We start from the raw sequence: 461,373 nt of genomic DNA, 5'->3' as shown, positions 1-461,373 counted from the left end.
CAGCCTTTTTATTCATTTTTGACTACACTATCCAGCCATCATCCTTATTCTCTCCCTGCAGATAAACAAGGGCTTGATACTGGAGAGTTCAAGGGCACGATCTTCGGAGATTATTTGCAGGCTGTTCACTATACGGATGAAGCTTTAGGGGAAATGGTCAAAGAGATGAAGCAGCGTGGGCTGTGGGATAATACCATTGTTGCTTTCTATGGAGATCATGATAATTCGATCCAGGAGATCGCTTATTACGAACAATTTCTCGGCAAAAGCCTTAGCGCACTCGATATGCAGCAAATAATGCATCAGGTTCCCTTGCTCATTCATCTGCCAGGCTTTAACGCCTCTGTCCTAGATTCAGCTCCAGCTGGTCAGTTGGATCTTACACCTTCCTTGCTCCATTTGCTCGGGATCTCACGTGATCCTTATTATCTCATGGGCAATAATCTGTTTAGCGGGCATGAGCGTCTTGTAACGCTGCGATCCGGCGCCTATGCCGATGCAAAGCTGTCTTATCTCCCCAGCGAGAATGGGCAATTTGCCAGCGGAACCTGTTATAGCCTCGAAAGCCGCGAAGCCGTGGACGTAGGGGAGTGCAGCATCGGGTATGAGACCAGCAAGCTCCGCCTACAGATCTCCGACGATATCATGAAATATGATGGAATCAAAAAGCTTAAGAATACACAATCTGCACCTTAAGCTTATATCCCGGTAAATGAAGAGACTGTCCACAAAACTATCGAAAAGGGCTGCTGCGACATCCTCTCTATGTTGGACATTCACTCCTGATCGTTGTTGGAAGCACGTTGGGTTTTCCGACTTAGATACGCGAAGTATCTCACTAACGGACACAGCTGACCTTAAACCCAGCAATATCCGAGGTTTGGAATGCTAACGGACTCCAGAGCAGCTATTAGCCTGAAAAACGCCGATATGAGCCTCTTTTCTGAGGAATAGCGTCCATGGTGGACCTCTGTCAAGAAAGTGGACAGTCACGCAACAGACATTCTAGTCAATTGCTCAGCAAAACGAACTGGAGAAAGATACCCCAGCGCGCCATGCATTCGCTTGCGGTTATAATAAAACTCAATATATTGAAAAAGTGTCTGGTAGGCTTGCTCCTTAGTTTTGAATCGTGGATTACAATAAATGAGCTCCTTTTTCAAAATGCTGTGCCACGACTCGATACAGGCGTTATCATAACAGTTACCTCTGCGGCTCATGCTGGACTCCATGCCATACGCTTTCAACTGCTTCGTGTATTCATGAGAAGTATATTGAGAACCTCTATCGGAGTGATGTAATAGACCCTTTTCCGGTTGCTTAGCTTCGTAAGCATCTTGTAAGGCGCCCGAAATCAAGCTAGTTTCCATATGGTTCTCCAAGCGCCACCCCACGATTTCACGCGTGCAAAGGTCCATCACACTAGCCAGGTACAAGCGCCCTCCCCGGCAAGGAATGTATGTAATGTCGGTAACCCATACTGAATTGGGTTTGAGTATTTTAAATTGCTGGTTCAGCGTATTTGGGGCAATCGGATGGTCATGATTGGAGTCGGTGGTCTGTACGCGATACGTTTTGGAGACAATGGAGCGAAGCTTCATATGTCGCATGTACACACTCACCGTGCGTTCGGTAACGGTATAACCTTCTTGATGCAACAGGCGAGTGATCTTCGGACTCCCATACCGCTTTTGATGGTCTGCAAAATGATACTGAATTCGCTTCATTATCGCAGCCTTACGAAGCATATGCGTACTGTTTTTTTCTGTCCGCCACTTGTAGTACCCGCTCCGTGACACATGTAGGGTCATGCACATCTTCTCCAAGAGAAACTCGGAGCGATGTTTTTCAATAAACTGGAATCTCAGTTCCTTGGTTTGCTGAAGATGTGCACTGCTTTTTTTACGATCGCTAATTCCTCTTCCACATCAGCAATCTTGTTATCTTTTTCTTGAAGTTGACGGCTCATTTCTTTCAACTGTGCCTCGAGTTCCCGTACTCGATCCACGCTAGCTGCCGGTTCATTCTTTAGTTCTCGATACTGACTCATCCATTGATGCAGGGTACTTTTTGGGATGTTGAGCTCTTCCGCCAAGTCGCCCACTGTCTTTGTTTGCTCTTGAATGAACTGCACTGTCTGTTTTTTAAATTCTTCGTTATACCGTTGTCGATGTTCTCCCATGTGAACACACCTCCGTGGACTCATTATCGCCAGTCTGTTAACTACTGTCCACTTTTTATTCTAGCTTCATGGGGTCCGAAATCTTGCATTAACAGCTAAAAACACGCAAATAACGTCATCTGAGTCCGTAACCCTTGTAGGATGAGGAGATCGTGGGATGGTGGAATGATAGGATGATGGGATGAGGAGATGATGGTGGGTCGATGAGATGGTGAGATGATGGGACGATGGGTCGATGAGATGAGGAGACGGAGAAATGATGGGATGATGTACACGATTGAAGTAAGCCACCAATGACCAGAAAACACAGAGCAGCGATCCTCCAAATAACAGGAGAATCGCTGCTCTGTTTACTTTTACTTATTCTGAGAATGAAGAGGGATCGACCCTATTATCTTAGTTGATAAGAACTCAGTATTATTTCTGAACGGAGGGCTGTTTGATAAAAGCTTCTGCTTTCTTCAACACTTCATCCTCCGTTGGAGCACTCACATAACGACCATTCACATAAACAAAAGCCCGTTTGCCACATGGACCGCAGTACGACTTGCAGCCGACCTTGATCTCGGCATCAGGTGCCATTTTTTGCAGCTTAGGGATAATACTTTTCAACTTCATGAAATTACATTCATCGCACACTTGTATTTCGTTAGCCATGGAGCAACCCTTCTTTGTGTTCGAAATTTACAGGCGAGTGTTTAGTGATCGCCGTGATTACCTTTAGAGGGATTCGTAATGACAAAACCTTCTTGTGGAAGATACAAATAATCAACGACCACGCCATCAAGGAGTGGTTGACTCGGATCAAGAATAACATCGATTTCCTTATCTGTCGACACTACAACATCGTTCTCTTTAGGCGTGTCCAAGTCCAGTCCGTAGTGAGCATGATCACCGTGTGCATGTGTAATTGCTACGCGCAGCTTCAACTCGCTGTTTCCTTCAAGCTCCATTTGTTTCTTTATCACTTTAGCCGCATTGCGGGTAATTTTGACCTTCATCTATATTCCATCTCCTAGTCCGAAAATTAAATACTCAATTACTTATTTTAAAGGTAAATGACATCTAAAAGCAACTATATTAGCTAATTAGCTCTGAAGTTCTTGTCGAAAATGTGTGGTGCGATCCTATTCACCCTGCTGAAGTGTAGGATATTTCCGCCCCATTCGTGACACGAACCAGCCCATTAGCAGCATGGTCACTCCAATATCATCGATCGGAATAAATGGCATGAAGTCCGGCAAGACCCAATAGAGCAGTACTGGAATTGTAAATAACAGCTTGTCCCCCATTGCTACTTTAGGGGAGCGGATGTATTGCCAGGAGCTACTGAAGATATGGGACCATTGTTTTAGTGACAGTATTTTTTTCAGTTTCATGGTGACCCTCCTCCCAAGTAAAAAGGATACAGCCGCGGATAACGTGTAGTGACGACAGCGGCCATACCCCATGTTTTATTTTACGCAAGTTTACTGCAAATGTTTCATAATTATTTCACATTAGAAAGGAGCGTTGCCAATATAAGTCCTGTTTCCAAGGCCATATCTTCAAAATCTGCTAGTGGCAGCGGATTTTTGCCGATCCCCAGCTCCACCGTAAATCCAGGTTTGCGGAAGGTCTGAATAAACCAATCCTTATATCCGGCATCACTTCCAGTCAGCTCCACTGCCCGGTAACTGCTCGCAACTGCCAGCTGCGCGGCTAATTCACGGCTCTCGGGAGGTTCATACCCCCGGTAGTTCCAATAAATCTCTCCTCCTTGGCTATGCAGAGACACTGCAGCTTCGCCAGGCGCTGCCTCAGCCAGGGCAGCCAGAGCGGCTGCTTCTGGCTCACTCAGCGGCTCAGGGCCGCTGTAATCCCGCGGTGAGGGCAGCCTTACTCCCCGACGTTCCCGCTCCTCTTCCCAATGAGCGGGAAATTGATCCCCAAGATCCACACCGCGGATGTTAGCTTTCCAATGCCGGAAGCTGCTTCGTCCACCATTCCATTTCATGAGGTCATCATAAAACGGATGGTCTGGCAAAACCCCTTCCTGAACCAGCTCCACGCCATCTGGATTAGCCATAGGCACGACCCATAATGTCCAGTTTTGGAACCAAACCTCAGGACTGTGTCCATTCCATTCCAAGCCTTCAGCATAAGCTGTTGCATACTCCTCTATGAAGGACATCAAGCATGGCGAAGTCAGCCATTCATTGGCATGCAAAGCGGCGTTAACATGCAGATGACGAGTGCCATTCCCGATCTTGAGTACATGGAGCGGCTTGCCGAGCACGCTCGTGCCTATTGTGGCTGCTTGTATAAACGGGTATTGGACAAGCAAGCTGTCAATGTCGCTCTCAACCTCAGCCGGACCGTACTCCCCGCGCAGAAACACCACGCGGTCTGGAATTGGGGGTGGAATGACAAGTATTTTTCCAGGTGTACAGCAGCGCCCTGAGGTCACACCAGGATTAAGCTTCTCCAAATCCTCTAAATTCACCTTAAATAATGAGGTTATCCGTTCTGGAGTGTCCCCTTCCTGCACAGCATACCTTTTACGCGGCGAAGATGGCAGAAATAAAACCTGACCTGGGTATAAATAAGATTGTCTCCCAACCCATGGATTACCTTGAATAACATGCTCAGGAGTTAATCCATGTAGAGCGGCAATTCGGCTTACGGTATCTCCCCTGTTTGCAATATATTGTCGCATTAGGTCTCATCCTCTCGGCCTTAAATTGCTGATACAGCAATACAAAAACAGCGGCATACAGCACTTAACTCTATTGTATGCAAGCGCCACTACCCGGCATGAAGGAGAAATGAATCACAAGAAAAAACAACGTCATCGCCCTTTATAGATGGCAACCGTTTCTCATGAAAAATAAGGATATTACAGTTCCGCAGCATATAAGTGCTTATATTTCAAAAAAACAGACTGGGAAATGTGCTTTCCCAGTCTGTTTTTCTTTTACACTCCCATGGAGTTTGTCCCTATTCAATTCAACATTGCTCCTGCTTATAACGTGGATACTTGCCACACTACTGGGGTGCGTCTAATTTGTTCTCCAAGCCAGTCTCGCGCGATGCTTTGAAACATCTCAGCATCACCGCTGCAGAAAAACTGGTGAATTGGACTTTCATCCCCGATGGACAGCTTGCCTTTATCATATAAAATTGTGCTGATCTCACGAGCGGTCTCATCTGCAGAACTGATCAGCTTGACTCCCGATCCCATAGTCTCACCAATGGGTTCTACAAGAAATGGATAATGAGTGCATCCTAAAATTAAAGTATCGATGTTAGTGTCTTTAATGCCTTCTAGTGCCTCTTCTACGATATCGTAACTTTTCTCTGAGCGGAACTTGCCTTGCTCGACGAGTGGGACAAGCGCTGGACAGGCTTGACTTACAACCTCAACAAAAGGGGACAACTGCTTTAATGCGTTAGTATAAGCACCGCTGTTGATGGTTCCTACCGTACCGATCACGCCGACATGTCCGCTTTTGGTTGCGCTAATTGCTGCGCGGGCTCCGGGATGAATCACCCCAATTACAGGGATGGAGACCTTAGCTGAGATATAATCGAGTGCCGCAGCTGTTGCGGTATTACAAGCGATAACGATCATTTTAGGATTAAACTGGATCAAATAATCTACAATTTGTTCAGTAAACAGTTGTACTTCCTCGGTCGAACGGGGTCCGTACGGAGCTCGGGCAGTATCTCCGAAATAAATGATCTTCTCCCGCGGGAGTTGCCTCATCACTTCTTTGACAACTGTTAACCCTCCCACACCTGAGTCTAATATTGCTATAGCTTGCTGCACGAACACACCGCTTCCTTCTACTTGTTTTGTGTAGCTTATGTAAGGTGAAAACAAAATGTACCTGGCTTTCAGCCCCAATTGCAGATATTACTCCTTTTGCCCTCTGAGTTCAAGACTAGTCTTCTTCCATCATTTAACAAGCGGGTGCAAACTAATTAAAAAAGCCACCCTCCGCCCAATGCGAAAAAGCGGCTCTATTATAAGAGAATGAGTACTCTTTTACCACTGAAACAGAGGATTTAAACCACGGTTCCATTATAGAATTTCTTTATTAACCTTGTCATCTTGAACGACTTCTTCAAAGCTGGCTTCTTCACTTACATCTTCACTTATAGTGGCCTCAACCAACTCAGTTTCCACTTCCAAAGTGGCAGCAGCCTCTTCAACAGCTTCTACAGCGTCAACTGCTTCTACAGCTTCTTCTGTAGCGATGCCGCTGACAGTTACTGTAATTTTTTCTTCTTCATCAACAGCATTCGCACATGATTTGCTCCATTCCCGAACTTCATGTACTACATGCCCAATCGAATCTTTTGCCTTGTCATAAATCTCAATGCTCTTATCTCCCGCTTGAACGGCAAGTTCTTGAACCTTTTCAATACCAGCGGTAGTTCCTTCTGCAATATCCTTGCGCAGCTCTTTACCTGGTTTAGGCGCGAACAGCAATGCTGTCACCGATCCAACCACACTGCCGACTAAAGCGCCCCATAATAAACCTTTGGTGTCCTTTTTCATCGTTTCATCTCTCCTTTAAATTCATTGCTCCCCGCTCTACCGGGCTAATGCCTATATCTGCTATATCATAAGCAGCAGGGGATTGTCTTGTGACTAATTATTATAACTTTTCAGAAGTTTTGTCTGTAACATTTTTGGGTACGATAGCGTAGCGGCAGCAATGGCCGCCCTCTGCCATACATTCATTACGTGTTACCTTAGCATCCAGCAGTTCTTCGAAAAGACTATGCTCACATTGGCAAGCCTTACGATACTGGGTAGCCACTTGGCGAATCGGGCAATTGTACTCCCTTATGACATATGAGCCATCCTCTTCGCGGTTCCATTCTGCCATATATCCACCGGCATTTTGGATGGAAGATAATTCGGCGACGCGTTCTTCCAAATTGCGCCGTTCCATCATCGGAGCATACTGAGCGAGCATCCGGCGGCGGCGGCCTTCAAATAATGTATTAACAGCATCCAGTCCACTGCCGTAATCCAATTCACGCAGAAGCTCCAAAGCCAAGTTGTGATAACTTTTCGGAAAATATTCTTCGGCTCTCTCCGTTAATGAGTACATATGTAAAGGCCGCCCCATCGCTTGCCGGACCACTTTTGTCTTTGCAAGCCCTTCTTGCTCCAGCTGAAGCACATGACGACGGACACCCATCTCTGTAATTCCCAATTCTTCTGCCAGCGCGCCGATGGTCAGTGTTCCTTTCGTCTTCAGGAGCGTCATAATCATTTGTCTTGTCGATCCGTTTTCCTGCCCCATCTTCATCATAAAGGAACCCCTCTCTTTCACGGCTATCGCCTATTCTATGTGATTCTATCCTATGTTATTATAGCGGTACGCTGGCTCCAAGCTCCTGGTCCAAATATTTCCATACCTCAACGGCAAACTGCTCAAGCACTTCGGAAAGAATGGGGGTAAGTGGATGCAGATCACCTCTCTCCCAGGCATAATAATCCTGAACGAGTGGCTTACGCAGAGCAACTAATTCTATCAATCTTTCATAAATCTCACTTTGACCTAGCACTTTCTCTTCATGAATAATAGAAATTATATCCTCATAACTTCCAGCATCACGCATAATAAACCCGTCAATGAGACAGCTACCAACGTCTGTTACAACCTCTATTGCCAGATGGAGGCAGCGTTCTTGTATTAGTCCGGTTAATGTTGTACCCTCCCAGGAAGCTGCTACAGTCCGAAGACCAGCGGTAATATCAGGGATTTGAGCAAGAATGGTTTCGATTTGATTGCGGTTGACATAATACACAGCAATACCCCCATGTCGATAATAGTTAGAGAATCGTCCTAATCTCTACTTACCGCGTTTGCCACGGCGTTTCAGCCAGAAGAACATTACGAAACATGCTCCGAGAAAAACGACTAAATAAGTTAACGCTTCCATTGGATACTCAAGCTCACGCATTCCTGTCACCGCTTCCGGTATAAAATGATGATACTATATTCAAGCAGCAGCTTAAATTTCGTAATCTACAGCAATTGAGAGCTCTTTGACTTCATTAATGTGAGCAATAACTTCTTTATGAGCCGGATGAACCTGATACGCCTGTAAATCCTCTAGAGAAGCCACTTCTGTGACTAGAGCAATATCAAAGGAACGATCGGAATGAATGATGTCAGCACCCACCTCGATGGAGAGAAGCTGCGGAATCTTGCCTTCCATATTACGCAATACCGCTACCGTTGCCGCTACGCTTTCTTCGGACCGATCTTTTAATTTGAAAAACACAATATGTTTGATCATTCTATATCGCTCCCTAATGTAATATTGTAATTAGATATTAAAAATATATCATAAGCGTAGCTGTTCTGAAAGAAACTTAAACAGTGTTGTCAGAAATAGCAGCATTAACCATTGCCGATATACCAGAAAGTGTTGTAGTATATTTTTAAAAAATCGGAGGAATTACTTCCTACCCCTTTCAAGACTTACGAGAACTTTTTTTCGCCTTTAACATCGGTATATATAATGACATCTGAGAATTATTCCTTTTAGTATCTTTTCTATCCTTTTCCGATTCCGTTATTTTTTACGTTACTTTTTTTATGAAAACAAATATTATCCCGTCGATTAAAAATGGTCGATGGGATTTTTATTAGTTATGGAAGTCGGCTTAAATAGACTTGTCCCCTTTATTTTTATACAAACCACTAATAAATGATAACTTATATATCATCATTCAATAATATATTATACACTAGGAATAAATTTCCTTGTTGGAGTGATTAATATGGGATCGTTCAGATTTAGAAAGTCTATAAATCTTGGTGGCGGAGTGAAGTTGAATGTAGGTAAAAAAGGCGTTGGGATCAGCGCCGGTGTAAAAGGTGCGCGAGTTAGTGCCGGTCCTAGTGGGAAAAGGGCTACAGTATCCCTTCCTGGAACCGGGCTTTCATACTCTAAAAAAATTGGTGGAGGGAAATCGTCACATTCTAGTCGTAGTAACCCGACACTAAATGTGGATGAAATGACACCAAAACAAATTGAAAATCGAAAAAAGAATCTTACTATATTTAAGTTTATAGGTATTGCCTTTGCCGTATTGATTTTGATTCTTATCATCTTTACATAGAACATAGCTAAACCCCACCTTTTGAATGGCGGGGTTTTTAAATTCGTAAGCGCTTGGGAATTTACTATGTATTCGCACCTACAACATCCTCTATTTTAATCCAATCCCAATCATCATCATGACGAAACTTTATCTGACCCAGCTGACGGTCAACCCTCATAACTATACCGTGAATTGATTTGTCCTCAATCGGATCAAACAACGCTAGTGTGATTGGGCTATGATCCTCCATTGATTGAGTTATTGTTTGTTGGATCTCTTCTATCGCTTGAGGATCTAGCTCAGGCTTGCTACGAACCTCTTCTTGCCGCGAATCAGAAAGAATACGCTGCTTGTGCTCAGGCATAATCATTCGACTTCCCTCCCATAGTCCATTAGCTTCTAATTTTCCAGCCATCCCAAATCCTCCTAGTACTTAGTCCAATATTCGATGTTTCCGCCATCCATGCCCCACTGTATCTCATTGGTCACTGTCCCAAGCCTTTTAAAACGAGAATCTGGGCGTTCCCAGCCTTCAATTATGATTGCTGTCTCAGGCGGTGTGTTTGGATTCCACTCGATATAGTTTTCTTGTATCAATTCAAGTAAAGCCGCTTTAATTGGTACTGGCATACGTCCACTTAGACGTTCCAGTTCAGGCAGACTCGGCATATGAGCATGATGATTCGCTGAGTGAGTCATGATCATGAGCAGTTTCCGTGCTGTGTCACTGAGCATTGCTTCCCCTCCAAAACAAGAACATTTGTTTGTATTATAACCAAACATACGTTCTTAAATCAATGTAAAAAAAAGGAGCCACGGTTATTCTCCGGGTTCCTCCACGTATTCAATCAATTGATCGATGTGTTTTAACTTGAAGTATGTCATAAGCGTTTCTAAGTGTTCAGGCGGCCAATGTTTCGCTGTGTTTTTCTCCATATCACTAAGAGTGTTCCAGCGTATACCAGTTGCTTCGCTTAATTGACGTACACTCATATCTTCTATTTCTCTTAGTTGTTTAATTTTCAATCTCAGCATTATTTCTCACCTCAACTAGAATATACACTATCACGATATATAGTTCAACGTTTTTCGTTGACATTCAACGAATTTCGTTGTATAATAAAGATATAAAGGAGGTGAACAAAGCACATGAAAGATTGGGTTACGCTCCTTACAGCAATCATTCAACTCATTACCGCAACGCTGCTGCTAAAGGACAAAAAGAAAGGAACCAAAAAACGCCGCGGACCACGCAAACGTAAATAGGTTCCCGGAGAGTAAGGGTTGCACCCCTTGCTCTCCACCCAATCATAACATAAACGGTTTGAACGATACAATTAGCCGGCGGGCATACACAGGAGGAAAACGGAAATGGCAAGATTAACTATAGTTCTCTGGAGTTTTGGTGGATCAAATGAAATTTGGGTGACTGAGGATGAGCTGTTTGATCTTGAACAGTCACCTTCAGTTTCGAAGATTTTCTTTAAGTAACGGGGGGCTGCGGCCCCTCTAAAGGAGGAATAAATTATGTTGAACGTGATTACCTGGATAGTAATTGTGGCTGCATTGGTCCTCTCGATTGCAGCACTAATTAAAGCCAGTGGACGCCGTTAATCTTTATAATAAAAAAAGCCCCACTGACCTTATGTAGGTTAGTGAGGCTTTTTCATATCTCTAATCGTTAGATATTTACTTTTTGGTAGTGATAGTAGCCGTTTTAGTTTCGTTATCAAAAGATACTACTGCACCCAACGCCTTGCCGATGGCTGCCAATGGTACGTAAGTACGCCCCTCAATCAGAAAACTACCTTCATTCAGTTTTTCCCCATTTACTACAGTGCTAGCCTTATCTACTCTCACGTCTTCCGCCTCCTTAGTTTTTAGAGCAGTATACAACCGACTCCATGGAAATTTCGCACCGGGACAATAAGGCTTTCTCACCGGATCAATTTGAAAATGACCTATCACATGTTTCTCGTCCAAGATGATAGCTTTTCCATAGAGCCTTTTTACTTCATCACTAATAAATTTATGTAGCCATACGGAGGCAGCAAACTGTGCCTCTGTCAAACTACCATCCATACCCTCATGCTCGATACTGATAGTGTACTTATTAGGATTCGTTGGTGATTGTTCCTTGACGATTGCCGCCTTGGCTTTGGGAATTGAATCGACTGTGATTCCGTTACACCAAGCCATTTTTGTTATATCAACGTATTGATGGATCTCCCCCAATTTAGAAACGCCAAAATGAGCGCTACTAACTAAATTACCAGAAGATTGAAACCAACTATCCATAGAACTCATCGTACCGCCGCTTATATGATTTACAATAGCAATCGGTATATGACCACCTCGACCGCTACAATTTGTGTGCTTATTTCCCTTCTGAAAGATTTGCATTACTCATCAACCCCCTTTTTTGCCTGCTTAAGCAACTGATTACCATATACAGCCACAGCTCCGCACAAGATGCCTTGTACAAAACTATCTACATTAAAGCCAAGAGTAAGACATACAATGATGATCGCGGCCAATGTAACCAGATAAATGATTGTCCAATCTGGTACTCTCGGAGTTTGTTTTAAGCAAAAGCCAATCACCCAACATACAGCAACAATAAGTAATAATTCCGGTTTAATAAAATTCGCAACTACATTCCATTCCATATAAATTCATCCTCTCAATAATATTAATTTCTGTGTGGAAATCGCTCTTTCATTTCACGCAGCTCCACGATGATTACATCGTATTTTTCAGAAAACTTACCTAGTAGATCCTGCAATCGTCCTTCCCTCTCTTTATTCGCGCGCATTACGTAGATCAGCAGCCAAACGAATAACACCGCGAATGGACCTTGCGTTAAAAAATATTTAAGTACATCCATTTCTGTCACGATTGCCCCTCCCCCCATCTATCTCCCCAAAATGAAAGCCCCCGGAGATCCGAGGGCAAAATAAAAACGCCTACTATTCGGCGTTGGTTGTAATCTCTTCTGCTTGTTTAGCTGTTATCTTTTTGGCGGTAACAAATACCTGTAACTGCTCCCCCGTATACAACCCTGCGTCAAAGTATCGCTTAACCAGTGCGTACCAGTTCATTTATAGCACACCTCCTTCCACGAGGCTCAGCAGTAAGGCAGCCTGATCTTGTTCAGCTTGATCTTGCCTAGCCTGCGTCTGCACTAGCTCCAGTAATAAAGCTGCATTGTCGGCGCGTAGTTGCTCGGTTTCCGTCAGCTCTGGCGGCTTATTAGCTTCGGCTTTCAGGTAGGCTGTCCAAGCTGCTTGAAGTTCGGCCTCTGTGGGCTGCGGATCGTCCAGATTCCACATCGCAATATGTGGACCTCTCTCAACTAGGTCGTAATCCTCGCCCTCGGTAAGTAGATTGTAGTCGATGCCGTAACAGTAGTGTACTCCCTCTATGGGTTCTTCGCCTTTTTCTGGCGGCTTGATCTCGTAGAGAACACGTCCCTTTTCTTCTGCCCCCGCACGTAATACAGGTTCTGGGCCGTTGTCCTGAACCATGAAATCCCGCATTGGGTCTACGTCCGGGTATAGGTGCATGATTACTGATGCTATATTCATTTTGTATCCCTCCTTTAAGCTACACGAATTGCACTAAACCAAGTATCAATAGTGCCTCCCAAGGTTGCTGGGCTTGAAGATCTCGCATATATCTCTACGTATTGCCCTGCAGTAAGTCGGACAGCTAATGATCCTGTGGTGGCATGACTTGCTGCGGACGTCGATGAACCGTTAACAGCGAGCGCTAAACGTCTCAAGAAAACGCCATCCACGTATAAATACAGTTCGCAAGCTGCCGTTGCTGGCTGTGCAATAAATGTTGTCAGTGCGCTGATTTGATAAATACCTGATTGCTTTGTGGTAAATCTACTATTCAAAAATTCATCTAAATTATCACAATCCTCGGTTCCAAAATTAACTTTTGTTGCAGTTGCCGCAGCTATCGTTTGCTGGCTGCTAGTCGCAAAAGCAATTACTGCTGACCGAGTATCTCTTGTATTATCTCCCCATGGGTTAAGCACACCACTTGACAGCACCAAGCCAGTTGCAGCACCATTGCCATTTGTTGACGATGGTTGGGTACCGCTTTGTGTAATTAATCCAGCACCTTGATAGACATACAACGCATAAGTATTTCCAGAGCCAGAGTTGGAATCACTATGAATTCGCGATCCATCAGCAGATAAAATAGCTTGACCTTTGTTGGATATCGCACAACCTTTTACTCTAACGGTTGATGCCGAAGCATCTACCCCCGATGCGGTCGGAGCCGATGCTATCAGATTACAATAGGAAATTTCAACATAAACGGATTTTGATATAGATACTCCGTTTGTATTTGAAGCATTACAATTAAGACCATTCAGCGCAGTGCGTGTGCTGTTGTTAATAATTGCAATTGCTTGTACGGTGCGGGATGAAGATGCCACGGTATCACCCTGTATTGATATAGATCCACCACCAGAATAACCGCTAAGAGTTATAATCTCCGAATATGTTCCCGCCGCGACGTTAACAGTAACAGCGTGATTTACAATTTGTGGAATAAAACTAATAGCCTTTGTAATCGTCTTAAACGCTTTAGCCGCCGTATTATCTGATCCGTCATTACTATCACTACCATCTGTACGGACATAGTAGGTAAGGTCTGATGTTGTTTGTTGCGGTGTAGTAACTAAATTGGGTTTACTGTTCCAGTTAGACTTTTCTGTGTCAGTCGCAAATCTATGAGTAGCATCCTCAGTAATCATAGTTGCTGGATGATTTGCTGGATGAACATAGTTATTTGCTCCTGTGGCGATTCCGTCGAGCTTTATTTTGTCAGTTGCCCGCATCAACCCGTCACTTTGCGGTGCTGCTGAAACAAGAGTATTCGGTGCTTTTCCATTCCACCCTGCCTTTTCAGCATCAGTTACAAATCGATTACTTGCATCTTGCGCGATTATAGATGGTGGGTGAGTTGCCGGGTGAGTATAGTTCGTTGCTCCTGTTGCTATCCCCGCCAGCTTTGTTTTCTCTGATGCTGTGTAATCATTGGTAGATAACTGTTTGCCTGTGACCTTATCAACCTTGTTATTAATAGCTGTATCTAGTATGTCAGCATTATAGTTAAGATCGTCAATATCAACCAAATCTGTACCTTCTGGCTTTTTCAGACCTAAGTTGCCTGTATTTTTCATTTCCTCTCTCCTATCCGTAGGTTCTTAATTCATTCCAAGTTTTGTTTGCGGCTGAGGACCATAGCAGAGATTTAACCGACTCCCAAAACGTATAGGTGTAGGCGAATTCATAAGCCAAATGAGCAGGTTTGATCTCTTCAAGAATCTGAATCAGACCAGTCATGTTGGGCGGTATGCCCAAAACACCGATAAAGCGAACGATAAATTTATACTCATTTGGAACCTCTTCTACTGATACATCACCGCCAGAAAATGCGGAGGCTGTCCGTTGAATCATTTGGGGAGTGGTTGTCCCTATTCCTCGCAACTTTGCCTTAATCATTTCCCTTCTGGTATCGAATGATTTAGAGGTGTCAACGGATAAACCTAGCTCTTGCTCCCAACGGCTCAGGCTCCAAGTGGACATATCAACAATGTTTTGCGCCCTTATGTCCTCCGTTCGATTATTGAGAATTGCAATTTGTTCTGCCAGGATATCCAGTAGCTTTTTGAGATTTCCGTTCTGAGATTTATGATAAATATCAGGTAAGGATTTACTTATATCAGGAATCGGAACGACCGAAGAATCTGAATCTTCCGACTGTTCAGAAAATAGTAATGTGCCATATTGAGATTCTCCATAGGCCATACACTATACCCCCTTAATCTGGTTCCACGTTACCGGACCCTTAACCATATATTCAGAGTGCGTATGTGATGATGGGGGATATGTTGCCGGCTTGCCTGAAACACCAGACCATAGAACAGTATCAGCATTGGCAGCATAGTCCACTTTACCGTCATTGTTTGTATCATAGATACTTTTAAGCATATCCCCTGAGCTTTGAGCAGCCACCAGTAAGACATTACCGGTAGTCCCACCAATATATAACTTGCTTGTATCAGTACAATAGCCAAGCTCGCCGACAGCTAGTGTGCCGATAGCACTTTCTAGACCTCGTCGGATCTGAATCATTACTTTTCTAGCCATTGCCTCACCTCCTAGAACGTACCGCCATCAATCGTAGCCACCGTAAGTTTATTGCCATTAGCTGTATCGTAGACGATGCTGAAACTATCAATATTAGCCTCGATCCCGGTCGCGTTAACAACAATGCCTTTGCCTGCCTTGGCTGCAACGGTTGTAGAATCCACAACAACCCCGTTCCCGGCTCCAACCGTCAATGTAACACTGTCAGACTGCCCGCCACCGGTTAGACCGTTACCCGCTGTAATTGTCTGTAAGGCGCCACCTGTCCGAACCCAAGCCGTACCGTTCCAACTATAGATTTTTTGTTCATCGTCAACGTAAGCAGTCCAACCGACAGCAGGCGTATAGTAAGCCCAGGCTCCAGACTGATACTCTGCTATCTGATTTGTCTTACCTGCCCATGCCCCTGTCGCTGATGCTGGAATAATATAACGGTCGGCTTCTACGGGACTTGCTGGCGGGGCGGTCAAATGCTGATCTTTAACTGACGCCTGCGGCTCGATGTTATGCTTGGCTAACTCAATCTCATTCTTGATTTTTTGGGCAGACCATAAGTCCGTAATAGCAATCCCACTATCATTAATGACTCGGTGTTTAATTGCATCATCAATATGGTTTTTGATTTCAGCAGCAGTTTTAGTGTTCGTGCCATCTGACACCTTATTGATATGACCTGCACTGACATCAGCCTTTAGTACCTTTGCATAAGTAGCACCATCCGCTATATTATCAAGCGACCCTGATAAATCACTGAGTGCTTGGGCGTTCACTCGCCTCCAAGCTGCCCCATCATCAAAATAAAGATATCCGCTATTGGCTCCGCTCGTTACATAAAACAGACGTCCGACCGATGCGGCCACCGGACGCGAAGCCTCTGCACCTGATAAAGCTCTGCCAACCATTGAGTTTGTTGTACCGTCTCCGATATATATTTCTTTTGTGTCTGTACAAAAGCCCATTTCGCCAATGAGTAATGCACCGTAAGTGCTAAGTTGAGCTTTGGTACCACGTTTTATTTGTATCGTCTGTGCCATCTTATACCCCTCTCGTAAATGAACCGCCGTCTATAAGTCCACTCGATTTATACCGCTCTACCTCTGTTTGTGTGGCTGTTACTGCACTTTGTAGCGCATTAATATCATCAGCCTCTACCGTGTCACCTGGTGTTTCGTAAGTTACGTAAACTTCAGACAAAGAGGTGAAAATCTTGATTAACCGGCGCCATGGCGTAGCATCAGGGAATGATATACTATAGTTTTTTATTTCTTCTCCTGTAAACCGGGAACCGGCAAATACCCGGATCGTTTGGTTATTGATATTATCGTGCAGTAGTGGACCATCGTAGACACCGCCTACAATCGACAGACGTTCCTCGATCACGTAACTCTTCCCGGTTTGATTCTTATTCAGCTTCTCGTTAAAAACATCAATGTCGTTTGGATAGGACATATCACACCCCCAGATTTACAGTACCAAGAAGTGGCACTTCTTCATCAGTCAGTGCAATATTTGCTCCGCTGCCGTTCAAAGTCAGAGATGAATAATCAAGCACCCCATCCGTTCCAAGTAGCAGCGCACCAAGCACTGCCTGACTGATATAGGAAACTTCAAACGCAGCTTTCTTTCGCCAGTCCTCAACCTTAAGGCGAAACGCTTCAATGACATCCTGTAGTGCATAACCGGAAACTAGAGCAACCTTAGCAGCAATGTTAATCGTTTTAGCAACGGCGGCGGAAACTGTTACCACAGCACCAATAGGCGCTTGCCCCTCTCCTAGCCCAGGGTCCGGGTCAATATATGCCTGAACCTCGGCAACCAAGTTAGCAGAGGCGGGCAATTTTTCAGCATCTGCGATGACAACCTTTACTGTTTTAGGACCTGCCCACAATGGAAACACTCTTGCCGCCCCCACACCTGGAACTTCCCGGCTCCAGCGAAGATAGTCCGCTTTATTGCCACTCGTACCAGGATTTTGCTTCCGTTGTAAAATGCGTTCCCGAAAAGCTAAATCAGTCTCGCGGTCCCGCCCATCCTTGGTAGGTGTGACATTGGTAATGCTGAACACATCTGGATTAGGGTTGATAATAACGGTTATTTTGTGAGCTTCTACATTACCTGCCGCCCCCATTTCCATCGCCATAATTTCAACTATCCCGTTTCCAGTTGCAGAGAGCGTGAGATCCTCCATGGTCTCAAAACGCACCCCGGAATCTGTAGCACCCAAAAATCCAGCCTGCAACACATAACCCGGTGTACCCATTACCGTTAACTGCCCACTTGCAAATTCTTCACTATAAATAGACAACCCATCATTACCCCCAAGTTTATAAAGGTTTGCCCCCGTGGAGGCGTTGAGAGAAGCTGAGTTGTAGACATCCTCTAATCTTTCATCTTCCTTGCCTAGATGCCAAGCGAACAAGCGCAGGATCATTCCAAGTGGTGAATTTTCTGAGGTGTCCACCTCGTCGCCAAACGCTGATTTTGCTTTATCAGTCATTTCGTCCAAAAAGTCTACAAAGCGTAGACGCTTAAATCCTTGTTCATCCACCGATCTCCACCCCCTCAGCCGTTATGACTTGACCCTCTTTCGAAGTCGCAACAAATGAAATCACTAGACTCCGATTGGCACGGTCGATCTCTATATCAATGGATTCCACTGTTTGCACCCGAGGTTCTTGCAGAAGCCCTGACATGATTTCATCTCGCATTTCATCCTCAGATACACCTTTGCCTAGAAATTTAGAATGATCAATGCCTAGTTCTGGGTTAAGAAACCATTCGCCCTTGTTTATGCCCAGGATAATCCGGCAGGATTGAGCGATTTCATCCTGACCCGAAACCATTTGTAGTTGTCCAGATTTCAGCTCAATATCACCGGTATCGTCAATTTTTAAAGTGAACACGGCATCACCCCCACAATTACGGCATCCATACGACTATGCCGCCTGACGGAGTCTGGCGCAGCCACGCGACCAGTTAGTGTTTTTCTAATCTCAGCATCTGCGCAAACGACAAAGACAGTGTCTCCCGGTTCCAGTGCTGGGCGCATGATCGTTTCAAACTCCCGGAGACCGTTACCGATATCCAATTCAAATTTAAATTTCTGCCCGCTAACGGGTACGGACATGATTTGAGCAGGAGCAGCGGCGGACAGTTTGAGCAAAGGCTGCACGGAGGCTGTAAGCGTCACAGGGTCAAAGGTTATTACCTTGCACGGCAAAGCCACGTTGATATTGTCAGCTTGCTTTGCTCCATGCCCGCCCAGCATACGGGCCAGCGCTCCAGCTGGGTCTGTCTTATTCACATAATCGCCTCCACTTCTGTGATAAAGTCGCCGGTATTCGAAAACCTATGACTACCGCTGCGGACATGTAACTTGCCTGACCACTCACGACAGGTTAAGTTAATGACCGATGCTGTGGTTAAACGGCGCTGTAGTTGAGCCTGTATCTTAAAGCCCTGGATGCCGTTGTCTTCAAAATACTCCGGGCTGCCGATCAAACCAGTATCTGGTGACAAGGCAAAGACTCCGTCAGCACCGCTGCGGAGATTTCGAACATATAACTTACTCTGATTAATAAAACATGAAGTTCCGCAATCTTTACAAACCTCTGTAATGATATCCGTTACCTTTCCTTTTGCCGTATACCCATCTTGATATCTGTAATCTTGATTAAGTGTCATTTGTGCCACCGGCAAGCCAATGTATCCTGCCATTTGCTTAATGATCGCACTGGCAAGGGTGCCTTTAGCAAAGGCAATCTCTGTAACCTCGCGTTTGCTCAAGTCCTCACTATCCAGGACATTAATGGTAGTGATCTTGTCCACGCCCTCCCACTTGGTTCTGACCGATGAAATACGACCATGTAGGATAAGTCCAATATCTCCACGGTAGCCTGCATTAACCATGATTACAGCGTTACGCTTGATGTTATTAATGGTGGTCTGTGCCAGATTCCACAACCGCAACTCCGACTCGTTCGGTAGCGCGTCATTGTCAAAAGGCACAGATCCTTCCATCGTGTATTTATCAAGCATGATTTTCATATTGGCAGTCATAATCTCCGCAACCCGCCCGAAATTTCTACTCGCCATTATCCTCATCCTCATCCATAACATACAAAAAGACGCTTGTCTCAAGCGTCTCCCAAGATACTGCTGTGCTATTTCCCGATTCATCCCAAGGAACGATAAGCAACTTGGGAAATCGGTTATCCTGAACGTCATAAAAAAGTGGTAATCCATAGATAAGCTTTTCGCCAAATACTAGTTGCTCGCCACCACCTTCAAGATCCACAGTGAAGAAATCATAATCCGAATTATAATGAACTTCGAAAGTAAAGATTTCATCAGCGATGGATATATCAAACCGATATGGAATGTTTTCCTTCTCGATCTCGATAATCTTCATATTATTCCCTCCACTTACTACCTTCCTTAAACTTAACCTTTTGGACCTTTTCTTTCTCTTTTTCTTTTTTCTTAGTGGTGGTTGTTTTAGTTTTAGTCTTTGTAGTTGTTGTTTTCTTATTTTTACTACTAGACTTCTCCTTGGTCTGTTTCGTTCCAGAATTGACGATTTTGGCAGCTTGTGTCTTTATAGGTGCTGGAAGAGTGTCCACATACGAAGACATTGCAATTCTTATCTCTCGCAGCTCCATGGAAAATGTGAAGCCATCCGCAATGGTATATTCATGCCCGGTAGAAAAATCAGTGATTAAGCCCTTGAATTGGTTACGGCCAATATAGTTGATAATCTGACCCTTATCCTTAGCCCCAATGACATAGGCTCGGATCTTCGCTGCTTCGGGTCCGACGATCACACCAGATAAAGACAACATCCGAGCCTGGGGCTGCACATGGTCGATAAGGGTAATCCCCTTTTCCACTGGCTGCTCTGTAACAGTCACTGGAAAGGACGGAGATTCAGACTCTACAGTGATATACTTACCATCAATTAGCGCCAACGATCTCCACCCCCATGATCCGGGCTGCTGCTTCTAAAAAGTCTTGTAGTTTTTGATCTACAACGCTTCCGATCTCCTGAACCGTATTTGTATCCGCATTGCCTTGCACCGTAATGTTGATTATTGGTGCTGGGATGCTCATCTTTTGATTATTGCTTGTCCGGGCAGGAGCCGAATCCGGCGTGTATTCTCTGTTGTAGTCTTTGTTTTCCTCGGCGGTTAGAACGCGTTCGCCCTTGTGCAGTTCGCCAATATATCCGTCAAACGGTACATTTGCTAGTCCGTTCGCGTGACTACCATCAACCGCCGCGGAACCTGTAGTTTCGGTGGAAACGGACACACTCGCAGATGTTTTAAACCCAAAAAATCCTTTGATGTTGTCTGCAATCCCCTTGACCTTAGTCATAAGAGTGTCCGCCATATTACTAATTCCATCGATCAGACCTTGAATAATTTTTTTGCCTGTGTCCATAAGGTTAATTCCATCAAAAAAACCAGTTACCTTCCCCCACATCGTGGTCACGGCATTCCAAACATTTGTCCCAGCTGTCTTAATTCCATTTACGATTGAATCCCAAATGCTTGTTATCTTATTCCATACCTGTGTCATCAGGTTTGACGTAGTAGATAGAACACTATTCCAAGCGCCGGTGATCGCATTCCAAACGGCGTTTGCAGCTCCAGAAACAGTATTACTAATACTGCTCCATATGGATGATAACCAGCTACCAATTGCGCTGAACACTGCAAATGTCACTGCCTTAATTTCGTCCCAGTATTTAACGACCAAGGCAACGATCCATGCAATGGGGCCTCCAATCACAACCAGGATCGTTACTCCCCAAGTCTTCAAAAATCCAGTCACTGCGTTAAAGGCCGTCATGAAGGTCTGGGGAACCGTAATTTTGAAAAAATTCAGTACCGCCATGGTAGCCGTCTTGATTCCAGACCACATCCCGTCAATAAACGCCCGGAACTTATCTGATTTTTTATAAGCGACTACCAGCGCCACGCCTAAACCCACTAGGGCGGCGATAATTATGCCAATAGGGTTGGCAGCCATGACTATACTAAAAGCCTTCTGAATTGCAGTCCATGCTTTGGTCGCTGCTGCCGCAATCTTGGTTGCGACTGTTATCGTGCCTACGACTGTTTTATATGTGACCAGTGCCGCGACAATTCCGCTCACCACCGGTGCAAATCCTTCCCAATCGTAGAATGCTTTAGCTGCATCAGCAATTGATGAACCGATTTGCTGGATATGTGGCCATAATTGAATTGCGGCATTTAACAAGGTCTCCCCAATCATCACGGCCACCGGCTGGATAGAGGTCCACAATTCTTTCCCCTTATCAATCAGGTACCCAAACACCTGCAATGCTTGTGTTCCAAATTGTTGTAGATAAGGCATTGCCGCCTGAATCCAGCCGCTTACCATATTGATTGCTGCACCAAGACCGTCACCAATTGCATTGCCCACCGCCTCGATCTGCGGCTTATGGTCAGATAGCCATTGACCGAATCGGTTTAAATACGGTAACAACTTTTGTCCAACAGGAATCAGTATGCCGACCTCGATCTGACGACCAAACATTTTCATCGCTTCTCCAGGCTTTTCAAACTTGATTCGGTTCAAATCATCCATGGTCTTTTTCGTCTTATCAAACGACCGCGTTGCAGCCCCCATTGCCGATATGACATTAACCTCAAGGTCTTCAAACTGTGAACCCATGAGCGCAACGCCTATATTATTCCTAGCTACGGGGTCCTCAATATCCGATATCATGGATACGATATCACTGAATGCCTGCTTCGAGTCTGGACCACCCTTAGCAAAGACTTGCATCATGGCTTCTGCATTAAGTCCCAAAGCTGTAAATGCATCAGAAGATGTTTTACTGCCATCCTTGGAACGGATGTTAAACTCTTTGACCGCATCCCCCACCTTATCAACTTGAAAAACACCTTCCGCAGATCCAGCGGCGAAGACATCAAACATTTCGTCAGCGGTAAAGCCTAACGATTTAAATTGGTTGGCATACTCATTCGCTGAATCCACCAGCTCACCTGATTTATCAAGCCCCCGCTGCGCACCTTGAGCAAGCAGGTTATAAGATTCCTCAGAGGTTATACCAAACTGTTTCATCATGGTATCTACAGATTTGATGGATTCTGGTATTTCAAACCCAAATTGATCCCGCATCAGAATGGCGTTTCGTGTAGTATTTTCCAACTCAACCCCAGTCTGCCCGGTAACTTGCTTTACATTAGCAATGGCAGCCCCTAAATCGTTCCAGTCCTCACCGAAGTTGTTGGAATAAAGATCCTTAGCAATCCCCCGAGTAGCTTCCATCTGTTCCGCCGTTGCCCCGGTAGCTCCTTCGACTTGCTTCATTGCTGTTTCAAAGTTAGAGGCTGCTTTTATACCAGCTGCCGCAATACCGACCATTGCAACGCCAGCCGCAGCTCCAAGACCAACAACCGTTTTTGTGAGCTTCCCAACCTTCTTATCTGCATCATTCAAGCCCTTGCTGTTAAACTTGAACCCCACGGAGTACATTAATGATCCAATTATTCCACCTGCCATATGCCCTCCTTTCTAGCAATAGAAATAGGCGCCCCGGAGGACGCCTGTTATTTCTTACTTTGCTTATTCTGTTGTTCAATATGAATATCTAAGGCAGCGTTGGCTTCGGCGACGTCATCCTGATCCATATTGTCCAGGTCATTATAGGTAATGCCCATATCCGACAGTAAAAGCCGCCACAAAGACCAATTCTCTGTAGCCCGCCGCTTTGCTTCTTCTTTACTTATCGTCATTGTCTTCTTCCGGGTCTACTTCGTCTGGATCAGGAGTGCCAGTAACAAAGTAAAAGGCTTTGTTGGCGACCTCAACCATTTCTCCGTAGTCCTCAAAATCGTCAATAGTTACCTTGGGTTGTACGACAACATGTTTGAACATTTCATCGCAAATCTTTTCTTCGGAATTCACACCATGCTTATTTTTTACCCGGTCATTCATTCGGGTAACATTGCGCACACCTGGATGTTGAAGCGTATAAGTCTTACCTGCTTTTGTAGTAATCTCTTTTTGTTTAAAATTTGTAATAGCCATTATATTAGGCCCCTCTCAAGTTTTGGATTTTAGTTCATGCTTAAGTCAAGACATTGAAATTCATACGAACGATCTCCAGCTTCCGCACCATACTCACGGTCTGATGGTTTTTTAAGATAGGCCTGCGTTGCAGTGTTTGTTTCTTTGGGTGTCCCGGAATAAACAACGGATACCGGAACCAATTTCCCGCTGTTGCCTAGTCCGTCTAAATAAGGCACCTGCGGGCTGGTGCATTGAAGGGTGATCGTAATCGTACCGAGTGGATTGTTTACCTTTGTTCGGACCACATCACCTTGCGCTCCTACCTTTGTACTGAAATTTTCCTCATCCTTAGCCACGGTGACTAAGTCTTCTGCGAATCCCGTTAAAAAAACGCCACCCACAATTGCGGTGACGTCCATAGGGTCATATGTTTTTGCTTCTGACAATTGAATCCCTCCTTAAATTACGCAAATTTGATAGTACCGCTAATGGCAGCTTTATGAATTGCTCCAGCAATCACAAACTCAAACTTACCATCAGGGTAAGTACGCGCCTCGATATTCGCCGGGTCCACTTGGCTACGTGGTGGAAACGTAGTGTTATACAGTGGTACGCCATCATCATCAGCAGCGATCATGCCTTGAAGAAAAGACCGCTGAAGGACAGTGCGGACTGCACTCTCAATCTGAGCGATTCCGCGGTTATCATATGGAATCTTCGTAAGCGCAGCTTGCGCCTGGTTAAATAAGTCTTGCACTGCATACTGAATGGAAAACACGATGTAATCCTGGCAGTGAATAAAATCAATGTAATCACCGCTGAACGACTTCCCCTCACTAGTGACGTTGGTTCCCGCTCTAGTCAGATAGGTATTGGCACCCAATGCGTGAATTGCATTAAGTTCAGTGGCGTCAATGTCCATAGGTTCAATGCCAACCAACGTCCAGCCCTTCCAAGTCACACTACCCACGGGAAGACTTCCCACAGCCCCGACCCAAGCTGCATCTGGATAGTTTTCAATGGTTTTGTGATACGTTCCAAACGTCCTCTTATACCCCTTAGCCTTGATAGTAGCTAAATCCTCTTTGTTACTGGTCCGGGCTACAAATTGCCTAGACTTATCTGCCTCCACGGCGTCAGCTATTGCAATAATGTCTGCTACTACAGTTGATGTCGTAATCAGGAAGTGCCAATCCTTGAGGAACAGGGACGGTAGCAAATCTTCTAGTGTTACCGTAGGCGCCCCCGTCTTACGAGACACAATCGCAATCTCTGCTGGTGGATTTTTTTGGGCAAACAGAGCAAATGCAGCCTTATATTCCTCCGTCGAAGCCGGATAATCCGCCTTTACCGCGTTGATATCTGCGTAGTTTTTAAAAACCTTGCCTGCCGTACCGCTACCCAAGATCAAGGGCTTGCCAAATCCGCCCAATATTGGCGTAGGCTGCTGTACGGCAATGGTTACCGTAACATCACTAATACTCAAAATACTCACTCCTTTGTTGTTGGTGCTGTCTCTATCCAGCTTGACATATCCGTTATCACAACATCCGTGGCCCGAAACTCAACATCAAAGCCCTGACGCCTTTCCCACTCTTCACCGATGTTAATATCCCGGTTTTGTATTTCCCCGATTTCGATCACGATCACGTCAAGTTTACCCTTTAACAGCTCATGTCCGTCTGACTTAAACCAATCTCTCGCCCTCATGGCGTTAACTAAACAATCATCTTCTGTATCGGCATAAACATTGAAAGAGACGGTAAAAGTCACCGTCTCCCGCCTGTACTTCTGTTCGGATTGCTGGGTTATTACTGGTTGCCCACCGACAGGCTTAAATCCGCCAACAAGATGATATGTGATAAAATCCCCATCTGGAATGTCTCCCCCGCTGTTCATTGGAATGACAGGAATGAACAAGGCGTCTTCTATCCCTCGTTTGATTGTCACACGGATTTTTCTAACCGGCAGCATGAGCAACCACCCGCCTTAATACATATTGATTAACATCGCTATAATTCCGCTCCGTCAGTTCTACAACCCGGTATTTAATACCTGCATGCAGAATCAGTTCGTCACTTTTGTGCTTATAAACTGTAAACAACCTGCGGTCAGATTCAGTGTAGTTTCCACCCTCCACAGCCAACAACCGGGTATTGATGGGCTGAACGCTACCCCTAAGCAAAATAGTTTCTGGTTCTTGAGCTATCCAATCTCCCGCATCGTCACGCGTTCCTCCAGCTTCCCGAATTAACTTGTATGATTCAGCATATTTTCGAAGCGTACCAGCAAATCTGAAATTCCGCATGATTACCTTCCCTTCGGTACAATGTCATAAATCAGGGAGTCGCGCAGCTCGTCTTCCCGGTGCAGCAGCTTTCGGGAGCCGGTCTTTCTTGAGGCATAACGGGCGGATAAGGGTGGCTGCTTGATTCGTTCAAAATTCTTCTTCATTCGGTCTAGCCCGGTTTCGCCAATCTCCGTAAACAATTCGTCTACCCGCTTGCGACCGTGGGCAATCTCTGTCACCCCAACCCGGACCAACTTGCCTATAGGAGCCTGTCCTTTCTTTTTTCCGGTCCCGATAAACGAACGGGCTGGAATCTTCATTTTCACCGAGCCGTATTCATGGACTCCGGCAATCATAGCCAGTTCGGCATCACCCTGCATACCAATACGAATCTTATTCTTGGTCAATGGGCGAAGTCGCTCGGCTAGCAACCGCAGGTTATCTTCGCCGGTGACTTGCACACCGACCCGTCGTGCTCTTGCTCTTTGGCTTGCCATGTCTATACCCACCTTCCAACATACGGAGAAATAAGAGATACCAAAGTTTGTGGTAAACCATCACCGTCTGCGCTGTAGTTGACCGAGATATCGCCTACCCGCTCCGCAGTCACACCAGGTGTACGGAGCATTAATTGGGAATGAAATATACATGCCAGCTCCAACACTTCCGGCAGCGTGCGCGGTTTTTCCGTAGTCGCATCACCAGGCAACACATAACCGGCGGTGTACGTTACCTTTATATTGTGTTCACCCACAGGCCAGCCGGAAGGGCAAAAGATCCGCCCTTCTTCTAGCAGCTCATAATCTCCTACTGGCTTTCCGGGAATAACTACTTCTTCGATGCTCTCCACTGGATAATTCCGCAGGTTAATATATGAGGAACTGGAATTCCCACTATGGCGTTCAATATAACTTTGCAGCTTGAATGAACGTTTGCAGTAGTTTTCAATGACCTGGGAAGATGCTGCAATTTGGATCTGCAGCATTTCATCTTCGTAGGAATCACCTTGAACGCCCATTGCTTTCTGTAGACGATCAATTGTAGTCAGCATTAGGCACCAGAACCGGAAATGGTCAACTGACCATAGACAACCGCTTCGTTATCGAAAAATTTAACATCTTCCCGCTGAATGGCACGAACATCGGTCGAATTACGTCCAAAGGATTTCCCACCGACATTTGTCGAAGCCAAGGAATACTGCTGGCGGTCAAAGAGTACAATCGCTTCTTTCAGATCGCCGATGATAATCGGCGCTTTCTTCGTGGTGGTTCCAGTAGTAGGCAACCAGCGATTAGCAATGACGACAACCGGCTTACCATACAGTAATTTCTGTGTGGGTTGTGTCGGATTGGGTTGCAACAGGGCCTTTCCGTCAGAATCTTTTAACAAATCAAGGAAATTAAATCCATCTTGGTTCGTAATAATGGTTGCTCCCAGACTGATAGACGGATCAAGGGTTACATTCAAAATCGTTTTAATCGCATCCAGCCCTGAGACAGCTACTTTGGTCAGCGTTTCCAGCAAATTCAAGACAAGCTTATTACGTGTGATTACGGATTTCTTTGCAATCCACTTGGCAATATAGGACATCAGGTTTTGATCTGTGTCCTGGATCAAGCTATTGGAAATAGGAAGGATGCCACCCCGATCCTTGATGGTGTATGAGATTGGTGTAAACTTGGGATTGTCCATATCGTCAAGGTCAGTCAATTCCGTAATCTCAGTAAATTCCGTAATATCAGCATTTTTCTCGATAACCCGCGAACCGGAACGAGTCGATACAGGTTCTACGGTGATATAGGATTCCAGTGACACAAACTGACGCTTTCTTTCCAGGATCATCGTTTGAATATCCTGTGGAACAATAAGCCCGCCGTCTTCTCCGGTTTCGCCGCTCATGCCTGCACGAGTTTCTTCTGCTGAAGCATCCAACAAAGTGCGTTCTTCCGTTGTCAGATTGCGCTTGCGCAGCTCCTTTAGGAAAGCGTTACGGTACTGCTCTTCCTTGTTTGGCTTGTTATCCCGATGTTCTGGCTCTGCAACCGGTGCAACATCACCCGGCGTATCCAGACCCCGCATTTCCACCATCAAATCAATTTGTGCACGCAATTCCGCAGCTGCATCCTTTGCGTTCCGAGCTTCTTCCATCTTGCCGCCTTCCATAAGTGACCGAGCTTCTTCCAACTTTGCCGCCAGTTTCTGGCGTAATTCGCGTTCTTTCGGATCCATAATGTACCTCCGCTTATTTTTTTGGGAAAACAAAAAATCGACTTATTAGGCAAGCCCTAACAGGTCGATTTCGAGTAATAGTTTTTCTTTTTCATTTTTCCGCTGCTCTTTGGACGTAATGCCCAGCTGATCAATGCTGCGCTGATCCACTTCGCTGTCCAGGTATGCCGGGAAGGGAGTCGGTGATACTTCGAATAAATTGATATCAAGCAAGGTACGGATATACACATCCTCTTCCTTTATATACTCCCAGGCATCGCCGTTACTCCGAACATAAAAGCCGAAGCTCACACCGTCAACATCGCCGCGCCGTACAGATTCATAGGCATCATTGCCCCATGTATTGTTAGGCAAATCAATTTCAAACGACAGGCCCACATCATCTTCCAGCAATCGCAGCGTCCCCGGCTTTGTCGATCCAAGAACAAAATCACTACGATGATTCCAAAATGCCTTAATCACGTTCTCCGAAAGACTGCGGGAAAACGCCCCCTTGGCTACACGCTCGTAAAATTCACCCCAAATCAATTGGCTGCGCTGATTAAACTTGACTACATACCCGCCGATTGTCTGCGTCTGACTTTCGCCTTCGCCCTCCGTACTACGCACCTCAATTTTGGCAGGCAAGTAGCGAATAACCTTTTCACTCATTGTTGTTGTCACCCCCCTTCATTCGTAGCCTCTTTCCCGAGGCCCGCTTTCAGCATTTGATACTGGTCCATCTTCTCCAGGTTGACATAGTTCAGACTGACAAAGTGTACGTCTCCTTTGTCACCGATATTGTCTTGCTCCTCGAGCTCCCGCACTTCATTGATGGTGTAAACTCCCATTGTAATCATTTCTTTGTAATAGGCTGCGCGGCTGGCGCTATCTCCTCTCAATTCGCCAGTTACATTAAATTTGGTGTAATATTTCCTTTGATCCGACTCCGTAAACAGCTTATAATCACATTCCTGCTCCCAATTCGTGAAGATCGGCTGTAGTGTACTCTTCACATATTCTAGTGACTGGTTCTCCATATTGCTGAACTTCACATCGGTTAATCCCAGCTTGTACCCTGGAACCTTGTAAATCTTTGCCGTTTCCATGATGCCGAATTTACTGGTCTCAATGAACTGAGCGTCATTCAGAGGCATACCAAGGTTCTGATATTCCATGCCCGCATCCAAGATGGCTATCCGGTGAGCATTGTTCAAGCCTGAATTCGCTTTCTGCCATTCGTCCCGAGCCTTATCCTTAGCCGGTTTGTCCAAAGTGCCATTCGGTATTTTGAGAATCCCGCGTGTGGCTGTTCCGTTAGCGTAAAAGGCACCTAAGAACTTCCGCTGGGCCTTCTGCACTCCAAGTTCTTCCCGGATAACGGAAATAGGCGTGATTCCCTTTAGGCCGCTTTTGCTGATCGACTTGAAATGAAGCACATCAAAGTGTCTCAGCTTCCGCATTTCTCCATTCGGCAGCGTCGTCACATACCATACCTGTCCTGTATCCTTATCGACTTGAACGTCAGTCTTGGAAGGATCAAGAGGCCAAAGCCCCTTTGGCTGTCCGTTATTGGGACCGCTGGTCTCCCACTCAATGTTTGCGTACCCATTGCCCCAAACCGTGACATGAACCATCATCAATTCTTTGAATGTATAGGCGCTCATGTACGGATTGGGACGAGAACCCAGCAGCCGAGAGACAGGGTGACTACTGTCACGCTCGATCCCAGCCCCACGCTTTTTAAAGACTTGAATCGGCAGTTTCCCAATATCCCCGCCAAGAACGGAAGCACAGGTGTACACGTTGCTGTTTAGCAGCGCGGAATCCGGGGTTACCGTTTCGCCGCTTGCCGTGTTGGAGACACCAAAAAGATCAAGCAGCCACTGCGGGGGATGAAGTAAACTGTCCTCCGAAGATCGCCGGTCCCACCAGCGCTGCACAAAGTTTCTTCGTTTCACATTTCACCTCCTTACTAAAAGGAAAAGTCCTCGCTCATGATGTGATCATTCAGGTTAATGGTGGAGTCACCCACCATGGCCCGGACCATGGCGTTAATAATGGCCGCCAATAAATCGATTCGCTGACTGTCATCCTTGTGCTTCTTGGAAAGTTTAATATTTCCGTTGTTATCCGAAACTTCAATGGCATTAGACAAGCACCAGGTTAGCAATGGACTGCCATCATGAACAATTAGGCCGCGCAGAATCAGCTCACGAAAGAACTTTGTTGGTTCCGAAAGGGTTTGAACGCCCTGCCGAATCTCTACCCGGTTGTATCCTTCCGCCTCAAGCTCCTGTGTAAAGTGAGTGGCGTTATATGGATCATAACAAACCTCCTCAATGAACCAGGATTGTTCCCGCTCCAGCTTCTGCATATGGGTTTTAATGTAACTGTAGTCCACGGCAGAACCTGGTGTAAGGGTACACCAATCCCCTGCCGCCCAATCCCGATAAGGCACACGGTCACCGTGTTCATGCTTAGTCGCTGTTTCATCCGGCATAAATCCGTGAGCAGTGACCGCATAACGGCCGTCTTCCAGCCGAAACACAAAGCCAGATGCGGTTAAATCCGTTGATTTAGACAAGTCAAGTCCATTGTGCGCAGCATAACCGCGAACCAAATCCAAAAAAGCACTCCGTGACACTGCGAGTGCTTTCCATTTGTCCATAATGCCGGACATGTATTTATTTTCGCTATCTGCCTGCCAGAGATTCACACGTTTGGTCAACCACTCCCGAATTTTCTGCGGATCTGCTGAATTATACGCTTCGTCATGCTCAATTCGTATTTGTTTCTTCAGCTCTTGGGCATATTCATTGTCTTCCTGTAGGATAGGGTTGGCTTTGACCCAATTTTGTTCATTATGTGGATCGTCTGCCTTTTCTAGCTCCCGAATCATCACATAATAGGTTTCTATCATTGGAGTATCGCCGTCCAACATCTTACACAGGGAATCATATTCTTTTTTACAGGGACTATTTTCGGCATCTTTACCGGCAGTAGAAATGATTTGCATTAAGGATTGCAGCCGTTTACCGAAGCCGGAATAAGATACGTCAAGGATTTCACTGGTCGGGTGCGCATGATACTCATCAATAATGACCAGACACGGCGCGCCTGAGTCCTTATTTTTAGTATCCTTAGACAACGGACGCAGCCAGCCGCCGCGCCGGGCGTGCTCGATGTATGTGCGTTTGATCCGCAGCCGTTTGGAAATGTCCGGGCTGTTCTCCCCCATGGTCTTCGCATCCAACCAGACCCGCTTCGCCTGCTGTTTATCGACAGCCGCACATTCAACTTCCGGGCTTTCTTCGTAACGCTTCAAATGTGGCTTTCCAGGCGGATACACACAATCCCCGCACATGCCATAAAGGGACAGGCCAGACATTTCAGTTGATTTGACATTCCCCCGCGCCCGAAGGTGCAGCGCCTTGGTGAAGCGCCTCTTTCCACTGTCCATATGCACCCAACCGTAGACGCATCCCAAATCAAACTTTTGGAAGGGCAGCAGTTCTATAAGCTGTCCGGAAAACGGACCGCGAACATGACGGCAGCAGCGCTCAAACCATTCGAATATACGGTCAGCCCTGGACTCATCGAAAACGTAAGGGAAATCAGTCGTCGCCTGCCGCTGTAAATCGGATAAATGTCGCTGGCACGCCTGCTGCTCACGCTTGCAGGCTGGCCGTAATCCCATGACAACTTCGGCGGCGTAGCGATTAGTCGGGTGAACATCCTCCCAATTAATCGAAGAGTCCGGCATTCTCATCTTCCTCCTGGTCCGCCGTCTTTTTCGCTAACCGCGCCCGCGATTCCGCATTGAGTCCAAGCTTGTTGGAGTAAGAAAGAATAAGACGCGAATAGCTCTGTGCCATTTTCACATAAGCACTGACAACCATATTCCCTTGAGCATTTGTTTCCGTATACCCTTCAATGTCAATAAGCCGGTTCGCATCCTGATATTTTGCCACCGCATCACAATAAGCTCCCAGCACATCTTCATCCACTTTATCTAGGACTTCAAACTCGGCCATATCCTTTACTGTCTTGCGCCAAACCTTCCGGGCTTCATCGTTCAGCCAGCCGGGAATTTTCAAAGTCAGCTTTTTCTTGCGATCAAACTTTTTCGAAGCAGCTTCCCGAGCAATTACCTCAGCCTCCGTCCAATGCTTGCCACCGCCTTTCTGTCCCACCCGCATGTGATTAAAATTTACAATATCTGGCATATTTTCCGCACCTCCTTTAGAAACTTTCACTGGGGACTTTTTTTCACACAAGAGTCCGATGCGGTCTATTACGAACAAAAAATTTTTTTTAAGATGGTGGGGGGCCTAAGAAATTAAAAAAAAATCCCGTAATGGCGACTTTACCATTTCAAATTCAATTCGAAATCAGGCATTTTGAAAATTTTTCTGATCTTATCTTTGTTCTCCATTATCGTTACCATTGCAAATTCATTGGCGTCTTTCTCGGCGGCACTATTCTTGTACTCTTCCATATTTTCATCAAGGTTTGCCACCCCTTCCTCATCAAGATATAATCCGTGATGATTCTGCCATGCATGACGCATTTCATGAAAGAGAAAAAAAGCTAAATCTAAATCTTGTTTATGTTTCTCCTTGGATAAGTTAAAATAAAAAATCTTGATTGTACGAGACTCCATCATTGCAATAGCAGGAGGCCGTGTCGCCCCATGAAGTATCTGTTGATATTCCTCCGGTGACATATCAGGACATTCAGCCATTTCTTTTCTCAATCTATCCTCATTCTTGTAGACATCGACCACATAATCTAATTCGTTGTATTCCTCACCCAATACATCTAGACAATGTAAGAGCTGATCCCTTATTCGACTAGGGTTTGTATATCTAACTATCATTTGCAGTCACACTCCTTGCTATCATTATCTCACATCATTTCCAAACCCTCCATCCTCTTTTGCTGTCTTGGCATCATGACACACCTTACAAAGTGACTGCCAGTTGCTGCGCCTCCAGAACAATTCCTTGTCACCCTTATGCGGTTCGATATGGTCAACCACTGTAGCAGCCTCAATCTTATCGACCTTCAAGCAATATACACACAGTGGATGCTTCCGCAGGAACCCGAGCCGAGCCTTGCGCCACTGACCGTCATAACCGCGCTGTGCAGCTGTCCCACGGTATCTATCATAGCGGTGTTTCTCTTGTGTATGGTCGGCACAGTAACGCCCTCTAGAGAGGTTACTACAGCCCACACGACTACATGGTTTAAGTGGTGATTGCCCCATAATTAACCCCTCTGCTGCTATTAAATAACTGGTAAATCCTGTGCGATCTAATTACACATATCTTACATTGTGTTAAACTCATACACCCATCACAAACCCATGCTCTACATGGCTTCTCAGCCTGTCCAGAAAACGAGTTTCACCTATCCTTAATATGAGTAACTGATTACGCTTTGTGACGCTTCAACGCCATATCCATACTGTCCTGAGCCATGCCTATATAGCGCAGCGTAATCTTCGGCGAAGCATGATTAAAGAAGTCCATCAGCATGCCAATGTCCTTATCAGTTGTTTCGTTATAGAAGATGTAACCGAACGTTTTCCGAAGTGTATGACAACCCATTTCTGAAAGCCCGAATTCATCGCCGATTGAACGCATAATCTTATAAGCCATCTCACGAGTGATAGCCCGATTCATACCCTCTCTACTTTTGATCAGGAATTCATTCGGAGGCTTTCCCTCTATATAAGACAACAATTCTTTCTTTAACTCAGGAGCCATGTATATTCGTTTCTGTTTATTGGTCTTTTTCTCTCTAATAGAGATGTGCGACCCAGACACATCCTTAACGCGTAATCTCAGAATGTCACTAATCCGTAAGCCTGTATAAATGCCTAGCAGGAACATTATGAAATCTCTGAGGTTCTTATTCTTGAGATAATCCTTAATGTCTTGTACCGTTTCCGGGTCACGGATAGGCTGAACAAAGTTCATATGCCATCACTCCTAGTCGGTAGCGACTTCCCACACAATGGCATCGAATCGCCCAATGTACTCATTCCTTACTGATTCAGGAATCCGTTCGTCCTTCACCACATCATGAAGGATCTCTATTGTCTCCTTCACTTGCTCCATGTTCAGTATATCAATCCGCAATTCAGCTGGTCTAACCATTTACCTTCACCCTTTCATATTGGTTTATGGGCAACAAAAAAGCCGCCCACAATTGAGCGACTCCATAATACTTTCATCTGCCTTGCCTAAATTTCTACATTACCAATGTACCACGGAATATTCGTCAAGTGGTCTTCAACATTCCCCGTATTGTCCTCAATTTGTCGTCAAAATTCTTTCAGGACTTCATCGTAAAATCCCATTTGATGTAATGAGTTCGCAATCGACCTGATTCCTTTCTCAATATATCGATCCACTGTACTAGCCGATGTCCCTTGCCGAGTGAACAGGATTGTCTGCTTACGGGTAAAGCCTTGGATGAATCTCACACCAATGATCTCCTTAACATCGGGATCTAGAATTTGACTGTATGCCCGATAGATCATGTATGTATAAACGCGGTACCGTTCATACACCCATTTCTGCTTCTCGGTTAGAATCACAGCATTGGCCGTTTTATCTGCATGCAATTCATCCTGGTCAATTCTTCTGGCTGCTTCACCGTCAATAGCGACCTGAGCCAGGTCGCTTTGATGGTTTTCGAAATCAGACATGAATATCTTCATGGAAGTATATTTGCCAAGGTAGAATTCGGTTGATTTAACTTCTTTTTTAGATGCCACTGCGAACAATTCCCCTTGTTCCCATACCATTGCCATTCCCCTCATTCCCCTTTGTGTTATAATGGGTTTGAGGTATTATTTACCGTTCATTGACCCCGCCCGACCAAGGATAAGGGGTCTTTGCTTTGTCCTTTATGCATATCTAGATCCACGCGGCATTTTTCCATCTTCGTCGAGTACGATATCACTGAGTATGATTGCTGATGATGCTGGGATATACTGACCTTTGAATTCTCCGAATGTTATGCTGTACCCATTCTTTTCACGCTGCGCACGGAATGACACTCCTGAAACAATACTTCCTGCTGGCGAATTAATATTTTTGACTGTTTTGATGATCACTTCTACGCCTCCTTTTGCCGATTCTCCATTATCCTCGCATCTTTAGGTATTGATACCCAAGCAAATCCTCGCTTATCTCCGCCTGGATCTTCCTGTACATAAGAATATCCTTTTGGAACAAAATCATTTAAATGAATCCGCAAGTCACCGAAAGCTGTCTGAATGATCTGATGCTGAGCCAGTTCTGACCAAGGGCATACATGCAGATGCATGCGCTCAACCTTGCCACCTTTACGGACTATTTCGCTAAGAGCGACATTTATCATGTTCACGGCTTGTGGATGAATTGAGAAAAAGTTGCTCATAATTCCCTCCCTCTGGAAGCTTGACCCAAATCACAGCGCCCTGTGGATGATTATAGGGTACAGGTTCCGAGAAAATGATTGGGTTTTTAACAACCCACGCCCACGCTTGGTTGTAATGAAAAGCAAATTTGGGATCTTCGATGCAATGCTTATCCTTGTAAGCCATAAATCGTCCAACCGTGCAAGGGATGCAATTTGTCAGTTCCACCGTCCCGTAAACTTTGCCACTGCCGCTTTTGATGATACCGATTGTGCCACGTTTATGTGTAAGTCTCCCTCTAATCTCCCATATCTTTTGACCGGATAAAATTAGATCAGCCCACTTCGGTTTAATAATCAAACCATCCATCTTAACAAAACTCCTTTCTGAACATCATCTTCGTACTGTGCAATAGAATATTTTTTCTTCTTAAAGAGATACTAATCAAAAATTGTTTATTTCACAGGAGGCAACAATGCTGAAAAAACTAATAATTCTCTTTGTTTTTTGCTTTATAGCCGTTGGAATTTCTCCATATGCTGCCGTAGCATCAAATGATCTCTACAAAACACCTACATCAAAACAATCTGATCAGTGGAAAGTTGAAATCAAAAAAGTTGAGAAATATACCTCCAAGATGTCAAAACCTCGTGAAAATGAAAGTGAAATGTACAACATTATCATCACCAATATCGGAGCTGGATTAGAAAATGTCGTATTTAACTCCTATAGAGATGAACCAAATACCCAAACAAAGTATGGATTAAGCATTTCAGACGATCATCATAAGAATTTTAAACATGGTGAGTTAGTCGACTTTTCTAACTTCCCTATTTCAGTTGATTCAAAGGAACTTCAAATCGAAATTAGCTGGTACGGAAAACCTTCAAACAACGAAACCCATCATAGAAAGTACAAAGAAACCTTTACTTTCACACCAGAAAAATAATAGAAACTTGTTGGGCACTTCGGTGCCCTATTAGTTCACAGTTTGCGTCTACCGTTCATCCCTTTTCTGATAAGGCTTAGTACCTCTGCCCATGCTGCACATATCTTTTCTCTTGTTTGCTCATGAAAAACAATCCATTTTCAGTTCTCCAAGGGTGATCTACCCCTGGACTTTGGCTCCCTGGCGGAACAAGTGGTGTAGATACGGATTTATCTAAAGACCAACCATAGTTAACTCGCGCATAAAAAGTTCTTCGGGAAATCCCGATACTTTCTGCCTGCTTGATTAATTTTTCTGGATATTTACGTTTTGCAGGATTATGTTTCTTCATCTGTTCAATGCGCTTTTCATTAGTCCATAGTGGTTCAGTAGCCGCACGTTCTAATGACCATTTTGCACTTACACGATTAATGAAGATTTGATACGGGATACCATTTTCAGTTGCGATTTTCACCCATTCAGGACGACTATTCAATTTTCGTGGAAGTATTGTAGTCGCGCGTTTCATGTCCCATCCACCATCTCGAACACGCCATTCTAGCGTCCTGCGTTTGATACCGTTAAGGGCTGCCTGTTCATAGTCTTCAGGGGAGATATGATATTTATATGACATTTGTCGTTTCACTCCTTTACCGTGTCCTCGTACTTTGCATCATTCTTCAATTTCATGTACGCAAAATTTATCATCACACTTTCTTTCTAGTACCGTCACAGTATTTTCTGCACGTTTTTTAGAAGAATAGCGTTTAGCCTCAGATAATTTACACCCTGCGGGGAATGTCTCCCCTTGGTGAGTGTATGTGTTTCCCCTGTAAAATTCGTTTAGCCCTTCCACGTATATTACATATTTCATAAAATCGCACCTCCCTTCACAGTTTGTTCTACTCTGCACCAATGCCCGGCTTTCTATATTCTCAGGCTGGCTGCGGCAAGTTATTGGCATGCGCTCGTCCGTAATTTATGAACTTATTAAAATTCTTGAGGAACAGAAGTTCAACCGTTCCAGTAGGACCATTACGCTGCTTAGATATGATGATTTCGATAATGTTTTTCTTCTCGGATTCCTGGTTGTAATAATCATCCCGATAAAGGAAAGCGACAATATCGGCATCCTGTTCAATTGAACCTGATTCACGAAGGTCACTCATAATCGGACGTTTGTCCTGGCGCTGTTCAACATTCCGACTGAGCTGAGACAACGCTATAACCGGCACATCCAATTCACGGGCAATCTGCTTCAACACTCGGGAAATTTCCGAAACCTCTTGTTGTCGATTTTCCCCACGTTTACCACTACTTCCCTGAATCAGCTGCAGGTAATCAATGATGATCATTCCAAGGCCTTGTTCTCTTTTCAAACGGCGACACTTGGCTCGAATATCATGCACGGTGACAACTGGATCGTCAGCAATGAAAATGTTCTTGTCTGCAAGAGAAGAAATGCCAATGGTCAACTTGCCCCAATCATCGTCACTAGTAATATCGCCCATTCTCAAGTCATTAGCGTCGAGGTTAACCTCAGCACAGACCATGCGCTGCATGAGCTGCTGCTCTGACATTTCTAAGCTGAACACTGCAATCGGATCATCCGATATCGCAGCCGCATTTTGAGCAATATTTAAGGCAAATGCCGTTTTACCAACGGATGGACGAGCTGCCACAATAACTAGATCCTGCTTTTGAAATCCACCTGTCAGCTTATCCAAATCCACAAATCCGGTCTCTCTCCCGCTAATGGTTCCACTGAGTCGGTTGCTTACACGCTGCTCGATCGTATCAATCAGCGCCATTCCGATTACTCTGGTGGATTTAAAGTCTTGCTTTGAGACAGACTGATCAGATAGTGCGGCTGACTTGGTGAGAGCGTAGGACACGACACTATCGGCATCCTCGCTTTCATACACCATATCAATGAGTGCATGAGCATCCTTCAGGGCTTGGCGTAAGGTGAATTTGCTATTTATGATGCCAATAAAATATTCGATATTCGCTGCTGTTGGAGAAGAACGGGCTATACGGGTAAGATGATGAACGCCGCCAACCTTATCTAGGCTCTTACGCTGAAGCATTATCCCTGTAAGAGAGCGAATATCAATTTCTTCACCGGCATTGTGAAGATCCACCATTCCTGAGAAGATTGTCCGGTTCATCGGATCATAGAATACTTCCGGCGCTATAGAAATCGCCTTATCTATCGCTTCTCCCGTGTTATCAATCATGATCGCTCCAAGGATAGACCATTCGGCTTCAATGTCGTGCGGCTGTTCCCGATTTAAGTCGCGCATAAAGTTCCTCCTTCCATCCGGCGGGCATAGGTTTAGCAGCAGCTTGAGCCTTGTCCCTTTCTGCAAAATACTCCGCTGTCTGATCCTTGGCTTTTCGCTGATCTCGTAAATCACCCACACCACCACGGATCTGTGCAATCTTCGGCGGCCACGGATTTGTAAGCATGTGCTGCTCCACGTTTTTACAGGCTACGTCAAAAGGGAAATCTTTAAGGTTCTCATGTAGCCGGTCTATTTCAGTATTGCTGGTATCAATCTGATGTGCGTATTCTTCTTTGAGCTTAATGAGTAGATCAATAACTTGTGTTCTCTTCAAGCTGCTTTGCCTCCTTTGCTCGACGTTTAAGGTCTGCAAGCTCTTGCTGCTGCTTGGTTAGTCGCTGCGGCGGTGCTGGCATTGGTGTTTGGGTTAATGACCCTTTATGCTTCGTAGTCTTGTTAGCGTTCCGCCATGCTGATTTCAAGCCTTTCACGTAATAAGTAAAACTGTTTGGCTGCTCGAAATCTTCTCCCTCGCGTTTTCGCTTTGCCTTGTATTGGCTCTCCATAGTTGTGATGGTAAAGGGTACTGGCATCCCTGCGGCGACCATCTTACCCATGGCTTCGCGATCGTTTGTGGAGACGTGAATGTCGAACTTATCATGCAATTTGCAATAAGCATTTAAAATTGCGATCATCCCGTCCGTTTTAGGATCTGGGCTAATTTCTTCTGAAAACTCATTTTCTAAAATAGTAGTAGTAGTAATAAGATCTTTAATATCTTTTGCATCGGACAATATTGTCTGATCACTCGTTAAAATCGTTTCATGATCGGACATTTTTGTCTGATCACTGTCATTGTGAACGGACAAATATGTCTGATCACTGTCATTGTGAATGGACAAATATGTCTGATCACTGTCGGACTGATCGGACAAAATTGTCTGATCACTTTCGCTGTGAACGGACATTTCTGTCTGATCATTATCCTGCGAACGGACATTTTTGTCTGATCTCTTCAACATGCCTTTCTTGGACTTTCTAACCTTTATGATCAAACCCCGGGGCGCTCTAGTGATATGGATGTAACCGTGGTTCTGGAGATCACTTATCCATCTGCTGATGCTTTTATCGGTAACCCCAAAGTTCTCACCGATTTCAGAAAGCTTCATCGGCTTGCCACCCAGGACAAGTCCCCAAACAGTTCCGTCCTCTTCGACTTCCTTAGTCGTGGAGCTAACACACCAAGCGAATAGCCATATCGCCGATCCTATTTTTTCGTAGTGTTGCGGCGAAAATAACCCGGAGAAAATCGGAAAAGGAAAGCTATCTGTTGGCATAAGCTCACCTCTGTATTAATCATCATTTTCCCTTCTTCGGTTTGGGGCGATTTATAATTTCTGTCACATTCGTACGCAAGACGAATGCTAATTCTCCATTGTCCTTTCGAAGCTTGGCCCAAGGTCGGGCAATGCCCCATGTATCCAGTACCTCACCGGACAGGCCACAGCTTGTTAGGACTGTATCACCCTTGAGAACGAGCATCACCGCTGCCCCCTTTTACCCCGCATACCGAAGCCGCAGAGCTTTCAGAGCGATATCAGTATTCTTATCATCCAGACGGTCAGCCTCGGACAAATCCACCTTATTTCGACCGTTATAGAGGTGTAGTGCCAGAGCAAGCATGAACTTTTCTGATGTGCTCCATCCCTTAGAAGCTCGTTTAAGCTTGTCCGTATGAACGGTAAGCTCTTCGAAGTCAATAAATTCAGGAACCAGATATTGTTTAAGCTTGTTATGGTTCTGAAATATATACAGCAGTCCCTTCCAATACCGATCTTGCAGTAATTGTTTCGGAATCATAGTAAATACCCCTTTCAAATTGAATTTTGATGCGTCAGCCACATCTTGGAATCCCGGACGGAGGAAGGTTATTTCTAAGGTCCGACATTCCAAGACAGGGGCCGAAGCCCTTCTTCATTTGATCCTGTCTATTTCTTGCATTACGAGTGTTTTAATGTTCAATGGTAGAAACTCTACGACTTCAACAATCTGATTCCACCTGCCCGAGGCTTTTTGTTGATGCCTGTCTGCAAGATAAAAGTTTTCTACAGAACTCATGACCTGATTGTTCGCAGCGGTAATCTCCGTTTTCAGCACCTGGTCTATAGCAGAAGACCACTCGTTTCTACGTTTCACATACAATTCAGCAAGAGCTTTAGCAAATTGAATTTCGTCTTGTTCACTCAAGCTGTTCCCTCCTTGCTTTTACGATGGGCATCGCGTAAAATAGACGCAACGAGAAACTTTAATCGGGTTCTCAATGAGGTCCGCCCTGCCAGGCGGGCTTTTTTATGCTGTACTTTGGCATGATGCAATTCACATTCGTGCAACCAAATCAGCATTTCCAGCCAACGAATATTTCGTTTTAACTTGATCGGATCAATATGTTCTGCTTGGCGTTTTATCATTTTCAGATTCCGCTTAGCGTTCTTAGCTTCAAACCGCGCTTGATCTTCCAAATCTTCGATTCTCATAAAAAAACCTCAATTCATATATTTTTTTTGTCTCAGTTCATTCCGATGATCCGCCCATAATCCAAGGTAAGAAATACCATATTTCCGACAAAGGACTGCTGCATTATGTGTAAGTGCCGTTATGGCTTCGATTTGCTCCATTAGTCCATTTTTGACGTTCTCATGATCAGCAGGCGTCAACTGGTCTAATCTCTTAGTGATTGGGATTGACTGCAAAGCCAGTAATGCTTCTTGGATTTCCTCGATTGTTTTTATGTATGTTGAACTTGGATGTAAGTCAGCGCCATCTAAGTAAGGTACACATGCACCACCTGTAACCTCTTCTGCTGCGCCGATAATCAACTGAATATCATCGTAGTGTCTGACTGTAGCCTGCATAACTTGTTTAGTAGCTTTACGGCTACCTTTAACTATCTTGCCAATCTGGGAACCATCAACATTAGCTGCCTTTCCAGCTTTTGCATATGAATCGCCAGTCCGTTTTAGCACTTCTTGCAGTGCTCCCGGAAAATGTCCAATTGCCATTTTGATACCCCCTTATTTGTCCAAATTGATGGGATGCTATTGGACAAGGGAATAATGTATGATGTTTTTAAGCAATTCCCCTTGCCCAAGCCTTCCCCCACCCGCCGCAGCCCGTACAGCACGGTGGGTTTCCTCTTTATATAGCTTTCTTACGATTTTTCCATCCTTCACCAGCATGGTTACTCACCCATTCGGTGTGTTCGTCCACCCATCTCATTAATAAGTGCGTTGGAACCCTTGGATTCCCGAACTCACGATTGACTGGAAAATCTGGACGGTTGAAAAGTTCTGCTGTTTTCGACTCGCCAATATCCATCAACTCCATAAATTGTTTTCGGGTTAGAAAGGGCGGTAGCTCGTTAATAAGATGATCTTTTAACGCTTCCGCCACAGCTTCTCGAATCCATAGTTTTAGATCTTCAACTTCTATTACTGCAACGGACATTCATCTCACCCCCTTCAACGCGGAGTTTTCCCCTTCAACTTTGCGTATCGCGTAGCGAATGGCTAAAAAAATTTGATCTCTTTCGCATTCATACACAAGAGATATCTTGTCAGCTCGTTCGCTGTCTACATGACGATGACCATTTTCAATTTGAGATAGGTATCCAGCGGGTATTCCAATCTCTTCAGCTGCTTTCTCAATACTTAGCCCAGCATCTTTACGAGCTTTTTTAATGAGGCTGTTCACTTCTCTTCCCCCCGATCAGCTATTCATAATGTGAAGTTATTTCCATAATACATCGCATTACGCAAAGTGTCAACGCATTTTGCAAAGTTTACCCCCTTTATATTTTCAGTATGCAAAGTGCAAAGTATAATGTTAATCAGGTGATGCGAATGTTTAGTGGTAACCGGTTGCGCAAACTGCGCAAAAATGAAGATTTAACTATGAAAGAATTCGGCGCAAAGTTTAGTCTTGCAGAATCCACAATTTCAGGTTATGAAAACGAATCACGAAAACCGGATTTGGATACTGTAAATAAATTTGCGGACTACTTCAATGTCTCTGCTGACTATTTGATGGGGCGAACCGATAGGCTAAACTTGGAGGAAACCAACCTCTCATTTTATGGTGGACCCGATAAATACACTCCTGACGAAATAGAAGAGATGGAGGCAGCTCTAGCGAGATATAGAAAGAACAAGAAACGGATTCGAGAAGAAATGGAAGACAGAAAAAAATAAAGAATCAAGAACTAGCCAGCAATGGCTTTTCTTTTCCATATAAAACAGAACATACGTGCGCTTTTAGGAGGAATACATATGAACTTTTACCAATACTTTAAAACTCCACTTGAACAATGGATCGAAGACAGATATCAAGAAAATGGAATTTTTCGACCTTCTGATCTCACTATTGAAAAAGTCTCTAGAATATTTAATACCGAAGTAATCTATTATGAGCACACCTCTTTCAGTGACAATGAGGAACGCATCATTTTTTTAAATAAATATGAGGAAGAGAATCTACTCAGGAAATTTTTTTTCCACGAACTTTGTCATGTCGTAAGGCATTCAGGGGATCAGCGTTGGATGCCATCATTATTTAGAGATGCCCAGGAAAATGAAGCTGATTTCTTTTCTCTTTACACTTCTATTCCTTTTTATATATTTCAGTCGTTACCACTACCTAATAACAAAAATGAGGCTATTGGCTTTATTGCCCATGAGTTTAAGATGCCACTAGAAATAGCCAAAAAGAGATTTCAACAGATTGAAGAACGAATTGCTCAATCTGATATGCTATCTGCTTTAGGTGCTATAGCAGCAGCATCTTCAAAACAAGAAGATACGCACAGTAAAGCAGCTGATTTTCATTTTAGAAGGGATACTCAAACTCAGCCTCGTATCCGAGCATATTACAGTTGGGATGGTGATTTTTCTCGTCCTCATGCTTTAGTGATTGAACACCCTATCGAATTTGATTGGAATGGATCACTAGATATACAGATCAATCGTGATTACAAAACATGCGACAAGCCATCTGGAAGAATGAAAGATATTGCTTCTATCATCCCGAGTGACCTCTCAATCTCCAAAGACAAGGGTAGTATAACGATAAATTTATCCCGCGTAGCATGGCGGCATGGCAATGATATTGAACAACTATACCTTCCTTTGGACGTAATTGATGACGCTTTGAATTTTTAATGAAAGGTGGATAAGATATGGCTTACTTCTCGAAAGTTCAAGCAAAAAATAAACAAGGATATAAATGGATATGTGTCTTGGAAGGTCCAACCAATCCCGTAACTGGAGTAAGGCAGCAAGTGTCCCGTAGGGCGGATACTAAGAACGAAGCTTTACAACGTGCACAAGATGCTGTTAACAACCTTAGAAGTGGAATTGACATTAAGAAAGCCAAGAAAACTAGATTCGAAGAAGTTGCAACTGATTTTTTAGAAACATATTCAAAAAGTGGTGTTAGATCAAGTACCGTGCGAACAAGAAGTAAATCCGTTAAGATATTGCTTCACCATTTCGCCAAATCAAATATTGACAGCATAAAACTGAAAGATATTCAAAAAATGTTGATTACTATGGATAACAATGGATATAGTCACTCAAGCATGAATAGCACAAAAATTACAGCTGGAATGATTTTTAATTTTGCGGTTGTTCATGGGCTACGAAAAGATAATCCCTGTGAAGGATCTGTAATACCAATAAAGGAAAGTACAGTTGAGGAAATAGAAAATGATATTCTGGCAGAAAAGTATTTCGAGAGGCACGAGCTTGAGGAATTTCTAGAAAAGGTCCAATTGTTTGGAAAACGTGGAGATTTAGAAACTTTTTACCTATTAGCTTTTTCTGGGATGAGACCTGGGGAGTTATGTGCTTTGAAATGGTCAGACATTAACTTTGAAACTTACGATGTTCGCATTACGAAGACAATTTATAATCCAGATAATAATATGCGTGAATATAAGCTAAACCCACCGAAGACAAAAAGTTCCATTAGCACGTTTGATCTAGACGAAAGTATTATCGAAATGTTAAAGTCTTATAAGGAAAAACAAGTTATACGCCACCAAAGGTACTGCCAGCAGGCTGATGATTACCATAATGGAAAGTTTATTTTTTGTCACGACAATGGATATCCATACGTGCAAAAGAATATAATTGACAGAATGAAACGTATCATGAAAAAAACATCCATTAAAAAACATGCAACCCCTCATATCTTACGGCACACGCATATCAGTCTGTTGACTGAGGTTGGAGTGGACCTTAAGACTATTATGCATCGAGTAGGTCATGGTGATTCAAAAACAACTTTGAAAATTTACACTCATGTAACAGAACGTATGAAAAAAAGTGCGAATGAGAAGGTCAGAATCCACTTCGGCAAGATCCTAGATATCAATCAAAAGCAAGAAATGTGATTTTTACGTTATTTTTATTTAAATACGAACCCAAATAAACTTTATAACTCTAGGATTTACAAGGGGTTCCAAATATAAATTAAAAAATCGGAGGAATTATGCCTAATAACCAACAAGAAACTCATAATATCCAGGCGTGGTCTCTGATCAATCGCAAATACCTTGGACAAGGCGTTCGAGTCAAAAGATTTCGCCGTCCAAAGCGCAGCCAGATTAGAAACCGTGTGCTGCTTGCTGTATTGATGGCTAAGGATATCAAGCTGTCACGACTCGCAGAAGAGCTTGGTATATCCTCACGCAGTGTAAGCGCTTGGGTATACGAAGGTCGTATCCCTTCCAACAATAACATTGACAAGACCTGCCGCCTATTGGGGTACCCACCCCACATTCTGTTCAATGAAGCATTGATTCGTCAAAGCCCCATTGTATGTCAGCCTACACCCTCACGATTTATGAAAAGAAGTATTACCAGTTCACCGCGCAGCAATGTTATCCTGACCGGACTTTGTATGGTTTACGATTTCTCAGTAACGGATGTAAGTATTTGGATAGGCGTCCATCCCGGAACGTTTCGGAAATGGCTCCACAACAGCCATCTGCCGACCCCTGCTCTGCAGGAAAAAGCCGAAGCTTTCTTTCGGATTCCACGCCATATTCTATTTGCAGACTGCGGAACGCTCTAATACAATCCTCTCACAGAACACGTTTAACACAGCCCTTCTTCAAGAAATCATGAGAAGGGTTATTTGCCATACCTTTTTTTCTTAAAAAGAGGTCATACTACTGTATGTAGATACATTGTGTAGTACTAAAGAACGGGTCAGGAGGCGCAAGATGAAACTTAACGGAATACTGTCAAAGGGCTATACCGATACTTGGAATGTGACCCCTGGTGTCATTGGACTTCGCACTATGTTTGTAAATGTCGCATTAATTGGCCAGCCCTCTTCGGATTGGGTTCTTGTAGATACTGGTCTTAGCTCATATACAGGCAATATTATTGATTTTGCTACGGAGCATTATGATAAGCCTCCGGTGGCAATTATCCTGACGCATGGGCATTTTGACCATATTGGGGGTGTGAAAAGGCTTGTTGAGGAATGGAACGTGCCTGTATATGCTCATCCGCTAGAACTGCCTTTTCTGACAGGTAAAGAAGATTACCCTCCAGCCGATCCGGCCGTAGGCGGCGGGCTTATGAGCATGATATCCCCTTTATTTTCACATCATGGCATTGATCTTGGTTCAGCCGTTCACCCCTTGCCGGAAGACGGGACTGTCCCTGGTGCGAAGGGCTGGGAATGGATCCATACCCCTGGACATAGTCCCGGGCATATCTCCCTGTTCAGGCCTGAGGATAGAGTCCTGATCGCTGGTGATACGTTCCTTACGGTCAAACAGGAATCCGTATTTGCAGTGGCTACGCAGCATCAGGTGGTGCATGGCCCACCCTCTTATTTCACGACAGACTGGGAAGATGCCGAGAAATCAGTCCGTACCCTTGCCTTGCTGAATCCACATCTTGTTCTTTCGGGACATGGAGTACCCATGGAAGGTGAGGAGCTGTCTACCCAGCTTGCTCATTTATGCAAAAATTTCAAAGAAATGGCGCTACCGGGTCAAGGTAAATTTGTGTAAATAAGGTATTCCTGATCATCGAGCAGAGGTCTAGGGAAAAAGTCCCTATAATTCATTTGATATAGCCGATTCTACGGATATTCAACGAAATTATAGGGAGTTCCTCCCTATATTATTTGCTAAGTGCAGATTTACGTGCGACTATATATCTCAGTATGTATTGATGTTTTTTTCCAAGCGGCCCACATAAAGTCTCCACACATGAGCCGGTCGAAATTATTTTCGTACCTGCAAAATGTTGTCTTAAATCTTCATCACTAAAAAAATGGGCGTATTTTCCCTCTTTGTATTCGTAGGTTCCCGGTTCCAAAAGTGTTCCACAGCCGTTGTTCGCATCCTCATCGGAAAAACTGGTAAAATATAGCAAGCCATCCGGCCGCAGCTGTTCCAGACAATTAGCTACGAGCCTGCGGCGATCCTCTTCGAGAAATAAATGCAACACGTCATAGCAGTAGACAGCATCAACCTGTACTTCAGAAATAGGCTCTAATACGGAACCTGAGATAAAATGGCTCTTGGGATCCCATTCTGCCGCCATCCTTAACGCATCCTCGCTTAACTCAACGCCTAAGGTCTTAAACTCATCTGAGAACACCTTCGTATTTCTTCCGTATCCCGCACCCGGGACTAAAACTGATTTCACGTCATATTGCCGAAATATCTCCCTTGCTGCCTGGGCTGTAGGACTAGGTTCACTCCCCCAGATCATGCCTTCCTGAGCAAATCTTCGACTCCAGTATTCGGACATAGATTAGACCTTCTTTTTAAATTTATTCGCTAATTTCATCGCAAGGAATTGAGGGATCAGGTTTAGCATACTAAAAAATAAAAACGATCCTGTAGGTCCAAGTGGTTTGAAAAACGTCCCGTCCCAACCGCCTTCTCCTGACAATTTGCTAATAAAATAATACGAAACAAACGCAGAAGCGATATTCCCAATGACTACAGCAATTATATTATTAGACCATTTTCCCAAAAAAGCTATTAGCGATGTTATGACGATCATCATTAAATAACCAACTATTGAACCATTATTGAAATCTTTATCCATCGCGAAATATACAAATGGAAAACAGTACACACTAATGATCAGGAGATTTAATCCTAATTTTCTCACCGCATCCCCTCCTCAGCTAGTTTTTCACTCTATACCAATACTGATAAATCTCCTTAAAACCCAGCTTGTCATACAAGGCTGAAGCCCCCGTATTCGCTTGCACAACTTGCAGAAAGGAAGTTGTTGCTCCCTTTGCTCTACCCCAATTAAGCAACGCTAGCAGCAGCTGTTCCGCCATTCCCTTTCTACGATGAGCAGGGGAAGTGACAATATCATACAGACCCAAGTATCCATTCTGAATCACACCAAGTCCGCAGGCGGCAGGAACACCATGATTAAACAACAGGACATAACCCTGCTGCAAATGTGATGCAGACAACATTCTAGTTAAGGTTTCCCGGTTCTTGCCAGACAACCCGGTAAGCTCACTGAAGGCGTGCAGCCACTCTTCAGTCAAGCTCTCCTGCATCTGAACCGTATAACACAGATCGGGGCTCGCTAAGCCCCCCAGATCAAGAAGCCTTACCGATGAAGGCTCGACAATTGTATAACCGCGATCCGCAAGCATCTCATCAAGCTTTGCCGGCTGGATATAGGGGGTTATTTTGAACACTGGCTGTAGTCCAGCATGCTCATAATACCGCTCCGCAAGCTTGATTTGTTCTGCGAGATCAACCTGAGAGCTGTCAGCCCCGTATAATGGATTGACCGAATTGGCCCTTTTTGTATAACCAGCTGCCGTACGTAGAATCCAGCCCTGCAGGAGAACGCTCTGCTCCGCAGCCCAAGTATTAAGTGTGATTTCTTCTATGAATTTATACAGCTTATTCCTCTCCTCTTGAAGCACGTTTGTTACGCATCGCAGGCAGTAATTTCACAGTTCCCTCCTCTTGGGAAGTGAAATAGTCATATTCGGGAGACTCTTTGCCATAAAGAGCTATTTTACCCTCACCGTTATAATGAACACCCCAACCAAACCGCTTCGGCAGCAGTGAAGCCCTTAGACAAGGATGATTTTTGGAAAATAGCTCGTTCCATATTTGTTCCTTACGGGCCAAACGTTCTTCCTGTGGAATTTGTTTATGGCGCACATGAACCTCGTACAGAAGTTCTTCATGATTGTATTTGTAGGGCTCATTAATTAACAGTTCATATTGAATCACATGTGCAGGCGGGAGTGTTCGGCAAGACATCGGAGGAACTCCGATTTCCTCAGGGCAGTCCTCTGCTACACGAATAAAAGTATCGGTATAGCTCATTTGCATCACCTCCATATTAAATAGAAATATATTCCTTCTATGATAAATCATTTTCCTATTCTTAGCATAGCCGAATTTTCTAAAGTCCATGATGGATGAGCAGCAAAAACGGCCAATCCTCTAAACTACGGAGGATTGGCCGTTCTCATTTACCAACTCGACTTGGTAATACCCGGAATCTGGCCTTTATGCGCCAATTCGCGGAATACAATTCGGGAAACATTAAATTTGCGCAAATAACCTCGAGGTCTGCCAGACACTTGGCATCTATTTTTTTGACGAGTTGCGGAGGAATCACGTGGCAGCTTTTGCAAAGCCATATAGTCCCCTTGTTCCTTTAGTTCTTTTCTTTTAACAGCGTATTTGGCGACTAGTGCTTGTCTCTTCAATTCTTTCACAACTTTAGATTTCTTGGCCATGTTCGTTCTCCTTCCATCCTTTAAATCTACTCGTTCAATGCACTCTTCAAGGCTTCCAGGTTCTGACGCATGATTCCTAAATAATCCAGGTTTTGACTGCGATCTTCCTCTGTTAATCCTTCAATTGGGTTTAGAACGGCTGCTTTGGCACCAATCTCTTTTGCTATTGTGTCTGCCACACTGGAGGATACAAGTGTCTCGAAGAAAATCGTCTTCACTTTATGCTCTTTCGCAAACTCCACAATCTTACTCATATTTGCGGCAGAAGGCTCCTGCTCCGGAGATAGTCCGGCAATCGGGACCTGAGTTAATCCGTACTGCTTGGCAAGGTAACCAAAAGCCGCATGCTGAGTGATAAAATCCTTGCGTTTAGTATCCTTAAGACCGTCCTTAAATTCTTGATCCAGTTGCTCCAGCTTAGCTACATAAGCCTCTGCATTTGTCTTAAAATCCTCGGCATGTTCAGGTGCGGCAGCAGCTAAAGCTGCTTCAATGTTACGCACTTCTTGAATGGCTAGTGTAGGATTGAGCCACACATGCGGATCTAATCCACCGTGATCATGCGAATGCTCTTCATGAGCATGTTCTCCTTCTTCATGCGCATGTTCTCCTTCTTCATGAGCATGCTCCCCTTCTTCATGAGCATGCTCTCCTTCTTCATGAGCATGTTCTCCTTCTTCATGGTGGTGGTCAGCTTCTTCCTCTTCCGTGCCTTCCATGATGTCCAGACCCTTGCTCGCTTCTACAGTAATTAACGGAGTGCCAGATATACTTTCCAGCACCTGGTCTACCCAGCCTTCCATTCCTGCGCCATTATAGATCAGCATATCCGCATCTGAGATTTCTGCCATATCTTGTGCAGTCGGTTCCCAATCATGGGGTTCGATTCCTGCCGGTATGAGTGCTTCCACGTCCGCCAGATCTCCTGCCACATTTTTGGTAAACTCGTAAATTGGATAGAAACTGACTTTAATATTTAGTTTAGATGACTCTGGAAGGGCTGTGGCTTCTGCGGCTCCAGATGCATTCGTAGTAGTAGAAGAATTACTGGCATTATTATTACCGCAACCTGCGGCAATAAGTAACGCGGACAGGGACAAAATGGCTAAATGATGGATTCTAAATTTCATTGAGAGTTGTAACTCCTTTTCTGGAAATAGATTTATGAATTCGCCGACGATTTCTAAGTCGGATCAGCTTCTGTACCAAAATTGCGATTAATAAGAACGATAGCAGTATAAGAGCAATCGTCCCACCAGGCGGTGTATTGATGTAATACGAGGCACTTAGGCCACTAAAAACGCCGAGTAACCCTACGCCAATTGATATCAATATAGCTGTCGTGAAACCAGACGCTATACGCAAGGCAATCGAAGCTGGCAAAACAATAAGCGCTGAGACTAACAGCACTCCAACAACTGGCATCGCAGCAGCTACTGTCATTCCAGTTAGTACAGCAAACGAAAATGATAACCAGCCCACATGAACTCCACTAATACTAGCGGTCTCTTCATCAAAGGTCAGATTATATAAAGATCTGCGTAACACAATAAAATAGACCAGACCGATTACAGCAACCACAGCGATAATCTTTAGTTGAGTGTCGCTGACCGCAACGATGGAACCAAACAGATAGGAACTGAAGCTTTTACTTAAATTCTGCTTTAAGCTCATAAGTACAACTGCCAATGCTAATCCAGAGGTCATAATAATAGCTACAGGAAGCTCGCTATATGTACGATAAGAACGTCGAAGCTGTTCGATGACAATACCACCGAGAATCGCCACCATGAAACCACTTAGTGCCGGATTAAGCTGTAGTATTGAGCCTAGTGCTACTCCTGCAAGCGAAACATGAGAGAGGGTATCCGCCATTAGGACCTGACGGCGAAGCATGAGATATACCCCGAGAAGCGGACCAATAATGCCAATTAAACCACCGGCCCAAAATGCACGTTGCATGAATTCGTAACTAAACATTGCCAACCCTCATTCTCCTTTCGTTCCAGGCTGATCAACGTATCCAGATAGGAACTGGTCTCTTCCAGGCCATGCGTCACCATGATTACGGTCCGGCCGTGTTCACTGACATCATGGCGCATCAGCTTATAGAACCCAATGCGACTGTCCAGATCCATTCCCGTAGTAGGTTCATCGAGAACCAATATCTGCGGCTGTTGTGCCAATGCTCGAGCGATGCAAATCCGCTGCTTCTGGCCGCCTGACAGTTCTCCTATCTTCCGGTCTCGCAAATGCCACATATCCACCTGCTTTAAACTTCGCTCGACGATCTCGTCCTGCTCAGGTGTAAAGCGTCTAAATAATCCCAGCCTTGGATAACAACCCGAGCGAACCAGTTCGATCACCTTACTTGGGAATCCTGCGTTAAAAGAAGCTACCTGCTGTGGAACATAGCCGATAACCATCTTTCCGTTATCTGATAACTCTTTATTCAACTGAACCGTTCCACTCCATGGACGAAGCAGGCCGAGCATTAGCTTCAGCAGGGTGGTCTTAGCAGCACCATTGGGTCCCGTTATACCAATAAACTGTCCGGTATGAATATCTAATGAAATGTTATCAAGGACAGCTTCATCCCCATACCCGAACACTACATTCCGCATGGATGATAGGATCATCGTGCCTCGCCTCCCTTCTGACTGATGTTATGTCCATCTCAGATTAAATCGTAAGTCTTACGATTTAACAAATTTGATAATATCGTAATCATTACGATTTGTAAACCCAAAATTAAAAATTAATCGTAATAATAACTATTAGACCTCTTTTTCATACAGCAAAAATCCGGAATCCCACCTTCTGGATTCCGGATTTCCATCGCTAATTTACTAAGTATCTATTCCTCAGCAGCCGCAAGGAGTTCTTCAACAGGCCACGGAAGTGGATTGTTGAACTTTGTCCAATCCTGCTTCAGCTCCTCCACCGTCAGCAAACATCTGTCCAATCTGGCTTCGAGTTGTGCCTGATCTATATTTACACCGATAAATACGATTTCATTTATTCTATCGCCCCACTGCTCGTCCCATTTCGCCTGCAGCTCAGGTTCGCTTTCCAGTACCTCCAGCTGCTGATCCTTAGGCATTGTAGCCAACCAGTAGCCAGCAGGTCCGAACTGAATGGAAGGTCCTGCCTGACTTATAGTAGCTGCAAGATCACCTTTTGCAGCTACCCATGCCACACCTTTTGCCCGAACGACCTCTTCCGGCCAGTTGCTAAAGAAAAAACTTAATCTTTGCGGGTGGAAAGGTGTTCTCCGGCGATAAACAAAGGAAGAAATTCCGTATTCCTCCGTTTCAGGGGTATGGGTCTCTTTATTCAGCTCCGCGATCCAACCAGAGGATAAGCTTGTTTTCTCAAAATCAAACAATCCGGTATTCAGAATTTCCTTCGGATCTACTACGCCGTTAATCGTGCGGATCAGCTTGGCAGACGGTTGAAGCTTACGGAGCACAGCTTCAAGCTTGTTGAGTTCATCTTCTTTCAACAGATCACACTTATTAAGCAGCAAGACATCACAAGTTTCGATCTGATCAATAAGCAGATCCACAATATCGCGGAAATCTCCTTCGCCAGCCGTTTGGTTGCGGTCCATCAGACTATCACCAGAAGAGAAGTCATGCCAGAAACGCCCAGCATCCACAACAGTCACCATCGTGTCTAATTGAGCAAGCGAAGTCAAATCAATATCCAACTCGGGATTGGCATAGGTAAAGGTCTGTGCCACTGGTACAGGTTCGCTAATGCCTGAGGATTCAATCAGGATGTAATCAAATCGCCCTTCCGCAGCCAGCTTTTGTACTTCGACAATCAAATCATCACGAAGCGTACAACAGATGCAACCATTAGACATCTCAACTAATTTCTCTTCTGTTCTAGAAAGCGTATTTCCGGACTTCACCAGATTCGCATCCACATTGACTTCACTCATGTCATTTACAATAACAGCTACTTTAAGCCCGTCACGGTTGTGCAGAATATGATTCAGCAGCGTTGTTTTCCCAGAGCCCAAATATCCACTGAGCACGGTAACAGGGAGCTTTTTCATCTATACCACTCCTATCGTTTATAAAATCAAGATTAAAAGCCTCCGCCCTTAACGGGTTTCGCGATGTAAGGTTACTCTCTTTAGGCGTGGACAATATTTTTTCATTTCCATACGCCCTGGATGATTTCGCTTATTCTTGGTAGTGGTATAGTTGCGATCTCCTGTCTCCGTACATGCCAAAGTAATGATTACTCTCATCGTTTCCATCTCCTTTTGATTAAATCGTAATAATTACGATTAACACATCGTACACGGTTTATTCACAATCTGTCAACTATGATCTTGTAAAAATTTCAACTCTCTTAATTTTGTGGTCTTTCTGGTGGACAAATTACGTATAGATGGAATTATAAAAAATATGATTCTTGTAATTCCTAGAGAATCAGGCAGGAGTGGAGATCATGAAGATACCAGTAATTATTTTGAGCGGGTTTCTGGGGAGCGGGAAGACAACTCTGCTGTTGTCCCTGCTGAAAGAAAGCAAGGTAAGAGGGCTGAATCCAGGAGTAGTAATGAATGAACTGGGCAAACGGGATGTGGACGGGTATATTCTGCAGGAGCATACCGGTACAGCTGTAACTAAACTGCTGGACGGATGCGTATGTTGTAGCCGTAAAGAGGATTTGGCAGATAGCCTGATGGTGCTGCTGAGAGGACGTCCAGATGCCATTTACATGGAGTTGACCGGCGTCGCCGATCCTGAAGAAATCGCCAAAACGTTGCAGGAAACCCCTCTACAGGATCTGGTGGAGCTGCACTATACCATCACTCTGTTAGATGCGGAAAATGCTCTGGAATATAACAGCAGACTCTCCTCTGACAAACAGCTCGTTCGGACCCTGCGTAAGCAGCTCTCCATAGCTGATCTTATTGTCGTTAATAAAAGCGATCTCGTAGAGCCGGAAACCTTATGGAGAATTGAAAAGGGAGTTCGTAAACAAAATACGGAGGCTGAAATTGTATACACCCATTACAGTGAAATCAACCTGTCTCCGATATTGTCAGGAATAATCCCACGTAAAATTATAGCTCCGGCTCCACAGCGAGCGCCTCAAACCTTCAAAGGAGCATCACTGAAACAAATGCATTCAGAGCATGGGGGAACCGCTGTAAAAGAGCTGCATGAGGAGCAGCACGCTTCTTTCTCGCAGGTAACAGCCATCACGTTAACCATTCCGCAGGTAAGGACAACTATGCCTTCTAAAGAACGCCTAGAGGCCTTCTTCCAAGAATGGGGTGACAATCTATTACGTGCCAAGGGGCATATTCTTTTGTCCGAACAGGAGCCGGTTCAGCTTGTTCAATATGCGGGGATGCGTACTACCTGGGAAGCCTCTCGTTATCCTGGTATGCCTTATGTGGTGTTCATCGGGATGAATATAGATGAAGAACAGCTGGCAGATCGGTGGTCCGCCTTATTCGAGTTTTGACTACCTTTTCACCATTAAAAATACTGCCGTTGCTCCTCCCGATCTCGTTCCTGATTATCATTGGCTTTGTATGGCTGCCGAATCATCTGGAACTGCTGGATAATGCATACATCGACACCTTCAAAACCGCTTTTATCGGCATATTGCTGGAAGCCTTGCCGTTTGTATTAGCAGGAGCATTGTTATCTTCACTGCTTCGCGTCTTTATCCCGGATGAAATGATTTCCCGGTGGATTCCGCGGCGACCTCTTCCGGCCATTCTGTTCGCATGTCTGCTCGGAATTATTTTTCCGGTCTGCGAATGTGGAATGATCCCGCTCGTCCGCCGACTTATCCATAAAGGTATGCCTGTTTACGTGGCTATCGTGTTTATTTTGTCCGGACCGATCCTAAATCCTGTCGTCTATGGGGCGACCATGACAGCATTTCGCAGCCACTCGGAGCTGGCCTATGCCCGTATGGGTCTGGCTTTTGTTGTAGCCTGTCTCATAGGTTTGATAATCTACGCAACGGTTAAAAAATCTCCCATCCGCCTAAATGTTCAGCGTGAAACGGGGGAAGTTCATCACAATAATTCTCGTGGGGGAAAAATAGCCGCTGTCTTCGTCCATACCTCAGATGAGTTTTTTGAGATGGGAAAATATTTAATTATCGGTTGCTTATTAACCGCTGGCATTCAGACATTTATGGTTCAAGACAGTCTGGCTGCGATCGGAGCTAAGCCGCTGGGTTCATATTTTTTCATGATGGGACTGGCATTTGTGCTCTCACTTTGTTCCACCTCAGATGCCTTTGTAGCTTCCACCTTCGTACATTCTTTTCCATCTGGTGCTCTGCTCGCTTTTATGGTATTCGGACCGATGCTGGATTTCAAAAATTCATTGATGTTGCTCTCACTGTTTAAGACCAAATTCGCTCTTTATTTGTTCTTTCTGATCTTCGCAAGCGTGTTTATTGGGGCGGTATTCATGTCCTTGTGGCTGTAATTCATAGAGGTGGTAAGCTGTTGCTTACAACATGGGTAGGAGGATAGAGCATGAATGACTCTCGAAGCATCCGGTTTCACTATTTGTTAAGGGCGGTCATTCTGCTCGCTTTCGCCCTCTATATCGGGCATCTGGTACAGCAGGACGCTTTGCATTATTATGTAGCGCCCAAGCTGGCACGCTGGGTTCAATTATGTCCAATCCCGCTGACACTTATGGCGCTCAGTCTGGCCGTACAGGCTTTATTTGGCAAGGGTAGTGTTCTCTGTGACTGCGAGCATCGGCTTCCACATTCTTTTTTCAAAAGTACAGCGCTATATGGATTATTCCTTTTTCCACTGCTGCTCGGATTTCTCCTTCCGGATCGCGCTTTGGGAAGTATGGCCGCTGCTAAAAAAGGAATCTCCCTATCCTCCTTGCCCACTGAAGCTAAAAATTCCGCGAGATTCGAGTCCATTGATCCTTACCATGAGGAGCTTACCGAGCTGGCCAAGATCCTTTATGCACAACCTGTGGTCCCAGTTTATTCAGCGATTTTCTCCGAAACCTTAGGTGCCCTTGAGATGTACAAACAACAATTTGCAGGCAAAGAAATTACTATTTCCGGCTTTTTATATCGTGATCAAGGTGAACATTCAGAGAATTCTTTTGCCATAGGTAGATTTCTGGTCCAATGCTGCACTGCCGATGCTACACCCTTTGGGATATTAGTGGATTCCGGCAAACTAAAAAGCCTGCCTACCGATACCTGGATAGAGGTCCGGGGCAAGCTTCAAGTTGTTCCCTATAAAGGTCAAGAAATTATGCAAATTAGTGCTGAGTCTATTACACCTATCAAACAACCCGCAACACCTTACATTTACACCAGTCCTGACTCTATCACCGCATGGAAAGAGTTAGAAGGTTCAACTAAGATTACTAAATAATCGCATCTAGCTCATCCTCATCATTCTCAGACTTATTAGGATTAAATACTTCTACCATAATACGGGCTGGAATACAAATAATTTGCTGTTTGGGTCTTGAGATGAACCCCATTTCCAAAGCAATTCTTAGGGGAGCATCAGAATAGGTCATTTGGATTCCATAATCAAACACCTTTAGCGTATTGTGGCCGAATTTCGTTTGAATATCTATAATTTGTTCTTCTTTAGTCAAAGAAACGGTTTTGTACTCTTTACCGTCCACCGTAATTATAGCTTTCAAATCCCCTTGCTGATACTGCTCATTGCTGCTGTCCCACCACTTCATGCCATAAATCAAGCCCGCAGCTAACAAGGCTATCACAATAATTAAAATATCCCCGCGCTTCATTGTTAACAAGGTAAGAGTCCTTTCATGACAAATAATATACGTAATGATTACGATTAATATCAATATATTAATCATAACCCTATTTGTCAATGATGCTCACCTAAACGAATTTGGGCAGACCATTCTCTTAATACCCGGTCGAGCTCTTTAATCGAGATGGGTTTAGAAATGAAATCCTGCATTCCAGCACTAAGACACATCATCTTATCTTCATCTCTTGCAAAAGCTGTAGCCGCAATGATAATTGGAGTCAGCCCAAGCTTCTCACGTATGATTCCCGTTGCTTCAATTCCATCCATAATAGGCATCTGAATATCCATAAATACCAGATCATAATGATTGGAAAGCACAGCCCGAACCGCTTCCTCACCATTTAAAGCGATGTCAGGAACATATCCCCTCTTTTTCAGATAAGCCTGCATAAGCTGCTGATTCACAGGATGATCTTCAGCAATAAGAATGGACATCGGTCCATACTCACCAGTAGTTAACTCTTTAACAGCAGATTTATCATTTCTGACCACATCTGTTGAGGCGTTAACGGTCACTTTCTGATCCCATTCCTCTTTGGGTAGAGAGGCCTCCACTGTAAAATAAAACTCCGAGCCTTCATCCTCACAGCTATTGACACCGATAGATCCGCCAAGAAGCTCGGCCAGCTTTTTACTTATGGCAAGTCCAAGCCCAGTTCCACCATATTTACGATTGATCGACGGATGCAATTGCGAGAAGGATTGAAATAATAAACCTTGGCTGGAAACTGGAATCCCCAATCCTGTATCTTTTACGATAAATTTCACGATAAGATTTCCGGATGCCTCTGAAGCTTCTAACATAACAGAGATACTGATTTCACCTGTCTCCGTAAATTTCACTGCGTTCCCAACCAGATTTACGAGAATTTGACGCAATCTCGCCCCATCAGTCATGATGACGGCTGGAAGCTCAGGAGATAGCTCGCTAGTAAGTAAAAGCCCTTTCTCCTTAACCTTCGGATAAAACAGTTCACAAACGTTCTGTATCACTTCATGCAAATCCACCATTTGTAGTTCAAGCGTCATCATGCCTGCTTCAATTTTGCTGAAATCCAACACTTCATTCAGAATATGAAGCAATGCCTCACCGCTTTTGTTAATGATCTGTGTGTAGTAGCTTTGCTCTTCATCCAGCTCCGTCCCAGATAAAAGATCAGCCATCCCAATAATGCCGTTCATAGGCGTGCGCAGCTCATGGCTCATGATCGCTAGAAACTCCGATTTTGCCCGGTCCGCTTCCTCGGCAGACTCCTTCGCCCGCACAATCTCCTTCTCCTCCGTAATATCTCGAAAGACGACAACCGCCCCAATCCGTTCATCACCATCAAACAGTGGGGTCATTCGATATCTGACTAAAAAGCTTGAACCATCCTGCCTCCAAAACACACCCTCCCTATCTTCAATAGTGAGATTACTGGAGCGTGAAGGAAGCAGCGTCTTCTGAATTCCTGTAAAAGACTCGTTATCCAGCCAGGTTTGGTGAATCGCATGAAATTTGCTGTTTCCCCACTCAGTAGGATCGAATCCCAACATAGTAATGGCTGCTGGATTAATGAACATCGTGTTGCCTTCAAGGTTCATCCCAAATATGCCTTCAGAGACCGAATTCAAGATCAGCGCATACTCGTTACTTAATTTCTGTATTTCTTCAAAATGACGCGTACGTTCCCCAATGTCGCGGGTTACACAGACAAGCTCCTGATTCCCGCAGGTCTCAGAGTAAATATACCGCAGAGTCGTTTCTGTCCAAATAAAGGTTCCGTCTTTGCAAAAAAACCGGAGAATAACAGGCTCAAGCTTCTTCCCTTCCATACAATTGCTGAGATATGAAGTTAATTTGATTCTGTCCTCCGGATGTATGTAATCAATCCCTCTAGTTCCGCACATTTCTTCTGGTGCATAGCCAAACATAGTCTGGCAGATGGGTGAGGCATACAGATAGGTAAAGCTCCCGTCCGCTGCATTACGTGAAATGAAGTCCATAGAATTTTCTGAGATCAGACGATAGTTCTGCTCACTTTCCCGCAGTTGTTCTTCCATTCGTTGACGTTCGGTCACATCCTGGGCTATCCCGCTGATCTGCAGCAGTCTTCCTTCTTCATCTGTAATCACTTCCCAGTGCACATCCAGAAACTTCAGCTCTCCATCCGCACTATGAATACGGACCGTTGCTTCGCCATTAGTCCCATTCTCCATGGATTGATGTACTAACTGTTCAAGTCTGATGAAATCGTCAGGATCAATGCAAGCAAAAACACGTCTGTAATCAAAATAAGAATGATTGCTCTCATCTTCCAAAAAGCCAAAAATATTACGCATCTCTCTGGAAACCGTCAGCCGTGATTTTGTCATATCCCATTCCCAGGATCCCATCTTCGCAAGGTGTTGAGCTTTAGCCAGCATATCCTCGTATTTCTTGCGCTGAGTAATATCGCGACCAATGGTTAATATCTGTTTAATGTTCCCCTGCTCATCACGTACCACTTGGGAAGAACTCTCGATCCACAAATAATGTCCATCTTTATGACGGGCTCTACGAGTAAATACGTCCGTATCCGAATATAGCTTGCCTTGTTCAATCATCTCAAGAGCATCATCTACGTGATAATACTCGGGTCTTTTGGTACCTATCATTTCTTGTGCAGAATAACCTAACAGCAGCTCCACTGAGGGAGATACGTAGTGCAGTGTTCCGTCAGGATCGCCAAAAGAAATCATATCCGGTGTATTTTGCGTGATCAAATTATATAAATGCTCATCTTCCTGAATCTTCTGTTCAGCAAGTTTTCGGTCAGTGATATCCGTTAACTCAGAAATCAGGACATAGGGTTCACTGGAATTCTCCTGATAGATTAAAAATATATGTTGGGCTACCCAGATGATTTCGCCATCCTTACGCAAAAACCGCCGTTCTTTCTCCAATGCAGTCCCAGGCTCAGCTAGCAGATCGTTCAGGATAACGGAATGATCGTTATTAGTTTTATCTTCCGGATACACAAGATCCAGATAATTTATATTCAAAAGATCTTCTTCTGCATAACCAAACATTTGGCATAGCGCAGGATTCGATTGTAATAACGTCCCATCCTTCGGAGAGACTACCGCAATCCCGATAGAAGACCGTAAGTATAGCTGCTTAAAAAGAAAATCAGACACCTGTAAGCCTCCTCTTTTGAAAATGGGGGACTATATTAACAAACTTGTAATAATTTCAGTATACCTTTTTTTCGGTAAATAAGCTTGATAGTTGAGTCCTAAATGATAGACTGGTAAATTTCGCAGTAAAACTGCGCAAAAATAAACAGCAAGTCTCCCTTTGAAAAGGAAACTTGCCGTGTGTGCATGTTACAACTCTAAAGTCCTATTCTATTATCAAATTTTCCAGCTGAAGCTTCTTAATTTTCTTACGGATAGGTGCACCAATAATTAAAAAAACAAGACCTAACAAAATCAACATTCCGCCCATTATTACGTTTACTATACTGAGATCCTGTGATGAAAAAGAATAATTTATTACACCAATCATCACATTAAATAGACCTAAAATCAACTCTAGCCACATTACAGATTTCCATAACCTGTTGATTCGCTTATAGTGTTTTATTCTGGATTCCAGATCTGTGTAAATATCAAACGGACCTTCTCCCGACTTCTTTCTAAGGTAAACCCAGCGCATGTAAGTACTAACACAATCTATACCGTTTTCCTCTAAAAACTTGAGATATTTGATGCTATCCGGATGATCAGGCATGTTATCTAAAAGCTCAATTCTATACGTGTACTCATTATTGGGGGTCTCTGTAAACACATATTTGCACCAAGATAATTCTGATAGAGCCATCCCCTTCGCAGACATTTCATTAAGCCACTTTTCTTCCTTCTCATAATCCCAAATCAGCTTGCGAACCACATGTTTCATTTGGACTCACCTCCAGCTATTCTCTTCCCATTCGCTATCAATTCTTCCAGACGGATAATCTCTCCCTGAATCACTGACTTTCCTAAGTCGGTAATTTCGTATTCTTTTCGACGGGAACCTTGCTCCCCTTCCACTGCTTTTATCCAGCCTTTTTCCAGTAAAGTGTTAAGTGCTCCGTATAAAGTGCCCGCGCCCAGATCAACCCGACCGTTACTTAAGTCCTTCACATTCTGCATAATTGCGTATCCGTGCATTGCTGTATATAGAGACAATAAGATATAAAATACAGCTTCAGTTAATGCGCCTCTTTCTGTGCTTTCAGGCATCATTTCATCCCCATTCTATTACTGTTGTCGATATATCGGCTTCCGTAATACCATTATTACGGAAGCCGATATAATTGTCAATACAAAAACACCCATTTTATTCTTCGCAGCGATTATGAGCGCAACAAAAAAACCGCCCAGCACTTAGCTAAGGACGGATTTGTTGGGGGGGCTACTCAGCAGCTAGCTACTCCCACCGTGGCAACTATTCCTTCCTCATTATGATGTATCGGACTCAGATGCAGCTATTTCCGAAAAATAGCGTGTTTTAGCTTACGTTCGGACTCAGATGCAGCTATTCGTCACCAAACACTCGCTTTTCACACGATTCCTTAGCAATAAGCGCTATGCAGTCCGAAACCCCTGTAAAATGTGCCAAATATCAATAATAACGGCCATACGGTCCGTTAGTTTAACACCGTTCACCTAGGTTCCGTTTATGGACCTAAAGAACACCATGCGCTCTGGCGGTGACTGTATTTAGAGATAGTTTCGTTAATTTGTTTGAGAACGCTGAGATTCATCAGTTGGATGCTATTGATCTACATGACTGCTGCTCAGCTACATAATTGCTAATTTAGCTACATGATAATTGCAAATAAAAAAGCCCCCAAATCGCCATAGGAGCGAATTTAGGGGCTTTCTATTAAGCTATGATGCGGTCAAGAGGACTCGAACCTCCACGATATTGCTACCACTGGCACCTGAAGCCAGCGCGTCTGCCAATTCCGCCATGACCGCGTATTATGTAACTGGCGACCAAAACCGCCTGTACATAATACTATACTCCCTTTGCATATAAAACGCAAGGTTTTTGTATTATTGAATTGGGCTATATATAGACCTCATAGGCACAACCAATCAATATTATTCAGTTTATATATTTCTATTATAAGATCTCATATGGTACAACATAGATAAAGTATGGCGTTATGACGGAGATGTCTGAATAATCTATCAATAGAAAGGATGAATACTTATGAACCAGCAGTGGAATACCCAAACCTATGATACTGATATGGCCTTTGTGTCTCAGTTTGGAGAGTCTTTGATTGAGCTGCTTCGCCCACAGCCTGGCGAACAGATTATCGATTGGGGCTGTGGAACCGGAGATTTGGCGGCAGCCATTGCTGCTAGAGGCGCCACTGTGACAGGTATTGATGCCTCTGCCGAAATGATTCAGACAGCCCGTGACAAACATCCCCATCTAAGCTTTGTCTTAGCTGATGGGCAAACTTATGTCGCGGAACAGCCAGTCGATGCTGTGTTCAGCAACGCTGCCCTTCACTGGCTAACAGACGCAAACGGAGCGGCGGCGTCAATCGTTGCCAGCTTGCGGGTAGGCGGCCGTTTCGTGGCCGAGTTCGGTGGACTGGGCAATATTGCTTCCATCGTCGCTGGCCTTCCACAAGCTTTTGCAGCCATTGGCTGTAGTCATAAGCTGCATTTGCCCTGGTACTTCCCCAGCATTGGCGAGTACGCAACTCTACTAGAGAAGCACGGACTGACCGTGGACCTCGCTCTTTGTTTTAACCGGCCAACACCACTGGAAGGCTTGGAGCAAGGATTTCAGCGGTGGTTGAATACTTTTGCCGATGGAATCTTAAGTGTGCTCACACCCATTGAACGCGCAGAAGTTCTCTCTTCTATGGAACAGAAACTGAAACCCACGCTATATCAGGACGGCCGCTGGGTAATGGACTATCGCAGAATCCGGGTTGTTGCTTACAAACGAAGCTAATATAGATGAAAATTACTGCCCATGTTCAATAATCAAAAAAAGAGTGCACTGGCGCTTAGTACGCGTTAGTACACTCTTTTTACACGGGATCCTATTTTCTATCTCCAACGTACCGATCACTGCCAGCACCAAGTCCGACAACCATCAACAGCACACTTGCACCCAGCAGTAAAATCAATGGCACCGTCCAGCTGTTCGTTACATCATGCAGCCAGCCGAATAATGCCGGTCCCATTGCTGCCAGTACATAACCCACAGATTGGGCCATTCCTGACAGCTCTGCCGCTTCTTGGGTGCTTCTTGTTCTTAGACTGAAGAACATCATCGCAAGACCGAAGGCAAATCCTCCGGCAATACCAAAGCATATCGCCCAGACAGCCATTAAAGCGCCGCTGCCCTGCCAGATGCCACCTAATGCGATGAAATAAAGAACAGCAGTGATTATAACTAGAATACGTTGGTTTTTCATCCGGCCTGCCCACAGCGGCACGAAGAAAGTAAAGGGTAGTTGTGCCAATTGCATGAGCGAGAGAAACCAACCCGCATTACTCGACGACATTCCCCGTTCACCGAGGAGAACCGAAAACCAGGCAATAAAGACGTAATAAAGCAGCGACTGTAAGCCCATAAAGATCGTGACTTTCCAAGCAAGAGATGAACGCCACATATTTTTGCTTGAGGCTGCACTCTTAGAGCCGGTTCCTTGATTAAGCTTACGCATTTGCGGAATCCAGAACACTGTTGCTAGAGCTGCGATCATAAACCAGATGGCCAAGGTCCCTCTCCAACCGAATCCAGCATTCGTTGCCAGCGGTACACTAATTCCTGAGGCAATAGCTGCGCATAAATTCATAGAAACCGTGTAGATACCTGTCATTAGCCCGATTTTGTGAGGAAACTTCCCCTTAATAAGACCTGGAAGCAGTACATTACACACAGCAATAGATAATCCAAGTATAGCAGTACCTGTGAACAACAGACCTGCTCCAGATCCCGAGCGAATTAGAATTCCCATAGCAAGCATGACCATGGCAACTAATAACACATTAGCCAAACCAAAACGGCGGGCCAGCTTTGGAGCAAACGGGGACAAGATGGCAAAAGCTAATAATGGTAAAGTAGTAATAGCTCCTGCTAGAGTATTGGATAAGCCGAGGTCATCCTGAATCAATTGTATTAATGGACCCACAGAAGTAAATGGAGCCCGCAGCGCTGCAGCGATAAAAATAATTCCCAGCACAAGCAGCCAGCGATCATATTTGCTATCCATTAAGCTATTATTCAGAATCTGTCCTTCGCGTTGTGATGCTTTCATCGTGTATCCTCCTAAATTACAAACAAATAACCCCGCCAAGCAGAAAGCTTGTCAAGGATTTGAAATATTTTAAACACTATGAACCATCATCTACTATTCTATTAGAAGTTACAACCCTTAAGTAATTTTATACCCGAATTATTGACAAAACCGCTGGCCATCTTTAGTATCCATATCATCGGGTAGTTGAGAATTAATTTCAATTGGACTCATATTTAAACCACAGAAAAGAGTGAACAGAATGCTTCGAAGGTTTTTTTCCTACTATCGTCCGTATAGAAAACTATTTATATTGGATTTCTCCTGCGCTGTTTTTGCGGGACTGCTAGAACTGGCTTTTCCGGTAGCCGTCAATAAATTTATTGATGATTTGCTTCCTGGTCAAGATTGGCCGCTTATTCTTATCGCTTGTGTTGCGCTGCTGGCGATCTACGCCTTAAATACGGTGATGCAGTATATTGTCACCTACTGGGGTCACATGCTGGGCATAAATATCGAAACTGATATGCGTAAAAAAATGTTTGACCATATTCAGAAACTCTCGTTCCGATTCTTTGATAATAATAAAACAGGCCATCTAATCGGAAGAATCACCAATGACTTAAATGATATCGGCGAAGTGGCGCATCACGGTCCTGAGGATGTATTTATTGCAATTATGACCCTTGTCGGAGCCTTTCTCCTAATGGCTGATATTAATCTGAAGCTGGCGATTATTACTTTTATTATCGTTCCAATTATGGCTTGGGTAATCATCTACTTCGGCCGCAATATGACTTCAACTTATCGCCAGCTATTTGAAAATGTAGGCAGTTTCAATGCCCGTATCGAAGACAATGTCGGTGGGATTCGGGTCGTGCAATCTTTTGCCAATGAGCAACATGAACAGGAACTATTCGCAGTAGATAATCAAATGTTCCGCAAAACAAAACTTCTGGCTTATAAAATCATGGCTAGAAGCTTGTCCGTCAGCTATATGATGACCCGCCTCATTACCATCCTGGTGATGATCTGCGGCGCATGGTTCTTCATCAATGGCGAGCTGCAAATCGGTGAATTTGTGGCGTTTATCTTGTTGTCGAATATCTTCTTCCGCCCTATCGAGAAAATCAATGCAGTAATCGAAAGTTATCCTAAAGGAATTGCCGGCTTCAGACGTTATCTGGAGATCATTGACACGGAACCTGACATCAGTGACAAACCGGATGCCGTGGAGATCAACGCTTTGCGCGGTGACATTACATTCCAGGATGTATCTTTTGGATACGAAGAGAATCGTCCGGTTCTGCAAAATATAAGCCTTAACGTAAAGGCTGGCGAAACCATTGCCTTTGTTGGGCCGTCCGGCGCAGGCAAAACAACAATCTGCAGCCTGCTTCCGCGCTTCTATGATGTCACAGCCGGGGCCATCACGATTGATGGCATCGATATCCGTGACATGAAGCTGGAATCGCTGCGTAAACAAATCGGGATCGTGCAGCAGGATGTTTTCCTGTTCTCCGGGACAATTCGCGAGAATATCGCCTATGGGAAACTGGATGCAAAGCTGCCTGAAATCTGGGAAGCCGCGCGACGTGCTCATCTGGAGGAGCTCATTCAGAATCTGCCAGATGGAATGGAGACAGTCATCGGGGAGCGCGGTGTGAAGCTGTCCGGTGGACAAAAGCAGCGCCTGGCTATCGCTCGCATGTTCCTCAAGAATCCGCCGATTCTGATTCTGGATGAAGCTACTTCCGCGCTGGACACAGAGACCGAAGCCGCGATTCAGCAATCCCTGGCTGATCTGTCCGTAGGCAGAACCACACTCGTCATCGCTCACCGTTTGACGACGATCAAAAATGCCGACCGGATTATGGTCGTGAATGAAGAAGGAATCGCTGAACAAGGCAGACATGAAGAATTAGTCCATGCTGATGGAATTTACAGCCGTCTGCATCAGGCGCAATATAACTTTTAAAAAGTAATTTGCCACAGCTGGGCAAAAATGAAGCAAGCCTAGTCACCATGTTTTTGGCGACTAGGCTTGCTTTTTCGCGTAACTCCTCTATTTGCAGCAAACGTGATGCTTGATTAAGGAATTCCTCCCTGATTTTCTTTGGTTTATTGCTCTAATCCTTGCAATCAGGGAAAACCTCCCGCAGATTCACCCCAATTTGCTCATAATAGTGGAATTCAGGCGATATTTAGGGAGGATTTCCCTGAAAAGCTAAGTAACCAGCATAAATCAGCTATTTTCAGGGAGGTTTTGCCTAAAAATTTAAAAACAGCACAATTAAAGCTCAGTTCCCCTACTTTCGCTATTGCGGCTCTGTTCCCCATACCAGCACTCCGTTCCGATAAAGGGTCACCTTGTTCCAATCCGCATAAGCGGTCTGAAGTGAATTAAACGAATAATCATTGGCCTCGTTAAAATTGCTCCAATCTGTCTTGTGTATCCGGGTCTGAATATCCCCGGAAGCACCTCCAGCTGCAAGCATGCCCGCACCTGCGTTGAATTGTACTTCCAAGTAGTAATCTGCTCCCGTTCGAGGCGTGTCCAGCTTTACAAAACTGCCTGCTACCTTGCTGTTGCCGATCTGGGCATAATCGCAGAAAAAGGATTGCGGCTTGTCTCCATCGATCGTATACCAGTAACGGATGCTCAGCTCGCTAAGATCGACTGCAGTTGTGCCGTTATTTTTAATATTAAAATAGGGCTTCATCTGGTTGTCATTTGGGTTAGTATCCGCTGTCCGATACGCCACTGCAAGCCCGGTGACCGGTTCGACAGGCCCCGAGCCTTGCGGTGTAGCCATCGCTTGTACAGAATTGCTGCTCGTACCCGCACTATTGACAGCATTCACAACATAATAATAAGTCGTTCCGTTGCTAACGGCCGCATCGCTATAGCTCGTCCCGGTAGCCGTAGTCAGAGTGGTATAAGGGCCACCACTCGTAAGTGACCGTTTCACCGTATAGGAAGTTGCGCCCGCCGAGGTGCTCCAGCTAAGATTCACGAGCCCATTGCCTGCAGCTGCATTCAAGTTAGCAGGAGCAGCTGGAACTACGGGAGCTGCCACTGTCTCCAATACGGACCAGTAGGCCGGCTTAGATTGAAGGCGCTCATCAAATAATAAAGGCCAATTGTTGCGGGCTACCGGATAAGTGCGCAGCCAAGTATTACTGTCATCCTTCCCCCAGAGAGTGACATTCGTGACCGTATCCGTGTGCCTCAGGAAGATCTCAAATAATGATTTGTATAAAGCCGCTTGGCGCTGCTTCAAATGATCAGGGAAGGTCTCATAGGCTTGAGAATTATCAGAATACACACTAATATCCAGCTCAGTAATATGAGTTTCCAGCCCTAAAGCCTTGAACTTGATAATCGAATTTTCGATTTCAGAGAGCGAAGGATAATACAAGCTGATGTGCGTTTGATGCCCTACTCCGTCAATAGGAACCCCTTTAGCCTGAAGTCGTACAATCAGATTGTATAGTGCTTGGCTTTTGGCTGGCTCATGCGTATTGTAGTCATTGATGAACAGTTTTGCGTTAGGATCAGCTTCATGAGCGAACTGGAACGCCTTCTCAATGTACTCTTCACCCGCGATCTGGTACCACAGGCTGCGGCGCATGCCATCAGATTGCGAAGTGTCAATCACTTCGTTGACGACATCCCAAGCATAGATTTCACCTTTATAACGTTCCATAACGGTCTTAATATGACTCTTCATCCGCTCATATAACACCGTTTTGGAGACCAAATTACCACTGGCGTCACGGAACACCCAATCCGGTGTCTGCGAATGCCAGACCAGGGTATGTCCACGTACCTGCTGCCCATTTGCGGTAGCAAAAGCTACTGCCGTGTCAGCGTCAGCGAAATTAAACACACCTTCCTGCGGCTCCGTGCTGTCCCATTTCAGAACATTTCCTGGCGTTACACTATCAAAATGCTTGGATAACAATTGCCGATCCGGAGCTGTCAGCAGCTCACTATTCGTAAAAGCCGAGCCGATCAGAAATTTGTTTGCAAACACATCCTTCAGCGAAGGAATCGCATCCTCGATGACAATTGGACCGAGATCCGGTAGCTTTTCCAATCGAAAATCATCCAAATAAAAAGAAGTTGTCGCGCTACCCGGCACTTCAAAATAAATAGAAAGTTGATCTGCCGGCTCCAATAGCTTGTACTGCGCCTGAAGCTTCACCCAACCGTTCGCTGTCACTGCACCAAAGGTCAAATTGTCATAATGAATGGTAGAAGGTAATGTCCGCTGCAATGACATATAGATATTCGCGTTAGATGATCCGGCCGGCAGCTTCACCCATCCAATAAACACATAAGTTTGTCCCACTTCCAGCTGGCTAGTCACATCCAGTGAAGGTCCATGCCACGTTTTTGTTCGGCCGCTTACCTCCAGGCCATATGTGCCGCTGCGTGCCGCATCTGTTTTGGCCGTAAGCACCTCAACTTCCCCACGTCCACTCCAGCCCTGAACAGTACCATCTTCAAAATCGCTTTGCTGAATAAGCGTGTTCTCCGCATGTGCGGGTGCAGCCCAATACGCAGGTACAAGCAAACATAAAACCAAAACAAAATTAAGCGCTTTCAAAAAAGTTCCTTTTTTCATCGCTTCGATTCTCCCTTCTGAATTAGGTTCGAACCTTATTGCTTCGTTTCTTCCTGTCCCCGATACCGCTCGGGCCACACCACCTTCCTCATAAAAAAATCAGAGCCTATCCTCAGGAGGAACCAAGCTAGGCAGGTCATCCGTGAAGTATGGGCTCTATATCGCCATAATATCACATTTGTTTCCATTTATGGAACTAAAATTAATTATTTTCGATCTTATTTTACTTAAGCTGAACGGATCTGCGTTATCAGATCCGTTTAGCGTCGAAAAAACCCAAGAGACGACACCATTATGGTGTTGTCTCTTGGGTTACATAATATGCTGGCTGAATGTACGGGATTTCTACCGTTCATTTCGCCACTTCCAGCTGGATCAGCTCATTATACGGGAGTTCTACCGTATATTTCGCCACTTTCAGCTGGATCAGCACTTTGTACGGGAATTCTACCGTTCATTTCGCCACTTCCAGCTGGATCAGCTCATTGTACGGGAATTCTACCGTTCATTTTGGCGTTTCCAGCTGGACCAGCACTTTGTACGGGATTTCTACCGTTCATTTCGGCGTTTCCAGCTGGATCAGCACATTGTACGGGAGTTCTACCGTTCATTTCGCCACTTGCAGCTGGATCGACCAATTGTACGGGAGTTTTACCGTTCATTTCGGCATTCCTAGTATGTACAAGAAAATTATGCTAGTCAGCTATTGATTTTTCTTTCGTTACTATCATGATCAATAGTAAAAAAATCAAAACTAGTTGAATACCTAAATATATTATAGGAAAAAAATAAATAAGACTTAGACTTATCTGATCAAAGTCAGGCTTCATATCAAAAAACCTTAAATCAACAACCCCTGAACCTCTAGACTCTTTTCCTTGTAATTCTTTTAAATAAAATAGAATTCTCGTGCTAGGAACAATACTAATAACTAACCAAGAAATGTTGTACCTAAGCTTTTGCGTCTTTAAAGCTATCTTGCAAGACACATTCAGAAGAATTATTGGTGCTGCATACATTATAAACATTTGTTTTACTACTTCTACTTCCAACTTCCCCGTTTTCATTCCCAAAAGGTAGATAATTATTAAATGTAAGAAAATAACAATGGTAACTTGTAGGATTGCTTTCATCCTTGTGCTCCTAGATTCAGCTTTCAATCTATCACCTCTCACAAGTTATATTCTAATTTCTATAATTTCACAACGAAAACATAGAAATGCTGAGATAAAACAACAAATTAAAGAAGGAGCCGTGTAGTGAACACGACTCCCTCTTCCTATAAACCGCATCAGTAGCGGCATATTTGCAAGGAGCTTAGCAATAAGCTGTCATCCTTGATTTATTTTTTCGCAATATGAACCTTCAGCTGCTTGCCCTTTACGGTGGTCTCTCTCATCGCTTGCAGCACCATTGCGCCTTTACCGTTCAAAATATCCACGTAGGTCACATTGTCCTGAATCGAGATAATCCCGATATCTTCGGCGGAAATACCTTCAAGCTTAGCTATTGTGCCGACAAAATCCACGGCTCTTAGCTTCTTTTTCTTGCCGCCGTTGAAGTATAGCTTCATAATCTCTTTGTTTAAGCTTTCGCTTTTGTCCTTTTTGCGGACAGGCTGCTTATTGATCTTCTGCTCGAACGCTTCCTTTGCGTAGGCAACTGCGTCGTCCGAAGGAGCTTTCATATGCGGAATGCTGAAGCCAATATAGCTTTCAATTTCAGTTACCCACTTCTGCTCATTCGGAGTGACAAAAGTGATCGCTTTACCCGTCTTGCCTGCACGCGCGGTTCTGCCTGTACGATGCACGTAGCTTTCTTTTTCCAGTGGAATATCGTAATTAATCACATGGGTGATATTCTCGATATCAATCCCTCTAGCCGCCACATCGGTAGCGATTAAATAGCGGAATTGCCCTCTTTTAAAAGCATTCATGACCTCAAAGCGCTCATCCTGCTCCATACCTCCGTGGATCTTATCACAAGGATATTCCAGATCCGCCAGTCCTCTGAATACAGCATTCACCTGCTCCTGCGTACGGCAAAAAATAATACAGCTATCCGGATTCTCCACCGTTATGATATCGCTTAGCAAAGAGAATTTGGCAGCTTGTCTCACTTCAATCAACGCATGTTCAATCGTAGCCGTCGTAATTCCACTTGCCTGAATCTCGATATCCGTTGGATCGTTCATATATTTTCGGCACAAGTTCTTAATCACTTCGGGTAAGGTAGCTGAGAATAACATGGTTACTCGCTCTTTGGGCAGCTGCTTAATGATCTTCTCGATCTGCTCAATAAAGCCCATGCTCAGCATTTCGTCAGCTTCATCGATGATCAAATATTTGATTCGATTTAGCGGAAGTGTGCCTCTTTCAATATGGTCAAATACGCGTCCAGGCGTACCTACGACAACATGTGTTTTTTGCGTAAGCTCTATCTTTTGGGGAGCAAAGGGCTGCTTGCCGAAAAGAGCAACTGCCTTAATCCGTTTAAAACGTCCGATGTTCGTAATATCCTCTTTCACCTGCATCGCAAGCTCTCGAGTTGGCGTAAGAATCAAAGCCTGCGGCTTATTCTCCACCCAATCCACCAGATCGCAAAGCGGAATACCATAAGCTCCCGTCTTGCCACTGCCTGTTTGCGATTTCACAATCAGATCCTTTTGCTGCAAAGCCACAGGAATTACCTTGCTCTGTACCTCCGTAGGTGTCATAAATTTCAGAACATCCAGTGCTTTAATTATCTCTTCGTCTAACTCATAATCTCTAAATTGCAATTCACTCATCGTTCAACCTCTTCTATGCCGATTGTTCTGGTTAAAGCGGAAACTCCGCGATCCTTCCATCTTGTGCATACTTATCATTATAACAGTTATTGGCGTCCTTGATTCCATTCCTTATAGAACTGGTCCAGAAAATTCAACATGAAATCATGCCGTTCTTCCGCTAACTTGCGTCCATAAGCCGTATTCATTAAGAATTTTAGTTTCAACAGCTTCTCATAAAAATGATTCACAGCCGTCCCCTTGCTATAATCCCTGTATTCCTTTTGCAGCGACTCCTCGCGTGGAGCCACTTCTGGATCATAAGCCGGACGTCCCTTTGCACCTGAGAAAATAAAGGTTCTGGCAATGCCAATCGCGCCAAGTGCATCTAGTCGATCTGCATCCTGCACCACTTGACCTTCCAGAGTCTGCATAGGTTCTCCTCCACCACCACTAAAGGACATCGTTTCAACGATCAGCATGATATGACGAATTTGCTCCTCCTCTGTAAGGTTTGCCGTGAGCCAAGTGTGGACTTTAAGCAGACCTGCTTCTTTTGACGGATTAAGCTTCTCGTCTGCAACATCATGCAGCAAGGCTGCCATCGTACAGATAAACACATCCGCACGCTCGATCTCAGCAATTTCACATGCCGTGCTGCGGACCCGATGGGTGTGCCACCAGTCATGACCCGTAGTATCTTGTCCCAGTTGTTCTTTAACAAATTCTTCCGCCCGGGCTATTATTAAAGGTTGATTCATCGTCAACAAGCTCCCTTCGCCTATGAAATATCGAAGCCCTATTATAGCTGATTGCCTGTCCATTCGCCTACTAAAAATCTTCGTTATAACAAATTCTTACTTGCACGACTCCAAATGATCCGCTATAATCGGCAGTAATCAAAATGTCGAAGGGAATTGATTCTGATGAACACCATAACAATCATGCTGAATCAACTTCATTATTATCACAAACAGCGTTAGCAACCCTGAATTTCTCAGGGAGGCTAACGCTACTCGCGTTGGCCTCCCTGCGGCATAGATCACGCGCAGGACCATGAGGTCCTGCGCGTTTTTTTATTCTCTAAACTATGCCAATTCAAAGGAGCTACTAATGATGCAAAACATTAAAGGAACTTATGATTACTTTGGAAAAGAGCAGGCGCTCAGAAAGAACATTCAAAATACGCTGCAGGATTTGTTCGAACTCTATGATTTTGAATCCATGGACACCACATTATTAAATGAACTGGATTTATTAACCTCGAAATATGCAGGTGGGGATGAAATTCTCAAGGAGATGTACCAACTCACCGATCAAGGCAACCGCAAGCTGGGCTTACGATATGATCTGACCATCCCTTTTGCCAAAGTGATCGCTTTAAATCCTGGAATAGAGTTTCCCTTCAAGCGTTATGAGATCGGAAAAGTATTCCGTGATGGTCCCGTGAAAGGTGGGCGCCTGCGTGAATTTCTGCAATGCGATGTTGATGTCGTTGGTATTTCAGGACCTGAGGCGGAAGCTGAATTGATGCAGCTGGCCACAGAAGCTTTTCGCAAGCTGGATATCCCGATCATCCTAAAATGGAACAACAGACGTTTTCTCGGTGAGATTCTGGAATCGATTGGTGTACCTGCTGAGGACCAGTTGTCCGTTATGCTAACCTTGGATAAATTAGAAAAAATCACCCTCAGCGGCGTGAAAAATGAATTGATCAGCAAGGAAATCAAACCTACAACCATCGCTGCTATCCTAGAGCTTATCGAAACGGACAATCCAAGCTTTGAGCAGTTATGCGAAAAATATAGTCTTACCGGACAACCGGGAGCGATGGAGGTTCTTGTCCTGCAAAAGCTGCTCCAAGACATTCATCTGCAACAGACTTGTCGTTTCGATCCTTTTTTATCCCGCGGGCTTTCTTTCTACACTGGAACCGTCTACGAGATCTTTGATGCATCCGGTTCCTTTACCTCAAGCTTGGGGGGTGGAGGCAGATATGACGCTATCATCGGACAGCTGGTGGGCAGAGAGGATATTCAATATCCTACGGTTGGCTTATCTTTTGGTATGGAGTCTATCATGGCGCTCCTTGCAGAACGTCCTATCCAAGAGCACAAGACAGCAGAAGTTATGGTCATTCCGATTGGCGAGACGCTCCCACAGGCTTTAATTGCAGCCGCCGAGCTCCGTGCCTGTTCTATCCGAACCACTCTGGTATCCGGTAAAAGAAAACTTAAAAAGCAACTCGCCACAGCCTCATCCAAAAAAATCCGTTACGTTATTCTGATCGGCGAGAGTGAATCCAGTGTGGATAAGGTGCGGCTGAAGGATATGAAGGAACAAACAGAGGTTATAGTTCCATTAGATGAAGCCATCTACCTTATTACTGGATAAACTACTGCCTGATATTCTTCTAAAAAGATCCGGACAAAAAAAGACCCCGCCGGCGACCGGCGGGGTAAAGTCTATATATAAGGGAGGTTATACATGTACTATAACCCTGCAAGCTTAATATTTTATGAAAAAGAGATAAGGATTCCCTTAATTCATTTCAAACCCTTAGATCTTAAACTTATCTACTAACCCCTGAAGTTCTTTGGCACTTTGAGTATTTTCATCGGCCATAGTAACCTCCAGGAATGTTTTTTCCACAATATCCGCCGTTTTCACCGCGATATCCTGAATCCCTATAGCTCCTTCGTTTACTGTAGCAGCTACCTCATTAACGGCAATATTAATACTTGATATGGCCATACTCAAATGATCAGCTGCGCTCTCGAATTGTTTTAACAGCGTATTTACAGTGGCAGCATCACTGTTGTATTGCTGACTTACCTCAGTTAATCGTTCATAATCTGCTAGGACATTCTGGTCTATAAAGGAAAGTAATGCCTCAGAATTCTCCTTCATGGATTCAACAGAGGAATATACACCTGTTACCACACCTTGAATTCCAGCCGCAATCTTAGACGATTTCTCAGCCAACTTCCGAATCTCACCAGCTACAACCGCAAAACCTTTACCTGCCTCACCCGCTCTTGCCGCTTCTATAGCTGCATTCAGGGCCAGCAGATTGGTCTGACTGGCAATGGATAGAATCGTATCTGTCAGTACATTAATCTCTGCAATCGCGCTCGACTGCTCAATCGCTTTTTCCATATCGATTCGCACGGATTCATAAATTTGTTTAGCATTCGTCGTAGATTCTGTTGCCTCATCTTGGAGAGTCAGCGCCCGCTCACTAATTTGTCTAGAAACGGCAGCGCCTTCCTTCACATTATTGGTGATCCCGGATACATTGTTATCAATTTCAGTAATTGCTGCTGTCATTTCCTCTGTGGAGGCTGCGGTCTCTTCCATACCTGCCGATAGCTGCTGCGTAGTCGCTGAATTATCGTGGGCATTTTCCCGCACATCTATAGACAGCTTCTCCAGCGTTTCTGCATTTTCAAGCACTTTGGACGAGATCGTAATTAAGCTTCCAGCCATCTCACGAAGTGTAGCCCGGGTGCGGAACATCGCTTTGGCGATCGTCCCTGTCTCATCTTTGTTTTTAGTCAAATACTCATACTCTGAGTCATGCGTCAAATTCAATTCTGCCGTTTTATTAATCATGTCCGTTAGTTTAACAATCGGAGAAGAGATTTTTTTAGCAAAATAAAGAGCAATCAGCAAGGCAATAATTAAACTTCCCACACCAAGAAATAAGTTGAAATTTCTCATATCAGTGACAGGTTTCACGATTTCATCAAGGTCTGCGGTTAATACAAGCAACCAGTGCGTCTCAGGCAAAACTGTATAGGTAGATTTTTTTTCCACACCATTATATGTATTATTTAGCAGGCCATCCGCTACCTTCTCACCAGATTTCACACGCTCCATAACAGCTGCGATCTGCGTATTCTCAATAGGCTGACCAATTTGTGTTTTATCCGGATAATATAATTTATTGCCGTTCTCATCCAGTAAATAAGCGTAAGAGCTCGTCGTGTTTACCACTTTGGTATCGGCCAAATACTTAATCATACTATCTGCGGAAACAGCTGACGCAATAAATCCAATCATCTTTCCATTACTCTTTACGGGCTGTACAAAAGCCACTACATAAGCTCCTGTAGATTTTGATTTCAGCGTTTCGCTGATCACAGGCTCAGCCGTCTCCATTACTCTTTTCGTATAATCTCTTTCACTAAAATCTGTCCCTATAAGCTTAGTATCACTGTCAGCCACACTAATACCTTTCATATCACTGACAAGAATGTGCTCAAGGTTCCCTGCTTCCTCCACAATGCTTTGAAGACTGGCGTTCACCTCATTCTGAAGCTTATCACCTTTGCTAACTCCACCATTCCCAGCTTGCAGCAGTAGATCAACAATTTCCGAGCGGCTCGCAATAAGCTCTGTGCTTCTCTGCTCTTTTGCTATCATGGCTGATATGGTCTGAGCTTTGTTCGTATTGACCTGCTTCATAGAATTCTCAGTAAGATTCACAATCGCCTGAGTTGATTTCAAATACGTAAATATCCCCATTACAGAAATACATAAAAGAGTCACACCTATCATAACAAGTGATAACTTTAGGCGAATCTTCATATTCTTTTCATCCTTCCGACTGCTTGTTCATTTGCGAACAATGAAATTGTAAATAATACAATTACTATCGGGTGGGCAAGTTGAATTGTGAATATAAATCGCGCAAAAATAAGAAATATATCATAAAATGTCGAAAATTTTCATGTAAATGAATAAAATATCACAGCTTTTAGGTCATATATCCTTCATAAGGTGGTTAACAAGGCCTGTCATCTGTCCTAGAAGAAACAGGTGGTTCTATCTGAGAGGCAGTATTCACTTGCATTAATGCACCCTCACTTAACAGTCGTTTAGTTCTACTACGTAAAAATAGACCAGACATCGCAGCGAGTATTTGTTGGAACAACATCCCCGAAATTACTGGAAGTGCGACAGCAGGAGGAAAATATTTCACTGCTAATACAGCTCCCGCACTTAAATTCCGCATACCCGAATTAAACTGCACCGCCACGGAATCTTCATAACTAAAGCGGAAACGGCGTGACACCAAAGCTCCGATTACATATCCAAGCACAACGGTTATGAAGGTCACTCCAATTATGATCGCTAATTTGCCATCCGGATGTTTCAGATAACGGGCAATGCTGGCCCCATTAATAGAAACAACTACAAATAATCCGACTTTAACAAATGGAGCAAGCGGCGGTCCACATACCGTATTGACTTTCCCTTTTGTCCATTGATTCAGCAGCATCCCAACTACAGAAGGAATGACTACCATCCATAGCAGCCCTTTCATCATATCACCTAGCTGAATTTCCACACTCGCTCCCATCAGCAAATATAAGGTACCCGGGACAACAATTGGCGACAAGAGCGTATCAATCAGAATAAGGGCTAATGTCAATGCAATATTTCCTCCGTACATCGACACCCATACCACACTTACAACACCTGTAGGAATCGCGAACAGCAATACATAACCAGTCACTGTATATGGATCTCCCGGAAAAAAAGCCATGGCTGCAAGCCAGCCGATCAGCGGCATTACAATATGTAAAATTACCATTAGAATAATCAGCTTCTGGGGTTTCAGAAGTACCCCTAGCAGGTCCTTTAGGTTGGACTTCAAGCTACCGATCAGCGTCATTACAGCGAAAATCCAGGGCACGAGACCTGTGAACGGCAGCAGTCTGCTTTCGTTAAGCACACCGACCACGATGGCTGTGGGTGTTAATAACGGCATAATCTTTTCTAGAACAACATTAGATTTGATAAGTCCATTTCTTATATTAGCAAACACTTGGCAGTACACCTTATGTATGAAGCTCATACATTCCTTATCTGTGTTTTTTATTAAGTCTACCATAAAAAAATAGGAACCAATTCTTAAATTGGTCCCTCGAAGTAATCTATATAGAGTGTTAAACTTCTATGCCTTGTGGAAACAATGCATCCAGCGCTGGGCAAGGTTGCTTATCCAAAAACTGTGCCAATGGCGCTGGCATATTATTGTATAAATCTTTTAGTGAAGTTCCTTGATAAATGTTGCCGATAATCACCGGATGGCAAAGCTCTGAAATCAAAATGTCGCCATTTCCATGCAAATGAAGCTGCTTCTTCCCCTCTATACAGTGAGGAAAATACACACCCGGCTGCTCTTCGAACCCAAGGGCGTCCATAAAGCGGTCCATGCAGGTGAAATACAGAATCGTATCTTCTTTCTTCCGTGCGATCAGCTCACTCACTGCATTCTTTAATTGTTCCCGCGCAGCAATCGACTTCCACCCTGTATGATCCATGATAATACTGTTCTGAATTTCATGTGTGCGCACGCCCATTGCGTAGACATGATCGCTGATCTCCTTCATATTATCCTGGGTTTCACTGAACAGCAGCGTCTCCAGCACAGTATCTACACTTGTTGCGGCGAACAGGGTAATATTTTCTCTTATTTTCTCATAAATGCTTGGATGAATATTATAATATTTTGAGAAAGCTTCCGCAGTAGTAAAATTGAAGGAAATATGTATGGTCGTTAATCCTGCGGAAACCAATTGGCCAATTCGTTCAGCATTTAAAAGACTGCCGTTGGAATTCAGTTGTGTCTGAATCCCTCTGGATGCGCAGTAGGTTACAATCTCCACACAGTCATCGAACTTCAGCGTCACTTCTCCACCTGATAAACGTACTCTTTTAAGGCCTGGAAGTTCGTCCAGAATGCGGATGACCTCTTTGGCTTTGATGCTTTGTCCATCATTTCTATTATATGCACAGCAATAATCGCAGCGGAAATTACAGTTCGAAGTTACCCCTATTTCTAACCCTTCCAGCTCATAAGTAAGCGGTTTGTCGAGCTCTAATGCTTTATATCTCATACTCTAAAGTCCTCCTGAAAAATAATGAATTTAGTTCAAAAGTTCAACCTTAGAGATTATATAGGTTTATGGCTTAGGTTAATGTGAGTTTTATAACATTCGGATTGCACGGTTTGATTAACGAATACTGATCTGCCGCTGCTTATTTCCAGATTTCTATGATCTCACTTGATAAACGAATCCATTGAACAACACTCAAATTTTCACCATAATCGTAGTCGGAAGCGCATGCGTAATCACTTTCAGATACGCATAGTAACCTGTAACGGACTCAGCTGACCCTAAACCTAAAATTATCCTATTTTAAGAATGGCAACGGACTCCAGTGCACTTATTGACCGGAAAAACGCCCAATATGAGCCTTTTGCCAATGAATAGCGTCAGCGGAGTCCGAAATCATGTTTTGATAGCTGATAACATACAAATAACGTCATCCGAGTCCGAAAGCCTCGTGAAGTGATGGATAAACAGATACGCATTCAGGCATGTATATTACAGGTTATCTTCAAACTGGTGATGTCCACCGACACTTTTTATAGGGATATAAAGATCAACTTTTGCTTTACCTGCTGGGTCTGTATATGGATCATTCATACAAAATTCGAGCGCATACCGATCATCCGGTTCATAATCACTATTAGGTAGCCATTGACCGTACACACTTTGATAGGCAATAGCCAATTTGTCGATCGTATCATAAAACGGATATAAGGCATAAAGACCACCAGATAAAGTTTTGAACTCTACGCTCGAATCAACCTCTTTAACAAACTCTTCTGGAATGGTTATGCAGGCATCATATCTACAAGAGTATTCGTCAGTCACGCTGGGATCATCTAAAGAAATACCAATGAAGTATTCTGTTGACGGTAAATCATTTTTCTCAACCCACTTGCTGAGTGTTTCCCATGCCTTATACGTTTCAAGATAGCTGCCAACATGCCTTACATATGCCACTTGATAACTTGGAAGTTCTTTTACCTCAATGTTCATTTCCCATACTCTCCTTAAAAAATTATTGATGTTGATACTAACATCATAATTTTTAGAAGGAGGCAATTCTTCCTGATTATTGCTGGACATTAACTGATAATTGCTATGTTCTTGCGTTGACCTTCTCATCTCACTTGGGGTTGTCTTGAACAGTTTTTTAAAGGATGAATTAAAACTTGAGATGGAACTAAAACCGCATAGAATTGAGATATCCAGCATCGTTCTATTTGTTGTCTCAAGATAGGTTACCGCGTGATGTAGGCGTCTTTCCGTCAGATAGGTCATCGGTGTTTTATTTGTTATTGCAGAAAAAACTCTAGAGAAATGATACTTAGAAAAATTAGAAACTTCAGCTAACGTTTCCAGATTTATTTCTTGATCTAAGTTGTCCTCGATAAAATGAAGAACAGTCTGAATACGCACCCTGTAATCATTGTTCACTAGACCTACCTCAATCCCCTGATGATAAAATGTTTTTTTTCTTTTTTATTTTCTACGCCCTATATACAACAGATGAGATGAAATCCCCAAAATGGATGGATCCTTTGCTGCATTAATGAGAAATTCAAAGAGCTCCTCATGCTCACCCCGGTCTGTCCAGTATTGTTTCTGCTCATTTGTCAGTAATGCTCCGAGGCTAGAAGAACCAATTAAATCAATGGTTTGAAATCCATTCTCCTCCATGAAAGATTTTATGTCCTCAATATTGAAGTAATAAGCTCCCGTAAACCTACCTTCATCTTTATGATTAAAAATCCCGCTATCATAAAACTCTTTAATTGAATCCATGTTGTCATTAGGCTTCCAGTGTTGTGGGAACTGTAAGGATGTAAGAGTCATTCTCATTCGACTTTGAAAGGCTACAAATACGATGCCGTTCTTCTTTGTCACACGTAACAATTCCTTAACTGCTAAAATCCGATCCTCTTCTTCTTGCAAATGATATAAAGGGCCTAACATCAGAGAAGCATCAAAGCTCTCGTCTGATATTCCCTCTAAACTAGTTGCATTCAGCACATGAAAACCCTTAAATTGCTCAGTTAATCCTAATTCATTAACCTTCTGCTTAGCTATTTCAACTAACTTAGGGGTAAGATCCGATAACGTTACGTTATAGCCCAGCTTCGCCAGCTCCATGGCATATTTACCGGGTCCAGCACCATTATCCAGTATAGATTGTGCGGTAGTTAAATACTGTTTTATATAATGCAGATTAATGATGAACTCCAGCGGCTCCCTATCCAATCTTCCCCACTCATCAAATTTGGAATAATAATCAATAATATTGCCCATAACCAAAACACCCACTTCAATTGTATTTTTTCTGTAGAGAACAGAAAAAACCTATCGCCTCCAAAGAGGCGATAGGTTTAACCTTCGCGGTACCACTCTTTTTGATCGTTGCTTATTCTCATAGTAAACAACGAATCTTAGAACCCGATTACGGAGGGTTAGCCGTTAAGATCTACTGAGGTTCGATCTTACCGTTCATGGGTGAGTTGGGGAACCTAACTACGCTGTCTTGCACCAACCGGCAGCTCTCTGGGCAGTAGTTATTCCTTAATACTCCCAATCATTACGTTTATTCCGTATTGTATTTTGACCTAGTATATAGTTAACAAATATTCCCTGTCAATACAAATTCCACTTACAGCTCTACTGACTTCCCCATCTCGTTCCAGACAGGCTGTCCGATCAGACCTAAACGCCAGATTGCAATTCCTTTAAGACCATATCGTTTAGCAAGTCCTACCTTCGAATTCACTGAAGATTCGTTTTCGCTATACACAGAGATCCCGAGGATCAGCTTATCCTTACTCACTTGCTGAAGCGCAAGCCGGATGCCTTCATCAACTAAACTCATCGGCTCTGGAACTTTTTTCTCTTGTAAATAATCGTACGCCATAATGACCAAATCATCTGCAAGTGTTCCTAAAGTTTTGTAATCATAACCTTTATAAGAACTATTTAATGGATGAAGAATAACGGTAAGTTTAAGTCCTGCTGCATGTGCTTTTTGTGATAGGTTTTTCACAAAAGCATTGTAATCTGCTTGCACCTTCGCCTTATCACCTGTTAGACCTAGGCCCTCCAGATCCAGGGTAATGCCTTGGAATCCTTTTTGCGTTGCAAGATCTACGATTCCAGTAATCGTCTGTTCTTGAAGCTGCTTATCTTCCAGGTTCTTAGTTAACTCTGATGCGGTATCTCCAGAGAAGACCATCAGATAAGGAGCTGTTCCACCTGCCGCTGCATTCGTGACAATCGATTCTGGCGTTACGTCACCAGCCGCTTGAGGCCATTTGAAATCAGTCCCCGTTGTGGTGAATTGCCCGCTTTTATCAATCCCACTCCAACCAAAGGCCACAGCATCAAAATTAGGAAGTAAGGAAATCTCACTATAAGAACTCAGAGCATAGAAACCGAGAGTGTACAGTTCAGTCTTCGGTGAAGTAATAGATACGGTCTTCGTGGCTTGATTCCAAGCTACACCCGCACCAAACTGCTGGCCGAAGAAGCTAAGGGGAATCATCGTTGTATCCCGGATCGTCTGCGGAGCAACTCCTAACTTCACAACCGCGCCGTTAACACCTGCATTTTTGCTGCCAAGGGTCAGGGTTACCACTTTGGTCCCTGCAGTATCTGTTTTGGTAGCCGTAATTTTCTTCTGCGCTTGATTCCACTCGACATTAATTCCCAAAGCTTCAGATATAGCTCGGAATGGCACCATCGTTGTTCCGCTCATCACAACAGGTTCTACTGGAAAGGGTAGTGGATAACCATCCAGCACAATACTAACTCCACCAGCTGTGGCTGCCTGTGTGGTATTGTGGATTAAAGCCGTGGTGCCTCCTAGCGAAATAGCCAAACATAATACTAATTTACCGATTCGCTTGTTCATGAATGATAAGTCTCCCTCTTCTATGATATGAAGTCTAATCTTGTAAACTCTTATATGTCCTCTACCATTTTACCAAAGATTATCCAATTGTAAAATTAATAGATTGTCATCTATGAGCTTCGAAATTATTTTTCATATTAGAAGAGGTCGGCAAAATTACATAAACACGCTCAAAAAGGTTCCCACTGCTCGTTCAACATCTACATCCACTGCAACTTTTATGGGTTTACCTACTTTTGGCTGAGCCCGCAAGTCCGCTACGACCATTCCCGATGTGAACTCACCTTTGTGCTCCACACGAACATTCATCTCTTTGTAGGTTACTAGATCTGGTTGCAGCGCAACCATAAGTGCGAGTGGATCATGCAGCGGTGCGCTGTTGATCAAAAAGTTCGCTTCACGATAGAAATTAAAATAATGAGTAAGCGATTGTTCCATGAACGAAATGATCGCTTTATTTTCTTCACGTCCAAAACGGTTTAATAAATCGATATGCTCTTGGGTAATCCGCGTCTTAAGCGTAACGTCTAGACCCACCATCATAACAGGAAGCCCAGATGTAAATACATGATCAGCAGCTTCCGGATCCCCAGCAATATTCGCTTCCGCAACCGGTGTTCTATTGCCGGGATTGAAGATCGTACCGCCCATCACCACTACTTTTTTCAAAGTATTCTTAATACCAGGGTCCATGTCAAGCGCCATAGAAAGGTTAGTTAGATGTGCCAGTGTGACTAATACAATCTCTCCGGGATTCTCATTAGCCATCCGAACAATAAACTCAGATGCAGTTTCGCTAATGGGACGCTGGCTGGATGGAGCAATTTCCACATTACCAATACCGTTCTCACCATGCACATGAGTGGCGTAGCCTGAGTGCTCACGAACAAGTGCCTTGGATGCTCCGATCGCTACAGGAATCTCATAACCAGGCTTAGCAAGCTCAATTAGCCGCAGTGAATTGTCCGCCGCCTTTTCGACATCAATATTCCCAAACACGGTTGTAATTCCTTCTACAATTACGTTTGGAGCGCGTAAGGCATATAGAATCGCCAGTGCATCGTCAATACCTGTGTCTGCATCAATAATAATTCGTGTTTTGCTCATTTATGTTCTCTCCCATTATGCTTTTTTCATAAAAGTTATCATATCACGGCCAACGAGGGTCGCTCAATTTTTATTCAATTCCTGTTCTTTAAAGGCTTCAATAAACCGCTCGGGATCACACTCTATCAAATAAGCATACACACCCTTACTCGTGTGCAGATAGAACATGCCGCCCATATCCCCCATTGAACGATAAGACATATCGAAAATATCTTTTAGCGGGAATTCCCGATGACGAGTTACAATTCTATCTTGATATAGATACATTAGCCGATTGGAAGCAACACTTCGTTGTTCTCCATCCCTAATTTCTCGTTGTATCTTATAATACGGAAGCTGGGCTACCCATTTCATTTGCAGTCCTCCTGCTTGTCGTAATGGACTCCATTTTATTATTCTTTTTACCCTATTGCAAAATAAAGAAGCTTAACGACCCCATTAGCGGAATCATCAAGCTTCAGTAAATCACCGTTTATTTCTTTGTATAAGCTGCGGCTGCCTTGCAAAAGCGTTCCAATGCCTCAACTAACGTAGATCTCGGACAAGCCAGATTGATCCGCAGATGGCCTTTGCCCTCTGTTCCAAAAACAGAACCTTCATTAAACGCAACTTTAGCCTCTTTGTGCATCAGCTGCTTCAGACCGTCTATTTCCAAGTTCAGTTCGCGGCAATCTACCCATAACAGGTAGGTTCCTTGCGGCTGCATCACATGAACCTGTGGTAAATGCTCCGACAAATAGCTTATAGTATAATCCACATTATCTGATACATATTGTAACAGCTCATCCAGCCATTCTTCTCCGTCGTTGTAAGCGGCTTGTACTGCTCCTTGCGCGAAGAAACTAGCCATATGTAAGCTCAAGGCTTTCATTTTTTGATCAAATTTACGTTTCAATTCCGGATTCGAGGACACGATAAAAGAGGATTGAAGCCCCGGAAGATTGAAGGTTTTGGTCGCGGCAAGTGTGGTTAACGTAATATTGGCAATTTCCTCAGACAAAGATGCAAAAGGAATATGCTCATACCCTGGAAGCGCCAAATCACAATGGATCTCATCAGAGATAACTGTCACTCCGTGGCGCAAGCACAGTTCACCGAGCTTCAACAGTTCTTCTCTTTCCCATACTCTACCGCCTGGATTATGCGGACTGCATAACAGCAGCAGCTTAGCTCCACCCAACATCAGCCCTTCCAACTGCTCATAATCCATCTCAAAGCGCCCATTACGGACGATAAGCGGATTCTTGGCAACCTTCCGGTCATTCATCTGGATGACATCATAGAAGGGATAATAAACTGGCGATTGTAAAATAACCTCGTCCCCAGGCTCAGTAAACAGTTCAACAGAGAGGCTTAAGGAAGTTACAATTCCGGGAGAATCTGAAATCCACTCCGGTTTGATCTGCCAATCATGCCGTCTTTTAAACCATGACGTGATGGCTTCTTTATAAGTATCACTAGGTACACTGTAACCGTAAACTCCTTGTTCTGCGCGGCGCAGAATGGCTTCCTTCACTGCGGGAGGACTTTCAAAATCCATGTCTGCCACCCAAAGCGGCATAATATCCTTCTCACCAAACAACTTCTCGGATTGATCCCATTTGTAAGAGCTAGTATTACGGCGGTCAATTACGCGATCGAAATCATACTTCAACTAAAGTCACCTCATCCTTATAAACTTATCTTTTATTGTATCATGAGGAAAGCGATATGGCATCTTAAGATAGAATCAAAAGAATTCACATAAATAGATGATTAATTTCAAGTCGTTAGACGATAGAAAAACAATAGAATGTTAATAGTAAATACTCTGAATAAAGAGGAGGACCTTCGTTCGTCCTCCTCTTTACAATAATCATAAGTAAAATCACCAATATTAAGGTGACCAACTTATCTATACGAAATACACCTTATTACGCTAATTGTGTAATAACGAGATGTGCTGAAACAGATCTTGTTCCTCCAGCGAGAGGAGTAATAGTAAGTGCAGTAGAGTTACCAGCAGGATTCCGAACGGTCAGGATGGTGTTAATAACCGTTGTTTGCACTATAGCCATTTCTACGATTTGTGATGTACCTGTTGCGCGTCCAACTACAGTATAGGCGAGATCCGCGCCATTAAGAGTCAAGATGAGTTGTCCTGCTTCGGTTACACTAACCTGAAACAACACCTGATAAGTCCCTATTGCTGCTAAATTAAAAGAACTAGGACCCGTTCGTGCAATTGTCGTCCCGCTGGTAGGTCCGTTTTGAGGAAAACTTACGTCTGTGCCCGGTGCTACAGTTGCTGCATTATCAGGAGGCATTAGGGCAAAAAAATCAGCAAAACCTAATACACCTCCTGGTGCTCCGGTTGCCCCCGTTGCTCCTGCTGCTCCCGGTGCTCCCGCAGCTCCTGCTGCTCCCGGTGCTCCGGTTGCTCCCGCGGCTCCTGCTGCCCCCGGTGCTCCAGCTGCTCCCGGCGCTCCGGTTGCTCCCGGTGCTCCTGCTGCTCCCGGTGCTCCGGCCGCTCCCGGTGCTCCGGTTGCTCCAGCTACTCCTGGTGCTCCTGGCGCTCCTGGCGCTCCTGGTGCTCCTGTTGCTCCTGTTGCTCCCGGTGCTCCCGGTGCTCCTACAAAACCTTGTGGTCCTATAGCTCCTGCAGGACCAGGTAAACCTTGCGATCCCTGAGGACCTACAACTCCTTGGGCACCCGGCACGCCTTGGGCACCCTGAGGACCAACGGGTCCCGCTACACCCTGTGGACCAATCGCTCCCGCTGGCCCTGGTTCACCTTGAGGTCCTTGGGGTCCTGGAGGTCCGCCGGCGGGTCCTGGAGGTCCTTCAGCTCCTTGGAGTCCTCGTGCTCCTTGAGCTCCGGGAACGCCTTGGGCCCCTTGTATTCCTTGGAGTCCTTGTGCTCCTTGCGGCCCTTGCGGTCCTGTAGCACCAACGACTGTCGGTGTAGTAACATTCACTTCTGGTGGAGGACAAGTGACTTTTACAATCTTCTTAATAACTTTTCGACGATGTTCTTTTCTTTTTCTTTTCGAAGGAAATACAGTGGCGACTTTTTTCTTATGACACTTTTTATCGTCTGGACAACTCAATGCGTACACCTCCCTATAAATATAGTTCAGTGTACGCATCTTACTAATTTTAGACATGGACCAATAACTAGTTTCTATTAGACTGGAACCTATTTTCATAAAAAAGGGCTAATAAAGTAGGAGGTGGCCCTTAAGTACATTACAATGTCCACACCATTTTTATTTACTTTTCGTATTTTATGATTAGGACAACTGACACTTCCCTATTAGGCCCAAATCATAGATTTGGGTTTTTTTATGAGCACATAAAAAAACAACCCCCAAACCACGGGAGCTGCTAATCATCAACTATTATATTTTATCAACAGGCTTACGAATGGTGTTGCCTACCTTCGTGAGAATATCCGCCATTGATGCCGAGTCATTTACGTCATAATCATCAATGTTCAGACGAAGCACTGGGCAAGCTGTAAACTCATTGATCCATTTCGAATATCTGCCATGCATATGCTCCCAGTAGGATACGTCCGTTTGAATTTCCATCTCGCGGCCGCGTTCATTAATTCGCGCTAAAATAGAAGGAAGACTGCCTTCAATATAAATCAGCACATCAGGGTGCGGGAAATAGGGTGTCATGACCATGGCTTCATACAAGCTTGTATAGGTTTCATAGTCTGTCTTGGACATCGTGCCTTGATCCGCATGCATTTTAGCAAAAATACCAGTGTCCTCATAAATCGAGCGATCTTGAACAAAACCACCGCCCATTTCGAACATTTTCTTCTGTTCTTTAAAACGTTCGGCTAGGAAATAAATCTGTAGATGAAAACTCCATCTCTCAAAATCATGATAGAACTTTTCAAGATAAGGATTATGATCAACTTGCTCCAGCGAGGTTTGAAAATCTAACCTTTTAGCCAAAGCACCTGTTAAAGTGGATTTCCCCACCCCCACGGTTCCTGCCACGGTAATTATGGCGTTAGCTGGGATGTTATATGGATTCATTTCATTAGCTCCTTTATGTGAGAGGCAATTTCGACGAAGTGTTCTGGGTTCTCCACGAAATCGACTGCATTTCCATCTATGGTAATAATAACGGTAGACGGCTCTTGAATCGCTAGAGAGCCCATCGCATCATCATAATCTTCTATCAATTGCTGCAAATACGCAGTATCCATATCCCCTTCAAAAGGGCGTCCGCGTTTGGCGATTCTTTTTAACAAGGTATCGAGATCTGCTTTTATATAGAGAATAATATTTGGCTTCGGCAGGTCATCCGTCAGCACATGATAGATTTGTCGATACTTTTCTCGTTTCGTTCCCTTCAGCGTTCGTTCCCCAAAGATAAGGTTCTTATAAATATGATAATCCGAGATCACCGGTTTACCTTTATCTATGTACTGAGTTACTGTATCTTCAAGCTGCTTGTACCGATTACAGAGAAAAAACATCTCCAGTTGAAAGCTCCAGTCATCCATGTTCTGATAAAATTTAGCCAGAAACGGATTCTCATCCACAATCTCCTTAATAATCGGTAAGTTTAATTCCTCTGCAAGCATCGAAGCTAATGTTGTTTTTCCAGCCCCGATCGGGCCTTCCACTGCAATAAACGGTGCATGTTCCATTGATGCTGACTTCCTCCTCAGATACGGACCCTTCAATAACTAATTTTAAAAAACAGACTAAATTATTGTATCACATGAGACCTTACTTGTGAGCGGCTAATTATGAAGAAACTTTTCCAGTAATACAAGTGTCCAACTGTAAGATAAACGCATATATAAGAGAGTTATTCCTCTGAAAAATCGGTTCGACATCTATCTTCTCCCCACGAGGATGAATCGGACCGAGGAGACTCTATTTCCGAAAAATCGGCTGTTTCAGCATACAATCGGACTCAGTTGCAGCTATTCTACCAAATGCGCCCTAATAATAGTCACTATCCGACCAATAAGAGCTATACAGTCCATAACCTTAGCTAAATGAGCTAATAAACACCAATAGTTGCCATACGGTCCTTTAGCATCACTCCTCTTTTCCTAGATGTCATCACGCATTCAAAGGACTGGAACCATAGCAAAAAAGGTGTCCCTGAAGGGACACCTTTTTAGATCATTCTATTAAGATAAACGTCCGCTGAAATCTTCGAAAGCGAACTGTTTAATTACTTTAATTCCCTCTTCGTCATTGTAGCTGACGATAGCTGGCAGATTCACGCCGTTAAACATATGGTTCTTCACCATAGAATAATGCGCCATATCTAGGAATACGAGTCTATCGCCGTATTTCAAAGGCTCCTTGAAGGAATAATCTCCAATAACATCTCCGGCTAGGCAAGTCATTCCACCTAATCTGTACGTATAAGGATATTCCCCAGGTTGTCCAGCATCGATAATGTTCGGACGGTATGGCATAGCCAGTACATCTGGCATGTGGCATTCAGCCGAAGTATCGAGAATCGCAATGTCCATTCCGTTATGCATAACATCCAAAACGGTAGCTACCAAATATCCAGTATTAAGCGCAACGGCCTCACCTGGCTCCAGATAGATTTCCACACCGTAAGTCTCTTTCATATGCAGAATGCAGCGGACAAGGGTCTCCAGATCATAATCGGGACGTGTAATATGATGACCGCCACCAAAATTAAGCCATTTCATCCCTTTGAGATAAGGTCCGAACTTCTCTTCGACTACCTTGAGCGTACGCTCCAGTGTGTCTGAATTTTGTTCGCACATGGTATGGAAATGTAATCCATCAATTCCCTCAAGCTCTTCAGGTCTAAAGTTAGGGAGAGTTACTCCCATTCTGGAATAATTGTAGCATGGATCATACAGCGGAACTTCGATCTCGGAATACTCCGGATTCACCCGAATGCCGCAGCTGATATGCTTCGGTGCATTTTTCACACGATCCTTGAATCGATTCCACTGGTCAAAAGAATTGAACACAATGTGATCGGAGTATTCAAGAAGCTCATCGAATTCACTTTCCACATAAGCTGGTGCGTAGACATGAACCTCTTTGCCCATTTTTTCATAGCCAAGTCTGGCTTCGAATAAGGAGCTGGAAGTTACGCCATGCAAGTACTTGCCAACTAGCGGATACAAGGAGTGCATTGAGAAGCCTTTTTGCGCGAGCAAAATCTTAGCTCCTGTACGTTCTTGTACAGAATTCATAATCTCAAGATTGCGGGTAAGCAATCTTTCATCTACAAGGTAACATGGTGACGGGACAACGCTGATATCAATATCCATCAATCGCGCCTTAATCTAGCAGCGTTGGCGAGAAATCTTCTTGCCAAGGCAGACCATGTTTATTCAAAGCTTCCATGAATGGATCTGGATCGAACTCTTCTACGTTGTACACGCCTGGTTTCTTCCAGATTCCTTTTATAATTAACATTGCTCCGATCATTGCAGGAACGCCTGTAGTATAGGAAATGGCTTGGGAGCCAACCTCTGCATAACATTCTTCATGATCGCAAACGTTGTATACATAATAAGTTTTTGGCTTACCGTCTTTAGTACCTTGGATGATACATCCAATGTTAGTTTTACCTTTTGTTCTTGGTCCCAGGGAAGCCGGGTCAGGCAGCATTGCCTTCAAGAATTGCAAAGGAACGATCTCTTTGCCTTCGTACATGATAGGCTCGATAGAAGTCATACCCACATTCTCAAGCACTTTCAAGTGAGTCAGGTAGTTCTGCGAGAAAGTCATCCAGAAACGGATCTTCTTCACGCCCTTGATATTAACAGCCAAGGATTCCAACTCTTCATGGTACAAAAGATAAATATCTTTAGGTCCGATTTCCGGAAGATCGTAAACCTTCTTCTCAGAAAGTGGTGCGGTTTCAATCCACTCGCCATTCTCGAAATAACGGCCATTAGCTGTAATTTCACGAATATTGATTTCAGGATTAAAGTTTGTAGCGAATGGATATCCATGATCGCCAGCGTTGGCGTCTACAATATCAATGGTATGGATCTCGTCAAAATAGTGTTTTTGCGCGTAAGCCGTGAACACGCCAGTTACACCTGGGTCAAATCCACTGCCGAGCAAAGCGGTAAGGCCAGCTTTCTCAAATCTTTCTTTGTAAGCCCACTGCCAGGAATATTCGAATTTCGCTGTATCTTGTGGTTCATAATTGGCAGTATCCACATAGTGCACTCCTGTTGCCAGGCACGCATCCATGATCGTCAGGTCCTGATATGGGAGAGCGACATTAATAACGACATCCGGCTCAAAGCTCTTGATCAGTTCAATGACTTCGTCCGTGTTATCTGCATCGAGCTGAGCAGTAGAAATCTTCGTGCGGCCTCCGGCTAATTTATCTTTCAGAGCGTCACATTTCGCGACAGTTCTGCTGGCAATGCAGATCTCTTCAAATACATCCGGGTTCTGGCAGCATTTATGAACAACAACACTTGCTACGCCGCCAGCGCCAATAATTAACGCTTTTCCCAAAATAAAAACCTCCTAAAATTCCATTTGCAAAATCAACAAGGCTGATTATACATAATATTTTTGAATAAATCAATAAAAACCGACAAAAAATGATGTGTTTTGTGTAAAATCTCTAAGAAATCTTGTTAATACTCTTAAATGCTCATATTTCCTCGATTATCCACGTGTATAGATCAGGTGTTTTGCTGGAACAGAGTGGATTTTCAGAAACTAGAGCAACTAGATTATTCTATCACAAGAGGGTTATACTTCATACGATTTATTTTAAAATCAATGAAAAACCTCACCATCCTTTCAACTCCGCGTAAAGACGTACAGTTCCCACCCATTCCGATCAACAGCACTGCAACAAATACAAAGAGGCCGTAATATATACTCTTACCCGTTTTTGTCGCAATATTAATCGTTGTTGCTATGCCCATCCGTTTCGTGACCAGAATTGAACGATCATTGGGATAATTATAAGTTGTCCCATTTTTCCAATATTCATCATCATCCGTATAAATAATCCTCGAAAAGATTCCCGCTTACATTCTTCAAAATCGCATACGCTTTGTTTACCGTTATTGCATTTCCCTCTAAATCTTCTGCGCTCCACGCAAAAAGCTGAACTCTCCAGAAGGAGAATTCAGCCTAAAGCTTCTAATAAATAGTCAACTTATTTATTGGAATTTATTCGAACTGCATAAGCATCTGCATCCCATTCTACCTGCGCCCCCAACATTTCGCTTATCAATCTGAGGGGTACATAAACGCTATCATTAATGAAGACCGGTTTTTGATCTGTTGCTATTACCTTTCCATTAACAGTCGTTTGTCCAGTTACCGAATTCAAGATCAGAGTTGTAGATCCCTTTACAGCGACCACAGCTCTCGATGGAACATCCCAACGAACATTAACTCCCATCTGCTCGAAGACTCCTCTTAAAGGAACATATGTCGAATTATTAATTAGTAGTGGCGGCATAGTCAGTTCCATTTCATTCCCATTCAACAATACTTGAATAGATTTCTTCACGAGCTGAGGCGTATTCACCTCGATCTCTCTGACCCCCAGACCCGTCTGCCCAAATTCATTTGCTCCCCAGGCAAGGACATGACCATCTTTTAAGAGTACATAATGATTTCTGCTCCCTTTAGAAATGGAAACTGCATTCTGAATACCCTTAGACTGTGTAACATTAATCTTGTTCTTATCGCCAACCGTCCACTGCCACACGCTCCCATCCGCCTTCACCGCGGAATCTGTTGTCAGCGAAATGACGTCTGAAAGCCCTGGAACCTGAACAGGCTTTAGAGCTTCTCCCAGATATGGGTCTATGTAATTATTCCAAATCCATACTGTACCATCCCATCTCAATGCTGCCCCATAGAGCCCATAGGCTCCGTCCATATCAACCGCTCTATATTCTCCGCTTCCTTTAATAAGCGTAGGCTTTAAGATTACGCCTTTTTGCGTTCCCAGCGGTTGCTGCGATCCCCACACCCATACCTCTCCACCATTACCAAGCGCCACTGAATTATTCGATCCCGCTGCTATAGATAGGACAGAGGGTAGTCCCTTTACCTGCACCGGGGTTAGCTTGTTTTTCCGCGAATCGTCACCGAGTTCACCTTGTTCATTGCCTCCCCACGCCCAGACCGTTCCATCTTTAAGAAGAGCTAAGCTAAAGGTGCCCCCCGCAGAAACAGCTTTCACATCTGTTAGCCCTTGCACTTGAACAGGCTCTACAAGAATCTTAGAGGACTGTGTTCCAATGCCAAGTTGTCCATGCTCGTTCCCCCCTACTGCCCACACTGTTCCATCGTCCTTCAACATCAAGTTATGGCGATAACCACCTGAGATTTGCTTTACATGATCGATATGCATTTTGACGGGAGTATACGCTGGTGTGGTCGCCCCATTACCAATAGAGCCGTACCCACCACCCCACGCCCAGGCTGTTCCATCCGCAGTGACGGCATACGCACTTCTGTCACCAGCGTCCAGTTGGGTGATGCCAGACAATAATTTCTTTTCTTCAGGTGAATTCACATTATCTGCTGCTGCCACTAAGGGTGAGACCATAGCCAAGCTAAGAACAGTCCCGACAACAACTCTACATATCCGCCTTACCTGCACTTTTGACATCAAACTTTGTTTAAACACTTGAGATCACTCCTTTTATTAATAAATAGATAACGCAACAACTCACGGTCCCGTTCCAAAACCTCCAATCTTCCAGCCGTTAGCGTGTTTGGTCAACACTGCGAAGCGAGTCTCCCGGCCATCTGGGGTATTGAAGACGGGATTTAGTGATTTCATATACAGATCGACCACAATATTTAACGTTGTGCGATCACCGATGTCTTTGATTTCAGAGCCAGTATCATAATCCATCACTTTATAAGAGGTGGGCTTAGCCTCAACAATACTTTCACTGAGAGCATTTTCACCACCAAAACCCGGGTTATAGAGTTGATGCTCTTGACGGTTAACCGTCAATGCAGTGAGTAAGGCATTAGGATTCAAACATGCGCGGGCGCGGGTATGATTACCAACCTGTATAGCCTGAAAAAAAGCATCCAGCAGCTCGAAATGGCCTAATGAGGCTAAATCACCATTCTCACCTTCCTTAGCAAACAAACCTTCTCTCTCCGTCCACTCCTCAAATGTATATCCTGTAATGTCGGTCAAGCTACGCTTCTTAATAGAAGGGCCGATACTTTGAATATTAAATTCCAGCCACGCACCAACGGTATTTCCTGATTGCACAAGCAAAACGAGATTGGAGGGATAAGAAAATTCTTTTTGTTCGCCAGAACCAGGTAAACCATCGACTAAGGAATACCGCTGTACCTCTAGCGTGGCACCCTTCAGGAGGGTCAAATCCAATCCGGCATCTTTAGAGAACTCATTCGCTAATCGCCAGTAAAGTCCCACTGGATACTCCCCCAGCTTAACCTCCCAGTTCTGTGGTACCTCAACTGCAAATGTATCCGGATGGTTCTGAACTTTATAATCCAGTGTTAGCAAAAAGTCTTCGGGAATCATGGTTACTTGAGTAGAAGTCGGCGTTACCTGTGGTACGAACGTTGAAGCTATAGAGCCAGAAGGCTCCACACCAATGGAGTTCTCCCCTTGATTACAACCTGAATTTAAGAGCACAAGAAAACAAATCGTTACCATCGTTATGAACTGCCGCTGGTTCATCTAATTCCCTCCTCTCTAATCACTCCTCTATATTTAGACTGAGGAATATTATACAAAGTTGCGGGAAACTGGAAATTATTAAAATCATTTTATACGCATAGGACCCTGTAGTTTGGGATTGGCGTTGATTTTACCTGCTTATGCGGCATAAATCGCTTGTTGCTTCACTCTAGGACTCTCGTCCACCTTTTGACACTTGATAACTTCGGGAGCATAATAAGCTTCGGCATATTGCAACGGATTTCCATGAAATACAGGTATATGCAGGACCTTGGTGTAATTGCATCAGAGAGGATGATAACGAGTGAAAAAAGATTTTGATATAAAAAACAAACCCTTCCTAGTCTTTAGCTTCGTCCTGCTGCTAAAATGCGCAGTGGCCTGGTTCGTAGTTTTTAGCGACGGTCCTAACTGGAGCATGCTGCTGACAGAGATCCCATTTTTCTTTATCGTATTTGGACTTATTGAATGGATGGCTTCCAAACGAAAATTTCTGTATTACATGATAGCCAACCTATTGATTTCAGTCATATATTTCGCCGTCCTAATGTATTACAAATATTACGGTGTAATTGCTACTTATCATGCCTTGGAACAAGCAGATAAAGTAACTAAGGTGGGAGAAAGCACATACTCGTTGCTGGACCCTTACTATTTGTTCATTTTTGTGGATATTGTAGTGTTCATGTTTTTTATGTTCCGTCCGAAATATATTGCGATCTGGAAAGAAAGAGGTATGAACCGCCGCATGAACCGGACCGCTTTGTTTGGGATCATCAGTGTTTCCTTAGCAGTTTGTGTCTTTAATGTTTGGCCGAATCATGCCAGTATGAACGAGAACAAAAAAGCGGAGAGTATGGGGATTCTTAATTACGAGGTCTATACTATTTTTGCCGATACAAGGGAAACAGAAGAAATAATCGAAAGCAAAGAAATCACGCAACCATCCATTAACGAGACCAAAGGGATTACAGAGCCTATCTCACCGAAGTACTGGGCGGCAGCTCAAGGTAAAAATCTAATCGTGGTACAAATGGAATCTTTTCAGAACTTTTTGCTGGGCCTGAGCATTGACGGACAGGAAGTAACACCCAATCTAAATAAGCTTTTGAAAAGCGAACATTATTTCAATAACTTCTATACTAATGCCGGGCAAGGAACAACTTCGGATGCTGAATTTGTGGTGAATACTTCGTTGTACGTTCCTCATCACGAGGTAGCCACTTCATCCAATTATATGGATAAGGCGCTTCCGAGCCTGCCTAAGCTGATGAAAGCTAATGGATATAATACAGCAACCTTTCACACCAATAGCGTAGAATTCTGGAACCGCAAAACTCTATACAAAGTCCTAGACTTTGATAAGTATTACGATCAAGCGTTCTATGGGGATGGTGATCATATCGCATTCGGTGCTTCTGATGAGGTACTCTATGCCAAGACTGTGCCTGAATTAGTCAAAATGGATGCTAAAGATGATCCTTTTTATGCAATGGTCATTTCTATGAGTGCTCATCACCCTTATAAAATGCCAGAGTCAAAAAATAAAATGACGCTGCCTAAACGGTATGAAGGTACCCTAGTTGGCAACTATATTCTAGCTCAAAATTACGCAGATTATGCAATGGGACAATTTCTGGATCAATTAAAGTCCAGTGGTCTATGGGATGATAGCGTCATTGTCTTTTACGGGGACCATCAGGGTGTATCGCTATATTCCCTTGATGGCAACGAGAAATCGTTAATGGAAGAAATGGTCGGTCACGAATATGGTTATACCGATATGTTCAACGTTCCTTTCATCGTACATGCGCCAGGGGTAGGTCAACCTACGGTCTACAGCCAAACTGGCGGCCAGATCGACATTATGCCAACTGTAGCTAACCTGTTAGGGATTTCAATGAAAGATCAGCTCTACTTCGGAGAAGATCTGATGAACCAACAGACCAACATGCTCCCTGTCAGACACTTTTTGCCTACCGGCTCTTTCATTAATGACACAAGCATGTATTTGACTGGTGTCGATTACGATGATGGAGACAACTTTAATCTAATCGATGGCTCTGAAACAGAGGGCGGTTCGACAAAAGAACAATTTGACGCCGTTCAGCGGCTTCTAAATATGTCTAACAGCTACATTCAACAACTGCCGGATTTACCATCTACGGATAATGCAGAGTAACTATAAAAAGAATGCCCCTCAGCCAAATAGCTGAGGGGCATTCTTGTATTATTTTATAAGTATCTAAAACTTAATTAAGCTTCAACATCCTATCAATAATCACTGCTGCTTGAGCACGGTTGGCAATGTTTTTAGGACCGAAGGTATCCGCAGTCAGACCTTGCACAATACCTTCCTGAGTTAGTAATGCCACCGCTTCTTTACCGTAAGCAGCGATTGTTGCCTGGTCTTTAAAGTTAGCCAAAGCGGCATTTGTATCATTTACCGACTTGCCTTTAAATTTCTTAAGTGCATTGGATACAATGATTGCCATTTCCTCGCGTGTAATCGCACGGTTAGGATCAAACCTTCCATTGCCTACACCGTTAATCAATCCGTTCTTGACCCCGGATGCAATGTATCCATAAGACCAGTCAGAAGCTTTCACGTCACTGAAGGCAGCGGTTGATTTCACATCAAGCAGATCAAAAGCTCGCACGATCATGGTAATAAACTCGGCACGCGTCACCTCTTTAAGCGGAGCAAAGGAATTATCGCTCACTCCTTGCAGGATCCCTTTTGCCGCCAGCTCTTGAATTGCCGATACTGCCCACGCCACCTTACCTAGATCCGTGAAGTTAGAACCTATTGGGTTTGGTGTTGCAGACGGCTGCACAGTTGGAATTGGAGCTGGCGTTGGTGTTGCAGACGGCTGCACGGTCGGTGCAGGTGTTGATGTTACAGATGGCTGCCACGGTGTCGAAGGTGTTGTTGGCTCTGGTTCATTCACCCCGTTATCCATACCATCCTCTTTAGTCGCCGCTGGAGCAGCAGCATAGATTGAATTGGCAAGCAATCTGAATTGATTTTGCGGATGATATTTATTCATCAGATCATTCGCAAATAACGTCACATGGATGTTGTCTGTATTGTAAGTAAGCGCCAATACTTGGTCTTGTGCAGCCTCGTTATTCGGCCACCAGCCTGCTTTGAAAAAGTCAGCTCCTGATCCGTATTTCGCCAAGATCTCTGCGCCTTCAGGCACTTTTGTAATATAAGCCGCGGAAACTGTGTAGAGATATTCGCTATCGGCATAAGGCGCTGTAATTACATTGTCCTGAGAGACCTCAGCCTTAAACAATCCCTCATGAGCATCTTCTTTACCATCCTTATTGACCGGAGTTGAATAGTCCAGTCCAGGGAGGACCTTAAGCCCTTTAACAGTTTTTAGCATCGTTCTTCCATAACCGATAAACGGTTTACCTGTAGCAATCAGATTCGTTCCCGAATTGATTAGAACATCTGCTGCCACTGTATCCGTAGTTACGTTAAAACCAAGATCCTTCAGCATAAATGCAGTCGCTCCTGCAATAGCTACCTTAGGAGCCTTAAGCAATTTACCCGTTCTGTTCTCTGCAGCACTAAACGGCACAATATCCAGCAGATATTTAGACGATACCGTTCTAAGATTGGATCTGGAAACAAGGAAACTTCCCTTCTCGTAGCCTGTACCCCCATTCTCCAGCAGTGTCACTGCCTTATGGTTGGCTAGCAGCTCATTCACAGCTTTTATCGCATCATTGTTGCTGTTTTTAATCACATAATTTTGCTCGAACGGAGATTGATCCAGATTCGTACTAGGGATCGTTACACCGCTAACCTCTTCTGTCTTCCCAGTGAATGCTCCTACAGAACGGCTAATATATCGGTCAAAACCACGCATAGCCGAGAAATTCTGTACCGTATCGGAATACATCTCATTAAAATCCGAGACATCTAGTCCATCATACAAGACAAGATTCGCATAACCTCTTTTGGCTTGATGCATATTCACCACATAGGTTCCAGCCGGATAGACTACAGAATCTACAGTTACACTGGCTGTTGTCCGTTCTACTTTCACATTGTTACGCAGTAGGTACTGAACCATTTTGTAGGTTTCCAGATCATTTTTTTGCAAATCTTTTGCAACCGGAAGAATGTAATACTCAGGGAAGAAATTCGTATTCTCATCTACCCCTGGACGTCCAATAGACTCATTCTGTGCATTGATTAGATAATCTTTAACAGCAGCATTAGTATTCTCATTTTGGATACCCCGTTTGAAGATTTCCAATTGATTCAGGAACAGTTCCTGCTTGTTGTTGATCACATAATCGGTGGCCCCCAAAGCCGCATAATAAAAGGCATCCAGTGAATCTTCATTCAATTCAGGCACTTCAATGGTATGCCCAAGTGCTCCTTGATGCATGGCATATACAGCTGTGTAGGCTGGCGAAGCATCATCCCAACCTGTTGCATTCGTTCCTTTATAGTTCGGATCCTGTTGTGTTTTTTCGTATTCTTCATAAGGGATATGGTAGGAATCATATTTTGTATTAGCAATCCCCGCCTTACCCATGGCATTTGCTTGCTCAAGCATACTTGGCATTACAAGATCATATTCAATGTTAGGATCATGAGGTGGTGTGCAAGGCTCAATCAAGAAGCCACTTACAAATCCATGCATGTCCAAAAACGTAAGCGGCGTCCACTTAGCAATTTGTGCAGTTACCGCTTGTGTCTCAGGTTGGGTCTGGTAAGAGTTGTCCCGATTTGGATCAAGCAGCGTTGAAGTTTGACGCGTGTTTAACGCGCGACCGTCAGGATTCTCTACATAATCAAGCAGGAAAATCACATGGTCAAGCGCTTCGTCGATGTTCAGAACTACCTTTTTCGGATTTCCATTCTCATCAGTGGTATCATAGGTGACAATTTGCTGTGTCATCAGCGTATCCAAAAACTTAATGATTACATCGACACCATTGGCTTCATCGGCATGAATGTTATTCAACCAAATAGGTACCTTATAATTCTGCAGATCCCCGTCGTTAATTTTCTTTTGCAGGGCTTCAGGATCATTCATCATAAGCGGTAAGGTCTCGTTCAAATATTGATCTACTGAGGACTTATCCTTAGCAACAATAGAGAAATGAATGGCACGACCTTGAGTTGAGGTCCCAATTTGCTGATACTCTACATATCGATCATATTTATTATTGCTTTCAGCAGTAATCCTATCGATCGCAGGTTTAATCTCATCATATGTATGATAGGTTTCATATGGATTTAGTTTGACTTGCTGCTCTACCAGCACATCTCCAGCAGGTAATGTCCCGATTAGATTATAAATTCCCACTCGTTTGACGTACTCTGCACGTATACCCGTTAGTGAGAGATTCTCTCCGTACAGCAAATCAAAATGAATTAAAGCCTTTACTTTTGAACCTGAGATCGGCTCATATGTCACTGTTACGAAAGGATTACCTGAATAATCTTTCGCATCTTTATTCCATTTTTTCCACTCTGCCAGCGGCTTCATCTCTTCCGCCGTTCTGCCAAAATTCCAGATGATATCTTGAGGCGATGCCCCATCAGGAAGATCTAAAGTCAATTCTAATGTTCTAGCTTCCGTCATAGAAGCTTTGTATACTTCTGTGGAAACTGTCGCCGCTATTTGTTCATAGACAGCAGTCGCTACCGTAATTTGTTCTGAAGAAAGCACCGCTGGGTCAGCTGTGTTCTCCGTAGAAACCGGAGCAACAACCGCCTGCGGGTTAATTTCGGTTGCAACTTCACCTGCATATGCAGCTGGAAGCAGACCCGACATCATAAGTGTAAAAGCTAGTAATAAAGATAGTATTCTCTTGGACATTTTTTACCTCCTATAATTTTGTCTACTTTCACCCCAAATTGAATGAATATACACTTATATGAATCTGTATTCATAACATAATATAGTATTCTATTAATTTTGGGAACAAAAATAATAGAAAAAATAATATTTTTATACGACTTGCCTAGGTAAGCGTATTCATTTTGTGCAAGAGTCCTACACTACCGCAACAAAAAAAGCGCCCGGATAACCGGGCGCTTTGAATTACAATAATATATTAAACTGTTTCTGGAAAAGAAGCTTCACTTAACTCTTGTGCAGGTACAAGTTCACTGCTCCCCTCTTGCTCTACAGGTGCGTTAACCAGCATATACACACGGGACTCGTAAGGCCGTAATGCGACAGTCTCAATCGGCTCCGCAGGATCAACCTCATAGTTATGCAAGAGCAACTCACTAGTATCAAACTCCAATTCAAATGGAAGGTCAAACAGCGCTTCCTCTGCTGTCAGGTTAGACATGACCAGCAGTTTTTCATTTCCAAGCGTCCTAGTATAAGCATAAATACGTTCATCTTCAGGCAAAATGAGATCATAAGTCCCGTAAACAGTAACGGGATTAGCAGCCCGAAGAGCGATAAGCTTTTTGTAATGATGATAGATGGAATAAGGGTCCTGCTTCGCCCGCTCCACATTGATTTCCGTATAATTCGGATTCACCTTCATCCATGGCTTGCCGCTGCTGAAACCAGCGTTTTCAGAGTCGCTCCATTGCATTGGTGTTCTAGAGTTGTCCCGACCGTTCTTCCAGATTACCTCCATGACTTCCTCATGTGATTTACCGGCTTCAGTCTCCAAACGATACAAGTTCTTCATCGCCACATCATCGTAATCATCCATTGATTCAAATCTTACATTGGTCATCCCAATTTCTTGACCTTGATAAATAAATGGTGTTCCCTGCATCAGGAAATACATCGTAGCCAACGATTTAGCTGACTCTTTCCAATACTGGCCATCATTTCCCCAAGTAGAAACTGAACGCGGCTGGTCGTGATTTTCGATGAACAATGCGTTCCAGCCTCTGCCCTCAAGACCTTTTTGCCAACGGGAGAGAGCTGATTTTAGCTGCAGAACATCCAATCCACCTGTCACACTCTTATTCCAAAGAGCTAAATGCTCGAATTGAAAAATCATATTAAATTTGCCTTGCTCTTCACCCACCCACGACTCCGCCTGATCAACATTTACACCACTCGCTTCGCCAACCGTCATGATGTCATATCGGTCAAACGTCTCCTGCTTGAGCTCCTGCAAGAAATCGTGAATCCCTTCACGGTTCATGTGACCATCGCCAGACGGAACATACGGAAGATTCTGTGGATTCGGCAGATCGGGATGTCCGGTGATTTTTTTAATATGTGAAATGGCATCCACCCGGAAGCCGTCGATTCCTTTGTCCAGCCACCAGTTGACCATGCTATACAATTCACGGCGCACCTCAGGATTCTCCCAGTTGAGGTCTGGCTGTCTTTTGGAAAATACATGCATAAAATATTGCTCTGTGGCGGGATCAAGCTCCCAAATCGAACCGCTGAAAATACTCTCCCAGTTATTCGGCTCCTCCCCGTCCTTAGGATCACTCCAAATATAATAATCCCGCTTCGGATTATCCTTGCTTGAACGTGCTTCAACAAACCATGGATGTTCGTCCGAAGTATGATTAATCACTAGATCCAGAATCAGCTTCATGCCTCGTGCATGAACCTCGTGCAGCAGCTGATCAAAGTCGGCCATGCTGCCGAACTCCGCCATAATATCCTGATAATCCGAAATATCATAACCATTATCATCATTTGGGGATTTATAAATAGGACAGATCCAAATGACATTGATGCCAAGCTCCTGCAAATAATCAAGTTTAGAAATGACTCCTTGCAGATCCCCTACACCATCACCATTGCTGTCCATAAAGCTCCGTGGGTAAATTTGATACGCCGTGGCTTCTTTCCACCATGTTCTGTTCAATGCATGCAGCTCCTTCGTATTCATATACCCTTCACAGGAAAATTTTTTCCCGAAATTCATTAAAATTAATAATTTAGTTATTGTTTTTAGCAAAAATCCAACTTTATCGTTCAAAACAAGCTTTTTTCAAGGAAATAATTTTCCTACAGCGATCATTATAGGACCTTTTATTTCCTAGGTCAACAACAATCTTTTGGATTCTTGAAGCTATCCGTGATATGCTTGCGAGAGTTGAAACACCAAGTGAATCATATGGAAAGTTATGGTGATCTTCTTGAAGGTAAAGATAAAAGATATAGCCCAAATGGCGAACGTTTCGATCTCTACGGTGTCCAGGGTAATCAATAACAGCAAACCAGTAAACGAAGATGTCCGTAAACGAGTACTGGAAGCTATTAAACAAACCAACTACCGTCCGAATGTCATCGGCCTTGAAACGGACAAAGCTAATACACAGCTGATCGGTGTGATCATTCCGCAGAATAGCAACACTGTACTGGATGACTTCAATGTTGGTATTCGCGATCTTGCGGATTTGTATGGATACGACATTATGGTCGGATTAACGGACGGCAGTGCAGAAAGTGAACAACACTATTTGAAGATGTTCCAGCGTATTGGGACGGAAGGAAATATATTTGTGGGTTCAATTCCAAACCATGAACATCTGGAGATCATCCGCAGCTCAAATACACCTTGCGTGCTTGTCGGGCAACAATCGCAGGTGGATATGATTCCTTCCGTTCATCTGGACAATATAACTGCCTCCTATGAAGCTGTTACTTATCTGATTCAAAAAGGTCATCGCAAAATCGCTATGATTCGCGGATCGGGAGATAATGCGGTGGGTGGCGATCGGTATAAAGGCTATCTACAAGCCCTTATGGATGCAGGCATAACCTTAAGGAAAGAATGGGTAGTAGAAAGTGCGATGGCCGTCGAAGATGGGAGCGACGCCATGCGCCGAATTATAGATAGCGGGGAGTTACCTACTGCGGTGTTTTGCTCTACAGATTGGATGGCAGTTGGAGCCATGAATCATTTAACCGATAACGGTCTACGGGTGCCAGCTGATGTCGCCGTGTTCGGTTTTGATAACAGCTTCATTGCCTCTATCGTTCGACCTAAGCTTTCCTCGGTTGAATACTCTGGAACGGAGATTGGGATGACCGCCACCCGAACCTTAATCAAGCTGATTAAAGGGGAGACCGTTGTGCCGCATCATGCAAATGTGGCTCATTATTTGGCTATTCGGGAAAGTACGGGTTAGGAGCTGTGGAGCTCCTAACCCTTTTTTATACAGATGATGTTGGTGATGTTATTGTGTGAATCCTACTTTGGCTCGTTCACGCGTTTTGGTATCTAGAGAGATGGAACAGATCGAGCTGATTGGAATATAAAACTCTTCAAAATCCGTCCGATATTTGACGAAATTTTCACTTACCGTTTCCAGCACTCCTTTTGTAGCGTTGGAGCCATCCACAAAATAGATTGTTACCTCTTTTCCCTGCAAAACCTCCAGCATAGCCTTCTTCACTCCTTCGTCTTAGAGATTTGTGATGACCTTATCGATAATTCCGTATTCAACCGCCTCCTCGGCTGACATGAAATAATCTCGATCCATATCTTGCAGTACCTTCTCTACCGTCTGCCCAGTTCGGTCCGCTGTAATTTGCACAAGCACTTCCCTTGCCTTCAAAATACGTTTGGCACTGATCGCAATGTCACTAGCTTGCCCCTGCGCCCCACCATGCGGCTGATGAATCATAATCTCGCTATTCGGCAAGGCATAACGTTTCCCTTTGGCCCCAGCCAATAACAACAAAGAACCAAAAGAAGCCGCCATTCCTGTACAAATGGTATTTACCGGAGGCTTAATAAGCTGCATCGTGTCATAAATACTGAAGCCTGCGGTGATAGAGCCACCTGGACAATTGATATACATGTGTATATCTTTATCCGGATCTTCTGCTGATAAAAACAATAACTGGGCAACAATACTGTTAGCCAGCTGATCCTCAATTTCCGCACCTACGAACACTATCCGGTCCTTCAACAGCCGCGAATAAATATCGTAAGATCTTTCACCTTGATTCGTTTGTTCGACTACATAAGGAACGTACGCCATCCGTATTCGACCTCCATCTGTTTTAGAGTTTTGAAATCTACCCTGTAAACGGATTAATATGGGGATAGGATACGTTAGGCGTGAGAATTTTTATTTTTTAAAATTGCGTATCTTAATTTCCTGCTCATTCGTTTATTATTAGAAGTAATCGAAATCACCTTACTGGAAAAGGAGTTATGCAGAGTGATCATCCTTGAGAAGCTTAGCACCGGAGATGAGCCGGATGAAAGTAACAGCAGGTCTTTGCAGATAGCTCTGAAGCGATATTGTCTTGCATTGACACAATCCCCGTGGGATGCCGATGATTTAGCTCAGGATACATGGGTCAAGGCTCTAGGTTATATGAAGACTTCGAACTCATCGAGCGCAAATAATGGGAACAGTCCAATGAATGAAGTTAAACAAAATAAAGAAACCATTGAAAATGATAAGGCTAATGGAGCAAATGGAGCTAATGAAAAACTTGAAACTAATCAAACTAATCAAATGAACTATACGTTTTCTAAGGCTGCAACGTCTGCTAAGGCTGTAACGCCATCTAAGACTGCACCATCTACAAAATCTGCAAAATCTGCAATGCATTCTACGATTCCTACAAATTCTACTCATCATACAAGTTCTACAAATCACCCAAATCCTGAGGCATTGCTTTTTCGGATTGCCCGAAACACATGGATTGATATCATGCGGCGAAAAGCCACCTTGTCACGAGTGTTGGAGCTGGATCAGTCCCCCACTGAAGCCTCTGCGGAGTATGGTTCATTTGAGATTGAAGCTGCTTTTCAAGCACTACAGGAGCATTTATCTCCGCTGCAGCAGGCGGTATTCCTGCTTCGAGATGTGTTGGGACACTCTGCAATGGAAGCTGCCGAGATTCTCGATACCACAGAAGGGGCAATAAAAGCCGCTCTGCACCGAGCCCGGCAAGCCCTTCCTCTCGTAAGACAAGAGCTGCTTCAGGCCGATGGTCCTTCCTTACCACAGGACACAGCCATGCAGATTGTCTTGAGCCGCCTTGCAGCCGCGTATGAACATGGGGAAATTGCCGAGCTGATCGAGCTTGTATTTGCGGACGAAAGCCAGGAACCTGTAATGGCGGTATCGAGCCAAAGCTTGCAAGGCTTCCAGACCTTCCAAGCTGGTGGATTCAGTTCAAACAGCTGGAATTATACCACGCCAGGAATGTGTATGGTGGCGTAGTTTTTCGTTAAGCTCGATTTCGGGCAGCTAAGTGTCTCGTTACGTTAAAAACGAACAGATATATTTGCGATTAGTTCGCTTAATGTGTAATTAACATTTGGGCTGTTTGTGGTAACTAGCTACAAACGTTGCATATTGTGCAACAGACTCCGCCGTCCTGGCAGCAAAAATTGAATCTGCTGTACTTTCTGCAATAGATTCTGGTGAAAAGTTAGTTTAATGCCACTTACTCATCCATTGATTGCATAGAGTGCAATAGATTCAAATTTTCTCCACTCTAATACGAATTCTATTGCACGAAGTACACTCAAAACTAACTCTTCCCCTTTAGTCCAATTTGTATCACTCAAAACTCAATACATTGCTGCTGATCTGGCTGATCCCGCCGCTTCTCTACAATGAATCAGAAGCTTCACATAAACCAATAAACAGTCATTTTAATAACCATTAATAGCAATCAAGGAGTGAGGTTGATGAGTAAGATTCTTATTTTAGGCGGCACACGCTTTCTTGGGAAACGTTTGGTCGAGCGTCTGCTTGAGGATTCTAAGAACGAAGTAACCATATTAACGCGCGGGGAAACAAGCGACCCTTTTGGCGATCTCGTTCACCGGATACAGGTGGATCGGTCTCAACCGGAGGCCTTCGCTCAAGCATTAGGTGATACGAGTTGGGATGTAGTTTACGATAATATTTGTTTTTCACCTGATGAAGCGGATCAGGCGCGCCGTATTTTTGACGGCAAAACCACACGTTACATACTGACTTCAAGTTTATCTGTTTATGATTTCAGTGAGCAAGCGCTGACGGAAGAGGTGTTCGATCCTGAAACGCACCCTATTCGTTATGGAGGACGAAATGACTTCACCTATCAGGAGGGGAAAAGACTGGCGGAAGCCGTCCTTATCCAACAAGCTAACTTCCCTGTAGCCGCTGTCCGCTTTCCGATTGTTCTGGGAACTGACGATTATACACGAAGACTCCATTTTCATATTGAACATGTACGTAATAAACTGCCCATCGGGATTCCGAATCCAGATGCAAATATTTGTTTTATCCGTTCGGACGAAGCCGCTGATTTTCTGTATTGGCTTGGCAACTCGACGGTGACGGGTCCTCTCAACGCTTGCTCAGACGGTACGGTTAGTATTAAGGAGCTTATCTCGCTGATTGAAAAAGAGACCAGAAAACAAGCCGTCATTCAAAGCGAAACAGCGGATGCGCATAATTCTCCATTCGGGATCACACAATCCTGGTTTATGGATACAGCTAAAGCTCAATCGGAGGGATACAAGTTTCTCACTCTAAGCGACTGGCTCCCAGAGTTAGTTAGCACCCTAAATCAAACTTACGAGGACTAATTATATTTCTACATAAAAAAGCTGGCTCCTTCGTGCAACAAAACACAATTATGCGTTGAGTTAATTGCACTCTATACAACTATTTTCAGGTATGTGCACTCCCACCTGGTTTTAGTTGTATTTCATGCAATTATATCCCCACCAAACCACCGTTATCGTCATTTCGCCTCGAAATAACTGCACTAAATACAACTAAACCCTAATCAAGCTAAATACAAACCTTTTTAGTTGTATAAAATACACTTAAAAACAAAACGGCAGATAGAACCTCACTAAGCGCTAAACTTTAGCCTCTCATCTCTAAACTCTATTCTATAAACTCTAATCTCTGGACTCTACTCCCTACTCCCTACTCCCTACTCCCTACTCCCTACTCCCTACTCTATTCTCTATTTTCTATTCTCTATTCCACCTTACGCTACGAATGCCAATTCCCGCTGAGCTACGCAGAGATTGTCAGATAAGACCCCTCTTTAGAAGCGTCTGCATTTGGTGTACCACCATCATTTGGTGTACCACCATCATTTGGAGTACCGCTATCATCTGGAGGATCGCCAGCACCTAATGTATCATCTCCTAATGCGTCTCCTAATGTGTCCCCAGCTTCTGGAGTGCCAGCATGCTTTGTATCCCTGTCCCCTTCATCGCTGACCCCATCGTCCCCATCTGAATCAATCTTAAAAATATTGATTTCTTTAAATAAATTCTGCGAAATTTCATTAATCTCAATGGCTTGACGGGCTATATCACGGATAGCATGATCCTGCTGTACGCTTGAGGCGTTCACCTCTTGCACCCCTGCCGCAGTTTCCTCGGCGATGGCCGCGACGGCATGCACAGACTCTGCGAGTCTACGGTTCATAGTCTGCGTCATATCCACTTTGTCGTGAATTTGCCCAATCTGTTTACTAATCTCCACAATAGATTGATCAATCGCTTCAAAAGAGGACAACGTTTCAGCCACTTTATGATCCTGTTCCTCAAGATTTCCTTTGGTCACCAGCATATATTGCTGGAATTCATCCATCCCGGATTGCAGCTCGCTAATAATCTGACTGATATGTACGGAGGACTCTTTGGTCTGCACAGATAATTGTCTTACTTCATCAGCGATGACAGCGAACCCTTTTCCGTAGGCACCTGCCCGGGCTGCTTCAATTGCTGCGTTAAGTGAGAGAATATTGGTCTGATTAGAAATATCTGTTATGGATTTAGTAATGCGCGAGATGTCCTTTGATTGATCACTCAGTTTGGTTAAAGCCAGATATACTTTATTCACAGATTCTCGCGAATGCTCAGACACCTCCCGGAGGGCGATGACGGATTCAGATCCTTTACGAGTATTGTGATTAGCCGTTTGACTGGTAGCCAGCATAACCTCGGTATACTCCGTGATCTCATTCACTTCACGTTCCAGCTCCTGAATTAGGCCAGCGCTCTGCTCGGATTGTCCTGCCTGCTGTTCTGCCCCTACCGAGATTTCCTGTATAGTGCTTACGATATCTTGATTCGTATGCGCAGTTATAGATGAAGATTCTTGAAAAGAATGCGAATAAGTTGCCAGCGAAGAGGCTACTGACTGGGTATGCTGAAGCATTTCCCGGACCCGCTCTACCATATGATCAAAATGATGACTCAAACTGCCCAACTCATCGTTGTAAGGAGAATTAATCTGCTGACGCAAATCTCCTTCGGCAATTTTTCGCAGAGCCACTTGCAGTTTATGAATAGGATTCAGGAAGGAACGTATGAGCATAACCGCAATCACTAATGTGAAAATAAACACTAGCACAGCTGCGTAAGCAACTATAGAGGTGGTTAGATTAAGCAGATCAAAAGAATAATCCTGTGCTTTTTCTGCATTTTCTGCTGCTGCCGTATACAATTTTTCATTAGTCACTAGCATGACTTCACTCAACGCTGTAGCCTTCGTATGTAATTCATCGATTTGTTCCAGCACACTCATGGGATCAAGCTGCTCGTCTTCTATGGTCTTTACCAATTCGTCAAAATATCCCGTATATTCCCCAATCTGACTATGTAATTGTTCTAACTCTTTAAATGCCGGCGAATCTGCCGCAAAATTCACCGTCGCCAACTCTTTAGTCAGCTTTGTTTGCTTGTCCTTAAAGGGTTGGACGAACTCCAAATCACTCGAACCCGCTAACGAAGATTCTACCGCATTCATTTCCTGCAGCAGTTGCGTAATGATTGACACGGTAATTCGTTTTTCCATCTCAGCTTTTTGCGTTTCCATAGAAATCTCCACTTGGCTGATTTTATGGTTTTGATAAAACGCTACTCCCAAAAAGAAAAGAACAACGGCGGAAAAACTCAAAATCAACTTCCATTTCATAGTTAGATGCATAGACCTAGCTTTCAACAATATCATCCTCCGTATAAAGCCTCATATTGCAATAGGTACATTCTACCAATATCTTGATTGTAGAAGCTGGACGTTAAATACTGGACAATGTTTTGTATGAGAAATGTAAATTATCTCGAATACCCAATCATTAATTCTCCTTGCAATTGACGTAACGTTAAATGCTAAAATAATCCACATAAGGCGCCTTATCAAACTATGAAATGGGAGTTGTCTATGAGCGGATTTGTTACCATTGATAAGCTTTCTGCGCAATTCGGACTGACGAGTCGGACTCTGCGTCACTGGGAAGCTCAAGGATTGTTTGAAAGTAAGCGGGATAGCAGCTCTGGCTGGCGGATTTATGATGAGAAAGCAATACTTGCCATTCGGGTTACCTCATTATTAAGAAAGCTGGATATTAGCATCAAGGATATTGGAACCGTGCTTGTAAATATGTCCGTTCAGTCCATGTACGAAGCGCTCAGCCAGCAAGCGGCTTCTATTCACAATCAAAAAGCAGAACTAACGAATAGAGAAAGTGAAATCCATCTCTTTTTACAGTGGATATCCGCCCATGTCGAGGAACCCATTACAAATCAATTATTATCTGAACTAAACGAAAAGTCATGCAATCCATCGGATGGTATGACTAAAACTGAGGAGGTTATATCTATGCCAACTATTAATCACTCTACCCCTATTCATGTAAGATTCATTACTCTTCCAGCTATGAGATTTGCCTACAATGTTGCGGTTAGTACCTCTCCAGAAGATGAGGCTATGATCCCAGTTAATGAATGGCTGGAAGCTAGTCAACTATTAGGCACAGCACGGCTTTTTGGCGGCAATACGAACCCGCATCCAACTGGTGAGAATAAACCTTACGGATATGGATTCTGTGCCTCAATTCCGGAAAATGTGAAGATACCAGCTCATCTAAAGGAAATGCGGCTCGACGGCGGCCTCTATGCTCTGACAGAAAGCACTGATGATATCTACGGCTCATGGCAAGCCCTAATGGGGTATCTGGATACTCATCCTGATTATCAAGCGGATCACAATTCCAGATTATGTCTTGAGGAGCATATCCGTAACGATAGTCCCAAAGGTAGCGGAAATGAGTATGCCCTAAATCTACTCGAACCTGTAAAAAAGAGAGTTCACGCGCTTGCGTAAATGAGCGAGCCATAGATAAACGTTTCTAATCTTTAAAAAAACAAAACGCTCTCATCTGCTTATTCGGGCAGACGGAGAGCGTTTTGTTGTACATTGCTTCTATTGATTTATTCCCTGCGCAGACACAGCTGGAGTAATTTTCACAAAAATAAATCGTGTAAGCGGCCCAACTAAAATGATCTGCAGTGGAAGTGCAAAAATAAAATTTTTACCTATGGCAGACAGATAAGCTCTTGGTAGTTCAGCAGAAAATCCAACATGGAGAACTGCGCCATAGAAGGACATGAACAATACCATTCCGGTCACCATAAAAAAGGATATGAACATGATTTTTTTGATCATCGGATCATTTTCTTTAACCAGCTTATGCGCGATCCCCTTTGCAACCTTGCCTACAACAAATACATCTAGAATGAGTGCAACTATAAATGCAGGCAAGTAGCCGACAATCACATCCTTAACTAACGTGCCTGACCAACCCTCCATTAGTGCTACATTGTAAATACTCATCCCCAGCACCATTAAAAAACACATGATGAACGTAAATAAAAATGCTTCTTTTTTGTTTCTTCCCATCTTCAAGCTCCTTTTATCTCTGTATTGTCAACTTGGATTACAATAACATAGATCCTCAAATCAAGTCAACCAAGTTGACAATATTCACAAATGACTTATACTGGGATAAACGAGCCATCATTTAGGAGTGTTCTAATGAATAAGCAGCTGCAAAAAATGAACCTGATTGATTTACTCAGTGAGAAGCATCTAGCTTTACGTAAAATAGTGACAGACAAAGACCCGGATCAAATCAATAAGACCGAATCCCACATTCTTGCAGTTCTTGCGGCCCGAGAAATGTTATCGATCTCAGAAATCAGTAGAATAATTCATATTTCAAGACAGGGCACGCATAAAAGTATTCAAGGCATGTTATCCCGTGGTTATGTTGAAGCCGTTGAAGTCGAAGGAAATCAGCGTGACAAAAATATTGTCCTCACTCCAAAGGGTATAGAATGCAATAACAGAATGATGATCACCAAAATTGAATTAGAGCAGCAGATCGCTGCCAAGCTGGGAGTAACAAATGTAGAGCTTCTTAAATCTTTGCTAAAAGAAGATTGGCTCTAATCTCCAGCAAAAAAAGCCGCAGAGTTGTCTACTCTGCGGCTTTAAAAAGTTTGAATTATTTTCCGGAAAATTGTCGTTAATTAGCTTTCAAAGCACTGTTTGCCGCGCTCTCTCCACCTAGACGACCTGAGGTAAAGGAATAACCAATTCCAACCCCATTGCCTACATAGGTATCGTTGAATAATACGCCTTCCGATTCAAGCCCTACAGCAAACAATCCTTTTACTGGTGTACGTTTATCATTTAGCACTTGGAACTTAGTGTTTACCAGCAAGCCACCTACAGAACCCAAGTTGTTGATTTCAGCGACGATGGCATAATACGGTCCTTCTTCGCCCATTGGCTCTAAATAATCAGCAGCTTTACCAAATTCAGTATCCACACCAGTTTTTGTAGCTTCTTTATAACTATTGTAATTTTCTACAAACACATCTACATCCATACCTGCATTTGTTGCTAATTCTTCGATTGTATTTCCTTTGAAGCCATCTCCGTTTTCTACCATAGAATCAAACACCTTTTCTGCATTTACCCATGGATTCTCTAACGTGAATTGATCTGCAAATTCGGCATAAAATTCTGGTGGCATTCCTGGCAGGCTTGGTGCGTTAACACCTTTCATCCCCTTGGACTGAAGAGCAGCCAATTGTGATTTTGATACGATAACCATATGATAAGCACCATTAAATGCACTCGTATTAGCTGCGGCGACCGATGTTAATGTCGCTGCTTCATCTCTGAAACGTGCTCCGGAAGAACCTACATTCATGAAGTTAGGCAGATACGTCAACATCAGCGGATAACTTGCTTCAAAAGGCTCATATTGTGCTTTTAGTCCTTGTGTTGCTCTGGCTAATGTTTGGTGCAGCATCTGACCACCGAAGTTATCAGGAACCTTGGCTCCTGCTTCCCAAGCCATCTTCAGACCTTCCCCAACATTCTGACCTAGTCCTCCGTTAACCCCTTCAAAACCAAAAGCTTCTTTAACCATTTCCGAATTTGCAGCATAACCGCCTGTTGCCATTACGACACTTTTGGCTGTGATTTCAAGAGTAGTCCCGTCTGATTTCTCAGCCACAATACCTGTAACTTCTCCTGCTTCATTGGTAATCAGCTTTTTGGCAGTGGTTTCGGTGATCACTTGTCCACCCTTTTGTTCAACCGATTCAGCCAACATTTTCCGAAGGGTCTCTTCCCGGGTTTCATAAGCTGGCAGTACATGCAGCTGCTCTCCGAAAAAGTTTAGAAAGCTGGTTTTATAACCTTTTTCCGCTAACCAATCATAAGTTTCACCGGATTTCGTTACGTATTGTCTAATCGCTGCAGCGTCAACTCTCCAGTGATTGTTGACAATCCAATCGGTAATTTCTTTTTCCACATTTACTTTAAGATTATTGTCAGTAGCTGCGGAAGAATTATAGAACTTACCGGCCCAGGATAGATTACTTGCTCCCCCGATAACTCCTGTTTTTTCGATAATAATAACCTTGGCACCTTTATCAGCAGCGGTTACCGCTGCGGACACACCAGATGCACCGGCGCCTACTACCACTACGTCTGTTTCAAGCTTTTCCGTTTTACCTTCACCCGCTTTTTGCACGCCACCGGCTTTGAGGACTTCCAGATTTCCTCCACCTTTGGTTACGGCATCTTCAACGGCCGCGAGCATTGCTTCACTGGAAAGACTCGCACCACTAACAGCATCTACTGCCAAGGTTTGTCCTTCCAGAATTTGATCTTTTATTTTTTCAAGTGCACTATCGCCTAGACCACCTGTTTCTGACTGGCTTACGATCTTGATATCTTTAATTTTATCTGGCTCATCCATAGTGACTTCTACTTTAATCACGCCCTCTTTGCCTTCCGCTTCCCCAGCGAATGTACCGGCTTTAAAAGATGATGATGACGAATTTGCCGACTCCCCATTTCCTTTGCATCCACTCAGCATGGAAACGATCAGCACCATACAAAAAGTTAACATGAGCATTTTCTTGGTGAAATTTCTGTTGCGCATTCTCTTCTCCCCCAGTATCTAATATCTTATAGCTCGTCAATAACGTGATATTTTTCACATTCATATCTATACATATCTACCGAACGTTGCCAAGCTATATACCGAAGTATAAACATTGGTGCAGCACCAAGGTCAATGTCCAATTCTTGTCCAAAAAGAAAAACACCCGCTCTCAGAGCAGGTGTTTATAGAAATACACTTATACAATTGGGATATTCACTTCCAAATACGAGCGGTTATTGCCTTCTATTTTTTCAGTAAGCATTAATTTACCCACCACATCACCCGCTATGGTATAACCATTTGCTTCGATGTAATCTATCATAAACTGCAAGGATTTCTTCGTGATATAATGTCCATCCGTAGATAACATGATAGCAGAGACACAGGTACTCGGGCTAATGTACTCTACATATTCATCGATATCCATAGCAAATTTCTGCACTTCCTCCTCGGGTAAGGTAAGCCCCCAGCTATAGTCAAAGTTATTATCACCGGATAACACCCCCGCGTCCTCAATCTTAAAAGAATAAAACGCATAAGGAAGCCTATCCATCCAAGTGTTGACGAGGCTTTTTACGATATCATTTTTTAATAATGCATTTTTATCCGTTTGCTTAAGCCTGTACATGCCTGGCAGTTGTTTAAGTTTACATATATATAATGAGGACTCTATTTCCTTAAGCTCTTTATGAATTTCATTCATCTTGTTTAGCAGCATCGTCTTTTGCTTAATCTCTTCTTCTAAACTCTGCTGAGACTGCTGCATCATTCCCATAACTTGCTCAATAGAGGACTCCTTCATTAAAAGTGCCACTTCGGGCAATGGAATTTCCATACTGCGATACCATCTGCTCATTAACAGATCCCTCGCATCTAAATCATTAAAATATCTATAATTATTGCTGTTATCTTTTGTGGGCCTAACAATATCATGTTTCTCGTATAATCTCAGCGTATCCGCAGTTACCCCGAGAATGGAAGCAAATTCACCTATGCAATACTTCACCTGAAGTCCCTCCATTCATTTCATGCATACCCTACCACACTAAATGATAAAGAGAAGGACGCTGTTTGGATATGAAGTAACTCATTTCATACTCAGGGTGTACATGCTAACTACGCTAGTGCAAGTAAGTGAACTAACATAAATCCAACTAGAGATAACATGACCGATCCTATAAGTCCCGCTGCAAAAGACTTCATTCCAAGCCGTCTAAATGCCGCCAAATCAACGTTTAACCCAAGCCCTGCCATCGCCATAGCGATTAACATATAAGCAATTGTAACGATCCCATTGGCTACTGATGCAGAGACGATCCCTAACGAATTCACACCACTGACAACTAGAAATCCTAGAATAAACCAGGGGATTGGAATGCTTTTCCACGAAGCTTTAGCCGCTTCACCTTGCACTTTTCTTTCTTCACGATTGGACCAAACCCCAATTAAAATAGCCACCGGCACAAGTAAGGCCACCCGGGTCAATTTAACGATGACCGCCATATCAACGGCAGCATTTCCACCAGCATCCGCAGCCGCGATTACGTGAGCAATTTCATGTAAAGTCGCTCCTGAGAATACCCCATAACCTAAATCTGATAAGCCGAGAAAAGGATATAAAAATGTGTACAGCAGTGTAAATATTGTGCCTAATATAGCTACTATAGCTGCACCAATGGCAGTTTCGTCATCTTTGGCTTTTATCTGTGGAGCGATGGCAACCACCGCTGCCGCACCGCAAATCGCAGTTCCGCAGGCAGTTAAGATACTGAGGCGCTTATCTACTTTGAACAGTCGAGCCAGTCCGTATACAACGGAGATCGCAAATATAATGACGATGACTGCCAAAAGAAATACCCGGGGTCCTGCAGCAACGATATCCATTAGATTAAGCCGCATACCGAGCAGGATAATCCCTAGACGAAGCAGTTTTTTACTGGAAAAATCGGTGCCATGTGTGATGCTATTTGGCACTCCTATCGTAGCTCGCCAAATAATCCCGATTAAGATGGCAATGACCAATTGCCCCATAATAGATAGGAATGGAAAACCCGCTAAAAATTTCGCCAATAATGCGATAACTAAGGTTAGCCCTATCCCTAATGCAAACCCAACCTTTTTGTTGTGATCTGGTTGATACAAACCTTCTGATTGACCCATGTCGTATACACTCCTTGATGAATCTCTAGATGATGCTGTATAAATACATCCCATGCTCAACAATAATACGACATCGCTCGGAAGTTAAATACCAATATCCTATCCGTAAAATTAGGAATACTTATGCTTAATTTTAGACAAAAAAAGCTCCTTCGAGTGAAACATAAATGCCGTAGCATCTGCCTCACCAAAGGAGCAATTATAATCGTTAGTGATATTTAAGCTTCCAGCTTCTGTAGTCGAGTCCCTTTTGGAAGTACAGAAGTTATATATTCGTGTACTGGATGTTGCCCTTCCTCTTCCGCAAGTACAGTTACAATTCCTTGATCTGTACCGGTTCGAATCAGCCGCCCCATCCCTTGTTTGAGTCTTAACAGCATGTAAGGCAAATCCACATCTTCAAAAGGAGTGGAGGTTTCCGCCCGTTTTGCCATAAACACTGGATCAAGCGGAGGATACGGCAACGACCATATGATCACATTAGATAATGAAGGTCCAGGGATGTCCAGCCCTTCCCATAAGGTGACCGCACATAACACGCTATGCTCATCCCGTTGGAATGCCGAAATCAAATAGCTGATTTCTTGATCCCCTTCATATAAAAATGAATATGAACTGCTTTCCGGTCGTAACGAGTTAAGCTGCTTGAACTGCAGAAGCTCTTCACGAGTACGGAACAATAGCAGTGCTCTACCTTCAGTCCGCTGAATAAGCTTCAGGGAAATTTCCATTTTCTCAGCAAAATCCCCACTCTGAAGCTCTGGCACATAGACATTCATCTGGTGCTCATAGTCATAAGGTGAGTCTACAGAGAAGGATAAAAAATCTTGTATCCCAAGACTGTCCTTCAAGTATTGGAATGATTTATCCACAGACAATGTAGCCGATGAGAATACGATTGGCATTTTTTGCGTGAACAGGCTGTCTTGAAGTACCTCTTTGACATTTCGTGGCATGACCGACAGCGTTAGACCATCGCTTTCTTCTGTCGCCCAGCAGATTAAAGCCCCTGAATCCTCAAACAATCGCAAAGCGATCTCTATGGTCTCCAAACGTTCCTCCACAATTCGGAGTTGGTATTCATCAATCGTGTAGAGTCCGCTTTCGAATACTAATTCTTCTTCGATAGCAGCAATTACACTCCGCATCCGGTGTACCTCACGAATCAATGAAGCATTCAGCTCAATGCTTTTCCGATCTGATCCAGGTATGTTTCGGCATTGACGGCGAATCGCTTTGAACATTTGCTCACTTTGCATGATCGCTTCATCAATCAGAACGGCCAGCGTTTCACGAATCTCGTTCTGTAGCAGGCGAGAAATCAATTCTTCAAAGACGACATGCTTCATCTTATAGCCAAGCGCCTTCATGGCCGCTGATTCTAATAAATGTCCTTCATCGAATACAACCGCACAGTGATCCGGAAGCAAAGGGATTTGCCCTTCCCGCTTACGCGCTTCATAGGTCCAAATATGCTCCATGTAATAATCGTGGGAACAAATGATCAGATCACTTGATTTCCGGTAATGATCACGGGACAAGGTCTGCCCGCAGCGGTGACGCATATCGCAAGTAAAGCAGTCCTGAAACGTATCCCAGTTAATTTTGTTCCATTGTTCGTCATTCAGATCAGGGTAATCTCTGCGGTCTCCATAAGCATGGAATTGCTGCATCGGTGCATGTGAATGTACAAAATCAGGTAATGTACTGTACAAGCTCTCCAGTGGTAAGCTTTCATCATCATGGTTCCGAGCCTGATCCAGCTTTTTCAGACACATATATTTATCCGGAGATTTCGCTAGTCTGGCATCAATATTCATGTTCAGATGCTTCGCAAGCTTGGCGATATCGCCTTCCGGTTTCACAAGCTGCTCAATCAAGGACTCGTCCGCACATGCAATAATCGCAGGTTTGCCCATATAACGCGCGTAACAAATGCTATACAACAAATACACTAATGTCTTGCCTGTTCCGACCCCTGCCTCAGAAAAAATCGTCTTTTTCTCGGCAAAAGCTCGCTCTACCTGAAAGGCCATGTATATCTGTTCATCACGTACTTCAAATCCAGCCTCAGGAAGAATTTCATAGAATACATCTCCGACCCATTCCCCTACTTGCTCCATAAAAGGTTTGGTCCGATCATATTCAAAAGGATACTGTTTCGCCAACAAGCCTACCTCCAATATTTGATCAGGCATCTCTACCATGCCATGAAAAATAGAATCAACGGAAAAACTCTATTATCTCATACGTTTGGAGGAATTACAAAAAAAAATTAGAGATCTAAAGATCAGATTAACAACGAAGATACTCATTTTCGTAGATATTATTAATCCTTTCCAAAACATTCCGGGCTTGATCCTTAAATTTCAAATCCGCAACCTGGCCTTTCCGAAGAAATATACCTGTCTCTTCACGGTGTTCTCCCAGAGCACCCTCATACAATTGGCCGGCGCCGTGGGTTGGCGGAGAGAAAAACAGCTTCATCAACGGTTTAACTATAAGAGGCAGTCCAGAATTTTTCCCTTTTCGCAATGTGTTATTGCTACCCGGATCAACACTGCGAATCATGATGCCCTCGTTAGCAAGTTGCGGCGCGGCGGCCTGTGTCCATAACGATAATGCCAGCTTTGAGGTGGCGTAAGGACCAAGCAGCTTGCGGAAGGTTATGGGATGCTCCAAGATTTCTATCGTAAACTCTTTCGTATAATTAAGCGCTGAGGATGAGGTGTTGATCACCGTTTTTAAGCGTCCTTTTTGTAGGATATCCTTCAATTCCATTAAAATAATATACGGAACAACGGTCATCAATTCATAGTGCTTTTCGCGCCCCTGTTTCGAATAGCTTAGTTCGGGGAAGCTCCCGCCGGCATTGTTGAACAAAATATCGATTCGCTGCTCCTTGCCTTTGATCTCTTCCAGCGTCCCTCTCAAGCTGGCAAAATCCGCGAGATCGGTTGTTTTATAAATACGAAGCCAGCCGTTTTTGATGGCTTTTTGGATGTTCACATCGTCGGCCGGAAAATCGGAACGGTTCAAAGCAATCACCTGCCAATCCTCCGCTAGCAGTTTTCGAGTTAATTCCAATCCAATCCCGGCGTTAGCGCCTGTAATCAATGCGATATTTTCACGTTGCTGAGTGCTCATTGTAAATCTCCTCCTGAATTCGGGATATCTTCTTCTTATAACGCACATTTTATTAATTGGAGTCGACTCCAAGTCAAGGCGTAATAAAAAGATTTTGTCCCAGAGATAAGGTCTTGACTTGGAGTCAGCTCCAAGTTGTATAATGCACACACAAAGCAATCTCCAGGAGGTAGAGTATGAAGGCAGAGCAGACGTTTACGATAAAAGAAACCGCCGCGCAAACCGGAATATCAGAGGATACGATCCGCTATTACGAAAAGATCGCGCTGCTTCCCCGGGCGGACCGGAAGGACAACGGGCATCGCGTTTACCGGCAGGAAGACATAGATACAATCCTGCTGCTATCCTGCCTCAAAAAAACAGGCATGCCCTTGCAGGAAATGCAGCCATTTTTGGCGGTCTCCGCCGACACTGATCCCGCGGATTATCCTGAACTGGTGGAGCATTTAAGAAACCATCGAGAAAACATCGTCAGCCAAATCTCGTCGCTGCAGCAGGTTGTCGATTTTATTGATATGAAGCTGGAACAAGGAAAATATCGCCGAGACTGCTCAGATAAAAGCGAGGACAAATCGAAACCAAAAAACATCTCCCCTGTTGAGATGAGTTATTTTTCTGGATCAGCAAAAATGAATATTTAATGAATTGGAGGTTTTAGGATGAAAGCAATGATCATAAAAAAATACGGGAATTCCCCTCTTCAGCTAGCCGACATCCCAACACCCGCAGTGGGTGATTATGATGTATTGGCAGAGATCCACGCAGCAAGTATTAATCCTATCGATTTCAAAGTGCGGGATGGCAAAGTCCGTACGCTGTTGAAATACGACATGCCCCTAGTTTTAGGAAATGATTTTTCAGGGATTGTCATTCAAGTAGGAAAGAATGTTAAAAAATTCAAGATAGGTGATGAGATTTACGGACGGCCCAGAAAAGATAGAATTGGAACCTTCGCAGAATATATCTCCGTACATGAAGAGGATATAGCGCTCAAACCTCACAATCTTTCCTTTGAGGAAGCTGCATCCATCCCATTAGTCGGGCTTACTTCTTATCAAGCATTGCTTGATATATTACAGCTAACGGCAGGACAAAAGGTATTGATTCAAGCGGGAGCGGGCGGGGTTGGCACTTTTGCTATCCAACTTGCCAAAGCGATGGGGATATACGTGGCTACTACTACAAGCGATGCTGGAGCAGAATTGGTCAAGTCACTTGGAGCCGATCAAATTATTAATTATAAAATAGAAGCATTTGATAAGGTTTTACAAAATTATGATGGAGTATTCGATACCATTGGCGGTGAAACATTAGAAAAAGCTTTTAAAACAGTCAAACAAGGAGGACAAATTGTATCGGTTTCAGGGTTGCCTAATGCTCGCTTCGGAAAAGAGTATGGAGCTGGGTTCATAAAAACTAATATTTTTCGCTTGATTACCCGGAATCTGAGCAAATTAGAGGCAAAATACAAGGTCAAATACAGCTTTCTGTTCATGAAACCAAGTGGCAGCCAATTAGAAATCATTTCAGAGCTTATTGAATCCGGACAAATAAAACCTGTTATTGATCAAGTGTTTCCTTTTGTAGAGGCGCAGAAAGCGATGGAGTATTCCGAATCGGGCAGAGCTAAAGGAAAGATCATATTAAAAATAAAGTGATACAACACATAAATAAAACAGCAGTCTAAGACTTTATGCTTCTCGTCTAGACTACCGTTTTTTATTTGTGTACTCGTTAATTAAATTATCTATTTCCAAAAATCCGTACCAGCAAAAACAAACTCTTTATCCAACGTCTCGTCCCCATCTTCAAAGCAATCTGCCCAAGAAACACGTTGCTTACTCAGGAGAATTGCATCCTTCACGCCATATTCCTGATAACAAACGGTTTGTTCATTAGCGGTGTTGTTCCAGTTATCCCAGCCAAGTGGATGAATATGTGCACCCAGCTGACAATCTACAAATACGGTTTTAGCATACTCACGCCAAGGACGGCCCAGAAACACCGGAGCAATATCAGGAGCCGCTGTTAAAAAGCAATTTTTAAAAATATAACCATACGATTGTCCCACGGGTGTGGAGGCTGCCGTAATATAACCTGCTTGATTCTCACTATGACGCAAGCTGCGAATTTCACATCTCTCAAAATAAGCCGTAGCCCCACCAAATATAAAGTCCACTGTTCCCTCTATATAGCAATGCTGATACAACTGCCGATATTGGGCATGGTGCTCTCTCAGTGGTATACCTCCAAACGTAGATCGCTCTTTGGGTGCAGGTGGCAAAGGTCCCGTGAACAACGTGTCCTGATACCCTTTTAAAGTACAATTTCTGAATACGGTTTGATCACAATTAGCATACACGGCTACCGCCTGCCCGATATTTTCACCCTGCCCTGCATTATTGGTAATCACCAGATTCTCCAAGATCAGATGGCTGCCGCCCAGAAATAACGTTGGTGTAGAGAATGTATTGATTTCTTCGCCCGCTTCATCACGCTCTTTCGCGTAATGATTCATAACAATCTCCACGTAGCCAATCCCTATGATCGTAAGATTAGAACGATAAATCCGCACTGCCTCTTTATAGACCCCTGACAAAATATAAAGCGTATCCGCTTGACCGGATGGCCCCTGCTCTAGTGAATCTATCGCCTCTTGAATCGTGTGATAAGCGCAAAAGGATTCTTTTCCTACAACAAGCATAGTGGATTCTTTTCCTTTCAATAAATTGATGACTCTCTCTTATGGACAGACATTCTGTTCTTCAGGTGACACTGTAGCTTGTTCTACTAATTTTTCCGGCTTCTTCGTGTTTTTTGATCGACAATTTATGATCTCTACAGCTTCTCCATTTTCAATGTAAAAAGCAGGCCCTTCATGGTTCTCAATCGTCACCTGATGAAATTGAACATCTCTTGCATTCCCGAGGAAAAACCCGCGATTATTCATGTTTTCGATCCCTGTCATCATGTCTGGATGGCCGGGAATTGCATTCGTCGCCATGGAGATGTCCACATTGGTAAACGTAATCTCGGATACATACTGCTCCGCAAGCCCGTATAAGAAACCCGCTGCGGCATGAACATTACGTGCGGTAATATTGGCAAAATGAATGCGTCTAAAACACGGCGTTTCCTCTGTAATCGGATAAGGATTTTTATCCCACACATATTTTTCTTTTCCGCGTGGTCCACAGAAATAATATAGATTTAGAGTAAACGGACAAATAACGTCCTCCATTACAATATTGCTGATCCGAATATCTTCAATCGTTCCCCCGCGTCCCCGTCTTGATTTCATCCGGATTCCACGATCGGTTTGTTTAAACACACAATTACTAATCGTGACATTACGAATATCTCCACTCATTTCACTACCGAGTACGACACCCCCGTGTCCATGTACCATAGTGCAGTTGGTGATCGTAATATTCTCACAAGGAACTCGTTCTTTGGTATCCTCAGTTCCTGCCTTGATCGCTATGCAGTCATCACCGACATCAATATTGCAATTGCTAATTCGCACATTGGTGCAAGACTCTGGATTAATACCATCTGTATTTGGAGAGTCCGCCGGGTTCAGAATGGAAATATTATCAATAGTCACATTGTAACAGCCTATCGGATTAACGGTCCAGCTTGGAGAATTGACCAGCGCGATATCTTTAAGGGTTACCCGCTGACAGCTGTCCAAGCCGATTAGAGTCGGCCGGGGATACTGCAGCTCTTCCCGGCGGTTCCGAAACTTATCCCACCAGAGTTCACCATTTCCGTTAATCATTCCGCTGCCAGTGATCGATACATTAACTAACTCTCTTCCATAAATACAAGGTGAATGAACCTGCTGCTTCACTCCTTCCCATCTGCATTCCACTGCAGGGTAATCCTCCGGGTTCGTACTAAATGAAAGAATGGCACCCGGATTTAAATTCAATTCGATATTGCTTTTCATATGAATTGCACCGGTTAAGAACGTGCCAGCCGGCACATAAACGGTTCCTCCACCGGCTTTATTTGCCGCTTCAATCGCACGTATTATCGCTTCAGTCGCTAACTTTTTACTATTCTTAAGCGCTCCAAAATCCTCAATATTGTAGATCAACATTCATAAGCCCCCCTGTTCTATATCAGATCCAGCCTCTTAATTGTTCGTATTCCACACAGGCCTGAAGGAAAGCACCCACACCTTTTTGGTCGTTAGTGACAATAGGCTCGCTAATGTAATAAGCGAAAGTACCGTCACGTTGGTCCACTCCACCTAATCCTGCTACTTGGCAATTCTTATTTAAATTGACCCATTCTTCTTTGGTTTCTAGTACAAACTCCGAGATAAGTCCTTGTTGAGCCAGATCTAATGTTTCGTACCATCCAGCGTTTAACACGCCTAATCGGATACCTTTAGCCATGGCATACACGATCATACTTGAAGCAGAGGCCTCAAGATAATTTCCTTTGCGTTCCCCTAGATTAATCACTTGATACCAGACCCCGGATTCCTTATCCTGATATTTCTTCACCGCAGTTAAGGTATCATTTAGTATTCGTACCAGCTCTGGATAATCTGAGTGCTCACTAGGCAGCAATTCCAGAACATCAACCAATGCCATGAGATACCAGCCAAGTGAACGGGCCCAAAAGTTAGGCGAAAGTCCTGTTTCAGGGTCGCACCAAGGTTGAATACGCTGTTCATCCCATGCATGATATAGCAGACCTGTTACCGGATCTTTCGTATGCTTCTCACACAAGATAAATTGTTTGGTTACATCCTCAAGTCCCTGCCCTTCTTCAAAAGCTAGCAAGTAGGCTAAATAAAAAGGAGCGCCCATATAAAGTCCATCTAACCAAATCTGATAGGGATATATATTTTTATGCCAAAAAGCACCTTCCGAGGTTCGCGGATGGGTCTCAAGTTGCTTTCTAAGTAGAGCAGCCGCTTTTTTGTATTTTTCCTGCTTCGTTTCTTTATATAGAGTCAATAATAATTTTCCGTTGTTAATATGATCGATGTTATACTCCTCTAGGTGGTAGCCCTTGACACTGCCATCTTCCTGAATAAAGTAGTCCATATTATCTTGAATGAACTGCAGATACTTCGAATCACCGGTCTGCTTCCAAAGCCATTCAAAACCGTTCAATACCACGCCATAATCGTAGGTCCAGCTTCCTTTGTAGCCTTTATCTTCATAAAGCTTCGGTGTCCGCGCCATAATAGAGTCTGCCGTTTGAATTGCCCACTGTGATTTCTTCATCCCAACCCCCAAAATATTTATAAATTTAAGAGCTCAAAAACTATAAATAGGTTCACCCGATTTAAGGATTACTTTGTACATAAAATAATACGACTTGATTCTCTGCAATCTCAGAGAATCAAGTCATTGTTTAGTAAGGATACGGAGCGATTCAGTCTTGGAGCATTGACTGTATTTCAACACAAGCCATCACCAATGCGCCCACACCATGCAGATCATTTTTAACCTTAGGCCGAGTCACGTAACTCTCGTAATCTCCAGCTGAGGTACCGATACAAATGTCCGGCAGAACTAATCGGTTATGCTCATCCCACTGGATTACTTTGGTTAACCCTTCATATCCTTTTTTAGCGGCAGCTGTAGCGATAGTCACATCACTTACAACGCCATGCTTCACGGCTTTGGCAATCGTATAGACGAACAAACATGACCCTGAAGTCTCCAGCCAATTATCTGGCTCATGTCCCTTATCTACGACTTGATACCAAAGTCCACTTTTTTGATCTTGGTAACGAATAAGTGCATCCACAAAATCTCTCAGCGTAGTAGAAAGCTCTGTCCGGGCTGAATCATGGGAAGGTAACAGATCCAGAAATTGCGATAAGGCGAGACCATACCATCCTAATGATCGGCTCCAGAACTCCGGTGAACAACCCGTCTCCGGATTCGACCAAGGCATCCGCCGGCTCTCATCCCAGGCATGGTATAACAAACCCGTTGTCTCATCCTTCATATGCTTGCGCATTAACATTTCCTGATGAAGGACCGTTTCACGCAAGCTTGGTTCATCGTAGACATTAGCATATTTCAAGGAGAATACGCCGGCCATATAAAGTCCATCCAACCACATTTGGTTGGCGTACTTATCCTTGTGCCAATACCCGCCCTCAGAGGTTTTATTTAGTGTGAGCAGTAAATTTCTTAGCTTCTCTGCTGCAATACGATACTTAAGTTTGCCTGTCCGTTCATAAAGAGTGAATAGTAGCTGTCCTGCTTGAACCGCATCCAGCTCATCACGTGCAAAATAAAAGTTCCCGTATTCATCCACCAAATCATCTACATATTCCTGAATATAGTTGATATAACGGTCTTCTTGATAAGCATTCCACAAAAGCTCCATGCCACACAGAAATACACCCTGATGATAGTGCCATCGATGCGCGGGGGGAAGCTCTCCCGCCCTGTAAGTATCCATTAGTGAATCGCAAGCTTTTTTTGCCCACTCTATCGGCGTTGTAGGTATCTGTACAGTCATCTCGAAGCTCCTCCCCTAAGTATAGTCTCTCTCTTTCTTGCTAGCCCTTCATAGAACCCAACATGGCACCTTTGGCAAAATGCTTTTGCAGGAACGGATACACACAAACTATTGGTAAGGTAGCTACAACGATAACAGCCATTTTAATTGATTGATCTGGCGGTGGAACAGCAGCATCCAGTGTAGCGCTGTGATCCATACCGCTGGCAAGGACGACAATTTGTCTGAGCAGAACCTGTATTGGCCATTTCGCACTATCATTCAAATACAGAATCGCATTCATGTAGGTATTCCAATACGTTACCGCATAGAACAATCCGATAGTCGCTAACGCAGGTAAGGATAGTGGCAATACAATCCGAAATAATATTCCAAAATCGTTACAACCATCAATTTTGGCCGATTCCTCCAACCCTTCAGGTATATTTTGGAAAAAGTTTCTCAAAATGATCATATTAAAGGCACTAATCGCTGACGGTAGGATCAATGATGCGTACGTATCAATTAGTCCCAATTCCTTCACCACAAGGAACGTTGGAATCATCCCACCATGAAAAAGCATGGTGAACACAACCATGAAGTTAACCACTTTACGACCATCCAGATCTTTTCTGGTAAGAGCGTAGGCCATCAAAGAAGTTATAAACAAACTAAAAATAGAACCAATTGCCGTGATACCAATGGAAACACCCATGGCTTTAAATATTGTATTCGTCGAAAAGATGAACTTGTACGCTTCCAGACTCCATACCTTTGGAATCAGTACAAATTTGCTAGAAGCTAGTTCTGCACTCGTTGTGAAAGAGCCTGCTACAACGTGAACAAGGGGAAGCACAGTAATTAAAGCAATGATCGCAAGCAGCGTAAAGTTTATAGCAGAAAAGATTCTACCACTGATTGTTTTATCTTCTACCATTTCGATTCCTCCCACAAAATATCAATAAACGCCTTCTTCTCCCATTTTCTTGGATAATTTATTCACCATCATCACCATTACAAAGCCTACAATCGATTTAAAGAATCCAATAGCTGTACTGTAACTAAACTGCCCTTGTCTCAAACCAGCAGTATATACATACGTATCGATAATTTCCGCAACTTCTCGATTCATGGAGTTAAGTAGCAGATATACATGTTCAAATCCAAGATCAAGAACGGAACCAATTTTCAGAATAAATAATGTAATAATTACGCCTCTAATCGCTGGAAGAGTGATATGCCAGACTTGTCTAAGTCTTCCAGCTCCGTCCATACGCGATGCTTCATAAAGCCCTGGGTCAATCGCAGCTATGGAAGCTAGATAAATAATCGTTCCCCAACCTGCTTCTCTCCAAATCACCTGAATAATATACATGGGCCTGAACCACCCTGGATTAAGCAGGAAATTGATTGGTTCAAAGCCAAAATAGACAAGCAGCTCGTTGATAATCCCTCCATCCATCGTGACCATTACATAAGAAATGGAGACGATGATAACCAATGACAGAAAATGGGGCAAATAGAAGATCGTCTGAAAGGTTCTTTTGAAAAAGCTGCCTTGAAGTTCATTTAACATCAGGGCAAGAATAATCGGCATCGGGAAATAGATAAGAATATTTAATCCGAAAAGAATAAGTGTGTTCACTAATATATTTAAGAAATCCGGCTCTGTGAACAACCTGCTGAAATGCTTCATCCCTACCCAATCACTACCGTTGATCCCTTGATAGGGTTTGTAATCCTGAAATGAGATAATTAATCCGTACATTGGAAGATATTTAAAAATCAGAAAATACAGTACTCCCGGAGTTAGCATGACGTAGAGCCATTTATTTCTCCACAGCCGCTTTTTCAGTTCGCTGCTGCTTTTATAAATTTCAGGCTTAGGATTCATTTGAGGAGCTGAGCTGGGCTGTGCGGTGACTTCCTGCATGATATTCTTCCTTTCTCCTTCTTTATTCAAACACGATATTTCTGAACCCAGTGAGGAATAGAAAAGGTTGTTGAAACAAGATCAACAACCTTTTCAGCTACAATTTGTCGCTTAACTATTCCAGTACGGGTTACTATTTTTTGTATAACGCGTTGTATTCTTCAATAATCTTATCTCCACCACGGCTCTTCCAGTTCTCTACTTCCTTCTCAAATCCAGCCTTGTCAATCTGACCATAAATATATTTATAGGTTGCATCTGTAATAATCTGTTGAAGCTCTACGCCTTTTTCTGTATAGGTAGCCGAATCCATAGCAGCTGTTGGATCCGCTACACCAACTTTGACATTCTCAAGAACCAATTGATCTGCATGAATTCTTCCTGGCAGCGTGTTATAGTTCTCGTACATTCCATTGGTTTCAGCTTCGCCGATAACGCTGTCCTTATATCCCTTTACTTCACGTTCAATCAATTCTTTGTCGTCTGCAGCTTTCGCTTTACCGTCTTCAACGGTATAGTGAGTACCTTCAATTCCCCAATACATCAAATTAGCTACTTCTGGGGTCATCATTTGATCAAAGAAAGCAAGAATCTTCTTCAGCTCTGCCTCATCCTTGACAGCAGATTTCGGGAACAAGACAACATTGTTATAGCCTGGAATCATCCATTGAGCATATTTTCCATCTGGACTTGCAACCATACTATGCGCATCCAAAACAGCGTCAGGGTTATTCTTAATAGTATCTTTATTGAGGGAATCAATATCTTGCATGGAGCCCCCAATATAGAGTCCACCCTTTCCAGCCTTAAACATATTTACTGCATCCGTTTTACTGGTGGCAGCGAAATCTTGATTAATGTATCCGCCATCACGAGCTTTTTTGAAAAAATCCATTGTGTCGAAATATTCATCGAAGGTAAATTCAGGCGCTAATTTGCCATCCTTCTCACCCCAGGTATTCGGTGTTCCGAACCAAGACGAAACAGTTTTGAAAGCTCCATAGGTCAACTCATTACGGTCAATAATACCGGTAGTATCTTTCTTTCCATTACCGTCTGGATCTTGTTCTGTGAAGGCTTTAGCCATTTCAAATAATTCATCTACATTAGCTGGTGCAGCAAGTCCTAATTTATCTGCCCAGTCTTTGCGGTAAATGATCCCTTGGCGTGCAAGTGGACGCCCGATATATAGGGTATAAAGCTTGTCATCTACTTTCGTGTTATTAAGAATTTCTGGTTTCAGTTTGCTCAAATTCGGAAATTCGCTTAATAGTGGACCGATTTCCCAGAATTGTCCGTCTTTTATCGCTTCTTTCATCTGAATGAAGGTTGTCTGATTCTTCAAATATGTTACTTGCGGCAGTGAACCCGTTGCAAAAGATGAATTCAGTTTTTCTTCATAAGTATCAGCCGGAAAAAATTGATAAGTCAGCTTCGTGTTGGTCAATTTCTCTAGTTCATTCTTAATCGTATCAGGCGGAGTCTCTGATGTATTCAATGGAAGCATGATCTTGATTTCTGTAGGTTCCTCTTTAGGTGCTTCAGTCTCTTCCACCTTCGTAGTGTTCTCTGCACTTGTAGTTGGGGCTGCTGCTTCTTCTTTGTTATTGTTGTTACCACCGCATCCAGCTAACAATGTGCTGAATGTTAACAGTGCTGTTAACAACATGGTGAAGGATTTCTTCTTCATACCATTTTGACCTCCATAATTTGTATTGGTTACGAGTTCCACGTTACATCGTCGGCAAGGTTACGAAAACAATCATTTCCCCATAACGGCGCGTTCTGAAAGGGATCTGAGCAAATGATTATCGTGATATCGCAGCACAAAAAAAATCCACCGCATTATCCGCAGTGGATCAAAACCTTTTTAACCTATTTACTTTTCTGTCCCAAACTCAGCCTCAGCATATTCCTTAATAATAAGATTGCCTCCACGAGCTCTCCATTTCTCAACCTCTTGCTGGAATCCCTCGACGGTAATATTACCTAATATATAGTTATATGTAGCATCCACAATGATTGTAGATAACTCCATATTCTTCTCATCAAAAGTAGATGAGCTCAGAGAAACTGTCGGGTCATCGACCAGAAAAGATTCATTATCTTTACTCAGCTGATCTGCTAGAGAGGTTAATTGCTCCTTCTGAGCCACTTCCATAATGTTTTTATTACTAATGTCCGCGATCATTAAAGCATATAGCGGATTCACTTCCTGTACCCGCAGTTGTGAGGTTTCCTCGGGAAGGATAATCTTGCCGCCTTCAAGCTTATAATGCCGCCCCTCAAAGCCATACATCATTATATTGGCTACATCTTTATCCATGGTCCGATCAAAAAATCCAAGCACCTGCCGAAGCTCCTCCTCTGTGGCAATGGACTTTTTGGAAAAGAGATACAGTCCGTTGTAATTGGGGATAGACCACACTTTATATCCATCAGGCCCCTCGATACGATTGATCAGGGTAAGTTCAGCCTTTGGATTGTATGCTTGAGCTTCAATTGACAACCGCTGCACATCAGTCATGCTGCCAATAAACACACCAGCGATTCCGTTAATGAATTTATCGCGTTGAACCTCTTTACTGGTAAGAGCAAAGTCCTGATTTATGATTTTTTCATCATATAATTTCTTCATAAAATTCATTGTGTTCATATACTCCGCTGTTACGAATTCCGGAACAAATTGATGATTCTCTAGCTTCCAATTATTTGGTGTGTCAAAATAAGAGCTTAGTGTCTTAAATACACCATAAACAAGATCATTACGATCGACTAATCCAAGAGTATCTTGTTTGCCATTCTGATCCGGATCGTTATATGTAAATTGCCTCATTACTTCATATAGATCATCTAAGGTCTGTGGATTGCTTAAATGAAGATTGTCCAGCCAATCCTTACGTATAATGACACCCTGTCTGGAGGAAGGGCGTTCTGTATATAGGCCGTAGATCTTTCCATCTACAGCGGTCTGTTTAAGAATAGCGGGGTCCAGTGCTTTAAGATTGGGGAACTCCTGAAGATATGGGCCGATCTCCCAAAATGCTTCAGAACGGATGGCGTTTTTCACCAGATTATAATCTGAGAACTTCACAAAGGTGACTTTTCCTAAGGAATTAGTGGTCAACGCCGTGTTCATTTTATCGGTATAAACACCCTCAGGCACCCACGTGATATCAAGCTCCACCCCTGTTAATCTTTCAATCTCAGCTATAATCTTTTTTGAAGGCTGCTGTGGAAAATGAAGGGGTGCCAAGATGGAGATGTTCGGGCGAGCTTCTTGCAGTACAGAACCAGCTGACTTTCCATCACTGCAAGCGCTTAACATAGGGAAAACAAGCATGAAAAATAAGCAGAAACAAAACGTTGCCCTTCTACACAAAAATTGTCTAAACATTTCTACAGCCTCCTAAGGTATTGTAAGGATTTTCACCCTACAGCTTGAAGATTTTCCATTTTGTAGTCATAATTAGGATTAATGATTATTGCAGAACGAGATGATTATTGTTATTTTCCACCAGGTTTCATACACTAAGAACAAGTGTCTACTTCTACATAAGTAAAGGTGCTGAGCCCCGTGAGACCATTAAGCTTTTTAAGTAAATTAACGATTTTTGCCTTTGTAATTAGCACGTTGCCGGTGATATTCATCGGTTCTTTTTCCTATTTCACATCATCTAATGAGATCCAAAAGAACGTAAACAACAGTAAAATGGAACTTATATTACAAATCACCTCAAATGTAGAACATAAGTTAACAACTGTCAATCAAACATTAAACCAAGTGATCAACTCTAGTGTATTAAAAAAAGCACTAAATAACCCTTTAAATGAAACCGATTTCATTTTATATAATGATTTAAGAAACGAAATCCGCAATATGCAATCCTTCGATACGAAACTGGAGGATGTCATCCTGCTCAATCAGCAGCAGAACTGGATGATCAAAAATTCAGGCGTCTACCGTCTGAATGAATACAAAAACCACGCGCAACTCTCTAATCTAATGAATATAGCTGACGATACTTCATGGATTTTGAATCCATCGTCCTTATTTTATAGCGAGGAGAGCATTAACGTCACTGGCTGCAATTACAGCATTAGTCTTATCAAAAAGCTTCCCACCAATAAGCTGCAAAAATATGGGCTTGCCCTAGCTAATATTCCGGTCTGCAGTCTTCAGGATTTCATTAATTCAGATGTGCAGCCACTCGATGACATTATCGTTCTGGATCAAGCTGGCCGCTTCCTGCTCCATCCGGATACCAGCTTAATCGGAAAACCTAAAGAGCAAGGCGGATTTAAAGAAGTCCCTTTAATCTCTGATCCTTCTAAACAATCCGGACAGTTCAAGACTGTGATCAATAAAAAGAATTACTCCGTCACTTTCATGCGTTCTCAGCTAAATGGCTGGGTTTATCTATCGGTTACTTCTATGGAAAGCTTGACGAAGGAGTCCAATAAAATCGGGATGTTTACGATAATCGTGTGCACCATTATGCTCTTGTTCTCCATTCTTCTGGCATGGATCGGTTCCAGGCGTATGTACACCCCTATCGAAAGACTGCTTAATCAGATGGGCCAACGCAAACCGGATATTAAATCGAGACATCGCAATGAATTTCAGATTATAGGAGAACAAGTTCATTCTTTGTTCCAATCCAAATCACAGCTGGAAAAAGAAGTCCGGCAACACTTTCAGCAGGTGCGAACGTTTTTTCTGATCAATGCCTTCCACGGAAATGTTAAGAAACGTGATTTGCTCGAAGAATTAGGGCAATTCGGCTACCAAACACAGCTTGAAGAATGGAAAACCATGGCAGTAATTACGTTGTCTATTGATTATGCCGAGGATTCCAGCTATGAGAAAAAAGATCTCAGCCTCTTATTGTTCGCTGCCCACAATATGATCGAAGAGTTAATCTGTCCTGAACAACGGCTGGCTCCTGTAATCATGGACCATGCGGTAGTCGTATTATTGGGCAGTTCAGACTGCGATACCCAGTCTTTTCATAAGACACTGTATTCGTTAACGGAGAAGCTGCAGCAAGAAATAAATAATTATCTAAAGGTGCAGGTGAGTATTGGGCTGAGCCTTCCCTTCAACGCCTTCGATAAACTAGCCATCGCCTACAGAGAAGGTCTAGAAGCACTGAAACATCGCATTAAGCTTGGCAAAGGCGTTATTATTCAATATGAGAACATTAACTCCGGCAAACATTATCTGAACTTGAACTACCCTACGCATAAAGAAAACGATCTAATGGATGCTATCAAGCTGGCTGAAACGGATAAAGCCAAGGAACTGATTCATTTGCTTTTTAAATCTATCTTTGCCCTTGAGCTTTCACCACAGGAATATCAAATCCCGTTGACCCGCTTACTCAATAACTTGCTCATTATGATGCAGGAATCGGGCATTAGCTTAAATCAGATCTATCATGCTAATGGCTCTATTTTTGAGGAATTGCATGACCTTCATACCGTGGCTGAGATTGAGGATTGGTTCTGGAGCATGGTCATTTACCCGATGATCAAAATTTTTATCAGCAGGCAAAATGCCCAATACCAAAACATCTCTGAGAAAATCATTGATCTGATCCAACATGAATATGATACAGATCTAACCTTGGAAGAATGCGCTTCTCGGCTGCATTACAACGCCAACTATATCAGCAGTGTCTTCCGTAAGGAGACCCAATACTATTTCAGCGAATATTTAACGATGTACCGATTTAAAATGGCGAAAAAATGGCTGCAGGAAACCGATATGCCGATCAAAGATATTGCAGCCAAATTAAGATACAACAATTCTCAGAATTTCATTCGATCTTTCCGTAAACAGGAAGGGATGACCCCTGGACAGTACCGGGATAACAATACAGGCACTAAATCCAAACCAACATTTGACGAATCTATGTAAAAATCACAAAATAATCGTTCAAGGTCGAATCTAAAAAAAAAAGAGTCTCTCTTTTTTTCGGAAAATATGTTAACGTGTGCATATAACCATTTAGGGAGGAATTTGAACGCAATGTTGAACTTTCGACTAAATACTAACCGTGTAGAACAAGATGAGATTTCTCAGAAAACCTCACTACTCACCCTCTATCCGCTCGAGACGGATCAACCCCGTCCTTTTATATTGGTATTGCCTGGTGGAGGTTATCAGCACTTAGCCAAACATGAAGGAGAACCTGTGGCTCAATGGCTAAACAATCTAGGTATTCATGCAGGTGTACTAGATTATCAGGTCGGAGACTTCAACGTTTCTTCTTTGTTAAATGATGTTGAGGAAGCTCTCAAATGGATTAGGGAAGCACCCAAAGCTTGGAATGTGATCTCAGACAAAGTAGGGATGATTGGATTCTCGGCTGGAGGACACTTAGCTTCCATCTTTTCTACCACTAGAGTAGAGAAACCAAATCTTCTTCTGTTAGGTTATCCTGTAATCACTTTCCAAGAGTCCCATTCGCATAAGGGAAGCCGGCTACATTTTCTTGGAGACGACCCATCACAAGCGGAGCTTGACTCCTTTTCCTCAGAAGCCCAGGTGGATTCACTCACACCTCCAACCTTTATCTGGACAACAGCAAACGATGCCAGCGTTCCCGTGGAGAATAGTCTGTTGTTCGCCTCTGCCCTGTCTAATCAGGGAATACCTTTTGAATTACATATCTTTGAAGAAGGGCGGCATGGTTTAGGGCTTGCTAAAGAACACCCTCATTGCCAGCAATGGCTTTCCCTTGCTGAGAATTGGTTAAGGGAACGCCAATACGTTAAAGGAGAAGAAGACCTTATGAGACAACAGCTATTTATTGCAGGCGATTCCACTGCGGCTATTAAAGGCGCTGGAGAAAAACCTATGACCGGCTGGGGAGAATACCTGCAAAGTTATTTTGGGACTTCTATTCAAATCCAGAATCGTGCAATTAATGGTCGAAGCACCAAATCGTTCATAACAGACGGCCGCCTGGATGCCATCAAAAAAGACTTTCAACCCGGCGACTACCTGTTTATTCAATTTGGACATAACGATGAGAAAAAAGATGATCCATTACGTTACACCGATCCTGAAACCGAATATCGCCACAATCTAATTCAATATATAGATGCTGCTAGGCAGCTAGGGGGGACTCCGGTTCTGTTAACCTCTGTAAGTCGCCGCCGCTTTAACGCCGATGGAGAGCTTGACCCGTTGGCTGTAGGTGCTTATCCCGAGGTAATGAGACAAGTGGCTGAAGAAACGCACACTCCGCTACTTGATATTTTCGCAGCCTCGCAAGCGCTCTATCGTTCATTAGGCGAAGAAGAATCCAAGAAGTTATTCATGCACTTACCAGAGAAAACACATCCCAATTACCCCAATGGAGTTACGGATGATACTCATTTCTCGGATGAAGGTGCCCAGCAAATTGCTAAACTTGTGGTTCAAGCACTTAAACAAAATACAGCCTCACCTATATCAAACTTACAACAACTTTTATAAGGAGTGATCACAGATGTCTATAATTAAAGAAGTTATTACAGAGTACTATCGTATCCCTTTGCCAGAAATCATGGAGGATGCTAAACACGGCTTGCATACTCATTTTGAAGTACCCATTGTCAAAATTAGAACGGATGACGGTCGTGAAGGTGTAGGTTATACCTATACTGGCGGATTTGGCGGCAAAGCGATCTGTTCACTAATTGCTAATGAATTAACACATATTTTAGTTGGCAAAGACGCCAGCTGTGTGGAAAGTATCTGGGAGCAGATGAACTGGGGAATACATTATGTTGCTCGCGGGGGTCTGGCTAGCTTCGCCATTGCGGCATGTGACATTGCGTTATGGGATTTACGTGCGAAGAAAGCAGATGAACCTCTCTACAAACTTCTGGGTGGCGCAAGCAATGAGGTCAAATGTTATGGTGGAGCGATTGATTTGAATTTCCCATTAGAAAAGCTCCTGCGCAACAATCAAAAATACTTAGATATGGGCCTCCAGGCTGTCAAAATTAAACTAGGCCAAAAAACATTAGCTGAAGATGTGGAACGAGTGGCTGCGGTACGCCAATTGGTCGGCCCGGATGTAGCCTTTATGGTCGATGCCAATATGAGCTGGAGTGTGGAAAAAGCGATAAAAGCCGCACGTGAATTTTTGAAATATGACATTCTTTTCTTAGAAGAACCAACGATTCCGGAGGATTATGCCGGCTATGCACGGATTGCTGAAGAAACAGGAATGGCCGTTGCAGGCGGGGAGAACTTGCGCACATTAACCGAATTCCATCACATGCTGCAATATGGTCATGTTGATTTCCCTCAACCTGATGCTTCCAATATAGGCGGAATTACGGGCTGGTTAAAGGTAGCTCACTTAACACAAGCCTATAACCTTTCCGTTTCCACACATGGGATGCAGGAATTACACGTTAGTTTGTTAGCAGCTATGCCAAATGCAGGTTATCTCGAAATGCATAGCTTCCCTATCGATCAATACACTACACGTCCGCTAGTGATTAACAAAGACAATGGGATGGCAGTAGCGCCTGAAGTAACGGGCACTGGCGTTACCTTTGACTGGGACAAATTAGCACCTCACAAACAACAATACTAATAGGAGCGATCGATCATATGAGCATTCCCCTTCATCTAGGTGTTCGAGCACATGATTTCACACAAGTTCCATTGCAAGAGTTAATTGAGAAGATTAAGTCCTATCATTTCACTCATATCCAGTTTGCACTTAAGAAATCTTTTCCTGATAGTGCCCCTAGTCTGACGGCTATAAGCCCTGGAACAGCCAGCTATTATGGCAATGCCTTTAGGCAGGCAGGTATTCAGATTGCGGTTCTGGGCTGCTATGTAAACATTGTAGATACCGATCCTCACAAACGGGCACAAGCGTTAGCCGCGTTTAATACCCATCTGCGCTTGGCCAGAGATTTTGGCGCTAGTCTGGTAGGTACGGAAACCGGAAGTGTGGGACTTGGGTATACCACAGATAATTTTACAGAAGAAGCCTTCCAAGAGGTGGTGACATCAGTTAAGGCCATGGTGGCGGAGGCCGAACGTTTTGGTGTGACGGTAGGAATCGAAGCAGGACTTCATCATCCGCTGTACACCGCGCCCTTAACCCGCCGACTTCTGGATGAAGTCCCTTCTAACAATCTTCAGGTCATATTGGATTGCGCAAATCTAATGTCACCTACAAATTACTTGCATCAAGAAGCTATTATTATGGAGGCTTTGAAGCTTTTAGGAAATCGAATTGCTATCATTCATTTAAAAGACTTTATCGTCCAAGATGGAGCTATAAAAATTGTCCCTGTAGGTCAAGGGTGGCTAGAGTTTGAGCCGATTCTTCGTTATATGAAATATGAACGTCCTCATATTCAAGGAATCCTGGAAAGCACTCCTGAGTCACATTTAGGAGAAAGCATTACCTTTTTGCAACAGTTATACGAATCCCTGTAGGGCTTCATCCCATTAAAACTAATAAATCCACTGCACACCTCTTTACCTTACTTGGTGCAGTGGATTTTTATATTCTGTTTAACATCCGTTTGACCTCCATCAAATAATCGCCTGTTATGATCAGGGCATCAAGAGTATCTGGGAGGGGTTCCATGCGTCTTGCTTTATTCACGGACACATTTCTTCCGCAAACCAACGGAGTTTCACGTACGCTTCAACGATTAACCACTCATTTGAAAGGGCGTGGTATTGAACATCTGCTTTTCTCACCGAAATCTGCTCCTGAAGACAGTTATGCCGATCCCATACGTCCCATTACCAGCATCCCCTTTTTCTTATACCCCGAATGTAGACTCGCACTGCCCAATATGTCCTCTATCCAATCAGAGCTGAAAGCTTTTCGTCCCGATCTGCTTCATATGGCAACTCCGTTCAATATCGGTCTCTGCGGCCTTCGTTATGCGCGAAAACATGACTTGCCCCATGTCGCCTCATACCATACCCATTTTGACCGCTATCTTGAATATTACCGGATGAAAAAAATCGCTCCGCTCTATTGGAAATACATGAAGTGGTTCCACCGCTCCTGCGACGCCACCTTTGCACCATCCTACGAAACCCTCGATTCCCTCCAAGCTCAAGGCTTTCATCGCCTGAAGCTGTGGTCCAGAGGCATCGACTGCCAGCAGTACACCCCCAAAAAACGCAGCCATGAGGTCCGTGAGCGCTACGGAATTACCGCACCGTTACTGCTTCTATATGTGGGAAGGATCGCCCCTGAAAAAGATATAAACACCCTTGCTCTCGCCATGCAGCAATTACCCGAATCTATGCAATCTCAGGTTCATTGGCTGGTCGTAGGGGACGGCCCCCTTCTGCCGGAAATGCGGGCACAGGCGCCCCATAATGTCACGTTTACAGGCTATAAACATGGTGATGAGCTTGCCCAATTATATGCCTCAGCAGATCTGTTCGTCTTCCCTTCCAGTACGGAAACCTTCGGTAATGTTGTCCTTGAGGCTATGGCCTCAGGACTGCCTGTCCTCGCAGTAAATGAAGGTGGAGTGAAGGATCTGGTCACACCCGGCCGCACAGGAATGATTGTCGAGTCCCGCTGCCCGGATGCTTTTATTCGTGAGATTTGTGCATGTATAGAGCACCCTCAAAAGCTAGCTGCTATGGGACATGAAGGTCGACAGCTGGCACTCGGCCGCTCTTGGGAGAATATTTTTGATGGACTCATCCGCGATTATGAAGAGATCATTGAGAATAGACGTTATGATCTTATACCGGCTTTACTACCATTAATATAATAATGACGATAGTAAGCACATGAACCGCCGCTTCTAGGGGAGCGATCTTGTTCATAGCGGTAGTGTAACCCTCAGGGATTTCCTCCCCTTCGCTGGTCATTACGAGCTGGGTTAGCTTTTTCAATCGGGGCTCAACCATTCCAATAATAATCACTTCGATCACGATAAAAAATAATAACGACAGATTTAACCACAACACCGACAAGCCCATTTTATCTATGATCATTAACAAAATACCTGTAACGATCAGGGTGATCCCACCTGTCTTAGGGAATCTGTTTATTTTCTTCATAAGACCAAATACAAAACGAAGCTGACTGCCTGTCTTGGCTGAGCTTGTCAGTATTGGCAGCACAAAAGCTGGTCCAATTCCCACTATGGATGCTATAACATGTATAACTACCACAAGCTTTGAGATCATATGCGTCAAATCCATATTTACAATCCCCCCTATCATTCGTTGTTTAGATTCATATGAGGCTGATAGGAGAATTAGTCTTGCAGATCCTTTAAATCTTAGATAATCTTAAAAAAGCGCCTAGCCGGATATTACCGACTTAGGCGTTTTTTTAACAAATATTCAGTTATTTTACCGTAACTTTCATGATAGCACTCTCACTTACCCCTTGATCATTCAACAGCTCAGCCCGGTATTCATAGACGCCTGGAGAACGGTTAGTAATAGAAGTAGAAGCCGTTTGTGCGTTTGGGGTGCCTGCTGTTAAAGTCTGAGTATCGATCAGTATTCCGTTCTCATACAAGCGATACTCTTTGCCGTTCATCCCCCACCATAAATTCATAGTCACTTTATACTCTCCATCGCCATCCCAGTTGTCATTGGACAACACCGGCTTAGCTGGTGCAGCATCCTTCACGATAACTACATGAGCAGCAGACACCGTTGTGCCAAAAGAATTGGTTAGCTCAGCCGTATAGGTGTAGGTTCCGTTTTCTTTTCCGGTAATATTAGTCACTGCAGTCTGTGCAGCTGGGGAATCATCACGTAAGGTTTGCGTGTCGATTAAGGCACCATTCTCATATAGCTTGTAGACCGTACCATTATTGCCCCACCACATATTCATTGTGATTTGGTAATCCCCGTCCAAAAGTCCTGTATCCTGCCCATTATTATTGGATAGAACCCATTGCCCCGGAACACCTGTAGCCTTCTGAGGTCCACTTACGACCACAATCACTTGTTCTGTCGTTGAGAGTCCAGCGTTATTAATGGCTGTTGCGATGAACGTATGCGCTCCCGCAAGTTCTGTGAGTGGAATCTCATCTCCATAAACTACAGGTTTACCATCAAAAGTAATATCCAGACTGCGAATACCAGACTCTGGATCTTCCGCTACGACCTGCACCTTCAATACATCCATTTCACTCATTTGAGCAGAAGGTAAACCAGAAATCGTAGGTGGTGTAGTATCTTCAGTTTCTCCCGGTGAGCCTACATATTGAATTTTTGGAGCCGCTGGTTGTTCCATCCCTTCACCAAGAAAGAATCCAGGGTGCGGAGGTTGATTATAGCCTACATTTTGCCAAGCTACTGCCAGGCGGTAGATCGGATCATGCATCAATGTGCGAATACGATAATCTGTCATATCCGTTGTTGTGTAGATCCGTAGTTCAGAACTGTCCGTTGCCCGCCAGATCACTTCTTCACGCCAATCCCCGAACAGATCTGCCTGCAAGCTTGGATTCGCCTTGGTGCCATTATTTGAAGAAGCACCTACAGCCGTCAATAAGTTAACCGTTGTCTGATTGCTATAGTCCCACTTATCCACTCGATTAGCATCCAGTAATTCACGTAAAAGATCACCATCCCACCAAATACCAAAATTCGTGGAGGAAGGCAGTTTTTTAGTAATTAGTTCACCTTGCGCACTGTATAGGCCCGTAACAGGTATATGCTCCTCATTGGTGATCGTTGCAGCCCATACCTCTTCGCCAGCATATCGCGGATCAATATCCGCTGACATCCCCCGTCCAGTATCAATCCCCGTGAACACACCCCATAATATATCTCCTGTAGCTGCATCACGCATTTCAATCCCATACTTCGAATCGGTATGCTCATGAACATCAAAGACTTCCAGCCCGGGTCTGGTAGGATCAAGGTCCCCGAAATGAATTGCATCACCATGCCCAAGCTTTGTATTATACAGCGGCAACCCATCATCGTCGATTGCCATCGCACCGAAGGTTATTTCGTCCTTACCGTCGCCGTCCACATCTCCTACAGAAAGATTGTGGTTTCCTTGACCTACGAAGTCTCCATATCCTTCATCATTAGAATCGAAACGCCATACTTTCTCGAGCTTGCCCTCGCGATAATTGTAAGCTGCAAGTACAGTTCTAGTATAATAACCGCGGCTAAAAATCACGCTTGGCTGCTCGCCGTCTAAATAAGCTACAGCTGCCAAAAAGCGGTCTACACGGTTACCATAGGTATCCCCCCAAGCGCCAACATCTCCACGTGGCGGATCATAATCCACGGTATCCAAGGCCCGGCCTGTTGCCCCTTCGAACACCGTTAAATATTCATTGCCCAGCAGCACATAACCCGAACTGTTACGATAGTCTGCACTGGCATTGCCAATGACTTTTCCTTGACCGTCCACTGTGCCATCTGCCGTCTTGATCATAATTTCGGCACGTCCATCACTATCCAGATCATATACCAGGAATGGAGAATAGTGTGCACCGGCACGAATATTAGGCCCTAAATTAATCCGCCATAAGCGAGTTCCATCTAATTTATAAGCGTCCATATAGACAAGTCCAGTATACCCAGCTTGAGAGTTATCCTTGCTGTTCGAAGGTGACCACAACATGATGATTTCATATACACCATCACCGTCCAAATCACCTACACTTGCATCTCCCGCACTATACGTATACGGTTGACCATCCTTGGTGTAATCATCTGTTGGCTTTTGCAAAGGGATCGATAGATATTGCTTCTGCCATACGCTGAATGGTTCCGAAGCAGATTTCTCGACTCCATTGATTACTGATGTGATTCTATATTTGGCATCCTCCCTGCCTGTAATATCGAGATAGTTCGTGTTTTGAGTAATCAACGAATCATTTAGTTTCTTATCGCCACGATACAGATTGAATCCTATCGTTTCCGGATCCAGACCTAACATCCGCCAGCTGATATACACACCTTCATCTGTCTTAACCGCTACAGGCGCACGATCCAGCGCCTCCATCTTCCGGTATAAAGTTGTCACCGCTGAGGTTTCCAACGTAGCGGATAGATCAGAGATGCCGCCTGCATTTACCGAGGCTACTTTGTAATAGTAAGGAATGGTAGTCAGAACGGTCATGTCTGTGTACGAAGCTTCGAATGATTTGCCGATCAGGATGAACTCACCGTCTGCGGATTTCGCACGATAAATGTTGAACATCCGTGCATCCGGTACCTCATTCCAAGTAAAGGTCACATCATTTTTGTTCGTAGATTGTACAGCTAGACCACTAGGTACGGGTGCTTTTGCTACGGAGGGATCAATCATAGACACTTTTAGCGCATTAGAGCCTACGGATTCCAGTCCCGTGCTGTCGACCGAAGTTACCGTATAGATATATTCCATACCAATATCCGCAGTGGTATCTGCGTAGAACGGCTCTATTGTCTCGCCCAGCAGCTCTGCACTATTCGCAACCGTAGCCTGACGATATATACGGTATTTCAGCGCCCCCTCCATACTGTCCCAAGAAAGATTAGCTGTAATAGGCTCACTGTTTAAATCCAGGCTACCCAGTTTCAGATTCGTTGGGGCTAATAATAACGGTGTGATCTCCAGCCCATTGAGATGAGCGGTTGTGCCACTAAAGACAAGATTCATCTGCCCGTCTTTGACAGCAATCTGGTTATACAGCTTCTCAGCAATATTTTCCTTACCTGAGGAGACTGTTCCGTAATCTTTGCCTTCAATGGCTACATTCGTCTTGGCAGATCCAATCCAATCTCCTGTATAAGTCTTAACAGAATAATAACCATTGGGTAAATCAACTTTGAATTCATACGATCCTCCAAAATAAATCACAAAATCTCTGCGTAGATCGTCCGTCGCATTTCCCCGATCCCGATCGATCATCCCTGCACTCGAGGTCAAACCATATCCTCGTTCTGGGGTATATAGGACATTCACATTCACTTCCGTATAACCCGCAGCAACGGGTGAACCAACAGGTCCGAAATCATAACGATACTGAGCGGATTTCGTAGTCAGCTTCACTTCATCTGAAGGCTCAGACTCTCCTAGCCCATTCACTGCAGTCACTCTTACCGAGTAGCTTTGGCCTTCAACCAACCCGCTTAATGTCAATGAAGGGACAGTTGAAGTTCCCGCTAATGTATAAGCAGATTCGGCTTCTGCCGCTAGCTTACGATAGATTTTATAGATATCTGTACCTTCTACTTTATTCCATTTCAGTACTGCACCTGCATTACTGATACTCCCAGCTACAAGTCCTTCAGGCTTCGCTGGCACCGTTTCCGGCTGTTTGATGTCCTGCACAAAGCTGGAGAGTGGAATATTTAATTCCCCTATTCCTTTGGCCAGCAGACGGGCCATTTGAATGGCTCCGTACTCTTGAAAGTGAGTATCGTCTGTCGAGCCATTTGGGAAAGCACCATATATCCCTGCATCGAGGTGAAGGAATACAGAGCGTGTAGCTGCAAAACCGATAGAATTGTAATAAGCTACACTGAGTGCGCTAAGATCGACCAAGTCAACATCCAACTCACTTGCTACTTCTTTCATAGCCTGCACATATTCTGGAAAGCTCACATTAAATTTTTCACTCGCGGCATTATAATCTCTGCGGCCCATGGGAGTCACCAGAATCGGAGTTGCTCCTCTTTGCCTAGCTCCATTGACATAAGTTTTTAAATAAACTTTGTAATCGGCTGGAGAAGCATATCGGTCTGGAACGCTAATCGTTGCGTCATTATGACCAAACTGGATAAGGAAATAGTCGCCCGGTTGGATCTTACGCAGGACTTCATCCAGCCTTCCCTCGACAATAAATGACTTAGAGCTGCGGCCTCCGATAGCGTGATTCTTAAACGTTACTTCCTCACTAAAGAAATCAGGAATCATTTGTCCCCAGCCTGCTTGTGGTATCCAATAAGGATCATAAGTCTGCACGGTTGAATCACCCGCAATATAAACTGTTGGCAATTCATTAGCAGGACGGTCTGGCTGCTTAGTAATCACCAGTGCATTGATATTAGGCTTAGTGCCAGAGAACACCAAGTTCATTTGTCCATCCACCAAAGCGATGTCAAAGCTCATTTCCAAATACTGGCCTGCTGTTTTGCTCGTCTGTTGAACTTTTTGAATGGATTCTACTTTGATGCCAATCTCTGTATCTCCGGCGCTGTCACCAGCGATAAGTGAAACTGTATAGTCGCCATTCGGTAAATCTACATTAAAAGTTGCATCCTTAGGGACCACAAAATCTGAACGCAAAGGATCTGAGGTTCCTCGGTCTACCCCAGTTACTTTCGATATATCTGTAAATCCATATTTGACCTCAGAGGAATAAGATACCCCTGCATCTGCCTTAAGATAACCTTCAGCCACAGCACCCGGGCCAAAATCAAAGGAATAAACATCTCCTTCTGGCAAAGTTCCAGGAGGCGTATACACGGCACTTTCCACCTTGTTAGATAGCTCTGATTCTCCTTGGCCATTGGCTGCCTTCACCCCATAATATTGCCGTTTTGAGGTGTCCGCTGAGGCATCCGTAAATGTCGTCTTCTCTGACTGACCAATCTCATGGAATGTTCCATCTGCTGCATCAGACCTTAAGATCGTATAGCGGTTTGCTCCAGCCACACTGTTCCAACTCAGTTGAACAGAACTTACACCTACACTGACAATTGAAAGACCGGTTGGTGCTGCGGGAACCTCTACCCCCGGAATTTTGTCTACTGTCACAGATGCGCTCAAAACAGACTCCTCACCCTTTCCATTTACAGCTGACACATTGTAAATGTAACCACTGCCTTCATCTACATCTGAATCCACGAAGCTGTTAGCAGCAACTTGACCTATGGCTTGAAGGGTTCCACTAGGAAGAACCGTTCGATAAATATTGTAATAGACTGCTTCTGTCACGCTGCCCCACCCCAGAGATACCTCAGTGGGGGTGATATTATGAACCACTAATCCCTCAGGGGCTTTCAATGGACCTGGTACAATCTGCTGAATAATTAGTCCATTTAAATATCCGCCAACCCCTGTACCCGTAATGCCGACAGTTAGTTGACCATCTTGAACAGTCGTCCGATAGGTAGCTTGATTTACAGCTTGCTTGCTGCTTATCGACCCAGCCGTGCTACCTTCCAAAGTAATCGTAGTTTTGGTTGTACTTGTACCCGCTAGTAAATCTCCTGAGTATACAGTCACATCGTAATCCCCATTAGGAAGATCCACCAAAAAAGAATAGGACAGTCCCAATACAAAATCGTTGGTCATACCGTCTCCACCCGAACGATTCCTCGAAGCAACCGCCTGATCTAAACCATACCCTAGCTCATTCGTATATAACTTAGATTCATGCACGCCTGTATAACCACTCATAACAGGACTTGTTGCTGTTCCAAAATCATATTGCAAGGTTATTGGGCCTGAAGCTGCACTGGCCTGTTGCCCCCCAAATGTTGTAGATGGAAGTATTGATGAACAAATGAAGATCCACGACAATAACACCATAAATATTTTATTTCCAAGTTTATTCCTCTTCATCTTCCGTGCTTCACCCGCTTTCTTATGATTGAAAGAACTTAGTACGCATCTAGCCCTGTTGTAGTAAACGCTTACAATAAGCTTCGTTGTCATTCGTTCTTCAAATATAAGTTCACTTCGTGCGCGTATCCCCTCCTCTTTGCTCAGGCAGCTGTATGGTAGATGATTCCAGTTTTACTCATATCCAACACGATACTACCACCTAAGTGTCACTCTGAACATTTAAAAAACAGATTTTATCATACACTAAACCGTTCAATTTCTTCGCCTATAGTTATAAAAACCTACGATTTGGTAAGCAGTTAGGACAGAAGAATCAGTGAGGGGACACCCGCCTTTTGAGATCACGACAACAGTTTTGCTATTCCTTCATCCTTAACCATTCACTTCTGAGCAATCCATAGGAATAAGTATCATGCCAGATTGGCTCTCCATTACTATCGTATTTAAAATAACCCGTCTGCAAAAAATGTCCTTCTCGACGAAGCTTCAATCGTTCAAGCAGTTTCCATGAGCGTGTATTTTCGGGATCACAGTTCGCAATCACACGTCTCATTTTCAGATTATCAAAGCCATAGTTTAACAATTGATTACAAGCCTCTGTAGCATACCCGTTTCCCTGAAAATCAGGGTTAAAAACATATCCAAATTCCCAAACGCCAAAAGCCTCTGGTTGGCTCTCTTGAAAATATAAGTTGCCGATCATTTTGGTCGTAGATTTAAGACAGACTGCCCAAAAAGCACGGTCCGATGACCGTCTGAGCGCCTCAGTGCGAGATTCATCTGCACTAAACAAGGAATAGGGCTCATATTTCACAACACTTTCTTGCGACAAATATTCATGAAGGTCTTTCCAATCCTCTGCTGAGAACCTTCTAATCCATAAACGTTCGGTTTCCATAATTTCCATCAGAACAACACTTCCCCAATATTAATAGTAAATATATACCATACACCCCATAATACCCCTATGCCTTTTTTATTTCATATGAGCAAAATCATTTCACAAACAGCAAATAGGCCTCCTTGGATTCCCAAGAAGGCTGATGAATGTTTCTCTATATCTTAACTCCGCTTAAACTGCCACCTGACGCAAATAATCGTTCGATATGCTTCTGAACGGTTGGGTCTGGGATCAGTGGTGGGGCTTGATGGGGTTTTACCCGAGCATCAATAATCACGTTATCACAGGACCAATGTTTATACTCAGTAGAACTGTTCACTCCATAGATATCATGAGATGGATTACTGCGGGTAAACGTCGCCCATAGGAAATTGTCGATCTTTTCACTCAAAAACTCGCTATCATCACACAAAATAATCATTGGACAAGAAGGAAGTGCCCCTTGCTCCTGAATAGCTTCACTAAGCTTGTTCATTTCCAATGCTGCTTCAGCGTAGCTTGTGAATTTAGCACCTTGAAGGGCAACAAGACCAGGCATCACCATTCGTGCATGTCCAAATCCCTGTAATTCTTTAAGCATGCCCGGTACCTCTGTACATAGCTCTCTTTTCTTATCCCCTACTGCTGCGAAGATCACTTTACTTCCGCTGTTTAATCCTGTGCCGGAATAATCAAGCGTATCAATCGTGGTGTTGGTATAGAAATGAATATCTCTACGAAGATTAATCCGCTCCAAGATATACGTCAAGAAATCCTCGATATTATGTGTACTGATAGGCTGATTTTCTTCTGCAGTAATAAACAAAAACTTAGCTAAACTAAGCTGACCCGTACCTAAAATCCGGTTAGCAATGGTCAGAATTTCCGCCGGCTGCTTTACTTGCTGATAAGGCGTATAACGTTCACTGCCAATGGCGAACAGCAGGGGATGAACACCCGCAGCATCGACTGCATGAACTTCTTTGACGCCCGGAATTTCTTGGCGGATAGCCCCACCTGTCAGCTCGTGAATTAACTCACCAAACGCGGTATCCTCCTGTGGCGGCCGACCGACAACCGTAAATGGAAAGATTGCATTTTTTCTGGCGTACACTTTATGTACTCTCATTACTGGGAAAGGGTGAACCAAGCTATAATAGCCTAAATGGTCGCCAAATGGCCCCTCCGGCTTCGTCTCACCAGGGTGAATTTCACCTGTTATCACAAAGTCCGCATCATTGCTGATACAGTAACCATCCACATAGCTATAGCTGAAATGGCGTCCTGATAATAAACCTGCAACGATCATCTCACTCATTCCCTCAGGCAAAGGCATAACCGCCGATAAGGAGTGAGCGGGTGGTCCACCGATAAAACAACTCACTTTAAGCGGTTGTCCTTGGCGGTTCGCTTTTTCCTGATGTACGCCAATGCCGCGATGAATTTGATAATGAATGCCCACTTCTTTATTTAATTCATACTCATTTCCAGTCAGCTGCACACGGTACATTCCCAGATTGGAATTCATAATGCCCGGCTTGTCCGGATCTTCTGAATACACCTGCGGCAAGGTTACAAAAGCACCACCATCTCCCGGCCAATGTGTGATTAGCGGAAGATCAGAGATACTAATTTCCTGGAAACCGCTTGGCAGACCTCCTGGCTTTTTAATAGGCAATGCTTTTCTCGCGGATAATCCGGTTCCAACATATTTAAATGGATTTTTGAGTGCTTTTACGGGATCGTTGCGAAGGGCAATTACGTTATGTGTGGAGTCCCAAGTCCGCCGAAAGATAAACTTACTGCGCTCTAGCGTTCCAAAAAGGTTAGATACGGCCCGAAACTTCGAGCCTTTTACATTCTCAAATAATAATGCGGGTCCACCAGCCTCATAAACCTTTAGGTGAATCGCCGCCATCTCTAGATAAGGGTCCACTTCTTCACGAATCCGAACTAAATGTCCGTGTTTCTCTAAATCATTAACACACTCTTCTAAATTGCTATATTTCATTTCATTACTCCGATCTCTAGAAGGTTATTACAAGATTACTTGGATGCTTTAATTATACCCTGTAAGATATTAAAATAAAGCGCACGCGTACCCTATGTACTAGAACCTAACGTCTTTATCTTGTATTCTCTGGTTTCGGTTCACTCCGCAATATATTTTTAGCAGGAATACCTACTGCCGAAGCATTATCCGGCACATCCTTTACCACTACAGACATGGCCCCGATATTAACATCGTTACCAATGACAACCGGTCCAAGAATCTTGGAGCCTACTCCAATAAAAGCTCTGTCTCCAATCACAGGCTCTCCTAAGTTATTTCTCCCGCCAATCGTCACTTGATGAAAAATAGTAGCATGGCTTCCAAGCACCGCTTTAGGACTAATGATAATCCCATTTAAACCATGCGGTAAATGAAGCGCGTCACCAATTTGAGCTTGAGCGTGAAGCTCTCCATTTGCAAGAATACGGACAAAAAGCACATCCATTATTCGATATAAAAGCCACAAAGGTTTTCGCACGATGCCATTCTTCACTCGATAATACACCCAATTTCCATAACGATAAGTAAACAAGGCCATAATCGTTTGAGGATTTTTCAGATTTGCTTTCCAGTCCGTTTTGAATGATTTCATCATTTTATCGTTCTCCTTTTTAGGGGCTAGGGTATGCACTGTATTCTGGAGTAATGAAGGGCAGCTGTGGATAAAACATCTGGGAGGATCGCGGGCTGGAGGGTCAGTCGGTGATTGTACTTTCACCAGTGTAAGATAGATTTTGAGATTCATCAAGCAAGTGGACAGTTCTCTCTATATAATCATCAACCGATTTAGAGGCTTGTTAAACAACAACACGCGCCGAACAAAAAGATCGGCGCGTGTTGGAAAGCATATTTTCTATTAAATCAGATCCAGAACAATCACATTTACGGAATTGGCAGCTAGCTTCACAACTGCCGTGTCTTTATCAATTACGATTTCTGTTTCGACTGGTGTAACCTTCTCATCATTTTTTCTGTTCACATTAGGTGTGTGAACCAGCGAGGCGTCTCCGGTTAAGGTAATCCGTTTACCAGTAGCAGCTACTTTTAAGCCTTTTAGATCAAGCTTCGTTGCTTTTTCTACACCATCCGCATTTACAAGCTTCACATAAAGATGCTTATCATCTTTAGTTACGGAATTATATACCTCTCTGTTATAAGCCTCAAGCTTATAATCCAGTACTTTGCTTGTTACCTTGCCATCTGTATAAGAGCAAATCAAATGTTTGCCATCTGCTCCACCATAATTAACGGTGATAGTATATTCCGTATGATCCGCAAGCTCTTCATAGCAACTGGCTCTCAGGTTACCAGCAGCGGTACTAGAGGAATAATCGCCGAGAGTATAAGCCTCAATCCCTTGCTTGTACACCTTGACTCCTGTGGCATCACCATTATAGCCAATCGCATATTCGATGACATCTTTATTTTCCGGTGAGATTTCTGTCAGACCTGCGCCTACATAGAAGCCATCTTCGCCAGAAGCTTTTTCAGCTACAACCTCTACTTTATAATTAGTCCACGCGTCATTAAGGATATACAATCCATTCAGTCCGCCATTCTGCGCTTTCAATACCAGACCTTTGGAAGGATCAATCGTATATCCGGCAGAGCCAGGAATCACTTTCCAAGCTTCATTCAGCGGCTGCGTGAAATCTTGATCCAACCAAACACTGCCATCTACATTCGAGGTCACTTTCACCCGTTTCACGATCACAGCTGATTTCCCGGCAGCCACTTCAATTCCTCCATGAGGAATGAGGTCTACCTTCTCCCCGTTGCGATAAGTCGAAAATGAGGTGCCAACCACTTTGGTTCCCAGGTATTTAGCATACAGCTGCTGAACATAATAGTTCGGTGTGTACCATACGGTCTCATCATCGAACCAGATGCAATCCGGTGTCCATCTATAGGTGCCATCTGTCAGAACCTTGTTGAACAACGGTGCCGTTGCCGCCAATCTAATCACATCAGAGTTATTCTCGAAGCTGGACATAATCGCTGCCTCAGCAACAGCTCCTGCCAATGTGTTTTTATCTGTGGAAGCATATTCACCCACAAAAACCTTTGAAGTTTCAGCCTCATCCAAGCTGCCGTCTTCCTTATAGGCTCTGTAATAGTAGTTGTAACGATCAGCATTCTCTAACAAATACTCATTGGAACGGTAGTAATGCTCATCCGCAATGGTATCCATGTAGTTCTTTTGTTTTTCGTACCAGGTAACAGTCTCTTCGATGCTCGATGTACCATCCGTAAAGCTGATTTTTTCCGAGCCCTGTAAATTTCCGCTTAGGAATTTCCAACCTTGCTGGTAAGCATCATCATCTGCCTGTGCACCCACGGTAGAGAGAATAGTCAATTCATGATCAGGATAGTTCTTCACCATATACTCATCAATCACTGTTTTAAAATATTCGAAGTTGGCAAAAAACTCTGTACCCCAGTTTTCATTCCCCACACCCAAATAACGCAGGTCAAACGCTGCTTCATGGCCCATCTTTTTACGCAATGCAGCCCACTCATTATTGTCAAAATCCATGCTAATCGCAAAATCAATCAGATCCGTAAAGTTCTTCACATAATAATCTCTTAACGCACCGCCAGCTGGATTCGCATAATCCGAACGAGCTTGACAGAGTACGCCGCAGGCCATAACCGGAAGTGGTGTTGCGTTCAAATCCTCGGCTAATTGGAAATACTCCATATATCCAAGACCCATGGTCATCATGTAGCCCCATACGTTATAGTTCTCTTTGCGCAATTCGATATCGTTGACGGACTCTTTCCAATCGTACACGTTCTCCCAAATGTGAGAACCTTCAGAAATACAACCCCCAGGGAAACGCAGGAATGTAGGATGAAGATCAACGAGTGCATTCACTAAGTCTTTTCTTAATCTATAGTTTGGATTTCCTTTATAGTTAGCATGAGCTGTAGCAGAACGTTCCTCTTCACCAGCGCCCCAAACGTCATCAGGAATTAAGGATACCATATCAATGGAGATCTCACCGTTAAAGGTTAACGCCAGCTGACCAAGCACAGTTTCAGACCCTGTTAATACAAGCTTAGAATCGACACCATACTTCTTCCAGTTGCCGTCACCGTTTACTTCAACAACTGCAGTATCGCTGATGGCTTTACCGTCTTTGTCGAGCAATTGCAAGGTAATTGTGCCCGCTGCTTCTGCCTTCGCCCAGATTGTGAAGTTGTACTTGGCATCTTCCTTAATAAACATCGAGCAGTGCTGATTGGAATCCGCAAAACCTCTATTATTAATAGTCGCGCCATCCGCTACCGTCACATAATGAGCATTCATATCTTTATCTTCGATGCCGAAGAAATCGTTTAATCCGCCTGTATTATGGACAGTCATTTTCTCTGTATCCCCAGACCATGCGTGAAGAGGTGTATAATTTCTTCCGGTGGAAGCACCATGTACACCACATACATGCGAATAGCTGTCAAAAGCAAAAGATTCGAAGGAGCGATTCTGCACTAGCTCTGCATAGATCCCACCGTCTGCTGCGTTGTTAATGTCCTCATAGAATAAACCATATAGAATTTGGCTAACATCCAAAATCTCCTGATTACCATCAATAGTTAAGGTGTATGGTGGCAAATCTTCCGGAAGCACAGACACCGTGAAGCTCTTTTCTACTGTACTAGCTCCCTTTTTCAAATGTGCTGTAAGCGTTACGCCTTGAGCAGATTGAACTCCTTTATTCACAACACCTTCATTAGAAATGACTTTGGAATCGCTGGATACCCAAGATACGTCAACTTTTCCGCCCATCAGCGAAACTGGCAACTCAATATCTTTGGTAATGATCGAGCTTGGGAAGGTTAAGTATTTATCTTTTGCAAGCTTTACGATATCTTCATCCGTCAAAGATTCGCACATGATTTCAATCACTTCATCTTGAGTTAAACCTGCTTTATATACACGGAAGTCCGAAATATAGCCGCTAAAATCAACATCTGCCGCGTATTGGGATTTCCCGATTGTATTATTGCTATAATTCTGTTGATCTTCAAAAGTAGCAAACCATGTACGCAGCTTAGCATATGTGCCACTCGAGGTTTGGCTGATCATTCCATCCGCAACTACTTCACCATTTACATACATCACAGGACCTGCACTGCTTAGTGTTCCACCTTCTGTACCTGTAACTGCAAAGGAAACATGTACCCATTCATCAGTCGCAAAGGATTTCCCTGGATCTGCGATTAAGTCTTCCCCTGCAAAACAAGTCCCCCGCAAATTGCGAGTTACGAAAATATAAGGTCCTGTTTCACCTTTACCAAAATCAAAGATTCTTTCCCATAAGCTTGAAGCTTTGCTTACATACATCCATGTCGAAATTGTAATTCCTGTATGGTCACTGACCTCTTTAAGCAGATCGTTAGGTAATGAAATATAGGATGTGCCATGTTCTCCCCCAGCAAGCGAAACAGCTTGTCTACCTGCTACGGATTTAATAGCCGGCAGCGTAGTACCTGAAGCGGTTCCATCATTGCCGTTCCCCGAGAAATCTTGACCCACATCCTCTGGATTATCAAACTTATAATGCGCAATTAGACTACCATTAATAAATTTGTTACCGTTGTCATTTTTCATAAAATATCACCTGTTATCTTTATAGTAGAAATCTTAAAAACCTAACTGTATTAGTTCATTGCCGTTTATACGAAACATAATAACATATTTTATAGTCAATTAATATATTAACCAATTAATATTTATGTGAAATAAAAGAAAACAATTTTTATAATCAAATATTACCAAATCAATCATTTATTCCATGGTAAAATATCTGTTAGTTAATAAAGGAGTGGTGAAAGTTGAGCGAAGCTGTGAATGAAAAGGCCAATTCTAGTGATTTATTTACGATTGATTGTAAAGATATTTTTCTGCGGGAATATAGTGTGGAGGATTTAGAGGAGTTTCATGCGCTTACTCTACAGCCTGAAATTATTGAATTCTTGCCAGATTGGAATGTTCCTAAAGAACAACGGTTGGACTGGTTAATAAACTATGAAATAAAAGAGAACCAGCAGTTTCTTCAAGTGATCTCAGCGGGCGGAGATATCGGAGAGCTTCGTCTTCGTTTAGGCATTATTTTAAAAGTGTCCGGTGAGTTTATTGGTTGGTGTTGTACAGGAATTAAGGAGGAATTGCCCGTTCCTAACAGAGAGATTATGTATGCCATATCCAAGGATCATCGCGGTAACGGCTACACTACTCAAGCTGCCAAGGGATTAATTAAGTATTTGTTTGATAATAGCTCTACCGATGTATTAAACGCCATTGCTCTGAAACACAATATCCCGTCTAATAGAGTCATTCAAAAATGTGGTTTCGAGCTTCTTGACGAGATTACAATTGAACATGAAGACTATAATTACTACCGGCTTTTTTCCCAGCAACAGCGGGATGAACAGGTATGATGTAAATAGCGCCTTACACTAAAAAACCTCTGTATGGGAAATGGAGATTCGGTCCATTTACCAAAACAGAGGTTTTTATTGTGAATTCATGATTGATGCTTCATGCGAAGCATTTGATCCAAAAGCTCTTTCACATCTTTTTCTGGAAAAGCTGCAAGCAGGGTTTCTTGAAAGGTATCTTGTGCACGAAGAAGCTTGTCTTCGCCAATGGCAGTCAAGGCAGTATAGATACTTCTGCGATCAGCATCACACGCTTTTCTTTCTAAAGCGCCACAGCCTTTGGCCTCAAACCGACTAACCAGTCGGGAAACTGCACTCTGGCTTAAACCCACCATAGCTTCTAGCTTCTGCAATTTCAGTTTCTTCTCCGGCGCTTCCGATAAAAATAACAGCAAATAAAATTCTTTTAAGGATAAGCCATGTTTGGCTTGTAGATTAGCTTCCAATTCATTCGTCACATTCATTTGTATATGCGTTAACGTCAACCAACTCGTTATAAGGTCATTGTTAAGAATGTCGTCCATTTTATTATTCATCTCCCGGGTGTATGGCTTTTCATGATTTTTTCCTTCTATATAATAGTACTACAATCCACAACCATACATAAAGTATAGCTTCGATACTTATACTTTATTTTATTTTAAAAAAGAGGAGAGACCGTTTCTCCAAGAAGCCGGCCCCTCCACACTTTACAATTATTTTGTTTGGACTTCAGACTTCATACCATTTATATTAGTCTTTACCCATTAATTCTTGGAAACCCGAAAGTATACTGTCTAGGAATGCCGGCATCTTTCTGAAGTTCAACCCCAGCTTCCAGCGTCCAGTATGGATTTCTCAACATGCCCCGGCCCACGGCAACAAGATCAGCTTCCTCATTCCCAATCACGGCATTAGCAAGTACAGGCTCATCCAATCTGCCAACCGCAATAACCGGAACATTCAAGCCATACTTGATTTCTCTAGCCAAAGGAACCTGATAAGCTGCATGCGTCCCTGGTTTCCCGGCAGCTGCGATAGGACCTTCACCACCTGCACTGATATGGAAAATATCTGCGCCCGCTTCTTTGTAAGCTTTACTAAATTCCAAGCTTTCTTTGATACCGTACCCGCCCTCAACATATTCTTGGGCGGAGATACGCATAATCAATGGCATTCCTTCCGGCATTTCACTTTTTGCTGCGCGAATGACTTCTGTACCAAACAGTGTTAAATCCTTGCCGTATTCATCTGTTCTTTGATTGGTTAGAGGGGAATGGAACTGATGAATAAGATAACCATGCGCTCCATGAAGCTCGATAACATCAAATCCCGCTTGTATCGCCCGCTTCACGCCCAACCGGAATTTCTCAACCATAGCTTTCACTTCTTCAGTTGTTAATGCACGTGGTGTTTTGGAGTCAGCGTCAAAAGGAACGTTAGATGAGGATACAGGAACTGCTGCATCTTCTGCTTTACGTCCGGCGTGTGCAATTTGAATACCTACTTTAGCGCCATAAGAATGACAAGCTTCAACGATTCTGGCCAGTGCAGGAATTTGCTCATCAGACCAAATGCCAAGATCAAAATCAGTAATCCGTCCATCAGGCTCCACGTCCGTCATTTCAATAATAATTAATCCGGTTCCGCCAACGGCTCGACTTACGTAATGATTATAATGCCAATCCGTAGCAATTCCGTCTTTGTTAGACACTGAATATTGACACATCGGAGGCATAACCACGCGGTTCTTCAGCTTCAAATCCTTCAATTCATACGGGGTGAACAAGTCCTTCATGATATCTCTCCTCTTTATAAAAAACTAAGTATAGTATGATCAATGCTACCAGTGAACATGAGTTTCTAAGTTCATCTTATATATTTTTATAAATGCATGCTCATGCATGTATATTATTATAGAACAGCGATGGTGTCAACCGTGAATAATCTTCTGCTTAATGGAAACTCCATGTATTGTTGAAACTTCTACCTTGAGGTAATATATGGATATCTATTTTTCTTTGAAAGGATGACCTCACTCGTGGACAAAAAGCTCTTACAATCGCATAGTATTTTCCCTACCTTGAATATTGAGCAAACTGCTGCCTTCTACAGCCAGTACTTAGGTTTTAAAGCTGTGCCCTATTTAGATACACAAGAACCACATCTTTGTTTGTATCGCGACGATACAGAGATTATCCTTACGCAATCCCATGGACAAAAGGTCATTCCCAATCGAGAGTTGTACGGTTATGGATACGATGCCTATTTTATTACGAAGCAGCAAGAAGAGTTGGAGAAGGAGTTCGAAGCCGCCGGTGTTCATATTGTTCGTTCTTTATCAAACACCGATTATAATAACAAAGAATTTGTGATCGAAGATGTAGATGGTCGCTGGATTGCTTTTGGAATCAAAAAATAAAAAAAACGGCTCTCAGCCGTTTTTTCTTGTATTTAAAAGAGTCCCCATAACTTCTTACAACTATTTTTACGGGAAGGATCCAAAACATCCGTAACCCCAATCTTATTTAACTTGTGTAGTAACTCTTCCTCGCTATGCTTGATTTTATAATCTAACTCCTCCCCATAGAGCGGAATTAACGTATAAAAGTGCACCACTTTCTCACGGGTCATTTCTAAATTAAAGAAACCGGCTTTATCTTTTACATCTGGAACCCAAACGAACATCCCTTGAAATCCTGTATCCTCACTATAAGGCTGGGCGGGATTACCGTTCACAAGCGTATGCCCCATATAAAGCCATGTATTATATTCATGCGGAAACCTAGCCATTGTTTTCAGGGCCCGAATCGGCCAATAATTCCGTTCATCCTTAAACGCCTCATCCGACAGCTTCCAGGTAGGAGGGAGACAAATCATTATTTCAGCATATTGATATTCTTCTGCACCTTCTGGCACCGTCATCGGTAATTCGCTCATTCCAGAAGTAATTAAAGTATAGAAGTTCCGCTCAGGCGTCGGATCAAGAATTAGAATATCTATCGACAGAACACCTGAAATAATTTCTTTAAAAACATTATCAATAACACCTATGTATTTTTCAATATGATTACATATTTTCTCATTAGACTGAGCAGAATGCATTCATAATTCCCTCCCTTATATATGTTTATCGGTATAAACAAAGGAGAGTTTATTGCTAATTTACAGAATTTCTTCTCCACTACCATGGATCTCACAAAAATCTTTATGAACACTACTAATTAATGCCGAATAACCTTGCCCCTGATCTAAAAGATGTTCCAAAAGGAACTTACTTATAAGCTCATTTAAGCAAGTATGAATTTCACAGGTTCTTTGTTTTAAAGTCTCTCCTTCCTCATAAAGAGGCAGATCGCTAAATGACATATGTGTAGCATTTCGTATTTTCAGAAAAGATTTATATCCGTTCCAATTCTGAAAAAGCGCCTCTTGTCCTTTGATGAAATCATTTGCCAGTTTCTCCTGTAATATATTACTTAAGGATTCTAAGGTCGAGGCCTTTTGCCTTAATACAAGAAGCGGCACAGTATTGTTCTTCTCTTCATTCTCAATATATAAGTGCATGCTTGCATCTAATAAAATAGCAGCTTTAATTCTATCGTCTTCCATAGTTAAATCTAATGCAGTAGCACCGCCGATGGAATGGCCGATAATACCAATCTTATTCATATCAAATAAGCCCTTCACATCTTTATCCATAGAATTAAGCGTGGACAGGTGATCCAGAACGTATTGAATATCTTTTTTTCGAATGGAGATTAAGTTATGTAAATCGGTATAATCCGCAGCTTTTATTTGCCTTATGGCTTCGGATTGATTAATAAATTCTCCACTAGGGCAAACAGTAAACATAGCTTCGTACGCAGCACTGACCGTTACCACTATGAAACCTTGCTTGGCCAACGCTTCTATATTATAAATATACATATCTCTATCTAAACCTAATGCAGGTGAATAGATGATGACTGGATAGGAGCGTTTGGATTTGCTTTGAAAGGTTCGATCGCTGATTGAGGTTGATAATGTATTTATGATTTCCATATTCATGCCAATATCTTGTAGAAGCTCTCTCGCCTGTTGTTCACAGGGCCCGAAAAGCTCCATATACTTCATTGCAGATGCGTTTTTATTTAATACACCCTCTGTATCCGGATAATAAATACTTATAACTATTTTCCTTCCCTCTGACTCTTCTTGGAACGTTTCCGTGCGTGTGTAATCCTTCAATAATTCAACTTTTCGAAAAACTCCCATTGCTCCACCCCATTCTTCCTAATATTCTATATTTTAATTGATTTTCCCATTTACTGAAATGCAATCTCCTTAATGTCCATAATAATGTCGATTACAATGAATGGAATGAAGCTGTATGAACGGTTATAATACCTAAGTGCATAAGAAATCTCTAAAAACTTCAGGGATGTGGAAAATTTAATGGTGAATAATTCAGCATATACACTTTATTTACGTGAGGATTGGAAAAAACTAAGCGATTTCACCGCTATCCAATTATCAGAAGAAGAACTTATGGAAGTCCAAAGTATTAATGAAAAAATCTCCAGCGAGGATGTTAACGAGGTCTATCTTCCTCTGTCCAATCTGCTAAATCTGCAACTTCTATCTGCTCATAAATTTAATGAATCTATAAATCACTTTCTGAACAATGATGTAAAAAAAGGTCCATTTATCATAGGCATCGCGGGAAGTGTCGCTGTTGGCAAAAGCACTACGGCCAGACTCCTACAAAAACTTCTCTCACAATTACCTTCCCATCCAAAGGTGGATTTAGTTACGACTGATGGGTTTCTACATCCCAACGCAGAGCTGGAAAAGCGCGGTATAATGACGAAAAAGGGCTTTCCTGAAAGCTACGACACGCGTAGTTTAATTTCTTTTTTAACGGATGTGAAGTCTGGGGTGCCGCGGGTCCAAAGCCCTGTATACTCTCACTTAACTTATGATATTGTGCCAGATGAATATATTACGATTGAGAATCCGGATATTCTAATTGTTGAGGGCTTAAATGTTCTTCAGACTGCGATTACAAATAATCATAATATGCCTAACTATTTTGTATCTGATTTTTTTGATTTTTCTATTTATGTGGATGCTGATGTAAACGATATCGAGACATGGTACATTGATCGGTTTATTAAGCTCAGAGATACTGCCTTCCAAGATGAACAATCTTATTTCAAAAAATATGCACAGCTGTCTCTAGAGGAATCTATTGAAATCTCAAAGCGGATCTGGAAAGAAATAAACTACGTTAATTTGCAGCAAAATATTCTGCCCACCCGAAATCGTGCGGATCTTATAATGCATAAGGACAACAATCATCACGTAGATCGAATTAAGCTGCGAAAATAAAGATTGAAGTCCTTAGCCGACCAAGTTGCTGAGATTCAGCACTTGGTTTTTTTGGTGCTCACATCAAATTGGGTGAATATTCTGGGTTTAATGTCTCTGTCCTCTGATCAAGGCGAACGTATACTGTGGTACATTCGTACACAAACGTGAAGAGAGGATAAATCAAATGATCGATATCGCCTTGGCTTTTCAAGATAAGGATGGGAAATATGCTGAACATGCCGGAGTCGTTCTAGCGTCAATTTTTCATCATACGAGTTCCCCAATTCATATTCATATTTTACATGATGTTTCTTTAAGTGAAACTAATAAGCGCAGGCTTAGCGCATTAACTACAAAACATAATCATACCCTTAGCTTTTATTCAATCACTATGCCTGATGATCTAACTCAGGTGCTAGCCAATGTTAACTCCATTAATGTATGGACGCAGGCATGTATGTATCGATTGCTTCTTCCTGCACTAATACCCGTGGACAAAATCATCTATCTGGACTGCGATGTATTAGTGAATATGGACATTACTGAATTATGGCAGGTTGAATTGAATGACAAGTATTTGGCCGCAATTTGGGACCAGGGGATTAGAGAGGTTGCTCATATTGTGAGCGCTAAGGGATTAAATCCTGATCTTTATTTTAATTCCGGAGTGATTTTATTTTCTTTGCATAATATCCGCCAGAATACCAACTGGTACGAAGAAATGCTAACCTTCCTACGTACCTTTCCTGATGTCACCATGCCAGATCAGGATGTTCTGAATGCGGTTTTTGGTGGGAATTACCTCCCCCTAGATATCCGTTTTAATTCGTTCAACACAAACATTCCGGACCATGATTTCACTAACAAAATCATCCATTTTGCCGGAGATGATAAATGCTGGAATAAAGATTCCGCGGGTTCATCCCTATATCAGCAATTCCTAAAGCTAACCCCTTGGAGAATCACCAGAGCCAAAATCAGACGAAGAAAACGGAAAAGCAGCCCTTTAAAACCACACCTCACCCGAAAAAGAAACAAGCAGAAAATAAAAATTGTTCAGTTGAACTTAACCCCTATTCTTTTATCCGATTTAAAACAAATTAGACCGATTAGAAAAAGCCCCATTTGATATGGGGCGGCATTTCTTTAGTTCACTTTCGTAAAAAACCATTTCTGAGCATCACTCCCGTTATCCGTCCACTGCTGGACAGCTGCGCCATCGGCTGTTGATGCTCCGGATACATCCATGGCTAATCCGCTCACTTTTGAAATAAGCTTATAATAGCCCCCTCCAACATCAATAATGCTCCATCGCTGAGCGTTGGTACCATTGTCATCCCACTGCTGCAGCTGTACACCGCTCGCGGTCGATGAGTTCGGCACATCCAACACTTTTCCACTATGCACTGCCGTAAGCTTGTAATAACCGTCGCCTGTACTCTCCACTTTAAATTTCTGATTATTGGCAGTGTAATTGGTCCATTGCTGCATTTTCGCCCCGCTTGCTGTGGATACATCCACTACGTCCAGAACCTTACCACTAGCCTTGTCAGCTAAAGTGTAAATTCCACCACTAACAATGCTTGAGGTAGGCGCAGCCTGATACACACGTACGTAATCAACCAGCATTTGAGCTGGGAAAGCAGTTGAAGCATTTGGACTTCCCGGCCAATTTCCACCCACGGCAAGGTTTAGCAGGATGAAGAAAGGTTTCTGGAACTCCTCCGTATTTCCGGTTCCGTTCTCAATATAAAAAGCATTAAACGGGTTGCCGTCTACAAACCATCTTATATAATTCGCATCCCATTCCACGCTGTACACATGGTACTGTGAGAAATCGAGGTTACTAGATACCTGACCGTACTCGGCATGCCCATTGGCATCCCAATGTACCGTCCCGTTAACAAAAGCATTATTGTTCACACGCTCCATAATGTCCGTTTCCCCAGATTTCGGCCAACCCACTGAATCAATATTCGCCCCAAGCATCCAAAATGCTGGCCAGAGTCCCTGTCCTGAAGGTAATTTGATTCTAGCTTCGATTTTTCCGTAGGTGAAGCTTTTGAGTCCCTGTGTTTTGATCCGTGCAGAGGTATAATTCATCCCCCCATACGACTCCTTTTGTGCAGTAATCACTAAATTCCCACCCGTTACCTGCAGGTTCTGCGGACGACTGGTATAATACTGAAGCTCATTGTTTCCCCAACCTCCGCTACCCGTACCTATTTCCGCCGACCAATTATTAGTGTTCAGAGAATTCCCATCAAATTCATCACTCCATGCCAGATTCCAGCTTGATGCCGCGCTTGAACTCCCTGTAGGTACCCAAGCAATTAATAGGGTGAACAGCAGAAATAGACTTAACATTTTTCCTTTTCGTAACATCGTCTTTTCCTCCTACTGATTTCATTGCGCGGCGCGCTCGCACATTTGAAACCGGTTTCGAATAATGGATAAAACAAAACGTTATCCCATAAACAGCTATAACAGCCAGAGTCAGGTTAACGCCTCGCTTCATTTGATGTGTACGTCTTTTCTAAACGCAATATGCCAACATTTCGATTAAAGGGACCATTTTCCATAGTTCTGCATGCTTAATGTCCAGGTTTTCTCTGCGTATTTTACCGTCGCCATACTCTCTGAGAGCGTCCATGCGATACCAACATACTGGTCCTTTTGATCGTCAAGGAATGATTTCCAATGTTGTCCCCCGTCTATCGTTATATATAACAATGTATGTTCATTTTCAGCGGGCCGAGTAATTAAGATTCCTTGATCCTTCGTAAGAAAGAGGGGAGGATAAGCATAGATTTGCGAGTTTACTAACTCATCCGGCACTGTGACTGTCTGTTCACTCCAGGTAACTCCACCATCCATTGTTTTATATAAACCAACTTTTCCCTGCCAAGGCGCATTCGTTGTAATCCAGCCTTCTTTTTCGTTAACAAAAGTAAGTCCCGATTTCACCCCGCTAGGAAGAGTACTTCCTGCTTGTAAGCTATCCCCCATCTCCTTCCAAGTCTCTCCCCCATCACTAGTTGTATAAAGCTCCATATCTTCACGTGACATTCCTTGAAAATGATAGACTGCTTTCCAACCTATATTTTTGTTGAGGAACACAGTATCTTCTCTGCGGTTATCTGAAGAATCAGTATCAGAATTCAAATTTGTATTTGGATTAGGATTAGGAGAAGGAGAAGGAGAAGTTTCCTGATTAGAAGTTGGATGAGGGATTGGAGTGGAATTGGAACAACCAGATGCTATCACTGCAGCAATTAGTAGTATTGAAACTAGATATTTCATCTTGTTACCACACCTTCTGTTATTTTTCTGAAAAAGTATAGTGGTGCTGTACATATAGCTTGGTCCGCAAACGTATTCAGTAAATGAAATTTTATCCTAAAATATCTGAAAAGTATTTACAGTTTCTTTATATAATCCAGCAACACCAAGGCCTATCGGACCGAGGAGACGTTATTGGTTCATTTTCAAGAGAATTCTTCTGTTAACGGACTGAGATGCAACTATTTGGCTAATCCTCCTACTTTTATAGGCAATAAACAGACAATAAGTGCTATACGGTCCGCGAGTTCGGTAAATGGAGCTAAAAAGCAAAGATAAGCGCTATACAGTCCGAAGATAATGTGAACGAAACCTTCAAGCAGCAGGTTATCAGCTTAAAGCTATCAGCTCAAAGTAGATATGAATGAATTCATCAAGCAAGGATCTACTCTTTGAATGTCAAAAGAAAAAGAAACGGCATTTCTGCCGTTTCTTTGGGTTATGGATGGTCAGGGCTCAGAGCCTGTTTTACTCCAATCCATGTTCTCTGCGGATGTTATACATACCCTGAACAAGCAGCTCAGATGGATCCCGGTTCAATTGCAAATGGGTCAGCAACAGATGAAGCGGGAATGCACATACGTTATTCCCATCGGTGATCGCTGGAAATCCAGCCTCGAAGACTGGTCCCAATTTCTCGTTCCAAGCTAGCCCGACATGCACTTTTTCTGGAGCAAATTCTTGGGTAATTTCCTCAATACAAAGCGGAACTAACACATTGTCAATGATCCCTTTTGCTTCTTCTTCACTTGCTGGTGGTTTTGGAAGTGTTTTGCCTCCCTCAATTTTCATCAGCTCAACGAAGAATGAGGCCATCCATGCTGCCGGATCCTTACCCGACTGGAATCTTGCAATTAACTCGCGCAGAAAAAATCCGCAGGAATACACCTGATCTAATTCAGTTTTCACGTGAAAAACAAAAACAGGACCGTAGGCTTCCATGTTCAATACTTGTCCTTCAACATCTTTAAAGTGTACTCTCAATGCTACAAGGCCGTTATGGTGAACAGCCTTTAGCAGCTGTGCCATATCCTCTTCAGACATTTCTGTATTATCATTTACTTCCTCATTCTCATTTGTTATTTCATTTTCATTAGTCGTCTCATTGTTCATTTTATAATTCCCTCCCATACCTATCATACCATCTAGCGAATTGAACGAACACTTTATAATAGAACAATTTCTACCAGATTGCAGAGAAAACAAAAAAACGGCAGCTTTGCCGTTTCTCTGTTCGTCTCGCTGGAGCTCAATAGCTAGATCATATCCCTTACTTTCTTCACTATTTTACCAGTTAATTGATTAATATCCCCCTCATTTAACTTATAAGCTGAGGTATCTTTACGTGCAGGTTTGTGATCTGCCGATATCAGATCAGCGATATGCTGCTCGATGAATACAACAGGATCTGCTCCAGTTCTTTTTCTGAGCTCCCCTGGCACCTTCGGATTTGGACCGTCAGCTCCGCCACTGATTGAAAGGTAACCATACTTTTGCGGATTTTTCTTCAAATCCTTTAAATAGGCACGGAGCGGTGTGGCCACTTTCCCCATCCAAACCGGTCCAAAAAATAGGATAATATCATATTTTCCTATTTGCTCAGGCTTCGGTTGAACCAACGGTATCCTGTCAAAAATCATATCGAAGGTAATCCTACCGAGTGTTCGGGGTTTGGCTTCCGAGATTCGGATATGTTCAGCCGACAACGCATTCGCCACACTCCTTGCTAATGCTTCATTATTACCTGTGAATGAATACGAAATGACTGCAATGTTCATATAAATTCTCCTTAAAATGAATTATTTCGTCTCCGCCTGCTGTAGGGCATTTTCGAGTGCCTTAAGATGTGTTTTAGAGGTAAGCGTTGCACCGCTGATAACATCCACCTGAAGAGACTGCGATTCAATCACATGACTAAACAAATCACCAATGCCTAGACCATCCTTCAGTTCAGCAGGGTTCCCTGTTTTGTCCAAGGCACCTTTGAGTATTTTGATATCTGTCAGCCGTTCAGCAGATATTATTGCCCTCACCTTGGTATCTCTGGAATGATCTTTGATGCCAATGTATTCCCCCACATAGGTACCCTCCCGCAGATTCTGTATATCTATGACGTTGATAGTAAGCTGCTGAACCTCATGCCTTCCCGGAGCAGTCAAGAGAATACCACCTATCCAACCTATGACTGTAATCACGCATAGAATGCTGAGAACAATAATCCATTTATTAAATTTTCGCTTTTTTCCTCTTCTCTTACTCACCTGCTTGCCTCCTTCCTTTGGATTTCAATTTCGAATGAATATTTAATTATTCATTCATTTTACAAGAAAAAAAAACTGCACCATAAGTGTATTAGGGGCAGTCTGTCAAACCCTTCATGATTAGTTCCAGCATATTGTCCAGAAGTTGTGGAAAGTGCTCCAGCCCGATTTCTTCCTTGTGGGTTTCCACATTAATCATAGCGGCGAAAATCATCATAATCATTTTACTATCCATATCGCTGCGCATTTTACCATCGGCTTGCCACTGCTTAATGATTTCATGGAAGCTATCATACAAGAAGTCGTTTACCTGAATGTTGGTTTCTTCCCGGTACAACTGTTCGATTTTTGCGAAAACACTTTTGTTATACCATTCCTTAAGAATGGGGTTGGCTATCATACCTTCCAAATTAAGCGCCATCATCTGCCGTATTACTGCCAGTGGGCTTTGGCTCATATCGAGCGATTGCATACAGCTTTTTTTGAGCTTTTCATTTTCCTCTAAAAAAATATCCATAAAAAGCTTTTCCTTAGAGGGATAATAGTTGTAAAAACTTCCTACAGCTATTCCAGCCATTTTGGTAATGCCAGAAACATTAGTATCTTTAAAGCCTTTATTGCTAAATAGCTCTTTCGCGCATTCGTATATCTTTGTTTTTTTGTCTTCCACTTTTCGTCTCTCCGTGAATGAATAATTATTTTTTCATTCATATCATAGTGTTAACAGCTTGGTATGTCAATGCAAAAATAGATCACCAAAAGCATTAACATCTATAGCATCACCCAAATTAGGTTGGAGTGCCCTCTTATTACGCAAGAATTAGAAAAATTCTGTATATTCATTCTAATCTTTGCCAAAATGCTTAATTACAACATTATTAAAAATCGCGGTGCCACCTTCAGAAAACAAGGTAATGCCTTGATCATTTATTTCCGGGAAGATTTCATTAGAAAATACAATTTCACCATCATCTATAAAAACTTCAATACTTGTTCTATCCACAAGGATCTTCAGATGCACTTTTTTCTTGTTCACATCAAAGGGGGCCTTGCTTTCAAGATATCTGTCACTCTCATCAGGTTGTCCAGTGAAGGCTCTGTTAACATAAGAATATTGTCCTTCAACAAACACTCCTACGTCCACATGGCGCGTCTTATCTGCGGATTCACGAAGTCTTAAGCCTACATTGGTACTCTCTGACCAAGATAGATCTGCATCGAGCTGGTAATTTTCGCCTGTGATATCAAGTGTTGACGAGCCGTTCACTTTTATTTGTTGCAAGGAATCCGTTGAAGTTACCATTTGATCTAATGCTTCGATGGGCTGTGATACTAACTGATACGACTGCTCTTCATCTCGTTTTAATTTTATTTGACGTACGATTGAATCCATTCCGTTAAAACCTTCGTTAAGATTGGGGGTAACATGAGGGTAATCCCAATTATTCATCCAGGCCAAAGCATATCGATGATTGTATTGATCCTTGTCCTTTCCCTCTTCAAAAGTCACAGCACCATACCAATCAAATCCATAATCTAGCCACTGTGGTTCATGATAATCCGTGATAAATTCATTCCCATTAAAATCTCCAGTCCAGTAGGCATACGTGTTGGGTTTACCTATCGACTTACCATTTGCACTGACCCCAAGAACCCATCTATAAGTGCCATCATTCGCCCGCATCATATAGAAGTCAGGACACTCCACAATTCCGATATTTTCTGTTTCGAAGCCGCTTGTGTAGTGCCAATCCTTTAAATTGTCAGACTCGTAAAAGCCCACTTTCGTACCTTCGGCTAGTGTCATCACCCATTTATGAGAATGTTGATCCCATATTACCTTCGGGTCTCTGAAATCTTCTGTGCCCGGATTTGGCAAAATAGGATCATCACTATAAGATTTAAACGTCAGCCCACGATCCGTACTGAACCATAAATATTGTTCTTGCTTCCCCGCCTCTGCAGAGGGCTGTGTTAAAATCGCCACAATTGCCCCTTCGCCAAAACCTGCTGTATTGCTATCGTCAACAACAACAGATCCTGACCAGGGATCACCATTGGGTGTTGTATATTTTGGAATCGCAACGCCTTCATCTGTCCAGCTCACCAAATCCGTTGATGTGGCATGTCTCCATTCTGTACCATTTCCATCCGGGTAATCAGCATTATAGAGATAATAGTAATGATATTTACCATCAAAATAAATGGGCTTCTGCGGATCGTTTTTCCAATGCTCAGGTACAGTGAAATGATAGCTAGCCCGAGTGGTAGGTTTATGATCAGGAACGTCGGTCCCCGGCTTATTCTTCTCTCCAGCGCCATAAGTTACTAATACTATTGTCACAATACAAATTAAACAAAGGATTAATATAGTGATTCCTATCATTTTTTTCTTATTCAAAATATACCTCGCTTTTTTCACATTGCTAATCTTAGCTTATAAAAAGAAAAGTAAACGCCAACTACATTGGCATTTACTTTGTAAATAATTAATACGGTTTGTTACCTTTAAGTGTCAATTGCCCTTGTTCCAAAATGCTGTTCGGTACAACTGAAGTCTTGGAGCCTTTAATATTCAGCACAAAGCTTGGGGCAAAAGTGGAATGATGATCCCCAAAGTAACCTCTATTCGTCATGTAACTTGTGATGACTACATTATTCCCTTTCACTTGCGGAATCGCAAAGTGAGCATAAGTCCAGGTAATATCATAAGGATTAAGATCTTGATGGAGGACAAGTCCTGTACCATTTAATGGTTTATACGGTCCGTTTAAAGAATTAGATACGTACCCGAGCATGTAGATGTCTTCATCATCAATGCCATCAATGAACATTTTAGAACCTCTTGAGCTTGTGAACAGATACCACTTGCCATTCAATTTAAATATGTTCGCACGTTCAATTTCATCTGTCACGGTATTGGAGGCAAGTAGCGGCTTCATTTCTTTTTTGAATGTATAATCATTATTTAATTCAATGATACCGAGCGCACCATTCGCGGTTTCCGCAGATGTTTTGTAAGCACTGCTTAGTAATTTCTTTTTCTCCGCTTGGAAGAAGGCATTGCTATTACCATAATAAGCTTTGTTAAAGAGAGATTCTTCACCCTGGTAACCCGTAGTTGTCCCTGTATTTGCTTCAAACACAAGATACTTGTGGCCTTTATCCTCCACATAGTGAGGATCTCTTAAGGTATGATTATCGTCGTAATCGCCTTTGCTGAAACCGGTGATATCAAGACTTTGATAAATTTCACCTTGATTACCATCATAGATGGATTTCATATCTTCTACGCCATCAATCTTAAGGGTATCCCCATCCGGGGCAGAGACATTAATTTGAGCTGTAGTTAAAGTTTGTTTCCCGTAAAATCCGCGATCTGGATCCCAAGGATGACGATTGGTGTAGAACAAGCGAACTTTGCCATCAGATGTCATGGTTGCTGAACCGGACCATTCTTCGGCTTGATTGTTTAAAACATAATCATCAGGTACAAGTTTGTCACTATCCTTAAACACCCGGCCGGCATTCTTCCAGCTGCTGATAGAGTTGTCTCCTTCTTTCTTATAGAACAAATAAATAAATGTGTCTGATCCATTATTAGGGTCGCCCGCCAGACCAAAAACAATTTGATACCCCTTATAACTTGCTGCAGTTCCATCTGCATTTTGCAGCGGCCAAGTATCCCAAACATCCATTTCAATTTTGTTTCCATTCTCATCGAACTTAACGGCTGCAGGAATGTTCTTAATCGTTGAAGCATCAAATTTTGGGACTTGGAATTGATTACTATTTTGTTGTTTGGGTAATTTCAACATGTCAGCGCGAGTGATATGAGAGAAACCGTAGTCATTGTACTCCGGCTTGTTCGGCTTGTTATTTCCTTTCGCAAAGGTTTGAGTAGCTCCACCTAACATTAAAGCAGCTGTAAAGGTTAGGATTGTTGTTTGTTTAATCATTTTCTTGAAATTCATCATCTAACTCCTCTTATACTTTAAATTTGGGTTTCGGTCTTCCTTTGTGCTGTTCCCCTTTTAAATTCTAATGAAGAGTAGACGTTATGAGTATGTCGTGAATTGATGCATTTACAGGGTTATATTGATTTGGTTTTATTACTTCACATGGCTATCCCACGATTTTTGAAGCTCTTGAAGCAATTGATCCCGATTGATTTGCTCTCCTACATAAGCTTGCATAAGATAGCCAAACTCCTCTCTTGCTCTGGGAGGGAATTTGAACCAATTCCAAGATAATGTTTTCTGCTCATCGACGTATCGCATAAGATCTTTTACAAGCGCTCCCGAACGGTCCGTCTCTATATTTTTAAAAGCTGAAATAAAATGAAAGCGATCCTTCATGAACTTTTTCCCTGTTTCCGAGGAAACCATCCAGTTCAAAAACTTTTTGGCTTCCTTCTTCTTTTCTGGCGAAGATTCTTTATTAACAGCCCAATTATTAGATATCCCTACTGGCAACGCATTGTTTTCGGCACCATCATTAATAGGCATGGGTAAAAAACCGATATTCATATTCGGCGATATTTGATCAATTTTAGACTGAACCCAATTCCCTTGTTTAAGAATCGCCGTTCTCCCTGTTGCAAATAACTCAACTTCCGAATTATAATCTGTTGTCAAAAAATTTTCGTTACCATATTGTACGGTCAAATCCAGCATCCGAATGACATCTTTAACTTCCTTATTCTCTCGAAAAGATTGTGTTCCGTTGTTTAACCCTTGAATAAAAGCATCCGGCTCCTCCTGTTGGGCAATAGCAATATTCAACAGGAGTACAAAAAACCAATGATCTGAATACCCAACAGAAAAAGGAGTCACACCTATAGCCTTCAGCTTTTTCGCCGCCTCTTTTAATTCCGTAAACGTTGTTGGGAGAGGATCAACCCCAGCCTTTGCGAATAAATCCTTATTATAAATAAAACCGTAGCCTTCAAAATTGATCGGCATCCCGTATATTTTCCCGTCCATCTTCATCGGTTCTAGCGCCTCGTCATAAGCCTGTTCCACCCAGGGTTGATCCGATAAATCTTCAAGATATCTACTCCATGCCCTCGCTTCTTCATAACCGCCATTTGGAAAAATATCCGGACCAACATTGGCCGCAAACCTCGCCTTTAGCTCATCAAGGTAGTTAGCTCCTCCGCCAAAGGTTAGAATTTCTACGTTAATATTCGGGTTTTCCTTTTCATATTCCTTAACCATCTGCTCGAATTCTATAGAAATTTCCACTTTAGGATTCAGTACCTCCAAAGTGACTGTCTTATCCGCTACCTTCAAATCCGCTTCCTTCAGTAGACGTGTATGCGCACCACATGAAGAAAGCGTTAGCGTAATCAACCCCACGATAATCATTTGAACCCTTTTTATTTTCATAATTCCCCCAGATGCATTCAACAATGAACTTATGTATTGGCTATCCTGACTTCCGCGTCTATTTCTCTTGCTCCCTGTGAATTACGATATTCAGCAGGCGTCATACCGACGTTTTTTTTGAACAGCTTAGAGAAATAAATCTCATCTTGATACCCTAGCTTTAAGGCAATCGAGTACATCTTTTCATCCGATTCCAGTAACCACTGTTTCGCTTGATTTATTCGTAAATGAATGACGTAGTTAGTAAGAGTCATCCCTACTTCTTGCTTAAATCTCCGCGAGATATGTTCTCGGCTCAGAAAAAAACGGGTGGATAATTTGTCCAAACTTAACTCTTCCATATAATGCTCATCAACAAATGCGACAATATCATTCATACGCCTAACATCATCTAAATCCGCCAAACGATGGATTGCTCTAAAATTTTGTTCAGCCATAGACCTTTGTGCAGATTGAAAAGATAACGATATCTCTGCAAGCGATTGGATGGAAGGGCCGCTAACCAAACGAACAGGTATATCAAAATGCTGGGTAATCCATTCCTCTATCGGGAAAAACTGTCCATGAAGGGACAGAATCACACAGACATTAGGATCATTTTGAAGCGTAAATGCATTTCCCCACTCCCGTGTAGCCAGTTCTTCGGTCAAAAGCTGAATGTATGGCTCCGAATAGTGAGATTGGTAAAAATACATCATAGTAAAGTCGTATATGTCTGCCTGTGGGAGAGCCGAGGCAATTTCGCCTGCATCAAAAGCTTCACCGTTACAAGCAGCAGTAATCTCCCTGTTTAAGCGAAACATTTTTACCTCTTCATAAAATCCGGACTCCATATTGCGACGGTCTCCCTCTTCTTGTTCCCAGGCTCTCAACGCCCCTTCTATAGTTTCATTCAGCATTTTCTCTTCAATTGGCTTCATCAAATAATCAAAGCATCCCAGCTTAAACGCTTTACGCATGAAACAATAATCGTCAAACCCTGAAATCATAATCACTTTTCCCGGATAGTCTTTAGCAGCCAACCACTCGATTAACTCCATCCCGCTATTTTTGGGCATTTTGACATCTGTCATTATGATCTCTGGAGATTTCTGCTCAATCAACGCCTTAGCCTCGAGCCCATTTCTGGCTTCCAGCACTTCGGTAATCCCGTATTGTTCCCACCGTCCCAAAAAACGGATGATTTTTCTAACATTAGACTCATCATCTACAATAAGAGCTTTCATAAACGTTACTTCTCCTTTAGGTAGAGTGGAATTACTAGCCGTACAGTGAACCCTTGTCCCTGCATCGAATCTAGTTTGATTCCCGCTGTGTGATCGAAATGAAGAACCAAGCGATCATGAATGTTTTTTAACCCGATATGTGCAAAAGAAGGATTGCCTTCTTTAACCGGTGTGTAGAGATTATTTTTTAATGCCTCAAGTTCATCATCCGTCACGCTGTTTCCGTTATTTTCTACGACTAGATTCAAATATTCACCTTGTATTTCACCATAAATATGGATGTAAGCTTGTTCATAGCCCTCGTCATAACAGTGCTTAAAAAAGTTCTCAACGAGCGGCTGCAGGATCATACTAGGAACCGGAATATCAAAAATATCTTTAGGTATATCAATGGAATAGCTAAAATCAGTCTGAAAACGTTCCGCTTGAAGATTCAAATAAGCCTGTACATAATCCACTTCGCTTTGAACCGTCGCCTTCTGATCCACACGAATCGAGTACCGCATCATTTTGGATAAAGAGGTAATCAGTTGATATACTTTTGGAGATTCAGAGAGTAGGGCAACAGCTGCAATGGATTGTAAAGAATTAAATAAAAAGTGCGGATTGATCTGCGACTTTAGCGCCCTATGCTGATTTTTCCTGTTCTCTATCTCAAGCTTATACTCCCGGTCAATGTGACGGTTGATCCGATTCATCATCTCCTTGATGTGTCTTTCTAGAATACCGATTTCGTCCTCCCGCATATCGTCGAATGGGGCATTCATATTCCTCCCCTCGATACGCTGGACTTTTTGACTAAGCAATTTTATCGGCCGTGTAAATCCATATGAAATGATTGTTATCATTATCAAGCCCAGTCCACCTACAACCACACCTACAATGATGTTTGTATAGGCGGTTTTCCTTACATCTTCAAATAAAAAAGAGCTCGGGGTTACCTTAGCAAAATGCCACTCTTTTATCGGTTCCTGCAATGTTCTAGTAAACACAATATCTCCTTCTGGAGATTTAGTATCTGCCTGTGCCGGACTTATTTTCCTTTGCAGTTCATCGGGAACGGTTTTGCCTATCCATGTTTCATCACTGGCGTAAATGACATGATCCTCCGCATCGGAAAGCCACACGCTCTCTTTATTTTTCTGTAGAAAATGATTAGCGATATGAGCAATCTTGTCCAAATCAATATCTATAGTGATGACGCCCAGAAATTCCTGCGTTAGGACATCCACGATTTTGTGATGAACCGTCAAAACCAACGTTTTATCCGAAGGAGGCATAATGGAGGTATCGTTATAGTTCTCAATCAGATGCGGAGCTTCAATAAGATAATTGCTATTAGAGCTCATCAGCTTCTGAATGGAAGCTTGCTGTAATAAATCCGGATTCCTTTTACGGGAACTTAACATGGCATTATAAACTGTAAATGAGCTTTTCCCTTCGTTTATGAATAAACGAATCTGACGAATTTCACTCCTCATGAGATAGAAGTTAGTCATACCCTTATTAATTTCAAGCTGCTTAAAATAAAAATCTTCTTCTAACCCTTCTTCAAACACCCTGAATAAGTCTGGATTTCGGTATAAAATATATGGAAGATTAATGATTTCATCAAAATATTGCTCTAGATCGGCTGACGCCTGCTGAATTTGCTCTTGGCTGTTCTCAAGTTCATGTCGTTCCACATTCTCTTTCGTCTGCCGATAGATCAACAACACGGATAAAAAATACGGTAGAATTATAAACACAAGCAGCAAGAATAATAAGCGCTTATGAATGCTTTTCAAATAAATACTCCTCTGTAAAAATTTCGGTTTTCAGCAAAAAATCTAATATCAGGTTTTATATTTTCACAAATATCCAACACAAAATCAAAATACTTGTTGCTGAGCAACAAGTATTTTTGCCGGATCCATATATGACAAACGCCAATCGTTTATTACCCAGATTATATCCATATGAAACAACCGTTAAGAAATTTCCGCAAATTAATCAGCTATTTGAAGATTGAAATAATTCCCTGCACAATGGGCTTCCAAAGATGTGGATATTCTTGCTGAATTAACTGTCTTACCTCCTCCCCCTTGATGTCGTTGAAATTATTATCTTGAGTAATAAAGGTATAAGCACCTTTTACGGTATCCCCTATAGCTATATGCCCGCTTGCATATCCACCCATTGCAATATGGGAAGCGATAGAGAGACCACCCAAGGAGAACATACCTACAGCTAAACCTCCAACAGCAAATATCCCCAATGCTATTCCACCAACGGCCATTGTACCCGCCGCAATGCCCCCAACGGCTAACAAAAGCCCTAGAGCCAGACCTGCAAAGCTGATGAGTCCTAAAGCAAGCGCACCTAAACATAATCCGCCCAAAGCAACAATACCAATGGACACAGCACCAATCGCAACATTACCTATGGCAATAACCCCTTTGGCAACGTATAGCCCCCGTCCGATATGGATATGAACCAGAGGAATTCCAAAGCATGTTCTCTTACTTTTGTACTCATAATGAAACAAGGAATTCAGATCTACATATACGGGGCTTGCGACATGCTCTGCTTTGGTATCGCTTGAAGCATCCTTCACCAGATGATCCAAACTTACGTGAAATAATTCACTTAAACTAATCATCTTATCCATTTCGGGATAGGATTGACCTGATTCCCACTTAGACACGGCTTGCCGCGAAACACCAATCACCTCCGCCAAGTTCTCCTGGGACATTCCTCTCTGTTTCCTATAGCTTTGCAATTTATTTGCAAAGTCCATTCGCCATCACCTCATGCTCATCATATTATAACGTTCTGTAATTGACTACCTATCTACCCTTACATACTGTCAACCACTGGTTGCACAGCTGATTTTGCGGGCTTTTATCCTCATTAAACGTTCTTGATTCCCCATTCTCCCTATTTCCGGGCAAGATGATAGCGTATAATATACGATATAGAATATTCATCAGAGGAGACTATAAAACCATGAAATTGAGTATGAATTGGATTACGCTTCGGGTCCGCGATCTGGAGGCTTCCCTTCATTTTTATAACCGGATACTGGGGCTACCCATTGAGCGTAGATTTGAAAGCAGTGGAAAACAGATCGTCATGTTAGGTCTGGAGGGGCAACCCAAGATCGAGCTTATTCAGGGAAGTGACCCGGCTTTGAAACCGGAATGTGGCGTTTCTGTGGGTTTCGAAGTGGAGTCACTTGATGAAGCGATGGAGAGTTTAAAAAGCCAAGGTATCCCAGTAGCGCGCGGACCAATCGCCCCCAATCCCCACCTGCGGTTCTTTTATATCCTGGACCCGGACGGGTTTGAGGTGCAGTTAGCGGAGCATAACTAACGTTTATCAAGCGCGTTATTACCTCAAAAAGAAATAGACCGCCCTAACCAAAGGTAGCGGTCTATTCTGCCGTGTAAAACCTAACCCCCACTCTTAAAGCAAGGCTTTATTCAACAGCTTTAGTTGATCTTTTTTCAGTGAAAAAGTAAACCAAAGCCAATAGCGGCAGGATCACTCCGATGAGTGAGGCGAAGGTCCATCCCCCATAGGCATAAGCCCAACCACCCAAAGATGATCCAACGGCTCCACCCACGAAGAAAATCGCCATAAAGATCCCATTAAGACGCCCCCTCGCTTCACTACCCAATGAATAAATCACACGCTGTCCGAGTACAAGATTTCCGGATACGGCCATATCCAATGTAATCGCGGAAATAAAGAGCAGAATGAGAGCAAAAGTTGAGTGGCTATGGAAAAGATGAATTAGTAAAAAAGACAAGGTGGCAATGATCATGGCCAGCCCGGTTAACCATTTGCTCCAACCTTTATCTGCCAGTCTTCCAGCAATCGGTGCGGCTACAGCCCCACCAACACCTACTAAAGCAAACCATGCAATACCTTGCTGCGACATTCCAAAATCATCCGCCAACCGCAACGGAACCACCGTCCAAAAGAGACTAAAAGCTCCAAATAAACAAGCTTGATATAAGGCACGTCGGCGCAATATAGGCGTTTGTTTTAGAAGGGTGCCTAAAGAGACAATTAATTTACCATAGCTTACCGAAGGTGCAGGTTTACGTTCAGGAAGAAATCGCGACAGCAGAATGGCTAACAACGTGATCACGACCGCTGAAAAAATAAACACAGCTTGCCACCCCCAGATGCTGGTGATAAAGCTTGCCACTGGCCGGGCAAACATAATGCCTAGCAAGAGTCCACTCATAACATTACCAACCACACGGCCACGCTGCTCTTCAGACGCTAAATAGGTGGCATAAGGTACCAGGATTTGGGCTACCACTGAACCGGTTCCTATAAACAAAGATGCTGTCAGGAATAAAGGCGCATTAGCTGCGAAAGCAGCAACCAGCAATGCACCCACTGCAACCATTAACGTGATTATCGTGAGGCGCCGATTCTCCACAATGTCACTCAGCGGCACGATAAATAACAAACCTACAACATAACCGATTTGAGTTAAAGTGACGATCAAGCCTGCGGCTGTAGAAGAAAGTCCTGTCGAGACACTGATAGGTCCAACAAGGGTTTGAGCATAATAAAGATTGGCCACGATAAGCCCGCATGCAGCTGCTAACATAAACATCATCCAACTTGAAATGTGGTTCTCTTTCACCGCTTGTTCTTTTTGCATGTGAATCCTCCTCAGATTATCTTAATAATTTAAATACTGTACGTTCAGTTCACTAATTCATGTTTAAATAATATACTGAACGTATCGTTTTGTAAATAGGCGATGGTCATTTATTTTTTCAGGTTTTTTTAGTATACTGAACGTATAGTTTATATTTTGATTGGAAACAGATTAACGAAAGGGTGATTTCAGATGGAGAGTAAACGAGGGCGTCCGCGTAATGTTGAGACGGAGAAGTCTATTCTTTCCGCTTCCTATGATTTATTATTGGAAACTGGTTTTGGAGCAGTTACGGTGGAAAAAATAGCGGATCGTGCCAAGGTTAGCAAAGCTACGATATATAAATGGTGGCCTAACAAGGCTGCCGTGGTCATGGATGGATTCCTATCCTCCGCTGCGGACAGACTACCAGTACCTGACACAGGTTCAGTATTTGATGATATTCTCATGCATGCAACGAACTTATCCCGGTTCCTGATTAGTCGAGAGGGTAAAATCATTACGGAGATCATTGGCGAAGGACAGATGGATTCAGGCTTGGCGGAAGCTTATCGGACCCGATATTTCCAGCCTCGTCGGCTTGAGGCACGGCTGCTTATGGAACGGGGTGTTCAGCGCGGGGAATTGAAGGATAATCTCGATATTGAAGTAGTTACCGATCTTATTTACGGGCCGATATTCTACCGCTTGCTGGTGACCGGCCAACCCATAGACGATGCTTATGTGCAGCAGTTGGTGAGGTACGCTTTTCAAGGAATACGTAACTAACGGGAACGGTAATGGAAAAATAGACCGCCCTCTCTCACCAGAGATGCGGTCTATTTCTGCTCGTAGTACTATAAAAGGTCGGCCTGGCGGAAGGTTGAGATACAAAGGACCAAGGTGCTCTTATTTTCTCATTATGGGGCGTTTTCCCAAGCTATCGGACTCCTACGCACTTATCTAGTCTTTTCAAAACAAAATACTGCTACTGGAGAGGAAATAAGTGCGCTACGGTCCGATCACTCGACTAATTGCACCGAATAAAGAAAATAAGAGCCATACAGTCCGCAGGATCAAAAGTAGGTGATTCGAACGGAAATGAGGTCAGTTTCACTAATCACATCAGTTTCCAACGAAACCTTTCTGCTGCACAATGTCTCTCGTATCGTTCCATAATTTATTTTCCATTACCTTATCTCCTCCCGGTTGTACGGGTACAATGGGATTGCCTGTCCCAACGTTAAAATATCCCCCACTGCTCTCTTGATATTTAGGATCGGTCATTAAACGAATAATGATCTCAGCTCCTTTACGAGGATCGCCAATACGAAAGAAATTCAATAAGTGCTTAAGCATCGAAGAAAACCAAAGTTCACGCCCGAGGCCTGTAACGTTAAAACCCGGATTCAATGCATGAACGCTAATTCCCGTTTCCGCCCAGCGACGTGCAAGCTCACTGGTAAACATAATATTTAACAGTTTGGTTTTCCCATAAATCTCAGATGATCCTCTGGAAGTAAAAGAAGCTGTATTGAGCAAATCTTCTGGCAACTTTAGCACTCCATGCCGGCGTGAAGCTTCTGAAGCAACATTTATGATTTTTGCACTTCCTGCTGCTCTCAAAGAATGCTCTAAGGTATGTGTCAATAACCATGGTGCAAAATAGTTCACAGCCATCATTTCTGAGAATCCATCGGCAGTTATCCGCTGTTCAAACCCATGAAGCCCTGCGTTATTTATTAAAACGTCTATCTTCGGAAAAACATTAGATATTTCTTGTCCTAACCTAGTGACATCCTTCATTGAGGATAAGTCTCCGTAAAAAAAACTAATTTCGACTGCTGGTACGCTCTCCTTTATCATTTTTTCAGTTGCTTCCGAACGCGTATTACTCCTTGCAGTCAGAACAAGATGGGCACCTCGCTTAGCCATTTCAAGTGCAACGAGTTGTCCCAAACCGCTTGTAGCTCCAGTAATTACAATAATCGGCTTTGTCATCTTCAACATTCTCCTTTATATAAGGAATTCATAAGGGCCAATTTCATTTTGACAGCGTATTGTCCAAAACATATAATTGATATATATCAACTATATGACGATGATTGATATATGTCAACTACATAGATGTTTGATGACTTTAAAATACAAGGTTAGGTGGTTAAAACAATGAATACTGAACGTAAAGACACGTCGAGAGGACAATTAGAACTGAAGCTAGGTGGACAAATTAGTGCCCTTATTAGCGCTTCGCATGCCCTAAATGTCAGAACTGCTGCCGCTTTCGATTCATCTGTACAACCTGCTGCTTTCCATATAGTTCGTTGGCTGTACTCCTATGGTCCAACAAGTGCCTCTGTATTGGCAGAATCTACGGCTATGGATCGTAGTTCAGTCAGCCGTCTCATCAAGCAACTCGAGAATTTGGGTTATATCAAAAGGGAAGACTCCCCTAACGATCGTCGAGCTATACTTCTTACTCTCACTGATCTTGGACGGCAAAAAACCTTTGACGCGTTACAGGATAAGGAGTTCATATTTTATGAGCGCATAGCCCAATGGGATAATCAACAGCTTGAGACATTTATCGAAATGCTTCAGGAGTTTAATGGATTTAATGATAATTAATAAATGGGAACAAAAAAAGAAACAGCATCTTGCTGTTTCTTTAGATATGGATTGTCTTTAATTAGAGCCAACAATTGTCACTGATATTCATCTTCGGCATGTTCATTATTGCATTGCTCAACTACCTCAAAAAGAAATAGACCGCCCTCTCGCAAAGGAATGCGGTCTATTTCCTGACTAAACTTCCGAAGCCGCTTTTATCTACCCAAACTATACCACGATCAAAACCAAATAAAAAGTCACTCACTCCCCAAACAACAAAAAAACGGCATTTCTGCCGTTTCTTTAAGATGGACTCTCAGGGGCTCGAACCCTGGACAAATAGATTAAGAGTCTACTGCTCTACCAACTGAGCTAAGAGTCCATATGATGTTTGGTGGAGCCAAGGGGGATCGAACCCCTGACCTCATCGCTGCCAGCGATGCGCTCTCCCAGCTGAGCTATGGCCCCAAACTGAAATTTCAGATGTATGTAACCACACATTTTTTAATTTTAGTTTGGTCGTAATTGAGTTGTTCCGATAAACTCAAGCGTCGTAGGCGACTTCTATATAATATAAAAAATCGCCCTCTATGTCAACACTTTTTTTAAAATTCATTTTTCCACTCAAATTCCCCGCTGAGAACTTAGAGGAAACAAACCAGTAGAAGCACTCCTAGCAGACCCTAGGACTGGCTGTAACGCCCTAACTGGGCAAAACCCTATAATCCCTCTAATTCTCCCGTACTCTTGGACAGCAGCCCCTTGAGTTCCTTCATGAACATGTTAATATCCTTGAACTGGCGATATACGGACGCAAAACGAACGTAAGCCACTTCATCTACTGGGTAGAGCTGCTCCATTACGAATTCACCAATCTGTTGGCTTTCCACTTCAGCCACGGCGATGCCGCGCAAAGATTTCTCAACCTCGGACACGATCTTTTCTAGACGTTCCACAGAAACCGGCCGTTTCTCACAAGCACGGATGAGACCGCGGAGTATTTTATCACGACTGAATTCCTCACGGCTGCCGTCTTTTTTAATTACAATCAGTGGCGTCTCTTCAATCATTTCAAAAGTAGTGAAACGTTTGCTGCAACGCTCACATTCACGCCTACGACGGATTGACTTATTTTCATTCGCTGGTCGCGAGTCCAGCACTTTAGTATTTGTGTGATCACAGTAAGGGCATTTCATAAGCTTCATCACTTCCTAATACATAATGGTTTGGTCCCGGAACGTTATAAATCCGGCTTTTGAACGGCTTTTTTATTATTTCCAGAAATCACCGTTTTTTTCTTGTAATGATAATGGCAAGTCCGGCACATAATACAGTTACCAACAGAGGAGGTGAACAGCAATGAGCCAAAGCAACAACTCCAATAACCTTGTAGCTCCAAATTCCCGCGGTGCCTTGGAACAACTTAAATACGAAGTTGCCCAAGAACTAGGAATCACGCTTTCCCCAGATGGTTACCAAGGCAATAAAACTTCTTATGAAAATGGTTCGATCGGTGGTTACATCACTAAACGTCTTGTAACCCTGGCAGAACAACAACTGGCAGGTCAATACAAATAACCTGACCAACATAAGCTTTTTGAAGAAGTATTAAACGACCTACAAGTCGTTTAATACTTCTTTTTATACATAACGCGGCAGAAATTAAAATTCTTTGTAAATGTCCGTGTACTGATCATAGTAATAATTAACGCGCTGTACATAATGCCTGGTTTCACCAATGGGAATATCTTTAATGGTTGCATCTGTCCCATCCCAGATCCCTTCGTCCAACCAGCGTTGAACTTTTCCCGGCCCAGCATTATAAGCTGCGATAATTGCTGTACGTTTGCCTTCGAACTGACGGGATAAAGTTGAAAGATACCATGTACCCAGTTCAATATTAGCCGAAGGCTCATGCTTGAGTTCTTCCATAGATACGTTTGGAAGCTTGGCCTTTTCCAGCGCCCACTTCGCGGTATCCGGCATAAGCTGCATCAGCCCTAGTGCGCCTTTTTTGGATTCTCGTCCAGTTTTAAAGTTCGTTTCTACACGAATAATCGCGGTTACAAGAAACGGGTCTATCTCATAAGTGATGCTGTGCTTGCGAATCTCGTCTTTAAAATGGATGGGATAAAACCACGACATCCAGTTTGTACTCAGAAACAATATTGCCGTAAAACCAACAAATAGCAGAAGCAGTACTCTTTTTTTACGTAACCATTTCATGATAAACCCAGCCTGTCCCAAAAAACAGCAACCTGTTGCTCAGTGTACGCAAGATCGCCACTGTTGTCGATGATGTAGTCCGCTTTATTACGTTTCTGTTCAATATCCATCTGTGCATTCAATCGCGCTTCTGCTTCTTCTAAAGAGAGCCTATTACGTTCCATTAATCGAGCAATTTGCATTTCACGGGGAACGTAGACTACTACAATCTCATGGAACAGGGTCTCAAGCCCTGATTCAAAAAGAAGCGGAATATCCACAATAATAAGCCGCTTCGGCTCTTCCTGCTCCATGCTGTACATACGGTCTTTGATCTCCTGCCGGATGGCAGGATGCGTCAAATTGTTCAAGGTTTGCAGGGCCACCGGATCTTGAAAGACGATTTCACCTAATTTGGCCCTATTCAGTGTTCCATCCGGAAAAAGGATCTCTTTTCCGAATTGCTTAGCAGCAGCAGCCAACACTTCATGCCCGGGAAGCATAACTTCTCTGGCGATCACATCGGCATCAACCAGCCTCGCTCCCTTGTTCACAAGCAGTGCAGACACTGTGCTTTTTCCGGATGCGATTCCTCCGGTTAAGCCTATAATCATGTACTCACCTCATAATAGCTTCAGTATTCCCATTGCAATTAATAATAACGCTGGTAATGCGGCAGCATGCTTCATCCAGTAGTTCCCGGCAAATCTAAGTCCAGTCTTCATACCCAGCAATAGAAATGTACCACTAAACAAAGCTATTGTAAGTGATGTCCATATCGGATTGAAGCCAAGCAGCGCTGCGCCAAGTCCAGCCCCAAAAGCATCCAGAGAGAGCGCAATCCCAAGTATCATCGCTTCCATCGAAGAGATGCTTCCTGAGGCATCCATATCCGCAGAAGACGGGGTACGCAAGATCTGCACTACAATCCCCAAACGGCGAAGCTCAAGCGAAAAAACAGCTGATTTCAACGGTTCATCATTCATAACAGGTTCTGTACCCGCTTCAGAATCAGCAGCTACCTCTGCCCAAGCCTGCTCGGAAAATGAGCCCTCATCTACCGTTTCAGCTTTACGTCCGCCATCTGCATCTTTCTCTTTTTGCATCAGCATCTGAACAAGTGACCAGCACCCCATTAGCACAAGTATAACCGCACCAACCATAGAAGCTGCATTCGGAGACACTACCTTGGCAAGCAAAACCCCAACCTGCATAGATACACAGATAACTACCCCCGAACAGAGCGAGATAATCAGAACGGAGAGCAGTGGTATTTTCATTTTACGCAGCCCATATGTAATTCCTACACCAAAACCGTCCAAACTCAAGGCAAACGCTAGCAATAGCAGTGAAAATAATGGGCTGAGCACCCGCAATCCCTCCTGTGAAGAACCGGCAAACTGAAAAGTTTATCGTTTCAGCTTCCGTTCTCTATTAAGCATTCTTCACACAGTATATGGGCGGGACAAGTAGTGGGTGCCAACCTTATTATTTCAACAAATTCAGTTAACAGTCGGGCGCTGGCAATTTGGACAATAATGCGTGCCACGACCGCCTACAACCGTCTTCTCAATCATCGTTCCACAGTTACTGCACGGCTGATCCTTACGACCGTAAATCAATAGCTGCTGCTGATACGTACCGCTCTCACCTTGGCCATTAACATATGACTTAACAGATGAACCTCCGGCGTTAACCGCTTCGGCCAGCGTGCTTACAATGGCATGATGCAGCTTGTCCAATTGATTGTCCGTGAGCGATTTGGCGCTGTCTTCAGGATGGATGCCCGCACGGTGCAACGACTCATCTACATAAATATTGCCGATGCCGACGATATATTCCTGATTAAGCAGCAGCGATTTAATTTTGGTGCTTTTACCTGACACGATCTGCTTAAACCTCTCCGGTGTAAAAGAAGGCTCCAGCGGCTCCTGCCCCAGCTTGTTTAAAGGCGGCAGCTGAAGATCTTCTCCCATCTGAAAAAGATGCATCGTCCCGAACTGGCGAACATCCGTGTAACGCAGCTCAGTTCCATCCGTAAAATGAAAAATCACATGTGTATGCTTGTCCAGTGGGTCATCATTTGAAAAAAGTCCGTAACGGCCTTCCATCCGTAAATGTGACACAAGCACCAGACCATCCAGCACAATACGCAAAAACTTTCCTCTTCGTTCAACTTTAACAATGCTATGACCTGCCAGCAAGTGGGCAAAAGCCTGAATATCATCCGGACGCTGAATAATCCGCGCCAACCGGACGGTTACATTCTCTATCTGCTTTCCATTAACTAACTCATTAAGTGTTCTCTTGACTGTCTCTACTTCCGGTAATTCCGGCATGATGTCTTCACCTCAACTACATTATAGCTGATATGCACACCTTAAAGGGAGTCTATTTCGCCTCGTACCAGTTACTTCCAAAGCTGACCTCTGCCTTAAGTGGCACAGATAACTTCAGTGCTCCACCCATTACTTCCGGCAAAAGCGTCTTCATAAGCTCCATTTCATCCTCTGGCACCTCGAATACAAGCTCATCGTGTACTTGAAGCAGCATACGGCTCTTAAGCCCACGATCAAATAATGCCTTGTCCATATGCACCATCGCCAGCTTGATAATATCCGCTGCTGTTCCCTGTATAGGTGTATTCATTGCTGTCCGCTCCGCAAAAGAGCGCAGATTAAAGTTCTTCGCATTAATCTCCGGCAGATAACGGCGACGTTCGAGCAATGTGGTCACATAACCATACTTTCGCGCCTCTACTACGATATCGTCCATATAGCGGCGCACACCCTGATATACCTCGAAATACTGCTCAATAAATTGAGCGGCTTCCTTACGCGGAATATTCAAATTCTGCGAGAGGCCGTAATCACTGATCCCGTAGACGATCCCGAAGTTTACGGCTTTTGCGGCACGGCGCATATTGCTGTCCACCTGTTCCGCGGTCACACCGAACACATCCATCGCTGTCTTCGTGTGAATATCCATATCATGCAGAAAAGCTTCCTTCATCCGCTCATCACCTGAAATATGCGCCAGCACACGCAGTTCGATCTGCGAATAGTCGGCTGCCAGGATGGACCAGCCCGGTTCGGACGGAACGAATACCTTGCGGATTTTGCGTCCTTCCTCTAGACGAATCGGGATATTCTGCAAGTTCGGGAATTGGCTGCTAAGCCGTCCTGTAGCGGCAATCGTCTGCCGGTAGAATGTATGCACCTTCCCTGTGTTCGGGGAAATTTCTTTAAGCAGCCCCTCTACGTAGGTAGATTGAAGCTTCGCAATTGTGCGATATTGCAAAATCAAACGCACCACATCGTGGTATGGCGCAAGTTTCTCAAGCACTTCGGCATCCGTGGAATAACCCGTCTTCGTCTTCTTGACGACAGGCAGACCTAGCTTTACAAACAAGATTTCACCCAGCTGCTTTGGTGAGTTCAAATTAAACTCAGTGCCACAAATCTCGTATATTTCACTGACCAATTTGGAAATTTGCGCCTCGAATTCTTTTCCAAGCTCTTTAAGATCACCAGCATTGACTGCAATCCCCTGTTTCTCCATATCCGCCAAAATTCGTGACAAAGGCATTTCCAGATCCTCGAATAGCCCTGTCATCGCGGTCTCCACCAGCTCCTGCTGTTGCTTCTGTGCGATTCCAAGAACCGTTGCACTCTTTCGTGCAACGTGATTTCCTAAGACTTCAAGCTCAGGGATTTTGTATTTGGCACCTTTACCAAATACCTCTTCATCAGGAGAGAGCCGCGGCAAGCCGTATTTAGCAGTGAGATCGTTTAGATTCTGATTAGCCTCCGTAGGATCAAGCAAATAAGCCGCCAGCTGCACATCATGGGCTGCACCTGCAAAAGCAATTCCCTGCCAGTGTAGAGCCAAATCAGCGCGGTGAAGATCATATCCACTTTTCGGAGCCTTTTCATCTCCTAGCCAATCACGCAGCTTCGCAGCAGCCGGTTTATGCAGTAATTCAAACGGCACATAGTAATGCCGCTCCAGAGAGGACAATCCTATTCCGATTACCTCGGCACGATGCGGATTATCTCCATTCGATTCCACATGCAGCGCCGAAATGCCAGCCAGGGCTTCACTTAGCCCCTTAAGTTCTTCTTCACTTACGATCGTAATATCAAGTACAGCTGCTTCTACTTCAGCAGCACTTCCCTCTCCCTCGGCAACAGGAGCATAAGCACTAAGAGACAAACGTTCCAACAGTGATTTAAATTCCAGCTTGGCAAGCGCTGGGCCGGCTGTATCCGCTGAAATTCCATTAAAGACCATGTCTTCCCACGAATGCTCAAGCGGCACTTCGCGATAGATGGTCGCTAATTTTTTACTCATTACCGCATCTTCCGCATGGGTTTCCAGTTTTTCTTTCATTTTACCCTTTAGCTCACCGGTTCCAGCTAAGACACCTTCCACCGATCCAAATTGATGCAGCAGCTTCAAAGCTGTCTTCTCACCTACGCCGGGTACTCCCGGGATGTTGTCACTCGCATCGCCCATCAGCCCTTTAAGATCAATGATCTGCTCTGGGGTTAGGTCATATTTCTCCCGGATTTGTTCCGGCCCATAAAGCTCAACTTCAGTGACCCCTTTGCGGATTAAAGCAACGGTCGTATGCTCAGAGGCCAGCTGCAACATATCCTTGTCTCCCGACACGATCATAACCTGCCGTCCCGCTTCATCCGCCTGGCGCGAAATGGTGCCAATAATATCATCAGCCTCATAATTGCCAATTTCAAACTGCGGTACACCTAAATTAGTCAGCAATTCCTTCAGCAATGGGAACTGCTCGGAGAGCTCGGGCGGTGTTTTTTGCCGGCCGCCCTTATAATCCTGATAACCTTCATGCCGAAAAGTAACTTTCCCTGCATCGAAAGCGACAATCATATGTGTCGGTTTATGTTCTTCGATTAAACGAAGCAGCATCGTTGTAAATCCGTACACCGCATTTGTCTGTTGCCCTGCTGTATTCGTCAGCGGGGGCATCGCAAAAAAAGCACGGTAAATAATATTGTTTCCATCTATAAGTATCAACTTGTCCATAGTGCACCTCGCCTTTTTCATGCTTACTCCTTACATCTTACCATATGCCCTGTACAAGTAGAAACGGCTTTACCAACCTAGACAGTGGGATAAGCTGATATGTTAAGGATATACAACAAGTAGCCGCCCTTTTAAAAGGGCGGCTACTTAGTTTAACTAAAGATATAACAAAAGATGTGTAAGTACAAATTACTGATTCAAGTCCGGACGGCTGCCTGTGACCAGATAAACAACACTCTCACCAATGTTAGTCGCATGATCGGCAATCCGTTCAATATAACGGCCTACCAGCGTTAATAACATAGCTTGGGACACAGAATCCGGTTTTGCCACCATATAACTATATAGCTCATTGATCATCGAACCATATAATTGATCGACCTGATCATCATCTTGTGCCATTCTATAAGCCAGATCAGTGTTCTCATCCAGATAAGACTGGATAGCCTCATCAATCATGGTCGTCACAATTTCCGCCATACGTGGAATGTCTACAAGCGGCTTGATCAGCTGCTGTCCATGGATGCGCATAGTTGCTTTCGCAACATCAATAGCCAAGTCACCCATACGTTCCAAATCGCTAGATATTTTGAAAGCAACGATAATGCGGCGCAAATCTTTTGCTACAGGCTGCTGCGTAATAATTAGCCGTGAGCCAATTTCCATGATTTTATCTTCCATGGCATTCAGCTGCAAATCTGCTTTAATGATTTCCTGAGCGCGTACAGTATCAAGATTCTGTAAAGCAACAATTGCTCCACCAAGAGCATCTATTACATGTTCACCCATCTGCTGCAGCAGACTGCGCAGCTCTTCCAAATCTTTATCAAATTCTTTTCTGCGAATCATAGTAAGAGCGATCCTCCTCATTAATGTATGGTCAGCTTGCCATTTCCAAGGACGAGCGCCCTTGTAGCCCGTATCAGCCGAAACGTCCAGAAATATAATCTTCGGTGCGGGAATCCTTAGGAGTCGAGAACAACACCTCTGTATCCGCCGCCTCTACAATTACACCATTCAAGAAAAACACGGTTCGACCAGATACACGTGCCGCCTGATGCATGTTATGAGTAACCATAACGATTGTATACTTACTTCTTAATTCCTGTACAAGCTCCTCTATCTTGAGCGTAGACACAGGATCCAGTGCAGACGTTGCTTCATCCATGAGCAGGATATCCGGCTGAACTGCCAAAGCTCGGGCAATACACAGCCGTTGCTGCTGTCCGCCGGACAAGCTAAGGGCAGATTTTTTCAGAAAATCTTTAACTTCCTCCCACAGCGCGGAATGACGCAGACTTTGCTCTACAATCTCATCCAGTTCGCTCTTTGAACGAATGCCATGCAGGCGAGGACCGTAAGCTACATTGTCGTAAATCGACTTTGGAAAAGGATTTGGCTGTTGGAATACCATGCCGACCTGTTTACGCAGGCTTTCTACCTCTACCTCGTCACTATAAATATTTTTGCCACCGATGTTTACAGTTCCTTCAATACGTGTACCAGGAATCATATCATTCATACGATTCAGCGTGCGCAACAGAGTGGATTTTCCGCAACCGGAAGGTCCGATAAAAGCAGTAACCTGTTTCTCCGGAATTTGCAGATTCACATTCTTCAGTGCGTGAAATGACTCATAGTAGAGATCAAGTTTCTCTATGTCAATGATGGATTTCATTAGCATTTACGTCTCCTTCTCATCATCTTCGTTCTCCATAATAAGCTTTTAATGTAAATACAGTTGGAGAGAAATGTTAACGCAATGTAAAATTGGTGAAGATGAATTAGTCCACGTGATAGTATTCCCTACAATTCGGCGTGTAATCTCACCTGAATCTTGTTTATGAACGGGATAAAGAAGAAAACTCCCGTCATGCTAAATGACCGGAGCTCTCTTTTTGTTAACAACTAATTTATAACCTACACCTCGAATGGAATCGATATGAACGGATTCTGGATCTAGCTCAAGCTTTTTACGGAGTGAACTTACATGCACATCAACTGTACGCTGTCCACCAATATAATCAAAGCCCCAAACAGCGTTCATAAGATCATCTCTTGTCAGCACTACCCCGGGTTTACGGGCCAAATATAACAATACCTCGAACTCTTTAGGTCGAAGGTTGATGCTATGTCCTCCTAAGGAAACTTCATACCGCTCAGGATAGATTTCTAGTTGTCCCAGAATGATCGTTGAAGCAGATATAGGTGTCTCTTGTGGAGCCTCCTCAGCAAGGCCGGAAATCCGCCGTAATACAGCGCTCACTCTTGCAAGCAATTCGGATACTCCAAAAGGTTTGGTTATATAATCATCAGCACCGGATTTCAGCCCTCTAACCACATCTTCTTCAGCATTTTTAGCAGTCAATACGATAATAGGTGTGCGGATACCTTGTCCACGCAATTTATCAAGGATGTCAATGCCATTCATTCCTGGCAGCATCAGATCCAATACGATCAAGTCAAAAGGTTCCCTCGTCGCACGATCATATCCTGCCGTTCCATGATCCTCTACCGTCACCTCGTAACCTTCCTGCGTTAAGTTATAGGACAGCAGCCGGGCTAGTGTCGGTTCGTCTTCAATGACAAGCAATCGTTGAGCCATAGGTTCCCCCGTCTTCCATATAGTTTGATTTTTACAAAACAGCAACAAAACCATCATATCACCGTAATGTTAACTTAGTGTAAAATTGAAAAAGTGAATTTACAAAAATCTAATCGGTCTTTTCTTCCTGCAGCAAAGGCAATTCAATCACAAAGGAACTGCCGATTCCCAGATCACTTTCAACTGAAATCACTCCATGGTGCATATCTACCAAATGCTTCACAATAGACAGCCCCAATCCCGTTCCACCGGAGCTTCTGGATCTTGCCTTATCCACACGGTAAAAACGTTCAAAAATACGCGGCAGATCTTTTTTAGGAATCCCCATACCCGTATCGCTAACAGTAAATTGAACATTTTCGGAGCCGTCTGGTTTCAGTAGACTCTTAACGTAGACCTTTACGTTTCCGCCTTCATGTGTGTAATTAATCGCATTAGAGAAAAGATTCATAAAGATTTGACGCAGCTTATCCTCATCCGCCTCAATGAACAGCTCCTCAGGAACCTCTACATTAAGACTAATGTTTTTCTTCTCAGCGACTTTACTGATGGTTCCCAGCACGGAATCAAAGAATTCAATGATATGAACCGGTGAGCAATCGAGCTGCACCCGTTTAGATTCGATTTTAGATAATTCCAGAATATCTCCAATCAAGCGATTTAAACGCTCATTCTCATCATATATAATTTGCAGGAAGGATCTCGCCGTCTTCTCATCTTTAACTCCGCCTCCCAGTAAGGTCTCGGCAAACCCTTTGACCGCTGCAACCGGAGTCTTTAGTTCATGCGATACGTTAGCGACAAATTCACTGCGCATCCGCTCCAAACGGCGAATTTCCGTAACCTCTTGCAATAGGAAAAGCATACCTCTGTACGTACCATCCTGGATCATCGGAACCGCGTCCATCCGTACAATTCGCTCTCTTGGGTTATAAATACTTCGCTCTTCATGAATCGGCTCCCGGCTTAATACCCCTTCTTCAAGCAGACGGGTTAGCTCATAATGCCGTTTTAACTCTTTGTACGAATGACCCGCCATTTCACTGTTGCTGACATCAAGCATTCGCTCTGAAGCCCGATTGAGCAGCGCAATCTCTTCTTCCGCATTGATCATTATGATGCCGCCAGTCATATTATCCAGCACGCTTTGCAGCAGATCCTCATTATCACGAATCGTCTTGAGCTGGTCTTGAAGACTGTCTGCCATCGCATTAATCGCTGTAGCCAGCTGTCCAACTTCATCTTTACGCTTCAAATGAACTCTGGCATCATAATCCAGATCGGTAATCCGCCGGGCGACTCTTGTGATTTGCTCCAACGGGGAAGTCATGCTTGAAGCTACTTTATAGCTCACAATCGTTGCTGACAAGAACAAGATAATTAGACCTGCAGCCATAATCATCCATGCATGCTTAAGACCTTGCGTTACAGCATCAAGTCCCATTGAGACCCGAATATAGCCGTCAAATCCTTGATCAGAAGTTACCTTTCCAGCCACATATAACATCTCATGCTTTAGAGTTTCGCTGTAACGGATTGCCCGTCCAGTTCCCTCTTTCGCAGCCCCTATCTCTTCTTCACGATTGGAGTGGTTGTCCATTTCCAAGGGGTTTTTCTCAGAATCGCCAATTACTTTACCCGACTTTGTAATAAACGTTATCCGAGAATCTAAAAGTTTAGAAATATGCTCCGCCTGTTCAGTGTAATACGGGATCGCATTTGAAGAATTCATATCTACAAATTCCAGTGTGCCTGAGAGCAAACTTATTTCCCGGGACATATTCTCTTCCAGAGCAGTTATATGGGAGCTCTTAAACAGATGAGCCATCGTAAATCCAGTACCAATCATGGAAATACCGATTAAGGCCATAAGTATAAACGTAAGACGAGCGCGAAACGGTTTCATCTGAAATGTGCCTCTCCCTTTATCATTGTATCTTTTATCCTAACTTCATTTTCTCCAAAATACCAGTACGACTATGACCGTGACAAAAGCCCCCCAGAGTAAATTATATAAAAATAACAGCCCGAGTTGATTAACTCTGGACTGTTACTTTGTATTACTTTTGTAAAAACACATGAGTTTATTCTGTACGGGTGGCAAGAAACCACTGATTACCCTGACGGTCTCTAACCCCTGCTCCTCTTTCTCCATAGGACTTATCCAGTGGTTCTTCAATAATAGAGGCCCCGGCATCCAGGCACTTGCGGTAGGTCTCATCAACATTTCTTACATAAAGATGAATGGCAAGCTGTACCGGTGAATACTTTTCATTCGCTTCAGAAATCTCAATGATGGAATCACCGATTCTGACCTCGGCATGCCTAATCCTTCCCTCATCGTTTCGCAGCATATCAATAATTTTGGCATCAAAGCAGTGCACAACAAAATCTATCAATTGGTCTGCATCTTCCGCAATAAAATACGGCGTAACGTTAAGAAAACCATTTCTAATATAATGTGGTGCCATTCGTTGTCCTCCTTTAGACAGGCAAAAACGCCTTCGGCGTTCCTTAAGGATAATTTATAGTCTGGAACATATAAATCCTTATAATTTGATTAAAACCCATGGAAAAGCCATTCAGAGAATCTGCCCTCCTCATGACTTATCCACCGGTTGTAACCCCATTTATTTAAACACTGGCTCCTTGAATTGAGTCAATTTAGCTGCAGAATCTTTTTCCACATCCGCATGCAGACTGTTGCCGTGAGCATCCATCGTCACAATCGCTGCAAAACCCTCCACGTCGAGATGCCACATTGCCTCAGGAATACCAAATTCCATAAAATCAACAGCGTTGACCTTCTTGATGCACTCTGCATAATACTGGGCGGCTCCACCAATCGCATTGAGGTATACCCCGCCGTGCTCCTGTAAGGCTTTTAACGTTTTTGGACCCATACCACCTTTTCCGATGACTGCACGGATTCCAAATTTTTTGATGATATCGCCTTGATAAGGCTCTTCACGAATGCTCGTAGTTGGGCCCGCAGCTTTTACATGCCAGCCTTCCTCATCTTTCATCATCACAGGACCACAATGATAAATCACAGCCCCTTCCAGATCTACCGGAGATTCATGATCCATTAAATATTTGTGCAGAGCATCACGGCCTGTATGCATTTCACCGGATAAAATAACCACGTCTCCAACACGCAGACTACGGATATCCTCTTCACTTACCGGCGTTGTAAGACGTACTTCCCGCGACTCAGAGGCTGGGCTGTTAGCTCCCTCAGCAATTACCGCTTCAGATTCATGTGCTCCTTCATCATCTACAGATATCCCTGTGCCGCTCTCATATAACCAATCCTCTATATTGCCAGTTGATGGATCAACCAGCACCCCTTGGCGGCGGAAGGCCCAACAGTTATAAGCAACGGATACGAAAAAGCTAGCTGGCAGACGATTCATAACGCCAACCTTACAGCCCAGCAGCGATACCTCACCACCAAAACCCATCGTGCCAATTCCAAGCTTGTTAGCATTCTCCATAATATAGTCTTCCAGCTTGCTAAGGTCTTCTATCGGATTAACATCCTCCACTTTGCGGAACAACTGCTTCTTAGCCAGCTCGTAGCCAGTCGTACGGTCACCACCGATACCCACGCCAATAAAACCGGCACTACAGCCTTGTCCCTGCGCCTGATATACCGCGTGTAAAATACATTTACGGATTCCGTCCAGATCCCGACCCGCTTTGCCGAGTCCTTCTAATTCTGCCGGGAGACTGTATTGAATATTTTTATTCTCGCAGCCTCCACCCTTCAGAATAAGTCTAACGTCTATTTTATCCTCTTCCCATTGTTCGAAATGAATGACTGGTGTACCTGCACCCAAGTTATCTCCGCTATTCTCACCTGTCAATGAATCTACAGAATTGGGACGAAGTTTACCATTCTTGGTCGCTCGTACAATGGCATTATGAATATCTTTTTTCATCTCAATCTGATTGATTCCCACAGGGGTGTGAATGATAAATGTAGGCATTCCCGTATCCTGACAGATCGGAGACACTTGCTGCTCAGCCATTCCGATATTTTGCGCAATCGTGGTTAAAGCAAGACCGGACCGGGTAGCCCTGTCTTCCAGCGCGCGACCTTTTGCAACTGCCCGGCGTACATCTCCCGGCAAATTCGTGGAAGTTTCTTCGATAAGGTTATAAATACTGTCTTCAAAATGCTGCATCTTCATTCAAGCTCCTCTCGGCAGTTCCAGGTTATCTAAAGTTTGATACAATTAGTATAATAATATCATACCTAGCACCGCATGAAAGGGGTTACTTTAAAATTGAGCTACCATTTTTCTGCCTATCTATATCGTCTTCAGTATATTCAGCGCTGGAGCTTGATGCGCAGCACCGCACCGGAGAACGTCGCTGAGCATTCTTTTCATGTTGCATTGCTCACACATATGCTCTGTTCCATTGGTAATGTACATTTCGGGCGTTCATTAAACGCGGAACGAGCAGCAACCATAGCTCTTTTCCATGATGCCAGCGAAGTATTCACAGGCGACATTGCCACGCCGGTAAAATACAACAATCCTCGCTTGCTCACCAGCTTCCGCGAAATGGAAAAAGTTGCAGCTGATCGCTTAACTGGAATGATTCCATCAGAGCTAAAAAGCATCTACACTCAGCTCATACGACCGGAAGACAGCCCTCCCGATTCGGAGGACATTCTGCTGCACAGCTATGTGAAAGCCGCTGATCGGCTGGATGCTTATTTGAAATGCGTATGGGAGGTTGCTGCAGGCAACCGAGAATTTGCCGCCGCGAAGGAGCAGACAGCAGCAAAACTTCGTGGGCTTGGCCTGCAGGAAGTGGATTATTTTCTGACTCATATGGCACCGAGCTTCGAAATGTCTCTCGATGAGCTCTCTGCTGGAAACTAAACACCATCTACACAATAGAAAAAAGGACCTCCGCATGAATCTCGCAGGGGTCCCTTTAGTGATTAATAATAAAAATACAAGCGTTACGTTACTGATTCAGTCAGGATATCCCAGTCTTTAAAAATCGGCTGCAAACCCTTCGTATATAGCATTTCCGTAATCTCCTGCACACTGCGGCTATCGGATATTTCGAATTGCGGAGTTCCCCCTGCATTAGTGTGACCGCCCACCTCAGTTGTGACCCCGGCTGACATCTTAGTTATTCCTAGATGAATTAAATGATCGCGTAGAGAGGCAGGCTCTCTTGTAGATAAAGTAATGCCCGAACGGGGTAAAAATAACCGGTATGCCAAAATAATCTGCACTAGTGATCGATCGGTAACATCGCACTCTGGGTTAAATTCCCCTAAATAAGGCCGAAACCGTGGGGGTGACAGGCTGATCTCGCAATCTGGATACCGATCCTGTAGATAGCGGGCATGCATGGCACTTTGGAATGCCTCTTGCCGCCAATCGTACATCCCGAGCAACGTACCAATATTCACAGAACGAAAACCTGCCTGACAGCCGCGTTCAGGTGCATCCAGGCGATTCCGGTAGTTTCTTTTAGGCCCTTTAACATGCAGCTTTTTGTAAGTCTCCTGGTGGTAAACCTCTTGGTATAGTGTTAGTCCATCCACCCCTGCTTGAAGAAGCTCTTTATATTCTGCAGTCGATAGAGGATTTATCTCAATACTGACGGAGGAAAAAAATTCTCTAAGTACAACTACACAATCCTTAATATATGAGACAGGATTCTCCCGGCGCGATTCACCAGTCAAAATGAGGATATGCCGCAGACCTGTAGCTGCAATCTTCTCAGCCTCCCTGCGAACCTCCTCCAAGGACAGCTTTTTACGCGGAAAATCATAAATGGAGCTGAAGCTGCAGTAGGTACAATGATTCACACAAAAATCGGCAAGATACATCGGTGTGAACAGCTGCATCGAATAACCAAAATGTGCACGGGTCAGTCGCTGAGCAGCTTGCGCCATCTCCTCTAGCAGCGGCGTTGCTGCCGGAGAGAGCAATGCCAGCAAATCATTTTCGTTCAGCTTGTCTTTTCCAAGCGCCCGCTTAACGTCATCCTCCCGGAACTCCTTCCACAGCTGCTCATAAGGATACTGCTCCAAGCGGGCCAGTGTGTCAAAAAAGCTCATGCTAATTCTCCCTCCTTTCGTGAACCTATCAAATTCAGTTCAGAAATCCAGTCAACGGTGACGAAGCAAAAGCAACTTCTTCTACAGGACCGAGTCCTGCCAAATAAGCTTTGCGGCCAGCGGATATCGCCTCGCGGAACGCTTCCGCCATGACGAGCGGATTACGTGCCGTTGCGATAGCCGTATTAAGCAGAACAGCAGCGGCCCCCATCTCCATTGCTTCCGCCGCTTCCGAGGGCTTGCCAATTCCGGCATCTACAATAATCGGCAAATTCACTTCTTCAATAAGAATACGCACAAGCTCCTTGGTGCGCAGGCCGCGATTCGTCCCGATCGGCGCACCAAGCGGCATCACAGCAGCAGCACCGGCATCTCTCAGACGTAAAGCAGCCGAAAGGTCCGGACTCATATATGGCAGTACTACAAAACCCTCCGCCGCTAGAATCTCTGTAGCTCGTATGGTCTCCAGATTATCTGGAAGCAGGTATTTTTGATCATTGATCACTTCGATCTTCACCCAGTTCCCCAGACCTGCAGCTCTTGCTAATCTTGCAATACGGACTGCCTCTTCCGCTGTACGCGCTCCTGAGGTATTAGGCAGAAGAGTCATGTGGCCGGGAATGTGGTTCATGATATTTTCTGCTCCACCTTCCGGGTCCACTCGGCGAAGCGCTACAGTAATCACCTGAGAACCAGAGCTTGCGATCACTTCGGGGATCAGAGCATTCCGGCTATATTTTCCGGTTCCGATAAATAATCTACTAGTTAATCCGATGCCTCCAATATGTAACGGGTCATGCATGAAATTACCTCCCTTTGGTTCTTATAAATTTCTCAAAATTCTATACCGCTCCATCTCAACCCCCACCAACAAAGTGCACCAGTTCCAAACGATCATCCTCGCTCAGAGCAGTACTTTCATAATTCTCCTTACTGACAATTTCTCCATTCAGCTCAATGATCATCAGACGACCCGACCACTCAGGAAGACTGATCAAATCAGCTATAGTTTGAACACCACCAGAACACTCTGCGGATTTCCCGTTAATCAACAGTCTCATTCTGAATCACCCCCTTCGCCTATGCTTTTACCTCCCGGCTATGAATGAACCGCCTTATGAATAGCTTTGGCGGCCTCATAAGGATCATCCGCTCCGCAAATACCGGACATCACAGCAATTCCTGCCGCGCCTTGCCTAATGATCTGTGCCGCATTAGCGGGACCAATTCCGCCAATCGCAATTACAGGAATAGAGCTAGTCTTCACCGTTTCTGCAAGCAGCTCTAACCCACGTGCGGGCAGCCCTAGCTTGCTCGCCGAGGGAAATACATGGCCAAACAAGCAATAATCAGCTCCCTGCTCTGAAGCATTCGCCGCTTCTTCCGGAGAATGAACCGATCTCCCCAGCCAAAGCTGAGGTGCAATTCGCCGGGCTGTAACCGGGCTCAGACTGTGCCCAGCCAACTGAACACCCGCGGCACCAGCTGCCAATGCTACATCGATCCGGTCATTGATTATCAGTTTGGTAGCGGGTATACCGGCAGCCAACAGCTCCTGTGCCGCAGAGAGCAGTTCGCGTGCTGGACATTGCTTCTCTCTTAAGTGAATATAATCGACCCATGTCTGCACCGTGACAGCCAGTTCAACAAATTGTCTCAACTGCTGCTTGCCGTCTGATATTAGATGGATCTCAGCTTGTACCACTCGCGATCTCCTCTCTCTCACTTCCCTGTAGGTCAGTAAAAAACAAAAAAACTGCCCCCGTAAGGAAGGCAGTCAGAATCTGTAAATAGACGGTACTACAAATAGCCCGACAACAGAAATTCGTTCTCCACTTCCCTACGCTGGTCTTAACCAGATCAGGTTCAAAGGGTCCGGAAATCCATTCCGTCTCAGCCAAACGGCACCCCTAGTGACATAAATATACAATTTTAAATGCTAACGTGGTTTATAGTAACATATTTTTTTATTGAAATACACCCATTTATTCACATTAGCTGTACTAATCTAACCGTTTACTACCTCGCCACCATTTACATGAATAACCTGTCCAGTCACATAACTGGAATCGTCAGAGGCAAGATATACATAGGCTGGCGCCAGCTCCTCTGGTTGTCCAGGCCGTTTCATAGGCTGCGTGCCTCCAAACTCGCTAACCTGCTTCGCATCAAAGGTAGAGGGAATTAGCGGTGTCCAGATTGGACCTGGTGCTACACCGTTTACCCGTATGCCCTTCTCCGCCAGATTCGTGGACAAAGATCGTGTGAAACTCAGGATAGCTCCTTTAGTTGATGAATAGTCCAGCAGCTGCGGGCTTCCGCGATAAGCGGTAATTGAAGTTGTATTTATAATTGTAGATCCTGCTTTTAAATGAGGCATAGCTGCTTTTGTTAAATAGAACATCGCAAATATATTCGTACGGAAAGTACGCTCTAGCTGCTCGGAAGTAATATCCTCGATCTTAGCTTGCGGATGTTGCTCCGCCGCGTTATTGATGAGAATATCAAGCTTTCCTAAGCCCTCTACCGTCTGTTTAATAAGATCCTTACAGAATTTCTCGTCACCGATATCACCTGGAATTAGGATACATTTGCGGCCTTCCTGCTCGACCTGACGTTTAGTTTCCTCTGCATCTGAGTGTTCATTAAGATATGAAATGACCACATCAGCACCTTCTTTAGCAAAAAGCACAGCAACTGCACGCCCAATTCCGCTGTCTCCACCGGTAATCAACGCCGCCTTGTCTTGCAGTTTACCTGCTGCTTTATAATTTGCCGGCTCGTATTTGGGCAGCGGCGTCATTTCACTCTCAATCCCTGGCTGATGATGCTGCTCCTGTGGGGGTAAGGTTTTTGTAGCTTGTTTATTATTGCCTGACATCTTCCCTATCTCCTCTCGTTAAGCAAATTGATAGTTAACTGATCATCTTAGGATGGCACAACAATGCATGTTTATACGCTGGGTTTGTCATTTTCTTAAATCGCTTTACGAATCTTACTTACCACAATGCAAGTAGAAATAAACAACCGTGGATGTAAACTGCTGTAAGTGGAGAGGACTTCACTGCATACAAAAAGGCACAGCACCGCTGCTGTGCCTTGAATTGTTCACCCTAACTATTTCAAAGAAGAAACATGATTTTCTGCATTCACTTCATGTTCCAGTACCCACATAAAATAAAGAGCCTTAGCTGCTTTCTCCCGGGTCACTATGGCTTTAGGTTCTAGTTCTGTCCCATTGACCATTTGACCTCTAGCAATCCCCACTTCAGATCTAATAAGCCCTAATTCATAAGCACTTTTCACTTTTGAAATTAAAAAGGGAGAAATGTCCGCCGTATCAACCAGCTGCTGCCAGGATACAAGTGGATAGTACATCGCTCCTCTAGCTCCTGGATCCAGATTGAAATCATAACCAGGATCTCCTGGCACTACTGCTGTGCCGTTATAATCAGTCATGTACTTAGGTTTATTAGCAAACTTTACTTGGTAAACATCATAGAGAATAGCACCCATCGTTTCACGTGACAGCTTACCTTTCGGATAATAGGCAAGATCTGATCTTTCCACTTTCATTAACTTAGAAATACTGCGTGTGAATTCAGCAACTGTCATCTCCGTATCTGGCTTAAAATTCCCTTGACGGTCTTTGCCCATTACTCCCAGCTGGATTAATTTTTCAATTTGATTGCGGTAATAAGCAGCTTCCCCGGTCGTCGTATCATTAGTTATTTCCGGAAAAACCTTATCCCAGTTGCCTGTTAGTGCCGCATGCTTAACGTTCCCTTTAAGATAAGCAGTAATGGAGGCAGCAGTAGAATCGCCAGTAGCACCTTTCTCTACAAGCTCCGTAACAATCATCCGCGAAAATTGTTTGGCGAGCGCTTCTTTAAAATGAGTCCCATCGATTTTCTTTGAAGGATGCCCGTTAGCGTAACTTCCGTCATTTGTTTTGCCTGGCGTTTCTCCGGCTTCAATTGACATGAAGAGGGCTGTTATCGCTTCTACTCCGATCTCGTTATAATATTTCAGACTTTCCGAGTTAAGGTCAATAAGTGTAACTCCAGATTCATCTGCAACCCGTTTAAGAATATCTACAAACTTTCTTGATTTAAAAGAATTCTCATAGATATATCCCGGACTTGCATTCCCTTTAATTCTGGACATTGGCGTTACCAGTACTGGTATCATGCCCCGGGCTTGGATCGCAGGGAGATAAACTTCTTTAAGGTAGTTTTCATACATTGCCTCAGTCGAACCTCTGCCGTAACGTCTGAACTCATCTGCACTCTCATCATTGTGTCCGAATTGAATAAACACATAATCCCCAATGCTGCCACTCAGTAAAATGTCGTTAAGTCGACCTTCTGTATAGGCATTTTTAAACGAGCGTCCTCCCATGGAATAGTTAGTTACACTCACTTTATGTTGATTAAACATACTGCCAATAATCTGGCCCCAACCACTCATTGGCGCTTCGTCGAAGGTGTAGGACTTGACCGTGGAATCTCCAAGTATAAATAAATTCGGAAGAGCTCCAGCTGCTCTATGCTGTGGCAAAATCGGTTCCAGTATGATCTCCTCAATCCCTACAGCTGTGTTCACTTTGTTCGGTTCAATCTCAATATCTATATGGTCACGGCCGTTTACATACGTATAAGTCCACTCTTTCCCTTTGGCTACAGCCGTATGCTTGACGGGTACAAGCTTTGCCGAGTCCCAATGTCCACTTTTCAACAAGCGGCTGGTCTGCATCCCTGATACTGACACGATCCCATCCTCTGCGTCAGAAGTCGTTTTTACATATACGTTGTAGGTTCCAGGGGAAGCATCCATTCGAAACGCCATGCCGTAGTTATTATAATTATCCTTTTCAGATTTAGGTTCAGCAAAAAAATAAGATTCTGTGATGAAAAAACCTGTTCCATCGGATGTAATTGAATCGGTATGCACTTCTCTAGCGGGTAAAGCGTTGGTCTCTTGGACAAAACCATAACCTAATGATGAGTCATACAATTGCGCACCGCGATTAGGATCATACCTAACGGATTGATACCCTGTTTTAACTTGGTTTGTAAAATTGAACTTGTATGCGTTTGCAATTTGGATTGGAGGTTGCCCCTCTACCCCATCTTTAATAAGGGCTGCCTCTGTTATACCGTGAGTAAGAGTCAATGAAGCCATAAGTAAAGAAGATAAGATTAGTATATCCCTACACAGCTTTCTCACTGCATTACACTTCCTTCCGTTTCTCGAAGTACTTACCTAGGTTCCTCCATTATCCCTTTTCTCTAAAGTGATTCAAATGATGATTTCATTCTTTTTTTTGACCTTTTGTAACGTAAAACTTGGAATTGATCAACGGCTCACACTGCAAAACGGTCATATGTATAGGTATCCTTGATATAATTAAGAACATCCCTATTGATCCTAAGGAGGAGAACTCCTATCGCTTACAAAGTCAGCTTTCCGAACATTATAAGTACACTGCAGCTGATCGGTGTTCATTATCGTGTAGCAGAACCTGGGTGGGCATACCCTGATCATCATCACAAAATCTTCGAACTATTGTATTGCTACGATGGCAACTCCCATCAATATGTAGAAGGAAGCTCCATCGCCTTTGGTAAAGGGGATTGGTTAATCATTCCGCCTGGCTTACGTCATTATGTAGTTAATTCAGGCCTGAGCAACTATATCTACCTCTCCTTTCATTTCGATATTGACGATTTAAAGTTTCGTGAATGGTTTCAATCTCAGGCTGTACAGAAATGGAATAACCAACAAATGCAGCGTTCGGGATTAAATCACCAGTTGGAACATTTGGATGAATTTATTAAGAACAATATTCTCGCCACGACTGCATCCACTGGATTTCCCGAGGAAATTGAAGAAATGATCCTTGTAAAAGAAAGGCTTCGTTTGCAAGCGATCATTCTGATGATTTTGACTGAACTCATTGATGTACAGCTCTCGAATTCAGAGAATTCCAACACAGCGAGACAAGCAAACTCTTTGTACGAGGTGGAAACTGCTCATCAGATCGAAAAATATATTGCAGCCAATATTCATTTACCGGAGCTCACGGTTAATTTGATTGCTGAGCAGCTTTGCTTAAGTCGGGTGCAGTGCCATAAGTTGTTTACAAAGGTGTATAAGATATCTCCTAGGCAGTACATAACTAACCTAAGATTAAAGAAGTCAAAACATTTACTGCTTCATACCGATTTAAAAATACAGATGATTTCTGAACAACTCGGGTTTGCTTCCCAGAGCCACTTCAGCCGACAATTCAAGCGATGGACGGGTGTTTCTCCCTTAAACTACCGGCCGAAATCTTATACTAATCCTATCAGGGATTAACGTTTATGAAGATAAATTACCGGAACATACGAAAAACCCGCTCTCCATTACGGAGGCGGGTATAATTCGCTGTAAATTAAACTATGTCGTTAAACACCATGAAGAATACCATCAATAGCAATGACACCGTAAGCAGTGCACTAAGTGTGCGCAATTTGCCAGTCTCTGCGCTAACGTCGCGGTTCTCACGAATTCCAGCTGCTGCAAGACGCAAAGGCTTGCTCATAATACCGCCAAGCGCAAACATCGCTAGCAGTAACACAACAACAATAATCATCCACGCTACTGAATAATCACCTTTGGTCATCATGTAACCGCCTGTAAGGAGTTGGATCACCAATCCATACTGCGCAAAACGATTAAATCCGGTTACTGCACTTAACGTTCCTTCTTTAGCCCCAGACGACAGTTTCTCTGCACGTCCTAGGATGAAGGGTAGCACAAGGTAGAAGCCAAGTGCCAAGGTTCCGATCATATGTAAGAAAAACAAAACGTTCCAATCCATAACATATCTCCTCCATTTTAACTGTGATAATAGTTACATTTAATTATACCCATTATTGCTTGAGAAGAAAAGGAAACCCCCATTTTAAGTGAACAAAATGGGGGTTTCTTCATACCTCTGTCACAATCTATACAGTTAGCACAGCTGTTACGCTACGCACGGATTCAGCAGACTTATCTAAAGCCGCTTTTTCCTCAGCTGTAAGCTCCAGTTCAAAAATCTTCTCGATACCATTGGCACCAAGTAACGCCGGAACACCCATGAACAGGTTATCATAGCCATATTCTCCTTCGAGCAAGGCGATAACCGGAATGATCCGTTTTTTGTCCTTCAAGATAGCTTCCGCCATCTGAACTAAAGAAGCCGCTGGTGCATAATAAGCACTACCATTTCCTAAGAGGTTAACAATCTCTCCGCCACCCACACGTGTACGTTGCACAATCTCATCAATACGCTCCGCAGATATCAATGTATCAATTGGGATGCCACCGACACTGGAATACCTTACAAGCGGTACCATATCGTCGCCATGTCCGCCTAATACGAAACCACGTACATCTTCAACGGATACCTTCAGCTCTTGTGCAATAAACGTGTTATAGCGGGCTGTATCCAGCACTCCGGATTGTCCAATTACGCGACTCTTCGGAAAACCCAGCGCATTAAATGCCGCATAGGTCATAGCGTCAACTGGATTGCTCAGAATGATTACAATGGAATCTGGTGCTACACGTTTTATGTTCTCGCATACCGACTTCACAATACCTGCATTGGTGTTCACGAGATCATCGCGACTCATTCCAGGTTTACGGGCAATCCCTGCAGTGATGATTACAATATCTGAATCCGCAGCATCTTCATAGCTTGAGGTTCCTGTAATTTGACTGTCAAATTTCTGTACAGGACCTGCTTCCAGCATATCTAGTGCCTTCCCCTTGGTAGTGTTCTCCATTTGTGGGATATCAAGCAGCACAACGTCACCAAGCTCCTTTTGAGCAAGCATAAGAGCTGTAGTAGCACCAGTAAAACCGGCACCTACAACTGTAATTTTATAACGTTTGATTGCCAAGGATTCTCCTCCTAGAACGGTGTCGGTATAGCTTGTATTAGCTAAACTTCAATATATTCAGTTGGTTGAGCCAGTCTCTTAGAGGTGATTAATAATCTCGTCGGCAAATGCAGAGCATTTCAGTTCAGTTGCGCCTTCCATCAGGCGGGCAAAGTCATAAGTCACGGTCTTGTTATTAATAGCTGTTTCCATACCTTTATAAATCAGATCTGCTGCTTCCTGCCAGCCCAGATGCTCCAGCAACATTACACCGGACAGAATCACGGAACCAGGGTTCACAACATCTTTGTCTGCATATTTAGGTGCGGTGCCATGAGTGGCTTCAAAAATCGCATGTCCAGAAATATAGTTAATGTTCGCTCCAGGAGCGATACCGATACCGCCGATTTGCGCAGCAAGCGCGTCAGACAGGTAGTCCCCGTTCAGGTTCAAGGTAGCAATAACATCAAAATCAGTCGGACGAGTCAGAACTTGTTGCAATGCGATATCCGCAATGGCATCCTTGATGATGATTTTGCCTGCAGCTTCAGCATCCTTCTGAGCAGCATTGGCAGCAGCTTCACCTTCACGTTCTTTAATCACATCATATTGATTCCAAGTGAAGACCTTATCTCCGAACTCTTGCTCAGCAACTTCATAACCCCAGTTTTTGAAGGCACCTTCAGTGAACTTCATGATGTTTCCTTTGTGCACAAGCGTTACGCTCTTGCGTCCGTGTTTGATCGCATATTCAATCGCAGCGCGCACCAAACGTTTCGAACCTTCGGAGGATACTGGTTTGATACCAATACCAGAAGTTTCAGGGAAACGGATTTTGTTAACTCCCATCTCTTTTTGCAGGAATTCGATGACTTTCTTCACTTCAGCAGAACCTTCTTGATATTCAATCCCTGCATAAATATCCTCCGTATTCTCACGGAAAATAACCATATCCACCAGCTCAGGACGTTTAACAGGAGAAGGAACCCCTTCGAAATAACGAACTGGACGCAGACATACGTACAAATCCAACTCTTGACGCAAAGCTACGTTCAATGAACGAATACCGCCTCCGATTGGAGTCGTAAGCGGACCTTTAATAGCTACAAAATATTCACGGATTGCCTCCAATGTATCATTTGGCAGCCATTCGCCATATGTATTGAAGGCTTTTTCGCCAGCAAAAACTTCGTACCAAGCGATTTGCTTTGTGCCGCCATAAGCTTTAGTTACTGCTGCATCAAGTACGCGTTTGGAAGCCTTCCAAATATCACGGCCTGTGCCGTCACCCTCGATAAAAGGAATGATTGGATGATTAGGAACCTGCAGTTTACCATCTTTAATTGTGATTTGTTCGCCTTCTGTTGGCAGATCGAATTTTTCTAGTTTCAACATTTGAGTGTATTCCTCCTAAAGTTTTGTGGGATTTAATTTCTCATGGACAAGCCTCGAACAAAACTCTCTACGTATGAATATGCATTATTGCATATATTCTAGGGTTCATTCTACTAAACTTTAGGAGCAGCCTGCAAGGCTGCCCTTCTATCTTTCGTCTACTGGAACGTATTTCTGTTCAATCATACCTGTGTATTCTGCACGTGGCCGGATAATACGGTTATCTGTATATTGCTCCAGAATATGCGCAGTCCAGCCTGAAGTCCGGCTAATTGCAAAGATAGGAGTGAACAGCTCACGTTCAATACCCAGCTGTGTATAAACTGATGCCGAATAGAAATCAACATTTGGTTTAAGTCCCTTTTGTCCGGTAATCAATTCCTCGATATTTACGGACATATCATACAGCGTAGTATCATTCTTCATTGTGCCAAGTTCAAGTGACATTTTCATCAGATGTTTAGCACGTGGATCACCATTCTTGTATACTCTATGGCCGAAGCCCATGATCTTCTCACGGTTATCCAGCTTCTTACGAATATAAGGTTCAACCGCTTCCAAACTTCCGATCTCTTCAAGCATCTTCATAACGGCTTCATTCGCCCCACCGTGAAGTGGACCCTTGAGTGCACCGATAGCAGAGGTTACGCCTGAATAAATATCGGACAAGGTTGCAACCGTAACCCGGCCTGCAAAGGTTGAAGCATTCAGCTCATGGTCCGCATGAAGCACAAGTGCGGTATCAAGCGCTTTAACAGATACACTGTCAGGCTCTTTTCCCCATAGCATATACAGGAAGTTCTCGGCAATCGAGACGCCTTCTTTAGGAGCCACAGGTTCCAGACCTTTGCGAATACGCGATAGGGCTGCCACAACCGTCGGGAGCTGAGCCTGTAGTTTTACTGCTTTAATCTCGTTAGCTTCTCTACTCATATCGTCAGCCGCTTCATCATAGAGAGCAAGGCTTGATACAGCAGTCCGCAATGCTGCCATGGTGTTGGTGTCTTTTGGATAGAGCTTCATTTGCTCGATAACTGGCTCAGGAATCCGTGCGAAAGCACTGAAATCCCGTTTGAGCGCTTCCAGCTCTGGTGTTGTTGGTAGACTGCCAAACCACAATAAATAAGCGGTTTCTTCGAAGGTAGCATTTTCTGCGAGATCATCAATATCATAACCACGGTAAGTGAGTACCCCATCCACAATAGAGCTAATGGATGAAGTTGTTGCAACGATACCTTCCAAGCCTTTGGTAGCTGTCATAGCATATCTCTCCTTTGCCAACAAGGTATAAAAAGCATTCTCGGTTTCATGAAAACATTTCCAATTTAAAGCATTGAAAAATCTAATAAGTGCAGTTCAAGGACATATCCGGCGAGGATGTTGTCTGACTTTCGTAATCGAATCTTTATTCATCATACTGGATTTTGTCGGTTATGTGAACAATGTGGAAGCTTTGCAGCGCATCAAATGATTTTATCACAGAGATAGAAAAAAACTTCTAAACCCTTGATTCACAGTTGAGATTTTAGTTTATAGCATCCGGTTCAGCCCAATATTTATCCCGTTTCCTAGTCTTTAAATACGTTCTATGAATATATATGAAGACGAGCTTTTATTCCCCTGCATCAGCAGGAATGAAGGAGGTGTAGATCTTCGTATGGACCGATTAGCATTAAAAAGACTGCTGCGCGGCCTGTGGGTCGTTCTGGCTACCTCTATCCTCCTGCTGGCAATCTATTTATTGCTTCCGCTGTTATACCCCCTCCTGCTCGCTTGGTTGCTCGCTTATATCATGCATCCACTAGTGTTGATTCTTAAAGGTCTTAAGCTCCCAGCGTGGCTCGCAGTGTCGCTCTCGCTGCTATTTTACATAGGCGGAACCGCACTAGTACTGACCGCGATGATTACAAGGCTAGTGAAAGAATTGATCGTGCTGCTGCAGACCTTTAATCTTCATACGGACCAATGGAGAGATCTTCTGCTGTCTTTGAGCCAGAATGCAAGCATACAGAATATCATTAACCAGATAAATCAGTTCTACCGCGACAATCCTGACTATCACGCCACCATTGACAGCAATATCAGCAGAACAACGGAAACAGTTGGTTACGCAGTTACGCAAGTGGTGACCGGATTTTTTAATGTGATCTTAAAGCTGATCTCTGCTCTACCCAGTATGGGTACAATTCTTATCGTGGTCGTTCTCGCTGCCTTTTTTATTAGTACTAGCTGGGAAAGACATAATGCTAAACTCACAAGCTGGCTGCCAGCACCGTTCTTAAAGCCTGTATCGGATATCTGGCGGGATCTGCGAAAAGCTCTCTTCGGCTATCTCCGGGCTCAGCTAATCCTCATCTCGATTACAGCGGTCATTGTCGTGATCGGGTTGCTGCTCTTGGGTGTAAAATCTGCTTTCGCTATTGGCTTAATGATTGGTTTTGTGGATCTGCTGCCTTATTTAGGGGTTGGAATCGTAATGATTCCCTGGGCTTTATACTCTTACATGACAGACAATCTGGCACTGGGGATCGGACTTACTATCCTATATGCCGTTATCCTTATAACCCGCCAAGTGCTTGAGCCGAAAGTGCTCGCCAGCAGCATTGGGCTTGATCCCCTTGCTATGCTGGTCGGTATGTTTGCAGGTTTGCAGCTGTTCGGCATGCTTGGGCTGATCATCGGTCCCGTTATTCTAGTTATCCTTGTAGCCTTTAACCGAGCAGGTGTATTTCACGCGTTACACAGCTATATTGTCAGCGGAAGACTAAGATAATAAACAATACCCTACAATTCCTAGAATAGCAAAACAGAGCGGATCCCTATCAATGACGGGGATCCGCTCTGTTTTTGTTTTGATTATAACTAGCGGCGGTAAAAAGTGAAGGTGCCGTTTTTCATCTTTTTCTCAATCCACTTCAGCAAAAATATACGATACAAAGGCCGAGTCAACGGAAACACCAAGGAGAAACCTACAATATCCGTTACGAAACCAGGTAAGATCAGCAGTAAGCCCCCGAAAAAAATGCATAGGCCATCCAGCATCGTCCGGCCAGGAACGCGTCCCTCCTGCATATGTGTTCTGCTGTCTTGCAGCACCTTATTCCCTTCGAAACGCATCATCAATAAACCGATAACCGAGGTGGTCAACATAAGCAGCAGCGTTTTGAATGCTCCAAGCTGATCTGCTACAAAGATAAAGCCGAATAATTCCACGGCAGGAATGATAAATAATGCAGCCCACAACCATTTGCTTCTAATCATACAGAACCCCTTTCTTCCCGCAGCGCTCCTTTAATCGCGTGAAACAGCTCCGGAAGGGCTCTATCCAGCCTGGCAGGCTTCCATTCTCGATTCACCCAAACATGATTTGTCGAGCCGGTAACCAGCAGTTCCCCGGGGAGGTCCATCGACCGCAATTGTCCCAAAGTAGCCGCTGACCCCTCTAAATTCCTACCTTCTGCTTCCGAGAGCCTCCGCACCTGATACTCAAATGCGACTCTTAACGCCGAAAAGGTAGTCATTCGCGCATACGCGGAGATAAGATCATCATATCGCGCCGGACTTTTAAATTGCAAATCGGCTGAGGTAACAGGAAGCAGCACTCCCTGATTCTCAAGCTCACGATAAGTAAAGCCAAGCTGACGTAACAACTCCGTACGGCCAGACTCAAACCAGTTCAAATAATTCGCATGATACACAACGCCCATCTGATCACTTTCCTGGTATCGAACACGCAGGGTCGATTCATACCACCGGCTTCGCAAACCGTCTTGCTGTAATTCCATTTATAAATACTCCTTTCGGCATAGGCAGCAGGGAGAGCTTTATGCCCTGGCCCCGTCTGAAGATAGCTTTGTCGTTGATAGTTTGCTTCGGGAGCTTCTGGCGACATAAAATAGCAGCATCGCTCCTGCGATTGAACTCAACATACAAGACAGGTTCATCACTTCTACACCGCCTTGATTGAGCAAGAATCCATTTAATAAATTGCCAACAACACCGGCAAAACCCGAGAACACCATATTAAAAACACTTTGCCCAGTCGCCTGCATCTCGTTAGAGGTGATCTGAGATACATATTCAACGGCAGCAATATAAAAGAACCCGAATGACAGACCATGCAGTACCTGCACTCCAATCATTACGGATGGATAAGGGAATGCCACCTGAATGCCCCACCGCAAGACATAAATAAGTGCACCAAGGAGCAGCGTCCGCTCGCGACCCAGCTTTTTGATTACCTTGGAAGCAAACAGCATGGAGGGCACGTTCGTTACAGATGCGAGAAAAAGCGCAATTCCTGCATAACGAGTTGAACCTCCAACCGACTGAAACGCGATAACGAAGTAGGTTCCAAAAGCAGTCATCGTCTGGTTCACAAGAAAACTGCCACCCAAAAACGCTAGGAACACCCGATTCCCCAGCAGCTTTTTAACCCCCTGAGAAAACGATTGCCGCATCATATGATTCTCTTCTGCCTGCTTCGGCAGCGTCAATGCAATAAGAACCGCTATTAGATTAAACATAAGAAAGGGCAGCCATATCGTGGATACAGAGAAGGACGATACATACAATCCGCCTAAATAGGCTCCCACAGCCGCTCCAATGCTCATCATAAGCCTTATACTACCATAAGTAGCCCCAGCCCTCTTCGCCGCTGAAATCGCGTAAGAATCGGCTATAGGCGCCTGTGTTGAGGAAAAGATTGTTGAGAGGGTATACACCAGCAGTAACACTATAAAATATTCCGAACGGTAAAAGACCGCTAATAAAGCCGGTATCGCCACACTTAGGATTAGTACCAAACGTGTCTGATTATACCGATCCGAGACAATTCCCCATATTGGCTGAATCGTGATCGCAATTAGCGTGCCTGTTGCCATTAGTATACCTATTTGCCCGCTATCAAGTCCATTGTGTACAAGCAGCAGCGTTAGATATGAGCCAAATGAACCACCGGCCAATCCTAAAAACAGATAAAAGCCACGCAGCTTCGATAATTTTTCCATTTTAAGCTACAAATCCTCTCCAGCTTCTTAATCAAGCATTGCACTCTCTTATATTTTAGCAGAACACCCGTACTTCCTATGTAATCACCGCATTTAATATAGCAGTACTATAAAGGCGGTGGACAAGTTGAATGATAAACAAAATTCTATTCGGGTCAATCATCCATGTCTAAAAGACAAATCTAATGCGAACAAATTTCAAAGCTCCGGCTTCGGCTGGTCTTCAACAAACTGGAGCGGGTATACAATCACTGGAAAAAAGGGGACCCTTAACCGCATTGCCGGCGAATGGATCGTTCCCTCCGTAAAACCAACCTCTAAACCTTCCTATTCCTCTGCTTGGATTGGAATCGACGGTTTCAAGAACAGCAGCCTGATCCAAACGGGAACAGGCCATGAATTCGTAAATGGTCGTGCCCGGTATTACGCTTGGTGGGAAATTTTACCTGATGTTGAAACGGTAATTCCCCTTCCAGTGAGCCCTGGAGACCATATAAAAGCTAACATCACGAAGGTAGGCCGCAACAAATGGACGATTACGCTCCGCAATTTGAGCCGAAATTGGATTTTTCGAACATTGCAGCGATACAACGGACCACAAACCTCTGGTGAATGGATTATGGAGGCTCCCGAGGTAGACGGCTCGATCGCAAAGCTGGCGCGCGTCTCCCCTACTTGCTTCTATTGCTGTCGAATTAATGGCAAAAGTCCGAGGCTTACCCTAAATATGGGAGGAATCATGGTGCAAAATAACGCTACTATCGCCGTTCCTTCTTGTCCAAACCATCGTGGGGATTCTTTTACTGTCAAACGAACATACCCCAAATAAAAATTCTCGAACCTGTCATTCAAGATTTGTTACTAACAGCATAAATGGATTTAACATAATCTTCAATCGAATATGTTGATAAACACGAAAAAAGGGCTGCCTCGCTTGTAGATTTACACTACAGTTGAGACAACCCTTTAATTAAGCTCTATGGAACCTGTTAAACAGGTGAAGCCAGTCGAAAACTACTCGATTGTGCTTACTTTTACCAAGTTAGTGGAACCAGAACGTCCAAGTGGAATTCCTGCAGTAATCACAACTAGGTCACCAGTTTGAACCAGACCGGAATCCTTACCACCTTTGATTGCTGTTTCCAGCAGCTCATCTGTGGAAGATGCAACTTGTCCGAACACTGGCGTTACGCCCCAAACGAGGGACAATTGACGCATAGTTCTTTCTTGTGTTGTAACGGCAATGATTGGTGCTTTAGGACGGTATTTGGAAACAACGCGTGCAGTATGACCTGTTACAGTCGAAGAAATGATAGCCTTAGCGTTCAGATCCAAAGCAGAAATTGCAACGGATTGGCTGATTGCTTCTGTAACTGTAGTTTCTTGTGCAGTTTGTTGTTTCATGAAGATTTCATGGTGGTTCAGAGCGGATTCCGCTTTCTCAGCAATGCGGGACATTGTAAGTACGGATTCTACTGGATATTTACCAGCAGCAGTTTCTCCGGAAAGCATGATTGCATCTGTTCCATCTAAAATAGCGTTTGCTACGTCACTTGCTTCAGCGCGAGTAGGACGTGGGTTGCGTTGCATGGAATCCAACATTTGTGTAGCTGTGATAACTGGTTTACCAGCAACGTTACATTTTTGAATCATCAATTTTTGAGCCAAAGGTACATCTTCAGCTGGGATTTCAACACCAAGGTCACCACGAGCAACCATCAGGCCGTCAGAAGCTTCTAAAATTTCATCAAGGTTGTCAACACCTTGTTGGTTTTCGATTTTGGAAATGATTTGGATGTGAGAAGCGTTGTTTTTCTCAAGCAGCTCACGAATTTCCTGAACGTCGCTAGCTTTGCGAACGAAGGAAGCGGCGATAAAATCGATGTCCTGTTCGATACCAAAAAGAATATCGTTGGTGTCTTTTTCCGTAATACCCGGCAAGGAGATGTTTACTCCTGGTACGTTAACGCCCTTCTTGCTCTTAATCGTACCACCGTTTACAATACGGGTCTTGATTTCTGTACCTTGAATGTCGACAACTGTCAAACCAATCAGACCGTCATCAATAAGGATTGTGGATCCTACTTGAACATCGTTAGGAAGTTCGCTGTACGTGATGGAAATACGATCTTGATTACCAAGGATCTCTTCCGTAGTCAGTGTCAGGTACTCGTCCTGAACAAGTTCAATCGGTTCTACTTCCAGCTTGCCTGTGCGAATCTCCGGTCCTTTAGTATCGAGCAGGATAGCAACTGTTTTGTTCAGTTCCTTAGATGCTTGACGGATCGTATTGATCCGAGCACCGTGCTCTTCGAAATCGCCGTGGGAGAAATTCAGACGGGCCACATTCATACCAGCCAAAATCAATTTTTTGATATTCTCCAACGATTCACTCGCAGGTCCGATCGTACATACAATTTTACTTTTCCGCATTAGGTTTTCCTCCGTTTTTTCGTTCTCTCTGTCTCACTTTTTCCAACTACAAAATCTACTACAAGGCTAACTAATAAAATAGGAACTTTGTCACATGTGCCTTTAAGTACGCCCTTATGAATATTACTGCAAACCAGACACAAAATCAATGTTGTAGGCACTTTTGGGTGTAACTTTAAGTCGAATTTTCTGTAAACATAAAAAAAATTAAAATAATCCCGTTAGTGGATCGAGATTATTTTAATTCCAATAAATTGTATATTTTACACTATATCCAAAAGACCCACTAAGTATAGCTATATGTCTTAAAGTGCAAATGATTTTGCACTTTTACACTTCTGACTTCACTTCTTCTTCAATGAAAATTTGTTCCTGCTGAGCCTCTGCAAACTCACCAATTTTACGGAATTTACGGTATCGATCATCCTTCAATTCCACTGAGTTCATCTGGGTTAGCTCCTGCAGATGCCGCCATAATGCATCCTTAATCGCCGCTGCCGTTGCTTCGTAATCCCGATGAGCGCCGCCTTTAGGCTCTGGTACGATCTCTTCTATAACTTCCATCTCAAGCAGATCAGCAGCCGTTATCTTCATGGCTTCTGCCGCTTGATCAGCCTTCGAAGCATCCTTCCACAGAATAGAGGCCGCTCCGTTTGGAGATATCGCCGAATAAATGGCATGTTCCAGCATGAGCACTCTATTTCCAACCGCCAATGCCAGGGCGCCACCGCTTCCGCCTTCACCGATGACCACACAGATTACAGGGACACCAAACTGAGACATCTCGCGTAAATTACGGGCAATCGCTTCGGATTGACCTCTTTCCTCGGCTGTGTTGCCTGGGTATGCACCTTTCGTATCCACGAAGGTAATAATGGGACGTTTGAACTTGTCCGCTTGCTGCATCAGACGCAGCGCTTTACGGAAGCCCTCAGGGTGTGCACTGCCGAAGAATCGTAAAATATTCTCTTTGGTGTCTTTACCGCGCTGCTGGCCAATAACTGTAACCGGCAACCCATTTAGTTTACCGATGCCGCCTACAATAGCAAGATCATCCCCAAACATCCGATCACCGTGGAGCTCAATAAAATCTGTGAAGATCTGCCCCATAAGATCAAGGGAAGTCGGACGTCCTTGATGTCTAGCCAAATGCATTTTTTGCGAAGGAGAAATATTAGAATATATCTCTTCCTCCAGCACACGGTATCGTTCTTCCAGCCTAGCTACCTCGTCCGTAAAATCAATACCCTTCTCTTCGCCAAACTGCTTCAGTTCAGCAATCTTCTTGCGCATTTCTACCAGAGGCATTTCAAAAGGCAACTCTCCTGCCAACCTAAAATCCCCCTTTCACGTCATGCAGCTCCAAAATTTTAGTCAATGTAGCGCGCATTTCTTTGCGGTGCACGACCATATCAAGCAACCCATGCTGAAGATTAAATTCAGCGGTCTGGAAATCATCCGGAAGCTTCTGGCGAATGGTCTGCTCAATGACTATACGTCCTGCGAAACCAAATACCGCTCCAGGCTCTGCAATAATTATATCACCAAGGCTGGCAAAACTCGCAGATACTCCACCGGTAGTAGGATCCGTAATTATCGAGATGTAAAGACCTCCAACCTCGTTAAAACGAGCCAGCGCAGCGCTGGTCTTCGCCATTTGCATTAGACTAAGAATACTCTCCTGCATTCTCGCTCCACCTGAAGTAGAGAAAATAAGGAGTGGAAGCTGTTGCTCCGTGGCCTCTTCTATCGCACGGGTGATCTTCTCCCCTACTACAGAGCCCATACTGCCTGAGAAAAATTCAAAATTCATCACAGCTACGATGACTGGATGGCCACCAATGGAACCCTGACCCGTAATTACGGCTTCAGTTTGTCCAGATTTCAGCTGCTGTTGCTCCACTTTGGAAGCGTAACCCGGAAATTTCAGCGGGTCGATAGAATACATTTCACTGTCAAACTCAATAAAGCCCTCAGGGTCTAATGTCATCGCAATGCGCTCCACAGCATTTAGGCGCATGTGGTGACCACAAGTAGGACATACCTTTAGGTTCTTCTCTAATTCCTTACTATACTGGATCGTTCCGCATTTATTACATTTGCTCATTAATCCTTCAGGGATTTCACGTTTGGGGCGTTCGCCTTCCGCAGGCCCGCCGCTCCGCTCCAGACGTTCTGAAGGAATAGTCGCGTACTTCCGTTTCTTCTGAAATAAATCTTTGAACACACCCGCACCTCTTCAGCCGTTTATTTGCGTTATGCAGCTTGCCGCTGTCATGACTTTTGTCTTGTAAGAAACTCAGGGATGCAGAATAAGATTAAGGACTTCCTGTACTTCCTCCAGTTCACCTGAAGGAACCAATATCTCAAACTGCTGCTTGGACATATTGATTGGACGGCATTCTACCAAAAAACCTTCTTCTGTTAGCTTACTCTTAATCATATCCGCCACTCTGGCGGTCGGCGCGATATATATTACCGTCCACATGCCCTGCAAGGCCTCCCCAATCTTAATTCCCAGCCGTATCCCGTATAATGGAATTATGATAACACAGTTTTCTTTTTTCCCGCAACAGGAGTAGGGCATAGGAAGCAAGACTGAGGAACTTGTTCAAACGAAATAAAGGGGCTCAATTATTCCTTGTCCGTGCCTAAAGGATATACTTTTGCCCCTTCATGCCGATGAGCAATTCTGGCGGAAGCGGCGGCAGCAATGCCGGCAACAAGGTCATCCAAGAACACATGAATCCTACCTTTATCATCGTTCAGTTCACCAATGATTCCAAGCTTTATTTTGTCCAAATAACCAAAACCTGTCAGTCCGATCATCCCATATACCCCTGTTATACCAAGTGCCAGAGTCTCGTCCGCTCCGTAGAGGGATTCATCAGCCTCCATTACCGCCTGCAGCGGCTGTGGAAGCAGTTTTTTCTCGGCTAATTCATCAAGAGCAACACCTGTCATTAAAGTATACTGCACTTCTCTTTTGCCCAAAACAGACTTGACGCTGGACAGACATTCATCCTTAGTTAAACCAGGATAATAAACCGATTGTAAAATATATACGATTTCAGCAATGGAGGAAAGTGTTACACCTCTGCGTTCCAACAGATCTACTGCCATTTGATAGGACATGCTGCGACTCCCCTTTCCGTACAGGGATGTGCCCTGTGGTTTCCTAATGTATGCGGAAAAGGGGAGAATTGTTCTTATTTTATTCTTACCGTACCTGCACCCAGCATAACCTCGATCGCCGCGAAAAGTTCCTCGGACGGCTTAATTCGATAATTATCGCTAAGAGCTAGGAGCTTCTGATCCTGTTCATAGAACAGAAGCGTCGCAGCTGGACCGGGATGATTCTGCAGCAGCTCTTTCAGGCGCGACAGCAACGCTGCATTCTCTGAGGCCGGCGTGATCTTGATAAAGACACGCTGGCCTGAGGTCGCCGCTGTTGTTGGCGCGGCCTGTGCAGTTGTTGCAGGCGGCGTTGTGCCGCCTGCTGGCCTGGCAGCCGGACCAGTGGCGGCACCGCTGGTCCGGGAAGCAGGAGCTGCGCCGCGTGGCGGCGCTCCTGCTGAGGCCGAGCGTCCCGCGCTGTACGAGCGGGACGCGGCGGCACTGCGGCGCTGCAATAGCCCGCGGAGAGCCTCCGCAGACAGCAGCGCCACTTCCTCGGCCAGCAGCTTGAAGCCTTCGTCTTCCTGCTGCACCTTGGCGCGCAAGGCCAGCAGCGCGCCCTTGGCAATCAAGCTGCGGCTTCGCTTCCACACCTCAGGGAAGAGCACGACCTCGCAGCGCTCGATCTGATCTTCCCATTCGACGAAGGCCATCGATTTTCCTTGCTTCGTCGTAATTTCCTTAACGGATACTACCATTCCGGCCGTAACCGTCTGGCTCTCATCCGCGGCTTCACCAAGATCCATCAGCCGCTGCATACCGGGCTCCTCAAGCAGCTCCGCGCTATCATCAAGCGGATGGCCCGAAAGATATAACCCCAGCAGCTCACGTTCCATCTCCAGCTGCTGGCCAATGGTGAACTTAGGGATATCCGGATAGCGGATTTCCCAGTTCGGTGTCTCCACCAAATCGTCGAACAGCTGGATTTGCAGCTCATCCCGCTCCTTGCGCCATTTCAGCGCAGCGTCAACCGTCTCGTCCAGCATAGCCAGCAGCTGGGCGCGGTGACCCGGCAGACAGTCAAAAGCTCCCGCCTGCAGCAATGATTCCACTACCCGCTTATTGCAGACCCGCAGGTCCACACGTCGACAGAAATCTAGCAGACTGTCGAACGGACGCTCCTTGCGGACCGCCATAATGTTCTCCACTGCCAGCGTGCCGACGTTCTTAATGGCTGCGAGTCCAAAGCGGATATGCCCGGTTCCGGTTCCTTCGCCTGGAACCGGAGTAAACAATACGCCGCTCTCGTTCACATCCGGCGGCAACACGCCGATGCCCGTGCGGCGGCAGTCCAGCACATACTCCGCTACCTTGCGGTGAGTGCCCATTACAGCGGTCAACATAGACGCCATAAACTGCACCGGATAATGTGCCTTGAGATAAGCTGTCTGGAAAGCCAACACTCCGTAAGCCGCGGCATGAGCACGCGGGAAGCCGTAATCGGCAAAGCGCACGATCATATCATAAACAGCATTCGCATCCGTTTCATTATACCCCTGCTGCAAGCTGCCTTGAACAAAATGGCTCCGTTCCTTATCCAGAGTCTCACGTTTTTTCTTAGAGACCGCTCGACGGAGCAGATCCGCTTCTCCTAACGAGAAGCCCGCCATCAGAGAAGCAATCTGCATGATCTGTTCCTGATACACAATGATCCCATAGGTGTCCGCTAAAATAGCCTTCAAATCAGAATGTGGATACTCTACTTCAATCTCACCGTGTTTGCCTGCTATATATTTCGGGATAAATTCCATCGGACCCGGACGATACAGCGCTAGAACCGATACAATATCTTCAAAGCCGTTAGGCTTCAGATCTTTAAGTACTCGTCTAACGCCCGCCGACTCCAGCTGGAAGACCCCTGTTGTCTCACCAGCCCCAAGCATTTCATACGTAGCTGGATCATGATCTGGGATGACACGGAAATCTGGAACACTTCCGCTCATTTCTTTAATTGAATTCATGCAGCGTTCGATAATCGACAACGTGCGCAAACCCAGAAAATCCATTTTCAACAGCCCGACGCTCTCCAAATGCTCCATAGAGTATTGGGTTAACGCCGTACTTTCATTACCTTCCTGAAGTGGGACTGCATCTGTCAACGGACCCTTCGAGATAACAACCCCAGCAGCATGTGTCGAAGCATGGCGGGGCATGCCCTCCACCTTCATTGCCATATCCAGCAACCCTTTAATCTTTGGATTGCTATCATACAGTGCTTTAAGATCTGGTGTACTCTCCAGCGCCCTGGCAAGGCTGATCCCTAGTTGACCAGGTATAAGCTTGGCAGCTTTGTCTACCTCGTTATAAGGCAAGTTCAGCACCCTGCCTACATCACGAACGGCAGCCCGTGCAGCCATAGTTCCGAAAGTAATAATTTGCGCCACATGTTCTTTGCCGTATTTCTCCACTACATAACCAATAACCTCATCACGCCGTTCATCGCTAAAATCGATATCAATATCCGGCATGGTGATCCGTTCTGGATTTAGAAAACGTTCAAAGAGCAAGTTATATTTCAATGGGTCCACGTCAGTTATTCGCAAAGCGTATGCGGTGAGACTACCCGCGGAAGATCCCCGTCCGGGTCCCGTAGCAATTCCCTGACGTTGACAATAAGCAATAAAATCCCACACAATTAGAAAATAATCGCTGAAGCCCATACTCTCGATAACGCCCAGCTCATAGGTGAGACGCTTCTCAGCCGTCTCTCTTTGCTCAGGTGTAGCCCATTGCGGTGTATCTATATATCGTTCCTCCATCCCCTTCCAGCACAGCTCACGCAAATAAGCAGCGGAATCCATGCCTTCAGGGAGCGGAGAATAGGCAGGCAGAATATGATTGCCAAAGGTAAGCTCCAAATTACATTTTTCTGCGATCAATAAGGTATTGGCGATAGCCTGCGGCACATGCGGAAACAATGCCGCCATTTGCTCGCTGCTTTTTAGAAACAGCTGATCTGTTCCGATCTTGAGACGTTCCTCATCATCCACCGTTTTGCCTGTTCCGATGCAGATCAGCACATCCTGAACCTCAGCATCTTCCTTCGCCAAATAATGGACATCATTCGTCACCACAAGTGGAATTTCACATTCCCCGGCAAGGGCGATCAGCTTGGGATTCACTCTCTTTTGCTCAGAGATCCCGTGGTCTTGCAGCTCCAGATAGAAATCTTCGCCAAAAATCGCCTTATATCGCAGCGCAGCCTTTCGCGCCTCCTCATCACGACCATGCAGCAGATGCTGCGGCACTTCTCCGCCCAGACAAGCACTAAGGCAGATAATCCCCTCTGAATGAGCTGCCAACACTTCCATATCGATCCGGGGTTTATAATGATGGCCTTCCAGATGGCCGATAGAGATCAGCTTCATCAGGTTCTTGTAGCCGGTTTCATTCTTGACGAGCAGAATCAAGTGGTAGATCGGTTGATCTTTTCGACTGCCCCGCTCACGGCGTGAACCCGCGGTTAAATAAGCTTCACAGCCAATAATCGGCTTGATTCCATTCTCTTTACACGCTTTATAAAAGGGGATGGCCCCGTACATCACTCCATGATCCGTAAGCGCCAGCGACTTCATGCCGTATTCGCCGGCCCGGCGCACGAGATCGGTAATGCGCGCCGCCCCGTCCAGTAAACTGTATTCGCTGTGCACATGCAAATGCACGAAAGGGCTCATAACCCCACTTCCTCTCTACTGCAAAAATCAAACATAAGATGAAACTATTTTATCATATTAAAGGGGGACCCGCCCATACAATGGATTAAGAGCATAAGGACAGGCAAAGCTTGTAAATGCCTCGTCCGGGAAGGGGCCTGTATGAGCATTTTTATGAGCAAAGCTATCCTCGACTTCTTTATCGCCTTCGGCATCGTGCTTGGCGGAGCTATGCTCGGCGGAATCGGCGCCGTTGTATCCCTGCAACCGCCGACGCAAACGATGCTGGATGTGGCAGATCGGATTAAAATATGGGCACTAGCAGCCGCTGTAGGAGGTACTATGGATCCCTTACGGGTCATTGAAAGTAACATGATTGGAGGCAACCTCTCCCCCGCCATCAAACAAATCATGTATCTTGCCTTCGCTTTTCTAGGAGCACATATGGGCAGTGAGCTAGTAAAATGGGTGTGCGGCAGGGGGTAACGCCAATGAGAGTTCCACCATTCAGTCGTTTTCGCAGATTCACCCAGATCTCCGCTATATTCATGCTAGGGATCGTCGTAGGAGCTGTGATATACAATGCTATTTACCATGTAGGATATAACGTATTATGGCTTCATAATCAAGATCTGCGTGTACAGATCGAGCAATATCAAAAAGATATTCAGACACTCAAAAAATACAATAATACCTCAACCGTGATCAGAGAAATCAAAATTCGATCGGAGGAAAGCAAATCCAAAGAAGATACCCCACTTGACCCCGTAACTGTAAAATTAATCATAAGCCAAATGGGCTCAGATCTGGAACCGATGCGCGGCCGCAGCATGTTCGATATTGATACAGACAGCAAACTGGTTAGACTGCTGTTGGATGGCAAGCTATACATTGTGCGTGACAAGGAATACTCTGTCAAAATCCGAACCATGCTCGTCATGGAAGGCGTCCTGCAAATCTGGGTAGAAATCAGTCCTTTTAAGCGCAGCTGACAGCCATCGTGTGATACAATAATGGACAGACGTGGAAATTACTTCTTGGCTACTGCAAGACACGATAAAGGAGCTGGCTGTCCATGGTTTTATTTATCAAGTATTTATTGTTTATCCTGCTGGTGATCTTTGTAATCGGTGCCGCTGTGTTCAGCATATCCTCCCGCCGTACCTTAAATCCCCAAGATAAAGGGCTGAAACGCTCCGTCATGAATGTGATGCTCGGTGCTATGCTCGTAACGCTATCCTTGATATCCATGTTTTTGTTTCGCGGCTCTACCGTTAATATCATTGTTGAAGCTGCCTTTCTGCTGATTGGTGCGTTCAACATCTTCTCGGGTCTACGCAGCTATAGTTTTTACAGCCGTAGCCGTAGCCAGGAACAACACCAGTCAAAAGCCTAGCTGCTGCTCTGGCGGAATAGAAAGAATAAAATAGACTCCCCTCTCTTTCAATGATGAGGGCAGTCTATTTAGCATGTATACGATCCTATTTACCGGATGCTATCCAGCTAGCAAACCATTTTTTAGCCATGATCAATGGATTGCAGCATCAGAACAGCTTTGGCTACCAGAGTATCCGAGTGGCTGATCTCAATTTCAAGCTTACAGGTACGACGGCTGATTTCGAGCAGTCTCGGCATTACAATGATCGCGTGTTCGATCTGTACCGGTCGGATAAAATAAGTGGACATATTATCTAGTACATAATCATTTCCTGTGATATCCTTAGCTGCTTTAAATGCCGAAAGCGTCATAAGCGTAGACAATATTCCTTCAGAAATCGTCCCAAGATCCGTGGCCATCTGCGGCGTAATAAAGCCATGGAAGAACAATCGTCCCTCTTCGTCCCGCTCATCCGCAAAACCATTCCAAATGAGATGATCAAAAGTCTCTCCCAGCTGAGGTTGGTTCCGAACATCGCGTAAGCTTTGCAGCACTTCTTTACGGGTTAGGGAGCCTACCAGTTTGCGGTTACGGTCCACTATGGGCAGAAAATCCACGCCTTCCCACATCATGATCTGGGCCGCGGAGGCTAGTGAGGTTTGCAGTGCAGCCGTAACCGGACTGCGAATCATCGCTTTTTCAATGATCTGCCCTTCCGTCAATTCCTCTACATCACGGCGACCGATAATGCCAATGACTCGGTTCCATTCATCCGTAACGGGAAAGCGCTGCTCTCCAGTTTCCTCAGAAACCTGTCGTAGCTCGCCGACGGTGCTAGAGATTTTTAACGTATTCAGGCGCGGTTTGCTGTCGATAATATCCTCTACCAGCATAATTTTTTTCTTTATCAATCTATCAAAAATAGCACGGTTAATCATTGAAGCGACGGTAAACGTGTCATGTCTCGAAGAAATAATGGGAAGATCCAGCTCGTCTGCCAATGCCTTCACTTCACGGCTCGTCCCGAAGCCCCCTGTCACCAGAACCCCTGCACCCTGCTCCAGCGCCAGAGAGTGAACATCATCACGGTTACCCACAATCAACAGACTGTCAGCGTCTATATAACGGATCATCGCATCGACCTTCATCGCCCCGATCACGTATTTATGCAGATGTTTATTTAGTCCACTTGCCCCGCCAAGCACATGCCCTTCAACAATATCAACTACATCGCCAAACGTCAGCTGCTCTGAAATGTTCCGAGGTTTCTTTTCTACACGAACTGTACCAATCCGTTCCTTCGTGATGACTATCCCGAGATTCTCAGCTTCCTTCACTGCACGGTAAGCAGTCCCTTCGCTGACTAACATTTCTTTGGCGAGCTTGCGAACAGATATTTTGGTGCCTACCTTAAGACTTTCAATATGCTGCAGCAGTTGCTCGTGTTTAGTAATCGCATCGCCTTGACCTTCCAACTGTTACACCCCCATGCTCCGATCTGTACTATACTGTACCTATTATACAACGATAGAATGGCTCAGTACAACCGATTCATAAGCTTCGGATTCGAATTTCACTCTCCTTACACAATCTACGATTAAGGTAGGTATTGCCACATAGCAGGTTTGAAAACCACCTTAAAATCGAATTTTTTGAAACTGAATATCTCTGATGCGTTTTAAGCTGACCTTAAAAATTCGCTGCCTTTATTTAGCAACCTTTTCCTCTTTTTTATAGTCTGAGAATTAAAGAATGTGTAAAGGGAGCATTGAAGATATGAACAAGACCGCTTTATTACTACTTGCCCTTACTTTGCTTTTCATAGGACTGGTCGGCTGTGGAAATACGGGAAACGAAATAAAACAAGCAGACCAGATAGAGCTGGATGCAAATAATATAGTTTCTATCAACTTAATTGAGAAAAAACAGCCAATGGCCACTATTTCGGATACATCCTCCTTTGAACGTTTCGTTCAAGCCATAACTACTGCTGAATATGATAGAGGACAACTAGATATTGCTTCCAGCGATTACAGAACCACTGTGAACATGAAGGATGGCATAAGTTATGAATTCTCTTTTTGGATCGTCGGAAGTAACAATGGGTTACTCATTAAATCAGGACAAATGGGCCACTATCGCCTGTCAGATACCAGCAAAAAGGATCTATTGGACTTGTTTCAATCAACTTTTAATGAAGATAAGAATTAATCAGAAGACACTGCTAACCCACAGCCCCCAAGCGTTCAAGTTACTGTTGGCGGTGAGCAGTTCGAGGCTATTCAAGGCTCTTATTGCTGGAACGATAATGGCAAAGGCGTATGTGTGGATATAGCTTCTAACGTTGAGCTGGTTTCCATACAGAAGGTACATCCCAAAGCCATCAGCGGTGATCAGGTAGAACTCGAATTCTCATATGCACCCAAGGAGATGGAGGTTATGGCTTCATTTCCTGGTGAGGAACGACCGGACGAAGCCCTTTCCGTGGACAAAAACAGTTTTCAACTCGCAGCAGGTAGCGGCAGACACCTATATATCATCCATGCAAGATGGCCTCAGGGAAGCGCCAGTTATGTATTTGAAGTTCAATGCTCGGTCAGTAAAAAGTAATCGGATTGTTTTTGCTTAACACGTGGATGGGATGGTCGGATGATGGTAGGATGGTAGGATTATGTCCATCCTCTCTACGATCAGGAAAAAAGTTTATACTATCGACGTGAAAGGAGCTGAGCTTATGCAATTTCTTTTTATACTCGCGGTCCTCGTTCCTGCAGTGTGGTATTACGCGGCTCTTGGTAAACGGATATCTGCCGAAGAAAAGAAGGCTGGAAGAGATCTCACCAATGAGAAAATAACATTTAACCCCCTGCAAGCAATACAGGGGGCATATTAAAGCCCACTGGCTTAGGCTAGTGGGCTTTTTCGTATGAGTGTGTCTTTTTTGTATGCCTCTTTGTGTGACTTTTGCGCTTGGCTCGGCATTCTGAGGTATTTATACTTCTCTTTTGGCTACTTTGGTGTTTTGCCCGGCATTCTACGGTATTTATACTTCTCTTTTGGCTACTTTTACGATTTGCGCGGCATTCTACGGTATTTATACCTCTCTTTTGGCTACTTTTGCGTTTTGCCCGGCATTCTACGGTATTTATACCTTTCTTTTGGCTACTTTGGTATTTTGCGCGGCATTCTACGGTATTTATACCTTTCTTTTGGCTACTTTGGTGTTTTGCCCGGCATTCTACGGTATTTATACCTCTCTTTTGGCTACTTGTGCGATTTCCGCGGCATTCTACGGTATTTATACTTCTCTTTTAGCTACTTTTACGATTTGCGCGGCATTCTACGGTATTTATACCTCTCTTTTGGCTACTTATGCGTTTTGTGCGACATTCTACGGTATTTATACCTTTCTTTTGGCTACTTTGGTGTTTTGCCCGGCATTCTACGGTATTTATACCTCTCTTTTGGCTACTTGTGCGATTTCCGCGGCATTCTACGGTATTTATACCTCTCTTTTGGGTACTTGTGCGTTTTGTGCGGCATTCTACGGTATTTATACTTCTCTTTTGGCTACTTATGCGTTTTGTGCGACATTCTACGGTATTTATACCTCTCTTTTGGCTACTTTGGTGTTTTGCGCGGCATTCTACGGTATTTATACCTCTCTTTTGGCTACTTGTGCGATTTGCGCGGCATTCTACGGTATTTATACCTCTCTTTTGGCTACTTGTGCGATTTCCGCGGCATCCAGAGGCATTTATGCCTCTCTTTGCACGACTGCCGTGCTTTTGGAGAGACCTGAAGCTAATCTAGCTTTTTTAGTAATCGACCCCAACTCTATTATCTTTGCGAAACTCTAGTTTCTTCATTCCACTTTGTCTGCCATTGCTCCAGCTTTGCTTTTCGCACAGCTTCCAAACGTTTGGTCTTTTCCTCATCAACCCCGATAATAAAATGCAGATGTGCCGCAATGACCATAAACGCAAAAAGTGACCAGACGACTCCAAAACCAAACACCCAACTCGGTCCATTCGCAAGCGAAAGCTTCGGCAGTGCATACAAAAGCATGGCCAACGCCAGCAAGAGATAGACACCGTGTTTGAACTTGTTTCTTTTTCTCATTAATAACAGCTCCTTCGTAGACAGGATATTCGATTGAATCTATATCTCTACTCTATGAACATGAGGCCCGTAATATGAGACAAGTCCATTAAAAAATATAACCTTTTCAAAATTATGTATAAAAGGTTAGCATTTATATAGCAAGAGACGCTTATATATGAGATGATGATTTCATTTAGGGGAGGCGTTTTTGAATTGAATGCAGCTTATAATCATACCGAATACATAATTCGCAAAAAGGTATTTTCGATCATGGGTGCGAAACTTCATATTTTTGACAGCTCTGAGCAGCTTGTGCTCTATTCACAAATGAAAGCGTTCAAGCTTAAAGAAGACATTGCACTTTATACGGATGAATCTATGCAGAAGGAGCTTCTGCGCATAAAAGCCCGTAGCGTCGTCGATTTTAGCGCTACTTATGATGTACACGATACAGAGTCCGGTGAGCATATTGGTGCTTTTCGCCGTAAGGGTCTCAAATCTATTTTGAAGGATGAATGGATTATTCTTGACCGTCATGATCAGGAAATCGGAAAAATCAAGGAAGACAGCACCGCGATGGCTTTACTGCGCCGCTTCATCGCTATTATTCCGCAGAAATATAATATCGAGATGGATGATACTACGATCCCTGCCTTCAAGCAAAATTTCAATCCATTTGTCACCAAAATTATGGCTGACTTCTCGGAGGATCGAAAAGGCAAGCTTGATCGCCGCTTAGGTTTGGCAGCTGGTATTCTTCTCTGCGCAGTCGAAGGTAAACAAGATTAGTTGAGGTTGAGGTTGAGGTTGAGGTTGAGGTTGAGGTTGAGGTCGAGCTTGAGCTTAGGCTAGCCATATAGTCACAGCCACAAGAAAGAGGGTGCTTCCAGAGCCATCGGCTTCGGGAACACCCTCTTTTGATTTTCATTGCTGAAATTTATTCACCGTACAATTGGGACAAACTCTCGGTGATAATTTTATTTACATCCTCGATTACAACGCTCAGACGGCGTTCCGCATCGAACAGACGACGAATGCCAAGATTCAAATTAAGCACCTCGAACAGCTTCTCCATCTTTTCCATTTCTTCCTGTGGAGGCATTTCTCCGCTCATCATCCGTTGTTGCAGCTCCATCTGACCTTGGCGGAAATTGTCCAGCATCGCTTTCGCTTCAGGATCCGTTTCTACGACCTTCATGGCATTTCTGATGTCCGATACCTCGCTGCTCTCTTTAATGGCTTTCGCCAGTTCATGTGCTTTGTCGTGAATGCTCATTATGATTCCTCCTAAAAGTTTTGTTAGCGTACACTCCTCAGATCGTCTTCGTGCAAAACTCACTTCGGAAACTTACGCTTAAGTTTTGTTAGCGTACACTTCCTATCGTCTTCGTGCAAAACTCACTTCGGAAGCTTACGCTTAGGTTTTGTAACAGCTGCTTCCTGAATCTACTCTGCTCTAAAAACTCACTCCGAAAACATACGCTTAAGTTTTGTTAGCAGCTGCTTCCTGAATCCACGCTGCTTTAGTTTCCAATATTCGCTCATTCCATACTTGTTTCGCTTCTTGGGCCGAGCTTATGAAATGACTGGGCAAGGTTTTTAGCGATTAGGTCAATCACCAAGGGTCATCTGTCTCCATATGATGAATGATATGTAACCCTTAGCTACCAAATTGCCGGCATCATGCTGCCTACCGGAAGGAGATCCACGATGTCCCAATTCAAGATCCCGGTCCATACGGTCAACTCGGGCATCCTGCAGGAAAACGCTATAATGCTTGGCGAAAAATCCATGAAAAGACTCAAAATCCCGTCTCACGGAACACTCCAGCTGGCATTCGGCTCTTTCCGGCAGGAGGTTACCATTATCTCGGCTCCCAAATCTGACATCCTGCGTGTAAGCGAAGGACTGGCGCGGCGGACCGGATGGAAACACCGACAAACCCTCAACGTTTCTTACAGCTCTGTAAGCCGCACCTTGCGGCTTGGACCGTTGATCGGCGTGCTCGTCAGTCGTGACCATCCAGATAATCTCGACAGGTTGTTTGGACCCATTACCATGTTCTGCCGGGAATTGACAAATGCCTGCCACACACAAGGCGCCTATGTATATTTCTTTACCCCGGAAGCGCTGGAAACACGCAGTTCTTCCATTCAGGGCTGGGTATACAACGAGGGTTGGAGAAAAATGAGTCTGCCCATTGCCGATGTAATCAACAATCGGTTAACGACGCGAAAGGTGGAGAATAAACCTAGCGTACAGCATTTTTTGGCGGATGTAAAATCGCGATATGGAACGCATTTCTTCAACGAAAAATTTCTTGACAAGACAGAGGTATTTGAAGCTTTAGCGCAAGACCCTTCCCTGCAGCGGTATTTACCTGAATCGCATGCGTTGAACGGCTTTGCCGTAATGAAGAAGATGTGCAGCCATTACCCAAGTGTATTTTTGAAACCTGTACGAGGCAGTCTCGGCAAAGGCATACTTCGTATCTCTAAAGAAGAAGGCGGAGGTTACCGTCTATTGTCTACTACCTCCATAGGTACACGCAAGCAAAGCTACACCACTCTCGCTAAATTGTACCAGTCCATCGCTCCCAAAATGAAGACCACTCGATACCAGATTCAGCAGGGATTGCCTTTGATGGAGCTAGGAAGGCGACCTGTAGATTTCCGGGCACTTGTTCAGAAGAATGGCAGCGGAAAATGGGGAGTTACCTCCATTGTCGCCCGCACCGCCGGAAGCAATCACTTCGTGTCTAATTTAGCTAGAGGTGGCAGTCTCAGCACAGTGAAAGAAGCGGTTAGCAAGAGCAGTCTTCCTCCGGGCGCAAAAGAAAACGTTCAGCTTCAGCTGCCCAGAGCAGCACTTGCCATTGCAAGAGGGGTCGAAACCTTTATCCCCGCTCATTTCGGAGAGCTCGGAATCGATCTGGCACTGGATCAATCAGGACGAATATGGCTCTTAGAGGTTAACTCCAAGCCCTCCAAGAACGATAATACACCGTTAAACGATCAAAAAATAAGACCGTCCGTCAAGCAAATGATTTTATATTGCCGCTACTTGGCCGGTTTATAAGGAGGACACGATGACTGAAAAAGAAGTGGGGTTCCTCGGCATTATGACAGGCCGCCGCAACGGGAATCCACCGATCGCCGAGCCAGAGTTTTGCAGTCATTTATGCCGGGCAGCTCCTCTATACAGCCTAAAAGTCCTCGTATTTCATCCAGACGGAGTAGCGGCAGACGGTTCCTCCATTACCGGCTATACCTGGAAAGATGGAAGCTGGCAGAATACCACTTCTTCACCGCCAGATATTGTCTATAATCGCTGTTTTCACGAAGGTCCGAAAGAAAGAAAAGAAGCTTCCGCTGCACTTTCTTCTCTTCATCGTTCTCTACCTTGGTCTCGAGGTTTGCCAGATAAATGGGGTGTACATGAGATATTGAAGCGCGACCGGAGAGCAGCGGCAATACTGCCGGAAACTGTACTCTATACCGGTACCCGCAGGTTAAGTACAATGCTTGCTGAAAGAGAATATGGAGTTTTTCTAAAGCCCAAGGCCGGCACCCATGGCAAACGTACATTACATGCCATACTGCAGAACAGAGGCATGAGAGTACGAGGGCGTGACGGAACAAATACACCATTTCAATATGTTTTCGACTCACAGGCTGAAGGACTGAACTGGATTCATGAATTTATCGGCTCACGCCGCTATATTATACAGCCTTTCCTGCACCTAACTAATAGTAAGGGGCAACCGTTCGATGTGCGTGTATTGATGCAAAAGAATGGCCTTGGCCGCTGGACTCTTACCGGCATGGCCGTACGGCTGGGTAACCAAGGTTCGCTGACTTCGAACCTGCATGGCGGCGGAACAGCTGTTTCTCCCCTGCCTTTTTTGCTTGCAGAATATGGTCAGGGTGGAAAAGACATCATGCGTGAGCTTGCTGCAGAAGCTGCATACTTGCCTCCACTACTGGAGGCTGCATGCGGCAGGCTTGGAGAACTCGGCCTTGATTTCGGTATTGATTCGAGCGGTCGGATTCATTTACTAGAAGCAAATTCCAAGCCAGGGCGCACGGTATTCCGGCTGACGGGCGACCGCCGGGCTGCTAAGCTCGCCGCCGAGAATCCACTGTCTTATGCGCGCCATCTACTGCTCACACAACGACGGATACCATCCCTATCTACGGACAGCTCCGTTACAAACGGGAGAATGATAACAATGGTTCCTAAGGAGGATTCATAAATGAGTCTCACTTTTTGCAATGTGCATTTCACTAAGCAGCCCCAAAGAGTTGTATATGTATCAGGTGCACTGATGAAAAGCTTGAAGTTAACCGGGAAAAAAAATATACGCTTAAGGCTCGGTAAAGATGCCACCCCGACCATGATCAAGCCCATCAAGCGCGCCGGAAATCACCTATATCTCGCCTCAGGCGTAAAAAGCGCTATCAAGGTTCCGAAATCAGGCGGTGTCTATTTACGCAATCTACAGAATGACGAGGTGCAGCTAGGACCTTTAGTTGGCATATTGTCCGATGGTCCTGCTTCCTCGTCTCAGCCTTTCGGTTCTCGCACAGGGTTCATCAAGCAATTACTGCGGGAAGGCAGCAACAAATGTTATATATTTGCCTTTATGCCGCGTGACATCAACTGGCAACAGGAACAGGTCTATGGATATTTTTTGACTTCAAGCGGTAAGTTTGAACGAAAAATGGTCCCTCTGCCTGATGTTGTCTATAATCGCTTGCCCAGTCGGAGAGCTGAGACCTCACCCTATATCAACCAACTTCGCGAACGATTTATGCGGAAAAGAATTCCATACTTTAACTGGAGCTTTTTCAATAAATCCGATATCTATAAGCTTTTAGAAAATGATGGGGCGGCAAATCGTTACGTACCTGAAACCCACAGCAATCCGTCCACGGAAAAAATGAGAGAAATGCTGGATCACCATCATTTTGTATACTATAAACCTTCTGCGGGAAGTCTGGGTCACGGCATTTATCGGCTTACCTATCTCCCGAAAAAGGGGTATTTTGCCCGCTACCGTCGGGGAGGAAAAAACGTTCTTTTACGCTTTACCACCTTTGAAGCCCTTATGCGTATGCTTCGTTCGCGTCACGGTCAAAATCTGCAAAATTATATAGTTCAGCAGGGAATACGCCTCATTGAAATAGATGGCTGCCCGATTGATTTCCGGTTCCATATGCATAAAAACGGCAGTAATCAGTGGATTGTAGTCGGCATAGGCGCTAAAAAAGCCGGCCGTGGCAGTGTCACCACTCACCTTAAAAATGGAGGAGCATTGCTTACACCTCAGCAAGCACTCGGACGTGTATTCGGCGCAAGAGCTGACGAAGTACTGCAGCGTGCAAAGACTACAGCCATCAAGCTGGCAGAATCACTAGAAGTCCAGCATCGTCATTTGCTCGGTGAAATTGGCTTTGATCTCGGAATTGATCAGGATGAAGACATCTGGATGTTCGAGGCCAACGCCAAACCAGGTCGTTCCATCTTCCGTCACCCTTCCCTGCGCGCTGAGGGCAAAGCTTCCATCGAGCACATTCTGGAGCATTGTCTATACCTCAGCAAATTCCGCAGGAGGGATGAGATGTGAGCACCCATAATCCGGAAGATACAAAACCTGTTATTGCCATACTGACAACCAGCGATAAAGTACGGCAATTTAATGGCAACCGCAGCAACTTCCGGGACATTATTCGCACAGGCAAAGAAATGGGATTTCTTGTCTACGTCGTCACTGTCCGTGACCTCAAGCTTGAGGAACGGATGGTGAACGGATATGTCCCATCGTCCAGCGGTAAAATCTGGTACAGCATTCCTGTACCTCTTCCACAAATCATTTATAACCGAATTCCCACCCGTGAGGATGAGGAAAAACCTGCTGTGGTACGTAAAATAGCTCAATGCCTGGAACATCCAGGCATTAAGCTATATAATCCATATTTTTTCAATAAATGGAGTCTATTCGAATGGTTAAGGGGTTCGCACTCCACCTCAAAGCATGTTCCAAAAACGAGACGATTACGCAGTGCAAACACCCTTACTGCCATGCTGAACCAGCATACCAGCCTCTACCTTAAACCAGAGAACGGCAAAGCAGGAAAAGGAATTATGCGCCTGAAATATCGTGCAGATACCGCTTTGCCTTACCGGCTTCAAATTCAAAGCGGCAAAAAAAATGTGACGTACAAAGCAGCTTCCATGGACCGGCTCTGGGCAAGAATCGGAAAAGAAAAAGGAATCTCTCGTTATATTGTGCAGCAGGCTATTGAACTGGCGACTCATCGGGGAAGACCGTTTGATCTGCGGGTGCTGCTGCAAAAAAACAGCAGAGGCGGCTGGGGAGTGACCGGCATAGGCGCACGCCTCGCCGGTGCCCGAAGTATAACGACACATGTACCACGCGGCGGTAGTATTGAAGAGCCTGCCAGCATGCTGGAAAGTACATTTGGAACCGAAAGAGCAGCCATGATCCTGAAGAGCGTGCCTACAACCGCCCTTCTTATCGCTAGACAAATCGAAAGAGCTTCTGACTCTATGCTCGGAGAGATGTCGATGGATCTGGGTGTAGATGAGAACGGGGGACTCTGGTTCTTTGAGGCCAACTCCCGGCCGATGAAATTTGATGAACCCGCGATCCGCAAGCTGTCCCTAGAGCGAATCTTTCACTACGGCCAGCACTTAGCGCGCCAGTTTAAATAGAAATCATTAAAAGGATGTGACACAGCATGCAGATATCCTCCATCTATGACACAAATGCCAAACAGTGGAAATCACGGCTGGCTGGACTGCTTGAGTTTATAAGAGCGCATGGGGAGAAGCGAATCACAAACCAAGCTTGCAAAGTACTGGCCCGTTTAACACCGGATCAGTTGTCAGAGCCGGGTATCTCGCTGCTTGTTGCCACCGTACGCGGTCAGAATGGGCGCCAGCTCGCAGGAGTCAGCTTCGTATCCGGTTTCGGTGCAGAAGCCTGTCTTGTCGCTGTGCACCCCTTCTACCGGAATAGACACACCGGCACTGCCTTAATGGCTGCCCAGCTGAAACGCCTCGGGCATCTGCAATGCAGTGTTGCCTGTGACAATACAGCTAGCCTAAAGATGTGCTTCAATATCGGCCTTGCTGCCGACACACTTACCACTGGTCCTACCGGCAAGCCAACATTACTGCTCCGGTCACCCCATCATACCGGCAGCACTACTAATTCTCCACAAGAAGGTGAACTCCTGTGCCAGAGCCCGTCTTAGGCATTCTTACTTTATATATTAACGAAGCCAAGCAGCTTGAAGAAAAGGCCGTGTACCGGAGAATGATCGTCGAGGGCAAACGAATTGGCTTGGATGTCTTTGTTTTCACCCCCATGGATGTTCATCCCAGTAAAGAGCAGATCCATGCCCTTGTCTTTGATCCCAAGAGCGGAAAATGGTCACGCAAATGGCGTTCTTTTCCGAACATGATTTATGACCGTTGCCGTATTCAGCGCAGCTCACGCTTTCAGCAACTGCTTCGTTTCCGAGAACGCTACAATCATCTGTTATTTCTGAATCGTCCACTGCGCAACAAATGGACCATTCACCAAACCTTCTCACAAAAAAGCCGTTTCCGGCAACATATGCCAGAAACTTTACTCTATCAGTCCTCTGCCGACCTGCGCCGGATGCTGAAAACCAATTCAGTAGTCTATATCAAGCCGGCAAACGGCACAGGTGGACGTGGCATCCTCAGAATTGAGAGAATGAAGAATGGGCGTGGGGTATATGATATTCAAGGCCGTCGCCAAGATCGCCGAATCATTCCCACACGTAAAGTCTCTTCTACTCGGCTGGATTCCATCGTACGGCAATGGTGCATCGGCGGACGTTTCCTTATCCAACAGGGGATTCCATTACGTCTGCCGGGCGGACGTTTCCATGATTACCGGATGCTCGTTCAAAAGAATGGGCAAGGTGTCTGGGAACTCACAGGTATGGCAGCACGGGTCGGTGCAGCGCGGAGTGTAACCTCCAATCTTCATGGCGGTGGTCATGCCGTTCGAGCGGAAACACTGCTGAAGGAATGGCTGGGTAGTCAGGATAAAACCGATAAGGTCATGAAGACTGCCGAGAGGTTAGGCCTTGATGCCGCAGCCTTCCTGGAAGAAAGTTACGGAGCCTTATGTGAGCTTGCATTGGACCTGGCCATTGATCGCGAAGGGAAAATTTACGTGCTGGAAGTTAATCCAAAGCCCGCCCGTGAAGTGTTCGCAAGATCAGGTGACGGAACCACATACCGCAAAGCCCTTATTCGCCCTCTGGAATACGCGCTGTGGCTCTACAATAACAAAGGAACCCCCAGCACAGCTAAAACGACTGAGGAATAAAAATTATCTTAATAGTCATCAAAAAAAGACGCCCCTAGCTCGTATTAATACGAAGCCGAAGGGGCGTCTTTTCGATTTATTTGGCCAATGATCCCTGCAGGGAACCTGCATCGAAGTCCGGCTGTGCTTCGATATCGGTGTCACCTGCGGCTTTGGCTTTTTCAAGTGCCGCATTATAGCGAGTATTCAAGTCCTGAAGCTCTTTATCTAAATCTCCACCACCAAAAATGTATCTATTGAAGACATCAACCTTCTTTAGTCCTTCCAGACGTCCCTCACTAATGACCATCGGAGTCGCTGGATAAATCCCGTCTAACTTTGTAGGCAGAAAATCTTCAATCCCTGCAATGTCTGGTGCCTTGGCAACAGTAGCAACCGATGGAATAACCGAAACCCCGTACCCTGCTTCCTGATAAGCAATCTGCACATCATCACTGTACATCCATTCAATAAACTTCCAAGCTTCTTCCTTATGCTTAGAATCCTTGCTCATAGCCAAATAACTTCCTGCAATAACTTGGCTGACACCCTTCTGCTCCCCGTCAATAGTTGGAGGAATCGCAGCTGCCCAGCGAATTTCAGTTGGGAATTGGGTTTTGTAGACCGTCGGCTCAACGGAATGGTTGAAATACATACCGATCTTGCCTTGAGCAAATTGCGCACGCAGCGGGTCGATATCAAGCGATTCCGATCCTGGCATCATGCTTCCATCCACCTTAATCTGCCGCAGCGCCTCAGCAACCTCTTTATATACGCTAAAATCAAATTGCCCGGTCTGGAAGTCGAAGCCCTCTGTGCCCTTAGTCTTGCTAAGTGTTGTTATTGGATAAGCGATACGCTCAAATCCGCTGGTACTTTTGAAATTACCCGCGAAGCCGTAAGCGCCTATATCTTTTCCCGCTTCCGTAATTTTCTTGGCATCCTCGACCATCTCTGCGAGTGTGGTAGGCGGCTCTGTAATGCCAGCCTTCTCGAACAAATCTACGTTATAGATGAGGCGCCAGAACTGACCGATATTGGGAAGGCTATATATTTTGCCGTCAACGGTATTTTTCTCGTTGATAAGTACGTTCTCGAACCGGCTCTTCATCTCTGGTGAAATGTAGCTATCAAAAGATTCCAGATACCCTCTTTTGACCCACGTTGGCACGTTATAAGTATCCACCCGGAGAATATCAGGCGCCTGCATGCTGGAGAAGGCAATATCCACCGACTGGGTATAGTTCTCTGCCATAACCTTCATTTCAATCTCAATATTGGGATTAAGACCTTCATACTCGCTGATTTTTTGTTCAATAAAATCAGAATCGTGACGATCAATGGTCCAGTAGACCAATTTTGTTTTTTCGGAGTTTGTATTGCTGCTGCTTACCTCCGTATTAGATTCGGATGATGAACAGGCGGCCAACGAGCCAGCCAGCATCAGCGAAACTCCAGCTAATATCCATTTGTTTCTTTTCATCTAAAATGCCTCCCTTTTCTTTTGAAATCGCATTCATTTCTTAAGAAAATTATAATTCCGCTGCCCTTTTATCAGTGAAGGAGAAAACAACTGTCAATGGGAGACGAAATCACTGTTTCCCTCCACTTTGGGTAAGGTATATTTTGCACGAAAGTCAGTCGGCGTCATTCCGGTATATTTTTTGAACTGCTCTGTAAAATAGGGTCGATCCTCATAGCCCAAAGAGATGGCAATATCCTGAACCTGTATGCCTTCCAGCACTAGCTCCTTGGCTTTGTCCATTCGTCTCCCGATAATATATTGGGCGAGTGTCATCCCTGTCTCCTTTTTAAAAAGATTGGAGAAGTAGCTAGGACTAAGATGCACCTCCCGTGCACAGTCGGCGACGGATAGATTTCGATGCAGATTTCCATTGATATGAGTGATGGCCCGATCCACAAGCATACGCGCGTCACTGCATTGGCGTTGTTGCAAATACGTACAGCCCAAACGGCAAAATTCCCGAATCTGGCGGCTAAGATCTTCAAAAGAGACTGCACTGCTCATGTCTGCAAGTTTGTTTTCCAGAGTTTTAACTTCCGAATCTGTTGCTTTTTCCGAAAAAATCCGATGGATAGAATGAGCCAGTTCAAGACAGAGTGTCTTAACGATGGACGGGTTAGGCGTTGCCGGTGCAGTAATCCAATCATGCCAAATGTTATCCAGCTGCTCCTCTGCTTTGGACAAATTTGCCGAACGCAGACAATAAAGCAATTCTCTCTCCTTGTCATATGAGTATCTGGGTAGCGCGGCATTCACGACTGCATCTTCAACATAGGTGTACACGCTGTTCCCACCATTTAGAAAGGTGTTCGCAAGTGCAGACAGTGCCTGCGCATAAGAAGCAGAAAGCTGCCCTACCTCTTCTACCTCTCCACCCAGTCCAATGGACACCGTCTGGTACGTATACCGATGTACATTTTCCCGGCATTTCTCTGCAAGTTGCTCCATATTCGGCTCCGCCAGAGGGTTCATCACAATAACGAATTGATTCACATTTTCCCGGAACACAATGCCCCGAGTGTATTCAGATATTGTATTTTCCAAAATATTCTGTACGGCAAAGCGGATTAACTCCACCTCGGAAACCGTAAGTTCTGATGTACGTTCCACAAAAAAATCCACTTCCGCTACCATCACGCAAAAGTTATGGTTATTCATCTCGATATTGTAAAAATCCCACTGCTGGCTCAAATGCTGCTGTCTAGTTCCGTAACGGATGAGCAGACGCATATATTCCTGACGCAAATAGGGTAAGCTCTCGCGCAGCTTTTGTTCCATGTCCATCATCTGCTCAGCTTGACTGCGTTCCCGTTCCAACACTTCCTTGGCCTTCAACACGGATTCAAGCACTTGAACCTTGGTGTACGGTTTTACAATCAGATCAAAGGCACCCAGCTTAACAGCTTCCTGGGCATAAGTGAAATCAGAATAACCCGTCAAAAAAATCAGTTTGATGCCTGGCTGCTCCGCTTGAAGGCTCCGCATCATCTCTAAACCATCCTTAAAAGGCATTCGGATATCCGTCAATACGATGTCAGGACGATGCTTGCGGATCTGCTCCAGACCTTCTTCCCCGTCTGCCGCGGTGGCCGCGATCACAATCCCATGTTCCTCCCAAGGAATCCGCTGCGACAATCCGCGGACCACTGCAGGAATATCATCAACAATACATATTTTAATTGAATGGGCGCTCAGGATTTATTCCCCCTTCCACAGGAATGGATAGAACAGCTTCGGTTTCAACACGCGGACTGCTTCGAAAGACCAATCCGGCTTCTTTGCCGTAGTACAGCTGCAGTCGGCTACATATATTAGACAGAGCGTACCCTCCACTGCCGTTCGGCTCCTTCAGCCAGGCATTGAGTTTCTCCGCATTCATGCCGGTTCCGTTATCAGTAACCCGGATGAGCAGTGTATTTTTGGCTACTTCTACGGAGATCCGGATCACTCCCCCTCCCCTTAATTCCTTAAGACCGTGCAGGATAGAGTTCTCTACCAAGGGCTGAATAATAATTTTCAACACAGGAAGCTCCAGCAGTTCCACTCCGGCATCAATTGTATAGTCAAACAACCCTTCATAACATTGCTGCTGAAGGTTTAGATACTGGCGGACATGTTCCAGTTCCTTGCCTAAGGTCGTAATTTCCTGCCCGTTGTTCAGTCCCAGCTGAAACAGCGCAGACAGCGAAATGACCATCTGTTTCACGTCCTCATATTCATCCATCTCACATTTCCAGAAAATCGTGTTTAATGTGTTATATAAAAAATGAGGCTCGATCTGCGCCTGAAGCGCCTTGATCTCCGCTTTTCTCTTTTCTTTTTCTGTATCCTTGACTTCAACAATCAACTCGCCGATCCGGTCTAACATCTGGTTAAATTTGCGTCCTGCCTCCCCAATCTCATCCTGGAAAGGACTCTGGAAGCGAGCACTGAGATCCTCCTGCTCTACACGAGACATCGTCCGTTGCAGTTTCAGCAGCGGTCCCAGTAGCAAAGCGGACAGATACCTTGCAAGAAAAAGCGCGATGACGATACATGCCGCCATGATCATCAACACCAGCCATTGAATACTCCGAACAGGTTGCAGCAGTTCCTTTTTGGACAGGTAGCTGACCAACACCCAGTCTTTTGCATACCCTGAACTGGCATAGCTGAGCAGCATTGTCCCGTCACCAGCGGAATATTCAAAATTACCCCGGTCCGCCTCCCTCAGTTTGTCTAAAAACACAGAGTCCCGAGACCATTCCGGGCGTTCCCCGTCTCCGAAGACGCTTGTTCCCTCTTTATTGATCAGTAAAAAACGCGCGGAGCCAAGACTCCCGCCTCCACTTACAGTATCTTCAAGAATGTCCTCTTTTACATTAACGATCAAAAATAGATCAGGGACATAATTGTCTGTAAGCGGCTGCAAGACTAGGGAAATAACATGATGTTTCCCGGCAAATAGCTCGTCCCGATGGCTCTCCACCCAATTGGATTCAGGTTTCTCCTTAACCCGTTGGTACAGCGAAGATTCTAGAAATGGGGTCAAGGTTCTGCGCTGATTGCTGGTAGAGTAGAAATCCCCGTCTGGCGTACTGATCAAGATAGATTCAATAGAGTTTTCCGTCAACTCTACCTGCGTGAAGGGCGCTTGCAGCATAGAAAAATTGGCAAAAAAACGTTCCATATTATGAGCTTTAATATCCCGGATGGTCTGCTGATAAGCTTCGCTCAACATCATCGTGGAGGAAGCCACAATGATTTGCTTTAACTTCTGGTCTAGGACATTGATTGACTGATTCAGCACATTTTGATTTAACTCGACAGAGTTACGCTCCATCGCCCGAGAAGCAATGGAGTAAGCCAATAAACCGGTGACTGAAATACAGAATACCGTCAGTGCGGTAAAAGATAGCCATATTCTTTTCTTCAAAGAGGTACGATAAACCCAGGCCTTCAGCATGTATTCACATCCTTCTTGAATAGCTGTCCGAAGCCCGCCCCGAATTTAGCCCTTTACAGAGCCAGCTGTCATCTGCATGAACGATTTATTAGCGAAAATATAGACAACAATCATTGGCAACATGGACAGACATGCACCCGCGAGCATCAATTGAGGTTGCGCCGCATCGCCGATACCATATTTTAGCCCCGCCAATCCTACGGTGAGTGTCTGTAATTTTGGCTGAGTCATGGTAAAAACCAGCGGCAGAATATATTCGTTCCATGCTCCGCGGAAGGTCCAGAGCGCCGTGACTCCAAGGGCGGGCGTCAGAAGCGGTAAGATAACTCGAAAGTATACGCTATAGAAATTACAGCCGTCAATAAAAGCAGCCTCATCCAGATCCTTCGGAATCGCTCGTACAAAACCAATCAACATAAAAAATGCCGTAGCATGTGCACTAATCAGAATAATAATGACACCCCATAACGATTTCTGTAGATTAAGCGCTACCATAAGGTCAAATTGCGGCCGCAGCACCACAGCACCGATCGAGATGAACAGCGTACAGGACTGAATTACAACATATATGCGTTTCCCATAAAAATCGACTCTCGCTACCGCATATGCGGCCATCGTTCCAATTAATAGAGTGCCTAAGGTGGTAAAGATACTGATAAACACACTGTTCCATGTAAAGCGGGCAAAGTTAGCCGAATTCCAAGCCTGCGCGTAGTTTCCAATCTGCCAAGATTTAGGCAGCAAGGTGGTTCCTGTCGTCAACTCCAGATTGGTCTTAAGGGATCCGAAAAAAGCCAGAATAATCGGAAACAATGCAAAAGCCGCCACTATAAGTAGAAAAATCCACAGCAAGGTCCGGGACAGCACCGCTCGGGTCTTGAAGGATCGGACAGGCTGGACCGAAGTATTCTTCGTCTCCGCATGTAATGTACTCACTGTTCATTCTCCTCTCTTTTAATAGATATCATTTAGCTTTTTAGATACATAAAAGTAGACTAAGGTAATCAGACCTACAATAACTGCTGTGGCAAAACCAACCGCACTACCGTAGCCAAATTGCTGAATGCTTGTACCTCCACTGGATACAGGGAAGAACAGCTTATACAGGTACAGGTACATAACTTCTGTCTTGCCATAAGGACCGCCTTCGGTAAGCACCATAATACTCTCATAGCCTTTTAGGGAGGCGGTAATAGCGAGCATAATGATCATTTGCAATACAGGTCCGAGCATGGGAACGGTGATGTTCCACATTTTTCTGAAGGGTCCAGCTCCATCTATAGATGCCGCCTCATAGAGATCCTCAGGAATGTTCTGTAAACCAGCGATAAAGAGCAGCATATAGTTACCGATAGCCCCCCATATCGCAATCATAATAGCTGTTAGTAAGGCATATTTCGGCCCTAGCCAATCTATCGGAGCGGAAATAATTCCAGAGCCGACCAATAGCTGGTTAACCATCCCATTGTATGAATTAAAGATAACGTAGAATACGATGGCCATAACCGAAGCACTGATTACGGTCGGCATAAAGTAAATCGCTCTTAGCAGCTGCCGCCCTTTTAGTGCACGGTTAAGGACAACCGCCAGTAAAAATGATAATGGCAAGGTGATGAGCAGCTTGCCTCCAGCGTAGATAAAGGTGTTGACCACTGACTTCCAGAATTCCTGATCCCTTAATAAGCGCTCGAAATTCTCCAGTCCGATAAACAGGGGTTCGCCGAAGCCCTGGTAATCATAGAACATGTACTTCAGAGCCCAAAAGATCGGATATACTCCAAAAACCAGCGTCAGAATCAAACTGGGAGCAACGAAGGTCCAGGCGTTAATTTGACGTTTTGATAAATTCATTTATTGTTCCTCCTGTCCATTGGACTAAGCTTATGTCCTTAATGATAATTCTATCCGTTCGTAACGGTTAGGGAGAAAGCGACTGCGCTTGGGGGAGAATTTCACTTTTTCAGTTGCTTTGTCCCCTTTCCTTCATTTGTTTATCTATCCCGCCCTTCGTAAAGCCACGTTTATACTAATTAAGAGAAAGCTCACCCACGAAATATGACAACTTTACAAGGAGGTTAGAACTACCGATGATTTCAGCATATGGTGGCGGTACACGCCCCTTCGGGTGTTATACGGAAGGAGAGCTGGAGGGCATACGCCTTAGAATCGAACAGCTTCCCAAGGTCCGGCAAGAGTACGAAAGACAACGGCAGCTATCTGAACAATTTGCCAGCCGAGAAGCTGCTGCGCCACTCCATAAACTCGGCGTGTTCCGGGTAGAACCCTTTGTTTTTAAAACCCCTCCCAGTACGGCCTTCCTGAAGCTTTCTGTACAGATTCGGGGAAAGGGCACGGCACGCATCGGGGGCTTGCGTCTGACTCATTCGCAGCTTGGCTTGCCGGTTGAACTAGCGAATGGCGGTCTAGAATCTGGGATGCTGGGGTGGAGTCAGGACCGAGAAAACGGAAGCAAAGTATATCTAGAGAAATTGGCCAGCTGGCAGCAGGGTCTTCAGCCATCTGGTGTGACTCCATCTGGCGCTAGTCTGGCAGACGATTTGCAATGTATCTGCATCAGTAATGAGGAAGTGAAGGGATTGACAATCCTTCATTATGGAGAGACCATACCTGTATACGAAGGTGATCATTACAGCGTGCAGACAGCACTCAGTCTGGAAGCTCCTCTAGACGAAGGAATCTGCATCGGGGTCCATTTTCTAAATGCTGCGGGGCAGCCGTTGGGAACCGAGCAGCTCTCCCCGCTTTTTAATCGGCCGACGCTTACCAATTGGGCCTACCTGCTGGAGGCTACGGGAGCGGACGCCAATATGTATATGATCACGGGTGAAAGTGAATTTGCGGTTCGAGCCAAGCAAAAGCTCCAGTACATGCTTGCCGATATGCGGGTAGGCATGGATATTTTCCGTAGAGACGGCTGGCATGACGATGATACTTACGGCGCGGTGCATATCGGGAGGGGGCTCGCTGCTGCTTCGGTAATCTACGATCAGATTGCTGGCAGCAGTGTATTCCTCACTGGAGAAGAAACCGAACTTCTCGCTCATTTCCGGTATATCGCAGACATGATGATGGATACCCACTACTACCGGTTTGATCTGGAGACCTTCCCAGATGAAAAGGGAGGAAAACGCAGTAATTGGAATGCCGACCGGGCAACCGGACTGGGTGTATATGCCCTCCTCTTTCCCAATGAAAAACAAAGTGAGGCATATCTTGATCATGCCCTCTCTGTCATCAACTGGCAGCTGGCAGAAGTGGTGGATTCAGACGGCGCATGGCCAGAAAATATTCGCTACCATGGCGCAGTATTGCATCGCTATTTTCTCTTCTTCGTCCTATTAAAGCGTTTGAAGGGCATTGATTATTTCAAGCATGAAAAGGTTAAGGGCATGTACCGTTTCCTAATCGGCACAGTGACTGTACCCGATATTATTCAAGGAGGCTCTTCTGGCTCCCCCATCCTGCTTACACCAGCGGTCGGCGATGCCAATGTGCAGGAACAATGGTTTCGCCTGCTTGGATACGCTGCCCCATTCTATATGGACGAAGACCCCCAGCTTGCCGGGGAAATGCTCTGGACGTGGAAGCACGGCGGAGAACCGATTGAGGATAGTGGCGCATTTCCTCTGCCTCTGGTCGCGCTGTTATATCCACAGCCCGATTTAGCAGAACAAAGGCCTGCACTCGACTCCGTACATTATCCCGATATCGGTTATGTCATCTTCCGCAACGGAGAACAGAACCTTCAGCATTATGCAATCTACGAGGCTTCACCGCTGACTTATCACGCTCATCACGATGAAGGGCACTTCTCCATCTGGGCAGATGGTGTTCCAGTAACCCTTGATTCTGGAACGGGAGGTTACTATAACGGAGACCGGCATTGGTATGTGTCCAGCGCAGCTCATAATGTTGTTCAATTTACCGATTCATTCGGAAATTTTGCCAATGGGCCACTGCAAAGCACATGCAAGGAAGTACGCTTCTCAGAAGAGTTAGATCATGCCAGCAGTCTTATTCCAGATGCTAACGCCAGGGGATATGAGCGGAATTTCTTATTCATTAAAGCAGGCTTTAACGTCTACTTGATATGGGATCGAATCGAGGGAGCATCTAACAGCGTCTGGAATCTGCATACACTCAGTACTGATGCAAGTATAATGGAGCAATCCATTGATGCAGCTTGCCTGAACGGCAAGCACCTAAGCGCTTATATCGCCGAGCCAGAACTTCCAGTGATTACAATGGGAGAAGGCGCTGTAGCCGGGAATTATCCGCTGGTAGAGCAGCAACATTTCCGTGTTTATGGTGGTACAAGCGACTACGTCATTCTGCTTCATCCCCGGACAGAAGATGCTCCTTCACTACAGCTTGAACAGCTTGATTATGAAGAGGCTGTCGAAGGAGTACGCTTGTACAGGATATCCCGTACGGATGGAAAATGGTTTATCGCCGCCATCAACGGCACCAAGGAGGAACGCCTTGTTACTGTTCCGGGTCTCGGACCGCTTAGGCTTCTCGGAGAACCTGAGTCAACGTCCGGGCAACCTGAACCAACCCAATTAAGAATTGAGGCAGGCAAAATTCACATCGCCATGCCCCGATAACTATATAGAAGGAGGAAGATTAGAACATGAGCAATCTTGGAGTATGGGAACCAGCAGAACCGGGAGTTAAACGCTGTATCTTGAATGCTGCAGCCAGTCTGATGATGATGGAGGTTCATTTCGAAAAGGGAGCCGAGGGCTATGAGCATAGCCATCCTCACGAGCAGATGAGCTACTGTCTGCGTGGAAGCTTTGAATTTCGTATTGACGGCGAGAAGCATAAGGTAACCGCGGGGCAAAGTATTGCCATACCGCCAGATGCAAAGCACGGTGTAACCGCATTGGAAGCAGACTCCGCGCTGCTCGATGTCTTTACACCAATCCGCGAGGATCTGCTGAAACGCTAATAAATATATATCTGGCAGCAAAAAAAGGCCCAATCATTCCATTACTTAGGGAATGATTGGGCTTCTGTTATTTTTCAGCTTGGTACCGTTCCACTTCAAGTGATGCTAATAACAATGGAGCGACGCCCATAGGCACATCCGACAGTACGTCCTCAGAGATATAGTAATCGTATGAGCCATTACGGTCTTTGCTCAGACCCGCTCCATGACAAATCTGGTGCAAGTGAACACCTTGTTCATCCTCTTCAGTCAAATGCGTCAGAATGCCTTCATACCCTTGCAACATCGCCTCTATAAAAGAGGGTTCCAGATAACCTAATCTTAGTCCCTTAGCCATCGCATAAACAAACATGCACGAGCCGGAAGCTTCAAGATAATTGCCTTTTCTCCCCGCTTGATCTAACACCTGGTACCAGAGGCCAGTCTCCTTGTCTTGAACCTCCAGAAGCGCGCCGCACATCCGCTGGAAAATGCCAATGATCGTCCCCCGCTGCGGATGAGTGAGCGGAAAATGCTCCAGGCAATCAACCACAGCCATCGCATACCAACCCATCGCCCGGCTCCAGAAATGAGAGGACAATCCGGTAGACGAGTCAGCCCATTCTTGCTCTTTGGACTCATCCCAGCCATGATAGAGCAGGCCGGTCCGTGGATCGCGGGTCCGTCGCTCAACCAGCAGCAGCTGATGCGCCGCTTCGTCAATCAGTTCAGGTCGTTGAAAGACCTTGCCGTATTCCGCTAGGAATGGCGATGCCATGTACAGCCCGTCCAGCCACATCTGGAAAGGGTATACCTTCTTATGCCAGAATCCCCCTTCGGAGGTGCGGGGATGTCCAATAAGCTGTGCGGCCAGCAAATGGGCTGCTTCAGCATACCGTTTTTCTCCGGTTTTCTGGTATAGCAGGAACAGGTTTTTCCCCTCGTTAATCTGGTCCAGATTATATTCTTCCAGCCTGTAGGTACGGATGGAACCATCATCTCCAATAAATGTGTCCATATGCCGCTCCATAAAGGAGACATACTCAGACTGGTGGAGCTGAACACCCGCCCGGGCCATTGCCATCAGCAACATGCCCGGAACATACGCCCATCTTTCCAGCACATATTCATGCTCTCCCTGCTTGTTGCACCCTCTAAGAATCGTATTCGCAATTTTACTGGACAAGCGAACGGTTGTTGCTTCAGTTATAGACATCCTTATTCCTCCTTCGTTTGTCATCCATATGAAGTCTAATCTTATGCTCAGGTGAGCTGCTTGCGCAGCCAGGCAAAGGCTGGTTCACCATGAATCTCATGACCTCCGGTGAAGAAGTCCGCCTCTACCTGTCCGATATGATTCGCCGACCTGTAAATCGTCTGCAACTGGGTTAAAGCAAATTTTGTTCCGCGCGGGCCAAACAGATGATCGGCATCTCCCGATTCGAGGAACAGGCCACGTGGGGCAATGAGGCCCAGTAGATCAGGCATCTCCGCTTCCAGCAAAATCCCTGGAATATAATTGTCAAGGCAATGATTGCGTGTCAGAATACTGTCCACGAAAGTATTGGCATACCCGCTTACGACCGCACAAGCGATTCGTTCGTCAAGTGCAGCTGTGAAGCCAGCTACCAGTCCTCCACCGGAAATACCCATAATTCCAATCCGTTCGCTCTCAACCTCTTTTCTTGTCTGCAAATAATCCAGTGCCCGCATGGTTTCGTAGATACGGTAGCCGGCCATCGTCTTCCCAACCATCAACAATGCTGATGACAGGCGGAAGCAGGAATTACGTCCAGGCTCCCCGCTTGTTAGGTCTTCTTCCAGTCGTCTGTCGCCAAAGCCGAACAGCTCCGGAGCTGCCACTACAAAACCCTGTTTTACCAGTGAAACAGCGAAGTCCTTGTGCAGCCCGGGATCTCCCTGCCGATCCGATCCGTCCGGATTCAAGCCTACGATCTCCCGGCTTCCATAGCCATGTCCATGAATGGCAAGAACGGCAGGGGCAGGGGTAGAGAACGGCTGATCCGGGATCAAAAGATACAGCGGCATGCGCAACCCTTCATAGGTAGTTATCTCTATACGTTCACGGGTATACCCGGAGCAGACTGTACGTTCCAGCAGAACCGGTTGCAGCTCCTCAGCTATTTCTGGAAAGCCACCTAATCGCTCCGTAAATGCTGCGGTAAGCTCATCGCGCCATTGCTGAAAGGGTATATCTTTGCTGAAAGCCGAGTTGCGTTGAGCTGAACCAGATAGTTCTTTCATGTATTGTTCCAGAGGCTCCATCCGAAGTGCTCCTTCCCTTAATATCCTTCAGGATGCCAGCCATCAAGCACGGACAGCACCCTATACTCCGCAGCTTCCTGTGGAATCAGCTGCCGCGACCATGCAGCTCTGGCTTCGGGATTAGCTCCCGGTCCACTGCTGCCATATTCTTCATAGCGGCTAGTTTCCTCCCTGTCCGGCTGCCCCCAATTATGCCAGCCTTCGCCGATAATCGAACTGTCCATGACCGTGCGGATAAAAGCAACATGTGCATAAGGGCGCCAAGGTCTGCCAAGATACACTTCACTTACACCTTGACCGCCAGTAATTTCACAATCGAGGAATACATAACCAAACGATGCGTCTTCAGGCGTTGATGCGGCTGTAATATATCCTCTGGAACGCTTGTTATGCAGCCAGCAACGTTCAAACAAAGCCGTAGCCGCGCCAAAAATATAATCCACATCGCCTTCAATGTAACATTCGTTATAATATTGCTTCCCTTGCCCTGTATACAAAGTATCCTGATCACCCAGCAGGCGTACACGCCGGAATACAGCATGACCAGCATCAACAAAAGCAGCCACCGCCTGGCCAGTGCCGGGACCTGATGCATTTCGAATGGTCAGATTTTCAGCCGTGAAATGCTCAGCGAATACATTCAAGGTGCCGGATTTGAACGTGCCAAGCGGCTCTCCGTCCGGACCTAAAGTATGGGCGTTGTCTGACCAGGTAATGATGGTGGAATTCGTGTCTTCCCCCAATAGCAGAACCGGAGGCGTTCCCTGTTTCACTGTAATTTTTTCCTCGTAAATGCCGGGTTTGATACGAATCGTCACTTCTTCCTTGTGTTCCTGTGGAATTGAATCCAACGCTGCCTGTAGACTACTGAATCCTTCGTCGACACTCTTAGAGACTGTAATTAACATCTGCGGCTCCTTTCCTATCAACCTGAGTTTATTCTATAATAACCGTAACGCTTCGTAAGAGAAGAGGAGAATTATGACTAGCCTGACTAGCCCCAATCACAAATATCATATTGAAGAAGACCGCTACAGCATCCAACATATGAAACGTAAAGGCATCACTGCTATGCCACGTCCCCACAGCCATGACTTAGCCGAGCTGTACTATCTGATACAAGGGGAGCGGGTATACTTTGTGGACGACCGAGTCATTACGGTTCATAAGGGTGAGCTTATTCTTATCTCCGGCCGGGAGCTTCATTCCACAGCAAGCTCGGAAGTAGCCGAATTCGAGCGGATTCTGATCAACTATGATCCTGCTCTTCTACCGCCTTCCCTGCAGAGTGAAGCCATCTGGTTTCATGACCGCGGGTACCGCTTGTTCAAGCTGACCCTGCGCGAGCAGGACGAAGCGGAAATCCTAATGAACCGGATGCTGGAAGAATGCCGGTTGCAGCGGCCGTATTACGAAACCAGCGTAATCGCTTTATTCTCCGAGCTGATGATTCTCCTTCAGCGTTCAGAGAGTATCTCACAAGCTGGAGGGACGAAACATCCGCTCCATCATCTAGTAACTGATGTAGCCACCTATATCCGCGATCACTACCGTGAGGCCCTTACTCTGGAAGAGACTGCAAGTAATTTTTACATTAGTCCTTCATACTTGAGCCGGGTATTTCACCGATTGACGGGTTTTCACTTTCGGGAATACATCGTTCATGTCCGCGTAAGGGAAGCCGAACGCCTGCTTGTCGGATCTACAGGCAAAATCCAGGAGATCGCCTCCGCTGTCGGATTTGAACATCTTTCCCATTTCAATAAAACATTCAAAAAATCAACCGGTCTGACCCCGCTCCAATACCGAAAAGAAGCAAGGTCACACCCACGGAAGTTCAAGACGGATTTCCATCATCCATAGAATTTTTTATCTCTCTGTGATCGTCAAATCTTCGGAATTAGTGAGCGTGACGTGGCTGCATCTATGCGCTGTTATCTTCGGCATTTCCGAAGTCTGCAACCGGATACGATCCAGCTTAAGCCCCGTAGCATGCCGCAGCACAATTCCCCGGTCACTCACTGCGTGGAATTTTTCAATGGTTAGATCAGCAAGCGGCATCTCCGGCAGCCCGTTAACCAGTAGAGCGGTTGCCGCACCATGGCACACAATGTTCTTCAGGGTAATCTTCCGAAATTGCGGAGTTTCCTCTGTAACCGAAAATAACTGCTCGTCATACCCTTCCGATCCTTCAACCCCTGCATAGAACATATGAAAGGATACAGCCTCGTGGATGATGCCGGTCATGTTGATATTCTCCATTACAATATCCTCCACCACACCGCCTCTTCCCCGGGTGCTTTTGAACCGCAGGCCGATGTCCGTGCCGATGAACAGGCAGTCACTAACTCGAACTGCATGTACACCTCCGGACATCTCGCTGCCGATCACAACGCCTCCATGTCCGTGATATACCGTGCAATTCCGGATGGTAATATACTGGCAGGGCATTCCCCACTTACGGCCTTCCTCATCCTTGCCTGACTTGAGACAGATGGCGTCATCACCCACATCAAAGCTGCTGTGCTCAACTAGAGCATGCGTGCAGGATTCCAAATCAAGGCCATCCCCGTTCTGCGAATACCAAGGATTACGTACCTGAACATTTCGTACGGTAATCTGTTCGCAACCAATGGGATGAAGACACCAAGCAGGTGAATTCTGGAAGGTCGGCCCTTCCAGCAGCACCCGCCGGCAGTTGCGCAGGCTAAGTAACGTCGGACGCAGATACGTACGAGCAGGCAGATAAGCCTCCATACTAGTTTCTCCCTTGTCCCACAGCTTCCGGCAGAAGTCCTCACCTTCCATGGCTTCCCGGGAAGGCCACCATACTTCGCCCTGGGGATCAAGTACTCCTCCAGATTCGATCAAACGCTCCCATTGCTTCTCGGTCATCTTAAACCGCTTCACTGGACGCCAGCCTTCACCGCTGCCGTCGAATATTCCCTCACCGGTTATTGCCACATCGCTTAAGCCTTCTCCATCGAGCGGAGCCTGACAGCGCCAGCCGGCATTCCCCTCATAATGGGAAGAAAGTAGCGGATACAAGGTATGATCAGGATCAAACTGCACCAATGCTCCCTTGTCTACATACAGATTAATTCGACTATGCAAAGTAAGAGGTCCTGTGCACCAGATACCAGCGGGAATAACAACCTTTCCGCCTCCCGCTGCAGCGCAGGCGTCCAGTGCAGCCTGAATAGCAGAGGTACATAGCGTTAATCCACCCTCTTCCGCCCCATAATCCGTGATTGTAAAAGTCCGCTCGGGAATCTGGGGAAGCTCGGGAATCGGATACGTATTGGTTACAAGATTGCTGCTCATTGAATTTCACCTCCTCCTATTACTCAAGTCCTTCATAGCTAAACCAGTCAAAATCAGCATAGCTTTCGCTCTTTGCACCTTGAGAGCTTGTGTACATCCCGATGTATGCTCCTGTGAACCCTCCGGCCAGATCGGTGCTGAGCACTCTGCCATCCGTCCGTTCGCAGAAGGCTGTCCACTTGGCGGCTTCAGAAGGTCTGTAATAGAAGCTGTACTCTTGTCCTCTGGCTTCCACCTTAAGCTGTACCTGATCCTGTGGATATGGCACTGACGCCAGCAGCTGCTCGCTGCCCCCCATCCGATGAATCAGCTGTAATACACGTTCGCCTGCCTCCAGCCCCAGTTCATAACGGAAGTGGTGATCCGCATTTTGGAGGAGAACAAGACCAGCCACTTCCCCTTCTGCAGCGGGACTAAACGTCATATCAGTCGCCGCCCTGAAGCTCAAATGCTGCTGGCGTCTACCGATATAAGATGGATTGGCAATCTCCGAGAGCCGTTCTGGCTTCAGGCGAAGCCGCAGAACTCCAGGCTTGTCGGTGAGACTCCAGAATTCACCCCGCGGTGTCCGCAGGAAATTCCAGATCGGTGCCAGCTCATAACCTATAAACTCATCGCGCGCAGGCAATTCCGGCCATTTTGTCTCCGGCAAATCCGGAGCCTCCGTCTCAAATTCCAGCACCCCTTTGCCGGGATTGACCACAGGCCATTCGTTCTCCCAGATTACCGGTGTCAGGAAGGTTTCACGTCCCAGATTGCGGTAATAACCACCGCTGGTTCGTGAAGCCAAGCAGAACATCCACCAGTCACCATGCTGAGTCTCCACTAGCTCTCCATGACCCACATTAACAATAGGATACGCTCTGCCAAGATGGCGATGCGTCAGAATCGGATTGGCTTTATGGCCCTCATAAGGACCTGTCACACTCTTGCTTCTGGCAATCGTAATCGCATGAGTATGCCCGGTTCCGCCCTCGGCAATCAGCACGTAATACCAAGCGCCGATCTTATAAATATGCGGTCCCTCTTGCGCATGAGCTACCTTGAGTGCGCCTTGCCAAATACTATGCTTCGGACCGATTAGCTTCCCTTGGCTGAGATCAATCTCCTGCAGCCAGATATCCATATGCTTCGGATAATCCTGCCCTTCCGGCGGAACACGGTTGCCGGTATAATACACCTTGCCGTCTTCATCGAAGAACAAAGAGGAGTCAATACCGGGTGCATCCTCCAGCCATACAGGGTCAGACCAGTCTCCGGTCGGATCGGTTGTTGTTACATAGAAATTATGCTGGTTCTTGTCATTGTCAATAAAAGTAGTAATCATATAGAAAACTCCCTCATGATAGCGGAGCGTCGGTGCCCAAATGCCCATGGAGGGAATCGAGTGATCCAGATTGAGCTGGGACGGGCGGTCCAGTACATGGCCAAGCTGGCGCCAATTGACCAGATCCTTGCTGTGGAAGATAGGAACGCCTGGGAAAAATTCAAAGCTTGAAGTCACAAGATAATAATCTTCACCAACACGGATAGCGGAAGGGTCAGGATAAAATCCCGGCAGCACTGGATTGCGGAATGTTCTCATTAAAAGTAATCCTCCTCAAAACAATTCAAATGTAAGCACCACCAATTATAGTTCGTATAAGTTTAACTTTCTTGTATTTTCTATGTTCTATTTCTTCATTTTTATACTTTCATGCTATATTGCCCATATTTCACTCCTTGTCAGCGAATAGCCTTTCCCTCTAGAATGGGTGTAATAGGATTTACCTGAAGGGGTGAGCAGCTTGGGAAAAAGAAAGAAATTGTACTCCCGCTTTTTTATGAGCCTAACCGCGATTTCAGTTTGCTGTATTCTAGTACTGGCTGTAGTGATCTTTTATTGGTACCGGAATATTACGATAGATAATGTCAACAAGGCGAACCAAAATGTACTGGTGAATACTGAAACCGTTTTTACAAACTATGAAGAGATCGTCCAGAACTACGCTATGGACTTCTATAGGAATCCAAACATCAACGCGCTCATGATGAATGGCGATACCAGCTGGAGCGACCAGTTGTACAGTGCCCTAAGCCAAATCCGCGGAGCATTGGTTGTGAACCAATATATGGAGAATGCCTACATCATGGGAGTGGATGAGCCTGTTGCCATGTTCGAAAACCTTCCGCTAAGCCCTGAATCGAAGCTGGAGCTGTTCTCGCGAATGCGGGATAACATCATTGTTGAGTCACCTTTTCTGTGGGAGGCAACCTTGAATAACGGTACCCCCATTACCCTGCTCACCGTGTTCTATAATGACCGGGCTTTTGCGGATAGCGAATATAATGGTGCGGTAGCACTGACCGTCAATTTGGGAAAGCTGCAGAATAATCTGTTTACGCAAAAAGAAGGCGAAGCCACCCGTTACGCTGTGCTTGACGGAAAAGCATCTGTGCTTATGCATAGTGCATTATCTGACATCCCTCTGGAAGAGGGCATGTTAAAGCAGGTGGTGTCCTCCACCTCTGAGAGAGGCTCTTTTGTCTATAGGGGAGGTGAAGAGCCGCTGCTGATTACTTATGTATATTCTGCAGCGGACAAGCTGTGGTTTGTGTCGGAGACTTCCTACAAGGATAGCATCCGTGATATCTCCAATGCCCGCAATCTGATGACTGGCCTATGCTTGGCCTTGATTGCCGCCGCATCTATAACCGCCAACCTGATCTCGCGGCGGATGTATAAGCCAATCGGCCGGCTGTTCGGCAATATCGCTCATCTATCTGGCAATGAAGAAGCGCTGAAAACCGGTGGCGATTTCGATACCGTAAGCCAGGAGCTCGAACAGATTGGCGTTAAGCTGGAGCAGCTAAAAAAAGAAAGCGATGATAGCGCCTTGATGCGGTGGCTGCTTTCCCCGCAGAGAACACCGGAGAACAGCAGGACACCCCTGATGAGTATAGCCGCTGCTGGGGGAGCATATTGTGTATGCGTGCTGGCCGCTCTGGAGCCCGAACAACCTCAAGACTCCGACTTCCGGCATACCTTTGAGGAAAACATACAGCAGATTGAACATGCCTTCTGTGAACTTGCAGCCATTCAATCCTTCCGCCCGCATCAGGGCACTGCTGTACTGATTCTGAGCGAGCTTCACAGCGGCAGCTTCGGCGATTACACTTTGTACCGCGGCAAATGGGAAGTAATCGCCGCTCAGCTACAGCTTTCCGGAGCCTGCTGCGTCTTCGGAATCAGCGGGCTGACGGATGATTTAAACCTACTAAGGACTAAATACAATGAGGCTGCAGACTGTCTGCAATATATTAAATTTCATGTGCAGCAGAACATCATCTTTGCCGATGATACGATCCATCTGAACAGCAGCCCAATGCCCGACAGTGCCCTTGAACCGGTACTGCAAGCCGTTAAGCAGACGGAACTCTCGAACCATATTCCGCAGGCAGTGGAGAGATTGCTGGCAGTAGCCTGCAGTTACCGCGTCGAGCCTGCCACCATCGCTTTATCGAGACTGGTCTTTGAGCTCAGTCGCACGGCTGAGCTTAATGCAGACGTCCAGCATTCCGGCTTTCTAGATAATTACCAGCATATCTGGCAGATCCAAAGCTATGACAAGCTATGGAATTGGATTGTAGACAGCTGTTATACCGCCCACGAGCGCATTGCCAGCATGAGTGCTGTACAGACCAAGAGCATTGCTGGTGAAGCCATTTGTTATATCAGAGATCATTATGATGACTCCAGGCTCTCCCTTAATGCCCTTGCCGACAAGCTATCGCTAAGTCCCGCTTATCTCAGTAGACTTATTGCCGACGAAGTAAACTGCAGCTTTCCCGATTTCGTTAACCTGCTGCGTCTGGAGCAGGCGCAGATGTTATTAGTCACAGAGCTTGGCTTGGATATCCGGGAAATTGCCGAGAAAGTGGGCTACAACAGCAGCACCTATTTTACAACCCAGTTCAAAAAGCGTTATGGGGTTACACCTTCCAAATGGAGAATGAATCATATTCTGCAAAAACAGAATCTTCCTGATTGACCCGCTAAAAGTAAGGAACAAAGGGGATGTCCCGGCAGCATTTTCATAGCCGGAGACATTCCCTTTTTGACTTTCTATGAATAATCCCTCGCGTCGCATATACTATGAGATTTCCCTTTAAATCAGGCTTTTTAGCACCTAAAAAACAAAAAAGTTCTGTTTTTTTCGTTTTTTTAAGCCGTCCTTTTCCGCTTTTTTTAACTTTTTTCCGTTTATTATGATAGCGTTTACATTCCGGGTGGATTTATGATTTTCATGTAAAGCGTTCTCCTAAAACAAGGGACGGAAATGACAACGCTAGTATAAAGGAGTGGACTGTTAATGATGCAAGAGGCTACATCGGAGACACAAGGAATGCCAAGTCCGGGAATCAGGACGGCCAAAGCCAAGAGCTTCCGTAAATCCCTAAGGAAGGACAGCTCGCTTTATTTGCTCGCTCTTCCGGGAATCGTCATTCTAATTCTTTTTGCTTATCTGCCGATGAGTGGTCTGATTCTCGTCTTTAAAAATTACAACTTCAACGACGGAATCTTCGGCAGCCCGTGGGCCGGCTTCTCTAATTTCGAGTTTTTCTTCTCTAGTATGGAAGATTCTCTTAGGGCTACACGCAACACGGTGATGTTAAATGCGCTGTATATGCTAACCGGCACGTTTTTTTCAGTGGCCATCGCCATTATTCTAAATGAGCTGCGCAGCAAATGGTTTATCAAAATCACGCAGAGCGTCATGTTTTTCCCGTATTTTATTTCCTGGATTATTATCGGAGCCATTCTGTTCTCCCTGCTGGATTACGACAAAGGCATTATGAACCAGTTGCTCCAGACATTCGGCTTCTCTCAGGTTGACTGGTATTCCAGCCCTTGGCTGTTCGTAATCATTCTCGTGCTAGCGAATATCTGGAAAAGCGCTGGTTACGGCGCCATCATCTATTATGCGGTGCTGCAAGGCATCGACACTTCCTATTATGAAGCTGCAAGAATCGATGGTGCCTCCAGATGGCAGATTATCACCAAAATTACGGTGCCAATGCTGATTCCGTCGATCATTCTGATGACGCTGCTGGGCATCGGGGGCATGCTGAAAGGCGATCTCAGTATGATTATGGGGGTAACGTTCCTGAATCCGTTGCTTCTGCCGACTACCGACATTATCGATGTGTATGTATACCGCACAGCCATCCGTTCCGGTGAATTCGGCTTTGCTTCAGCCATTACGCTCTATCAATCCGTCTTTGGTTTCATTCTGGTGCTGGTGGCCAACAAATTAGCCGGCTGGTATGACAAAGACAGCAAACTATTTTAGGAGACTGATAAGATGCAAACTACCGAAAACAAAGGCCTGCTCATTTTCTTTTACATCTGTATTGCCGTATTTTCAGTAATCTGTCTAGCGCCGTTTATTCTGGCAGTATCCGGCTCATTATCTACCGAATCCAGAATCGCCGCGGAAGGATATTCGTTCTGGCCCAGAGGCTTCACCTTTGAAACCTATGAATTCCTGTTTGGCTCCAAGGCGCAGCAGATTCTGCGGGCGTATTCCATGTCGGTGATCGTTACGGTGCTGGGTACCGTGTCGGCCGTATTGGTGACCACCGCTTATGCTTATGTCATATCCGTTAAAGGCTTCCGGCTCAAAAATTTCTTCGCCTTTTTCGCCTATTTTACAATGCTGTTCAGCGGAGGAACGCTGCCATGGTATCTGCTTAGCACCAAATATTATCATTTGGGCGATACGCTCATCGGCCTGTTCATCCCTTATGTGCTAAGCGTCTTTCTGATGTTTCTCATGGCTAACTATTTCCGCAGCATCCCGCATGAAATTGTGGAATCTGCGCAAATCGATGGTGCCGGACATCTGCGTATCTTCTTCAGCATTATGATTCCGCTGGGCCGCGTCGGACTGGTCACCATCTCGCTCTTTTACGCACTGCAATTCTGGAATGACTTCTATTTGCCACTAATGCTGGTATCCGATCAGGATCTCTATACGATTCAATATTTGATGTACAACATGATGGCGAACATTCAGTTCCTGGCTTCCGGCAACGCTGCTCAAATTGGTGGAGCTATCATCGCACCGCCACTGGAGACAGCCAAAATGGCAATGACCTGTCTGACCGTTTTGCCAATCGCCATATTATATCCTTTTCTCCAGCGCTTTTTTGTCAAAGGCATTATCGTAGGTTCAGTCAAAGGCTAATTTCCAGCAAAGATACCAAATTATGTTCGGTTGCACCGGGTTTATGCTCCCCTACTTCTTGATGTACAATGGGACTTAAGGGAGCTCGACCTTTGCAATAGATGCCTCAAACATTATGATTCTATTTCAGGAGGGTTCATCATGAAAAAGAAAAAAGGTTGGTTAAGTTTGCTCCTAGCTGCGGTGTTCTTGGTAAGTGGCTGTGCTCAGGGCAACAATGAAAGCGCTCCCCCTAGTTCCGGGACTGGAAATGAAGGTACCTCTTCCTCTACGGATAGCGGTAGTAATGACGGCAGCGCCTTGACTCCTGCCAAATTGAAAATTGTGCTGTACGGGGATGAGTCCAACCGGATGAAGGAACTAGCGAAGACATCGTTCTACGACACTATTAAGAAAGAAATCAATGCTGAGGTTGAATTTCAGTTTCTTCCTTGGACCGAATATGGCGGCGGCAAAACTGACTTAATGCTGTCTACAGGAGAAGACTTCGCAACTTATACAGATGCCAATTACATGGTAAAATCTGTGGCAAAGGGGCTTTATGCCGACCTCACTCCGTATGCCGATGCAGCAGCTGATTTGAGTAAAAATGTGGACGAGGCCTCCTTCAAAGCCTTTCAGCTGGAAGGCAAGCAGTATGCGATCCCCGTCGGCAACAAACCGAATTCTGCGGAATTCTACAGTGCACTAGTCAGACAGGATTTGCTTGAAGAAGCCGGCATGACGCAGGTTACTTCGCTGGGGGAACTAGAGCAGTTCTATGATAAGGTCCATGCCATTCATCCCGAACTGATCGGGTACGCCAACACCGATGCGCGCAGACTCCTACAATATGATTACACGGACAAAAACCTCTATTGGCAAAATGATTTTATTGCCCTGGATGAGTCTGTGAAGGATGATCAAATTATTAGCTGGTTTGAAACCGAAGAGTTCAAGAGTTATGCGAACCTTATGCACGGCTGGTATGAAAAAGGAATCATTCCGAAATATGCCGCCACCAATGTTCCGCAGCTGCAATCTGACTGGAACTCCGGTAAAGCGATGTTCTGGGCCGGCACAGCGGCACGCCCATTCGAAGGTGCGGCAACCATCTCACAAGCAGTGCCTGATGCCAAACTGGTCAACTATTTCCTCGGCAGCGGCCGTCCAAAAATCAGCCGCGGCACTTACAGCACCGCCTTTTTTGTCTCCACCGCAGCTAAAGACCCTGAACGTTATATTATGTTCTTCAATCTGCTGCAAAAAAACCAGGAGCTGTACGACTTGTTCGCCTACGGGATAGAAGGAACAGACTATACGCTGGATGAAAACGGGCGTTTGACTAAAATAACCACTGATTCGCTGATCCCTGACTGGCTGCTGATGAACAAAAACTTCATGCGTTTCGATAACACGGTACCGGATGAGTTTATTGCAGAATATAAAGCTTGGGACGATGGAGCTATCATTTCCAAAGGTGCCGGCTTCAACTTTGACAATACACCCGTCAAGAATGAAGAAACGAAGCTGAACGGCGTATTCACTGAATACCTCGCTCCGATTGGCAGTGGCTTCAGCGATTATGACACCGCCTTCCCCAAAGCGCTGGACAGACTAAAAGCAGCGGGAATAGACAAATATATCGCTGAATACCAAAAACAATTTTCCGAATGGTACGCTAAGCAGCAGTAAGCACCGCCGCGGCAATTATCATACCGGTCAACAAAGAAGCGTGCTCCTTAATGGAGACACGCTTCTTTGGCGTCACCGAACGACGTAGCTAACAGGCAGAAAAGCGTAATAGCATGTCCGATATTATGGTACAATTTGTAATACTAAGGCGGGGTGAAAAACTTTGAGGAATATTGTTAATGATACTCAGTTTCTCAGTGAAAGAGCTACGATGATGTACTATTTTCAAGATGAATTTTACAATCCTGAGAAAACTGAAATTTTTTATTCACCATCAGGGAAGTTTAAACTTGAAATCCATCACTATAACCATGTAGTAGGTATTATTAGATATAATTATACAAAAGGAATTATTACGGATAGTGAGCATAAAACCATCGACATAATATATAGAAACTTCGGCACATTTCTATTCAGTTGGTTAGAGATAAATGGCATAGAATATCTTTTAGGTGGGTTAGATTATCAAGGGTATTCAATTGTTAATTTATCAAATAAACAAACCAAACATTATGTTCCTGAAGAGGCATATAAAGGTCATGGATTTTGCTGGGGGGAAATAATATATTTTCAACAAAAAAAATTAATAGTGATTGATGGATGCTATTGGGCATGTCCTTATGAACTTGTTTTTTATGATTTTTCTAATCCGATGAATATGCCATATAATGAATTATTTCGCGTGGAAGTTGACAGTATAACAAATTGGGATAATTGGAAAGATTACTGTAGGGTTAGATATCTTGATGGGGAAAACAACGAGAAAGAATTTGTATTTTAGAGACTACACTAACGGAAAACGATAGTGGGGGAGCTTCCTATAAGGTAGCTCTTCTTTTCTATTAAACTAACCGGTAACAACTAAGGGAATATTGGAGGAATACTTTTATTGTAATTAATGATCGAGTGTTGCCCGTTATAGGTTAATACTATAAATATTATTTCTATTATATATTAGACCAATAAACGCCTATAGCGCTATTATGTTATTTATAATAATAACGTGGAGGGATAGTCTGATGTCTATTTATGATTTTCAAGCAAAGTCAATTCATGGTGAGCCTGTTGAATTGTCCATTTATCGAGGAAAAGTTCTGCTTATTCTGAACACTGCCAGTAGGTGCAGCTATTCTCGCCAATTACCTGATCTCCAAAAAATTTACGAAATTCACCATGAGCAAGGGTTTGAAATACTTGGTTTTCCTTGTAACCAATTCAACGAGAAGGAGCCAGAAAGCAACTCGGAAGTACATGAATATTGTGAGAGCAACTTTGGAGTTAAGTTTCCTTTATTTGAGAAAGTTGAGGTTAGGGGACCGTCTGCCCATCCTTTATTTCAATATCTAACACAGCAAGCACCATTTCAAGGATTCGATACTGAGACATCAGGCGGTAAATGGATGCAGGATTTTCTGCAGGAAAAGTATCCGGACATATATGCCGGCGATGGGGTTAAGTGGAATTTTTCGAAGTTTTTAATCGATAGAAACGGTCATGTATACGGTAGATACGAAACAACGACTAAACCTTTTGACATAGAGCCATTTATTGAGTCACTTCTTTTAAAGTAAATGAATCCGATTGGTAATTTAACCCACAGAGAACGATAGTTTAACATAAAGGGTTTACATATTAGGCATGCAAAACATATATAGACCCTCTCCATTTTTTATCGGATTACTTCCTTTATTTATGTATATATCTTTACTGCCTGACGACGATACCGATTTCTTTCAACTGAAGCACCATCTTTTTGACTTCAATAAAAAGACAACCTTCTTCAAGAAGGTTGTCTTTTATGTGATCAAGCGCTTGCTTGTAAGCTAAGCAAACTCCCCATCGTAAGTTCTTATTCACTAATCGTTGCGTTATCGTATAAGTCAACCAATTCGTCGAAGGAGGTAATAATGACATCAGAGCCCTTCAGCTCATCCTGACGTCCGAAGCCTGCATAGGCGCAGCCGATTACGGTCTGGCCATTTCCTTTACCTGCCTGAACATCAGAAGAACGATCCCCAACCATCCAGGCACTGCTGATACCATGATTATCCAAAAGAATACGTAGCAGCTCGGTCTTAGTCGCAGTGCCTTGACCTCCCGCACTATACAAGCCTTCGAACAACGCCTTAAGCTCATGCACCACAACGATGCTGTGAATATAATCCTCCAGCCCGTTGCTAGCCACAAACAGCTTCACTCCGCGCTCTTTAAGCGCTGTCAGTGTCTCAACCACCTGTGGATACAGTAGTGTGCCTCCGGCTTCAAGCCCTTCAATCTCCAGCTGCAGGAGCAATTCATCCGCCCGGCGGTGCACGGCTTCATCTGCTTCAGGCATAACATTCTTCCAAATGTCTGCCAGCAACATTCCTAAGCAGCCTAGAATACGTTCTTCTGGTGGTGTAGGTCCTACGTATAGTCCCTCTTCCCGCAAAATATCGAACATTTTATGATATGCAGGCAATAAAAGACTTTCAGTCTGGAACAATGTTCCATCCATATCAAATACAATCGCTTCTGGCTTGTTCAGTTTCGCATGAACCACGTTTTGTTCCGTTCCTTGTACTTCGTTACTCATCTGTTGTTCCTCCCCATTCTGTTCTACTTCAGGTAAGACATTCATCTGTGCGATATTTCCAGTACAAGCCCTATGATATATGAAATCGCTTTGTAATGTCCATGCTCTTAACTTTTTCTGTTGCAGTTTATATTTCGTTGTGCTATATTTCAATCTGTAATATTACAACTTGAAATATAAAGGAGAAATAACCATGTCAAATCCATTAATCATACGCTTCCTCAAGCAGCCTGCTACCATCATTGGAATTATAACTGCACTGTTGTTCCAAGTTTTTTTCAGCTTAATTTGGATTACAGGGTACGATCATGTAACGGATCGGGTAGATCAGTTGCCCATTGCTATTGTTAATGAGGATGGTACAAATGCCCAGCCTATAGTCGATGGGATTGCAGGATCACTTCAGTTCGTAACCAGACAGGATCTCCAACTAGAAAATGCAAAAGAAGCACTTGAGCATAGAGAAATCCGCATGATTATCAATATTCCCCAAGGGTTCACTGGACAGATCAGTAATCCATCTGCAAAGACTGAACTCCACTACTTCTTAAATGAATCTAATCCGCAGATGGTCAGCAATGTCATGCAGACGGTAGCACTTAAAGTCACGGCTGCAATGAACACTCAAAGCAGTAATTCAGCACTAAGCCACACCTTGGATGCTATGAATCTGCCGCAGGCACAAGCGGAGATCATCAAAAGTGCTGCAAGCAGCCGCATTTCCGCCAACGTCGAAATCATTAACCCTACAACTAATTTTGCACAAACTATGGTTCCCTTAATGATCGTTACCGCCTCATTTACCGGTGCAATGTTACTCGCGATGAATCTCCATAAAGCTTCCTCCAACTTGTCTGGACAATTTAGTAAATGGAATCGCTTTGCAGCCCGATTTGTCATTATGGGTGGAACGGCTGTGCTTATCTCACTAGTGGGAACTATCATGGTTAACTCACTCGGTATCCACTCTAATCGTGGCTTTCTGCTTATGTGGCTGTTCGAGTTCACGGTAATTCTCTCCTGCATGATCCTTGCTCAGTTTAGTCTGCTGCTCCTCGGGGATGCTGGCGGCTGGCTAAATATTGCCCTTCTCTCCATGCAAATGTTAGCGTCCGGAGCAACTATTCCACGCGATGTGCTTTCACCTTTTTATAACTGGATCGGTCCCTTCTCACCCGCTTACTATGCAGTTAATGGTATGCTCGACCTGGTTATCGGGGGTAACGGGGTATGGAAAGATATGTTCTATTTACTCTGTATTGGGGCAACAATTGCTGTATTAAGCGTACTTGTCACTTTCCTCCGTAAAGAAACTCGGATCTCACGAGAACAAGAGCCCGTGCCAGTAAATGCGTAATTATACAGTTTGCCACTCCGGCTATGCCATTTCAAATTGAGAGCGATATGCAGTTGTGATATGGTAGGAAGTGAAAGAAAGGAGCGGCAATGATTTATGAACATACAAGATGTTATTCTGGGGATTTTAAGCGAAAAACCTCATTCTGGTTACGAGATAAAACGACATTTCGAGGAATACTTCTCATTTTTCTTCGATGCCAGCTATGGCACGATCTATCCTACCCTAAGCAAGATGGAAAAGCTGAATCTGATCACTAAAGAATCTGTGCGACAGGAAGGCAAACCCGACAAAAATGTATTCACCATTACCTCTGCCGGCTTGGATCAGTTCCACGCTTATCTACAATCACCAGCCGAAAAAGATGTTCTGCGTTCTGACTTTTTTATGCACCTGTATTTTGGGGAAAAGACGGACAAAGAGAACATAGATAATCTGCTTCGGCAAGCATTGATAGAAAAGCAGGCAATGTACGACGATCTGGAACAGAAGTTGAACCAGCTAGATTACAAGTTATCTTCCTACCAGAAGTTGTGCATGGAGCTAGGCCTCGTACAATATGATGCTTTTATCAAAAAAATCCAAAGTGTGCTAGAGTCTAAATAAAACCCGCTTTCGAAAGTACACCATAAAAAAAAGAACCGGTATTACAGGCACATCTTGTGCTTGTAATACCGGTTCTTTTTTTTGAAATCATATGTGGTATATGGATTATGCTCTATCAAAGCTTGCAATAAGTTCATCAAGAACATCTTTGCTTACCATTTTACCTTTGAAATTGATCAGGTTTTCTGAGCTTCCGGAGAAGATACAAGTTGGCTCATATTTTCTAAGGATAATCTTTTCAGCGTCTACAAAAATTTCGAGCGGGTCTTTTATGTCGATTCCCATTGTTCTACGCAGTTCAATAGGAATTACGATACGTCCCAATTCATCCACTTTTCTTACTATGCCTGTTGCTTTCATCATCGTACATCCTCCCTTGAAGTCACATTTATAATCATTCTTGCTAAAAGCTATGTACGCTTCTATATGATAGTAATGATTACGCTACTACCTAATTCTAAAGTTCTATTCATTTCCTGTCAATTATTTTTCTACATTATATGATATTATTCGACAAAATTTCGACAATGTATGATATCTGTTGAGCACCAAGAGATGAAGCCGTGTCAGAACACAAAAAAATAGGGGCTTCTCTGGAATGTCGAAATCCACCCAGAATGTAACCCTACTTGATGACAATTCTACCCTAAAATACCTTCGTTAATCTATTTGTAAATCTTGTCACTCCGCTTATCCGCAATCACAAGTAGGAAATTGTCGAAAACTAGCAAGAACGCTACTCCGTCATTTACCCAGATGTTTAGTAAGTCAAACTTAAATAGGATCTATCATTGGAATAATAATTTCGCTATGAGTAGTGTGTGTATCGAATCCTCATGTAAATACAAGGCTGATGATATCACTGTAGTGTAAATACGATGAATCCGGAAGTCGACTAACGAGGGGCTAGCAAAGAAGTTATTAATGGAGGGTATTCTAAGTGTTTGATGATTTTTGTCCCCCATTAAGAGAGTAAATAAACTATAGAATTATAAAGTTCTCCGATAAAGGTTTCATCAATCTGTTTAATATTGATAATACGTTCCTGGCATAAGCCATTTACAGCAAAAGTTGCTTGAAAGTAACCGTTTAATGGTTCAATGTCTATTTCAATATCCGTTTCTATTTTATCCGAAATATCATAGCCATATAAGACATATATCGCGATATCGTAAGATTTCTTATTCAGAATTAAGGAAAAATAGGAAGATGTCTGCGCTGAGTTTGTCTCAGGAACATAGTCTATTCCGTATAAAACTCCGATAGGGTGATTCGATGCAAAATAACTGTTATAGTTATTATTTTTAAATTGCCCTTTTAACCAGAGAATAACTTCAAAGTCAGTGTCAGCAGGGATGTAAATAGAAACCATTGGCTCTTCGATCAGCAACGGGGTGCTGTTAAGTGTGTAAATGTTGTGTATTTTGAATAAGCTATGCCATAACTTAATGTTAGTACACTGATTGTTAACTATCTTGTTCATATCTTTTCCTTGGTAATTGTCAATAAACACTACATTTTTATTGTATTTCGAAGCAATCCACTGTAATTCAACATAAGCATCAGGGTAAAGATCTCTGCTGATCACAACGAGAGTCTCAATATTTTCATTGTAAGCCAATAGGGCTGCATCAACAGCATCATAAGCCGACTCAGCGGGAACGACAATTTCACCGTGTATGTTAACGCAAAGATTCCGATTGTCCAATTTGCATTTTCCGTTCACATAGCATACTAATATATCACTTATCCAATCAGGGTCAGCATAGCAAATAAACAAGTGTTTATCGTCCCTATAGTTATTTGCCATTTTCGACAACATGAGTTTTATTTGCTGCAAGTTAGTTAGGTGAGATTTACCAATGAGTTCACATACTTTGGCTGTAATCATGGGCGCGGCAAAGCTGTTCGAGTTGCTGCACTCTTTACCATTCAAATGATGTCTAGCAAAAGCCGTAAATTCTATACCGTCGATGATATTATCATTGAGATAAAACTCCCCTTCGTGCAGCGTGTTGCTTACCTCTCTCTTAACGCCTATAACGTTTGAAAAAGAAGCTGGATATGTAATATAATCATGATTACTTGCGGCACTTACAATAACTAAGCCTTGACCAGCAACCTTGTTTATAACTCTCTGCGTTTCTAATAAATCCGCTGAGCAATGGCTTCCCAAGCTGATATTTACAACTTGGATATCATTTTGAACGCACCATTCTAGTGCACTATACAACTTCTGGATATTTCCCCTTAAGGTATCAGACAATATCTTCAAGCTATACATATAGATTTCCGGATAATAGTGCTTAATTATGCCTGCGCAGATGGTGCCGTGAGTTATTCTTTCGGGACTGTCTATTGTATAAGCGTCTATTGTGAAATCTTCATTGAAGATCAACTGTTGAACAACCGGTTCACCTAGCAAATATTCGTTGATACCATCATCAATCACGGCAATTTTCACTTTAGCTTCGATGTTCATCATCTCCTTTTACAGATCGACAAAAATAAAACCGCCTCATTGGTCACAAATCCATTGACCCAGGCGGTAGTCATGATTAAAAAAGTGATTAATCATTTAATTAAACAGGTTCTTTTTCCGCAGCATCGAATCCAGACTAGCTTGTAGCACACTATTTAAATACATGCTATCTTCTTCACCATTATTGGAGTTGTCAATAAATAACCCGAATTGTGATAGGCTAGAGCTGCTACTTAATTTACTCAACGAGTCTAACTGCTCCGCCTTTCTTTTTTTTTCTGCCTCTACTTCTTTATTAATCTTCTCCCGCTCGGCAGGTGTTAAATAATCACCAATCACCCAAAAAGTAGCTGTTCCATCCGGATGTATAATGACGCCACTGGCATCACCGGGTTTATCATTAGCGCTGGAAGCAAAATGATCCTGAATAATTGCTTCTACCCTTTTTTGCATTTGTGGATCTGTTGCCGACTGATTCAGTATATTTGGAGCAATGGTTACATTCCCTTTGCCAACACTACCAGAGTATACACTTTTCACTGCTTCATTGTTCTTTGGTATGGCTTGAACGTTGATTTTAATGTCGAATTTTTTTTCCAATTCCGTCAAAACCGCTTCCGAACTCGATGTCGATAGCGCGTCTTGAAATGAAATCTCTGAACTCTTATTTTTCTGGATTACCATTGCAGCCCCCGCACGATTCAGGCTACTGAGTGAAGCTACATTCAACAACTTAAACCAACTCCCTTATTCTTTTTTCCTGTAGAATGCGGCAAACTGTATTATTAATTCGATCTAGGCTGTTGAAGCATCCATTTAATATATCGGTTTCCGGAATTTGTATTTTTAGTTTTTCCTCAATATGTACAAATAGAACCAACAAATCCCGTGGTGAGAACTGCATCGCCTCGCCCAATAAATCTTCATAGAAGTAGTTTTCATTAAGCTTGATCTTGTCCATTCCCATTACGTCGAATAATATTTCGTTTATCTGTTCACGCACTTGATCCAGATCCATAAATATCACCCTTCTTTTATACGATTTGCATATTTTCCTGTAACAATAGAGCTTCACAGCATTCTGCTAATTTCAAAGTGTCTGTCCCATTTAACGAATTAAACAGAGGAACCTTTGACTCTAGCGATATTTGTGCAATTTTTTCATCAACCAACTTAGAATCAACCGTAAAAAACTTCAATTCTTTATCCTGTTTGCTTCTGCCCGTATCAAATTTATGATTTGACATATTAAAACAATCAATATCAAAACCTAATTTATGCTTTGTTGACACACATATCTTATCGAGAAACTCTCCATTAAAATCATCATAGGTCAAGTTCATAATACCGACATCCGGATGGATTGCACTAGCCGCCTCGAATGCAGTAATACCAAATCTATTGGTAAACAGATTATTATATACCATTGTCCCGCCTGGAATTCCGATAATCATTACATCAGGTCGTTCGTTCAATTCAATATATTTACAGAAGTGATTAAAAAGAAATATTTTATCTATCTCCGCTTCTTTATGATTAAACATAAAATCAGGAAAAGAATGAAATCCCATAATCTCACAATAAGATTTTGTCCCAATTTGACTTACTTTGTACCCTTCTTTCAAGAAATAATCCCTTAGGCTAAGCTGAACATCAAATTTATTGGATTTTTCCATAAGACTCGCCACGCAGATTATCGGAACATTAATATCCAGCAGTATTTTCTCAACGAGTTCTACTTTCGTTCTGTCAATGTCAATTCCAAAAAAACTTGTGAGTTCCACATTATTTTTCAGGCATACCTTCTTTACCATTTCAACTTCATGATCAGCACATCTGTTAAGCAGAACAATATCTTTCCCCATCTCTGCGGCTTTGATAATTGTCGGGAACACCACTTTTTCAAAACTGCATTCAAATTCACAAATCATTAACACATCAAATTCATCATCTGAAAAAGAATCTTTAACTTTTATACCCACATCCTCACCATAATAGCTGTACGCTGCATCTTTTTCATTCAGTCCAAAACCTAAAGGTGCCATTAATGAAACAAGCTCAAAGTTGCCCAGTAAATTGGAGAATCTGACGACCGGACCGAAATCTGCATGATATGGATAAACAATTGCTCTTTTTTTCACCATTGTCTCCCCCATTACACTTTTTCTTTATCAAAGTCGTAGCCTAACTCTCTTAGTACGCAATAATCTTTAAACAAACTCTCAGTGTTTTCTTTAACTTTATTGCAGATACTTAATTTTTTGGCAGCAGAAAACTCACTGATATCATCGGCGGCCATTGCACAAGAAGTGCAATATCTAAAGGCCCAGCACTCTTTGCATTCTTTCTCCGTTATTGTTCCAATGTTTAGTATGTTCCGGATATTATCCAATTCAAAGCCTGTATCTATATGCCCAATCCTCATTACACTAGATGCTTCACTAACTCTTTCACAGGGATACAGAGCACCGTCAGCATTCACAAACAATCGTTGTACTCCTGGAACACACGGTCCGGAATGATGGTCTTTTTTTACATCATAGAAAGAGATTCTAAGCCTGTTATGGACATTCTCCTGGATTTGATCAAAGCTTTCCATCACCAGCTTGGATACATCATTTTTCTTAAGCCTATCAAATTTATAAAGAAATAATTTGAAAACTTCGTAATTATACATCTTGATAAAACTGTCATTGATTAAGGACTCACTTTTTTTGTAGCTACTTGCTATATCACTTGCCATAACAGCAAAGTCTTTTACGGTCTCATAGTTTGAAAAAAAGTTTGTGGAACAGCTAAAATCTGAATTTGGATCAATTACTGCATTGAACATCACTTTATCAACATAGTCTGGTGTTTTGTTTTTGATATTTTCAATATTATCCATAATAGTCTGAAAACTGCCTTTATTATTTACCGCAAAAACTCGGTTTCTATCATGCGCGACTTCATCGCCGTCCAGGCTGATCGTTAAATTAAAATCATTAGAAGATAAGAACTCTAAGGTTTCGTCGGTAATTAAAGTTGCGTTTGTAGTAAGGTTAAACGTTAGTTCTTTGCCCGCACTTTGTTCTCTGGCATAAGCAACACAAGCTTTTATTAAGTCCATTTCCAGTAAGGGCTCTCCTCCATAAAATCCAATATTAATAATTGGAGAATCTACGGAGTGCTCAATCAAAAACTTAATTGCTTTCAAAGCAACCTCTTTTTTCATTCTCTTATTGGTATGTACTCTGTGTAAGTAGCTCCCTGAATACGCGCAATAGCTGCATCTTAAATTACAGTTTTGCGTGACCTGCAAAGTTATCGAGCCAACGCTTCTGCTTAAATTGTGCTGCAAAGAGTCGCTCATGGGATGAATCATCTCAAAATCCTGTTTCTCCGCCAAAAAACCGGAATCAAATAAGTTTTGAATCTCCGGTTCCACTTGTTCAAAGTTTGAATTTCTATAGTTCAACAAAGCCTGATAAGATCTTTCATTTAATTTAAGAAATGTATTTGCATTCGCATCGAACATATATTTTCCCGTTACCGTTTCAAATAAATGAAATACTGGCACCTGAACTCCCCCCACTCTAAAAGTGAAGCAGGACAGCTTTTTTAATAAAGCCATTTAGCCATCCTGCTCTTAGCTATACTTAAGATTGCACTTACTACCCGATTCCAATAGCAGTCATCTTCATGGAGTTACCAGTATAGGTTACTTGTTTCATGGCTGCTTTGTTTGATCCGCTGGCATTGCATGTACATGCATAACAAGGACATGCACTGCAAGCTGCATATGCCTCCAACGTTTCATAATTTGCATTTGTTCTTTTTACAAGTTGTTTCATATGCCTATTCCTCCTTTCAAATCGTATTTATCTAAATATCAATATTTGATATTTAAATCACTCGAAGGGTAAACCCATTAAACGAATTGATGCTGTTGTGTGATGAGCCGATACCTTTCATTTGTATAAGACAACTTCTCATGAAGTCCAATAGCGGAGACCTGGCCTTTTTCTAAAAAGATTACTCTATCCACATGCTTCAGAATTTCCGGCCTATGACTGACTATAATCACTGTATTGTTACTGAGTGCTGTATCTAATAGATGGTTGATGGCTTGTTCAGAGTGAAGATCAAGGTTGGAGGTCGCTTCATCAAAAATCACCATAGGCCTGCTTTTTACTAATGCTCTGGCTATCGCGATTTTTTGTTTTTGTCCACCGGACAACTTGTTCCCATTAGAACCTACGACATAATCCTCAAACCAGCTTGTATCCTTCTCTAATAATTGGGTAGCCTCAATAGCCTGTCTATACTGCTCCTCATGGTTTTCACTGTAAAGTTTTATGTTATTTTCGATGGTTGTGTCAAAAAGATATATCTCTTGACTAACAGTCGAAATTAATTCCCGATATTCATTCAAATTAATAGCCTTAATATCCACTCCGTCAAATAAAATTTTTCCTGCAAGTGGTTCGTAAAACCTCTGGATTAAATTTAGGATTGTAGACTTCCCCGAACCATTCATTCCTACAATGGCCACTTTCTCATGGCTGCCAATCGTGAAATTCACATTTGACAAGATCAGTTCAGTATCATAAGCAAAGCTTACATTTTCAAACTGAATGCTCCCAAAAGGGTTGAGTCGCTTCATACCAATGTTGGCGGATTCTACATCACAAGCTTCGATTTCTTCCTCGAGCAATGAATAATACCTTCGGGCAGAAGGCATTATTCCCGACAATAAGTATCCAATATTCAACATCGATGAGATAGGAGTGGTCACATAAGCGCTATAGGTAATAAATGCAAATATACTTCCTACCGAAAGCTTTGAATCTAATATCATCGTCGATCCAGAAGCATATATTAGAAGAACTAGTCCTCCAATTAGAAATCTCTCCACAGTAATCCGCCAATTATCCAATAAACTGATTCCCATATGGGAGGTTATTACTTGATTCTGCTTGTCTGCAAATTCTTTTTCTTTGAAAATGAATAAATTAAAAAGCCTTGTTTCCTTCACACCATTCAAACTATCCTCAAACCAATGCGAATATTCTCCATCCTTCGTGATGTATTTTTCCGCAAGAGACTTTCTTTTTTTAGCAAACGATTTCAAAATTAAATATTCTATAGGGATTAAAATAAGCACAATAAGTGTAAGTTCCCAACTTATGATAAAAAGTCCAATAACTCCTCCTACCAAACTAAAACACTGACTAACAATAAAAAGCATGCTACCATCCGTTATTTGCGAAATATTCGATATATCGGTGCTAACGCGATTTAAAATTTCACTGCAGTTTTTATCAGTGAAATATTTCACTTTCACTTTCATAAGTCGATCAAATGCAGCTTTATGCAAGGAGTAGATAATATTTGAAGCTATTTTTATTCTTCGTTTTTCTTTGAGCAAATCTAAAAAGCTACTGAACATAGACAAAAGAAAGATGTAGATTGCCGTTAAAATAATGGTTCTAACATCTGATTTCATAAATCCTTCATCAATAATAATTTTGTTGAACATCGGCAAAATGGAACTAATCAAAGTAGAAAATATTAAGAGCAGAAAAATAATACATAAATTCTTTTTATGCGCTTTAAATAATCCGATAAGTTTTTCAAGGGTATCCTTATCATTCATAGAATATATCCTCTTCTACTTTCAAGCTTCGGTTTGACATTGATAACGCTATCAATATATCATATAAAAGAATATTTGGGGTAATTTGGTAGCTAATGGTTGGAATAGGAGGCTGAATGACGTTTCGTGTCAGGTTTTGGTATCTCTGAAGATTAACAAATTTAATTATGGGGGGGATGGCTTTGTTACGCATAGCCGTATGCGATGACGAGAAAAAGGAACACGATTTGCTAAAGGAATATCTCCCAAGACTTATGAAAAGCACGGCTTACTCTTTCGAGACTCAATATTTTACCTCCGGTGAGGAATTGCTTCACTATTATAATCAACAGAGTAGTTATCCTTTTCATATACTTCTAATGGATATTGAACTGAGAGGATTAAATGGAATCGAGGTTGCAAAAAAAATCCGTGCACTTCCGGATCGGGAGGTTCAAATTATATTCTTGACAAACTATCCGCAGTACGTAATGAGCAGCTTTGATGTGCAACCCTACCATTATTTGATTAAACCAGTAAACTATGAGTGTTTTGAGGCAAAGATAATAAAGCTATGTAACTATATCATTTCTTCTGTAAATAGGTTTCTAATGATTAAAACTGAAGATGGACATATGGTGATCAAAAATTCTGACATTATTGCGATTGTTAAAATCAAACATTCCTTGGCTAAAAACCGACTAAAGATCATTACCTCTACGCAGCATTACATAATTCCAGGTACAATTTCAGAATATATAAGTAAACTAAACCGTCCATTTATGCTTATTCATCGTTCCGTTATTGTTAATCTGGAACATGTCCATAAGTTTACAGCTACTTCCGTAGTCATGCACAATCAAGAGCAGTTTCCTATTGGCCGTACTCAGGCAAAAGAGGTTAAAGAAGCCTACGCCTATTATATGATTGCACAATTCAAAGAACGAGGATGACTCTTTATCTATCAATGGTCATCATGATGTTGCTTATTCTGCTAATCAGAGAAACCATCCTTTTATTCGGTAAAATTAATGAAAACACCAAACTGACTAAAGAAAATCTGCAATTACGTAAACAGATGGATTATCAACACATCAGCTATGAAAAAACCACACATTCCCTTACAAGCATCAAACAAGTTATCCATGATACGAACAAGCATTTGGTATATGTCCGGAATTGTATTCAGAACAATGAGATTCAGGAATCTATCCATCATATCAATTCAATGCTCGGTCAAATTCATCAGCCTTCTCTCAGACTATCAACAGGTAATTTGGTAATTGATTCTTTAATTGGCAACGCGCTAAATATTGCTTGTGAACACAAAATTGCTATTAAGTATGATATTCATATACACGCCGAAGCTATTGATATTGATCGGTTTGACTTATGTACCGTGATCGGGAATGTGCTGGATAATGCTCTAAACGCCGCTGCAAGAGTTCCAAAAAAAGAAGATAGATTTATTCAGCTGCTAATTTTCACTACCGATACTTCATTGTTTATCCAAGTCACCAACTCACGGAACAATTCTAGCACTATAGTGCAGCATAATTTTAAAGAGAATCCCGCTTTTCACGGATTCGGCTTAACAAATATTCAAAGTGTCACCGAAAAATACGGAGGTCATCTAGTTACTAACGCTCAAAATAATGAATTCGAAACAATCATTGTACTACCTTTTCTAAACATACTTTCAGCAGCTAAGCCAAACCTGACCGAATTAGAAAGGCAGTGAAAAAAACTATTTCCCTAGCAAGTACAGCGGCCGCTCCCCAACAGCAGACTGAAGGGGAGCAGGCCCGCCGCAAGCTTTACGAAGTAATCTCAAACAATCTCGCTGTTTTTCCTGGTGGGAGTGCCACCGTCAAAACCCCTGCCGATTGATCCCAATTCCAAGTTGAACTATGCTGCTGAGGATAGGCACAGGCGATCACTGGTTCAAATCCCTTCAGCTCTTCTATCGGCAATTGGACATTTGCAGCTTCTCCGTCAATCCGCCATACCGCGACATACCGTCGTTCGCCGCGCCGCAGGCCAAGGCTGACCCATTCGCCCTCACTGTCCGGCAGGCCGAGCGGCCAGAAAGGTGTGGCGTGTGGGATATCACTGCGAATGGTTTTGTAATAATCCAGCGCTTCTTTAACTAGACTTCTGCGGTGAGGTTCAAGCTCCGCCAAATGACCGCTCTGGTGTACACGAAGCAACAGCGCATTAACCATATTGAAGATGACTTCCTCATCGTCACCCTCGCGCAGCGGATAAGACCAAACTGCGGACTGCTCCGGTGTCAGTGCTGCCGGAGAACCTGCGGCAATGGCCGCATACTGTACATAATCCTCCTGGTCGCTAGTAGACTGGATGCTGTGTCGGCTGAGCATCGCATAATCCATGCGCATTCCCCCGCTGGAACAGTTCTCGATGACAAGGTTCGGATAACGAACAAAGATGCTGTCCAACCAAGCCAGATAAGCGCGGTTATGCTGTAGCAACCCATCTCCGAAGCTGTCCGCATCCGTTTCTGTCCCAATGCCTGCATTGATGTTGTAATCCATTTTAATGTATCCTACACCGTACTGCTTAACCAGACGCGCAATAACACCGTTTGCATGATCAATGACTTTCGGGTTGCGGTAATCTAGCTGATAGCGGCTACGGTCCTTAACCCTTTTACCATGCCGCATGAAAAACCAGCTGTCATCAGTCTCCGCAAGCTTCGGGCTGTTGATGCCCATAACCTCCAGCTCAAGCCATAGTCCGGGAATCATCCCTTTGCTGCGGATATAGTCGAGCACATATTTAATCCCTCCCGGAAACCGATCGCTGGAAGGCTCCCACTGGCCTACACCATCCCACCACTCTCCGGGTGCATACCAGCCAGCATCAATGCAGAAATATTCACAACCTACTTCCGCGGCAGCATCAATTAAAGGCAGTAGCTTCTCAGTCGTTGGGCTCCCCCATAGGCAATTCATATAGTCATTAAAAATAATCCGCAGCAGCTCATTATCCTCATTAGGTCTGCGGATCATCCGGCGATATACCGTAAGCTGTTCTGCCGCGCTCTGAAATCCTCCCTGCACAGCACCCACAGCTGCTGGCACCGAAGTAAACTCTTCACCGGGAGCTAGGTTCAGCCACCAATGGTTGTCATGTTCTGTAGGTCCGCTGACCAGCAGTGTAAGCTGATCGTATTGATCCGTCAGCTCCCAATGCCAAGAGCCGTTATGCTCAATCTGCCAGAACAAGCTTGTCCCGCTCTCCTTATTATGCAAAACCGCCATCGGTAGAAGTTCCGCTGCTGACCAAGAGCCTGTATTGCTTGCGGCAATTCGTTTGGAGCCACGGTCTGCCAAATGATACATCCCAAGCTCAGGCAGGCGGTAGGTCCGCCACTGAAGTTCACTCTGCCATCCGCTGTGGGCAAGGGTTACTTCAATCTTATCATTGCGCTCCCCGCTCCCCTCTTTGTCTACACCTGTAAGAGCAAAGGAGGAGATGTATTCCACTGCCACCTCAGCTTCTCCAGCATTCTTTAGCACTGTCCAGCTTCGAACGATTTGCACGCCCTTGTAGAACTGAAAATGCTGCACTGCCTGGATTCCTGTAATCGGATCAGCCAAGCTAAGCTCCAATTTACGCCCGAGCGCATTCACTGTATCGCTGTGTCCCGCATATACCATCCGAAGACCCGGATAGGATGCTCGGTGTGTGCGCCCGTGATATTCGGCGCGGTCTTCGCCCGATAATTGCAGCTCCAGCAGCCGGAAGCCTTGCTTGTTCTTATCCGCTATGGCTGCTTCCAAAGGTGCCGCGCCAAAATGCAATAGCCGAACATCCTGATCTTCCGTAACTTCAATCGTAAGAAATAGTCCATTTTCAATGATTTCAATCATTTTGCTATTCATAATAATGTACCTCCTGACTTTATCTCAGTATCTTCTTATGATTATATAACATATAAAAAAGGGACGGTTCTCCAGTAAGTGAATCTTACCTTGGAGCCCGCCCCCTGATCTGAACCTAGTTATTCTGCCGATCCGAATTGAATCCAAGCTTTTTGAATTTCATCGATGGCTTGATCCTTAGTTTTGCTGCCGCCGATGTAAGCCTGCATGAGCTCACCAAATTTTTGGTGGAAGGTATCCAGAGAGTAGTTCACGGACAGGTCGCCGGATTTCTCTGTTTTGAGGATTTCTTCCATTTCTTTTGGCATTTGCAGGTCAGGCATTGGAGCATCCTTAATTGGAGGAATAACCTTTGCTACTGTAGAGAACCAGTTCTTACCGTATTCAGAAGTATACAGCCAGTTGAAGAATTCAATAGTCTCACCAGCTACAGCAGAATCCTTATTGATACGCAGGGCCTGATCCGCACCAGTAATGATCTGGGACTGTTCAGCCTTGTCGCTGACTGGGTAACCCATAATGCCCAGGTCGAAGTCAGGTGTGATTTTCTTAATGGCTTCTTCATCCCATGCGCCTTTACCAGTCATGAACGCTGTTTTGCCGGATGCAAAGTCGCTGACTTCAGCATTGCTGTCCCGTTCAAGCGGTTTGTCTGTGCCATGTTTAACAGTGGTATCAACGAAGCTGAAGAAGTTATTGTACAGCACCGGGTGATCCTTGATCGTGGTTTTTCCGGCAATAAAATCATTTACTAGTGTCTTAGCATCCGTACCTGCATCTTGGGCTGCCGCATCTACGAAGTGTTGGAAGATGTGTTTCCATACCCACCACTCTTTATAGGCGTTGGCAAAAGGAGTAATGCCTTTAGCTTCAAGCTTAGTAATCGCATCGTCCATTTGGGCTGTTGTCTTAGGAACTTCCGTAATCCCAGCATCAGCCAACAGTTTCTTATTGTACATCAGGACAAATAGATTCCCTTTTACCGGAAGACCGAGCACTTTACCGTCCGTAGAACTCATGTTAGAACGCACTGCATCGGTCATCGCCGCAGCCAGTGGCTCATTAGTTAGGTCAGCACTATACTCCGCAAAGGTATCAATATCTCCACCCGCTGTGGTCTGGAATACGTCAGGTGTACTTCCCGCAGCAATCTTCGATTTGAGCACCGTATTGTAGTCAGCCTGCATAATCTCCAGATTAATCGTCACATTCGGTTTAACTTTCTTGTACTCGGCAATATAAGCGTTAAAAGCATCAGTGTACTCGGGTGATGCGGTGAACATATTAATCGTGACCGGCTTGCCAGAATCTGTGGCAGGAGTATTCCCTGTTCCGCTATTGTCAGCGGCATTGTTGTTTCCGCCGCAACCCGCCAGTAATCCGCCGACGAGCAGCAGACTCGCAGATAAAGCCATAAATCTTTTTAACATGATGTTGCCCCCTTTTCCTCATGCATCTAGTGGTCTTGAGACAATTCTAAAGAAAAAGAAAAAGGATAAGAATGTACATAAGTGAACTTATTAGGGTAAAAAAGTGTTCATGTAACCGCTTCACTACTCCCCGTTCAATAGCAGAACCCGATATTCAGAAGGTGAACAGTCATAATAATTCCGGAACGCCTTGCTGAAATAATTTTTGTCCTTGTACCCCAACATCTCGGAAATGTCTTGGATTTTCAAATCGGGGGTGGATAGCAGCTCCTTTGCCTTATCCATTCTTACCTTTTGTACATACTCATGTATGCCATAACCATATTGCCCTTTAAAAAGTTTCATCAAGTATTCTCTGCTCAGGAAATATTTATCCGTGAACATCGATACTTTAATATTCTCAAAATAGTGATTATCAATGTATGCTTTAATATTTTCCAGTATGCTGGGGCGATTGCCAGCAAGGCTTTTGCTGATTTCATTGCCATAGCAATCTAGAATTCCGCTCAGTACCCGCTCAAATTCGCCAAAGGAAGCAAAATCGCTCCCGATGCCTAGCCCACGCAATCCTTTATCTTTACCGCCGCGAATACGTTCGGGGACCGCATCCAGCTCCGTCGCAATATCGTTCAGTAAAATAATAAATTCCTCTATCTGCCGGTCAGCCTCGCCCAGATTAAAACGTCCGGAAGCCTCCCATTTCTTTGTGAATTCGCTTAAAATACTTTTGGCATGATTGATGTTCCCGCTCTCCAGTGCGTTGCGAATCAAGGGCATACGTCCCGTCAAGGAAGGATTATCTTTCCCCTGTGAAGTATCGTTGCTGCTATTTGTGACAATCGCTCCCTTCAGCGTCAGGAGGTCAATCCCGTCGAGAGAGGCTTTGGCAGTCTCATAGGATTGAGCAAGCGCCATGATGTCACCATAGGGCTGTCCAATTCCTCCGGCAACAACAATTCCGAATAGCTCTTTCAGCGTCGAGACTAACTTCTTCATATGATGTAAAGAGCGGAAAGTTGCGTCCTCCTCATAGCCGCCTTTCATCGTGAAGATGGCGATAAACTCGCGTTCTCCCTTATGGCTGGCGAAGCTGAAGGCCTGAAAATGCTCATCGCTATTCTCATTAATCACATTTGTGACGGCAAAATGCAGCAAATCCCGGTCCTCATGGAAGCGATTACGACGCACTTGTTCCAAATTGAGCACCCGCAGTACACCCGCAGCAAAATAGTTTCCGGTCGTATCAGCGCCGATCAACGGCAGAAAAGCCTCGTTGGACTGATTTTTGAAGCTACGTTCAATGATCGACAGATAAATTTTCTCCTTTAGCTTCGGCAGAGACATGTTGAGCGTAATGTTCCTGTTGATGAACTCACTTTCTTTCTTACGTTTGGCCTCCAGCACATCTATAGCTTTACGCAAGGCCGCATTCAAATCCGCCCGGTTGACCGGCTTCAGCAAATAATCAACTACCTTAGAACGGATAGCCTGGCGGGTATATTCAAAATCATTGTAGCCGCTGATTACAATCGTCAGCAGTTCCGGGAACTCCTTCTCCACGATCTGCAGCAGCTCACTTCCGTTCAGCTCCGGCATCTTCATGTCAACCAATACAAGGTCGATCTTTTGCTCACGCAGCATGGCTAGGCCCATATTTCCATCCGTAGCCTCCAGTACCTGATCGACACCTAGTCCTTTCCAGTCTCCCAGGATGTTGATCGCCTCACGCAACGGTTCCTCATCATCTATAATCAGTACTTTATACATGGTTAATCCCTCCCCGCGGTAACCGCATGTCCATCTTTGTTCCGCCAGCATCACTGGTAATGGCCAAACCCGCAGCCTCACCATACAAAAGCTTCAGCCGCGTGTTCAAATTTTTCAGTCCAATGCTTTCCGTGTCACTTTCGGCAGCGTTTTCTCCGCCCTGATCCTCCCACTGGATTTGAAGAGAATTTCTCACTTGCTCCAGCCGCTCCCCGCTAAACCCCGGTCCATCATCCGTCACTGAAATAACAGTATGGCTAGGCGTCACATGCGCTTCAATGGTAATTGTGATCGTTGTGGATACTTTTTCCAGCGCATGCTTGATGCAATTTTCTACCAAGGTCTGAATGGACAGCTTCGGAATCTCCAGCTCCAGCAAAGGGTCTTCCCACTGGTAGGCCACCTGCATTCTGTTTCCAAAACGAGCCTTCTGCAGTGCCAAATAACGTTCAATATGCTTTAATTCCTCTCTGGCATGGACCACATCTTTACCGCTAATGCAGTATCTCAACGTCATAGCAAGATTATCGACCATATCGACAATATCATCATTGTTGTTTTTCAGCGCCTTGGTGGAAATGGCTTGCAGGGCATTATATAAGAAATGCGGATTGATCTCAGCTTCCAGTGCTTTGAGTACAGCATTTTTCTCGACAATTTTCATTTTATACCGTTCATTGATCAGCTCATTCGTCTTTTCCACCATCTTATTGAAGTGGCGAGACAGATAGGCAATTTCATCCTTTCCTTCAACCTGTGCTTCAGCGTCAAAGCTGCCTGTACTGAACCGCTTCATCTGCAGCGACAGATTCTTTAGCGGGTTCGTTATTTTGTTCGAAATAAAGCTGACCAAGATGACCGAAACGATTAAAAATAACAGTCCTATGAAATAGTTCAATTTGCGTGTTGTCGTGGCCGCTTCATAAATTTCTTTGTAGGGAATCGGCTTAATCAGCTTCCAGCCTTCTTTTTTGCTGATGTCATAAATCACTAGATACTTCTCTTCTTTATCCGACCACGTCACGCGTCCTCCTGAGGCTGGTGTCAGCTCCTTAAGCAGTCCCTCTTGTTCGCTCTGTTGATAAAACCCGGGGTCATCCACCACAAAAGGTTCATTATCGGGACTGACGTACATTAGGTGCTGCCCTTTACTGAAGGGAATATCCTTCATAATCTCGTCCGTAACCGAGGAGTTGAAATAAAGGGAGAGCACCGCCTGCGGCTCCCTGGAAACTATAGAGCGCAGCAATCGATGGTAGCCCATGAAGCTTTTATCCTTATTTATAGGGTAGTCGGAGCTATTGATCATCGAGGATTGGTTTTTTACAAAAGACTGGTAAGAACGGTTAAACGGGCTGGCCAGCGCTTTTTTATACCAGGAAAGATTCTCAATCGACGGATGCTCGGCGACCCGCACGGTAATATTGTAGTTCTCTTTGGTGACATAATAATACTTGTGCTCCTTGATCACATACAGGTAGATAGCTTCCAGATCATTGCGGGAGAAGTACAGGTTCTTCAAGTAGTCCTCCACATACATCTTCGAGGCATAATCCTCCGATTCATGCAAAATCGCATAGGTGATCTCGTCATACGATATTTGCGGCAGGGATAATTGCTCGATGCCGTCCAAATAACTCTCCAGATTCCGGCCGACAAGCAACAGATTGTTGCTCGTACTGGCGATGCTGTTATCCACCGATTCTTTTCGCAGCATGCCGTATGAAATGAACGTCAGTGAGGTCACCACCAAAACAATGATGATTGTAAACAGCAAAATAAGCTTGTTCGCCAACCTGCGTGAGACAAGCTCCAGCACGGGTTCAAACCGCTTTATGATCCACTTTTTAATAATGACCGGCAACCTCCCCCACGATTTACAGGCTTAATTATAAATATTTCAGTTCACCTTTTTACCCCTAACTGTACTCTTAAATCCATTTTTGAGTATAGGGCACTGCTCTATAATACACAATATAGACTAACCGGAATGGTTATGTGTGGCAAGCCTAGTCGATATTACCACCCAACAAATCAAGAAGAGGTGCATCCATGTTAAAATCACTCGGCAAAAGATGGCGCGAGAAAACAGAATTCGGATTATTCACTCTCCCAGTCCTAATCTGTATCGCTGTAGCATTCTACATTCCGTTTGCCATGACTATCCGCTATTCGATGACCAAATGGAACGGAATTTCGAAACACCCTAAGTTTGTCGGACTTGATAATTTCAAACAAATCTTTATGGGCGACACCAACTTCGCCAATTCAGCCTGGTTCACCATAAAGTATGCGATTCTGTACATTGTTCTCGTTAACGTGCTGGCCATTCTGCTTGCACTGGTTCTGGACATGAAGCTGAAGAGCACCCCTTGGCTGAGAGCCGCTTTCTTTATTCCTTATATCCTCAGTCTTGTCATTGTCGGTTTTATCTGGAAATTTATCTTTATGCAAGGTTTCAACTCACTCGGAGAAAGTACAGGCTGGTCCATATTTGGTCTAAGCTGGCTAGGGACGCCGGGACTTGCTTTCGTCTCCATACTGGCCGTCTCCATCTGGCAGTCGATTGGTTTTTATCTGGTCATTTATATTGCCGGTCTGCAATCTGTACCTGAGGATCTCAAAGAAGCAGCGACAGTTGATGGCGCTGGTCCCATGAGAAAATTCTTCAGTATTACACTGCCGCTGCTCGCTCCATCCATTACGATTTCTGTGTTCATGGCACTGACCAATTCGATCAAGGTGTTCGATGTCATCCTGTCATTAACCGGGGGCGGACCTGGCGGAACTACCTACAGTATCGCTTACGATATCTACCGGGATACCTTCCAGAACAATCTGTATGGATACGGTACAGCGAAAGCGCTTATCCTGTTCCTGGCCGTCTTGGTGGTAACCATTCTCCAGTTAGCATTCTTCAAACGAAGAGAGGTTGAGGCATAATGAATACAAACCGCAAAGCAGGCCGAATCATTCTAGAGGTTGTTATGGTCATCCTCTCTCTTCTGTTTCTATATCCGCTATTTCTGACGATTATCAACTCGTTAAAAAGCTTTAGCGAAGTCATGACGGATGTCATCGCCCTGCCAAAACATCTGGTATTCGGCAACTATTCCTACGTGTGGAAGTTTATCAACTATCCGAAGCTGTTTCTGAACAACTTTGTCATTACCGGTGTAGGTCTTCTGGGTATTGTGTTCATTTCATCCATAGCAGCCTACAAGCTGGCACGGACGAAATCCAGACTGAGCGGGGTGATTTATTTCCTCTGCATTATGCCGATGCTGATTCCGTTCCAATCGATCATGCTGACCGTTCTGCAAACCGCTAAGACCTTAAATCTCTCTGAGAGTACTTGGGGACTTGGATTGTTATATTGGGGTTTCGGTGCTCCACTCGCCGTGTTTATCTACCATGGATTCGTCAAGGGTATTCCGGTTGAAATTGATGAGAGTGCCACGATTGATGGAGCTTCCGGCTTCCGCCTGTTCTTCAGTGTCATCTTCCCACTGCTGAAATCGGTCACAACAACCATTGTCATTATCGACGTAATGTGGATTTGGAATGACTTCCTGCTCCCGCTGCTTATGGTCAACGGCTCCCCAGATACCAAAACGCTGACACTGGCTGCCTACACCTTTGTGGGCCAATATACCTCAGATTGGCAATATGCGATGACTGCTATGGTCATGGCGGTGCTGCCATCGATCGTGGTATTCATCTTCTTGCAAAAGTACATCGTTAAGGGTGTTGTTGCGGGGGCGGTGAAGGGCTGATTATCTAATTCCAAACCTAGCTTCTGCATAAAAAGGGGGAGATCCATATGGATCTCCCCCTTTATGCAGACGTTCCAATACTCTGCATACTGCTACGGTCAGCTTTTGATGCAGATGTTCCAATACTTAAATACTTCTTCATACTGCATACTGCTACGGTCAGCTTTTGATGCAGACGTTCCAATACTAACTAGTAGTTTAACTGTATTTTGTACAACTATAACTCTGCAACTCGCTCGGCCGATGGATATAGCTGTATTTCGTACAACTATTCTCTTGATTTAATGCCCTCTAGGCCGATTTTCTAGTTTTTAGTTGCATAGAATACACTTAAAAGCAAAATGGTCCGTTTTACATATAAAATAGGTGTATAGAATGCAGTTATTTCACAAACACAACGGTGATACTTTATAGGCACTCCATACGGACTCCATAAATACTCTCTTCATACTGCAGTTCAGTCAGCTTTTTATACAGACGTTCCAATACTCTCTGCATACTGCTACGGTCAGCTTTTGATGCAGACGTTCCAATACTAACTAGTAGTTTAACTGTATTTTGTACAACTATAACTCTGCAACTCGCTCGGCCGAGACGTTCCAATACTCTCTGCATACTGCTACGGTCAGCTTTTGATGCAGACGTTCCAATACTAACTAGTAGTTTAACTGTATTTTGTACAACTATAACTCTGCAACTCGCTCGGCCGATGGATATAGCTGTATTTCGTACAACTATTTTGTTGATTTATTGCCCTCAAGGTCGATTCTCTAGTTTTTAGTTGCATAGAATACACTTAAAAGCAGAATGGTCCGTTTTACATATAAAATAGGTGTATAGAATGCAGTTATTTCACAAACACAACGATGACACTTCATGGGCACTCCATACGGACTCCATAAATACTCTCTGCATACTGCTACAGTCAGCTTTTTATACAGACATTCCAATACTAATTAGTAGTTTAACTGTATTTTGTACAACTATAACTCTGCAACTCGCTCGGCCGATGGATATAGCTGTATTTCGTACAACTATTCTCTTGATTTAATGCCCTCTAGGCCGATTTTCTAGTTTTTAGTTGCATAGAATACACTTAAAAGCAAAATGGTCCGTTTTACATATAAAATAGGTGTATAGAATGCAGTTATTTCACAAACACAACGATGATACTTCATGGGCACTCCATAGGTATTCCATACGCCACATCCTACGTACACCATACATACTCCATTCGTACTCCTTACGGACTCCATACGTACTCCATACGTACTTCATGCCACTCCATAGGTACTCCATAAGTACTCCACACATTTCGCATTCCAACGAGATCGGGCGCAATCCGTGAATAGTTAATCAGAGTTTGTATTAATTAAAGCGCCTTCTCCGTGACCCTGCCGTTAGCGTCTATGTTGGCATTAAAAGATAGGGTATTCATCAGCTTAATCGTTTTCCTATTGTAGGAATCATCCATGAAATTAGGCTGTCCGCCAATAATTTTGACAGGTGTAATCTTGCTGGTCATCTTGGAGTCCTTAATCTCAACGTTCAATAGCATAGAATTAAGTGTCTTTTCCCCACCACGTGTGGAGCGATTAAATACAAAGTTCCCAAGTGAATAATAAATGGGCTTGTGCTTATAGTATTCGATGCCCATAAGGCAGTGACTGTGTGCGCCAAGGATTAAATCCGCCCCGCTATCAATCATCTGTTTAGCTAGTGTGCGAGCGTACTTTTCAGGGAAATCCTTAAACTCTTCATTCCAGTGAATATATACGATCGTGTAATCATTCTCCTTGGACATCTTCTGAATGGCGCTAAGCATAGGCTGCGAGGTGTAAGCTGAAGCGGCTCCCGGTTTGTTTTTGCCGGCATACCACGAAGGATTTGAAAGCACACGGCTAACGCCAAGGATGGCGATCTTTTTCCCTTTTACTGTCTTAGTATAAGGCTTGAACGCTTCATCTTCATCTTTGCCAGCTCCTGTATGGCCAATCTTGTTTCGATCCAAATGGATCAGCGTGTCGAGCATAGCGTCTTTTCCATAATCCAAAATATGATTATTCGCCAAGGACACTCCATCAATCCCGGCATAGGTTAAGCCACCTAACGTTGCTGGTTTGGATCTGAAGGCAAAGGTTTTCTCTGCCGCTTTCCCTCGGATAGACACAGGCGTCTCCAGATTGGCGAAGGCGATGTCAGCCTTTTGCAGAGTAGGTGCGACCTTTACAAACGGAAAGTTCACCCCATATTTAGCAATCTGATCGCCAACAAAACCGTCCAAAAGGATATCACCCGCAAAAGCAAGCTTTATAGGATCTGAAGATAGTGAAGCTGCACTGGAAGCAGATGTCACAGGAACTATTAGTGATAACATAAGTGTAATAAGTGCTATTCTACGCAAAACCTTCGATCCTAATCTCAAAAAACACAGCCTCCTCTCATCTTTTTATTAGCTATGATCCTAGCATACTGGAAAGAGGTTACTAAATTAAGAGTAGAAAGACCTGTTATTCCTTTGCTTTTTTCAGAACGGCTCTGAAGCAATTTAATCCGCCCCACGCATCCGTATGCACAGCATCCGCAGGCAACTCAAAATCCGTCTCCCCCAATACTGAAATCCAGTTTGCAGCAGCAGGTCATTCATAAGACTCAGATTTACCGTCGGGTAATCAAATGTCAATACCAATAATCCTTCTTCGTTCAACGTCCGGTGAAATTCCCGTAAAGTACCCACTGTATCCTCAAAGCTCAAATGCTCTAATACTGATATGCAAAAGACAGTGTCAAAGCTCTCATCCTCATAAGGCAGATCCGTCAGATTAGCTTGAGCGAAATGCAGGTTGTTTGTTCTTCTAGCGATAACCTGCTTCGCCGCTTTTTCCCCAATCTCATTCTCAATACATTCTTGGATAGCTTTCGGGTAAATAACCCTACTGTCCTTATCGCAGGCATAGACCTCTGCACAAACCCCTGCCAAATAAAACTTCAAGGGATGAGGAATCCCACAGGCGGCATCCAGCACAACACCATGCGGAGAAATAAAGTTAATACACCACTCATATTCAAAGGGACGGCTCCACCATGATTCCGGCAGATCATAAATCAACTTCTCACGACGTGCATCTGAATTTACGAAAAAACGCGAGACAAAGGGATGGGTTGGCATGGCCAGGACTCCTTTTTCAACGGAATTTTAGGTAGTGAGAGTATATTCATGATTTGCTGATTCATTCCATAACCTTACATTGAACGAGACAAACCCAAAAAAACGGCTGCTCCCTTAGGAACAGACCGTCTTTAAATATAACTGTATAGTATAAACCTTATGCGTAGAATGAAAGAGGTTTGGACTCAATTCCATGTCTCTCGATCAACTTATCAAGTAACGCAGACCATTCCGCATCGACCGTACATTGCTCAGGATGAGCCTCGAACCAAGCAACCGACTGCTTGATCCCTTCGGAGAAAGGCACAGTAGCCTGAAAGTCAGGCACGAAACGTTTGATTTTGCTATTATCAAAAACACTGCTTACCGCTTGATCACCGATCAAGCCATCCGCTGTCCCTGGAGGGGTAAAGGCTGTGATAAAGTCTGTGGAGATATGCACCACTTTAGGTTCCACACCTGCCGCTTGTCCGATGGCCGCATAGATCTGATTCCAATTCAATACCTCGTCGGAAGTAATATGAATGGCCTCCCCTATCGCTTCCGGATGTCCAAGCAATCCAACAAAACCTTTGGCAAAATCCGAATTATGCGTCAGTGTCCACAAAGAGGTTCCATCTCCATGTATGACTAAAGGTAAGCCGCGGCGGATACGATCGATCAATGACCAAGGATGCTGGCCACTCGTAAGTGCCGCAGGGATGGCTGTATTTCCATAGGTATGGGAAGGACGAACAATCGTAACCGGGAATCCGTTCGCCTTGTAAGCTTCCATCAACAGCTGCTCACACGCAATTTTATTCCTCGAATACTCCCAATAAGGATTCTCCAGCGGTGTCTTTTCTGTAATTACATAATTACGCTGCGGCTTCTGATAAGCAGAGGCTGAGCTGATGAAAATGTACTGCTTCGTTTTACCAGTGAACAGGTCAATGTCTGCCTGCACATGTTCCGGTGTAAAAGCAATCCAGTCTACCACTACGTCAAATTCGTAATCTCGTAATACTAATGCGGCTTCTGCCGGATTACGAATGTCTCCTTTAATTACTTTTGCACCTTCTGGAACGAATTCATCCCGCTGTCCTCTGTTGAACAAATACAGCTCGATTCCTTGAGCTACAGCCAACGGGGATACAGCCTGACTAATTAATCCCGTACCTCCAATAAATAAGACCTTCATTTTGCACGCTCCTTATAGTGAATCCGGCTCGTTATTTACTGGTTAACATAATCTCGCCATACGTGCTTCGGCGCCAATTCAGCAGCTTTTTGGCCTTCTCATTACTGAGTAGCGACTCGTGACCCTCCAGCGGCTGGCGGAAATCCGTCACCTCTGGATAACGTGCGGCCATTAGCTCTCTGCTAGGAACAGCCATGCTGGTCTCATCTGCACATATATTAAGAGCAACCGCGCCCAATCCATCCGTTTCGATTGCCAATTGGCAAGCTGTTGCTACATCCCGTGTATCAATATAACTCCATAGAATCCGATCGCGCTGCGCTGGATCATGAATGAAGGAAGGGAAACGTTCATACGCCGATGGATCAATAACATTTCCGATTCTTAGGGAAACGACCTGTATACCCTTTCTGCGATAGAACATCTCAGCGGTTTGCTCATTCACAACCTTAGACAGACCGTAGCTGTCTTCAGGCAACTGTGGATGCTCCTCATCCATAGGCACATACTTCGGCCCCAAAGGATTAACCGCAAAACAGATTCCGTAGGAGGATTCACTGGAAGCAATCACTGCTTTTCGAATCCCGAGACCCGCTGCAGCCTCCAAAATGTTATAGGTAGATACTACATTATTTTGAAAGGTGACCTCACTCGTCTTTATATTTGCAGCTGGGATCGCAGCCAAATGTACAACTGCATCAGCGCCAGCAAGTACACCATATACTTCACCCAAATTATTCAAATCAGCAATCATCGTTGGGCACAAAGAATCTGCGGATTTTTGCGTATCTACATTCACAACCTCATACCCTTGCTCTACAAAATTCCGGACCACCCATCTGCCCAACATCCCACTGCCGCCTGTAACAACTACTTTCGCCATGAGCGTGTCTCCTTTTTTATGAAGCTAACAACTACTCCAGAATCTCCTCAATCTGCTTCAAAATCTCTTCCGAAAGCTCAATACCCGAAGCCTTAACATTCTCTTCGACCTGCTGCGGACGGCTGGCACCCACCAGTGCACTAGCTACATTAGGTTGACGCAAAATCCAAGCCAAAGCCAAATTCCCAACAGAAATATTCAGTTCCGTGGCGATCCCACTCAATTGGCGGACTTTTTCAATCTTTTCTTCTGTAATCGAATCTTTTAATCGATCCAGCTTAGCAGCACGGCTATCCTCAGGGATGTCCGTGTTATACTTTCCAGTTAACAGCCCTTGAGCCAGTGGAGAAAATACCACCTGTCCAATCCCACGGCGCTCGCCGAGCGGAATAATTTCTTTCTCAATATAACGGTTAAACATATTATAAATCGGCTGATTAACAACAATATGATCTAGCAAATAGCGGTCTGCTACAGCTAACGCATCGGTCATTTGCGCCGCCGTCCACTCACTAACACCGACATAATATACCTTGCCTTGCCGAACCAGATCATCTAGCGCACGTAAGGTTTCTTCAATTGGAGTTTCCGGATCAAAACGGTGGCAATACATAATATCCACGTATTCTACTCCGAGACGTTTCAAGCTAGCATGACACTGTTCCGTAATATGTTTGCGGGATAGTCCACGGTCGTTAGGTCCCGAGCCCATTTCCCCGTATACTTTAGTAGCTAATACATAGGACTCACGAGAGTAGTTACGTAAAGTCTCACCTAGTACTTTCTCGGCAGCACCTTTTTCATAAACATTTGCAGTATCAAAAAAATTCACGCCTAAGTCGTAAGCGGTTTCAATGGCATTAACAGCATTATCTCTTTCCACATAGCCTCCGTATGTCAGCCAGCTTCCCAAACTAATCTCACTGACTTTTAAACCGGTTCCACCTAATCTGCGATATTTCATAATAACTGCTCCTCTCCATAGTTCCGTGTTTGATTTTGGCAGGTTGCTTAGCACTCATATTCATTCTAGAATAGTTTGTATATAATAGAAAGAAGTGAAAATTAGTTTATTATATGATCTCTAGTGTAGTTACTATACTAGAGTATAGTAGCTTCACAAACAGGAGGAGATACCTTGAAGACAGCTAAATCTACTAATAATTATATCCCCAAAACCCCTGTTACTATTGAATGTAATGTTGAAAAAACACTTGAAGTATTAGGTGGAAAATGGGCCTTTCTTGTCCTCAGAGAGCTATTCGACGGCACGCAGCGTTTTGGGGCACTGCAACGAAAAATCACTAATGTGTCTCCCCGCGCACTGACCACTACGTTGCGCCATCTGGAGGAGCATGGTGTGCTTGAGCGTCACGTATTTCCGACTGTTCCTGTTACGGTAGAATATTCGCTTACTCCCAAAGGTGAGGATTTACATCAAATTTTGAAGGAAATGAAGCTGTGGTCCGCGAAATGGACTTAGCTTGAGCAGATTGTGACTGATGAAAAAAGAAGCTGTCCAAAAAGTAGAGAATTCTACTTATAGGGTAGCTTCTTTTTTATAAATTGGCTATACAATGGATTCTTACTTTAACCCATGGGATATGTGCGGTGTGCGGTGTGCGGTGTGCGGTGTGCGGTGTGCGGTGTGCGGTGTGCGGTGTGCGGTGTGCGGTGTGCTGTGTGCTGTGTGTGATGCGCCGCGGTGTGCGATGTGTGATGTGCGCTTTAGTGTAATTGGGGAAAAACTCCCTAAAAATAGCTGATATTCGCTAAAAAAGAGCATAATGAGGGAATTTCTCCCTAAAAATCGGGTTGATTCCTTTCTTTTTCACCAAATCAGGTAAATTACAGGGAGGTTTTCCCTAATTATAAGTTAGATGACCAAATATCTAAGAATTATAGGGAGAAATTCCCTAATTATAGAGTCGGAATGCGTATTTGGTTAACTGAAAACAACCGGAGATACCAGCGATTTCTGTGATCACGTCATAGACAAATTGCCGCTTGAGGTCAGCAGAGGCTGTCTTCTTTCGTAAAAAATCCACCTGTAGAACAACCCCTCCAACATTTTTACTATATTGATCTAATATTTATCCACAATCGCGCCGAGAACTGCCGTATTTACATAGGGTTTTCCTTTGAGGCTTTGCAGCTCTTTCGCAGTTCCAGTAACGACAACTCCCAATAGCTGTACATCACTGGCGTCCGGCGCCGCTTTATCCTTTTTCAAGTAATTCGAGATTCGCTCAAACTCTCCGTAATGCTTGCCCTTCATCTGAAGCCCATAGGTTAAGGATTGTAAAAAATCCTCTGGTTTCGGCTTAAATAACCCTTCCCATTCTCCACCGTAGCCATATACTTGTCTAGCAGATTCCGGTAAGGCATATTTATTCGGGCTGCTGTCATTCCTAATAAACTCAAGGTTCTTTTTATTGTCATACGTATCTACCCAATACCAAGTCTGTGTCAAACCCGCCGGCAGCATCTTCTCTACCTCTGCCTGAGTGTAGCTTTTATCAAAAGAAACAGCCATTTCTACGAGCTTGCCAGGTTCCATTTGTTCGAGTGCAGGCAGGTCATTTAGCACTTTTTCGTTATAATTCACTCCAGGCACATAAAACATCATTTCCCGCTGACCATTTTGACTGTTATATCCTCGGTAGTATTCATAATTTTGCTGTGTCATTACCGGGTCAGGAACATTTATACTAGAGTATCCCCTATTAAGCAGAGAAAACCGGCTGCCCATATCGAAATACAGTTTTTTTGTATCCCATACGATGGGTACACCCTCAACAACTTTGTAAGTACTCAGTTCGACTTTACCCGATAGAAACCCTAAATCAAGCTCAGTTCTCAACTCCTGAAGGTTAGGACTGCTTATTTTCATCATGATCCTCTCTTCATCCAGACCACGCATTGCCAACCAGCTTGTCAGATGGGCGTTGCCCAGCATCCCGCCGAATAATACTATAACCGTCACCACTAGAGAAATGATCGTATTTCGAATCATTGTTTTTCGTTTTGCCTTCTTAATTACTTTTGAAAGGTTCTGATCATCCTTTTGTTCCCATGGAGCTGTCATTCCACTTCACCTCTATACTTTTTTTGAAATTGCTTGCGGGCGCGAAACAATGCCGATTTGACTGTATCTGTCGTAATTCCCAGAAGCTCAGCTATCTCCTGATAGGACAGCTCCAGCTCATATTTCATAATAATGAGTTGTTTATGGAGCGGTAGAAGCTCATCCAACACTCTTTCGATGTCTTCCCGTTTCTCTTTTAACAGCACATGATCCTCTGGCAATTCCATATCCGGCACATCTACATAGTCAATAGGAATGACTATCCGCTTGCGGCGGCGGCACAGATCATAGTAGCGGTTGATCGCTACTTTATATAACCATGCACTGAATTTGTTCTCATCAATGGAATCAATATACAAAAGAGCCTTATACACCGTATCCTGTACGATATCTTCAGCGTCGGCTGCAGGTGCCCCGAGACGAATCAAGTATTTTTGAATTTCTAACATTTTAGGTTGAAGTATCTGATGTAGCTGCCCGGGCTTCATCCTGCACCTCCCTTCGTATGTATAACGATAAAGTTCTCGGAATGTTAGCTTATGAGGTGAAAAAAATTATAAAACAAAAGACGGCTGCCTCAGAAAGACATGCCGTCACATTTTAAAGAATGAATAAGGTTCCAGTACAATTCCTATATATCCGTAGGATTCATTGCCTGCTGAGCTGTAGATATGAGTATGGTTTGAACTTCCAGAGATTGTTTGTCAATAATGAAGCCTATATAGAACCCACCCTCCATATTATCCATTTCAAAAGGTGACAATCGGGGCTCATACACTCCACCCTTGTTCTCAAACCAGTAACTCACTATAATCCCGTATTCGTTATCCACTGCAACGTATGTACCATATGCCTTTAGCACATCTTCCAATGTACTTACCCCAGGTCGAATATTGTTCAATGTACCTATGTGGATTGGATCAATGCGCTCATTATCTTTGTCTATTTTCCAAGCGTTCAGCCGACCTTCGGTATCATAATGTACAGATACTTCTTTATACATTTCATTATTGAATACATCTTGACCTGTTGAATCCCCGTAATGTTCCTCTACTAACATTCTTGAACTCCCAAAATCAATAAAAAGATTACGTCCACTATCCGCTATTCCGAAATCACGATCAGTTACCGGAACCGCTATAAAATCCTTCAAGCCTGTACCCTGTTCCGGTAATGACGGTAATAGACTCCGATCCGATCGTTCTTCTGGACGAGAAATTACAGTATATATTCCCTTAAGCTTGAGCATTCTCATCCATTGTATAGCCTCTGCTCTTGTAAGCGGGAGATTTCCTTTGAAACCGACTAAAGTTGGCTCCCCGGGAAGTGGAAGTAGAGAGTTACCCAGCAAATAAACGACGGAATCCGTGTCGTTGTAATTCATCCCTAGACCAGATACAACTAACCTTGCGGCGGCCATTCTGGTGATTGGAGTCGATCTTGCCACTGGATATTGTAGTCCAGTAACTGGATGATTCCACCACTTAGCCATTCTATACGGTGCTGCTGTCCATTCTTCGCCTATGCTAGTAGCCTTTGGATAGCCGAAAGAAAGATAAAATAATTTCAAAAATTCTGCTTCCGTAATCGACTGATCCGGTCGAAAGCTCCCATCATCATAACCAACCATCAATTGGTTGCCCAACGCCCAGCGCACCCAAGGCTCGGACCAGTGACCTTGAATGTCAGTGAACAGTGAATATGCCGGATCCTCTTCACCGTCCTCTTCCACTTCTTCATATGTCCCTGTATTCTCGTACGTTGTCGTGTCAGCATGAACTCTATAACTCACGTTGCCGCATGTTACAATTGTCCCTGAGATAAGACCTAGTACCAATAGCTTCATTATCTTCAATTTAATAATCCCTTTCGTTCTTATCGGTAAGGGGTTCCTGCTCTCTTTGTCAGGTTTATCGTGATTAACCCTTTATCTTAACTATCGGGTAAAAAGTCTGATTCGTAAATATACTGCTCTCCTTTTTCACAAGAAAAGCCAAAAAAGATCGCTCCCCTTCATAGCGGGAACGATCTTAACCTACCTACTACTTAGACCTTTAATCGACGTTCGAAAGCTATGGGGATAAGCATTATAGCAAGTATACCTATGATTATCACCGAAAGGATTGACAAGGGTAGATGTAATATAGGGATGCCAAAAATGTTATAGGATACATATTTTTCGATTAAGGATCTGCTAACCATTACACCTGACGGTAAAAAAGAGATTATTTTGCCCAACATTCCAGGCAAAGAGAAAAGGGGAAGAATAACTACGAATGCTGCCAGTCCAAGACTGCTTAAGCTACTCCGACACAAAGCGGATATCAGCGCCGTCAATAACAATAGACCACATGCAGCCAGCAAGGTTACAGCATATTTCAGGGCAAATCCCTGCAGCTGGGTTAAGGCATATGGAGTCTCATCAAAATAAAAGTAACTATTCAGCGGGGCATTCCAGCCCACGAAGCCGAACGGTAAACAGGCCAGCAATGTGCAAATTCCGTAAAAAAGAGTAACCCAGCTAAACGTAACTATAAATCCAGCTAATAGTTTTGCCGCAACAATCTTCAATCTTCCGTATCTACTAGATAGAATAAGTGCATCCATTCTATAGTTTTCCTCACCAGAGAACAAGGGTGCCAGCGCAAATACTAGAATAAGACCGATCAGAAGATCGCCGACGCCAGGCGAGCTTGAAAAAAATATATGTAATAAGTCCCAGTCCTCCGTTACATAAAACCCCCGTGGTTTTCCCTCCTCCAGCATGGAGAGTTTTTTAGTAACATCTCTTAGTGCATATGATCCTGGTTCTTGCTTCTCCAATAAAACCTTCCGCTCTCTCAGCTCTGTTAAATTTCTGTTGAATTGATCTGCCATATAAGCTGTACCAGCATAGTGTTGCTCCAGAATTCGTTTCATCTTCTCCTCTTTGGGCCAAGCGCTGTCTTCAGCATATTCTTCTTTGAGTCTAGGTGCGTATTTCAAAGCTAAATCTGGTTGAATCGATCCTAGATGAGTGGCAATAGCTTCAGGCTTTTCCTTGTTTACAACCAATAGACTATCCGTACCGGATGGGTAGAAACTAACAAAACAAAAAATTGCTAATGCAATACTTCCAGCTATAGAAATCCAGACTCTGGGAATCATAATTTTGCGTAATTCAAACATCACCAGACGGTTCATGTGTGTCATCCCCTCCGAAAATAATGCATATATACATCTTCTAATGAAGGATTCACCATCCGTGCATTCTCAACTGGCAAAGTCTTGCTGACTACCCGAACCACTAGTCCAGTATCTGTCTGCTGCACATTCACTACAGTTCCATTCTCTTCGATTTGAGCCAGCAACCGCCCGGGGACATGTGCCTCCCAAACCTCTCCTTGCAATTCATTGGTCAACTCCTTAATTGTTCCTTGACGAAGTAACTCTCCTCGCCCCATCAGTAGCACCTGTTTAGCTATATGATCAACATCAGAAACGATATGAGTAGACAAAATAACGATGCGCTCATTTGAGATTTCAGAAATTAAATTACGAAATCTTACGCGTTCCGAGGGATCAAGTCCTACTGTGGGCTCATCCAATATGAGGATGCTCGGATTATTAAGCAATGCTTGTGCGATACCGAGTCTACGCTTCATCCCGCCGGAGTACTTTCCGCATTTTTTATCCATTTCACCGGATAGATTAACCGTTTGAGCCAGAACCTCTATACGATCACTCGCCTCCTTCTTGGTCAACCCCTTTAGGGCAGCAACATAATACAAGAAATCACGAGCTGAAAAATGATTGTACATCCCCAGTTCCTGTGGTAAATAACCAATCTGAGCCCGGTACTGATCCCCCATGTCATCCTTGTTTTGTCCATCTAAAAGTACATTTCCACGAGTCGGATACAGAACATCTGCGACAATACGCATCAATGTCGTTTTTCCTGTTCCGTTAGGTCCTAGAAGACCATACACACCAGGTGACATAGAAAGGTTAATAGTATTCAAAATTCGCTTTTTGCCGAAATCATGTACGATATTACATAGTTTAAGCTCCAATCAGAAACCCTCCCTTGCTCAATACTCTGGATTGAAACCTCATGGCTAGGATAAATACCACTGCCGACAGAACGCCCAGTCCCATTAACCAAAATAACTCAACCGACGTCGTCCAGCTCACTGCAAATTCTCCGGAAAATAAAATCATCCAAAAGAGAGGCAAACTGAAGAGTACGGTCGTTAATTGTCTAAAATTACGTATCAGCGTAGATAATACTGACGCTACCGCCGCATTCATTAGGATTGGGATGCACCATAGCAAGGTCATACGCAGCATAAACTCCTTTCCCCCTAAAGGGGTTACCATAGCAGTAACACTAAAGTTAATCATTAGTGAGATCAGCCCTGCCATAAGGAACCGAGCTTGCACATACCGATGCAACGGGATTCTAAAACTACGTGCGAGTTCTCCCATTCCACAGAGCGTATTCCGAGCCGTATGAGAGACGACCACCAGTAAAGGAATACAACCCACGATGGACAGAATAAACATAGGGCTAACAATCTCCGTAACACTCAGCACCAAATATCCTACTACAAACAAGATCACACCAAGCACAACTTCTCTCCACCATCCCTGTGAAAAAAGAATCCTCATCTGTTCCCGTACAAATAGAGGAACTGGTGGGACTGGCGCAGGTAAAGCCCGCTTGGATCTTCTCCACCTGCTCATGGCTTCTTCTGCAAAACCGTCAAGGAGTGGCGGTTCAGGAATGCACTTGATGGAATTCACGATCTCCTCTACAGACTCTGCTGTCATCTCATCCTGTAAATTTAGATTGAGGTAATCTTGATGGTTACGTTTAACCCTCATTTCCCTGCTCCTTTCTTTAGGGGTTGGGATATATCCTCTTGCTTGGAATACCTTAGTAAATCGCGTAATTTTATCAGTGATCGACTTACCCTTGACTTCACAGTTGATTCAGGTTCATGAGTTACGGCAGCTATTTCTGTAAACGTAAATTCATATTTATACCTTAACAAGAGCGCATCCCTCTGTTCCTCTGGCAGTGAGCAAATCGCGGCGTATACCTGCTTAACCTCTTCACGAAGTAATATTCCTTCAAGAAAGTCTCCTTCGACTGTGATTTCATCAGATAAGCTTTGATTCAACTCTGCTTGCCGAGCACTTTTGCTGCGAAAATAGTCAATGCAGACATTTTGCGCGATCGCCATCAACCAAGCTCGAAAACTCCCCTGTTTATTTTGATAGCTGCCAAGCTTGGCCCATGCTTTTTCATACACCGTCTGTGCAAGATCCCAGGCTAATTCGTCATTATGTATTTTCCATCTGATGAATCGATAAATATCGCTATAGGTATACCGAATTAATAATTCCACCGCTGCCTCATTGCCCTGCTGCGCTTCTGTGACCCATTTGTCCTCTCCGATTTAATTCCCCTCCAATCTACCAATCTACTAAATATAACGAAATCGCCTACAAAGTAGACGCATCACATTAAAAAGACCAACCAGAAGGTTCTGGCTGGCCGAATATAAATTTCCCCTAGATTATGTCCCCGGTTCAAATTATGAGTGAACATTCTCAGCTTGTATCTTAGTGAATTATATAACATTGATTCTATTAATTTCCATAGTGTACACTCATTACAAGTGGTCTTTTTGTGAAACTCTTCGGAAAAGGTGGATTATTGTTCGATGAAACAAATAATGCTGTCTATTCTTTTGTTGGTTTCTTTAATAGGTATAAGCGGATGTGCAGAGAGTAATATAGGAGATCTTAAGATAAGCGCAGGAGATCAAGAAATTAAAAGTACAACATTATCTAACACTAAGAGTGACTCATCCTCAAACGCTGAAGCAAGTGGATTTGAATTCGCCTTTGAGCAGGATGCAGTAAAGAATATTCAATATTTAAAAAATGGAGAAATCATTACTCTAGACTTTGGAGATTCTGAGCCAGATAATGTATCGCTCGAAGATAGCGTACTAAATAAGAGTGGAGCTTATCAATTTTCATCCAGAGAAACACTAGAAGTTCCAATTACAAAAGAAGACGGTAAATATTCCTTTACGATCGAAAAGCATATGGCTTCTTCATTGAGTTCGTTTTACGAAGAGAACAAAAAAGACTATAGAGGCTTTAGCATAACGGCAAGCTGGGGAGAAAAAGAATATAGATATGCTTTTGTTATACAAGCGGATGCCAATTAAAGCTAACATTCTGATTTAAACCCGATAATCATATTAGGCATTCCATCGAAATATTCAGGGCCCAGTAGTCATCCAGATGGCTACTGGGTTCCCTTGAATAGAAATCTAACTATCTATTTTTTAAATATACAACAAATTGTTCATGCAACTCTAGTTCGGATCGTTTAAAGATCCCAGCCCTCGGAATTTAATTATTGAAAAGTAGGAATAACAAGATTATGAATTTGCTCTGACCCGAGTTTACTTTCAACAAAAGATATTTATGGATTCTTTCGCGATATTGATTATAAGTGATTTCAAAGCTTTGCTTGTCTCCCTGTGCATCCGGATAAACAGTGGATTTGTCATGAGCTCCAGACATTGTAAGAACCTCCTCTTGACCTTACATTTAATTAGACACCGCTGGTTGATTAAAAGCCTCATGTCATTTCAAAAAAATCCATAATAAAAAACTGTCGATTGCTAGACAATTATATAGAGCCAAGTTATAGTATTGATAATACTTTTAATAACCATTTTTAAAAGTCTAGAGGTGAATAAAATAAACCAAATCGCAAACAATTCTATTCGTGTTAAAAAGATAAATCAGGAGCTTATCAAGCAGGCCTTGAAATCGATGAAAGAAGGAACCAAATCCACGATTGCAAGTGCCACCGGATTAAGTATTGCTACCTGCGGAAATATCCTGAATGAACTTCTGGAGACTGGTGAAGTCATTGAGACTGAACTGGAGGCATCAAATGGAGGTCGACCGGCCAGACGATTTATCTATAACGCTGATTTTTCCTATATTGCATGTATCTATGCCAAAATTGAGGATGGCCAGAAATCCATAACCTATGCGGTGACCAATTCAGTTGGTGATCGTGTGGATCATGGATGGATGGAATTAGAGTACATAGATGCTGCAGCCATCGACCATCTGCTGGATACGCTTATCCAACAATATAACAACATCAAGGCAGTCGGGATTGGAATTCCCGGCCTTGCTCACCAAGGTGTCATTAATATCTGTGACATTAAAGAGTTAATTAATGCTCCCTTAGAATCACTGCTCAGAGAAAAATACGAGCTTGAAGTCACGATTGAAAATGATATGAATCTGACCGTTTACGGGTTCTATAAACAGCAGGATTATGAAGAGGATAAAACCATTGTCGTGGTGACCTTTATCAAAGGAGCTTTTCCAGGCGCCGGGATGATGATCGACGGGCATATCCACAAAGGTAATACTAGATTTGCTGGTGAAGTCTCTTTTTTACCGTTTGGAATCTCGCGTGAACAGCAATTGAGTAGCTTGGACCACACGGATACCTTCATCCCTTTGGCGGCTCACACTATATCGTCCCTGATTGCAATTATTAATCCAGAGACCATAGCTCTCACAGGAGAACAAGTCAAACAAGAGAATGTGCGGCCGATTTATCAACGTTGTCTGGAAGTGATTCCAGAGGAGCATATGCCTCACTTAATTGTGCTGGATCAACCTGATGATCATTACATGAACGGATTAATTGCGATCACACTGGAAAGCTTAACCTACTCATTGCAGTTGGTTGAGAAGCGCCGTTAAAAACATAAAACTAACATACACTTCAGGAGGAACTACGAATGGCAACAAACAAAGAAAACATGATCGCAGGAAAGCTATATATGGCAGGCGGTGAAGAATTAGCAAAGGATAACAAAAGATCCAGAATGCTCACTCGTTTATTTAACAATACGACGGAAGAACAAGGTGAATATAGAGTAGAACTACTCAAGCAATTATTTGAGTCTACAGGAGAATCATTATATGTTGAACCTCCCTTCCGTTGTGATTACGGCAGTAATATTACCGTTGGCAATAACTTCTACGCTAATTTTGACTGCATTATCCTTGATGTAGCTAAAGTAACGATTGGTAACAATGTTCTCTTTGGACCTAGAGTAGGCGTATATACTGCTGGTCACCCCATAGATGCGGACGTGCGTATTAGTATGCTTGAATTCGGTACACCGATTACCATTGGAAACAATGTGTGGGTTGGTGGAAACGCGGTAATTAATCCTGGGGTAAAAATCGGCAACAATGTAATCATCGGTGCAGGTTCAGTCGTAACTAAGGATATCCCTAACAATGTAATTGCGGTGGGTAACCCATGCAAGGTATTAAGAGCAATCACCGAAGACGATAAGCAACACTGGGAAAAACTTAAAGAAGAGTATTACAGAGACATTGAGCAATAAAGTAACCCGTTCTGGGAGGATCTTAATTTGAAAAAGCGCTTCGGGGGATTTAACAAGATTTATGCCATGCAATTGGCGACCATCTTTTTAGGATTTATAGTGTTTGGCATATCGGAAAATATTAAAGGACCCGCCATTCCGCGAATCCAATTCGACTTTAATCTGGACGAGAAACAGCTTGGCACCCTTTTATCCCTAAATGCATTAGGTTATTTGATCGCCTGCTCCTTTACAGCTGTATTGGTTCGGAAGTGGGGGATCAAGGCTGTCAGTATCATTGCTTTTGCATCCATGATATTTTCAGGAGTGTTAATCTATATCTCCCACAGCTACCCCTTTTTCTCAGCTTCTTATTTCCTGATGTACATCGGAAACGGAATGCTGGAGATTGGTCTTGCCATTTTGGGAGCACGCATCTTCGTAAAAAATACCGGGACGATGATGAACTTATCCCATTTTTTCTACGGATTTAGTTCAACCTTAGCTCCACTGCTGGCAACAGGACTCATGTCGGTAAGTATATTTGGCCATCCACTCGACTGGCGCGGAATGTATTTGATTATGCTAAGCTTATCTTTACTGCCTATTCTATCTGCCTTGCGCAGTACATTTCCGGGTGACGATCTTCCACAAGAGGACCGGATCCCATTAAAAACGCTGGTCCGCGATCCCGCTTTATGGCTGATGGTGCTTATTCTTTCTTTCGGTGTAGTGTCAGAACTTGCAGTAGGTGGATGGCTAGTGAATTTCCTAGAAAAAGCATACTTGTGGGATACAGTTACAGCTTCTGGTATGTTGTCCACCTTTTTTCTCTGCTTCTCGCTAGCAAGGCTCCTGCTGGGGCCGGTTACAGATAAGATTGGCTTCAATCTATCGCTTATCATCTTTTCAGCCTTTTCTGCCTTATGTACGTTTGCTGCTATTTTGGGTGGAGAACAGCTCGCGTTTCTATTCGCGGCAGCAGGCATAGGTATCGCTATGATTTATCCGACCGTCATGGCGTTTATCGCAAAAAGGTATCCGCATGGCAGTGACACTGCCATCACCTTTACAGTTACACTAATGGGAGTCGGTAGCGTGATTGGCAACTATGCCATAGGTGCAGTGATCGAAGGTGTGAAGCGGCTTTACGGAGCAGAAACACAAACTGGCTTGCTACGTGGACTTCAAGCTGGGTATGGTTTTATCGGTTTATGTGCAGCTATATGCGCGATATCCGGTTGTGTTTTATATCGTTATTTAAATCGCCGCCAAGAACTTATATAGAATAGTTATCGCACTTACTTCTGCTCATCCCTGCAACAACCTGCTGATTTCATGGCAGGTTGTTTTGTTGCAAATAGCGACCAACCTCCCACCATCGGACTCAAATGACCTTATTGGCTTCGAAATAGGCAGAAACGAGGTTTTTCGGACCCCAGAGTCGTTATTGAGTTGTTTTTGTGCAAAAACCGCTGTCTTCTGACTTGATAACGCCTCCTGAGTCCGAACACTCCGCCTAATGAAGCTAAATCCTGAAATAGCGACTATACAGTCCGCAACAATGACCTCTGAGCTGGTGATCACCATCCCAACAATTATCGCAGCCCTCCCGCCAGCTCCATTATTGTTCTAACAATCTGCTCTTCACCGCTACTAACCTTTTCCGTTGCAACTTCTCCCAAGGTTATATGATCGCCAACACAAACCGAGTGTGCGGAATGTCTGAACATTTCTATATCATTAGCATCGTTACCAAAAGCAATAAATTGCTGCGGTTCTATGCCTAAATTTTTTAGTCCTGTCCATTTGTTTACGCCTTGGGGACTTATATCCATAATATCTTCTTGTCCATGCTGGTAGATCACAATCGGCAGATTTTGCAGCTTATGAATAAGTTGTTCCCCGTTCAGACTGCTCAAAATAACTACCTTCACAATCTCATCCAGCTCCGATGGAGTTACATTTTTGGCGCGTTGTTCTGGATCTACATTTCTCCGCACCATTCCCGCCAACCATAGACCTAAATGCCCCTCATTTAATTGAGGATAAAATGATCGATGTCATCATAACGGATATCGATCTTTTCTCCGTTTCTTTTGACAAGATTTATATACAGAGGAGCTGCATCAACACTTCCGCCACCCACCAGCACATGGTAGTTTTCATTGATTTCATATTTACGGATGTACAAGCCTGAACCGACATCTTCAAAGGGATAACCTTCAAAATCCTTCCACGACAACGCCTCGCCTTGATGAGCTAGATCCTGTATTTCATCCATGGATAATATTGCAGTTTTTTTATCATTACAGGCTGAAAGTATAATCGTCAAAGCAAACAATAACAGCATTATCAAGCTACGCTTACTTCTCATTCATAAACCTCCAAACTCTATATATTGTTATTTATAGGAAAATATAAGGTAATAATAACATAGGGATATTGGATTGGCACCGCAAGCTACAACACCGGAGAATGAATAAAAAACAGGTCAGTCATGATGGTATCTGACCATAATCGACCTGTTTTTTGTAAAGCTATTGCGTTAACTTTTCAATCATTACTGTACGTACAAACGAAATGACTAAATTTCTATTCAGGCAATACATAAGTTAAGTGTGTAATTGGTTGGATGATAGGTGTATTCGGTACTAGTTAGCCCTTAATGCTTTTTATTCAGTTAGCATTGTTAGGAATTCTTCAAAACTATTTGCAACAAGATAGCTCACTGGGGCAAATTCGCCAGAATTTTCATGATCCCACACACAAACTTTAGGATTATTTCTAGATTCACGAAAATCTAAGCATAGAAAATCACCAGCAAATAAAACAGCAATTGGTAATAATGCAACTCCTAACAAATCTTCATCATCAATTAGTCTCTCATCAAGCTGAGATTTAGTAGCGTCAATATCAAATATTCCAAATTCATTTTCTGTTGGATTCTCAAGAATGCATAAAAATCTACTAATTGAATAGTTATGATCATTACAAATAAACGAACGAATTTCTGGCGCACCTCCATTATTTATTTTTATAAATTCTTTATATTCTAATGGCAATTCTACTCTCCAAAAACCTTCTTCTTTCGATAACAGTTGATCAGACGGTAAAGGATAAACTATAGTCTCTTTTTTTATTTTCATAATAATTTCCTCCCTCTTATTTATCTTGCGGCATCTGCCCACATTCGAGTAGACCTTCCGCCATTGTGAGTTGTAATGTTATGAATTCCATAAGGAACCAATTGCATTTTCCCAGGGACTTCAGTGTGGTGCCATGTATACGATCCGTTCTCAACCAGTTTTCTTATGTCTTCTGAAAGATTATCATTTAACCAGTCAAACTGTTCTGTATCACCTTTTTTCCACAAATCTTTTGGGAGCTCATCACTATTCACTACCACGCCTGCACCCTCAAAATCAGCAAACCCATAACGCATACCATCTACTTTTCTCATTTCTATTTTAGGTATGAAATTTAATTCCTCGGCTATACTTTTTATTAACTTTTTTTGCCCACCAGTTAAACTATCTCCTCCAGAAATACTTTTTTCCCAAGACCACCCTTTAGTGTCTATTACCTCAACATAATGCTTAGCATAGTCATTAACAACTTCATCAAAAGTTTTACTCCCCGATAAAAATTCATCAATGTTGTTTAGGTGAGGTGCTCTACTACCACCCTTTCCTTTACCCGTCCCCTAAGTAGTAATCTTAAACTCTACTAAAGGAAAGGTGATAACTGTTTACCAATTACCACCATTGTATCATCCGGCTTTGAGTTCCGTTAGAGGACTCGCCGCCCTGTATTCTGTTTTGTTCTTCATCATGCTGTATATGACGTTCACAAGCCTTCTCATGACGCATATAAGGGCTTGCTTCTTCGTCTTACCTTCTGCTAGTTTCCGTTGATAGAACTCGTAGAACAAGGGATTACGCTGTCTCTTGTTCTTTCCTTTAGCTACTTAGATTTGTTGTACAGCAAAGTTGTGGAAGATACTGTTCAGTACCCTATTTCCTTGACCGCTTGCTTGGTCCTTACCCTTGCCGCCCGATCTAAAGCGTATTGGAGCGATTCCGGTAAATCGAGCTAGTTTATCCGCATTGGAGAAGCGGTGAATGTCTCCTATTAGAAATCCCAATATACATCCGTAAACTCTACTACAATACGGTCAATTCAAACTTGTACCCCTTCCATGTTCAGCCCCCAAAACGAAATTTTTTAACGAATTTCGGACTATATTAGAGGGCAAGGTGGCTAGCCTTACAACGTTGCCTTACCTTTATATGTTGACTGGTTGTCACCAGAATGCTTTCGTACACCCTAAACATCGTTACAAGGGTCAGTTAAGTTGCGGACAAAGTCCTATTCTTTGAATAACACCTTACTATAGTTGTCGTGCTATCCATCTTGAAAGGTGCGATTCTGTCTTCCTCTCCCTCACTATCGCTACAGGGTAATCTACAGTTGCGAGTAAATTTGAAAAAACCGCAAGAAAGCGAACAAAACAAAAAACAGGGCAATCATGGTAGTATCTGACCATAATCGACCTGTATTAAGTAACGCTTTAGCGTTATTTAGGTTATACTTTTCGAGCATTACTGTGCGTACAAACGAAATGACTAAATCTCTATACGGGTCTTACATAGGTTAAGTGTGTTACTGGATAAATGATGAATTCATTCGGCACTGGGTAGCCCCCAAATGATATACTAGAGGACTGGCAAGACCATTATATTTATAAGTTATCAATACCTTCTTGAAACATATCTATTGTATAATCATCAAAGGTATCATAACGGACTGAAAGTTCTCCCCCCCCCCTAATCCAACTAAATACTCTATTGTCATTAACATCAGCGGAGTACATACATCGAACAAATTCTCCTGAATCTTCAATCACAATTAGCCCAATATCTAACCCTATGTTTCTCCATCTTTCAGTCGCCTTTACTACAGACGCCCCAAGATTTCCCTGAACGCCTAAGATTTCAACACCACATATTCCTCCTGAGCCATATTCTTTTAGAAATTCTCGGTAACTTTGAGGAAACTTTAAGCCAAGCATTTCTTCAGCATTACGAATATCTTCCTCTGAAGCCCCTCCAAAAAAATCCCTTTCTTCACCATATTCTTCGATCATTTTTATTATTTTCTCATTCATGGTATCCCTCTTTTCTAGTCTTCATTTGCACGCATCTTCCAGTAATTGCTTCTAAAATTATTATACTGTTTTTCAAGCAATGGATCATTCCTGAAGCTATTTCCATCCTCTACCAAACCATGTAATTGACTGCTGTACTTATCGTGGGTAGATTCAGCAATTTCAACCATACCTCCTGGCTCTTTTTGAATCAAATGGTGCAGTTCAACTTTACTCTCCACACCGTCTTTTACAGCATAGGGAGATTTCCCTTTCGACATTAGTTCCTTATTAGTTAGTCCGCCTGCGGCCGGATCTTTCGGCACATAGTTTTTATCAATCTCGATTTGGTACACTCTTCTTGATACATCTACATCTTTTCCTGCCACTTTAACAGATCCTTTTACTTCTACAGCAGTATATTTATCTGGTAACCAATCCAGTTGGATTTTTTCAGAAGATAGTTTTGTGGGTTTTAGTCTACCTTCACCCGTCCCCTCAACCGCCTTCACTTCTACATCCTTTATTGAATGATTACTGTCACTTTTCCCTTCCATCTTCTCTTTTAAAATTCGGTCCATTTCATTCTTAAAATTGATTTGCATCGGGGTCTGTGGAAGTGCCGGCGTATCTATATCTAGATTATTTATCTTGAATTGAAAACCTTCATTTGTGCTAAATGCCGGCAACGGTTTTTGTACCTCAATACCTTTTACAGAATCTAACCCTTTTGGAGGCTTTAGACCTCCGCCTCCTGTAGGAAGCAAAGATTTTTCTACCGGACCATACAACAACGTTACCATTCCCAAACTATTGAGCCAATGATCCGCTGACCATGCTTCGTCTGGATTAAATGCTCCTTTCGCCATCTCCACTGTTCCCAGTGTTAACCAATCCGCAAACTTCTCCTTTGAATCAAACATATGCTCTGCTCGATCTTTGGCTGCTTCATATATCCCGACCGGAATATCTCCTGTTATGCCTAATGTTAACCAGTTGAAAAAGTCATAGGGGGAGTCTGTGGCCTTATCCGCACGAGTTCTTAATGTACCTACAAAACCCGTTCCAATCTCTTTAAAACTGTCTATTGATTTATAAAAGGCATTTTTAGAATCCTCGGGTTTTGCTTGTTCCTCCGTTTTATTCTTTCTAAACAGATTATAGGAATCCAGTTGGGCGACTGATGAAGTCAATTTTATAACATCTCCCCAAGCCTTTCCACCTTGGTTTGTCATCACGTGTACACCCAAACTTACTCCAGTAGCAATCATCTGTTCCATGGTGGTTTGAACGCCTTCCAGTTGCCCTTTTGCCCAGGCTCCCTTCTCCCCTTTTTCCATTGCCGTCCGTAGTAACAACTGATACGTTTCATTCTGCACTAGTGGTATGCTTCTACTGGTAATCGACGGATCATAATCACATGCCTTAACCGCTGGTTTCTTAAAATAAGTGCTTAGATCCTTACCCGCCTGGTACCGGACCTCGTCTATACCCAAAGATTTCAGCTTCTTGCGTGCGTCTTCCGCTAGCTCATGCATTGCGTCCATTTGAGTCTGATTTCCAAACGCCTGATATACCTCATAGGCTGTCTGCGCCTTCGCGATCTGATCCCGCGCCAGGTAGATATCCTTCAGTTTACTTTGCGCGGCTATGGAGTCGATCGTTCCCAATCCTGACTTTTTAACAGTTGCCTGGAGCTTCTGCACCATAGGATCACTATTCAACTCATCCCAACCCAACAGAGTAGCAATTGAGGTGATCAGATTCGTGACCGCTTTCTGAGCCGTCGTCGGAATAGAAGACTGCCCAATTGCACTTCCGCCCCCAAACCTTTCGAACATACCCCCAAGAACACCGAGCTGCTGAAAAAGTTGATTTGCCTGCCGCTTATTCTCATCCTGTGCGCCTTGAACACCTTTTATCGCGCCTCGAATGATGTCTTCCAATTTTTCCGCTTCCACCGTCAGTTCGTTGATGAGCGTCTGAGCTCGTATCAAATCTGAACCCAGCGGAATCCCACCCCAGTTATTGGTCTGACCTCTCAGCTGCAAGTACAGCCGGTTGGTATCTTGGCTTACCAGTCTGATTTTTGTCTGCAGGCGCTCGACTTCATCTACGTTAAATGTAAGCTTCGTTGACGCCATATGATTCCCCCTGCTTGCTTCTAATAAAATTAGCTATGCAGCACTCTGCATAGCTAATTGAATTCTTATGTATTAGAGCTCTTGCTGTCTAAATCATATTAAAGATTCCTAGAAACCTTTTTGAGAAGTCTTAATATCTCTAGATAATTGCGAATAACTCTTAGATACATTATTCATATGAGTTCCAATATCCTCAAGCGCTTTACCAAATGCATCGAAAGTTTTCTGCATACTTTTTACCTTTTCAGCAAAGTCTCTAGCTGCTGCATCCTCCCAAATACTATTCAGATTCGTTGCAGTCGTCATAATCTTCTTCATTAATGCATCGTACTCTAGTTTTTGTTTCAAAACTGTACTTGCCTGCCCTGCTAATCCTTCGTAACTCAATGTAACTTTTTCTGCCATTATTAACCTCTCCTTTAAGTGATTTTTTTATATAAAAATGAACTTTAAAAATACTTTTTAACACCCCAAAAGATCTTTCAAGTTCATTATTATAGCTCCGGTTTCCTTTATATAATTATCGGTCTTCAATGATATGAATTTTATATTTAAATCCATTTAAAGATAAATAAAACATTTAAGTTATTTTTTTCAAAGTTTATTTTGCCTGACCCTGATAATCATTTCGTACAGAGTAATCTGATTCAAACAGAATGATATCCCCAGAGGAAAAAGAGAACGTTTGCCCCATTTCATCTGTGCTCCCAGTCATCTGGCCTTCAATCGCCCACATGTTAGCAATAGGAGCCTTGTAGCCTAAAATACGAGTGTCGGCATCCCCATTTTTAACCGTATAAATTTCGAAATTTATCAGGATAAAGCCGCCAGTGATAAACTCCTGCTCATGCCCATCTAGTGCCCCTCCATAATGATTCGCCAGGGTGACAATGTCTGTTCCTTTATGCAGGATGTAAGGGGCTATCGGCAGGTTGTATTCTCCGTACCAGTGTTGAACGCTCCGAACCGCCGCTATCGGATTCACTCCATTAGGGATATCAGTCGGCCCTACTAAGGTTCTCGATTTATAAGGTAGAAGCTCTAGGTTATAGCCTGTAGCGATTTTAGTTTTGCGCTTTGTATATTGCTGATAGAACTTCAGCCAAGAGGTGTTCTCCCGCTCCGCCTCGGACAGTATGTAATTGTACTCATAGCTTGCTGCCGTCGATAATTCACCACTCGATATATTTCGCAAGCCATCCGCCAAACGGTAGGTCCGAGAATAACTCAGCTTATCCTTGGAAGAGCCGACTCCGATCATTTTATTATTCGAACCGGAGATATCATAGTACAGATCGACAGGTGTCGCTGTACCTACGTTTTTCGGAATAAAATAGAAGCTTGGCTCGATCCGGATACCCTCGCCCGGCTGCCAAAGGTTCCCGATGGTCCGGAAGTCAAACAAGAAGGAATAGCCGTTATGCGGTACCGTCCGTTGCTCCGTAGGATGAGAACCCTTGCGGATCGGCAGCTGCCACTGTGGTTGTCCGCTTAAAGCGGTCGGTATGCCATTCTCATCATTCCCTCCCGTATAGTACATCGTGTTGCTATGCTCAAGTGTCCCCACACCAGTTCGAAACACCTTCTCAAACCGAAAATCACCGATGTCCCAAATCCGAAAATCGAACAGTCGACCGACGACCCCAATATTAAAACTCTCCGAAGCGCAGTAATTCGTCAAATTACCGTTCAAGTTCTCCTCGCAAAGATCCGATCCATCTGACGGGGCGTTTATAGCCCAAGACTGCGTATAAATGGTATAGTCGCCTTCATTCACCCAGGTTGGCATAGTAAAGGTCATGGACTGTGTTCCAACAGGGATGTAGATCCAGGTATTCTCTGGGTAATACTGGCTGCCTTGAAACACACCAAACGGAAATTGAATCCGCTTGTTTTTCGTGTATTTGGCATAATCCCGGTTGCCGTACCCAGGGATATTGAGATGCTGGCCACTCTCCGTAAAATGTATGGTGAACGGCCGATCCAAGATCAGCACTGCCCTAGTCATATCCGGTGTCATACGTTGATCGAATGGGCGGTTATCGTCAGGAAGAAGCGAGTAGTTGACGACCGGTGTGTGCACGGTGACGGAGTTTATCGGAGAGATCAAAAATTCCTGATCTCCGTTTCCCTCTACGTTCTCCGACAGCATCGTATAATAAATGGTACCCGTGCTGGTTGTATTCTGCCGATTGAGTAAACCACTATTGATCATCAACTGGCCCTCGTAAAGCACCTCGTCTCCGATGATTTGCGGATCAGGAATCCTCCCTGGGGTGGGCCCGGTCTTGTTAGCAACGGTATCATCCATAATCGTTTCCCCGTTAAATACTAGTCGGTCATTCTGCACCTCAGGATCTTTGGTCTGCATTTCCGCAAGGTCTGTGAGCACGTCTGTATCATCAACATCGTCAGGACCCGGTTCGTGGTCTCCACCATCTACCACTTCTGGCTTGAATTCAATCCCTCCCGTATCTTGGGGAACAACATGGTCTTCTACTTCTGTACTATTGGTAAGCTCAAGCGTCGGCGAACCATAATTATTAGGATATAGAGTGACTTCTCCTCCAGGCAGCGCATAGTTCTCCATCTGGGCACGATCGATTTGATAAACAGCTAACTGATCTACCTGCCAGTAAGTATATTCTTTTGGAGTCAAGTCAAAGGTATAGGTCTTATCAAATTTCCCTGTTTTAGGAAGCGGAGCTTGAGGAATCGATGTTCCATTTGGTCCTGGAAGATTCGGCTGCGCTTCCTCCCACTTCGTCGGATATGTAACTTTAACACTGCAGGAATAACGAATCTGACCTGCCATATTGGCGAAGGTATGTTCAAACAAATAGTTCTTTCCCCACACATTGGAAAATAAATTCTCAGAGGTGGGGATTCCCACCGGTGCATCAAAATGGCGTCCATTTGCTGTATCATCACCTAGAATTGCCCCGTTCGCATCCGGTTCCATAAATGACGTTTGCGGAGCAGCGATCTTGTTTGGCGGATCAATAGTATACTTACATTCGCCTGAGCCTTCTCCCTCGGTGGGAGGGCCACCAACTTTTTTGTAACTGGCCACCATTTTGACTCCACCTACATAAACCTTAAAATTACGCTGAACTAAGCTGGGATCATTCGAAGCTTTACTTTGAATATATAATTGATCGCTTGGCCTCAGAATCGGAGAAAGCCAAGATTGGTTAATTTGATATTCCTCTCCCTCGTATTGAACGGTCAGGGGAAAAGACTTTACAATGTTATAACCAGCCTTATAATTACCAATTAATTGATCGCTCACCACGATTCCGTTCGAAAGTTTAAGAATCATATTAACCGGATAATTTTCTCCCTGAAAGGGAACTGTGACATCGAAATATTGTCTCAAATCTTCTGGATGAGCCCAACTCTCTGAGTGTTTAATATCATACAACGTATGATAGGGTCCGGAAACTTGGATTGGGTTCGTTCTGGACCCCGTCACTACTCGCATTATGGCGCTAGCGTATAATGGAGTGCCTTCAGAGATGACTTGTTCCGCCTTAGCTTGTCCAATAGCGGCGAGCACTTCTGCTTTAGTCCATTCGAAGTTTGTAGTCACTATCCCATCTACAATAGTTTCTGATTTCACATGCCCCCCGCCATTATCTTGTAATTTAATACGTTGATTAGAAGGCAATGAGGTAGGGTCGCATTGCACTTCACCTCCATAGGCTCCAGAGGATGCACACGTTGGTTGGGTATGAATATACCAACCTACCGTCTGGAATCTTATACTCGAAGAGGCTTCATTGGAAGTTGTTGTATAAAGAAATGCCCCATCTTTAAACTTGGCCATAAAGGCAGCCTCTACAAGACTTATAAAAGGTGAAAACAATAAAGAATTTATTAGAATTAACAATAGACAACCGAGGCATTTACGCCGCATCTTTCATCACTTCACTTCATGAAGGGTGGTGTTTTCAAACAAGCTTGAGAGTGCATCTATATTAAAATGCTCACCTACTATAGGATTATAGTAATTCGTAGAGATACTTAAATCAGCATAACCCTCATACCAGACCCCTTTTTTTAATTTCTCGTGAAGTCTGAATTCAGCAAGTTTGAAGTATACGTCATTAAATAAATCCTTATACTCTGTAAAACTATTAATTCTGAATCGGAACATGGATCGAACACGGTAATCCCCGGTTCCTGGGTAATACAACACGGACGATTCAGGGTCAATTGCCCCTTCAATTTGAATCTTATTTTTCTTCACCCATTCGGCATATTCTTCAATTTCCTTTTCCCGGATAGAAGACGATTGATTCTCGTACTTAAAGGATTCTTTCGCATAACTTGCCGGATTAATCGTTTTATAATCCACGTTCAACCGTAGATCAAACCCAATTTTCATACGTTTAATGATTTTGGCCATATCTTCACTCGTTAACTCTTTTTTGCTAAACACCTGCGCTCCAGTCTCAGCATCCCCAGCAGAGTAGTTTATGGTATGCCTCATTTCGTACATTTCATTCGGGATGTCTTCCAGAATGTATGGATAATCTTTATAGTTCTTAGGTAGGTTTGTCGTACGTATTTTCCTTCCAAAATAATCAAGTTCCCCTAAATCTTTACCCGGCGTGTGAATGTGCACACTTTGAGAAAATTCGTCCACCTCCACTTCTGCGGATAACAGATTAGAGACAACGGTTAATGGAATCATCGTCATTCCATCTTTTTGTACAACCATAGCACCAAGCGCTACTGGTTGCCCGTTCACTTTCGCAAAAGAAGAACCTACTGTCAGTACAATTTTGTTTTCTTTTTGCTGCAGAGTTAACGTTTGGTTTGCTGCATTCCAGTTAGCTTGTGTGCCGAGTTTTCCTGAAATCATGCGGAATGGGATCATTGTCGTCCCATTTTCTGAATAAGGATGTCCCTTTGTCAGTGGATATTTAATGCCGTCTATGATGACGTTCACTGCTTTGGCAGCTGTTCCTGCCGCTCCCGCTGTAGTAATTAACAACCCTAAGCTTGCGAACACACAAATGACTATAGTCATGCCTCTTCTTGCCTTCTTTGATCTAATAATTGCTGATAGACTATTAAACTTAAAATTCCTCATGTTCTCACTCCTCCACAATGAAACTTTTTTAATCCGATGACCCTATTCTCCATATTTCTCCATATCAAATCTTTTACTCCAACATCTATCACCTAACCGCACAATCCTCAATAAAATACCCTTTTCGAGCAGCCTCCTCTGGATCGAACAGACTTTCTATAACAGTAACCCCCGGGGGTACACAGCTTTCTCCGTAAGCAATATGTCTCCCTGCTGAATTCCGGGTACCTATCAGAACCTTTCGTCGCATTACTGCCCCACTACCTAAGGAATATGCATCCAGCAGTTCTCCCCCAGGAAGTGGATAACCTTGAATAAAAGCCATGATCCCTACATCCTGTATGGATTGCTCCTGCAAGCCACGGGGAAGGGTGAACTGAATCGACAAGCCCATTCGTTTCACCAGCTCCAAATGTCTGTTAATGGTTGTTGCCAAGTCTTTTTCAACGAGTGATGTGATCGTACTCTGCCGGATTTCGTGAAATAGTTCTATAGAGGTCAGAGGATTAAGATTGGTCTCAGCCGCTAGGGTTGTATACTCCCCCTCATAGAATTCATTAGAGGTAGTATCATACACCCGCGCATTGTCATCCAAAGTGAAATAAAGCAAATTGCCATTCTGAAGCTTGTAATAATAGGGACGCTCAGGCCAACTCACAGGCTTAAGTTCATCCTTCCCGCTATTACTAGCCGTGTCGTCCAAAGTAACCAACGTATAGCCGTTATATCCAAACATCACCAGTGCGGGTATATGCATTTTTAAATTGTTCATTTCAGTCTGGTTGTTCTCCAGCCCAAATTTCAAAGCTAAATCACTGTAAAAAACACTTAGCACATCCTGATCCAGTTGCAGTTGGCGTTCCCGCCCATAGTGCACTGCTGTGGTAGTAGGCTGCTGTTCCAGTCGTGACAGATAATCACCAGCATCATCCACTGCGGCTTGAAAATCATCCGAATAGCGTTTATACATGTCCTGATTGAAGACCTGAAGATCTTCTCGAGTGTCGCCCATAAGAACAATAGGAATGACCAGAATTAGAAAAACAAGCACAACACTAAGGGGCTTCACTTCGAACCATCCCCCCATACTTCAAATTGACCGGAATCATTTCACTATGAAAAAGCAACGCTCGCATCCGTGAGGCAAGTGTCGTCCCTTCAGATTCTAACCGGACATTGAACAGATCGCCTACATGCATGGTAAACCTTCTACCTGGATCATCTGAAGCCAGTAAAGTTCCTGAATGCGGATATAAGATTTCCAAAATATCCTTGCTGAAATATCCGTCATATCGGACACTAAAGCTGTTCTGGAATGTAGAATAATCATCAGGATTCGTATATAAGGGCTGTAAATTCTTTTTGTAATACTCCATTTGCACTTTGAAAACACCATATGAAGCATCCAACGAATGAAGAAACAGCTCATAATCGGAAGTATCCACATATCCTTTAGCACGAACGGTATCCACGAATTCCACCACAGCCGCATTGGCCGCGAGCTTAGTATTCCTTTCTACAACTTCGGATTGACGGAATGCCGGATAGACTCCGAACACAAATGCCAGCAAAATAATTATAATTACACCTTTCAGCGCGTCTGCCATGCGGCTCCTCCTTTCTAGCGGGTGGCGGAGATTTCCGTAATCATCTCTTCGGTTCGCGTGACTCTTAACTGATAAGCAGCATCAGGCACTCCACGTAAATCCACTGCTGTAAGGTCCGTTTCCTCATTAATTGCAATGCCATCGATATATAAAATATATTCCCCCTCCAGTGCTGGAGAGATCATACCAATGACCTGCTCACCGCTAATTTTGTTCAAATCACCTATCCCTTTGTAAGGTGCCGATGCAACTGTCGGCAGCTCATAGTGCCTGTTTGGAACAGAACTCTCCATCTCCAGCCGCAAAAACGTAAATCCGCCGACAGCAAACAAGATCCAAGCAAAGAGGGTTAGTAGAAATTGAGTACTAGTTTTCATTTATGATCCGGATTCTGATTAAATTCAATAATTCGAACCTCATCATTTTTGTCCTTATGTAAGGTAGCTCTAAAAATAGAAAGCGTATTGACATTACAGTTTTTACTGTTATCTTGGTCAGAGCTCTGGTCGAGCATTGCTGATACACTAAAATTATCAGCACCACTGTTCTTGTCTCCAAGATCAAGCTCTGATGCCGGGTTTCCGCCACTGGCCGCTTTCGCAGGCTCATAATAAGTTTTATATGTGTTTTTCGCATAAAAACCAGTTTTATTTACTCCAGTCTTTATCAGAATAGAAAATTGTGGACGTCCCTTATATCTCATTGCCGCGTTAATAACATCCTGACCAGATACATCCTTGTTATCATAAGAATTGAACTCCGCTTGATTGATCATCTGAGTCTGGGCCAAGGTCTGCTCCTGGGCACGGATGAAATAATTATTAATGACAAGATATATACTGACACCTGCGGCAATAATCAGAATTGTGACAATAATGCCAATCACCCATTTAAGTCCCGTAGAAATATTCTCCATCTGTACCCACCCTTTTCGATATCGTTTTTATTTCTGGGTAAAAACTATTAAGCGAACCTCCTCATTGCTGTCCTTATAAACAACAGCTTTAAAGACGGAGAGTGTATTTACTAAATAATTATCACTGTTATATGAATCTGAATTTGTCTGATCAAGCATCTTAGAAACACTAATACCATCTGTTTTATTATCCTTAGATAAATCAACTACCGGATTAGACGTATCTTTAGGTTCTTCGTAACTAGATTTATAAGTATTCTCCGCATAGAACCCAGTCTTATTTTCCCCTGTTTTAATCAAAATCGCGAACTGCGGACGTCCCTTATACCGCATTGCCGCATTAATCACATCTTGGCCGGATACATCCTTGTTATCATAACTATTGAATTCCGCTTGATTAATCATCTGGGTCTGGGCCAGAGTCTGTTCTTGTGCGCGGATGAAGTAGTTGTTGATAACCAGATAAATACTGACACCTGCGGCAATAATCAGAATGGTAACAATAATGCCAATCACCCATTTAAGTCCGGTCGAGATATTCTCCATGATGTTTCCTCCTCACCTTATTTGAAGCTAATTTTTATTTTATTGCTCTTAACGCATCTACTCCGCAACGAAAAAAATAGCTGTAATCCGCTCATTTTTATCTTTTATCAGCTTCGCTCTATATCTAGCTTGCGGACTAATATAATATTTTCCTGAAGCATTCGAAATTTCTTCTTCATCTACACCACTTTCGATTCCCTCCTTGAACTTCGCTCCGGAATAATCAAACGCACGGCAATAACCTTCTCCACTTGGATTCATGCTAAATCTTCTTTCTGCCTCATTCTGACCATTGGCATATGGTTTCTCAACGTATAGGCAGAAGCCTTGCTGCGATTCGTACCTCCGATAAGCTGTGAGAATCTGGGAGCCGCTGACAATCTGATTGTCAAATGCAGAATATTGCTGCTCCGAAAGCTCCCTAGCCTGTGCCGCCGCCTGGCTATTCGCCAATTCGACAACTGGCTGTGTCTTCCCCCACAAGAACAGACCGGATGATATAATGGCCAGAGTGATCAGAATCGATATCGTTGTTTTCAAAAAGCTTGCTATATTCTCCATGCCTGTATCTCCTTCACATTTTGCCAGTTACAACAGTCAGATCACCCAGCTGCTGGAAGGCCATATAGACGAAGGGAAGCAGTAAATATAAGGTGAACGTTGCCTGCATCGGCAAGAACCCAAACATTTTACCCAGTGTACTTTTCCTGCTGATGACCTTCTCATAGTGCTCCTTGCGTTGATCCATCGCGAATGCCCTCTCCGCATCCATATCATCAAACGCCTTCTTCACCGGGATCAGATCGGCTGCAACCTGCAAGCGGTCTGCGAGCCGTTCGAGGGGAACGAAACGTGCGTCCTCCTTCAGATTCTCAATGGCACTCCAGCCTCCAGCCTCATAATCCAGCATGCAGCGCAACAGCTGCCGCTCAAAAATATAGCTGTAACGATGCAGCCACTCTATCATTTCGTACACGCTGATATTCGGAAATTGAGACAGCATCATGGAAAGTGTATTGAAGCCATCAACCTCATTCTGCATTTCCCACTTTCGCAGCTGAGTACGAATGATTAAGTAAGCATCCGGAAGATAAAACCCTGCCACCGCCAGCCCAAAAGCCAGCAAAAGTTCATACCATTTGTAGTACTCCTCATGATATTGCTCTACCCTGTTCATTAACTGTGCAGCATAGGCATTCTGGTTCAGATTGTTCTGAAGGAAAGACTTATTCTCCGCTTTCTCCTGAATGTAGGGCAACATCTGATCCGGTGTAATATCCTTCGCTACCAGTTCTCCAATTAAAGTCTGCTCAAAAGCGTACCGTTCCTCGCTCAGCAGCTTCTGAGATTCTGTCTGATTGCCCCCTGTTGTAATCTGCTTATTGGGGTGCAAAATGTTGTGCTTGATATTGGCATGGATGGAAAATTGAAGCGATACGATCAGCATAAAGATAACTACTGCCGCTAGTGTTTTCTGCAAAAAGAAGGCATGTTGCGACAGCCCAGAGTTAGCATCCTTCAATTTGCCGGCTACCTTGAAATGAAGAGGCTCATGTTCTGCCGGAGTGATCCGATCCACCAGTTTGAAAATCCATTTTTTCTTCAGGATCCGATTTAACCACTTACCCTCATCTTTGATAGATTGAGTGTCTTCATCCACACCTTTGAGAATCCGCAGGGCAATAAACGATATTATGAACGTGATATAAAGTAAGATTAAAGAATATAACCCCCAGGCCGAATTGTAGTAATTAGATACAATAGGAAACATTCCCTCCGCCCAATTGCGGATTGGATCCAGCATGAATACCGGCGAAATGGCTACAAAAACAATACCGTATAACAAACGATCGATTCGCTCACGGCGATTAATATCCATATGAATCTCTTCTCTGATATTGCCAAGCATCGATAGATAAATCGAACGCTCCCCTTTATGGATATCCGCATCGCCATATTCACCTATTTTGTAACTCACTCCAGCTAGTTGCTTCATATAACGGTTAGGGGCAATCTCATAATATTTCTGCAGTTCATCTTCCGGGTCCACCGCTGCCAGAATTCCAGCAATCTGCCGAGCATGCACGGCTACCATTGGTTTCGAACGTTCCGCAGAATTCTCCAAGCTGACTTGCACCATATGTGTCTGATGATATTCATGGCGAATATCCAGAATCATGGACGATTGGTCATATAACATCTGCTTCACTAAACGCCCAATGAAGAGATCGCTAAGGACACCTCCAAGATAAACTGAGACTAGCATAATAGTCGCACGGCTTACCCACGATGAAGTCCAGAGGAATGAACTCAACGAAATGATCAGAATACAAGCAACAATCATTAGCGTTAGCGCAGCCGCACGACTTCTGATCATAATTTCATTGCCTGCATGAACCAAGGTCAGACGCGAGCGCATCCGGTGAAGAAGTTTCTTCACTAATGGCAGTTCATCAAGTACCGGATAAGTTTTATGGGCCTGCTCCAACCATCTTTTTTCCTTAGTTCTCGTTGGCAGCAGAGCCTTTAGCCGCCTTTGCTCTTGATATTGTGTTCCCTTCAATTTACGCTGCACTACATTAAGCAGTACAAGCAGGACAACCAGTAGCACTCCTGAGATTCCCAAAATAATCAACAATAGGTTTTGCAGATTCATGCGGATTGCCCCCAATACTTCTCAAGAAATGCACTGAATTCTAGTGCATCCTCTTCATCCATATTTTTGCGCATCTCATCGATTTTACGGCTGCTGATCGGATGTTTGGCCACGTATTCTCCGGCTTCCCACACAATGACATCCTTATAATCATAGGAACGCCGATCTGTCATCCGGCCAAAATATTCGGTCACGGTATCCATAAAAGCATCCAGCTTGTCCGTAATATTCTCAGGACCCTTGTAGTTCTGAGGATATTCGAACTGGGGATCTGCCGGGATAATCTCTGTAATCCGTTCGATATATCTTTTCCCAGCACGTAGTAACAGATGAACGTTGAAACCAAGCGCCTCAACAACCTGAACCTCAGCAATTTTCTCATTACTGAAAGCTCCCGATGCGATAAGACTGTTGCGCAAAGCGCTGACCAAATTGGGCAGTGTTTTGCCGTGGTGTGTAAACAATGTATATTCAGAAGCTACCTGGGCTGCCTGAATCACATAACTGACCACACTATGAGTAGCCGCCTCTCCGACGATATTCACAGCGCCATCCGTTTTTTTCTGCACATCCAGCCCATCCTGCCCACTAACAGAGGGTGTTTCTCTAAAGGATAAAATATTTTTACCCGGATACATTTTTCTCGCCCAGATCTCGAAGGAGGTCTCCTGGATCCGGATATTCTTCGCATCAATATATTTGATCAGTGCCTTAAGCAGCGTTGTTTTCCCCGAGCCCTGTCTGCCAGTGATGGCAGTGACCTGATGGCCCAGGATGAGAAAAACAAGCATATCAATCGCAAGCTGTGCCCCTTGATCTTGGATCTGCTGATCCAATTCCACGAGAGAATCGTTAAATTTGCGGACAAAAAAAGCCCAGCTTTCAGCCATTTTGGGCCGCACAACCACGACCCGGCTGCCATCAGCCATATCGTTGATGATATAACCCTTGGATTCATTTAATTGCCCAGGGTTACCAAACCCATAGATATTTTGGCAAACCCGCTTAAGCTCCTTCTCAGAACCAAAACTTAAGAATTCCAGGTGAAGCGACTTTCCGCGGTAGAACGTCCACACCGCATCATAGGATTGTGGTATGAAATGCTGCTGCTTCGTATATTCCAGAAAATCTGTAGTCTGCACGACATCAGGAGGCATGCCACTTGTTCCTCCATTGACTCCGTCGATATTCTGATCTCGAAGCTCATCAATAATGCCGAGCCCCTTATAAATTTGATAAGCTCTCTGAACAATAATTTCAATCTTGTCCTGAATGGACAATCTCGGCTGCTCGGACTGATAGATATGGCGAATCTGCTCTTCAGTGATCTTATACCCCTTAGATCCATCAGGCAGTTTTTGCAGTGTATCTAGGCTATATTTGCTTACTATTACATTAAATGCATTCTGACCATGATCTTTTTTGAAAACATAAAGCAAGATATCGAAGCAATCCTGTGAAGTCAATCGATTCGTATGACCGAAGCTGATAATCTTATCTACATTTCCTTCATCCAGACCGTAGGTCTGAACTAATAGATCTTTCATATAAAGCTTCACGTATTTCTTAGCGGATAGATCGCCATGCATGCAACTTCGGAGCGCTTTCTGCAATTCCCTTCGCCGCGCCTTCCGACGGTTGTATTCCTCCTCACTTGGGCTTCCTTCATAAAGAGACGCAGCTATAATCTCCTCAAAGGCCCTTCTCAGAAACTGAACGATTTCATTCATATCATATTTCAGTTGGACGGAAGGTGGAGCAGCATCCTTACGTCTGCCCAGCCATAAGTACAGGAACACTCCAATAGCTATCAGGACTACAAAGATCAGAATCAGATTAATCATTTGCAGCATCCACTTCCGATACTGGAGAAATCTCCAGCATCCAGAGAATAAGCTGTCCCATATGTCGTACCGCCTCAGTGAAGCTTCCATCCTCACTAAACTCCAGAAAACGGGATTTAGCTTCTCTTGCCTTCAATAAAAACTGAACAAAACGCCGTTCATTTTGAGCATCCATATAACCAATATGATGTGGGATAACACCTACTGCTTTTTTCTTCAATTCATACAGCTTAATTATTCTCTCTTTATTGAACCTGGAGCTGCGCTCATAAGCCCCAATACAATAGAGGACGGGCTTATGACTCGGCACAGGAGCTTTGTTTTTGTTCAAAAAATAGGAATCCAGACTTACCTGATTCTGATTTAGGTTAACCACAATCAAATCTGCCTGCTCCATAACCAGAGACACAACCTCCGGATCATCTTCGGAGGAGAGGTCCACAAATAACAAATCATAAAACCTGCGATAATCCTTGAAGATATGCGGAAGCAAGAGCTTTGTCTCATGTTTCTCAGCACTCATAGATCCACTAAGCAGTTCCAACCGATCTTTAAGAATGGACTCCGCATGATCTCTAATTCCTTCAGGTGTAAGCATTCCACACTGCACTAATCTCTCAATCGCATCCATTCCACCTGTGGTCTTCGCAGATTGAAGCGTTGTTCTTGTCTGTGAGAACAAATGCTCAAGCACACCTTGCTCCAAATGCGTATGTGTCATTAACACGCGGATATGATGATCTAGCGCTACGGTAGCCGCAACAGCTGCCATATTCGAAGTTGTTCTCCCCTGCCCTTGAGCAGGTCCCCAGAAAGCCACTAGCACAATTACCTACCCCCGTTTCCTTGCATACTGCCACAGCTTCTTGATGTCTTGCTTTGGAACATCGCAAATTTCAATCAAAAAGTCATTTACAGCTTCGGCAAAATCCTTATCTACCTTAAGATCCACCCTTCCATCATGGACCCAATTAATTCTTCGCTCCGGACTACTGATGTAACTGATTTTCGAAGTAATCACTGGATAATATTTATCCACATACTTCAGCCCAAGTCCGCATTCTTCTTCTATGACAAGCAGTACAGTAGGCATCCGTTTCTGATCCAGCAACTTATTTACGTTCTCCATAGCCTGACGGTCATAAGTGGTCGCGAAGACAATAATCTCCTCCTCAAGACCCTCAGGATACCCATGATGCCAGTCATACAGAACGATATCCGGTTTGTCAGCTACGGTTGAATCTGCAATCTTTATACCAGACACTTCGCCTTCAAAATACTGATAATTCCTGCTGTTATCCGAAATAATCATGACCTCGTTGTTGAAATAACTTTTCAACAGAATAGCCGCTGCCAGTATGAAATCATGCTTCTCGCAATCCCCTGCAACAACAATGTGCAAATCGGTCACTCTCCTTCCAGAAGACTGTCATCTGTGGGTGCTTCTTTATTCGTCACACCCGTTGAACTCTGGTCTGCACTTGAATCGATCGGCGCTTGATTGGTCCGATCTATCACTCCGTTCACGGATTGGCTGTCATCAACTTTTGCAGCCTCCTCTGCTGCCGCCGCTCCCTGCACAGCCTTTCTCTGGATCACACCACTGCCGCTTGGTGCCTGTGCTCCCACACGAATTCTATCTTCATCCTCCATAACTTCGAGCCGTTTCTCCAGTTCCTTACGAAGATTGGCAGCAAGACTCCACTTGGCCTGATCTATAATGAACGGATTATCCTTAATTACTCCAAGTACATCCAGATTAGGGACATAATTGACTACAGGTTCAGGCTGAAGCTCCGGTTCTACGTACTGTTTCATATACAGCTCTGCGTTATTTATGTATGCATCCACCAGGGCAGCTTGCAGGAGCTGTGCTTCTTCTTCATTGTCATTAAAAAATGTATATTGATTCGCTAAATCTACGTCCTTCAGCGACTTCTTTCCTACTACTATGTAATCCTCGCCATTTGGGAAAACTATCCGAATATCTACGACATCTTTTTTCGTTAACCGAAGCGGCAGTTTAATATATTCAGTCTCTTCTTTTCGTTCTGAAGGCTCCAATCTCGCTTCATCACGTACCATTTCAGTAGTTACCGCTGTGCCTGATAATGCATCAATCTTCAAGTACTTACCAACAATTGCTTTAGACTCGCTGATCAGATTATCCGGTGAGGAGAATTTGGGTAGCTTCTCTTCCGTTACATCCTCAGCAGTAATCACCTCTCCAGCTAGCTTTGGAGATATCAATACATAGGCTGTCTGGGATTGGTCCATATAGCGCTGCAAGACTTCATCTTTATCATTCAGCTGTTCTTCGTAAGCTGCCCGCTCGTCGATCAGCTTAGCGTTATAATGGCGATAAGTTGCAAACCATACCCCGGATGTGGCAACGGCAACAAGACAACCTGATAGGATCGTATATCTCAGTATTTTTTTCCGCTTACGTATTGCCACTTCAAGACCTCATTTCCATCCCTATTTAATTTTCCCTGTCGATTTTGCGGCTGCGGTCGCCGCTGCCGCTGCTGCCCGTTCGGAGGCTTGTCTTTCAGCTTCCTTAATTCTGGCTGCCTCTGCTCTCTCTTCCTCCACCTGCAATTTATCTGCATAGTTCATCATATTTGATTCAATTTGGGCTACGGCAGCTTTAAATTCGTTCATTTTCTTAATCCATTCCTCACAATGCTGCTTAAACTCTTCCCCACCCAAATCTACCCAATAACCAGACACTCCTGTGATTGCCGCTCTCATCTTATCGCTGCACTCCTGGGCAGGGGAGAGAAGTCGATGGCAATCAAAAGCAATGCCTCTAACCATACCTGAATTCATACCCAGCCTCCTGATTTATAATTACCGGCTCTCCGGAACGAATGAAAATCCTATGCCTATTAACAACAAGGTCACAAATAAGACCATCCCAACAATTCCCCAGAGCAACGTTTGCTTGCGAAAGAGCTTTTTCTGAACGGTCAGCAGCTTCATTACCCATTCAACAGCCGCTTTATCTGGATACAAAGGATCTTGATGTGCAGGCATCAGAGTCGTTTGAATTTCTGCAAAATCCTTTTTCAACATTTGTAATACTTCCTGATGTCCATTTTCCAGCAGTAACCTGCACCGCTTGCGCTCATAAGGGTTAAGGGTGTTCAGCTTCTCTTTCAGCAGTTCATACTTCCACATAGCCCCGTTGCCTACCAAAATAGGAATTTGCGAGTTCCACCACAGCTCGAGTCCGCTGGTGCCCTTCCGCTCCCGATGGATATCCACCCATAGAATGATATGCGTGAACTCACTGGCCAAAAGCTCCGAAATATCCCACGAATACCCTCTGCGGTAGAAAGTGACTCCTTCATATTCGAACATGGTAGAAACCGAATCTTCTTTCTCACCCTTAAAAACAATCTGTTCAAGCGAACTGATTTCGGGCCTGTCATCTCCGCATACCAGAGGCTTCCAACCCAGTTCTGCCAGACCCGCAGCCAGCAGAAATGCCGCCGCACCTACATCTTCTTCCCCTCCAACACCACAAACTCCGATGACAAGTGGTACATTGCTGCCCAGAATTCTCGTATTTGCTGCTGGCATCGACTCTTCTTCTACCGGAATAGATTGTTCCAGACTCTCCAGCGTTTCCGCTTCGGCTAATGACGGGGTCTCCTTTCTGGCCGGAGGCCCCAGTCTAGGCGGGGTTGATCCTGCTGAAGAGCGAGGAGCAACGGAAGGTCTCCTGTTGGCGGCATCTGCTACAGTTCTAGAACCGACTGCTGGCTGTGGACGGGTAAGCGACTCCACCGGTCTCGGAGGAGCAGACGGCGCCTCTTCCACTGCCGCGTCAGAAGCTGCTCTTGATGATGAGCCTTTAAACGATGCAAAAAGGCCTTTCTTTTTACCCAGGATATGATAATAATCCCTTGTAGTTTTTTTCTCTTTGATCCAATTCAGAAGATCATCGCCCTGGAATTCCGTAGTGAACTGAAGATCATGTATGTTCATATTTACAAGGGTCCGTATAAATTCAATATCCGTTTGCAGCACCGGATCTAACTGAACAATCAGCCGTGTATGTTTAAGATATTTGCGGATCAGTGTCATGAAACTGATAATATCCTCAGCCTTGACCGGTGTGCCCAGACCCGCGCCGCCCTCCATAATTACAATGGATGAAGGATCGACTTCCTTGCTACTGAAACCACTTATAAAACTATGTAATGTAGAATGTTTACCGGAAATTACATAACCCTCATGCTCCAGCGACCTGGATAGCAGCATTATAAGTTCAGGCGAGCAGACTAAGTGTACGCTTTTCATAGGAATCCTCCTTTACGATCTCCCAGCTCAATAGGGTAAAATACGAACTATGGCTCCGTCCCCTTGTATAATCTCTGCGAGAACAGCATGCGGCCCCAACTCCATCCATTCTTCGCCCGTACGGCTGGCTTCACATTTAAATTCCCAGTTATCCGGAAGCCAGTTGGCTTGCTTAAGTAGCTCGATACATTGCCCTGTAGAAATAGAAAGAGAGACTTCCAAATCCAAATACTTCTCTCTTTCACCTTTAAATACAAAAGTAGTCAGTGCAGTTGACATAGTCTGATCCCCCAGATTTGTTAAGCTTCTTGCAGCCAATTACATAACTCATTTACTACTGCAGGCAAGGAATGCGTGGTTTGACTGACGTCATCTTCCACACCACGCAGCAGCCACATTTGTTCTTCATGAATCAACAGGTTCAGTTCGCGAATCACCTGTGCCTCCTCAGTAATGCATTGGATTTCTGCCAAGGAAGTTATGAATGCACCTGCTTGAAGAGACTTCCCCACCCACGTTTCAAGATCTACTTCTTTATTTATCGCTTTTTGTAATTTTTCTTTATCGCTCAATTCCCACACTAAAGGGATTCTCTCAATGACCTGATACATCAGCTCATGTAGTGCATAAATCTCCTGAAGCTTATAGGTGTTACTTTCCGGCTGATGCTCAAGTTCAAACCAAACTTCATCCTGAACAAAATAGAATACCTTGCAAGTCTGCTGATTTGTATGCATAAGCTGACAACAATAAGATTTGCAACTGGATGCAACAGCGATACCTCTATGAAGCACTTCATTCACTTTGGCGAGCCCCACAAAATCAACCTCTAAATATCCCTTTACTTCCAGCGACCTCATCTGTGTATCCATTAGGGAGCGTAAATTGCGCTCCGATTCGCCTTTAAGATCGATTTCCAGACCTGGAAAACTGGTTCCTCCTATTAAAGCAGTTAAATAGATAATTTCTAAAGGATGCAATTCAAATATTTCACGAGCCGGCTTCATCGCTTTCTTCACCTGCTTATCTATAGTTCTGTAATCATTTTGAGGCGTGAAATGGATCCCTCTGTTAACAGCATCGCTTCAGTATTGTCCAACACCTCGTTCAGCTCATGGTATTCCAATCCCTCGAGTAGTGGAGCATAAGACAAATGATCGTTGGGTCTTCCATCGGACAACAATGCATGTCCACTGTTAATCAGTTCACCGGCAAAATCAGTGACCAATTGCATTTGACTCAGTTCAAACGAATCGCTGCCGACCAGCAGCATTACACCAAGTCCACCGCCAAACCTCGCTATCCGCTCCAAATGATCCAGTGAATCATTCTCCATCAGATCAAAAGCAGACTTAAGATGAGGCATTACAATGACAAGAAGCGGGTACTTAGACAGAATATACTCAGCCTCGTCAAATTCTTCACGATTTTGGACATCTGAAAAAGCTTGCCGGGCATCATTTTTCCTTAGTTGCAGCTGATCCACTAAGGATTGTGTGAGCTGTAAAAACTCTTCAGCTGTACTCATATAGCGGGTAATCGTTGAACTAACTTTCAGGCTTGGTATACTGACAACACCACTGTCAAACAGATGGAATTCCATGTTTATTTCGCCTGCCGATTTATCAAGAACTTGTATTAAGGCGTTAAATCTAAAGTCCACATACTTTTGAGTGGTGTAAGACACTACAAAATTGCTAACCTGCTTTACATTAATCTCTACCGGAAGCGTAGTATCCCAATCCAGCCCAAGCGGTACCAGATAATTCCCTTGCGGTTGTTCCTTAGGCACACGTTCCAAAAGCTCTGCCAGTGAAAGCTTGTCCGGGATCACTGAAATTCCTACAGGATTATTCACACCTGCCACTGCTTTCATCTCCGAACTAATCCGGCGGAGAGAGGCAGCAATCTGATCATCCGAGCTGCCATCCACAGGAAGCGCGGTATGAAATTCCAAAATCCGGTTATCTTTGAGCAGTCCGCGGCCTACGGTATTCGTTGGCTCCATCCCTTCTGTTCTGCCCAGAATACTGGAATAATCCAATCTATCAGACATTTGATATACTAGAGCCTGCTTAATATTCTGGCTGATTCGGTAAGGATAAGAGGTTACAGCATTGGCAGCGAACACGAAGTATATCCCGTAATTACCACCTTCACGCACCAACTTGGAAAGCTCTAAGATAAAGTCATCATATGCTTCTGAGAATCCTGTGTAATTATCGAGCAGAATAACAATGTAAGGAACCTTCTCTCCAGTGGCCGCACTGTAAGAGACCAAATTGCTGATTCCAAGCTGAGAAAACTTACGTTTGCGTTCATCCAGTTGGGACAACAACCAACTGATCAGTTTTCCAAGCTTTTGTTCGTCCTCTGGAAAAACAATATCCCCTACATGTGGAAGCTCGTGGAATACTCCCAAGGTACGTGTACCAAAATCCAATATATAGAAATGAACGTAATCAGGTTCATATTTCAAGGCGAGGGACATGATAATTGTCTTTAACAGCGTTGTCTTACCGCTGCTCGGCGCTCCATAAACCAGTAAATGTCCGTCCTGATTAAAATTAATATCCAGATTGTATTGCTCCTGATCTGACGGATTATCAATTCGTCCAACGGTGGCAATAAGATTCTGATCTGGCTGCTTCCATGATTGCCCATTCCAGATCTGATTCTGATCCATAACATCTGCTAAAATCATGGTCTCTGGAAGTGGAGGCAGCCACAGCTGAAAGGCCTCTCCGATCGATTGTTCAGCAGAAATGGCAGCAATATGATTAACCACAGCCTGCAGCTCACTCAGTTGCGAGGCATCATCACTGTTTTTCCCCTTCGTAATCAGGGCTCTGCGTTCACCACTTAGTGAAACGATATCCATCTTGGGACTTCCATCCTGATCTGCCTCCCCTGCTTGATAAGGTGCTCCGCTCCAGGAGGATTGGAACAAAGTGAATACTTCATTATTACCAACTTGCAAATACCCACGGCCTTTTTCTTTGATCTCTGCTGCCTCCGTGCGTTTTAGCATCTCCTGACTATCCGAAGGTGTCTGGACCTTCAGACATAATTTGAATCTGGAGTTACTCCAGATCTGGTCATCGACTACGCCAGAAGGTTTTTGTGTTGCCAATATTAAGTGAATCCCCAAGCTTCTTCCGACCCGTGCCGCACTGACCAGTTCTTTCATAAATTCCGGTTGATCTGATTTAAGTTCCGCGAACTCATCCACCACTATGATCAAATGCGGCAAGGGAAGGTTAACTTCCTTATTGCGGTAAAGAACGATGTAATTATCAATGCTGGTCACTCCAGCTTCACTGAACAGTCGCTGTCTCCGTAAAAGCTCACTTTTGATGGAGGCAAGAGCCCGATTGATCTGATTACCACCAAGATTGGTGATTGTTCCCACCAGATGCGGAAGCCCAAGAAAAGCATTAGCCATCCCTCCACCCTTATAGTCAATCAGTACAAAAGCAATCTCATGCGGATGATAATTTACCGCCAGACCCAAAAGTAATGACTGAAGCAGCTCACTTTTCCCCGATCCGGTGGTGCCGGCTACTAGACCATGTGGACCATAGCTTTTTTCGTGCATATCAAACAAAAGAAATTTACCACCTGCCCCGAGCCCCAGAGGAATGGACATGGTACGGTTAGCCTGGTTTTTTGACCAGCGCTCCATTACGTTTAGAGACTCTACCTGCTCAACCTCAAAGCTATCCAGAAAAGTAACCATTGGAGGGATATAGCTGTTATTTTGACCTTCTTTAATTCTGAGCGGAGACAAAGAACGGGCAAAAAACTCCGAATTTTTTTTATCCAGGGAATCGGCAGTAAAATAATCAGCTAAATGACTTAACAGCTGATTAGTATCTTTGCGAACCATTCCCTTACCGTCCTTAATTTCCAGAATAGCTTGGCAATTCAGCGGCAGCGCAACATCAATCTTCTCTGATGTAAAAATGCTGGTCACTCCAAGTGAAGCATTGCCCGAGAGCAAATACTTCATCATATCCGTGCTGTCCCACAGTTCAGGAGCAAAAACCAGAAAAACATAATGTGGGGCCTGCATTGGCTGTAGTCCATAACCATTCTTGCTATTTTCTTCTCTTTTTCTAAGCTCTGGAAGTAATTCATCCGCAATATTGGAGGCATCAAAGGATGTTGTAGCCAAACTTCTCTGGCTTCGATTTTTATTCCATGTATGGGGCAGCCATTTTAACCATTCCCAGTGTTCCAGATCATCAGGCTGCATCACGCATATTACCCTTACATCATCGTAGCCTTGGTGTGTTGTTAAATGAACCAGGACAGCATTGAGGAAATCACGAACCTCCTGCTGTTTGCCGTATATTCCGAGTGTATTAATACTCCTTAACGGTATGTAGACTGGAATGTCTCGTACAAAATACATCTCTTCGCATATTTTACTGGCGATTTCTTCAAGTGGGTTGTCGTCATCAATTGCTTTCGCTTTTGAGCTATATGTTGGCACCAGAGCAATCGGCTGGATTCCAGCACCAACCCGGAGATTCAGAAAATCATCTTCAATTCCTGTTTTTTCCCACAGCTGCTTGCTTCTCCCCCGTACGATTTCAACACAAGATTGAATACTTGGATGGATATATGTATAGGCTTCTCGCTGCGTACTCGCGGCACTTTGTAAATCATTACGAACCTGAAATAAGTAGTTGAGATATTTCTTTTCAAGTTTTTTGTTCTGTTCATGATGTTTTTTCACACTGGATTTATAATTTAAAATTGAAACCATGACCGTCAGAAGAGTCATACCCATGGTTGATATCAGCATGGTAAATGACCTGGTCAATGTTGACATAAATATAGAAATGACTAACATCCCGATAGGGGGGACTATAATCGTCAACCATGAGAAGGTTGGTTTTCCCGATGGCCGGGCAGGATCCTCCAAAACCATTTCACCTTCCGGGTAATTCGGTTTAATTCGAGGGGTTCTTTGTACCTGATTGGTTAGCATTTCTTGAGCACTCATCTTTTTCATCACCACTGGATAGGAATTTTGGATTAACAAGAAATAATAGTGTAAATTTTAAATAAATTATAAATTATTTTCCAATTTAGGATATACATACTGCATTATCGGTTTGTATACTTAATAGTTTATATTTTCCATAACATTTTTTGCTAAAATGGTTCAAAGATCCCCAATAAATAACCATTATTTTCATAATAGTAAAATTACTAGTGTATATAGATCCAGTTCTAAGGTCACCTCATCGTACTTTTCTTTTAGTTTAATTTAAGACATTTGGCACATTTACTTTTCCAAGGTTATTCATCACTCCTATCCACTTCCATTGCTAAATAGAAGATTTCAAAGCTTTACTTTGAAATCAACATTCCATAATAGATCCTATGAATCAGAATTTTTCTATCAAATTGAAGGAAACTTATGCTCTTAGAAGGAATTTAACTTGGGAGAGAACCAGGAAGGTGCTGCTGACTCTAACTATTTCTCAAAACAAATAAGCAACCTCATAAGAGGCTGCTTGGTTTCAATAGTTTGACTACGATTTGTTATGTATGCTCTAATATAAATGAAGGGTGGAGCTGCATGTTATCATTTTTACTAACTTTAAAACGTTTATTCTCGGGCTTATGGAAAGCGCTCAAACGTAAAAATTTCCAAGCATTATTCTTATTAGTTTTGATGACGCTGTTGTCTGGAACCATTTTTTATGTCAAACAGGAAGGTTTGTCTGTCCTGGATGCTATTTATTTCTGTGTTGCAACGCTTAGTACATTAGGTCATCCAACATTTGTTCCCCAGACAGCACTCGGAAAAATATTTACGATCGTTTACATTATTGCAGGCACAGGGTTGTTCTTGGGAATGATGGGGTATATCGCTTATGAACTGATCAAACAAACCGATAAAGATAACAATTAAATAATGGAATCCAGAACTCGTGACATTATTAATAGCCTTGTTAGCCGAAGCTGACATGGCTATTTTTTTCAAATATTCGATTATATCTGTTTCTTTTTCGCAATCACTTTCACCTTCAATCAAAGCAATGTTGATGGATTAACGTGTCTCATCTCCAATGGCTGCAAGAGCTTTACTGCTTTCACCATTACCATTGAAATGACCAAACAAGGCTTGAAAAATGGCTTTATGCATGGCTGGATTGTTGGCCGCTCCATATTTTCTAACATTAAAAGCCGTTCTCTTATAGAAGAGAACGGCTTTTAATGTTTTTTTTCACAAAAATCCTTAGAACACCCGCTTCTGATTCCGATCATCAATAATAATCTGCACCGCTTCCTTAAACCGTAGAGCATGCACTATCTCCCGCTCCCGCAGGAACTTGAGGCTATCCTGCAGGTCCACGTCATCCGTCATGTCAATCAGCCACTGGTATGTAGCCCGGGCTTTTTCCTCAGCCGCAATGTCTTCATAAAGGTCTGCCAAAGGGTCTCCCTTAGCTTGAATATAGGCTGCAGTGAATGGAACACCGCTAGCATCCGTGTAGAACAGGGCATGATCATGCGCTACAAAATGTGGCCCTAATCCCGCTTCCTCTAATTCACATACCGAAGCATCCTTCGTCAGCTTGTAGATCATCGTGGCAATCATCTCAAGGTGAGCGAATTCCTCAGTAGAAATATCGTTCAACACGCCAATAACTTTATCTGGAATCGTGTATCTTTGATTCATATAGCGTAGTGCAGCGGCGAGCTCGCCATCTGCTCCTCCGTATTGCTCACTCAAATAACGCGCCATCCGGACATCACATTTACCCACCCGTACCGGATATTGCAGTTTTTTTTCGTATATCCACATTCGGGAACTTCCCTCCTCTAGAAAAATAGTTCCTTACGGTTATACTCCTCTTACACCTGCCAAGGCCAAGGGGGTTGATTCCATTCCCATGGACATTTAGAATAAGCGCGGCCAAAATTCTGCAGCGGACCATATAACTCCTGAAAATGATTCGCTAGCTTGGTTCGTTCCAGCGTAAGCTGATTAAATTGTTCAATACTTCTCAGATCGTCAGGATGCGTATTTAGATATAAGTTCAACTCCACTAAGGCAAAATCAAGGGTCTGCAACTGTTCAAGCAATTCATAATAACGTTGGTCGCAAGGATTTGCCTCCATAGTCTATTTTCCTCCTCCTTTGCACTTGGATTCATACGGACTAAATAGTGCTGGCCAGAGCGTTCCATACTTCAGAGCCTCCTGCAAACTAAACTGTGGCAAATCGGGTGGCTGAAAGGTGATAAATTGATTGGGTGGAACTACATACGTCTTGAACGGCACCGGTGGGCAAGGATCAAACGGGCCCCTAAAGGGGGTATACCTCCGCAGCTGTGATTCCATCTTTTTTGTACCTCCTTTGTTCCTGTTCCTTCTTTAAAGACTCTGAACATTACTCCCTTAGCTAACTTATGACAGCAGGACACAATATAAAACGTTATTTACAAAAAAAGCCCATTAGCAATTTTTTTGAGCAATGTGCACGACAAATAAGCTGTCTCCGGAAAAGTACCGGAAACAGCTTATAACTTGAGTCTTTTAGTATTCAGCTTAGGGGTTCGCTCTTTTGAACGAATCTTCGTGGGTAATCTCAAGGATATCCAACATAAATACAAAGATAGGAATACCAAGAATAAGTCCCCAGACACCTATATAATGCTCAGAGAACAACAACACGCTAAAGGTGAGGAACATCGGCAAATTCATTTTTGTGGACATCAGCTTAGGATTCAAGAAATAGCCTTCGATAAAATGCAACACCGCAATAATCGCCAGCACATAAGTAACTGTTATAAGACCGCCGATGTTGTAACCAATTATTAAAAGCGGAATGAGCGAAATCAAAAAACCAACCACCGGAATGAGACTGAGCAGAAAAATCAAAATCGCCAGGGCAAATAAATACGGGAAGTTAAGCAGCCACAAGCCAATAACAGTAAGACAGGTATTGAACATGGCAATGAGAATTTGCGCTTCTATTACTTTCCCAAAGGAAACGATGAATTTTCGGCTGAAATACTCCAGATCTATATAAAACCAGGCAATCCTGCTCTCTCTCATCCTAGAAGTGAAACTGACGACCCAGTTCTTCTCCAGAATAAACACAAAGCTTAAAATGGTTGATAGAACGAAAGTTGCACCCCAGTTGCTAACCTGCAGCACATAATCGATGCCTCTTTTGATATAGGACTGATAGTTAAGGTCCCTGAGCATATCATACAAATATAATGTAATCTTGTTCTGCGGAAGATCCTCTGATTTGAGATTGGTGAGGAAGATGGCTAATTGCTTAATCTGCTCCAATACTTTAGGAAGATATTTTACAAGGGCCAGTACAATCAATGCGATTAAAGCAAGGTATAGAATGACAATAATCACCTTACTGTTAACCTTCATGAATTTACCAATTCGTTTACTGAGCACAATCTGAAAGCTGTTCATGACAAAAGCAATCAGAAACGTCAGCAACACCAGATTAAGCATCCCACGAACCATGTACAGCAGCAACCCGATAAGTGCGAGAATAAAAAAGCGTCTGGTAGTCCTATTCGCGTAGAATCGCTTGAATACATTCATTGATCTTGCTCCATTCAATTGCGATTAATAATGTTAAACTTCAATGGCTATAAAAAGGAAAACTTAGCCCCCACAAAAAAGCCGATAGAAACAAAAAGGAGTGACCAGGTTAGCGCTCCTGCAGTCGTTATAAGTATATATTTTTTGAAAGACATAGCACTGATTCCAGAGATATAGCTCGATACATGCCTCAGACCTGGAATAAAATAAGCAATGAAAATCGCCCAGTTTCCGAACCGCAAAAACCATCTTTTCATACTCGCAAAACGCTTGGGTGTAAGGCCAACCCACTTGCCGAATTTTGCTACCACAGGTTGCCCTAGTCTTAAACCAATGGTATAGCTGATAAGCATTCCTGTGATAGATCCCATAAAACAAACCAATACGGAAAGTGAAAAATCCAAAACCATAACGGAGGATAAATAGCCTACAAACAGCATTAACACCTCATCAGGCACAGGAAGTCCGATAATCCCAAGTGCCATAAGGCCAAATATGGCTAAATATCCGTACTGTGAAATAAACTCTATAATCCAAGGCATGGGTGTATCACTTCCTGTTGAAGGATTTTTTAAGGGACGGAAATGGGATACGGCTAATCATCATTACGGACAGCAATGCCATTAATCCGATGACCAGTCCTGGTTTCATACGTTCATCTAGTAAAGAAATCATCGACAGAATGACTCCAGCAGCAGTAATCGGCATCCCCACGAACCCTTTGGAAGGCGCCGACAGATTAAATCTGGCCAAACGAAGTGCGCCACAGATCAAAAAGAAAACTGCAGCTGCAGGTCCAATCCAGTGGGCATCTTCTAACCTATACAACAAGATAAGGAAGGTAGGCGCTAAACCAAATGATATAATATCCGCCAATGAGTCCAATTGTTTACCGAATTCACTAGTACATTGCAATATTCTTGCCAGTAATCCATCCAGTACATCGCATATTGCCGCGAGCAAAATCATTAATAAAGCTAGGCTATATCGTTCTTGAATCGTAAAATATAAGGACAGTGATCCTAGTCCCAAGTTTCCTAGTGTGCACGTTGAAGGCAACCAGTTCAATTTCATACAATCTCACCCCTTTCATAGCAGTATTTCTGTTGATCCGATTTAACCTACAAAGGTCACAGTAAAGCTGACACCGTTCTCCGTATTTTTCACTGTATAAAGACAAGCGTGCATATCTAGTATTCGCTTCGCAATGGAAAGCCCCAGACCCGTACCGCCTGTCATTCGACTGCGGGATGGCTCCAACCGATAGAACCGCTCCCAGATCTGCTCCAGCTGATCTTCAGGGATTGATTCTCCTATATTTTGAATAGTGAATACAATAGTCTGGGCATGACTCTCAATATTGACGGTGATAGAACTTCTTTCTTCCGCATGCCTGATAGCATTGGTCATAAAATTTAGCATAACTTGTTCGATCCAGTTCACATCCGCATAGACCGGTAATTCATTTGCAGGAATAATGATGACTTCCAAATGTTTTTCACTCAGCAAGTGGACCAGCTTGTCCGTCACCTTTTCCGTCAGTTCACTTAACATAAAGGAAGTTTTCCGAAGTTTAATCGTGCCCGACTCCAACCGCGCTAGATCTAGCATATTTTTAACAAGAAACTCCATTTTATCGGCTTCCTCAATAATTACCTTAATGTAGTGATCCTGCTTGCCGGCGCTAACGCCATCTTCCAAGCCTTCAGCAAAACCTTTGATAATACTGAGTGGTGTCTTCAATTCATGGGAGGCGTTGGCAAAAAAGTCCTGCTGCATGATCTCCATTCTTTGTTTCTGCTCCATATCCTCAACTAGCTGCTGATTGGCCTCTCTTAACTCTCGTAAAGCAGAATCCAGACTTAGTGATAAGGTGAACATGCTGTTAGAAAGGCTGCCTAACTCATCCTTCTGCCGAATCGATGTGTCCCCTGTAAAATCCAGAGAAACCATACGTTTGGCTATTTTATTTAATTTAATTAGCGGACGCGTTACCATTTTCGAGAAAAAGAGAGAAAGCACCAGAATCAGGACAAAACCACCCATTCCCAGATATAAAAAGAACCAACGCAACGCATCGTTCGAATCCTTAACTTCCTGTAATGAAGTGACTGTGAATAGTAATTCAATTTCTCCGTTACTTTGCTTCAGGGGCAGAATAACCACAGAATTGCGACTCCCACTCCAGGGAGCAATCCAGTCTTGTTTCTGTATTTTCAAATTTTTGAAGTCTTCTGCCTGCGCCGGTGTCAAAGGAAACCATTCCTCTAGAGCCTCAAACAGTATTCCCTGGCGTGGATTCCATATTTTCAAATCAGGCAGTACAACTTCTGCAACAGTACCAGATGCATGAATCGTCCCAGTCTCTCCCGTCTCCCCTATTGTTCCGCCCCCTTTTTTTGTAATGCTTATGGGGTAGAGTATAACGGGTGAAGCACTGTCTTCGTCCAAAAGTTCGCCTTCCACGCTCAACTGATCATCTACTTTAATGTTTGCTGCTCTCAGTGAATCTCCGTACTGATTCATGAATAGGGATAAAGAAACAACCATACTCTTCCCGTCATCATCGATTAGCTTTATATGAAATGGATCTTCTGAATTCATCTTTCCATCCAGCTTCAAAATAACCATTTGTGTTTTATTCCGCAGCATAAACCGGACAAGCTCCTGAGAGGTTCGAGTGCTTCCCCATGGCTCACTTATATATCTTGCCGCAAAGCTCTTAAGGTGTTTCTCCACGCGGTGCTCTTTTTGCTTCTGATAGAAATTGTCAAACAACAGCAATTGGCTTAGAATCACCATGCCATAGAAGCAAAGGAAAAAGATAACGGTCATCACAAACAGTTTAAAAGTAATTCCCCGTCTTCTCATGCCTCTTCCTCGAACATGTATCCTGTGCCAATTACCGTACGAATAAAACGTGATTCATAACCCAATTTACTTCGCAGCTTTTTAATATGACTGTCCACAACTCTGGAATCTCCTTCAAATTCAATTCCCCAGATCCGACTGAGGATCGTATCCCTTGAAATGACAATCCCTTTATTTCGTATTAAAAGCCATAAAAGATCATATTCCTTAGGGGTAAGCTCCACTTCCGCATCTTCTACCTCCAACCGATGAGCTAAGGTATTAAACATCGCGGAACCAAATTTTATTATGCCAGATTCAGGCTGATGGGTGCCTTCAACCCGCTTCATGAGTGCATTTGCCCGGGCTACCAGCACCTTTGGACTAAATGGTTTTGTAACATAATCATCGGCTCCTAATTCAAATCCATAGATTTTGTCGTCATCTGTAGACTTGGCGGTTAACAAAATGATGGGTACCGCTGATTTCTCACGAACTTCACGGCACACTTCAAAGCCATTCATAGCAGGCATCATGATATCCAGAATCAGCAGATCCGGCAACAGTGAATCAAACCAAACCAATGCATCTCTTCCATTATCCGCTTCAAGTACTTCCCAATCATTCTGTAAGAAATAATCAGATACCAGTTCACGAATACGAATTTCATCCTCAACGAGAAGAAGTTTCTTTTTCAATCTAGACCCCGCTTTCAAACAATTTATAAACATTAGCATAGACGAGCGTTATGTCCTTTATGTGTCCACAAAAAACTCCCCCTGTCGTGAGCCATAAAGCTCTTACAGGAGGAGTTCATTATATCCCTGATCAACCGGAACAATACGTTACAATCTTTAATAGATTATTCTTTATCCTCGTCCAATTTTGATGAGGTTTCTTCATCCTCAACACGGGGTTCCCGGTGGATATTAATTCTAGTGATACGCAATCTTGTCGATTCCTCGACTTCAAAAATAACATCTTCAACTTTGACACGTTTTCCTTTGGTTGGATTACCCTCCAGCTCCTTAAACAACCAGCCGCCGATGGAATCCACCTCATCATCTTCAATCACAACACCCGTAAGATCGTTGACATCCTCAATCAGCATCCGGCCCTCAACAGAGATATACTCCCCGTTATGTTCCACACTTGGACGCTCATCTTCGAACTCGTCATGCAGATCTCCTACGATTTCTTCCAGAATCTCTTCTGCTGTCAGCAAACCTGCTGTGCCGCCATATTCATCGACAACCAACGTTAGCTGCGCCTTATTCTTCTGCATAAAACGAAGAGTATGACTGATCTCCATCGATTCCGGAACGTTAAGGATAGGCCGAACCAGAGTTGTAAGATCATTCTGCTGCTCCGGTGGAGCAAACAACAGGTCGGTAATATGAATAAAACCGATAATACGGTCCTTATCTTCCAGAGCAACCGGATAACGTGAATGTCTCGTTTCGGTAATAATCTTCATATTTTCTTCTAACGAAAGATTGCTGTAAAGCACATCCATATCTGTACGCGGCAGCATGACTTCACGTGCAAGCAGATCTGAGAATTCAAAGATATTATCCATTAGTTTCATTTCATCTTTGTCAATGACGCCACTCTTGGCGCTCTGATTCATCAGAATACGTATTTCCTCTTCCGAGTGTGCTGCTTCACTTTCATTTGCAGGCTCCACACCGACTAACCGAAGTAACGCATTGGCTGAAGCATTCAGCACCCAGATAAAAGGCATGAACACATTATAGAAGAACATCAGGGGTGCAGATAACAACAGTGCCGAACCTTCTGTTCTTTGAATCGCGAGCGATTTAGGAGCAAGCTCCCCAAGTACAATATGTAAAAATGTAATGATCGAAAATCCAATAATCACAGATACAGTAGAAATCAGGGTATGATCGGTGATCCCCATCTGGTACATTAAAGGTTCGACCAACAGCTCAGAAATCGCGGGCTCTCCAACCCAACCTAAGCCCAGCGATGCAAGTGTTATCCCAAACTGAGTGGCGGATAAATAGGAGTCCAGTCTCTTATTTACTTTCAGAGCATATCCAGCCATTTTATTACCTTCACTGACAAGTTGGGTCAGGCGGGACTGCCTGACCTTAACTAATGAAAATTCCGCTGCTACAAAAATACCGTTCAATAATACGAGCACCAGAACCAGCAAAAGATTAAGCAATAATCTCCCTACTTCAAATTCCGTATGCACCACTTAACAACGCCTCATTTCTACAGATTGATCGCTTTTCTAGTTTTGAAGTCAACTTCCGGATAATACATATCCGCCACTAACAGATTAGGTCCGCAGCAGCCTGCTGCATCGCAGTGGCAGTTCACCTTTTGGTTCAGCGGGTGTTTAGTCTGCCAATCGATAAATATATCATCCAGCTTTTGGTTCTCGATGTTGCCAAAGGCTGCGATATCAGCGAAATCTGTAACAAAAACATCGCCCGTAAACATGTTTACGTTCACTCGATTCCGGCCATCCGGATCATTGCGAAGGGTAACATTCTTCTCGGCGCGCATTCTGCTTATCAGCTTCTGGTCTTCTTCCAGGAAGCTGCAAGCAAAAAACGGAAGGGTCCCAAACAGCATCCAAATCTCCGGATCACGGGTATCCAGTAGTTTATGGATTGCCGTCCGCATTTCATTCAAGGACAACACTGGCAACGCCGAAGCAAAGCTGGAGTTGTACATAGGATGTACCTCATGCCGTTTGGCGCCCATGTCGAGAATCAACTTATGAATTTCAGGCAGCTTAGTATGTGTACGGTAATTAATCATAGTTTCCGCAGAAATTAGCATACCATCCTCACTTAGCCGTCGAGAATTCTCAATCATTGCATTATATAACCGATATGCACTTTCCTTTGAAACAGCATGCCCGCTGTTGGCAAAACCAACTTCATGAAAATCGTCTCCGTTCACATAATTAAAAGAAATATGCATAACGTCCAAATACGGAAGCAGCTTTTCATATCGAGCATACGGCATCGTCAGATTAGAATTAATTTGCGATCTAATCCCTCGCTCTTTGGCATACTTTAAGAGCGGCACTATGATATTATCCACCGTTCCGGCCAAAAACATAGGCTCTCCGCCGGTAATACTAATAGTCTCCAGATGCTCTACTTCATCTAAACGGTCCAACATATTTTTAAGCGGCAGCATATCCCCTTCTCTAGAGGTTAAACTATCACCTACCGCACAGTGTTCACACCGCATATTACATAAATTGGTTACTGTAAATTCCACACTCGTTAGCACATGGCGTCCATGCTTGCGTACAGAAGTAATGGGATCCCATGGATCGTAGCTTGGCGACAGCTCCTTCGGTGAAGATGTTAATGGTCTTAAAACATTCATTTGTACTAGCTCCTTTAAATCTTATTCCTATTATTAACCCATAATCATGAAGATTGAACGGTGTCTTATCCTATATCATACCACGTTAGTCAGAAAAACTGCACTTCGGATGTCTTTCGGACTGTCCTCACAAGCTTTCTCACTGTAAAAAATAATAGCAGCGAGACGAAGAATAGGCTTCCGCGAGTTATGCGGACAAGCCTATTCTTCTCTCTTCGCTGCTATTATAAATATTTTGGCGTTCCCACAGAATCGCCTTGATCTGCGACGTCAACGATAACAACGGAGAGGGCTTTTCCTAGATCCCTTTCGAACGGTACGACTTTCTCTCCTTCAGGCCCTGTAAGCACACGTACGATCGGTCTGTGAGGCGTACTTGGATCTATTTTGACAACAACTCCACTTTCACCCGTACTGAGCTTCACCGTAAGACCAAGTGGATAGATAGCCACACGATCTCTAAATAACTCTAGCTGCTTCTGCTCATACAATGTACCGGAACCTACATAAAGCGCCTCAACGGCTTGATGTGGCAGCATAGCCTTTTTGTAGACCCGGTTGGAGGTCATAGCATCGTAGGAATCAGCCACGCCCAACCATTTGGCATATTCATGAATTTGAGGTCCTTTTAATCCCCGCGGATATCCGGATCCGTCAATGCGTTCATGATGCTGAAGCGCACAATGAGCCGCGAGCAGCGGGATATTCGGTTCTTCCTTGAGAATCTGATACCCGATCTCGGTGTGTGCCTGCATATGCCGAAATTCATCTTCACTGAGCTTGCCGGGTTTTTGAATGATTTTTATCGGGACTTGGGTCTTGCCAATATCATGCAGCAGCGCACCCAGACCAATCACTCGAAGCTCCTCTTTGCTGTACCCATGCGCAATGCCAAGCACCAAAGTGTACAAGCAGACGTTCAGGGAATGGACGTACAAGTAGTTATCAGCAGTGTGCATATCAAGCAGCATGATCATCGGATCTTCTTGTAAAGACAAATCATCCAGGATGCTATCCATGATTTTTGAGAATTTTTTATCCAGATGGTAGAATCCCTTACTTATTCCTGAAGCGCCTGTCATTTGCTGAAACTGATTACGAATCACCTTCAGTGCCTGATTGCGCGTCTCATCTTGAAGCATACCTATAATCTCAACATCGTCCGTGACAGAGTCCTCTATGTAAATATAACCGATGTCAATTCTTGCAAGCCTCTTGATCAACGCATCAGTAAGCTCCACCCCATCCGCGAGGAGAGTTAGACCTTCATCATTATATATTTTTTTACCTAATTTCATGCCTGCTTGAAGCTGATTCACGGATACTAAACGCACTTAGCTCACTCCTGCCTTTAACGGTAAAATGCTATTCTGTTTTGAAATCCTTGGGTCACACGCTTTGTCTATACCGTTTATGTAGAGATCAGACAGGTGCACCATGAAGAACATCGGGTGTGTCTAGGTCTTTGCCTATGGGCATTAACGCATAATAAACAACCAGAATATAGCAGCAAGAATAAATCTGTAGATCGCGAAATGCGTCAATCTAATCTTTTGAATCAATTTCATAAACAAAATGACCACTACATAAGCCACTACAAAAGAAATCAGAAATCCAATTACAAAATAGCCAATCGTCTCACTAGTGAAGTTCTTATAAGAATCCAACAGTTCATATCCGGAAGCCGCACACATAATAGGAATGGCTATAAGGAAGGAGAAATCCGCAGAAGCTTTATAACTAACTCCACTTAACATCCCTCCGGAGATCGTAGATCCCGAACGGGAAAATCCTGGCCAAAGCACTGAAATAATCTGATACATCCCGATAGCCAGCGCCTGTCCGTAAGAAAGATCGTCTAGCTCATGCGCTGTAACTCTAATTTTGCGTCTATTTACCCATTCTGCGATAATCATTAGAATCCCTCCGGCGACAAGCGCCCAAAGAACAGTCGTGGCCCCAAAGAGACTTTTTATAAAATCGCGGGCAAAAAATGCCACAGCTAGTGCTGGGGCAATCCCAAGTATTACATGGATTAAGTTCAAACGAGACGCCGGCATCACACCGCCTCTTCCTGAGTTCTTACGCCCAATGCCCAGCAAATTAAGCACACGCTCGCGGTAAACAAGCGCAATCGCCAATATTGCCCCTAGCTGAATAACGATTTCATAAGTCTTCATAATCGAATCCTGCTCATCAAAGCCCAGAAGCTTCGAGGTCAAGATCATGTGTCCTGTAGAAGAAACAGGAATAAATTCAGTGATCCCTTCGACAATTGCTAAAATAATAGCTGTGATCGTGTCCATAATTTCCTCCTATTTTTTTGGGAATCTAGCACTGTCTAAATGGAATCAAAAAGTAAATCTTGTAAGCTGCAGGTTTACTCAGACTTGATCTGCCAGCGAGTGAGCATGCATTCATCAAGACTGTCCGGGCGCTGCAATTCCATCCCAAGCAGGTCGCGTAAAAAATGAGGCAGCAAAAATAAAGGATCCTTCCCATTGGCGATCGTCTCATAGCCTGCACGGAAAGTAAACATGTCCAGCGTACCAACATTATACTCTTTATCATCCTCCAGCGGATTTCCTTCGACAAAAACTGCAATATTGTTATCATACGGTATCTGCTGCGGATCGTACAAGATTTTTATCCCATCTACTGCTAAGCTGCCCAGATAATTCCCGCGAAAGCCATACCCAAAAATCACCTTATTATAAAATTCTTCCGTAAGACTCTGCTCCAAAGCTATGCGAATATCTAGGCCTTTCAGCTTGATTACGCATGTATTAATGGGAGAAGGACATAGGGCGTGCAGCATTCCCGTTGTAACCTCCCCTTCAGGCAAAGGTCCTAGAAGCTGACCTGTGTTAACTATCGACAAACTGGCGCCTGTAAATCTACGTACAGCTTGGGCTAAAAGATTGCCAAAAGGGGATTCTCCCTGCAAATTCAAAGGAAGCTCACGATCTGTGATCGCAACGGTCTGCTGAAGAGCCTCACGACCACGCTCCAAATGAATAGTAGCGGCAGGACCTACAACCTCTTCCTTCAGTTCTGGGTCAATCGGAATACATTCACCTGCCACCAGACTGAATCCAGTTTGTCCCTCTCTCCGCTCAAATTGAAGCCGCCCGAGGTAACGCCCGAATTTCCCCGCTCCACATACAGCTGTTCCGTTAATCATGAGCGGCTCTTCCAGCATATGATGCGTATGTCCACCAAGAATAGCATGCACACCTTCCAGCCGCTCTGCCAGAATTCGATCTGCGGGAAGCCCCAAATGAGAAAGGATGATTAGAATATCCACCTGGGGAGCTAAAAGAAGGCATTGTTCCCGAAGGGTTGTCTCGGGATCCAGGGCATCCCAGCCCAGCAAGGAATAGAACGAACTAAATGCCGCTGTCGCTCCAGTTATTCCTATTCTGATTCCATCCTTCTCCAAGATGGCATGACGCTTCATCCAGTGGGGAGGTTCCCCTGTTGCAGTCTCCACAAAATTACAGCATACCACTGGGCACTGTAACCCGGAGAAAATAGAGGATAACATCTCCTGTGAGAATGTTAACCCCTCATTATTACCGATGGTTACAGTATCATATCCTGTTAAGTTAAGTACATCGATGTTAGCCTGACCCATAGTTCCTTCTGTCTCGACGGCTGCACGATCCATATGATCGCCAATATCCAGCAACAGCACAGGCTCTTCCCCCGCTGCAGCTCTTTGTCTCTCGATTTCTGCTGCCAATGGACTCACCATTTCGAAATGGCTATGTATATCATTGGTATGAAGTATGGTCAGTCTTTGCGGCACATGCCCCATTAGCAACATTCCTCCTACCTGTTGAGCCGCTCTTAAATGAAGCAGCCGATGCATGATCTTATAGAGCCTAGCATAACATTTTCAGGCTCATTATGGTATATTGTAGACATTACAACATATTTCAGAGGTGAATAAGTATGCATATCACAATCCGTCTGTTCGCGGGTTTGGCTGAGATTATCGGCTCATCTTCTCTGACCTTTCATGCGACAGAGAATCCCTTAACCGCTGGGAAGTTAAAAGAACTCCTTTCAACCTCTTATCCGGATGCAGCATCCCTAATTGGAACTTCTTTGGTCGCCATTGACCGGGAATATGCACCTGATGAAGCCCTCATCACCGAGTCTGCCGAAGTTGCATTAATCCCTCCCGTTTCCGGTGGAGAGAATGGTTCTTTATATGAGAGCACTTCTGACGGCCTCTATAGCATAACGGATCTGCCTTTAAATGCTGAGAAGCTTCTGGATGCCGTCCTCGACGCCAATCATGGAGCATCCCTGTTATTTGTAGGAACTACACGCGAAATGACCGGAGAACAACGTACAACAGCCTTAGACTATGAAGCCTATATTCCTATGGCCTTAAGCAAGCTGAAAGAAATTGGTGACGAGGTGCAGAATCGCTGGAATGCACGCTGCGCGATTTCCCACCGCATTGGGCTTGTAGGCCTGAAGGAAGCAAGCGTTATCATTGCCGTCTCTACCCCTCATCGCGATACCTGTTACGAGGCTAGTCGTCTGGCCATTGAACTGCTGAAACAGACCGTCCCTATCTGGAAAAAAGACATCAATGAATCAGGCCAGCACTGGGTAGGCTCTGAACAAAAGGCTGCCGATTCCCTCCACAATTAATCTTCACTCCTTTTTCATTGAAAAATCTGCACTTTGTTGATATTCTGGATAAAATCGGATAAAAGGTGGCATAGGCATTGAGAGTACACGTCTCGGATCTAAAACCTGGTAATCACCTCAACTCAGACGCTTATAGTTCAAGAGGTCTGCATGTATTACCAAAGGGATCGCTGCTCCAGATAGATGATATCGCCAAGCTGATGCAGCATGGAGTTGATTATGTTGATATCCGGACGTTAGTGGAAGAACCTGCCCCATTAAGCAGACCTTCAATTATTCAGACGGTGACCACTAGTTTTGATACCATGATTGACGGCTTTGAGAATCTTTATATGGAAGCACTATTAAAAGGAAGCTTTAACCAATCCGTGGTTAACGACATTCTTCAGCCTTCGCTTCAATCGTTGGACAAGCAAAAGGATGTAGTCTCCCTGCTGCTTCTGCTCGATCGCGAAGATAATTATACCTACAATCACTCTTTGCAGGTAGGTATGCTCTCTTATTATATTGCAATCTGGCTTGGGTATTCCAAACAAGAATGCTATGAGATTGGACGAGCTGGATATTTAATTGATATTGGAAAATGTAGAATCTCACCTGCACTATTAAATAAGCCTGGGAAATTAACCGCGGAAGAATTCGAAGAAGTTAAACTACATACTAAGTACGGCTACGAAATTATCCGCAATTCTATGGATGACTCACATACAGCCTTGGCAGCCTTGCAGCATCATGAACGTGAGGACGGCTCTGGCTATCCTAATAAGCTAACCAAATCCGATATTCATCCTTATGCGCAAATTGCTGCTGTAGCTGACATCTATAGTGCGATGACTTCTAAACGCGTCTATCAGTCCAAGCAAGAGCTTATTTCTGTCCTACGTGAACTAAATGACCTCAGCTTTGGTAAGCTGAACGGCAGAACGGTTCAAGCCTTTATACAGCATTTAATGCCTAACTTTATCGGCAAGCGAGTATTACTGAACACGGGGGATACAGGTGTGATTATCATGAACAATCCAGTTGATATTTTCCGTCCGCTGGTAAAGATCGATGGATTATTTGTCGATCTAGCCCGCGAACGTAACGTTACGATTGTGGAAATCTACATGGACTAGGGCGTTTCTTGAGGTCCTGCATTGTTTAGCAAAAGGTTCAGAGCTGCTGTTTGTACACTAAATCCCCCGGTTTGACTACGGGGGATTTTTTAGTTGTACTTTGTGCAACAAAATTCATGTCTACCAGGCTGACTTCTGATTTTGTTGTACTTTGTGCAACTAAATTCGCGTCTAGCGGGCTGAATTCTGATTTAGTTGTACTTTGTGCAACTAAATTCGCGTCTAGCGAGCCGATTTCTGATTTTGTTGTACTTTGTGCAACTAAATCCACGTCTAGCGAGCCGATTTCTGATTTTGTTGTACTTTGTGCAACAGTATCCACGTCTAGCGAGCTGAATTGTGATTTAGTTGTACTTTTGCAACTAAATCCACGTCTAGCGAGCTGAATTGTGATTTAGTTGTACTTTGTGCAACTAAATCCACGTCTAGCGAGCCGATTTCTGATTTAGTTGTACTTTGTGCAACTAGAATTAAGGAAAATGCCCTTAATAAGCACATTTCTCGAAAATAGCTGCACAAAGTGCAATTAACAGTATTTTTATAACGAGAATGGCGGTTACTATTGTACAAACTGCAACTAAAGGATTCGTTTCCTGATTACTCCTAAACTTCCCTCGATTTTCACCTCTACTTGTTTCCTTCTGACTTCGAAGATAGTTCCTCCTACCCTCAACATAGTAAGGCCCCTCAATTTAATTATCTGACGTAACGTTTGAATTTCTCTTCTCATGGCGAAACTAATATGTGGTTTTAAATTGCTGTAGGAGGAAAAAAGCATGCTTCCTGTCCATGAACGCCTTGCCGAGTTGTTCACCCTGAGCCGTAGACGGCAGCTTACTGCTGCTGAGGAAACGGAACAACAGCAGTGCCTGCAAATAAACGCTACCTACTGCTATGAGATGGCCCGATTGCAAAATGAAATCCAATTAGCGGAACAGACAGCTGATCTACAATGGCATCAAGATATTTGTGCACAAATGTTTGAGCTGCGTGTGACGGGCAGGGTATCCAAACGTCCTAAGTAACTGAATAGAAATCTAACCCTGCTGTATTATGTTCTGCTGTTCTTGCATTCTTACGTTCTGCTGTTCTTCCATTCTGCCGTTCTGCTGTTCTGCTGTTCTGCTGTTCTTCCATTCTTCCATTCTTCCATTCTTCCATTCTTCCATTCTTCCATTCTTCCATTCTACCGTTCTGCCGTTCTGCTGTTCTTGCATTCTTACGTTCTGCTGTTCTGCCGTTCTGCTGTTCTTGCATTCTTACGTTCTGCTGTTCTGCCGTTCTTCCAATCTTCCGTTTTGCCCTTCTTCCGTTCTTCCGTTCTGCCGTTCTTCGGTTACCTTGTCCCGTAATACCTCTGCCATACTCCACTCTACTCTGGTCTGCCTGTTCTAACCCCGGACCCATTAATCTCTACATTCTATATCCCTATAAAAAACAGCCCACACCGCAGTTGCCTAAGCAACGGGAATGAGCTGTTGTTCTGTTCTGTTCTGTTCTGTCGGTCTATAGGAAGCGGAATTGCGCTTCGATCAGACCGTTGTATACCCCATCACGGGATGTCAACTCATGATGGTTTCCTTCTTCTTTAATCTCTCCGTGATCGAGGACGACTATTTTATCCGCATGGCGGATGGTAGAAAGTCTGTGCGCTACGATAAAGGAGGTTCGGCCTTGAAGCAGGATTTTGAGTGCCTCCTGGATCTTCAGCTCTGTCTCCGTATCAATGCTGGCAGTTGCCTCATCCAGGATTAGAATACGCGGATTTGCCAAGAGCGCCCGGGCGAAGGAGAGAAGCTGACGTTGTCCCATCGACAACGCGCTGCCGCGCTCTTCCACCTCTGTCTCATACCCACCGGGCAGCTTCATGATGAAGTCGTGGGCATCCACGGCTTTTGCAGCATTTTCCACTTCTTCATCTGTAGCCTCCAGACGGCCAAAACGGATATTATCCCGAATCGTTCCCGAGAAAATAAAGGTATCTTGCAGCACGATTCCGATCTGCCTTCGCAGGCTGTCTAACGTAACCCCGCGGATATCTTCACCGTCTATCGTGATTCGGCCGCTTTTGATATCATAAAACCGGCCAATCAGGTTAATGATCGTACTTTTACCAGAACCTGTATGACCTACGAGCGCGATCGACTGTCCTGCTTTTACATCCAGATCAATACCTTTTAATGCAGCCCGGCCTTTTTCATATTCAAAAATGACCTTCTCAAAGTTAATATCCCCACGAATCGTTCCCATTGGCTTAGCACCAGGATTATCTTGAACCGCAGGTTGCTCATCCAAATATTCAAAGATCCGTTCCGAGGAAGCCATTGCCACAAGCAGCTGATTGTACATCTGCCCAAGGCGATTAATCGGGTCCCAGAAGTTGCTGACATAAGAACTGAATGCTACCAGCATACCTACTGTGAGTTCTCCAGATTGGATCAGATAAGCCCCCAGCCAAAAGAGGATCATTGTTCCAAAACCACCTGTGACCTCAATAATCGGACCGAACGCCTGGTTCATCGCAGAGGCTTTGTTCCAGGATTTTTTGCTGTCGGTATTCATAACATCGAAATAATTCATATTTTCTTGTTCTTGGGTGTAGGCTTGTGTGACTCTGATTCCCTGAATCGATTCATTTAAATGAGAATTAATTCTGGAGTTCTTCATCCGCACATCCTGCCAAGCGATCCGAATCTTTTGGCGCAGCTTAGTTGAAACAAAGAACATAATCGGAACCGTAACCATTACTGCAAGACCTAGCTTCCAGTTGATCACTAGCAGAATAATGGTAATCCCCATAAGCTGCACGCAGTCGATCATCAGATTGACAACCCCGTTTGTGAACAAATCCTGCAAAGAGTTGATATCATTGGTTACCCGCACTAATACCGAACCTGCCGGACGTTTATCAAAGAAGTTAAAGGAAAGCTTCTGAATATGCTTGAACAAATCTGAGCGCAAATCATAAATCACTCTTTGGCCGATGATGTTCGTGTATTTAATCCGGTATACTCCCGCAATCCATTGAATCAGATATAAGACGATTACCCCTGCTGTAAGCGAATATAGCAGAGATAAGCTGGGATTCCCCACCTTTGGCGCAATCGCACGGTCAATGGCTAAACTTGTTAGGAACGGGACGGTCAACTTCGTGATAGTTCCCAGAATCATCATGATGGACACCAATGGAAGCATCTGCTTTGCATAAGGCTTCATGTACCCGAACAGTCTGGTGAATTGCTTCCAGTCAAAAGCCTTATCGATGACATCATCATCTTTATATACAAAACGTTCATCCAGCTCTTGCTGCTCGGCTGCTTTATTTTTTGCTCCCGTAGCGGTCATTGGTTTGGCTTCAAGTTTCATATGCCTCACTCCTCCCCTCTTCCGGTCGCTCTGGCCAGATAATCAGCATACTGTATCCGGTATACATCCTGATAAGGACCCGGCACTTCAATTAGCTCTTTATGGGTACCACGCTGCTGTACATGACCTTCGTTCATGACGATAATCTGATCCGCATGGCGCAAGGAGGAGATCCGATGGGCAATAATAAGTGTAGTGCGCCCCTTCATGACCTCTTGGAATCCGGCTTGAATCTCGTGCTCCGTCTCCATATCGACAGCGCTGGTCGCATCATCGAGGATAAGAATCCGCGGATTCTTAAGCAGGGCTCTAGCGATGGCAATCCGTTGCTTTTGTCCACCGGAAAGACCCATTCCGCGCTCACCCACCACAGTGTCATAACCATCTTCCATCTCCATGATGAAATCATGGGCTTTGGCAAGTTGTGCAGCTCGGATAATTTCTTCCATGCTTACATTTTTCAACCCATAGGAGATGTTGTTGCGAATTGAGGAGGAGAACAGGAAGGTCTCCTGAAAGACCGTCGCGATCTGTGAACGCAAGCTGCGAACATTGTATTCTCTGATGTCCATCCCATCCAGTGTGATGCTGCCTTCATTAACGTCATAAGCACGCATCATCAGCTGTGTAATGGTCGATTTACCAGAGCCCGTTCCTCCAAGGAACCCTATAACCGCACCAGATTTAGCCTCAAAATCAATGTCTGTAACCGCAGGCATTTTGTTTCCATAAGCAAATGTGACGTGATTAAACGCTACATCTCCCTTAACCTCAGAAGGTACCAGTTCACGGGCGTTCTCTTTATCCTTCACATCAATATTCTGATTAAGTACTTCCAATACACGTTCTCCCGATGCTTTGGACTGTGTATAGTTATTAATATGGAATCCAAGACCCCAAATCGGTCCAATGATGTACCAAATTAAGCTGAAAAAAGCAACCAGTTCGCCCAGTGACATTTTCCCCTTAATAACTAACGTTCCGCCTACTCCAAGCAGAATAGCTGCACTGATCGATGCTAAAAACTCCATCGCTGGAAAAAACTTACTCCAGAGCTCAGCAGCAAAAATCTGGTTATTCTTATAACGTTCGTTACGGTGCGAGAATTTCTCTACTTCATGAGCCTCTCTCGCAAACGATTTGACGGTGCGCACACCCGTGATATTCTCCTGTACAGCCGTAGTCAGAGAACTGAGCGCAAGGCGCATCTCTTGAAAGGCCGGGTGAATCTTAGACTCAAATTTTAGCGCAATAAACGCCAGGATTGGCATCGTAATCAAAGTTACTAGAGTAAGCTGCCAATTGAGTGAGAACATCATAATCGAACCAAAAATGACCATAAAAAAGACATTAAGCAACTGAGCAAAACCGAAACCGATAAAGTTACGAATCGCTTCCAAATCTCCGGTTAGTCGGGACATCAAATCCCCAGTTTTCGCGGTATCATAATAACGGAAAGATAGGAATTGCAGCTTCTCATAACAAGCATTACGCAGCCGGTATGCAAGAAAGTTACCTAGCCGTCCTCCAAAAAAACCATGTGCAAACTGCAGGCATGCTTTTACTATTACTACAGCTAACACGCTCAATGCGAGCACTGGCACCTCTGTAAACTTAAGTGGCACAATAACATCATCGATCAGCTTTCTTAACAAATTGGGGGTAATCAGCCCCACTGCAGTTGCAGCGGCCAAACATATAATCGAAAGAATCAGAAAATGCAGCTTCTCTCGATAATAACCGCGCAGTTGCCTGAGAACATCCATATCTCTCCTCCTTAAGGCTTACCTAGTAAGCGTTTTTTTGTATAAAGCAAATGTTACATCGTAAGCTAGCTTTTTTTAGCGCTTACAATTTAGTGACTTTATGCAGTGTATCATCCATAATTTAATGCGGCAAAGGGGAGAATTGCGCGTTTTTGCGGTTATTTCGGAAAAAAGCAGCATCTACATGATATAAAGGACCCTCGTTATCTTAAAATGCTCGTGTTTCCTCCTTAATCCTGATGAATGAAGAATCTACATGAATATTGTAATCATCGTGTAATATTAGGAGGACCTTTATTCGGTTTTTTGCATAATTATTGGAATTTATTCCGGGTTTCGAAGAGTTCACTTTTTCGCCGTCTTAAATTTGCCTCAGATGTAAAACTTTTACCACAATTTACCGTAATATAGTAATACAACACTTTTTACTTATATTATGGAGGGGAACTATATTGAAAAAGCAGCTTATTTTATATTGTATTATCGCCATTATCCTTCTCTCAGGGTGTAGCAATACAAATAACAATAACCCTACGGACGCAAACACAGCGATCAACGAATCTAAAAACTTGTTTAATTTCGGGGAAATTTCCTCAAAAGCAGATACAGCAGCACCCTCACCTGAAAAAACGCTAAGAGAAATAAGCAATTTTGTTATTGCCGACATTTGGAATGTAGGGTTTGTAGATGTTATCTCATACACTAGAAGTGGTACAAGCAGTACAGGAGCGAGCATGGACATAGACTTTACGGTCGAACAGCTTGGCAAAGCCATGGAAGAGAAAAAAGAATACGATACATATATGAACAAGTTAGATACTAAGTATGATTCTATTAAGAAAATTTGGGCCAAGCTTTCACCAGAAATTGATCTTTTATATAAGCAGATCCAGGAGACACCTCCAAAAGCAAACGATGACAGCTTAACACTTGATGCAGGTAAATTTAATCAATATTCAGAGGCTTTTAATAAAGAAGTGAATGATCTGGCAAAACAGTAGCCTTTACTATATAAAAAACCCCGTCAATGATTTGGTGCCATTCTATTCTTTCTCTCATAAAATATAAAATCAACAATGAGAGGTTAGGTGAATAGGATGAGTATACAGTTTCTTGATATGCGGATTTCACAGGGCAGCACTATGGATGCGCAAAATCTTAATTTAGTTCGTTCAGGTGCAATTTTCGGTGACATTGGACTTCAGACAGTAAATGTTACACCTGCAAATGCAGGCTTAGTGAGAGTCACATTGAATGCTTTTGCCAGACTTAGTGTTGATGTTAGCATTATAGTTCAGAATGATGTTACTTTTAGTATTTACCGCAATAATATATTAATTTTTAGTACAACGTACCCCGGAAACATCAATAATACAACGACCCAATATGAAATGGTTGGAATCACCGCTGTCGACTATCCGCCTTCGACCGATGTGCTTACTGGCCAGATCCAATACACCATTGTAGCATCAGCGATTAGAACGGCATCTCTGGGAGCCAGATCCTTCAGTGGAATTGCCGTTGCCGGAAATGGATAATTGAAAATATTAAAGGTAAGTCCCCGGAGCATTCGGGGATTTTTTCAATTGTGCCCATAAAAAAAGCATCCGTAGAAAAATATCTACGGATGCTTTGAAGAAATATAAACGTTAGGAGGACGGGCCTCCATTCATAAGCGCTCTTATTAACCGATTGAACCTTCCATCTCGAACTTGATCAGACGGTTCATTTCGACCGCATATTCCATCGGCAGTTCTTTTGTGAACGGCTCGATGAAGCCCATGATGATCATTTGAGTCGCTTCAGCTTCTGTGAGGCCACGGCTCATCAGGTAGAACAGTTGCTCCTCAGAAACTTTAGACACGGTTGCTTCATGTTCAAGAACGATGTTATCGTTCATGATTTCATTGTAAGGAATAGTATCCGAAGTGGACTCATTATCCAAAATCAGCGTATCACATTTAATGTTCGATTTCGCACCTTCTGCTTGACGGCCGAAGGAAGCTAGACCACGGTAAGTTACTTTACCGCCATGTTTACTGATGGATTTCGATACAATGGTGGATGTTGTATCTGGAGCCAAATGGATCATCTTGGCACCCGCATCCTGATGCTGGTCTTTACCTGCTACCGCGATGGATAGTACTGAACCTTTAGCACCACGGCCTTTAAGAACAACCGCAGGATATTTCATGGTCAGCTTGGAACCGATGTTACCATCGACCCATTCCATCGTAGCATTCTCTTCTGCAACCGCACGTTTGGTAACGAGGTTGTAGATGTTTGGAGCCCAGTTCTGGATTGTGGTATAACGAACGCGAGCGTTCTTCATACACAAGATTTCAACAACCGCACTGTGCAGAGAGTTCGTGCTGTAGATTGGAGCAGTACATCCTTCTACGTAGTGCACGAAGCTGTCTTCATCAGCAAGGATCAAAGTACGTTCGAATTGTCCCATGTTCTCGGAGTTAATACGGAAGTAAGCCTGCAAAGGAACTTCACATTTCACACCTTTAGGAACATAGATGAAGCTGCCGCCTGACCAAACTGCACTGTTAAGTGCGGCAAACTTATTATCGGTTGGAGGGATGATCGTCCCGAAATATTTTTTCAGAAGCTCTGGGTGCTCACGCAATGCAGTGTCGGTATCTGTAAAAATAACCCCTTGATCTTCAAGGCTCTTCTGCATGCTGTGATAGACTACCTCAGATTCATATTGTGCCGATACGCCGGCGAGGAACTTCTGTTCCGCTTCCGGAATTCCCAGTTTATCAAAGGTTTCTTTGATTTCGGAAGGAACTTCTTCCCAAGTCTTCCCTTGCTTCTCTGAAGGTCTTACATAGTATTGAATATCCTCGAAGTCCAAATCATCCATATTGCCGCCCCATGTAGGCATTGGCATTTTACGGAACTGCTCCAAAGATTTCAAGCGGAAGTCAAGCATCCACTGTGGTTCATTTTTGATCGCTGAAATTTCTTTAACAATTTCGGCCGTCAAACCTTTACCAGACTGGAATATCGACTTATGCTCATCACGGAACCCGTACTGGTATTCTTCCATATCAGGCGCTTTCTTAGCCATGGTGTCAGCCTCCTTGTTCTACTGTTATTTATGTTACTCTTCTTCGTCAATTCCTTTACGAAGTGCGTTCCAAGCCAGTGTTGCGCATTTGATCCGCGCAGGGAATTTATTCACACCCGAAAGGGCTTCAATGTCTTCGTAATCTCCAAAATCCACGTCTTCACCCTTCATCAGTAAGGAGAAGTTATCGGCCAGTTCAAGCGCACGTTCAACCGTTTGTCCTTTGATCGCCTCAGTCATCATCGAAGCCGATGACATACTGATCGAACAGCCTTCACCATTATAACGGGCATCCTTTACAATTCCATCCTCTACCTTAAGCTGAAGAGTAATACGGTCACCACAGGTTGGATTATTCAGTTCGATTTTTAGAGCATCATCTTCAAATGAACCGCGATTCCGAGGACTTTTATAATGATCCATAATTACGCGTCTGTATAAGTCATCCAAGTTCATAGCTGAAGTACTCCTTTGTCTTGATTAAAGCGTCCACCAATCGATCTACATCCTGCTCAGTATTATACAGATAAAAGCTTGCACGTGCTGTAGAGCTGGCTTCCAGCCAGCGCATCAGCGGCTGACAGCAGTGATGACCAGCGCGGATGGCAATACCTTCCGCATCTAGCACTGTAGCGACATCATGCGGGTGAACGTCACCCAGATTAAAGGTGACAACGCCGACTTCACGATTCCGAGGACCATAAATGTTCAGACCCTCGATCTCTGACAGACGTTGCTCTGCATACGCTGCAAGAGCTTTCTCATGGCGGTGTATCTCATCCAATCCGATTTCTTGTAAGAAATCAATGGCTGCACCTAAACCAACAGCACCAGCTATGATCGGCGTACCGCCTTCAAACTTCCAAGGCAGTTCTTTCCATGTGGATTCATAAAGACCCACATCATCAATCATCTCGCCACCGAATTCGACGGGCTCCATGGCTTCGAGAAGTGCTCTCTTGCCATACAAAGCGCCAATTCCGGTTGGTGCAAGCATTTTATGACCAGATAGTGCATAGAAATCACAATCCAGATCCTGCACATCGACCTTCATATGTGGTGTGCTTTGTGCACCATCTACGACAATTACTGCACCATGACGATGAGCAATAGCCGCAAGCTCTTTAATAGGATGAGTTACTCCCATAACGTTGGATACATAAGCGATAGCAACGATCTTGGTTTTATCCGTAATCGTCTGCTCGGCAGCTTCCAACGTAACCGTTCCATCAGGTTGCAACGGTATATATTTTAATGTAGCACCTGTCTTCTTAGCGAGCTGCTGCCATGGAATCAGATTACTATGATGCTCCATTAAGGTGATGACGATTTCGTCACCTTCACCCACAGCAGAGGGTCCATAAGAAGAGGCCACAATATTTAATGCTGTAGTTGTTCCGCGTGTAAAGATAATTTCTTTAGTGCTGCGGGCGTTAATAAACTTAGCTAGCTTCTCCCGGGCTCCCTCGTAGGCATCGGTTGCTCGGCTGCCTAAAGTATGGACTCCACGGTGTACGTTGGCGTTATCCCACTCATAATACGACTTGACCGCCTCAATCACTTTCCGAGGCTTCTGTGAAGTAGCAGCACTGTCCAGATAGACCAGTGGATGTCCGTTCACATTTTGGTTCAGTATGGGAAATTGCTCCCGGATGGCGTTGCTAATCATTGAACTAACTTCCTTTCCACAAGAGATTGGAGCTGATTGCGCAGTCCCTCCAGTGGAATTTGTGACACAACAGGAGCCAAGAAGCCGTAGATGATCAGAGTCTCTGCATCATGCCGTGTAATTCCGCGGGACATTAGGTAAAAGACTTGCTCGTGATTGACCTGTCCTACGGAAGCGGCATGGCCGGCTGTAACATCATCTTCATCAATAAGCAGGATCGGATTGGCGTCACCACGGGCTTTTGGACTCAGCATCAATACTTTTTCCGTTTGCTGGCCATCCGCTCTAGTAGCACCTTTCTCAATCTTGGTGATTCCGTTGATGATAGAAGTAGCAGAATCACGCATAACTGCACGAGTGATCATATCACTTGGTGTGCTTTTGCCAAAATGCTGAGCTTGAGTGGTGTAATTCAGTTTCTGTGATCCCGTACCTACTGCAATTACTTTAGCGTCGGAGCTAGAACCGTTGCCTTTAAGCACAGACTTGGTATCACTCGCAGTATCTCCGTAGTTCATCTCACCAACGATCCATTCGATGACTCCGTCATTCTCAACAACAGCCCGGCGATAAGTTACATCTGTAGTATCTACACCAAGCTGATGCACTGTAGCATAACGAACTTTAGCGCCAGCGCCCACGAATACCTCTACCGCACCATTGTGTAGTCCAGCTTCTTCTTTATCCGATACGTAGTTGTCTACATAGGTTACGGAACTGTTAGTATCAGCTACGACCAGAATGTGTGGAACAAAAGTAGCTTCCGCATCATCCGTTAACAGCACTGCTTGAAGCGGAGTTTCAATAACAACATTCTTAGGAACATAGAGGAATACTCCACCATTCCACAATGCAGCATGAAGCGCTGCGATAGAATGCTCGTCTGGCTGAATGGCTTTATGCAGGTAACGTTGAACCAAATCTCCGTGTTCTTTAACAGCTGTCTGTAGATCTGTAAAAATAACACCCTGTTCTGCAAGCTCAGGAGCGATACGTGTATATACTGCACCAGAGTTGCGTTGAATAATCAGGCTGCCTTCCTCCTGATCCTTGATCAAGGAAGAAATAGATGCAGGTGCATCACTTAGCGAAGCAAAAGGTTCACTTGCTTTATAGCTACCATAATTATTGACATTCCAACGATCAATCCGTGTCTTCTCTAATTTAGGCAGTGTCAGAGTAGCTGCCAATTCTAGTGCCTTCAAGCGGCTTTCTTTCAGCCAACCCGGTTCGCCGCTGCTGTGCGATAATTCGCTCAAGCGTTCGGCATCCACCGGAAGAATGGTCTGTGTCGTCATAGTGGTCTCCTCCTTCCTGGCGTTTCTTACGCTTCTTGCCCTACAGTTTCATCTTCAATTCCAAGTTCTTCTTTAATCCATTCATAACCCTCTGCTTCCAGACGCTGTGCAAGCTCTGGACCACCGGATTTCACGATTCTACCTTGCATCATAACGTGAACAAAATCAGGTTTGATGTAGTTCAAAAGACGTTGATAGTGGGTAATAACTAAGAAGCCGCGTTCTTCGCTCCGCATGGAGTTTACGCCTTCAGCTACAATTTTCAAAGCATCAATATCAAGACCGGAGTCAATTTCGTCCAAGATCACGATTTTTGGATCCAACATCATCATTTGTAGAATTTCATTACGTTTCTTCTCACCACCGGAGAAGCCTTCGTTCAAGTAACGGTGTAAAAACTCAGGGTTCATATCTAGTTCTTTCATCTTTGCTTCCATTTGGCGAATAAAACGAATCAACGAGATTTCGCTTCCCTCTTCACGACGGGAATTAATGGCAGAACGCAAGAAGTCGGAGTTAGTTACTCCAGAGATTTCGCTTGGATATTGCATTGCAAGGAAAAGACCTGCACGTGCGCGTTCATCAACAGCCATCTCCAGAAGATCTTCACCATCAAGAGTTGCAGTTCCATCAGTTACTTCGTATTTAGGATGACCCATTAGCGCCGAAGCCAAAGTACTTTTACCTGTACCGTTTGGTCCCATGATGGCGTGAATTTCGCCACCTTTCATTTGAAGGTTAATCCCCTTCAAAATTTCTTTTCCCTCAATCGTCGCTTTAAGACCCTCAATGACAAATTCTGCTGCCATAATATTATTCCCTCCATTGATCGATTTGCGAAATCAAAAGTTGTATTGAAACAGGATAATCCTGATTCCCAGCACAATTAGATTTTCTATCACATTATAATTATTATAAATTGAATCACAATGATTATCAATGATTCTCACTAATTTTATATCAAACCTTGTTTTTTTACAAATTTCTCTTTAGCTAATCACTTGTGACTCAGAGAAGATTTTCATTAAGTATAAGACTAACGCAAAAATAAGACTTCCCGCAGGAAGTCTTATTCAAACTGCTTAATGATTAGCTAAGAAATGAACGTAGCATCCATTGGTGTTTCTCCAGATCACTACGGATTTTAATGAACATATCTGAGGTTGGCTGATCCTTGGTTTCTTCGGCAAGCTCGATGCCTTCTGTCAGCTCTTCAGAGATGGTGGCGAAGTCTTCAATCAGAGACTGAACCATTCCCCGTGTATCTTCCTTACCTGTAGCTTCTTGAATTGTAGCTAATTCCAAATATTCTTTCAATGTTGCTGCCGGACTGCCTTTGATGGTTAGCAAGCGTTCTGCTACTTCATCCATGTGAAGGGTTACTTCATTATATAATTCCTCAAATTTCACATGAAGGGAGAAAAACTGTTCTCCTTTGACGTACCAATGAAAGTTATGAATTTTTACGTACAGGACATTTAAGTTAGCAACCTGACGATTCATGATCTGTTCCAGTGAAGTTGTATTTACTTTATTCGATGCTTTAGCCATGAGATGATCCCTACCTTATCCATTATATTTACCGGTTACTATTTCCTTCGTCCGGTAGTAACTTGTCTATTCTTAATTTACCCTTTTACCTGTAATACGAAACAAGGAGAAGCCTTCCATAACCCCTTTATTTGTACTAGCATGAGCAAAGACACACCCGATTATGCTTAAATGTGAATACTTGCACACAAACAAAAAGGGCCTAAGCCCCGTTTGTTTGGAATTGTTAAATTTTCCGGTCAGACCATAAGAAGTAACGCTTCCGCACCCGTCATACCTGGTACGATGCCAAGACTCTCTGCTTCTATCGTTACAGACTCCAACGGGGCAGCTAAAAGCTGGGCAAGTGTCCGTACACCCACCGCACGAGCCGCGATGATATGCCGATCACTAAGTGTTTCATTAAGGAGACCGACATCCAGTGCACCGCACATAATATAACCTCGGTTCGTGCTGATGGAGAGCAGTGTAGTTTTGGGAAGCTTAACCTCTACCCCGATCAGCGTATGTTCACCTACTGTAATAGGCTCCATAGTAACCAATAGCAGCACCTCCTTTTTTTCACTATCCACGTTGTATATGTATGCTAATTTTCCCGTGGGTGTGCTGACGGTAGTCCTATGCCTAGTATAAAATACAGTATAATAGTCCCTATTCCAGTAGTCCTGGGTATATGAATATTGCATGTTTAATGTTATAGTTAATTACATTCCTGTAACCATTCAGAGATGTTCTAAACGAAAAGCTGGGGGATTTATGGACGAGAAACTACAACGCACAGACGGCAATTATTTATTTAACGTCGACATCCTGATTAATGCCCGTACCAACCCGCTTGCACTGCAATTTCTGCTCGAAATGTTGAACAATAATGACCATATCACAGATTTCAACATTAACTCCGGTCTTGAATTAGGGAGAACCATTGACAGCTTGCTACGCTCCGCTAAACTAGCTTTGAATCAAAACTCTGCTCCTCCCATTTCATTAAAGCTGCCTCCAAAATCCACAAAGAAGCAGCTGGATACACCGATAAAAAAACAGGCAGAAACGCCTGCACAGCAAACGGCAATTGAAACGCCAGCTGATGCATACGGGAAGATTCGTCAGTATATTCAGAATAATCAATTGGTACGTTTACGAGCGAACCGGTACGGGAAACAAGTGTCCATGCCCTGTCGTATTTTAAACTTTGATGAAGCAGCCAACTCTATAAGTGTCTACCATGTGGATGAGAAGCAGGTGTACAGCTTTAATCTAAATGAAATCGACGAGTTTCTGTAAGCGCATGCGTTACAAGCAAATAAGCACCCTCCCTCTTTGGGAATAGGTGCTTATTGGTCTTTCTTTTCCTAACAACTAAGACGACGTTTTACGTGAAAATCCTTCTATCGCAAGGCATAACCAGCCAATTATAAAGCATACCCCACCGATAGGTGTAATCGCTCCTAGCACCTTAATTCCGGAGATACTCAGAACATACAAACTGCCAGAGAACAAAATGGTACCTGCAATTAACAATCGACCCGCCCAACGTAATCGGGCACTTTCGCCCCATTGGCCCACAGCCAGTGCGATGAGAATTACCCCCAGCGCATGTACCAAGTGATACTGCACGCCAGTCTCATATACCTTCATATAGTCTTCACTGATAACTGGTTTTAGTAGATGGGCACCGAAAGCACCAATTCCTACTGCCAGCATTGCTAGTACAGCCCCCCAGGCCATAAATTTCCGTTGCAAATGATTACACCCCCCTTAATTTTAGACTCATTCTATCATAACGTAATTCGAGTTCCTATTTCCAGCAGTCATTTTTTAATTTGCCTCATTCAGGGGTTGCTTTTTTAGCATCAATATGAAAAAGTGGATATTAACAACATTTTCATTCTAATCTCTCAAGGAGTGCAAACCATGGACTTAAATTCTCTGTCAAAATCAGACGTACCTGCGGCAGAGGTGGGAAATCCCAGCCCTCATCCGGATTACCCAAGCGCTGATTTATCGTCTACGCATCAAAAAGTAGAACATGATCTTCAACATTCTGGACCTGGTATTGCTTCATTCATTATCTGTCTCGTGTCGATCATCGGCTACGCAGCCATCTTTATCTCTATTATAATGAAGTCTTCTTCACTGGTTAATGAGAATTCTGAACTATTAAGCCAGTCCTCGCAATTCATAATGCTTCTAGGATTAACGGTTATTATTTTAGCTGCTCTTAATGTAATCGGAGTAGTCATCGGCATCATTGGGCTTTCCATTCGGAAACGTCGCAAGGTGTTTGGCATTATTGGCACGATTGTTAATGGTGTTATTATCTTACTCTTTATGCTGCTTATTACAACCTTCCTAGTCAATGCTGGAACGCTTTAAGCTTATTTTAAACATGTTAACTTCATTAAAAAGGGTATCCCAACAACTTTGAGCTGTTGTGGGGATACCTTCATTTTATGTATGAAGCTAAAATCTGCATCGGGGAGTCCTCATCGTCATCCGCGGCTTGCGGACTCAGATGACGTTATTTACGGATTTTCGCCCTTTGGAGCAGAGTTTCGGACCCCAGTGACGCTATTGCATCGAAAAAGGATCCTATTGGGCGCTTTTCATGGCAATAGCTGCGATAGGGTCCGATAGTAATTCAAATATCGGAAAAAGCTGCGTATTAGGGCCGCTGGGTCCGATGATACTAATTCCTATGATACTAATTCCGATGATGCTAATTCCGATAATGCTGGATCCTATCCCTCATCCGCGGCTTGCGGACTCAGATGGCGTTATTTACGTTTTTTACGCCTTTGGAGCACAGTTTCGGACCCCAGTGACGCTATTGCATCGAAAAAGGATCCTATTGGGCGCTTTTCATGGCAATAGCTGCTATGGGGTCCGATAGTAATTCAAATATCGGAAAAAGCTGCGTATAAGGGCCGCTGGGTCCGATGATGCTGAGTCCAATATAGGGGCTACCAGTTCCGTTAGTGTGCTACTAGATCCGTTAGTGGGGCTGCTAGATCCGTTAGTGGGGCTACTAGTTCCGTTAGTGGGGCTACTAGTTCCGTTAGTGGTGCTACTAGATCCGATAGTGGGGCTACCAGTTCCGTTAGTGGGGCTACTAGTTCCGTTAGTGGGGCTGCTAGATCCATAGTGATGCAGCTAGGTATGCGTACTGTGATCGACCAAACAAAGTTTAGTGTTTTGAGCAAGAACTATGCTTAACAAATACGAGGGTGTCCCAGCAACCACTATATGATTGCTGAGACACCCTCTATTAATTTGCAAATCAATACATTCAATTATTTTGCTAGAGCCAGCTTTGTCAGCACACGCTGCTTGACGGACGGATCGCCCTCCACTGCTTTTTCCACATATTCAATAACTACGGAATCATCCGAATTCAAAGTGTCAAGTATGCTCTCCATTCCAGCTGAAATCTCAAAAGCGGTTGGACCTTCTTTTGTCGCAATCTCAACGGAATGACTATCAATTTGTCCGATATAAACGGCCGTCATTTTTATTGTTTTACCTTCAGCTTTTGGAGTAGAACTAGGTTTAGCTGTGCTCGGATTTTCGGTTGGTGTGGCTGTACTTGGGTTCTCAGTGGGTACGGGAGTGCTTGGAGCTTCTGTAGGCTCAGCAGTGCTTGCGCTCTCGGTTGGTGTTGGAGAAGGTGTTGCAGTCGGTTCTCCTGAAGTCTGTGCCGAATTATTCCCACCGCAAGCGGTTAAGGCAAATGTTAAGGCAGCAATCGCTGCTATGGCGGGTAATGAACGTTGTTTTTTCATGTTGAGTGCCTCCTCTATGTGGCGATTATTTTCAAAGTCATCTTCATAAGTATACTCCTATAACGTTAACCACTCTATGAAAGTTTCATATGAAGTAATTTTAGATAACTTCCAGCTTCTATTAGGCATCCGTCGGATGCAGGCTACAGCGGTATTAATACAATAGTGTGAGCCTGATTTATCCCAAAGGAGTGAGCCCCTTGAGAATCGATATCGGCTGTGGATCTAATAAGGAAGCAGGTTATCTCGGGATCGATCGGATCGCGGGTCCTGATGTAGATATTGTCTGTGACATTTGCCAAGAGATTCCTCTCCCTGACAATAGTGCTGAGTTTGTTATGGCTAGCCGTGTACTGCCTTATGTGGACAATTTATTCGCAGCCCTGTCGGAAATTCACAGAATTAGCATCCATAAAGCAGTTGTTTGCATTCTAGCACCCTATGCCCACAGCTTTGCCCATATGTCCAACCCTGCCTTCAAGCAGAAGTTTGACGAATATACCCCCCGGCATTTTACAGGATCCTTCTTCCAGCCTCCATCCGGTCCAGTATGCCCAGCTATTCCAGACTACCCTGTACCCGCACCACCCTTCGATTATCGGTTGCTGCGGATGGAGTTATTCTATCAGCATCCTTATGAAGATCCGCTTTACGAAACTGAAGAACTAGAAATACTAAAGACCCTTCAAGCAAATGTAGTGCATGAAATCATGTACCATTTTGTCGTAGTTAAGCACAATATCAACGATCAGGAGTTAGAGCTGATGAGCAGAAGCCATTATCCTGAACCTCATGTTCTTGTCGAACGAAGACTTAAATCACAAAACAGACAATTTTTTCTATAATTTTAAGATGGGACATACACTAATACCCATTTTGTGTCATAGGCTAACATACAGGTATTAACTGTGCCGTCCTAGTTATAGGACGGCACACTTTTGATCAAAACCAACCTCGAAGGAGGTGAGAATCATCCCACTAGTCGTACGGGCAACGATCAATGCGACCGGTGCTATCACATTTACCGGCAACACGCTTGGACTTAGCCGCTCCGATACGATCGGAGTGCCAGGGACACTAGACAGCATCGGTGGCTTTACTACTGTTAATACTTCATCAACATTTGGTACCTATCCTAGCGGAACTACTAGTCTTTATACAAGCAACAGTTCAGCAGCCATACTGGTCCTACCCTCAGGCAGTACCGTACTGTATGCGGAGCTAATCTGGGGCGGTACCTATATTAACGGAAATGTAAACCTTAGTTCGGCCATTAACAACCCTGTCTCCTTCATAACCCCTGCCGGCACTACATTCAGTGTTACTCCTGATTCAGCAACGAGCAACGTAGTCGATTTGGGAGGTGGTGCATCAGCATATGTTCGTTCCGCCAACGTGACCAGCATTATCCAACAAGGCGGTGCCGGCACCTACACCACTGGCGGTGTAGTGGGTACGATTGTTATCCCTAGTGATTCTACAGCCAACCATGCGGGCTGGACGCTGGGTGTAATCTACCAAAATACAGCCTTACCTTTTCGCAATATGTCCCTTCGGGCAGGTGCAATACTTGTACAGGCAAACTCAGCTCCGGTATCCACTACAATAACTGGATTTGCCACACCCATTACTGGTGCGCTTGGCGGCAGAGCGTTATTCAGCGCGCAGGAGGGGGATGCCAACCGTTCGGGGGATCAGGCATTATTTGGTCCAACCTCTGCTACACTTGTTGCTTTATCGGGACCTAATAACTTTGCCAACAACTTTTTTGCATCGCAGATTAACAATGATGCAGGTAACCTAAACACAACGGGTACCTTTGGAAACCGCAACCAAATAAACGGAAATCCAGGAACCAACATTATCGGTGGTCGCCAAGGCTGGGATATTACCAATGTTGACGTCTCCGCACGGCTGATAAACAATCAATCTTCAGCCGTATTACAATTAACCACCTCAGGCGATGCTTATGTACTCAACGGTAATGCCATACAGGTTGATATCAATGCTCCAAAAATAAACCTCACTAAAAGCGCTAATGTAGCCGGCCCCATAGTCGGTGATACGGTAACTTATACGGTGACTGTCAGTAATACAGGAACAGCGGGAGCAGCAAGTGTCGTTTTATCAGATGCGCTGCCGGCAGGATCCACTTTTGTAACTGGAAGCGTAGTTGTTGCTGGTGTCTCCAGACCTACTTTTGATATTACAGCAGGAATCTCACTAGGCTCATTAGCTTTAAGCAGTTCAATAACTGTTACATATCAAGCCAAAGTCACTTCATTACCACCAAGTCCGCAAAATATCGCTAATACCGCTAATGCTGCCTTTACATTTCAAAGTGTAGCCGGAGGCCCTATCATGACTGGGGTCATTCCATCTAATACAGTAACCTTACCTGTATATTCACCCGTCCTTAACATTGTGAAATCAGCCAGTACTACCAATGCTACGGTTGGAGATCAGATCACCTATACCCTTCAAATCACTAACACAGGAAATATCGGCGCGGTAACAACACTTACAGATAATATTCCTTCAGGCAGCTCTTATGTCGCAGGTAGCTTCACCGTCAATGGAAATCCTATCGCCGGTAACCCTGCCACAGGGATTGCTATCGGTACGGTTGCCGCCGGTGGCAGTTCTACTGTTCAATTTCGGGTCATCGTGAATAGCCTACCTTCTCCGCCACAGCTGGTCGACCAAGCAAGCGCCGCTTATACGTTTCAAGTTCCAGATGGGCGAACAGTAGCTGGATCTGCCTCGTCCAACATTTTGTCTATTCCAGTTAGAACACCTAATGTTACCGTAGTCAAAAGCGCTGGATTCGCCGACGTAACTGTCGGAGATATACTACTCTACACCTCTGTAATCAGCAACAACGGAATTGCAGCAATTACCAACGTGTCACTCTCAGATACCATCCCTGCGGGTACATCGCTGGTCCCCGGAAGTGTTACCGTCGCCGGTGTGTCACAACCCTCAGCTAATCCTGGAACAGGGATTTCTGTCGGTACCATCGCTCCAGGAAGCTCCGTCGCCGTCACTTTTCAGGTCAACGTTATCTCATTACCCAGTCCCGCTCAGCTATTGAATAAATCTAGTGCCTCTTTTAGCTCGGGTGCTTTTACTGGCATTTCAGTCTCAAACACGACGACAACTCCCGTGTATCAGCCTGTAATCCAAATTGCAAAAAGCTCGAACGTTTCCAGTGCAACTGTAGGCGGCAATATTCTTTATACGTTAAATGTTCAGAATTCTGGAAATATCGGGGCGGCTGTAACCCTGAGCGACAATATTCCTTCAGGAAGCACCTTTGTCTCGGGAAGTGTAACTGTTAACGGTGTTGCTAGACCTGCTGACTCTCCACTTACAGGAATTAACTTAGGTACTTTAGCTTCAGGGGCAGCTGTTCCTGTGACCTTCCTTGTCTCTGTGCAATCTCTGCCTGCTCCACCTGTTCTGAATAACCAAGGCAGCAGCAATTACACCTACCAACTGCCAAGTGGAAGATCATTCTCCGGGACCAGTCTGTCCAATACCCTAACCATTCCGGTCTCCGCTCCAAACATTACACTAACCAAAACTGCAAACCTGACTAATATAGCGGTTGGAGAAAATCTGACTTATTCAGTCGTAGTGTCCAACCCAAGCAGCGTCGCTGTCACCAACGTCGTTGTCTCTGACCCTATTCCTACGGGGGGAGCTTTTGTAGCAGGCAGTGTGACTGTCAACGGTTCGACGGTAGCAGCGGCTAACCCAAGTACAGGTATAGCAATCGGAAGTATCGCCGCGGGCAGCTCTGTCACGGTGTCTTTTAGAGTGAATGTCGCTACCTTGCCAAGTCCAGCACAGTTTACAAACAGAGCCAGCGCCTCCTTCACCTCTGGGGCGTTCACCGGTTCTTCGCTCTCAAACACGATAGTAACACCTGTATTTCAGCCCATCCTTAGTATGGTCAAAAGCGCCAATGCAGCACAGGCATCTGTAGGGGGATCTCTCTCATACTCCATCCTGATCAGCAACACCGGGAATATTGCAGCTACTCTATTAGTAACTGATATCCTGCCACCCCAAGCCGTGTTTGACACGAATAGTGTAATTATTGGAGGAACGCCTTTGCCCGGATATAATCCGGCAACTGGCATTCCAGTTGGACCGCTCGCTCCTGGTGACAGTGTCACCGTAAGTTTTCTGGTCACAATCACAGCCCTGCCTCCATCACAAGTATTGCTGAACTCTGCTTCAGCGACATATAATTTCACCCTTCCAGACGGGCGTCAGCTCGGTGGAAATGTAGTGTCCAATACGCTCTCTGTCCCAGTGTCTGCCCCTAACGTCAGTGTTGTAAAAAGCGTAAACGCTGCTACTGCTGTTACTGGTGATATCCTTACCTTTACCTCTGTATTGACCAACAACAGTATTGCAACAGTAAGCAATATCATTCTCAGCGATCCTCTGCCTGAGAATGTAGCTTTTATTCCCGGAACCGTAATTGTAAGTGGCACTCCCCTGCCGCTAGCAGTTCCGTCCGCCGGCATTCCAATCGGTAGTTTGAGCCCTGGCGTCACAGCTACCGTAACATTCGAGGTGAGGATAACAATGCCGATACCATCACAGATTAACAATCAGTCGTCTGTCAGTTTTACATCCGGTGTATTCTCCGGTTCTTCTTCATCTAATATCACAACTACACCAGTTATTCAGCCCCAAATCTCCTTAGTAAAAAGTGCCGCTGATGGAGACGGCGATTTCGATGCTCTAGTTGTCGGTGATTCTGTCATCTACACAGTGATTGTTAGCAACGCAGGTAATTTGGCTGCAAATTTAACACTAACTGATAACATCCCAGCAGGTACTGTCTTCGTTCCTAATAGTGTCATAGTGGGTGGTATGCCTCAACCTGGTTCAGCCCCAGATACAGGGATAGCTGTAGGAAATGTCGCTCCTGGTGCCAGTATTGCTGTCAGCTTCACCGTTGATATCATCTCCTTACCTACACCTCAGCAGATTAGTAATCAGGCTTCCGCAAGCTTTACCTTTACTCCGCCTGACGGTAGACCGTTATCTGGGACTGCTGTGTCTAACACTGTCACATTACAAGTCTCTGCTCCTAACATTGTCGTTACCAAGAGCACCACTTCAACATCAGTTGCTGTTGGTGAAACGGTCACTTACAACGTCAATATAACTAATAATGGTATAGAATCTGTTACTAGCGTCTTGCTGAGTGATCCTACACCGGCAGGGAGTACTTTTGTAACAGGCAGCGTATCGGTCAACGGAGTTCCATTCCCGAACTTGAGTCCTGCTTCGGGGATATCTATCGGCACTCTAGCAGCCGGTGCTTCAGCGCTGGTTACTTACAGTGTTACTGTTACCTCTGTCCCTCCTACAGCTTCACTCATCAATCAGGCATCCGTTACCTTCACTTCAGGCGTTATTTCAAGCTCCACTTTTTCTAATACTGTTACAGTCCCTGTGTTCCAGCCGAACATTGCCGTAGTCAAGAGTGCTAGTACAGCCAATGCCACGGTTGGCGATTCAGTTAGCTACACACTGACAGTGAGTAACACAGGAAACTATGCTGCTAATTTAACACTGACGGATAATATTCCCGCAGGTACCACTTTCGTTCCGAATAGTGTGCTCATCAACGGCCTCCCTTTAGCGCAAGCGGATCCTTCCACCGGAATTGCAGCTGGAATAATACAGCCTGGAGGAACCACCGTAGTCATTTTCACGGTTGACATCACTTCATTGCCTAGTCCTCAGCAACTGGTCAATCAAGGAACCACAGCATTCAGCTTCACCTTACCCGACGGACGTACACTTAATGGGTCTGCACTCTCTAACACCGTCACTATTCCTGTCTCCTCACCTAATATTGCTGTAGTTAAAACTACAACCACAACATCAACTACGGTCGGTGACACTATCACCTATTCCATAGCTTTAACTAATAACGGTATTGCCACTGTAAATAATGTGGTCTTCACAGACGCACTTCCTGCTGGTACTACATTTGTGACAGGCAGCGTGCTTGTGGACGGTGTGCCTCGTACAGGAGTTAGCCCATCTACTGGAGTAACCTTAGGCAGCATAGCACCTGGTGTAACCGTAACTGTTGCTTTTACCGTAAATGTAGTTTCACTGCCGGCTACCGGATTGTTAAACAATCAGTCAACGGTCAGTTTCACCTCAGGTGTTGTCTCGAATGTAGCTTTCTCAAATATCGTCTCCACACCTGTCTATCTGCCTATCCTTGCAGCAGTAAAAAGCTCCAATTCAGTCAATGCTACAGTTGGGGATACGATTACTTATACTATCAATGTGACCAACACAGGCAACTACGGTGCTTTAGCAACCCTGAGTGATACCATTCCTGCGGGTACAACGTTTATTCCAAACAGTGTACTCATTCAAGGTGCTCCTGCTCCAGGAGCAGACCCGGCTGCTGGCATACCACTGGGTGTAATCTCCGCGAACGGAAGCCTGTCTGTGATCTTCTCAGTTCTTATCACAACATTGCCGGCAAGCCAACAGCTGCTCAATCAAGCTTCGGTCGCGTTTGCATATACGCTTCCGGATGGACGGACATTTAACAGTTCGATCAATTCCAATACGACAACAATATCAGTATCCTCACCGAACGTTGTCATCACTAAATCTTCGACAGCTACCGATGCCGTTGTTGGCGATACCATCACTTATAATCTCACTGTTACCAACAGCGGAATAGCAAATATCAGTAACGTTAACCTCAGTGATCCAATACCTGCGGGCTCTACCTTTGTCGCTGGCAGTGTGACCGTAGATGGCACTCCACGCCCTAGCGCCAATCCAGCGAGCGGCATCTCGCTCGGCACGCTTGCGCCAGGCGCATCTTTCCAAGTCTCATTCAACACAATTGTCAATGTGCTCCCTAATCCTGCAACGCTTAGTAATCAGGCTTCTGTCAGTTTCACCTCTGGCGCATTTTCAGGCTCCTCATTCTCAAATACACTAGTAATTCCGGTATATCAACCTATTATTGTAGTTGTCAAAGGGGCGGACAGAACCGCCGCAACTGTCGGAGATACGATTACTTACTCCTTGAATGTGACGAATACTGGTAACCTCATCGCAAATGTAGTTATCACCGATACCATCCCTAACGGAGCTGTCTTTGTTCCAAACAGCGTGCTCGTGAATGGGGTACCACAACCAGGATCAGATCCGTCTACAGGCTTAAGTATTGGGTCGGTAGCTCCGGGAAGTACAGTAACAGTAACGATTACCTTACAGGTTACTATTGCGTCCCTGCCTTCACCGCAGCAGTTGGTCAATCAAGCTACAGCAAATTTCACATTCACACCGCCAGATGGACGTTCACTCACGGGCTCCTCTGTCTCAAACGTCCTCATTATCCCTGTATCTTCTCCGGACGTAAGTGTTGTTAAGAGCACTACTTCTATTGATGCGGTTGTTGGCGATATCATTACCTATACGATAGTTGTCACCAACTTAGGGATTTCACCAGTCAATAACGTCATCATGGTTGACCCTATTCCAGCTGGCAGCCAGTTCGTAACGGGAAGCATTACCGTAGATGGAGCCCCTCGTCCTAGTGGCAGTCCGGCTTCGGGAATCGCAATTGGTACAATTGCTGCAGGTGCTTCTTCAACCATTACCTTCCAGGTTCAGGTAGTAGCGTTATGATTCCCGGCTCACGTACCCAACCTGTCGTAACCAATCAATCCATGGTACTCTTCAATTCGGCAGCGGGTGTTGATGGAATTGTCTATTCCAATACCGTTAACACCCCGGTCGTGGGCCCCGTGCTTTCATTGCTGAAGAGTACAGATAAACTCCACGCCTCTTTAGGCGACACTTTGGTGTATACCATTAAAGCCAGTAATAATGGAAATACAGATGCTTTTTTGACGGTGTTTGACATTCTTCCAGAAGGTGTATCCTTTATTTCCAACAGTGTACTCAGAGACGGTGTGCCTCTTCCGGGGGCTACACCGTCTTCAGGCATCCCCCTTGGTTCTATTGCACCGCAGAGTCAAGTGAGCATCGCCTTTCAAGTCGTCATCATTTCGCTGCCGTCTTCCCTAGTGCTGCAAAATAAAGCGCTAGGCCGTTTTTCTTTTTCCACTCCGGAGGGAAGAACCGTTAAGGGTGAGCTTGCGTCTAACTCTGTACTGGTTTCTTTACGCTCCTACCAGCTCTCGACCTCTTTGTCTGCAAGTACTCCGACTTCTTTTATTGGGGATGTAGTAACTTACACCTTGCGACTTACAAATGAAGGCAACAGCCTCTTAACTCAAATCAGTGCAACAATTTCTATTCCGGACGGGACAGTGTTTATTCCAGGCAGTGTCATTGCAGGTGGGATTTATTACCCAGAAGCAGACCCGGCGAAAGGAATATTACTCGGTTCGCTGGACACAGACCTAAGCGTTGATATTACTTTTCGTGTCCGGGTAACAGAGTATTCTCCCTCGTTAGCCTTGACCAATAGTGCAATTGTCACCTATTCAGTTGATGAGCATACAATTACGACCGAAAGTAACACTGCGGTTGTCTCACTTGTCCAAGCGGGGGTCACCATTAGTAAAAAAGTGGATCATGTTACAGCAGCTCCGGGCGACAATTTGAGATATGAGCTTACGGTAACCAACAACGGGAATCTGGCTGTAAATGCAGTCCTAACAGATGCTATACCTTCAGGTGCTCTTTTCGTATGGGATAGTGTTCTCTTAAATGGAGTGTTGCAAAAAGGTGCACGACCAGCGGAAGGCATCCAGTTAGGTTCTTTAAGAGGCGGAACTACAGCAGTTGTAGTTTTTCAAGTGAGTATACCTGCAGCCATTAACATACATGAAATCGCAGCCGTACAAAACCATGCTAGCGTTCAGTATACCTTTGTGCTTCCAGACGGACGGACCGTACGACAAACCTCTCGTTCCAATACAGTTACCACCCTAGTAGTCACACCTGTCATTTCACTGGTAGTCCATGCAAAACCAACTATTGTAGAAGCAGGTGAGCGAGTCCAATGCTGGATCTCACTAACCAATAACGGAAATTGGCCTGCGGAAATATCTCTGAATCGTCTAACCCCGGAAAAATGTTTTCTTGATCCCAACAGCATTGTAATTGATGGAGTTCCGAATCCACAATCTTCATTTACCGGCACCTTGCCGCTGGGAATAGTTAATGCTGCATCTATGGTTAACATTCATTATTTTATCCAGGTGAGTGAACAGGTAATGGGTCGTTTCCTTAAGGGCTCCGTGAATGCTCAATACTCTTTCAATATGGATGGACGTGACTACTCTGGCGAAAGTCAATCTAACAGTTATGTGCTGACCGTAGATGAGATCAGTGAATAAGAAATCACATATCCCTCATCCCCATGAATATACTTTAGTTACAACCCCAAAACATCCCCACAAGGTGAGGCTTTGCTCTCTATGCGTACTCAGGTACTTTGCGGGGGATCCAAATATATACTTTGCAAAAGATTCCTTCAATCAACATTCATATTCCATGGGAGGTGGTCATCCTGTCGCAATCATCCGGTCCCTTTTCCTTCGTAGTCTCAAAAGAAGATTGGTCCCTTCATCGTAAAGGTCATCAGGATCAGGAACGCCATCAGCAAAAGGTCAGAGAAGCCATCAAGGATAATTTGCCTGACCTCGTTACCGAAGAGAATATTATTTTGTCAGGCGGTAAGCAGATTGTGAAGGTTCCGATTCGCAGTCTGGATGAATACCGGATTATTTATAACTTCCGTAAACAGAAGCATGTAGGACAGGGGGACGGAGAAAGCCAGGTCGGAGATGTGCTTGGGCGCGATTCACAATCGGCACAGCCAGGCAAAGGAGAAAAAGCAGGCGATCAGCCCGGTCAAGACACCGTGGAAGCAGAGGTCAATCTGGAAGACCTGGAGGACATTCTATTTCAGGATATGGAATTACCACATTTGAAGCCTAAGAATAAGGAAGAGATCGAGGTCAAATCCATTATTTTTAACGATATTCGTAAAAAAGGGATGATGTCCAACATCGATAAAAAACGTACGCTGCTGGAGAATCTTCGGCGCAATGCAAGCAGCGGCAATCCCGGCATCCACAGTATCAGCCCAGATGATCTGCGCTACAAAACATGGGATGATATTAGAACCCCTCATTCCAATGCGGTCATTATTGCCATGATGGATACGTCAGGTTCGATGGGTTCTTTTGAAAAATACTGCGCCCGCAGCTTCTTCTTCTGGATGACCCGTTTTCTGCGCCGCCAGTATGAGAAGGTAGAGATTGTCTTTCTCGCCCACCATACGGAGGCTAAGGAAGTCAGTGAGCATGATTTCTTCACCCGTGGCGAAAGCGGGGGAACGATTTGTTCCTCAGCATATCAGCGAGCGATTGAAATTATCGATAGCCGCTACCCGCCAGCACAGTACAATATTTATCCATTTCACTTCTCCGATGGTGATAATCTCACCTCCGACAACGAACGTTGTGTGAAGCTGATCGGAGAACTGCTGAAACGAAGCAATATGTTCGGCTACGGTGAGGTGAATCAATACAATCGTAGCAGTACCTTAATGTCAGCTTATCGCCACCTGAAACATGAACAATTCATGCATTATGTCATTAAAGACAAAAAAGAAGTGTATCAGGCGCTGAAGACCTTCTTTAGTCCAAAGGGTACGGTTAATTCTTAATGCCCCACTCCAAAACGCGGGTGTCCCAAAAGCCAAGAATGGCTGATGGGACATCCGCGTTTTTGGCGTTGCTCCTTCTTGAACAAAACAACAAACTTCGTAAATTGCGTCATCTGGGTCCGTAGGCATCGGGGATGAGCAAATAGCGTCATCTGGGTCCGCAAGATCAGGGGATACGCAGAATAGTATGTAGGGCAACTTTGGAATTACTGGGGGATCGGCGCATTCGGACACAGATGACCTTATAAGTAGCTTTAGCGCACATTTGGATTGCTATCGGACCCCATAGCTACTATTAGCACGAAAAACACCAAAAACGAGCTTCATTCTGAGCAATAGCTGCACTGGGGTCCGAAATCATGCTCCAAAGGGATAAATTGCTAAATAGTGTCATCTGGGTCCGTAAGTATCGGGGATGGGCAAATTGCTCATCTGAGTCCGTAAATATCAAAGAATGCGTCAGAATAGTATGTAGGGCAACTGTGTGGGATTACTGTAGCGCTCGGCGCTACGGTATAGATTAAAAAATAAGCCAGTGAAATTAAACTAACTTTCTTTTTTCAGTTACATAATAACTCCTACTATACACCTAATTTCACAATTTGGATCGGTACCGATAAACTTGTACTCCCCACCCATGTCAGCTTGTTATCGTAAGCTATGACTGCTGTTTTGTTTTTCCCCCGCTTAGATTTCCACCATGCAAATAACCTCCAATCCCAAACTCTGGAATGTGGAGGTTATTTATATTTAAAAAGCGTTCACCACTACACCCTAATGAACCTTCTCTCTATCCTTGCCTTTATCAGACTCACCAGCATTTTTGTTCGCTGCTTCCCGGTCCTGCATCATCTCATCCACCGTCTTCACCTTCAGGCGAGCAGCGCCCTCGTTGTTAGCGTTCGTTGGGATAAGCTCTCCTGAAGCCAAACGTTCCTTGGCCTTAGCAATAGCTTCGCTGTATTGAGGCAGCCACTGTTCCCCTGCGACGAGCATCTCATCGACCATCTGCCAGATTTCTTTTGGATTACATACGGCACCAACGAGTGGGTCCATCATAAATGCCTGACGCAACAGCTTATCATCGCCGTGTACAGCTGCTTCAACCGCCAGACGTTTTACTGAAATACTAACGTTGCATACGGCGGCAGGTCCAAGCGGCAATTCGCCTACCAGCGGCATGGAGATCCCGTTCCGGTCTACATATCCCGGTGCTTCGATAATAGCGTCATCTGGCAGATTAGAAATCACGCCATTGTTCACTGTATTAAAATGCCCCCGGTACACTCGTCCCGTTTCCAAGCCTTCTATAATATAAGAGCCGTGCTCTTCCCCGCGATTCTCCTTCGTATACTCCAGTGCCGCGTCTTTCATCCAGTTTGGAAAATCTGTCTCGAACCAATTTCGACCTTCCGTGCAGACACGCAGATAACCACCAGTTTCTCCGTTAATCCAGCTCCCCAGATCGATCCAATCCATAATTTCATCACTGCGTTTACGGTACCATGGCACGTACTCACTTAAGTGTCCATTGGATTCTGTACTATAGTAGCCAAAGCGACGTAACATATCAATGCGCACTTTTTCCGTACGGCTGAATTCCGGATGTTTCTCAAAAGCCTCTAAAAGACCTTCGGTCAGATCCTTCCCCTCATGACTTGCTGAAATATACCAGGTCTGGTGATTGATGCCCGCACAGATAATATCAACTTCGGATTTCTTAAGCCCATACACATCCGCAATTTGTTGGTGCCCATGCTGTACACCATGACATAGACCGATGGTCCGAACACCACCATATTTATTGCAGGCCCAGGTCAGCATAGCCATCGGGTTCGAATAGTTAAGCAAAAGCACATCCGGTGCTGCCATCTCCCTAATATCACGGCAAATATTCAGCATCTCCGCAATTCCGCGTTGCCCGTACATGATACCTCCCGCACACAGAGTATCTCCCACACACTGATCGACTCCGTATTTTAAGGGAATGTCCACATCCGTAGCAAAGGCTTCAAGCCCACCCATCCGAATAGTACAAAATACGTACTTAGCATCCTTCAGTGCTTCTCTGCGATCCGTTGTGGCCTGAATTTGTATATTTAAACCATTCTCCTTAATATCACGCTGGCATAGCTCCGTGACCATCTCCAGATTGTGGCTGTTAATATCCATAAATGAGACTTCGATATTTTTAAATTCCGGTACAGTTAGTAAGTCCCGCAACAATCCACGGGTAAATCCAATGCTGCCTGCCCCTATAAAAGACACTTTAAATGACATGGTTATCATCCTCCGGTAATGAATTGGTTGTTCCTGTCCATTGTAGCAAGGGACCTGAGGAAAGCGTAACCAATATCATGACCTCTTTTGAAAGAAGGTGTCAAAAATCCTAACCTATCAACTAAAAATCATGCTCTTCATAACTCCAGGCGTGACGCTCAATGGAATTGCGGAATTCTACAGGCGTGCAATCGGCGTATTTTTTAAAAAGAAGGTGAAAATATTGCCTGCTGCTAATTCCTACGTAATCTGCAATTTCAGCAATCGGGATGTCGCTCTGCCCAAGCAGCATCTTCGCCTTCTCCATTCGCAGCATATTCAAGTAATCGCTGAGTGTCCGACCCGTATGGCTCTTGAAAATTCGATGTAAATATCCGGGATGCAGATTTACTGCGGCAGCGATGTCCTTAACCTGAATGTTCTGGTCATAGTTCTGATGCAGAAATTCGATGCTACGGCGCACATAAAGCTGCGAGGGCTGTTGGCTGGTATGAAGCTGCTCTTGCCGAAGTCTGGATAATCGCAACAGAAGCTCACAAAATAATAAATCAACCATACTTCCCCCCTTCCCGCCGCTCTGATCAAGCTCTAACACAAGTCCCTTTAGAACATGATAGATTTCCTCCGGATCAGGCATTACTAAACTGGAAAAAGGAAGCTGCAGCATTTCTGCGAGCGCCGTTTCTTCACGGGCTAGCTTGCCGACAGAGGGTGCAACCCCTCTATATTCCATGAAGCCAAATTCCACATTTAGCATCCGACAAGGTGCCCCCTCTTCAACAATTAGCCTATGCGGAACATTCGCGTCTAGGATGATCAATTCTCCCCGCTTCAGCCGAACTCTCTCTTCTCCTCCTGAGCTTGGACGGACATCTACGATACAACTCCCTGAGATCAAATACATGATTTCCGTTGAATTATGCTGATGGTAAGACATATTGTAGTTATTCCACTGTTTATAATAGTAAGCAAAAAAATGAGGACTATAATCTCCCTCGATTAAAACCTGCTGAAAAAGACTCCCGCTAGGACTCAGATTTAAGTTCGTCAATGGATCACTACTTTCTTCATTTATTACTTAATACAAGTGTATCCCTTTAGCCACTTCGAAGACAAGATAACCTCCGATAGCGATCAAATCAACAAAAACGAGCAACTCTCCACTATACTGGAAAATTGCTCGTCTCTATTAGAATATTATTGTCATACTTGAAAAGAAACCAAAGAGTGCTTGAGATCCGCTGCCAAGCCCTCCAGCTTTTCCGATAAGGCAACCAATTCCTCACTAACCGTAAATTGCTGAGATGACATAGAAGCTACCTCCTCCGTCGAAGCTGTGGTCTGCTGGACAATGGAGCTGACGCTGGCCATGGATTCACCAAGTTGACGCTGGAACTCAATCAATTCGAGGACAGAAGCAGAAGATTCACTAATATGTCTCATGAAATGTTCCATTTCCTCTTTGACACTCGCAAATATCGTTGACGACTCTCTTACAGAAGAGATTTGTTCACGGAACTTAGGAGCGGCTTCATTGATATCCTTAACGGTGTTCTCGATATGTAGACCAATCTCTTCCGTGATCTTGGAGACCGATTGAATCGACTCATTCGACTGGTTAGCGAGCTGCCTGATTTCATCAGCAATCACTATGAACCCTCTTCCGGCCGCACCTGCCCTAACTGCTTCTATGGTAGCATTTAGCGCCAAAATATTGGTTTGCTTATTCACGGCAATCATAGGGCTGAGAATACTGCGAATTAAATGGGTGCTTTCTCTGAGCTTAGTAGAATTATCTTGAATTCGATTGATCATCTCTACCGTAGACTCACTTTGTTCTACTAGCAGCTTCATCAGCTCTGTACCTTGATTGCTAACCTCAATGACCCGTTCTGCTGAATGGTCCATCACTGTATTTATTTCCGTCACTTCACTCATTTTGCTGCCGATAATCTCAACATTGTGATAACTGCGTTCGGCTTCAACAGCGAGGCTGGCTGACCCCGCTGCAATCTCACCGGTAGCGGTCGCAACCTCTCTGGCATGGAGGGAGATTGTACTTGATGCTTGTACTAATTGTTCCGAAGTAAGGAGGACTTCATCTGCCGAATTCCCGCTCTGCCTTGCAAGCAAAGAGATCTGCTCCATCATTTTGTTGAAGCTGTGACCCAAGCGGCCAATCTCGTCCTTGCCCTTAAAATGGGTTCGTACCTGTAGGTTCCCATGCTCTCCTTCTTCCATCAAGACTGCCAGCTTACCCAGCGGACGCCCTACCAAACGAACAAGAATATAACCGATTAGTAGTGCTATTAAGGCTGCCGCTAGCACCACAGAAAATGTAATATATAAAAGCTTGTCCGCAGACTTGGTAAAATCACTGACGGGAGCATACCCCATAAGCGTCCACTTGGCAGTAGCCAAGGGCTGGTATACAACAAGCTGAGAACTTCCGTTCTCATCCTCCGCTGTAAATGAATGATTCTGCTCTTTACCTTGTTCTTCTGAAACTTTTATGTAAGAGGGTTGACCCAGCTTAGCTTGATCCACACCATACACAATGCTGCCATCCGCACTCAAGATACGAATTTCACCGGTCATCCCAATCTGAAGGTTAGACAGCATTTCAGTCATGGCCTTCCCTTTCACTTCGATTAGCATGTAATACTCCGCTTCGGGATGTACAAGATTACGCAGCAATCTCCCCATAGTTAAGGATGGCTCAGTATAAGCATCAAAAAAGCCTTTCTCACGAACGGGAAACCAGACTGGCTCTCCTTTAGCTGCGGCAATTTGCTCTAATCTTGCGGAAATGCCTTCATCACTACGAATCCCACTTATACCGGTAGATTTATAAGATTCTGATTCTACCAAGCTCTTGGATACCAGCCTGACGCCATACATCCGCTCATCAGACCCTTTTACCAAGTCCAGCTTTCTGCGAATCCGATCTTCAGCACCCGCTTTGGCCACAGTTGTAAGCTCGCCACTATTTATTTTTTCTAAATCACCCTTTAACACAGAGTCGAGTGCAAACTGCCTTGATAGTGCCTCATACTCTGCCAGCACAAAATCCAGCTTGTCCGCTGCCTGAACTACAGATTGTGTGGAGGCTGCAGCAACCTCATTCGTAATGATATTTTTGGCGGCAAAATAGGAAGTTAATCCTAGCACAGAGGATAAGAGAACTATAGAACTAAATAAAATAACGAACAGTTTAACTCCAACAGATTTAAAATATAGAGTCCAGGACTTTTTCATTAAGTTCACTCCCCATGACGAAATAAGGGTACAGCCCTCCATTTCTGTATAAAGGCTGTACCCTGATTATTTATTAGCATGAAGCGAGCGAATGGGTTTACCCCTTACTTGCTCCTGCTGTCAAGCCATCTACTAGCAGACGTTGCAAGAATACAAACAAAATCATAATTGGAATGGAGATCAAAACCGCACCCGCAGAGAACAAGGTAAAGTTCGTGTTTTGGTTCGTGTTAACCATATCCCACATTCCGACTGCGACCGTCCAGTTCTCCTTCGTCCGCAAAATAAGTCTGGCGAAAATGAAATCCACCCAAGGACCAACAAACTGAGTCAGCGCCATGTAAGTGATCATAGGACGTGACAAGGGTAAGATGATCCGCATAAATATCCCGAAATTACTCGCCCCATCTATTCGAGCCGCCTCATCCAAAGAACGAGGAATCGTATCCAGGAACCCTTTAGCGATAAAGGTCCCACCCAGCGGTGCCCCAGCCGCATAAACGATAATTAACGCAATATGTGTATCCAGCAAATTAAACTCTTTAAGCAGCATATAAATAGCGATCATACTCATAAAACCAGGGAACATACCAAGAATCAATACGGTGGATAACGCTGTTTTACGCGCTTTAAACCGGAATCTGGATACGGCATAACTGGTTAACAAAGTAAGAACTACCCCGATAAGCATCGAGAACACAGCTATTTTCAAGGTATTGGCATACCAAGTCCCAAACATATAGCTGGGTGATGTGAACAATTCTCTGTAATGTGATAAAGTGAATTGCTCGGGAATAAACGTTTTGCTGTACAATGATTTACCAGGTCGGAAGGAAGCTAAGAGAATCCAAAGGGCAGGATAGAGTGCAGCTATCGACAAAGCAATCAAGATAATATAACTACCTGCTAAGCGAATAATGTTCGCGACTTTTCTGCTCATTGGATCATATCCTCCTCTTTAAATGACTTCGTCCGGCGGTAATTGTACAGGGAGAATGAAGCGACAATGATAAAGATAATAATCCCTATTGCCGAAGCCATGTTGTTTTTATTCTGATCAAGCGTTAATTTGTATAACCAGGTTACTAGCAAGTCCGTAGAACCGGCATATTGATAGTCACCATTTACCGGACTACCCCCAGTTAATAGGAAGATTGCGTTAAAGTTGTTGATGTTACCTGCAAACTGCGTAATCAAGGTTGGTGCTGTGGAGAACAATACCATCGGCAACGTTACGATACGGAACTTCTGATAACCCGATGCTCCATCCACCTCAGCAGCTTCATACATATCCCGTGGGATAGTAGTCAGAACGCCCATGATAAGCAGCATAGAAACAGGAATACCTACCCACATATTAACGATAATTACGGTAACCTTAGCCCAGAATGGGTCAGTCAGCCACGGTAATCCATCCAGTCCAAAATACCCCATGTATTGATTGATAGGCCCGAATTGACCGTTAAATAAGTTGCGCATGAGCAGAAGCGAGATTAACTGTGGCACCGCGTAAGGCACAATCAGAATTACTCTCCACATTCCTTTGAAGCGAATGCCCTTCTGACTCACCAGCAAAGCGACCAACAGTCCTCCGAAGTATGTAGTAATGGTTGAAAGAACTGCCCATATAATTGTCCATGTTAATACACCATAAAAAGTGTGGCTCCATGTCTTAAGGACCAATAAATTACGAAAGGTCTGAAATCCAACCCAGTCCACCAATTTGGCGGGTGGAAGATGATCAGGTGCGGAATAGTTCGTAAAGGCCAACAGGATCATGAAGATAATTGGCATAATCGTAAAGAATAGAACACCAATGCCCGGCAAGACTAGAAACGCTTGAGCAAACTTGTAATCCAGGATATAACGAACACTTTGTTTAAAAGTGTTTGCCTGAAGACCGTTATCACGTTTTTCTCCAATCTTGTAAGCATCTCTGATATTCAAATACCACGCGATAATCAATAGAATAAGAATAAGGATGGTGATCAAGCTTTGGATCATAATATAAATCGAGTGATCACCGGTAACCATCTTGGCGATCCCCTTCACTTTAACCAGACGACTCGGATTCTCTCCTAGTGTTACAATGCCCCATAAGGAGTTGGCAAGATTCTCAATAAAATAAAAAACGGCTACAGCTTCTACGGCTAAATATAATATTCCTTTAACGAATTGGCGGTTATATATTTGTCCCAATCCCATAAAAATCGTCGACAGTATTGCGGCCCTCGTGCGATGTCGTTGCATTTCGCTTCCGTTCTCCTCTCAGAGTGAAAATAAGAAGCTGCCAGCCGCTAAACATGCGGCGGGCAGCTTGATTCACTGTATGCTGTTAAGACAGTGAATTATGATCCTTATTGAGATGCACTGTTATTCAAATCTTTGATTTGTTGTACAGCTTTGTCCATTGCTGCTTTTGGATCCCCATTTTTATCCCAAATTTCTGGAAGGGCAGCATTTACTGGACTCCATACGTTACCCATTTCAGGGATAGAAGGCATCGGTTGGGAGTTCTTAGCTTGTTCTGCAAAAACGGACACATAAGGATCGCTAGAGATCTGTGGATCAAGAAGCGCCTCGTTGTTTGTAGGAACCGAACCAATCGTTTTGTTCAGTAACAGCTGAGCGTCTTTGCTTGAAGCAAAATTCGCATACAATTTAGCAGCATTCGGATATTGAGTAAACGAGTTAACTGCGAAAATTTTAATACCAGAGAATGTAATTGCTGTTTTGCCATTCACAGTAGGGATTGGAGCAATACCAAGGTTGTCACCAAGAGCTTCTTTGTATCCTCCAAGCTCCCATGGACCTGTGATATCCATAGCTACATCACCAGAGTTGAACAAGCTGCGTTTGATATCACTGTTGATATCACCACTCTTAATTGGCAATGCTTCCTTCAATTTCACAAATTCTTTAAGTCCTGCAATTGCGCCATCGTTAGCAAGACCGATATCATCTTTATCCGTACCATCCTTACCGAAGAGGTATCCGCCATCGGATGCGATAAACATGTAGTTGAAGTACACGTTTCCTACTTCCCACATAATTCCATATCTATTTTTCGATTTATCCGTGAATGTTTTGCTGAATGCAAGAACATCATCGAATGATTTAGGTGCTTCTTTAACAAGCGATTTATTGTAGAACAATGCATAAGTTTCTGCTGCTCTTGGGTAACCATACAATTCGCCTTCGTACGAAGATCCGATAATCGAAGCTTCAGTATTGTTAGCTTTTGTTTCTTCACCGAAAACATCGTTAGGAAGAACCAAGCTCGCGCTTGCCGCTTTACCTAAGTTATCGTGAGGGATAAGAATAACGTCTGCCGCTAATCCTGAAGGACCATCTTGAGTAAGCTTAGTTACTTGATCCGGGGGTGCCAATTCTTCAACCTTGACTGGAACGTTATATTTTGCTGTGAACTGTTTAGCAATCTCATCTGCAAAAGGTCTTTCTTCTTTACTTTCCCATACCACTAGAGTTGCGCCATCTTCAGGTACGATTTCATCTGTTACTGCTGCATCTGTGCTCTCTGGCGCTGCAGTCTCTGTAGTAGCGTTGTTAGTAGCTTTTGCTGCGTTGTTGCCCCCGTTATTCGTACTGTTGTTGTTCGAACCGCATGCTGTAACGGACAGAGCCATTGAGAAAGCTGCGGTGATAACCATCATTTTTTTCAATTTCATTACTTTAACCCCTCCCAATTTTTAAAAACGTAAGATGGAAAATAGTAGTGCTGCAATCTGCGCAAACGATTTCAGAAAGGCTAAAAAAAAAGTTCTTCTTTTAGCTTGCTCCTTCTGTATCTGCATTTCACAGGTAAGAAAGCGCTTCATCCATGAGTACATCATACAACAGTAACGATTGTTTTTAAAAACGTTTGCATATACTGTATTGGGTCATTTTCCATTAATTGATATACATTATAGGCATATATCTCCATTTTTCACATGATATCTTTTAATTAGTCGATAATTCATGTGTTTAATATTGGAATATCTATTTTATTTGCCCCTAATATGCCACATTTTCTCTATTTCAAGAGATTTCTCATAAATTAACGTTCACAATGCTCGTTTACTTTAGTGAAATTTAGTGCAATGGTTTGAACAAGAGTATTGAAAGCCCTTTTATTCCATGCTATAATCCAAAACGTTAAGAGGCTGTCCAGCATGAGCACAACATCTCTTGTCTGCCTCCTGTTCTATACAATTAAAAGGCAATGTTACTTATCAAAGGTACAACCTCGGGCAAGCTACGTCGCGGTGGCTGTGCCTCTTTGTTATGTGCTACTCTGCTACTGATTTAGTGCATGTTGCATAAAAAACTGTGCAACCAATAACAATAGCGACATTCTACATTCCACGCGCTCTGTGGAGTATCGTCCGGGAATAGTTTATGCTTTCGATGTGGTTTTGCCGAAGTGTTCGAGGAAGTAACGCTAACAAAACTTAGCCTATGCTTTCGATGCGGTTTTGCCGAAGTGTCCGAGGAAGTAGCGCTAACAAAACTTAGCCTATGCTTTCGATGTGGTTTTGCCGAAGTGTCCGAGGAAGTAACGCTAACAAAACTTTAGGAGGATTTATCATGTTACTGGAAGCAGTGTATCATCGTCCGCGGTTAAATTGGTCTTATGCCTATAATGAAAGTACGATTCACCTGCGTCTGCGCGCTAAAAAAGGGGATTTAACCGAAGTGTTCGCCTTTGCTGGAGATAAATACGCTTGGGATACCACAAAAGAACTAATTCCCATGACCCTCTTCACCTCCGATGCTATGTTTGACTATTGGGAATGTGCTTCAGTACCTCTCTACCGCCGCTTGAAATACGGCTTCTTACTTCAAAAAGATAACGAACGAATTTGGATGACCGAAAGTGACTTTCAAACGGTGCGGCCGGAAAACCCAAACAAGCTGTTCGAATTCCCCTTCATTAACCGCGTTGATGTATTCGCTCCGCCTGCCTGGGTAAAGGACGCTGTTTTTTATCAGATCTTCCCAGAACGCTTTGCAAATGGTGACCCGAGCCTTGATCCGGAAAATGTTCAGCCATGGGGCTCCGAACCAACACCAACCAATTTTTTTGGCGGCGACCTGCAAGGGGTTATTGATCATTTAGATCATCTTTACGAGCTTGGGATCACTGCTATTTATTTCACACCTATCTTTGATGCAACTACTAATCACAAATACGATACAGAAGACTATATGAAAGTCGATCCGCATTTTGGAGATATTGAGACTTTAAAAAAGCTCGTCGATAGCTGCCATAAACGTGGGATTCGTGTCCTGCTAGATGCCGTATTCAATCATTCTGGCAGAACCTTTGCCCCTTTTGTGGATGTTCAAGAAAAAGGAGAGGCTTCCGCCTTTAAAGATTGGTTCCATATTCGCAAGTTTCCACTTCAAATTGAAAACGGTGTCCCTACTTATGACACCTTTGCTTTTGAACCGCTAATGCCAAAGCTAAACACAGAACATCCTGAAGTTAAACAATACTTACTGAAAGTCGCAGAATACTGGATCAAAGAAGTTGGGATCGATGGCTGGCGTCTGGACGTTGCCAATGAAGTGGATCATGATTTCTGGCGGGAATTCCGCAAGGTGGTTAAACGTGCTAATCCTGAGGCTTACATATTGGGAGAAATCTGGCATGAATCTGCACCTTGGCTAGAAGGCGATAAATTTGATGCCGTTATGAACTATCCTTTCACTGACGCTGTCCTTGACTTCTTTGTGCATGGCACTCTTGATGCTGAAGAATTCGCCAATTCCATTGGTAAACAGTTATCGCGCTATCCGCTGCAGGCAAGTGAAGTTGCTTTTAATCTGCTGGACAGCCACGATACTCCACGACTGCTTACGCTGGCTGCTGGAGACAAAAACAAGATGCGATTAGCGGCACTGTTCCAATTCACCTTTATGGGCACTCCCTGCATCTATTACGGTGACGAGATCGGTATGGATGGTGAAGGTGACCCTGGATGCCGCAAATGCATGGAGTGGAACCCTGAAAAGCAGGATCGTGAGCTCTTCGAGTTCTATCGTCAGCTTATTCAAATACGCAACGATCACCCTGCTCTCCGCACAGGTACATTTACCTTCCTTGAGGCAGGACAACAAGGCAGCAAGCTAGCCTATGAGCGCCGACTGGATCTGCAGACAATTGTCGTACTAATCAACAGTGAAGAGACCGCTCAGACCTTCCGTATTGACGTAGACGAGCGGGATTGGGAGAACTTGTTTACAGGCGAAACACTGCGCACAGAACGCAGCAAGCTGATCGTGAAGATGCCAGCCTATGGATTCACTATCCTAAAGGCAATCATCTAAAAGGTTTCTTTCCACTGCTCAGTCATACAGGTATAACAAAACAGGGTATCTCGCAAGCGATAATCGCTTCGGGATACCCTGTTTTCTTTTGGAGAATACTAAAGTGCTAACCGCTGCTCAAACTAAGGTGTGCCAGAATTCAGCACACCAAAGTCCAGCCTACTTGCTCAGCAGCGTATAAATAACCTGTGCGCTTTCTGCGCGGGTCATCCATGCTTTTGGAGCGAACCGATTGTTCTCTCGGCCTTGCAGGAGTCCTAAGTCTGCTGCAGTCTTCACATAAGCTTCCGCCCACTTGCTAATACTTGAAGCGTCAGTAAATGCCGTAGAGGCTGCTACAGGTTCAAGCTTCTTACCAGACTTCACTTCAAGTGCGCGGATCGCCATAACAGCCATTTCCTCACGGGTAATTGATGCATTCGGCGCAAAAATATTATTACTCCGTCCACTAACAATACCCAGCTTAGTAGCTGCAGCTACATATGAGGCATACCATGCATCTGACCTGATGTCAGTAAACAGGACCTGCCCTTCCGCTTTTAAGCCAAGTGCACGTACTAGTAGTGCTGTAAATTCCGCACGGCTAACATTACTTTTCGGATCAAACTCAGAGGTAGTAACCCCTGACACAATTTGTTTGGCGGCAAGTGATTGAATCGCCTTAAATGCCCAATAGGTTGCAGGAACATCTTTGAACGACTTATCGATTTCAAGCACAGCATACTTACTGAAGTGTGTGACTTGTGCCGTGATCACCTCTCCATTCAGCTGTCCTCCCACGTACTCTAACCCGCCATTATCACTTAAATAATAGATTCCGATTAAGTCTTTGTTGAATTGCCCTTTAATCTTAAATGAGATCGTAATCGGCTCATCGAACTGCTTAATTACAATCCGAGTACCGTCTTTCATCAGCACGCTAAGTCTGAATTCAAATACATCGGAAAGAGAGCTAACATGAGCACTATCATTGTTTAAACCGTCTACTATGGCTTTCGCAGCAGACTGCGCCAGTGGCTTCAGTTCAAGCAAGATTTGGGCACCTACCCCATCAATACCTGAAGCTAAACTTGGCATTGTACTTAAAAGCTGGCTAGGGATAGTAACTAACAGATCTCCCATTTTAAACACAAGATCATCAGTTCCTAGTATTTGTGCAGCTTGTAAAGGTAAGCGTACCGCTGTCTTACCAGCAGCAACATCAATTTGCACCTTGCCTTCTTTACCATTCTTCAAGCTATCCTCATTCACAACCTGAGTATCCGCTGGCGGTGTAGGGCTAGGGTTAACAACAACTCCAGAGGTTGGTGCCGCTGTAGCTTCTGGCGTTGGTGTCACCTCAGGCGAAGGTGTTACTTCTGGTGTCGACGTTGGTGTCGGTGTTGGCGTCGGTGTTGGCGTCGACGTTGGTGTCGGCGTTGGCGTCGATGTTGGTGTCGGCGTTGGCGTCGATGTTGGTGTCGGCGTTGGCGTCGATGTTGGTGTCGGCGTTGGCGTTGGTGTCGGTGTTGGTGTTGGTGTCGGCGTTGATGTTGGTGTCGACGTTGGTGTTGGTGTCGACGTTGGCGTTGGTGTCGGTATAACATCCGATACCTCAGCCAAAATAACCGTACCTCCATCATCTCTACCTGGCAGATCAATATTTACCTTTTGATCCTCGGAAACCATGTATGTTTTACCGCTGTATTCATCGGTTACCGATGAATTAGCAGCAAACGGTACTGGAATCGTTACAGAACTCTCACTAGTTTTAGTATTGATTACCGTCACTACGTTCTCATCTTCATAAGATTTGTTGAAAGCCAAATAACCTGAATCATCTGAACCTGCGAGCTTCGTGCGCGCACCTTTGGAATACACTTTGGAGTACTTCGCACGGATATTCAACAGCTTTTGATAATGGTCATGTAGTGGCTTCTCTGCCGTTAATTGATCCCAAGGCATATCCTTACGGTTCTCACTGAATTGACCTTCAGACATATTTCCAGCATTGCTGCCTGAATTACCCAGTTCTTCTCCGTAGTATATTACCGGCTGTCCTTTGGCGGTAATTTGCAGAGCTGCAGCAATCTTCAGCTTGCCTTTATCGCCTCCCACATAATCAGACAAGAAACCATTCTCATCGTGACTGCTCAGGAATTGAGCCATCATCTTCGTATTGTCGATCTTCAATTCACGTTCCTGCAGATAAGCATCCACACTGTTTACCTTACCATTTGCAAAATCTCTGGCTGCATCTTTAAATCCAAAATCAAGCAGCCCATCCATCTGGCTAGTTTCGAGCATTCCACCATTGTTATCAATGGTTCCACCGAAGTATTCGCCGGTCATTTTGAAGTTTGGATCCATCGCTGTCAGTGCATTTTTAAAGGCTTTCCAAGTCGTATCGTCCACGTGTTTGACCGTATCCACACGGAAATAATCAATCGTGTCTCCACGTTCCGTACGTGCGTTGTCTAACCAGCCTGTTTGCCAAGCGATAATTTTTTCACGAACGGCTGGATCTTCCGTTTTGAAATCTGGCAGGAAAGCAAGTTCGCCCTTAATTGGATCTGTATCTGCGGATACACCATCCGTGCGCAGCATCCCTTCGAAACGTGCTTTATCCTCAGCTGTAATTGTCGGATAGGTATCCTCAGCTTTCAGACCGTAACCCGTATGATTGAGTACAACGTCAACCATGATCTTGATCCCTTTGTCATGCGCCTTTTCGATCAGCTCCTTGAAGGTGGCCATATCGCCAAGATGCTCGTCGAGCTTGGTAAAATCTTTTGCCCAATACCCATGGTATCCATATTGTTCGCTGCCAAAGTCAACGCCTTTGTTAAAATCAATATTATCTACGATTGGCGTGATCCATAACGTGTTAATTCCTAGCTCTTGCAAATAATCGAGATTGTCGATCATCCCCCGGAAATCTCCACCATGATAAGCTTCCAGATGATCTTTATTCACATTCTCATTATTCGTTGGGTCACCGTCTTTAAATCGGTCTGTAAGCGCGAAATAAATTCGAGCCTCATCCCAATCAAAATCCAGCTTATCCCCTGTATAGGTTCTTGCTTTTACCTCAAGTGTAGCCTTTTCCTTATGTGCATTGCCGTATTGGTCTACGAGCGTAATCGGAATATCCTTGATGCCCGCTGACACCGTGTCTTCCACAGCAACCGTTTGTTTCAAGAGTTCCGTATCCAGCTTAACTTTGCTAGGGCCCCCAAGATTAGTTAAATCCATATATGCTTCAGAGTAAGTTACTTCTTCCGAAGAGGAAGCGTGGATGGTTACAACAGCATTCTGATTGGATGTGACTGCCTCTGGACTTACGGATGTCGCAATCTTAACGACAGGTTGATGATAATCAATAACAGATTCATCATTCACCGTATTCTTTGGATCTGTAATTTCGGTAGTGACGCCGTCTTTAGTAATCAAGAAAGTATATTTATACATACCTTCTTTTAAATCAGCCAGTGTGTAAGTGAACCACTCGTTAGCCGGATCATAGATCATTGGATACGAAGTGCCGTTCACTTTTACTTTAGCAGCTGTTATTGCGTCCATATTTCCATTACGGAACAAAGCGTCGTCGCGGTATCTGAAAGTAATCGTTCCATCTTTTAAAATAGGGCCGCTAATACTTGGTTTGATATCAAGCTCTTTAACCATACTGGTTACATACACCTTAGTGAACGGTTCACCAGGGGTCAACGGAATAACACGATCGTCTGGGTAGTCTAGTTTCCCCGTGTTCCAATCCGTACCTTTGCGCAGGACAAATCCAACGCTTGTTGCATTCTCCGCAACCTCAATCAGAACGCTCGCTGTGCCATTCTTAAAGGTTGTGAAATCAATCTGGTCATTTTTAGCTCCAGTGTTCCACACCCAGATATTCCAATCCTTATAGTCCTTATCGCTACGGGTATAAGTGAATTGAACATATCGTTTGTCAGTAACTTTAACGGTGACGGTTGTAGAAATACCCTCATAAGAGATAGTAAGGGTTGCCGTTCCTAGCCCAACCGCTTTGACTAGACCTTTATCAGTTACTGTAGCTACTTCAGGTTTATTAGAGAGGTAAGTAGCCTTCGTAGTAACATTACTTCTGCTATTGTCATCATATTTCGCAAAAACAGCGGTTTGATGCGTATTTCCTGCTGCCAGCGTGTAGCTTGCACTATCTGTTTCCAAAGAGTTCAGCGTAACTGGTGCAGCTTCCTTTTGAATAATCACGGCCGTCAAAGGCTCTAGTGTAATTGAATTTGCTGTCAAAATAAAACCTGACTGCTGTGCAGCCGGTATCGCTGTAACACCAGCTTCATCGTTGTCCACAAGCACCTGACCGCCCGTCAAATCCTCAGATAAGGTCAGCTTTCTAGTTGTGCTGTCACCATTCATGAAGACATAATAGATACCAGTGCCATCTGTTGCTTTGTTGGAATAGCCGATGACAAGATCGTTATCCTTCATTTCTGGAGCAGGGATCAGGTTAATGTTAGAGTCAACCAAATCCTTATCGCCCAATCGGAAGGCATCCGTTGATTTTCTCAGCTCCATCAGACCCGACGTATATTTTCTTGTCGTGTTCTGTACTGGGAACTTAGATTCATCTGTTGCTTTGGTCCAATCAAACATGTTAACTGCATCCGATGAATCGTAAGAATCATGAATGAAATAGCCGAACGATTGGTTGTTATTGTCGAACATCTCTGTGAATTTATCCTCAGGAATCGTTGTGCCCTTCCACTGCTTAGTCCGCCCATATTCCTGACCGGCATGGATAAAGGCTGTACCTTGAGAAGTTAATACGAGCATATTTCCTAATCTGATCCGCTGCTGAATTTCAAGCTCATTCTCAGCGATATCCGGATCCTTCTTGATCGATTGTGCTATGACATCATGAAGTGTCAGATTATCATGAGCTTCGATATATGGGACGATATCACCCGGATCATCTGCTGGTGTATTCGAAGGTTGAGCTTTGATATTGTCCAGGATTGTAGCGATCGGACGTGCTCCACCTGTAATAAATCTAGGCTGACCTTCGGAACCATAACCAGACTTCAATTCATTACGGAATTCATCTGAGAAAACACCGACACTATCCGTTTTGTCCATCCAATCCTGATCTGCACCTTGCCCAGCGAGAGAAGGATCAGCCGCGGCGCCGCCGAATGTTCTCCAGCCTTCACCAATAAAGAGTGCCTTCGGATTCACTGCTGCTGCGGCATCATAAGCATGCTGAACAGCATCAGCTGTCGCATCGCCCATCATATCCCAGCGCATTCCATCAATCTTGTACTCTTCAAACCAGTATTTTACCGAATCAACCATCAGCTTCTCAGCCATTTTATGGTTGGTGGCTAAATTGTTGCCGAACCCCCCGATAAAGTTACCGTTTGCATCTTGGAAGGCATAGTAATTAGGTACGATGTCGTTTAAAAATTCTTTTTTAGCCATATGAGTATACACTACGTCCAGAATGACACCCATTCCAGCTTCATGCACGGCATCAATCAAACCTTTTAATTCTTTAATCCGCTCTTCTGGATCGGCAGGGTTCTGTGAATAGGCCCCGTCCGGTGAAAAATAGCTGTGAGGATCATAACCCCAGTTGTATTCATTGTTTTTTGCGGAATAATCCGGCTCTCTAGTCCCCATCTTCGTCTCATCCCCGTAATACCAAGCCATCACAGGAAGCAACTGAACATGCGTTACACCAAGAGATTTAATATAATCAAGTTTCTTTTCAAAAGCGCTATAAGAACCCCATCTTTCCCCACTCAGACTATCCTCGATCGATACATCCGATGTAAAATCTCTCACGTGGACTTCGTAGATGATGGCGTCCTCACGTTTTTCGTAGCCTTTTATATCAGCATACCCAAAGGTATCTGGGTTCGTGTGGCTTAAATCAACAATAGCCGCTTTGCCCACTGTATCCCCGCCAGCACCAGCAGCACCTGTGGTATCCACAGTAAATACCGCCATTGATTTAGCATAAGGATCAAGAACCTTATGGGTTACACCGTCATTCGTTACTTCGTATTGATAAAAGAAGCCCCTTACATCTGTTGCCGTTGTGCCTGTCAAATCAGCTGGCTTCAGCTGGACTGACCAAACCCCTTGCTCGCCGAGCGTTAAAGCAACACTGCCCACTTGCACGTTAGAGTCATTCTTATCGTAAAGATTTACAACGACCGAGCTTGCTTTAGGTGCCCATAATTTCAATGTGGCTGTTTTGTCAGCATTATACGTAGCTCCAAGATCGTCTCCTGTATAATTGTACATTTCATCAAGCATTCTCCAGCCACTTGCGGCTGAGACCGTTTTACCTGAATAGGTAACGCTAAGCGGAACTTTTTCCAGATCAAATGCTTCTGTATCCACTTCGATTGAAGTTTTGCTTGTAAGGGTTACAGCAGTAATCGGGATTGCAGCACCCTCTTTATCCTTAACTGTAATTGCTGTCTTTAAGGCTGCTGGATCCAAACCGTCAGTCAGTGTGAAGCCGAGAAGGATTTTGCTCGTCGACAGCACCTCTGCGGATACTAAGCCAATAGGTGTCTCACCAAACGGAGAAACATAAACATTGTTGTCTCCTTCTTTAACCCATAGCTGATTGTATCGATCCAGCAGGCTAAAGGTTTTATTGTCACCGTCCTTATCACCGTTCGAAGGTTTCATCACAATAAAGCCGATTTTCTTCGCATTCTCAATAAGCGGAACATCAACATATGCACCATAACGATCTGTTTGATCTGCTACAAAAGGAGTAGCTCCAGACGGCCAATTTTCGGATGGGGCTACGACGTCATCCCACAGCCACAGTCCATATTGATCATGATTTGTATCAGCTCTGGTATAGTGAATTCGCACTGTATTAGGAGCAAGTGTAACTGGTTCATACGGTGTTACATCATTTGAACCTTGCTTGATCCAAATTTCATTCGCCTCAGGCGTGTTGATAGTAAAGAGCTTATCGCCTTCATCCTTGGCCTGAGTGACTCGGTTTACCACAAGGAACGAAATTTTCTTAGCTCCATCCTTCACTGGCACGTCAACATAAGCACCATAAGAATCGATTTGCCCTTCAGGAAATGGAGTTGCACCTGTAGGCCAATTTGCGGAAGGGGATTGAACATCATCCCATGTCCATAATCCCTGATTTTCATAGTCACCAGCTGTCCGATTGTAGTGAATACGGATGTGTCCAGCCGGAACAGGAGTAACCTCAACAGGTTCAGAAGGAATTTTATATTCTGCTGTCACACTGCCATCCAGTGGATTAAATTTAAAGGTAACCGGCAGATCTGAAGGAAGACTCAGATTATTAGCAGTTTCGGGATACAATTGATCCCCGGCTTCACCGTCTCCTGGAACAGAAACTTGGTAGGTGTAATCTCCCTTAGGAAGGGTAGCCACCGTACTGTAAACATCATCAAAATCAGGATCAGATAATACGGTAAGTGCTTCTGCCGGCAGGTTTCCTGTCAATCTTGGTAGTTTAGCGGAAGCAATCGGTGTGTAATACGTGGAATCAGCTATTTTATGAGTTAAGTCATTATAATAAAAGGTTACGGCAGTCTCTGTTTCTAGCTTGATATGGATATTCTCCCCATCATTTGTTCCCTGAGGATTGGTGTAACTTGTGAATCCATAGTTCTCATCCCATAAATCATTAAGAGTAACCTTGTAGTTATATTCTCCTGCCGGCAGAGTGCCTGTAAAAGAATATAGGCCATTATCTGAATAGGTCATTTGGGTAACTACTGATGTCTCATCCCAATCCTTACCCGGCGTTTCCGCACCTGTCGATGTAAATTTAGACTGCAGATCCCCAACCAATACAACCTTCGTCGTTGCTGCTGTAACATTAACAGGATGTAGTCCAAGACCAGAGAACACGAGAGCAATAATCATAAAGATCGCAAATGCCCTCTTCCCCCATAAAGTTATTTTCATTTTTGCAAAACCTCCCATAATTATGAATTCCCTTTTTGCAAGCGGATACATGATTTCACAAACCCCACCAATTTATGAGATTATAAATCATGCGTATTCCTTCTGAAGGTGAAGAAGGTCTATATGTAGGGCTCGTCAAGCCAATTCAACGCTGTCACCATCCTTTTATCAAAGTAAAAGCTTGATACATCAAGTCGAAATTAGTGCAATCGTTTGCAAAAAGCTATGCACAAACACTAGTCCATAAAACCCATTCGTTTGTGCAACTGGTTCAACCTAAAAACACCCAATGAAAACGCTTGCTGTATTTTGATTTACATACTAATGCCGAATTTGCGGTATTGTCAACCAGTATTTTCTAAAATAAAAGCTCAATTTAAATCCGCAATAAAAACGAAACTTGTTCTTCCCTTCCTTTCAGCTAAGTTCTTGCATCATTTAAGCCATACGTTTGCATTCAGCGAATACTCTTTTCGCAAAATCCAGACCGCATTTATACATATTAAGATCAAAATTCCCGAATCATTCATACTTTTTTGGTGAAAAGCAACAATATTACATTGAAATTTCTTGTGTTCCTTCCAAAAGTAGCAATTTCCCCCTTTTGAATGACTTTATCTATTTACAATTTAGAACTCTTAGATTAATATTACTGTGTAAAGCAAACGGTTCCATAAGGAGGTTTCAATGACAGTTACCATTAAGGATGTGGCCAAGAAAGCGGGAGTATCTCCCTCCACGGTATCCCGGGTATTGTCCAACCATCCCAGAATCAGCCTGGAAACTTCCCGCAAAGTTAAAGCTATTATGGAGGATATGGGCTATACCCCTAACATGATGGCTAAGAGCTTGGTGTCGAAAACTACTAACAGCATCTGCTTCAGTCTTCCTAAACCTGCTGAAGAGCTGTTCTCTAATCTATTTTTTATGGAATTAATTCGCGGGATCGTTACACAAGCCAGCCGTTCCGGTTACGATGTGTTAATAAGCTCCGGAGCGAACGAGAAAGAAGAACTGGAAGCCGTTTCACGACTTCTGAAGGGTCGCCGTGTTGACGGCGTTATTCTGCTTTACTCTCGTACGGATGATGCCGTTATTGATTTTCTAGAGAGCAACGATTATCCATTCGTGCTTGTTGGCCGAAGTGATAAATATGAGAATATTTTATCAGTCGATAATGATAATGTGATGGCAGCGTACGATGCTACGAACCACCTCATTTCCATGGGGCATAAACGTATTGGCTTCGTAAGTGGACCACCTAATCTAATCGTTTCTCGTGACCGTCTCGCCGGATATCGTAAAGCATTGCAGAATAGCGGTTTAGAAATGCGGGATGAATGGATTGTAGAAGGTGAATTTCTACAGGATAGCGGCTATAGAGCGATGTCCTTTTTCATGAATTTGCCGAATCGCCCCACTGCGCTGGTAGCGGTGGATGACATGGTATCGTTCGGAATTTTGCGCGGGTTGAATGAACTGAAATACAAGGTTCCAGACGATCTCGCCATTGTAAGCTTTAACAATATTCCATTATCTGAATTATCTAGTCCTCCGATCAGCAGTATTGATATAGGAATTTATCATCTTGGCTACACCGCATCACAAGTACTTATCCAAAATATCAAGAGTCCGGATAACGGTTCAGGTCATACCAACCGATTTGTCATTCCCCATCGTCTGATCGTGAGAGAGTCATCCATGCACTCTCTGGCAAAGCATAAAACCGAATGAATAAGTGAAGCGTTTAACCGCTTCATTTATTTTTTGAAAATCTGTACAAACGTTTGCGCTAAATCATACAATACTTATTGATCCAGTTCTTTATGGGTGATTTCTAGGATCTTAGGTTAGGATAAACTTACACATCTTAATCAAAGTTTAAACGGTTTAATAAGATTCTAATACGGCATCCGCTGGATCACGACGCTGTCAAAACTTTTAGGAGGTACTACAATGTCGGAAATTAAAGCCTGCTTGTTCGACTTGGACGGAGTAATCGTCGATACAGCAAAATACCATTATATTGCTTGGAAAGAGCTTGCAGATGGACTGGGGTTTCTATTCACAGAACAAGATAACGAACGCCTTAAGGGAGTCAGCAGAACGGCTTCACTAAATATTTTGCTGGAAATCGGCGGACTAACGATTGACGAAGAAGAGAAAGCTAAGCTTGCGGAACAGAAAAATAATCGTTATGTCGAATATATTGCGAAAATGGACAGTTCTGAGATTCTGCCAGGTGCGCTTGATTTCCTAAAAGAGTGCCGTGCGAATGGCATCAAAGTTGCTCTCGGTTCTGCCAGCAAAAACGCTATGACGATCTTGAATAATACCGGATTAACCCCTTACTTTGATGCAATCATCGACGGCACACACACTAGTGCTGCTAAACCAGATCCGGAAGTGTTCCTATTAGGAGCCAAAGCACTGGATGCCGCACCTGAACATTGTGTAGTCTTCGAAGATGCAGAAGCGGGAATTGAGGCCGCTACCCGGGCCGGTATGTTCAGTGTTGGCATTGGTTCGCCGGAAACCCTGAGTGCAGCGAATATTGTTGTCCCATCGCTTGCTCATATGAGTGTGTCCCTGCTCAAAGAATCTTTTGCATAAGTTTATTGAACATAATTAACTCAAATAGTACTGATTTGAGTTGTTGTGGACATTCCAACCAAAGATTAAATGAACTAATAATTAATCGTTAGCCTTCTGGTGATGAAGTGACGGAGAGGAATTTTGGAACTATAGAAGCATAACGTTCGCCTTTATAATCAGATTTCATCCGCAAAATGTGATCGAAAGTCCAAAGATTCATCGCAGTCACTTTTATATCACCGAAAGTTTAACAAGGGATTTGTTCATTTTATATATCCCCCTAACATATTTAAAGGAGCGGTTATCGTGAAACAATATTTAACAATTGATGAATGGTCCATTATTGAGGAATCCTTTGATCCACAGACGCAAGAAATTTCTGAAAGCGTATTTAGTCTTGGTAACGGATTTATGGGTGGCCGGGCCAATTTCGAAGAGCAATATAGCGGTAACAGCCTGCAAGGCAGCTACATGGCTGGCGTCTACTACCCTGACAAAACACGTGTCGGCTGGTGGAAAAACGGCTATCCTGAATATTTTGCCAAAGTACTTAACAGCACGAACTGGATCGGTATTAACATTGAAATCGAGGGTACACCCCTTGATCTGGCAAAGTGCACCGTTTCCGAATTCCGCCGGGTACTTAATATGAAAGAAGGAACGCTCTCCCGTAGCTTCACTGCCACACTCGAAGATGGTAAGGAAGTTAAAGTAGAAAGTATCCGGTTCGTAAGCATGACTCGTCAAGAAATCGGCGCGATTCGCTATTCCATCATTCCTGTCAATTTCTCAGGCAAGATTACGATTACTCCTTATCTTGATGGTGATGTGAAGAACAAGGATTCCAACTATGACGAGAAATTCTGGAATGAAGTTGAGAAACAAGCGGGACCTGATCATGGACATCTCACCCTAAAGACTAAGAAACTCGACTTCCATGTCACCTCTGCTATGGCTTTTGATATCCTTGTCAATGGTGAAAAGGTAACTGCCGAAGCAGAAGTCATCGAACAAGAGAAATATGTAGCCAGCAAACTGGACGTAACCGCACAAGCGGGCAATCAAATCGTCATTTATAAATATGTAGCCAATGTTACTTCTCGGAATCACGGTCTGGGACAATTGATCGACGCCGCCCAAACTGCTCTGCAAGCTGCTAAGGAAGCTGGGTTCGTAACCCTTTTGACTGAACAAATTGAAGCTTGGAGAGAAAAATGGAAAGAAAGCGACATCATTATTGAAGGTGACGTTTCGGCTCAGCAAGCGATTCGCTTTAATATTTTCCAACTCAATCAAACCTATAATGGTGAAGATGACCGCCTGAACATTGGGCCTAAAGGCTTTACCGGTGAAAAATACGGCGGCAGCACCTACTGGGATACAGAGGCGTATTGCGTTCCCTTCTATCTCAGTACGGCGGACTCCTCCATTGCCCGCAATTTGTTGATCTACCGTTACAAGCACTTAGAGAAAGCTAAAGAAAATGCCCGTAAGCTTGGATTCAAAAAAGGTGCGCTGTACCCAATGGTTACTATGAACGGTGAAGAATGCCACAACGAGTGGGAAATTACATTTGAAGAAATTCACCGGAACGGTGCCATTGCCTACGCCATTTACAACTATGTGAACTACACCGGAGACAAAGCTTATCTGGGACAATATGGCCTAGAGGTTCTCGTGGAAATCTCCCGCTTCTGGGAAGAACGTGTTCACTACGCATCACGCAAAGACAAATACGTAATGCTCGGCGTAACGGGCCCGAATGAATACGAGAATAACGTTAATAATAACTGGTATACAAACCGTATGGCTTCGTGGACTATGGAATACACCATGGAAGCACTGGCATACTTGCAAGAGAATGAGCCTGCTCGTTATGCAGAGCTAGTTGACAAACTAGGGCTGCAAGAGAGCGAAACTACAAAATGGAAAGACATCATTGCTAAGATGTATTATCCTGCGGATGAAGAGCTGGGTATCTTCTTACAACAAGATGGCTTCCTGGACAAAGAGATCATTCAAGTCAAAGATCTGGAACGTGAGCATCTGCCACTTAACCAAAAATGGTCATGGGACCGTATCCTGCGTTCTTGCTTCATTAAACAAGCAGACGTTCTGCAGGGATTATATTTCCTGGGTGACCGTTACGATCTGGATACAAAAAAACGCAACTTCGACTTTTATGAACCGATCACTGTTCATGAGTCCTCCCTTTCCCCTTGTATCCACTCCATTCTAGCCAGTGAGCTGGGATATAAGGATAAGGCCTATGAAATGTACTTGCGTACTTCAAGACTGGATCTTGATAACTATAACAATGATACAGAAGACGGGTTGCACAGCACTAGCATGGCTGGTACTTGGATGTCGATTGTACATGGTTTCGGCGGACTCCGCGTACATGACGGCAGACTGACACTGAGCCCATCTAACCCAGGTCACTGGACTGCTTACTCTTTTAAAATTATGTTCCGCGGCTCCCGTCTGAAAGTAAGCGTTACGGATGCACAAGTTACTGTTACGAATGAAACTGATATCCCTGCTTCTATTACTATCTACGACAAAGAATATACCGTAAACGGACTAAGCAGCATCACTGCTGATAGCAATTCCGTCACAGTATAAAACTTACACCCAAGAGACCCTTGAAGCTTAAAGCTTTTGGGGTCTCTTTATTTTTTAGGAAGCTAACTTATAAAAGGAGTGATTATGAATGAACAGAACCTTTTGGAAAGAAGCCGTTGTCTACCAAATCTATCCCCGCAGCTTTCAAGATAGCAATGGTGACGGGATTGGAGATCTGCAAGGAATCATTTCACGTCTGGATTATTTGCAAAAGCTAGGTGTCGACGTAGTTTGGCTGTCACCTGTCTATAAATCGCCAAATGACGATAACGGTTATGACATCAGCGATTATCAAGATATTATGGATGAGTTCGGCACATTGCAGGATTGGGAAGAATTACTGACTGGATTGCACGCCCGTGGCATAAAACTGATGATGGACCTTGTAATCAATCATTCCTCAGATGAGCATCCTTGGTTCGTAGAATCCCGTTCTTCAAAAGATAATCCATATCGTGATTACTACATTTGGCGTCCGGGTGGACCAGATGGTGAGCGCCCCAACAATTGGAGTTCTGTATTCAGCGGCCCGGCTTGGGAACTGGATGAAACTACTGGTGAATACTATCTGCATCTGTTCTCGCGCAAGCAACCGGATCTCAACTGGGAGAATCCGAAGCTGCGTGAGGAGTTATACAAGATGATCACCTTCTGGCTCGACAAGGGTGTGGATGGTCTACGAATGGATGTAATCAATATGATTTCCAAAGTGGAAGGTCTCCCTTCCTCCCATAGAGACGGCCTCGCTCCCGGGGAACTTGCCTGGGGTGGCGAATATTATATGAATGGACCACGTGTTCATGAGTTTTTACATGAAATGAATGACAAAGTGTTATCCAACTATAACATTATGACTGTCGGTGAAACTCCTGGCGCTACAGTTGAAGATGCCATCCTTTACACGGACGAGGAACGCAAAGAGCTGCAAATGGTATTCCAGTTCGAGCATATGGATGTGGACTCGGGTCCTGACGGCAAATGGGACGTAGCCCCGTGGACGTTGTCGAAGCTGCGCGATATTCTTCATAAATGGCAAGTGGGTCTGGCGGATAAGGGTTGGAATAGTCTTTATCTTAACAATCATGACCAGCCACGTATGGTCTCAAGATTCGGGGATGACGGTAAGTATCGCGTGATCTCTGCCAAAATGCTCGCTACCTTACTGCACACGCTGAAAGGGACGCCCTATATTTATCAAGGCGAAGAAATCGGGATGACCAATGTAAAGTTCACAGCCATTGAACATTATAAAGACATAGAAATCCTCAATATGTATCGCGAAAAGGTTACCGAAGGCGGCGCTGATCCTAACAGCGTTCTAAACGCTATTCATATCAAAGGCCGTGATAATGCGCGCACTCCGATGCAATGGGATGATTCTGCGAATGCCGGCTTTACTGAAGGGGAGCCGTGGCTCAAAGTTAATCCGAACTACAAGGAAATTAACGTGGAGCAGGCGCTGGCTGATTCGGATTCTATCTTTTATTATTACCAAAGGCTGCTTGCTTTGCGCAAAAAAAATCCGATCATGGCTTATGGCGAATACAAGCTACTTTTGCCAGAGCATGAGGACATATATGCCTATACGCGTACTCTGGATGACGAGAAGTGGCTGGTGCTGCTCAATTTCAATGAGGTTCCACAGACTGTTGATCTTTCCGCAGAGCTAAGTAAGGCTACGGAACTTATTATTGGAAATTACCCTGATGATGCACCCACACGGGAATTATTACGACCTTATGAAGCAAGAGTGTATCGATTGAAAGACTAACTTTGTCTATCTTCCTGAGTTATACTATTTAGGATGATTTTTTATGAGATTATCCTTCTGCCTGCTACCTGTCATTAGAGAGCACGGAATAACAGGATTTTGCAAATGCAGCCTGATAGTATGAACTTAAAGGGAGATGACGGACTTGGAATGGCTTATCCGCATGAAAGAAGCTTTAGATTATATGGAGAGCAAGATGGAGGAATCTGTGACGATTGAAGAAATCGCCAAGGTTGCTTACTCCTCCCCCTTTCATTTCCAGCGCATGTTCAATATGCTTACCGGAGTATCTATTAAAGACTATATCCGTAAGCGCAGATTAACTCTGGCTGCACAGGAGCTTGCTATTTCTAAAGTTAAAGTGCTGGATGTTGCACTGAAATACGGATATGACTCGCCCGAGTCGTTTGCCAAAGCATTCCGCAAGGCACATGGAATTACTCCTTCTGCTGCGCGGGAGTCAGGGGTACAGCTCAAGGCTTTCCCTAGACTCTCCTTCCATCTATCACTGAAGGGAGATAAAGAAATGGACTACAGAATTGAGAAAAGAGACGCCTTTAATGTTATCGGACTAGTAGAGGAAATGACAACGAAAGATGGGGAGAATCTGCGCCGCATCCCTCAGTTGTGGATAGAAGCTAATGAAAATGGTACGTCGGATAAGCTGATTGAGCTCGGTGGAGATAAGGATTTATTAGGCATCTGCTCTGACATGAACCATGATAAAGAAACCTTCTCCTATTGGATCGCTGTCGAAGCTACTCCAGAGACTGATGCACAGGGCTTTGCTTCTACAACAATCCCAGCTGCAAGTTGGGCTGTGTTCACCTCAGTAGGGCCGATGCCTGATGCTATCCAGCAGGTATGGGCACGCATTTTCCAGGAGTGGTTCCCTTCCACAGGCTACGAGCATACAGGCGGGCCTGAGTTTGAGCTATATCTTCCGGGGAGACCAGACGCAGAGGACTATCGCTGTGAGATATGGATCCCTGTTACGAAAAAAGAATAGAACTAGAAAGACTATCGAAACCTCGATAGTCTTTTTTCTTGTGATTGCCTACTATTTCATTTTGAGAATTGGCATAGTCTTGGTATAATAAATAGATTATATAGTTCTATAATGATTATTGATTATTGTCATCCGAATTATCGGTGAAGGAGAATTTCATGTCTACTGTAAAAATATTTTCAGACAGCACTTCCGATTTACCTCAAAACTGGAAGGATACTTATGACATCGGCATCGTTCCTCTTTATGTAGTATTTGAAGAAGGTACCTACAAAGATGGTGAAGATATTACACCCGAGGAAGTGTATCGCCGTGTAGCCGCTAGTGGAGTATTGCCGAAAACGGCAGCACCTTCGCCAGCAGATTTCATTGCTGCATTTCAACCCGTGATTAGTAGCGGACAAGATATTGTATATATCAGTCTCTCCTCCTCACTATCCTCTACATATCAGAATGCACTTTTGGCTGCCGGGGAATTTCCTGAGGGACGCGTACAGGTCATAGATTCGCAAACCTTGTGCGGAGGCATTGCCCTCCTTGTTATGAAGGCTGTCAGAGCTGCTGAAAAAGGCCACACTGCCGTAGAGATTGCAGCCATGCTGGAGCACAGCCGCAACCTTGTGGAAACTGAATTCGTTGTGGATACGCTAGATTACTTATATATGGGTGGACGCTGTTCAGGCATGCAGAACTTCATCGGTAGTCTACTCAAAATCCGTCCTGTTCTTAGACTGGTAGATGGAAGCATCATACCTACTAGCAAAATCCGTGGCAAAAAGGAAAAAGCTGTGGAACAAATGCTCCAGAACGCTTTGGTTCACATCGATCGAATGGATAAAGAGTTGCTCATCGTTGTCCATACCTTGGCGGAAGAAGATGCACTCTATCTGGAGTCAGCACTACGAGAGAAAACTCAAGTTAATGAAATAGCAATTCTCCATGCTGGTTGTGTAATTGGCAGCCATTGTGGGCCGCATACTGTAGGTCTCATGTATATGCTTCAGGACTAATAACACACAAATCTCCGGCCATTGCTTCTTAAGCAAATGGACCGGAGATTTGTGTGTAACCCCCCTAGTTTGAAGTTACTTCCAGCTCTATATCTTCTGCTCTGCAAGGCAGCATAAAACGAAACGTAGAACCTTGATTCTCTTCACTTTCTACAAAGATCGTCCCACCCATCAGCTCAACGAGCTGCTTGCAAATCGCCAGTCCCAAACCTGTGCCTCCATATTTACGGTTTATGGACGGATGCAGCTGTGAGAAAGATTGAAACAACAGATTGAGTTTGTTACCGGCAATTCCTACACCTGTATCCCGCACTGAAAATTCCAACAAAAATTCTTGTTCATCAGATAGTGGAATGTTCTTCACCGATAGGGTCACGCTCCCACGTTCAGTGAATTTCAGCGCATTGCCAACCAGATTCACAACAATCTGTCGCAACCGGATCGGATCAGCAATGATTATGGTTGGAACGCTAGTATCCATCCACCACCGTAATGCCAGCTTCTTCTCTTCCGCTTTCGGTGCAAATAAATCTATGACGTCTGAGATCATCTCGCGGAGATCAAACTTCTCGGATTGCAGTGACATTTTACCTGCTTCCATCTTGCTGAAATCAAGAATGTCATTCAAGATCTGTAATAACGTATAACTACTGCTGCGTAAAATCTCGGCATAACCTCGCTGCTCTTCTCCAAGCTCAGTATCCAACAAAAGATCAGCCATTCCGATCATCCCGTTCATCGGCGTCCGAATTTCATGGCTCATCATCATTAAGAAATCAGATTTGGCTTGCGCTGCCTGCTCTGCTGATTCTTTGGCACGAATGATTTCTCGCTCATTCGTAATATCACTGAAGGCAATAACCGCACCTGCGATCAGCCCTTCATCAATAAGAGGTGCCACCCGGTAATTAACAAAAAAACTGGTGCCATCCTTACGCCAGAAGATCTCATCATCTTTTTTACGGATGATTCCATCCTCTATCGTAAGACTAATCTGGCAATCAGGCGTCGAATAGCGCGAACCGTCACCTTGGATATGATGGATATAATCCATAAGCTTCAGACCCATCAATTCTGTAGGTTGATAGCCTAGCATATCTGCTGCCTCACGGTTAATAAAAAGAGTTCGCCCCGTTGTATCGAGCACAAAGATTCCCGCAGAGACAGAATTCAGAATGAGACTCGATTGTTGATCCTTCACAGCTACTATTGAGGTATCTTTGGAGCTTACCTCCGCTTCTCCCTTGGCAGGTATTTCAGTGTCCAAGGTGTCTGCCAATTCATCCAACCAGTCTTGTAACAATTCCGCATGTAAAAGAGCGCTTCCGTTAGCTACTTTGGTAATCGCGAATACCCCGGCGATCCCTTCTTCCGTTCTGATCGGTAAAAGTTTAACGCCTACGCAATTCGAGCCTTTTTTGGGATTCTCTAAATCTTGTAGCTCAAAGCTTGAGGAGTTCCCCTGCAGAGCAGCCTCAAAACTAGCAATATTGCCAAGTTTTTTTCTCTTTGCTGATATCGGACTTGTATTTTGAAACTGCGCTTCTGCGCCGGAGCCTAGATGGAACGTTAGGTTGGTTCCTACGCAGCGACCTTGTCTATCCAGAACGAATATCAAATCAGGATGATGGTCATATAACGATTTATAAGCGCTCTCTTCCGAAAGCAACCGTCTCAGAATGGACGTCCAGTCTTTATCCACAGTTCACATCCCCTCAGGCTCTCTCATCCATTATCATTACCCCTAAACGGGCAATGTTCATCTAAAATTTAAAATATATTTCATATCTATTATATCAAAATTACGGAAATCAGTCGTAGATAAACGTCAAATCCCCCTTTATAACTCCAATCACGATGCTTTTTCATCGTTACAAAAGGGTTATAAAAGGGGGGAATTCCGAATCTATTAGGCGATATCTTTATGTTCAATGTTGCGAATGGCCATATAGGCAATGGCTGCTCCTAGCAAACCAAGTGAGATCGACACCGCCGCTAAATTACCTAAACGCGCTTGATCAAATCCCCCAGAAATTAGGGAGGTAACTAACACAGCTGAGACGATGGTGGCTGGGACTGATTTTTTCTTCATCCCAAAGTACAATGGAATTAGAGCGATACCCGCGGCATAAAATGCGTTTGCGCCTAACTTAATCAGCTCTGATGTGATTACATGAAGGGTCAGTTCACCCGGAATTAGCCCTGCAAAGGAATTGAATCCTATTAGGATAGCGCCGACTACAATGTCTGCCACGATAATGGCAACAAATGTGAAGGCGAACACTATCAATATTTTCGCAGTCATTAGCTTTTTACGTGAGATAGGATACATGAAGAGAAGAGTAATGGTGTTGTTCTTATACTCATCAATCACCAGCTTGCTAATAATAACCGAAGCGAAAATAATATAAGCAGCCTTTACAAAAACGAACACACCCTCAAACAACTCTGCATAAGAAGCAAACGACGGTTCACTCTCATTTTGATCAACGAATAAAACCATAATCATAAAAGCAAGAATCGCAAGATTAACGATTGCAGCACCTGTAAGAAGCGTTTTTAGCTTATTCTTCCGAATCTCCAAAGATATTAATTTAAGCAATGCTTTCACCCCCAATCAATTGCAGAAAATGATCTTCCAGCGTATGTTGTTTTTTGCTGATACTCTCAATTTCCACATCTGCTAGCACTAACGCCTTATTCAGATCACGCTGTGAGATTCCATCGTCATATATTCTTACTGTAATATGGTCCAGCACTTTGAAATTATTAAGCCCAAGCTTATGCTCCAACACATACACTGCTTTATTAATCTCGTTCGTAACCACTTCGATATATTCAGTATTTTGGCCACGAATGGAATCCATCGCCACTTCTTCTACCAGAGCACCCTGCCGGATCACACCGATCGTATCAGCAATCTGCTCTATTTCCCCCAGAATATGACTAGATACAAGTAACGTCATTCCATATTCACGGCTAAGCATCCGGAACACTTCACGCATCTCCTTGATTCCCACAGGATCTAACCCGTTAATCGGCTCATCCAAAATGAGCAGCTCAGGTTTCGTCATGAAGGCTCTGGCAATACCCAGTCGTTGCTTCATCCCAAGTGAAAATTGCTTCACCGGCTTTTTATCGACACCTGTGAGCTTTACGAGCTCCAGCGCTTCACCAATCGCTTGCGGATCATAATAGCCCATGTACTCTCCGTGCAAAATCAGATTTTCCTTGGCTGTCAATTTATCATAAAACACGGGATATTCAATGATGCAGCCCATCCGCTTCAGCATTTCGTAAGAATGCTCTGTCATTTTTTCATTAAAAAATTCAATTTCTCCACTCGTAGGTTTAACGAGGTTCGTGACCATTTTCATCACGGTAGTTTTGCCAGCACCATTGGGTCCAAGAAACCCGTAAATTTCACCTTGCTTAATATTCATATTCACATTGCTTACGACTTCTTTACCTTGATAGGTTTTCGTTAAATTTCTTGTCCGAAGTATTGTAGTCAATTCCGCGCTCCCCTTTGTTTTCGTCTCGTCTTCCTTAGTTCTTATTGTACACAGCAGAATTTTCTTTTTTATTACTCGTTTCTTACGAAAATCTTAAGCTGCGCACAATTCTATTCCTTAGAAGCGTAATCTGCGAAAAGTAAGGGTAAACACCGTTCTCACATACGGCTGACTAACCAGTGTAATCGTTCCATTCATTTGCTCCGTTAATCTTTTGGTGATCGTCAGACCTAGACCGCTGCCTTGATAAGCCCGGTTTCTTGAATCCTCCAGCGTATACAGACGCTCAAATACTTTATCTTGGTGTACTTCACTAATGCCCTTTCCCCGGTCCCACACCTCTATGTATACTTTGTTCTCATCACTATAGAGCTTTAATCCTAATACGCCCCCCGCGTCGCCATAAGAAATTGCGTTCGACAACAGATTGGACAATATTCGATCAAGAGCCTCTTCATTTCCCATGAAGTAAACAGCCCCATCCGGAATCTCAATCTCCACCTCACTGCCCTTAGCACTGAGGATATCATAGAAAGAAAGGATGTTGCGTCTGCATACTTCACCTGCCTCAACTCGTGAAAGAGCAACTTCCCGATCTCCTGATTCCAGCTTGGACAAATCAAAAAACTTGTTCATCAGCTGGATCACTTCATTGGCTTTTTGATGAATCATCTTCATCATCCGTTCCCGTTCCTCAGCCGGCAAATGCTCATCCTGCTGAATGGTCTCAATATAACCAAGCACAACCGTTAGCGGAGTCTTAAGATCATGAGAAATATTAGACAGCATATTACGCATGGATTTCTCCAGCCTCACACGCTCAATGCTTCCTTTATGATTGATATCCAGCAGCCGGTTCAGGTCAATCAGCACGTTTTGCAGCTCCAAATTACCGCTGAACAGCAGCAATCTTTCATGTGAGCCTTCTTCCATAATGCTGCTTAACTTGTCATGCATATATCGCAAATCATTAGAAGCTTTACGCGAATTCTGATATTGCCACACAATGACGGCCAGTAAGAGCACAATGACAATACCTAGCACCGCAATCATTATAGCTGTTCTCCCAGCTTATACCCGATGCCCCATAACGTCTTAATGTATTCGGGATGGGAGGGGTCGTCTTCTATTTTTTCACGCAATCTTCTCATATGTACATTAATGACGTTCTCATCCCCGAAATAATCATCCTCCCATACGCTCGCATAAATCTGCGCTTTGGTAAATACTCGGCCCGGATGTGTCACAAACAGCTTAAGAATATGAAATTCCTTCGACGTTAGCTTTACTTCTTCCCCATTCTTCAACGCAGAGAAGTTATCTAAATCTACAGTCAATCGACCAATGGAGATCATTTGCTTCACCGGAGCTTGATCTTCCACTTGGATACTGGGAGATGCATAACCTGCACGACGGATCGCTGCCTTCACCCTAGCCGCTAGCTCAATCATAGAAAAGGGCTTCGTAATATAATCATCTGCCCCAAAGCCTAACCCAAGCGCTTTATCTACATCACTGTCTTTGGCGGACATGATCAACACTGGAACCAGACTCCCCGCACGGATAGTCTGAAGAATGTCAGTCCCGCTTCGCTTCGGCAGCATAAGGTCTAACAGCACAAGATCAAATGGACCCCCGGTCCGAAATGTTCTCTCCGCTACTTCACCGTCAAATACAGCTTCAATCTCATAACCTTCTTTTACCAAATAAGACCTGACCATTTCACTGATTGCTTCGTCGTCCTCAATCAGCAGCACACGCTGTGGCATGTCCAAACCTCCCCGTAGTCGAAAACCTCTTCGTTAAATTATACCAATTTCCCGGAGCGCTTACTATTTCAGTTTTTATTTCAGTTTCGTTAAAGGTAGCCCAGGTATGATGGCCTTAACAACTTACAAAAAGAGGTGATGCTTCAATGTTGAACAAGAGCAGTAAACAAGCCTGGAGCTTCAAACGAAAACTGCTGATCGTGATGATCATTGTCCTCCTGCTTCTCGGCACAGTGATATATAGTCTGGCAGATCGTTACTTAATCGAACATGTCGAAGTCGTGGTTGCGGATGATGCAGCTACAACTAGCAGCTCAGGAGCTACAGCCGTTACAGCTGCCGAAGTTAATGCAACCTCTGATGACTGGAATTACTCCAGCGATGATATTCAGATCCAGGTCGATCAAGTGCAGACAGGGTCCGGTTCAGACCAGATCACCTATTTTGTCGCTGATGTCGTCCTCAAGGAAGCGAACAGCCTGCGCACTGCCTTTGCCGACAACAGCTTTGGAACAAACATCACTGAGGATACCTCGGACATTGCTTCCGCGAACAATGCGATATTTGCCATCAACGGGGATTACTATGGCTTCCGCAATGACGGAGTGATTATCCGTAACGGCACGGTGTATCGTGATGATCCTGTGCGGGATGCAATGGCGCTGTTCGATGACGGAACGATGCAAACCTATAACGAGGAAGAGATTTCTTCCTCTGAACTGCTGGCGCAAGGGGCCACCGATACCCTTTCCTTTGGCCCGATTCTGATTCAGGACGGGGAGATTGCCAGTGATTTCAGCAATGTCAAAATCGATACCAACTTCGGCAACCATTCCATCCAGAATGCGAATCCCCGCACCGCAGTTGGTATGATCGAACCAAACCATTATGTTTTTGTCGTAGTTGACGGGCGCAATGAAGGGTACAGCCGTGGGATGACCCTTACTGAGCTAGCCGATGTAATGTCCGACCTTGGCGCCACAGAAGCCTACAATCTGGACGGCGGTGGTTCATCCACTATGTACTTCATGGGACGGGTCGTAAATAATCCGCAGGGCAAAAACAAGGAGCGGGGCGTCAGCGACATTCTTTATATCAAGGAGGGTGCAACATCATGACTATACTGATCCCAGCCTATGAGCCAGATGAACGACTGCTCGATTTGATTTTACAGCTGCATAATTTCCAGCTTGAACCTATTGTTCTTGTGGATGACGGCAGCGGCCCGCACTACCGTGAAATCTTCGATATGGCCGAAGCATTCGGCTGCACTGTCCTAACCCATGAAGTCAACCTCGGTAAAGGACGTGCTCTGAAGACAGGGTTCCAGTATATTCAGGAAGTTGGGGTGCCGGACTATGTAGTCTGCGCGGATAGCGACGGCCAACATCTGCCTTATGATATTAGCCGAATCGTTGAATCTCTGCGGAACCAGACTACCCCGGGAATCGTACTCGGCAGCCGCCGGTTCACCGGAACCATTCCTCTGCGCAGCCGCTTCGGCAACTCGGTAACCCGGACGGTCTTTTCCTTAACTACAGGCACTAAGATTTATGATACACAGACTGGCTTGCGCGGCTACCCCATATCAATGCTTGATTGGCTATGCCATATTCCCGGTGAACGGTTTGAATATGAAATGAACATGCTGCTGACCGCCCATAAAGAGGGGTACACCATTACGGAAGAGTACATCGATACCGTCTATCTGGACGATAATAAATCCTCCCATTTCCGGCCTCTGATGGACTCCTTTAGGATTTATCTGCCAATACTGATATTCAGCACTTCTTCGCTGCTGTCAGCTCTGCTCGACTTCACACTCTTATTCCTGTTCCAGAGTCTCAGCCATAACCTATTCCTGTCCGTCGCGGCCGCGAGATTGTGCAGTTCTGTCTTCAACTATTCTATGAATCGAAAATATGTCTTCACGGGCGGCAAACGCTCCAAGATTCAGGCGTCGCTTCCCAAATATTTTGCGCTGGTGATCCTCGTGTTGTTGTTCAACTATGGGCTACTCTATTTCTATAATGAAAAGCTGATTATTCCGCTTGTCGCCGCCAAGCTACTGACCGAGGCTTCAATCTTCTTATTCAGCTATTGGGCGCAACGGAGGTTTGTGTACTGAGGGTTGGGAACTCTGAACTGCTTATGCTCGTGTGGTGAGCAATCTGGAATTTGTGAAGCACTAATTGGACACTTATGGAGTACTTTTCGAACACTTATGGAGTACTAATCGGATACTTGTGGAGTACTATGGGTACCTATGGAATACTTTTCGAACACATATGGAGCTTCTATCGGGTACCTATGGAACTGCTCCTCGAACTCATATGGAGCTTCTATCGGACACAGATGACACTAATCGCAGTATTATTCCACTTTTGGTATGCTAACGGACCCCATCGCCGCTATTGGTAAGAAAGACACCACATATGAGCCTCTTTTTGTGGGATAGCGTCTGTGGGGTCCGAAACCCTGTTCAAAAGGCTGGAAATTTGCAAATAACGTCAGCTGAGTCCGAATTCACCGAGAAGGGTGCCGATGTTAGAATTCGCATACAAAAAAAGCTAGTGCTTCCTTCCAATAATGTATGCAAAATCACATTATCTTTGCTCAGAAATTCAGAACGTCATACACTCATCTACTCTCCCATATATATAAATGGAACAGTCCCGGACGTTGTCGCGGAACCTTTGCAGCCTTGTCAGAATAGGTTGCAGCATAAGCCCAAGCTGGAGGGAGAGAAAGATTCATGCCAAGCGAAGAAATTAATGCGCTAGAGCGGGCAATTGCCGAGATTACGGAAATAGCCACTGGCTTCGGTTTAGATTTTTATCCCATGCGTTATGAAATATGCCCCGCAGATATCATTTATACATTCGGCGCTTATGGAATGCCTACACGATTTGGACACTGGAGTTTTGGAAAAACCTTTCATAAAATGAAATCCCAATACGATTTCGGACTGAGCAAAATATACGAGCTCGTTATTAACTCCAACCCTTGTTATGCCTTCCTGCTGGATGGAAATTCACTGATTCAGAATAAGCTGATTGTTGCCCACGTGCTAGCGCACTGTGATTTTTTCAAAAATAATATGCGTTTCTCCATGTCCAACCGAGATATGGTCGAGAGTATGTCAGCTACAGCAGATCGGATTGCCGGTTATTCTGTAACCTACGGAACTGATGCTGTGGAGAGCTTCATCGATTCAGTGCTGGCTATCCAAGAGCATATAGACCCCAGTCTGATCCAACCACGCAAGCTGGGCAAAACTCACCTGCTGGAAGCTAAGATGAAGGAGCTCAAAGATGCCCCTCCAGGTGGCTCGAAATCATCCAATCCTTATGACGAATTATGGAATCTAGATAAAAGCACTACCGGTCCGCAGGAAGCACCCTCTGGAAATCGTGCTTTCCCCCCAGAGCCAGAAAAAGATATGGTCTGGTTCATTCAGCAATATTCCACTGTTTTGGAGGATTGGCAACGTGACATTATGACGATGCTCCATGATGAAATGCTCTACTTCTGGCCACAGATGGAAACAAAGATCATGAACGAAGGCTGGGCTTCGTATCGCCAAGGTGCTTAATATCTGGAGTAAAAAAAACGATTCCCATGGGAATCGGCTTTATCGTATTAGGCTTCCAAGTTAAACAGCTTGCCAAGCGATATTACGTTCGAGCGGACGCTGCCTTATGTTTATCAGCTTTGGGAGAAGACGGTTTATTTGGAGACGGTTGTGGAAGATAAAGCCTTGTTGTTTATGTAGATGGGAAGAAAGTTAGTTGTAAATTTTTATAATCAATTTAAAGGAGCAGGTCATAACCTGCTCCTTTAAATATAGACAAGAGTGGAAATCACAGATAAATCATGGGAGAACTTCCTCGATCAGCTCGCCTATTCGCGGGTGAACGGATACTTCCCGCACTTGGTTGTCAAAGTCGGCGACTATAGAGAAATTGTGAGCTTTACTTGCAACATCAGTATGAGGGCATTCACTAAATGTCTATCGTCCTCTATAATTTAATCCTATTTCCTTTTCTATTAATAAATCGATCGCTTTTACTTCACCATGATCATATGTTCCAAGTTCACCTTTAAAAGCTTTGTTTAGAATAGACTTTTTATTACACTCGATACGTTCTAACGTAATTATGCAATTCTGTTTTACTTTGTCTAATACATCATGAACTTTTCTCACTTTACTTACAATGATCTTTTGTTCACTAAGAGGAGCTAGTCTTAAGGGAGCCTGATTTAAGGCAGCTTGAGTTAATTTTCTACGACCCGTTGAACCCGAAGTTAATGGAATAAAATTATAGTAACTCAAACATATATTAAGGTACTCAACATCTATGCCACCAAGAGGTCTAAGAACATGAGCATGATTATTAACCCATGATTTTCCCCTAACAATATAACTGAATGGCTTTTCTCGACCTGTAAAAGTTTCATCTTCTACAACCAATACAATATCATCATTAAAAATGTAATCATTAATAGTATCGACTTGTCCGTTAGCCCCATAGTATGGAATATTCCCTGGACGATTCTCTCGCTCTGCTTTACTAACTGGTTTTCGAAATCTATCTAAACATTCCGTTAGATCTAATATCCTAGTTATACACCAATTCTTAGGAAGGCTGCTGTCTTCATGACTAATGTAAGGAATGAAATCTGATTCTGATTTATTTTTTATTAGTGAACTTGTTGCTTTTATTAACTCTACGTTCGATAAATAGTCAATCTTTCTTCTTTTTTGGATTTCCATAACTAAATCAAACGCGCTTTCATTTATTTGATTAGTTCTTCTCCATTCCTCAGTTAATTTACCAAGATATGCGTTAACAATTACTGATTTCCTGTTCAAATCAATATTCTCCATAGTTTGGACAACTAACTCTTTTGCCTGCTCTAGTTTACTCAAAAGACGTTCGACTTTGTCAGCAATTCGTTTTTGTTCTTTCAACGGTGGAAGCGGGAACATTATAGGATAAATAGTTTTACCCGATATAACTGGTTGAGCAGTTGATTTGCTATATTGCCCAAGATTTAGATTTTTTAATAACCAGTACAAATATATAATATCTATTTTAGTTTTATCAAAACTCACAATAAAAGCATTGTCCGTTACCCAAGAATAGTTTTCTGATAAATGTACGCTCCCACAATTGAACCCCACTCTTCCGACAATAATACTTGGTTCGGAAATATTATTTTCTTTATGAAATCCATTTACTCCATTACCACCATATACAGGATGGGGACCATCAATCATTTGGTTTCTTGTAAGTCCATCGCCTGATTTCACTGTTATTAAAGAGCCCAGTTTTACCCAAACCCAATTCTCAGGAATTGGGTATGGATGCTCCTCCACAGGAACCAGCGCCTCTTGAAGCAACTCCTCTGCTGTCTTCCCTTTGTTCTTACTCATACTTTATACTCTCCACGCACTTCAGCAATCTGAAGCAACTCTTGACCCTCTTCAGCAGCAGATTCTGGCTTGTTCTCCACTGCCCTAAGCTCCGCCACAACCTCAAGAAGCAACGTCATTGCTTCATCCAGCTTGGCAATCGCTAATTCTGCCGAATCAATCGGATCAGGCAGATTGTCATAAGCTGACAAGGATTCATCCGCGATCAAACCAATATCCAAACTGTCGTCCTTCTTACGAATGTCCTCACGAGTAAATACATTAAATCTCTCATCCTGTACACTACTACGATCACCCGCCGAATAAGCCTCCACAAACGCGTCAAAATGCGCTGTAGTCAGCGGAGTCCGCTTCCCAAAGCTAGGCATGTTCGTCCGCAGGTCATAGACCCAAACGTCCTTTGTACTTTCCTTATCTGTCTTTTCCCGTGTAAAGAACAGAACGTTCGTCTTTACTCCCTGAGCATAGAAAATCCCCGTAGGCAGTCGCAGAATTGTGTGCAGATTACACTTGTCCATTAAGTCTGCTCGAATCTTCGCTCCCGCACCACCTTCAAACAATACGTTGTCAGGAAGCACTACAGCAGCACGGGCTTTTCCGTTTGCTTTTAACGCACGATAAATGTGCTGTAAGAAATTCAACTGCTTATTGGAAGTCGTAAAAGTTAAGTCGTCACGCGTAAGTCCTTCTCCACCTTGTTTGGTACCAAACGGGGGATTAGTCAGGATTACATCGTAATTCTTCAAGCCTTTTCCGAGATCAGAAAGAGTATCTCCCAGCATAATATCTCCATGCAGATCATGAAGCATTGCATTCATCATCGCTAAGCGATGTGTATCTTTAACTAGCTCAACCCCTGTGAAAGCTTCGTTTCTTTGAAACTCCGCTTCTTTTTCACTCAGATCAAAATATTCATCCGTCTTGCTCCGAATATGGCTATCTGCGGCGATCATAAACCCAAACGTACCTGCGGCAGGGTCATTACAGCGTTCGCCTGGCTGTGGATTAACCAGCTTTACGATCACATCAATCAACGGACGCGGGGTAAAATATTGCCCTGCCCCTGATTTGGTTTCGCTCGCATTTTTCTCAAGCAATCCCTCGTAAAGATCCCCCAGACCTTCCTCCTTAGCGGAATACCAATCCAGTTGATCAATCGAACGCACGATTTTCTCCAGATTCTTGGGTTCATCGATGTTGGAGCTGGCATTCATATAAATCTGCTTGATGATCTCGTTACCTTCCTTTCCAAGATCAAGCAGCAGTTGACGGTAATGGTTAGTTAATTCCAGCCCGTGGCGTTCCTCTAAGGAATTCCAACGATACTGCTCAGGCAGAATTTTCTCGTTGTCCGTTTCCTTCATCATTTTAAGAAACAGCAGATAAGTGAGTTCCGTTACATATTGGTGATACGTGATGCCATCATCACGCAGTACATTACACAGGTTCCAAAGCTTTTGTACAATTTCCTGATTCCTCATGGTTTAAGCTTGCTCCTTCTGTCTGGTTGGATATAGCGCAACATTTATTGTAGCAACAATCTCGTCCAATTGACCATCAAAAATTTTATTTAACTGCTTATAGCCGCCCTTACTGCGGAAAGGTTCCACATCGAATGCTTTTTCTGGATTCGGGTCCAGTACAGATTCCTGCAATAATTGCTTCTCAATCCGCTTCAACCAATCCTTCTGCACCTTTGGCCATACTCGCATCTCATAGATTTTTTTCATGGCATTCTCAATCCGTTCTTCATGGCTGATGAGTGGATCACCAAGCGCCTGCTGACGGATAAAACTGATGATGTCTGCGGCAATGTCCTGCTGCTTCACATCGCGCCATGCGGTTTGCAGGTTCTTCTCCGTAAAACCTTTCTGATCCAGAGCCACACGAAGCTTCCGCAGCTCTTCACGGGTCAGATCATTCGGACGTGTGCAGATAATATTTAGAGCTGGAATCAGGTTCAGGTTCTCACGGATAAAACCATTAAATCCTTCCAGGTAATCCTCTGGTTTATTGGCATCTCCATAACCGCGTGTAACTCCGATCAGTTTATCCTTGTGATCCGAAATGAACTGGCGGTTATGCCGCCCCTTATTCTCTTCAATAAACAGAAGCAATTGTGGTTTGCTTAATAAAGCTTCACTAACCTGCTCTGCACTTGCCTTTTTTATCTCATCAATAAATTCATCAATATTCTGCCCATCGGATAAAGCTTTGAAATCCTCATGATCCTGAGGCGTCCAGCTCTGCTTCTTCCGCTGCATCTTCGCAATAATCTCTTCCTGATGCGACTTGATGTGATGCTCACTCTTCATCTGCTTCAGCTCATCAACCAGGAGACCCAGACTGACCTGTGGTCTTGTCACAACAGGCTTCATGTCTGTATAGGGCTTGAGCGACTCATAAATCCCCACGGCATCATAGATCATAAAATGATCCTTCTCAATTTCATCACAGCGGCGGGTAGCCCGTCCCAGCATTTGTTCATACAGGATACGGGAGCGGACCCGCCGCAGGAAGACCACATGGGAGATACTCGGGATATCTATACCAGTCGTAAGGAGATCCACCGTGACAACGATGTTCGGTAGCCGCTCATTTTTGAATAACTTAATGGCATGTAGTGGATCTTTGATCGAACCTGTGATTTTTAGAATCGCTCCATCATCTACTGGGCCGTAGACCTTCTCTAATTCTTCCTTAAAGATCCGAACCACCATATCCGCATGATCATCCGTTGCTGCAAAAATCAAGGTCTTTCCATCCGCTTCAGGGTCGATATATTCAGTGAGCGCCTCCAGCACTACACGATTGAAATTCTCCGTGATCACCGTCTTGTTGAACTGGGTTACTTCTAGGTTGACCTCGTCTTCCAGCATTTCTTTCTCCACGGTTCCCAGGTCAACATTGTATACAGCTACTTCCTCACCAATCTGCCACTTGATGCCGTTTTTCTTCAGTTCTGTTTCAAACTGAATAGGCGGCTCATGGTCGATCAGATAGCCGTCAATCACTGCCTCACGGTAGGAGTAGTTAAAGATTGCTTTGTCAAAAATCTCAACCGTATGAAGAGCTGGTGTAGCCGTAAGCCCGATTCGCACAGCGTCAAAATAATCCAGTACCTTCCGATACTTGCTCACATAATCGGCATGATCACGAAACTCCAGTTCGATCTCAGTCATTTCCTTATCCAGCGTGTAACCACGGTGAGCCTCATCCACGATAATGCAATCATACTGATCTACAGAAGGGATGCCCGTATCATCCTCACTATAAAACAGCCGCTTCACCATGCCCTGAACGGTAGCAATCTGAACCTTCGTTTCCGTATTGGGTTTCTTGTCATCCAACGTCTGAAGCTCAAAAATCTCAGTAAACGAATGATAACTTTCCAGCTTAGAATCCTTAAACGCCGCCTCAGCCTGACGGCCTAACGCTGAACGGTCCACGAGGAATAGAATTCTTTTAAAACGATTGTGTTTGATCAGACGATAAATTAAGCCGATGGCCATTCTTGTCTTGCCTGTACCTGTTGCCATGGCTACCAGAATTCTGCGCTGTCCAGCTTCTATCGCGTGTTCCACTGACAAAATCGCATTCTCTTGATACTCACGCAGATGCAGGTAATCCAGCGATTCATCACGGAGATCCTTTGTCGCCTTATCTATGTCCTGCTGTAAAAGAGCTTTTAACCCTTCAGGTGAATACCAGGTTTGCAGCACTCTGGCATGATTCGTGGACTTACGCGCATCTAAGAACCATATTCCTGACTTATGCTCAAGCTGCTTCAAATAGGGACGCCCATTCGTTGCAAACAAAAACGGCACCTGATAATTTCCCCATGGGCCATGAATGACTTCTTCACTGTGCTTAACTACATAAGAGGCATACTTTTTTGCCTGTTCAATGTCGGCTTGAACATCCTTGCTCTGACGTTTAGCCTCAACGATACCGATTAATTCCATTCCATAAAAAAGAGCATAGTCCGCAAACCCATTTTTCAGAGGCCATTCGGCTATAGCAAGGTACCTGCCTTTTTCAGGGCGAGTACCTGCGCTAAAACGCAGTTGTAATGTATCTGCCTCCCAGCCAGCCTGAACGAGCTTTTCGTCAATAATCATACGGGTCTGAGCTTCGGTAAGCTTCAGGGCGCTGCCCAGTTGTCTGGCCTTGGTATGACGTTTTTGCTTCTCATCTGAAGTTTTGGAATCTTGCTGTTGAGTAAGTTTCTGCAGTTCCTGCTCCAGATGCTGTACTTTCGCGTCATAAGAAGCTGCCAACGACTGAAGTTCCGCCTGATTCTGTGCATCCTCTACTTGAGAAGGTTCGACATATTCAGGAGCAATGAAGTCCCACTCCCCATATACCTGCATAAACCAGACAGATAAGCGAAAGGCCATGTTCAACAAAGCTTTGGCTTCCTCTGGAGTTCCGTAAATTCCTTCAGCGTGATTAGCTTTATTCCCAATCATGCGAATAGCGTGGAGGATATCCAACAGTTCTCCAGTCAGGAGATCTTCTTGCTTCAAAAGCCTGAGTCTATCGTCCTGAGTCGCTCGCTCTGGATATTGCAGCTCCTCAAAAGCACATATGTATCTCGTTATCGTCTCCCCAAACATCCGAAGCTTGATCAGGGAAGTATTCGGGTCAATATAAACATTCCGCTCGGCCATTTCGGCCAAATTGGATAGAATATTCCAATGGTTCGACAAGAAAGTGAAATTGCTGTTACTCATACCATTCACCTCTGGATGATTTATTCTTAAAATGTAAAATGATTCATAGGAAAATATTCCTAAGTTCATAATAACATGTCTAAATACAAGAGGAGTATAAAAAAATGAGGACTCAAATTGAGTCCCCTACGTTTGTTTCATCTATACGTCTTAGCCAGGCATCGAAATAACTTCTGCTGAGGTTCTCCACCCAATGATTACATAATAGATAATCATAACCATAGATCGAATATGGATCACTGTAGAATCTCGGCCGTCCGTTAATATTTCGTTGTTCGATTAAAGATAGAGTAGGGTCGACTTTTTTCAATACAGGATAAGTGATATTAAATGTCCTCTTGGCGTAGTCCAGTCGCTGCAATCGCTCAACTTCGCGCTCTGTTAATAGATCATCTGCAATCAGTCGCTCAAAACTGGATCTGACCAAAGCACCAATTTTTATTTCCTCAGATCCTTTAAAATCAGCAGGTAATTTCTTTACTTTTACTGGCGATTTCGGTAGGCCTACTGGCTGCTTATCATCTGCAAAAAGATTATACATTTGTATACTTCGCATAAACAGCTCCGAAGTATCAGACACAGAATTAGATAAGGCTGTAACCACATTGAAGATTTTCTCCTTGAAGTCTTCATTGCACAGAAGCTCAAAACGAAAATCTAAACCTTTTGCATAGAACAGCTCCTGGAGTTCGGCTATGTAGAGTTGCAGCGGCTCACGTATTGCAACATATATTTTTGGAGCAGCAAATATAATATTCCCAGCATTCAAATTGAAGTAGCCATGGATCGCCATAGCAGTGCGAATCATTTTCTTCAGTACTCTGGATATCGTTTCTTCCTTGGAGCCGTAATTCAAGCCATTCTCATGAAAAGCTACATCAATACCATATATGTTTTGAACACCATTCCCCCCTCCTACTTCTAAGCCCAGAGCATCAATCTCAGCTTGTTGGAGTAGTTGGGAGAATGAACTATTTTGTTTGAACAAATCAAGGCTGTATTTCTCTTTAAAATATTGGTCTGAATCTTTCATCATACTTTCAACAACGGCTTCGTTATAAATTTCCCAAGACTTCACGGATGGCTTCCAGTTCAATTGAACAAGCTGACAATTTTTTGCATGTCTCAGCCATGAGAGCATCAAGGATTCTCCGATTTCTATTTTCAACAGAGCTACACCTCATCACCTATTTTTCTGAATGCAGTCTTTTCTCCAAGCACGACTGAATCCACCTCCCAACCAGCATGCAGCCATGACTTAGCTTGTGTATTCGTCAATGCATTAGCCCACCATGGACGATATTTACTCGCAGATGCAGGCAATGCGAAACCTAGTACCGCTTCGATTTGATCTATGGTCATAATCACTTGCTTGCCTTCAGTACTCAGCAAATATCGATAAAGTGAAACATATTTCCCAACGTTATTCTCCGTAAGATTCATTGGCTGATCTCTATGTTTTTTCAAAGTAGGCCGTACAATAACTTCGGACGGTGACTCCAGTGAATCAACAGACAACGCCTCCTGTCCTTCCAGCGCTCGGGTCAACCTTTGCAGCATATAGCCGATCCCCGTACAATCGCTTAGAGGAAAGAACAATTCCTGTCCTTGATTAAATACAGCCTTAGCTCGATCCGCATAATGCTTACCGCCCAGCACCGTAATCTCCATATATTTGAATAATCCTTTGCTTTCCGCCTGCTCTTTCAATTGAGCGATAAGAATAGTCTCACTGGAAGGCTTAATGAAGGACACGTTATAGTCCTCTGGAATGATATCCTCAGGATATAGAAAACCATATTTTGCAGACAGAATTACCCAATGATCGAAGAAGGTTTTAGCATACCTTTGACAGGCCACCGCAAAAACACCAGTATAAACATACTGCGCTTCTACAGTTCCAATTGAAGGCTGTTTATCCCATATCTTCGCGGCACCGCAGGGAATAATACAAAGCGATTTATCTCGATTCACTGGCGAGCACCTCGATTCTGTCAAAATCTTGGTTATTCAATGGTTCTTTATACAACTCGTTCACTTGCCAAAGTCCACTTCTTCTTATTTTTTCATGCGGTGATGACATCCCAAGCCATTGAACAGAAGGAGCACACTCATCACATAATGATAGCGTAGAGATGAGCCTGGATTCCAAAGATAAGCGCTCTGGTTTATCTTGTATAGCCAGCACACAAAATGAGAAATTCTTCTGAATATAATCACTGACCCTGCCCTCGATAGTTGACTGATAAGTTGGATTTATTAAATGACCATTATTTAGTTTAGCTTCCCGAGTTGTAAAATCGAGTTCCCATACACTTGCGTATGGATCTTTGTCTCGGTTAAGTAAGCATCTGCCTATGTTCTTGCGAAAAATACTTCTATCCTTATTCTCCTGAACAAAATGCTGCTTCAAACGCGACCTAAGTTGATTAGGGCCTGTGTGGGTACCAACTCGAACAATCCGATCTGCGTCATGCCCGTATTCCCCCCTTTCAAAGAGCAAATAGACCCCATTTTTGGGGATCATTTTTTCCTCGAAGGGAAAATGATGCCGAGTCATTTTATTGACGATCTCATGTAATTCACGACAATGTTGGCTCATACAGATTTGCCCCCTTTGAATCAAGAAAATCATGATATTCAAGTGTTAATAAATGTAATCTTAACACATTAAGATTGGTATTGGTTTATGATATAATGACGAAAAGGCGGTGAACTGTATGTCTATTTCAAAAGAGCAATTGGAACAGAGCTTTCAGGGCAAATCTTATGTAGACCTTAAAGATTTGGTCCAGCTAATCGAAGAGAACTTTGGATTTAACGTTACGTTGCAAAGAAAAGATGGGCAGCCTACATTTACTGATGAACAGAAGAAGCGGATGACTTCGGTCATTTTTAAAGATGAAGACGTTCTTTCCCAGCTTCGTCAGGCCAAGCATGACCGAGAGAATGGGATTTCCACATATAGTGACAGCGAAGAGGAGTTTGCACAATTACTGAAAGAGGTTCAGAATGACTGACCGTTACAAGGTGCTTTGGACCACTTACGCTAGGGTAGCTCTTGCCCGAATGAAGGAATATAAGGTAGACCCCTTGAACGTATTCAGACGTTCTAAATCTGTCTTGGCCGATGAGCCGAAATACAAAGCTGATGGAGTTTCTGACTTTCCTGGGTTTGAGTTCAACGGATACTACTGGATTTTGATTGGCAACGTAGTCGTCATTTACAGGATTGACGAGGAGCTTCACACAGTGTATGTCGATGCTTGTTATTTTGCCAATACAGGTCTGTCCCATTATATCTTCTGGGGCATCGATCCTGACGAAGAATAGCCCAACTACAAGAGTTACTGGTAGTTGGGCTATCTTTCATTATCTTATTTCTTCAATATCAACAAGCCATTTACGGATCTTTGGATCATTTACTCTCCCTAACGCATAAAGAACCCACTTTTTAACCTCAAGCCAAGTCAAACCATAATCGCCCAGTTCGTCCTTATGCCGTTTCAGGAACCAATAAAGACATTCTGCTTCATACGGAGCAATCGTCAGAATTTTCAAGTTTGTTATAGATGCTACTACATCAAAGTCTGGAGAGTAGGCTGTAGTTGCAGCAGCCTCTTTAATCGTCTGCCGAGTCAATTCTGAATAATTGTACCCTTTCTCCATTTGTTCATTATCGCCATCAGTATGCTGGTCCCTAAGTGAAGCTTCTCTTTGAATAGTATTGATTTGAAGAAGTACCTGATTTGCAAACTCTGTTCGGTTTCTATCCTCTTGATCCTTATCGCTAAGCAAAATTTCATCCCGAATGACCAGGGCTTGCGAAATATTCATTCGATATCCTTTGGTTAACGCGAAGGCACGAAACGGTGAGCGCATTTGATCAAGGATTAATCGGTATACCGAGAAGGTAATTTCATCACCAACAGAATGGACGTAATATAGGCTTCTCACGTCGCTTTTCATTGAACCGTGAGCTTTATAACCAAATAAAGTATAGAGATTGTATTCTGGAAACTCCTCGTATAGCTCTTGAAGAAGCTTGTCCCATTTGTGGTCCTCTTCCGTCTTGATTGCAAGTCCATACTCGGCTTCCCATAGATGCAGCACTCTACGCTCATAATCGTCTGCCAGTTCCCTGTCCTCGACAAACCAGATCGTCTCCAGCCCTTTACCTGCAAAATATTTATTTCGGGAATTTATCGCTTTAACCACTTTTTGGTCACCGATTTGGTGCACATTTGTTATGATTGAGACTGCAAATTCACGGCCATTCTTGTTAACGTAAATGTCAGGATACTGACTCCATTTCTCCGTGGCCTTTTCTTTATAACCGTACTCTACCTTCAAGTCGGGACGGATCAATTCCTGCCCCTTCAGTTCGTTATAAATGATTTCTTTAATCACGGTATGCTTCTGGCTTTCACGAGCCGTCTGCCTGTTGTATGTATCGTAAGCCTTTGATTCCTGACAGGTCTTACCGCTAAGATGTGCAAAATGAATATCACGGATTTCTCCTGCCCGAAGCAGCAGCTGCTCATGGCAGTAAGGGCAAGTCATGGCCTTCTTCTCGGCCGCTTTCTTGAATTTGTCAATTACCCTCTCCTTTTCACTTTCTTCATATCTGCTTAGCTCAGATGTGATATTAAGAAGTTCCCCCTCATACATGGCGATGTCCATTTGTAGCTCTCCCTTGTAATCAGAATGAGAGCAAATTCTACAGCATTCGAGGTAATTCCTCCATTATTTAGTTCAATTCATCAAATGTACACATGTATGGTAAACCCAAAAACCGAGACGTTTATTCTGGAGAACAACTGTCCATACTGGTAAATAGCCAACAAGCCCATGTTCCAAGTGGTTTTAAGCTGCTAACAGGCTCATTTTTCTCGGTTTTATACAAGCCTCGGGATCGGAATCCTAACTAAAAACCGAGAAAAACCGCCCATTCATCCTCAGAAATTCAACCTAAAAACCGAGATAAGCATAATAAAGGACTCGTTGGTATCACGAGCCCTATCGTTATATCTCCGTTTCAAGCAAGGCATATCGGGCGCTAATTTTCACACGACCCGTTTTATCAATACGAATCTGATGAACAAATTCCAAGAGTAACCCCCGAAGCAATTTCCCTTGGGTGTGTGAGTCCATGAGTTGATCTACCCGACTGCGGATATGGTCAGCATTCAAATCTGCGGTTCGAATTCGGTTCATCTGCAGCTGTTTCTGGGTGATCTGTTCATCAAAGCTATTGATCTGTTTTAAACAATTTTCTTTAGTCATTGTCAAGATGCGAATCATCATTTCAGCTCTCTTTTGCTGCTCATCCTTGTCACCAGGATTTTGTACACATTTGAACTGCTCGTTAATTTCATGGTTCACCTTGCTTAGCTTATCTTGAATTGTTTGCTTTGAAGCTTGGAGTACCTGAATATTTTTTTGCAAATTCAGCAAGTCCAGCTCAAGACTCTGAATAATTTTATCCACGATCATCTCTTCATGACGAAATTTTAAGTCATTCAAAAGATGGTCGATTATACGATGGGTCTTTTGTATATCAATTTTATAGCCGCAATTAGTACACAAGTATACCTTTTTACCATATCTTGCGCCTGATTTGCTTCGTGTCGTTTGGTCCTTTCCCCTTAACTTATCATTACAGGAGTCACAGACCAATAAGTCAGCTAGCAGGAAGCTGGTCTTATACCGATTCGGTGCATGCGTACCTTCTGCTCTTTTCTGATAAAGATCCCACCCCCGTTCCCATTCTTCAATGGTGATTACTGGGTGAATTAACTTAGATCGAACAAGCTCCCAGTCGGCCCGAGCATTAAGCGAGTTATTGGCCTGTTGCTTTTTACGCCCTCTGTGCAGGTAACCTGCATAGAATGGATTGGTCACGACAGCTCTTACGGCTTGATCTGTCCAGTCGCTTCCCGAATAAGAACCTTTAGGCAGCTTGCAAGCGATGGCATCAAAGCCTTCAAACTGTAAATACATACTGTAGACATCCTTTACCAGTTGAAGTTCATGATCAACCGTTTCAATGGCTTTCGTAGCTTTGTTGTATTTATAACCAAAGGGAGGTTTCCCTCCCCGCCATTTAGCCTGTTTAAATAAATTGTACATCGTATCCTTTGTGCGAATTCGGGTGTTATCCACTTCCAGTTTAGAGTTTCCATCTTTGATTATATCGACTATCAAATCACCAGAATCATACAAGTTCTCTGTGCTCGCTATACATACGGGAATATTGTAGTTCTTCAAAGTCATCCGTATCATTTGGTGTTCACTCGGGTTCCTGGCAATCCGATCATGCTGAGAAATAACGACCAGATCATACTTATCCATGTGGGCATCAGCCAGTAACTGTGAAATCCCGTTTCGTTCTTTTAGTTTTGTTTTTCGGGCCGAGACAGCAGGATCTAAATATTCGCCAACAAACTGGCACTCGTACTTATCCATAAAGTCTTTGACTGTATTTCTTTGAGCGTCCATGGTTTGCTTATTTGTTGAATGTCTGCCATAAAAAACAGCTCTCATTCCAGGTTTAATCACTGACTTTAAAGGCAAGACCGTTTCCTCCATCCATAAATTCGACCCATGGGTTCTTTAGCTCTATGCTTACATTTGGCGGGGATTGAATTGAGATTTGATTGACCACATCTCTTAGAAGTTCTCTTTGATCTGAGGGTTTCATACCACTTAATTTGATTTTCCCAGTCACTTGTTCCCATAATTTTCGGATTCGTTCAGGGTATTGGGTAATCCCCTGTATCAGGTCGTTCGTCACCGTGATCTGCTTTAACAATTGGGCCTGGCTCTCATATAATCGGAACATCTCCCCTTCCAGATCTTCATCCTTACTTTCAAGCCATTTGTTGGTTATTTCATCAATCTTGCTTCGTAATATAGGCAGGTTTGTCTCATATCGAAGAAGCTTGATTTGGGATTCGTTAATAATCTTTGATAATACTTCTTTAAATAATTCACTTTCCTGTGCAAGGGCCAGTTGCTCAATCCATTGCTCTACCCTGTCCAGAACTATCTCTTCCAGTCGTGAGATAATCGCTTTATGTCGATAATGAACGGGACAAATGTATACTTTTTCTTCTCTGCTCGCTATCTTGACTTTCTTCCGTTTCGCTGGAGTATGACAGGCTCCGCAATAAACAAGGCCGTCTAAAATCCCTGAATCTTCAGACCCATCATCAGTTTTTCTCTTACGAATCAGCATTTTCATTTTGTCCTGAGCTTGATTCCATTCTTCTTCGGATAGGATCACTAAAGATTTCTTTTCAATTTCAATTACATCTCCATCAAACTTCGCCGTTCGTATTCCCATGTATTCTTTGGATTCGATTATTTTCTTTAACCTCTGATAATTCAACAAATCTCTTGGTAAAGTGCTAGCCGATTGTAAATATCTACAGAAGTCGCTAAATGTGCGGCAGTTTGTAGACATCAGCTGGTTAAACACAAACAAAACATCCTTAAGCTTGTTTTCATCCCGCTGTATTTCCTTATTCTGATCACTGTAATATCCGTATGGCAGCTTACTGCCGTGATTTTTTCCAAGAAGAAACATGGCCTGCTTCGTTTCCTTTATCCGCAAGGCAATCTGGCTGGCTTCGCGCTCGTTGAAACCCGCAATGATTAATTCAAAAAACTCTCCAGAAGGCGTGTAAGTCATCGCAAGTTCATTGCGAGCGCTAAAGACAACTTCAACCTTATGCTTCTTTAACAGCTCATACAATTCGAGGTGCTGCTGAACATTTCGAGCCAAACGATCGCGCTTATATACAATGAGGGTGGAGATTTTACCCGCCTGTATATGACGAACCAAGCTCGTAAGAGCAGGTCGTTCATCGATTTGCGTCTTTCGGGCAGAAACAGCCTCATCGATGTAAACATATTCCTCATCAATCAATGTGGCGCGATTAGCTGCTGCGAAATAAGCGACTGTTTTTTGCATCTCTATTGAATGCTCTTGGGAATCGATAGATGAACGGCAGTAAAGCGCAGTAGGCAACAGAATCTACTCCTTTTCCTTAATGCTTGTGATTCGATTGTTCCAGATTTTCCACATCATTAAACAGGCTTTCTTTAAACAACAATACGTATAGATCCAACCAACGCTGCATGGCTTCTGCATCATGGACATATGTGATGTCGGTAATTTTCAGTCCCTTAATTTCTTCCATGTTGATATACAGTCCTTTCAGAATATGAATTAGGAGATGAAACTATGAGCCATCTGGGACAACAAGTTCGTTTATTCCGACAACAGAAAAATATTAGCCTGAATGCCTATGCCAAACAGCTTGGCGTTTCCCCTGGCTACCTGAGCAATCTGGAAACGGGCAAGACAGAAACGATTCATTTATCGGTCTTGGAGAAACTGCAAGAGGAATTGGTGCTAGTCCCTCGTCACGGAATGCATGACAAGGATCATAACGAACTGCAGCTGCGCATCATGAGAATTCATGACATGCTTGCCGAGCTACAACAAGAGAATCCACAGGCCGTTCAATACCTGATTCAAACCATTGAGAAGGGAATCGCGGTATTTAGCGAACATTCAGGCTAGCTAAAATTAATATGCGCCCATTTATTGGGTTGTATACATTAAGGTGAATGACCGTTTATCGGAATGAATAAACCTAACAAAAGAGGAGAGCCTATTCCCTGACGGGAAGGCTCTCCTCTTTGCGTATAAAACTTACTTGATATGCCTAGTGCGTATCAGACCCATCGCATCAAAAAATGGAGAGTCTATCCCACCTCGGGAAGACTCTCTGCTTTATGAACAAAGCTAATTCGATACCCGCTTGCTTGTTCCGAGCCAATGGTCTCTGTAAGCAGATGTGCGGCTGCTCTTTCTTTTAGCGTCTTCTCCCAGGAAGCGAAGTGTTCCGCTAACTTCTCTAATGTTTCGGAATGATCAATTTCACTAAGATTGCCAAAACAGATCTGCTGCGAAGGAGTGTTGACAGTAAAACGGATCTTCAGGTCCATCGTGCCTCCCCCCTTTAATACAACCTATGTGGCGGATTGGAGAGGACAACCCTATAATCGTAAATCAAATTTTTGGTGCATAGAATAAAGGACCAGCCCATCAGGAGGAGCGCCAATGAATGTTGAGAATACCGCAAGCCGTTTTGTAGCGATTTATTGCCGCGTATCGACCGATGAGCAGGCCCGTGAGGGTGTTTCCCTGGATGAGCAGCAGGAGCGTCTGAAGGCCTATTGCAAGGCCATGGGATGGTCAGACGAGGTCCTGTTGTTCATCGACGATGGTTACTCCGCAAAAAGCACAGACCGCCCCCAGCTCAAGCGGCTGATGACATACATAGAGAACGGCGAAATCTCAAAGGTTATGGTCACCAAACTGGATCGTATGAGCCGTCGACTGCTCGATTTGCTTACGCTGATCGATATGTTCCAGCAGCATCAAGTAGCGTTCATCTCAATCAGTGAGTCCTTTGATACGAACACGCCATCAGGCCGTTTGACTCTTCAAGTGCTTGGTGCTGTCGCAGAATTTGAACGCGAGCGTATTCGAGAGCGTGTACTGGATAATATGTTCCATGCTGCCAACCAGGGCAAGTGGCTGACCCAGAGCCCCTACGGATATCGCTTGGAAGATAAAGTACTTACCATCCATGAGCCCGAGGCAAAGACTGTACGACAGATGTATGATCTATACCTCAATCAAGGAATGGGATTCTTCGCAATTGCCAGACAACTGAACGAAGAAGGTATACCTTCCAGACACAACAAAGAATGGTCCATTCGTTCTGTAAAACTGCTGCTTACCAATCCTGTATATAAAGGCACTTTTGTATGGAATCGTGTGGATTCAAGCAAAAAGAAAAGAACCATAAAGGATGATAAAGATTGGATTGTCATTGACGATTGCCTACCCGCCATTATCGACAAGAACACTTGGGAAAGAGTGCAGACCAAAATGAACAGACCCAGCATTGCCCCCCGCGCCCAGACCAGCCCTCATCTTCTCGGCGGCATATTGAAATGCGGAAACTGCGGATCAGGGATGAGTATTGGTTGGTCAGGCTCACGAGACAGACGTTATCGCGTCTACCGCTGTTCTGCGAACAAGAACAAAGGAACATGCACTAGTAAGCAGTACAAGGCCGACGAAGCGGAGTCCTGGTTTTTGCAGGGGTTTGCAGGATTATCCGATTCACTCAGTCTTGACCTGGTCCCTCATCTCGTGGAGAAAGCCCGCAGTAGCCAGAGCAGCCGTGGAAATCAACAAATCACGGCAGCCAGAAACCGTTATAAACGAAAGGTCGAAGCCTATACTGCTGGACTAATTGAATTGCAGGACTTAAACGAGGAGAAGCAGCGGATGGAGAAGGTTATACAGGAGAATCAGAGTTCAAATGAACAGGGAGAGAAAATGCATGCGGATGAGCTGAAGGAAATACTTGAGAGCAAGATAAAGTCAGTTTTGGATGCGATATATGTGCTGCCTGTTGAGGAGGCTAAGGTACTGCTTCGAACGTTGGTTGAGAAGGTGACGGTTTTGGGGGAGGGGGAGTTGGAGATTATGTTAAATTTCAGCTGATTATTGTAAATTTTAAATTCTTTCCTTATAAATTTTCTCAATGAAAAGGTTACAAAAAATGTCTTTTGCTATGGTTGCATGACATTCTTTGTAACCTTTTATTTTCACCTATCCAGCGATATCACTTGCTGCGGCTGATTCTAGATATCCGTTATCAATTAAGACCTCTGTAGAATCAGCTCTTTTTGGGGGATGTGGTGTATTAAGTAAGGCATCAAATACATTCTTGAAATAAATTCTAATCTCTTCATTTTCGTTTAGGCATATAAAAATATTAAACAGCTGAACATCATTATATTTAGGATTACCAGTAGGTCTTCTGTGAAATATTCTGACTAACCCATCAATAATAAATTTCCCTCTTAATTTAGAATAGTCATCTTGTATTATGCTAAGTACTAATTCTTCACTTTGTTCAACGAAGTTACGTTTGCGCAAAAATTCATCATTAAAATTATCTGTACGTTCACACAAAACTGTATTAATATGCAAATCAGATATAAATTCTTTATCTTCTTTATAATTATTAGCTTCATGTGCAAACCATTTCGCTACTTTTCCCATAATAAGATTAAATTTCACCATTTCTTGAGGAGTTAAGAGTGTTTCAATAATCGATGCTTTAGAATAACGATAAAGATCATTTTCAATACTGTACCCTTCAGTAAAAAAAATAGATGCATAATCTTGAGGTATATTATCATCAAATACCCACATATCCCGATCAGCGAAAAAAACTACGTTCTTGTTTATGTTAACTTCGTTTTTTCGCTTAAATACCTCTAACAATTGTGTTCGACCATAACATTGCTGAATATTTATTTTCTTTTTCACAAACTTGTTGTTAAAATCAGAAAAAATCCTTTCGTCGTCTGAGCCCTCTACAAAGAGAGTAGGCCTGTCTGATCTTTTAATTGTTGACACAATTTCATCAATAGTCATATTAAACTTAGGCTTAGGCAATTTTACCACCCCTTACTTTCTGAAAGGACAATTTCATTAGTTTCATATTTTGAATATATAAATGGCGAATGAGTAGCTACAAAATATTGATTATTTTTTCCTTGGTTCATTAGAATTGGAAATAAATCTCTTTGCCAGTCAACATGTAAGCTTAGCTCAGGTTCATCGATAAAAATAGTGCTATTATCCATAAATGCGTTGTAACATAAGAAGCTTAACATTTGTTGTTCACCAGCAGATAATTTATCAGATAGCATAGCGTCCCCTACACCAAGTTTTATGTCATCAGTAAATCTGATCCCCTTATCATCAAATACATCTGAAATAAAGCTATCCAATTGGTTAAACGGGGTAAGTAATTTTTTTCGGTAGTTCTCATATTTGTCTAAACTATCAGTAATTTTATTTAACGCAGAGGTAGCATTCTTTAGCAATACTTCATTCTCATCCATCGTGTTCTTCCTTAATGATGTATTTCTGTAAACTTTAACTTCATTTCTTATTTGCTCAGAAAAATCCATGTTCATTTTTACTATTTCATTTGATATTTTGGCAAATTCACTTGATACAAGTTCAACTATATCCTTAGTAGAAATAGCTGTTACAAAAACATGATTCTTAGTCGTAAGATATTCCGCCAAATGAGTTACAGAATTTCTTCCATATCTCGAATATTCTGAATCATTTAAAGCATACTCAATACGTCTAAAAGTCGGAAAAAAAACTGATTTATTAGTTTTGTCTTCGATAAATTCATGCAGGGTTTCCAACTTACTTTTTCTTGGTCCTCTAGAAAATACTCTATGTACTTTTGTTTCAATTAGCTTTTCGTTTTTGGAGTAGAACGTGATTTCTGCAGTTTCATTATCATCTGGTTCATCTTTTTCAAACAGATAATTTTCTGAATTATTCTTATTATTAATAATTAGTCTATAATCATCACCATGAAGTTCGACGTATCTAACATCTATATCAGAAAGAACCATTTGAATATGACCACTTGTAAGATACCAAATAAGCTTTAGAAAGTTTGTCTTTCCTGCCCCATTTTTACCAGTTAGTACATTTATATCTGGATGAAATGGATATTCCCCTGAAATTTTAGAGTTCAATCCATCGACAATAATTTTTTTAATAATATTGACCATATCCTCTCACCATAATTTGGTATAGCTTCAATAAATGTAACCTAAACATAATCTATGATCAAGCACCTTAGCAATACGAAGGCTGGGCTTCCTACTGGCATCAGCGCATCGTTCGCGAACTAGATCTGACCGAAGAGGAAACAGTGGAATACGCAAAACTGAATTCATCCGTCGTGCAGCCCTCACGGCAAAGCCTGAATCCTTACTATCTGGGGCTGAAAATCTTTGAAGACATCGAACGCCGCTGGGACCGCGAGAAAATCTTTGAAGTACGTGAGCTGGAATCCGATACCTCTTTTATCCGCAGCTATCTATCTAAGGAATTGGTGAACGACCTCGATCTTTATGTTTTTGAGAAAAAAGGCCCCGAATGGAAAATCACCGATAAAGCATGGGAAAATGTACGCGATCAACTGGTGCTCGCCCGGGTCAATGGGGGGTCTCCTTACTTGGTCATTGAGGATGCAGACTTCGAGAAGAATGGTGAATTATTTATAACTCATCGCTATGAAAGCATCGAGCTGGATCTGAAGTACCTGGAGCGCACACTCCCTCACATCTACTCTTTATGGGGGCGGACGGTTCATCTACAGACGGTTGTGGAAGACAAAAAGGCGCGTTTTTCATACGATGGCAAAAAGGTGCAGCGGAAGTTTATTTAGAATTAAAAAGCGGCAGACCTAAACGGGTATTAACACCCTGGTCTGCCGCTTTTTGCTTTGGCTAAAATGAGGATTCAGATTCTTTTAACGACTTCGAGAAATATTTTGGAGCCTCAACAAATCCTTGCCGAGCATAAAATCTATGCGCATCAGTTCTTCTGGAATGACAATGTACCTGAATGTTATCACAGTTTCTTTTTCTAGCTAATTCAGCGCAATACTCCTCAAGCTTACGTCCAATTCCTTTGCTCCTAATGGCATTACTCACCACAAGATAACTTATAATTGCAGTCTCTCCTACCAGACCTAATTGGGGTATGTAATGCATGGAAATACAAGCTACCACTTTATCATCTTCCTCAAAAACCAATAATTCCTCATCCGGATGTAGGATTAGCTTTTCTATTTTTTCTTGCATGAACATTTCTGTATTCGGATATCCCAACTGTTCTAATAATTCCTCTATGTCTTGCCAGTCATCTGCTCTCGCTTCTCTAATCATCTGCTTCACTCTCCGTTATTTTCGAATTACCTTATTAATTGACTCTATTAAACTACGGAAGATCATACTCGTCAAACGTATTAATTTCGATGTATAACTCCTCCAAGGTATCTACGTTTCCCATATGGGAATTCCTAAAAAAGAAGGCCCGCAGCGGTAACACGCTGCGGACCTTCATCGACACCCTCATATCGACTTAATAACTGCACATGGCAAATGCCCAGGTGAACGTAACGTAAGGAAGTTTAAAAATGTAGGCGCGTAGCGTTCGCCTTTGTCAGCGACATAAAGTCCAAACATTTCAGAAATTACAATTATCACCGAGCGGTATTTGCCCTTATCGACTATTCAGTCAACTTTTTCACAGGAACGTAAATCTCCATCACTGTATCTGGCCGCGAATGGCAGCGTTCATCGTAAAACTCAAAATCCAGCTTAGTCTCGTCATAAACGTAACCACTATCCTTAAACCATTCTTCGAAGATGTACTTCCAGCTGCTTTTTATGACTTGGGCAAACTGTATTTGCTCTGTATCCGTTGAAGTATCCACCGGAGGTGTTGTAAACACGGCATATTCGGCTTCTGGCACATCCATCGTCAACATATCAGCTTCTACCTTGGAGTAGTCCTCAACAATAACACCCAAAAGATAGGTGGCATTGCCGTTATCTGAAGACGGAATACATAAACCAACTTCTCCGTGTTTAGGCGGGTTTAGTATTTTATACATTTTGGACTCCAGGTTTTCACCCTCATAATGGCTCCAAAAAGAAGCAATATCCTTAGTGTACATACTACCCGCAACATTAGTTTGGATACCATAACCAGCCACCTTAAAAGCAGGCTTACGAACAAAAACAGGATTCATAATATAACCTCCGATATCAAATATTGAATTTCCTTTACTAAACCCATCCATCCGCGCCGCATATTGTGTCGGACTATAACCAAAGGTTTTGCGAAAAGCTTTAGTAAAGCCACTTTGTGTTTCAAAACCATAGTCCAGCGCAATATCAATGATCTTTTTTCCAGCAAATAATTCAATTGAGGCTAAGGATAATTTTCGGCTCCGCACATATTCCATCACAGACATTTCCTTGCACAAGCTGAACACTCGGCAAAAATGATACACCGAATATCCGACCTCAGTCGCTATTTCTTCCACCGTTATATTTTCTTTGATATGAGCTTCTATATATTCAACACATTTTTCTATATCTTTACTGTAATTCAAGTGCAGCACCAGCCTTCCCCCGTACGGTGATTTCATTATATCAACTGCGCATGAGATGGACTGTTCCTGTTTTGCTGAGCTGCATTATTGCCTGTATAAAAAAACAGAGCAGCGTGCCCCTCCATTTACAGAAGGATCACAACTCTGCGTATTCTTAGTCACCATCATTTTGGTTAAGCCTCGAAGTAGACAACGCTGGATTCACGTAACCTACTTACACTTCAGTTGCTCCCTACGACTGACTAAAGGACCCAGATGACGTTATTTTCCAAAATATCGCCTTTTGAGCGGTGTTTCGGACTCCAGTGCAGCTATTACTCAAAAAACGGCTCATATTTAGGTTTTTCCTGCTAATAGCGACCATAGGGTCCAATAGCCTGCTAAAGATGCTCAAAATCTACGTTTAGGGTCTCCTGTGTCCTTTAGCAACTTCCTACGCACAACAGCCAAATTAGTCAGATGGGTGGCGGCGTTTAGATCAACATTAGGAGGGTAAAAGGAGGCAGTAAAACATGGAAGGACAAAAAAAGAGTGCTCCACAGCCATTTTCATGGCTTTTGGAACACCCCGCATAAATGAACTCTTTTTAACGGTTTAGCAGACTTCCCACGTATTTCAGCAGCTCGTTGGCGCAGATTGGGCAGTAGTGATGTCCATCAATAAGTCTGGCGCATACCTCATTGATTCGTTTGAGCTGACTTTCATCAGGTGTTTTGGACGAGGTGGTGATTTTGACGATATCTTTGAGGTCTGTGAACAGCTTTTTCTCAATCGCTTCCCGCAGGCGGTCGTGGTTGTTGTACTCGAATTTCTTCCCTTTGCGTGAATACGCGGAAATCCGGATCAGGATCTCTTCACGGAACGCTTTTTTTGCATTCTCAGAGATACCAATTTGCTCTTCAATCGAACGCATTAACCGCTCATCCGGCTCCATTTCCTCATCCGTCAGCGGATCACGAATTTTCGACCAATTGCAGAAGGCTTCGATATTATCTAGATAATTCTCAAAAAGTGTCTTCGCAGATTCCTCAAAGGAGTAGACAAATGCCTTTTGTACTTCGCTTTTCGCTAAAATATCATATTCCTTGCGGGCAATGGAGATGAAGTTCAGATAACGCTCCCGCTCCTCTTTTGTAATCGATGGATGCTGATCCAGGCCATCCTTTATCGCCCGCAGGACATCCAGTGCGTTCATGCACTGCAGATCTCCTTTGATCAGAGCGCTGGAAATGCGGTTGATAACATAACGCGGATCAATTCCGGACATGCCCTCATCTAAATACTCCGTTTGCATCTCCTTAAGATCAGCCTCTTTATAGCCTTCGACCTCTTCTCCATCGTACATCCGCAGCTTTTTAATCAGATCCATACCTTGTTTTTTGCTTTCTTTAAGACGGGTTAGGATGGAAAAAATAGCAGCGGCACGCAGCGCATGTGGTGCAATATGCACATGACTCATATCACTCTGGGCGATCAGCTTCGCGTAGATTTTTTCCTCTTCCGAAACTCTGAGGTTATACGGAACAGGCATAACAATCATACGGGATTGGAGCGCTTCATTCTTTTTATTAGAAATAAACGACTTATACTCGGTTTCATTTGTATGAGCAATTATCATTTCGTCCGCACTTATCAACGCGAAGCGGCCAGCCTTGAAATTGCCTTCTTGCGTCAGTGACAGCAGGTTCCATAAAAACTTTTCGTCGCATTTGAGCATTTCCTGAAATTCCATCAGCCCACGGTTAGCCTTGTTCAACTCACCATCAAAACGGTAGGCACGCGGATCAGATTCCGAACCAAATTCAGTAATGGTCGAAAAATCAATACTTCCTGTCAAATCAGCGATATCCTGAGACTTCGGATCAGATGGACTAAAGGTACCAATCCCTACCCGCTCTTCTTCTGACAGAATAACACGCGTCACCTTAACCTGCTCAATGTCACCAGCATAATCATTTCTCAGACGCATCTGGCAGGATGGGCACAAGTTGCCCTCAATACGTACACCAAGTTCCTTCTCAATCTCCGGACGGAGCTCCAGCGGGATCAAATGCAGCGGGTCCTCATGCATCGGGCAGCCTTCTATTGCGTATACCGCACCCGCATCTGTCCGCGAGTACTGTTCCAAACCACGTTTAAGCAGCGTGACCAGGGTCGATTTCCCCCCACTGACAGGTCCCATCAATAACAAAATCCGTTTGCGAACATCAAGCCGACGTGCTGCAGAGTGAAAATATTCCTCGACCAACTTTTCGACTGCACGATCAAGTCCAAAAATCTCCTGTTCAAAAAACTTATACCGTTTGCGTCCGTTTATGTCCTCTACGCCGTGCGACTTAATCATGTCATAAACGCGGGAGTGAGCGGTTTTTGCGGGAGAGGGGTCTTTTCTCAACAGTTCTATATACTGCTTGAAGGTGCCGCTCCACGCCAACCGGTCGTTCTCAGCCCGATACGAAGCTATACGCTCAAAAATGTCCATTGCTCGCTGCCTCCTCTTGCGCTCCTACTTGCTCTTCTACTTGCTCTCCTATAGCGTTAAAAAGTGTATTACATACCTATGCGGCAAGCGCGGAATAGTTGACCTCTTTTTTACTGTGCTATAATAGAGAATCAGAAAATGGCTGTAAAACCTTATTGAGAAACCCGAAAATAAAGGCCTACGGGAGTGACAAGATGGCGGTACGACATGAAACGGAGCTGTACGCTCCTTTGAAGATTTTTTTTGAAAAGCAGGGTTACAGCATCAAAGGTGAGGTCCGGACCTGCGATTTGGTGGGGATTCGGGAGGACGTTGAGCATCCTCTGATCGTGGAGATGAAAAAATCATTCAATCTCGCCTTGCTGCTGCAAGGGGTAGAACGGTTGAAGCTCAGTCCCATCGTCTATCTCGCAGTGGAACGTGTCCGTGATAAAAAAGGTGCGGTGAACCAGCGCTGGGGCGAGCTTAGCGGGTTATGCCGCCGGCTCGGTCTTGGGTTGATCACCGTTATCTTTTATAAGACCAAAGCACCGCTGGTCGAGGTGCTTGTAGAGCCAGACGAGAAGCCGCCTGCGCAGCGCAGCAACAAGCGGCGGCGCGAGCGCCTGCTCTATGAGTTCCGCGAGCGCAGCGGAGACTACAACACCGGCGGCAGCACGCGCGTCAAGCTCGTGACGGCCTACCGTGAGAAAGCGCTGCGTGTCGCGCTTTCTCTGCAAGCAGCGGAGGCGGACGCCGCCGCCGCTGCAGAGAAGGCAGCTGCGAAGGCTTCGCTCGCAGGCGCCAAACGTTCAGCGGCGGGCACCGCTGAACAGGTTCCGGCGCTGAGCTCAGCGCCGGAGAGCCGTGCTGCCGGGGACGCGGCAGCACGGGAGGCAGCGGCGGCAGGCACGCGAAGCGGTGCCCCTAGCGCTGCCTCAAGCACGCTTCCAGCGGCCGTATTGGCCGCAGGAAGCGCTCCCCGCTCAGCCGGCATCACTCCGGCCGAGCTGCGGAAGCGTAGCGGCGTACCCACCGCCGCCGCTATGCTTCAGAACAACTACTACGGCTGGTTTCACCGGGTAAGCCGTGGGCGTTATACCCTAACCCCAGCCGGTCATGCGGCGCTGGTTGAATATGCCGCGATAACAAGCGGCGTACCCAATAACAGCAATCATCCCAGTAATTAGCTAACCTAACCTGGACAGTACATCAATCGAGCACCTCTTTTAGTCGGGTTCTAATCTTTTACCTCGGTTCTAATCATTTACTCAGACTTTAAACTTATTATTCTGATGCACACATAACATATTAAATAACGCCAAAAAGCATCCCAACTACGGGATGCTTTTTCGTATGTCTAATCTTATTTGAATCTTATCTCTGTACATTCCATGTTCTTATCTTACACATAACACATTAGTATCTGGTGCGTACCACGTTCTTACTATACTCATATCACATTTAGATTACATTTTTAATACACTAGTATCTCATCCGTATCATGTCTTATTTCACACATATCTCATGAGTATCTCATACGTATCACATTCAGACTGCATTCTTAACATACTAGAATCTCGTTCGTACCACGCTCTATCTCATACGTACCACATTCGTATTTCATTCTTACCGCGTGCGTAACTCGCTTTTCCCACGTTCGTAAATCACTCTCATCACATTAGTAACTCATTCATACCACGTTTGCATTTCACTCTTACCACGTTCATATCTCTGCGTACCTCATCCAGCTCTACTTAACTGTACTTAACTAACTTATTTACAATCTTCGAACACGAGCGCTATTTATTAATTACTATTTTCTCTACTCTTGCTTAAACATGCTACTCTTGCTGATTTATTCACATTAGAACCCCTATGCTACATTCAACATCCACTAATACTAAATCATTCAAAGCAAAATAAGCTTTAAAAACACCATTCCGAAAAAGGCACACTAAGTTATTAGGGAAATCCTCCCTAATATTCTTCGATTCACACGCTAAAAACCGCATTTTAGGGAATTACTCCCTGATTTTCGCCAGATTACCCCCTAAAACGGGGTATCCCTTGATTTTTTAGGGAGAAATTCCCTAAACAGTCCATTTTAGAGTTCAAATCGACCAGTTTTAGGGAGGATTTCCCTAATTAATCTCACATCACGCACTTCGTCTTGCCCGACTTGTAATTCTGTCCGTGTTTTAGCTCTAAGAGTGTCTTGTGTTTTCATCATTTCAATCATTTCATTCCCAACTTTCATTCCACTACCTAACTCCGTGCCGTGAACTCCTTAACCGCTTCGCTCATCAGGTTCATGCCAAGCAGCAGCTCATCCCGGCCGGGATGGCTGAAGTTAAGGCGAAGGTGATTGCTGACTCCATCTACACTACATAACGGACCCGGCAAAAAAGCCACTCCCTTACCTAGCGCACATTTGAGCAACGCCATAACATCCATTCCCTCTGGTGGTGAGACCCACAGGAACATGCCTCCTGACGGCAGATCATAGGAGCTGCCCTTCCAAGCAGGCCGCTTTAGCAGTTCTACCATAAGCTTCAGACGGGTGTTATACTCTCGATTCAGCTGCGCGATATGCTCACGCAGATCAAACGCAGACACATCCAATAAATGATGCAGCAGCCGCTGATTTAATGCGCTCGACTGCCAATCGGCCATCTGCTTAGCCGCAGACATCATTCTGATCAAGACTCGGCTGCCTGCCGCCCAGCCCGTCCGCAGCGCGGGCGCAACGGTCTTGCTGAACGAACCGATATAAAGCACATGTCCGCCATCGCTGATATTTTCCAGTGCATACAAAGACGGATATCTTTTGGCCTTGTGTTCACCCTGCTTCTGGAAGTGCAAATCCCCATAAGAATCATCTTCCACAATCAAGATGTTATATGCGATACATAAATCCAATACTGCGCGGCGTCTCTCCAAACTCCATAAAATGCCGCTTGGATTGGTAAAGCTAGGGGTTGCGAACAGCATTTTCGGCTTATGCAGCTCAATCTGGCTCCGCAAATGCTCCGGATCAAGCCCGTCCAAATCACCCTGTACAGGAATAATAACGGCCCCCTGCATCCGAAGAGTCTGCAAAAATCCTGGAGAGGTCGGATTTTCTACTAATACACGATCTCCTGGATCAATATACACCCGCGACAACAAATCAATGGCTTGCTGGCTACCCGTTGTTAGCAGAACTCCACCCTCAACAACATTTACCCCTTTTTCTTTAAGCCAATCCCCAGCAAGCCACTCCCGAAGGGGTCCGTACCCGGCAGGATCACCATATTGCAGTGCTCCCGCATCTGCTGAAATCACCGTAGATGCTGCTTCAGCAAGCAGTGACAATGGGAATAGTTCTTCCGCTGGTAATTCTTCAGCTAGCGATATCATGGAGCTTCTCCGTGTTTGGGTGCGGATACTAAGAAGCGATGACGACAACAATGTGTGTGCGCGAGCAGAAAATTCGTAAATCATGCGAAATCCCCCTTCCCTTTTACCAAGTAGAAACGGCTTCGTCATCCTCATCCAAGGATGGGATGGTTACCCATTCAACATGATATTCTTACTTCTACTCCAAGAATATTCCACCCCATACGTCATTATGTCGTAAAGCGTGGGTTAGGCGTAGATTTGCCTGTTTTGTCTTGAGAAGAGCGCGAATTTCTCAATCGCTTGTGCCCGGGTCGAAACATCGAGCTTTACATAGATTTTGCGCAAATAATTATCAATGGACCGACGGCTTACCGCAATTTCAAGCGCAATTTTATCGTAGGTAATCCCTTGAACGATTCGCTCCATGATAAACATCTCTGTCTCCGTCAGTTGCAGAACATCATCTAATCCTTTAAATGTCGAAATCGGCCAAGCTCCTTTTTCAATCCATTCCAACGGCATTGAAAGAAAACCCTCCCGTAAACCCAGGATCAGCTGTAAAAGCTGACGGGGAGAAGCTCCCTTCGAGAATATCCCGCTGGCTCCTAGTTCTACGAGGGGCTGAAGCAGTTCTCGCCCGTCTTCGTCTGTCATCACGACAAAATGTGAGTTTGGTGAGCTTTTTTTCATATTTAACAGCACACTCTCAATATTCCCCTCAGGCATATGATAATCTACTAGCACTAGCTCGGGATTTTTTTCCCTTACGATGGTAGCGCCTTCGTCCCAAGTGGAATACATTCCCAGAACCTTAAGCCCCTCTTCCTCTTCCAAAATCAATTTTGTCCCCAGCATACTTGTAGGATGACACCCCACAATGACCACCTGCCAAACCTTCATCATTAATGCCCTGACCCCCTGCTCTATATATAATCATCTAGAAAGGAAAGCGCCGCAGCGTTTCCGGTTAAAACGCAAGCAAGGCTGTATGATGACTTGTCTGTATAATCTCTAGCTGGTTACCTTGTGTACGTCTATCAGAATTCCAATCTATAGAAATTGTATCGCAGTAGTTTAATAGGATGCAATTACTTTTTCTAGTTTTCATACTCTCTTACATTTTTGCGAATCTTGTCAAAGTCTGATAGAATGGGGACTTGAAAAAAAGACCAACCCGAGGTGATAAAATGCAACCGCTAGCGGAAACGTCCCCGGTACGCTCGCGCTCTACTACTGCGAGAAACGGCCCTTCCGTAAAATGGTTTTTACTGTTCTGGATTATGATGATCGGACTCGGCGTATATGCTGTATACAGCTACACGAACCATCTGAAGCAACAAGTGCTAACCGAACTTAGTACTCAGAGCCAGCAGCAGCTTACCGTTTTGAAGACCGACTATGAAGCAAAAATTGCCGTTCTCTCTGAAGAAGTGAAGGAATTGCAGAATACAGTGCAAAGCTTTAACGAACTATTAACCTTCACTAAAGATAATGCTAGTGCCAAGACAGATAACAGCAACAAGCTATATACGCAATTGAGTGAGGTAAGCAAACAGTTAGAAGCTTTGAAGAAAGAAATGGATCTGATCAAATGATGACGCCAGTCAAAAGAGTAAATCGCTTCTTCATGCTTCTAACTGCACCGTTCATAGGCTTGTTTATATGTATGTCGTGGTATCGACCACCGCTACAGCTAGACCTTGATGTAGGACAATTCTCACCAAGCGCTGGGCCAGTGAATGAAACAGCTTCCTTAAAAAAAGAGCTGACTCTGGCAGAGGCCTCCGCAGCTTACACCATTGATGCTGTCAGCGCTAGTGCCAAGCTATATAAAGAGACTACCACTACGATGAATAAGCTAGTCGAAACAGCAAAGACTCAGGCGAACCGGCCTGAACTGATCTATAACCGCAGGATTTCAGCCAAGCTTGGTATACCTTCAGAGATTGTTACCAGCGACCGTATAAGAGTTGAGTTATATCGATTGAATCCAGGAAACTACAAAGCTTATGCGTTGAAAATCAAATTGAAGGACCCGACCGCTATGAAGATGAGCTTGGCGGAGACAGCCTCCGGTGCGGAAACTACTATGCATGCCGTACAGCGTAATGGTGCCATTGCTGGTATTAATGCGGGCGGCTTTGCAGATCAATCCGGAAAACGTTATCCCTTAAGCACAACTGTTGTGGATGGAAAGTATTTATACGGTTTTGAGCCAACGTACAAGGACCTAAGTTTTGTTGGGCTGAACAAATCCGGGCAATTAATCGGCGGGAAATTCTACAGTCGCGCACAATTAGATCAGCTAGATCCGGTATTCGGCGCCACCTTTGTGCCTGTCCTCCTTAAAAACAACATTAAAACACCCATACCCGAAAAGTGGAAAACATCCCCTAATCGGGCACCACGTACCGTGATCGGCAAATATAAAGATGATCAGATCCTGCTTTTTGTAGCAGATGGATATAATGAGTATGGCAGCTCTGGTGCACAGCTGGAGGAGATTCAGAACAAATTATCGAATATGGGCCTCGTAGATGCTTATAATTTAGATGGTGGTGGCTCTTCCTCATTGATCTTTAACGGAAGAGTTATCAATAAACCATCCGATGGAAATCTAAGAGCTGTGCCAACGAATTTCCTGTTTTTTAAATAATATAGTAAATTGTCTATGTAACATATCACATTTGCGTTTATTTTTATTAAATTGCAGGTTATAATCTTGATAACGAATACATTCGCTATTGGAGGTGCCAGTATGTCGTTCTCATTAACCTTTTGGATCGTAATGTTCGTATTTGTGTTATTTACGGTCGGCATCCTTACCTCATCTTACAACGACGACAAAACAAAAGGCCTATAAAGCCGATATGTCCCTGCACCCACTTGGTGCGGGGGCATTTTTCGTATACATAAAAAAACTGCCCCCAAGTAGAAGAGTTCTACGAAGAGGACAGTTTTTTTATAAGCTCTTGGCTGTCAAAATTCAAAATATGTACTTCTTAGGCATGTCTTGGCAATTGAGTCATTTCCGAAAGGCATGCAGAACAAATATAACGATCTTTATATTCGCTTACACCATCCATTGATCCACAGAAAACACATTTTGGACGGTAACGCTCCAAGATGATATGGTCACCCTGTACCAAAATTTCAACCGGGTCGCCTTCATTCATCTGATACCTTTTACGCAGGGACTTAGGCAGAACAATTCTACCCAACTGATCCACTTTGCGAACTACACCAGCAGGTTTCATAACTAACGTACACCTCTCCTGTTCAAGAAAAATTATTTAGTAGCTACTACTTATTTCGGCTCTTTCAATATATTTCGTTACCTAATTGTCGAATCCTGCTGAAAAAAATAAAAAATTTGTCTTTTTTTAAATAAGATTAGGAAAATCCAATTGTCGAAGCGCCTCGTACACAATAATAGCTGCCGAATTGGATAAATTCAGAGATCTCACAGCATCACTCATTGGCATGCGCATTTTTGTTTCTTTACCTGCTTCTAGAATCTCTGCAGAAAGCCCCTTCGTTTCCTTGCCAAAAACAAAAAAATCGCCATCTTGGAACTCAAAGTCACTGTATCTTTTCTCTGCTTTCGTCGTTGCGTAAAAGAAACGCCCCTCGTTATATTTCTCCAAAACCTCAGCAAAGGAGTCGTGATATTCAATAGTAACAGCATGCCAATAGTCTAATCCTGCTCTTTTTAATGTAGCATCGTCTGTACGGAATCCGAGTGGACGAACCAAGTGAAGATGAGTGCCTGTAGCGGCGCAAGTACGCGCAATGTTGCCAGTATTGGCCGGAATTTCCGGCTCGACTAATACGATATGGAGTGCCATTATATGGTTCCTTCCTCTCTAAAGGCTTAATAGCCAGATGTTTTACTCTAGTGCCTAACCATAGCTTCTCCAAACAAACTGAAAACCTTCCACCAAGAAGGCGGAAGGTTATAGATAGAATTCATTAACCTTGAGTTTGCCGGAAATGGTTCATGAAATCGGACAGTGCTTTTACACTTTCGTAAGGAACTGCGTTGTAGATGGAAGCACGCAAGCCCCCAACACTGCGGTGACCCTTTAAGCCGACAAAACCTTCCAGTTCAGCAGCTTTGACAAACTGCTTTTCGAGTTCTTCTGATTGCATCCGGAAAGTAACGTTCATAATAGAGCGGCTGCCTTGTTCTGCAACGCCACGGTAGAAACCGTCACTTCCATCGATGTGATCATATAACAGACCCGATTTTTCAAGGTTCTTAGAATGGATGCCAGCTAAGCCGCCTTGCTCCTCAATCCATTTTAATACTTCGTTCACCATATATACAGAGAAAGATGGAGGTGTATTGTAAAGAGAGTTATTCTTATAATGAGTGCTGTAACGCATGATCGTAGGAATGTTAGAAGGTGATTCTGCAAGCAATTCTTCTTTCGCGATAACTACAGTCACGCCTGAAGGTCCAAGGTTCTTTTGTGCTCCGGCATAGATCATTCCGAATTGGTTCACATCGATTGGACGGCAAAGTATATCACTAGACATATCCGCGATTAACGGAATCGAGCCTGCATCCGGAAATTCTGCATATTGCGTTCCTTCAATGGTCTCGTTGGAAGTAACATGAAGGTAAGCAGCATTCTCCGCAGCTTTGATCGAACTTAATTCAGGTATAGCCAAGAATTTCTTATCTTCGGAAGAAGCGGCAACATGAGCGCCTCCTACCAATTTGGCTTCTTTATAAGCTTTATCCGCCCAGCTACCTGTCATTACATAGCTACCTACTTGGCCTTCGGAAATCAAGTTCATAGGGATCATTGCAAACTGTGTGCTTGCTCCGCCTTGTACGAACAATACCTTATAGCCCTTCGGATTGCCGAGGAGCGAAAGCAGACGTTCCTGCGCTTCATTATGCACGGATTCGTAAATTGCACCACGGTGCGACATCTCCATGATAGACATTCCACTTTCCCGGAAATCAACAAACTCCGCTTGTGCGCGTTCCAGTACCGTAAGCGGCAATGCTGCCGGTCCGGCATTAAAATTGTATGCTCTCTTATTCAAAACTGCTCCCCACCCTTTCTCTCCTATCAATATGGATATGGTTATGATAGCAATATTCTCCCGCACCAGCAAGTATAATTATTCACATAAAAGGTTAAAACGGTACTCATTTCGCAGTGAAAAACCGGTAAGATCGGCGCCAGCTCTTGCTTTGACGCGGTAAAAGACTAATGTTCACAAATACTTCAGGAGAGACTACATGACCTTCTCCCCACAGGGCCATACGTTCTATTGGAAAGTCCCCACTCTCTCGCACGCCTGTTCCACTAGGCTTATGAACCAACTCCCAGGTGAACTCAGTTTCCTGACCCTCCCAACCGCTCAACTTGCAATAAAAGGGTTTATCCGGTTCCTTTGACCAAGTAAGAGTATTCCCAGATACCTCTAGCAATTCTTTCGTATAGGAGGATTCTGGTTCTACTACCTTGAGTTCCCTCGGGAGACGCAGTTCGAAATCCTGTCCAATATTCAACCCATCGATTCCGATGAAGTTGTGAATATATTCCTCCGTACGGAAAGGCTTTTGCCCTTTGTTGTGCAATTCATATGCAATTATTAATTGATCCCCCTGTAAAGAAATCGTTTTAGTTAGCTGCACAGCATATCCGTTGCTTTCCATTGGGTGGATCGTATATGTGACAGCATCATTCCCTGCTTCGACATCCTTACTAAAAGAGGTTAAGGGGAACTCCTCATTGAAACTGTATAATGGGGAATTTCCTTTTTGTAACAATCCGACTCCGATTTTTGGAAACCAGCCTCCGATTGGCGCTTCATCATATCCAATTGCCCGGGAAATGCCAAACTCATTACAAAGCCCCTTGCCTCCAGTTCCTTCGCCTGGCTTCAAGCTTTCCGGCACACAAAACGTATGTTTCCCCTCTTCTAATGTCACCTGTGTAATAAATCCTGTCCAGTCAAAACGAGTGCCCTTATACTCTCCGATATCAGCGATATCGACAGTTAATATGCCATTTGACAGTCTGCAACCCATACCTAACGCGCCCTTTCGTTCATTGTTACAATGAATAAATATTCATTATTGAAAAAAACGTCTGCAGCCGCTATGAATAACGGTGCAGACGTCTTAAAATATCGTATAAAGCTACGCCAATGTCACTTCAATCAAGTGGCATTTCTCTGTCTGCAGAGAGAGCAACTCTTCACGCGGAATAATCGCACTTCCTGAGCCGCGCTGCAGCGTCACCTCGCTGCCATTCAGGGTAACAGAGTGTATTTGGTACTCCCCGTAGTTTAAGCTTCCTGTGGCTTTATAGACCACTTCAAACTCGCGATCCGCGAAGATTGTCTTAATAGAGGCCTTTCCCTCGGAATCAAACTGCTCTTTAACAAGCTTCGGTTCCAACAAAAGATCACCTAGCTTACCTTTTACACCAAATACTTCAGTAACCATAGTTAACAGCAGCCAGCTCGCTGATCCTGTTAAATACGTATACATCCCTCTGCCTTGCTCGTTAATATACTCAGGAATTCCTGGGTATATGCGGGCTTTTGCAAAGTCAGTACTTAAGCTATACAGAGATTCTAGTACTTTATGTCCTTCTTTCACATATCCGCGTTTATACAACGCATTGCCATACATGATGGTCATGTGACTGAACATAGCACCGTTCTCTTTATGTCCAAAGGCAAAGCCAAAGGCACGACCCAGATTCTGCTGGATCCCGCCGAAACGGGAATTAAGTCTGTACCCAATTTTGTCATCCAGTAGATTACGATCCACGGCGGCAATGATATGCGGAATTTGCTCTGGTGCAGCTGCATGGCCCATCAGCGGGAATACTTGACCCGTAAGCGTCATTCGAACGCCTTCTGCGAATTCCCCTTCCACTTGTTCTCCATCATTATTATAATAACCGTTAAACCAGCCTCCACCGTGTTCACTTTCCACCCACTCATTGCGGCGCAAGTGATTAAAGATCCACTCTGCTTTTTGTTCCAGATCGTCCGCTACTGTCTCTATGTCGAGTCCTACACGAATACCGCTGACTTTGTTCGGAGCGGCAGCATAATATTGATTAAGTCTTTCATGCTTGCCTGATACAGATTCATAATCCACTTGCTCACCAAGCGAATCTAGCAATAGTTTCATTTCTTCTGCCAATTCAACTGTCTCTTGCCCTTTAGAAGTCTTTAGCGTACGTAGCACACGAGAAATATCCAATAAGTTACTTGCGTAGAATGCTGTGAAAGCTACACTCTCACCCCGGTCTGCGCCCATATCAAGACCATCATTCCAGTCTGCGCCCTCCAGCAGGATATTATTGTGCTCTCCAACATTAAAGAACGGAACCAGATTTTGCAGCAGGATATGCTCCAGAATCGTACCTTTATAAACCTCACCAGAAGTAGTTCTGAGATCACTTCCCAGCGAGGTATCCCATGAATTATCGCGTTCCTTACAGCGACTCATAAAGGTATCGCGGAAATACGTCTGTTCCTGCAATAAGAAATCAAGATCACCACTCTGATCCAGATATAACATAGTCGTTAAGAACGGCCAAGCTCCATGATCCATCCACACGCGCGGGATGTTGTTACGGTCGGCAATAAATTCACCAGGCTGTTGACCGATAATAGTGGCATTACTACCATCTATTCTTACCCCAGCGTAGTTGTTCAGCAGTAAGCTGCGTACTTCAGCCGGTTCCATAATAAGAAGTGCTAGACAATCCTGCCAAAGATCCCGCCAGCCACGTCCGCCTCTTCCATAATCATGATAAGGCAAGAAGGAGTTACCATAAAGTCTTCTAAGCACGGGTTGAATCGTAACCCATTTCATCCATTGGTCAGCATCTGAATCACCGGTATGAAATTCTACCATATTCACTTTATCTGCCCAGAAGGCTTTAGTTTCCTCAAGCAAATGATCAAAAGCTTCAGATGTACCATATTTGTTCATCAAAGCATCCACGTCAATTCTCTCGTTATGGATCGCCATAACTACTATATAAGAATGGCTGTCACCAGGAGACAGAGTAAGCGTCTCGTAACGAAGACCCCCGATAGCCTCATATCCCTCTCTTTGTACGCCTCCGCCCTTGCCAATCTCCGGCGTGTTGTTCAGGATAACAGCTTCCGGCCAATCCAGGCTTCCACCTTCTCCAATGAACTCCTCCTGCACCGGAAAGAACCCCGCAGGTTGACTGCCGTCACCCTCTGCACCAAATACTCCATAAGAAGTGTGATTAATGCGGTGTCCCCGCTCATCAAAGGAGAGCGCAGGCTGAACCTCAACACCATAGGGTGAAGTATAGATCCGGTTAAGCAAAGAGGTTACATGTCTATGATCGCGCAGATCATCCGCCGAACGCGCGTAGATCGGAACTACCGCTGTCGGTGTCAGCGTAATAGCCTCTGCTGCTGTATTCGTCAACGTAACCTTCATTAATTCGACTTTATCATTACCACTTGGCACAAAGCTGGTGATTTCAGCTTTAACACCCATCTCTGCGTTACAACGCGTTACGCGTTGCCACAGGAAACCAGCCTCTAGTACTGCTTCATCAGTAGAAGATGTATAGAAATCGGCATTTTGCTTAGCGGAGTTCCCCACTGCCGACCAAGCTCCCTTGCCGTCTACGTATACCCAGAAGTTGCGGGAAGCCCGCGAATTATGCAAATCTTCAACAGATAATGGCGGTGTTAAAAATGTATTATGACCTGTGGTAACCTGTCCATGAAGTTTTGGAGTTACTGTCGACATCATTCCCCCTTCATTCACTAGAGGGAAATATAGAAAACTGCTGCGATCCGGTTGCTGAAGCCTGAATTCCCCATCATTACCGGTGAATTCGAAGCCATGAATTTTATTACGATCCATTCTCTCCATCCTCTCATTTACACAACTACTTAAGCTTTAACCGCACCTGCCAATGCACCGTCAACGATATACTTTTGAATGAAGGTGTATAGGATGATAAGCGGTGCAGATACGATCATGATCCCGCACGCCAACATAGGCCAGTTGTTCCCGTATTGACCGCGGAATTCTTTAAGCCCGAAGGTGATTGGATAGTTTTCTGGACTCGGTAAATACATGACCGGCCCCACGAAGTCATTCCAGATACTAATTGCTGTTAGAATAACACCTGTAGCAATTACTGGTTTCATAAGTGGCATGATGATCTGGAACAAATAACGCATATATCCAGCGCCATCCATACCTGCTGCTTCATCCATCTCCCGGCTAATTCCTTTGATGTAACCTACAAACATCATGAACACGATACCCGTTCCGCCTGTTTTAAGAAGAATGTAACCCAGCTTCGTGTCATAACCTACAAATCCTAGCTCCTGTTTCATGGTAAGCATCAGCTTGAACTGTGCGACCATTGGATTCGGCAGGAACTGAGACATCAAGAAGAACAAATAAATAAATCCGCTCCACTTCACATAATTTCTCGCCACCGGGAAGGCCCCGAATAACGAAACAATTAGGGTCAGCACTGTTGCTACGGCTGTATACAGCAGACTGTTTAAGAAATAATTAGAGAAATTACCCTGTAGCCAAGCTTCTTTATAATTATCCCATTGAATACTTTTTACGAGACCGATAGGATCTAACAGATATTCTGTAAAGGACTTGAATGAAATATTGATTACAAATAACAACGGCATGATATACAAAACAAGCAACACTGCAATCAGAATATAAGAGAGAGTTTTGGCGGTTTTGGAATCCTTCATTAATATTCCACCTCTCTCTTACGCATTTGTTTCACTGCAAATACTACAAACACCAGAATCATAAGGAACTGAACCACGGAAAGCGCGGAAGGAAGTCCCATCTGTAGAGAACCACGGAACGTCTCTTTATAAACGTCATATGCCATCGTTCTTGTGTTAAAGCGACCGTCCGTAGTTGCGAGAATAATATCAAAGGTGGACATCGCACCGATAATAGACAAAATAATGTTAATCGTAAAGGATGGAGCGATAAGTGGGAATGTGATATTTTTAAAAGATTGCCACTTCGTAGTTCCGTCTATATATCCAGCCTCATACAAATCTTTCGGTACGGATTGTAGTCCCGCAAGGAAAATCAACATCGAATATCCCATATACATCCAAATTTGCGTAAATATAATATAACCGAACGCATGAGTGAAGCTTCCAAAGAACATATCTTTATAACCGAACAAAGAATCATACAGTTGGTTAACCGGACCACTCAGCGGATCGAACATCATGCCCCATACCAGTGCAACTACCGCCACACCAAGCACAACCGGTAAAAAGAATACCGCGCGATAGAAATAATCGCCTTTCAGCTTCTGATTGATAACTACGGCCATAAGCAGACCGACACCGTTCTGTACAATGGTTACAATGACCATGAAATAAATAGTACGTATAATGGAATCCCAACGCTCGCCTGAATTTCCTGAGTAAAATACATCATAATAATTGTCAAGGCCTACGAAACTCATCTTGCTTCCAGGAACGTTAGTGATATCTGTAAATGAATAGATGACCGTCATCATAGATGGGCCAAAATAGAAAATTACATACAATGATAATGGAATCATTAGCAGCAGAAGCGGTATATATCGTTTAAAACCTTTCCCGAACGGATACATTTCTCTCACCTACCCAATCCTAATTCAATAAAATGATCGGGGCCTGCACAAAACAGACCCCGAAGCTGTAAAACATGTTTGGTGTACAGTATGTTGTAGATTCTTTTTTATTTATCGGGATAGCTACTTATTTAGGTGCTGCTGCTTCCCATTCTTTTTGTTGTACGTCTGCAAGCTCTTTAGCGGTTTTAAACTCGCCGCCTGGTGCCAAATACTCAGTGTGAACGCCTTCAGCTGCAATGTGCTCACCAACGTTATCACGGTTAATCATCATAATTTCATAAGCAAGCTCGAAATCTCCAGTCATGTATGGAGCAAGTTCTTTGTCAATAAAGTCACTTTCAGTGGCAATATTGTCTTGTGTAGGCAAGAATCCTGCTGCTTTAACATATTCTGTGTAGTTTTCTGGTTCAGAGAAGAATTCCAGCCATTTCAAAGCGCCTTCTTTGTTCGGGCCTTTTTCTGCTGCATACCAAGTTACATCGTATTTACCGACAAGAGAATTATTCTTAGCAGCATCTTCTGTAGCTGGGATCGGGAAGTAACCAAATTTCACATCTGGATTTGCTGCCGCGATCGTAGGAGCATCCCAAGTTCCGTCAGCAATCATAGCTGCTTTTCCTGTTGCGAAAAACGAAGGTGCTGTTGCATAGTCGATACCCAAGAAACCGTCGATGATGTAGTTATCTTGAAGCGTCTTCATTTTCTCCAATACTTCTACAGCCTCAGCATCGTTAAATGCCGAAGTTCCCTTCCAAACGCCCTCAATCCATTGTTGTTGGTTGCCGCCACCCAGAATCTTAGCTTGCAAACCGAACACTGGCAATTTCAATGGCCATACGTCTTTACCAGCCACTACGATTGGAACAATACTCTTAGCTTTCAATGTATCTAGAACACTAATGAACTCCGTCCAAGTTGTAGGTACAGCCAGACCGTTTTGTTCAAAAATTTCTTTATTATAGAAGAATCCTGACATTGCTACTTTACCGGTTGGGATTGCATACACTTTATCTTTATAAGTGCCGGCTTTAGCAATATCATTCGCATTGTAGTTTTTAACGAAAGCTTCGCCGCTCAGATCAGCAATCAGCCCGGAATCAATCCATTGTTGCCAGTCTGGCACTTTCGCACCTGGTGTCCAATCTTTCGGAGACAATCTCATACCGGATAGATCGGCAAGTACATCTACGTCACCAGCTGTAATTCTTGCTCTTTGTGCTTGTTTGAATTCATCATCCGGACCAGTGGTTGTGTACTCCACTTTGTATTCCGGATATTTTTCTTCAAACTTTTTATTAATTTCTGTAATGACCTTGTTAATATTCTCTTGTTTCCAGTGTAAGATCTTAATCACTTTCTTATCACCAGATGCAGGCTTGTTTGTTCCGCTGCCCGGAGTAGCCTCACCATTCGCGTTGTTATTGCCGCTTCCACATGCTGCTAATGAGAGCACTAGCGCTGAGCTCAACAATACCGCAGAAAGCTTCTTTACCATTTTGTTACCCCCCAGATAATTTGTTATGACCCTTTAACGAAACCACATGCTAATTTCTGAAAATCACGAAACAGTAAGGATGATATCACAGAAAGCGGTTTCGGTGTTTTCATTATTACATCGTTATTTGTCTTTGTAAAGTCTTTTTTCATTGTTCGTTTTTGAACGTTTTTTGAACCAATCATTCAAAAAAACCTTTAATATCAAGCATAATCCTAGTTTAAGAGTAAACATTCCATTGACTATAATCTTATTGAACTATAAAATAAGTAACGAAACTATTTCGTAAATCATAAATTCAAGTCATAAAAAAATAGCCTTGAGTAGATTTTAAACATATATTACGGAACATTTTTCACTATAAGGGGGACTTAATTTGGCCTACAGCATCAAAGATATAGCGAAAATTGCTGGAGTTTCTGTTTCGACAGTATCCAAAATCATTAATAACTACAGTGATATTTCGGAAGATACCAAGACAAGGGTTCAACAAATTATAAAAGAAACTGGATATACCCCCTCCAATTCAGCTAAAACATTGGCTACGAAATCGTCCAATCTAATCGGAGTGATTTTTGCCGGAATGCTGAATGTCGACTTTACCCACCCTTTTTTCATCGAGGTGCTAAATTCATTTAAAAAACAAATGGGACTACTAGGTTACGACCTTATCTTTTTTTCCAATGAAAAATTCCAAAGTGGCGATACTAACGATTATCTTGCCCGTTGTCAGCATTTTAATGTAGATGGGTGTGTGCTTCTATCCGGACAGGAGCTAGAAACCTCTATCAGCGAATTAGACAACAGTGCTATTCCATGTATCGGCGTAGATTTAAAACTAACGGGTGACAACTCTGGCTTTATCATGTCGGATAATTTCAAAATGTCCTCCAAAGTGGTAGAACACTTTTATTTACTGGGCTATCGTGAGCTTGGCTACATTGGCAGCTCCTCAGATTCAGACATCTCCAATATGCGCGAAAGTGGTTATCGCAAAGCTCTTGAAGATTTGGGGCTGCCTATTAACGAGAGTTGGTTCTTAAACGGAAGTAACTTCTTTGAGGCTAGTGGGTATGAGACGATGCGTAGAATGATTGAGAATGGAAATTTACCTAGAGCGATCTTCGCAGCGTCCGATCAGCTTGCTATAGGAGCGATGCGTGCCCTTAAAGAGGCTTCTATCGCTGTTCCTGAAACTGTTGCAATTATTGGCTGTGATGATATTGAGGCCTGCAATTATACAACACCCCTATTGACTACCATCCGCCAAAATAAAGATAAGATCGGTCGCCTAGCAGCACTAATGCTGTATGATCTAATAAACAACCAATCAGGTACGAGTTCTTTCAGCGTAGAACCAGAGCTTATCATTAGAGAGTCCTGCGGCGCTCCTGAACGGGGGCTAGTGTAGCCTTTCTCGGAGAATACACGAATAGCAAAAAGGGGCTGTCCCAAGCAGCCATTTTATGGCTTGGTGACAGCCTCTTTTATGTTCTTAACACTACTTAATGTCCAAATGGATTCTATGGGCGCACCTAGTGTTGCTCCGGATGATGCAATAAGTGAAGCACTTATAGAATAATTGGGGAATTTCTCCCTAAAAATCAGAGATTTCTGTTCATCGGACTTATAATTAGGGAAAACTTCCCTGAATTTCGGCCTATTCAGTAACTAATAAAGAAATCACCCTGATTATTAGGGAGGAATTCCCTGATTTCGTTCATTTAGAGCAAATATCGGCTATTTTTAGGGAGTTTTTCCCTAATTAGTTTAAATCCACTTTGTACATCACATAAACACAGAACGCATATCGCTCACCGTACATAGTCCAGCGTCACAGATACCACAAATCATATACTGCAAGCCGAACGGAAATCACACATAGCAGTCACCTACCGCCCACCCCAATAACATAGAACACTACTCATGGCTTAGATCTCTACTCATAGCATAGAACACACTACTCATGGCTTAGAACACTACGTGTGGCACACATTCATAAGATACAGTAAAATCCATTACTTTTCCCAATTCAAAAAAAGAAGCTGCCTCCAAGTAGAATCACTACTTTTGAGACAGCTTCTTTTATTATAAAGATTATATATAGCAGGAATCTTATAGATCGAAGTACAGGGCATATTCATGTGGATGAACACGAATCGCTACCTCTTGTGCTTCAGAACGTTTCAGAGCAATATAGTTATCAATGAAGTCCTTAGTAAATACGTCGCCTTCTGTAAGGAACTCGTAATCAGCTTCCAAAGAATCAAGCGCTTCGCTCAGGCTGCCTGGAACGCTGCGGATTTTTTCTTTATCTGCATCAGACAATTCATAGATGTTCTTATCAAGAGGACCATAACCCAGTTCTTGCGGGTTGATCTTGTTCTTGATTCCGTCCAGACCTGCCATCAGCATTGCGGAGAATGCCAAGTAAGGGTTAGCCGTGGAATCCGGTGTACGGAATTCGATACGACAGCCTTTTGGTGTCACAGCTGCTACTGGGATACGAACTGCTGCAGAACGATTTCCTTTGGAGTAAACCAAGTTAACCGGTGCTTCGTAGCCAGGAACCAGACGCTTAAAGGAGTTGGTGCTTGGGTTAGTCAAAGCGATCAATGCTGGTGCATGGTACAAAATACCACCGATATAATGAAGAGCCATTTCGCTCAGGTTAGCATAAGCGCCTTTTTCATAGAACAAAGGAGTATCTCCGTCAAAGATCGATTGATGCACGTGCATTCCGCTACCGTTATCACCAAACAGCGGTTTTGGCATGAAGGTTGCTACCTTGCCATACTGACGTGCAGTGTTTTGTACAATATATTTATAAGTCATGAGATTATCAGCAGTTTTCTTCAAGGTATCAAAACGGAAGTTAATTTCCGCTTGACCTGCAGTGGCTACTTCATGGTGATGACGTTCAATGCGTAGTCCAACTTCAGCAAGCAGACGGCACATCTCACTACGGATATCCTGTTGGGAGTCAACTGGTGCTACAGGAACATATCCACCTTTAACGCCAACTTTAAATGCCAAGTTGCCGCCCTCTTCTTTACGACCCGTATTCCAAGCCGCTTCTTCAGAATCTACGAAGAATGAGGATCTGTTCATGCCACTTTCGTAACGAACATCGTCAAAGATAAAGAATTCTGATTCAGGTGCGAAGAATGCAGATGTACCTACTCCGCTTTTTTGCAGGAATTCTTCTGCTTTCACAGCAATACCGCGAGGATCGCGCTCATAACGTTCGCCATCAGGAGTGAAAATGTCGCACATCACGTTCAGCGTTGGATGAGCTGTAAACGGATCTATGAACACACTATTCGGATCAGGCATCATAACCATGTCTGATTCTTCAATACCACGGAAACCTTTGATGGAAGAACCGTCGAATGCTACCCCATTTACAAAAGTTTCATCTTCCACTTCAGAAGCTGGCAGAGAGATGTGGTGGGCACGACCACCTAAATCTACGAATCGAAAATCTACCCACTCGATATTGTTCTCTTTAATTGTTTGCAACACTTTTTCAACCGACATGAATTTTTCCTCCCCCAAGTTCCGAACATTAGGCCGCTCACAGTATGCAAATGTTCTTGTTTTAATTTTTTTTGCTGTCGTAATTATAAATCTCATACCTAACATCGTCAATGCTTATGTCAGGTATTTCTTTCAGCAATGTAAGATATTCTAACGCTTTCGTGAAATCTGTTATTTTCGCATATTTTGATGTCACATTTATTTTATTCAACTCCAAAAAAACCCTCTTTTCCCACTAGGTCGCGGGTTAAGAGGGCTTCCGAGGAAGCTCTTAGATTGAATTTTATAGCGCCGAAACCGTTTCTGGCGAAGTAGAAAACTTACGTCCAACAATTGGAGCCAGCTTTTCCAGATCTTTAAGCAAGTTATCAAACTGATCAGGGAATAACGATTGAACACCATCACCTGTCATGGAATTGTCCGGATCTGTGTGCATTTCGATAATTAGCCCGTTTGCACCAGCAGCAACAGAAGCTTTGGCCATAGGCTCAACTAACTCACGACGACCGGTTCCGTGACTTGGGTCAGAGATTACTGGAAGATGGCTTAAGCTTTGTAGAACTGGAATAGCCGATAGATCCAGTGTGTTACGAGTGTAGGTCTCAAATGTGCGTATACCGCGCTCACAGAGCATTACATCCTTATTACCGCCTGCCAAAATGTACTCCGCTGCATTGAGCAACTCATCATAGGTCGCACTGAAGCCACGTTTTAGAAGAACAGGTCTGCCACAGGTACCCAGCTTGCGCAGCAAATCAAAGTTCTGCATATTCCGTGTACCCACCTGCAGAATATCCGCATGCTCCGCACAGATATCAACATACTCCGGTGTCATAACCTCTGTAATCGTCAACAGGCCATGACGCTTTCCTGCTTCAGCCATCATAGTCAAACCTTCCACACCTACGCCTTGGAAGCTGTACGGTCCTGTGCGGGGCTTAAACGCGCCTCCACGAAGTACCTGAGCACCAGACGCTTTAACAAGCCGGGCGATCTCATCAATCTGCTCTGGAGACTCAACGGCGCAAGGTCCGCCCATGATCACCAGGTTTTCTCCACCAATCTTCACACCCTTGATATCAATAATCGTATCCTCAGGATGGAAATCCCGGCTGGCCAGCTTGTAGGATTTGGAGATCTTCACGACGTTCTCTACACCCTTCATTTGCCGCAAATGCTCGGCGAGCTTAGGAGTGACGCCTCCCACTAAACCTATCACCGTGTGATCTGCTCCTCTGGAGAGATGCACCTGCAAACCTTCTTTTTCGATTACGGCAATTATATCTTTAACCTGCTCTTCCGGTGTTTGATTTGATGTAATGACGATCATATTTATAACTCCCTCTCTACACTTAAAATTTATAATAATTCCGCCAGATACTATCGCGCTATGACGCGTGTTCGCTTTTAAGCTTTTATGCTTTTAATCACTAAAGTAATTCTACCTCAAAAAGCGATTATAGTCAATCTATATTCTAGATTCCTATGCTGGAAGCGTTCTTTCGATAAAAAAGAGCACTTAACCTCGACTGACGAAGTTAAGCGCTCTTGTTGCAGCGTTCATAATATATAAGTTCGAGCCTAGCCCATTACATTAAGTAGTACTTGCACTCTTATTCTTAACCGGTGGCAGCAGCTTCGCCATATTCACTGTACGTTTGATCTCCCACGTCTCCGGATTAGCCGAATCATACTGATCTAAGTAGTTAATCACTTCTTTGGTGATAGGTGTAGGTGTGGACGCGCCAGAAGTGACCCCGACGATATTTACACCCTCTAGCCATTCTGTTTGGAGTTCAGACACATCAGAAATACGATGGGCAGGAACCCCAGCGATTTCTTCCGACACCTGTGCCAGACGATTAGAGTTGTTGCTTCGCGGATCACCGACAACAATCACCAGATCACATTGCCCTGCTTGTTCCGCTACAGCCTCTTGACGTACCTGGGTAGCCATACATATCTCATTATGCACTTCAGCACCTGGGAAGGTCTCCAGAAGCTTTTTCATGATATGTTTAATATCCCACTGGCTCATAGTAGTCTGATTCGTAATGACGATACGTGAAGAAGGGATGGATAACGTAGCAATCTCATCTTCTTTTTCAATCAGATGCACATGCTCAGGGGCAATACCCACAGCACCCTCTGGTTCCGGATGGCCTTTTTTGCCGATATAAATGACCTCATAACCATCATCTACTTTTTCCTGAATAAGATCGTGGGTCTTCGTGACATCAGGACAGGTTGCGTCGACCGTAGTCAGACCCTTATCCCTTGCCATCTTGCGCACCTCAGGAGAAACCCCGTGTGCAGTGAATATAACAGTCCCACTATCCACTTTATCCAGAATATCCAGACGATTATGTCCGTCCAAAGTAATAATGCCATCATCTTCGAACGAATTCGTGACATGACTGTTATGAACAATCATACCCAGTATATAAATCGGCCGGGGAAGATCGAGATTTTGCGCAGCCTGCCGTGCCATAACCATTGCATCGACAACTCCGTAACAATATCCCCGGGGAGAGATTTTAATGACTTCCATGAGTTCACCAGCTTTCTGCTTTCATTGACCTCTGTAATAGGACACTTCTAAATTATACCCTATTCCAGCGGCGGAGCAAAGAGAAGCGGCAACCAGATGACAAAAGTAGTACCCTCACCTTGGCGTGTAACAACCTCCACAGACCCACCATGCTCGTCAATAATCCACTTAGCAATGGATAGACCAAGCCCAATCCCTTCCGTAATTCCACGCGATTCATCCGCACGATAGAAACGATCGAAGATATATGGAACCTCATCTTTATCCATACCAATACCTGTATCAGTGATCCGAATACCAACCTGATTCTGATAGAAAAGGGTATCCAAACTCACGATGCCAGAAGGCGTGTACTTAAAGGCATTATCAATAAAAATAAAGAGCATTTGCTGTAGATAATCTTTATTCCCAACTATATATTTGCCGTTTAAGACTGACATATCACCTGTAACCCACTCGGCTTGACGCGGCAGGAAAGAGGCGCGGCGCGCAATCTCATTCATCATCGGTTCCAGTGCCACGGGCTCTATATCAAAAGTACGTCCAGTATCCGCACGCGCGAGCGAGAGCATATCCGCTACCAAGCGGCTCATACGCTTAGACTCGTCTGCGATATCCTGCACCGATTCAAGCGATAGCTGGCGAATCTCAGCTTCACTCATCTTCCCTTCTCCGGGTTCCATCTCCCAAACCTTTTGCAGCAGATCAATATTTCCGCGAATCGTAGTGAGCGGTGTCCGAAGCTCGTGTGAAGCATCTGAAACGAAACGGCGCTGAGCCGCATACGAATCCTCCAGCTCTGTGTAGAATCCTTCCATACGCCCAAGCATACTGTTAACGGTCTCAATAAGCCTTCCTATCTCGTCTGGCGGCCCATCATATTCAATACGCGAGCTTAAATCATTCCCCGTCTGAATCCCATTCGCAGCTTCAATTACTTTGCCGATTGGACTCATGGATTTGCGCGCAAGGAACAAGCCGAAGGTAAATGCCGCGATCAGGGTAGCAAAAGAACCTACGAGCAGGATAGTTTTTAAACGCTCCAAGAGCTTATTTTGTTCACCTACATAGGTAGCCACTTGTAACACAGCAGCAGGATTATTTTTATAATTTTCCAATAGAATTGGCCGTTCATAAATCAGAAATTGATTGCCTTCAATTACAACATTACGAAATCCCTGTACAATTTTATCCCGCTCGGGATAATCAAATGCAAGATTACCATTTCTCATGTTTGTCGTTCGCTGCATAACCTTAGTATCATAAACATAGATCTGTGTATACGTATTAGAATTCTCAGGAGTTCTGACCCCATCCATCATTAGTTCACCGCTGTATAAATTGATACTGAAAAATGGAATGGTCTGCTCAGCTTGCACCTGGAGGCGATTCTTCAAGTCCCCATAAGTATTAAAATAAACAAAACCGTAAATTGCGGCTGATAAGGCCAGCAGCATAACGGCCAAAATCCCTGAATACCAAGCAGTCAGCCGCAATCTTATAGACATGTTAGTTGTCACCTCTTAGAATGTAACCGGCACCCCGGATCGTTTGAATGAGGCGTTTACCGCCATGCTCCTCCGTCTTTTGACGTAGCATGGCTATGTATACCTCAAGCACATTAGATTCACCGCTATAATCATAACCCCATATTTTATCCATGATCAGATCCCGTGAAAGCACACGTTTCGGATTTTGCATAAAAAGATGAAGCAGCTCAAACTCCTTCGCTGTTAGCTCCAGTCTTTTACCGGCACGGGTAACCTCACGTGAATCCACATCCAGCGTAATATCTTCATAAGAGACCGCTTGCTCCCCACCTTCACTTTGCTCACTCTTACGCCGAAGCAGCGCACGTACACGTGCAAGCAGTTCTTCCAAGGCAAAAGGTTTAACCAGATAATCGTCCGCGCCCAGATCAAGCCCTTTCACACGGTGCTCAATTTCATCCTTCGCGGTAAGCATGAGAACAGGAACATTACTGCCCCCTTCCCGCAAGCGGCGACATACTTCAAAGCCATCCACCTGAGGCATCATTACATCCAAAATTACCACATCCGGATCACTGCTCAAGATTGCCCGTAATCCATCCGCTCCATTCACCGCTGTTTTCACATCGTAACCTTCAAAAGCTAAACCTCTACGCAGCATAGAAATAATCTTTTCGTCATCATCAATAATTAGAATATTCGGTCGCATCAAGCAGCCCCCATTGTTCAGTTCTTTTTATATATTGTAGCAGTTTACATCAGAATTAGACAAAAACGGAAGGGTCGCCCCTTCCGTGTGACTTACCGTCCGGTATTATTGCTGCTGACTTTGTTGTGTAGTCGTTGTATCAAAATCATTTTTGTTACCGATGGTAACTGAAAGATCCATGGTTTTACCATCGCGCACAACATTTAATGTTACTTTGTCTCCAACTTTTAACGTTTGAATGAAGGTAATCAGATCTTGGTTGGTTGCATACTTCGTTCCATTCGCACCGGTAATGATATCGTAAGGGCGCAGGTCAGCGGTATACGCTGGGGATTTATAGATAATATCTGCAACCACAGAACCTTCTTTAATATCCGTACCCATTTGCTTAGCAACCTCATCTGTAATCGTCATAAGAGTTGCACCAATGAAAGGTACCGGCTCTTTCGGAATGGCTTGGTTGGCTTCCAGTTTATCTACGACTTCTTTAATCGTATTCACAGCGATTGCGAAACCAATACCTTGAGAATCCGTGCTGACGGCTACGTTCATCCCGATTACCTGTCCATTCATGTTGAGCAACGGCCCACCTGAGTTACCCGGGTTGATAGAAGCATCGGTTTGCAGCAGATTTTTGTAATTACGAGTTCCACTGCCATCTTCTTCGTTAATATCAATACTGCGTCCTTTTGCACTAAGAACACCGGAAGTTACAGTATGGTCGAAGCCTTGTGGGTTACCGATAGCAACCACTTCTGAACCTACCTTTATGCTATCCGAATCTCCAAGTGCTACGGTAGGGAAATCACTATCTCCTTCAATTTTAAGCACAGCCAAATCCAGATCTTTGCTAGAACCTAGCAGCTTCGCTTCATAAGGCTTGGTTACGCCATCCACGGTGACTTGGATTACATCAGCATTGTCAATTACGTGCTGGTTGGTCAAAATATAGCCGGATTTCTCATAAATGAAGCCTGTTCCAATTCCATAAGGGATAAGCTGTGATGAAGAATCCGATCCTGATTTGGAATCCTGTTCATTTTGTGAAGAACCATTTCCACTGTATTGATCCCCGAAGAAAAATTGTGAGAAGGGATCACTCAGATTCGGGCTGGATGAGCTTCCATTACGCGAATTAGATTTCACTAGTGTCTCAATCTTAACGACTGCTGGTCCCACCGCATCAACAACACCTGTCACATCACGAGATCCAGTCACCAAGGATGTAGTAGAAGTAGAAGGCGCAACACCTGCACTCTCGCCCGTTGTCTTCGCCGTTCCATTCGTTCCGGAGCTAGCAACAGTTGTAGCTGTATCTCCCGTAAACCAGTTACCTCTGTCTGCCATATACATTGAGCCCGAGAGAACGACCATACCGGCTAGGAATGATACCAGCACTGTTTTTAACGAGCTTTTTGGTTTTTTATTATATTGCCAGCCGCCGCCACCTTCAGAACCGCCACCGCCATTTCCTCCGCGGCCACCACCATTGCCATCATAACCAGTGGTACGAAGTGATGTGTTATATGGTAATGGCTTTACAGGCTGTGGAGGTGTAACCTCGACCCGTTCTGGCTCCATCCGATTGTAGTGCTGCGCGCCTCCGTCAGCGTTATTCTCATCTTTGTTCAAAGATTTAAAAGGTCCGTAAGAATAGTAGTAGGATGATGATCCTGTTTCAGATGAAGTATTATTATTGCTGCTATTGTTATTATTGTCCCATTCCCGATCTGGTGCTGGTCCATTGTCGCGATTGAAGTTGTTTTTGTTATCGTCCATGTTTATCTTTCCTCCTGCTTCCTGTCGCCGTGACAAGGATTAATTTGTTTTCATGTTCTTATTTTGTACTTTAAACCTTAAGGTCACATTAAAAACAATTTAAGCGCAGATAAAAGATATAGGCAAATGGGAGGAGATTATACAGGGAAGCAGAAAAAAGAAGCTCGGGCGCGAAAAAGGTCGCGGCCCGAGCTTCTAAAACCATTTCAAATAGTAATGCACCTTAGTCTACAAGTCCTACCCCTGAGCCCAGCCCTTCCGATGAGCGTAAATAGCCAACTGGGTACGGTCATCAAGCTCGCATTTCATCAACAGATTGCTGACATGCGTCTTTACTGTCTTGATGCTGATATGCAGCTCCTCACCGATATCCTTATTGGTCTTGCCCTCAGCTATAAGCAGCAGGACTTCCTTCTCACGCTCTGTTAAACCGGAGGAATCACCTTGCACGGTGCGCTGGCGTATACCACGGGTCAGCGCCTGTGACACATCACCCGTCATGACGGGCATGCCGCGGTAAGCCCCTTGCAGTGCGTAGATTAACTCTTCTGCCGACACTGTTTTGAGCACGTAGCTGACAGCACCAGCCTCTATAGCATCTACAACAAGATCATCCTCCAGAAAGCTGGTGAGGATCACGATTTTGAGGCCAGGAAATTCAGCCAGCACTGCTCTTGTGGTCTCGGCACCATTCATCACAGGCATCATCAAATCCATCAGCACGAGGTCAGGCAGACCTTCATGTCCACCAGCACGCAGCATCTCCAGCGCCTCTTGTCCATTCGCCGCCTCACCGATGACCTCGAATGTAGGCTCCAGCATTAGATAAGTTTTGAGGCCCATCCGTACCATATCATGATCATCTACGAGCAACACTTTTATGACACTCATGCTCTACTCCTCCTCGTCCTGTGTATCTGTTCCTAACGATCTATTCTGCTCTAATTCTGGGTTCCCTTGAACAAACTTAGGAATATGTACACGGATCGTCGTTCCCGCACCCTTGCGGCTAATAATCTCCACTTGCCCACCCAGTTTCTCCGCGCGTTCGCGCATGGTGGTGAGACCGTAGGAGCCTTGTTTTTGCTGCACATGTTCAAAACCTTGACCGTCATCACTAATACTCAGCACAACTTGTCTTGATCCTTCACGCAGTGATAGGCTGACCAGTCTAGCTTCAGCATGCTTCACAATATTCGCCATCGCCTCTTGAATAATTAGGAACAGCTGATGTTCGATCGCTTCCGATAACTCGCCCTGAAGTTCGAGCTCCTTCATTCCTTTTAAGCCATTCTGGCGACAATAATCGGGAAACCATTTTTCCAGCGCCTCGAACAGATTTCGACCTTCCAGCTCCACTGGACGCAGTTGTGCAATTAATGCTCTCATTTGTTTTTGTGCCATCTGAGACATTGTAATCAACTGGTCCATGACCATTTGACCTTGAGCTTCATTGACCTTCAGAACTTTAGGCAGCGAAGAAGCGGACATATGGATGGCAAAAAGCTGTTGGCTCACCGTATCATGCAGATCCCGGGCCATACGCCTTCTTTCCTCCAACACCGCACTCTCCGCTGCCTGTTCCTTCTCAATAACCTCTTGTTCACCCAATCGCTGTAGAAGCTGCATCTTATTCTCAACCGTATCCATCATGACATTAAACTCGTGATACACTCGGGCAAAAGACTGATCGTCACTTTCTGGCATCCGTACGGACAGATTTCCTTTGGCTACCTGCAGCATATTCAGATCCAGATGATCAATCCGGCGCTGAATCCGCTGGCCTGCCATGTAGCCGATAACTACAGTGAACAACACAATCCCGAGACATAAGTACAGCCACATCCGATAATCCTTCACTTCGATATAACCAAGGCAAGTGCCTGCATACATCAATCCAGCGCTTACCGCTCCAGTGAGCAAAAAGTAAAACAACAGCAACCATTTGGTATTACTGAAGATTGTCCCCATCTAACCCACCGTTTTAACTTTAATGTCACCTATAAATGCACTTACATTTATACGGACTTTTTTGCCTGCTTCTTTATAATAAGGAGTCTTGCACTGTACACTGCTCATAAACCCACTGCGAGACTGATCCAGAACTTCCATATCCCCGATAAAAGAACTGCTGTTCACCGAGATGCCAAGATCCATATCATTCGGAATGTACACTTTAATGTCGCCTATAAAAGCGGAAATATTAATCCTCGTTTCGCCATAAGCAATTTGTGCATTCGTCAGATCCAGTACGGTATCGCCGATAAACTGCGAGATATTCGTGTTCTTCAGTTGGAAATGCTCGCGCCCCATGTGGACATCTCCGATAAAAGCAGAGCGATTGGTCGATTCCTTTTGATTATTTGATTCATGGAATTCCTCATGCCATTCACCATGTCTACGAGCATGACGCTCATGACGTTCCTGACGTCTGCGCTCGTGTCGTTCCTGCTTCTCTTGCCAACGTGCTTCAGCGCCGGACTTATAAGATCCTGTTTCGTCCTCATCGTCTTCTTCATCTTTTTGAAGATAGTCCTTCCAGTCGCGTTGACCAGAAGCCTTGCCGAATTTTTGCTCAAATTGTTCATCAAGTGTGGAATCCAGCGGTTTGGGCGGCTCCACATCTAGTGAGCTTTTTCCTGAAGGAAAGTGATCTGGTGGTGACGGTGGAGCTGGTGGCACAGGTGGTACTGAACCGCGTGGTTTAAAAATCACATAAAGTCCGCCGCCAATCAACATGACTGGAATGAACATTTTGAAAAAATCCCCGGCCGAAATATCAAACCAATCTAAATTCCGTCCAAGGAAAAACACTCCGATCGCCAGAAAGAAAAAGCCGCCGATAGGTGAAGAACCTTTTGATTGCTCCTCCCCTGTACCTAAAAGCCGTTTCATTCCCATTAGGATCAAGATAACCGGCCAATAATTCGAAATCAGGTAACCTAAGCTGAAATCAGTGTAACCCAATTGTCTCAGTAGAAACATAGCTCCTATCCCTATCAGGATCAGGCCGCCTAAAACCTGGCTGGTGAACCTTCTTTTCATGACTCATTTCCCCTTTAAAGTAGTGGAACGCTCTCTTCTTCAATCTTATAGCCTTAGTCTACAGGAATGAAGTGCTGAGAAACAGCGGCGAGAGAAGGAACTTCCCCTCAGTCTCTAGACTGAGATGAATGGGATAAAATTCTATTTACTTCATTATATATGAAAAAAGACTGTCCCTCAGTAATTAACTGATTTGGACAGTCTCTTTTTTTCAGCAGTCTTCTGCTTCAGTTAGCGCATTATTGTTGCGGTTTCTGAGCTGGTTTAGAAGTATTTCCACTTTGCTTAGTAGCGCCGTCATTCTCAACAGCAAACTCAGCATTGTATTTTTCATTTGGTGTTTTGTAATTTTCTTGTACTTTAGATTTCTTGTTATTGGCCACGGAATTCACCTCCTTTTCTCTTATGCAGCATAGAATATGCTTACTAAGAGAACATCTCGGAAGAGGCAATTGCTTTGCCCCAGTCCGTATTATGGCAAGGTGATGTCACTATTATGCATGACCAAGTGAAAATAAGTTCAATCCCATTAAATGGATTCTTCGAGCAGGGATTGCGGCACTGCTTTGTAAGTCTCAATCGCTTGGCTCAGCTTCTTCAGCATGACTTCCGTGCAAGTCCCGTTACCACGCTTAATGAGTTGAACTACAACCGATTTTTTGCCCCATTCCTTATACACCTGTTTCGTAGTAGCAAAATACAGATCAATCTTCCGCCCTTTAATAGCCGAGCCCGTATCAGCAACTATGGCGTATCCATAGCCCGGTATATAAAGAATACTACCCAACGGCAAAACCTTAGGGTCAGCAGCAATGGTTGAGACTGTATTCTTATCTCTGCGCACTTTTACACCTGAATAGGTGATTCCATATTCGGGATGCTTAGATGTTTTACCTGTAGATTCATAACCCGCAGTATAGCCAGTCGCCATTACTTTCATTGAAGTAATAATCTGGTCTTCCGCAGGAGCGGCTACAGGAATAGAATTTGGTAACTGTTTTGAGGATCCGCTGCCACCATTTGTTTTAGTGGTTGGAGCTTTGGTGCTCTGCGGTGCCTTTGTCGCTGCTGGTTTATTTTTTGTTGTTGCAGGTAATACAGGTGCGACGGAATGCGCCTCGTTTGACATTAGTGTGGCGCGGCCAGTCGCAAGAACGACCTTATCATCTGTGGTTCTCATAAACACAGAATTAGCTTTGGTATATTGCAACTCGTTCGATAGCGTTTTGTTAATACCCGTGTGCTGTAAAGTGTCTCCTGTCCCAATGGCCCCTACTGCCTGTTGCTTAGATTCTGGAATGATTCCAGCAGCGGTCAATAGCAAAACGATGGTGACAAAAAGACACCAAAACCTCTGAAATATGCCCATTTTGTTCATGTGATAAACCTCCCCCTTATTAGCGAAGGTTTCCCGATTCACAAAATTTTATACATGAAGATCAGAAGTTGATCCTCATGGGCATATAACAGAGGTCTTATTTAGACGTAATTTTGGTGTTGTTAATTACAAGAAATTAGGAAATCACACGATCAGCAATTTCCTGAGACAAGAGCTCAATCACTTCTTGAAGCGGCTTAGCTCCAATGTCGCCTTCCCCGCGTTTACGGATGGAGACCGTCTGAGCGTTCATCTCATTCTCGCCAACTACGAACATGTATGGCAGTTTCTCAAGCTGAGCTTCGCGGATCTTATAACCCAGCTTCTCATTGCGGAGATCTGCCTCAGCAGAGATACCACGGCGACGCAGCTTGTCTGTAACTTCCTTGGCATAATCGTCGAACGCTGTCGATACAGGAATTACTTTAACCTGCTGTGGAGATAACCAAAGCGGCAGCGAGCCCGCAAAGTTCTCTAACAGGAAGGCAACGAAACGTTCCATAGTACCCAAGATTCCGCGGTGCAGAACGACTGGACGGTGTTTTTGACCATCATCACCGATATATTCCAGTTCAAAACGTTCAGGCAGCAAGAAGTCGATTTGTACAGTAGACAGAGTCTCTTCTTTACCTAATACAGTTTTAATTTGCACATCAAGTTTAGGACCATAGAATGCAGCTTCGCCTTCTGCTTCGTAGAACGGCAGTCCTGCTTCCTCTACTACCTCACGCAACATCCGCTGTGCAGTTTCCCACATTTCGTCATTCGCATAATATTTCTCTGTATCCTTAGGATCACGATAGGACAACCGGAAACGGTAGTCATTAATACCAAAGTCACTGTATACCTGTTTAATCAATTCGATTACACGAATGAACTCGCCTTTAATTTGGTCCAGACGGCAGAAAATATGGGAGTCATTAAGAGTCATCGAACGTACACGGTGTAAGCCAGTCAATGCGCCTGACATTTCATAACGGTGCTGGATACCAAGCTCAGCAATACGGATCGGCAGATCACGGTAGCTGTGCATCGAGCTCTTATAAATCATCATGTGATGCGGGCAGTTCATTGGACGAAGAACAAATTCTTCATTGTCGATAGTCATCTTAGGGAACATATCCTCTTGATAGTGCTCCCAGTGTCCTGAAGTTTTGTACAGTTCAACATTACCCAGAACTGGTGTGTATACATGCTGATAGCCAAGACTTGCTTCCAGATCTACGATATAACGCTCCAGAATACTGCGCAATTTGGCACCCTTAGGCAACCAGATTGGCAAGCCTTGTCCTACCAATTGATTAAATGTAAAGATTTCAAGCTCTTTACCAAGCTTCCGGTGGTCGCGTTTCTTCGCTTCTTCAAGCAGGCGAAGATGCTCATCAAGCTGAGCTTTTTTAATCCAAGCTGTGCCGTATACGCGTTGAAGCATCTTATTCTTGCTGTCGCCACGCCAGTAAGCACCAGCTACATTCATCAATTTAAAGACTTTGATCTTGGCAGTCGACGGCACATGCGGTCCGCGGCATAGATCGAAGAATTCACCTTGTTCATAGATAGAAATCACGCTATCTTCAGGCAATGCCTCGATCAATTCCAGCTTGTAAGGATCACCTAGCTCACCGAAAATTTCAAGTGCTTCCTTGCGGCTAACTTCTTTGCGCACGATCGGCAGGTTCTCCGAAATTATGCGGTCCATTTCCTTTTCGATTTTGAGCAAATCTTCAGGATTTAGAGGATGTTCCAGATCCATATCGTAGTAGAAGCCATCTTCAATGACCGGACCTACACCAAGCTTAACTTCTTTTGTTCCGAACAAACGTCTAACCGCTTGAGCCATCAAGTGAGCTGTACTGTGACGCATAACCTCCAGACCTTCAGGTGAATCCAAAGTTACGATCTCTACCAGTGCGCCCTCTTCAAGGGGA

Annotated in this window: 416 protein-coding genes, 3 tRNA genes, 4 pseudogenes, 1 riboswitch and 1 other annotated feature (2 of these 425 cut by a window edge); of the genes and pseudogenes, 105 read left to right on the top strand and 318 right to left on the bottom strand. The window is 43.9% G+C overall.

Annotation, left to right across the window (positions count from 1 at the left end):
- On the top strand, nt 1-696 hold the final stretch of the coding sequence (locus MKX34_RS10365) for an LTA synthase family protein (protein ID WP_076296414.1). 1,344 nt of this gene lie to the left of the window's left edge; only the last 696 of its 2,040 coding nucleotides appear in the window; its start codon lies off the left edge, out of view; the stop codon is at nt 694-696.
- 293 nt (nt 697-989) lie between these two features.
- On the opposite strand, the gene MKX34_RS10360 is transcribed toward MKX34_RS10365, so the two are convergent.
- From MKX34_RS10360 to MKX34_RS10310, 11 genes are all read right to left on the bottom strand, one after another.
- Nucleotides 990-1,853: an IS3 family transposase gene (locus MKX34_RS10360; protein ID WP_256717136.1), complete on the bottom strand. Its 864-nt coding sequence runs from the start codon at nt 1,851-1,853 to the stop codon at nt 990-992.
- An 11-nt stretch (nt 1,854-1,864) separates the two neighbouring features.
- Nucleotides 1,865-2,182, bottom strand: a complete 318-nt coding sequence (locus MKX34_RS10355; RefSeq protein ID WP_036683594.1) for a transposase — start codon at nt 2,180-2,182, stop codon at nt 1,865-1,867.
- Between the two features lie 417 nt (nt 2,183-2,599).
- Nucleotides 2,600-2,839 (bottom strand): DUF1450 domain-containing protein, encoded by a 240-nt coding sequence (locus MKX34_RS10350; protein WP_036689224.1) that lies wholly within the window; start codon nt 2,837-2,839, stop codon nt 2,600-2,602.
- A 41-nt stretch (nt 2,840-2,880) separates the two neighbouring features.
- Nucleotides 2,881-3,183, bottom strand: coding sequence for a heme biosynthesis protein HemY (locus tag MKX34_RS10345; RefSeq protein ID WP_036689223.1), 303 nt, complete (start codon nt 3,181-3,183; stop codon nt 2,881-2,883).
- 126 nt (nt 3,184-3,309) lie between these two features.
- The gene (locus tag MKX34_RS10340) at nt 3,310-3,561 is read right to left on the bottom strand and encodes a hypothetical protein (RefSeq protein WP_036689222.1); all 252 of its coding nucleotides are present in this window, start codon (nt 3,559-3,561) and stop codon (nt 3,310-3,312) included.
- 110 nt (nt 3,562-3,671) lie between these two features.
- Nucleotides 3,672-4,880: a M14 family metallopeptidase gene (locus MKX34_RS10335; RefSeq protein WP_036689219.1), complete on the bottom strand. Its 1,209-nt coding sequence runs from the start codon at nt 4,878-4,880 to the stop codon at nt 3,672-3,674.
- Nucleotides 4,881-5,186: 306 nt separating this feature from the next.
- Nucleotides 5,187-5,993 (bottom strand): glutamate racemase, encoded by an 807-nt coding sequence (racE, locus tag MKX34_RS10330; protein WP_036689641.1) that lies wholly within the window; start codon nt 5,991-5,993, stop codon nt 5,187-5,189.
- Nucleotides 5,994-6,248: 255 nt separating this feature from the next.
- A complete protein-coding gene (locus MKX34_RS10325) occupies nt 6,249-6,728 on the bottom strand; it encodes a YtxH domain-containing protein (protein ID WP_051491605.1) in 480 nt (159 codons plus the stop codon).
- Nucleotides 6,729-6,828: 100 nt separating this feature from the next.
- On the bottom strand, nt 6,829-7,494 hold the full coding sequence (locus tag MKX34_RS10320; RefSeq protein WP_038569796.1) for a metalloregulator ArsR/SmtB family transcription factor: 666 nt from the start codon (nt 7,492-7,494) through the stop codon (nt 6,829-6,831).
- 58 nt (nt 7,495-7,552) lie between these two features.
- Entirely contained in the window at nt 7,553-7,993 is a 441-nt protein-coding gene (locus MKX34_RS10315; protein WP_076296108.1) for a HepT-like ribonuclease domain-containing protein, read from the bottom strand.
- Nucleotides 7,994-8,200: 207 nt separating this feature from the next.
- Nucleotides 8,201-8,488: a Dabb family protein gene (locus MKX34_RS10310; protein WP_036689213.1), complete on the bottom strand. Its 288-nt coding sequence runs from the start codon at nt 8,486-8,488 to the stop codon at nt 8,201-8,203.
- 487 nt (nt 8,489-8,975) lie between these two features.
- Between MKX34_RS10310 and MKX34_RS10305 the strand changes: the two are divergent.
- A pseudogene (locus tag MKX34_RS10305) lies at nt 8,976-9,158 on the top strand (DUF4236 domain-containing protein); the annotation flags it as partial.
- Between the two features lie 223 nt (nt 9,159-9,381).
- Here MKX34_RS10305 and MKX34_RS10300 read toward each other — a convergent pair.
- The 41 genes from MKX34_RS10300 to MKX34_RS10100 all read right to left on the bottom strand — a co-directional run bounded on the left by MKX34_RS10300 (nt 9,382) and on the right by MKX34_RS10100 (nt 35,823).
- Complete coding sequence (locus tag MKX34_RS10300) at nt 9,382-9,714, bottom strand: YolD-like family protein (protein ID WP_076106558.1); 333 nt, start codon at nt 9,712-9,714, stop codon at nt 9,382-9,384.
- 11 nt (nt 9,715-9,725) lie between these two features.
- Nucleotides 9,726-10,034 carry a hypothetical protein gene (locus tag MKX34_RS10295; RefSeq protein ID WP_076098419.1) on the bottom strand — a complete coding sequence of 103 codons (309 nt, stop codon included), beginning with the start codon at nt 10,032-10,034 and terminating at the stop codon, nt 9,726-9,728.
- Between the two features lie 84 nt (nt 10,035-10,118).
- Nucleotides 10,119-10,334 (bottom strand): helix-turn-helix transcriptional regulator, encoded by a 216-nt coding sequence (locus MKX34_RS10290; RefSeq protein ID WP_076296106.1) that lies wholly within the window; start codon nt 10,332-10,334, stop codon nt 10,119-10,121.
- Nucleotides 10,335-10,988: 654 nt separating this feature from the next.
- Nucleotides 10,989-11,702: an N-acetylmuramoyl-L-alanine amidase gene (locus MKX34_RS10285; RefSeq protein WP_076296105.1), complete on the bottom strand. Its 714-nt coding sequence runs from the start codon at nt 11,700-11,702 to the stop codon at nt 10,989-10,991.
- Nucleotides 11,702-11,968, bottom strand: coding sequence for a phage holin family protein (locus tag MKX34_RS10280; RefSeq protein ID WP_036689199.1), 267 nt, complete (start codon nt 11,966-11,968; stop codon nt 11,702-11,704). The genes MKX34_RS10285 and MKX34_RS10280 overlap by 1 nt, the downstream gene beginning before the upstream one ends.
- Nucleotides 11,969-11,991: 23 nt before the next feature.
- A complete protein-coding gene (locus MKX34_RS10275; RefSeq protein ID WP_051491604.1) occupies nt 11,992-12,213 on the bottom strand; it encodes a BhlA/UviB family holin-like peptide in 222 nt (73 codons plus the stop codon).
- Nucleotides 12,214-12,268: 55 nt separating this feature from the next.
- Complete coding sequence (locus MKX34_RS10270; RefSeq protein ID WP_081383790.1) at nt 12,269-12,400, bottom strand: XkdX family protein; 132 nt, start codon at nt 12,398-12,400, stop codon at nt 12,269-12,271.
- Complete coding sequence (locus MKX34_RS10265) at nt 12,401-12,865, bottom strand: XkdW family protein (RefSeq protein ID WP_179089270.1); 465 nt, start codon at nt 12,863-12,865, stop codon at nt 12,401-12,403.
- A gap of 35 nt (nt 12,866-12,900) precedes the next feature.
- Nucleotides 12,901-14,505, bottom strand: coding sequence for a hypothetical protein (locus MKX34_RS10260; RefSeq protein WP_076296103.1), 1,605 nt, complete (start codon nt 14,503-14,505; stop codon nt 12,901-12,903).
- Between the two features lie 10 nt (nt 14,506-14,515).
- Nucleotides 14,516-15,133: a putative phage tail protein gene (locus tag MKX34_RS10255; RefSeq protein ID WP_076296102.1), complete on the bottom strand. Its 618-nt coding sequence runs from the start codon at nt 15,131-15,133 to the stop codon at nt 14,516-14,518.
- Nucleotides 15,134-15,136: 3 nt separating this feature from the next.
- Nucleotides 15,137-15,475 (bottom strand): hypothetical protein, encoded by a 339-nt coding sequence (locus MKX34_RS10250; RefSeq protein ID WP_076296101.1) that lies wholly within the window; start codon nt 15,473-15,475, stop codon nt 15,137-15,139.
- Between the two features lie 11 nt (nt 15,476-15,486).
- Nucleotides 15,487-16,509, bottom strand: coding sequence for a DUF2793 domain-containing protein (locus MKX34_RS10245; protein ID WP_076296100.1), 1,023 nt, complete (start codon nt 16,507-16,509; stop codon nt 15,487-15,489).
- A 1-nt stretch (nt 16,510) separates the two neighbouring features.
- Nucleotides 16,511-16,924 carry a phosphoglucomutase gene (locus MKX34_RS10240; RefSeq protein WP_076296099.1) on the bottom strand — a complete coding sequence of 138 codons (414 nt, stop codon included), beginning with the start codon at nt 16,922-16,924 and terminating at the stop codon, nt 16,511-16,513.
- A 1-nt stretch (nt 16,925) separates the two neighbouring features.
- Nucleotides 16,926-18,023: a baseplate J/gp47 family protein gene (locus MKX34_RS10235; RefSeq protein ID WP_076296098.1), complete on the bottom strand. Its 1,098-nt coding sequence runs from the start codon at nt 18,021-18,023 to the stop codon at nt 16,926-16,928.
- Nucleotides 18,016-18,378: a DUF2634 domain-containing protein gene (locus MKX34_RS10230; protein ID WP_076296097.1), complete on the bottom strand. Its 363-nt coding sequence runs from the start codon at nt 18,376-18,378 to the stop codon at nt 18,016-18,018. The genes MKX34_RS10235 and MKX34_RS10230 overlap by 8 nt, the downstream gene beginning before the upstream one ends.
- A complete protein-coding gene (locus MKX34_RS10225; protein WP_036681206.1) occupies nt 18,366-18,779 on the bottom strand; it encodes a Gp138 family membrane-puncturing spike protein in 414 nt (137 codons plus the stop codon). Before MKX34_RS10225 ends, MKX34_RS10230 begins: the two co-directional genes overlap by 13 nt.
- On the bottom strand, nt 18,776-19,570 hold the full coding sequence (locus MKX34_RS10220) for a hypothetical protein (RefSeq protein WP_076098430.1): 795 nt from the start codon (nt 19,568-19,570) through the stop codon (nt 18,776-18,778). Before MKX34_RS10220 ends, MKX34_RS10225 begins: the two co-directional genes overlap by 4 nt.
- The gene (locus tag MKX34_RS10215) at nt 19,560-19,886 is read right to left on the bottom strand and encodes a hypothetical protein (RefSeq protein WP_036681202.1); all 327 of its coding nucleotides are present in this window, start codon (nt 19,884-19,886) and stop codon (nt 19,560-19,562) included. The genes MKX34_RS10220 and MKX34_RS10215 overlap by 11 nt, the downstream gene beginning before the upstream one ends.
- Nucleotide 19,887: 1 nt before the next feature.
- On the bottom strand, nt 19,888-20,442 hold the full coding sequence (locus MKX34_RS10210; protein WP_076098431.1) for a phage baseplate protein: 555 nt from the start codon (nt 20,440-20,442) through the stop codon (nt 19,888-19,890).
- The gene (locus MKX34_RS10205; protein WP_076296096.1) at nt 20,429-23,029 is read right to left on the bottom strand and encodes a phage tail tape measure protein; all 2,601 of its coding nucleotides are present in this window, start codon (nt 23,027-23,029) and stop codon (nt 20,429-20,431) included. Before MKX34_RS10205 ends, MKX34_RS10210 begins: the two co-directional genes overlap by 14 nt.
- 47 nt (nt 23,030-23,076) lie before the next feature.
- Nucleotides 23,077-23,262, bottom strand: a complete 186-nt coding sequence (locus MKX34_RS10200) for a hypothetical protein (protein WP_076296095.1) — start codon at nt 23,260-23,262, stop codon at nt 23,077-23,079.
- A complete protein-coding gene (locus tag MKX34_RS10195) occupies nt 23,249-23,557 on the bottom strand; it encodes a hypothetical protein (protein WP_143763706.1) in 309 nt (102 codons plus the stop codon). The genes MKX34_RS10200 and MKX34_RS10195 overlap by 14 nt, the downstream gene beginning before the upstream one ends.
- Before the next feature lie 29 nt (nt 23,558-23,586).
- Entirely contained in the window at nt 23,587-23,985 is a 399-nt protein-coding gene (locus tag MKX34_RS10190) for a phage protein (protein WP_081382348.1), read from the bottom strand.
- A 17-nt stretch (nt 23,986-24,002) separates the two neighbouring features.
- Entirely contained in the window at nt 24,003-25,034 is a 1,032-nt protein-coding gene (locus tag MKX34_RS10185) for a DUF3383 family protein (RefSeq protein ID WP_256717586.1), read from the bottom strand.
- Nucleotides 25,031-25,513, bottom strand: coding sequence for a hypothetical protein (locus MKX34_RS10180; RefSeq protein ID WP_076296093.1), 483 nt, complete (start codon nt 25,511-25,513; stop codon nt 25,031-25,033). The genes MKX34_RS10185 and MKX34_RS10180 overlap by 4 nt, the downstream gene beginning before the upstream one ends.
- On the bottom strand, nt 25,500-25,847 hold the full coding sequence (locus MKX34_RS10175; RefSeq protein WP_036681186.1) for a hypothetical protein: 348 nt from the start codon (nt 25,845-25,847) through the stop codon (nt 25,500-25,502). The genes MKX34_RS10180 and MKX34_RS10175 overlap by 14 nt, the downstream gene beginning before the upstream one ends.
- Before the next feature lie 2 nt (nt 25,848-25,849).
- The gene (locus MKX34_RS10170; protein ID WP_076098436.1) at nt 25,850-26,326 is read right to left on the bottom strand and encodes a hypothetical protein; all 477 of its coding nucleotides are present in this window, start codon (nt 26,324-26,326) and stop codon (nt 25,850-25,852) included.
- Nucleotides 26,327-26,328: 2 nt separating this feature from the next.
- On the bottom strand, nt 26,329-26,880 hold the full coding sequence (locus MKX34_RS10165) for a phage head-tail connector protein (protein WP_076296092.1): 552 nt from the start codon (nt 26,878-26,880) through the stop codon (nt 26,329-26,331).
- Nucleotides 26,880-28,058, bottom strand: coding sequence for a phage major capsid protein (locus MKX34_RS10160; protein ID WP_076098438.1), 1,179 nt, complete (start codon nt 28,056-28,058; stop codon nt 26,880-26,882). The genes MKX34_RS10165 and MKX34_RS10160 overlap by 1 nt, the downstream gene beginning before the upstream one ends.
- Before the next feature lie 45 nt (nt 28,059-28,103).
- A complete protein-coding gene (locus tag MKX34_RS10155; protein ID WP_076098439.1) occupies nt 28,104-28,709 on the bottom strand; it encodes an HK97 family phage prohead protease in 606 nt (201 codons plus the stop codon).
- Nucleotides 28,710-28,717: 8 nt separating this feature from the next.
- Nucleotides 28,718-29,998 (bottom strand): phage portal protein, encoded by a 1,281-nt coding sequence (locus MKX34_RS10150; RefSeq protein WP_076098440.1) that lies wholly within the window; start codon nt 29,996-29,998, stop codon nt 28,718-28,720.
- A 14-nt stretch (nt 29,999-30,012) separates the two neighbouring features.
- Nucleotides 30,013-31,803, bottom strand: coding sequence for a terminase TerL endonuclease subunit (locus MKX34_RS10145; protein WP_076296091.1), 1,791 nt, complete (start codon nt 31,801-31,803; stop codon nt 30,013-30,015).
- On the bottom strand, nt 31,784-32,266 hold the full coding sequence (locus MKX34_RS10140; RefSeq protein ID WP_076098442.1) for a phage terminase small subunit P27 family: 483 nt from the start codon (nt 32,264-32,266) through the stop codon (nt 31,784-31,786). Before MKX34_RS10140 ends, MKX34_RS10145 begins: the two co-directional genes overlap by 20 nt.
- Before the next feature lie 140 nt (nt 32,267-32,406).
- The gene (locus MKX34_RS10135; protein ID WP_076296090.1) at nt 32,407-32,919 is read right to left on the bottom strand and encodes a hypothetical protein; all 513 of its coding nucleotides are present in this window, start codon (nt 32,917-32,919) and stop codon (nt 32,407-32,409) included.
- Nucleotides 32,920-32,943: 24 nt separating this feature from the next.
- Nucleotides 32,944-33,309, bottom strand: coding sequence for an HNH endonuclease signature motif containing protein (locus MKX34_RS10130; protein WP_076098444.1), 366 nt, complete (start codon nt 33,307-33,309; stop codon nt 32,944-32,946).
- A 166-nt stretch (nt 33,310-33,475) separates the two neighbouring features.
- A complete protein-coding gene (locus MKX34_RS10125) occupies nt 33,476-34,024 on the bottom strand; it encodes a site-specific integrase (RefSeq protein ID WP_076296089.1) in 549 nt (182 codons plus the stop codon).
- 12 nt (nt 34,025-34,036) lie between these two features.
- Nucleotides 34,037-34,204, bottom strand: coding sequence for a hypothetical protein (locus MKX34_RS10120; RefSeq protein WP_179089269.1), 168 nt, complete (start codon nt 34,202-34,204; stop codon nt 34,037-34,039).
- Nucleotides 34,205-34,371: 167 nt separating this feature from the next.
- Nucleotides 34,372-34,863: a hypothetical protein gene (locus MKX34_RS10115; RefSeq protein ID WP_076296088.1), complete on the bottom strand. Its 492-nt coding sequence runs from the start codon at nt 34,861-34,863 to the stop codon at nt 34,372-34,374.
- Between the two features lie 96 nt (nt 34,864-34,959).
- Nucleotides 34,960-35,169, bottom strand: coding sequence for a hypothetical protein (locus MKX34_RS10110; RefSeq protein WP_076274317.1), 210 nt, complete (start codon nt 35,167-35,169; stop codon nt 34,960-34,962).
- A gap of 2 nt (nt 35,170-35,171) precedes the next feature.
- Nucleotides 35,172-35,441, bottom strand: a complete 270-nt coding sequence (locus tag MKX34_RS10105) for a hypothetical protein (RefSeq protein WP_339204899.1) — start codon at nt 35,439-35,441, stop codon at nt 35,172-35,174.
- Nucleotides 35,416-35,823 (bottom strand): ASCH domain-containing protein, encoded by a 408-nt coding sequence (locus MKX34_RS10100; protein ID WP_076098448.1) that lies wholly within the window; start codon nt 35,821-35,823, stop codon nt 35,416-35,418. Before MKX34_RS10100 ends, MKX34_RS10105 begins: the two co-directional genes overlap by 26 nt.
- A 106-nt stretch (nt 35,824-35,929) precedes the next feature.
- On the opposite strand from MKX34_RS10100, the gene MKX34_RS10095 reads away from it, so the two are divergent.
- A complete protein-coding gene (locus MKX34_RS10095; protein ID WP_036681919.1) occupies nt 35,930-36,403 on the top strand; it encodes a hypothetical protein in 474 nt (157 codons plus the stop codon).
- A 76-nt stretch (nt 36,404-36,479) separates the two neighbouring features.
- Here MKX34_RS10095 and MKX34_RS10090 read toward each other — a convergent pair whose 3' ends face one another.
- The 12 genes from MKX34_RS10090 to MKX34_RS10035 form a co-directional block, all read right to left on the bottom strand.
- On the bottom strand, nt 36,480-37,016 hold the full coding sequence (locus MKX34_RS10090; protein WP_076296086.1) for a hypothetical protein: 537 nt from the start codon (nt 37,014-37,016) through the stop codon (nt 36,480-36,482).
- Between the two features lie 39 nt (nt 37,017-37,055).
- Nucleotides 37,056-37,256 (bottom strand): hypothetical protein, encoded by a 201-nt coding sequence (locus MKX34_RS10085; protein WP_076296085.1) that lies wholly within the window; start codon nt 37,254-37,256, stop codon nt 37,056-37,058.
- 61 nt (nt 37,257-37,317) lie between these two features.
- Nucleotides 37,318-38,688, bottom strand: a complete 1,371-nt coding sequence (gene dnaB / locus MKX34_RS10080) for a replicative DNA helicase (RefSeq protein ID WP_076296084.1) — start codon at nt 38,686-38,688, stop codon at nt 37,318-37,320.
- On the bottom strand, nt 38,651-39,004 hold the full coding sequence (locus MKX34_RS10075) for a hypothetical protein (protein ID WP_076296083.1): 354 nt from the start codon (nt 39,002-39,004) through the stop codon (nt 38,651-38,653). Before MKX34_RS10075 ends, dnaB begins: the two co-directional genes overlap by 38 nt.
- Nucleotides 38,982-40,007, bottom strand: a complete 1,026-nt coding sequence (locus MKX34_RS10070; RefSeq protein WP_076296082.1) for a hypothetical protein — start codon at nt 40,005-40,007, stop codon at nt 38,982-38,984. The genes MKX34_RS10075 and MKX34_RS10070 overlap by 23 nt, the downstream gene beginning before the upstream one ends.
- A 22-nt stretch (nt 40,008-40,029) precedes the next feature.
- Nucleotides 40,030-40,212, bottom strand: a complete 183-nt coding sequence (locus tag MKX34_RS10065; protein WP_076098452.1) for a hypothetical protein — start codon at nt 40,210-40,212, stop codon at nt 40,030-40,032.
- 15 nt (nt 40,213-40,227) lie between these two features.
- Entirely contained in the window at nt 40,228-40,530 is a 303-nt protein-coding gene (locus MKX34_RS10060) for a hypothetical protein (RefSeq protein ID WP_076296081.1), read from the bottom strand.
- A 114-nt stretch (nt 40,531-40,644) separates the two neighbouring features.
- On the bottom strand, nt 40,645-40,917 hold the full coding sequence (locus tag MKX34_RS10055; RefSeq protein ID WP_076296080.1) for a hypothetical protein: 273 nt from the start codon (nt 40,915-40,917) through the stop codon (nt 40,645-40,647).
- Nucleotides 40,914-41,204, bottom strand: a complete 291-nt coding sequence (locus MKX34_RS10050; protein ID WP_076296079.1) for a hypothetical protein — start codon at nt 41,202-41,204, stop codon at nt 40,914-40,916. The genes MKX34_RS10055 and MKX34_RS10050 overlap by 4 nt, the downstream gene beginning before the upstream one ends.
- Before the next feature lie 9 nt (nt 41,205-41,213).
- Complete coding sequence (locus MKX34_RS10045; protein WP_076098456.1) at nt 41,214-41,729, bottom strand: transcriptional regulator; 516 nt, start codon at nt 41,727-41,729, stop codon at nt 41,214-41,216.
- A gap of 136 nt (nt 41,730-41,865) precedes the next feature.
- Nucleotides 41,866-42,174, bottom strand: coding sequence for a hypothetical protein (locus tag MKX34_RS10040; protein ID WP_076098457.1), 309 nt, complete (start codon nt 42,172-42,174; stop codon nt 41,866-41,868).
- The gene (locus MKX34_RS10035; protein WP_076098458.1) at nt 42,175-42,420 is read right to left on the bottom strand and encodes a helix-turn-helix transcriptional regulator; all 246 of its coding nucleotides are present in this window, start codon (nt 42,418-42,420) and stop codon (nt 42,175-42,177) included.
- A gap of 110 nt (nt 42,421-42,530) precedes the next feature.
- Between MKX34_RS10035 and MKX34_RS10030 the strand changes: the two genes are divergently transcribed.
- The 5 genes from MKX34_RS10030 to MKX34_RS10010 all read left to right on the top strand — a co-directional run bounded on the left by MKX34_RS10030 (nt 42,531) and on the right by MKX34_RS10010 (nt 46,756).
- Complete coding sequence (locus tag MKX34_RS10030; RefSeq protein WP_256717788.1) at nt 42,531-42,917, top strand: helix-turn-helix transcriptional regulator; 387 nt, start codon at nt 42,531-42,533, stop codon at nt 42,915-42,917.
- A gap of 78 nt (nt 42,918-42,995) precedes the next feature.
- Nucleotides 42,996-43,883: an ImmA/IrrE family metallo-endopeptidase gene (locus MKX34_RS10025; protein ID WP_076296078.1), complete on the top strand. Its 888-nt coding sequence runs from the start codon at nt 42,996-42,998 to the stop codon at nt 43,881-43,883.
- Between the two features lie 17 nt (nt 43,884-43,900).
- Nucleotides 43,901-45,118, top strand: coding sequence for a tyrosine-type recombinase/integrase (locus tag MKX34_RS10020; RefSeq protein ID WP_076296077.1), 1,218 nt, complete (start codon nt 43,901-43,903; stop codon nt 45,116-45,118).
- Nucleotides 45,119-45,216: 98 nt separating this feature from the next.
- On the top strand, nt 45,217-45,801 hold the full coding sequence (locus MKX34_RS10015) for a helix-turn-helix transcriptional regulator (RefSeq protein ID WP_036679391.1): 585 nt from the start codon (nt 45,217-45,219) through the stop codon (nt 45,799-45,801).
- Between the two features lie 151 nt (nt 45,802-45,952).
- Entirely contained in the window at nt 45,953-46,756 is an 804-nt protein-coding gene (locus tag MKX34_RS10010) for an MBL fold metallo-hydrolase (protein ID WP_076296076.1), read from the top strand.
- 112 nt (nt 46,757-46,868) lie between these two features.
- On the opposite strand, the gene MKX34_RS10005 is transcribed toward MKX34_RS10010, so the two are convergent.
- The 10 genes from MKX34_RS10005 to rpmG form a co-directional block, all read right to left on the bottom strand.
- Nucleotides 46,869-47,504 (bottom strand): class I SAM-dependent methyltransferase, encoded by a 636-nt coding sequence (locus MKX34_RS10005; protein ID WP_076296075.1) that lies wholly within the window; start codon nt 47,502-47,504, stop codon nt 46,869-46,871.
- Nucleotides 47,505-47,507: 3 nt separating this feature from the next.
- Nucleotides 47,508-47,873: a hypothetical protein gene (locus tag MKX34_RS10000; protein WP_076296074.1), complete on the bottom strand. Its 366-nt coding sequence runs from the start codon at nt 47,871-47,873 to the stop codon at nt 47,508-47,510.
- A 16-nt stretch (nt 47,874-47,889) separates the two neighbouring features.
- Nucleotides 47,890-48,660, bottom strand: coding sequence for a GNAT family N-acetyltransferase (locus MKX34_RS09995; RefSeq protein WP_081383813.1), 771 nt, complete (start codon nt 48,658-48,660; stop codon nt 47,890-47,892).
- Entirely contained in the window at nt 48,638-49,072 is a 435-nt protein-coding gene (locus MKX34_RS09990) for a DUF6157 family protein (RefSeq protein WP_080742457.1), read from the bottom strand. The genes MKX34_RS09995 and MKX34_RS09990 overlap by 23 nt, the downstream gene beginning before the upstream one ends.
- A 149-nt stretch (nt 49,073-49,221) precedes the next feature.
- On the bottom strand, nt 49,222-49,491 hold the full coding sequence (gene rpsN, locus MKX34_RS09985) for a 30S ribosomal protein S14 (protein WP_038569786.1): 270 nt from the start codon (nt 49,489-49,491) through the stop codon (nt 49,222-49,224).
- 26 nt (nt 49,492-49,517) lie between these two features.
- Nucleotides 49,518-50,621: a metal ABC transporter substrate-binding protein gene (locus tag MKX34_RS09980; protein ID WP_076296073.1), complete on the bottom strand. Its 1,104-nt coding sequence runs from the start codon at nt 50,619-50,621 to the stop codon at nt 49,518-49,520.
- A complete protein-coding gene (locus tag MKX34_RS09975) occupies nt 50,611-51,477 on the bottom strand; it encodes a metal ABC transporter permease (RefSeq protein WP_076098466.1) in 867 nt (288 codons plus the stop codon). Before MKX34_RS09975 ends, MKX34_RS09980 begins: the two co-directional genes overlap by 11 nt.
- Nucleotides 51,423-52,130 (bottom strand): metal ABC transporter ATP-binding protein, encoded by a 708-nt coding sequence (locus tag MKX34_RS09970; RefSeq protein WP_036679376.1) that lies wholly within the window; start codon nt 52,128-52,130, stop codon nt 51,423-51,425. Before MKX34_RS09970 ends, MKX34_RS09975 begins: the two co-directional genes overlap by 55 nt.
- A gap of 218 nt (nt 52,131-52,348) precedes the next feature.
- A complete protein-coding gene (locus MKX34_RS09965; protein WP_036679375.1) occupies nt 52,349-53,557 on the bottom strand; it encodes a GTP-binding protein in 1,209 nt (402 codons plus the stop codon).
- Between the two features lie 48 nt (nt 53,558-53,605).
- Nucleotides 53,606-53,755, bottom strand: coding sequence for a 50S ribosomal protein L33 (gene rpmG, locus MKX34_RS09960; protein ID WP_076098468.1), 150 nt, complete (start codon nt 53,753-53,755; stop codon nt 53,606-53,608).
- A 203-nt stretch (nt 53,756-53,958) separates the two neighbouring features.
- On the opposite strand from rpmG, the gene MKX34_RS09955 reads away from it, so the two are divergent.
- Genes MKX34_RS09955 through MKX34_RS09945 form a run of 3 tightly spaced genes read left to right on the top strand, consistent with a single transcriptional unit; the run spans nt 53,959 to nt 56,899 of the window.
- A complete protein-coding gene (locus MKX34_RS09955; protein WP_076296072.1) occupies nt 53,959-54,987 on the top strand; it encodes a GTP-binding protein in 1,029 nt (342 codons plus the stop codon).
- On the top strand, nt 54,984-55,973 hold the full coding sequence (locus MKX34_RS09950) for a permease (RefSeq protein WP_076296071.1): 990 nt from the start codon (nt 54,984-54,986) through the stop codon (nt 55,971-55,973). Before MKX34_RS09955 ends, MKX34_RS09950 begins: the two co-directional genes overlap by 4 nt.
- A 50-nt stretch (nt 55,974-56,023) precedes the next feature.
- Nucleotides 56,024-56,899: a TIGR03943 family protein gene (locus tag MKX34_RS09945; RefSeq protein ID WP_038569778.1), complete on the top strand. Its 876-nt coding sequence runs from the start codon at nt 56,024-56,026 to the stop codon at nt 56,897-56,899.
- On the opposite strand, the gene MKX34_RS09940 is transcribed toward MKX34_RS09945, so the two are convergent.
- From MKX34_RS09940 to MKX34_RS09920, 5 genes are all read right to left on the bottom strand, one after another.
- Nucleotides 56,892-57,362: a NusG domain II-containing protein gene (locus MKX34_RS09940; RefSeq protein WP_244886456.1), complete on the bottom strand. Its 471-nt coding sequence runs from the start codon at nt 57,360-57,362 to the stop codon at nt 56,892-56,894. The two genes, MKX34_RS09945 and MKX34_RS09940, sit on opposite strands and share 8 nt — an antisense overlap.
- A gap of 11 nt (nt 57,363-57,373) precedes the next feature.
- Nucleotides 57,374-60,478 (bottom strand): PAS domain-containing hybrid sensor histidine kinase/response regulator, encoded by a 3,105-nt coding sequence (locus tag MKX34_RS09935; protein WP_076296070.1) that lies wholly within the window; start codon nt 60,476-60,478, stop codon nt 57,374-57,376.
- Nucleotides 60,479-60,683: 205 nt separating this feature from the next.
- Complete coding sequence (locus MKX34_RS09930) at nt 60,684-61,241, bottom strand: DUF2812 domain-containing protein (RefSeq protein ID WP_036679361.1); 558 nt, start codon at nt 61,239-61,241, stop codon at nt 60,684-60,686.
- Complete coding sequence (locus MKX34_RS09925; protein WP_036679357.1) at nt 61,238-61,567, bottom strand: PadR family transcriptional regulator; 330 nt, start codon at nt 61,565-61,567, stop codon at nt 61,238-61,240. Before MKX34_RS09925 ends, MKX34_RS09930 begins: the two co-directional genes overlap by 4 nt.
- A gap of 657 nt (nt 61,568-62,224) precedes the next feature.
- A tRNA-Leu gene (locus MKX34_RS09920) sits at nt 62,225-62,308 on the bottom strand.
- Between the two features lie 238 nt (nt 62,309-62,546).
- On the opposite strand from MKX34_RS09920, the gene MKX34_RS09915 reads away from it, so the two are divergent.
- Nucleotides 62,547-63,308: a methyltransferase domain-containing protein gene (locus MKX34_RS09915; protein WP_076296069.1), complete on the top strand. Its 762-nt coding sequence runs from the start codon at nt 62,547-62,549 to the stop codon at nt 63,306-63,308.
- A 91-nt stretch (nt 63,309-63,399) separates the two neighbouring features.
- Here MKX34_RS09915 and MKX34_RS09910 read toward each other — a convergent pair whose 3' ends face one another.
- Nucleotides 63,400-64,578 carry an MFS transporter gene (locus MKX34_RS09910; RefSeq protein ID WP_244886503.1) on the bottom strand — a complete coding sequence of 393 codons (1,179 nt, stop codon included), beginning with the start codon at nt 64,576-64,578 and terminating at the stop codon, nt 63,400-63,402.
- A 286-nt stretch (nt 64,579-64,864) separates the two neighbouring features.
- Here MKX34_RS09910 and MKX34_RS09905 point away from each other — a divergent pair, with 286 nt between their 5' ends.
- A complete protein-coding gene (locus MKX34_RS09905) occupies nt 64,865-66,580 on the top strand; it encodes an ABC transporter ATP-binding protein (RefSeq protein ID WP_076296067.1) in 1,716 nt (571 codons plus the stop codon).
- A gap of 340 nt (nt 66,581-66,920) precedes the next feature.
- On the opposite strand, the gene MKX34_RS09900 is transcribed toward MKX34_RS09905, so the two are convergent.
- On the bottom strand, nt 66,921-69,236 hold the full coding sequence (locus MKX34_RS09900) for an endo-1,4-beta-xylanase (RefSeq protein ID WP_076107477.1): 2,316 nt from the start codon (nt 69,234-69,236) through the stop codon (nt 66,921-66,923).
- A 190-nt stretch (nt 69,237-69,426) separates the two neighbouring features.
- On the opposite strand from MKX34_RS09900, the gene MKX34_RS09895 reads away from it, so the two are divergent.
- The gene (locus MKX34_RS09895) at nt 69,427-69,912 is read left to right on the top strand and encodes a hypothetical protein (protein WP_339204884.1); all 486 of its coding nucleotides are present in this window, start codon (nt 69,427-69,429) and stop codon (nt 69,910-69,912) included.
- 19 nt (nt 69,913-69,931) lie between these two features.
- Here the strand turns inward: MKX34_RS09895 and MKX34_RS09890 are convergent, their stop codons facing one another.
- The 3 genes from MKX34_RS09890 to MKX34_RS09880 all read right to left on the bottom strand — a co-directional run bounded on the left by MKX34_RS09890 (nt 69,932) and on the right by MKX34_RS09880 (nt 72,764).
- Complete coding sequence (locus MKX34_RS09890; protein WP_076296065.1) at nt 69,932-70,369, bottom strand: hypothetical protein; 438 nt, start codon at nt 70,367-70,369, stop codon at nt 69,932-69,934.
- A gap of 209 nt (nt 70,370-70,578) precedes the next feature.
- Complete coding sequence (locus tag MKX34_RS09885) at nt 70,579-72,024, bottom strand: DEAD/DEAH box helicase (RefSeq protein WP_036679344.1); 1,446 nt, start codon at nt 72,022-72,024, stop codon at nt 70,579-70,581.
- An 86-nt stretch (nt 72,025-72,110) separates the two neighbouring features.
- Nucleotides 72,111-72,764: an HD domain-containing protein gene (locus MKX34_RS09880; protein WP_036679342.1), complete on the bottom strand. Its 654-nt coding sequence runs from the start codon at nt 72,762-72,764 to the stop codon at nt 72,111-72,113.
- Nucleotides 72,765-73,116: 352 nt separating this feature from the next.
- On the opposite strand from MKX34_RS09880, the gene MKX34_RS09875 reads away from it, so the two are divergent.
- The gene (locus MKX34_RS09875; RefSeq protein ID WP_305953648.1) at nt 73,117-74,397 is read left to right on the top strand and encodes a histidine--tRNA ligase; all 1,281 of its coding nucleotides are present in this window, start codon (nt 73,117-73,119) and stop codon (nt 74,395-74,397) included.
- Nucleotides 74,398-74,562: 165 nt separating this feature from the next.
- Here the strand turns inward: MKX34_RS09875 and MKX34_RS09870 are convergent, their stop codons facing one another.
- The 16 genes from MKX34_RS09870 to MKX34_RS09795 form a co-directional block, all read right to left on the bottom strand.
- Nucleotides 74,563-76,596 (bottom strand): methyl-accepting chemotaxis protein, encoded by a 2,034-nt coding sequence (locus MKX34_RS09870; protein ID WP_036679339.1) that lies wholly within the window; start codon nt 76,594-76,596, stop codon nt 74,563-74,565.
- 196 nt (nt 76,597-76,792) lie between these two features.
- On the bottom strand, nt 76,793-77,839 hold the full coding sequence (locus tag MKX34_RS09865) for a bile acid:sodium symporter family protein (protein ID WP_232061252.1): 1,047 nt from the start codon (nt 77,837-77,839) through the stop codon (nt 76,793-76,795).
- 121 nt (nt 77,840-77,960) lie between these two features.
- Nucleotides 77,961-78,914, bottom strand: a complete 954-nt coding sequence (locus MKX34_RS09860; protein WP_038569765.1) for a radical SAM protein — start codon at nt 78,912-78,914, stop codon at nt 77,961-77,963.
- A 492-nt stretch (nt 78,915-79,406) separates the two neighbouring features.
- Entirely contained in the window at nt 79,407-80,348 is a 942-nt protein-coding gene (locus MKX34_RS09855) for an AraC family transcriptional regulator (RefSeq protein ID WP_076296063.1), read from the bottom strand.
- A 45-nt stretch (nt 80,349-80,393) separates the two neighbouring features.
- The gene (locus MKX34_RS09850; protein ID WP_076296062.1) at nt 80,394-81,200 is read right to left on the bottom strand and encodes a class I SAM-dependent methyltransferase; all 807 of its coding nucleotides are present in this window, start codon (nt 81,198-81,200) and stop codon (nt 80,394-80,396) included.
- Nucleotides 81,201-81,261: 61 nt separating this feature from the next.
- Nucleotides 81,262-81,493, bottom strand: a binding site (T-box leader).
- A gap of 62 nt (nt 81,494-81,555) precedes the next feature.
- On the bottom strand, nt 81,556-82,809 hold the full coding sequence (locus MKX34_RS09845) for a stalk domain-containing protein (protein ID WP_076272902.1): 1,254 nt from the start codon (nt 82,807-82,809) through the stop codon (nt 81,556-81,558).
- Between the two features lie 156 nt (nt 82,810-82,965).
- Nucleotides 82,966-83,916, bottom strand: coding sequence for a nucleoside hydrolase (locus MKX34_RS09840; RefSeq protein WP_076296061.1), 951 nt, complete (start codon nt 83,914-83,916; stop codon nt 82,966-82,968).
- A 63-nt stretch (nt 83,917-83,979) separates the two neighbouring features.
- Nucleotides 83,980-84,270 carry a hypothetical protein gene (locus MKX34_RS09835; protein ID WP_036679330.1) on the bottom strand — a complete coding sequence of 97 codons (291 nt, stop codon included), beginning with the start codon at nt 84,268-84,270 and terminating at the stop codon, nt 83,980-83,982.
- 118 nt (nt 84,271-84,388) lie between these two features.
- Nucleotides 84,389-85,570: a MalY/PatB family protein gene (locus MKX34_RS09830; protein ID WP_036679326.1), complete on the bottom strand. Its 1,182-nt coding sequence runs from the start codon at nt 85,568-85,570 to the stop codon at nt 84,389-84,391.
- Between the two features lie 259 nt (nt 85,571-85,829).
- On the bottom strand, nt 85,830-87,014 hold the full coding sequence (locus MKX34_RS09825; protein ID WP_303396587.1) for a collagen-like protein: 1,185 nt from the start codon (nt 87,012-87,014) through the stop codon (nt 85,830-85,832).
- Nucleotides 87,015-87,296: 282 nt separating this feature from the next.
- The gene (locus MKX34_RS09820; protein ID WP_036679320.1) at nt 87,297-87,950 is read right to left on the bottom strand and encodes a deoxynucleoside kinase; all 654 of its coding nucleotides are present in this window, start codon (nt 87,948-87,950) and stop codon (nt 87,297-87,299) included.
- Entirely contained in the window at nt 87,947-88,570 is a 624-nt protein-coding gene (locus tag MKX34_RS09815) for a deoxynucleoside kinase (RefSeq protein WP_036679318.1), read from the bottom strand. The genes MKX34_RS09820 and MKX34_RS09815 overlap by 4 nt, the downstream gene beginning before the upstream one ends.
- Nucleotides 88,571-89,065: 495 nt before the next feature.
- Nucleotides 89,066-90,202, bottom strand: coding sequence for a carboxynorspermidine decarboxylase (gene nspC / locus MKX34_RS09810; protein ID WP_036679316.1), 1,137 nt, complete (start codon nt 90,200-90,202; stop codon nt 89,066-89,068).
- Nucleotides 90,203-90,212: 10 nt separating this feature from the next.
- Nucleotides 90,213-91,412, bottom strand: coding sequence for a saccharopine dehydrogenase family protein (locus MKX34_RS09805; protein ID WP_036679313.1), 1,200 nt, complete (start codon nt 91,410-91,412; stop codon nt 90,213-90,215).
- 658 nt (nt 91,413-92,070) lie between these two features.
- Nucleotides 92,071-93,561, bottom strand: a complete 1,491-nt coding sequence (locus MKX34_RS09800; RefSeq protein WP_076296059.1) for a stalk domain-containing protein — start codon at nt 93,559-93,561, stop codon at nt 92,071-92,073.
- A 42-nt stretch (nt 93,562-93,603) separates the two neighbouring features.
- Nucleotides 93,604-94,605, bottom strand: a complete 1,002-nt coding sequence (locus MKX34_RS09795) for a DUF4830 domain-containing protein (RefSeq protein WP_076296058.1) — start codon at nt 94,603-94,605, stop codon at nt 93,604-93,606.
- A gap of 304 nt (nt 94,606-94,909) precedes the next feature.
- Here MKX34_RS09795 and MKX34_RS09790 point away from each other — a divergent pair, with 304 nt between their 5' ends.
- Nucleotides 94,910-96,787: an LTA synthase family protein gene (locus MKX34_RS09790; protein WP_076296057.1), complete on the top strand. Its 1,878-nt coding sequence runs from the start codon at nt 94,910-94,912 to the stop codon at nt 96,785-96,787.
- A 70-nt stretch (nt 96,788-96,857) separates the two neighbouring features.
- Here the strand turns inward: MKX34_RS09790 and MKX34_RS09785 are convergent, their stop codons facing one another.
- Both MKX34_RS09785 and MKX34_RS09780 read right to left on the bottom strand, forming a co-directional pair.
- Nucleotides 96,858-100,460 (bottom strand): S-layer homology domain-containing protein, encoded by a 3,603-nt coding sequence (locus MKX34_RS09785; protein ID WP_076296056.1) that lies wholly within the window; start codon nt 100,458-100,460, stop codon nt 96,858-96,860.
- Nucleotides 100,461-100,698: 238 nt separating this feature from the next.
- Complete coding sequence (locus MKX34_RS09780; protein ID WP_081382356.1) at nt 100,699-102,447, bottom strand: alpha-glucosidase; 1,749 nt, start codon at nt 102,445-102,447, stop codon at nt 100,699-100,701.
- Between the two features lie 262 nt (nt 102,448-102,709).
- Here MKX34_RS09780 and MKX34_RS09775 point away from each other — a divergent pair, with 262 nt between their 5' ends.
- Nucleotides 102,710-103,717 carry a LacI family DNA-binding transcriptional regulator gene (locus tag MKX34_RS09775; protein ID WP_076140897.1) on the top strand — a complete coding sequence of 336 codons (1,008 nt, stop codon included), beginning with the start codon at nt 102,710-102,712 and terminating at the stop codon, nt 103,715-103,717.
- A 48-nt stretch (nt 103,718-103,765) separates the two neighbouring features.
- Here the strand turns inward: MKX34_RS09775 and MKX34_RS09770 are convergent, their stop codons facing one another.
- A complete protein-coding gene (locus MKX34_RS09770) occupies nt 103,766-103,972 on the bottom strand; it encodes a hypothetical protein (protein WP_036679303.1) in 207 nt (68 codons plus the stop codon).
- 21 nt (nt 103,973-103,993) lie between these two features.
- The gene (gene clpP, locus MKX34_RS09765) at nt 103,994-104,575 is read right to left on the bottom strand and encodes an ATP-dependent Clp endopeptidase proteolytic subunit ClpP (protein ID WP_076098479.1); all 582 of its coding nucleotides are present in this window, start codon (nt 104,573-104,575) and stop codon (nt 103,994-103,996) included.
- Between the two features lie 183 nt (nt 104,576-104,758).
- Here clpP and MKX34_RS09760 point away from each other — a divergent pair, with 183 nt between their 5' ends.
- Nucleotides 104,759-105,775: an RNA polymerase sigma factor gene (locus tag MKX34_RS09760; RefSeq protein WP_076273139.1), complete on the top strand. Its 1,017-nt coding sequence runs from the start codon at nt 104,759-104,761 to the stop codon at nt 105,773-105,775.
- A gap of 473 nt (nt 105,776-106,248) precedes the next feature.
- The gene (locus tag MKX34_RS09755) at nt 106,249-107,136 is read left to right on the top strand and encodes an NAD-dependent epimerase/dehydratase family protein (RefSeq protein WP_076296055.1); all 888 of its coding nucleotides are present in this window, start codon (nt 106,249-106,251) and stop codon (nt 107,134-107,136) included.
- 442 nt (nt 107,137-107,578) lie between these two features.
- Here MKX34_RS09755 and MKX34_RS09750 read toward each other — a convergent pair whose 3' ends face one another.
- A complete protein-coding gene (locus MKX34_RS09750; RefSeq protein ID WP_339204871.1) occupies nt 107,579-109,492 on the bottom strand; it encodes a methyl-accepting chemotaxis protein in 1,914 nt (637 codons plus the stop codon).
- A gap of 246 nt (nt 109,493-109,738) precedes the next feature.
- Here MKX34_RS09750 and MKX34_RS09745 point away from each other — a divergent pair, with 246 nt between their 5' ends.
- Entirely contained in the window at nt 109,739-110,680 is a 942-nt protein-coding gene (locus tag MKX34_RS09745) for a MerR family transcriptional regulator (protein ID WP_076203119.1), read from the top strand.
- A 99-nt stretch (nt 110,681-110,779) separates the two neighbouring features.
- Here MKX34_RS09745 and MKX34_RS09740 read toward each other — a convergent pair whose 3' ends face one another.
- On the bottom strand, nt 110,780-111,256 hold the full coding sequence (locus tag MKX34_RS09740; RefSeq protein ID WP_036679295.1) for a DUF2798 domain-containing protein: 477 nt from the start codon (nt 111,254-111,256) through the stop codon (nt 110,780-110,782).
- 135 nt (nt 111,257-111,391) lie between these two features.
- On the opposite strand from MKX34_RS09740, the gene MKX34_RS09735 reads away from it, so the two are divergent.
- Nucleotides 111,392-111,808 (top strand): helix-turn-helix domain-containing protein, encoded by a 417-nt coding sequence (locus MKX34_RS09735; RefSeq protein ID WP_076134009.1) that lies wholly within the window; start codon nt 111,392-111,394, stop codon nt 111,806-111,808.
- 76 nt (nt 111,809-111,884) lie between these two features.
- Here MKX34_RS09735 and MKX34_RS09730 read toward each other — a convergent pair whose 3' ends face one another.
- The 5 genes from MKX34_RS09730 to MKX34_RS09710 all read right to left on the bottom strand — a co-directional run bounded on the left by MKX34_RS09730 (nt 111,885) and on the right by MKX34_RS09710 (nt 119,132).
- Entirely contained in the window at nt 111,885-113,822 is a 1,938-nt protein-coding gene (locus tag MKX34_RS09730) for an FAD-dependent oxidoreductase (protein WP_076134008.1), read from the bottom strand.
- 199 nt (nt 113,823-114,021) lie between these two features.
- Nucleotides 114,022-114,831: a MerR family transcriptional regulator gene (locus MKX34_RS09725; RefSeq protein ID WP_076273134.1), complete on the bottom strand. Its 810-nt coding sequence runs from the start codon at nt 114,829-114,831 to the stop codon at nt 114,022-114,024.
- 110 nt (nt 114,832-114,941) lie between these two features.
- Nucleotides 114,942-115,985 carry a YeiH family protein gene (locus tag MKX34_RS09720; RefSeq protein WP_076296053.1) on the bottom strand — a complete coding sequence of 348 codons (1,044 nt, stop codon included), beginning with the start codon at nt 115,983-115,985 and terminating at the stop codon, nt 114,942-114,944.
- 218 nt (nt 115,986-116,203) lie between these two features.
- Nucleotides 116,204-118,183: an ATP-dependent DNA helicase gene (locus MKX34_RS09715; protein ID WP_076107555.1), complete on the bottom strand. Its 1,980-nt coding sequence runs from the start codon at nt 118,181-118,183 to the stop codon at nt 116,204-116,206.
- A gap of 97 nt (nt 118,184-118,280) precedes the next feature.
- Nucleotides 118,281-119,132: an SDR family NAD(P)-dependent oxidoreductase gene (locus tag MKX34_RS09710; protein WP_038569743.1), complete on the bottom strand. Its 852-nt coding sequence runs from the start codon at nt 119,130-119,132 to the stop codon at nt 118,281-118,283.
- Nucleotides 119,133-119,308: 176 nt separating this feature from the next.
- Here MKX34_RS09710 and MKX34_RS09705 point away from each other — a divergent pair, with 176 nt between their 5' ends.
- Entirely contained in the window at nt 119,309-119,773 is a 465-nt protein-coding gene (locus MKX34_RS09705; protein ID WP_076296052.1) for a MerR family transcriptional regulator, read from the top strand.
- 18 nt (nt 119,774-119,791) lie between these two features.
- The gene (locus MKX34_RS09700) at nt 119,792-120,790 is read left to right on the top strand and encodes an NADP-dependent oxidoreductase (protein WP_076134003.1); all 999 of its coding nucleotides are present in this window, start codon (nt 119,792-119,794) and stop codon (nt 120,788-120,790) included.
- An 89-nt stretch (nt 120,791-120,879) separates the two neighbouring features.
- On the opposite strand, the gene MKX34_RS09695 is transcribed toward MKX34_RS09700, so the two are convergent.
- The 8 genes from MKX34_RS09695 to MKX34_RS09660 form a co-directional block, all read right to left on the bottom strand.
- The gene (locus MKX34_RS09695; protein ID WP_076296051.1) at nt 120,880-121,836 is read right to left on the bottom strand and encodes a pectinesterase family protein; all 957 of its coding nucleotides are present in this window, start codon (nt 121,834-121,836) and stop codon (nt 120,880-120,882) included.
- Nucleotides 121,837-121,875: 39 nt separating this feature from the next.
- Complete coding sequence (locus MKX34_RS09690; RefSeq protein WP_076296050.1) at nt 121,876-123,237, bottom strand: glycoside hydrolase family 28 protein; 1,362 nt, start codon at nt 123,235-123,237, stop codon at nt 121,876-121,878.
- Between the two features lie 22 nt (nt 123,238-123,259).
- Nucleotides 123,260-124,381, bottom strand: a complete 1,122-nt coding sequence (locus MKX34_RS09685) for a glycoside hydrolase family 88 protein (RefSeq protein ID WP_076098492.1) — start codon at nt 124,379-124,381, stop codon at nt 123,260-123,262.
- Between the two features lie 151 nt (nt 124,382-124,532).
- On the bottom strand, nt 124,533-125,636 hold the full coding sequence (locus MKX34_RS09680; protein WP_036679257.1) for a glycoside hydrolase family 88 protein: 1,104 nt from the start codon (nt 125,634-125,636) through the stop codon (nt 124,533-124,535).
- Nucleotides 125,637-125,676: 40 nt separating this feature from the next.
- Entirely contained in the window at nt 125,677-126,552 is an 876-nt protein-coding gene (locus MKX34_RS09675; RefSeq protein WP_076107520.1) for a carbohydrate ABC transporter permease, read from the bottom strand.
- A gap of 21 nt (nt 126,553-126,573) precedes the next feature.
- A complete protein-coding gene (locus MKX34_RS09670; protein ID WP_036679252.1) occupies nt 126,574-127,548 on the bottom strand; it encodes a sugar ABC transporter permease in 975 nt (324 codons plus the stop codon).
- A gap of 133 nt (nt 127,549-127,681) precedes the next feature.
- Nucleotides 127,682-129,238, bottom strand: coding sequence for an extracellular solute-binding protein (locus MKX34_RS09665; RefSeq protein WP_036679248.1), 1,557 nt, complete (start codon nt 129,236-129,238; stop codon nt 127,682-127,684).
- A 189-nt stretch (nt 129,239-129,427) separates the two neighbouring features.
- Complete coding sequence (locus MKX34_RS09660) at nt 129,428-130,945, bottom strand: extracellular solute-binding protein (RefSeq protein WP_076296049.1); 1,518 nt, start codon at nt 130,943-130,945, stop codon at nt 129,428-129,430.
- Between the two features lie 180 nt (nt 130,946-131,125).
- On the opposite strand from MKX34_RS09660, the gene MKX34_RS09655 reads away from it, so the two are divergent.
- The 5 genes from MKX34_RS09655 (at nt 131,126) to MKX34_RS09635 (ending at nt 138,324) form a co-directional block, all read left to right on the top strand.
- Entirely contained in the window at nt 131,126-133,471 is a 2,346-nt protein-coding gene (locus MKX34_RS09655; RefSeq protein ID WP_076296048.1) for a helix-turn-helix domain-containing protein, read from the top strand.
- Nucleotides 133,472-133,582: 111 nt separating this feature from the next.
- A complete protein-coding gene (locus tag MKX34_RS09650) occupies nt 133,583-135,037 on the top strand; it encodes a GDSL-type esterase/lipase family protein (RefSeq protein ID WP_076296047.1) in 1,455 nt (484 codons plus the stop codon).
- A 13-nt stretch (nt 135,038-135,050) separates the two neighbouring features.
- Nucleotides 135,051-136,151, top strand: a complete 1,101-nt coding sequence (locus MKX34_RS09645) for a mandelate racemase/muconate lactonizing enzyme family protein (protein ID WP_038569729.1) — start codon at nt 135,051-135,053, stop codon at nt 136,149-136,151.
- 17 nt (nt 136,152-136,168) lie between these two features.
- Nucleotides 136,169-137,011 carry a sugar phosphate isomerase/epimerase gene (locus MKX34_RS09640; RefSeq protein ID WP_076107527.1) on the top strand — a complete coding sequence of 281 codons (843 nt, stop codon included), beginning with the start codon at nt 136,169-136,171 and terminating at the stop codon, nt 137,009-137,011.
- A gap of 152 nt (nt 137,012-137,163) precedes the next feature.
- Nucleotides 137,164-138,324: a glycosyltransferase family 1 protein gene (locus MKX34_RS09635; protein WP_076179087.1), complete on the top strand. Its 1,161-nt coding sequence runs from the start codon at nt 137,164-137,166 to the stop codon at nt 138,322-138,324.
- Here MKX34_RS09635 and MKX34_RS09630 read toward each other — a convergent pair.
- The 6 genes from MKX34_RS09630 to MKX34_RS09605 all read right to left on the bottom strand — a co-directional run bounded on the left by MKX34_RS09630 (nt 138,296) and on the right by MKX34_RS09605 (nt 152,648).
- Nucleotides 138,296-138,760: a DUF2269 family protein gene (locus MKX34_RS09630; RefSeq protein ID WP_256717040.1), complete on the bottom strand. Its 465-nt coding sequence runs from the start codon at nt 138,758-138,760 to the stop codon at nt 138,296-138,298. The genes MKX34_RS09635 and MKX34_RS09630 overlap by 29 nt on opposite strands.
- Before the next feature lie 148 nt (nt 138,761-138,908).
- Nucleotides 138,909-145,097 carry an SGNH/GDSL hydrolase family protein gene (locus MKX34_RS09625; protein ID WP_305953647.1) on the bottom strand — a complete coding sequence of 2,063 codons (6,189 nt, stop codon included), beginning with the start codon at nt 145,095-145,097 and terminating at the stop codon, nt 138,909-138,911.
- 361 nt (nt 145,098-145,458) lie between these two features.
- Nucleotides 145,459-146,007 (bottom strand): GNAT family protein, encoded by a 549-nt coding sequence (locus MKX34_RS09620; protein ID WP_179089267.1) that lies wholly within the window; start codon nt 146,005-146,007, stop codon nt 145,459-145,461.
- A gap of 148 nt (nt 146,008-146,155) precedes the next feature.
- Nucleotides 146,156-147,991: a UbiD family decarboxylase gene (locus MKX34_RS09615; protein ID WP_036679241.1), complete on the bottom strand. Its 1,836-nt coding sequence runs from the start codon at nt 147,989-147,991 to the stop codon at nt 146,156-146,158.
- 115 nt (nt 147,992-148,106) lie between these two features.
- Nucleotides 148,107-148,628 (bottom strand): serine acetyltransferase, encoded by a 522-nt coding sequence (locus MKX34_RS09610; protein ID WP_036679239.1) that lies wholly within the window; start codon nt 148,626-148,628, stop codon nt 148,107-148,109.
- Nucleotides 148,629-148,889: 261 nt separating this feature from the next.
- Nucleotides 148,890-152,648, bottom strand: a complete 3,759-nt coding sequence (locus MKX34_RS09605) for an alpha-L-arabinofuranosidase C-terminal domain-containing protein (protein ID WP_036679238.1) — start codon at nt 152,646-152,648, stop codon at nt 148,890-148,892.
- Between the two features lie 224 nt (nt 152,649-152,872).
- On the opposite strand from MKX34_RS09605, the gene MKX34_RS09600 reads away from it, so the two are divergent.
- Nucleotides 152,873-153,478: a GNAT family N-acetyltransferase gene (locus tag MKX34_RS09600; RefSeq protein ID WP_256717583.1), complete on the top strand. Its 606-nt coding sequence runs from the start codon at nt 152,873-152,875 to the stop codon at nt 153,476-153,478.
- Between the two features lie 86 nt (nt 153,479-153,564).
- Here the strand turns inward: MKX34_RS09600 and MKX34_RS09595 are convergent, their stop codons facing one another.
- Both MKX34_RS09595 and MKX34_RS09590 read right to left on the bottom strand, forming a co-directional pair.
- Nucleotides 153,565-154,014 (bottom strand): helix-turn-helix domain-containing protein, encoded by a 450-nt coding sequence (locus tag MKX34_RS09595; protein ID WP_244886453.1) that lies wholly within the window; start codon nt 154,012-154,014, stop codon nt 153,565-153,567.
- Between the two features lie 203 nt (nt 154,015-154,217).
- Entirely contained in the window at nt 154,218-155,255 is a 1,038-nt protein-coding gene (locus MKX34_RS09590; RefSeq protein WP_036679236.1) for an NADH:flavin oxidoreductase/NADH oxidase, read from the bottom strand.
- A gap of 243 nt (nt 155,256-155,498) precedes the next feature.
- On the opposite strand from MKX34_RS09590, the gene MKX34_RS09585 reads away from it, so the two are divergent.
- A complete protein-coding gene (locus MKX34_RS09585) occupies nt 155,499-155,879 on the top strand; it encodes a VOC family protein (protein ID WP_076098496.1) in 381 nt (126 codons plus the stop codon).
- Between the two features lie 32 nt (nt 155,880-155,911).
- Here MKX34_RS09585 and MKX34_RS09580 read toward each other — a convergent pair whose 3' ends face one another.
- Nucleotides 155,912-156,562 carry a suppressor of fused domain protein gene (locus tag MKX34_RS09580; RefSeq protein WP_038569717.1) on the bottom strand — a complete coding sequence of 217 codons (651 nt, stop codon included), beginning with the start codon at nt 156,560-156,562 and terminating at the stop codon, nt 155,912-155,914.
- 60 nt (nt 156,563-156,622) lie between these two features.
- Entirely contained in the window at nt 156,623-157,714 is a 1,092-nt protein-coding gene (locus MKX34_RS09575) for an alpha/beta hydrolase (RefSeq protein ID WP_076273123.1), read from the bottom strand.
- A gap of 180 nt (nt 157,715-157,894) precedes the next feature.
- Between MKX34_RS09575 and coaA the strand changes: the two genes are divergently transcribed.
- Nucleotides 157,895-158,830 carry a type I pantothenate kinase gene (gene coaA / locus MKX34_RS09570; RefSeq protein ID WP_036679230.1) on the top strand — a complete coding sequence of 312 codons (936 nt, stop codon included), beginning with the start codon at nt 157,895-157,897 and terminating at the stop codon, nt 158,828-158,830.
- 166 nt (nt 158,831-158,996) lie between these two features.
- Nucleotides 158,997-159,941, top strand: a complete 945-nt coding sequence (locus MKX34_RS09565; RefSeq protein WP_076273122.1) for a glycosyltransferase family 8 protein — start codon at nt 158,997-158,999, stop codon at nt 159,939-159,941.
- Between the two features lie 17 nt (nt 159,942-159,958).
- On the opposite strand, the gene MKX34_RS09560 is transcribed toward MKX34_RS09565, so the two are convergent.
- The 12 genes from MKX34_RS09560 to MKX34_RS09505 form a co-directional block, all read right to left on the bottom strand.
- Complete coding sequence (locus MKX34_RS09560; protein WP_076296046.1) at nt 159,959-161,197, bottom strand: RICIN domain-containing protein; 1,239 nt, start codon at nt 161,195-161,197, stop codon at nt 159,959-159,961.
- Nucleotides 161,198-161,374: 177 nt separating this feature from the next.
- Entirely contained in the window at nt 161,375-162,115 is a 741-nt protein-coding gene (locus MKX34_RS09555; protein WP_076273120.1) for a hypothetical protein, read from the bottom strand.
- Between the two features lie 507 nt (nt 162,116-162,622).
- Nucleotides 162,623-163,267, bottom strand: coding sequence for a hypothetical protein (locus MKX34_RS09550; RefSeq protein ID WP_036679224.1), 645 nt, complete (start codon nt 163,265-163,267; stop codon nt 162,623-162,625).
- Nucleotides 163,268-163,410: 143 nt separating this feature from the next.
- Entirely contained in the window at nt 163,411-163,932 is a 522-nt protein-coding gene (locus MKX34_RS09545) for a hypothetical protein (RefSeq protein WP_051491057.1), read from the bottom strand.
- A 21-nt stretch (nt 163,933-163,953) separates the two neighbouring features.
- Nucleotides 163,954-164,415 carry an FMN-binding protein gene (locus MKX34_RS09540; protein WP_076098500.1) on the bottom strand — a complete coding sequence of 154 codons (462 nt, stop codon included), beginning with the start codon at nt 164,413-164,415 and terminating at the stop codon, nt 163,954-163,956.
- Between the two features lie 91 nt (nt 164,416-164,506).
- A complete protein-coding gene (locus tag MKX34_RS09535; RefSeq protein ID WP_038569710.1) occupies nt 164,507-165,085 on the bottom strand; it encodes a TetR/AcrR family transcriptional regulator in 579 nt (192 codons plus the stop codon).
- Between the two features lie 174 nt (nt 165,086-165,259).
- Entirely contained in the window at nt 165,260-166,801 is a 1,542-nt protein-coding gene (locus tag MKX34_RS09530) for a glycoside hydrolase family 32 protein (protein ID WP_036679416.1), read from the bottom strand.
- A 103-nt stretch (nt 166,802-166,904) separates the two neighbouring features.
- A complete protein-coding gene (locus MKX34_RS09525) occupies nt 166,905-168,389 on the bottom strand; it encodes a glycoside hydrolase family 68 protein (protein ID WP_076296110.1) in 1,485 nt (494 codons plus the stop codon).
- Nucleotides 168,390-168,527: 138 nt separating this feature from the next.
- Nucleotides 168,528-169,805 carry an ABC transporter substrate-binding protein gene (locus MKX34_RS09520; protein ID WP_076296045.1) on the bottom strand — a complete coding sequence of 426 codons (1,278 nt, stop codon included), beginning with the start codon at nt 169,803-169,805 and terminating at the stop codon, nt 168,528-168,530.
- Between the two features lie 29 nt (nt 169,806-169,834).
- Nucleotides 169,835-171,031: a helix-turn-helix domain-containing protein gene (locus MKX34_RS09515; RefSeq protein ID WP_076296044.1), complete on the bottom strand. Its 1,197-nt coding sequence runs from the start codon at nt 171,029-171,031 to the stop codon at nt 169,835-169,837.
- Nucleotides 171,032-171,036: 5 nt separating this feature from the next.
- Complete coding sequence (locus tag MKX34_RS09510; protein WP_076296043.1) at nt 171,037-172,818, bottom strand: sensor histidine kinase; 1,782 nt, start codon at nt 172,816-172,818, stop codon at nt 171,037-171,039.
- 209 nt (nt 172,819-173,027) lie between these two features.
- Nucleotides 173,028-173,810 carry a helix-turn-helix transcriptional regulator gene (locus tag MKX34_RS09505; protein ID WP_076098504.1) on the bottom strand — a complete coding sequence of 261 codons (783 nt, stop codon included), beginning with the start codon at nt 173,808-173,810 and terminating at the stop codon, nt 173,028-173,030.
- A 209-nt stretch (nt 173,811-174,019) separates the two neighbouring features.
- On the opposite strand from MKX34_RS09505, the gene MKX34_RS09500 reads away from it, so the two are divergent.
- Nucleotides 174,020-174,385, top strand: a complete 366-nt coding sequence (locus MKX34_RS09500) for a VOC family protein (protein WP_051491055.1) — start codon at nt 174,020-174,022, stop codon at nt 174,383-174,385.
- Between the two features lie 106 nt (nt 174,386-174,491).
- Here the strand turns inward: MKX34_RS09500 and MKX34_RS09495 are convergent, their stop codons facing one another.
- Complete coding sequence (locus tag MKX34_RS09495; protein WP_076098505.1) at nt 174,492-175,697, bottom strand: MFS transporter; 1,206 nt, start codon at nt 175,695-175,697, stop codon at nt 174,492-174,494.
- 192 nt (nt 175,698-175,889) lie between these two features.
- Here MKX34_RS09495 and MKX34_RS09490 point away from each other — a divergent pair, with 192 nt between their 5' ends.
- Nucleotides 175,890-176,465: a TetR/AcrR family transcriptional regulator gene (locus MKX34_RS09490; protein ID WP_076107543.1), complete on the top strand. Its 576-nt coding sequence runs from the start codon at nt 175,890-175,892 to the stop codon at nt 176,463-176,465.
- Nucleotides 176,466-176,801: 336 nt separating this feature from the next.
- Here MKX34_RS09490 and MKX34_RS09485 read toward each other — a convergent pair whose 3' ends face one another.
- The gene (locus tag MKX34_RS09485) at nt 176,802-177,677 is read right to left on the bottom strand and encodes an SDR family NAD(P)-dependent oxidoreductase (protein WP_076107545.1); all 876 of its coding nucleotides are present in this window, start codon (nt 177,675-177,677) and stop codon (nt 176,802-176,804) included.
- A 168-nt stretch (nt 177,678-177,845) separates the two neighbouring features.
- On the opposite strand from MKX34_RS09485, the gene MKX34_RS09480 reads away from it, so the two are divergent.
- A complete protein-coding gene (locus tag MKX34_RS09480; RefSeq protein WP_038569696.1) occupies nt 177,846-178,304 on the top strand; it encodes a MarR family transcriptional regulator in 459 nt (152 codons plus the stop codon).
- A gap of 291 nt (nt 178,305-178,595) precedes the next feature.
- Here the strand turns inward: MKX34_RS09480 and MKX34_RS09475 are convergent.
- The 3 genes from MKX34_RS09475 to nrdR all read right to left on the bottom strand — a co-directional run bounded on the left by MKX34_RS09475 (nt 178,596) and on the right by nrdR (nt 179,482).
- A tRNA-Lys gene (locus tag MKX34_RS09475) sits at nt 178,596-178,668 on the bottom strand.
- Between the two features lie 10 nt (nt 178,669-178,678).
- Nucleotides 178,679-178,754: transfer RNA gene (locus MKX34_RS09470), tRNA-Ala, on the bottom strand.
- 251 nt (nt 178,755-179,005) lie between these two features.
- Nucleotides 179,006-179,482: a transcriptional regulator NrdR gene (nrdR, locus tag MKX34_RS09465; RefSeq protein WP_036678976.1), complete on the bottom strand. Its 477-nt coding sequence runs from the start codon at nt 179,480-179,482 to the stop codon at nt 179,006-179,008.
- A 163-nt stretch (nt 179,483-179,645) separates the two neighbouring features.
- On the opposite strand from nrdR, the gene MKX34_RS09460 reads away from it, so the two are divergent.
- Complete coding sequence (locus MKX34_RS09460; RefSeq protein ID WP_036678974.1) at nt 179,646-179,864, top strand: alpha/beta-type small acid-soluble spore protein; 219 nt, start codon at nt 179,646-179,648, stop codon at nt 179,862-179,864.
- An 84-nt stretch (nt 179,865-179,948) separates the two neighbouring features.
- Here the strand turns inward: MKX34_RS09460 and MKX34_RS09455 are convergent, their stop codons facing one another.
- The 11 genes from MKX34_RS09455 to MKX34_RS09405 all read right to left on the bottom strand — a co-directional run bounded on the left by MKX34_RS09455 (nt 179,949) and on the right by MKX34_RS09405 (nt 192,347).
- On the bottom strand, nt 179,949-180,512 hold the full coding sequence (locus MKX34_RS09455) for a lytic transglycosylase domain-containing protein (RefSeq protein ID WP_036678971.1): 564 nt from the start codon (nt 180,510-180,512) through the stop codon (nt 179,949-179,951).
- The gene (coaE, locus tag MKX34_RS09450; RefSeq protein ID WP_076220141.1) at nt 180,509-181,105 is read right to left on the bottom strand and encodes a dephospho-CoA kinase; all 597 of its coding nucleotides are present in this window, start codon (nt 181,103-181,105) and stop codon (nt 180,509-180,511) included. The genes MKX34_RS09455 and coaE overlap by 4 nt, the downstream gene beginning before the upstream one ends.
- A 9-nt stretch (nt 181,106-181,114) precedes the next feature.
- Nucleotides 181,115-181,861 (bottom strand): manganese efflux pump, encoded by a 747-nt coding sequence (locus tag MKX34_RS09445; protein WP_036678965.1) that lies wholly within the window; start codon nt 181,859-181,861, stop codon nt 181,115-181,117.
- Between the two features lie 132 nt (nt 181,862-181,993).
- The gene (gene mutM, locus MKX34_RS09440; RefSeq protein ID WP_036678963.1) at nt 181,994-182,830 is read right to left on the bottom strand and encodes a DNA-formamidopyrimidine glycosylase; all 837 of its coding nucleotides are present in this window, start codon (nt 182,828-182,830) and stop codon (nt 181,994-181,996) included.
- A gap of 52 nt (nt 182,831-182,882) precedes the next feature.
- Nucleotides 182,883-185,552, bottom strand: coding sequence for a DNA polymerase I (polA, locus tag MKX34_RS09435; protein ID WP_076296042.1), 2,670 nt, complete (start codon nt 185,550-185,552; stop codon nt 182,883-182,885).
- A 189-nt stretch (nt 185,553-185,741) separates the two neighbouring features.
- On the bottom strand, nt 185,742-186,401 hold the full coding sequence (gene phoU / locus MKX34_RS09430) for a phosphate signaling complex protein PhoU (protein WP_036678957.1): 660 nt from the start codon (nt 186,399-186,401) through the stop codon (nt 185,742-185,744).
- Between the two features lie 73 nt (nt 186,402-186,474).
- Nucleotides 186,475-187,230, bottom strand: coding sequence for a phosphate ABC transporter ATP-binding protein PstB (pstB, locus tag MKX34_RS09425; protein WP_036678954.1), 756 nt, complete (start codon nt 187,228-187,230; stop codon nt 186,475-186,477).
- Nucleotides 187,231-187,428: 198 nt separating this feature from the next.
- Complete coding sequence (locus MKX34_RS09420) at nt 187,429-188,157, bottom strand: response regulator transcription factor (protein ID WP_036678951.1); 729 nt, start codon at nt 188,155-188,157, stop codon at nt 187,429-187,431.
- Between the two features lie 109 nt (nt 188,158-188,266).
- Nucleotides 188,267-190,063 carry an ATP-binding protein gene (locus tag MKX34_RS09415; RefSeq protein ID WP_036678948.1) on the bottom strand — a complete coding sequence of 599 codons (1,797 nt, stop codon included), beginning with the start codon at nt 190,061-190,063 and terminating at the stop codon, nt 188,267-188,269.
- A 178-nt stretch (nt 190,064-190,241) separates the two neighbouring features.
- The gene (locus tag MKX34_RS09410; RefSeq protein WP_076124919.1) at nt 190,242-190,628 is read right to left on the bottom strand and encodes a VOC family protein; all 387 of its coding nucleotides are present in this window, start codon (nt 190,626-190,628) and stop codon (nt 190,242-190,244) included.
- A 159-nt stretch (nt 190,629-190,787) separates the two neighbouring features.
- A complete protein-coding gene (locus tag MKX34_RS09405) occupies nt 190,788-192,347 on the bottom strand; it encodes a fumarate hydratase (RefSeq protein ID WP_076296109.1) in 1,560 nt (519 codons plus the stop codon).
- Between the two features lie 102 nt (nt 192,348-192,449).
- On the opposite strand from MKX34_RS09405, the gene yfbR reads away from it, so the two are divergent.
- Nucleotides 192,450-193,055, top strand: coding sequence for a 5'-deoxynucleotidase (yfbR, locus tag MKX34_RS09400; protein ID WP_094901415.1), 606 nt, complete (start codon nt 192,450-192,452; stop codon nt 193,053-193,055).
- An 83-nt stretch (nt 193,056-193,138) separates the two neighbouring features.
- Here the strand turns inward: yfbR and thiH are convergent, their stop codons facing one another.
- The 6 genes from thiH to MKX34_RS09370 form a co-directional block, all read right to left on the bottom strand.
- Nucleotides 193,139-194,254, bottom strand: a complete 1,116-nt coding sequence (gene thiH / locus MKX34_RS09395; protein WP_076100108.1) for a 2-iminoacetate synthase ThiH — start codon at nt 194,252-194,254, stop codon at nt 193,139-193,141.
- Between the two features lie 34 nt (nt 194,255-194,288).
- Nucleotides 194,289-195,056 (bottom strand): thiazole synthase, encoded by a 768-nt coding sequence (locus MKX34_RS09390; RefSeq protein ID WP_076104074.1) that lies wholly within the window; start codon nt 195,054-195,056, stop codon nt 194,289-194,291.
- A 55-nt stretch (nt 195,057-195,111) separates the two neighbouring features.
- Complete coding sequence (thiS, locus tag MKX34_RS09385; RefSeq protein ID WP_076296041.1) at nt 195,112-195,315, bottom strand: sulfur carrier protein ThiS; 204 nt, start codon at nt 195,313-195,315, stop codon at nt 195,112-195,114.
- A 38-nt stretch (nt 195,316-195,353) separates the two neighbouring features.
- A complete protein-coding gene (locus MKX34_RS09380) occupies nt 195,354-195,959 on the bottom strand; it encodes a thiamine phosphate synthase (protein ID WP_076275053.1) in 606 nt (201 codons plus the stop codon).
- A gap of 115 nt (nt 195,960-196,074) precedes the next feature.
- A riboswitch (TPP riboswitch) is annotated at nt 196,075-196,176 on the bottom strand.
- Between the two features lie 86 nt (nt 196,177-196,262).
- Complete coding sequence (locus MKX34_RS09375) at nt 196,263-197,135, bottom strand: SDR family oxidoreductase (RefSeq protein ID WP_038569678.1); 873 nt, start codon at nt 197,133-197,135, stop codon at nt 196,263-196,265.
- A gap of 236 nt (nt 197,136-197,371) precedes the next feature.
- Nucleotides 197,372-199,438, bottom strand: a complete 2,067-nt coding sequence (locus MKX34_RS09370; RefSeq protein WP_339204845.1) for a GDSL-type esterase/lipase family protein — start codon at nt 199,436-199,438, stop codon at nt 197,372-197,374.
- A gap of 240 nt (nt 199,439-199,678) precedes the next feature.
- On the opposite strand from MKX34_RS09370, the gene MKX34_RS09365 reads away from it, so the two are divergent.
- Nucleotides 199,679-200,617: an AraC family transcriptional regulator gene (locus MKX34_RS09365; RefSeq protein ID WP_076100100.1), complete on the top strand. Its 939-nt coding sequence runs from the start codon at nt 199,679-199,681 to the stop codon at nt 200,615-200,617.
- A gap of 76 nt (nt 200,618-200,693) precedes the next feature.
- On the opposite strand, the gene MKX34_RS09360 is transcribed toward MKX34_RS09365, so the two are convergent.
- From MKX34_RS09360 to citZ, 4 genes are all read right to left on the bottom strand, one after another.
- Nucleotides 200,694-201,122, bottom strand: a complete 429-nt coding sequence (locus tag MKX34_RS09360; protein ID WP_036678923.1) for a hypothetical protein — start codon at nt 201,120-201,122, stop codon at nt 200,694-200,696.
- A gap of 127 nt (nt 201,123-201,249) precedes the next feature.
- Nucleotides 201,250-202,191: a malate dehydrogenase gene (mdh, locus tag MKX34_RS09355; RefSeq protein ID WP_076100099.1), complete on the bottom strand. Its 942-nt coding sequence runs from the start codon at nt 202,189-202,191 to the stop codon at nt 201,250-201,252.
- Nucleotides 202,192-202,269: 78 nt separating this feature from the next.
- Nucleotides 202,270-203,565, bottom strand: coding sequence for an NADP-dependent isocitrate dehydrogenase (gene icd / locus MKX34_RS09350; RefSeq protein WP_036678918.1), 1,296 nt, complete (start codon nt 203,563-203,565; stop codon nt 202,270-202,272).
- Nucleotides 203,566-203,712: 147 nt separating this feature from the next.
- Entirely contained in the window at nt 203,713-204,825 is a 1,113-nt protein-coding gene (citZ, locus tag MKX34_RS09345; protein ID WP_036678915.1) for a citrate synthase, read from the bottom strand.
- Between the two features lie 397 nt (nt 204,826-205,222).
- Here citZ and ytvI point away from each other — a divergent pair, with 397 nt between their 5' ends.
- The gene (gene ytvI / locus MKX34_RS09340; protein ID WP_076140876.1) at nt 205,223-206,338 is read left to right on the top strand and encodes a sporulation integral membrane protein YtvI; all 1,116 of its coding nucleotides are present in this window, start codon (nt 205,223-205,225) and stop codon (nt 206,336-206,338) included.
- An 89-nt stretch (nt 206,339-206,427) separates the two neighbouring features.
- Here ytvI and MKX34_RS09335 read toward each other — a convergent pair whose 3' ends face one another.
- The 3 genes from MKX34_RS09335 to MKX34_RS09325 are packed head-to-tail and all read right to left on the bottom strand — an operon-like array spanning nt 206,428 to nt 208,574.
- Entirely contained in the window at nt 206,428-206,826 is a 399-nt protein-coding gene (locus tag MKX34_RS09335; RefSeq protein WP_036678910.1) for an FxsA family protein, read from the bottom strand.
- Nucleotides 206,823-207,350 carry a thioesterase family protein gene (locus MKX34_RS09330; protein ID WP_076296039.1) on the bottom strand — a complete coding sequence of 176 codons (528 nt, stop codon included), beginning with the start codon at nt 207,348-207,350 and terminating at the stop codon, nt 206,823-206,825. The genes MKX34_RS09335 and MKX34_RS09330 overlap by 4 nt, the downstream gene beginning before the upstream one ends.
- 39 nt (nt 207,351-207,389) lie before the next feature.
- Nucleotides 207,390-208,574 (bottom strand): MFS transporter, encoded by a 1,185-nt coding sequence (locus tag MKX34_RS09325; protein WP_036678905.1) that lies wholly within the window; start codon nt 208,572-208,574, stop codon nt 207,390-207,392.
- Nucleotides 208,575-208,701: 127 nt separating this feature from the next.
- Between MKX34_RS09325 and MKX34_RS09320 the strand changes: the two genes are divergently transcribed.
- The gene (locus MKX34_RS09320) at nt 208,702-209,403 is read left to right on the top strand and encodes a G1 family glutamic endopeptidase (RefSeq protein ID WP_256717582.1); all 702 of its coding nucleotides are present in this window, start codon (nt 208,702-208,704) and stop codon (nt 209,401-209,403) included.
- Between the two features lie 185 nt (nt 209,404-209,588).
- Here MKX34_RS09320 and pyk read toward each other — a convergent pair whose 3' ends face one another.
- The 6 genes from pyk to MKX34_RS09290 form a co-directional block, all read right to left on the bottom strand.
- A complete protein-coding gene (pyk, locus tag MKX34_RS09315; RefSeq protein WP_038569666.1) occupies nt 209,589-211,007 on the bottom strand; it encodes a pyruvate kinase in 1,419 nt (472 codons plus the stop codon).
- Nucleotides 211,008-211,337: 330 nt separating this feature from the next.
- Entirely contained in the window at nt 211,338-212,339 is a 1,002-nt protein-coding gene (locus MKX34_RS09310) for an acetyl-CoA carboxylase carboxyltransferase subunit alpha (protein WP_036678900.1), read from the bottom strand.
- Between the two features lies 1 nt (nt 212,340).
- A complete protein-coding gene (accD, locus tag MKX34_RS09305) occupies nt 212,341-213,234 on the bottom strand; it encodes an acetyl-CoA carboxylase, carboxyltransferase subunit beta (protein ID WP_036678897.1) in 894 nt (297 codons plus the stop codon).
- Nucleotides 213,235-213,306: 72 nt separating this feature from the next.
- Nucleotides 213,307-213,495: a hypothetical protein gene (locus MKX34_RS09300; protein ID WP_036678895.1), complete on the bottom strand. Its 189-nt coding sequence runs from the start codon at nt 213,493-213,495 to the stop codon at nt 213,307-213,309.
- Nucleotides 213,496-213,641: 146 nt separating this feature from the next.
- A complete protein-coding gene (locus MKX34_RS09295) occupies nt 213,642-214,142 on the bottom strand; it encodes a phosphatidylglycerophosphatase A (protein WP_076100096.1) in 501 nt (166 codons plus the stop codon).
- Between the two features lie 74 nt (nt 214,143-214,216).
- Nucleotides 214,217-217,858, bottom strand: a complete 3,642-nt coding sequence (locus tag MKX34_RS09290; RefSeq protein WP_076296038.1) for a DNA polymerase III subunit alpha — start codon at nt 217,856-217,858, stop codon at nt 214,217-214,219.
- A 141-nt stretch (nt 217,859-217,999) separates the two neighbouring features.
- Here MKX34_RS09290 and MKX34_RS09285 point away from each other — a divergent pair, with 141 nt between their 5' ends.
- The 3 genes from MKX34_RS09285 to MKX34_RS09275 all read left to right on the top strand — a co-directional run bounded on the left by MKX34_RS09285 (nt 218,000) and on the right by MKX34_RS09275 (nt 219,233).
- Nucleotides 218,000-218,323, top strand: coding sequence for a YtrH family sporulation protein (locus MKX34_RS09285; protein WP_036678886.1), 324 nt, complete (start codon nt 218,000-218,002; stop codon nt 218,321-218,323).
- Nucleotides 218,324-218,328: 5 nt separating this feature from the next.
- On the top strand, nt 218,329-218,829 hold the full coding sequence (locus tag MKX34_RS09280; protein WP_038569663.1) for a DUF4044 domain-containing protein: 501 nt from the start codon (nt 218,329-218,331) through the stop codon (nt 218,827-218,829).
- Nucleotides 218,830-218,912: 83 nt separating this feature from the next.
- Nucleotides 218,913-219,233, top strand: a complete 321-nt coding sequence (locus tag MKX34_RS09275) for a YtpI family protein (protein ID WP_076104081.1) — start codon at nt 218,913-218,915, stop codon at nt 219,231-219,233.
- A 122-nt stretch (nt 219,234-219,355) separates the two neighbouring features.
- On the opposite strand, the gene MKX34_RS09270 is transcribed toward MKX34_RS09275, so the two are convergent.
- Entirely contained in the window at nt 219,356-220,690 is a 1,335-nt protein-coding gene (locus tag MKX34_RS09270; protein ID WP_036678878.1) for a DRTGG domain-containing protein, read from the bottom strand.
- 301 nt (nt 220,691-220,991) lie between these two features.
- Here MKX34_RS09270 and MKX34_RS09265 point away from each other — a divergent pair, with 301 nt between their 5' ends.
- The 4 genes from MKX34_RS09265 (at nt 220,992) to MKX34_RS09250 (ending at nt 223,075) form a co-directional block, all read left to right on the top strand.
- Entirely contained in the window at nt 220,992-221,426 is a 435-nt protein-coding gene (locus tag MKX34_RS09265) for a hypothetical protein (protein WP_076104082.1), read from the top strand.
- A 114-nt stretch (nt 221,427-221,540) separates the two neighbouring features.
- Nucleotides 221,541-221,825: a hypothetical protein gene (locus MKX34_RS09260; RefSeq protein ID WP_076104083.1), complete on the top strand. Its 285-nt coding sequence runs from the start codon at nt 221,541-221,543 to the stop codon at nt 221,823-221,825.
- A gap of 61 nt (nt 221,826-221,886) precedes the next feature.
- Nucleotides 221,887-222,108, top strand: a complete 222-nt coding sequence (locus tag MKX34_RS09255; protein WP_076140868.1) for a hypothetical protein — start codon at nt 221,887-221,889, stop codon at nt 222,106-222,108.
- A 112-nt stretch (nt 222,109-222,220) separates the two neighbouring features.
- Nucleotides 222,221-223,075, top strand: a complete 855-nt coding sequence (locus tag MKX34_RS09250) for a hypothetical protein (RefSeq protein WP_339204835.1) — start codon at nt 222,221-222,223, stop codon at nt 223,073-223,075.
- Here MKX34_RS09250 and MKX34_RS09245 read toward each other — a convergent pair.
- Nucleotides 223,056-223,337 carry a hypothetical protein gene (locus MKX34_RS09245; protein ID WP_036683968.1) on the bottom strand — a complete coding sequence of 94 codons (282 nt, stop codon included), beginning with the start codon at nt 223,335-223,337 and terminating at the stop codon, nt 223,056-223,058. The genes MKX34_RS09250 and MKX34_RS09245 overlap by 20 nt on opposite strands.
- Nucleotides 223,338-223,532: 195 nt before the next feature.
- Here MKX34_RS09245 and MKX34_RS09240 point away from each other — a divergent pair, with 195 nt between their 5' ends.
- Nucleotides 223,533-224,108, top strand: a complete 576-nt coding sequence (locus tag MKX34_RS09240) for a hypothetical protein (RefSeq protein WP_036683971.1) — start codon at nt 223,533-223,535, stop codon at nt 224,106-224,108.
- Nucleotides 224,109-224,256: 148 nt separating this feature from the next.
- Here MKX34_RS09240 and MKX34_RS09235 read toward each other — a convergent pair whose 3' ends face one another.
- Nucleotides 224,257-224,595, bottom strand: a complete 339-nt coding sequence (locus tag MKX34_RS09235; RefSeq protein ID WP_036683973.1) for a YlbF family regulator — start codon at nt 224,593-224,595, stop codon at nt 224,257-224,259.
- A 434-nt stretch (nt 224,596-225,029) separates the two neighbouring features.
- Between MKX34_RS09235 and MKX34_RS09230 the strand changes: the two genes are divergently transcribed.
- The 6 genes from MKX34_RS09230 to MKX34_RS09205 are packed head-to-tail and all read left to right on the top strand — an operon-like array spanning nt 225,030 to nt 231,714.
- Entirely contained in the window at nt 225,030-226,397 is a 1,368-nt protein-coding gene (locus tag MKX34_RS09230; protein WP_036683975.1) for a YheC/YheD family protein, read from the top strand.
- Nucleotides 226,398-226,407: 10 nt separating this feature from the next.
- Nucleotides 226,408-227,574 carry a YheC/YheD family protein gene (locus MKX34_RS09225; RefSeq protein ID WP_076099995.1) on the top strand — a complete coding sequence of 389 codons (1,167 nt, stop codon included), beginning with the start codon at nt 226,408-226,410 and terminating at the stop codon, nt 227,572-227,574.
- Nucleotides 227,575-228,948 (top strand): YheC/YheD family protein, encoded by a 1,374-nt coding sequence (locus MKX34_RS09220; protein WP_036683976.1) that lies wholly within the window; start codon nt 227,575-227,577, stop codon nt 228,946-228,948.
- On the top strand, nt 228,945-230,057 hold the full coding sequence (locus MKX34_RS09215; protein WP_036683979.1) for a YheC/YheD family protein: 1,113 nt from the start codon (nt 228,945-228,947) through the stop codon (nt 230,055-230,057). The genes MKX34_RS09220 and MKX34_RS09215 overlap by 4 nt, the downstream gene beginning before the upstream one ends.
- Nucleotides 230,058-230,083: 26 nt before the next feature.
- Entirely contained in the window at nt 230,084-230,602 is a 519-nt protein-coding gene (locus MKX34_RS09210; protein WP_036683981.1) for a GNAT family N-acetyltransferase, read from the top strand.
- Nucleotides 230,584-231,714, top strand: coding sequence for a YheC/YheD family protein (locus MKX34_RS09205; RefSeq protein ID WP_036683982.1), 1,131 nt, complete (start codon nt 230,584-230,586; stop codon nt 231,712-231,714). Before MKX34_RS09210 ends, MKX34_RS09205 begins: the two co-directional genes overlap by 19 nt.
- 76 nt (nt 231,715-231,790) lie before the next feature.
- On the opposite strand, the gene MKX34_RS09200 is transcribed toward MKX34_RS09205, so the two are convergent.
- From MKX34_RS09200 to MKX34_RS09180, 5 genes are all read right to left on the bottom strand, one after another.
- Nucleotides 231,791-233,176, bottom strand: a complete 1,386-nt coding sequence (locus MKX34_RS09200; protein ID WP_036683984.1) for a sugar ABC transporter substrate-binding protein — start codon at nt 233,174-233,176, stop codon at nt 231,791-231,793.
- A gap of 93 nt (nt 233,177-233,269) precedes the next feature.
- A complete protein-coding gene (locus tag MKX34_RS09195) occupies nt 233,270-234,886 on the bottom strand; it encodes a response regulator (protein ID WP_256715441.1) in 1,617 nt (538 codons plus the stop codon).
- Between the two features lie 7 nt (nt 234,887-234,893).
- Entirely contained in the window at nt 234,894-236,663 is a 1,770-nt protein-coding gene (locus tag MKX34_RS09190; RefSeq protein WP_036683988.1) for a sensor histidine kinase, read from the bottom strand.
- Nucleotides 236,664-236,708: 45 nt separating this feature from the next.
- Nucleotides 236,709-237,530: a carbohydrate ABC transporter permease gene (locus tag MKX34_RS09185; RefSeq protein WP_232061512.1), complete on the bottom strand. Its 822-nt coding sequence runs from the start codon at nt 237,528-237,530 to the stop codon at nt 236,709-236,711.
- Between the two features lie 87 nt (nt 237,531-237,617).
- A complete protein-coding gene (locus MKX34_RS09180) occupies nt 237,618-238,514 on the bottom strand; it encodes a sugar ABC transporter permease (protein ID WP_038569654.1) in 897 nt (298 codons plus the stop codon).
- A 236-nt stretch (nt 238,515-238,750) separates the two neighbouring features.
- Here MKX34_RS09180 and MKX34_RS09175 point away from each other — a divergent pair, with 236 nt between their 5' ends.
- Both MKX34_RS09175 and MKX34_RS09170 read left to right on the top strand, forming a co-directional pair.
- Nucleotides 238,751-241,291, top strand: a complete 2,541-nt coding sequence (locus MKX34_RS09175) for a heparinase II/III family protein (RefSeq protein ID WP_076104086.1) — start codon at nt 238,751-238,753, stop codon at nt 241,289-241,291.
- A 26-nt stretch (nt 241,292-241,317) separates the two neighbouring features.
- Nucleotides 241,318-241,638 carry a cupin domain-containing protein gene (locus MKX34_RS09170; protein WP_036683993.1) on the top strand — a complete coding sequence of 107 codons (321 nt, stop codon included), beginning with the start codon at nt 241,318-241,320 and terminating at the stop codon, nt 241,636-241,638.
- Between the two features lie 67 nt (nt 241,639-241,705).
- On the opposite strand, the gene MKX34_RS09165 is transcribed toward MKX34_RS09170, so the two are convergent.
- Genes MKX34_RS09165 through MKX34_RS09155 form a run of 3 tightly spaced genes read right to left on the bottom strand, consistent with a single transcriptional unit; the run spans nt 241,706 to nt 244,811 of the window.
- Complete coding sequence (locus tag MKX34_RS09165) at nt 241,706-242,833, bottom strand: glycoside hydrolase family 88 protein (protein WP_038569650.1); 1,128 nt, start codon at nt 242,831-242,833, stop codon at nt 241,706-241,708.
- Between the two features lie 47 nt (nt 242,834-242,880).
- Nucleotides 242,881-243,903, bottom strand: coding sequence for an alpha/beta hydrolase family protein (locus MKX34_RS09160; RefSeq protein ID WP_038569648.1), 1,023 nt, complete (start codon nt 243,901-243,903; stop codon nt 242,881-242,883).
- Between the two features lie 17 nt (nt 243,904-243,920).
- A complete protein-coding gene (locus MKX34_RS09155) occupies nt 243,921-244,811 on the bottom strand; it encodes a pectinesterase family protein (protein WP_076104087.1) in 891 nt (296 codons plus the stop codon).
- Nucleotides 244,812-244,884: 73 nt separating this feature from the next.
- Between MKX34_RS09155 and MKX34_RS09150 the strand changes: the two genes are divergently transcribed.
- The gene (locus MKX34_RS09150) at nt 244,885-245,766 is read left to right on the top strand and encodes an AraC family transcriptional regulator (RefSeq protein ID WP_076104088.1); all 882 of its coding nucleotides are present in this window, start codon (nt 244,885-244,887) and stop codon (nt 245,764-245,766) included.
- 6 nt (nt 245,767-245,772) lie between these two features.
- Here the strand turns inward: MKX34_RS09150 and MKX34_RS09145 are convergent, their stop codons facing one another.
- Both MKX34_RS09145 and MKX34_RS09140 read right to left on the bottom strand, forming a co-directional pair.
- Entirely contained in the window at nt 245,773-247,227 is a 1,455-nt protein-coding gene (locus MKX34_RS09145) for a glycoside hydrolase family 28 protein (protein WP_076296037.1), read from the bottom strand.
- A 19-nt stretch (nt 247,228-247,246) separates the two neighbouring features.
- A complete protein-coding gene (locus tag MKX34_RS09140) occupies nt 247,247-248,812 on the bottom strand; it encodes a glycoside hydrolase family 43 protein (protein WP_076104089.1) in 1,566 nt (521 codons plus the stop codon).
- A 202-nt stretch (nt 248,813-249,014) separates the two neighbouring features.
- On the opposite strand from MKX34_RS09140, the gene MKX34_RS09135 reads away from it, so the two are divergent.
- From MKX34_RS09135 to MKX34_RS09110, 6 genes are all read left to right on the top strand, one after another.
- Complete coding sequence (locus MKX34_RS09135; protein WP_076104090.1) at nt 249,015-251,258, top strand: helix-turn-helix domain-containing protein; 2,244 nt, start codon at nt 249,015-249,017, stop codon at nt 251,256-251,258.
- Nucleotides 251,259-251,579: 321 nt separating this feature from the next.
- A complete protein-coding gene (locus MKX34_RS09130; RefSeq protein WP_051491306.1) occupies nt 251,580-252,560 on the top strand; it encodes an ABC transporter permease subunit in 981 nt (326 codons plus the stop codon).
- A gap of 12 nt (nt 252,561-252,572) precedes the next feature.
- The gene (locus MKX34_RS09125) at nt 252,573-253,457 is read left to right on the top strand and encodes a carbohydrate ABC transporter permease (RefSeq protein ID WP_036684008.1); all 885 of its coding nucleotides are present in this window, start codon (nt 252,573-252,575) and stop codon (nt 253,455-253,457) included.
- A gap of 141 nt (nt 253,458-253,598) precedes the next feature.
- Nucleotides 253,599-255,131 (top strand): DUF3502 domain-containing protein, encoded by a 1,533-nt coding sequence (locus tag MKX34_RS09120; protein ID WP_076104091.1) that lies wholly within the window; start codon nt 253,599-253,601, stop codon nt 255,129-255,131.
- A gap of 163 nt (nt 255,132-255,294) precedes the next feature.
- Complete coding sequence (locus MKX34_RS09115) at nt 255,295-255,912, top strand: hypothetical protein (RefSeq protein WP_076296036.1); 618 nt, start codon at nt 255,295-255,297, stop codon at nt 255,910-255,912.
- A 238-nt stretch (nt 255,913-256,150) separates the two neighbouring features.
- Nucleotides 256,151-256,702: a glutathione peroxidase gene (locus MKX34_RS09110; protein ID WP_076099986.1), complete on the top strand. Its 552-nt coding sequence runs from the start codon at nt 256,151-256,153 to the stop codon at nt 256,700-256,702.
- A gap of 278 nt (nt 256,703-256,980) precedes the next feature.
- On the opposite strand, the gene MKX34_RS09105 is transcribed toward MKX34_RS09110, so the two are convergent.
- Complete coding sequence (locus tag MKX34_RS09105; protein ID WP_051491308.1) at nt 256,981-257,706, bottom strand: HAD hydrolase-like protein; 726 nt, start codon at nt 257,704-257,706, stop codon at nt 256,981-256,983.
- A gap of 193 nt (nt 257,707-257,899) precedes the next feature.
- On the opposite strand from MKX34_RS09105, the gene MKX34_RS09100 reads away from it, so the two are divergent.
- Both MKX34_RS09100 and MKX34_RS09095 read left to right on the top strand, forming a co-directional pair.
- Complete coding sequence (locus tag MKX34_RS09100; protein ID WP_076104093.1) at nt 257,900-259,063, top strand: ABC transporter permease; 1,164 nt, start codon at nt 257,900-257,902, stop codon at nt 259,061-259,063.
- Nucleotides 259,064-259,159: 96 nt separating this feature from the next.
- On the top strand, nt 259,160-259,669 hold the full coding sequence (locus tag MKX34_RS09095) for a PadR family transcriptional regulator (RefSeq protein ID WP_036684013.1): 510 nt from the start codon (nt 259,160-259,162) through the stop codon (nt 259,667-259,669).
- Nucleotides 259,670-259,774: 105 nt separating this feature from the next.
- Here the strand turns inward: MKX34_RS09095 and MKX34_RS09090 are convergent, their stop codons facing one another.
- The 8 genes from MKX34_RS09090 to MKX34_RS09055 all read right to left on the bottom strand — a co-directional run bounded on the left by MKX34_RS09090 (nt 259,775) and on the right by MKX34_RS09055 (nt 267,789).
- Nucleotides 259,775-260,032 (bottom strand): AbrB/MazE/SpoVT family DNA-binding domain-containing protein, encoded by a 258-nt coding sequence (locus MKX34_RS09090; protein WP_036684015.1) that lies wholly within the window; start codon nt 260,030-260,032, stop codon nt 259,775-259,777.
- A 601-nt stretch (nt 260,033-260,633) separates the two neighbouring features.
- Entirely contained in the window at nt 260,634-262,154 is a 1,521-nt protein-coding gene (locus tag MKX34_RS09085) for a S8 family serine peptidase (RefSeq protein ID WP_080742448.1), read from the bottom strand.
- A gap of 93 nt (nt 262,155-262,247) precedes the next feature.
- A complete protein-coding gene (locus tag MKX34_RS09080; protein ID WP_036684019.1) occupies nt 262,248-262,883 on the bottom strand; it encodes a DUF6033 family protein in 636 nt (211 codons plus the stop codon).
- A gap of 1 nt (nt 262,884) precedes the next feature.
- Nucleotides 262,885-263,169, bottom strand: coding sequence for a hypothetical protein (locus MKX34_RS09075; RefSeq protein WP_036684022.1), 285 nt, complete (start codon nt 263,167-263,169; stop codon nt 262,885-262,887).
- Between the two features lie 16 nt (nt 263,170-263,185).
- On the bottom strand, nt 263,186-264,307 hold the full coding sequence (locus tag MKX34_RS09070) for a TIGR04066 family peptide maturation system protein (RefSeq protein ID WP_081383809.1): 1,122 nt from the start codon (nt 264,305-264,307) through the stop codon (nt 263,186-263,188).
- The gene (gene ccpM, locus MKX34_RS09065; protein WP_217904434.1) at nt 264,307-265,764 is read right to left on the bottom strand and encodes a Cys-rich peptide radical SAM maturase CcpM; all 1,458 of its coding nucleotides are present in this window, start codon (nt 265,762-265,764) and stop codon (nt 264,307-264,309) included. The genes MKX34_RS09070 and ccpM overlap by 1 nt, the downstream gene beginning before the upstream one ends.
- Nucleotides 265,765-265,804: 40 nt before the next feature.
- Nucleotides 265,805-265,984, bottom strand: coding sequence for a CLI_3235 family bacteriocin precursor (locus MKX34_RS09060; protein ID WP_036684027.1), 180 nt, complete (start codon nt 265,982-265,984; stop codon nt 265,805-265,807).
- Nucleotides 265,985-266,061: 77 nt separating this feature from the next.
- The gene (locus tag MKX34_RS09055) at nt 266,062-267,789 is read right to left on the bottom strand and encodes an ABC transporter ATP-binding protein (protein WP_076296035.1); all 1,728 of its coding nucleotides are present in this window, start codon (nt 267,787-267,789) and stop codon (nt 266,062-266,064) included.
- Between the two features lie 176 nt (nt 267,790-267,965).
- Here MKX34_RS09055 and MKX34_RS09050 point away from each other — a divergent pair, with 176 nt between their 5' ends.
- Together MKX34_RS09050 and MKX34_RS09045 are read left to right on the top strand one after the other, a co-directional pair.
- Nucleotides 267,966-268,721: a LytTR family DNA-binding domain-containing protein gene (locus MKX34_RS09050; RefSeq protein ID WP_179089046.1), complete on the top strand. Its 756-nt coding sequence runs from the start codon at nt 267,966-267,968 to the stop codon at nt 268,719-268,721.
- Between the two features lie 23 nt (nt 268,722-268,744).
- Nucleotides 268,745-269,509 carry a GHKL domain-containing protein gene (locus MKX34_RS09045; RefSeq protein ID WP_339204820.1) on the top strand — a complete coding sequence of 255 codons (765 nt, stop codon included), beginning with the start codon at nt 268,745-268,747 and terminating at the stop codon, nt 269,507-269,509.
- 76 nt (nt 269,510-269,585) lie between these two features.
- Here MKX34_RS09045 and MKX34_RS09040 read toward each other — a convergent pair whose 3' ends face one another.
- The 4 genes from MKX34_RS09040 to MKX34_RS09025 all read right to left on the bottom strand — a co-directional run bounded on the left by MKX34_RS09040 (nt 269,586) and on the right by MKX34_RS09025 (nt 276,731).
- Nucleotides 269,586-271,679: a glycoside hydrolase family 36 protein gene (locus MKX34_RS09040; RefSeq protein ID WP_076104096.1), complete on the bottom strand. Its 2,094-nt coding sequence runs from the start codon at nt 271,677-271,679 to the stop codon at nt 269,586-269,588.
- Nucleotides 271,680-271,798: 119 nt separating this feature from the next.
- A complete protein-coding gene (locus tag MKX34_RS09035) occupies nt 271,799-273,109 on the bottom strand; it encodes an extracellular solute-binding protein (RefSeq protein ID WP_036684033.1) in 1,311 nt (436 codons plus the stop codon).
- A gap of 123 nt (nt 273,110-273,232) precedes the next feature.
- Nucleotides 273,233-274,876 (bottom strand): response regulator, encoded by a 1,644-nt coding sequence (locus MKX34_RS09030; protein WP_076104097.1) that lies wholly within the window; start codon nt 274,874-274,876, stop codon nt 273,233-273,235.
- The gene (locus MKX34_RS09025; protein WP_052097448.1) at nt 274,869-276,731 is read right to left on the bottom strand and encodes a histidine kinase; all 1,863 of its coding nucleotides are present in this window, start codon (nt 276,729-276,731) and stop codon (nt 274,869-274,871) included. Before MKX34_RS09025 ends, MKX34_RS09030 begins: the two co-directional genes overlap by 8 nt.
- A 197-nt stretch (nt 276,732-276,928) precedes the next feature.
- On the opposite strand from MKX34_RS09025, the gene MKX34_RS09020 reads away from it, so the two are divergent.
- Together MKX34_RS09020 and MKX34_RS09015 are read left to right on the top strand one after the other, a co-directional pair.
- Nucleotides 276,929-277,819: a sugar ABC transporter permease gene (locus MKX34_RS09020; RefSeq protein WP_036684044.1), complete on the top strand. Its 891-nt coding sequence runs from the start codon at nt 276,929-276,931 to the stop codon at nt 277,817-277,819.
- Nucleotides 277,819-278,652 carry a carbohydrate ABC transporter permease gene (locus MKX34_RS09015; protein WP_036684045.1) on the top strand — a complete coding sequence of 278 codons (834 nt, stop codon included), beginning with the start codon at nt 277,819-277,821 and terminating at the stop codon, nt 278,650-278,652. Before MKX34_RS09020 ends, MKX34_RS09015 begins: the two co-directional genes overlap by 1 nt.
- 1,372 nt (nt 278,653-280,024) lie before the next feature.
- Here the strand turns inward: MKX34_RS09015 and MKX34_RS09010 are convergent.
- The 5 genes from MKX34_RS09010 to MKX34_RS08990 all read right to left on the bottom strand — a co-directional run bounded on the left by MKX34_RS09010 (nt 280,025) and on the right by MKX34_RS08990 (nt 284,848).
- Complete coding sequence (locus tag MKX34_RS09010; RefSeq protein WP_256717685.1) at nt 280,025-281,077, bottom strand: CapA family protein; 1,053 nt, start codon at nt 281,075-281,077, stop codon at nt 280,025-280,027.
- Between the two features lie 123 nt (nt 281,078-281,200).
- The gene (locus tag MKX34_RS09005) at nt 281,201-281,821 is read right to left on the bottom strand and encodes a class I SAM-dependent methyltransferase (RefSeq protein ID WP_339204814.1); all 621 of its coding nucleotides are present in this window, start codon (nt 281,819-281,821) and stop codon (nt 281,201-281,203) included.
- A 157-nt stretch (nt 281,822-281,978) separates the two neighbouring features.
- The gene (locus tag MKX34_RS09000; RefSeq protein WP_076297559.1) at nt 281,979-283,001 is read right to left on the bottom strand and encodes an SDR family oxidoreductase; all 1,023 of its coding nucleotides are present in this window, start codon (nt 282,999-283,001) and stop codon (nt 281,979-281,981) included.
- A gap of 31 nt (nt 283,002-283,032) precedes the next feature.
- Entirely contained in the window at nt 283,033-283,884 is an 852-nt protein-coding gene (locus tag MKX34_RS08995) for an NAD(P)-dependent oxidoreductase (RefSeq protein ID WP_339204811.1), read from the bottom strand.
- A gap of 31 nt (nt 283,885-283,915) precedes the next feature.
- Nucleotides 283,916-284,848 carry an aldo/keto reductase family protein gene (locus MKX34_RS08990; RefSeq protein WP_038569620.1) on the bottom strand — a complete coding sequence of 311 codons (933 nt, stop codon included), beginning with the start codon at nt 284,846-284,848 and terminating at the stop codon, nt 283,916-283,918.
- A 174-nt stretch (nt 284,849-285,022) separates the two neighbouring features.
- Here MKX34_RS08990 and MKX34_RS08985 point away from each other — a divergent pair, with 174 nt between their 5' ends.
- Nucleotides 285,023-285,367, top strand: a complete 345-nt coding sequence (locus tag MKX34_RS08985) for a helix-turn-helix domain-containing protein (protein ID WP_036684053.1) — start codon at nt 285,023-285,025, stop codon at nt 285,365-285,367.
- Between the two features lie 433 nt (nt 285,368-285,800).
- On the opposite strand, the gene MKX34_RS08980 is transcribed toward MKX34_RS08985, so the two are convergent.
- The 8 genes from MKX34_RS08980 to MKX34_RS08945 all read right to left on the bottom strand — a co-directional run bounded on the left by MKX34_RS08980 (nt 285,801) and on the right by MKX34_RS08945 (nt 292,365).
- Nucleotides 285,801-285,932, bottom strand: coding sequence for a hypothetical protein (locus MKX34_RS08980; protein ID WP_254924624.1), 132 nt, complete (start codon nt 285,930-285,932; stop codon nt 285,801-285,803).
- Nucleotides 285,933-285,970: 38 nt separating this feature from the next.
- Nucleotides 285,971-286,972, bottom strand: a complete 1,002-nt coding sequence (locus MKX34_RS08975) for an anti sigma factor C-terminal domain-containing protein (RefSeq protein ID WP_036684054.1) — start codon at nt 286,970-286,972, stop codon at nt 285,971-285,973.
- Nucleotides 286,969-287,460: an RNA polymerase sigma factor gene (locus MKX34_RS08970; RefSeq protein ID WP_076104596.1), complete on the bottom strand. Its 492-nt coding sequence runs from the start codon at nt 287,458-287,460 to the stop codon at nt 286,969-286,971. The genes MKX34_RS08975 and MKX34_RS08970 overlap by 4 nt, the downstream gene beginning before the upstream one ends.
- 143 nt (nt 287,461-287,603) lie before the next feature.
- Nucleotides 287,604-288,818 carry an S-layer homology domain-containing protein gene (locus MKX34_RS08965; protein ID WP_256717689.1) on the bottom strand — a complete coding sequence of 405 codons (1,215 nt, stop codon included), beginning with the start codon at nt 288,816-288,818 and terminating at the stop codon, nt 287,604-287,606.
- A 200-nt stretch (nt 288,819-289,018) separates the two neighbouring features.
- A complete protein-coding gene (locus MKX34_RS08960; protein WP_076179726.1) occupies nt 289,019-290,155 on the bottom strand; it encodes an ABC transporter permease subunit in 1,137 nt (378 codons plus the stop codon).
- Between the two features lie 5 nt (nt 290,156-290,160).
- Nucleotides 290,161-291,024: an ABC transporter ATP-binding protein gene (locus MKX34_RS08955; RefSeq protein WP_038569609.1), complete on the bottom strand. Its 864-nt coding sequence runs from the start codon at nt 291,022-291,024 to the stop codon at nt 290,161-290,163.
- Nucleotides 291,014-291,838: a hypothetical protein gene (locus MKX34_RS08950; protein ID WP_076179727.1), complete on the bottom strand. Its 825-nt coding sequence runs from the start codon at nt 291,836-291,838 to the stop codon at nt 291,014-291,016. The genes MKX34_RS08955 and MKX34_RS08950 overlap by 11 nt, the downstream gene beginning before the upstream one ends.
- Nucleotides 291,835-292,365 carry an RNA polymerase sigma factor gene (locus tag MKX34_RS08945; protein ID WP_051491311.1) on the bottom strand — a complete coding sequence of 177 codons (531 nt, stop codon included), beginning with the start codon at nt 292,363-292,365 and terminating at the stop codon, nt 291,835-291,837. The genes MKX34_RS08950 and MKX34_RS08945 overlap by 4 nt, the downstream gene beginning before the upstream one ends.
- A gap of 318 nt (nt 292,366-292,683) precedes the next feature.
- Between MKX34_RS08945 and MKX34_RS08940 the strand changes: the two genes are divergently transcribed.
- The 4 genes from MKX34_RS08940 to MKX34_RS08925 all read left to right on the top strand — a co-directional run bounded on the left by MKX34_RS08940 (nt 292,684) and on the right by MKX34_RS08925 (nt 296,694).
- Nucleotides 292,684-293,199 (top strand): hypothetical protein, encoded by a 516-nt coding sequence (locus tag MKX34_RS08940; protein ID WP_076104593.1) that lies wholly within the window; start codon nt 292,684-292,686, stop codon nt 293,197-293,199.
- Between the two features lie 664 nt (nt 293,200-293,863).
- Nucleotides 293,864-294,772, top strand: coding sequence for an ROK family protein (locus MKX34_RS08935; RefSeq protein ID WP_051491321.1), 909 nt, complete (start codon nt 293,864-293,866; stop codon nt 294,770-294,772).
- 38 nt (nt 294,773-294,810) lie between these two features.
- Nucleotides 294,811-295,428 (top strand): sugar O-acetyltransferase, encoded by a 618-nt coding sequence (locus MKX34_RS08930; protein ID WP_076104592.1) that lies wholly within the window; start codon nt 294,811-294,813, stop codon nt 295,426-295,428.
- A gap of 66 nt (nt 295,429-295,494) precedes the next feature.
- On the top strand, nt 295,495-296,694 hold the full coding sequence (locus tag MKX34_RS08925; protein ID WP_076104606.1) for an MFS transporter: 1,200 nt from the start codon (nt 295,495-295,497) through the stop codon (nt 296,692-296,694).
- A gap of 311 nt (nt 296,695-297,005) precedes the next feature.
- Here the strand turns inward: MKX34_RS08925 and MKX34_RS08920 are convergent, their stop codons facing one another.
- The 26 genes and pseudogenes from MKX34_RS08920 to essC all read right to left on the bottom strand — a co-directional run bounded on the left by MKX34_RS08920 (nt 297,006) and on the right by essC (nt 324,695).
- Nucleotides 297,006-297,413, bottom strand: a complete 408-nt coding sequence (locus tag MKX34_RS08920; RefSeq protein ID WP_081384075.1) for an HAD hydrolase family protein — start codon at nt 297,411-297,413, stop codon at nt 297,006-297,008.
- Between the two features lie 32 nt (nt 297,414-297,445).
- Nucleotides 297,446-297,784, bottom strand: coding sequence for a hypothetical protein (locus MKX34_RS08915; RefSeq protein ID WP_038569602.1), 339 nt, complete (start codon nt 297,782-297,784; stop codon nt 297,446-297,448).
- 298 nt (nt 297,785-298,082) lie between these two features.
- The gene (locus MKX34_RS08910; RefSeq protein WP_076104590.1) at nt 298,083-298,556 is read right to left on the bottom strand and encodes an SMI1/KNR4 family protein; all 474 of its coding nucleotides are present in this window, start codon (nt 298,554-298,556) and stop codon (nt 298,083-298,085) included.
- A gap of 20 nt (nt 298,557-298,576) precedes the next feature.
- Nucleotides 298,577-298,870, bottom strand: coding sequence for an HNH endonuclease (locus MKX34_RS08905; protein WP_076104589.1), 294 nt, complete (start codon nt 298,868-298,870; stop codon nt 298,577-298,579).
- Nucleotides 298,871-299,179: 309 nt separating this feature from the next.
- Nucleotides 299,180-299,542, bottom strand: a pseudogene (locus MKX34_RS08900) (transposase); the annotation flags it as partial.
- Nucleotides 299,543-300,151: 609 nt separating this feature from the next.
- The gene (locus tag MKX34_RS08895; RefSeq protein ID WP_076104588.1) at nt 300,152-300,577 is read right to left on the bottom strand and encodes an SMI1/KNR4 family protein; all 426 of its coding nucleotides are present in this window, start codon (nt 300,575-300,577) and stop codon (nt 300,152-300,154) included.
- Nucleotides 300,578-300,591: 14 nt separating this feature from the next.
- Nucleotides 300,592-302,700 (bottom strand): HNH/ENDO VII family nuclease, encoded by a 2,109-nt coding sequence (locus MKX34_RS08890; protein WP_256717686.1) that lies wholly within the window; start codon nt 302,698-302,700, stop codon nt 300,592-300,594.
- A 108-nt stretch (nt 302,701-302,808) separates the two neighbouring features.
- Nucleotides 302,809-303,105: a WXG100 family type VII secretion target gene (locus MKX34_RS08885; RefSeq protein WP_076104587.1), complete on the bottom strand. Its 297-nt coding sequence runs from the start codon at nt 303,103-303,105 to the stop codon at nt 302,809-302,811.
- Nucleotides 303,106-303,301: 196 nt separating this feature from the next.
- The gene (locus tag MKX34_RS08880; protein WP_076104586.1) at nt 303,302-306,529 is read right to left on the bottom strand and encodes a DUF5704 domain-containing protein; all 3,228 of its coding nucleotides are present in this window, start codon (nt 306,527-306,529) and stop codon (nt 303,302-303,304) included.
- A gap of 96 nt (nt 306,530-306,625) precedes the next feature.
- Nucleotides 306,626-307,801, bottom strand: coding sequence for a copper amine oxidase N-terminal domain-containing protein (locus MKX34_RS08875; protein ID WP_081384059.1), 1,176 nt, complete (start codon nt 307,799-307,801; stop codon nt 306,626-306,628).
- Nucleotides 307,802-307,889: 88 nt separating this feature from the next.
- Entirely contained in the window at nt 307,890-308,870 is a 981-nt protein-coding gene (locus MKX34_RS08870) for a hypothetical protein (RefSeq protein ID WP_076104585.1), read from the bottom strand.
- Nucleotides 308,857-309,408: a hypothetical protein gene (locus MKX34_RS08865; protein WP_076104584.1), complete on the bottom strand. Its 552-nt coding sequence runs from the start codon at nt 309,406-309,408 to the stop codon at nt 308,857-308,859. The genes MKX34_RS08870 and MKX34_RS08865 overlap by 14 nt, the downstream gene beginning before the upstream one ends.
- A gap of 14 nt (nt 309,409-309,422) precedes the next feature.
- Nucleotides 309,423-309,785, bottom strand: coding sequence for a hypothetical protein (locus tag MKX34_RS08860; protein WP_076104583.1), 363 nt, complete (start codon nt 309,783-309,785; stop codon nt 309,423-309,425).
- The gene (locus MKX34_RS08855; RefSeq protein WP_076104582.1) at nt 309,782-310,324 is read right to left on the bottom strand and encodes a hypothetical protein; all 543 of its coding nucleotides are present in this window, start codon (nt 310,322-310,324) and stop codon (nt 309,782-309,784) included. The genes MKX34_RS08860 and MKX34_RS08855 overlap by 4 nt, the downstream gene beginning before the upstream one ends.
- A gap of 27 nt (nt 310,325-310,351) precedes the next feature.
- Entirely contained in the window at nt 310,352-310,870 is a 519-nt protein-coding gene (locus MKX34_RS08850) for a hypothetical protein (protein WP_076104581.1), read from the bottom strand.
- Between the two features lie 57 nt (nt 310,871-310,927).
- Complete coding sequence (locus MKX34_RS08845) at nt 310,928-311,431, bottom strand: hypothetical protein (RefSeq protein ID WP_076104580.1); 504 nt, start codon at nt 311,429-311,431, stop codon at nt 310,928-310,930.
- Between the two features lie 13 nt (nt 311,432-311,444).
- Nucleotides 311,445-313,526, bottom strand: a complete 2,082-nt coding sequence (locus tag MKX34_RS08840) for a hypothetical protein (RefSeq protein WP_076104579.1) — start codon at nt 313,524-313,526, stop codon at nt 311,445-311,447.
- A complete protein-coding gene (locus MKX34_RS08835; protein ID WP_339204800.1) occupies nt 313,523-315,379 on the bottom strand; it encodes an ATPase, T2SS/T4P/T4SS family in 1,857 nt (618 codons plus the stop codon). Before MKX34_RS08835 ends, MKX34_RS08840 begins: the two co-directional genes overlap by 4 nt.
- Entirely contained in the window at nt 315,363-316,190 is an 828-nt protein-coding gene (locus tag MKX34_RS08830; protein WP_339204798.1) for a hypothetical protein, read from the bottom strand. Before MKX34_RS08830 ends, MKX34_RS08835 begins: the two co-directional genes overlap by 17 nt.
- Before the next feature lie 12 nt (nt 316,191-316,202).
- Nucleotides 316,203-316,772 (bottom strand): hypothetical protein, encoded by a 570-nt coding sequence (locus MKX34_RS08825; protein WP_076104577.1) that lies wholly within the window; start codon nt 316,770-316,772, stop codon nt 316,203-316,205.
- Nucleotides 316,773-316,777: 5 nt separating this feature from the next.
- Nucleotides 316,778-317,827 carry an SAF domain-containing protein gene (locus MKX34_RS08820; RefSeq protein WP_076104576.1) on the bottom strand — a complete coding sequence of 350 codons (1,050 nt, stop codon included), beginning with the start codon at nt 317,825-317,827 and terminating at the stop codon, nt 316,778-316,780.
- 21 nt (nt 317,828-317,848) lie between these two features.
- The gene (locus MKX34_RS08815) at nt 317,849-318,202 is read right to left on the bottom strand and encodes a hypothetical protein (RefSeq protein WP_076297563.1); all 354 of its coding nucleotides are present in this window, start codon (nt 318,200-318,202) and stop codon (nt 317,849-317,851) included.
- Nucleotides 318,203-318,223: 21 nt separating this feature from the next.
- The gene (locus MKX34_RS08810; protein WP_076104574.1) at nt 318,224-319,681 is read right to left on the bottom strand and encodes a hypothetical protein; all 1,458 of its coding nucleotides are present in this window, start codon (nt 319,679-319,681) and stop codon (nt 318,224-318,226) included.
- A 27-nt stretch (nt 319,682-319,708) separates the two neighbouring features.
- Complete coding sequence (locus MKX34_RS08805) at nt 319,709-319,960, bottom strand: hypothetical protein (protein WP_076104573.1); 252 nt, start codon at nt 319,958-319,960, stop codon at nt 319,709-319,711.
- Between the two features lie 20 nt (nt 319,961-319,980).
- Entirely contained in the window at nt 319,981-320,688 is a 708-nt protein-coding gene (locus MKX34_RS08800) for a hypothetical protein (RefSeq protein WP_076104572.1), read from the bottom strand.
- Between the two features lie 20 nt (nt 320,689-320,708).
- Nucleotides 320,709-324,695, bottom strand: coding sequence for a type VII secretion protein EssC (gene essC / locus MKX34_RS08795; RefSeq protein WP_076274895.1), 3,987 nt, complete (start codon nt 324,693-324,695; stop codon nt 320,709-320,711).
- Nucleotides 324,696-325,277: 582 nt separating this feature from the next.
- On the opposite strand from essC, the gene MKX34_RS08790 reads away from it, so the two are divergent.
- Complete coding sequence (locus MKX34_RS08790) at nt 325,278-325,613, top strand: potassium channel family protein (protein WP_076104570.1); 336 nt, start codon at nt 325,278-325,280, stop codon at nt 325,611-325,613.
- Nucleotides 325,614-325,940: 327 nt separating this feature from the next.
- Here MKX34_RS08790 and MKX34_RS08785 read toward each other — a convergent pair whose 3' ends face one another.
- The 13 genes from MKX34_RS08785 to MKX34_RS08725 all read right to left on the bottom strand — a co-directional run bounded on the left by MKX34_RS08785 (nt 325,941) and on the right by MKX34_RS08725 (nt 338,330).
- Nucleotides 325,941-326,510 (bottom strand): manganese catalase family protein, encoded by a 570-nt coding sequence (locus MKX34_RS08785; RefSeq protein WP_036684067.1) that lies wholly within the window; start codon nt 326,508-326,510, stop codon nt 325,941-325,943.
- Nucleotides 326,511-326,560: 50 nt separating this feature from the next.
- Nucleotides 326,561-326,827 (bottom strand): spore coat protein CotJB, encoded by a 267-nt coding sequence (locus tag MKX34_RS08780; protein WP_036684069.1) that lies wholly within the window; start codon nt 326,825-326,827, stop codon nt 326,561-326,563.
- 3 nt (nt 326,828-326,830) lie between these two features.
- Nucleotides 326,831-327,049 (bottom strand): spore coat associated protein CotJA, encoded by a 219-nt coding sequence (locus MKX34_RS08775; protein ID WP_036684070.1) that lies wholly within the window; start codon nt 327,047-327,049, stop codon nt 326,831-326,833.
- A 207-nt stretch (nt 327,050-327,256) separates the two neighbouring features.
- Nucleotides 327,257-328,282: an AI-2E family transporter gene (locus MKX34_RS08770; RefSeq protein ID WP_076104569.1), complete on the bottom strand. Its 1,026-nt coding sequence runs from the start codon at nt 328,280-328,282 to the stop codon at nt 327,257-327,259.
- Between the two features lie 47 nt (nt 328,283-328,329).
- Nucleotides 328,330-328,824 (bottom strand): DedA family protein, encoded by a 495-nt coding sequence (locus tag MKX34_RS08765; protein ID WP_076100017.1) that lies wholly within the window; start codon nt 328,822-328,824, stop codon nt 328,330-328,332.
- A 7-nt stretch (nt 328,825-328,831) separates the two neighbouring features.
- On the bottom strand, nt 328,832-329,356 hold the full coding sequence (gene pssA / locus MKX34_RS08760; RefSeq protein WP_036684073.1) for a CDP-diacylglycerol--serine O-phosphatidyltransferase: 525 nt from the start codon (nt 329,354-329,356) through the stop codon (nt 328,832-328,834).
- 42 nt (nt 329,357-329,398) lie between these two features.
- Entirely contained in the window at nt 329,399-331,153 is a 1,755-nt protein-coding gene (locus tag MKX34_RS08755) for a HAMP domain-containing sensor histidine kinase (protein WP_076104568.1), read from the bottom strand.
- Nucleotides 331,150-331,830, bottom strand: a complete 681-nt coding sequence (locus MKX34_RS08750; protein ID WP_076100020.1) for a response regulator transcription factor — start codon at nt 331,828-331,830, stop codon at nt 331,150-331,152. The genes MKX34_RS08755 and MKX34_RS08750 overlap by 4 nt, the downstream gene beginning before the upstream one ends.
- Nucleotides 331,831-331,994: 164 nt before the next feature.
- Nucleotides 331,995-333,353 carry a hemolysin family protein gene (locus MKX34_RS08745; protein WP_036684171.1) on the bottom strand — a complete coding sequence of 453 codons (1,359 nt, stop codon included), beginning with the start codon at nt 333,351-333,353 and terminating at the stop codon, nt 331,995-331,997.
- A 20-nt stretch (nt 333,354-333,373) separates the two neighbouring features.
- On the bottom strand, nt 333,374-334,510 hold the full coding sequence (gene yfkAB, locus MKX34_RS08740; protein WP_076104567.1) for a radical SAM/CxCxxxxC motif protein YfkAB: 1,137 nt from the start codon (nt 334,508-334,510) through the stop codon (nt 333,374-333,376).
- Between the two features lie 224 nt (nt 334,511-334,734).
- The gene (locus tag MKX34_RS08735) at nt 334,735-335,844 is read right to left on the bottom strand and encodes an HD-GYP domain-containing protein (RefSeq protein WP_076100022.1); all 1,110 of its coding nucleotides are present in this window, start codon (nt 335,842-335,844) and stop codon (nt 334,735-334,737) included.
- A gap of 144 nt (nt 335,845-335,988) precedes the next feature.
- A complete protein-coding gene (locus MKX34_RS08730; protein ID WP_036684081.1) occupies nt 335,989-336,816 on the bottom strand; it encodes an undecaprenyl-diphosphate phosphatase in 828 nt (275 codons plus the stop codon).
- Nucleotides 336,817-336,890: 74 nt separating this feature from the next.
- Nucleotides 336,891-338,330: a bifunctional UDP-sugar hydrolase/5'-nucleotidase gene (locus MKX34_RS08725; RefSeq protein ID WP_036684085.1), complete on the bottom strand. Its 1,440-nt coding sequence runs from the start codon at nt 338,328-338,330 to the stop codon at nt 336,891-336,893.
- Between the two features lie 137 nt (nt 338,331-338,467).
- Here MKX34_RS08725 and MKX34_RS08720 point away from each other — a divergent pair, with 137 nt between their 5' ends.
- On the top strand, nt 338,468-339,181 hold the full coding sequence (locus MKX34_RS08720) for a molybdenum cofactor biosynthesis protein MoaE (RefSeq protein WP_038569590.1): 714 nt from the start codon (nt 338,468-338,470) through the stop codon (nt 339,179-339,181).
- Nucleotides 339,182-339,258: 77 nt separating this feature from the next.
- Nucleotides 339,259-340,299, top strand: coding sequence for an HD-GYP domain-containing protein (locus tag MKX34_RS08715; protein WP_076271953.1), 1,041 nt, complete (start codon nt 339,259-339,261; stop codon nt 340,297-340,299).
- A gap of 37 nt (nt 340,300-340,336) precedes the next feature.
- Here MKX34_RS08715 and MKX34_RS08710 read toward each other — a convergent pair whose 3' ends face one another.
- Nucleotides 340,337-340,621 carry a hypothetical protein gene (locus MKX34_RS08710; protein ID WP_143763793.1) on the bottom strand — a complete coding sequence of 95 codons (285 nt, stop codon included), beginning with the start codon at nt 340,619-340,621 and terminating at the stop codon, nt 340,337-340,339.
- A gap of 454 nt (nt 340,622-341,075) precedes the next feature.
- Between MKX34_RS08710 and MKX34_RS08705 the strand changes: the two genes are divergently transcribed.
- A complete protein-coding gene (locus MKX34_RS08705) occupies nt 341,076-341,324 on the top strand; it encodes a hypothetical protein (protein WP_052096900.1) in 249 nt (82 codons plus the stop codon).
- Here MKX34_RS08705 and MKX34_RS08700 read toward each other — a convergent pair.
- From MKX34_RS08700 to MKX34_RS08690, 3 genes are all read right to left on the bottom strand, one after another.
- Nucleotides 341,317-341,706: a hypothetical protein gene (locus tag MKX34_RS08700; RefSeq protein WP_339204788.1), complete on the bottom strand. Its 390-nt coding sequence runs from the start codon at nt 341,704-341,706 to the stop codon at nt 341,317-341,319. The genes MKX34_RS08705 and MKX34_RS08700 overlap by 8 nt on opposite strands.
- Nucleotides 341,707-341,805: 99 nt before the next feature.
- Nucleotides 341,806-343,644, bottom strand: a complete 1,839-nt coding sequence (locus tag MKX34_RS08695) for an ABC transporter ATP-binding protein (protein ID WP_036684176.1) — start codon at nt 343,642-343,644, stop codon at nt 341,806-341,808.
- Nucleotides 343,645-343,670: 26 nt separating this feature from the next.
- A complete protein-coding gene (locus MKX34_RS08690; protein WP_036684103.1) occupies nt 343,671-345,431 on the bottom strand; it encodes an ABC transporter ATP-binding protein in 1,761 nt (586 codons plus the stop codon).
- A 452-nt stretch (nt 345,432-345,883) separates the two neighbouring features.
- Here MKX34_RS08690 and MKX34_RS08685 point away from each other — a divergent pair, with 452 nt between their 5' ends.
- Together MKX34_RS08685 and MKX34_RS08680 are read left to right on the top strand one after the other, a co-directional pair.
- The gene (locus MKX34_RS08685) at nt 345,884-346,432 is read left to right on the top strand and encodes a hypothetical protein (protein ID WP_249267783.1); all 549 of its coding nucleotides are present in this window, start codon (nt 345,884-345,886) and stop codon (nt 346,430-346,432) included.
- Nucleotides 346,433-346,528: 96 nt separating this feature from the next.
- Nucleotides 346,529-346,969 carry a hypothetical protein gene (locus MKX34_RS08680; RefSeq protein WP_076104564.1) on the top strand — a complete coding sequence of 147 codons (441 nt, stop codon included), beginning with the start codon at nt 346,529-346,531 and terminating at the stop codon, nt 346,967-346,969.
- Nucleotides 346,970-347,115: 146 nt separating this feature from the next.
- Here MKX34_RS08680 and sufB read toward each other — a convergent pair whose 3' ends face one another.
- The 7 genes from sufB to MKX34_RS08645 form a co-directional block, all read right to left on the bottom strand.
- Nucleotides 347,116-348,513 (bottom strand): Fe-S cluster assembly protein SufB, encoded by a 1,398-nt coding sequence (sufB, locus tag MKX34_RS08675; protein WP_036684335.1) that lies wholly within the window; start codon nt 348,511-348,513, stop codon nt 347,116-347,118.
- Nucleotides 348,514-348,546: 33 nt separating this feature from the next.
- Nucleotides 348,547-348,969 (bottom strand): Fe-S cluster assembly sulfur transfer protein SufU, encoded by a 423-nt coding sequence (sufU, locus tag MKX34_RS08670; protein WP_076104489.1) that lies wholly within the window; start codon nt 348,967-348,969, stop codon nt 348,547-348,549.
- Entirely contained in the window at nt 348,956-350,182 is a 1,227-nt protein-coding gene (locus MKX34_RS08665) for a cysteine desulfurase (protein ID WP_036684342.1), read from the bottom strand. Before MKX34_RS08665 ends, sufU begins: the two co-directional genes overlap by 14 nt.
- A complete protein-coding gene (sufD, locus tag MKX34_RS08660) occupies nt 350,179-351,480 on the bottom strand; it encodes a Fe-S cluster assembly protein SufD (protein WP_036684344.1) in 1,302 nt (433 codons plus the stop codon). The genes MKX34_RS08665 and sufD overlap by 4 nt, the downstream gene beginning before the upstream one ends.
- A gap of 26 nt (nt 351,481-351,506) precedes the next feature.
- Nucleotides 351,507-352,289 carry a Fe-S cluster assembly ATPase SufC gene (sufC, locus tag MKX34_RS08655; RefSeq protein ID WP_076271950.1) on the bottom strand — a complete coding sequence of 261 codons (783 nt, stop codon included), beginning with the start codon at nt 352,287-352,289 and terminating at the stop codon, nt 351,507-351,509.
- 280 nt (nt 352,290-352,569) lie between these two features.
- A complete protein-coding gene (locus MKX34_RS08650; protein WP_036684350.1) occupies nt 352,570-353,031 on the bottom strand; it encodes a Dps family protein in 462 nt (153 codons plus the stop codon).
- Nucleotides 353,032-353,270: 239 nt separating this feature from the next.
- Nucleotides 353,271-353,573 (bottom strand): DUF1805 domain-containing protein, encoded by a 303-nt coding sequence (locus MKX34_RS08645; protein ID WP_036684352.1) that lies wholly within the window; start codon nt 353,571-353,573, stop codon nt 353,271-353,273.
- A 214-nt stretch (nt 353,574-353,787) separates the two neighbouring features.
- Between MKX34_RS08645 and MKX34_RS08640 the strand changes: the two genes are divergently transcribed.
- Nucleotides 353,788-354,315 carry a hypothetical protein gene (locus MKX34_RS08640; protein ID WP_036684355.1) on the top strand — a complete coding sequence of 176 codons (528 nt, stop codon included), beginning with the start codon at nt 353,788-353,790 and terminating at the stop codon, nt 354,313-354,315.
- A 75-nt stretch (nt 354,316-354,390) separates the two neighbouring features.
- Here MKX34_RS08640 and MKX34_RS08635 read toward each other — a convergent pair whose 3' ends face one another.
- Complete coding sequence (locus MKX34_RS08635; protein ID WP_036684358.1) at nt 354,391-354,774, bottom strand: DUF423 domain-containing protein; 384 nt, start codon at nt 354,772-354,774, stop codon at nt 354,391-354,393.
- Between the two features lie 171 nt (nt 354,775-354,945).
- Between MKX34_RS08635 and MKX34_RS08630 the strand changes: the two genes are divergently transcribed.
- Nucleotides 354,946-355,407, top strand: coding sequence for a hypothetical protein (locus MKX34_RS08630; RefSeq protein WP_051491333.1), 462 nt, complete (start codon nt 354,946-354,948; stop codon nt 355,405-355,407).
- Between the two features lie 917 nt (nt 355,408-356,324).
- Here the strand turns inward: MKX34_RS08630 and MKX34_RS08625 are convergent.
- Nucleotides 356,325-356,813, bottom strand: coding sequence for a hypothetical protein (locus MKX34_RS08625; protein WP_036684361.1), 489 nt, complete (start codon nt 356,811-356,813; stop codon nt 356,325-356,327).
- 200 nt (nt 356,814-357,013) lie between these two features.
- Here MKX34_RS08625 and MKX34_RS08620 point away from each other — a divergent pair, with 200 nt between their 5' ends.
- The 4 genes from MKX34_RS08620 (at nt 357,014) to yhbH (ending at nt 367,533) form a co-directional block, all read left to right on the top strand.
- Entirely contained in the window at nt 357,014-357,658 is a 645-nt protein-coding gene (locus MKX34_RS08620) for a methyltransferase domain-containing protein (RefSeq protein WP_076103977.1), read from the top strand.
- 118 nt (nt 357,659-357,776) lie between these two features.
- Nucleotides 357,777-364,514 (top strand): DUF11 domain-containing protein, encoded by a 6,738-nt coding sequence (locus tag MKX34_RS08615; protein ID WP_143758990.1) that lies wholly within the window; start codon nt 357,777-357,779, stop codon nt 364,512-364,514.
- Nucleotides 364,511-366,196, top strand: coding sequence for a DUF11 domain-containing protein (locus tag MKX34_RS08610; protein ID WP_076103978.1), 1,686 nt, complete (start codon nt 364,511-364,513; stop codon nt 366,194-366,196). Before MKX34_RS08615 ends, MKX34_RS08610 begins: the two co-directional genes overlap by 4 nt.
- Before the next feature lie 173 nt (nt 366,197-366,369).
- The gene (gene yhbH / locus MKX34_RS08605) at nt 366,370-367,533 is read left to right on the top strand and encodes a sporulation protein YhbH (RefSeq protein WP_036684553.1); all 1,164 of its coding nucleotides are present in this window, start codon (nt 366,370-366,372) and stop codon (nt 367,531-367,533) included.
- A 774-nt stretch (nt 367,534-368,307) separates the two neighbouring features.
- Here yhbH and MKX34_RS08600 read toward each other — a convergent pair.
- The 6 genes from MKX34_RS08600 to MKX34_RS08575 form a co-directional block, all read right to left on the bottom strand.
- Nucleotides 368,308-369,813 carry an alpha-glucosidase/alpha-galactosidase gene (locus MKX34_RS08600; RefSeq protein ID WP_076297566.1) on the bottom strand — a complete coding sequence of 502 codons (1,506 nt, stop codon included), beginning with the start codon at nt 369,811-369,813 and terminating at the stop codon, nt 368,308-368,310.
- Between the two features lie 121 nt (nt 369,814-369,934).
- Complete coding sequence (locus MKX34_RS08595) at nt 369,935-370,864, bottom strand: AraC family transcriptional regulator (RefSeq protein ID WP_094903395.1); 930 nt, start codon at nt 370,862-370,864, stop codon at nt 369,935-369,937.
- A gap of 152 nt (nt 370,865-371,016) precedes the next feature.
- Nucleotides 371,017-373,071 (bottom strand): methyl-accepting chemotaxis protein, encoded by a 2,055-nt coding sequence (locus MKX34_RS08590; protein ID WP_081384062.1) that lies wholly within the window; start codon nt 373,069-373,071, stop codon nt 371,017-371,019.
- A 97-nt stretch (nt 373,072-373,168) separates the two neighbouring features.
- Entirely contained in the window at nt 373,169-374,011 is an 843-nt protein-coding gene (locus MKX34_RS08585; protein WP_036684372.1) for a sugar ABC transporter permease, read from the bottom strand.
- Nucleotides 374,008-375,321: a sugar ABC transporter permease gene (locus MKX34_RS08580; protein WP_036684375.1), complete on the bottom strand. Its 1,314-nt coding sequence runs from the start codon at nt 375,319-375,321 to the stop codon at nt 374,008-374,010. The genes MKX34_RS08585 and MKX34_RS08580 overlap by 4 nt, the downstream gene beginning before the upstream one ends.
- Before the next feature lie 107 nt (nt 375,322-375,428).
- Nucleotides 375,429-376,760 carry a maltose ABC transporter substrate-binding protein gene (locus tag MKX34_RS08575; protein WP_036684378.1) on the bottom strand — a complete coding sequence of 444 codons (1,332 nt, stop codon included), beginning with the start codon at nt 376,758-376,760 and terminating at the stop codon, nt 375,429-375,431.
- Nucleotides 376,761-377,661: 901 nt separating this feature from the next.
- Here MKX34_RS08575 and MKX34_RS08570 point away from each other — a divergent pair.
- Nucleotides 377,662-379,407 (top strand): alpha-glycosidase, encoded by a 1,746-nt coding sequence (locus tag MKX34_RS08570; RefSeq protein ID WP_076297567.1) that lies wholly within the window; start codon nt 377,662-377,664, stop codon nt 379,405-379,407.
- Between the two features lie 159 nt (nt 379,408-379,566).
- On the opposite strand, the gene MKX34_RS08565 is transcribed toward MKX34_RS08570, so the two are convergent.
- Nucleotides 379,567-387,369 carry a pullulanase gene (locus MKX34_RS08565; RefSeq protein ID WP_081384063.1) on the bottom strand — a complete coding sequence of 2,601 codons (7,803 nt, stop codon included), beginning with the start codon at nt 387,367-387,369 and terminating at the stop codon, nt 379,567-379,569.
- A gap of 687 nt (nt 387,370-388,056) precedes the next feature.
- Between MKX34_RS08565 and MKX34_RS08560 the strand changes: the two genes are divergently transcribed.
- From MKX34_RS08560 to MKX34_RS08535, 6 genes are all read left to right on the top strand, one after another.
- Complete coding sequence (locus MKX34_RS08560) at nt 388,057-389,103, top strand: LacI family DNA-binding transcriptional regulator (RefSeq protein ID WP_036684387.1); 1,047 nt, start codon at nt 388,057-388,059, stop codon at nt 389,101-389,103.
- Nucleotides 389,104-389,325: 222 nt separating this feature from the next.
- Nucleotides 389,326-389,982 carry a beta-phosphoglucomutase gene (pgmB, locus tag MKX34_RS08555; protein WP_036684390.1) on the top strand — a complete coding sequence of 219 codons (657 nt, stop codon included), beginning with the start codon at nt 389,326-389,328 and terminating at the stop codon, nt 389,980-389,982.
- A gap of 288 nt (nt 389,983-390,270) precedes the next feature.
- Nucleotides 390,271-392,589, top strand: coding sequence for a glycoside hydrolase family 65 protein (locus MKX34_RS08550; RefSeq protein WP_076297568.1), 2,319 nt, complete (start codon nt 390,271-390,273; stop codon nt 392,587-392,589).
- A gap of 88 nt (nt 392,590-392,677) precedes the next feature.
- The gene (locus MKX34_RS08545) at nt 392,678-394,360 is read left to right on the top strand and encodes an alpha-glucosidase (protein ID WP_076297569.1); all 1,683 of its coding nucleotides are present in this window, start codon (nt 392,678-392,680) and stop codon (nt 394,358-394,360) included.
- 145 nt (nt 394,361-394,505) lie between these two features.
- Nucleotides 394,506-395,369 carry an AraC family transcriptional regulator gene (locus MKX34_RS08540; protein WP_170914210.1) on the top strand — a complete coding sequence of 288 codons (864 nt, stop codon included), beginning with the start codon at nt 394,506-394,508 and terminating at the stop codon, nt 395,367-395,369.
- Nucleotides 395,370-395,527: 158 nt separating this feature from the next.
- Nucleotides 395,528-396,379, top strand: coding sequence for a DegV family protein (locus MKX34_RS08535; protein ID WP_038569572.1), 852 nt, complete (start codon nt 395,528-395,530; stop codon nt 396,377-396,379).
- Nucleotides 396,380-396,443: 64 nt separating this feature from the next.
- On the opposite strand, the gene MKX34_RS08530 is transcribed toward MKX34_RS08535, so the two are convergent.
- From MKX34_RS08530 to MKX34_RS08510, 5 genes are all read right to left on the bottom strand, one after another.
- Nucleotides 396,444-398,081, bottom strand: coding sequence for an ATP-binding protein (locus MKX34_RS08530; protein WP_051491336.1), 1,638 nt, complete (start codon nt 398,079-398,081; stop codon nt 396,444-396,446).
- 207 nt (nt 398,082-398,288) lie between these two features.
- A complete protein-coding gene (locus MKX34_RS08525) occupies nt 398,289-398,990 on the bottom strand; it encodes an ABC transporter permease (RefSeq protein ID WP_249267707.1) in 702 nt (233 codons plus the stop codon).
- A complete protein-coding gene (locus tag MKX34_RS08520; protein ID WP_036684408.1) occupies nt 398,974-399,894 on the bottom strand; it encodes an ABC transporter ATP-binding protein in 921 nt (306 codons plus the stop codon). Before MKX34_RS08520 ends, MKX34_RS08525 begins: the two co-directional genes overlap by 17 nt.
- Before the next feature lie 117 nt (nt 399,895-400,011).
- Nucleotides 400,012-400,947: a sensor histidine kinase gene (locus tag MKX34_RS08515; protein WP_076101635.1), complete on the bottom strand. Its 936-nt coding sequence runs from the start codon at nt 400,945-400,947 to the stop codon at nt 400,012-400,014.
- Nucleotides 400,947-401,663, bottom strand: coding sequence for a response regulator transcription factor (locus MKX34_RS08510; protein ID WP_036684414.1), 717 nt, complete (start codon nt 401,661-401,663; stop codon nt 400,947-400,949). The genes MKX34_RS08515 and MKX34_RS08510 overlap by 1 nt, the downstream gene beginning before the upstream one ends.
- 146 nt (nt 401,664-401,809) lie before the next feature.
- On the opposite strand from MKX34_RS08510, the gene MKX34_RS08505 reads away from it, so the two are divergent.
- From MKX34_RS08505 to MKX34_RS08495, 3 genes and pseudogenes are all read left to right on the top strand, one after another.
- The gene (locus MKX34_RS08505; RefSeq protein ID WP_094902618.1) at nt 401,810-402,781 is read left to right on the top strand and encodes a phosphodiester glycosidase family protein; all 972 of its coding nucleotides are present in this window, start codon (nt 401,810-401,812) and stop codon (nt 402,779-402,781) included.
- Nucleotides 402,778-403,791, top strand: coding sequence for a bifunctional glycosyltransferase family 2/GtrA family protein (locus tag MKX34_RS08500; protein ID WP_076214384.1), 1,014 nt, complete (start codon nt 402,778-402,780; stop codon nt 403,789-403,791). Before MKX34_RS08505 ends, MKX34_RS08500 begins: the two co-directional genes overlap by 4 nt.
- A 627-nt stretch (nt 403,792-404,418) precedes the next feature.
- Nucleotides 404,419-405,665: pseudogene (locus MKX34_RS08495) on the top strand (SpoVR family protein); the annotation flags it as partial.
- Nucleotides 405,666-405,675: 10 nt separating this feature from the next.
- Here MKX34_RS08495 and MKX34_RS08490 read toward each other — a convergent pair.
- From MKX34_RS08490 to MKX34_RS08465, 6 genes are all read right to left on the bottom strand, one after another.
- Nucleotides 405,676-407,103, bottom strand: coding sequence for a restriction endonuclease subunit S (locus tag MKX34_RS08490; RefSeq protein ID WP_076297570.1), 1,428 nt, complete (start codon nt 407,101-407,103; stop codon nt 405,676-405,678).
- A complete protein-coding gene (locus tag MKX34_RS08485; RefSeq protein WP_076297571.1) occupies nt 407,100-408,584 on the bottom strand; it encodes an N-6 DNA methylase in 1,485 nt (494 codons plus the stop codon). Before MKX34_RS08485 ends, MKX34_RS08490 begins: the two co-directional genes overlap by 4 nt.
- A gap of 3 nt (nt 408,585-408,587) precedes the next feature.
- Nucleotides 408,588-411,839 carry a type I restriction-modification system endonuclease gene (gene hsdR, locus MKX34_RS08480; RefSeq protein ID WP_076297572.1) on the bottom strand — a complete coding sequence of 1,084 codons (3,252 nt, stop codon included), beginning with the start codon at nt 411,837-411,839 and terminating at the stop codon, nt 408,588-408,590.
- 112 nt (nt 411,840-411,951) lie between these two features.
- A complete protein-coding gene (locus MKX34_RS08475) occupies nt 411,952-413,007 on the bottom strand; it encodes a hypothetical protein (RefSeq protein WP_076297573.1) in 1,056 nt (351 codons plus the stop codon).
- 5 nt (nt 413,008-413,012) lie between these two features.
- Nucleotides 413,013-413,813, bottom strand: coding sequence for a DUF6884 domain-containing protein (locus MKX34_RS08470; RefSeq protein ID WP_076297574.1), 801 nt, complete (start codon nt 413,811-413,813; stop codon nt 413,013-413,015).
- A complete protein-coding gene (locus MKX34_RS08465; RefSeq protein WP_076297575.1) occupies nt 413,800-414,441 on the bottom strand; it encodes a hypothetical protein in 642 nt (213 codons plus the stop codon). The genes MKX34_RS08470 and MKX34_RS08465 overlap by 14 nt, the downstream gene beginning before the upstream one ends.
- Before the next feature lie 118 nt (nt 414,442-414,559).
- Between MKX34_RS08465 and MKX34_RS08460 the strand changes: the two genes are divergently transcribed.
- Nucleotides 414,560-414,859 carry a hypothetical protein gene (locus tag MKX34_RS08460; RefSeq protein WP_076297576.1) on the top strand — a complete coding sequence of 100 codons (300 nt, stop codon included), beginning with the start codon at nt 414,560-414,562 and terminating at the stop codon, nt 414,857-414,859.
- Nucleotides 414,852-415,172 (top strand): hypothetical protein, encoded by a 321-nt coding sequence (locus MKX34_RS08455; protein ID WP_076297577.1) that lies wholly within the window; start codon nt 414,852-414,854, stop codon nt 415,170-415,172. The genes MKX34_RS08460 and MKX34_RS08455 overlap by 8 nt, the downstream gene beginning before the upstream one ends.
- A 39-nt stretch (nt 415,173-415,211) precedes the next feature.
- Here MKX34_RS08455 and MKX34_RS08450 read toward each other — a convergent pair whose 3' ends face one another.
- From MKX34_RS08450 to MKX34_RS08435, 4 genes are all read right to left on the bottom strand, one after another.
- A complete protein-coding gene (locus tag MKX34_RS08450; RefSeq protein WP_076297578.1) occupies nt 415,212-416,522 on the bottom strand; it encodes a competence protein CoiA family protein in 1,311 nt (436 codons plus the stop codon).
- Between the two features lie 342 nt (nt 416,523-416,864).
- On the bottom strand, nt 416,865-418,400 hold the full coding sequence (locus tag MKX34_RS08445; RefSeq protein WP_339204768.1) for a recombinase family protein: 1,536 nt from the start codon (nt 418,398-418,400) through the stop codon (nt 416,865-416,867).
- On the bottom strand, nt 418,393-419,874 hold the full coding sequence (locus MKX34_RS08440; RefSeq protein ID WP_076297580.1) for a recombinase family protein: 1,482 nt from the start codon (nt 419,872-419,874) through the stop codon (nt 418,393-418,395). Before MKX34_RS08440 ends, MKX34_RS08445 begins: the two co-directional genes overlap by 8 nt.
- Before the next feature lie 19 nt (nt 419,875-419,893).
- Complete coding sequence (locus MKX34_RS08435; RefSeq protein WP_179089341.1) at nt 419,894-420,046, bottom strand: hypothetical protein; 153 nt, start codon at nt 420,044-420,046, stop codon at nt 419,894-419,896.
- A gap of 44 nt (nt 420,047-420,090) precedes the next feature.
- Here MKX34_RS08435 and MKX34_RS08430 point away from each other — a divergent pair, with 44 nt between their 5' ends.
- Nucleotides 420,091-420,432, top strand: a complete 342-nt coding sequence (locus tag MKX34_RS08430; RefSeq protein ID WP_076297581.1) for a transcriptional regulator — start codon at nt 420,091-420,093, stop codon at nt 420,430-420,432.
- A 185-nt stretch (nt 420,433-420,617) separates the two neighbouring features.
- Here MKX34_RS08430 and MKX34_RS08425 read toward each other — a convergent pair whose 3' ends face one another.
- Nucleotides 420,618-420,860: a hypothetical protein gene (locus MKX34_RS08425; RefSeq protein ID WP_076297582.1), complete on the bottom strand. Its 243-nt coding sequence runs from the start codon at nt 420,858-420,860 to the stop codon at nt 420,618-420,620.
- Nucleotides 420,861-420,975: 115 nt separating this feature from the next.
- Here MKX34_RS08425 and MKX34_RS08420 point away from each other — a divergent pair, with 115 nt between their 5' ends.
- Nucleotides 420,976-422,436, top strand: a complete 1,461-nt coding sequence (locus MKX34_RS08420) for a recombinase family protein (RefSeq protein ID WP_076297583.1) — start codon at nt 420,976-420,978, stop codon at nt 422,434-422,436.
- A gap of 108 nt (nt 422,437-422,544) precedes the next feature.
- Here the strand turns inward: MKX34_RS08420 and MKX34_RS08415 are convergent, their stop codons facing one another.
- Entirely contained in the window at nt 422,545-423,399 is an 855-nt protein-coding gene (locus MKX34_RS08415; RefSeq protein WP_076297584.1) for a DUF4435 domain-containing protein, read from the bottom strand.
- A 2-nt stretch (nt 423,400-423,401) separates the two neighbouring features.
- Nucleotides 423,402-424,547, bottom strand: coding sequence for an ATP-binding protein (locus MKX34_RS08410; protein WP_076297585.1), 1,146 nt, complete (start codon nt 424,545-424,547; stop codon nt 423,402-423,404).
- Nucleotides 424,548-424,624: 77 nt separating this feature from the next.
- Between MKX34_RS08410 and MKX34_RS08405 the strand changes: the two are divergent.
- Nucleotides 424,625-425,209, top strand: a pseudogene (locus MKX34_RS08405) (SpoVR family protein); the annotation flags it as partial.
- A 61-nt stretch (nt 425,210-425,270) separates the two neighbouring features.
- Here the strand turns inward: MKX34_RS08405 and MKX34_RS08400 are convergent.
- The 3 genes from MKX34_RS08400 to MKX34_RS08390 form a co-directional block, all read right to left on the bottom strand.
- Nucleotides 425,271-425,711 carry a GNAT family N-acetyltransferase gene (locus MKX34_RS08400; protein WP_076141388.1) on the bottom strand — a complete coding sequence of 147 codons (441 nt, stop codon included), beginning with the start codon at nt 425,709-425,711 and terminating at the stop codon, nt 425,271-425,273.
- 344 nt (nt 425,712-426,055) lie between these two features.
- Nucleotides 426,056-426,982, bottom strand: coding sequence for an AraC family transcriptional regulator (locus MKX34_RS08395; RefSeq protein ID WP_235219505.1), 927 nt, complete (start codon nt 426,980-426,982; stop codon nt 426,056-426,058).
- 550 nt (nt 426,983-427,532) lie between these two features.
- Nucleotides 427,533-429,428 (bottom strand): PrkA family serine protein kinase, encoded by a 1,896-nt coding sequence (locus tag MKX34_RS08390; protein WP_036684429.1) that lies wholly within the window; start codon nt 429,426-429,428, stop codon nt 427,533-427,535.
- Between the two features lie 194 nt (nt 429,429-429,622).
- On the opposite strand from MKX34_RS08390, the gene MKX34_RS08385 reads away from it, so the two are divergent.
- Entirely contained in the window at nt 429,623-430,597 is a 975-nt protein-coding gene (locus MKX34_RS08385) for a DUF2161 family putative PD-(D/E)XK-type phosphodiesterase (protein WP_339204764.1), read from the top strand.
- Between the two features lie 917 nt (nt 430,598-431,514).
- On the opposite strand, the gene MKX34_RS08380 is transcribed toward MKX34_RS08385, so the two are convergent.
- The 3 genes from MKX34_RS08380 to MKX34_RS08370 form a co-directional block, all read right to left on the bottom strand.
- The gene (locus MKX34_RS08380) at nt 431,515-431,667 is read right to left on the bottom strand and encodes a hypothetical protein (RefSeq protein WP_169744751.1); all 153 of its coding nucleotides are present in this window, start codon (nt 431,665-431,667) and stop codon (nt 431,515-431,517) included.
- Between the two features lie 8 nt (nt 431,668-431,675).
- Nucleotides 431,676-432,893, bottom strand: coding sequence for a PLP-dependent aminotransferase family protein (locus tag MKX34_RS08375; protein ID WP_038569564.1), 1,218 nt, complete (start codon nt 432,891-432,893; stop codon nt 431,676-431,678).
- A 144-nt stretch (nt 432,894-433,037) separates the two neighbouring features.
- Nucleotides 433,038-433,694, bottom strand: a complete 657-nt coding sequence (locus tag MKX34_RS08370; RefSeq protein WP_036684433.1) for a response regulator transcription factor — start codon at nt 433,692-433,694, stop codon at nt 433,038-433,040.
- A 284-nt stretch (nt 433,695-433,978) separates the two neighbouring features.
- Here MKX34_RS08370 and MKX34_RS08365 point away from each other — a divergent pair, with 284 nt between their 5' ends.
- Nucleotides 433,979-434,386: a hypothetical protein gene (locus MKX34_RS08365; protein WP_036684435.1), complete on the top strand. Its 408-nt coding sequence runs from the start codon at nt 433,979-433,981 to the stop codon at nt 434,384-434,386.
- Nucleotides 434,383-435,447 (top strand): phosphodiester glycosidase family protein, encoded by a 1,065-nt coding sequence (locus MKX34_RS08360; protein ID WP_094903451.1) that lies wholly within the window; start codon nt 434,383-434,385, stop codon nt 435,445-435,447. Before MKX34_RS08365 ends, MKX34_RS08360 begins: the two co-directional genes overlap by 4 nt.
- Before the next feature lie 346 nt (nt 435,448-435,793).
- Here MKX34_RS08360 and MKX34_RS08355 read toward each other — a convergent pair whose 3' ends face one another.
- The 8 genes from MKX34_RS08355 to MKX34_RS08320 form a co-directional block, all read right to left on the bottom strand.
- Complete coding sequence (locus tag MKX34_RS08355; RefSeq protein ID WP_036684437.1) at nt 435,794-436,048, bottom strand: AbrB/MazE/SpoVT family DNA-binding domain-containing protein; 255 nt, start codon at nt 436,046-436,048, stop codon at nt 435,794-435,796.
- 126 nt (nt 436,049-436,174) lie between these two features.
- Nucleotides 436,175-436,639: a tRNA (uridine(34)/cytosine(34)/5-carboxymethylaminomethyluridine(34)-2'-O)-methyltransferase TrmL gene (gene trmL / locus MKX34_RS08350; protein ID WP_036684439.1), complete on the bottom strand. Its 465-nt coding sequence runs from the start codon at nt 436,637-436,639 to the stop codon at nt 436,175-436,177.
- A 124-nt stretch (nt 436,640-436,763) separates the two neighbouring features.
- On the bottom strand, nt 436,764-437,852 hold the full coding sequence (gene serC / locus MKX34_RS08345) for a 3-phosphoserine/phosphohydroxythreonine transaminase (RefSeq protein WP_036684441.1): 1,089 nt from the start codon (nt 437,850-437,852) through the stop codon (nt 436,764-436,766).
- Between the two features lie 106 nt (nt 437,853-437,958).
- Nucleotides 437,959-438,846: a hypothetical protein gene (locus MKX34_RS08340; protein WP_076101592.1), complete on the bottom strand. Its 888-nt coding sequence runs from the start codon at nt 438,844-438,846 to the stop codon at nt 437,959-437,961.
- A gap of 111 nt (nt 438,847-438,957) precedes the next feature.
- Entirely contained in the window at nt 438,958-441,696 is a 2,739-nt protein-coding gene (locus tag MKX34_RS08335; protein WP_076297586.1) for a cellobiose phosphorylase, read from the bottom strand.
- Between the two features lie 29 nt (nt 441,697-441,725).
- Nucleotides 441,726-442,562 (bottom strand): carbohydrate ABC transporter permease, encoded by an 837-nt coding sequence (locus MKX34_RS08330; RefSeq protein WP_036684447.1) that lies wholly within the window; start codon nt 442,560-442,562, stop codon nt 441,726-441,728.
- On the bottom strand, nt 442,562-443,455 hold the full coding sequence (locus MKX34_RS08325; RefSeq protein WP_076126435.1) for a sugar ABC transporter permease: 894 nt from the start codon (nt 443,453-443,455) through the stop codon (nt 442,562-442,564). The genes MKX34_RS08330 and MKX34_RS08325 overlap by 1 nt, the downstream gene beginning before the upstream one ends.
- Before the next feature lie 127 nt (nt 443,456-443,582).
- Nucleotides 443,583-444,953, bottom strand: a complete 1,371-nt coding sequence (locus MKX34_RS08320) for an extracellular solute-binding protein (RefSeq protein WP_076297587.1) — start codon at nt 444,951-444,953, stop codon at nt 443,583-443,585.
- 376 nt (nt 444,954-445,329) lie between these two features.
- On the opposite strand from MKX34_RS08320, the gene MKX34_RS08315 reads away from it, so the two are divergent.
- Nucleotides 445,330-446,364, top strand: a complete 1,035-nt coding sequence (locus MKX34_RS08315; protein ID WP_036684452.1) for a LacI family DNA-binding transcriptional regulator — start codon at nt 445,330-445,332, stop codon at nt 446,362-446,364.
- A gap of 704 nt (nt 446,365-447,068) precedes the next feature.
- Here the strand turns inward: MKX34_RS08315 and glnA are convergent.
- The 12 genes from glnA to thrS form a co-directional block, all read right to left on the bottom strand.
- A complete protein-coding gene (gene glnA, locus MKX34_RS08310; RefSeq protein WP_036684454.1) occupies nt 447,069-448,493 on the bottom strand; it encodes a type I glutamate--ammonia ligase in 1,425 nt (474 codons plus the stop codon).
- 283 nt (nt 448,494-448,776) lie between these two features.
- Nucleotides 448,777-449,823: a 3-deoxy-7-phosphoheptulonate synthase gene (gene aroF, locus MKX34_RS08305; protein WP_036684456.1), complete on the bottom strand. Its 1,047-nt coding sequence runs from the start codon at nt 449,821-449,823 to the stop codon at nt 448,777-448,779.
- Nucleotides 449,824-450,087: 264 nt separating this feature from the next.
- The gene (locus MKX34_RS08300) at nt 450,088-451,044 is read right to left on the bottom strand and encodes a 4-hydroxy-3-methylbut-2-enyl diphosphate reductase (RefSeq protein WP_036684457.1); all 957 of its coding nucleotides are present in this window, start codon (nt 451,042-451,044) and stop codon (nt 450,088-450,090) included.
- A gap of 59 nt (nt 451,045-451,103) precedes the next feature.
- Nucleotides 451,104-452,552 carry a HAMP domain-containing sensor histidine kinase gene (locus tag MKX34_RS08295; RefSeq protein WP_036684459.1) on the bottom strand — a complete coding sequence of 483 codons (1,449 nt, stop codon included), beginning with the start codon at nt 452,550-452,552 and terminating at the stop codon, nt 451,104-451,106.
- Nucleotide 452,553: 1 nt separating this feature from the next.
- Complete coding sequence (locus MKX34_RS08290) at nt 452,554-453,243, bottom strand: response regulator transcription factor (RefSeq protein ID WP_036684461.1); 690 nt, start codon at nt 453,241-453,243, stop codon at nt 452,554-452,556.
- A gap of 105 nt (nt 453,244-453,348) precedes the next feature.
- On the bottom strand, nt 453,349-455,022 hold the full coding sequence (locus MKX34_RS08285; RefSeq protein ID WP_038569555.1) for a trypsin-like peptidase domain-containing protein: 1,674 nt from the start codon (nt 455,020-455,022) through the stop codon (nt 453,349-453,351).
- Nucleotides 455,023-455,259: 237 nt separating this feature from the next.
- Nucleotides 455,260-455,913, bottom strand: a complete 654-nt coding sequence (locus MKX34_RS08280) for a response regulator transcription factor (protein ID WP_036684464.1) — start codon at nt 455,911-455,913, stop codon at nt 455,260-455,262.
- Between the two features lie 3 nt (nt 455,914-455,916).
- Nucleotides 455,917-456,993: a sensor histidine kinase gene (locus tag MKX34_RS08275; protein ID WP_036684466.1), complete on the bottom strand. Its 1,077-nt coding sequence runs from the start codon at nt 456,991-456,993 to the stop codon at nt 455,917-455,919.
- Entirely contained in the window at nt 456,994-458,067 is a 1,074-nt protein-coding gene (gene liaF, locus MKX34_RS08270; RefSeq protein WP_036684468.1) for a cell wall-active antibiotics response protein LiaF, read from the bottom strand. It lies immediately after the preceding gene.
- A 239-nt stretch (nt 458,068-458,306) separates the two neighbouring features.
- Nucleotides 458,307-458,450 (bottom strand): hypothetical protein, encoded by a 144-nt coding sequence (locus MKX34_RS08265; RefSeq protein WP_156113077.1) that lies wholly within the window; start codon nt 458,448-458,450, stop codon nt 458,307-458,309.
- Between the two features lie 146 nt (nt 458,451-458,596).
- Entirely contained in the window at nt 458,597-459,445 is an 849-nt protein-coding gene (locus MKX34_RS08260) for a 3D domain-containing protein (protein ID WP_235219506.1), read from the bottom strand.
- A 136-nt stretch (nt 459,446-459,581) separates the two neighbouring features.
- Nucleotides 459,582-461,373, bottom strand: the 3' portion of a protein-coding gene (gene thrS / locus MKX34_RS08255) for a threonine--tRNA ligase (protein ID WP_036684469.1). Its footprint extends 149 nt past the window's final position; only the last 1,792 of its 1,941 coding nucleotides appear in the window; its start codon lies off the right edge, out of view; its stop codon occupies nt 459,582-459,584.

The organism is Paenibacillus sp. FSL R5-0636, from assembly GCF_037974255.1.
In the GTDB taxonomy this organism is placed as follows: Bacteria; Bacillota; Bacilli; order Paenibacillales; family Paenibacillaceae; genus Paenibacillus_AQ; species Paenibacillus_AQ odorifer.
Note: the sequence above shows the minus strand (reverse complement) of the source record. Positions and strands in the feature narration are given on the sequence as shown.

Excerpts from the sequence above, each read along its gene's own strand:
- MKX34_RS10355 (WP_036683594.1), bottom strand. The coding sequence starts at position 2,182 with ATGGGAGAACATCGACAACGGTATAACGAAGAATTTAAAAAACAGACA.
- MKX34_RS10350 (WP_036689224.1), bottom strand. The coding sequence starts at position 2,839 with ATGGCTAACGAAATACAAGTGTGCGATGAATGTAATTTCATGAAGTTG.
- MKX34_RS10345 (WP_036689223.1), bottom strand. The coding sequence starts at position 3,183 with ATGAAGGTCAAAATTACCCGCAATGCGGCTAAAGTGATAAAGAAACAA.
- MKX34_RS10340 (WP_036689222.1), bottom strand. The coding sequence starts at position 3,561 with ATGAAACTGAAAAAAATACTGTCACTAAAACAATGGTCCCATATCTTC.
- MKX34_RS10335 (WP_036689219.1), bottom strand. The coding sequence starts at position 4,880 with ATGCGACAATATATTGCAAACAGGGGAGATACCGTAAGCCGAATTGCC.
- MKX34_RS10325 (WP_051491605.1), bottom strand. The coding sequence starts at position 6,728 with ATGAAAAAGGACACCAAAGGTTTATTATGGGGCGCTTTAGTCGGCAGT.
- MKX34_RS10320 (WP_038569796.1), bottom strand. The coding sequence starts at position 7,494 with ATGATGAAGATGGGGCAGGAAAACGGATCGACAAGACAAATGATTATG.
- MKX34_RS10310 (WP_036689213.1), bottom strand. The coding sequence starts at position 8,488 with ATGATCAAACATATTGTGTTTTTCAAATTAAAAGATCGGTCCGAAGAA.
- MKX34_RS10300 (WP_076106558.1), bottom strand. The coding sequence starts at position 9,714 with ATGGCTGGAAAATTAGAAGCTAATGGACTATGGGAGGGAAGTCGAATG.
- MKX34_RS10295 (WP_076098419.1), bottom strand. The coding sequence starts at position 10,034 with ATGCTCAGTGACACAGCACGGAAACTGCTCATGATCATGACTCACTCA.
- MKX34_RS10290 (WP_076296106.1), bottom strand. The coding sequence starts at position 10,334 with ATGCTGAGATTGAAAATTAAACAACTAAGAGAAATAGAAGATATGAGT.
- MKX34_RS10285 (WP_076296105.1), bottom strand. The coding sequence starts at position 11,702 with ATGCAAATCTTTCAGAAGGGAAATAAGCACACAAATTGTAGCGGTCGA.
- MKX34_RS10280 (WP_036689199.1), bottom strand. The coding sequence starts at position 11,968 with ATGGAATGGAATGTAGTTGCGAATTTTATTAAACCGGAATTATTACTT.
- MKX34_RS10275 (WP_051491604.1), bottom strand. The coding sequence starts at position 12,213 with ATGGGGGGAGGGGCAATCGTGACAGAAATGGATGTACTTAAATATTTT.
- MKX34_RS10270 (WP_081383790.1), bottom strand. The coding sequence starts at position 12,400 with ATGAACTGGTACGCACTGGTTAAGCGATACTTTGACGCAGGGTTGTAT.
- MKX34_RS10265 (WP_179089270.1), bottom strand. The coding sequence starts at position 12,865 with ATGCACCTATACCCGGACGTAGACCCAATGCGGGATTTCATGGTTCAG.
- MKX34_RS10260 (WP_076296103.1), bottom strand. The coding sequence starts at position 14,505 with ATGAAAAATACAGGCAACTTAGGTCTGAAAAAGCCAGAAGGTACAGAT.
- MKX34_RS10255 (WP_076296102.1), bottom strand. The coding sequence starts at position 15,133 with ATGGCCTATGGAGAATCTCAATATGGCACATTACTATTTTCTGAACAG.
- MKX34_RS10250 (WP_076296101.1), bottom strand. The coding sequence starts at position 15,475 with ATGGCTAGAAAAGTAATGATTCAGATCCGACGAGGTCTAGAAAGTGCT.
- MKX34_RS10245 (WP_076296100.1), bottom strand. The coding sequence starts at position 16,509 with ATGGCACAGACGATACAAATAAAACGTGGTACCAAAGCTCAACTTAGC.
- MKX34_RS10240 (WP_076296099.1), bottom strand. The coding sequence starts at position 16,924 with ATGTCCTATCCAAACGACATTGATGTTTTTAACGAGAAGCTGAATAAG.
- MKX34_RS10220 (WP_076098430.1), bottom strand. The coding sequence starts at position 19,570 with ATGGCGAGTAGAAATTTCGGGCGGGTTGCGGAGATTATGACTGCCAAT.
- MKX34_RS10215 (WP_036681202.1), bottom strand. The coding sequence starts at position 19,886 with ATGAAGATTATCGAGATCGAGAAGGAAAACATTCCATATCGGTTTGAT.
- MKX34_RS10205 (WP_076296096.1), bottom strand. The coding sequence starts at position 23,029 with ATGGCAGGTGGAATAATTGGATCATTAATGTACTCCGTGGGGTTCAAG.
- MKX34_RS10200 (WP_076296095.1), bottom strand. The coding sequence starts at position 23,262 with ATGACGATAAGTAAAGAAGAAGCAAAGCGGCGGGCTACAGAGAATTGG.
- MKX34_RS10195 (WP_143763706.1), bottom strand. The coding sequence starts at position 23,557 with ATGGCTATTACAAATTTTAAACAAAAAGAGATTACTACAAAAGCAGGT.
- MKX34_RS10180 (WP_076296093.1), bottom strand. The coding sequence starts at position 25,513 with ATGCTGCCGGTTAGAAAAATCCGTGTGACAATCAAACGAGGGATAGAA.
- MKX34_RS10175 (WP_036681186.1), bottom strand. The coding sequence starts at position 25,847 with ATGCGGAATTTCAGATTTGCTGGTACGCTTCGAAAATATGCTGAATCA.
- MKX34_RS10170 (WP_076098436.1), bottom strand. The coding sequence starts at position 26,326 with ATGGCAAGCCAAAGAGCAAGAGCACGACGGGTCGGTGTGCAAGTCACC.
- MKX34_RS10165 (WP_076296092.1), bottom strand. The coding sequence starts at position 26,880 with ATGCTGACTACAATTGATCGTCTACAGAAAGCAATGGGCGTTCAAGGT.
- MKX34_RS10160 (WP_076098438.1), bottom strand. The coding sequence starts at position 28,058 with ATGGATCCGAAAGAACGCGAATTACGCCAGAAACTGGCGGCAAAGTTG.
- MKX34_RS10155 (WP_076098439.1), bottom strand. The coding sequence starts at position 28,709 with ATGAGTGAAAAGGTTATTCGCTACTTGCCTGCCAAAATTGAGGTGCGT.
- MKX34_RS10145 (WP_076296091.1), bottom strand. The coding sequence starts at position 31,803 with ATGCCGGACTCTTCGATTAATTGGGAGGATGTTCACCCGACTAATCGC.
- MKX34_RS10140 (WP_076098442.1), bottom strand. The coding sequence starts at position 32,266 with ATGCCAGATATTGTAAATTTTAATCACATGCGGGTGGGACAGAAAGGC.
- MKX34_RS10135 (WP_076296090.1), bottom strand. The coding sequence starts at position 32,919 with ATGATAGTTAGATATACAAACCCTAGTCGAATAAGGGATCAGCTCTTA.
- MKX34_RS10130 (WP_076098444.1), bottom strand. The coding sequence starts at position 33,309 with ATGGGGCAATCACCACTTAAACCATGTAGTCGTGTGGGCTGTAGTAAC.
- MKX34_RS10125 (WP_076296089.1), bottom strand. The coding sequence starts at position 34,024 with ATGAACTTTGTTCAGCCTATCCGTGACCCGGAAACGGTACAAGACATT.
- MKX34_RS10120 (WP_179089269.1), bottom strand. The coding sequence starts at position 34,204 with ATGGTTAGACCAGCTGAATTGCGGATTGATATACTGAACATGGAGCAA.
- MKX34_RS10115 (WP_076296088.1), bottom strand. The coding sequence starts at position 34,863 with ATGGCAATGGTATGGGAACAAGGGGAATTGTTCGCAGTGGCATCTAAA.
- MKX34_RS10100 (WP_076098448.1), bottom strand. The coding sequence starts at position 35,823 with ATGGATGGTTTGATTATTAAACCGAAGTGGGCTGATCTAATTTTATCC.
- MKX34_RS10095 (WP_036681919.1), top strand. The coding sequence starts at position 35,930 with ATGCTGAAAAAACTAATAATTCTCTTTGTTTTTTGCTTTATAGCCGTT.
- MKX34_RS10090 (WP_076296086.1), bottom strand. The coding sequence starts at position 37,016 with ATGTCATATAAATATCATATCTCCCCTGAAGACTATGAACAGGCAGCC.
- MKX34_RS10085 (WP_076296085.1), bottom strand. The coding sequence starts at position 37,256 with ATGAAATATGTAATATACGTGGAAGGGCTAAACGAATTTTACAGGGGA.
- dnaB (WP_076296084.1), bottom strand. The coding sequence starts at position 38,688 with ATGCGCGACTTAAATCGGGAACAGCCGCACGACATTGAAGCCGAATGG.
- MKX34_RS10070 (WP_076296082.1), bottom strand. The coding sequence starts at position 40,007 with ATGCCAACAGATAGCTTTCCTTTTCCGATTTTCTCCGGGTTATTTTCG.
- MKX34_RS10065 (WP_076098452.1), bottom strand. The coding sequence starts at position 40,212 with ATGCTCGTTCTCAAGGGTGATACAGTCCTAACAAGCTGTGGCCTGTCC.
- MKX34_RS10060 (WP_076296081.1), bottom strand. The coding sequence starts at position 40,530 with ATGATTCCGAAACAATTACTGCAAGATCGGTATTGGAAGGGACTGCTG.
- MKX34_RS10050 (WP_076296079.1), bottom strand. The coding sequence starts at position 41,204 with ATGAGAATCGAAGATTTGGAAGATCAAGCGCGGTTTGAAGCTAAGAAC.
- MKX34_RS10045 (WP_076098456.1), bottom strand. The coding sequence starts at position 41,729 with ATGGCAATTGGACATTTTCCGGGAGCACTGCAAGAAGTGCTAAAACGG.
- MKX34_RS10040 (WP_076098457.1), bottom strand. The coding sequence starts at position 42,174 with ATGTCCGTTGCAGTAATAGAAGTTGAAGATCTAAAACTATGGATTCGA.
- MKX34_RS10030 (WP_256717788.1), top strand. The coding sequence starts at position 42,531 with ATGCAAAGTGCAAAGTATAATGTTAATCAGGTGATGCGAATGTTTAGT.
- MKX34_RS10025 (WP_076296078.1), top strand. The coding sequence starts at position 42,996 with ATGAACTTTTACCAATACTTTAAAACTCCACTTGAACAATGGATCGAA.
- MKX34_RS10020 (WP_076296077.1), top strand. The coding sequence starts at position 43,901 with ATGGCTTACTTCTCGAAAGTTCAAGCAAAAAATAAACAAGGATATAAA.
- MKX34_RS10015 (WP_036679391.1), top strand. The coding sequence starts at position 45,217 with ATGCCTAATAACCAACAAGAAACTCATAATATCCAGGCGTGGTCTCTG.
- MKX34_RS10010 (WP_076296076.1), top strand. The coding sequence starts at position 45,953 with ATGAAACTTAACGGAATACTGTCAAAGGGCTATACCGATACTTGGAAT.
- MKX34_RS10005 (WP_076296075.1), bottom strand. The coding sequence starts at position 47,504 with ATGTCCGAATACTGGAGTCGAAGATTTGCTCAGGAAGGCATGATCTGG.
- MKX34_RS09990 (WP_080742457.1), bottom strand. The coding sequence starts at position 49,072 with ATGAGCTATACCGATACTTTTATTCGTGTAGCAGAGGACTGCCCTGAG.
- rpsN (WP_038569786.1), bottom strand. The coding sequence starts at position 49,491 with ATGGCCAAGAAATCTAAAGTTGTGAAAGAATTGAAGAGACAAGCACTA.
- MKX34_RS09980 (WP_076296073.1), bottom strand. The coding sequence starts at position 50,621 with ATGAAATTTAGAATCCATCATTTAGCCATTTTGTCCCTGTCCGCGTTA.
- MKX34_RS09970 (WP_036679376.1), bottom strand. The coding sequence starts at position 52,130 with ATGATCCTATCATCCATGCGGAATGTAGTGTTCGGGTATGGGGATGAA.
- MKX34_RS09965 (WP_036679375.1), bottom strand. The coding sequence starts at position 53,557 with ATGAAAAAGCTCCCTGTTACCGTGCTCAGTGGATATTTGGGCTCTGGG.
- rpmG (WP_076098468.1), bottom strand. The coding sequence starts at position 53,755 with ATGAGAGTAATCATTACTTTGGCATGTACGGAGACAGGAGATCGCAAC.
- MKX34_RS09955 (WP_076296072.1), top strand. The coding sequence starts at position 53,959 with ATGAAGATACCAGTAATTATTTTGAGCGGGTTTCTGGGGAGCGGGAAG.
- MKX34_RS09945 (WP_038569778.1), top strand. The coding sequence starts at position 56,024 with ATGAATGACTCTCGAAGCATCCGGTTTCACTATTTGTTAAGGGCGGTC.
- MKX34_RS09940 (WP_244886456.1), bottom strand. The coding sequence starts at position 57,362 with ATGATTAATATATTGATATTAATCGTAATCATTACGTATATTATTTGT.
- MKX34_RS09930 (WP_036679361.1), bottom strand. The coding sequence starts at position 61,241 with ATGAAACATGTGGTTCGCAAGCTGATTTGGGATTATGAGAAGGAAGAA.
- MKX34_RS09925 (WP_036679357.1), bottom strand. The coding sequence starts at position 61,567 with ATGCCTGAAAGCACAGAAAGAGGCGCATTAACTGAAGCTGTATTTTAT.
- MKX34_RS09915 (WP_076296069.1), top strand. The coding sequence starts at position 62,547 with ATGAACCAGCAGTGGAATACCCAAACCTATGATACTGATATGGCCTTT.
- MKX34_RS09910 (WP_244886503.1), bottom strand. The coding sequence starts at position 64,578 with ATGGATAGCAAATATGATCGCTGGCTGCTTGTGCTGGGAATTATTTTT.
- MKX34_RS09905 (WP_076296067.1), top strand. The coding sequence starts at position 64,865 with ATGCTTCGAAGGTTTTTTTCCTACTATCGTCCGTATAGAAAACTATTT.
- MKX34_RS09900 (WP_076107477.1), bottom strand. The coding sequence starts at position 69,236 with ATGAAAAAAGGAACTTTTTTGAAAGCGCTTAATTTTGTTTTGGTTTTA.
- MKX34_RS09895 (WP_339204884.1), top strand. The coding sequence starts at position 69,427 with ATGGAACTAAAATTAATTATTTTCGATCTTATTTTACTTAAGCTGAAC.
- MKX34_RS09890 (WP_076296065.1), bottom strand. The coding sequence starts at position 70,369 with ATGAAAGCAATCCTACAAGTTACCATTGTTATTTTCTTACATTTAATA.
- MKX34_RS09885 (WP_036679344.1), bottom strand. The coding sequence starts at position 72,024 with ATGAGTGAATTGCAATTTAGAGATTATGAGTTAGACGAAGAGATAATT.
- MKX34_RS09880 (WP_036679342.1), bottom strand. The coding sequence starts at position 72,764 with ATGAATCAACCTTTAATAATAGCCCGGGCGGAAGAATTTGTTAAAGAA.
- MKX34_RS09875 (WP_305953648.1), top strand. The coding sequence starts at position 73,117 with ATGATGCAAAACATTAAAGGAACTTATGATTACTTTGGAAAAGAGCAG.
- MKX34_RS09870 (WP_036679339.1), bottom strand. The coding sequence starts at position 76,596 with ATGAAGATTCGCCTAAAGTTATCACTTGTTATGATAGGTGTGACTCTT.
- MKX34_RS09860 (WP_038569765.1), bottom strand. The coding sequence starts at position 78,914 with ATGAGATATAAAGCATTAGAGCTCGACAAACCGCTTACTTATGAGCTG.
- MKX34_RS09850 (WP_076296062.1), bottom strand. The coding sequence starts at position 81,200 with ATGGGCAATATTATTGATTATTATTCCAAATTTGATGAGTGGGGAAGA.
- MKX34_RS09845 (WP_076272902.1), bottom strand. The coding sequence starts at position 82,809 with ATGAACAAGCGAATCGGTAAATTAGTATTATGTTTGGCTATTTCGCTA.
- MKX34_RS09840 (WP_076296061.1), bottom strand. The coding sequence starts at position 83,916 with ATGAGCAAAACACGAATTATTATTGATGCAGACACAGGTATTGACGAT.
- MKX34_RS09835 (WP_036679330.1), bottom strand. The coding sequence starts at position 84,270 with ATGAAATGGGTAGCCCAGCTTCCGTATTATAAGATACAACGAGAAATT.
- MKX34_RS09820 (WP_036679320.1), bottom strand. The coding sequence starts at position 87,950 with ATGAATCCATATAACATCCCAGCTAACGCCATAATTACCGTGGCAGGA.
- MKX34_RS09815 (WP_036679318.1), bottom strand. The coding sequence starts at position 88,570 with ATGGAACATGCACCGTTTATTGCAGTGGAAGGCCCGATCGGGGCTGGA.
- nspC (WP_036679316.1), bottom strand. The coding sequence starts at position 90,202 with ATGGATATTGATATCAGCGTTGTCCCGTCACCATGTTACCTTGTAGAT.
- MKX34_RS09795 (WP_076296058.1), bottom strand. The coding sequence starts at position 94,605 with ATGAACCAGCGGCAGTTCATAACGATGGTAACGATTTGTTTTCTTGTG.
- MKX34_RS09785 (WP_076296056.1), bottom strand. The coding sequence starts at position 100,460 with ATGTCCAAGAGAATACTATCTTTATTACTAGCTTTTACACTTATGATG.
- MKX34_RS09775 (WP_076140897.1), top strand. The coding sequence starts at position 102,710 with ATGGTGATCTTCTTGAAGGTAAAGATAAAAGATATAGCCCAAATGGCG.
- MKX34_RS09770 (WP_036679303.1), bottom strand. The coding sequence starts at position 103,972 with ATGCTGGAGGTTTTGCAGGGAAAAGAGGTAACAATCTATTTTGTGGAT.
- clpP (WP_076098479.1), bottom strand. The coding sequence starts at position 104,575 with ATGGCGTACGTTCCTTATGTAGTCGAACAAACGAATCAAGGTGAAAGA.
- MKX34_RS09755 (WP_076296055.1), top strand. The coding sequence starts at position 106,249 with ATGAGTAAGATTCTTATTTTAGGCGGCACACGCTTTCTTGGGAAACGT.
- MKX34_RS09750 (WP_339204871.1), bottom strand. The coding sequence starts at position 109,492 with ATGAAATGGAAGTTGATTTTGAGTTTTTCCGCCGTTGTTCTTTTCTTT.
- MKX34_RS09745 (WP_076203119.1), top strand. The coding sequence starts at position 109,739 with ATGAGCGGATTTGTTACCATTGATAAGCTTTCTGCGCAATTCGGACTG.
- MKX34_RS09740 (WP_036679295.1), bottom strand. The coding sequence starts at position 111,256 with ATGGGAAGAAACAAAAAAGAAGCATTTTTATTTACGTTCATCATGTGT.
- MKX34_RS09735 (WP_076134009.1), top strand. The coding sequence starts at position 111,392 with ATGAATAAGCAGCTGCAAAAAATGAACCTGATTGATTTACTCAGTGAG.
- MKX34_RS09730 (WP_076134008.1), bottom strand. The coding sequence starts at position 113,822 with ATGCGCAACAGAAATTTCACCAAGAAAATGCTCATGTTAACTTTTTGT.
- MKX34_RS09720 (WP_076296053.1), bottom strand. The coding sequence starts at position 115,985 with ATGGGTCAATCAGAAGGTTTGTATCAACCAGATCACAACAAAAAGGTT.
- MKX34_RS09715 (WP_076107555.1), bottom strand. The coding sequence starts at position 118,183 with ATGCCTGATCAAATATTGGAGGTAGGCTTGTTGGCGAAACAGTATCCT.
- MKX34_RS09710 (WP_038569743.1), bottom strand. The coding sequence starts at position 119,132 with ATGAGCACTCAGCAACGTGAAAATATCGCATTGATTACAGGCGCTAAC.
- MKX34_RS09705 (WP_076296052.1), top strand. The coding sequence starts at position 119,309 with ATGAAGGCAGAGCAGACGTTTACGATAAAAGAAACCGCCGCGCAAACC.
- MKX34_RS09700 (WP_076134003.1), top strand. The coding sequence starts at position 119,792 with ATGAAAGCAATGATCATAAAAAAATACGGGAATTCCCCTCTTCAGCTA.
- MKX34_RS09695 (WP_076296051.1), bottom strand. The coding sequence starts at position 121,836 with ATGCTTGTTGTAGGAAAAGAATCCTTTTGCGCTTATCACACGATTCAA.
- MKX34_RS09690 (WP_076296050.1), bottom strand. The coding sequence starts at position 123,237 with ATGTTGATCTACAATATTGAGGATTTTGGAGCGCTTAAGAATAGTAAA.
- MKX34_RS09685 (WP_076098492.1), bottom strand. The coding sequence starts at position 124,381 with ATGAAGAAATCACAGTGGGCAATTCAAACGGCAGACTCTATTATGGCG.
- MKX34_RS09680 (WP_036679257.1), bottom strand. The coding sequence starts at position 125,636 with ATGACTGTACAGATACCTACAACGCCGATAGAGTGGGCAAAAAAAGCT.
- MKX34_RS09675 (WP_076107520.1), bottom strand. The coding sequence starts at position 126,552 with ATGGTAGAAGATAAAACAATCAGTGGTAGAATCTTTTCTGCTATAAAC.
- MKX34_RS09670 (WP_036679252.1), bottom strand. The coding sequence starts at position 127,548 with ATGCAGGAAGTCACCGCACAGCCCAGCTCAGCTCCTCAAATGAATCCT.
- MKX34_RS09665 (WP_036679248.1), bottom strand. The coding sequence starts at position 129,238 with ATGAAGAAGAAATCCTTCACCATGTTGTTAACAGCACTGTTAACATTC.
- MKX34_RS09660 (WP_076296049.1), bottom strand. The coding sequence starts at position 130,945 with ATGTTTAGACAATTTTTGTGTAGAAGGGCAACGTTTTGTTTCTGCTTA.
- MKX34_RS09650 (WP_076296047.1), top strand. The coding sequence starts at position 133,583 with ATGTTGAACTTTCGACTAAATACTAACCGTGTAGAACAAGATGAGATT.
- MKX34_RS09645 (WP_038569729.1), top strand. The coding sequence starts at position 135,051 with ATGTCTATAATTAAAGAAGTTATTACAGAGTACTATCGTATCCCTTTG.
- MKX34_RS09640 (WP_076107527.1), top strand. The coding sequence starts at position 136,169 with ATGAGCATTCCCCTTCATCTAGGTGTTCGAGCACATGATTTCACACAA.
- MKX34_RS09635 (WP_076179087.1), top strand. The coding sequence starts at position 137,164 with ATGCGTCTTGCTTTATTCACGGACACATTTCTTCCGCAAACCAACGGA.
- MKX34_RS09630 (WP_256717040.1), bottom strand. The coding sequence starts at position 138,760 with ATGGATTTGACGCATATGATCTCAAAGCTTGTGGTAGTTATACATGTT.
- MKX34_RS09625 (WP_305953647.1), bottom strand. The coding sequence starts at position 145,097 with ATGAAGAGGAATAAACTTGGAAATAAAATATTTATGGTGTTATTGTCG.
- MKX34_RS09620 (WP_179089267.1), bottom strand. The coding sequence starts at position 146,007 with ATGGAAATTATGGAAACCGAACGTTTATGGATTAGAAGGTTCTCAGCA.
- MKX34_RS09615 (WP_036679241.1), bottom strand. The coding sequence starts at position 147,991 with ATGAAATATAGCAATTTAGAAGAGTGTGTTAATGATTTAGAGAAACAC.
- MKX34_RS09610 (WP_036679239.1), bottom strand. The coding sequence starts at position 148,628 with ATGATGAAATCATTCAAAACGGACTGGAAAGCAAATCTGAAAAATCCT.
- MKX34_RS09605 (WP_036679238.1), bottom strand. The coding sequence starts at position 152,648 with ATGAAAAATGACAACGGTAACAAATTTATTAATGGTAGTCTAATTGCG.
- MKX34_RS09595 (WP_244886453.1), bottom strand. The coding sequence starts at position 154,014 with ATGAATAATAAAATGGACGACATTCTTAACAATGACCTTATAACGAGT.
- MKX34_RS09590 (WP_036679236.1), bottom strand. The coding sequence starts at position 155,255 with ATGAAGGACTTGTTCACCCCGTATGAATTGAAGGATTTGAAGCTGAAG.
- MKX34_RS09580 (WP_038569717.1), bottom strand. The coding sequence starts at position 156,562 with ATGCATTCTGCTCAGTCTAATGAGAAAATATGTAATCATATTGAAAAA.
- MKX34_RS09575 (WP_076273123.1), bottom strand. The coding sequence starts at position 157,714 with ATGGGAGTTTTTCGAAAAGTTGAATTATTGAAGGATTACACACGCACG.
- coaA (WP_036679230.1), top strand. The coding sequence starts at position 157,895 with ATGGTGAATAATTCAGCATATACACTTTATTTACGTGAGGATTGGAAA.
- MKX34_RS09565 (WP_076273122.1), top strand. The coding sequence starts at position 158,997 with ATGATCGATATCGCCTTGGCTTTTCAAGATAAGGATGGGAAATATGCT.
- MKX34_RS09560 (WP_076296046.1), bottom strand. The coding sequence starts at position 161,197 with ATGTTACGAAAAGGAAAAATGTTAAGTCTATTTCTGCTGTTCACCCTA.
- MKX34_RS09555 (WP_076273120.1), bottom strand. The coding sequence starts at position 162,115 with ATGAAATATCTAGTTTCAATACTACTAATTGCTGCAGTGATAGCATCT.
- MKX34_RS09550 (WP_036679224.1), bottom strand. The coding sequence starts at position 163,267 with ATGAACAATGAGACGACTAATGAAAATGAAATAACAAATGAGAATGAG.
- MKX34_RS09545 (WP_051491057.1), bottom strand. The coding sequence starts at position 163,932 with ATGAACATTGCAGTCATTTCGTATTCATTCACAGGTAATAATGAAGCA.
- MKX34_RS09530 (WP_036679416.1), bottom strand. The coding sequence starts at position 166,801 with ATGATAGGAATCACTATATTAATCCTTTGTTTAATTTGTATTGTGACA.
- MKX34_RS09525 (WP_076296110.1), bottom strand. The coding sequence starts at position 168,389 with ATGAATTTCAAGAAAATGATTAAACAAACAACAATCCTAACCTTTACA.
- MKX34_RS09520 (WP_076296045.1), bottom strand. The coding sequence starts at position 169,805 with ATGAAAATAAAAAGGGTTCAAATGATTATCGTGGGGTTGATTACGCTA.
- MKX34_RS09515 (WP_076296044.1), bottom strand. The coding sequence starts at position 171,031 with ATGAAAGCTCTTATTGTAGATGATGAGTCTAATGTTAGAAAAATCATC.
- MKX34_RS09505 (WP_076098504.1), bottom strand. The coding sequence starts at position 173,810 with ATGGACTTTGCAAATAAATTGCAAAGCTATAGGAAACAGAGAGGAATG.
- MKX34_RS09500 (WP_051491055.1), top strand. The coding sequence starts at position 174,020 with ATGAAATTGAGTATGAATTGGATTACGCTTCGGGTCCGCGATCTGGAG.
- MKX34_RS09495 (WP_076098505.1), bottom strand. The coding sequence starts at position 175,697 with ATGCAAAAAGAACAAGCGGTGAAAGAGAACCACATTTCAAGTTGGATG.
- MKX34_RS09490 (WP_076107543.1), top strand. The coding sequence starts at position 175,890 with ATGGAGAGTAAACGAGGGCGTCCGCGTAATGTTGAGACGGAGAAGTCT.
- MKX34_RS09485 (WP_076107545.1), bottom strand. The coding sequence starts at position 177,677 with ATGACAAAGCCGATTATTGTAATTACTGGAGCTACAAGCGGTTTGGGA.
- MKX34_RS09480 (WP_038569696.1), top strand. The coding sequence starts at position 177,846 with ATGAATACTGAACGTAAAGACACGTCGAGAGGACAATTAGAACTGAAG.
- nrdR (WP_036678976.1), bottom strand. The coding sequence starts at position 179,482 with ATGAAATGCCCTTACTGTGATCACACAAATACTAAAGTGCTGGACTCG.
- MKX34_RS09460 (WP_036678974.1), top strand. The coding sequence starts at position 179,646 with ATGAGCCAAAGCAACAACTCCAATAACCTTGTAGCTCCAAATTCCCGC.
- MKX34_RS09455 (WP_036678971.1), bottom strand. The coding sequence starts at position 180,512 with ATGAAATGGTTACGTAAAAAAAGAGTACTGCTTCTGCTATTTGTTGGT.
- coaE (WP_076220141.1), bottom strand. The coding sequence starts at position 181,105 with ATGATTATAGGCTTAACCGGAGGAATCGCATCCGGAAAAAGCACAGTG.
- mutM (WP_036678963.1), bottom strand. The coding sequence starts at position 182,830 with ATGCCGGAATTACCGGAAGTAGAGACAGTCAAGAGAACACTTAATGAG.
- polA (WP_076296042.1), bottom strand. The coding sequence starts at position 185,552 with ATGGACAAGTTGATACTTATAGATGGAAACAATATTATTTACCGTGCT.
- phoU (WP_036678957.1), bottom strand. The coding sequence starts at position 186,401 with ATGATTCGCAGAAAAGAATTTGATAAAGATTTGGAAGAGCTGCGCAGT.
- pstB (WP_036678954.1), bottom strand. The coding sequence starts at position 187,230 with ATGAAATCCATCATTGACATAGAGAAACTTGATCTCTACTATGAGTCA.
- MKX34_RS09420 (WP_036678951.1), bottom strand. The coding sequence starts at position 188,157 with ATGGCTCAACGATTGCTTGTCATTGAAGACGAACCGACACTAGCCCGG.
- MKX34_RS09415 (WP_036678948.1), bottom strand. The coding sequence starts at position 190,063 with ATGAAACCGTTTCGCGCTCGTCTTACGTTTATACTTATGGCCTTAATC.
- MKX34_RS09410 (WP_076124919.1), bottom strand. The coding sequence starts at position 190,628 with ATGGCACCACATTATATTAGAAATGGTTTTCTTAACGTTACGCCGTAT.
- MKX34_RS09405 (WP_076296109.1), bottom strand. The coding sequence starts at position 192,347 with ATGCAGCATTTTGAAGACAGTATTTATAACCTTATCGAAGAAACTTCC.
- thiH (WP_076100108.1), bottom strand. The coding sequence starts at position 194,254 with ATGAGCTTTTTTGACACACTGGCCCGCTTGGAGCAGTATCCTTATGAG.
- MKX34_RS09390 (WP_076104074.1), bottom strand. The coding sequence starts at position 195,056 with ATGCATGACCCGTTACATATTGGAGGCATCGGATTAACTAGTAGATTA.
- thiS (WP_076296041.1), bottom strand. The coding sequence starts at position 195,315 with ATGAGACTGTTGATTAACGGGAAATCCGCAGAGTGTTCTGGTGGTGTT.
- MKX34_RS09375 (WP_038569678.1), bottom strand. The coding sequence starts at position 197,135 with ATGTCAGGCAATAATAAACAAGCTACAAAAACCTTACCCCCACAGGAG.
- MKX34_RS09370 (WP_339204845.1), bottom strand. The coding sequence starts at position 199,438 with ATGGCTTCATTGACTCTTACTCACGGTATAACAGAGGCAGCCCTTATT.
- MKX34_RS09360 (WP_036678923.1), bottom strand. The coding sequence starts at position 201,122 with ATGGATTGGAACGTTTTGTTTTTCTTACATATGATCGGAACCTTGGCA.
- icd (WP_036678918.1), bottom strand. The coding sequence starts at position 203,565 with ATGTTGAAACTAGAAAAATTCGATCTGCCAACAGAAGGCGAACAAATC.
- citZ (WP_036678915.1), bottom strand. The coding sequence starts at position 204,825 with ATGACAGCTACCAAAGGCTTGGAAGGTATCGTTGCAACAACTTCATCC.
- ytvI (WP_076140876.1), top strand. The coding sequence starts at position 205,223 with ATGGACCGATTAGCATTAAAAAGACTGCTGCGCGGCCTGTGGGTCGTT.
- MKX34_RS09335 (WP_036678910.1), bottom strand. The coding sequence starts at position 206,826 with ATGATTAGAAGCAAATGGTTGTGGGCTGCATTATTTATCATTCCTGCC.
- MKX34_RS09330 (WP_076296039.1), bottom strand. The coding sequence starts at position 207,350 with ATGGAATTACAGCAAGACGGTTTGCGAAGCCGGTGGTATGAATCGACC.
- MKX34_RS09325 (WP_036678905.1), bottom strand. The coding sequence starts at position 208,574 with ATGGAAAAATTATCGAAGCTGCGTGGCTTTTATCTGTTTTTAGGATTG.
- pyk (WP_038569666.1), bottom strand. The coding sequence starts at position 211,007 with ATGCGGAAAAGTAAAATTGTATGTACGATCGGACCTGCGAGTGAATCG.
- MKX34_RS09300 (WP_036678895.1), bottom strand. The coding sequence starts at position 213,495 with ATGTGGACGGTAATATATATCGCGCCGACCGCCAGAGTGGCGGATATG.
- MKX34_RS09295 (WP_076100096.1), bottom strand. The coding sequence starts at position 214,142 with ATGTCCTATCAAATGGCAGTAGATCTGTTGGAACGCAGAGGTGTAACA.
- MKX34_RS09290 (WP_076296038.1), bottom strand. The coding sequence starts at position 217,858 with ATGAGCCCTTTCGTGCATTTGCATGTGCACAGCGAATACAGTTTACTG.
- MKX34_RS09285 (WP_036678886.1), top strand. The coding sequence starts at position 218,000 with ATGAGCATTTTTATGAGCAAAGCTATCCTCGACTTCTTTATCGCCTTC.
- MKX34_RS09280 (WP_038569663.1), top strand. The coding sequence starts at position 218,329 with ATGAGAGTTCCACCATTCAGTCGTTTTCGCAGATTCACCCAGATCTCC.
- MKX34_RS09275 (WP_076104081.1), top strand. The coding sequence starts at position 218,913 with ATGGTTTTATTTATCAAGTATTTATTGTTTATCCTGCTGGTGATCTTT.
- MKX34_RS09265 (WP_076104082.1), top strand. The coding sequence starts at position 220,992 with ATGAACAAGACCGCTTTATTACTACTTGCCCTTACTTTGCTTTTCATA.
- MKX34_RS09255 (WP_076140868.1), top strand. The coding sequence starts at position 221,887 with ATGTCCATCCTCTCTACGATCAGGAAAAAAGTTTATACTATCGACGTG.
- MKX34_RS09245 (WP_036683968.1), bottom strand. The coding sequence starts at position 223,337 with ATGAGAAAAAGAAACAAGTTCAAACACGGTGTCTATCTCTTGCTGGCG.
- MKX34_RS09235 (WP_036683973.1), bottom strand. The coding sequence starts at position 224,595 with ATGAGCATTCACGACAAAGCACATGAACTGGCGAAAGCCATTAAAGAG.
- MKX34_RS09230 (WP_036683975.1), top strand. The coding sequence starts at position 225,030 with ATGTCCCAATTCAAGATCCCGGTCCATACGGTCAACTCGGGCATCCTG.
- MKX34_RS09225 (WP_076099995.1), top strand. The coding sequence starts at position 226,408 with ATGACTGAAAAAGAAGTGGGGTTCCTCGGCATTATGACAGGCCGCCGC.
- MKX34_RS09220 (WP_036683976.1), top strand. The coding sequence starts at position 227,575 with ATGAGTCTCACTTTTTGCAATGTGCATTTCACTAAGCAGCCCCAAAGA.
- MKX34_RS09210 (WP_036683981.1), top strand. The coding sequence starts at position 230,084 with ATGCAGATATCCTCCATCTATGACACAAATGCCAAACAGTGGAAATCA.
- MKX34_RS09200 (WP_036683984.1), bottom strand. The coding sequence starts at position 233,176 with ATGAAAAGAAACAAATGGATATTAGCTGGAGTTTCGCTGATGCTGGCT.
- MKX34_RS09190 (WP_036683988.1), bottom strand. The coding sequence starts at position 236,663 with ATGCTGAAGGCCTGGGTTTATCGTACCTCTTTGAAGAAAAGAATATGG.
- MKX34_RS09180 (WP_038569654.1), bottom strand. The coding sequence starts at position 238,514 with ATGAATTTATCAAAACGTCAAATTAACGCCTGGACCTTCGTTGCTCCC.
- MKX34_RS09175 (WP_076104086.1), top strand. The coding sequence starts at position 238,751 with ATGATTTCAGCATATGGTGGCGGTACACGCCCCTTCGGGTGTTATACG.
- MKX34_RS09170 (WP_036683993.1), top strand. The coding sequence starts at position 241,318 with ATGAGCAATCTTGGAGTATGGGAACCAGCAGAACCGGGAGTTAAACGC.
- MKX34_RS09165 (WP_038569650.1), bottom strand. The coding sequence starts at position 242,833 with ATGTCTATAACTGAAGCAACAACCGTTCGCTTGTCCAGTAAAATTGCG.
- MKX34_RS09160 (WP_038569648.1), bottom strand. The coding sequence starts at position 243,903 with ATGGAGCCTCTGGAACAATACATGAAAGAACTATCTGGTTCAGCTCAA.
- MKX34_RS09155 (WP_076104087.1), bottom strand. The coding sequence starts at position 244,811 with ATGTTAATTACAGTCTCTAAGAGTGTCGACGAAGGATTCAGTAGTCTA.
- MKX34_RS09150 (WP_076104088.1), top strand. The coding sequence starts at position 244,885 with ATGACTAGCCTGACTAGCCCCAATCACAAATATCATATTGAAGAAGAC.
- MKX34_RS09145 (WP_076296037.1), bottom strand. The coding sequence starts at position 247,227 with ATGAGCAGCAATCTTGTAACCAATACGTATCCGATTCCCGAGCTTCCC.
- MKX34_RS09140 (WP_076104089.1), bottom strand. The coding sequence starts at position 248,812 with ATGAGAACATTCCGCAATCCAGTGCTGCCGGGATTTTATCCTGACCCT.
- MKX34_RS09130 (WP_051491306.1), top strand. The coding sequence starts at position 251,580 with ATGATGCAAGAGGCTACATCGGAGACACAAGGAATGCCAAGTCCGGGA.
- MKX34_RS09125 (WP_036684008.1), top strand. The coding sequence starts at position 252,573 with ATGCAAACTACCGAAAACAAAGGCCTGCTCATTTTCTTTTACATCTGT.
- MKX34_RS09120 (WP_076104091.1), top strand. The coding sequence starts at position 253,599 with ATGAAAAAGAAAAAAGGTTGGTTAAGTTTGCTCCTAGCTGCGGTGTTC.
- MKX34_RS09110 (WP_076099986.1), top strand. The coding sequence starts at position 256,151 with ATGTCTATTTATGATTTTCAAGCAAAGTCAATTCATGGTGAGCCTGTT.
- MKX34_RS09105 (WP_051491308.1), bottom strand. The coding sequence starts at position 257,706 with ATGAGTAACGAAGTACAAGGAACGGAACAAAACGTGGTTCATGCGAAA.
- MKX34_RS09100 (WP_076104093.1), top strand. The coding sequence starts at position 257,900 with ATGTCAAATCCATTAATCATACGCTTCCTCAAGCAGCCTGCTACCATC.
- MKX34_RS09095 (WP_036684013.1), top strand. The coding sequence starts at position 259,160 with ATGAACATACAAGATGTTATTCTGGGGATTTTAAGCGAAAAACCTCAT.
- MKX34_RS09090 (WP_036684015.1), bottom strand. The coding sequence starts at position 260,032 with ATGATGAAAGCAACAGGCATAGTAAGAAAAGTGGATGAATTGGGACGT.
- MKX34_RS09085 (WP_080742448.1), bottom strand. The coding sequence starts at position 262,154 with ATGATGAACATCGAAGCTAAAGTGAAAATTGCCGTGATTGATGATGGT.
- MKX34_RS09075 (WP_036684022.1), bottom strand. The coding sequence starts at position 263,169 with ATGGATCTGGATCAAGTGCGTGAACAGATAAACGAAATATTATTCGAC.
- MKX34_RS09070 (WP_081383809.1), bottom strand. The coding sequence starts at position 264,307 with ATGGGGGAGACAATGGTGAAAAAAAGAGCAATTGTTTATCCATATCAT.
- ccpM (WP_217904434.1), bottom strand. The coding sequence starts at position 265,764 with ATGGCTTTATTAAAAAAGCTGTCCTGCTTCACTTTTAGAGTGGGGGGA.
- MKX34_RS09060 (WP_036684027.1), bottom strand. The coding sequence starts at position 265,984 with ATGAAACAACTTGTAAAAAGAACAAATGCAAATTATGAAACGTTGGAG.
- MKX34_RS09055 (WP_076296035.1), bottom strand. The coding sequence starts at position 267,789 with ATGAATGATAAGGATACCCTTGAAAAACTTATCGGATTATTTAAAGCG.
- MKX34_RS09050 (WP_179089046.1), top strand. The coding sequence starts at position 267,966 with ATGGCTTTGTTACGCATAGCCGTATGCGATGACGAGAAAAAGGAACAC.
- MKX34_RS09045 (WP_339204820.1), top strand. The coding sequence starts at position 268,745 with ATGATGTTGCTTATTCTGCTAATCAGAGAAACCATCCTTTTATTCGGT.
- MKX34_RS09040 (WP_076104096.1), bottom strand. The coding sequence starts at position 271,679 with ATGAATAGCAAAATGATTGAAATCATTGAAAATGGACTATTTCTTACG.
- MKX34_RS09035 (WP_036684033.1), bottom strand. The coding sequence starts at position 273,109 with ATGTTAAAAAGATTTATGGCTTTATCTGCGAGTCTGCTGCTCGTCGGC.
- MKX34_RS09030 (WP_076104097.1), bottom strand. The coding sequence starts at position 274,876 with ATGTATAAAGTACTGATTATAGATGATGAGGAACCGTTGCGTGAGGCG.
- MKX34_RS09020 (WP_036684044.1), top strand. The coding sequence starts at position 276,929 with ATGTTAAAATCACTCGGCAAAAGATGGCGCGAGAAAACAGAATTCGGA.
- MKX34_RS09015 (WP_036684045.1), top strand. The coding sequence starts at position 277,819 with ATGAATACAAACCGCAAAGCAGGCCGAATCATTCTAGAGGTTGTTATG.
- MKX34_RS09005 (WP_339204814.1), bottom strand. The coding sequence starts at position 281,821 with ATGCCAACCCATCCCTTTGTCTCGCGTTTTTTCGTAAATTCAGATGCA.
- MKX34_RS09000 (WP_076297559.1), bottom strand. The coding sequence starts at position 283,001 with ATGAAGGTCTTATTTATTGGAGGTACGGGATTAATTAGTCAGGCTGTA.
- MKX34_RS08995 (WP_339204811.1), bottom strand. The coding sequence starts at position 283,884 with ATGGCGAAAGTAGTTGTTACAGGCGGCAGTGGGATGTTGGGCAGATGG.
- MKX34_RS08990 (WP_038569620.1), bottom strand. The coding sequence starts at position 284,848 with ATGAAATATCGCAGATTAGGTGGAACCGGTTTAAAAGTCAGTGAGATT.
- MKX34_RS08975 (WP_036684054.1), bottom strand. The coding sequence starts at position 286,972 with ATGACAGCTCCATGGGAACAAAAGGATGATCAGAACCTTTCAAAAGTA.
- MKX34_RS08970 (WP_076104596.1), bottom strand. The coding sequence starts at position 287,460 with ATGAAGCCCGGGCAGCTACATCAGATACTTCAACCTAAAATGTTAGAA.
- MKX34_RS08965 (WP_256717689.1), bottom strand. The coding sequence starts at position 288,818 with ATGAAGCTATTGGTACTAGGTCTTATCTCAGGGACAATTGTAACATGC.
- MKX34_RS08960 (WP_076179726.1), bottom strand. The coding sequence starts at position 290,155 with ATGAACCGTCTGGTGATGTTTGAATTACGCAAAATTATGATTCCCAGA.
- MKX34_RS08950 (WP_076179727.1), bottom strand. The coding sequence starts at position 291,838 with ATGAGGGTTAAACGTAACCATCAAGATTACCTCAATCTAAATTTACAG.
- MKX34_RS08940 (WP_076104593.1), top strand. The coding sequence starts at position 292,684 with ATGAAACAAATAATGCTGTCTATTCTTTTGTTGGTTTCTTTAATAGGT.
- MKX34_RS08930 (WP_076104592.1), top strand. The coding sequence starts at position 294,811 with ATGGCAACAAACAAAGAAAACATGATCGCAGGAAAGCTATATATGGCA.
- MKX34_RS08925 (WP_076104606.1), top strand. The coding sequence starts at position 295,495 with ATGCAATTGGCGACCATCTTTTTAGGATTTATAGTGTTTGGCATATCG.
- MKX34_RS08920 (WP_081384075.1), bottom strand. The coding sequence starts at position 297,413 with ATGGTGCGGAGAAATGTAGATCCAGAACAACGCGCCAAAAATGTAACT.
- MKX34_RS08915 (WP_038569602.1), bottom strand. The coding sequence starts at position 297,784 with ATGAGAAGTAAGCGTAGCTTGATAATGCTGTTATTGTTTGCTTTGACG.
- MKX34_RS08910 (WP_076104590.1), bottom strand. The coding sequence starts at position 298,556 with ATGAAAATAAAAAAAGAGACTATAGTTTATCCTTTACCGTCTGATCAA.
- MKX34_RS08905 (WP_076104589.1), bottom strand. The coding sequence starts at position 298,870 with ATGAGAAAAGTAGATGGTATGCGTTATGGGTTTGCTGATTTTGAGGGT.
- MKX34_RS08895 (WP_076104588.1), bottom strand. The coding sequence starts at position 300,577 with ATGAATGAGAAAATAATAAAAATGATCGAAGAATATGGTGAAGAAAGG.
- MKX34_RS08890 (WP_256717686.1), bottom strand. The coding sequence starts at position 302,700 with ATGGCGTCAACGAAGCTTACATTTAACGTAGATGAAGTCGAGCGCCTG.
- MKX34_RS08885 (WP_076104587.1), bottom strand. The coding sequence starts at position 303,105 with ATGGCAGAAAAAGTTACATTGAGTTACGAAGGATTAGCAGGGCAGGCA.
- MKX34_RS08880 (WP_076104586.1), bottom strand. The coding sequence starts at position 306,529 with ATGGCCAAGTTTAAAGATGGGGCATTTCTTTATACAACAACTTCCAAT.
- MKX34_RS08875 (WP_081384059.1), bottom strand. The coding sequence starts at position 307,801 with ATGAGGAATTTTAAGTTTAATAGTCTATCAGCAATTATTAGATCAAAG.
- MKX34_RS08865 (WP_076104584.1), bottom strand. The coding sequence starts at position 309,408 with ATGGCAGACGCGCTGAAAGGTGTAATTATAATTATTTTGCTGGCATTT.
- MKX34_RS08860 (WP_076104583.1), bottom strand. The coding sequence starts at position 309,785 with ATGAAAACTAGTACTCAATTTCTACTAACCCTCTTTGCTTGGATCTTG.
- MKX34_RS08855 (WP_076104582.1), bottom strand. The coding sequence starts at position 310,324 with ATGGAGAATATTTCTACGGGACTTAAATGGGTGATTGGCATTATTGTC.
- MKX34_RS08850 (WP_076104581.1), bottom strand. The coding sequence starts at position 310,870 with ATGGAGAATATCTCGACCGGACTTAAATGGGTGATTGGCATTATTGTT.
- MKX34_RS08845 (WP_076104580.1), bottom strand. The coding sequence starts at position 311,431 with ATGGAGAATATAGCAAGCTTTTTGAAAACAACGATATCGATTCTGATC.
- MKX34_RS08840 (WP_076104579.1), bottom strand. The coding sequence starts at position 313,526 with ATGAATCTGCAAAACCTATTGTTGATTATTTTGGGAATCTCAGGAGTG.
- MKX34_RS08835 (WP_339204800.1), bottom strand. The coding sequence starts at position 315,379 with ATGCTGCAAATGATTAATCTGATTCTGATCTTTGTAGTCCTGATAGCT.
- MKX34_RS08815 (WP_076297563.1), bottom strand. The coding sequence starts at position 318,202 with ATGAATTCAGGTATGGTTAGAGGCATTGCTTTTGATTGCCATCGACTT.
- MKX34_RS08810 (WP_076104574.1), bottom strand. The coding sequence starts at position 319,681 with ATGAAAAGCGTACACTTAGTCTGCTCGCCTGAACTTATAATGCTGCTA.
- MKX34_RS08805 (WP_076104573.1), bottom strand. The coding sequence starts at position 319,960 with ATGTCAACTGCACTGACTACTTTTGTATTTAAAGGTGAAAGAGAGAAG.
- MKX34_RS08800 (WP_076104572.1), bottom strand. The coding sequence starts at position 320,688 with ATGAAGCCGGCTCGTGAAATATTTGAATTGCATCCTTTAGAAATTATC.
- essC (WP_076274895.1), bottom strand. The coding sequence starts at position 324,695 with ATGAGTGCTCAAGAAATGCTAACCAATCAGGTACAAAGAACCCCTCGA.
- MKX34_RS08790 (WP_076104570.1), top strand. The coding sequence starts at position 325,278 with ATGTTATCATTTTTACTAACTTTAAAACGTTTATTCTCGGGCTTATGG.
- MKX34_RS08785 (WP_036684067.1), bottom strand. The coding sequence starts at position 326,510 with ATGTGGATATACGAAAAAAAACTGCAATATCCGGTACGGGTGGGTAAA.
- MKX34_RS08780 (WP_036684069.1), bottom strand. The coding sequence starts at position 326,827 with ATGGAGGCAAATCCTTGCGACCAACGTTATTATGAATTGCTTGAACAG.
- MKX34_RS08775 (WP_036684070.1), bottom strand. The coding sequence starts at position 327,049 with ATGGAATCACAGCTGCGGAGGTATACCCCCTTTAGGGGCCCGTTTGAT.
- MKX34_RS08770 (WP_076104569.1), bottom strand. The coding sequence starts at position 328,282 with ATGAATGTATTCAAGCGATTCTACGCGAATAGGACTACCAGACGCTTT.
- MKX34_RS08765 (WP_076100017.1), bottom strand. The coding sequence starts at position 328,824 with ATGCCTTGGATTATAGAGTTTATTTCACAGTACGGATATTTAGCCATA.
- pssA (WP_036684073.1), bottom strand. The coding sequence starts at position 329,356 with ATGAAATTGAACTGGTTGCCTTCAACGTGCACACTAGGAAACTTGGGA.
- MKX34_RS08755 (WP_076104568.1), bottom strand. The coding sequence starts at position 331,153 with ATGAGAAGACGGGGAATTACTTTTAAACTGTTTGTGATGACCGTTATC.
- yfkAB (WP_076104567.1), bottom strand. The coding sequence starts at position 334,510 with ATGAATGTTTTAAGACCATTAACATCTTCACCGAAGGAGCTGTCGCCA.
- MKX34_RS08730 (WP_036684081.1), bottom strand. The coding sequence starts at position 336,816 with ATGGACACGATCACAGCTATTATTTTAGCAATTGTCGAAGGGATCACT.
- MKX34_RS08725 (WP_036684085.1), bottom strand. The coding sequence starts at position 338,330 with ATGGGGCATGTGCCGCAAAGACTGACCATACTTCATACCAATGATATA.
- MKX34_RS08720 (WP_038569590.1), top strand. The coding sequence starts at position 338,468 with ATGCATATCACAATCCGTCTGTTCGCGGGTTTGGCTGAGATTATCGGC.
- MKX34_RS08705 (WP_052096900.1), top strand. The coding sequence starts at position 341,076 with ATGCTTCCTGTCCATGAACGCCTTGCCGAGTTGTTCACCCTGAGCCGT.
- MKX34_RS08700 (WP_339204788.1), bottom strand. The coding sequence starts at position 341,706 with ATGGGTCCGGGGTTAGAACAGGCAGACCAGAGTAGAGTGGAGTATGGC.
- MKX34_RS08695 (WP_036684176.1), bottom strand. The coding sequence starts at position 343,644 with ATGACCGCTACGGGAGCAAAAAATAAAGCAGCCGAGCAGCAAGAGCTG.
- MKX34_RS08690 (WP_036684103.1), bottom strand. The coding sequence starts at position 345,431 with ATGGATGTTCTCAGGCAACTGCGCGGTTATTATCGAGAGAAGCTGCAT.
- MKX34_RS08680 (WP_076104564.1), top strand. The coding sequence starts at position 346,529 with ATGAGTATACAGTTTCTTGATATGCGGATTTCACAGGGCAGCACTATG.
- sufB (WP_036684335.1), bottom strand. The coding sequence starts at position 348,513 with ATGGCTAAGAAAGCGCCTGATATGGAAGAATACCAGTACGGGTTCCGT.
- sufU (WP_076104489.1), bottom strand. The coding sequence starts at position 348,969 with ATGAACTTGGATGACTTATACAGACGCGTAATTATGGATCATTATAAA.
- MKX34_RS08665 (WP_036684342.1), bottom strand. The coding sequence starts at position 350,182 with ATGATTAGCAACGCCATCCGGGAGCAATTTCCCATACTGAACCAAAAT.
- sufD (WP_036684344.1), bottom strand. The coding sequence starts at position 351,480 with ATGACGACACAGACCATTCTTCCGGTGGATGCCGAACGCTTGAGCGAA.
- sufC (WP_076271950.1), bottom strand. The coding sequence starts at position 352,289 with ATGGCAGCAGAATTTGTCATTGAGGGTCTTAAAGCGACGATTGAGGGA.
- MKX34_RS08650 (WP_036684350.1), bottom strand. The coding sequence starts at position 353,031 with ATGGCTAAAGCATCGAATAAAGTAAATACAACTTCACTGGAACAGATC.
- MKX34_RS08640 (WP_036684355.1), top strand. The coding sequence starts at position 353,788 with ATGGACGAGAAACTACAACGCACAGACGGCAATTATTTATTTAACGTC.
- MKX34_RS08630 (WP_051491333.1), top strand. The coding sequence starts at position 354,946 with ATGGACTTAAATTCTCTGTCAAAATCAGACGTACCTGCGGCAGAGGTG.
- MKX34_RS08625 (WP_036684361.1), bottom strand. The coding sequence starts at position 356,813 with ATGAAAAAACAACGTTCATTACCCGCCATAGCAGCGATTGCTGCCTTA.
- MKX34_RS08610 (WP_076103978.1), top strand. The coding sequence starts at position 364,511 with ATGATTCCCGGCTCACGTACCCAACCTGTCGTAACCAATCAATCCATG.
- MKX34_RS08600 (WP_076297566.1), bottom strand. The coding sequence starts at position 369,813 with ATGTCATTTAAAGTGTCTTTTATAGGGGCAGGCAGCATTGGATTTACC.
- MKX34_RS08590 (WP_081384062.1), bottom strand. The coding sequence starts at position 373,071 with ATGAAAAAGTCCTGGACTCTATATTTTAAATCTGTTGGAGTTAAACTG.
- MKX34_RS08585 (WP_036684372.1), bottom strand. The coding sequence starts at position 374,011 with ATGAGCAGAAAAGTCGCGAACATTATTCGCTTAGCAGGTAGTTATATT.
- MKX34_RS08580 (WP_036684375.1), bottom strand. The coding sequence starts at position 375,321 with ATGCAACGACATCGCACGAGGGCCGCAATACTGTCGACGATTTTTATG.
- MKX34_RS08575 (WP_036684378.1), bottom strand. The coding sequence starts at position 376,760 with ATGAAATTGAAAAAAATGATGGTTATCACCGCAGCTTTCTCAATGGCT.
- MKX34_RS08570 (WP_076297567.1), top strand. The coding sequence starts at position 377,662 with ATGTTACTGGAAGCAGTGTATCATCGTCCGCGGTTAAATTGGTCTTAT.
- MKX34_RS08565 (WP_081384063.1), bottom strand. The coding sequence starts at position 387,369 with ATGAAAATAACTTTATGGGGGAAGAGGGCATTTGCGATCTTTATGATT.
- MKX34_RS08560 (WP_036684387.1), top strand. The coding sequence starts at position 388,057 with ATGACAGTTACCATTAAGGATGTGGCCAAGAAAGCGGGAGTATCTCCC.
- pgmB (WP_036684390.1), top strand. The coding sequence starts at position 389,326 with ATGTCGGAAATTAAAGCCTGCTTGTTCGACTTGGACGGAGTAATCGTC.
- MKX34_RS08545 (WP_076297569.1), top strand. The coding sequence starts at position 392,678 with ATGAACAGAACCTTTTGGAAAGAAGCCGTTGTCTACCAAATCTATCCC.
- MKX34_RS08535 (WP_038569572.1), top strand. The coding sequence starts at position 395,528 with ATGTCTACTGTAAAAATATTTTCAGACAGCACTTCCGATTTACCTCAA.
- MKX34_RS08515 (WP_076101635.1), bottom strand. The coding sequence starts at position 400,947 with ATGATTGCGGTGCTAGGTATTGTCATTGTGCTCTTACTGGCCGTCATT.
- MKX34_RS08510 (WP_036684414.1), bottom strand. The coding sequence starts at position 401,663 with ATGCCACAGCGTGTGCTGCTGATTGAGGACGACGAAGCAATCAGTGAA.
- MKX34_RS08505 (WP_094902618.1), top strand. The coding sequence starts at position 401,810 with ATGTTGAACAAGAGCAGTAAACAAGCCTGGAGCTTCAAACGAAAACTG.
- MKX34_RS08500 (WP_076214384.1), top strand. The coding sequence starts at position 402,778 with ATGACTATACTGATCCCAGCCTATGAGCCAGATGAACGACTGCTCGAT.
- MKX34_RS08490 (WP_076297570.1), bottom strand. The coding sequence starts at position 407,103 with ATGAGTAAGAACAAAGGGAAGACAGCAGAGGAGTTGCTTCAAGAGGCG.
- MKX34_RS08485 (WP_076297571.1), bottom strand. The coding sequence starts at position 408,584 with ATGAGGAATCAGGAAATTGTACAAAAGCTTTGGAACCTGTGTAATGTA.
- hsdR (WP_076297572.1), bottom strand. The coding sequence starts at position 411,839 with ATGAGTAACAGCAATTTCACTTTCTTGTCGAACCATTGGAATATTCTA.
- MKX34_RS08465 (WP_076297575.1), bottom strand. The coding sequence starts at position 414,441 with ATGAGCCAACATTGTCGTGAATTACATGAGATCGTCAATAAAATGACT.
- MKX34_RS08460 (WP_076297576.1), top strand. The coding sequence starts at position 414,560 with ATGTCTATTTCAAAAGAGCAATTGGAACAGAGCTTTCAGGGCAAATCT.
- MKX34_RS08455 (WP_076297577.1), top strand. The coding sequence starts at position 414,852 with ATGACTGACCGTTACAAGGTGCTTTGGACCACTTACGCTAGGGTAGCT.
- MKX34_RS08450 (WP_076297578.1), bottom strand. The coding sequence starts at position 416,522 with ATGGACATCGCCATGTATGAGGGGGAACTTCTTAATATCACATCTGAG.
- MKX34_RS08435 (WP_179089341.1), bottom strand. The coding sequence starts at position 420,046 with ATGGAAGAAATTAAGGGACTGAAAATTACCGACATCACATATGTCCAT.
- MKX34_RS08430 (WP_076297581.1), top strand. The coding sequence starts at position 420,091 with ATGAGCCATCTGGGACAACAAGTTCGTTTATTCCGACAACAGAAAAAT.
- MKX34_RS08425 (WP_076297582.1), bottom strand. The coding sequence starts at position 420,860 with ATGGACCTGAAGATCCGTTTTACTGTCAACACTCCTTCGCAGCAGATC.
- MKX34_RS08420 (WP_076297583.1), top strand. The coding sequence starts at position 420,976 with ATGAATGTTGAGAATACCGCAAGCCGTTTTGTAGCGATTTATTGCCGC.
- MKX34_RS08410 (WP_076297585.1), bottom strand. The coding sequence starts at position 424,547 with ATGGTCAATATTATTAAAAAAATTATTGTCGATGGATTGAACTCTAAA.
- MKX34_RS08400 (WP_076141388.1), bottom strand. The coding sequence starts at position 425,711 with ATGATTAGAGAAGCGAGAGCAGATGACTGGCAAGACATAGAGGAATTA.
- MKX34_RS08395 (WP_235219505.1), bottom strand. The coding sequence starts at position 426,982 with ATGAAATCACCGTACGGGGGAAGGCTGGTGCTGCACTTGAATTACAGT.
- MKX34_RS08390 (WP_036684429.1), bottom strand. The coding sequence starts at position 429,428 with ATGGACATTTTTGAGCGTATAGCTTCGTATCGGGCTGAGAACGACCGG.
- MKX34_RS08385 (WP_339204764.1), top strand. The coding sequence starts at position 429,623 with ATGGCGGTACGACATGAAACGGAGCTGTACGCTCCTTTGAAGATTTTT.
- MKX34_RS08380 (WP_169744751.1), bottom strand. The coding sequence starts at position 431,667 with ATGAAAGTTGGGAATGAAATGATTGAAATGATGAAAACACAAGACACT.
- MKX34_RS08375 (WP_038569564.1), bottom strand. The coding sequence starts at position 432,893 with ATGATTTACGAATTTTCTGCTCGCGCACACACATTGTTGTCGTCATCG.
- MKX34_RS08370 (WP_036684433.1), bottom strand. The coding sequence starts at position 433,694 with ATGATGAAGGTTTGGCAGGTGGTCATTGTGGGGTGTCATCCTACAAGT.
- MKX34_RS08365 (WP_036684435.1), top strand. The coding sequence starts at position 433,979 with ATGCAACCGCTAGCGGAAACGTCCCCGGTACGCTCGCGCTCTACTACT.
- MKX34_RS08360 (WP_094903451.1), top strand. The coding sequence starts at position 434,383 with ATGATGACGCCAGTCAAAAGAGTAAATCGCTTCTTCATGCTTCTAACT.
- MKX34_RS08355 (WP_036684437.1), bottom strand. The coding sequence starts at position 436,048 with ATGAAACCTGCTGGTGTAGTTCGCAAAGTGGATCAGTTGGGTAGAATT.
- trmL (WP_036684439.1), bottom strand. The coding sequence starts at position 436,639 with ATGGCACTCCATATCGTATTAGTCGAGCCGGAAATTCCGGCCAATACT.
- MKX34_RS08340 (WP_076101592.1), bottom strand. The coding sequence starts at position 438,846 with ATGGGTTGCAGACTGTCAAATGGCATATTAACTGTCGATATCGCTGAT.
- MKX34_RS08335 (WP_076297586.1), bottom strand. The coding sequence starts at position 441,696 with ATGGATCGTAATAAAATTCATGGCTTCGAATTCACCGGTAATGATGGG.
- MKX34_RS08330 (WP_036684447.1), bottom strand. The coding sequence starts at position 442,562 with ATGAAGGATTCCAAAACCGCCAAAACTCTCTCTTATATTCTGATTGCA.
- MKX34_RS08325 (WP_076126435.1), bottom strand. The coding sequence starts at position 443,455 with ATGTATCCGTTCGGGAAAGGTTTTAAACGATATATACCGCTTCTGCTG.
- MKX34_RS08320 (WP_076297587.1), bottom strand. The coding sequence starts at position 444,953 with ATGGTAAAGAAGCTTTCTGCGGTATTGTTGAGCTCAGCGCTAGTGCTC.
- glnA (WP_036684454.1), bottom strand. The coding sequence starts at position 448,493 with ATGTCGGTTGAAAAAGTGTTGCAAACAATTAAAGAGAACAATATCGAG.
- aroF (WP_036684456.1), bottom strand. The coding sequence starts at position 449,823 with ATGATCGTCATTACATCAAATCAAACACCGGAAGAGCAGGTTAAAGAT.
- MKX34_RS08300 (WP_036684457.1), bottom strand. The coding sequence starts at position 451,044 with ATGGAAGTCATTAAAATCTCTCCCCGGGGATATTGTTACGGAGTTGTC.
- MKX34_RS08295 (WP_036684459.1), bottom strand. The coding sequence starts at position 452,552 with ATGTCTATAAGATTGCGGCTGACTGCTTGGTATTCAGGGATTTTGGCC.
- MKX34_RS08290 (WP_036684461.1), bottom strand. The coding sequence starts at position 453,243 with ATGCGACCGAATATTCTAATTATTGATGATGACGAAAAGATTATTTCT.
- MKX34_RS08285 (WP_038569555.1), bottom strand. The coding sequence starts at position 455,022 with ATGGACGATAACAAAAACAACTTCAATCGCGACAATGGACCAGCACCA.
- MKX34_RS08280 (WP_036684464.1), bottom strand. The coding sequence starts at position 455,913 with ATGAGTGTCATAAAAGTGTTGCTCGTAGATGATCATGATATGGTACGG.
- MKX34_RS08275 (WP_036684466.1), bottom strand. The coding sequence starts at position 456,993 with ATGGGGACAATCTTCAGTAATACCAAATGGTTGCTGTTGTTTTACTTT.
- liaF (WP_036684468.1), bottom strand. The coding sequence starts at position 458,067 with ATGAAAAGAAGGTTCACCAGCCAGGTTTTAGGCGGCCTGATCCTGATA.
- MKX34_RS08260 (WP_235219506.1), bottom strand. The coding sequence starts at position 459,445 with ATGAACAAAATGGGCATATTTCAGAGGTTTTGGTGTCTTTTTGTCACC.